This window comes from Frankia umida (genome assembly GCF_023242945.1).
Taxonomy (GTDB): Bacteria; Actinomycetota; Actinomycetes; order Frankiales; family Frankiaceae; genus Frankia; species Frankia umida.
This window is the reverse complement of record NZ_JALKFT010000003.1, coordinates 1-336,248: the sequence shown is the minus strand read 5'-3', so window position 1 is coordinate 336,248 and position 336,248 is coordinate 1. Positions and strand designations below refer to the sequence as shown.

Below are 336,248 nucleotides of genomic sequence, written 5' to 3'. Positions count from 1 at the left end.
CCGGCCTAGAACACGCTCAGACCGCGAAGCGGCCTTCCCGAGCGGGCCTTCACCCCCGGCCTGAAGACCGAAGCACTGGCCCGCAACTTGGTAGCCGAGGGTGACCTCCAGCGTGCTCTCCTCGCCGGGGATCAGCCAGTTCACCGCCCGCTGCTGCTGCTGTTCGATCGCCCGGGTCTGGGCGAGCGCGGCTTTCAGCTCGGGCACGTCGGTGTGGCGGTTGAACTGGTGGCTGAACGCCACCGCCTCGAACCCGGCGCCGTTCATGGCAATGACCCGACACCGGGTATAAGGGTGGATGTCGTTCTTGCCGTAGGGAACAGTGTTCAGCTCCGACCAGGTGCGCACCTGGTCGTCGAGCGGGATGCCTTTTTCGATCAACGGGTTGAAGCCCATCGGATTCCTCTGGGTCGTTGTCGGCTGGCGGCCTGCCGGCGGCAGAGTCTGGACCGGTCAGAGGCCCGGCCAGTCTGGCCGGTGCCCTGCGGGTGCCCGCCCGCCCCGTCGCCGTACTCGGCGGGCCGGTGGGCCGCGGCCCACGGGCGTGTTCCAGCTCGCGGTTCCTGGCCTTCCGTCGAGCCCCCCGTCAAAACACGACGTGCCTCCGGTGGCAGGTGCGCAGCGTGGTCGGACCATGGCGCCGCCCGGGGCGAACGCGCCCGATCAGACGTGCATCAGGGGGTGGGCCAGCGCGCGGCGCGACGGTGTCGGCACGCACCCGGTTTCGGTATGCCGGCGATATGTGCCGGCTCGTAGCATCGGGCGCGTGCGTGTACTGATCGTCGAGGACGAACCCTATCTGGCCGAGGCAGTCCGCGACGGGCTGCGTCTGGCAGCGATCGCGGCCGACATCGCCGGTGACGGTGACGCCGCGCTGGAGCTGTTGGACGTCAACACCTATGACATCGCCGTCCTCGACCGTGATGTTCCCGGACCGTCCGGCGACAGAATCGCCGAAAGCATCGTCGCGTCCGGCAGCGGTCTGCCGATCCTGATGCTCACCGCCGCCGACCGGCTGGACGACAAGGTCACCGGGTTCGAGATCGGCGCCGACGACTACCTCACCAAGCCGTTCGAGCTGCGGGAACTCGTGCTTCGGCTCAGAGCGCTCGACCGCAGGCGCGCGCACCGCAGGCCGCCCGTGAGGGAGATCGCGGGCCTGCGGCTGGACCCGTTTCGCCGCGAGGTCTACCGCGACGGCCGCTATGTCGCGCTGACCAGGAAGCAGTTCGCCGTGCTCGAGGTTCTCGTCGCCGCCGAAGGCGGTGTCATCAGCACCGAAAACCTGTTGGAACGGGCCTGGGACGAGAACACCGACCCGTTCACCAACGCCGTGCGCATCACGGTCTCGGCCCTGCGTAAACGCCTCGGTGAACCCTGGATCATCGCCACCGTGCCCGGCGTCGGATACCGCATCGACACGGCCCCCGGCACCGGACGAACGGGCGAACACCGTGGATAGGGCGCCCGGTACGAGTGTTCGCCTCAGGCTCACCCTCAGCTATGCCGGTTTTCTCATGCTTGCGGGTGTTCTGCTGCTCGCGGTCGTGTGGGTGTTCCTGCTGCGCTACGTGCCCGAAACGATCCACACCGCACCGCCCGAGCCGGGGATGCGGCGCGGCCCGCTGATGTTCGTGCCCGACCGGCCGTTCGTACCCGATCGCTCCGACCTGCAGCAGGCCTTCGTGCCCAAGGCAGCCGCCATGCTGACGTTCCTGCTGATGTTCAGCCTGCTGGGCGGCTGGGTCCTCGCGGGCAGCATGCTCGCGCCCCTGCGGCGCATCACCAACGCGACCCGGCTGACCGCGAACGGATCGCTGTCCCACCGAATCCGGCTGGAAGGCCGCCGGGACGAGTTCCGCGAACTCGCCGACGCCTTCGACGCCATGCTCGCGCGGCTCGAGGCACACGACGCCGAACAGCAGCGATTCGCCGCCAACGCCTCCCACGAACTGCGCACCCCGCTGGCGATCACGCAGACCCTGCTCGACGTGGCCCGCAACGATCCGCACCGCGACACCGGCGAGCTGGTCGACCGTCTCCGTCTGGTCAACACCCGGGCAATCGACCTCACCGAAGCGCTGCTGCTGCTCAGCCGCGCCAAGGCGCGAACCTTCACCCGCGAACACGTCGACCTGTCCCTGGCCGCGGAAGAAGCGACGGAGACGCTGCTGCCGTTCGCCGAACAACACGGCGTCACGATCGAGACCGCCGGCGACGTGGCCGCCACCGTCGGCTCGCATGCGCTCCTGCTGCAGACAGCCACGAACCTGGTGCACAACGCGATCGTGCACAACCTGCCCGAACAGGGCACCGTGTGGGTCACGACCAGCGTGCACCCGACGACGGTCGGGCTCACCGTCGAGAACACCGGTGAGAAGCTCACCCCGCAGCTGACCGCCACCCTTGTCGAGCCCTTTCAGCGCGGTACTGGACGCACCCACGCCGACCACGCAGGTGTCGGCCTCGGCCTGGCCATCGTCAGGAGCATCGTCCAGGCCCACGACGGGACCCTCACCCTCACCCCCCGAGCCGACGGGGGGCTCCGTGTCACCGTGCGCCTTCCCCTCACGCCCTCGCACACGGCCAGGTGAGGCCACCGTCACCGCTGCCGCGACCGCCGAGGTTGGCTTCCGGTCTCCCTCCCCCTGCACTCGGCCGGGCGCCGTCACCTGATGGGGACATCGAAGTACGTGTCCGGAAAGGGCTCGTCGTTCAGCGTGTAGTGCCACCACTCGCGGTCGTATCGGCGAAAACCGCAGTGCTCCATGATGGCGCGGAGGTGCTGTCGGCTTCGCATCTCGACCGGTGTGATTCCTTCGGCGTCGTGGTGCGAGATCCGGTCCATCAGGTCATGGCCACCGCCCATGGGGACACGTTCACCGGTGGCCAGCTGGTAGAGCGTCAGGTCGACGGTGCTGCCCCGGCTGTGACCCGACCGGGCAGCCACATATCCCCGTGCGAGGATCTCGGGTCGTTCGATGTTCGGGTAGTGCCGCAGCTTCGTCCGACCGTCCTCCGCCTGTTCCGACCAACGCAGAAAACAGTCCACGGCGCGCTGCGGGCGGTACCCGTCCCAGAGCAGCAGGCCGAAGCCCAGAGAGGCGGCTTCCTTCTGTGCTTCCGCCAGGGCCGCACACAGCGCCCTCGTGCCGACAATCCTGTTCGCCACGTATCCGTCCACGGGTTTGCCGGTGAAGTTGTCCCAGGTGGCGTACTTCGCATCCCAGCGTATTCCGGGCACGAACTCGTCCACAAAAACGAGATTCTCATGCATGGGGCCTCCCGGCACGTGCCAACGACACAACTCGGTCGATCACCTCGGCCAGCGGCAGTCCGGCGGCCGCCATCATGCGCGGATAGCGGCTGTACGAGGTCAGGCCGGGCAGGGTGTTGACCTCGTTGAGCACCACTGTCGCGTCCGCCCGCAGAAACATGTCCACCCGCGCCAGCCCGCGGCATCCCAGCGCGCCGTAGATGGCTTTTGCCGTTTCCCGGACAAGCCGACTCGACTCCGCCGGAATGTCAGCGGGCACGACCGGCGTCGAGTTCTCCGAGCCGCGCTCGGGCTCGCTCTCCTGATGGATCCGGAAGAATCCGTGACGCAGTGAGATTCGATCCACCTCGCCGGTGACCAGCTCCGGGCCGTTCCCCAGGACGGCGCAGCCGACCTCACTGCCGACGACGGCCTCCTCGACCAGCACCTTCGCGTCGTACTGTCGCGCGGTCGCCACCGCCGGCAGTAGTTCTTCCGGCCGAGTCACCCTGCTGACGCCGAAGGACGACCCCGAACGGGCCGGCTTCACGAAGACCGGGTAGGTGAACAGGTCGGGATGGGGATCCGTGTTCGCCGCGACCGGCCAGAAGTTCGGCGTGGCGATACCCGCACCGCGGGCGACGAGATAGGTGAGGGACTTGTCCATGCACAGCGCGGAGCTCTGCACATCGCAGCCGACGTAGGGGATACCGGCAAGCTCCAGCAGACCCTGCAACGCGCCGTCCTCGCCGAGCCGGCCGTGCACAACGGGCAGCACGAGGTCCAGAGCGACCGCATCGTAGCGTCCCTGCTCGAGGACGAGCAGTCCGTGGATGCCGCTGTCCGGCGCCAGGACGGCCGGACGGCTGCCGCCGCCGTCCCAACCCGCGGCCGGGCCGTCGCACAACAGCCAGGCACCGTCGCGGGTGATGCCGATCCAGAACGGTTCGTACTTTTCGGGGTCGAGGTGCCGGGCGATCTCCTGTGCGGACCGGACGGAGACCGGATGCTCTTCGGTGGAACCACCGAACACGATTCCCATCTTCAGCCTGCTCATGTCACCTTCCCCGCGCGAAGTGCAGACAGTTGAGCAGGCTGTTGCGAACGGCGTCACGCAGCGCGTGTTCCGTGTGGTAGGCGGTGTGCGGGCTGATCAGCACGTTCGGCAGCCGCTGCAGCCGCACCAGCAGGTCGTTGTCGATCGGCCCGCTGCCGTGGTCGGTATAGAAGATGCCCTCCTCGCCTTCGAGGACGTCCAGTGCGGCGCCACCCAGCCGGCCGCTCTCCAGCTCCAGAACAAGCGCCCGGGTGTCAAGAAGTGGACCGCGCCCGGTGTTGACGACGAACGCGCCGGGTTTCATCCGCGCCAGACGTTCACGGTTGAGGATGTGGTACGTGTCCGCGTTCAACGGAGTATGGAGCGTGACAACGTCGCTCAGCTCCAGCAGGGCGTCGAGGGGAACATGGTCGGTGTCGGTCGCCGGGCTGCTGTCATGCGTCACCGTTCGGCAACCGAAGCCCCGCAGCCTGGCGACGACTGCCGCGCCGATGCGTCCTGTTCCCAGCACCCCCACGGTCAGATCGCGTAGTTCCCGCCCACGTGTCTCACCGAGCCGGTAGTCCTGAGCCTCCGCACGACGGACCATCGACTTCGCATCGCGCACCGCCATCAGCACCAACATCAGCGTGTAGTCGGCCACGCTGTCGGGCGAGTAGGCGACGTTGCCGACCGTGATGCCGACACTCTCGGCATATTCCACATCGACGTGGTTGCATCCGATGCTCCTCGTGGAGATGTACTCCACGCCGGACCGGGCCAGGGCGAGCAGAGTGGGATGCGCGATCCGCGTCCGGTGTCCGACGCTGATGCACCGGTTCCCGATGGCCAGGTCGACGGTGGCTTCGGACACCGCCACCTCGGTGATGGTCGCGGCCACGCCGAAGCAGGCCGCCAGTTCTCGGAACAGCACGGCCTCGTCCCGGTCGCAGCCATAAACCGTGATTCCAGGTGCCGGCACGGGTGTGGCGGGTGTGGCGGGTGTGGACGCCGCCGATCGGGCGCGGGGGGCCGCCGTTCGGGCCGGTTCTGTTGGTACTGGTGCGCGGTGGCTCATGTCCGCCAGTCAAGGGGGCCTGGCGTTACCGGCACGTATGCGGGTTTCGATATGCCGACGATATGGTGCGGACCGGCGACGAGCGGGCTCACCACGATCACGACGTAGCCGGTCAGGTGGCCGGTGCCTGCGTCGGGCCCCCGGAGCGCGCCGGTTCTGCCTACCTCTTTCGGGGTCAGGACGAGGTAGCGGGCGATCGGGGTTGTCTGGCCTGCGCATGCCCCCGCCCCCGGCCCATGCGGCGTCTCCGGACGAGAACATCCAGCGACGCTCAGGAATCGACCAGATGGTGGTGACCGGTTAATGCGAGATTCCACAGTCCGACGCACGGCCGACGGACGGGCGACGGCGCCCTGGTCCCGGGCCGACGTTGGTGGCAACGAACCACTCCCCTGCTCGGCGCGCTCGCGGCAACAATGTCGGGTACCGCGCTGGCGGTTGACCTGCGTGTTCTTTGGTTCGACCAAGCAGTTCACCCCCGAGCGGCTGGCAGCGCTCCATCCGTCCCGCTCGGTCTACCGGGCGCGCTACGCCGCCGACGCCGCCGCGACGATCGTCGCCGGTTACGCCCTGGCGGAGGACAAGGCCGCCCTGCTGGCCTACGCCCAGCCGGATCTGATCCACTCCTGATCCCGCACGCCGCCGGGGGCTCCGACTCCGCCGGCCGGACGCGGACAACATCGGCGGCGCGGCGGTCCGATCGGAAACCAGGCGTTTCGCGTCAGACCGACCGCTGGAGCATGGCGAGCTCGCGCTGCGCGAGGCGCTCGTGCTCGCTTTCGTCGTGACGGGCCCGGCGGGGGTTCCACCGGCCGGTCAGGACGAAGGCACAGGGCAGGAAAGCCAGTTGGGTGGCGAAGCAGATCCACCACCAGCGTGCCCATTGCCCGGGGTTGTCGTGGAGTGCCTGCTGGACCTCGGCTCCGTGCTGGGCGAGGTACTGGAGGTCGTTCGCGGGGATCGGCTGGGTGGTGAGCTGAAGAAGCCGTTGTAGTGCTCCGGCGTTGTCGGGGGCCAGTGATCTGCTGCGCCCAGTCGTCGGTCCGGGCGGTGGCCTCGCGCAGGCGCTGCTCCAGATCCTCGCGCGCGCCGCGGTCGCTCGCCCTCGGCTGCGGCCAGGTTCACGTCGTGTTTCCCGTCGTCCGCGGCGCTCCCTCGTGCGATCACGTTACAGCTCGTGGGTTGCCTCGCAGGTGGGAAGCGGTGTCGACCTGTCCCGGCCCACCTTCGTGCAGTCATCCTTGACAAGCGTCGTTACAAGGCCAAAACATGTGGTTTACGTAGCGTAAGCTACTGGTCGGTGTTCGACGACCCGCTACGCGGCCGCTGTCCGGGGCATGACCGTCGGCGTCCTGTTCCGTGCAAGCCCGGACCCCCGGTGCTCCTGCGCCGCCAGCTGGAAACATCGCACATCTGAATCGCCCGGCCCTGCCCGGCCCGGCTCGAAGCGAGGTCGTCATCAACGTTCGCTCCTGCGTCCTCAATTCTGCTGTCAACGTGGGCATCCGCCTGACCGGTGCCAAGCGATCCTTCAGTACTCCCGAGCGCACCCGCGCCCGCGTCGAGCAGCTCGCGCTGCGCCCCACGTCCTACGCGCCGCCGCGCACCCTGTCGCAGGGCACCCGCCTGGGCGTTCGCCAGGTCGCCGGTACTCCCGTCTACACCGTCGCGCCCCCGGTACACCGCGTGGAGCACCGCGTGCTGTACCTGCACGGCGGCGCCTACATCCACGAGATCGGCCCGTTCCAATGGATGTTCATCCGACGCCTGGCGCTGGCGGCACCGGCCCAGGTGGAGGTGCCGATCTACCCCCTCGCCCCGCAGGTGACGGCCGAGCGCACCGTCCCCGCGATGACGGATCTGCTCGCCGCCCTCGTGCGCTCCGGCCACGGGCCGGTGACCCTCATGGGTGACAGCGCCGGCGGCGGCCTGGCCCTCGCCGCCGCACAACAGCTACGCGATCGCGGCGACCCGCAACCGGCCCGCATCGTGCTGATCTCCCCGTGGCTCGACATCACCGTCTCCGAACCACGCCAGCGCGAGATCGACGCCCAGGACCGCATGCTCGCAGTCGACGGTCTGGTCGAGGCCGGTCGGCTCTACGCCGGCCCGCTCGACCCGCACGACGCCCGGGTCAGTCCCCTGCTCGCAGACCTGCGCGGTCTCGCCCCGATCGACGTGTTCACCGGCACCGCCGACATCCTCAACACCGACGCGCACCGGCTTGCCCACCGGTGCGACGAGGTCGGCCAGCCCATCACGCTCCATGAAGCGGACGGCATGCAACACGCCTATCCCCTCCTGCCACTGATCGCGGAAGGCCGCCGGGCCCGACGAGACATCGCACGACTCGTCGCATCCAGGTTCAGCTGAGGACGGGTGGGGCCAGTGCTTCGTCCTGGCCATGGGCGGCGAGGATTTTCATCGATTCGGCGACGACCTGGGAGTCCTCGTTGGCATCGATCTCGACGATCTTGCCCCAGCGCATGCCGACGACATGCACGCCGTGGTTCTCGTAGGACGACCCGTCCGGCAGGGTCTGCGCGGCCGACGGCTTCAACACTCTGACCGGGCAGCTTCGCCAGATCCACGGTTCCAGCCCCGAGGAACACCTGGCCGGGCTCGGACGCTCCTACATCGACTTCGGCCTCGCCAACCCCGCGCTGTTCGACCTGATGTTTCGGCCCAGCGAGCTGCGTCCCGAGGATCCCGTCCTGCAGACGGCGCAGGCAAGCGCGCTCGGCATCCTGGGCTCCGCCGTCCGCCACCTCTCGCCGACGGAGCCGGCACCGCGGGACGTCCCCGCCCTTGCCCTCATCAGCTGGGCGCTCGTGCACGGCCTCGTCACGCTCAGCCGCAACGGATCCCTGCGGCCGGCGGCAGCCACCGACGCCGCCGACGCGGACGATGCCAACACCGATGACGCCGACGATGCCGAGCCTGCCCGCCGGCTCGGCGACCTCTTCAGTGCATACCTGGCGCGGGTACTCGCCGGGGAGCCACCACGGCCGACGCCCTGACCGGACGCTCACAGCCGTCGCAGTGACGGGGCCCGACGCGTGACCTGAAGCATGCCGGGGACGGCTCGAAAGAGGTTCGCGGCACCGCTGAACAGGACATGTCTTCAGGGACCGGAAGGAGCACCACCTGATGCAGCCGTCCTCGGCCAGCAACCTCAGCACGCCCGTTCTCGAGCACAGCGTTCCACCGAGCCGTCCGTCGGCATCCGACGGCGAGGCCCGGGTGCTTGCCGTCGTCGACGGCCCCGGTGCGGCGGACTACACGGACACCGCCGACTACGTGGCGCACACGGCGACCCTGCGGGGGATCGTCCGCCAGCGGCTGGTCACCCGTGCGCTGGTCGAGCACCTGCCGCCCGCGCCCGCGCGGCTGCTGGACATCGGCGGTGGGAACGGCGTGCAGGCGTTGGAGTTCGCCCGGCGGGGATACCACGTGACTGTCTGCGAGCCCGACCCGCACATGCTGGCCGCGGCGCGACGTGGGCTGGCCAACGCCCCCGAGTCGGTCCGCCGACGCGTCGAACTGGTCGAAGGAGACGGACGCGACGCCGTCCACCTGGTGGGGACCGGCTGGGATGCCACCTTCTGCCATGGCGTCATCATGTTCGTCCCCGAGCCGGCGCCCCTGTTGAACGTCCTGGTCGAACTCACCCGGCCCGGGGGAATCGTCTCCGTGGTCGGTAAGAACGGCCCGGCGCTCGCCCTGCGGGCGGGACTGCAGGGTCGCTGGCAGGACACCACCGCGCTGCTCGGTGACCCCTGGCCCGCCGTGACCGCCCGGGCCGCCACCGGTGCCGGTGCTGCCGGTGCTGCCGGACCGGATCGGCAGCCGGCGATGCGAGTACCACCCGGCGACGATCCTGCGAACGTCGCCGGGATCCTCACCGCCGCCGGGACACGGTCACTCGCCTGGTACGGCATCAGGACCTTCACCGACCATCTCGGCGACGTTCCGCCAGGGCCGGACGTGGACGCCGTCGTCGACGCCGAGTGGGTGGCCGGCGCCCAGGACCCCTACCGCGGCATCGCCCGTCTCGTTCACCACATCCACCGCCGGATCGGATAGCACGGCACACAGGGGGCGTGCGGCCGGGTGGGCGGTGGCGGTCGCCGGTTTCGTCGTGGCCGTCCTGGCCGCTTTCGTCCTGATCACCAGTGGTGCCGGTGCGGTGGACGGCGGCCGCCCGCGGTCGTCGACCACCGCCGGCGGCTGATCCGCCTACGCCGGGGCCGATCCGGCGGCTGCCGGCAGGCCGGCGCCCTGGGACGACGCTGCCACGCGGTCCTGCGCCAGGTCCCTCAGATCCGCCAGGTCTGCGCGGTCCGTGCGCCGGGGACGACCGGGGCGCACGAGGAAGACGGTGACCAGGACGACCACGACGGCGGTGACGGCGGCGTTCACGCCGAGCGCCAGGTGCAGACCGCCGAGAACGGCATCGGCCGGCGAGTGGTCGCCGTCGGCGCGCAGCGTGTTGGTGCGGGCGTTCGCGACCGCAGACAGGACGGGGATGCCCAGGGTCAGCGCGACCTGCTGCGTCAGCGTCGTCAGGCCCGTGGCCAGGCCCTGCTGGTCGTCACGCAGGCCGGAGGTGGCGGTGATCAGATAGCCGACGATGCCACAGGCGTGCCCGAAGAAACCGACGACCGAGGCAACCAGAAGCAGCGTCAGGGAACCGCGGTCCGGCCCGACGAACACCAGCGCGAGCGCGCACAGCCCCTGCAGGACCAGACCGACCACCAGCAGCGGCTTCGACGGGATGACCGTGAGCAGCCGGGGCGAGATCATTCCCGCGGTGAACGCCGCGGCCCCGGGAACCCCGAAGATGAGACCGGTGGTGACCGCCGAATAGCCGAGCACCTGCTGCAGGTAGAGCGTCATGATGAACACGATCGAGCTGCCCAGCGCGAACACGCCGAAGCCGCCGGCATTACCCCAACCGACATGGCGCATCCGCAGGACGTCCATCGAGACCAGCGGATGCGGGCTGGACCGTTCGATCCGCCAGAAGGCGACCAGCAGGGCGAGGCCGAGGCCGATCGCGACCCACACCCACGGATCCGACCAGCCGTCCTCGCCGCCGCGGGACACCCCGTAGACGAAGGCGACGAGACCCGCGGTGACCGTGAGCGCACCCGGAATGTCCAGGCGCTGTCCCGACGTGCCGCGGTCGAGCGGAATGACCCGCGGCGTCGCCACGAGAATGGCCAGCGCGACGGGCACGTTCACCAGAAACGCCCAGCGCCAGCTCAGATAGCCGGTGAGCAGTCCACCCACCAGCGCGCCGACGGTGAACCCGGCGGGCAGCAGGGCACCGTTGAGGCCCAGCGCGCGGCGGCGCACCGGCCCGTCCGGAAAGGTCGTGACCAGCAGCGACAAGGCCGCGGGGACGGCGATCGCCGCGGCCAGCCCCTGCCCGACCCGGGCGACGAGCAGCTCCACCGGGGACTGCGCCAGCCCGCCGAGCAGGGACGCGACCACGAGCAGGCCCAGGCCGATCAGGAAGAGCCGGCGACGGCCGGAAAGGTCCGCGACCCGGGCGAACAGCAACGTGAACCCGGCGGACGGCAACGCGAACGCGGTCGCGATCCACTGCAGGTCACCGTCGCCGAGGCCGACGCCGCTCCCGATCGACGGCAGCGCCACGTTCAGAATCGAGAAGTCGATCGCCAGCATGAACTGGCTACCGAGCAGCAGCACCAGGGCGAGCTGCTGGCGACGGGTCATCCGCGACTCGGCGCTCGGCGGCTGCGACCCGGCCGCTGGCACGTCGGCTGCCGGGCCAGGTCCGGACGATCCGGATCCCGCCGTGTGCGGGGCGAGGGAGGATTCGGTCATGCCTCTGCACACTGCCGCCGAATCGGCACGGCAGCCACGACCCTGCGATTACCACCCCTGCCAGGGGTGGCAATGACAGGGTCACCCTGGGACGGATTATCCGGCCAGCTGGTCGGGGACAATAGCCGCCATGACCGAACTCGGCGAGTTCCTTCGTTCCCGCCGCGCTCGGCTCACCCCGGCCGATGCCGGGCTGAGCCGGCCGGGTGACCGCAGGCGGGTGCCCGGGCTGCGGCGTGAGGAGCTCGCGCAGCTCGCCGGGGTCAGCGTCACCTACTACACCCGTCTCGAGCAGGGGCAGAGCCGCAACGCCTCGGACGCGGTCCTGGACTCCCTGGCCCGAGTGCTGCTGCTCAGCGACGACGAGCAGGCGCACATGCGCTCGCTCGCCCGGCCGGCCCGAGCCGCGCGACGCTCGACGCGCCCCGAACGGGTCCGACCCGCCATCCTGCAGCTGATCGGCACGATGCGTGACGTCCCGGCGCTCGTGCTCGGCCGACGCACCGACGTCCTCGCCTGGAACCGGCTCGGGCATGCGCTGATCGCCTCACACCTGGACTTCGCCGCGCCGTCACAGTGCGCCACCCGGCCGAACATGGCCCGCCTGATCCTGCTCGACGCGCACACCCGCGACCTGTACGTCCACTGGCGGCGCAAGGTCGAGGACGTCGTCAGCTACCTGCGTCTGGCCAGCGGGCAGCATCCCGACGACGCGGCGCTCACCTCGCTGATCGGCGAACTGTGCGTCAACAGCGCGGACTTCGCGTCCACCTGGGCGCGCCACGGGGTGCGCGACTGTGGGCCTGGCCGGCGCGAGTTCCGCCATCCGCTCGTCGGCGAGCTCTCTCTCGCCGAGGAGATCCTGCGGCTGCAGGACGACCCCGGCCAGCGGCTGGTCCTGCTGACCCCCGAACCCGGCTCGACGAGCGCCGAGCGCCTCGCCCTGCTCGCCAGCCTGCACGCCCCCGCCCCCGCCGACTGCGTCGCCTCCCCCACCGGTTCCATCCCTGTCCCCGCTCCCGCGGGTTCCACGGCTGCGGTGTCCGCGCCTGTACCTCGGTGACGTCTGACGATCTTCGGCGGAACGTGTACTGGAGGCCCCGCAGAAGGTGCGGTGAAGGCCCCGAGAAACGCGTACTCCAAGCCCCGCGAACCAGGTGACCTCGCCGTGAGGTGACTCTGCCGCACCCACGAGCCCGCCTGCACCACCTACGCGACCGGGGCGGCCAGGAAATCGACGTGATCAGCGCCCTGTGGGCAGCCCGCACAGGGTGATCGTGTTCATCGCCTGGAAACGAAGGAGTTCAGACCGACAGGTGGGCGTTCATGGCGCGGGCCCGCTCGGCGAGTTCGGGCAGTTCGACGACGGTGACACCGGCCGCGGTGAGCAGCTCGTAGCCCTGGCAGTCGGCGACGAAGAGACCGGGTTCACGCCAGGCGATGACCACCCGGGGGATCTTCGCCGCCAGGATGAGCTGGGTGCAGCTGCGTGGCCGGGAGGTGCGCTGGGAGCACGGTTCCAGGGTGCTGTAGATCGTCGCCGTGGCGAGCCGCGGGTCGTCCGGGTCGATCTTGGCGAGAGCCGACTCCTCCGCGTGCACCGCGTCGTCGACCTCCCGGGAGAAGCCGCAGGAGATCTCCTCGCCGTCCTCGCCGACGAGGACGGCCCCCACCGAGTAGGCACCGGTGGCGGGTGGACAGCGGTGGGCGAGTTCGATCGCCCGGGTCATCCACCGCTGGTCGTCGAGCTGGGGCATGGGATCAGTCGTCCTTCCCGCACGTGGCGCGCCTGCGGTACCCGAGCCTCCGGTACCTGAGCGGCAGTCTGCCAGCCGGCGTCGGCCTCCCGTAGCGACCGCAGGTCGGATCGCCGGGTCAGGTGAGGATCAGGGTCTGCGGATAGCGCTGGTATTGCTCATCGGACCAGGTGACGGTGGCCGGATCGCACCGTGTCCGGGGGATGTGCCGGTGCAGGGCGCTCAGGGCGAGGGCGGCCTCGGTGCGGGCGAGGCCGGTGCCCACGCAGGCGTGCGGACCAGCACCGAAGCCAAGGTGGCGGTTGGGGCGGCGGTCGATGCGCAGCCGGTCGGGGTCGGTGAAGGCGTCCGGGTCGCGGTTGGCCGCGGCGAGGGCGAGCAGCAGGGTGTCGCCGGCGGCCAGGTCGTGGCCGGCGATGGTGATCGGCTGGTAGACGGCCCGTAGTGCGATGCAGGCCGGCCCGTCGAAACGCAGGATCTCCTCGACCGCGAGCGGCAGCAGGTCCGGCCGGCCGCGCAGCAGATCCTGCTGGTCGGGGAAGGCGGACAGGGCCAGCACGCCGTTGCCGATCAGGCCGGCGACGGTGTCGTTGCCGGACAGGAACAGCAGCAGGACTGTCGCGACCAGTTGGTCGTCGTCGAACGGCGCGTGCGGCCCGGTGTTGCCCGCGGTGAGCCGGCCGAGGACGTCGTCGGTGGGCCGTCGGCGTCGGTCGTCGAGCTGAACGCGCAGATAGTCGGCAAGGTCCGCCAGCGCCGTCTCGGCGCCGCGGCGGGCGGCCGGCTCCGCGTCCGGCTCCAGGACGGCGGTGATCGCCCGGGACCAGCCCGCGAGACGTTCGACGCCGACGTCGGTCAGGCCCAGCGCGAGCGCGGTCGCCACGACCGGAAACGGTCGCGCGAAGCTCGCCATCAGATCGAAGGATCCCCCGACCCTCGACGGCTTGGCCGCCGGTGCGGCGGCGAGCAGGTCGTCCGCGGTCTGGATGAGCCGCTCGCGTAACCCGGCGACCGAGCGCCGGGTGAAGCCAGGGGCGACCAGCGACCGCCACACCGCGTGGACCTCGGGCAGGCGCACGCCCATCCACTGTTCGATGTAGTGCTCGGCGAGGCCGTCACGGCCGTAGGGGCGGAGGTCGGCGTAACCGCGCAGGCGACGCAGGTCCTTGCCGACCCGGTCGGTGCGCAGCAGCAGGTCGACCTCGCGGTGGCCGACGACGAGCCACGCCCCGTCGACGGTGCGGTGCAGCGGCCCGGCGGCGCGCAGCCGGGCCCAGCCGGGAAACGGGTCGCTGCGCCAGCCCGGCTCGGCCAGGTCAACCGGGTGGACCGGCATCAGACCTCCCACCGCGCGCGAGGGCCGCGTCCCAGGCGGCGCAGGTGACCGTGAGCCGGTCGAGAGCCGCGGTCAGGACGTCCGGCGGGCAGCCGAAGGACAGCCGCACCCGCCGTCCCGTCCGATCGCCGAAGGGCGCACCGTCGGCGAGGTCGACACCGGCGGCCAGCAGTCTCGACCGCACGTCGGCCCCGACCTGCGCGCCCGGGAACTCCGGGGCGGCGAGCGGACCGTGGGCCCGCAGCCAGGCCAGGTAGGTGGCCTCCGGCGGACGTCCGGTCAGGGCGGGGACGTACCGGGCCAGATGGTCGAACAGCAGGTCGCGGTTCGCGGTGAGGCGTGTGCGGGTCGCGGCGAGCCAGTCGTGGCCGCCGTCCCAGGCGGCGGCGCTGGCAATCGCGGCGACGACGGACGTGGTGCCGGTGAGCGCCGCGGGCACGGCGGCGAGCCGGCCGGAGAGCTCCGCCGAACCGGCGTGGACCGCGGCGCAGCGCAGACCGGCGAGGTTGAACGCCTTGGACGCCGACAGGACCGTGACCGTCCGCGCGTCCAGCCCGCCGCCACCGGCGGCGCGGGCGGCACGGGCGAAGCAGAGATGTCGGTGGCCGGGATGGACCAGATCGGCGAACACCTCGTCGGACAGGACGACCACCCTCGGATGGCGGGCCACGCGGGCGGCCATGGCGTGCTGCTCGGCGGCGGTGAACACCCGCCCGGTCGGGTTGTGCGGGCTGGTGAGGACCAGCAGCCGGGGGGTGTCCCGGGCGAGCAGAACATCGAGCGCGTCGAGGTCGTGGCGGTGGCCGTCGTCCTCGTCCAGCAGCGGCCAGGGCACCAGCCGGCGCCCGAGTTCGCCCACCGCCCGCAGCACCGGCGGGTAGGACGGGGTGAGCACGGCGACCGCGTCCCCGGGGTCGGTCAGGGCGAGGATGGTGACGGCGACGGCGTGGACCGCACCGGAGTACCAGGTGAACCGGTGGGCTTCGGTGGGCCAGTCGTGCTGGTCGGCGAGCCAGCGGCGCAGGCTGTCGGTGGCGAGGTCGAACGCGTCGCCGTAGCCGAGATGACCGCCGGTGACGTAGTCGGTGACGGCGTCGACGACGCACGGTGGCGGGGCGGCGTCCAGTTCGGCGAGCCACAGGCCGACCGTGGCGGGGGCGGTCTCGCGGGCGAGCAGCGAGTGCGTCTCGCGGCGGTAGCGCGGCGTCCGTGGCGGCATCGAACCCGGTCGCGGGCCGGCGGTACCCCCACCCTGCGTTCGTGGGATCACCAGGCCTCGAAGCGGCCGATGAACGACTCGGGATAGTCCCAGTCCGGTTCGGAGACGGCGTCGATGCGGGCGGTCTCCTCCCGGCTCAGCCGCAGCCGGGCCGCGGCCAGGTTCTGCTCGAGCTGCTCGGCGGTACGCACCCCGACGATGACACTCGCGACCGGACGCCGGGCCAGCACCCAGGCGAGCGCGACCGCGGCCACCGGCACCCGGTGGTCTGCGGCGATGCCGCGTAGTGCGGCGAGCACCGCCCAGGTGCGGTCGGTGTCGTGGCCGGCGAGCTCCTCCTTCCACAGCGCGAGCCGGCTGCCGTCGACGGGTTCGCGACCGCGTTCGTACTTGCCGCTGAGCAGGCCGCGGGCCAGCGGACTGTAGACGGCGACACCGAGCTCGAAGTGGCGGGCGGCGGGCACCAGCTCCCGTTCCACCCCGCGGCCGACCGCCGACCAGGGCAGTTGCAGGCCGACCGGCGCCTCGTACCCGCGGGCGCCGGCGACGCACACCGCCTCGGCGACCCGGTAGGCCATGAAGTTCGACAGTCCGACGTAGCGGACCTTCCCCTGTCGGACGAGGGTGTCGGTGGTGGCCAGTGTCTCGGCGATCGGCACCGAACGGTCCTGCATGTGCAGCCACAGGACGTCGAGGTAGTCGGTACCGAGCCGGCGCAGCGAACCCTCAACCGCCCGCAGCACCGCGCCGCGGGACAGCCCGTAGCTGCTGGCCGGTGGTGGCCCACCACCGGCAGCCCCACCCCCACTGCCATCACCAGCGCCACCAGCGCCACCGGCACCGCTGTCGGGGACGGCGGTCGGGAAGCGGACCTTGGTGCACAGCACCACGTCGTCGCGGCGGGACGCGAGCAGCCGGCCGAGCAGGTGCTCGCTCTCGCCGTAGACGTTGGCGGTGTCGAAGGTGTCGATCCCGGCATCGAGGGCACGGGCGACGATCCGGGCCGCCTCGGTGGCGTCCGCGCCGATCGCGCCGAACGCCGCGTTGTGTCCGAGGGTCATCCCGCCGAGGCTCAGTGCGCTGAACCGCAGCCCCGAACGTCCGACCGCCCGCCGCCCGATCACCCGGCCCTGCCGAGCGGCCCGGGATCGTCCGGCCCGCCCGCAGTGGACCTGGCGCCATCGGACCTGGCGCCCTCGGACCTGACGCCCTCGGACCTGACGCCCTCGGCCTTGGTGACCCAGAAGCCGTCGATGCACAGGACGGGGATGGGAGCCTCCGCGAAGGCCCGCACCGCGTCCAGCGGGGTTTCGACGATCGGCTCGCCGCGCAGGTTGAACGAGGTGTTGATGACCAGCGGCAGGCCGGTGTGCCGGCGGAACTCGCGCAGCAGCAGGTGCAGCGCCGGATTGTCGGCCTCGGCGAGGGTCTGGACCCGGGCCGTGCCGTCGGCGTGCACGATCGCCGGGGCGAGCTGCGCGGTACGCGGGCGGACATCGGGGGTGAACAGCATGTACGGCGAGCGGGCGCAGTCGAACCAGTCACCGGCCTCCTCCTCGAGCACCAGCGGCGCGAGGGGACGGAACGCCTCCCGTGACTTCACCGCGGCGTTGATCCGCTCCCGCATGTCGACGGTGCGCGGATCACCGAGCAGACTGCGGTGCCCGAGCGCCCGGGGGCCGATCTCGGAGCCGTCCTGGAACCAGGCGACGAGCTCACCGGCCGCGATCCGCCGCGCGGCCCGTTCGGCACACGCCCGCAGCCCGATCTCCTCGACGGCGGCGAGCCCGGTGATCTCCTCGAGTGCCGCGAGCACCTGCTCACGCGGGTAGCCGCGGCCCAGACACGGGGTTGCCAGACCGGACGCGGGCCCGCCACGGTGCAGGACGTGCGCCCCGTAGTAGGCGGCGCCCATCGCGATCCCGTTGTCGGCGGCGGCGGGGAAAACCCAGACCCGGGAGAATCCGGCCTGCTCGAGAATCTTCTGGTTGGCGACACAGTTCAACGCGACCCCGCCGGCCATGCACAGCGTGTCGCTGCCGGTGAGCTCCCGGGCCCGGCGGGCGTAGAACACGCCGATCTGTTCCAGGACCGCCTGGAAACTCGCCGCCATGTCGGCGCGGTCGGCAAGCTCCGTCGACCGGTAGGGCTGCATCGCCCGCCAGATCCGGTCGTTGTCGATCTCCACCTCGTCCGCACCGAAACTGATGTGTTCGAGAATGTGTTTCTGGTAGCGCGGCTCGCCGTGCCCGGCGAGGCCCATCGCCTTGCCCTCGTCGACGACGCTGAACCCGGACAGCAGGGTGGCGATCCGGTAGAAGATGCCGGCGGAGTTGGCCATGTGAATGTCGGTCCTGACGCCGGAGACACGCTGCAGGGTGTCGATGCGCGCCTCGGTTCCCGCGTAGATCGACATGGTTTCGAAGGCATCGCCGGACGTGCTGTCCCCGTAGCCGTCCATGATCAGAATGGCCGCGCTGGTCGCGCCGGAACCGAAGAACGCCGAGGCGGCGTGGGCGAGATGATGGTTGAGGTAGACGGCGCGGTCGGCGAACGGGAACGCGGTGTGCAGCGAACTGCCGATCCACAGCGACACCTGCGACTCGTCGATGCCCGCGGCGGCCAGGCAGTAGTCGGTGAGACGGCGCATCCGGGCGTCGTGGAACCCTGCGGTGCCGCCGACCAGGTCCAGCTCGCGGTAGACGGCGGCGTCCCAGCGGTCGCGGCCGGCGAAGTCGAGTGCGTACCGCTGCCGGGTGAGCCGTTCCTCCTCGATCCCGACCAGCGGCGTGGTGCCGCGGAACAGACAGGCCGACCGGTCGTGCACCGAGTCGGAGAAACCGACGATGTACGGCTGCGCGCTGCTCACCGCCGCGCCACCTCCGCTTCCATGATCAGGGAGAGGGGGCGGTCGGAGACGGTGAGCTCGTTCGCCCAGGAGTAGTCGAGCGCCGGGTCGGCGATCGGGCTGTCCCCGGCCGTGCACCGGCGTACCGCGGTGAAACCGGCCGTGTGCAGCAGGTCGGTCAGCGTCGGTTCGTCGTAGCCGAACCGGTGGCGGTCGGCGACCCACGGGAACTCCCCCGCCCCCGCATAGTGCAGAAAGGATGCCAGCAGCGTCGGTGCCGGAGCCCGTTCCCAGTGCTGCTCGAAGCGGCGGAAGAACTCCGCGTCGTTGTCGACGTAGGCGACGAGAAACGACCGGATGTCCGGCACCACCACGCGCAGCAGTCCGCCGTCGCCCAGCACCCGGCGGCATTCCCGCAGCACGTCGAGCGCCTCGACGGGATACTCGAGATGCTCCAGCAGATGGGCCAGGTAGATCGCGCCGGCCGCGCCGTCGTCGAAGGGCAGCCCCAGCCGCACATCCGCCCGCAGGTCCGCCGCCTCGTGGTAGAGGTCGACGTTCACCCAGCCCGGCAGCCGGTGCTCCCCGCAGCCCAGATGCAGCCGAAGCGCCGCACCCGCCGCACCCGCCGCACCCGTGCCGGTGAGCGCTGCGGCCTGCCTCGTCGTCCGCTGGCACTCGGCCGCGGCCAGCCGGTCAGCGGCGTCCCGGACCAGGAAATACAGCGTCGGCACCAGCAACGCCGGTGCCGGCGGGACCGGCAGGACCGTTGCCGACCGGGTCGCCGGCCCGGTGTCCACGGCCCGCGGCGCAGCGGCGTCGGTGTCCACCGGACGGGCGGCGAGCCGAGCGCGCAGGCGCACCACTTCGGCCAGCAGCCCCGCCAGCACGTCGTCGGTCGCCGGCCCGAGGTTCCCACCCGCCCCCTCCGCGCTGCCATCCGCGGTGAGCAGGCCACGGTCGACGGCGTGGCGCAGCGAGGCGGACGCGGCCGGCCGACGTTCGGGTGCCCAGCGCGCGAGCCAGGAGCGGAGGCTGCGAGGCTGGCGAAAGTAGGTGAGCAGATCCAGGGTCGCGCTCGACGGGGAACGCAGCACGACGGCCGTGTGCACATCCGTGGCCCGCAGCACCGTGTACGACCCGCCGAAGCCGACGACGGCGACCTGGGGGCTGGTCCGGTACAGCACCTCGGCACCGGCCTCGCCGGCCAGGTCCGCATCGGCGTCGGCCGGGGCGTCGGGCCTGGTCCGCCGCGGGACGCCGGCAGCGACCGTGGCGTCCGCCATCACCGGCTTCCCGCGATCACACGCCCCATGCGACCGGCCCTGCCTCGGCGCCGTAGAACTCCTTCATCTCCCGATAGCAGCCGTGCTGGACGGCGATGAAGGATTCCAGGTCGGCGCAGATCCGGCGTTGTTCGGCCGCCGACAGGGTCGCCCGTTCGGCGAAGACGGCCTGCGCGATCGCGGTGTGGCCGGATTCCTCGTCCTCCAGTTCGTGACCGCGAAACGGCAGCAGCGCCTCGGCGGGCAGCAGATCGAGTGCGATCAGCTCGTCCCAGCCCTTCTTGATCGCGGTGTCGGTCTTCGGGCTTTCGTTGACGGCCGCGCAGACCGCGTAGGAAAGCAGATCGGTGGCCGCGAGCGTGCGCAGGAAGTTGATGACGCTGCGGGTGGCGGGCAGCGGGGCGCTGCACTCGATCGTCTCCTCGGTCAGGCCCGCGGCGACCAGACCGGCGCGCAGCATCCGACCGTGGTCCGCCTCGTCGTTGAACAGCCGGACGAGCGCCTCGCGCACCTGCGCGTCGGCGACGTGGGCGACGGCAGCACCGAGGTGCACCGGTGCGGACGCGACGAAATGGTAGGTCTCGACCAGGGTGCCGAGCAGGAACCGGCGGTGCGGCGGCGCGCCGAGCAGCTCGACCTCGCTGCTCATCGCGGTGCGCAGGGTCCGGCCGCGGGCGACGGCATGCTCGGCGAACAGCCCGGCCGGCACCTGCGCCCGACGGGTGTCACGCAGGATGCCACGGGTGTAGAGCGCGGTGACGGTGGCGCCGACGGTCGCCTCGGGCGCCGCCAGCCGCCGGGCGATCTCCTCGATGGTCGTCTCCCCGTCGCACAGCTCGAGGATCCGGGCGGTGCGCAACGCGGTGCGGCCGGTGAAGCGGAACTCGCACCAGCCGACGTCGATCCGGTCGACGGCGTCCCCGGCCAGGTCGACCGCCACGTTCGGTTCCGGCGCGGCCGTACCCGACAGCAACAGTTCGTCAGACTTCGGTATCTGCATCGCTCTCCTGCTCGCGGTCGGGACGGCTGCTCAGCAGCTCGGGTGGTGCCAGGGTCGGATCAAGAATCCGCAGGTCACCCGGGCTGTAACTGGTGATGGAGACCCGGCGGCGCAGGGTTGAGGTGTTGTGTTCGGATGCGTGCAGCAGCAGGCTGTGGAAGATCAGACAGTCCCCCGGCTCCAGCGGGACGTAGACGGCGTCGCGTTCCCGCCCGGCCGGGTCGACCTGAAGCTCCCAGTCGACCTTGTGATGCTCGGCGACCTGGTGGTGCGAGCCGGGCACGACCTGCAGGCAGCCGTTCTCCGGCGCCGCCCGGTCGATGGCGATCATTGCACTGACCAGCCGCATCGGTCGAAACGGCCAGTAGACCGCGTCCTGATGCCAGGGTTTCTCCTGCCCCACCTGCGCGGACTTGAGCATGAGGGCATCGCGGTAGAGCTCGATGCGCCGGCCGAGCACCAGGTGCAGCGCCGCGAGCAGGGCCGGCTGTGCCACCAGGGAGTGGAACAGGACGTCGGAGAGCTGACCGAAGCCAGTGATCTTGCGGACGGGTGTGCGGCCGGTCGCGTCCGGCAGATCCTCAAGGTCGTAGGACGGATCCCGCGGGCTCCGTTTGCCGATGACCCGGACGTTCGGCATCGGACTCAGGTCCGCGACGACCCGGTCGATCTCGGTGGAGCATCGCTCGACCTGCGTCGGCGAGAGCAGCCCCGGCAGGACAAGCAGGCCGGTGCGTGCGAAGTACGCGGCGGGACCCTGCGTGCGGATCGCGGCCTGGTCGGCCCAGACCGCTGACGCCGGACCCACCCGGGACACTCTGGTGGTCAGTCTGGTGGTCAAGAGGCCTCCCGCATCCACCGCTGTCGCCGATATCCACCTGTCCGCCTGCCCGTGCCACCCGTCAGTTCCGAGCGCCCACCCCCGGCCGTTCCTCCGCTGGCTGCCCTGCCACGCCGGACCGCGGAAACAACGGACGCTCATCATGTGACGCACGAGGTCCGGACACGCCGCCCCGGTTCGGGCCCGGCGTGTCCGGTCGGCTGGTCCGAGCGCGGGGCCCGTCCGCCAGAATGCGGCCTAGAGCCTGGTGAGGGGGTCGTAGGCACAGGTCCTGGCGATGCCGACGATCTCCTCTTCCTCGACGTCGGACCACAGGTCCTCGGCTCCCGGAACAATGATTTCGTCGACGGCAACCCCGTCAAAACCCGCCTGCTCGTTCGCCATGCGATCGCCTCCCTGATCGGAATGTGTGATCAGCATCTTTAGTTGCGGCACGTCCGTCAACCACCCGATTCCACCAACGTCAGCGGATGCCCGATTTCTGACCATGTTCCCGATAGGGAACCCCCCCTTCCGCGCTGCGAACACAGCCCACCGAGACCCGCCATAACATCTCCCCCGAAGTATTTCCAGAGTTTTGCCGAATCATGGCAGGAAGACCGGAAGGTGGGCCGGACGGCCCTGCAAAAGGCCAGCGGCAAGAGCCTCGACCAGCTTGTCGGGCAGCTGGACGGGTTCGCGGCGAAGCTCGGGACCCAACCGCCCACCCCGGCCGGCGCCGCGATCGGCATGCTCACCGCCAAGGAGCTCGCCCAGCTCCGGCCGCCGATCGCCGCCTGGAACGCGGTCGAGAACTACTACCGCACCCAGGCGAGGGCCGCGATGAAGCGGCACACCGGCCAGCCGGAGATCGACCTCGAGGTCCGCGCCGTCGCCAACACCGCTGCCGCCACCGGCTGCTGGACGCTGTGGGGTGACGCCTTGACATCCTCCCCGGCCTGAATACCGGGGATTCCCACCCTCGCGGGCAGGTTTTCCTGTTTCACTGACAGACGCCTCCCCACTCTAGGAGTGGGGTGGTCTCACTCCGTCTCCGCAGGCGATCACGGCGAGCCCCGCCGCGAGAACATTCCGTGCCGCGTTCACATCCCGGTCGTGGACCACACCACAAGCGCAGACCCATTCCCGAATGTTCAACGGCAGCTTCTCGACCAGCGCCCCGCAGGACGAGCAGGTCTTCGAGCTGGGATACCAGCGGTCCACCGCGACCACGTCGCGTCCGTACCAGCCGGCCTTGTATTCCAGCATGGTCCGCAGATCCCGCCAGCCCGCATCCGAAATCGCACGGGCAAGACTGTGGTTGCGGACCATGTTCCGTACGGTGAGATCCTCGACGACGATCGTCTGGTTTTCGCGAACGAGTCGAGTCGACAGCTTGTGCAGATGATCCCGCCGCCGGTCGGCGATCCGACCGTGGATCCTCGCGACCTTCAGCCGGGCCTTCGCCCGGTTCGCGGAGCCCTTCTTCTTCCGGGACAGCTCCCGCTGCGCCCGGACCAGCCGGGCCCGGTCGGTCCGCTCGTGCCGCGGGTTGGCAATCTTCTCCCCGGTGGACAGCGTGACCAGCGACGTGATGCCCACGTCCACCCCGACCTGCCCGCCCGCCGCCGGCAGCGCCTCGGTCGGGCAGTCCACCAGGATCGACACGTGATACTGGCCCCGGCTGTTGCGGGACACCGTCACCCGCGACGGCACCGCGCCTTCCGGGAGCGGACGGGACCAGACGATCCGCAGCGGCGCGGCCTGCTTCGCCAGCCTCAGCCGCCCGTCCCGGAACGTGAAACAGTTCCGGAAGTAGGTCGCCGCATCGTTCGTCTTCCCCTTCCGCTTGAACATCGGGTAGCCGGCCCGTTTTCCCCAAAAGTTCACGTAGGCGGTTTGGAGATTCCGCAGCGCGGCCTGTAGCGGGCCTTTCGACGGCTCGGCCAACCACAGAGTGTCCGGGTCCCGTTTCCACCCGGTGAGCATCAGATCGGTTTCCGCATGGCTGATCCGCCGCTGTTCCTGGGACCACGCCCGGTGCCGTTCGGCAAGCGCCCGGTTGTAGACGTAGCGGACACAGCCGAACGTTTTCGCGAGGTTCTCCCTCTGGTCGGGAGTCGGGTAGAAACGGTAGCGGTACGCCCGCTTCACCACCCGACTTCCCACACCCGACAGAATACACGATTCCCCGATCATTCTCGCAGCCGAGTTGACGCGCGGGCCCCGCCCTGAAGGACGGGGCCCGCGCGCTACGTTTCCCGGTCACGGTGGACAGGACGACCGAGAGCGCGGGCAGCGCCCGGGTGACCTTCGGATCGGCCGCCACGAGAAGCACGTCCACGTCACGCAGGGTCGGATGAAGCGCCGGCAGAGCAAAGTGCTCCGAGCCACCGATGCTGAGCGCCCACCGCGGCTGCCCCGACCCGAAATCGACCTGGCGGGCCCGCGCACCGCCACGTTCCGCCTTCAGCCGGCCGCCCCGGAAGGCGAACGACGGCGCCAGCAGGGCGTCCACCGAGCTGGCCCGCGTGCCTCCGCTGCGGCCCGCCCCGCCCAACGACAGGTATCCGACCTCGACCCGTACCGCTTCCGGTCCGGCCTCGGCCAGCGCCAGCGCCAGCGCCGCCGCGAGGTTACCGGGTACCCAGTCGAAACCGAAGGCGGTGAGCAGAGCGGAACCGTTTCGCCGCGCCGACGGGCCGTACTGTTCGAATGCCCGACGGATGAAATCCGGTTCGCCGGTCGAGTCGAGATAATGCGCCCCGGCGTCCACCGCCGCCTCGATCGCCGGAATACCCCAACGCAGAAACGGGCCGACCGTCGAGACGAGCACATCGCCGCGTTCCACCAGCGCCCGAACGGACTCCGGCCGCGTGACGTCGGCGATCTCGGTCGGCAGACCACCCAGTTCCCCGGCGAGACGTTCAAGACGCTCACCCGACCTGGCGGCCAGCACGGGCCGATGCCCCCGACCCACAAGTGCTCGGGCCACCAGCTCACCGGTGTAGCCGGTCGCGCCGAAGACGACTGTCCGCCCGGCCATCAGCCGGACCGCCCCGTCAGCGGCGAACCGACCCAGATCCACGGGTGCGCCGGCCAGATCCACTGGGACACCTGATGGTGACGTTGAGTCAATATCCACGAGTCTGGTGATAGTGAGCATCGGTGTGACGGGCAGGGGGTCAGATCGGGCAGCTCGTCCCCACCGGCTTCGAAAAGCTCCTGCAGGCGTACGCCACGTCTCAGCGGACTCCACTCAGCGAGGCAGACGCCATGATCAGCGGCGTACTGTAGTGATGTGGACTCGTTGCGCGCCTTCCGAACGGTTGACGATGCCGCAGCCGTCGCGGCTGGCATGGTCGCGGCCGAGTTCCGCCTGCAGGACATCTGGCGGCACGCCGTTGTACAGATGCTCGACGACTACACCAGCGTGCTGCGGCATCAGGGCCTCGCTGCGGCGAGTGCAATGTGGTCGGACCGCCCACGGCTGTCCGGCGACCGCCGGGTGGACGCGGCGCTTGCCGCGCTGGGAGAGCACTTGGCCCGTCGAGACGGCTGGCAGCCTCCCGCCTGGGTGCGCGACCCGGAGCTCGAGGCGGTGCCGTGGTGGTTCGTCACCACGCTGAGGGGCCTCCATCCTCGGGCGCTGGTCGAGTCCCCGCTGTCGTTCCGTAAACGGGGTGTGTTCATCACCGGCGGCGCGCTTCAGAGGGCGTGACATGACCGGCGGCCTGCTCTGGCAGACGTCGGCCGCGGACGATGGGCGACCGGCGCCTAGCCCCGACGGGGTAGCCAAGGACAACTGAGACCAAGACTGAGACCAAAGAAGCCACCGGCTCCGCCGGTGGCTTCTGTCCTGCTTGCTTATGTGGTGGGCAGGGGCGGGGTCGAACCGCCGACCTTCCACTTTTCAGGCGGACGCTCGTACCGACTGAGCTACCTGCCCCAAACGTACCGTGTGCCGTGCGGTCGGACTACCTGCTCCGACCATACGAACGCGGTCCCGACGGGATTCGAACCCGCGACCTCCGCCTTGACAGGGCGGCGTGAACTCCAGACTTCACCACGGGACCAAGCATGATCGCACTATTCACATGTTGACCGTAAAACTGACCATGAACGGGGCTTCGTGGTGCACCTCGCCAGGATCTGGAGGTCATGCTACACGATGCCGGCACGCGCGGAGCCGATGACCTCGAGGGAATCTTGCCCAACGCTCGCCGTGGCCAACCACCCGACACCCGCCACCAGGCCACACCACGGCGAACGAGAGCGACCTCCGCCCGATCGGTCTCACTGTGTCGCGATTTGGCAGCGCTACGTCGCCATCCGTGGCATCCTCCTCTCAGGAAAACCGGGACATCTCGCGGGATCGGGACATCTCGCGGGATCGGGACACAGTGGGGTGATGGTCCTGATCGCGGAGCTGACAGCGGTGCGTCACGGGCAGAGCCTGTCCAACGTCGTCTTCCCGGCGGCCCAGGCGGCCGGCCGGTTGGAGACGGGCATCACCAGCCGGGACGCCGACGTGCCGCTCACCGCGCTCGGGCGGGCCCAGGCCTCGGCCCTCGGCCGTGCGTTCGCCGCGGAGCCTCCCGCCATCCGCCCACCTGATGTCGTCCTCTGTTCGCCTTACCTGCGAGCGCGGCGCACATACGAGATCGCCGCCGACGCCGCGGAGCGTGACGGGGTACTGCTGCCCACGCCGAGGTTCGACGACCGCCTGGTCGATCGGCTGCTCGGCGACTGGGAGATGACCACCGGGCTCGCGATCGAGGCGAGGTTCCCGGCGCAGGCCGCCCAGTGGCGCGCCGAGGGCACCTGGTTGTACCGGCCGCCCGGCGGCGGGGAGAACTTCCCCGATGTCGCGGCCCGGCTGAGTTCCCTGCTCGCGGATCTGCACGCCGACCATCCCCGCAGGCGTGTCCTGATCGTCGCCCACGACGCGGTGGTCGTCGTGCTGCGCCAGATCATCGAGGGTCTCTCCTTCGACGACCTCGACCGCATCAGCGCCGCCGGCGGCATTCGCAACGCGGGCATCACCCGTTTCACCCGCCATGACGGACGGCTCACCCTCGCCGAGTTCAACACCGTCACCCACCTGTCCAGCGCCCGCGCCGACCACCAGCGCTGACCAAATGGCCAGCACGGACCAACCTGGCCAGCACGGACCAACCTGGCCAGCACGGACCAGTCCACCACCGCTGGCTGGTCAACCGTCAGGTCCGTCCGTCCACTGTCCGTCGCGTCCACGGCGGTTCCGCGGAACCGGTCGCGATGCGGGACGCGGGGGCATGAGGTGGGCCAGGATGATCAACTGGGCGGGGTATCGTTACCCTCAGGTCGAGAGGCGCTGCAACGGGCCCAGGTCCGCCACGCTCGGCCCGTAGCACTCGGAAGGGCGCCTCCCACGACAGGGAGGTGTCGCATGGCCGGTTCCACGTCCGTCCACGAAGAGGCCGAGACCACGGGGCAGGTGGCAGCGCGGAGCAGCGGCAGCGCCAGCGCGCCGGCGCAGCGTGGCCACGACGGCGCCGACCAGACGAACGTGACGCCGGCCACCGACAGTGAGGCACGGCTGCGGGAGCTGCTGGGGCAGCGGGTGGTCGTGCTCGACGGTGCGTGGGGCACCATGCTGCAGAACGCGGGGCTCACGCCGGCGGACTACCAGCTCGAGTCGCTGAAGGACCATCCCAAGGATGTGGCCGGCGACCCGGACCTGCTGAACCTGACCAGGCCGGACGTGATCCTCGACGTCCATCGGCAGTATCTCGCCGCCGGCGCCGACATCACCACCACGAACACGTTCACCGCGACGAGCATCGGCCAGGCCGACTACGGCCTGGAGTCGCTGGTGCGGGAGATGAACATCGCCGGGGCGCGGCTCGCCCGGCAGGCGGCGGACGAGGCCGGTGGGCGGTTCGTCGCCGGGTCGATCGGGCCGCTGAACGTGACGTTGTCGCTGTCGCCGCGGGTGACCGACCCGGCCTACCGGGCGGTGACGTTCGAGCAGGTCAAGGCGTCGTACGCGGAGCAGATCAGTGCCCTCGCCGAGGGCGGGGTGGATCTGCTGCTGATCGAGACGATCTTCGACACGTTGAACGCGAAGGCCGCGATCGCCGCGGCCCGCGAGGCTGCGCCGCAGCTGCCGCTGTGGATCTCGGTGACGATCGTCGACCTGTCCGGACGGACGCTGTCGGGGCAGACGGTCGAGGCGTTCTGGAACTCCATCGCCCATGCGAACCCGCTGGTCGTGGGCGTGAACTGCTCGCTGGGCGCGGACGAGATGCGCCCGCACGTCGAAGCGCTGTCGCGGATCGCCGGCACCTACACGGCCTGCCATCCGAACGCGGGCCTGCCCAACGCCTTCGGCGGCTACGACCAGACCCCCGAGGAAGCGGGGCGTCTGATCGGCGAGTTCGCCGCCGAGGGCATGGTCAACATTGTCGGCGGCTGCTGCGGGACGACCCCGGCGCACATCGCCAGGATCGCCAGCGCGGTGCGCGCCGCGGCGCCGCGCGAGGTCCCCGCCGCCGATCCGCACACGCGGTTCAGCGGCCTGGAGACGTTCGAGATCGGCGCGGACACCGGGTTCGTCATGATCGGTGAGCGGACGAACGTCACCGGTTCGGCGAAGTTCCGCCGGCTCGTCGAGAGCGACAACTACCAGGCGGCCATCGACGTCGCGCTCGAGCAGGTGCGGGGCGGGGCGAACCTGCTCGACGTCAACATGGACGCCGACCTGCTCGACAGCGAGCAGGCCATGACGACGTTCCTGAACCTGCTGGCCACCGAGCCCGAGGCCGCCCGACTGCCCATCATGATCGACAGCTCGCGCTGGAGCGTGCTGGAGGCGGGGCTGCGCTGCGTGCAGGGCAAGGGCGTGGTCAACTCGATCAGCCTGAAGGAAGGCGAGGAGGTCTTCCTCGAGCATGCCCGGCGCATCCGCGACTTCGGCGCCGGCGCCGTCGTCATGGCCTTCGACGAACAGGGCCAGGCCGACACCACCGAGCGCAAGGTCTCGATCTGTGGTCGCGCGTACGACCTGCTCACCGAGCGGGCCGGCTTCCCCCCGCAGGACATCATCTTCGACCCGAACGTGCTGGCCGTGGCCACCGGCATCGCCGAGCACAACGGCTACGCCAAGGCGTTCATCGACGCCCTGCCGCTGATCAAGCAGCGCTGCCCGGGGGTGCGGATCTCCGGCGGCATCTCGAACCTGTCGTTCTCCTTCCGCGGCAACGACATCGTCCGCGAGGCGATGCACTCGGCGTTCCTGCTGCACGCGGTCCGGGCCGGGCTCGACATGGGCATCGTCAACGCGGGCCAGCTCGCCGTCTACGAGAACATCCCCGCCGAACTGCTCGAACTCGTCGAGGACGTGCTGTTCGACCGGCGCGAGGACGCCACCGACCGGCTCGTCTCGTACGCGGCGACGGTCAGTGGCAAGGGCACCCAGCGAGTCGTCGACCTGTCCTGGCGTGAGGCGCCGGTCGCGGCGCGCCTCTCGCACGCTCTGGTCCAGGGCATCGTCGACTTCATCGAGGTCGACACCGAGGAGGCCCGCGCCAGCGCCGCCCGTCCCCTCGATGTCATCGAGGGCCCGCTGATGGACGGCATGAAGATCGTCGGTGACCTGTTCGGCTCGGGGAAGATGTTCCTCCCGCAGGTCGTCAAGAGCGCCCGGGTGATGAAGCGCTCCGTCGCCTACCTGGAACCGTTCATGGAGGCGGAGAAAGCGCAGCTCGCCGCCGAGGCCGCGGCCGCCGCCGAGGCCGCCGAGGCCCGGGGCGAGGTCGCCGCCGCCGACACGCCGACGCGCACCCGCCAGGGCAACGGCAGGATCGTGATGGCGACCGTCAAGGGCGACGTGCACGACATCGGCAAGAACATCGTCGGCGTGGTGCTGGGCTGCAACAACTACGAGGTCATCGACCTCGGCGTGATGGTCCCCGCCAAGGTCATCCTGGACACCGCCGTCGCCGAGAACGCCGACGCGATCGGCCTGTCCGGCCTGATCACCCCGTCGCTCGACGAAATGGTCGCCGTCGCCGCCGAGATGCAGCGTCGTGGCCTGCGCCTCCCCCTGCTCATCGGCGGCGCCACCACCTCACGCCAGCACACCGCCGTGCGCATCGCCCCTGCCTACGAGGCCACCACGGTGCACGTCCTGGACGCGTCCCGGGTCGTCGGGGTGGTCTCCGACCTGCTCGACTCCGAGCGCGCCATCACCCTCGACGAGGCCAACCGCGACGAGCAGGCCCGGCTGCGCGAGCAGCACGAGAACCGCCGCTCGCAGCCGCTGCTCACCTTCGACCAGGCCCGCGACAACCGGGAGCGGATCGACTTCACCGGCCTGCCCGTCCCCGCCTTCACCGGCCTGCGCACGGTCACCCCGGAACTCGCCACCCTGCGTGAGCTGATCGACTGGCAGTTCTTCTTCCTCGCCTGGGAACTCAAGGGCAAGTACCCGGCGATCCTGAAGCAGCCGGTCGCCCGCGACCTGTTCGACGAGGCGAACGTCCTGCTCGACCGCATCATCAAGGACGGCAGCCTGACCGCGCGGGGCGTCTACGGCTTCTGGCCCGCCCACTCCGACGGCGACGACATCATCCTCGACGTCGAGGCCGCCGGTGCCGCCGGTGTCGATGCCGCAGGTCAGATACGGTTCCCGATGCTGCGCCAGCAGACCAGGAAGCCCACCGGACGGCCCAACCGCAGCCTCGCCGACTACGTGGCCCCGGCCGGCTCCGGCGATCATCTCGGTGCCTTCGCGGTCGCCATCCACGGCGCGGACGTCCTCGCCGCCCAGTTCGAGGCCGAGCAGGACGACTACCGTTCGATCATGGTGAAGGCGCTCGCGGACCGCCTCGCCGAGGCCTTCGCCGAGCACGTCCATCTGGCCGCCCGCCGCGAGTGGTTCGAGCCCGACGTCGAACCCGACATCGAGGATCTGCACGCCGAGCGGTTCCGCGGCATCCGCCCGGCCTTCGGCTACCCGGCGAGCCCCGACCACAGCGAGAAGCAGGGGCTGTTCGACCTGCTCGACGCCGGTTCCGCCGGTCTGGCCCTCACCGAGTCGTTCGCGATGACCCCCGCATCCGCCGTCAGTGGTCTGATCTTCGCGAACCCCGCCTCGACGTACTTCACCGTCGGACGCCTCGGCCGCGACCAGATCGCGGACTACGCTCGCCGCCGCGGCCTTGACATCGCCGAGACCGAGCGTTGGCTGCGCCCCAACCTCGCCTACGACCCCGACTGACCTCACCCCGCGATTCCGCCATCGCCGCAGACGAACCGGATGATCACGTGAGGTAGCGGGTATTCCGCATGCTGTGTATCCGCTCCCGTCGCGCAGCGCCTCTCGCGGGCACCGCGCGTCCGTGAGCGGCGGCTCGTGGACGACCCTGGTGGTCACGGTCCTGATCGTGATCGTCCTGCTGGTCACCGCGGTGCTCGTGAGCCGACACACCGGCGGTGACGGCACAGGTACCTCCGCGCCGGCGCTGGTCGTCGGTGATTCGGTCGTGGCACTCGCGGCCCGCGCCGCGGGTGGCGGGGCCGCGGGTGGCGGGGCAGCCGGTGCCCCCGCGGGCATCAGCGTCACCGATGGAGTCAGGGCCCGGTCCAGCGGGATGGCCGGTACCGTGCGGCTGATCGGGTATCCCGGGCTTTCACCCGAGGTGTTCGACGGGACGTCCTCGCCGTTGCTCGCGAGTGATCTCAGGTCAGCCGGAAGGCCCCGCACGGTGGTGCTGAACTGGAACGGCAACAACCCGCGCCAGCTGCTCGGGACCTCGCTGATCGTCGACTACCGCACCGAACTCACCAGCCAGATCCGCTGGTATCTCGGCCATGGGGTGACCAGAGTGGTTCTGGCGGCGGCCCTGCCCTCGCTGGTGAACAATGCCGACCGGCAGGTCGACGTTTCCTCACCCGCATCGGCACAGCCCGGAGCGATGCTCGGCAGCGGCCGACTGAACGAGATGTACAGACAGCTGGCGGGCGCTTTCGGCGGCCGTTCGGTGCGCTATTCCGAACAGGCCGCACGGGCGATCCATCCGTCGCTGGGATTCAACACCACGCTGGACGGCCGCCCCTGCGTCATCGACTTCATCCATCCGACGCCGTACTGCGCCACGCGCTACGCCAGGGCACTCGCCGCCCTCGCCCACGGCCCGGACGGCACCTGATCTCGTTTCCCGCTTCCCGTCCCGTACCTGTTGACCGTCCAGTACCTGCGGACACAGGTGGTTGCCGGGTCAGGACGGGGATCGGTCAGAGCGGGGGACGGTCAGGGGGGTGTAGGTGTCGGGGCGGCGGGTGGTGAAGAAGGGGAAGAGCGTGAGCCAGTCGCGGCGCTGGTCGAGGTCGAGGTCGGCGACCAGGACGGCCGGGCTGTCCCTGGGCGCGCGCACGAGAACGCGGCCATAGGGGTCGCTGATGAACGAACTACCGTAGAACGTCAGGCTGCCTTCACAGCCGATCCGGTTGACGGCGACCATGAACGTCCCGTTGGCGATGCCGTTGCCCACGATGACCGTGCGCCACAGCGGTTCGGTGTCGAACGCGGGATGATCCGGCTCGGAACCGATCGCCGTCGGGTAGACGAGGACGTCCGCGCCGGCCAGGCCGTAGGCGCGGGCGAGTTCGGGGAACCACTGGTCCCAGCAGGTGGGGAAGCCGAGACGGGCATCGTCCACGGCGAGTACGGGGAAGCTGTCGGCGCCGGCCGCCGGGCCGGGACGGAAGTAACGATCCTCGTGATAGCCGGCGGTGACGGGGATGTGCAGCTTGCGGGTGCGGGCGAGCAGTGTGCCGTCCGGGCCGACGACGATCGCGGTGTTGAACCCGAGCCCGTCGCCATCGCCGTCCAAGCCGGCATCGACATCGACATCGGCCCGCTCATAGAGCGACATGTGCACGGTGATGCCCAGTTCCGTGGCGAGCTGGGTGGCCAGGACGCGCGTCGGGCCGTCCTCGATCCGTTCCGCCAGGGCCACCGGCCGACCGCCGCCGTCCCCGTGCTCAGGCCCGCCACCCGGCGCACCGCGCTCGGATGGTGGCGTATCGGCGAAGTAGCGGGACAGTGTCAGTTCCTGGAAGCAGACCAGCCTGGCACCGAGGTTGGCGGCGGTGACGGCGCCGGCCCGCAGCGCCGCGACGTGCTCGACCGGGTCCGGATGCCAGCGGTGCTGCACAGCCCCGATCCGTAGCGGCTCCCGCACCGGGGCGCTGGTTCGGGCGGGTGAGTCCGGCACGCCGATGCTGGTGATCGTCAGCATCGGCGCATCGTCTCACGTCAGGCAGCCGACCAGAGACCACGCGGGCCGAGGTGGGCGAGGCGGGGCGGGGCGGGCGGGGCGGGAGCGGTCCGGACTACCGGCGGGCGTCAGAATACGGAGTGTGATCGCTTCCTCTGAGGACACGGATGAGGCCGGGCCAGCTGGCCACTCGACGGCGGCGGCCGGTGGGGCGGGCGGTGGACTGGTCCGGCGTCGGATGCCGGCGGAGTGGGAGCCGCATCGGCGAACCTGGATGGCCTTCCCGCCGCCGAACGCCACGTTCGGCCCGGTGGACTCCCCCGGTCTCACCCAGGCCCGGGCGGTCTGGGCGACGGTGGCGAGGACGATCAGCCGGTACGAGCCGGTCATCCTGATCGCCCGGCCCGGGGCCGACGCCGCCGCCGCGCGCGGCCTCGCGCCGGGACCGGTGACGGTGGTCGAACGTCCTCTCGACGATGCCTGGGTCCGCGACACCGGTCCCACCTTCACCGTCGACCTTCCACAGCCGCCCGGCGGGAACGGGCGTCGCTGCGGCGGGGAGGGCACGCTCGGTGCGGTCGACTGGACGTTCAACGGCTGGGGGGCGCAGGAATGGGCCTCATGGGACGCGGACCGTCAGTTGGCGGGCTCGATCGCCGAGCTCGCCGGTGCGGCGGTGCGGTCCTGCGCGCTGACGAACGAGGGCGGCGGCATCGCCGTGGACGGGGCGGGTACGGTGCTGCTCACCGAGACGGTGCAACGCGACCCTCGGCGCAATCCCGGCTGGGACCGGGCCCGCGTCGAGGCGGAAGTGCACGCGCAGCTCGGTACGAGCCACGCGATCTGGCTGCCGCGGGGGCTGGCCCGTGACTACGACCGGTTCGGTACCCGCGGGCATGTCGACGTGGTGGCGGCGTTCGTGCGACCGGGGCTCGTCGCTGTGCATCATCAGCCGGACCCGGCCCATCCCGACCATGAGACCAGCCGGGAACTCGCCGCGCTGCTGCGCGCCAGTCGGGACGCGGCCGGCCGGCCGTTCGACGTCGTCGAGATCACGGCGCCACGCGTGCTGGAGGTCGACGGGGAGCCGGCCGGCTACTCGTATCTGAACTACTACGTCGCGAACGGGGTCGTGGTGGCCGGGACCTTCGAGGACCCACGGGATGCCGACGCGCTCGACCTGCTCGGCCGGCTCTACCCGTCCCGCCGGGTCGAACCGGTGGACGCCCGGGTGATCTTCGCGAACGGCGGCGGAGTGCACTGCATCACCCAACAGCAGCCGTCCTGTTGACAACCATATCGAAAATCGTTTTCATTAGTGCTGCCCGATCCGACCCGTGTCGGTCCCACCTGCGCTGATGAGGATGACGTGCCCGACTCCCCACTCCCCGCGATCACCCGCCGCCCGCATGGCGCCCACCACGACCACGGCGGCGTCGACGACCGCAGCCGGGACCGGGGCCGGCGCCGCGATCGACGGCGGACGCCGCGGGCGGGCATACGACTGGTGGCGCTGACCCCGCTGGTCGCCGGCCTGGCCCTGGTCGGCTGCGGGTCGGGCGGCGCCGGGGGGTCGTCCGAGGGGAAGGACGGGCGGCTGCCGGTGGTGGCGACGACCAGCCAGGTGGCGGACTTCACCCGGGTGGTCGGCGGCGACCGCGTCACGGTGACCCAGATCGTGCGGCCAGGCGTCGATCCGCACGACTACGAGCCGGCCCCGGCCGATCTCGCGGCGATCGGGGACGCGAAGGTGCTCGTCCAGAACGGCGTGGGGCTGGAGAGCTGGCTCGAGGACACGATCGACGCCTCCGGTTTCGACGGGGTGCGGGTCAACGCGAGCGACGGAGTGCGGATTCGGGCCGGTCAGGGCGACGAGGAGAAGGCCGGTGATCCGCACATCTGGCACAACCCGCTCAACGTCAAGATCATGGTGGCGGACATCGAACGGGGACTCGCCCAGGCGGAGCCGTCCGCGGCGGCGCGGTTCCACGCGAACCGGGTGGCCTACGATGCCCAGCTCGACGCGCTGGACGCGGACATCCGCCGTCAGATCGCCACGATCCCCGTGGCCAACCGCAAGCTGGTCACCAATCACGATGCGTTCGGCTACTACGTCGAGCGCTACGGGCTGACCTTCGTCGGGTCGATCATTCCGAGCTTCGACACGTCCGCGGAGCTGTCCGGCAGCAACATCAGGAAGCTCGTCGAACGGATCCGGCAGACGGGGACGAAGGCGGTCTTCTCCGAGTCGTCGCTGCCGCGGCGCACCGCGCAGACCATCGCGGACGAGGCGGGGGTGCGCGTCGAGGCCGGCGAGGACTCGCTCTACGGTGACTCACTCGGACCGGCCGGTTCGGACGGTGACACCTACCTTCACATGGAAGAACACAACACACGTACGATAGTCACAGCGCTTCGTTAAGTGACGACACGCCCACGAGCCTCCGGAAGATAACACTTACGTGACGGTAGAGTTATAGGTGGCATGGGCGGAACCGGGCAGCGCCGCGCGGAGTTGCGCACGGCCATGTCATCCGCCGGAAGGATCCGACACCGGCTCGAGGTATCTCACGTGGATGACGACACGCGGCCCGAACAGGACCACGTCCTACGGGACGCGGTCACGCTGCCGCTGCTGATCATCCCCCGGGATCGCCGGACCACCCGCGTCGCCGCGACCGCTCGGCGTCCCACCATCCCGGCGGACGCGTTGGAGATCGTCGACCCGCCCCCCGTGACGGAACCCGACCAGGCGGTGAACACATCGGCCCCGCCCGCATCCTCGTCCGCCCGGACGGCCGATCCAGACGGTGCCGATCGGCCGTCAGTCGAGGCGCGGGCGCGCCGCGGCCGTGGGGGAAGCCGGGTCAACGCGCTGTGGACGGTGTTCGACCAGGTCGTGTCCAGCGGGACCAACGCGGCGATCAACTTCGTTATCGCCCGCCGGGTGGACCCGACCGAGTTCGGCGCGTTCGCCATCGCCTACACGATTTTCGCCATGGTCGTGGGGCTCTCCCGGGCGGCGGCGACCGCGCCGCTGGGCATCAGCTACGCGGACGTCCCACTCGGCGCGTTCCGCTCGGCGGTGCGCCAGGCGGCCGGCACGGCGCTCATGCTCGGGGCCGCCGTCGGGGTGCTGCTGATGCTGGTCGGCGTCGGGATGGGCGGTACGGTCGGCACGAACCTGGCCGCGATGGGCGTGATCATGCCGGCGCTGCTGGTGCAGGACGCCTGGCGTTACGCGTCGTTCGCCCAGGGGCGGCCCCTGCTCGCCGTGGCGAACGACCTGGTGTGGGCGGCGGTGCTCGGTGCTGGGCTGTGGCTGCTGGCGACGGTCGCACCGGGCGGTGTCGGCGGGTCGGCGACGATGGTGCTGGTCTGGGGGGTGGCCGCGGCGGTCGCGGCGCAGGTCGGCGTGTTGCAGCACCAGGCATGGCCGCAGCCCCGGCGAGCGTGGGCCTGGTTCACCGGCCACCGCGAGACCACCGGGTTCATGACCGCCGAGTTCCTCTCCCTCCAGGGCGCAGCGCAGACCTCCACCCTGGTCATCGGCGCGGTCGGCTCCACCTCGCTGGTCGGTGCGCTACGTGGCCTGCAGACGCTGCTCGCGCCCACCACGAATCTCGCCGTCGCGCTGATGAGTTTCTCGATCCCGGAGTTCTCCCGGCGCAGGCACCTGCCGGCCCAGACCGTGCTGCGCGGCGCCTACCTGGTCAGCGGGCTGGTGGTCGTCTCGAGCACGCTGTGGGGGCTCGCGTTCGTCGTCCTGCCGGACGACTTCGGCGCCGCCCTGCTCGGCGACACCTGGGCCGAGACCCACCAGCTGCTGCTGCTGGCCGTCATCGCCCAGGCCGGCCCGTGCCTCGCGGTCGGCCCGGCGGCGGTGCTGTACGCGTTCGGCCGGACCAGGCTGACCTTCTGGATCAACCTGGCGTTCGTCCCGTTCCTGCTCGCCTGCCCGTTGACCGGCCTGCTCCTCGGCGGCGCCCGAGGCGTGATGATCGGCAACATCATCGTCTACTGGGCGACCATTCCGCCCTGGCTGTACCACCTGCACCGCCAGGTACGTCTCGGCGCCCGCCGGTAGAACCACGCCACCACGGCTCGTTCTCACCCGTCACGAATGTTTGACACCGAATACTCGACGGGTACCAGGATAGCCGCCACTGTCGACTTGCAGCACTCATCGACGTGACTAGACTGCCCTTACGGAGCCGGCCGGACGAGTATCCACAAGATGTGATCCACGGCTTCGCGCCACCCGTTTTCCACGCGAAAGGGGTTTGTTATGGCGACCACCGAAACCAAGCCGCAGGACGTACGCTTCGAGAAGCTTTTCCAGGCGGTTGACGCAAACCACGACGGCGTCATCGAGTGGGGCGACTACGAACGCCTCCTCGACAGGTACCTGTCCGGTTTCGAGCTCGACAAGGACTCGCGTGAGGCGCGGAGCCTGTGGGTCACCCACCAGCACTACTGGCTCGAACTCCTGCGCCATTCGGACGGAACCGACCGCCTGAACAAGGACGAGTTCATTCAGGCCGTACGCCTGCTGACCCTGGACACCAGCCGCTTCAACCTGGTCGAGGGCCTCGCCCACACCATCTTCGACGCCCTCGACCGCGATGGCGACGGCACCATCAGCAAGGACGAGTTCGGCCGTTACCTGAAGGTCTGGGAGATCGATCCGAAGAACGGCTACGAGATCTTCGACCGGCTGGACTCCGACGGCGACGGCGTGATCAGCCGACACGAGTTCGTCCGTTCGTGGCGGGAGTTCTACTACTCCTCCGACTGGGACCTGCCCGGCGCCCGCTACTTCGGTGTGGCGTAGCCACCAGGCCTGACGGGGCACCGGGCCTGACGGGGCACCGGGCCTGACCGGGCACCGGGCCTGACCGGACGCGCCCGCCCTGCACCCGCGGGTCACCACCGTCCATCCGGTCATCTCGGGATGTTCCGCGCACAGCGCAACCGCATGGCCAGTGATCTCGCAAAACCAGGAATGTCGATCGGACTACTGGAAGTTAGCCCTGACATGACAACACTCGGCCTCATCGGCAGCGGAAACATCGGCGGAACCGTCGCGCGCCTGGCGGTCAACGCCGGCTACGACGTGGTCCTGTCCAACTCGCGCGGCCCGGAGACCCTCGCGGATCTGGTCGCCGAACTGGGTCCGCGCGCCCGCGCCGCCACGTCCACCGAGGCCGCCGCCGCGGGCGACCTCGTGCTCGTGAGCGTTCCCCTGCACGCCTACCGGGCCGTCCCGGTGGAGCCGCTCGCCGGCAAGGTGGTCATCGACACCAACAACTACTACCCGGACCGCGACGGCACGATCCCCGAGCTCGAGGACGAGTCGACGACGACCAGCGAACTGCTCGCCGCGCACCTGCCCACGTCCGACGTGGTCAAGGCGTTCAACAACATCTACTTCAAGCACCTGCTGGAACTGGCTCGTCCCGCAGGCTCGCCGGAACGCACCTCGCTGCTGATCGCCGGCGACGGCGAGAACGCCAAGAAGACGGTCACCGGCTTCCTCGACGACATCGGCTACAACGCCTTCGACGCCGGCCCGCTCGCCGAAGGATGGCGCTACCAGCGGGACACCGCCGCCTACGCCGGCCTCTACATCGGCCCCGACGGTTTCGCCGGCCCGCCCCGCACCGGCGTCGGCCCCGACGAGATCCGTCCCAAGCTCGCGGCCGCCCGCCGTTACGCCGACGTGACCGTCTGAGCGGGACGGTCCGGATCGAAGGCCGCCCGCGCGGCCCCAGCCCCGTGCGGACGTGGGCGGCGCACGCGCCCACGTCCGCCGTGGGACGGGCCCCTTACGCCGTGTCTTCGGCAGCGACCCCGTCGGCGGGCTGATCCTGCTCGCCGCTCGGGGTGTCAGCGCTCTGGCTGTCCTTGTGCGCGCCGCGCATGGTGGGGAAAAGGACCACGTCGCGCAGGGTGGGGGCGTCGGTGAGCAGGGCGACGAAACGGTCGATGCCGAGGCCGAGGCCGGACATCGGCGGCATACCGTACTCCATCGCCTCGATGAAGTCCTCTTCGAGCATCATCGTCTCGTCGTCGCCGGCCTCACGTAGCTCCGCCTGTTCCTCGAGGCGCAGCCGCTGTTCGGCGGGGTCGATGAGCTCCGAATAGGCCTTGACGATCTCCAGACCGTCCACGACGACCTGGAACATGTCGAGCACCGTGGGGTCGTCGTCGTTGCGCCGGGCCAGTGGGACGAGTTCCGCCGGATGGTGCAGCAGGAAACACGGCTGGATCAGATGAGGCCGGACGGTCTTCTTGTACAGCAGGTCGACGAGGCCGGCGTAGGACGGGGAGTCGCCGACGTCCAGGCCGAGCTCGGCCACCCGGGTACGCAGGGTCGGCAGATCACGTACGACGGTGAGGTCGATACCGGTGCGTCGCTCGACCTCGGTGCGATAGTCGAGTTCCGGCCAGTCGGCGCCGAAGTCGAGCTTGGTGCCCTCGTAGGTGACCGAGCGGGTGCCCACCACGTCATCGAGGACGGCGAGGATCAGTTCTCGCACGAAGGTCATGTTGTCGCGGTAGTCCCAGTAGGCGGCGTACCACTCCAGCATCGTGAACTCCTGCAGGTGCGAGGAGTCCATGCCTTCGTTGCGGAAGTTGCGGCCGAGCTCGTACACCCGGTCGTACGCGCCGACGACAATGCGCTTGAGGAACGTCTCCGGCGAGATCCGCAGGTAGAAGTCCTCCCCGAGCGCGTTGTGCCGGGTGATGAACGGCCGGGCCGCGGCCCCCGACGCCGCTTCCTGCAGCATCGGCGTCTCGACCTCGAGGAAACCCGCCTCGTCGAGGTGGCGACGGATGCGGCTGATGATCCGGGTGCGGGTCTGGAACCGCGCCCGCGCGTCGGGGTTGACCAGCAGGTCCAGATAGCGGCGTCGGTAGCGGGCCTCGACGTTCGACAGGCCCTGCCACTTGTCCGGCAGCGCGCGGACGGTGCGGTTGAGCACCTCCAGCTCGGCGATGCCGACGGTCCGCTCACCGCGACGGGTGGTGTACATGGCGCCGGCGACCCCGATGAAGTCGCCGATCTTGACCGACCGGGACCATTCCCTGATGGTTTCGGCACCAAGGTCGGTCTTGGACAGCGACACCTGCACACGACCACTGCGGTCCTGGATGTGCCCGAAGATGAGCCCGCCCATCCGCCGCCACAGCACCACCCGGCCGGCCAGCCGCACCGGTGTCCCATCCGGCGCCGCGGCCGCGTCGACCGCCACCGTGTCGACGCGGTATCCGGCCCGCGGCCCGGCCAGCTCTCGCGCCTGTGGCTGCTCGCTCACCATCAACTCACCCTCATGGCCGCTTCCGTGACCGCTTCAGCGTATCGGCTGCCGGCGACGGTCCCGGCAGCCCGAGCAGCGAGGCCACGCCGCGGGGACCACCGCGGACCGGGCCGCACCCGGTCCGGTCCGCGGCCGCCGCGTCACCGCGGGGCGTAGTGGGTGAAGAAGATGTCGGCGATCGTGGCCCATCGGCCGCTGGTGAGTTCGGCTTTGGGCGGCATCTCGAGGTCCTCCATGAACGCCCGGATCTCGTAGACGGCGAGTCGGTCGTCGGCGGTCGAGCCGGTGTCCGTCGGGAAGGCGCCCATGCCGTAGTAGTCCGCCTTGTTCTCGACCTTCGGGTCGGGGAAGTCGGCGAGATAACGCGGGTCACGGCCGCGGTGACCGGGCGGTGGGGAGGCGGCGTCCTTGGCGATGTTGCGGCGGGCCTCGTCACCGTGCAGGACCGACGTCCACCACTGGCGGATGGACGGGCCGTGGGCGACGAGGCTCCACGTCGCCGGATGGTCGGCGATGATCCCGCGCGGCAGCCATTCCGTCCGGTTTGTCAGGGGCGTGCCGGTCCGCGCGGGCACGTCGGTGGCCTGCGGGTCGGCGCGGTAGGGCAGCGGAAAGACGTACCGGTGGTCGGGTCCGCCGTAATCCTGCGGCCAGATCGCCGCGGTGATGTCGAGGGCGGCGAGCAGATCACGGTCGAACCGCGGCAGGGCCTGGTACATGGCGTGGAAGTCGGTCCGGTGCAGGGCCAGGAACGCGGATTTCGGTGAGTCGGCGTTGACCAGGACGAGGGTTTTCTCCGGCACCTTCTCGGCCGGCAGTTTCAACGCCACGGCGTGGACGTCCTGGGTGAAGGCGGTGTCGGTGAAGTCGAAGATCTTGTTGGTGACGTCGGGCATCGTCGGTTTCACCGGGTCGACGAACCGGGACAATGGCACGGCGGTCGCCGAGAACAGGAACATCTGGCAGGCCCACAGAAAGCCGCGCGCCCTGGGGGACGGCCCGGACGGCCATTCCAACAGCTTTGACCAGGCGCCGAGATCGTCGATGTCGCTGGCGTGCCGGGTACGGTTCAGAACGGTCTGGAAGAACGTCGGCAGTGTCGCGAGTGGAATGCCGACGGTGGCCTGGGCCTGAGCGCCGAAGGTCGGGTCGGTGATGCGCAGGGTGCCGCTGCGCAGCCAGGTGCCGCCCTCGAACTCGGTGTTCTGGTCGAAGGTGATGTCGCGCTGGCCGCCTTCGGCGAGCTTCGCGGCGATCCGGGCGGCGACGGTGAGCGCGGCGCGCGCCGACCGCTCGTCCGCGAACGGCTTCGTCACGAACTCCAGCTCCGAGGTGGCGCCGAGCAGATGTGTCTCGTCGCCCTCCAGGGTCAGGCCGACCGGATGGCGGTAGACGACCTCCCGCTCGCCGATGTCGGCAACCCCTGACCTCGACACGAAGACGTTCTGCGTCTGCAGCTCGAACCCGAACAAGAACCGGCTCCCCCCGCCCGCGGCCGCACGGCCACGTGGCGTGGCCCACAGTAGGGCGAACGTCGTCCGCCGGCGCACCGTACGTGAGATGCCCCACCGGGGCATCACCGACCGGTCGAAGGAATCTCGCACCGAACCTCGGTAGCGTCACATGAACCCGCAACCCAGCGCCCGTCGGTGGCGCAGTGGAGGTCTGACCATGCCCGCCGAGGCTCCCCCGCCTGCCGATCTCGCCGCGACCAGTCGCATCCCCACACCCACGACGCCCGCCGACGCCGACGCCGTCGCGGACGGGGTGGCGGAAGCGGGCCGGGCCGCCAGGGACGAGCCGTGGGTGTCGACGGACCACTTCGCCGCGAACCTCGCGGCCAGTGAGCTGCTGATCTCCGCGCGCCGCTGCCTGGCGATCGCGCCGCTGACCGGCGCGGTCCGCTCCCGGGCCGGCTTCGCCTCCACGGCGGCCATCCTGCAGCTGGTCGACGTCAGCACCTCGCACCCCACGATGATCGCTGTCCGGCCGGACTGGACCGCCACGCAGGACATCTCGGTGTACGGCGGAGGCCGGATCATGGACGGCCCGGTCGTCGTGGACAGCCGGCTTGTCCGGGCCGGCAAGAAGGTCGCCGTCGCGGAGTCCGACATCTACGACGCGCACGGTGTGGACGATCCGCACGAACTGCACCGGATGCTCGGCGACGCCACCCCGGCCGGCCGGCCGGGCGCCGACGTCGAGGGCCTGACCAGAGCTGGTCGGGCGCTGGTGACGTTCGCTCGCCTCCCCCGGATCTCCGCCCCCGGCATGGACGACTACGACCCCGGCAAGTGGGTCGGCACGATCCGATCCTCCGACCACGTCGTCGAGCGGCCGGCGGACCACATCCAGGACGCCCTGGGTGCGCAGCTGCTGGACGCCGCCACCGGGCAGTTCGAGCTGCACCGCACCCCCTACGTCACCAACAGCATCGGGACGATCCTTGGCGGGGCGCAGGCCGCGCTGGTCGAAGCCGCCGCCGAGGCGATGTGCCCCGGCGCCGTGGCCATCGACCTGCAGATGCACTTCCTCGCGCAGCTACGGTCCGGCCCGGCCCGCACGGTCGGACAGATCCTGCGCGACTCCGGCGATCACTGGGTGGTGTCGGTGACGGTGGTCGACGCCGGCGCCGACGATCTGCTCCTCACCCTGGCCACGGTCACCCTGCAGCGCACCTCGACCGACCTGGGCTAGCCGTTCGTTCGTGGCTCAGCGCTGTCGCCGCACCCGCCAGCGATCCCGCGGAGCGGACAAAAATGCAAGACTGTCCTACCGCGACACAATGTGGCATCTTCGTCTCGACACCTGTAGGGCAGATGTCTCCGACGGTCCCGCGAGTCGGCGACTCACAGTAGCCGCCCGAGACGCGCGTGCGAACCGAAAGAGGCAGGATGACCACCGTGGAGCCCGAGGAAAGCGATCTTCTGTCGGCGTTCCGCCTGATCGACGAGCAGCTGGCCGCGGCCCCGCAGGCGGGGAACCTCGTCGTTTTCCGGGAACGTCTGATCGCCGAGCTCGTCGGGGACGCCGACCGGGTCGCCGCGACGCTGGCGCCCGACTTCTCCCTCGTCACCCACGTCGGCGGAAAGACCCTGACCAGCGGACGCGACCAGTTGGTCGCCAGCATCCAACGGCTCGGGGCCGCTCCCGGCGGCGCACTCATGTGGCTGCGCCTCGAGTCCCTGGTGGCCGACCGCACCACCGTCGCCGGCCACGGCTTTCTGGTCACGCTCACCGCGGCGCCCTCCGGTGGCCTGCGCCGCACCGTGGGGCCGCTCGCCTTCTTCGTCACGAGTGACGGGCCCCTGATCACGTCGGAATCGCTCTATCTGGATCCACCGGCGGACGAGACGACCGTGCTGCCCGACGCCACCCTGGCCGACCGCCAGCGCTGCCTCGACCTCGTCGGTGGCCTGCCCCAGCCCACCCGCTGACCCGGCCACGCCACCCAGCCCATCCGGCTCACCCAGCCCATCCGGCTCATCCTCACGAACCAGGGACGACGAAACGTGGATCTCACTGGAGCATCGGCAGTCGTGACCGGCGCGGCCGGCGGACTGGGTGGCGCCACCGCCCGCCATCTCGTCGGGCTCGGCGTCGCGGTCGTCATCTTCGATCGCGACGCCGAACGGGCGAAGGCGACGGCGGCCGACCTCGGGCCGGCCGCGACCGCTGTCGCCGGCGATGTCACCGACGCGAACGACGTCCAGGCGGCCGTGGACGCGGCCCGCGCCGCCGGCACCCTGTCGATCGTGGCCAACGTGGCCGGTGGGGGCAGCCGTCCGACCCGCACGGTCAGTCGGGACGGCACGCCCCACGACCTGGAGACCTTCCAGCGCATCATCGCGATCAACACCGTCGGCACCTTCAACGTCACCCGGCTCGCCGCCGCCGCGATGGCCACCAACACCCCCGACGAGGACGGCCAGCGCGGCGTGGTGATCAACACTGGCTCACTCGCGGGCTTCGAGGGACAGGCCGGGCAGGTCGCCTATGCCGCGGCGAAGGCGGCCATCCTCGGCATGTCGCTGCCGCTGGCCCGTGACCTCGCCCCGGTGGGCATCCGGGTGTGCGCGATCGCGCCCGGCACGATGGGCACCGAGCTGATGCTGAACGCCCGCCAGGAGTTGCAGGACAAGCTGACCAGCAGCATCGTTTTTCCGCACCGCATGGGACGGCCGGAGGAGTTCGCCCGTCTCGTCGAGGCGATCGTGCGCAATCCGTATCTCAACGGCGAGAACATCCGCCTCGACGCCGCGCAGCGTCTCCCGGCCAAGTAGGTCGCCGCCCGCGGTCGTACACCACCGGCGGTCGCGGGCCGACATCGGTCGTTGCCGGTCGTCGGCGGATCGCGGCCCGCGGCGTGCTTCGGCAGCCGGACATGAATGCCATGCGACAACGATCAGGGGGGTTCCCGGTGACAGATGGTCCGCATACTGATTTCGCTGACCTTTACCGCGGTTCGTACTTTCCCGACCTCCTGCTCGCCGCGTTGCGTCGTGACCCCGCACGCCCGGCCATCTACCTCGGCGAGGAGATTCTCACCCTCGGCCAGCTCGCCGAACGGATCAGCCAGTACGCCCAGGTGTACGCGGCCCGCGGGGTGGGTGCGGGCAGTGGCGTGGCGGTGTTGTCCACCAACCGGCCCGAGGTGCTCTACGCCATGGGCGCCTACCTGATGAACGGCGCCCGTAACACCCCGCTGCATCCGCTGGGTTCCCTCGACGACCACGCCTATGTCCTGCGCGACGCCGAGATCGAGACGCTCGTGTTCGACCCGAGCTTCGCGCCGCGGGCCGCCGCGCTGCGTGAGCAGGTGCCGGGCCTCAAGCGGCTGCTGTCGTTCGGTCCGTCCGAGGTGGGTGAGGACCTGGTGGCGCTGGCCGCGACGTTCGCACCCGCCCCCCTGGTCGCCCCGGCCGTCGACCCCGAGTCGATCTCGGCGTTGGCCTACACCGGCGGGACCACCGGCCAGCCCAAGGGTGTGATGGCCACCTACCGGGGCAGCGCGGCGATGGCGCACATCCTCATCTCCGAATGGCAGTGGCCGGCGGACCTGCGTCATCTCGTCTGCACGCCGTTGAGCCACGCCGGCTCCAGCTTCATCATCCCGGTGTTGCACCGGGGCGGTTCCGTCGTGGTCCTGCCGAAGTTCGACGCCGGCGCGGTACTCGCCGCGATCGAGCGGTACCGCATCACATCGTTGTTTCTCGTCCCGTCGATGATCTACGCACTGCTCGATCATCCGGCGTTCGCCGAGACGGATCTGTCCAGCCTGGAAACCGTGTTCTACGGCGCGTCGGCGATGTCGCCGGCCCGGCTGCGCGAGGCCATCGGAAAACTGGGCCCGATCTTCTTCCAGTTCTACGGTCAGACCGAGGCGCCGCAGACCCTGTTCGTGCTGCGCAAGGAGGAGCACGACCCGGACAGTCCGGCCCGGCTGGCCAGTTGCGGTCGACCGGTGCCATGGGTGCACATCGCCCTGCTCGACGAGGCCGGCGATCCCGTCCCGCCGGGCGAGCCGGGTGAGATCTGCGTCCGTGGCCCGCTGGTGATGAAGGGCTACTGGAACAAGCCGGAGGCGACCGCCGAGGTGTTCGCGGGCGGTTGGCTGCACACCGGTGATGTCGCCCGGCAGGACCCGGACGGTTTCTACACGATCGTCGATCGCCGCAAGGACATGATTGTCAGCGGCGGCTTCAACGTGTTCCCCCGCGAGATCGAGGATGTGCTGTCCGAGCATCCGGGGGTCGCCGCGTCCGCGGTGATCGGTGTTCCCGACCCGAAGTGGGGCGAGGCCGTGACCGCCGTCGTCGTGCGCCGTCCGGGCGTCGAGGTCTCCGTCGAGGAGTTGCGGGCGCTGGTCAAGGAGCGCAAGGGCCCGCACTACTCGCCCAAGACCATCGAGTTCACCGACGCCGTGCCGCTGACCGCCGTCGGCAAGCCCGACAAGAAAGCGCTGCGGGCCCGCTACTGGTCCGGCTCCGCCCGCCAGATCGGCTGATCATCCCCCTCCACGCGGGTGCCGTCGCCCAGGAGGCCGCCCTGACCGAGGCGACCCTCGCCGCCTTCGACCTCGACTGACCGCCGAGGTCACCAGGCTGGCCGGGCCCCTCGGAGGTGGTATCGGTGCCCCGGAGCGGCGTCGGGCGGGCTATACAGTGACTGGCACTCAGCGAGGTCGAGTGCCAGTCCGGGATTGCCCCTGAGAGGACCCAGCACGTATGGCAAAGATGATCGCGTTCGACGAGGAAGCCCGACGGGGCCTGGAGCGCGGCGTGAACCGGCTGGCCGACGCGGTGAAGGTCACGCTCGGTCCCAAGGGTCGCAACGTGGTCCTCGCGAACAAGTTCGGCGCCCCGACCGTGACCAACGACGGTGTGAGCATCGCCCGTGAGGTCGAGCTCGAGGACGCCTACGAGCGCATCGGCGCGGAGCTCGTCAAGGAGGTCGCGAAGAAGACCAACGACGTCGCGGGTGACGGCACCACCACCGCGACGATCCTGGCCCAGGCGCTGGTCCGGGAGGGTCTGCGCAACGTGGCCGCCGGCGCGGGCCCGCTCGGCCTGAAGAAGGGCATCGAGGCCGCGGTCGCCAGCGTGGTCGCCGAACTCCTGCGGACCGCCCGGGAGGTGGAGACCAAGGCGCAGATCGCCTCCACCGCCTCCATCTCCGCCGGTGACCCGGCGATCGGCGCCCTCATCGCCGAGGCGCTGGACAAGGTCGGCAAGGAAGGCGTCATCACCGTCGAGGAGAGCAACACCTTCGGTCTCGAGCTCGAGCTCACCGAGGGCATGCGCTTCGACAAGGGCTACATCTCGCCGTACTTCGTCACCGACGCCGACCGGCAGGAGGCCGTCCTCGACGACCCGTACCTGCTGATCCTCAACAGTAAGATCTCGGCGGTCAAGGACGTTCTCCCGCTGCTGGAGAAGGTCATGCAGACCTCGAAGCCGCTGCTCATCCTCTGCGAGGATGTCGAGGGCGAGGCGCTGGCCACCCTGGTCGTCAACAAGATCCGCGGCACCTTCAGGAGCGTCGCGGTCAAGGCGCCGGGTTTCGGTGACCGCCGCAAGGCCCAGCTGGAGGACATCGCGATCCTCACCGGCGGCCAGGTCATCTCCGCGGACATCGGCCTCACCCTGGAAAGCACCACGCTGGACCTGCTCGGCCGGGCCCGTCGGGTCGTCATCACCGCCGACGAGACCACCATCGTGGACGGTCTCGGTTCCGCCGAGCAGATCGAGGCCCGGATCAGCCAGCTTCGGAACGAGATCGAGTCGGCCGACACCGACTACGACCGGGAGAAGAGCCAGGAGCGCCTCGCGAAGCTCGCCGGTGGTGTCGCCGTCATCAAGGTCGGCGCGGCCACCGAGGTCGAGCTCAAGGAGAAGAAGCACCGCATCGAGGACGCGGTCTCCAACGCCAAGGCCGCCGTCGAGGAGGGCATCGTCGCCGGTGGTGGCGTCGCCCTGCTCCAGGCGTCCGGCCCGGCGTTCGAGCAGCTCACGCTCACCGGGGACGAGGCCACCGGGGCGGCCATCGTCCGCGTCGCCCTGGCCGCGCCGATCAGGCAGATCGCCTACAACAGCGGTCTCGAGGGTGGCGTCGTGGTCGAGAAGGTCCGCAACCTGCCCACCGGCCACGGCCTCAACGCCGCCACCGGGCAGTACGTCGACCTGATCGCCGCCGGCATCATCGACCCCGTCAAGGTCACCCGCTCGGCACTGCAGAACGCCGCGTCCATCGCCGCGCTGCTGCTGACCACCGAGGCCGTCGTGGCCAACGCCCCCGAGGACGTGGCCGCCGACGCCGCCGGGGTCGACGCCGCCATGCGCCAGCAGGGCTTCTGAGCCCGACCGGGCCTCCTGATCAGCCCTCGGGCCGGACCGCCGACAGCCACGCTCCGTGGCCAGCCGGCGGTCCGGCCCGCTGCGTCCGCCCATCAGCGGGCGGCCGGGATTGCCTTGCGGCAGAGCCCGGCGAGGACGTTGTCGATCCACCGGTGCGGTGAGATGTGGGCCATGAAGGCGTGGGTCGAGGAAGTGGCCGATGCGACGATCCGCGCGTGTCGTCGACACATCGAAAAGTGATCATGAAGTTCGACGGTCGTGGTCGGCCAGGACGGCCTGGGTGAGATCGCGCAGGCGGCGGGCTTCGATCAGGTCCCAGGCGTTCGACTCCAGGGCCAGGCGTCGCCCCTCCCGCACGGCGGTGAGACGGTCGCCGCCGGGCCCCAGGAAGGGCAGGATCTCCGCGACCGCCTGGCTGACCGGCCTGCCGATGGCGCGTAGCTCCTCGACCTGCGACGCGGTGACCGCGGAGTACTCGTACTCGCCGGCGAAGCTGGTGGCGACGACGCCGGGCAGGTTGATGACATAACGGATGCCGGAGTCCGCATGCCGGTCGAGGAAGTCCACGGCGAGCAGGTCGTTGAGCCGACCGGCCTGGCCCATCGCGCGCACGCCGTGATAGCCGGTCTCCCACTGGATGTCATGCCACCGGATCGGCGTCGTCAGACCGGCGCCACCGAAATTGAGCACGACCGGGTTCTCGGCCTGGCGCAGCGATCCGACCAGCCCGTGGCTGAACAGGAACCTGCTCAGGTAGAACAACGCGAAGTTGCTCTCGATACCGTCGGCGGTGAGCGTCCGAGCTGACCGGTGATACCGGGCGGCCAGGCTCGCGATCTTCTTGCCTTTGGTCGCGTTCGTGCCGATGACAAGAACGGTGTATCCGGCCGCGAGACAGTGTTCGGCCAGCCCCCGACCGATCCCGTCGGTGCCTCCGGTGATCACAGCGGTCTTCATGCGCGACGCTCCAGATCTCGACGCGGCACGGTCCGACGTACCCGCACCGCCAGCAACGACAGCGCACCGACCAGCCGGCATTGCGAGGCACGGACCGGACGCCGCCCCGACAATAGCCGCGGGCTGCGAACCGGCACGCCGGCACGGGCATCACGGATGAGCTGTGTGCGTGCGGCGAGGTCGAGGCTGGCTTCGTGGCAGGCCAGCCCCGCGATCAACACCCGACCCGACCCGGTCGTCCACCGCGACCGCAACGCCACCACCCCACCGGCCTTCCACCGCAGACGCCACCACTCCACCGACCGCTCGCTCACCCGCGAACCCGCCGCAACCTCCCGATTCAACGCACCCCGCTCGAACAACCCCGCGGCCTCCAACCCGACCCGGAAAATCAAAGATCAGTAAGGCTGACCGCTGTTCGCCCTGACCGGCGTCGGGATGGTCGTCCACCTCGTCCACCTCGTCCACACCGGCTGTTCACTCTCGACGCGATCTCTCTGTGGTGCACGGCGGTACACGTCCTGACCATCGCTCTGTTCGCCGTCATCGTGGCCGGACCCGCGATCGGCGACACGCCTGTCCTCGCCGTGGTCACTCTTGCCACCCAGACCGCGTCGACGCATAATGAAAATGATTCCCGTATCCGTAATCATTAGTGGCGGGCGGCTGAGGCATCGATCTCCCCGGCACCGCCCTGCACACCCGCGCCGCGCCCACCCGGGGTAACGGCGCCAACCACCCAGGAGGTACCTGTGTCCCTGACCGTGTCGCCCAGCCTGTTGACACAGGCCGAACAAGGCCATGTCGACGAGGCCGACTTCCTCGCCTGCATCCGCGAGTCCCTGCCCTACGCCTACGATCTGGTCGCGCGGCTCGCCGACGAACTGCCGGCCGCGGAGGGCGACTTCACCGACAACCAGATTCCGCCCGTCGGCGACGCAGAGCAGGGCCAACTGCTGCGGGCCATGGCCAGCACCGCGATCCGCGCGGCCCTGGAACGGCACTTCGGCGTGGCGCTGGCCTTCCAGAACTGCCACCGGCTCGCCGCCTTCCGGCCCCAGGCCACCGCCGGCGAGCAGTACCGGCGGTTCGTCTCCCCGCAGAGCCAGGTCCTCAACCAGCAACCGGGGTTCGTCAACTGCTGACGTAGCCGGAATCGTCATCAATCGCTGTCAGGCGTTTCGACGCGGTGGAGATGCGCGGGGCGACCGCGTTCGGCCGGTCGCCCCGTCCGACCGCGGTCGGGCCAAACACGCCGGGAGCCGTTTTTGATCTTCTAGGATACGAGACATGATGGCGCGCCCTGGACGACGGAGGTCGGGGTCCGGGTCGGGATCGCTCGAGGGAATCCGGGCCCGGTCCGCGCGCGAGAGCCGGCCGGGTTCCCGGTGTGAGCGGGGCGCCGTGCCCCACGTGGTGTCGTGAACTGGGCTGCGACGCCGGCGGGGCGTGGTGTCCGGGCCGGGTCGGTGGCGGCCATCGCCGTCGCCCTGGCCGTGGGCGCCCACTGGGCCGCGTGCGGGGTGGCTCCATCGGTCCCCGTCGTCCTCCTCGGGGTCGTCCTGGCCGGGCGGATCTGCTGGGGGGCATCGGCGGCACGGCTGTCGTGGCCGCGCCTCACCGGGCTCGTACTGGCTGTCCAGACCGGGTTGCACATCGCGTTCGCCGTCACCACCACAACCGGCAGCCCGCACCCGGCATCCACCACGGGCACGTCCGCGACCCATCTGGCGGCGATGACCCACGAGGCCGCGCGGGTGGACCTGCTTCCCGGCGGGCCGGCGATGATCGCGGCACATCTCCTCGCCGCGATCGGGCTGGCCTGGTGGCTCGCCGTCGGCGAGCGCCTGCTCTGGCGGGCCGCCCGAGGTGCCGTGACCGTGGCCCGCCGCGCCGCCGGCAGGCTGCGCCGCCGGGGCCTGTGCGTTCCGCCGGCCGCGGTCGGTCCGCTCCCCCGCCGGCCCGTCCACACCCGGACCTGCCGGCCCGTTCTGCTGCACCACATCGTCGTCCGCCGAGGCCCACCGGTCCGCGCCGCGGTCTGAGCGGTCCCACCGGCCCTCCAGCCGGCAGGCACCGCCGGTGACCGCGCCAGAACCTGGTGTCGCCCGTTCCGTCGCCGTGAGGTGGAACGGGATGTCGGCCGGTCAAGGTCCACACCCGCGTCCGGGGTGGACGGCGGGCCGACCTTCGAGCCTCGACCGGGTCCGACCTGCCTGGTGTGCCGGCCCGCCGCGCCGGCCAGGCCAGCGCGATTCCGGACCGGTCGGTAACCCGCGGAGTTGCCATGCCTGTGACAGTCATGCCGGTCGCGCACAGACGCGCGGCCGGCGAGTTGGAACGCGAGGTACTGGCCCTGCTCTGGGCCACGTCCGAACCGCTGATGCCCATGCAGGTCCAGCACCGGCTCGGTGGAGATCTCGCGCAGAGCACGATAGCGACCACTCTGCTACGGCTGGTGGCCAAGGGCCTCGCCGAACGGACACCGCATGGACGAGGATTCGCCTATCGGCCACTGCAACGAGCCGAGGACCACGCCGCGGTACAGATGGTGAAGCTCCTGCGCAGAGGCGACGATCCCGGCACGGTACTGCGCTACTTCGCCGGCCATCTCTCACCGGATCACCGCGGCCTTCTCCTGCAGGCCCTCAACGCGGGAGAACAGGGCTAGCGCAGCCAGAGCGAACCCACGCCCGTCGGGATGCCGTCGCCGTGCACCGGTGGCGGCATCCCGACGGCATGCAGACCGACGACGATCGACACCTCGGGGTCAAACTCCAGCCCAGGGCGTCGGCGTCGTGGCTGGAGTCGACGTCCGGTTCGCCGCCCGGCCACGCGCACCGCTAGGGTGGGCAGTATTGGTGTTGGTGCGCCGGGAAGTCTGGTCGGCAGCGTGTGACCTGACCCCTCGGCTAGGAGTCCCACCATGAGTCAGCCCCCGCCTCGCCGGTTCAGCGTGTTCGATCGCAGGTCGTGGCCCGAGACCCGTCGCATCGCCGCGATCCTGCGCCGGGAGACCATCGGTGGCGCGCTGCTGCTCGCGGCCACGGTCCTGGCCCTCGCCTGGGCGAACTCACCGTGGTCGGAGTCCTACCAGTCGATGCTGTCCTACCAGGTCGGCCCGTCCTGGGCGCACCTGAACCTCACCCTGGCCCAGTGGGCCGCCGACGGCCTGCTGGCGATCTTCTTCTTCGTCGCCGGGCTGGAACTCAAACGCGAGTTCGTCGCCGGGGACCTCCGCGACCCCCGACGAGCCGCGGTCCCGGTCCTCGCCGCCGTCGGTGGCGTGGCCGTCCCGGCCATGCTGTACACGCTGGTCAACCTCGGCGGTGACGCCGCACGCGGCTGGGCGATCCCGACCGCCACCGACATCGCCTTCGCCCTGGCGGTGCTCGCGGTCATCGGCCGGCATCTGCCGTCCGCGCTGCGGACCTTCCTGCTCACCCTCGCGGTCGTCGACGACCTGATCGCCATCGTCATCATCGCCGTCGTCTACACCCGGGATCTCCGCGTCCTCCCGCTGCTGGGCGCCCTGGTGCCGCTGGCGGTGTTCACCCTGCTGGTGCAACGCCGGGTGCGTTCATGGTGGCTCCTGCTGCCTCTGGCCGCCGCCACCTGGACACTCGTCCACGCCTCCGGCGTGCACGCCACCGTCGCCGGCGTGCTGCTGGGCTTCGCCGTGCCGGTGCTGCGCAGCAAGCGCGCCGGTGGACCCGACGCGGGCCCCGGGCTGGCCGAGCACTTCGAACACCGCTGGCGACCCCTCTCCGCCGCAGTGGCGGTACCGGTCTTCGCGTTCTTCTCCGCCGGAGTCACCATCGGCGGCCTGAACGGACTGACCGACGCGCTCTCCGACCGCGCCGCCGTCGGCATCGTCATCGGCCTCGTCGTCGGAAAACCACTGGGCATCATGACCGCCACCTACCTGGTGGCCCGCTTCACCCGTGCCACCCTCGACGACGGGCTGGCCTGGGTCGACGTCCTCGGCCTGGCCGTCCTCGCCGGTATCGGATTCACCGTCTCCCTGCTCATCGGCGAACTGGCCTTCGGCACCGGCAGCACACGCGACGACCACGTCAAGATCGCCGTCCTGACCGGCTCCCTGCTCGCCGCCCTGCTGGCCGCCGTGGCCCTGCGCCTGCGCAGCCGTGTCTACCGCCGGATACAGGAAGCGGAAACGGTCGACCGCGACCACGACGGTATCCCCGACATCTACCAGGACCGGGCCTGACCGACAGCCAACCGAACCAGTACGCCCCACCCATCCCGGCCATCCCGGGTGACAGCATGGTCAGCTGGTTTCGGCGGGCTGGGTCGATTCGCTGGGGAGGTTGGCGGTCCAGCGTTCCTCGACGCGGCCGAAGTACCAGACAGCGAGCGCGATGGCCCAGGCGAGGAAGAAAAGGCCGACGATGCCGTAGCCGGCGTAGTCGAGGTTGATGTTGGCGATCCAGGCGAACGGCCCGGACTCGATCGTGAACCGGTCAGCAAGGACACCGACAAGTTCGATCGTGCCGATAACGAGCGCAACGATCACCGAGATGGTGGTGATGGTCAGATTGTAGAACACCTTGCGAACCGGACGGGCGAATGCCCAGCCGTAGGCGGCGTTCATGAACACACCATCAATGGTGTCCATGAGACACATGCCGGCGGCGAACAGGATCGGCAGCACAAGGATCGAGTAGAAGGGCAGGTCGAACGCCGCGGCGCCGCCGGCGAGGACGAGCAGGCCAACCTCGGTCGCGGTGTCGAATCCGAGGCCGAACAGCACACCGATCGGGTAGATGTTCCACGGCTTGGTGACCGTCCTGGTCAGGCCACCGAGGAAACGGTTCATAAAACCGCGGGAGTCCAGCCGTCGCTCGAGTTCCTGCTCGTTGTAGTGCCCGTTGCGCATCTCGCGGAAGACCTTGACGATGCCAAGCAGGGCGGCGAGGTTCAGGATCCCCAACACCCACAGGAAGACACCTGAGACCGACGGGCCGATCACGCCGGTGATGGTGTGAAGCCTGGAGGAGTCGTCCTCGACCGGCCCGACCAGGGACTTGATACCGACCGAAAGCAGGAACGCGAGCGCGAAGACGATCGTCGAGTGGCCGAGGGAGAACCAGAACCCGACCGAGAGCGGTCGGCGTTGCGGGCCCGCACCTTCGGCTTCCCGCGCCGTGTTGTCGGCGATGAGCTTACGAGTGGTGTTGTCGACAGCGGCGATGTGGTCGGCGTCGAAGGCGTGGCGGAGTCCGAAGGTATAGGCCAGGACGCCGACCCCGGCGGTGAACACCGGATGGTCGCCGCCGAGATGGTAGCCATGCGGGGTGACAAGGGTGAGCAGAACGACAAATCCCACCACGTGCAGCAGGACGATAAACGCGGTCATCCCCGCCAGGGACCGCTTGTCCGCCCCCGTGAGGCTGTGCCGGAACCGGGCCAGCCGCCTCGGCAGGGACGGCTCGCCGACGCCGGGGGATGGGTGGGCCACCAGAGGTCTCCTCACTGCGGGGAACAGGCTCGACGCGGGCCCAGGAGGGAATGGGCCGGGCGCAGGCCGAGCGGCCACGCGGAAGCAGGACCCACATCGCTCGGCTGGATCGGCGAGTGGTCCGTGTCGTGACTGCGGGGCACCGGATCGGACAGGTCAGCCGGAGGCGCCGGAAGGGCTCCGTCGACCCGCCGGCATCAACACAGATGCAACTATGTCGCTCTTGCAAGGATGTTGCAACTGGCATGATGTGGGGCCGACCGCGCTGGTTTGGCTGATGGGGCGCCGTCAGGCGGCCCATCAGCGCTCGCGGCGTCCATAGATGGCAAGCGTCGCGGGGCCGACGACATCCAGCCCGGGGATCGCCGCCAGATGCGCGACCGCGCCGGGAGCGGGTTCGGCCGGGCTCCGCGATCTCGCGCAGCGTGCCGCAGCGGGTACACACGACATGCAGATGGGGCTGTTCGGCCGCCCCAGGGCGGCTGCTACGTCAGCGATGAGCTGCCGCAACCGCGCCTGTTCGTCGCGCAGGATGTGGCCGCGGCTGGTCTCGGCGCCGAACTGGCGCCGGCTGGCCTGCAGTCGCTCGTACTCCGCCCGGGGGACAGTCGCGAATTCTTCGTCATCTTCTTCGTCATCGTCGACCGGCCGTCGGGGCTTCACAGTCTCCGCCACAGCTTCTCTGGCGTCCGGGCGATTACCCATTCGGATGAAATGTAACTCTCAGTGACATAATCATGGCAGGTGAGCCGCACAGGACACGCTCACGTTCCGCACCTCCCGGCTCGCCAGAGTCGGGCACTACCAGACGGTCCTTGCGGGATCCCAGAAGCCCACCCCGCGATGATCGGCCCCAGCCCGGTGGCCGTGGCGCGACCCCAGGGTTCCCGTCGAACCTGCCCGCTCCGGTCACACCGAGCCGGCTGGCCACATTGTCCGTTCTGTTCTCAGTTGTTGACAGGAACCCGGTGGAAACCAGATAATCCGATTGCTTGTGCGAGGAAGCCGGTGAAATCCCGGCACGGTTGCGCCACTGTGACCGGCCCGTCCGTCCTTCGGGGCGGCGGGGCGGGAGTCAGACCCGAGCACCAGCAGTCCAACCAGTCGGGACGCACAATCCCAGGGGGCACCTATGACGACACCCATCGCCGATCCGCAGTCGCGGCATCGGTCGATCTCCTTCCCGCTGACGGCTCGAGCGGCGGCCTTGGGCCTGACCGCGCTGCTGTCGCTGCTACTGCTCTACTTCATCGGAGTCGATCAGGGCGCCACGTCGATGTTCGGCTCGGATACGCATATCCACGAGTTCGTCCATGACGCGCGTCACTTCCTCGGCTTCCCCTGCCACTGAGCAGGGGTTGACGACGCGGATGCGGCGGCGGTCGCGCCACGAGACCGGGCTGGTTTCCCTTCCCGATGACTCGCGTTCTGGCCGGCCATCTCCCTGCTTCGGCATTCTTCCGGCATTTGGTTCACTGACCGGCAGAAATTCCGGGTGATAGCAGCACAATCAGCCAGTACTTCTTGCGGGCAGATAATTTTCAGCATATTTTTGCCATGTCGTGGTGTTCGGGAAGCCGGTGACAGGCCGGCGCGGCCCTCGCCACTGTGATCGGGATTTCCCGGCCTTTTCCACGTCGTCCGCGTGGAGTCACTGGGCTGCTGTTGCGCCTGGGAAGGCGGGCCGGGGAAGGCTTACCCGTCAGCCAGGAGACCGGCCACGGCATCCGAGTGACCCTTCCACGAGGTGTTGGAGAGGCGGTCCGCGTGCGCGCGCCGACATACCTTTTTCTTCCCATCGATGCCGGACGACGCCACCGCGGCGAGCCCGGGAGATCCGATCCGTCCCCTGCGCGGTCGCCGAGGTGGGCGCGCCGCTGCCGTGGTGGCGTCCGGCCGCTGGTCGCTGTCCTCGCCGCGCTCCTTGCCGCGGTGTCCCTCGGTGCCTGCGGGGACGACGACCCGGGGTCGGCGGGCGGAACCGACGCCCGCGGCTGCATCACCGACTTCAGGCAGGACACCGACTACTTCCCGGTCAAATCGACGTTCAGCCACGCCCGAAACGTCACGATCAGCTATCACCAGAGCTATCAGGTACTCACCGTCAAACAGCCCTACCCGGATGGCCGGCCCGAGTCCTATGTGCTGGTGCACTGCGGCGCGCCCGCGCCGACGCTCACCGGCGCGCTCGGATCAGCGCCACGGATCGAGGTGCCGATCCGCAGCCTGTACTCGGGATCGACGACCCATCTGCCGCTGCTCGTCGACCTGGACCGCACCGACACCCTGACCGGGGTGGCCAGCGCCGCCAGCGTCGTCAACGCCGACATCCGCCGCCTGATCACCGAGGGCAGGGTCACCGAGTACGCCGCCGGCGGGAAGATCAACGTCGAGAAGGTCGTCACCGGCCGGCCGGACGTGCTGATGACCGACGGCACCGACTCACCGGACTACGCCGCCATCCGGCGCGGCGGGGTCCCGGTCGTCGCCAACGCCGAATGGCTGGAGGGCGACCCACTCGGCCGCGCCGAATGGATCAAGGTGATGGCCGCGCTCACCGGCGACGAGGAGAAGGCCGGCAAGGTCTTCGACCGGATCGCCGGCGACTACACCGCGATCGCCGCGAAGGTCAGCGGTGCCGGTCAGCAGCCGGTCGCCGTCCTGCCGGGCTCGATGTACCAGGGCACCTGGTACATGCCCTCGGGCGGCAGCTACGTCGGCAAGCTTCTCGCCGACGCCGGTGCCGGCTACCCGTGGTCGGGCACCCGCGACACCGGCAGCCTGGAACTCGCCTTCGAGGCGGTGTATGCCAAGGCCGGGTCCGCGCCGATCTGGCTCGCCGACGGCGAGTGGAAGACGATCGGCGACGCGACGAAGGAGGACTCCCGTTACGGCACGCTGGCCGCGACCCGCGCCGGCGGCCAGGTGTGGACGAACACGCTGGTGATCGGCCCTGGTGGCGGTAACGACTACTGGGAACGCGGGGTCACCGGCCCCGATCTCGTCCTCGGCGACCTCGTCGCGATCCTGCATCCCGACCTGGCGAAGGACCACCGGTTCGCCTTCTACCGTCGGCTGACCTCATGAGCCGGGCATCGTGACCGCGGGCCTGCCCGCCGGCGGCGTCGTCGTCGATCATCGACTGGCGGTCGACGCACAGGCGACCGGTGCTCCTGCGGCCGTGGCCAGGCGGCGGCCGGTCGGCGCGCTGCTCGGCCTCGCCGTCGCGACCGCGGCGATGTTCCTGCTCGCCGTCGCGGTCGGCTCGGTGTGGGTGCCGTTGCCGGACACCCTGCGGGTGCTCGTCGGCGCGGACCCCACCGATCCACGCTGGTCGGTGGTGATCACACAGGTGCGGCTGCCACGGGCGGCGACGGCGGCGCTCGCCGGTACCGCCCTCGGGGTGGCCGGCCTGCAGATGCAGACCCTGTTCGGTAATCCGCTGGCCGATCCGTACTCGCTCGGGGTGAGCGCCGGGGCGAGCCTCGGCGTCGCCCTCGTGGTCACCGGTGCCGGCGGGTCGGCGGGGGCGTTCACCGCCGGCGCCATCGGTACCGGGCGGGTCGCGGTCGTCGCCGCCGGTGCCCTGGGCGCGGCCGTGGTGCTGTCCGCGGTGCTGCTGCTCGCCCGCTGGGTCCGCTCGGTCGTCACCCTGCTCGTCATCGGCGTCATCGTCGGCGCGGCGGTGTTCTCGTTCATCGGGCTGCTGCTGACCTGGACCGCGCCGCAGCGTGCCCTGCAGTACTGGACCTGGCAGCTCGGCAGCTACTCCGGGGTCTCCCCCGGCGACCTCGTCGTGTTCGCGCCGACGATCGGGGCCGGCCTGCTGCTCGCGCTCGGTTCGATGAAGCCGCTCAACGCCCTGCTGCTCGGGGAGAACTACGCCCGCACCGTGGGGGTGCACGTCCGCCGGCTGCGTACTGTCACCCTGCTCGGCGCATCGCTGCTCGCCGGGACGGTGACGGCGTTCTGCGGCCCGATCAGCTTCCTCGGCATCGCCGTGCCGCATCTGGCCCGCCGGCTGCTCGCCACCGCCGACCATCGTGTTCTGCTGCCCGCCTGCGCGCTCGCCGGGGCGGTCGTGTCGCTGTTCTGCTCGATCGTCGCCCAGGTGCCCGGTACCGGTCTGGCGCTGCCGATCAACATCGTGGCCTCCCTGATCGGCGCGCCGATCGTCATCGCGGTGCTGCTGCGGGCCAGCTCTACCGTCGCGAGAACCGTCTGATGGCCGACGTCGAGCGTCCCGACCCGGCCGACCCGATCGACCCCACCGACCCCGCCGGCCTGGCCAACCCGGCGACGACCGGCGGGCTGCGGCTGGTCGGTCTGACCATCGGCTACCGGCACGGCCGACGGCGCACCGCCGTGCTGACCGGCCTGACCGCGCTCGCCCGCCGCGGCGAGCTCACCGTCCTGCTCGGCCCGAACGGCACCGGCAAATCCACCCTGCTGCGCACCCTCGCCGGCCTGCAACCACCGCTGGCCGGCCGGATCACCCTCGACCGCGCGGACCTCACCGCCCTGACCCCGCGGGAGCGGGCCCGCCGCATCGGCGTCGTGCTCACCGACCGGGTCGACATCCCCCTGGCCCGCGGCCGCGACCTCGTCGCCCTCGGCCGCCACCCGCACACCGACCTCACCGGCCGGCTCACCGACCACGACCGGGAGACCATCGACTGGGCGATCACCGCCGTCGGCGCGAGGCCCCTCGCCGACCGGCTCCTCGACGAACTGTCCGACGGTGAACGCCAACGGCTGTTCGTCGCCCGCGCCCTCGCCCAGCAGCCGTCGGTGATCCTGCTCGACGAGCCGTCGGCCTTCCTCGACGCACCGTCCCGGGTGGCGCTGACCGCACTGCTACGGCGACTCGCCCGCGACCGCGACCTCGCCGTCGTCGTCTCCACCCACGACCTCGAACTCGCCCTGCGCGTCGCCGACGCCACCTGGCTGCTCGACGCAGGCGGCACGCTGCACACCGGGAGCCCCGAGGAACTGATCCTCGACGGCCGCATCGCCGCCACCTTCGACAGCGACGAACTCCACTTCGACCCGATCACCGCCGCCTTCGTCCCCCGCCCCCCGATCGTCGGCACCGCCCGGGTACGGCCCGACCGGGTGGCCGAGCCGACCGCGATGGTCGGCGCCCTCGAACGCGCCCTGCGCCGCGAGGGATGGCAGATCACCGCCACCGGCCCCGTCGACCTGGAGATCGCCCCGATCGCGGCACCCGCCGGGTTCCACGGCGCCGCCGACGGCCTGACCACCTCGTTGCCGGACCTGCCGGCCGCGCTGCGCTGGATCCGTTCCCACACCGCGGCACGGCCCGACAGCGGCTGGTCCACCCGCCACGCCGACCCTGCACACACCACGGCGACCCTCGCGGGCCTGGCCGACGTCGGCCCCTACTTCGCCGTCGAGCTCACGGCCCCGGCCCGACCAGCCACATCGCACGCCCCGGCCCCCTCTGGCCCAACCCCCTCGGGCGCCATGGCTGAAGGTGGTGCGCTGTCGGCGCCGGTCGACGGGTTGTACCGGCCCGGCGGTCCCCTCGCCGCCGCCGTCGACGAGCTCGGTGGACGACTGGGCACCGTCGAGCGGCGCGTCGCCGCGTCCACCCTGTTCCTCGGCTACGCGGCCCGGCTGTGGTCGATCGCCCTCGGCTGCTGGGAACGTGGTGGCACCGTCCCCGGTCTGCCCGCCGACCGGCTCGGAATCATCTCGGTGACCAGTTCACCCATCCGCCTGCTGCTCACCGACCCCGACGGCTGGTCCCCCACCGACCCGGACGATCTCGCCACCGCCGCCAGGCTGCTGATCGCGGCGGTCATCGACGGCCACCTGCGCCCCCTGGCCGCCGCGCTGCGCACCGAGACCCGCATCGCCCCCGGCCTGCTCTGGGGCAACGCCGCCTCCGCGCTCGTCGGCGCCACCCGCATCCTCGACCGCGAGATCACGACCCATACCCACGACGGGCCACAGCAGACCCCCAGCGAGGTCCGCGACCGGGCCCGCCGGCTCGGTCGACTCGTCGACACCGTCCTCGCCACACCGCCGCTGTCCGGCGCCGCCCACTACCGCCACCATGCCGACGGCACCCCGGACCTGACCACCTTCCTGCGCCGAAGCTGCTGCCTCTACTACCGCACCCCGACCGGCGGCACCTGCGCGGACTGCCCACTGACCCACGCACCCGCCGCCGGGCACCCTCGCGGCGGGCGACAGCGAACGGAGAAACCATGACCACCGCGGCCGGCTACCGGACCGTCGAGGAGTTCGGCACCGGCACCCTGCACCTGTTCGAGCTGCCCACCGACGAGCACACCCTGCTCGACATCCTCACCTATCTGTTCACCGAACAGTGGGCCCATATCAGCTTCGGGGTCCTCGTCCAGGGCGCCGCCTGGGAGATCACCACCGAGCAGCCGGCCCGACGGATCTCGATGTACGACGGCTACGCCACCATCGACCTGGGCCGCTGGCACTTCCACCTGTGCATCGGCGAGCACACCGCCAGCGGCCCCGAACTCGGCCGGGCCCGCCGCTGCGCCCGCGCCGAGCTCTACCGCCGCCTCGACCCGGGCGGCATCCCGATGAGCTGGGCCTTCCGCATGATCAACGGCATCGGCGAGCAGATGACGACAGTCTTCCTGCCCAACCCGTTCCTCAGCGACGTCCAGCAGCCACTCGACCCACCCGACTTCACCCGCCTCGCCGCCTGGGACCACCTCCGCGCCACCCACCTCGACCTCGACCCCGACCCGCTCGACCGCACCGGCACCGGCTTCCACCACGGCTGACCACCCGGAGCCGCCCTGCATGAAAGCCGGCCGGTCCGTAACGTGCGGGGCGCACGCACGTTGGCTGAGGTGGTCCCCGTTCTTCGGACAGTGATCCATATGAGGGATAATTGATCCGCGAGCGGAGGAGATCAATGAGTCAGTCGCGGAGGCGGTTCACGCCCGAGTACAAGGACGAGGCAGTGAAACTCGTCATCGATTCGGGCCGCCCCACCTCGGCGGTCGCGAAGGATCTCGGTATCAACGAGGGAATACTGGGGAGCTGGGTCGCGACCTGGCGGCGGGCGCACCAAAACGAGGAAGAACCGCTGTCGATGTCCGAACGGGCCCGGCTCCGCGAGCTGGAGAAAGGGAACCGGGAACTCCGGATGGAGCGCGAGTTCCTCTCAAAAGCGACCGCCTTCGTGTGTCACGAACGTGAGGTGGCGCCGGTCTGGTAGACCCGGCAGTGCGGAATGGTGCTGTATGGGAGATGGAGGATTGGCCCCTCCGTGGCCGCCTTGCAGGAGGAGGCCGCAAACCACCGCGAGCTGCGCCGGTCAAGAGCCGGGGTGGTGAGCGTCGCGGAAAAGGCGCGCTGTCAGCGCGTCAGGTGTGAGTCAGGAAGGCGAGCGGAAGCGGACCACCGATGACGTGTCGAAATGCTTACCGCCGGCTCATTGGGCGGAGGACGAAGACGACGGCGGCGAATGTGGCTGTGGAGGACGGCGACTTCTAATTTAAGGTCTTCGAGATCGGGTCAGATTCTGCCGTGACGGCGTTGATCGCTCTGAGACACAGCGTTAGTGATCCGAATGGCCGTCGTCTTCGGTCAGGTCGCGGACCCGGCCGACCTGGTAGCCGAAGCGCGCCGCCTGCTCCGTGCAGGCGGCCTGTTTATCGCCAACGCCTTCACCATCGAGGACGGCACCTACGGCGAAGGCGTAGCAAATCGCGGAGCACACCTTCGCCTACCGGGACACTTTTTTCCGATACTACACCGAGGATGAGATGGCGGCACTGTTCACGGACTGGAAAATTCTCGATCTCCGACGGGTCTCACGGGACGACCCGCCGCATGGGGACTTCCGACCCTATCCACACCGGCACGATAACTGGATTGTCTATGCGGCCCCACTGAAAGAAGGCCGGTAGCCCCCGTCAAATTCACTGCCCAGACTTCCGGAAAGATGGGAGCAGAACGCAAATGCCTGGCCAGACTTTAGAGCATTTTGGGTATCTGCTGGATCGATTCGAAACCCTGCTGGGACCACTCCAATCAAGCCCATTGAGATCTCTGTCCAAGGGCAGCCTCGTCGGATAGATCTAAAGCTGGAAAGCTACAACATCACCGGATCCATCAAGGCGCGCACTGCCTATGGGCTGGTACGGGGCCTGGTGGACGACGGCGTATTGCAAAACCAGATAACTACTCAAGGTAACAGTCCGCCGAGCTGGGACTGCGCCGGCCCGGGCTGAGCGCCGCCGTTGGTGGCTCCATGCCCGGCCCCGCGGGCTGTCAGCAGGTCCTGCACATGGCGATGGCCGGCCCCCAGAGACAGGGGCTGGCTATCGCAGTCCGGCTATCGCGGCGGGCGGTTGACCGCGGCGATGACGGCGTGGATCGAGGCGGTGAGCACGGAGGTGTCCTGCCCAACGCCCCAGCTTTCCGTTCCGTCCTGGCTGATCTGGACGTAGGCCGTCGCGAGACTGGTCCCGGCACGGTCCACAGCATGTTCGCTGTAGGCGACGATTTCCGCCTCGATACCGATTCCGGCGAGCATCGCTGTCAGCGCCGCGAGCGGACCGTTGCCGGTCCCTCTGGCCTGCGTCTCATTGCCGGAGAGTGACAGCTCGGCAACGAACTCGTGTTCACCCGCAGCCACCTCGATGGTCCGCCAGGCGGACAGAACGACCGGCCCGTCATACACCGGAGCCAGGTAGCGAGTCTGGAACATCTCCCACAACTCCTTGGGCGCGAGCTCCCTGCCGTCGCGATCCGCGGTCTGCTGCGCGGCCTGGGCGAAGTCGACCTGCAGGCTCCTGGGAAGTTCCAGGCCGTAGTGCAGGTTCAGCAGGTGGGCGATGCCACCTTTGCCGGACTGGCTGTTCACGCGGATCAGTGCCTCGTAGGTACGCCCGACGTCCGCCGGGTCGATCGGCAGGTACGGAACAGCCCACGGAGCCCGGTCCGTCGGCACCGAGAGCTCGGCGGCGCGGGCCTGTGATGTGCCAGCCCCTTGCTGATCGCGTCCTGGTGGGTTCCGGAGAAAGCGGTGTAGGCCAGCTCGCCACCGTAGGGATGGCGTGGGTGGACCGGCATCCGGTTGCAATGCTCGACGGTCTCCCGGACAACATCGATGTCCGAGAAGTCGATCATCGGGTTGACGCCCTGGGAGTAAAGGTTGAGGGCAAGGGTGACCAGGTCGACGTTGCCGGTGCGCTCACCGTTTCCAAACAGGCAGCCTTCGACCCGCTGCGCGCCGGCGAGCAACGCCAGCTCCGCGCACGCGACACCGGTGCCGCGGTCGTTGTGCGGGTGGACGGACAGGATCACCGACTCCCGGCGGTCCAGACCGCGGTGCATGTACTCGATCTGGTCCGCGTAGATGTTCGGGGTGGAGATCTCGACCGTCGCCGGCAGATTGTGGATGACCGGTCGTTGCGGACAGGCATCCCACAGTGCGGTCAGAGTGTTACAGATCTCCAGCGCGAAGTCAGGCTCGGTCGCGTTGAAGACCTCGGGGGAGAACTGGAAGCGGACATCCGGGCAGCCCGGAACCTCGGCGAGCCGGGCCATGTGCCCCGCGGCGTCACGTGCCAGCGCCAGCAGGTCCGCACGGTCACGGCCGAGGACGACCTGCCGCCATACCGGTGCCGTCGCGACGAACCCACAGCGGTGCGGTGTCGACACGGCGCATCGGCCAGGTCCGACTGGATGGGTCGATTCCTGGCAGCTCCACTCGTTCGTGGATGGGCTTGTACCGCTGGTTGGGCATGGAGTTGGGGCGCTGCGGGTTCCACCTCGGCGCGTGTGCCGGCACCGTGCCCTGGGGGCGGATCAGTGTGGGAAAGCTGATCATAGTGGCGAGGGAGGCGGGGGCTGGTGAAGCGTCGGCCTGTGCCGCCGCAGAATGCGCCATGGTCGCGTGATCGGACATGGAGTGGCGGCCTTTCGGGCTCGGTCCTACATGGTCGACCGGCGGCACGACACTCCACCGCGGCGGGGCGCCGGTCGCGTCAGGCTCCGCCGCGGCGGAGAAGAAGCAGCCACACGCCCGGCGTCACGGTAGTAGCATATCCCACACCTCAGCTCCTCCGACAACCTGTGGGATTCGATGGCTCTTGGCGTGTTGCGTCCAACGTCGCTGGTTGACCAGGCGACACGGCGCCTACGTGAACAGATCACCAGCGGCGAGTGGCCCGTCGGTACCCGACTGCCTGGGGAGACCACGCTTGCGGCGACCCTTGGAGTCGGACGCTCCACCGTTCGCGAGGCGCTGCGCGCACTCTCCGGAGCGGGTCTGGTGCAGTCCCGACAGGGAGCCGGCGTGTTCGTCATCGCTATGGAGCCGACACAGGACTGGCGAGAAGTGCTGCGCCGCGCCGCGGTGGCGGACATCTACGAGGTGCGGATGCTCATGGAGGTACAGGCGGTGCGGCTGGCCGCGCAGCGGCGCACCGACCTGGAGATGAACTCCTTGCGAGAAGCTCTCGACCGAAGACGGGAGGCGGCGACCGGCAGCGACGAGGCCTTCGTCGATGCCGACATCGCCCTGCACGTGGCCGTTGTCGCAGCCGCACGCAACCCGGTGCTCGACGGGCTGTTCACGGAGTTCGTTCCCACTCTGCGCCGAGGGCTCATCGAACTGGTTGAGTTGCTGGGTCTCCGCGCCGCCGACGTCAACCACGGCGACGCGGCGCATGCCGCCCTCGTCGACGCCGTGGTTGTCGGAGATGGCGAGCGAGCCAGCGAGATCCTGCGAGCCGAACTCGAGCAGACTCTGGCCCTGCTCCGAGCACCGAGGACGTGAGTAGTGAGGCCTGGCGCAACGCGCGGCCAAGCCCATCGCGTGGGTGCGGTCGGCGTCGGCCATGTCGGCCCGGATCTGGGCGACCTCACCGGCGATGTCGGATCTCTGGGCGAGCTGACGGATACGGTCGTTGCCGCGGATGAAGGTGATGTCGCCGTCGGTCGTGTTGTTGTCGGTCACGGGGTGCCTCCCTGCTGGCGTAGCCAGGCGTCGACGAGCGCTTCGCCACGGGTGGCGGCGCTGGCGTGGAACACGTCGCCGACCGCCTTCTTGCCGAAACCGATCAAGGCGAGCACGACATGGTCGTCAGCCGGGAACCAGCAGATGATCCGGACAGCGAGCTCCGGATCGAACCGGTGCGCGACGCGTCCACAGGCAGGCAATATCATCTAGCGGCCCTGCACACGAGGGCGCGAGTGGCTGCGGCGAGCCGGTAGGGACACCCTCCGCTACGCAGCGTCTACCCCGTGGCCCTACCAGGCGGTCCTGGAACTCCGCACCCAGGAAACGAACCCATGCAGCGAAAATCGCGCATAACGAACAAACAGCACGGGCCTGCTGCGAGCTTGGGGTAACCGAACGAATCGGCTATCGCTATCGGTGCTGGTCGAAGGTATCTCGATCAGCTACCTTCAGTAGCTACACAAATACGGATGGTGCCCCCAACGGGATTCGAACCCGTGCTACCGCCTTGAAAGGGCGACGTCCTGGGCCACTAGACGATGGGGGCGGGCAGTGATCGACGCTTGGGTGGTTCTGAACCCACCTGATGGCCCGGGTCCACCTGACGATCGATCCTGTAAAGCACTGCCAGCATAGGGGACGGCCTGGCCAGCAGACAAACCCACGTACGGATTCGTCGTGCTACCCGCCGCCCAGAGCCGGATGTGGGTCCATCCAGCGGTAGCGGCTGTGGAACAGCGCGCGGATCGGCCGGTCACCGATGCCGACCGTATGGCTGATGGCCGGAGCGACCGAAGCAGCCGGAGCAACGGATCGGGCCGGACCGGCGGGGTTGGCACCGACGGCGACAGCCGCGAGGTCGAAGGACATCGTGACGTCGTCCGCCCGGTCCAGGGGAGTGTTCGGGTCGTAGAGGCGCAGGGTCACGATGGTGCCGGTCTGCTCGTAGGCGTAGGCAAGCACCTGGTGGTTCAGGCCGAGTTGGAGCGGGTCGGCGGAGTGGACGGTGATGATGCCGAGGGGGGCGAGCCGGCCGGTGTCGAGATCAAGGCGGATCCGCGGCCACTCCCGCGGCAGGCTGCGCGCGGCCCCACCGGGGCGACCCGGCGCACCCGGCTGGCCCGGCAGCGGCCACCGGCGGCTGGCCGGACGTTCGTCGGGGGCCCGCATCAGCCCGTAGTAGCGCAGGACGCCGCGGGGCAGGTCGAAGCTCGCGAACAGGCGGCGGACCAGGTAGGCGTACAGAGGTGAGCCACGACGCGGCGGTTCCACGTCCAAGGGCGGCGCCAGGCCGGCCTCGAACAGATCCCGGACGGCGAAGATCATGCCACCGCAGAGCCCGCGGCTGGCATCGCCGACACCGAGGGCGGGCCGCCCGGCCGGCGGACCGGGCAGGACGAAGCCGACCTGCCGGGGCAGCGCGAGGGTGAGCAGCGGCTCGGGGGCGAAGCTGTTGGTGAACCGGAACGCCCGGGTGCTCGGCAGGAAGCCGGGCACCGCGGAACGCACCGTAGACCGAGCGGCATCACTCACGACGCCCACCGTTCGAGCACGGCTCCGCCCATCCCTGGATCACCGTGTCTCCCGGTGTCATCGAAGCGCGATGCCTTCCCGGTGATGCCGCGCACCTACCCAGGCCTGGACGCTGCCGGGCGTACGCGGGATGAGACCGACGGACGGTCCTCGAACCGTCCGTCGGTTCCCCAAAAGGTCCACCCTGTGCCCTCCCGGTGCTCAGGTGGTCCTCACACGTGTGACGTCGGCGCGCGGAGAAACACGTCTCGACCTCGGGCGTCCCATCACGCCCAGGCCGATCGTCCGCACTCCGACGCACGGCGCTCAGGCCGCTCGTGGGTGGCGCGGACGGCGTCTCCAACCAGTGCCGTCACACGTCAACGCATGCGTGCTCTAGATATCGCCTCCCAGGCTTGGGACCCCCTTCAGAAGGGCGCGCACCTCGGCCTCCCGGTACCGGCGGTGCCCGCCCAGGGTCCGAATCGACGTGAGCTTGCCTGCCTTCGCCCACCGGGTAACGGTCTTCGGGTCAACCCGAAACATGGTCGCTACCTCGGCCGGAGTCAGCAACGGCTCGGCGTCCGGCGTACGTGTCGTCATTGTGTTGGCCTCCCGTCACAGAGCGTCGCTCCGTCCCATACAGATCGTGCATCCTTCGGGGGCATTTCGGACATGGCACGTCAGGACCATCTGCTGACTAGTCACAGCTCGTCCGAAGCCGACGGCGACTCTGTGTTAACCGAATGCGTCGTTCAGCTTGCAGATTCCCGTGCTTGCAGGGGTCTCCAGCGAACCAGGACGCGCTCGTAGGCCTCCGCCGCAAGATCTGTTCGCCCACGGCGTAACGCACCGACTGCCTCCACGATGTCCTCTACGGAGCTGTCGCGCCTAAGCATGTCGTCGTCGAGCAGGTCAACTAGCCCGTCGTAGTCCAGTTCGACCCTGCTCTGCGGATGGAAGGACCCCAGCCAACGGGCCAGATCGCCGACCCCTTCCACGGTGGGCCCCTCGGAGGAGGCCGCGCGCAGGGTCTCCACCGACTCGACGGCCCGGGCCGCCCGCCGCCGGGCGAGGCTCATCGTGGTCCGGTAGATCATCGACCGTTCGGCGGTGTCCCCGGTGACCAGGGACCGCTCGGCCGGGTCGAACAGCAGGAACCAGGGCGGCGGCACCATCCAGGTGCACGACTGGACGTGGACCTTCAGCGTCGGGCGCCGGGACTTCCAGCGATCGAGCTCCACCTCGGCCGGGTCGGTGATCCGCCGCGGCAGGAACGCCTCCGCGACCCGGTCGGGCAGGACGGACCGGAACTCCAGCGCCGACTGCCACACCCGCAGCTGCGTCGACCAGGGGCAGACGAACATCAGCCCGTCGATCCACTGCACGAACGCCGACTCGTCCGCGACATCCAGGGTCGGCCGGACGGCGGCCAGCAGCGAGACGACGCGTTCGCTGCGGGAACCGGCCCGACGCGAGGGCGGCCCCGCGGCCGCGTAACGCTGCCAGCGACTGCGCTCGGCTGCCGAGAAGGCGGCAAGCGGCTCATACACGCGCAGATACGACGCGGGTGACACGATGGGCACGTCAGCTCCTCGCGACCGAACGCGGCCAACACCACGCATGCCGCCGACCCGCCGGATGCTGCCGGCACCGGGGCGCCGCGGACGACACCCACCCGGATGCCCTGGAACCTGGCATGGCTCGATCCTGGCACGTCAACGGGCAGCCCGTCCGGCCTACCGGAGCCGTAGGGTGCCCGGTGGGCCGACCTGCCTGGCCGACCCCGCCAGGAGGTGCATCATGCCGTCGTTGTTCGACGCCGTCTCCGAGCACGAACAGGTGCTGTTGTGCTCGGATCCGACCAGCGGACTACGCGCGATCATCGCCGTCTACTCGACCGCCCTCGGGCCGGCTCTGGGCGGCACCCGGTTCCATCCCTACGTCGACGACGAACACGCGCTCGCCGACGCGCTCGCCCTGTCCCGCGCGATGGCCTACAAGGCCGCGTGCGCGGGCCTGGACCTCGGCGGCGGCAAGGCCGTCATCATCGGCGACCCGCACCGGGACAAGTCCGAACCGCTGCTGCGGGCCTACGGTCGCCACATCGCCTCACTGGGCGGACGGTACGTCACCGCCTGCGATGTCGGCACCTACGTCAACGACATGGACGTCATCGCCCGGGAGACCCGCTGGGTGGCCGGACGTTCCCCCGAGCACGGCGGCTCCGGCGACTCGGGTGTCCTGACCGCCTTCGGCGTGTTCGAGGGGATGCGCGCCGCCGCCCGCCACCGGTGGGGGACGCCGAGCCTGTCCGGACGGCTGGTCGGCGTCAGCGGAGTGGGCAAGGTCGGTCGGCGTCTGGTCGGGCATCTGCTGGCCGACGGCGCCGCCGTGGTCGCGGCCGACCTCGATCCGGCGGCGCTCGCCCGGCTCACCGCCGAGTTCCCCGCGGCCCGCACCGTCGGGCATCCGGACGCCCTGTTCGACCAGGACCTGGACGTCTACGCTCCGTGCGCCCTCGGGGGGGCGCTGAACGCGACGACCGTCGCCCGGCTGCGCGCGGCGATCGTCTGCGGGGGCGCGAACAACCAGCTCGCCACGCCCGACATCGGTACCGAACTCACGAAGGCCGGCGTGCTCTACGCGCCCGACTTCGTCGTCAACGCCGGCGGGCTGATCCAGGTCGCGGACGAGATCGAGGGGTACTCCCCCGATCGGGCCCGCGCCCGCGCCGCCCGCATCTTCGACACGACCGCCGAGGTGCTGCGGCTCGCGGCGGAGGAGGGGCTCACCACGGTCGAGGCTGCCGAACAGATCGCCGAGCACCGGATGACCCAGGTCGGCCGACTTCGTCGCTTCCTGCTGCCCTGAGCGGCCACCACCCGGCCATCGGCGTGCGGCCCCGCACCTCCCCCGTCGGGCGGTGGGGGCCGCCCCGCCCCGAACTCCACGGGGCCGCCTCTCGGCATCACCGGAACGTGACTGTGATCACATCCTGGCCGACTGTGACGCACGTCGGCGGTGCCTGCGAGCGGCGGCGATCCCGCACACAGGCCGCAGGACAGGCAGCTTCACGAAGCGCTTCCGATCGTGGACATCTTGTCCGAGGGCAGGCAAGTGTCGGGTTGGCGTGCCGCGAGGCCTCCGATCCCTGTAGTCTCGGGAAGCACGAGACAGTGAGAGCACCGGGGCGGGTCCCCGTCGTCATGTTCGAGGGGGTCGAGCCATGGGGCGCGGCCGAGCTAAGGCCAAGCAGACGAAAGTCGCCCGCGAGCTCAAGTACAACTCGCCCAATATGGATCTCGACCGATTGAAGGCGGATCTGGGCGCGGGCTCGACGCGCGAGAACAACAGCGACGAGACGTACGTCGACGACGATTACGGCTACGACGCCTATGCAGACGACGAGGACGATCGTCACTCGTCGCGCTGACAGCGTCACGCCGGCAACCGTCCCACCACGGTTGGCTCACCATGGTGCGGTCGCTGATGATGGTGGTCGTCCAGGCTCCGGCCCGGACGACCACTTTCGTGCGGTGCTGTCCTGACCTGACCCAGGTCACGGCGCGGCCCCCGGTCGGTGCTTTGCGCGGGCGTTTTCAGGCCTGCCAGTAGCGCCCTGCCCGGCGGCCAGATGGCGCACCCACATGGTGATCTCGCGCGCCTGCCTCACGACGAAAGTCCAGCGTGCGGCGGCCCTGCGCAGACTGACATCGGCGTCCCGTGGCCGACGATCTCCCGTGGCCGACGACATCTTGGGGCGGCCGGGTTCCGTGTGCCTGACTGGCGTCTCAGGTTCGATCGATGGGCAGCCGGTTCCCGGGATCACTGATCCGGCATCCGCCTCACCAGGCGGCCTTCCTGACATTTCGCATTATTGACACCAGGTCATCGTCGGGCCCCGGGGGATCTGGGCGCCACGCTGAGGCTGGCGGCTCCGCCACTGGCGGACGTGGATCAAGGTGGCGCCGGGGCCGGGAGAGCACGGCGAAGCGTGGCCGCCAGACGCGGCCCGAATCGCTGAGTCGTCAGATGGTGACGGGGTGTACGCCAGTCAGGCGGGCGCCGATCATGGGTTCGGATCTGGTCGCCGAAGCCGAAGCCAGGGCTGTCCCGTCGGGCTCGTGGGGGGCTTCGGTGATGCTGCCGAGGACCCAGGCGGGAACGTCGCGTTCGGCGAGCAGGGCGAGGGCGTCCTCGACGACGGCGGGGGGGAGCACGGCGATCATGCCGACGCCCTGGTTGAAGGTCTGCTCCAGGTCGGCCTGGGCGACGTCGCCGCGCTCGGCGAGCAGGTCGAAGATCGGCGGCACCGACCAGCTCGCGCGGTCGAGGGTGGCGAGCAGACCGGCGGGGATGACCCGGGCGGTGTTCGCGGCGAGGCCGCCGCCGGTGATGTGGGCGAAGGCGTGCACGTCGACAGCGGCGGCGAGGGCGAGGCAGTCCCGGGCGTAGATGCGCGTCGGGATCAGCAAGGCTTCGCCCAGCGTGGCGCCCAGAGTCGGGACGTAGGACCTCAGACCGGCGAGTGCGGCAGCGCTGACTCCGCCGGGGTGGTCAGAATCGACGGGACCGCACAGGATGTGTCGCACGAGCGAGAAGCCGTTGGAGTGGATGCCGGATGAGGCCATCGCGACGACCACGTCCCCGGGCCGGACTCGCTCCTGCCCCAGCACTGCGTCGGCCTCGACGACCCCGACCCCCGTCGCGGCCAGATCGTAGTCGTCGTCACCCATGAGGCCGGGGTGCTCAGCGGTCTCCCCGCCGACCAGCGCCGCCCCGGCCTGCTCGCAGCCGGTGGCGATACCGGCGACGATCTTGGCGATCCGCTCGGGTACCAGGCGGCCGCAGGCGATGTAGTCGAGCAGGAACAGCGGCTCGGCGCCGCAGACCACGAGGTCGTCGACGACCATGGCGACCAGGTCGATGCCGACGGTGTCGTGCACGTCCAGGGCCCGGGCGATAGCGATCTTGGTGCCGACGCCGTCGGTGGACGAGGCGAGCAGCGGCTTGCGGTAGCGGCTGGTGTCCAGGGCGAACAGGCCGGCGAAACCGCCGAGCCCGCCGACCACCTCGGGTCGGCTCGCCCGCGCGACCGAGCCGCGCATCAGCTCGACCGCCCGGTCACCGGCGGCGACGTTCACGCCGGCCGTCCGGTAGGAGGTGCGTGTCGGGTTCATACCGGCCTCGCTTCGGCAAGATCCGCGTCGTGACCGTCGGGGGACGGGTCGGCACCGTTCATGCCGAGGGTCACCTCCCGGCGCATCGCCTCGGCGATCAGGTCTGCGGTGGTCTGCGCGGCGCCGCCCGGCTCCAGCCGGTGCTTGCCGAGCTTGTCGGATTCGGCCAGCGGCACCGGGTAGATGCCGTCGAAGCAGGCCCGGCACAGCGTCCGCGCCGGCTGATGGGACGCGGCGACCAGGCCGTCCAGGGAGACGTAGGCGAGCGAGTCGGCGCCGAGCGAGGCGCGGATCTCCTCCACCCCGGCGTCACTGGCGATCAGTTCGGCGCGGGTGGCGAAGTCGATGCCGTAGAAGCAGGGCCAGCGCACCGGCGGCGAGGAGATGCGGATGTGCACCTCGGCCGCACCGGCCTCCTGCAACATCCGGACCAGGGCCCGCTGGGTGTTGCCGCGCACGATCGAGTCGTCGACGACGACGAGCCGGCGGCCCTCGATCACCTCGCGCAGCGGGTTGAGCTTCAGCCGGATGCCCCGCTGGCGGATCGTCTGGGACGGCTGGATGAACGTCCGTCCCACATACGAGTTCTTCACCAGGCCCTCGCCGAACGGGATGCCGGACTGCTCGGCGTAGCCGACGGCGGCGGGCACCCCGGACTGCGGCACCGGGATGACCAGGTCCGCGTCGACCGGTGCCTCCCGGGCCAGCTGACGGCCCACGTCGACCCGGACGGCGTGCACCGAGCGGCCGGAGATGGCGGTGTCGGGACGGGCGAGGTAGACGTACTCGAACAGACACAGGTGCGGGTCCGCCTCGGCGAACCGGCGCGAACGCACCCCCGTACCGTCAATGATGATCAGCTCGCCGGGGTCGACCTCGCGCACGAACGACGCGCCGACGATGTCGAGCGCGGCCGTCTCGCTGGCGACGACCCACGCCCCCTCCGGATGGTCGGCGAGCCGGCCCAGCACGAGGGGATGGATGCCGTGCGCGTCGCGGGCGGCGTACAGGGTCGAGGCGTCGGCGAAGACCAGGGAGAAGGCTCCGGCCAGCCGCGGCAGCACGGCCATCGCCGCATCCGTCAGGGTCGGCCCGGGATGATCGGCGAGCATCGCGGTGATCAGGTCGGAGTCGGTGGTGGCGCGCAGTCGGTCCCGCCCGGCGCCGAGCTCGCTGGCGAGCTGGACGATGTTGGTCAGGTTGCCGTTGTGACCGAGCGCGACCGGGCCGCCGAAGCGAGCGGTGCGGTAGGAGGGCTGCGCGTTCTCCCAGGTGGACGAGCCGGTCGTCGAGTAGCGGGTGTGCCCGACGGCGAGATGGCCACCGGAGAGACTCGCCAGCGACCGCTCGTTGAAGACCTGCGCGACCAGCCCGAGCTCCTTGAACACCACCACGGTGCGACCGTCGCCGACAGCGATGCCGGCCGCCTCCTGACCACGGTGTTGAAGCGCGTACAATCCGTAATATGTGAGGTTCGCTACGTCCTCACCGGGGGCCCAGACGCCGAAGACGCCACAGGCATCCTGGGGGCCGGGGTCATCGGACGGGTCGGGCCACGCCTCATCCTCGAGGTTGGAGCGGGCGGCGACGTCTGACACCAGGACTCCTCGGCTGCTCAGTGACACCGGAGCTGCACCGGAGCTGCTCAGTGACACCGGAGAAAAACGTCCCGGCCACCTCGTCCGGCGGCATGCTCCATCCACGCTAGCAGCGACCACCCACATCGGCCCTAGCTACGCGTTTGTCGACCGACAGCCGTCAGTTACCCCCGTCACATAACGCCGTCACATGTCACCCTCACAGCAGGGGCAGGTACGGGGTCAGGTCGCAGCGTTCCCCGCTGGCGGTGATCCGGCCGTCGGCGACCGCCGCCGCGAAACGCAGCCGTCCGGTGCAGACCAGCAGGAACGGCACCGGGCCGGCCTCGACCACGTTCGGCGGCGTCCCGCGGGTATGCCGCGGTCCCGCCACGATCTGGACGGCGGCGAACGGCGGAACCCGCAGCTCCACCGCGCGCCCCGGCACCCGCGCCGCGAACAGCCGCGCCACCAGCCTCGTCGCCAGCCGCAACGCCGGGCGCTCGGGCTCCACCCCCAGGTCCAGCCCGTGCACGACCGCCACGACCGCCGCGGCCCGCAGCGACTCGTCCGGTCGGGCCAGGCCGGCGAGCGCCGCTCTGGCCGCCGACACCGCGGTCGTGAACCGCTCGCGAACCACCCGTGGATCCTCGACCCCGGCCGTCGGCTCCCCCACACCACCAGCACCACCCACACCACCACCAGCACCACCCGGGCCGCCCGCACCACCCGGGGCGCCGGTGCCCGCTGTACTTCCCGAGCTGGCCGGGCCGGGCTCGGTGGCCCATGTCCCCGCCTGGCTCAGGGCGACCAGCCACTCGATCGCGGACGTCGGCCGTCCAGCGGGCTCGGTCGATGGGGAGGCGCTCGTCGCGGAGGCGTCCGGCGCGGAGGCGTCCGTGCGCAGGCTCTCCGTCAGCGCGTGGACCGAGCTGGTCGCCCGCGCCACCAGGTCACCGACCGTCCAGCCGGGTAGCGCGCTCGCCGCGCCGAACGCGTCGTCGGGCAGCCCGTCGACGACCGCCGCGAGCGCCGACCACTGGGCCGCCACCGCGTCGACGAGCTCGGCGGTGGGCACGAACTCACCCCGGCGGCCCCCACGCGCACTGGTTCCTGTCGCCATCGCCGTTCCACCCCACTGATCACCAGACGCGTCTGATCACCAGGCGCGTCGAGCACCGACCCGATCCGTCGTCGACCCGGCCCAACACGGCGACGCCGGACGTCCATGGCGGGCCGCGAACCACCCGTGGGTCGCGCACCACAGTCTGCCCGCCGGCCCGGCGACGCGGCCCGGGGGCGACAGAGACGAGGATGGGGACGTGTCACCGACCGCCACAGGCGCCACCACCGACAGGTACGACACCGATGCGATCCGACGCCGGGTGCTGGACGCCTGGGCGGCCTCGCCAGCCCGGTTCCGCGAGGACGCCAACGCCGAGGAGGACGCCGCCCTCGGCGCCTACCGCGACCGGCTCGTCGTCGAGCTCCTCCAGAACGCCCTGGACGCGGCCACCGAGGCCGGCGTGCCGGCGCGGGTCCACCTGCGGCTGACGACCACCCGGGCCGGGTCGGGTCCGAGCGCCGTCCCCGGGGCTGGGCCAGGCGGGTTGCTGGAGGTCGCCAACACCGGGATCGCGTTGTCCGCGGCTGGCGTCGAGGCGCTGTCCACGTTGCGCGCCTCCACCAAGCGGGACGCGCCGTCCGTGGCGATCGGACGGTTCGGGGCCGGCTTCGCGGCCGTCCTCGCCGTCACGGACGAGCCGTCGATCGTCTCCCGTGGCGACGCCGGGCCGGACCCGACCGGGACTGCTCCGTGGCCGACCGCGGCCGGGGTCGCCTGGTCGAAGGCGCGCGTGATCGAGGAAGTGGCGACGCGCGGCAACGTATCGTCCGGCGACAAAACAAATGGCGACGCTACGAATAGCGGAGCCGGAGCCGGAGCGGGCGGCGGCGGTGTCGGGCTCGCGGCGGAGTTGGCGCGCCGCGAGGGGGCCGTGCCGATCCTGCGGCTCCCCTTCGCGATCACCGCCGCACCGCCGGCGGACGGTTACGACACCGTCGTGCGCCTGCCGTTGCGTGATGACGCGGCCGCCGCCCTCGCGCGTGACCTGCTCCTCGGACTCGACCCGACGCTGCCGCTGGTGCTCGGCGGTCCCGGCGAGATCATTATCGACATCGACGGTGATGTGCGGACACTCGGCTGTCGCTGGCTGCGTGGCGGTCCCACCGCCCGGCGCGGCCAGGACGCCGAGGCAGCCCCCGAGCTGGGAACCGAGCAGGTCGAGATCGCCGATCTCAACGGTGAACGCTGGCGAGGGGTCGTGCGGCGGGGAACCATACCGGCGCGTCTGCTCGCCGATCGGCCGATCGAGGAGCGTGGCCGCACCGGGTTCACCGCCCGGGTCATGGTGCCTGATCACGGCTGGCCGGCCGGGGTACCGCGGGTGCTGCGCGCGCCGCAGCCCACCGACGAGGCGCTGTCCCTGCCGGTGCTGGCCAGCGTCGAACTGCCACTCGACCCGTCCCGCCGGCACACGATCGCCGGGCCGCTGCGCGACCGTCTGACCGACGAACTCGCCGCCGCCACGGTCGCGCTGGCCATCCACCTCGGCACCGCCGACCCCACCGGCACCGCGGGCACGGCCGTGACCGAGGACGCCTTCCCCGCGCCTGATCCGCTGGCCGCGCTGGCCCTCGTCCCCACCGGTCTGCCGCAGGGCGAGGTGGACGGCCGGCTGCGGGAGGCCCTGCTGCGGCTGCTGCCGGACGCGGCCCTGTTCCCCGGCGCCCGGCTCGGCCGGGACTGCCAGGTGGGCGATCTGGGCCCCGCCACCGAGGCGGTCACCGCCCTGCTCACCGAACCCGCCGATGGCCCTGACCCGGACGGCTCTGACCCGGACGGTTCGGGCCTCGCGGTACCTGGGCTGTTGCCGGCGGTCTACGCGTCCCGGCGGTGGCGGACGGCGCTGGACCTGCTGGGCGTGCGCCGGGTCACCAGTGCCGCCCTCGTCGAACTGCTCACCGGTCTGTCGCGGCCGGCGCAGTGGTGGGGACGGCTGTATCCGCTGCTGGTCGCCGCGCCCGACCGGGACGCGCTGGGAGCCCTGCCGGTCCCGCTGGCGGAGCTTCCCACCGACGATCAGGGCGACGGTGGGCGCTCGAAGCGGACGTCCCCGTTCGGCGAGGAGCTCGCCGCGGCCACCGAACTGGGTACGCGGATGGTCACCGGGCCCCGGGGGACGCTGCTGCCCACCGCGGATCTTGACGTCGTCGCGCTCATCCGGTCCGGTCTGCCGCTGCGGGTGGTCCATCCGGACGCCTGCGCCGCGGCGGCCCGTGACGCGCTGCGCACGCTGGGGGCCGTCGAGGGAACACCGACCGGGGTGCTGCGGGACCCGGCCGTGCGGGAGGCCGTCCTCGACGCCGAGCCAGACGATCATCCCGATGATCTGCTGGCGCTGGCCGCGGCGGTGCTCGCCCTGGTCCGCGACGCCGGCGTGGAGGGGTCGGCCGGGCTCGGCTGGCTCGCCGACCTGCTGCTGCCCACCGTGGACGACGGCGAGTTCGCACCGGCCGGCGAGCTGCTGGTCGGTGACGGGCCGTTGGACCAGGTGCTGGCACAGGACGCGCCGTTCTCCACCCTCGCACCGAGCGTCGGCGCGGCCTGGCCGACGGACGTGCTGGAACGGGTCGGGGTGCTGCACTCGTTCGGTGTCCTGCGCGCCTACGACCTGCCGCTCGACGCCGACGAGCAGATCCTGCTCGACCTCGACGACAGCGACACCTGGGTCGACGATGTCGCGGACGGTGACCATGGTGTGGCCAGCGTGGCCCTGGCCGCGTCCGGCAACCTGCGTCGCGCACCGGCCGGTGGGCCGCCCGCGCCGGCGATGATCGGTGTCTTCGCGGCCGTGCGGGACCTCGAGCTCGTCGACGACGCGGCCTGGCCCGAGGCGCTGGCCCAGCTCGCCCAGCCGCCGCTGCGTGAGGTCGTGTTCGCCCCGGAGCCGTCGTACACCCGCTGGTGGCTGGCCCGTCATGCCGTCCTGCCGGTGCTCGGTGGCGCCGCGCTGCCACCCCGTGAGCTGCTACTGCCCAGTGCCGACCCGCTGCTCGGCGGGCTGTTCGCGCCGGCGGGGCCGATGCCGGGCGTCGATGACGAGTTCCTGTGTCATCTCGGTGCCCGTCAGACCCTCGAGGACGTCCTCGGTGATCTGGGCGCGGTGATGGATCTGCTCGACCGGCTCGGCGACGTCGACCGGGACGTGCCCTGGCCGGCGGCCCGCCTGCTGTACATGGCCGCGGTCGACGCCGTCGCGCGGATGCTGGCCGCCCCCGAACGCACCGCCGGTCCGGAGCGGTTCGACCCTCCGCTGACGGTGCGCACCCCGCGGGGTGTGCTGCCCGGTGACCAGGCCGTCGTCGTGGACGCGCCGGACCTGCTGGGTCTGCTCGCCGGCCAGGGCGCGCTGCGTCTCCCGCTGGACCGGGCGGCCGAGGCCGCGCATGTGCTCGGGGTGCCGCTGGCCTCCCAGGTCATCGCCGAGCAGGCCGGCGGCCCTCTCGTCGAGGGTGACGGTGAGCCCGCCTGGACGCCGGACGCGACCCCCTACCGGGTGCACCGTCCGCTGCTCGTCACGGACCTGTCCGGCCACCTGGTCGAGGCACCGTGGCGGGTACTCGGGGGGATCGGCGGCGAGATCCACGTGGACGAGCAGGCCGGCCCGGACGCCCTGGCCCGGGCGCTGGCCTGGCGCGGCGGCCAGTGGGACCGGCGCCACGCCCTCGCCGCGCAGCTGCGTGACCCGGCCGGCGCGGACTACCGGGCGGCGGAGGACGACCTCGACGAGGCCTGACCCGACGCCACCGCACGCAGCCGGTTACGACGCCGGAGGACGACCCACAGCCCCAGCAGGCCCAGGCCGCAGCCGCACAGCGCCGTCGCCAGCCACCACAGGTGACCGTCGGCACGCAGATCATCGAGAAGGACCAGCCCGATGACGGAGGCGATCGCCCACAACACGGTGCCGACGGCCACCGAGGCGACGCCGTCGTAGGGCAGCGGTTCAAGCGGAACCTCGCCGGCCGGCGAGCCGGTGCTGGCCTCCTCGCCGGCCACGCCGGCGTGCGGCGATGACGCATCGTCCGAGGTCAGGATGGGTGCAGACGAGTTACTGGCGGCCGGATCGCTGCCGTCGGACAGGCTCACGTGGGCGACGCTACCCGACCGTTTTGCGGCGATCACAACCCACCAGCGAACGCCATGTGAATTACGTCACATCGATTCTCCCTGGCGTCGATCGACAAGGTGTGTTTCCGTTGCTCTTGTGTTGAAGCGGCTGATGCTGGTCACCCGGAGCTATATCGATCTGCTCCGTGTCGCCTCGGCCGCCTGTCCGGCTGGCTGATTCGCCGCCGGCCTTCGCATTCCGGCTCCGTCGCGATCGCGACCCGGAGCCGTCCGTCGACCGCCGACGTGCATTCCGGCCGACGCCCGCACGCGCCCGGCCGCCACTCCCGACCGTGCTGGTCCGTCCCACCCGCCGAGCACCTCCCGCCGACACACGCCCGTCCGATCACGTCCTGACGTGCCGGTCGTCCCGCCCCGCAGCGCTCTGAACCGTCGGCCTCGTCGCACCGGTCCCACGCCGACGTTGCAGATCGCTCCCGCGGCCGCGGGCGGACGATCCCAGGCCCTGTCACCCGGAGAGTCGCGGCATCCGAGGTGACACGGCCGGCCAGGACGCGGACGGGGGTGACGAGGGCCAGGGGGTGAACGGGGTCAGCCCGGCCCGGCCCAACGACCGCCCGGCCCGTGATCGTCCGACTTCGGTGACCGGAACCTGCCACTGACCGAAAGGCCAGCGATGCCTGCGCAGAGCACCACGTTGCCCTACCGCGCCCCCCGTCTCACGACGGCCGTCCCGCCCCGGCCGGCCGACACCACGACCACGGTGCACCGCCAGCCGGTGTCCCGCATGGCGGTCCAGTCCCGCACCGCCGGCGGTGTCGGCGCTGGTGTCGCGCCCGCCCGGGCTCCGCAGGCGCTGCGTCCGACGCAGGCGCTGCGCTCGGTGCCGCCGATCCGGCCGGTGCCGCAGCTGCCGGCGCCGCCTCGCCAGGGCGTGTGGACCGACCGCGGCGCGTGGCTGGCGACCGTGGACGGTCGGGTCCTGTCCCTGACCTACCTGGAGTTCGAGGTCCTGGACTTCTTCCTGCGCCACCCCGGGACGGCGCACAGCCGTCAGGCGCTGCTGGCCTCCGTCTGGGGACACCGGCCGGACGACCAGTCGGCGCCGGACGCGCGCACCGTCGACGTCCTGGTGACGCGGCTGCGGCGCAAGCTGGGCCCGGAGCACCGCTACCGCATCGAGACGGTGCGCCGGGTGGGCTACCGGTACCGCCCGATCGACCCGGTCATCGGGTAGTGGGTGGTCCCGGAGGCGGTTCGGCGGGCAGTATCGGAGCGTGACCACGCTGCCGGAGCTGATACCACCGCGCGACCCGGCCCTCGCCGTGGGCTGGCGGGAGTCGCGGCGCACGGCCCGCCGCGGCCAGCCGGACCTCCCGCTGGCCATGGCACTGGTCACCGACGGATCGCAGAGCACCACCACGGGTGTGCTGCGGGACGCGGGTGTCGACGTGGTCGGGCTGCTCGCGCCGGAGCCGCTGGAGTCCCTGGCCTGGGCGGCCGAGGCCGGCCTGCACGTGCTGCTCGCCGGGCCGGCCAGCCCCGCGGACGAGGTGCTGCGGGCCGTCGCCGACCTCGCCGAGGAGGCCGACCTCGCCCATGTCGTCGCCCTGGACGGACGGGCCTGGCCGACCGCGACGCACGTCGCCGCCACGGTGGCCTCGCTCGGGCGGTTGACCCAGGTGACCGTCGTCGGCGCGCCGACCGGGCCGGGCGGGCGGGTCGAGATAGTGGATCTCGCGACCCGGTGGTGCGGCGAGATCCTCGCGGTCTGTGCCGACCGCACGGCGATGCCGGCCAGCGCGTTGGCTCCCGACGCGCCGGTGACCCTGGCCCTGCTCACCGCCAGCGGCGCCACCGTCCTGGTCAACGAGCGGATGAACGGAGCTCTCGACACCGCCACCATCACGGTGTGCGGGCAGCGGGGCCGGCTGGTCGTGCAGGGCCGCCAGGTGCGCCACCAGGACGAGCGCGGTGTCCAGGAGCTGGTCCTGCCGGCGGCGACCACGCACCGGCCCGGTCTGCGGGAGGCGACCTGCGATGTCGTGCGGGCCACCGAGCTCGAGGACCCACGGCTCGTGCGCGGGGCCACCTTCCACGACCTGCTGGCCGCGAACCGACTGCTCGCCGCGGCCGGCACCTCACATCAGCGCGGCGGCTGGGTCGAGCTGTGAGCCCAGCCCGCCCACCCGGCCGGTAGCGCCGATGGTGCCGATGGCGGGCGGACGGCGGGTCCGTGCCGGCCGGTACGGTGGGCCGGACGTGGCGGCGCGGTGCGCCTCGGACTCAGATGCTGGCGATGGCGTCGAGGATGGACGCGGCCTGGTTCAGCGCGGCCAGATCCTCGCTGGAGAGCTGGCTCAGGCGGGCCGTGAGCCACTCGTCCCGGCGGCGCCGGTCGTCGGCGAGCAGATCCCGGCCGTGTTCGGTGACCTCGACGATCACCTGCCGGCCGTCGGTGGGATGTGGACGGCGTTCGACGAAGCCCTCGATGGCCAGATGCGCGATCACCCGGGTCATCGACGGTGGCTGCACTCGCTCGTGCGCCGCGATCTCCCCCAGCGTCATCGGCCCGTGCCGTTCCAGCGACGCGAGAGCGGACGTCTGGGTGGGGGTGAGCCGACTGGATCGCTCCTGGCGCATCCGTCGGGACAGCCTCATCACCGACAGCCGCAGCGCCGACGCGAGTTCGGCGTCGCGCGCCGTCCCGGTCTCCATTGTCCGACGGTACTCGGCCTTGGATGTTCACCTACGGCCACCCCCGAAGATGGACCGCGATCGGTGCGGGCCCATCCGGAGCGGAGTTTCCGGGCCGGGGGCCGGCCGCCCCCCGGCGGCGGCCGACCCCGAGGGGACCGGCACGCGTCGCACGAGTGCGATCACCGTCGGTGCCGATCCCCTGCCAAGGTTCCACCCGGGCGGCGGCCAGCCGCTTCGGGGCAGCCACTCTTGTTCACTGGGGGTTGTCCCGCGAAAGAAGACAGGGTCATCCGCCTGTCCGCGGCGATCGGTGTGCGACCCTTGCCCAGTGATATCCCGGCTACATAACGTTGGTTGACGTGCCCCATCCCCGCCTGCCCAGCCGCCTGGCCGCCTGCGCCGCCAAACACCGGCCGTGGTGTCTGGCCTTCGGCGGATCCGGCACAACGGCGTTCGCCGTCGCCTGTGAATGGCCGGCCTTCCAGGGCAGCCCGTTCGCCGCCACCGCCAACGTCGCCGTCACCCTCGCCTTCATCCTCACCGCCATCATGCTCAACGGCGAGGAGTCACTGGGCAGCGTGACCGGTGCGCTCGCGCTCGGCGGTGTGCTGTGGGCACTGTCCTGGACGGCGGCCTGGGTGGACGGACCATCGGCGTTGGTGTCGTCGTTCGCCTACTCCCATTTCTGGATCTGCGTCGGCTGGGGTGTGCTGCGCTATCCGACCGGCCGGCTGCGCGACAGCCGCGAACGCGCGCTGCTGGCCGCCGCCGTGCTGGTCGTGCCGGTGGCGAACCTCGTGCTCATCGGCATCTCCCGACCCCAGTGGTTCGGCTACCCACCCGGCGCGGATCTGTGGTGGTACGGATCGCCGATCGGCCACGGAACCCACAACGTCATCGTCGGGGTTCTGGACGGGCTGACGCTGCTGATCGCGGGCCTGTTCCTGCTGGTCGTCCGGGATCGGCTGCGCCAGTACTCGGAGCTCGACCGGCGGATCTTCCAACCGGTGGCGCTCGCGGTCCTGGTCTCCTTCCTGCTGGCGGCCGCCGTCAACATCGTCGCGAACAGCCCGAACAGCGCGACCATCGGACCCGAGTTCACCGCCGTGTCACTCATCCTGCTGACGATCCCGGTGGCTTTCGCGACCGCGGTGCTGCGCCGGGTGTTCGTCCGTGCCCGGATCGCCCAACTGCTCGCGACGCTGCCCAGCCCACCGACCGTCCGGGCGGTCCGCACGGCACTGCGCACCGCCCTGCACGACGACTCGGCCGACATCCTGGTCTGGATGCCCGAGCAGGAACGGCACTCCGACGCGGACGGCCTGACCCGCACGCCGCCCCCCGCCGACGCCGCCGATCTGATCATGAAGGTCTGGACGTCGGCGGGCGCGCCACTCGCGGTGATCACGGCCGCGCCCGCCATGCGCCGCAACAGTGACCTGGTCACCGCGGCCGTGCAGGCCAGCGCGCTGGCGCTGGAGAACGCCCGGCTGCACACGATCGTCGCCGCCCAGCTCAAGGCCGTCCATGCCTCCCGGGCCCGGCTGGTGGAGGCCAGCCTGCACGAGCGCAAACGGCTGGAGCGGGACCTGCATGACGGTGCCCAGCAACGCCTGCTGGCCCTGGCCACCCGGCTCGGACTTGCCCGGACGAAGGCGACCGATCCCGATACGATCTCCGCTATCGAAGCCGCCCGCGAGGACCTGCGATACGCCCTGGCCGATCTGCGCAGCCTGGCCCGGGGCATCCATCCCGCCGTGCTCAGCCAGGGTGGGCTGCGACCGGCCCTGGAGGTCGTCACGGCCGCCCTGCCCGTGCGGGTCGAACTGGACGTCACCGCGGACCGCTTCGACGCCGTCCTGGAGACGGGCGCCTACTACACGATCTGTGAGGCGCTCACGAACACCGTCAAGCACGCGGGGGCGACCCGGGCGATGGTTACGGTACGTAACCTCGGCGCGGAGGTCCAGATCGACGTCGCCGACGACGGCAAGGGTGGCGCCGTCGAGGTGGACAACGGTGGTCTGGCCGGCCTCGCGGACCGGATCCGGGCCCTCGGTGGTGCGCTGGTGATCGCCAGTCCGTCCGGTGGTGGCACCCGGCTGACGGCGAACATCCCATGCTGAACGTCTCACGGGTGCCCAGAGGCGCCCGGTCCGGAAACCACAGTTCGTCCGGCACCAACAGGGGGAGAAAAGCGTGCGGGTAGCGATCGCGGACGATTCGACACTGTTCCGGGAGGGTCTGGCGATCCTGCTGACCACCTCGGGGGTCGACGTGGCCGCCCAGGCGGCCACCGCGGACGAGCTGATCGACGGGCTTGCCCGCAGCCAGCCCGACGTGGTCATCGTGGACATCCGGATGCCGCCGACCTACACCGACGAGGGCCTGGTCGCCGCGGAGCGCATCCGGGCCCGCCACCGTGGCATCGCCGTGCTGGTGCTGTCCACCTACGCCGAGGTTCCGTACGCGTTGCGGCTACTCGGTGACTCCTCCGGCGGCCTGGGCTACCTCCTCAAGGACCGGGTGGACGACGTCGGCGCCCTCCTGGACGCGCTGCGCCGGGTCGCCGAGGGGCGTCTCGTCCTCGACGAGGAGATCGTCGCCGGCCTGCTCGCGCACCGCCGGCATGCCGACGAACTCGCCCGTCTCACCCCCCGGGAGCGCACGGTCCTCGCCCATATGGCCGAGGGACGGTCCAACCAGGGCATCGGCGCCCGGCTGCACCTGGCCCCCAAGACCGTCGAGAACCACATCGCCGGCGTCTTCACGAAACTCGGCATGCCCGCCTCCTCCGACGACAACCGCCGGGTGCTGGCCGTCCTGGCCTGGCTACGCGCCGCCGGGGCGAGCGGCTCCGGCCCGAGCGGCCCCGGCGGCCCCGGCCCTGGCGGCTCGGGGCCCGGCGGCTTCGGTGGCCCTGGCGGCTCGGGCCCCGGCTCCGGTGGATTCGGCGGTCCGGGCGGTCCGGGCGGTCCGGGCGGCGCCGGATCCGGTGGTTTCGGCTCCGGCGGTCGGGATGGAGCGCATCTGGCCGCCGAAAGGACGGATGCCGCCTCCCCCATCGGGTAGGTAACGGACGGCGTCCGAACGTCGTCGATCTGTCACACTTCGTGTCCCGCCGCATCGCAGACGGCGTGACACGTGCCGCCGCGACCGAGGTGGTGCAGCACACGTGGGATGAGGCTCACCGATCTCGCGCATGTGCCGGCGTCAGCGGCCAGACTTGGAACAACCATGTGAGCCAGCGAACCGGCGTGAGCGCTCCGTACCCGGATGCGCGCCCCGGCTGGGGCCAGGGCCGTACAACACGGCATCGCCACCGCGAGAGGAGCCCGGCGTGTCCGAGCAGGTCAGCACCCTGACCGTCACCGACAACCGCACCGGTAAGATCTACGAGATTCCGGTCACGGACGGTACGGTACGCGCGAGTGCGTTCCGCTCGATCAAGACGAGCGACGACGACTTCGGGTTGATGGCATACGACCCGGCGTTCACCAACACGGCGAGCTGCCGTAGCGCCATCACCTTCATCGACGGCGACGCCGGCATTCTGCGGTACCGCGGCTACCCGATCCAGGAGCTTGCTGAGAAGAGCAGCTTCCTCGAGGTCGCGTACCTGCTGTTGGCCGGCGAGCTGCCCTCGGCCGACGAGCTGTCGACCTGGGAAGACGAGATCACGCACCACACCCTGGTGCATGAGTCGATCAAGAAGTTCACCGACGGCTTCCACCACGACGCCCACCCCATGGGCATGCTCGTCTCCACGGTCGGGGCGCTGTCGACCTTCTACCCGGACGCCAAGCGAATTGACGACCCGGGCCTGCGTCGACTGCAGATCGTCCGTCTGATCGCCAAGATCACGACGCTGGCGGCGTACTCCTACCGGCACTCGGTCGGTTTCCCGTACGCCTACCCGGACAACGACCTGTCCTACGCCGGCAACTTCCTCAACATGATGTGGAAGGCCACCGAGCCCCGCTACGAGCCGGACCCGAACCTCGAGCACGCCCTCGACGTGCTGTTCATCCTGCACGCCGACCACGAGCAGAACTGTTCGGCGAACGCGATGCGCGCCGTCGGCAGCTCCCAGGCCGACCCGTTCTCCGCGGCGGCGGCCGCCATCTCGGCGCTCTACGGCCCGCTGCACGGCGGGGCGAACGAGCAGGTCCTGCGGATGCTCGCCGAGATCGGCTCGGTGGAGAACATCCCCGCCTTCATCGCCCAGGTGAAGGACGGCAAGAAGAAGCTCATGGGCTTCGGTCACCGGGTCTACAAGAACTACGACCCGCGTGCCCGGGTGATCCGCCAGGTCGCCGACGAGGTCTTCAAGGTCACCGGCACGAACCCGCTGCTGGACCTCGCCATGGAGCTCGAGCGGATCGCGCTGTCGGACGAGTACTTCGTCTCCCGCAAGCTCTACCCGAACGTCGACTTCTACACCGGCATCATCTACCAGGCCATGGGCTTCCCCGTGGAGATGTTCCCGGTGCTGTTCGCCATCGGACGGATGCCCGGCTGGCTCGCCCAGTGGGAGGAGGGCCTGCTCGACCCCGAGCAGAAGATCGCCCGCCCGCGCCAGCTCTACGTCGGCTACGACCAGCGTCCCTACACCCCGATGGACGAGCGCAAGTCGGTCGAGGACTCCAACATCGACCCCATCGCGGCCCAGGCCGCCCAGGCAGCCCCGGAGCGCCCCCTGCGCTAGTTCTCCCCATCCGCCCTGTCGCCTTCCGAGGCAACCCTCGAAGCGTGGTCGCTCAGCCCGGCTGTCCACCGTGCCCAGCGACCACGCTTCGCCGTCTCTCCCTCTCCAGAGGAGGTGACCTGACCTACAGGCGTTCGACGATGTGGTCGATGGCGGCGGTGAGCAGTTCGATGTCGGCGGGGTCGACGGCGGGGAAGCAGGCGACGCGCAGCTGGTTGCGGCCCAGTTTGCGGTAGGGCTCGACGTCCACGATGCCGTTGGCGCGCAGCACCGCGGCGACGGCGGCGGCGTCCACCCCGTCGAAGTCGACGGTGACGACGACCTGGGAGCGGTGCGCGGGGTCGGCGACGAACGGCGCGGTGTAAGGGGTCCTGTCGGCCCAGGTGTAGAGGATCGACGAGGACTCGGCGGTGCGCCGCACGCACCAGTCGAGGCCGCCCTGGGCGAGCATCCACTCGATCTGGTCGGCGAACAGGAACAGCGTGGCCACCGCGGGGGTGTTGTAGGTCTGGTCCTTGGCGCTGTTGTCGCGGGCCGTGCTCAGGTCGAGAAACGGCGGGATCCAGCGGTCGGTCGCGGCGATCTCGGCGAGGCGCTCGAGCGCGGCCGGGGAGAACAGGGCCGTCCACAGGCCGCCGTCGCAGGCGAAGGACTTCTGCGGGGCGAAGTAGTAGACGTCGGCCTCGCTGGCCTCGACCGGCAGACCGCCGGCCCCGGAGGTCGCGTCGACCAGGTGCAGCGCACCCGCGTCGGTTCCGCTCGGGCGACGCACCGGGCGGGCGACACCGGTGGAGGTCTCGTTGTGCGGGGTGGCGTAGACGTCGATGCCGGCCGCGGGTGCCCAGTCGCAGAAGGTGCCGGGCGCCGAGGACACGACGGACGGATCGGCCAGGAACGGTGCGCCCTCGGTCGTCTCCGCGAACTTGCCGCCGAACTCACCGAACACCAGATGCTGCGAGCGGGTGCGGACCAGGTTGAAGGCGGCCGCGTCCCAGAAGGCGGTGGCGCCGCCCACGCCGAGGACGACCTCGTAGCCCTCCGGCAGCGTGAACAGGTCGGCGAGGCCGGCCCGTACCCGGTTGACCAGGCCGCGCACCGGCCGCTGGCGGTGCGAGGTGCCCAGATAGGTCGAGCCGCTGGCCGCCAGCGCCGCCACCGCCTCCGGGCGGATCTTCGACGGCCCGCACCCGAACCGTCCGTCCGCCGGCAGCAACCGCGCCGGCAGCGTGATGCTGGTGGCGGCGGCACGGGCAGTGCTGGCGGCAGGGGCGGACGCCGGGGGTAGCAGGTCAGCCACGGTTGGCGGCCGGGTGGACGTCACCGAGCGGGCGCGGCGCCGGGCCGACGTAGCGCGCCGACGGGCGGATGAGGCGGCCGGTGCGCTGCTGCTCGAGGATGTGCGCGCTCCAGCCGGCGGTGCGGGCGCAGGTGAACATGGAGGTGAACATGTGCGCGGGGACCTCGGCGAAGTCGAGCACGACGGCCGACCAGAACTCCACGTTCGTGCGCAGCGGACGGTCGGGGAAGCGGTTGGTCAGCTCCTCGATCGCGGCGGCCTCCAGCGCCTCGGCCACCTCGTAGCGGGTGGAGCCGAGGTCACGGGCGGTGCGGCGCAGCACGCGGGCACGCGGGTCCTCCGCGCGGTAGACCCGGTGACCGAAGCCCATCAGCCGCTCCCTGCGGTCCAGGGCGCGACGGACGTAGCCCAGCGGGTCGCCGGTGCGCTCGACCTCGTCCAGCATCGCGAGGACCCGGGACGGCGCACCGCCGTGCAGCGGACCGGACAGCGCGCCGACGGCGGCCGACAGCGCGGCGGAGGCGTCCGCCCCGGTGGAGGCGACGACGCGGGCGGTGAAGGTGGACGCGTTCATGCCGTGCTCCGCGGCGGACACCCAGTAGGCGTCGATCGCCTGGACGTGCTTCGGGTTCGGCTCGCCCCGCCAGCGGATCATGAACCGTTCCGTTATGGTCCGCGCGCGGTCGACCTCCCGCTGCGGCACGGCCGGCTGCCCGAGCCCGCGGGCGGACTGCGCGACGAACGACAGCGCCACGACCGACGACCGGGCCAGGTCCTCACGGGCCTGCGCCGCGGAGATGTCGATCAGCGGCCCGAAGCCCCAGTACGGTGCGAGCATCGCCAGTGCGCTCTGGACGTCCACCCGTATGTCACCCGAGTGCACCGGCACTGGGAACGGCTCGGCCGGCGGGAGGCCGGGCTCGAAGGAACCGTCCACCAGCAGGCCCCACACGTGGCCGTAGTCCACCTTGCCGACAAGATCCTCGATGTCGACACCGCGGTAGCGCAGCGCGCTGCCTTCCTTGTCAGGCTCGGCGATCTCCGTCTCGAAGGCGATGACGCCTTCCAGACCCGGCTTGAAATCGCTCGTCTTCTCGGCCATCGAGTCCGGATCTCCGCTTCTGTCTCGAATGTGTGTCCCGTCGGTCCCGCTCCATCCGATCCTGCCCGGCGCCACCCGGACGCGCCAGAGCGCGGCCACCGCCCGGTCACCGCGGCCAGCGACCGCACGGCCGGCGGCACCGTTGCCGAGCCGCCCCGGACCTCCACTTTCCCCTCGCACCACGAGATCTTGATCTTACTTTGCGTGATTTCCATTGCGCCCATTTATGCTATTTCGCTACTTCTTTGCATCAACCTGCCGCGCGAAGCCGAGGATGGGTCGCCAGACTGGATCAGCACACGCTACGGTCGAACCCAGCATCTTCACCCATCCGACATATCCGCAGTTCATGGGCATGATGGGCGGACAAATGTCGCACCAGAGCGGACATTCGGGATGCCGGCCGAACGGGTCGCGCCATCGGACGAACCCGAGCCGCGGGGTGTCCGGTGGCACCACGGGCCGCGGGCCGTGGGCGCCGGCGCCCTGCGGGCGGCGCGCTCCCGGCGGCGGCCGTCCGCACCCATGGTCGGCAGCACGGCCGGCGGGTGGGTGCACCACGAGCGGATGCCGGGTGGTCATATCGACACCGCAGGCACAGGAGTCACGGGGAGATCATGGCGGTCGTGTTCATCAGTCATCGGGCGGCGGACGTCGCCAGCGCCACCCGGCTGGGTCGCGCGGTCAACGCCGTGGGCCACGCGGTGCACCTCGACCGCTGGGAGGTGCGCATCGGCGACACCGTGCCCATGTTCCTCAACGATGCCGCGGCCACCGCGGACTTCTTCGTGCTCGGCCATTCGACCCTTGGCATTCACGCGCCCTGGGTCGCCCAGGAATTCCTCCCGGCACTCACCAGCGAACTCGACTCGCGCGGCATCGCATTCCTGCCGGCCGTGTTGTCCGGCAGTGATGTCCCGGCCCGGATCGGCGGCCGTCCCTGCACGGATCTCACCACCGACTGGGACCGCGGCGTCGCGAACATCCTGAGCGCCCTGGCCTGAACCGCGACAGTCCGGGCACGCCCGTTCGACCACGGCCGCGCCCTGGCCACGCCTGGACGGCCCGGGCTGGCACGATCCCAGGAATGTCCAGCTCCTCACCGCACGACGCCGTCCCGCCACCGGACCCCTCGGTGCTACGCCGGTCCTACGAAGCGGACGGGTTCGAGGCCGAGCAGCTCGCGCCGACCTGGGTGGAGCAGTTCGCCAGGTGGTTCGCGGACGCCGTCGCCGCCGCCACCACCGACACGTCCGCTCCCGGCACGTCCGCTCCCGGCGGGCTCGCCGAGGCCAACGCCGCCGTGCTGGCCACCGCCTCGGCGCTGGGCCGGCCCAGCGCACGCACGGTGCTCATCAAGGCCTTCGATCACCGGGGCCTCGTGCTGTACACGAACTACACGTCCCGCAAAGGCCAGGAAAGCGCGGAGAACCCGTACGGCTCCCTGGTGCTCCCCTGGCATGCCATGGGACGACAGGTCGTGGTCGTCGGGTCGATCGAACGGGTCAGCCGGGCGGAAACCGAACGGTATTTCGCCGCGCGGCCCAGAGGATCGCAGCTTGGCGCCTGGGCAAGCCACCAGTCCGAGACCATCACATCCCGGACGATCCTCGACGAGCGAGCCGCGCGCCTCGCCGCCCGGTGGCCACCCGGCACACCCGTGCCAACGCCCCCGTTCTGGGGCGGGCTGCGCCTCGTGCCGGAAACCGTCGAGTTCTGGCAGGGACGGTCCAACCGCCTGCACGACCGGCTGCGCTTCCGCCGGATCACCACCGACCGAGCCGACGCCACGGGCACCGCTGCGACCGACCCCCTCGCGGGCGGCGCGGAACGCTGGATCGTGGAGCGCCTCGCACCCTGAGATCGACGGCCAGCCACCACCATCGAGCCGACCGCGCTCGGCCGCACCCCGGCCCCGGCCCGGCACGGCCCCGGCACGGCCCCGGTCGCGTCCCGCCGGATCGATCCGGCGGATCGACCGGCCGTGCCACGACCACGGATGGTCCGAATACGGCAGGTCATCCGGCCACCACGGACCATCCAGAAGTGCACACATCACCGCGGCGGACATCGTCCGTTGACGGTGGGATAACCGCGAAAAGGTGCTTCCCTCCCCCAACGGTCACGCTACGCCAGACCCGGAGGTATACGGATGGCCGGGAGGTTGCTACCTTCTCCCCGATCAGCTTTTCCGCAGGTCCATGTCGAGGAGACAGATTCATGCGCAGCACCGGAATGCGGGCCATGACGGCCGGCTTCCTCGGCATGGCAGCGATCATGCTGGCGGCTCCGGCTGCCTCGGCCGCCCCGACCATCCCGGGCGAACCGGGGTCGACGCCCACCACGACGGCGACCGCGACGGTGACCCCGGCCACGGGCATCGCTCCAGCTCCCACGCCCACCAGCACGCCGGGTGCGGACGCCACGACAACCGCCTCCCCGGACGCCTCCGCGACGCCCCTCGGGGCGGGGCTCCTCCCGGGCGCCACCGCCACGGCTTCGGCCAGTGCCGAGGCGACGCCGAGTGGCCCGCCGGCGCCGAGCGTGTCACCGGGTATCGAGGTGTCGGCCACCGGTAAGCCGTCCACCGGCAACGAGGGCCTCGACCGATTCCTCGATCTGCTGCCCTTCCGGGTGCCGTTCGACAAGGAAATCAACGGTATCGAGGACATCGACATCAACCCGCTGGTGCTGACGTTCACCTGCACCGGGGCGGAACCCTCCTGGCAGCTGCGTAACACCTCGGACAAGAGCTTCGGATTCGGCTGGTTCGACACCAGCCTCGGCGGCGGCATCCTGGACATCGGCCCGCAGCAGACCGTGCCGCTGCCGTCCAAGGCCATCGCGGTCATCGGCTCCCCCTGGGACGCCGAGACCAAGGAGCTGCTGGTCGCCATTCCGACGATCGGCGTGTCGAACTGCGCCGGGGTGACCCCCACCACGATCCCCGCGATCGCGGCGCCGGTGGCGCTGCCGGCAGCGGCACCGGCGGCGGCGGTCGCCGTCCAGGCCGAGCCCTACTACACGGGATGATCATGAGGCTGGGACTGGCCCGGCGACCGGCCTCGGCCTCGGCCCACGCCGCCGGCCCGGATGCGGGTGTGGTCGCCGGGTCGCGGCTGCGGCTCGGCGTCGTGCGGACCACCGTGCTCACCGCGAGCCTGCTGGTCGGGCTCGGTGGGCTGACCGGCTGTGGGGGCAGTGGTGGCGACGGCAGCCAGGCCGCGCCCACCAACCTCTCGCCGCAGGTGCGCAGCCAGCTCGCCGCCATCGCCGGCATCGGCCAGGGACGCAGCACTGTGGTGACCGCGTCCGGGACCAGCGTGGACCTCTACAGCGCGCCGACAGACACCCAGCCGTCCTCGACGCTCGCGAGCCCCAACCAGAACGGGGTGAAACGGGTCTTCCTGGTCCAGGCGAAGCTGCCTGGCTGGTGGCAGGTGATGCTGCCGGTCGCACCCAACGGAAGCACCGGATGGGTCCAGGCCGACCAGGTGACCGCGTCCGAGACGTCGTACCGCATCGTGGTGTCCCGCGGCCAGCACTCGCTGAAGGTACTCAAGGACGGTGCCCCCATCGCCGAGGAACCGGTGGCGATCGGCACCACGGACACCCCGACCCCCGGCGGACGTTTCTACCTGATGGAACTCCTCCAGCCCCGCAACCCCAAGGGCGCCTACGGCCCGTACGCCTTCGGCCTCAACGGCTTCTCGACGTCGATGACCTCCTTCGACGGCCACGAGCCGGTCATCGGCATCCACGGCACCAACGAGCCCAAGCTGATCGGCAAGGACGTCAGCCACGGCTGCATCCGCATGAACAACGACGCCATCACCCGCCTGGCCCAGACGGTCCCCCTCGGCACGCCCGTGGACATCACCGTCTGAATCCCGCGCGACGAGCGTCCCCTGCCGAACGTCCACCGCCGAACGTCGGCGGCCGAAGCCTGGCCGCCAGAGACTGGACGCCGGAAGGCCTGGGCAGGCGTGGCGCGCCGCGCGTGAGCTGCCCTCCGCATCTCACGCGGGCGCGACCACCTCCGGCGGAGCCCGTCACTTCTCCGCCGGGCTGGAGCGGGAGATCCTGCCCCCGTACCTCCTGCCCGGGTACAAGGGTCGCTAATCACCACGGTCCGGGTCCTTCAGACGAGAAAATTCGTCTGTCGGATTGCCGACAAGGAGACGGCCCGGCGGACAGTGGCGGCCCGTGCGCCGCGGACCCGGACGGTCGTGCCACCATCGACTCGACGGGGTCAGGAGCGGGCGTCGCGGGCGGCTTCGTAACGGGCCAGGGCGTCACGTCGTTCGGCGGCGTGGTCGACGATGGGCGCGGGATAACCGGCGGGTGGCCCGGCCGGCAGCGTCCACGGCTCGTGCACCTTCGCCTTCGGGACGTCGCGCAGCTGCGGAATCCAGCGGCGGACGTAGGTTCCGTCGGGGTCGTAGGTGCGACCCTGGGCGACGGGATTGAAGACCCGGAAATACGGTGCCGCGTCGGTGCCGGTGCCGGCGGTCCACTGCCAGCCGTGATGGTTGGAGGCCAGGTCACCGTCGACGAGTCGTTCGAGAAACCAGCGCGCCCCGTGCGTCCAGTGCACGTGCAGGTCCTTGCAGACGAAGGACGCCTCGATCATGCGGACGCGGTTGGGCAGCCATCCTTCGGCGAGCAGTTGGCGCATTCCGGCGTCGACGATCGGAAAGCCGGTCTCACCCCATTTCCACGCCTCGAACGTCCGGCCCGGCGGTTCGTAGGACATCGCCGCGAGCGCGTCGGTGAGGTCCGCTCGGGCCGAATCCGGATTCGCCGCCAGAACGTCGGCGTAGAACTCCCGCCAGGCCAGCTCCGAGCGGAACTTCTCCGCGTCCCCGGCGGCGGGGTCCGCGCCACCGTCGGCGACGTCGGCCAGGGCCGCGAGGACGGTGCGTGGGTGCAGGCAGCCGTATTTCAGGGCGGGCGAGAGGCGGGAGGTGGTGTCTCCGTCCGGGATGTCCCGGCGCTTGGCGTAGCCGGCGAGCGGGCCGCTCAGGAAGTCGTCAAGGCGGGCACGGGCGGCGCTCTCCCCGGCGGGGGGCAGCCGGACGTCGCCGAGATCAGGATCGGCCGGGATGGCCGCACCGGTCAGGGTGGCCCAGCGGACCCCGGCGGGCTCGGCGATGGGTGCCCGCCAGCCGTGGGCGGTCCAGGCGCGGTAGAAGGGGGTGAAGACCCGGAACGGGGTGCCGGCGGCGGTGTGCAGCCGTCCCGGCGCGACCGCGTAGGGCGAGCCGGTGGCGACCAGTTCCCGGCCCTCGGACGTCAGCGCCCGACGCACGGCGGCGTCCCGACATCGCCCATAAGGGCCGTGGTCGGCACCGATGTGCACCTGGATGGCATCGACCGCGCGCGCCACCTCCGGGACGACCCGCGCCGGGTCGCCGACCCGTACGCACAGCCGTCCGGACAGGCGCTCGTCGAGCTCCCGCAGGCAGCGGTAGAGGTAGGCGAGGCGGACCGCGCCGGCCGGGCGCCGCAGCCGGTCGTCCAGCACGAACAGAACCAGGACCTCGTCACCAACGGCGGCGGCGGCGCACAGCGCCGGGTTGTCGTACAGGCGCAGGTCGCGCCGAAGCCAGCAGACCGACACCGTCATGCGACCCGAGGCTAGCCGTCGCGGGCCGCGCTCGGACGACAGCCGGTCGACACCGGCACCGCGACCCACCGTTCGGACCCGGTTCGCCCGATGGAGGAGCACCTGTGGATGTGCGTTGGGCGAACTACGGCGCGCCCGGCCCGCGGGTGGGGCACTCTGGAAGCGGACGGGCCACCGACGGTCGGCCATCGGTGCGCACCACCCACATCACCCTGACCCGGTTGTCCGGCACAGTTCGGGAGACCCGCTGACGCCCCGTTCGTAACCGATCTTCGCGGCAGCGGCCCCATCAACGTCACGAGTGGCGAGCGGAGGGACATCTCGGTGGACCAGCTCTCGGATCTGGAGCGTTCCCGGTTGCTTCTCGGCTGGCTGGCCGCGCGGCGCGCGGTGGACAACTGCCTGTCCGACCTGTTGGCCGCGGGGCCCGCGGGTGAGCGGCGGGTACGCGAGTCACTGGCCCTGGTGGACGATCTTGAGAGTCGTGCGCAGGAGGCGTTCGACCGGTACCGCACCGCGGCGGAGCGCACCCCGGCACCGCCGGTGCGTCCGGCCGGCCGGCGCGGGCCGCCGCCGCCGTCCGAGCGGCCACGGCTCAATGTGGTCCGCGCCCCCGAAGGCGACCTCGCACGTAGTAGTTCCAACACGAAGGGTAATCACCGGCACCGGTAACGTCAGTGGGCCACCTGCCGGGTGACAATAACCAGCGTGCCAGCCGTTCGTCGCCACCGGATCGCCGCGGTCTGGCTCCTCTCGCTGCTCATCCCACCCCTCCTTGCGGTGACGGGCTGTAACACCGCGAGTGGATCACGGCGCGGCGGTGTGGCCCCCGGGCCCACACCCAGTGCCACGGCCACCGCAGGGCCGGACGCCCTCGAACGGTCCGGCCGGGGCATCCCGCTGCGGATCACGCTGCCGCCACCCGGCACACCCGAGCCGTATCCCCTGATCGTGGCGCTGCACAGCCTGCACTACGACGGCACCGACCCGAAGACGAACTGGGATCTTGACGGCCTGGCCCGGGCGGCCGGACTCGCCGTCGTCTATCCCGATGGCATCGGGAAGGCCTGGAACGCCGGCACCTGCTGTGATGTCGCCTCCGCCCGCAACATCGACGACGTCGGCTACCTGCGGGCCCTGATCGCGCACATCAGCGAGAACTATCCGATCGACCGCGGCCGGGTCAGCCTGGTGGGTCTGTCCAACGGCGGCATGCTCGCCTACCGGTACGCCTGCGAGCACGGCGACGAGATCGCCGGCATCGCGGTCGTCTCGGCCAGCCGGCAGGTCACCCGGTGCCAGCCGGCCGCACCACTGACCCTCGTCGTCATCCACGGCGGTGCCGACCAGCACGTTCCCTACGCGGGCACGCTGTGGTCGCCGGTGCTGAACACGGCCATCACCCCGGTCGAGCAGAGCATGGCGCCGATGCGGGCCGCGGACGGCTGCGCCCAGCCCGACGCCCCCGGTGACACCATCCTGACCGACGGGTACGGAGTGCCCCTGCGCAGCTCACAGGCCGCTATACCGGACGGCCTCTCCGTCTCCGTCGGCGGAGACGGCACGGCAGGGGCGACGGGTGCGGCAGGGGCGACGGGCACGGCGCCGGCGACCAGTTCCGGGGCGGGCGGGCCGGTGATCCGGCGGGAGGCACCGTGCTCGGCGTCGGCCCGGGTCGTGGAGTACCTGATGCCGACGATGGGCCATGGTTGGCCGCCGCGCACCGGCGAGGGCACGTTCGCCACGGCCGGTGTGATCTGGAACCTGCTCGCCCCGGCCCGGTCAGCCCGGGCCGGGCCGCGGCTCTGATCCACCCGACCCGGTCAGCCGGCCGGAGCGAACGAGGTGCGCAGGGCGCCCATCAGCGTGTTGAGGCTGGCCGACGCGTCGGTGGACACCCTGGCGATCAGCACGTAGACCGCGCCGTTGCCAGCCACCGTCCGCATCAGGTAGGACACCCGCTGGCCCTCGCGGTCGTAGGAGCCTGCGATCTCCTGGGTCGGCTGGCCGTTGGAGTCGGTGGCCGGGCCGGATCGTTCCCGGGTCAGCCCGGACACCCCGGCGAACTCGCCGGCCTGCACCCGGGCCAGCGCCGCCGCCTGGTCGGTGCCCTCGATCCGGGCGGCCCCGATCATCGCTGGTCCGAACTCGGCGGTGGTGCTCGGTTCGCCGTAGAAGATACCGGTGTTGTCCCGACGCTGCTTCCACACCGGTGGATGGGAGAAGGTCACCTTCTGCACCGTGTCGGTGAAGGCCACCCAGTCCGCCGGCACCGCCACCTGCCCGGTGCCCGCCGCGGCCGCACCGCCGCCCGCCGGGGCGGTGGCCGCCGCCGCGCCGGTGCCGCCCGCCGCAGCGGTGGCGGTCGGCACCGGGGTCGGGTCGTTCGAGCCTGCGGTGGCCGTGTGGCCGCTGGGACGTACCTTCTCCCACACCACTCCCGCGCCGACGCCGACGCCGAGTGCCACGGACAGCACGGCCAGGGCGACTCCGACCCGGCGCAGAAACGACATCGCCTCCCCGTCCGGAGCCGACCGCGCCGCGCCGCGCCGGGCGCCGAGGATGACGTCGGCGTTGTCGTCGTCGACGTCATCCTCGTACGGTGCGTCGACGTCGGCGCCAGGACCGGCGCCATAGGCGGATTCCCGGGCGTAGGGAGAGCGGCGGTCGTGGGGGGAGCCGTCCCGACCGGGTGTGCCGTCGTGGGCGGCATCAGGGTCGTCGTGGCGCGGCTCCCGCCGGTCACGGTCGCCGCCGGCACGGACGAGTTCACGCTCCATCGCAGCGGTGAGCGGCCCGCCGGGGCGGCGGGGCACCGGGCCGCCGAAGCGGGTCTGGCCCCGTCCACCCATGGACGTCGCCGCCGGGTCCCCGGTCGGGTCGACACTGCCGGCACCGGGCAGGTGCGGACCGGTCGCGGCCGGCCGCGGGGCCCGACCACGCGGGTCGGAGCCGTCCCGAGGGGCCGGTCGGCCCCGCGGGTCCGAACGATCCCGCGGATCCACGCCGCCCCGCGGATCAGAGCGGTCCCGAGGGTCCACGCCACCCCGGATATCCGAGCGGTCCCGAGGGTCCACGCCACCCCGGATATCCGAGCGGTCCCGAGGGTCCAGCCGAACACGCGGGTCCGAGCGGTCCCGAGGGTCCACCCGAACACGGGAATCCGAGCGGTCCCGAGGGTCCACCCGAACACGGGGATCCGAGCGGTCCCGAGGGTCCACCCGAACGCGCGGGTCCGAGCGGTCCCGAGGGTCCACCCGAACACGGGGATCCGAGCGGTCCCGAGGGTCGGGCCGGCCACGTGGGTCCGATCGGTCCCGGGGGTCGGGCCGGGCAGGCGGGTCCGTACCGGCGCGTGGGTCGGGGTTGCCACGGCGGCGCTGCCCGTCGGTGGACCGGGGCAGCAGACCGGTGGCGGCCGCGTCCGGGGAACTCCCGAAGCGCCGCTCGAGAGGGCCGGGCTCCCCGGCGGCGGGCAGCGCTTCCGCGTCCGCGCGCGTGGGATCGCCGCCGCGCGCCGCGGCGCGGGCCGCGCGGCCGCCGGTGGCTCCGCTGTGCCGCCCACCCACGGGCGGAACCAGGGCTCGACGCATCGACGTCGTGCCGGGCGCCGGCGGGGCGCCAGGCGGGGCGGACGGTACCGAGGCGGGTGGCCCCGTCGGCGCGTACCCGGGCGGGGGCGACCCCGGAGCGGCGGATCCGGGCGCGGCGGCCGGGCCGGGCAGATAGGCGGTGGGCGCGGCCGGCCCGGGGCCATCGGGCCCGCGGCCGCGGCCGTACAGGGCGCCGGGCGGGCCGTAGCCGTCGTCGCCAGCCGGGCCGGCGCCACGGGCGGACTCCGGATAACCGGGTCGCGGCGGATAGCCGGGCTGGGATGGTTGACCGGAATCAGCCGGATAGCCGGGCCGGGAAGGACCGTAGCCCGCGTCGGTCGGGCCGTAACCCGTGTCCGTCGGGCCGTACTGGCCGGGCCGCCCCTGGGAACGGGATCGTCCCTGCGCGCCGTCGCCACTGGAGCGATGGTGGGGAGGCGGGCGCTGATCCTCCTCCCAGCCGGCCCGTCGCGCACCGTCCGTCACCAGACGACCTCCGATCCCGAGCCGCTGCACGCATATGTTCGTCCCACCGGTGTACCACGGATTTGCCAGGACGTTGCGCGCGCCTAGTTGACAACGACCCATCAGGGACATACGGGCCTCGCCGGATACCCCCCAACGTGCGTCGATATCCTCCCATGACATCCCTGCAAGCAGGGACAATGCAGCAACCTCCTGGGGGAGAGCACAGTGAAGGGCTTCAAACAGTTCCTGATGCGCGGGAACGTGGTCGACCTGGCCGTCGCCGTGGTCGTCGGCACCGCGTTCACCGCGGTGGTCACGTCCCTGGTGGCGAACATCTTCACGCCACTGATAGCCGCGATCTTCGGCAAGCCGGACTTCTCCGATCTGACCTTCAAGATCAACGGAAGCATCTTTCGTTACGGCGCGTTCATCAACAGCGTCATCGCGTTCCTGTCGGTGGCGGCCGTGATCTACTTCGTCGTCGTCCTGCCACTGAGGACACTCGCCGAGCGTCGGGCTCGTGGCCAGGCGGTCCCGGAGGAGGACCTCGTACTGACGGACGAGGCTCGGCTGCTGACCGAAATCCGTGATCTACTGGCGGAACGCCGCAGCGGCGCCTGACTCCGCGACCAGTCCGGAGACGGCACGCCGGCCCCGCCGCGAACGGTCGCTAACCCGAACGTTGGTCGGCATTCAGGTATCGCTCAGGCTCGCAAGGGAAAGTGCCAACCATGACACCGCGTCCCCCCTTCAGCGACAACGCCGATGAAGCCCAGCCGGGTGGCGGCCGGGAGGGGTCCGGCGCCGGGCACGACTCGCCGTCTCCCTGGGCCCCGCCCGCCGCTGACGGGTACGGGTCGCCGGCAGCACAGCCGCACCCGGCCGGTCCCTACCACCCAGCGGAGAGCTCCACACCTCCCGGCGCTCCTTACCCGCCCCCATCGGGTCCGCCGACGGGGGGCTGGGGATCACCGGCCGGCCCCGCCAGCCCCGGGACCGGCGGCTCTCGCCCGCCGGCTCCGCTTCCCGGTGGGACGCCGGGCGGCGGGCTGTACGGGCCGCCGGCGGGCGGTTCGGGTGGCGGGGCGCCGTGGACCAGTCAGTGGGGGGCGGCGCCGGTGGGTGGCGGCTATCCCCCGACCGGGCAGCTCCCGATGGGTGATCCGTCGGGGCCGCAGGGTCGGGGGGGCCCGCCTGGTCTCGCCTCCGGTTCGGCACCGGGCGGCTCGGGTGGTGGCACGGTGGCGTTGCGCCGGCGCCGGCTGGTGGCGGCGGGGCTCGCCCTCGCGCTGGTGTCGGCGGGTGTCGGTGGGGCGGTCGGGGCGCTGGTGGCCGGCGACGACGGTGGGAGCACCGTGGTGACCACCGCCGGTCTGGAGCGCAGTTCGTCCACCGAGGGTGGCACGTCCCCCGCGGCGTCGGACACCGTCTCGGCGGCGGCGAAGAAGATCCTGCCGAGCGTGGTGACGATCTCCGAGGAGTCCAACAGCGAGTCCGGTACCGGTTCCGGCACGATCATCCGCGCGGACGGTCACATCCTGACGAACAACCATGTCGTGTCGGGCGCGGCCGGCGGTGGCACCCTGACGGTCACCCTCCAGGACGGCCGCACCTTCTCGGCCCAGGTGGTGGGCACCGACCCGAGTTCCGACCTCGCCATCATCAAGATCAACGCCTCCGGGCTGACCGCGGCTACCTTCGGTAACTCCGACTCGCTCAACATCGGCGAACTCGTTGTCGCGGTCGGCAGCCCGCTCGGTCTCAACGGAACGGTGACCTCCGGCATTGTCAGCGCCGTGCACCGTCCCGTACGCACCGGCGACTCGACCGTGCGCGACCAGCAGAACACCGTTCTGGACGCGATCCAGACCGACGCCCCGATCAACCCGGGTAACTCCGGCGGTCCGCTGGTGAACAGCCGCGGCGAGATCATTGGGGTGAACAGCGCGATCGCGACGGTCGGCGGCGGGAGCAGCCCGTTCGGGGGTACTCAGCAGTCCGGCAACATCGGCGTCGGCTTCGCCATTCCCGGTAACTACGCCGAATCGGTCGCCACCCAGCTCATCACCGCGGGTCGGGCGCAGCATCCCTACCTCGGCGTCGCCGCGTCCACCGCGGACGAGAACACCCGGTCGACGGCGGCCAGCGGTACCGGTGCGCAGATTCGGACAATGGTCTCGGGCGGTCCGGCGGAAAGCGCTGGCCTGCGCGTCGGCGATGTGATCACCAAACTGGGTGACCGGGCGATCCCCGATGTCGATTCCCTGATCGCCGCCGTGCGCTCGCATGGCATCGGGGACGACGTCGAGGTCACGTACACCCGGGACGGCAAGTCCGCGACCACCACGGCGAAGCTGGCACTGCAGCCACCGACGTCCTGATCGTCCCGGTCCGTCCCGCTTCGCCGTCCGACATACCGACGACGGGTTAATCGTGGGGCGATTCGGCGCAGGGTGACGAATGGCCGATGCCGTTCGGAACAGCAACCTGCGCCAGATCGGTCAGGTAAAATCACCGATCTCCTCAATGGGCTACTTTTTTGTCACACTTGTGACCAGCGCCCCGGGATAGCTGGTCGCCGCACCCGCCACACCCAGGCCGCACATGTTGCACAAAAGCCACGTAGATCCCAAAATGCTTACACCTTTTGTGGTCAAGCGATACCAGGTGTCGAATCGATGACAACAAAATCCTCACAACGTTCACCTGTTCCCGCGGGCTGCCTCCTAGCATGAGCGTCGTCCACCCTGATCGGGCCCGCCGCTAGTCCACCGGGAGACGCGAGAATATGGACGACGACGCGGACCTCGTGGCCCGTGTCCGCAGTGGTGATCGACTGGCCTTCGATGACCTTTACGATCTCTACGCGGACGATGTCTTCTCCATGTGCCTGCTGGTCCTGGGGGATCCGACCGTGGCCCGCGCCGCGGCCGGGACAGCCTTCGCCCTGGTCGCACGCACCCGACTCAACCCCCTGAGCGATCCGGCCCGGCTGCGCTCCTGGCTGCTCGAACTGGCCCGCGGCAGTGCCCTGGCCTGGTCGGGTTCCCCGCAGGCCCGCAGTGTCCCGGTGCCGCACGGGGTCGCGCCGGAGGAGTTGCTGCTCGGCGCGGTCGTGCCGGCCCCCGCGAGCCTGCGGGTGGGCCTGGCCCGCACCTTCGACCGGGCGGCCACCGTCGCGGAGGCCGCGGCCAGCCGCCGGGCCGCCGAGGCCTCGGCCTTCCTGGCTGCCGGTAGATCCATGGTGACACCGGCCCACGATCACGCACCGGCCGCGGACAGCGCCCCGGCTGCCGGTCACGAACCGGCCGAGATCCCCGCCATGACCAACGGCGACACTGTGGTGACTGGGTCGCACCCACGGTACGAACCGGCGTCGCTCGAGGCGGCACGGTCACCCGCGGAGCGTGACCTGCCGCTGATGCGGGTGGACGAGGACGGCGCCGAGTTCGCCGGCCCGTCGACTGTCGTACCCCTCGCACCATGGCGGACCCGCCCCGCGATGGCGGCCGCCGCCGTGCTGGCAGCCGCTGCCGTCGGCCTCACCGCGGCGATGAACTGGCCCGCCAGCGAACCGCAGCTCATCTCGGAGAGCCGGATCGCCGTGGTGACCCCACCCACGCCGCCGGCCTTCACCCGGCCGTCAGCCGCGCCCGCCGCACCCGGCGGGCGCACCGACAGTGACAGTCCGACCGCCGCGGCCACGGTCGTCGGCGCCTACACCAGTGGTGCCGGCCCGGCACGCCATCGGGTGCCGCACGTCATCGAGCCGGTCGCGCGGGACGTCCGCCGCACACCCGCGGTCTCCGCGCAGGGCAACGGTGATACCGGCGGCTCGGCTCCGGCATCACCGGCGTCACCGACCAGGCCGACGTCGAACGGGGTTCGTCCCCCCACCACCACGAACCCCGGCACGACCACCCCGACGACCACACCGAAGACGTCCACCTCGGTCGGAATCCCCACGGGCGGCACCCCGACGGGCACCACCGGGCCGACGCCAGCCACCCCCACGACGCCCGGCAACGTCGGCTCGCCCCCCTCACCCGGCACCTCGACCCCCACCGGCACCGGCACCCAGACCCCGACCCCGGACATCGGCGCCGGGTCGACCACCGGCGCACCGACCCCGGGCACCCCGACCACCAGGAGCACACCCGGTGTCGGGACGACCCCGCCCGCCGGCACCGGCAGCACCGGTTCGGGCAGCACCGGTTCGGGCAGCACCGGCTCCGGCGGTGCCGCGGCGGCCACCACCGCACCGCCGTCGTCCGGCGGCGCAGGCGGATCGGGGTCGGGCACGGGTGGCGCCGGCACCGGGGCGACTCCCGCGGCGCCGACCTCCCCCGCCCGGGTCCAGCCGCCGATCGCGGTGTGACCCACCGCGATCGGCATCAGGTTCCAGGTCAGCGCACCCGGTAGACCAGGGTGGTCGTGTACTCGTCGAAGTCGTTGAGCCGCAGGCTCAGCCGCAGCTGCCAGGAACCGGACAGCGGGGCCTGAAGATCATCGCTGCGCGCGTGCCCGGTCTCGGCGAGGTCCAACGGCACCGTGAACGGCCCGAGGTTCTTCGCCGGCAGCGAGAGCTGGGCCTGCGCGGCGGCCAGACGTTGCGGTTTCCCGGTCGCGGCGATGGCGTACACGTCGATGGACTCCGGACCGATCCGGGTCGGGGCGATCCGCACCTTCACCGTCATCGGCCCGGCGAACGCGCTGCCGTGGAACGGCGGCGCGTAGCTGGACCGGGCCGGCACCATGTTGACCAGGCTGGCCGTGAGCCCGAGGACCACCGCGGCCAGCGCCAGTTCGGCCACGACCCCCCGCCGTAGCCCGGCCAGCGCCGCGGCCCCCGGCAGCCCGTCGGCCCGCACGGCCGCACCGTCACCCTGGCCAGTACCGAGACCGGCGTCGGCGTCGGCGGCCGCGGCGAGGTGAGCCCGGGCGGAGCCGTAGTTGCGGCGCACCCACTGCCGGGCCAGGGCGGCGACGCCCAGCATGCCCAGAACGAACCAGACCTTGTAGAGCACCAGCCGGCCGTAGCTGGTGTCGACGATGGCCGCGAACGACCCGATCTCCCGCCAGCTCTGCACGAGTCCGCTGAGCACGATCGCGACGACCGCACCGATCGCGAGCCGGGACCACCGGGGCAGCACCGCCCCGATCTCGGCCGCCGAGGCCGTCCGCAGCAGGATCACGATGACGGCCAGCCCGCCGAGCCAGACCGACATCGCCAGGACGTGCACCGTGAGGCTCGCCACCGACAGACCCACCAGGTCGCCGGCACCGCCGTGCCCGATCGCGGCGAGACTCACCGCGACCGCGAGGCCGAGCGCCGCCAGTTCACCGCGTCGCCACAGGTCGGGCCGACCCATCCGGGCCGCCTGACGCAGCAGCGGCGCGGCCAGCAGCAGGGCGAGCAGCCGGATGAGCAGCAGATGGCCGAAACGCTCGTCCAGCGTCGCAGACAGCCGCGACCAGTCGGCGAGGGCACCCAGCCCCCGACCGGACGTGTACGGCCCCTGCAACAGCAACTGGACGACGGACGCCGCGACCGCCAGCCCCCAGGCCGTGGCCAGCAACCGCCCGCTGGCGGCGGCCCGAAGCCCTGCCGGCCACAGCAGCAGCAGGAACAGGCAGCCGCCCAGCAGCACACCGACGCCGATGTACCCGGCGAACCGGGCCACGCCGAACAGGAACCCGACCGCGGCCGAGCCCGATGTGCTGCCCTCGGCGCGCGCGGCGCCGGCGTCCGGCGGGCCGCCGACACCGAAGGCGAACGCGCCCGACACCGGATGGCTGTCGGCGGAGACCACCCGCCAGCTCGCCACGTAGGTACCCGAGGGCAGCCCGGAGCGCAGCGCCACCATCGCCTGGGACGCCTTCGCGCCGCCCTGGGCATGGCCGAGATCAACCCGGTTACCGGCCCGGTCAAGGACCCGGATCGAGTCGCCCGCCACCCGCACCGACTCGCTGAAGGAGAGCGTCACCCGGGCGGGCGGTGCGGACAGCGCCGCGCCGCCCTGCGGATCGGTGCCGGTGAGCAGGGCATGGGCGGACGCCGGGGCGACTCCGACACCCAGGCCGATGGATGTGGTGGCCAGGGCGACCAGCGCCATGACCACCACCGCGATCCTGCGCATGGACGACTACGCCTGCCGCCGTGACGTGCGGACGGCGAAGACCGCGGCCAGTGCCACGGCGATCAGCCCGAGCACGACACCGGCGATGCCGAGCGCCCGGGCCGTCCCGTCGTCACTGTCGCCACCGCTGGCCACCGCCGTGCTGGTCTGTGCGCCACCACCGGTGCTCGAGGTGTCGGCGGGCGCCGCCGTGCCCGTGCCCTGCGCCGAGGCGGCGGTGATGGTGATCGTCGGGGCGGGGAGGTCCGGTTCGGGCTGGCCCGGCGCGGCGATCTGGACCCAGCGCACCACCTCGCCGCTGGAGTAGGTCTGCAGCGCCTTGAACGCCACCGGGCCGGCGGTGGTCGGCAGCGGTCCGGCGGACACGTTGAACGTGTCGAACTCCCCCGGCCGGATGCCGGGGCTGCCCTGCGCCACGGTCCAGGTGATCCGGCTGACCACCTCGTCGACCGCGCCGTCATCGGAGCGCAGCGGCCGCGCCGGCTTCGACTTCGTGATCCGGTAGTCCCATCCGGCCTTCGGCTGCACCGAGACCGAGGCGATCGGAGCCTCGCTGGGGAACTGGACGTCGAGGCTGGTCGTGGAGGCGCCGTCCTGCTCGTTGGGCACCTTGAACGTCAGCGTCGTGTAGGCGCCGGGAGCCGCCGTCGCCGGCGCGACGGAGACGTGCGCCGAGGCCGGTGTGACCGCCACGGCCAGCGTGGCCGCGCCGACCGCGGCCAGCACACCCAGCCGGGAGAAACGTCGTGGCCGGAAAATACCTGCAGGCATGGAAAACCCCTCGAATGTCCCCGCGGCACACGACGGCGCCCGGGGATCGGAAGTCCGGAAAAGGTGCGACCGAGACGTCGCCGAAGGGAGGGGAAAGACCGGACAGCGCACCCGCGCAGCCGTCATCCACCCGATGGACATGCCGGTATGACACGCCGGCCGAACAGTCCAGAACCGCCCGGCACCATCCAGAACCCACTGGACGCGGCCAGGTGCGGTCAGGGTGCGGCGCCGGCCATGGCGGGCCGGCGCCGGTAGCTCTCGCCCCCTACGGCAGGGCTGGCAGGGGCGGGCCACGGCGGCGGGCGGCGCGCCCCAGCGGCCGGGTGTGCGCCCGGGGCGCCCGACAGGGGCTGACGGCGCGCAGGACCGGTGGGCGGGCCGGGACTCCCCCGGCCAGCAGCACCACCGACCATCCGGCGATCCGCTCGAACGGACCGCGGGCCAGCGACGCCGACGCGAGGCTCCCGACGCACCACAGCACCCGCTCGGCGCGGCGCAGCAGGACCGCGACCAGCAGCGCCGCCAGCACGTGCGCGAGCAGCATCCGGCTGGTCAACAGGCCGAGGCAGGCCGCCCGCGCCGCCGGCAGCCCGGCCGCGTGCGCCGCCGCCGGCATGTCCATCCCGGCCATGCCGAGGCCACCCGCCGCCGCCCCGGCCGCGGTGGCCGGATCGCCCAGCGCGGGCTGGACCGCGTGGGTGTGCGGCGCCACGAGCCCGAACGCGAGGTGCAGTGCCACCTGAGCACCGGCGACACCGCACGACAACGCCGGCAGCCCACGCTCACGACCGGCGAGACCGAAGGCGAGCCGGGTGAGTATCCCGACGGCGAGGACCGTGACGACCAGGCCCGGACGACCGGCGCCGCCCACCGCGTGGGCGACCCAGGCGAGGCTGACCGACGAGGTGGCGAACGCGGCGGCACGACCGAGGCGCGCCGTGCCCCCGTTCACCGACCAGCCCGTCCCCACAAGGAGCAAGCTTGCCATGCTGGTCCGACAGACCGCCATACCCCGCGGTGTCGGCCAGACGTCCCAGTACGCTCACCGACTGTGCGAGTTGTCATCGCCGAGGATTCGGTCCTGCTCCGTGAAGGTCTACGTCGGCTGCTCACGGACGCGGGATGCGAGGTGGTAGCGACCGTCGGCGACGGTCCCGGGCTGGTCGCCGCGGTGGTGGAGCATCGACCCGACGTCTCGGTCGTGGATGTGCGGATGCCGCCGTCCCACCGGGACGAGGGGCTGCGGGCGGCGATCACCGCGCGCTGCGAGGTGCCTGGTTCGCCGGTGCTGGTGCTCAGCCAGTACGTCGAGAGGCAGTACGCGGCCGAACTGCTCGCCGACGGTGCCGGCGCCATCGGCTATCTGCTCAAGGACCGGGTCGCGGACGTGCGGGAGTTCGTCGACGCGGTGCGCCGGGTGGCCGCCGGTGGCACCGTCATGGATCCGGAGGTCGTCGCCCAGCTGCTCGTGCGCAACCGCCGCGACGACCCGTTGCGCACCCTTACCCCGCGCGAACGCGAGGTGCTGACGCTGATGGCCGAGGGGCGTTCGAACACCGCCATCGCCACGCATCTGGTGGTCAGCGGCGGCGCGGTGGAGAAACACATCTCCAACGTCTTCGCGAAACTCGGTCTGGAGCCGAGCAACGCGGACCATAGGCGAGTCCTGGCCGTCCTCGCCTATCTGCGCGGCTGACCGTCCGGACTGCCCGGACGCCGGGTGGCGGCCAGACTGACGCTCCGACCACGGATGACCGCTGACCGGCGACGCAGTGAGGGTGGATGGTCACACAACCCGGGGGTACCCGTAGGCTGCCGTTTCTGTGAGCCCCATTCTCGCGCCCGGACGAGTGGGAAACACCATTCGGTCGCTGTTGATCCTTACCGTACTCGTCCTGCTGATGCGAACGGCTTACCTCCTGTGGTTTTTCCACACGCCGGCCTGGACGTCCCGGCCGGGTGAGATCCGGTACTGCGGTGGGTGGTACGAGCGGCTGGATCGACCCGAGGTGACCGCCAGCACGGCGATCTCCACGGCCGGTGGACGACTGAAGATGGTCATGCGCTCCCCCGTGTGGCGGCCGATCATGGCCTACAAGCCGTCGTCCGGCTGCCCGCGTTACGTGTTCGCCAAGGTCGGCGACAACGCCTACGTCTCCTACCGGGCGCAGTGACGTGAGCGGCCTCACACCACCGCGAGGGGTGTGAGGCGCCGCGGATCGGCCGTTCGCGGCTACCGGGCGACCGAGGACCGGGCCGTGTCGCCGAGCCGGGGACCCGCGTGCACATACACCCGGGCGTGGATCGACGTGCGCTGCTGCAACGCCGCCCGCACGGCCCGGTGCAGACCATCCTCCAGGTAGAGGGCCCCACCCCACTCGATCACATGGGGGAACAGGTCGCCGTAGAAGGTCGAGTCCTCGTCCAGCAGGACATCCAGCGCGAGCACCCGTTTCGTCGTGACGAGCTGGTCGAGCCGGACCTGGCGTGGGGGTATGGCCGCCCAGTCCCGCTGACCAAGGCCGTGCTCGGGGTACGGGCGACCATCTCCGACCAATCTGAAGATCACCGGCACCTCCTCCTCGAGGGCGAGACATCCATCGTCAGGACAGCCTAGAAGCCGCGCGACACCGAGAAGACTCCGGTCGGCCCAGACCGGGAACCGCGGACAGCGGGACCACACCCGCGCGACCACTGGCACTACGGGGCGCGGCGGTACTTGACCCCCAGCCGAACAAGGACTTAAGTAAGCCTAACCTGATGGTCGGGGGGTTGTGATGGAGGCGCTAGTGGGCGGGAAAGACCCGGTGGGCGAGGGCGTCGGCGTCGACGTCGACGGTCTGGTGAGCATGGACAGCCCGGTCGGCGTGACAGGCCCCGTCACCGCAGTGAACAGCGACGACGCTATGACCGTACTGGCCGGGCGGGCGCGCACGGTCCTCGCCAGCGGGCGCACCGCACTGCTCACGCTGCCCTGCGAGCGGGCCCGTGGCTGGGTGGGCATGATCGACGACGGCGGCGAGCCACTGCTGATGGCCCGGGCCGACGGGCGGATCGCCGAGGCGGCCCAGAGCGGGCGCCGCGGCTGGGTGGATGTGCCCGGGCACTTCGGCGAGCGACTGATCCTCACCGGCACGTTGCGGGTGGTGCCCGGCACCACCGCCCAGATCCTGAGTCGCCTCGCCGACCTGGGCCGCTCCGTCGACCCGATCGACGCCGTCGCCGACGGGCTCGCGATGCTCGCCGTCTCGGTGGACGAGGTGGTCCTGTGCCTGCCGCCGGCCGACCAGGCCGGGCGGGTGCGACGGTGGTCGACCGGGGCGGTGGGTCGCCGTATCGACCTGGCGACGTACGCCTTCGCCGAGCCGGACCTCATCGACGCGTACGCTCCCGAACTGATCGATCATCTCAACACCCGCCACGCCGAGCAGATGTGTCAGCTCGCCGGCGGCGGCCGCACCCCCGGCGGGGACATCGCCGGCGCGTACGTCAGCGGCCTCGACCGTTACGGCATGGACCTGTGGCGCGTCGACACCACCGGCGCGCATCCGGTGCGGATCGTGTTCGACGAGCCGCTCGGTGAGCCACGCTCGCTCGGCCGGGAGCTGCGCCGCCTGCTCGAACGCGCCGGACGCGACGCCGGGTGAACGCGACCGGCTGACCATCCTTCGACACCGGTGGTGCGGGCCGCGAGGTCCGACACCCGTGGTGTTGGCGTATGCCGCGTTTGACACCGGCATCGACAACCGTTTTCAATTAGCGGCATGCCGCCGCCGGTCCACGATGCCGCGATCGTCTTCACGCACGCGAGCGTCGCCTACGACCGGTTTCCGGCGGTCGAGCAGGTCAACGGCACGGTGCGCCCCGGTGAGATCGTCGCGCTGGTCGGGCCGAACGGCGCCGGCAAGTCCAGCCTGATCAAGGCCGTGCTCGGCCTGGTCCCGGTCGTGGCGGGTTCGATCGTCGTGCTGGGCCGCCCGCCCGCGCAGGCCCGCCGCCAGGTCGCCTACGTCCCCCAGGCGGACACGCTCGACCCGAACTTCCCGATCTCGGTCGCCCAGGTCGTCCTGATGGGCCGCTACCGGCGGATCGGCTGGCTGCGCCCGCCGGGCCGGGCCGACCGGGCGGCCGCCGCGGCGGCGCTGGCCGCCGTCGGCCTCGAGCACCGCGCGCGCGACCGGTTCGGCCTGCTCTCGGGCGGGCAACGCCAGCGGGTGCTGCTGGCCCGGGCGATCGCGTCCGAACCGGCGGTGCTGGTGCTCGACGAACCCTTCAACGGAGTGGATGTCGTCTCCCAGGAGGCCCTGCTGGGCGCGGTGCGGGAGCTGACCGCCCGCGGCGCCGCAGTGATCATCTCCACACATGACCTGACCCTCGCGCAGTCGGCCTGCGATCGGGTCTGCCTGCTCAACCGGCGCCAGTTCGCCTTCGGCCCGCCGGCCGACGTGCTCACCCCGCCGCTGCTGCGCCAGGCCTACGGTGGCGCCGCCCTCGAACTCGCCGATCACGGCCTGATCCTGGCCCGGTGATGACCGACCTGCTGATCGAGCCGTTCGGCGCGCCCTACATGGCTCGGGCGCTGGTGGAGGGGTTGATCCTCGGTGCGCTGTGCGGCGCGGTCGGTGTGTACGTGCTGGTGCGGCGCCTCGCCTTCCTGGCCGACGCGATCACCCACACGGTCTTCCCCGGTGTGGTGATCGGCTTCCTGGTGTCCGGGCAGTCCGGGATCGTGCCCGGGGCGCTGGTCTGCGCGGTGCTCGCCGCCGGGCTGTTCACCCTGGTCACCTCGACCGACCGGGTCAGCGACGACGCGACCCTCGCCGTGCTGCTGACCTCGTTCTTCGCCCTCGGTGTCGTGCTGGTCTCCCGGCAGCGCTCCTACACCGCCGACCTCACCGCGTTCCTGTTCGGCCACATCCTGACGATCGACCGGTCCGACATCCTGGTCACCGCCGCGGTGGCGGTGCTCGCCGTACTGGTTCTGCTCGCACTCGGACGTCCTCTGCTCGCCGGCGCGTTCGACCGCGAGTGGGCCCGGGCCGCCGGCTACCGGATCACCCTGCTTGACCTGGTCGGGAACATGCTGATCGCGCTGGTGGTGGTCGCCGCCGTGCAGGCGGTCGGCACGGTGCTCGTCATCGCCATGCTGGTGGTACCCGCGGCGACGGCCCGGCTGGTCTCCGATCGGCTGCCCGTCATCGTCGCGGTCGCGATGGGGCTTGGCCTGCTCGGCGCCTGGTGGGGGCTGGCCGCCAGCTACTCGGCCTCGATCGACCACGGGGTGCGGCTGTCCGCCGGCGCGACGATCGTGCTGGTGCTGGTCGCCGGCTACGCCCTGGCCCTGCTCGGCCGGGTCGCCCACCGCGCGCTGGCCCGGCCGGCGACGGCGACCCGATGACGCTGTTCGGTTCGCTCGGTGACGGCTATGTGCGGCGGGCGTTGCTCGAGGTCGTGCTGCTCGGTGTGCTGTGTGGTGCGGTGGGCGTCCAGGTGGTGCTGCGGCGGCTGGCGTTCCTCACCACGGCCCTGACCCACGCGACCTTCCCCGGGGTGGTGCTGGCCTCGCTGCTCGGTATCGGGCTGGTGCTCGGCGCGGGGCTGTTCGGTGTGCTGGTCGTCGCGGTCGTCGCGGTGCTGACGGGGACGCGTGGGGCCGGTCGCGGCCGGGAGACGAGCAGCGTCACCGCGGTCGTGCTCGCCGGCGGTTTCGCGCTGGGGCTCGCGTTGATGTCCACCCGCAACGGGTTCAGCCGTGACCTGACCGCGTTTCTGGTCGGCTCGGTGCTCACGGTCTCCCCGAGCGACATCGTCGCCACGGCGGTGACCACGGTGTGCGTCCTGGGGCTGCTCGCCGGGCTGCGCAAGGAGCTGCTGCTGGGTGCGTTCGACCCGGGTGCGCTCGCGGCCGCCGGTTACCCCGTCCGGGCGCTGGATCTCGTCCTGCTGCTGATGATCGAGGCGACCGTGGTGACGTCGCTGCCGGCGGTCGGCACGATCATGGCGGTGGCGCTGATCGTCGGGCCGGCCGCCACCGCCCGGTTGTGGTGCTCCGGCGCCGGGACGATGACCGCGGTGGCGATGGTGATCGGCGTGCTCTCCGGGGTGGTCGGCCTTGCCGTCAGTGAGCAGTGGAACGTGGCCGCGGGCGGGGCGATCGTGCTGACGGTGGCGGCGTTCTTCACGGTTTCCCTGGTGGCGCGGTCCCTCCCCAGGGGTGAGTCGGCGATGCGACCGGCGGCCCAGGAGAAATCTGTTGGACGCCCCACCTACTCTTAGTAGATGGAGTTCTCCCAGTCCGACAAGCTCGCCGACGTCTGCTATGACGTCCGCGGGCCGGTCCTCGACGAGGCGACCCGGTTGGAAGCGGCCGGTGCGCGCATCCTCAAGCTGAACATCGGCAACCCCGCGCCGTTCGGCTTCTCCGCACCGCCGGAGGTACTCCAGGCCGTCATGGCACACCTGGCGGACGCCCAGGGCTACAGCGACTCCAAGGGTCTGATCGCCGCACGCGAGGCCGTCGTGCGCTACCACCTGCGCAAGGGCATCGGCGGGATCAACCCGGACAGCGTGTACCTCGGCAACGGCGTCTCCGAGATGATCATGATGTCGTTGCAGGCGCTGCTCAACAACGGCGACGAGGTCCTCGTGCCCGCGCCCGACTACCCCCTGTGGACGGCGGTGGCCAGCCTCTGTGGTGGGCGGCCGGTGCACTACCTGTGCGACGAGTCCGCCGACTGGGCGCCCGACCTCGCCGACATCGCCCGCAAGGTCACCCCGCGCACCCGGGCCATCGTGGTGATCAACCCGAACAACCCGACCGGTGCCGTCTACGACCGGGCCACGCTCGAGGGCATCATCGAGATCGCCCGCCGCCATGAGCTGATGCTGCTCTCCGACGAGATCTACGACCGCATCCTCTACGACGACGTCGAGCACCTCTCCACCGCGTCGCTGGCGCCCGACCTCGTGTGCATGACCTTCAACGGCCTGTCGAAGGCCTACCGGCTCGCCGGCTTCCGCGCCGGCTGGATGGTCCTGTCCGGCCCACGCGAGCGGGCCACCTCGTACATCGAGGGCCTCAACATCCTCGCGAACATGCGTCTGTGCGCGAACGTCCCCGGCCAGTACGCCGTGGTCGCGGCGCTGACGGAGGACGGCGGAGCCGGCGACCTCGTGCTGCCCGGCGGGCGGCTGCGTGAACAGCGCGACACCGTCATCCGGCTGCTGAGCGCCATCCCCGGGGTGACCTGCGTGCCACCGCGCGGCGCCCTCTACGCCTTCCCCCGCCTCGATCCGGACGTCTACCCCATCGATGACGACGAACAGTTCGTCTTCGACCTGCTGGCCGCGGAGAACATCCTGCTGGTGCAGGGCTCCGGCTTCAACTGGCCGCGCCCCGACCACGTCCGGATCGTGACCCTTCCCTCGGTCGCCGACCTCACCGACGCCGTCGGCCGGATCGACCGCTTCCTCGCCTACTACAAACAGCGCTGACCATCCCCGGCCGTCGCCACGCCCCGCGACCAGCCGCGGACGAGGATCCGTCGGCGTGGGGCAGCCCCTGTGCACCCTGCACGCCCGTCGGACCCCGGGATGCCGTCACGCGATGTGACCGTGGGTCGGGGGCAGCGCTGTGTCGTGGGAGCGATCCGGCAGGATTCACGACGACCGGCGGAAACACCCGGATCGTTGCGCGTCGCGCTGTGCGACGGCCGTCGCGGAGCGAGCAGGAGGTGAACCGGGAGTGAACGAAGGCGGCTCCCCTGTGCCGAAGCCCTCGCTGTCCGCCGCACCCCCGACCTCGGCTTCTGCCTCCACGATCCCGCCGCGCCAGGACCCGCCGCGGTCATCTCCCGGCGCGGATCGGCCACCTGAGGCACCGGGCGCAGCACTCCTCGAAGGCGGTTCGGCGGCGACGCACCGCCCACGGGCCATCCGAGTTATCCACAGCTTCATCCACAGGAATCGAGCGTTCTGTGGAAAACCTGTGGACGAATCGCGTGGAACGGGGCCCGAGGCGGCCGAGGGACGCGCCAGGGCCGACAGGAGCGACGGCTCGTGGCGCGGCCGGCCGGTGCGCGTGGCTGAACGTCATCGACGGGACGTCGTGCTGGCGGGCATGCTGGCGGGCGTCATGGTCGGGGTGGACGTCGCACTGCACACCAGAATTGGCCGACCATTGTGGTACGACGAGCTCTGGCGGCCGCACTTCGCGGGGGAGCCGTCCGGCACGTTCTGGTCCGAGCTCCAGGTGGCGAACGCACCGTCCTCGCTCGGCGCGATCGCGCTGACCCGGCTCGCCGGGGAGGTCCTGGGCTGGCACTCCTGGTCACTGCGGCTGGTCGGGGCGACGCTCTGGCTGCCGGTACTGGCCGCGGGCACCTACCTGACCAGTCGCCGGTTCACCGGGATGGTCGCGGCCCTCGGCGCCGCCGTGGCGGTCGCGGGCAGTGTCACGGTGGTCGACTCGGGCACCCAGCTCAAGCCGTACGTGCTGGACGCGGTCGTCACCCTCGCCGTCCTGGCGCTGTGGACGGCGTCCGGGCACCGGCTGCGCAACCGGACGCTTGCCGGCGCGCTGACGCTGCTCTCGCTGCCGGCGGTGTTCGTGCTGCTGCCACTGGTTGTCCGGGACGTCCGCCGGGAGCGCGGCGGCGCCTGGCGGTCATCTCCCGCGCTGGTCATCGCCGCGATCCACGTGAAACTCTTTGTCGGGCACCAGTCCGGGCAGCGGGTGAGCCACTTCTGGGACGACCAGTTCCTGGCCGGACGTGGCGTGGTCGGTGGTCTGCGCTTCGTCGCCGATCAGGTGCTCGCGACGCTCGGTGGCACCCCGCCCGGCATCGACCGGTACGACCCCAACCTGGTGCACTCCCTGTTCGAGGGGCATCGCGTGGCGACGACGGTGCTGGGCGCCGCGACCACGGCGGCCGTCCTGGTCGGGGTGCGGGTGCTGTGGCGGCGTCCGGGCGGCGCGACGCTGCTGGGTGCGCTCGGCGGTGCGGAGTTGCTCGTGCTGGCGGCCAGCGGCGCCCGGTACTGGCCGTTCGGTGCCTGCCGGACAAACCTCTTCCTCGTCCCCCTGCTGGTGATCGTCGCCGCGGCCGGTGCGGACGAGCTGCTGGCCACGGCCCGCCGGATCGTCACCGACCGACACGACGGCCTGGACCGACACGACGGCCTGGACCGGCAGCACGGCGGCGCGGCCCGGATCGGCCCTCGGGCTCTGCCCGTGCGCGCGGCCATGGTCGCGGCGATCGTCGTGTGCCTGGCCGGGGTGGTGGCGACGCCGGTGAGCGCCGCGGGGGGACTCGGTCGGTTGTGGCGTGAGCGTGGGGCCGTCCGTCCGATCGACGCGATGGTGGCGGTGACCGTCGCGGCTCGGGCGCAGTACCGGCCCGGCGACACGGTGATCGTCGGTGGCCGGCTCGCACGGGCCGGGTGGCTGTACGGCATGGAACTCAGCGATGACACCCGCGGGACGCGCGCCCAGCGCGTCCCGCGGTCCGCGACGATCTTTCTGACCACGATCGGCGGCGGTACCGGCACGGGCGGCACGGCCAGTCGGGCGGGGGTCCTTGGCTCGGGGGATGTGGCCGCCGCGGTGCGGGGTCGGCGGCCTCCGTCCGGTGGTGGGGTGCTGGTGTTCGTGCTTGCCTACGACCGCCGGGGCGTCCCGGCGGCGCTCGCCCAGCTGCGCCGGGACGGCTGGTGCACGACGTCCAGCCAGGCCTTCGAACTCACCGGAACTCTGTACGGTCTACGTCGCTGCCCGGCCACGGCGCGGGCCGATGCCCCACATCGGCCGGTGGAACGCGACAGTTGGCCAATCCACGCGCGAAGATAGGGGAAAATGGCTGAGGGAGCGCCGGTGCACATCGCCGAAGAGGGCAGCAGCGGGCCGTCCCGTCGCCGTGGGGCGCCCGGACGAGGCACCACTGTGCGGGCGACCCGTCAGGGTGACGCCGTCTGCGCCGCGCTCGCCGAGACCGATGCCTTCACCAGCGCCCAGGATCTGCATGCCCGGCTGCGCGCGCAGGGGACGGCGGTGGGGCTGACCACCGTCTACCGCCATCTGCAGGTGCTGGTCGACCGGGGTGAGGTCGACATGCTGCGCCGCGACGACGGCGAGACCGTCTACCGGCGCTGCGCCACCGAGGCGCACCATCACCACCTGGTCTGCCGGTCCTGCGGTCGGACGGTGGAGATCGCCGGGCCTGAGATCGAACAGTGGACGGAGGCGGTCGCGGCGGCCGAGGGATTCGTCGACGTCGCCCACACCGTGGAGATCTACGGCACCTGCTCCAGCTGCGCGCTGACGGCCGAATCCTCCGCCTGACTCCGCCCCCGCGATGGGGCGGGCGGCGAAGCGCAGCCCGGAACGGACGGTGGGCTGGGTGTCACGGTGGGCTGGGTGTCACGGTGGGCTGGCGGACAGGCCGGTGCAGGGGCGTAGGGCGTTCCAGCTGGCGAGGGCCTGGGTGGCGGCGGTGCCGGTGAGGGGACGGGGGGCGCCGCCGGAGATGCGGGCGGGTACCCAGGTGGCGTCGGTGACGGCGCGGCCGGCCGCGGTCAGCCGGAGCACCCCGGATTCGGTGTTGCGGCCGCCACCGGAGGCGTAGAAGACGAAGTTCCCCAGGCCGTAGTCGACGTAGGCGCCGTCGCTGGCCCAGCCGCCGCCGAGGAGCACATGGGCGTGGCTGCCGACGACGATGTCGGCGCCGGCGGCGGTCAGCAGCGGCTCGAGGGCGCGTTGGGCGTCACCGGGGCACTGCTGCTGCTCGACACCCCAGTGCAGGAACACGATCAGCGTGTCGGTCGACGCCCGGGCGGCGCGGACGGCGGCGACCAGCTTGTCGACCTGTTTCGCCGAGGCGAGGCCGGGTTTGCCGGGGCCGGCGGTCCAGGCGGCGGCCAGCTGGTCGTCGAGGACCTGGGTGGCGCCGATGACCGTGATCCGCTGGCCCTTGATCGTCGTCCGGTACGGAGTGAAGGCGCTGGTGTCGTCCAGGCCGATGCCGATCACCGGGTAGTGGGCGGCGGAGGCGGCCGCCAGCGAGTCGCGCAGGCCGACCTCGCCGTAGTCCATACCGTGGTTGTTGGCCATGTTCACGACGTCGATACCGGCGGCGCGCACGGCGTCGAAGGCGGTGGCGGGGGCGCGGAAGGTGAACTCCTTCGGCGCCGCGGTGCCGCGGTCGGTGACGGCGGTCTCCAGGTTCGCGATCGCGAGGTCGGCGGCGGACAGGGTGGCCGACATCGGGCCGACCGCGGTCGCCGGATCGGCGGCCAGACGCTGGCCGGACGAGCCGGCGAAGTGGATGTCCCCGCCGAAGGCGATCGTGACCGGTGTCCCGGTCGGCCGGCGTGGGCCGTTGCCGACCGGGGCGGTGCCTTCGATCGTGGGGGTGGACGTCGCCTGGCCCGCGGCACCGGCCGAGGCGCCGGGGGTCGGGGTCGGCGTCACCGGATCGTCGGTGTCGCCGTACGGCAGCGAGCAGGCCGTCAGCATGATGACCAGCCCGACCGCCCCGGCCACGGCCGCCCGAACCGGTGCGGCCCGAGCCAGCGCCGCCCGAGCCAGCGCGGCCCGGGTCGGGATCACGGGGTGAGCAGGGCGGGGGCGAGCTCGCGCCACTGGCGGCGGGGCAGCCCACGGCGGTCGAAGTCGAGGACCTGGACGGCCACCTGGTCGGCGCCGGCGTCGAGGTGCTCCTTGATCCGTCCGAGCAGGACGTCCGCGTCGCCCCAGGCGACGATCGTGTCGACCAGCCGGTCGGAGCCGGTACCGGCGAGGTCGTCGTCGTCGAAGCCGAAGCGACGCAGGTTCGTGGTGTAGTTCGGCAGCCGCAGGTAGGAGCCGGTGTGCCGGCGGGCGAGTTCGCGTGCCTGCGCCGGATCGGTGTGCAGCACGAACGCCTGCTCGGGGATGAGCAGCTTGTCGGGGCCGAGGATCGCGCGGGCCGCGGCGGTGTGCTCGGGTGGGACGAAGTAGGTGTGGGCGCCGTCGGCGCGGTCGCGGGCGAGGCCGAGCATCTTCGGGCCGAGCGCGGCGAGCACCCGCGGCGGGGCGGCCGCCGGGGGGACGGCGCGGTACTGCTCGGCCGCCATCCGGTCCATCTCGTCGAGGTAGGCGGCCATCTGGGACAGCGGCCGGGTGTAGGCGGCACCGCGGATGTGCATCAGCTCCGCGTGCGAGACACCCAGGCCCAGCAGGAAGCGGTCGGGGAAGGCCTCGGTGAGGGCCAGCTGGGCCGCGGTCATCGTCAGCGGGTTGCGCGCCAGGATCTGGGCGATGCCGGTGGCGATCGTGATCTGGCTGGTGGCGGCCAGCGCCAGGCTCGCGGTGACCAGCACCTCGCGGCCCTTGACCTCACCCGTCCACAGGGTGGGGTAGCCGAGTTCGTCGAGCTCCGTGATCGCCTCGCGGACCACACCGGCCGGCGAGAAGTCGAACTGGCCGCTCCAGATCCCGACCTTTCCGAGATCACGGCGGGCCGGCGGGCGGGTCGCGTCCTGCGCAGTCGTCACCGCGCCACCGTACCGAGCCCCCCGTCCCGTGGCAGGTCCTCCGGGGCTCGAGCCCGTTGCGGACACGCGGATCCGAGCGGACGGGCAGATCGGGTTGCCAGCCGGCCAGCAGGGTCTATCGTTGCCCAGTGTGACGGAGCTCATGCAGCTACTCACCCCGGGTGGTCGACGGATCACTGTGGCATCCGAGGCGATGTCGCCCGCGGCGGATGACCCACCGGTCGACGTCGCGGCGTCCGATCCACGTCCCGAGATCGGTGAGCCGAGCGCCGTCGATCTGGACCTGCCGGCGCTGGTCGCCGACCTCACCCCGGCCGATCTGGTCGGCTTCTACCGGGACATGGTGCTGGTCCGCCGGTTCGACGAGGAGGCGACCAGCCTCCAGCGTCAGGGTGAGCTGGGCCTGTGGGCGAGCCTGCGCGGGCAGGAGGCGGCCCAGGTCGGCTCCGGGCGGGCGCTGGGCACCCACGACATGGCCTTCCCGTCCTACCGCGAGCATGGCGTGGCCTGGTGTCGCGGGGTGGACCCGGCCGCGATCCTGGGGATCTTCCGGGGGACGAGCCTGGGTGGCTGGGATCCCGACGAGCACGGGTTCGCCCTGTACTCGATCGTCGTCGGCGCGCAGACGTTGCACGCCGCCGGCTACGCGATGGGGATGTCCCGCGATCACAGCACCGGTGCGGCGATCGTCTACTTCGGCGACGGGGCGTCCAGTGAGGGCGACGTCAACGAGGCGTTCGGCTGGGCGGGCGTGTTCGGCGCGCCGCTGGTGTTCTTCTGCCAGAACAACCAGTGGGCGATCTCCGAGCCGGCCCGGCGGCAGAGCCGCACCGAGATCTTCCATCGGGCGTCCGGTTTCGGTTTCCCCAGCGTCCGAGTGGACGGCAACGACGTGCTGGCCTGCCTCGCCGTCACCCGATGGGCCCTGGCGACGGCGCGGGCCGGCCACGGACCGGTGCTGGTCGAGGCGCTCACCTACCGGATGGGCGCGCACACCACCGCCGACGATCCGACCCGCTACCAGGCCAGCGAGCAGCTCGAACGATGGCGCCGACTCGACCCGCTGGACCGGCTGCGCACCCACCTCGTCGCCGCCGGCCACCTCGACGAACAGCGGGAGCAGCGCCTCGCGTTGGAGGCCGACGCGTTGGCGCATGACCTGCGCGTACGTTGTCGCGCGTTACCCGACCCGGATCCGGCGATGCTGTTCGACCATGTGCAGGTCACCGACAATGCTCTGGTGACAGCGCAGCGCGCGGCCTTCGTCGCGGCCCGCGCCGCCGCGGCGGACGACGGTGTCGCCGGGGACGACAGCGAGATCGCGGACGGCAGTAGCAGCGCGGATGGCAGGGGCAGCGCGGACGGCAGTAGCAGCGCGGATGGCAGGGGCAGCGCGGACGGCAGAGACATCGCAGGTGGCAGAGATGGCGCGGATGGCAGTGGTGTCAGGGCGAGGGAGGGGACGGTCGTGGCGGGCGAGCGGCGTGGGAGCGGGGCAACGTGGTGACAGGAGGGTTGGCGACGAACGGCGCGGCGACGAACGGCCTGGCGACCCAGGAAGTGGCACGGACCAGCGAGACGCGGACCAGTGAGACGCGGACCAGCGAGACGCGGACCGGACCGGCGAGCGGTAGCGCGCAACCGGCTCCGATCACGCTGGCCAAGGCGCTCAATCTCGGCCTGCACGCGGCGATGGCGGCGGACCCCAAGGTCATCGTGATGGGTGAGGACGTCGGAACACTCGGCGGGGTCTTCCGGGTGACCGACGGTCTGCAACGGGAGTTCGGCGAGGCCCGGGTCATCGACACCCCGCTGGCCGAGTCGGCGATCGTCGGGACCGCGATCGGACTGGCCATGCGCGGCTACCGGCCGGTCTGCGAGATCCAGTTCGACGGTTTCGTCTACCCGGCGTTCGACCAGATCGTCAGCCAGCTGGCGAAGCTGCACTACCGGTCCGCGGGGCGCATCCGGCTGCCGGTGACGATCCGCATCCCGTTCGGCGGCGGCATCGGCGCAGTCGAACATCACAGTGAGTCACCGGAGGCGTACTTCTGCCACACCGCCGGACTGAAGGTGGTCGCCTGCTCGAACCCGCACGACGCGCACCACATGATCCAGCAGGCGATCCGCTCCGACGATCCGGTGATCTTCCTGGAGCCCAAGCGGCGCTACTGGGAGAAGGCGGTGGTCGACCCGCGTCCCCTCCCCGACCTGGTGACGGGTTCGGTGGACGCGGTCGACGCGGCGGGCGCGGCGGTGGGACTGCATCGCAGTGTCGTCGTGCGCGCCGGCACCGATGCCACGCTCGTCGGCTACGGCCCGACCGTGCGCACCTGCCTGGACGCGGCCGAGGTGAGCGCCGCGGACGACGACCGGTCACTGGAGGTCATCGACCTGCGTTCGCTGTCGCCGCTGGACCTGGGCCCGGTGCTCGAGTCGGTGCGCCGCACCGGACGGCTGGTGGTCGTGCACGAGGCGCCGTCGAACGTGTCGGTCTCCGCGGAGGTCGCGGCCCGGGTCACCGAGGCGGCGTTCTACTCGCTGGAGGCCCCGGTGCTGCGGGTGACCGGTTTCGACACCCCGTATCCGCCAGCCCGCATCGAGGACCACTACCTGCCGGACGTCGACCGCATCCTCGACGCCGTCGACCGCTCCTTCGCGTTCTGAACTGGGGATCTTCGTGGCACAGCGACAGTTCCGGCTTCCCGATCTCGGTGAGGGACTCACCGACGCGGACATCGTCCGCTGGCTCGTGCAGGCTGGTGACGCCGTCACGGTGAACCAGCCGCTCGTGGAGGTGGAGACCGCGAAGGCGGTCGTCGAGATCCCCAGCCCCTTCGCCGGCGTCCTCGTCGAGCGGCACGTCGAGGAGGGTGTCACCCTCGCCGTCGGCGCCCCGCTGCTGACCGTCCGCACCGCAGATGGCGACGGCCCGGACGGCACCCCTGACCCGGATGGCACCCCTGACCGCAATGGCGCCGCCGGGACGGCCGGCGCGGACGAGGGGGAGACCGGTGCCGACGCGGGCCCGGCCGAGGACGAACGCACCCCGGTCCTGGTCGGCTATGGGCCGCGGACGCATCAACAACGCCGACGAAGCCCTCGGCGGCGGCCCGTCCCGGCGGGCGAGCCCACCCCCACGCCCGCGGCGGTACAACCACCGACACAGCCCTCCGAGCCAGCACAGCCCTCCGAGCCGGCACAGTCCTCCGAGCCAGCACAGTCCTCCGAGCCAGCACGGTCACCGGCGCTCACGCGGGCGGCCGCGGACGGTCGGACGGTCGGCGCGGTGCTGGCCAAGCCGCCCGTGCGCAAGCTGGCCCGGGACCTCGGCGTCGACCTCACCACGCTGGTCGGCACCGGGCCCAACGGGACGATCCGGCGCAGCGACATCGAGGCCGCGATGCGCGTCGCGGCCCGCGCGCTCCCGGTCGCGAACCCGCCCGTCTGGCCGACGACCGGCCCGGCGGCGGTGGGCATCCCGGGGCCGGAAACGCCGCTGTCCGCGACACCGCTGCCAGGGTCAGCGCCGGGGTCAGGACTGGTGCCGGGGTGGGCGGCGCCGGGCGCCGTGGCGGGGGCGATCCCGGCGGACGCGACCTATCTGGGCGCTGACGGCGGTGCGGAGGGCCTCGGTGGCTGGCGGGTGCCGGTGGTCGGGGTGCGCCGCGCGATGGCGCAGGCGATGGTCGCCAGTGTCGCGGCGGCGCCGCACGTCACCGAGTTCCTGAGCGCGGATGCCACCGAGACGATGGCGGCACGGGAGCGGATCGCGGCGCTGCCGGAGTTCACCGGGGTCCGGATCACGCCGTTGCTGTTCGTCGCCCGTGCCCTGCTGATCGCCGTCCGGCGGCATCCGATGATCAATTCCCGCTGGGTGGCGGACGCCGGTGACGGACGGGCGGAGATCCGGGTGGCCGAACAGGTGAACCTGGGTATCGCCGTGGCCGGGCCGCGGGGTCTCGTGGTGCCGCACATTCCGGCGGCCGATCGGCTTGACCTGGCCGGTCTCGCCCAGGCGCTGGCCACCCTGACCGCGGACGCCCGCGCCGATCGGCTGGAGCCGGCCCGGCTGCGCGGCGCGACCATCACCATCACCAACGTGGGGGCGCTTGGTGTCGACATCGGCACACCGATTCTCAACCCGCCCGAGGCCGCGATTCTGGCGCTCGGCTCGATCCGCCCGACTCCCTGGGTGCACGAGGGCCAGGTCACCGCGCGTACGGTGGTGCAGCTCGCGCTGTCCTTCGACCATCGGATCGTGGACGGACGCCTCGGTGCCGCGGTACTCGCGGACATCGGTGCCATGCTCACCGACCCCACGGTCGCACTCGCCTGGTCGTGATCCTCTCATCGGAGCCACCAGGTCACCACAAAGCACGCGAGAGGGGCACACAACTGTGCACTCGGGGTTCCCTGGTACGGTTGCGCCCCTGACCGGATTCCGGCACAAAGAGGTGGAACCATGACGCGAGTGGAGGCACTTCAGGCCGCGGACGAGTTCGTCGCCAAGGTGCTGACCTCCGCCAACTCCAGCGGCCGCTTCACGGGCACGCTGAACCTGGCTGAGCGGGTCGATCTCACTCTCCGAGTGGCCCGGTTCCTGCTTGAGGGGCAGTCCTCCTCGGAGTCCGACGATCTGCTGAAGCGGGACATGCGCAACGAACTCGACCAGGCTTTTCCGCCCCTGCGCACCTCCTGATCGGGGGCGGCGCAGGGGCGCTGGTCGGACAGCGGTCGAACGGCGTTCGGGCGGCGGGTGGGAGTCGTCCGGCAAGGCCACAGCGGTGAGGCGTGTCCGGCAGGGTCAGGAACGCGGCCGGGTGGAGTCCGGCTCCGTGGAGCCCACGTGCACGACCTCCTGCGGCTCCAGCTCCGGGTGGCGTCGCGCGTTGAGCTTGTCGTCCTCTTCCGCGGTGAGCCCGGGCTCCCGGCGCCGCGGCGCCTCGTAGGGCGAGCTCGGGTCGACCAGGATGGTGTCGTCCACCGACACCGGCGACGGCGTGCCGGCCTCGACGGACTCCTCGACGATCCGGCGGCGCCACTGGTTCTGGTAGAGGGTGATGCCGAGGCCGACCAGGCTCACCAGCATCAGGATGATCCCGACCGAGTCCAGATCGAGACCGGATGGATCGCTACGGACGGCGAAGGTGAGTACGGCACCAAGGGTGAAGAACGCGAGGCTCAGCGGGATTCCCATGCCGCCCGCTGTACCCGGCAATCGGCCCAATACAACCCCCGCACGCCACAAAGACCACAGACCCCGGAAACGTGCCCGGGGCCCGTGGTCTTCGGGTGTCGAGGCGGTGCTCCCGGCTGGTCGCCGGGGTTGGTCCAGCTCGCGGGCCGGCTCAGCTCAGAAGGCGTCCTCGGCCAGGTCCATGAGCTCGAGTCCGGTGTTCTCGGCGAGGGCGCGGGCCGTCTTCAGCTCCGGCAGCACGGTCGCCGCGAACCAGCGAGCGGCGGCGATCTTGCCCCGGTAGAACTCGGCGTCCCGGCCTTCGTCGGCACCGCCCGCGAGCGCCCGCAGCGCCACGTCCGCGCCGCGCAGCAGCAGCCAGGCGATCAGCAGGTCACCGACACCCAGCAGCAGACGGGTGGTGTTCAGGCCGACCTTGTAGACCTGCCGCGGGTCGTCGGCGGCGCTGGTGAGCTGGCCGACCATGGCGCCGATGATGCCCTCGGTGTCCTCCAGCGCGGCACCGAGCGCCTCCCGCTCGTGGCGCAGCTCGCCGTTGCCCGCCTCCCCCTTGACGAAGGTCTGGATCTCGCCGAGCACCGCGGTCAGTGCCTGGCCGCGGTCGCGCACGATCTTGCGGAAGAACAGGTCCTGGCCCTGGATGGAGGTCGTCCCCTCGTACAGGGTGTCGATCTTGGCGTCGCGCAGGTACTGCTCGAGCGGATAGTCCTGCAGGTAGCCGGAGCCGCCGAACACCTGCAGGGACGACGCCAGCAGCTCGTAGGACCGCTCCGAGCCGACCCCCTTGATGATCGGCAGCAGCAGGTCGTTGATCCGCACGGCGAGCTCGTCGCTCTCCCCGCGGGCCTGCGCCGCCGCGATCCGGTCCTGGAAGGTGGCGGTGTAGAGGACCAGCGACCGCATCCCCTCGGCATAGGCCTTCTGCGCCATGAGCATCCGACGCACGTCCGGGTGGTGGATGATCGTGACGCGCGGCGCGGACTTGTCGGTGGCCCGCGGCAGGTCGGCGCCCTGCACCCGGGTGCGGGCGTAGTCCAGGGCGTTGAGGTAGCCGGTGGACAGGGTCGCGATCGCCTTGGTGCCCACCATCATCCGGGCGTACTCGATGATCTGGAACATCTGCGCGATGCCCTCGTGGACGTCGCCGACGAGCCAGCCCACCGCCGGTGTGCGCTCGCCGAAGCGCAGTTCGGTGGTCGTGGAGACCTTCAGGCCCATCTTCTTCTCGAGGTTGGTGACGTAGACGCCGTTGCGCTCGCCGGGGTCGCCGGTCGTCGGGTCCGGCATGAACTTCGGCACGACGAACATCGACAGGCCCTTCGTCCCGGGGCCGTGGCCCTCCGGACGGGCGAGCACGAGATGGACGATGTTCTCCGGGATGTCCCAGTCACCGCTGGTGATGAAGCGCTTGACGCCCTCGATGTGCCAGGTGCCATCCGGCTGGGCGAGCGCCCTGGTCCGCCCGGCGCCGACATCGGAGCCGGCGTCGGGCTCGGTGAGCACCATCGTCGCGCCCCAGTGCCGCTCGATCATGAAGTTCGCGATCGTGCGCTGCCACTCGGTGCCCATCCCGTGCAGGATCGCCGCGAACGTCGGCCCGGCCATGTACATGAACACCGCCGGGTTGGCTCCGAGCAGCAGCTCGGACCCCGCCCAGGCGACCGTCGGTGACACTCCGAGCCCGCCGAGCTGGTTCGGGACGAACAGTCGCCACCACTCGCCGTCGAGCACTGCCTGGTAGGAGCGCTTGAACGACTCGGGCAGGGTGACCGTGCCGGTCTCGGGGTCGAGCGTGGGCGGATGCCGGTCGGCGTCGGCGAACGAGTCCGCCACCGGCCCCCGGGCCAACGCGTCGAGTTCGGTGAGGGCCGCGCGGGCGGTGTCGACATCCATCTCCTCGAAGGGAGCGGAGCCGAGCACCCGATCGACGCCGAACAGCTCGAACAGATTGAACTCCAGATCGCGCAGGTTGCTCCGGTAGTGGCCCATGGACGGCTCCTTTCGGGAGCGCCGGGCGGCACACAGAGGCCTAGGCCCGGGCTTTGCTACTCGTGAGTACGGTATTCCCATGCTACCCGCGAGTAACCCGCTGACAAGTGGGGTCGGACAACCCGAACGCCGCTAGTTCGCCCCTGCGGCGGTGACCGTGCGCGGCCGGCACCGGTCTCGCCGGGCGACATGTCCCAGCACGGCTACCCTTGCCACCATGAGTGACCCCGCCGCCCAGCCCCGTCCCCCGGCAGCGGGCGGGACGGTGGCCGGCGCGGGTGCCGGGACGGCCCAGGACGTGCGCCTCGCCGTCGTGATGACCGGCGGTGCGAGCCTCGCCGTGTGGATGGGCGGTGTCGCCGCCGAGATCAACCTGGCCACCGGCGACCCTGGCCGGCACCGGGACGCGGACCGGGACGGCAGCGGTGGCGTCGATCCGGTGGACGCGGCACTGGCCGCGCGATATGCCCGGCTGAAGGCGATCCTTGACGTGACGTTGGACGTCGACGTGCTGGCCGGGGCGTCCGCGGGCGGCATCAACGCGGCGATGCTGGGCTTCGCGCGCGCCCATGGCGCCCGGCTGGCGCCGCTGCGTGAACTGTGGCTGTCCCTCGGCTCGCTGGACACGCTCATGCGCACACCGCGGGAGCGCGAGTTCCCGTCCCTGCTGCGCGGCGACGAGGTCGTCCTGCCCGCCCTGCGTACCGGCCTGCGGGCCGTCGCCGCGACCGGCCACGCAGCGGCCTCGACCCGTGCGGACGCGCTGGGGCGGGCGACGGCACTGTTCATCACCACGACGATCATGCGTGGTGAGCTCGCCGAACACACCGACTCCCTCGGTGGCACGATCTTCGACGTCGACTACCGCGGCCTGTTCGTCTTCGGCACGCCGGACCTCACCGACCCCGGCGCGATCCCCCGGCTGGCGCTCGCCGCCCGGGCCAGTTCCGCCTTCCCCGGAGCCTTCGAGCCCGTCTACGTCCCGGTCGGACGCACTCCTGACCACCCGGACCACCCGCAGGATTCGCACGGCGCTGACCCCGATGATGATCGTCCTGATATGGGGCGTTATGTCAACAGCGCTCGTGGGTTCCACGCGTCCGACGGGGGGATTCTCGTCAACCGGCCGATCGGGCCGGCCCTGGCGGCGATCTTCGATCGTCCCGCGCACCGGCAGGTCCGCCGGGTGGTGACCTACATCGTGCCGTCCCCGCGCCCCACCGACGTGGCGCCGGACGGGACCCGCACCATCCCGGTCTGGGACGACCCGCGGGCCACCCCGCCGGTCAGCGTCACCCTGCTGGGGGCGTTGGACGCGGCCCTCAACCAGTCGATCGGCACGGACCTGGCCGAACTGCGCGCGCACAACGACGCGGTCCGCGGTACCCGGGCCACCCGTCGGCGACTGCTACGACTCGCGTCGGCGGGCGGCCGGCGGCTCGCCGACGACGATCTCTACGACGCCTACCGGCGCGGGGTGGCCGAGCGGATCGGCACACCCGTGGTCGAGGCGTTGCTGCGGGTGCTCGCCGACCAGGCGGACCAGCCACGGCCGGCCGACGCGGACGCCGTCCGCACCGACACCGCCGCCCGCACCGGGCTCGCCAACGCGGCCCGCGCCGCGGTGTTCACGACCCTGCCGGAGCGCCTCCCCGGCCCGGACACCCTCGGTGAGCTGGGCAGACTCGGCCAACCAGCGTTGGACGGCGTCAAGGGCATCCTGCTGTCAATGATCAACGAGGGTTATGTCCTGTGCCCGTCCCGGCCCGAGCGCATCCGGCTCGCCCGGCTCGCCACCGCGATCCACACCGCCACCCTTCCCCACACGGCACCGGACGGCGAGGCCGGTGGTCCGGGGCGGCTCTACACGTCCTCGCCTCGACCCGGGGTGTTCACGACGGTTCGCACCACCCTGGCGGCGATGCCCTCGGCGACGTCGGGCGCGGTCGTCGCCGAGGCGACCCGGCGGTGGCTGGCCATCGATCCGGTCGGGGTGGCCGGGACAGGGCGACCGGCCGCGGCCTGGCTGGCGCTGGCCGAGGTGATCGAGGCGGTCCGGGACGAGTTCGCCGACCTCGTGCCCCGCTGGACCCCGACCGACCAGCCGCCGACCGGCATCGAGATCCGTCCGGCGGGCCTGACCGTCGGTCAGCGCCGAGCCCTGGCCGCCCGCACCCTCGCGGATTTCGTCGCCTATCTGCCCACCACCCGACCCGAAGCCGTGATCGCGCTGCTTGACCTGCACCTGGTCGAGCAGGAGACCAGCGGTGCCGTCCTCGACCAGCCGGTCGAGCTCGTCCAGATCAGCGCCGACCTGCCCACCGCGCTCGATCCGAGCCGCCGCTGGGCCGAGGACAAGCTCACCGGCCTGCGCCTGGGCAACTTCGCCGCGTTCGCCAAGTCGTCCTGGCGGGCGAACGACTGGATGTGGGGCCGGCTCGACGGCGCCGGCTGGCTGGTCCGCGTCCTGCTCGACCCGCGCCGCCTCATCCTGCTGCGCGACCTCGCCCTGCGCACCCCACCCCCAGGCACCACCTCGGATGGCCCCCCACCCACCGCTACCACCTCGGATGGCCCCCCACCCGACGGCGCTCCAGGCGACGGAACCGAACCGGACGGGACGGTGTCGCCGGTCGGGGCTGCGACCAGGTGGCTGGCCGAGCTGATCGACGCGCTCGCCGACGTGGCCGGGTCGCCGGCACCCGCGGAGGTCCGGGCCGAGCTCTCCGTGCTCGCGGACCTGACCGCACCGGTTCCGGCCGGCCTCGCGGCGACCTCGCTGTGGGTCGCCGGCGGTTTCCAGCGCGACATCGCGGCCCGGGAACTCGTCGGTCTGGCCGAGGCGGTCCGCCACGACATCGCGGGTGGGGTGCACGCCCGGCCGACCACGGAGTTCCTCGCCAGTGTCGACGCCGCCCTGGTCAGCGCCGGCCCGCCGACGGCAGCCGCCGCGCCGGCGGACCAGGTGCTGCCGGGTCAGGCGGTGGAGGGGGTGCTGCGGGCCTGCGCGGTGTCCGACGAGCGCATCACCGACTCGGCGCAGGGATCGATCCTGGCCACCGACCTGGCGCGGATCGTCGCGGTGATGACGTCGTGGCTGGCGGCGGCCCGGTTCCTGCCGCGGCCGATGTGGCCGGTGGCGTTTCTGCTGCGCACCGCGGCCCGGATCGGCTACGAACTGGTCCGCGACATCACGCACCGGCGTCGACGGGTGGTGATCGCCTTCGGGCTGCTGCTGGTGGTGGTCGGCGTCGTGGCCGCGCTGGTCGGCTCCGGGCTGGTGGGAGGGCTCGGTGTCGTGGCGGCGCTGGTGGGGCTGGTGATCGTCGGCGTTCCCGGCTGGCGGCGGCTACCGGGGGGTCTGGCGGTGGCCGCGGCGGGGACGTTGGTGCTCGTCGCCGCGGCGGGGGCGATCCCCGTCCTGCATGACCGGCTGTTCGACTGGTTGGGCGACGACGCCGTGCCCTACCTCGCCGACCATCCGTGGGCCTGGGCGCTGGTGTTCCTCGCCCTGGTGGCGCCGGGCGGCTGGTCGCTCGGCGAGGCGGTGCTCGCGCGCCGCGCTCGGCACCGGGCGCGGCGCCAGCGTCAGCTCAGGAGACGTCCGACCAGCTGAGCGATCCGGTCGGGTCCTGTAGGCAGGTCAGCGGACGGCCGGACGCATCGGGCACGATCCGACCGACATCGGCCTGCTCGCAGATGTTGCCCTGGCGTGGCCGGGTCGGGGTGGAGCTCGGCGCCTCGGTGGACCACCGCCCGCCGGCGCCGGAGGACTCATCCGGTGCGCAGTAGAGCGCCAGACCGTTGATCGCCGCGGCAGGCCCGGTGTTGCGCCGCGGGTTGCAGGCCTCCCCGAGGAACACCGCCGAGGGCAGCGGAACGGGTGCGGCCGGCCCGCTCGACGTCGCCGCGCCCGGCTCGACCGCGCCGGACGACCCCCCGCCACCCGCGGCCGGCAAGCCACCGGCAGCGGACGGTGACGCCCCGCCACCTGCCGGCGCATCCGGGGCGGCGCTGGCCTGGGGCGTGGCCGGACCCGGCGAACCATCAACTCCGCTGGTTCTGGTTCCACCGGCCCCGGCCCCGGCACCCTGGGTGCCGCTGGCGCCGTCCGGGGCGGTACTGATGGTTCCGCCCGCCTGGCCGGAGCCATCGGCGGCCGATGTTCCCGGGCCGGTGGGATCGGGCGTGGACCCTGCCGGCCCCGGCGAGACGCCCGCACCCGCGGCCGCTCGGGAGCCGGCCGCCGCCTCGTCCACCGAGGACGCCCCGTCCGAACATCCGACCAGCGCGACGAAGAGCAACCCGGTCGTCACGACCGTGACGGCCAGGCGGGCGCGTGCCTGCACAGCGCACACGGCGAACCTCCCGTCGCAGGTCGGGAGTGAAGTCCTACCCCGGATCGGGACGGGCTGACCCGGTCCTGCGATCCAGCTTAGGTACCGTCGCGGTCATCTCGGGCAGCTTCGGCCGAACCGGGCCATCGCGCTCACCCGCCGCCGTCGCGCCGTCGCGCCGTCGCGCCGTCGCGCCCGGCTCGTCACCACGCCGCCCGGATGGCCGTCCGGGCGTCTCCGGTGAGACCGTCAGGCGGCCGATTCGGCGACGGGCTTGAGGGCGCCATCGGCGGCCATCTCCAGGGCGACCTCCTCGAGCGGGACGGCGGCCCGCGGCGCGACCGGCACGTTCGGCGCCTGGGTGCCGAGCTCGACCCAGCCGAGGAGTTCCTCGCCGGCGCGCAGGCCGAAGGCCGCCCGCACCGGTGCGCTGTCCAGCAGCGGAACCGACTTCCAGGCGGAGGCGACCCCGACCGCGTGGGCGGCCAGGCAGATGTTCTGGGCGGCCGCGGCGGCCGAGGCGTCCTGCTCGGCGACGGGCACCCGGGCCTCGACCCGGGCGGCGATGACGGCGATCAGCGCCGGCGAGCGGGTGGCCTTGCCTGCGGCCTTGCGCACGATCGGTTCTGGCAGGTCACCGACGGCCTCGGCGGCGGTGGTGATCGCGGCGGCCAGCGCTGTGCGAGCCTCGCCGCGCACGACGACGAACCGCCACGGCCGCAGCATCTTGTGGTCGGGGGCGGTGGTGGCCGCGCGCAGGATGGCGGTGAGCTGGTCGGTGCTCGGCCCGGGTTCGACGAGCCGGGTCGCGGTCCGACGCGTCAACAGGCAGTCGAGTGCGTCCACGTGAACTCCTTCTCCGAGGGCTTTGGTGCTGACAGGCTTTGGTGCTGATGGGCGGGCTTCGGGGCTGGTGGGCGGGCTCGGATGCGGGCGGCCCCTGTCGCCCCGATTTTAGTGAGGCTACCTCATGATGAGGATGGATACCCTAAGATATCCTTACCGTCACCATAACTGAGGAGGCCGCGCGGATGCCGCCACCGGACACCGGCGACGAGGTCGTGGATCTCGTACTGGCCGCCGGCCATCGTGTCCGCACCGCCGTCGACGAGGCGCTACGGGCCGGCGTCGGCCTCACCCTGCGCCGATTCAAGATCCTCACCCTGCTCGCGGAGACGGGGCCCTGCCGACTGCGCGATCTCGCCGACGCCGTGCGGGTCGCCCCGCGCACGATGACCGCCACGGTGGACGAGCTCGAATCGGCCGGTCTGATCGAGCGCCGAGCCCATCCGCACGACCGGCGCGCGGTGCTGGTGGCTCTTACGTCCGCCGGCCGGCTGACCCTCGACGAGGGTCGGCGACACCGCAGCGAGACTGTGACGGGAATCACCCGCCATCTGGACGCGGCGCAACGTGCCCAGCTCGCGGAGTTGCTGACCTCGCTCGTCAGCAGCGCCGCGCCGGCCCGCATGCCGGGAGCGGCGAATGACGGGCTACCGTAGGTGATGTCCCGTTCGGACCATCCGCCGGGAGGTTCCCGTCACCCCCGTCGTCCGGATCGAACGCCTGGCCAAGCGATACGGGTCTCACCATGCGGTCCGCGAGATCAGTTTTACCGTGCGCGAGGGAACCGTCACGGGCTTTCTGGGTCCGAACGGCTCCGGTAAGACGACGACGCTGCGCGCACTGGTGGGCCTGGTGACACCGAGCTCCGGGCGGGCGGAGGTGTTCGGCCGGTCCTATCGGGAGCATCCCGACCCGGCCCGGTTGGTCGGTACGGCGCTGGGCCCGACGTCCCACCCGCGGCGCACCGCCCGTGACCAGTTGACCGCGCTGGCCATGCCGCTGCGCGTCGGCCGTCATCGGGTGGACGAGGTGCTCGCCACCGTGGGGCTCACCGCGGCCGCCGACCGACGCACCGGCGGGTACTCGCTGGGCATGCGTGGGCGACTGGCGCTGGCCTGCGCCCTGCTCGGCGACCCGGCCCTGCTCGTGCTGGACGAACCGCACGGTGGCCTCGACCCCGACGGCATCCGCTGGCTGCACGACTTCCTGCGCGGCTGGGCGGCGCGGGGGCGCACGGCGCTGCTGTCCAGCCACGCGCTGGCCGACGTCGCCCGCACGGCCGACCACGTCGTCATCATCAACGCGGGTCGGGTCGTGCTGGACGTGCCCACCGCGGAGCTCGACCAGGCGCTCGTGGCCGATGCCCCGGCCGCCGACACCGGACGGGTCGAGGTCCGGGCGGCCGAGGCCGGCCGGCTCGCCGACCTGCTCGCCGCCGAGGGTCTCTCGCCGCGCTGGTCCGGCCCCGACGGGCACACCCTCGTCCTGCCCACCGGCACCGCCGAACTCGTCGGCCGGCTCGCCGCCCGGCACGGGATCGCCCTGGTCGAACTGCACACCCGCGCCCCCGACCTGGCCGATGTCTACTTCTCCCTGACCGGTCCGGGATGAGCGCCATGGACAGGGTCGACGACACGCGGGCACACCTCGAGGAAAGCTCCACAGCCACAGCCAGGACGGCGGGAGGGGCAGCGGGAACGGCCGGGGCCGGGTCGACGGGCGGTGCGGGGATCGGGGTGCAGGCGCGGACCGAGGCGTTCCGGATCGCCAGCGGCCGCTGGCAGCCGATCGCCCTGCTGGCCGCCGTCGTCGTGCAGATACCGCCGATGCTGTGGGCGAGCCAGGACGCGGTGATCGCCTACAACGGGCTGCGCGCCCGCTCGGGGCTGTCCACCGCCTACGTGACGATGGCGCTGGGCATCATCGTCGCCACCCAGGGCTATCGGTATCGCACCGCGGACCTCACGTTCCTGGTCGTCCCGCACCGCCACCGGGTCGTCGTCGCGCAGGCGCTGGTCGTCGGCGCCGTCGGCGTGGCGCTGAGCGCGGTGCTGTTCGCCGGGTGGCTCGCCGTGGGCGTGCTGCGCCACGGGGCGGCCGGGATGCGTCTCGACCAGCCGGGTCGGCTGCTCGTCGCCTACGCGGTGGTGGCGCTGACCGTGGCCGCGGCGGCCGCGCTCGGGGTGGGGCTCGGCACGATCCTGCGCGGGTCGAGTGTCGCCCTGCTCACCCTGATCGGCGCGGGGGCGTTCGAGCTGGCGTTCGACGGCGCGCGTTTCCACGGTCCGGCGACCGCGGTACTCGGGGTGCTGGCCTGGCCGACATCCGAGCTGGAGGGCACCTCGCTGGTCGCCGCGGTCGGCTGGGGCGGGCTGGCCCTGGGCGGTGCGCTGCTGGCGGTGCGACGGGACCTCGCGACATGATCGGCGGCACGCGCCCCAGCAGAGCCCCCGGTGCGATGTGGGACGGATCACCTCTGACGCGTCGAGCCGACGCATCAGCCACCGCGTCGGAGCTGGATCGGCCTACCATCCCGCACATGGTCCCGTGCCCGACCTGTGCGGAGGAGAACCCGGAGCGGGCGCGCTTCTGCTCCGAGTGTGGCAACCCCCTACCCAGCGCCGGCAGCGGCACGCGCAAAACCGTCACCATCATGTTCGTCGACATCGCCCGATCCACCGACATGGGCGAGAAGATCGACTCGGAGCCGCTGCAGCAGGTGATGTGGCAGTTCTTCACCACCGTCCGGGAGGTCATCTACAACCACGGCGGCTCGGTGGAGAAGTTCATCGGGGACGCGGTGTTCGCCGTGTTCGGCATCCCCGTCCTGCACGAGGACGACGCGCTGCGCGCCGTGCGTTCGGCGCTGGACATCCGCTCGGCCATGGAGACGCTCAACGCCGACCTGCAGCAGCGCTGGGGACTGCGGCTGCGGGTGCGGATCGGGATCAACACCGGGGAGGTGACCGTCGCCGGCGGGGGCGTCACCGGCGACGCGGTCAACGTCGCGTCCAGGCTCGAAAGCGCCTCCCCGCCCGACGAGATCCTCATCGGCAACTCGACCTACCGGTTCATCCGGCACAGCGTGACCGTCACCGCCCTCGACCCGCTGGTCGTCCAGGGCAAACGGGAGCCGTTGCAGGTCCACCGGCTGACCGGCCTGGTCGACCCGACCGCCGGCCCCGGCAGCCGCGCCCCGCTGCTCGGCTTCACCGCCCCCGTCATCGGCCGCAACCGGGAACGTCGCCGACTGCAGGACGCCTTCGAGGCGGTGGTGGAGGAACGCACCTGCCATCTGTTCACCGTTTTCGGCTCGGCCGGCATCGGCAAGTCGCGGATGGTCGGCGAGTTCTGCGCGTCGCTGGCGCCGCGGGCCACTGTGCTCACCGGGCGTTGCCTGTCCTACGGCGAGGGCATCGCCTACTGGCCGCTGATGGAGATGGTGCGCCAGGCCACCGGCCTGTCCGCGGACGAAAGCCCACCGGACGGCCGGCGCCGGCTACGTGAGCTGCTCGACGGCGTCGGCCAGGCCGCCGAGATCGTCGAGGCGCTCGCCCCGCTGGTCGGCCTCGGTGGCGCCGAGCTCGGCCCGCAGGAGAGCTTCTGGGCGGCCCGGTCGTTCTTCCAGGCGCTGGCGGCCCGCCGTCCACTGGTGTTGTGGTTCGACGACGTGCACTGGGCCGAGCCGGCCCTGCTCGATCTGATCGAGAACATCGCCGACTGGTCCCGGGACGCCCCGATCATGCTGCTCTGCCTGACCCGCCAGGAGCTGCTCGAGGATCGCCACGGCTGGGGCGGCGGCAAGTTCAACACCACGTCGATGCTGCTCGCGCCGCTGACCGAGGCCCGCTGCCAGCGGCTGATCCGCAGCCTCATGGGTTCGGACGACCTCGACCCGGCGCTGGTCAACCGGATCACCATGTCGGCGGCGGGCAACCCGCTGTTCGTCGAACAGATGGTCGCCGCCCTCGTCGACGACGGGCTGCTGCGCCGTGAGGGCAGCCGTTGGATCGCCACCGGCAGTCTGCGTAACGTCACCGTGCCGCCGACGATCTCCTCTCTGCTCGCCGCCCGCCTCGACCGGCTCGACCCCGCCGAACGCCGGGTGCTGGAGCGGGCCGCGGTCGCCGGTGAACGGTTCTACCTGGACGCCGTCATCGACCTGTCCGACCCCGGTGAACGTCCGATGGTCGCCACGCACTGCCTGAGCCTGGTCCGCAAGGAACTCGTCCACCCCGATCGTTCCGACCTGCCCGGGGTGGAGGCGTACCGGTTCCTGCATGTGCTGCTGCGCGACTGCGCCTACGAGTCGACGTCCAAGCGTCGGCGGGCCGAGCTGCACCAGCAGTTCGCGCAGTGGTTGCAGGCCCGGCTCGTCGGCGGGCCCGGCGAGCATGACGAACTGGTCGGCTACCACCTGGAGCAGGCCTACCGGTTCCGGGTGGAGATCGGCCTGCGCGGGCCGGAGACCACCGAGCTCGGCCGTTCGGCCGCGACCTGCCTGATCGAGGCCGCCGACCGGGTCCGCCAGGGCGATGAGACCAGCGCCGCCCAGCTGCTCAAGCGGGCGATCACCCTGCTGCCCGAGATCGATCCGCTGCGGTTGCGCGCCGAGATCGACATCGGCTGGGCGCTGTTCTCCTTCAGCCGCCACTCCGATGCCGAACGCATCCTGCGGCAGGTCAGCGAGCGGGCCCGCCGGGCCGGTGAGGACGGGCTACGCGCCCACGCCCGGCTCGCCCACCTGCGGGTGCTGTTCGCCACCGACCCCGAGGGCCTGGTCGCCACCACCCTGTCGGAGGCGGCCTCGTCGCTGGCGATGTTCGTCCGTTCCGGTGACGACGTCGGCGCGGCGCTGGCCTGCCGCGGTCAGGCCAGCGCCTACTTCGCCGCCGGTCAGTTCGCCGCCGCCGAGCAGGCGATGGAGAACGCGGTCCGGCACGCCGAGGAGTCCGGGGTGCCGCGGGCCGCGCAGTCGCTGCGCCGCGAACTCGCCCTGCTGGCCAGCCTCGGCCCGCGTCCGGTCGCCGCCAGCCGGGCCCACGCGACCCTCGCCCTCGACGCCGCCGGCGACGACCGTGCCCTGCGCCGGGCCCTGCTCGCCCAGCTCGCCGTGCTCGCCGCGATGGCCGGTGAACTCGAGGACGCCCGCATCCACCTCAAGGCGGCCGAGGAGATCGTCCACGACCTGCGTGGTCCCCGGGTCGACCCGCATCACGGCGGTTTCGTCGCCGCCCGGGTCGCCCTGCTCTCCGACGACCTGACCGTCGCCGAACGCGAACTGCGCCGCAGCTGCCGCGCCCTGTCGCAGCTCGGTGAACGCGCCATGTTCGCCAACCGGGCCGCCGCGCTCGCCGATGTACTCGTCCGCCTCGGCCGGGTGGACGAGGCCGGCAAGTACGTCACGCGTTGCCGGGACGCCGCCGCCGCCGACCAGCTGCCCGCCCAGGCCGGCTGGTGCGGTGTGCACGCCCGCCTGCTGTCGCTGCGCGCCCGGCATGCCGAGGCGCTGCGCTTCGCCGACACCGCCGTCGACCTCGCCGCCCGCACCGATGACCTCGACGGCCAGGCGCACGCGCTGCTGTCCCGGGCCGAGGTGCTCTACCGGGCCGGACGCAAGGATGACGCCGCCGAAAGCCTGGAACAGGGCATCAACCGCTATCTGACCCGCGGCAACGTGGCCGCCGCCAACCTCGGTCGCCGCCTGTTCGACACCCTTGACCAGCCCCCGGTCGTCCCCCCGCCCCCCGACGCCCCCAGCACCGCCTGACCCGCGGCCGGCTTCCCCTTCCCGCACGACCGTCCGCCGTCCATCGTTGTCACACAGCGCGATGGCGGCGTTGTGCCCGATACACCCCGACTCAATGTCGGGGACGTCGATCTTCGTGCTCCTTCTCCTGGGTCGCTGGCGAATTTTCGTTCGCTTCGTCCCGGCAGAGGGAGCCATCGCGAAGGCGGCGCCGCACGTCGAAGAACCAGATTGGGAAATGCGCCGATCCTGGGATCGACGAATACGTCACGCAGCGTCAAAGATGACACGCTGGTAATCGGGCCATCGCATTCAGCGGACGTGATGGTCCGGCGCGCCGCGCAGGCGGGCCTGCTCATGCAGCCAGTGCAGCTCCTGGGCCCACAGGCGTAGCCGGCCGACGGCGCCCAGCAGCAGCGCGAGCGACTCGGCGACCTGGGGACGGCGCAGGCCCTCGACCCCACCGGGGGCCCACTGCCAGTCGGCCTCATCCTCACAGGCGCGCCAGTAGGCCGCACGCCGCAGCGCGATCTCGGCCAGGGCGTAGTCCACCTGTTCGGTGAGCAGTCGGATACGCGCGAGCAGATCCGCATTGGCTACGTGCGGATGGCCGCGGTAAGCGGGCAACGGTACAGGCCGCACAGACATGGTCTCCGAAGCGTACGAGCGAACCGTCGCCGGGAACAGCGGCGGGGATGTCCATAAAGGTGACGCTTTGCTCGGCCGGGTGGTGGCCCTGCCTGACCCGGATAGCCTCGTGAATCCGGCCACGACCGGTGATCGCCACCCTCGGTGCACCACGTCCCCCGAGACTGACACTGACGGCGACAACCCGGCCCGGGTGAGAAACCGTGACGGAGGTGAGTCACTGCCCCGACGGGGAAGGCATACCTCGGCGCTGGCCGCGCCGTCCCGCATCCGTACGTCGGCCTGGGGGTTGCACCGTGAGTCTCACTCCACCCGTTCTGCTGCTCGCCCTCGCATTTCCGCTGGTGGTGATGGCAGCCATGTTGACGATGAGCGGAATCGAGCGCCGGCTGGTCAACCCCCGGCCCGCCGCTGCCCGACCCGGCGAGGCATCGGCGGCCGTGGGATCGTCGCGGTCCGCGGACGGGTCGACGTCCACCGGGGACACGCCGGCGGTCGGCGACGAAAGTCCGGATCGATCCGCCCGGCCGGCGCTCGCGGGGCCCTTTCACCTCGACGCCGCACCGACGACTCCCCTGCGTCGCCCGCGACCGGCCATGGCCGCCCCGGCACTGGCCCTCCCCAGCATGGCCGGCGCCGCGATGACCGGACCGACCGTGACGGCCGCCAGCGCCGCGATGACCGGGCCTACCCCCATGGGATCACCCGCGCTTCCCCGCTGACCCGGCCTCCACGGGCCCCGGCGACCGGCGCTGGCCCCCGGATCCGCGCGAAACCGGCTAGTGGCGGCCGGGTTCGCCGACGCGTAGCCGTCCGTCCAGGCCGGTGTCGTGGAGCAGGGCGCGCATCGCCGGGGTCGCGGAGCTGATGCGCAGCTCCGAATGGACGCGGCGCAGCAGCAGGTCGGCGCGCAGCAGGGCGGCAAGGCCAGGGATGTCGATGGCGTTCAGGCCCGCGACGTCGACGGTCACCGTCCCGCCGCCGCGGCCGAGCAGCTCACCGATCTGCTCGCGGAACCGCAGGCGGCCGGCGGTGTCCAGCTGACCGGCGAGTTCGATGCGGACGTCCTCGCCGAACCGTTGCACGGACATGCTCAGAGCCCCGGCATCGACCCGCATCCTGGCGCCCCCCGTAACCATCACCATGCGTAGCCGAACACCCCCGGCCGTTTACGGAGAGTAACATAACAAGGGCTGGGGGTGCGGTGGCGCCCTGTCGGGACTGGCGGGCCGGCGTGGGTGGATCGCCGGCCCGACCAGGCCCGGGGGGCAGGGAGTCAGGGGTCAGCGGTCGAGGGGCGTGGCGGTCAGTGCTTGCGCAGGCGTCGGATGAGGGTGTTGGTGGAGCTGTCGTGGGACAGGGGGGGTTCGGTGGGGGAGGTCAGCTCGGGCACGATGCGTCCGGCGAGAACCTTGCCGAGTTCGACGCCCCACTGGTCGAAGCTGTTGATACCCCAGATGGTGCCCTGGGTGAAGACCTTGTGCTCGTAGAGGGCGATCAGCTGTCCCAGGGTGAACGGGGTCAGCTCGTCGGCGAGCAGGGTGTTGGTCGGGCGGTTGCCGGGGAAGGTGCGGTGCGGCACCAGCCAGTCCGCGACGCCCTCTGCGGCGACCGCCTCGGCGGACTTGCCGAAGGCGAGGGCCTCGGTCTGAGCGAGGAAGTTGGCCATGAGCAGGGCGTGCTGGTCCGCGCCGTCGGCGGCGCCGACACCGGGATGGGCCGGGGTGACGAAACCGATGAAGTCGGCCGGGACGACGGACGTGCCCTGGTGCAGCAGCTGGTAGTACGCATGCTGACCGTTCGTTCCCGGGGTGCCCCAGACGATCGGTCCGGTCCGGGCGCGCACCGGTCGTCCGGCGAGGGTGACCTGCTTGCCGTTGCTCTCCATGTCGAGTTGCTGCAGGTAGGCGGCGAACCGGTCCAGGTACTGGCTGTAGGGCAGTACGGCGTGCGTGTCGTAGCCGAGGAAATCGCGGTACCACAGGCCGATCAGACCGAGCAGCACCGGCAGGTTCCGCTCGAACGGCGCGGTGCGGAAATGGGCGTCCATCGCGGCGAACCCGTCAAGGAACGACCGGAAACCGGCGGGACCGATCGAGAGCATCAGGGACAGGCCGATCGCCGAACCGACCGAGTAGCGTCCACCCACCCAGTCCCAGAACTCGAACATGTTCGCCGTGTCGATGCCGAACTCGGCGACCTTCTCGGTGTTGGTTGACACCGCAACGAAATGCCGGGAAACCGCGTCGTCGCCGAGCTTTTCGACCAGCCAGGCGCGGGCGGCGCGGGCGTTCGCGATCGTTTCCAGGGTGGTGAACGTCTTGGAGGCGACGATGAACAGCGTCGTCGCCGGGTCGAGATCGGCGGTCGCCTCCCAGATGTCGGTCGGATCGACATTGCTGACGAAACGGCACTGGATCGAACGGTCGGAGTGGTCGCGCAGCGCCCCGAAGGCCATCGCGGGGCCGAGATCCGAACCGCCGATCCCGATGTTGACCACGGTCGTGATCCGCTCGCCGGTCGCGCCACGCCACTGCCCGCCACGGACCCGGTCGGCGAACTCCCCCATCCGGTCGAGCACGTGGTGCACCTGGGGCACCACGTTCACGCCGTCCACCTCGATGTGGGCGTCCCGTGGGGCACGCAGCGCGACGTGCAGCACCGGCCGGTTCTCGGTGATGTTGATGCGCTCGCCGGTGAACATGGCGCTGATCCGCTCGGGCAGGCCCGCGCGGTGCGCCAGTGCGATCAGCAGCTCGAGTGTGCGTTCGGTCAGCAGGTTCTTGGAGTAGTCGAGATAGAGCCCGTCCACCTCCGCCGTGAACGCCTCTCCACGTCCCGGGTTCGCGTCGAACAGCGCCCGCAGCGTCGCATCCGACACCTCGTCGTGATGCTTCGCGAGGGCCGCCCATTCCGTACTCGCCGTGATGTCCGGCTGGCCACCCTGGCCGGTGGGCTCACTTGTCGCCATGACGTGGAACACCCTTCCTCACAGGTTCATCACGTGCCGCCATACCCACCACAGCAGGCCATCTCGACTGTGGCGAGCCGCGCGGTGCGTGGCGGTGCCGACACTCGCCGGCCACCGTCAGCATGCCCATGTCGCCGATCCGACGCGGCGGGGCGTCCCAGGGCACCCGCCGAAATGGGAAGGTCGAGGTCGTAGGATCGCCGTGAAACCGGCGAACGTGTCATTGCAGGCCAGGGCCGCGAGAGCGACGAGGTGCGGCCGGGTCAGGGACGGCGGTGCGGTGGCGTGCCCGACCTCGTTAGCGGATGGATCTGAACCTTGCTGATTGACAGATCACTGGTGGAGGCGGCGCTTCCGGGTTACTCGGTAGAGGGTGACCTCGGCCGAGGGGGCTATGGCCTGGTACTCGCCGGGCAGCACCGGCTCATCGGGCGCAAGGTCGCCATCAAGATCCTGCTGGACACCTCGGACGACCCCGACCTGCGCGCCCGCTTCCTGTCCGAGGCCCGGGTACTGGCCGAACTCGACCATCCGCACATCGTGCGCATCCACGACTACGTCGAGCATGACGGCACCTGCTTACTCGTCATGGAGCTGCTCTCGGGCGGCACGCTCAAGCAGCGGATCGCCGCCGGCCCGCTGTCCCCGGAGACGACCTGCTCGATCGGCATCGCCGCCGCGGCGGCGCTGGCCAACGCGCACGGCCACGGTGTCCTGCACCGGGACGTCAAACCAGACAACATCATGTTCGCCGGGGACGGGCTGCTCAAGGTCACCGACTTCGGGATCGCCAAGATCTTCGATGGTGCGGAGACAACGGCGAGCGCCATCCTGGGCACACCTCGCTACATGGCGCCCGAGCAGATCGTGGGCGCCCGACTGTTCCCGTCGACGGACCTGTACGCGCTCGCCGGGGTGCTCTACGAGATGATCGCCGGCCGGCCGCTGTTCGGCCGGCAGATGGCCGTGCAGCCGCTCACCCATCATCATCTGACCGTCATGCCCGAGCCGCTGACCAGCGTGCCACCGCCGATCTCGGCGGTGATCATGCGGGCGCTGGCGAAGGACCCGAACGTCCGCTTCGGGGACGCGTCCGAGTTCGCCCTCGAACTCGGACGGGCCGGCGCGCGTGCCTTCGGCCCGAACTGGCTGTCGCGCTCCGAGATCAAGGTCCGGGTGGACGACGAGATCCGCGAGGCGGCGCTCGGCGGATCGACGACGCCACGACCGGCCGCTCCCGGTCCGGGACCCAGGCCACGGCCGGGTCCGGGACCGGTGGGTCCGGGGTATCCCGGTGCCGGCCCGACGCCGGGATACCCCGGCGGCCCGGGTGGGCCCGGTGGCGGGTCGGTGGGTCCGGGCGGGCCGTCATCCGGCCGGCCGCCGCAGAACCCGTACACCCCGGCGGCGTCCGGACCAGGCGGGATGGGCGGTCCGGGCCCGGCCGGACCGGGAGTGGGACGCCCCGGCGGCTATCCACCAGCGGGCTTCGGCGGACATCCCGCGGGACCGCCCGGTGCCGAGGACGGCCGGTTCACCCAGGCACCGACGACCCGCGCGGGCGGGCCCGGCCAGGCCAGCGGCTGGGGTGGCTTCCCGCCCGGGAACACCCCACCGCCGCACACCCCACCCTCGCGGACACCACCGCCCCAGCCACTCGGCGGCGGCCCTGGCCCGGGGCCCAACGCGCCTTACCGGCCGCAGGGTCCCGGTCCGGGTCTCGGTGGACGGGCCCCCGTCGGGCCTGGTCCCGGTGGGCAGGGTCCCGGTGGGCAGGGCCCCGGTGGGCAGGGCCCCGGTGGGCACGCTCCCGGGGGGCACGCTCCCGGGGGTGCGCACGGGTCGCACCGGCCGGGGTCCAGAACCGGCGGGCAGCGTTCGAAGACGCCGTGGATCCTCGCGGCGGGAGCGTCCGTCCTGGTGGTCGCCGCCATCATCGGCGTCGTGCTGGCGGTGGCGAACTCCGGGGGCAAGGACGACCCCGTGTCCCCGACCGTTCGTACCGCCTCGGCCTACCGGGGTACGGCGCTGAACGTGCAGGGCCTGAGCCCGTACAGCCTGTACCTCGACCAGGACGGCTCGCTGCTGGTTTCCAGCCTCGCGACCGACCGCATCCAGCGGATCACACCGGCCGGCGCGAGCAGCGACATCGCCGGCACCGGTTCCGGTGGCTACAGCGGCGATGGTGGCCCCGCGACGTCCGCCCAGTTGGACGGCCCGGGTTCGACCATCCGCGACAAGGCCGGCAACCTCTACATCGGGGACGCGAAGAACAACCGCATCCGCCGGATCGACCCGTCCGGCGTGATCACCACTGTCGCCGGGACCGGTACCGCCGGCTACAGCGGGGACGGCGGCCCAGCCACCGCCGCCCAGCTCAACAGCGCCGAGAAGGTCGCCATCGGCCCCGACGGCAGCCTCTACCTCTCCGACTACGAGAACCACCGCATCCGCAAGGTGGACCCGGCCGGCATCATCACGACCTACGTCGGCACCGGCACCGCCGGGTACACCGGCGCCGGTGGACCGGCCACCGCGGCGCGCATCGACGGCCCCAACGACCTCGTCGTGGCGTCCGACGGCACGCTGTACTTCGCCGACCTCGGCAGCAGCACCATCCAGCGGGTCACCCCGAACGGGATCATCACCACGATCGCGGGCACCGGCGAGAAGGGCTACTCGGGTGACGGCGGGCCGGCCACCGCCGCCAAGCTGAACGTGCCGTCGGTGTCGCTCGGAACCGACGGGAAGACGTTCTACCTGGCCGACTACAACAACAACCGGGTCCGTCGGATCGACCCGAACGGGATCATCACCACCATCGCCGGCACCGGTACCAAGGGCCTTTCCGGGGACGGCGGGCCGGCCACCGCCGCCCAGTTCGAGAACCCGAGCTCGGTCGTGGTGGACGGCGAGGGCGGGATCTTCGTCTCCGACAACGGCAACGACCGGGTCCGCCGGATCGACCCGAACGGCACGATCACGACGATCGCCCAGACCGGCTGATCCCGCGACCATGGCCAGACATCAGCTCGACCTGGACCGGATCGCGGCGGGGCTGCCCGGTTACGAACTCGGTGACGAACTCGGCCGGGGCGGTTTCGGTGTCGTCGTCGCCGCCCGCCACCGGTTGATCGACCGTCCGGTGGCGGTGAAGGTGCTGACCACCGCCGACCTCGACCCCGCCGGCGGCAGCGGCGGTCACGGCAGTGGCGGACGTGACCTGCGGGCCCGGTTCCTCGACGAGGCGCGGGTGCTGGCCGGACTGGACCATCCCCACGTGGTGCGGATCTACGACTATGTCGAGACCGACGGCCTGTGCCTGCTGGTGATGGAGCAGCTCACCGGTGGCAGCCTGCGCGGCCGGGCGCTGGCCGGTCCGGGGGCGGCCAGCGCGATCGGCGTCGCGGCCGCGGTCGCGCTGGACGCCGCGCACGGTCGCGGGGTGCTGCACCGCGACATCAAGCCGGACAACCTGCTGTTCACCGCGGACGGCACACCGAAGGTCACCGACTTCGGCATCGCGAAGATCGTCGAGGCGACCGCGGCCACCACGACCGGTCTTGTCGGCACCCCGCGGTACATGGCGCCGGAGCAGATCACCGGCTCGCCGCTGAGCCCCGCCACCGACCTGTACGCCCTCGGCGTGGTGCTCTACGAACTGTTCGCCGGGCGCTCACCGTTCCCGCCGGAACTGCCGGTCGCCGCGTTGCTGCATCACCACCTGTCGGTGCGGCCGCTGCCGATGCCGGAGGCTCCCGGGCCGATCGCCGAGATCATCATCGCGGCGCTGGCCAAGGAGGCGGGGTGGCGTCCGGCGTCCGGGCTCGACTTCGCGGTCCGGCTCGCGGCGGCGACGACCGCGGCCTACGGTCCGGGCTGGCTCTCGGCCAGCGGTGTGCCCGTCCGCCTGCCGGACGAGGTGCTCTCCGCGGCCGGCCACCAGCCCGGCATCAGTTCCGGCCCCGGTGCCGTCCACGGCGGTGGACGTCCTGCCGGTGTGGCTGGCCCGCCGGCCCCGACCGTCCGAGCTGGACGGCGGCGGCGGCCGGCCGGCGGTGGGCAGCCGGCTGGGGGGCGGCGCGTCGCGCTGACGGTGGGGGCGTCGCTGGTGGTCGCGGGCCTCGCCGTCGCTCTGGTGCTGAAGACGGTGGTGCTCGGCGGCGACGACCAGGACAACCGCCAGGCGGCCTACGCCGGCAGGACCGTCCAGTTCCAGGGTCTGGCGGACGCCGCTGGCATCGCGCTGGGTCCCGACGGCGCGCTCTATGTGTCGGATCCCGGTGACGAGGTCGGCCAGGGTCAGATCGTGCGGCTCTCCGCCGCGGGCCAGGCGGGCCTGATCGGCGGTAGCGGGCCGCGGCCGACACCGACCGGGAACGTCCCGTCGCCGTCGCCGACACCGGTGCTGGGGGACGGCGGGCAGTCGCTACGCGCCGAACTACGCGAACCGGCCGGGCTCGCCATCGGCCCGGACGGCGCCGTCTACCTGGCGGAGTCCGACAACGGCCGGGTCCGCCGGATCGCCCGGGATGCCACCATCACCACCGTCGCCGGCACCAGCCGCAGCTCCTCGGACGGTTCGGTCGCCAGTACCGGTGCCGCGCTGCGTGCCTACCTCGACGACCCGACCGGCCTCACCGTGGACGCCAAAGGCGTCATCTACGTCACCGATGGTTATCGGGTTCGGCGGATCGAGGGTGGCCAGATCAGCACGGTCGCCGGCAGCGGGACCGAGTCGGGTTCGGCCGGTGACGGTGGACCGGCCATCAACGCCACCTTCTACCAGCCCAGCGGCCTGGCGATCGCCCCGAACGGCGTGCTCTACATCGCCGACCGGGGCAACGACACCGTGCGCCGGGTCGATCGCTCCGGCACGGTCAGCCTGGTGGCGGGCAGCCCGGGGAAATCGGGCCGGACCGGTGACGGCCGGGCCGCCAGCAGCGCCCTGCTGAACAGCCCGAAGGGCCTGGCGCTCGGCGCCGACGGCTCGCTGTACATCGCCGACTCGGGCAACGACGTGGTCCGCCGGATCGACCCGCACGGCATCATCTCGACGGTGGCCGGCTCCGCGTCCTATTCCAGCGATGACCAGGAGGGCGCACTCGCCACCCAGGTCAGCCTCAGCGGGCCCGCGGGCGTGGTGGTGGATCCGTCCGGTGCGCTCTACGTGGCCTGCGGTGACGGGAGCATCCGACGGGTCAGCACCGACATGTTCCTGACGACCGTCCTGCGTGGGCCACCGGACTCCTGACGGCATACCTTCGCCGCAGATCCCGCATCGGCCCGCCGCCGCAGCGAACGGGTGCGGCCCACGGGACGGCGGGCGGGCGGGCGGGTGCGGCGGGCGGGTCCGGGGGTTGATCGACGGGTGGTCGGTGGGGAGGTCAGGTGCGCGCTCCGGATCGACGGTCGGTGCTGCGGGCCGCGGGCATGGGTGGGCTGGGGCTGGCCGGGCTTGTCGCGGGCGGCGGGGCGCTGGCCGGCTGCCAGGACGGCACGACACCGGCGGCGCCCACCGGGTCACCCGAGCCGGCGGCCTGGGCCGCCCTCGACGCGCGGCTCGACGGCCGGCTGCTGCGCCCGGGCGACCCGGACTACCCGGCGGCGAGCCGGCTGTTCGACCCGGCGTTCGACGACGTTCGCCCGGCGGCCGTCGCCCGCGCTCGGTCAGCCGCGGACGTGCGGGCCTGTGTCGAGTTCGCCCGGCAGCAGGACCTGGCGATCACGGCCCGGGCGGGCGGCCACAGCTACGGCGGATATTCGTCCACCACGGGCCTGGTCGTCGACGTGACGGCGATGGCCACGGTGACCCCCAACGCGGACGGGACCGCCCGGATCGGCGCGGGCGCGCTCCTCGTCGACGTCTACGACCAGCTCGGCCAGGCCGGACGGGCGTTGCCTGCGGGTTCCTGCCCGACGGTGGGTATCGCCGGGCTCGCCCTGGGCGGCGGCATCGGCGTGCTGGGGCGCCGGCATGGCCTGACCTGCGACCGGATGCTGTCCGCCGAGGTGGTCCTCGCGTCCGGGGAGGTCGTGCGCACCGACGCCAGTCATGATCCGGAGCTGTTGTGGGCGCTGCGGGGTGGTGGTGGCGGGAACGTCGGCATCGTCACCTCGTTCGACTTCGCCACCCATGCGGCGACACCGCTGGTGCTGGTCAGCTGCCGCTGGCCGTGGGCTGCGAGCGCCGAGGTGCTGGCCGCCTGGCAGCGTTGGATCTCCGACCCCGGCGGCGCTCCGGACACCTTCTGGTCGACCTGTGTCGTGTCATCGGTGCCCAGCGGCGGTGTCGGTGGGACGCCGGCGCTGCGGCTGAGCGGGGTGTCCTGCGGCCCGGCGGACGAGGCCGGCGTGGCCGCGGTGCGCGCCCAGCTCGACGCGCTGGCCGACGCCGCCGGCCAGCAGCCGATCAGCGTCTCGGTCGTCCCCCGGGAGCACCGCCGGGCGATGCTGATCGAGGCGGGCTGCGCGGGCCTGGAGGTGGCCGCCTGCCATCCGCGCGACCGTGCGCCCGGCGGCACCCTGCCCCGGGTGGCGCAGCGGGCCGCGTCGGCCTTTCTGCGGGAGCCGCTGTCGACCGGCGGCGTCGCCACCATGCTGGCCGCGATCGAACGGCGCCAGCGCACCGCCGGGGCCCGCTCGGGTGCGATCATCCTGGACTCCTGGGGTGGGGAGATCAACCGGGTCGCGCCGGCGGACACCGCCTTCGTGCACCGGTCGACGATCGCCAGCGCCCAGTACGTCGCCGGCTACGACATCAGGGATCCACCGGCGGCGAAGGCGGCCAACGAGGCCTGGCTGCGGGCGACGGTCGCCGCGATGGCACCGCACGTGTCGTCCTCGGCCTACCAGAACTACATCGACCCGGAACTCTCCGACTGGGCGCGGGCCTACTACGGGGACAATCTCGGCCGGTTGCGTCAGGCGAAACGCGTCTATGACCCGGACAACCTCTTCCGTTTCGCCCAGGGGATCACCCCGGCCTGACGGTGACGGACGTACAGGCCGCACCGGGCCGGGAGTCGACGTCGCCGACCCGGGGCGGTTCCCTCATTACACGCCAGCCGGCGGCTGTCCGCCTACTGGCCTCCCATCGCCCGCTTCCCGTCCCTTTCCTGTCGCCGATTTCGCGTCGGGATCACGGCCGGATGTTCATATCGCCCCGATTCGGTCACCCGACCGGGGTGAAGGACACAGAGGCAACGAGCGTGGCGCTGAGTGCACGGCGGTTCCGCTTGCAGCAACTACTCAAGGTGAGTAGATAAATGCTGTCGGTGATAGGCCGACGTCGGTGTCCGGCCGTACCGGCTAGCTGTGCTGCGAGGTCCCGCATGAGCAAAGTTCTGTTCCAGTGGGGAATTGGACTCTTCGTTCTCTTCTTCCTGGTCACTTCCCCCGCCAGTGCCGCGGATCTCGTCCGCAGCATCGTCGCCTTCCTCGGGGGCGTCGGCGCCGGCCTGTCGGATTTCGTGGGCAACTTCGCCTGACCGCGCGGATATCAGCCGAGGTCCTTGGCGAGTGGACGGGTCACCGCGACGGTTCCCGTCCACGAGGAGATGTCGGATTCGACCACTCCCCACCGGGCTCCCTTCGCGGCGATGACCAGCCCATCGCCGATGTACATACCGACGTGACCGGGCGCGTCGGCCGTCCCGTCGGTTCCGGGCGTGAACAGCAGGTCGCCGGGCTGCGGGTCGACTCCGGCGACCTGCGGGCCGTAGGCCAGCTGGTCGGTGGTCACCCGCGGCAGCTGGACACCGATCGTGCGGTAGGCGGCCTGGACGAGCGAGGAGCAGTCCCAGGTGTCCGGCCCGACCGCACCCCACACGTACGGCTTGCCCACCTGGGCGGCCATGAAGGCGAGCACCGGTTCGAGCGAGCCGATCGGCACGGACACGCCGTCCTCGATCGAATCACCGTAGACCTGGGCCTGCGCCAGGATCGTCCGCACATAGTTGCGGGTCTCGGTGTACGGCGGGATACCGGCGTAGGCGAGCACCGCGCCGGCACCGGCGTTGTAGGCGGCGAGCATCTTCTCCTGGCCGTCACCGGGCACCGCCGTGACGCTCGCCGCCACCGCGCAGTCGTAGCGGGCGGCGGCGGGGATCGCATCGGCCGGGTTCCAGACGTCGCCCTGGCCGTGGCTGGCCCAGGTGCCGGGCATGAACTGGGCGATCCCCATCGCACCGACCGGCGAGCGGGCCTGTGGATCGAACCCGGACTCCTGCTGTAGCTGCGCGGCCAGCAGGGCCGGTGTCACCTCGTCACACCCCGCCGCGTTCGCCGCGTCCGTGATCATCTGGAGGTACTCCTCGGGGATGCCCTTGGAGTTCGTGATCGCGGTGTTGCCGTTGTGATGGCCGATGAACGGCCCGGCGAGCGCGAGGATCAGCATCGAGGCCAGCAGGATGATCCCGCCGACGACCATCGCCGCACCGATACCTGCCCAGACCGCCAGCCGGGGGCGGGTCTGCGGGAACCTGCGGGCCATCCGCGGCTCACCGCCCCGGTGCGTCGCCGGCGACGCTCGCGAGATCCGCCCCGGCGACGAGCCACGTGCCGTCCTGCTGACGGAGCAGGGTCACGGCGGGGGTGGAGACAGCGACGACCGCCGGCTGGTCGCCGGTCACGGTCTGCCGGCGGACGTTGAGCTGCAGCACGACCCGGCCGGTCGCCGTGGTGTCGATCCCGCCCAGCGGCGTGGTCGCCAGCACGCTGATCTGCGAATGGACACCGGCGGCGCGCAGGTCCTGCCAGGCCTCGGCGTCGGCGTCCGCCCCGCCGGTGCCGCCGGCGCCGAGGGTGGCCGCGAAGTCGGCGGTGAGGCAGTCGTGGGCCCGGTCGACGCCGGCGCCTGGCCCGCTGTCGGTGCGGGCGTCGAACGACTGCCAGCGGGTGAAACAGTCGGCGGCGACCGCGGCCGGATCGGCCCGGTCGACCGGGCCGCCCGGGACGGCGGGGGCGGCGCCCGCGGTGGCCGTGGCCAGCGGTGGGCCAGGTGCCTGGCTCGCCCCCGGCGGCGGACCGGTGGTCGTCGCCGGCTTCGGCGCGGGGAGACCGCCCGACCCGAACGACCCGCAGCCGCACAGCCCCAGCAGCAGTGCCACCAGCACCAGCAGCACCGCGGGTGTCGACCCGGCGAGTCCTACCGCACGCGGCCGCGCCGACCCGCCCCGCGCGGTGGGGTTGCCCGGCCAGGCTGATCCGGCGGGCGGTGCTGGGCGGCGAGGGTCAGCGCCGCGGGGGATCGTCGACATGCTGGGCTATTCGCGTCCGTCCAGCCAGTCCCGGACCCGACCGCGGCGCACCCGCCACTGGTGGCCGACCTTGCGGGCCGGGATCGCGCGTTCGGACAACAGCTTGAGCACCGTGCTTTCGGACAACCGCAGCCAGGCGACCAGCTCGTCCACGGTGAGGACGTCGTCATCGTCCGACGGCCGCACCGGTGGCGGGGCCGTCGGCAACGCGGACATCGTCGCGGCCGGCGCGGGAGTGGTCACCGCTGAGGCGCCAAGACCGGCCGCCAGGCCGCCACCGCCCGCGCCACCTGCCGCCGAGCGCGACGGCGAACTCCCGGCAGGCGTGCCACGCAGCGGCGGGGCCGTACCAGCCGGCAGCCCGGCGCGGCTGGACGACGGACGCGCCGTCATCGAGTAGCCGTCCTGCGCCACCGATGCTCCCTTCACCGTGCCTGCTCTTCTCACCGTGCTCGCTCTTCACCGAAACCCGCGCGCCACCGGCACCATCTGCGGCATGATCGACACACTTGACTGCATTGCGTGACCGCGATGGCCAAGCCGAGGTGGACCGACCTCGGTGACCGAACGTCGACGGACGAGCCGGCCGCCCATCCGGGCCGTTCGGACCGTTGGGCTTACGACTGTCCGGTTCCGGAAGTTACACCGACCCACATGTCCTGGATAGCCTCAACCTGAGCTTGTCATACTCGAACAGCTCGTGTTACATCGATCCGACCACAGTCCAAGATAAGTAACAGTAAGTAACGGTAACTGGCACTAGCTAACCATGAGAGAGCCGGGAGGGCGACGGCGCGTGAGCGAAGTGCCACAGGCACCGCACGGCGAGGAAGGCGATGCACGACCGGTTTCCCTCATCGGAGCCCGCCTCCCGTCCGCGGCCTCCCGCAACCAGCGGGCATCCGACCCCGATGACCCATACGGGATGGATGTCACAGTCGGTGTCGATGACGCCGATCTGCTTCCCCACGCACGTACCGGCCGCCGGCGCCATCGACGGCGGACCGAGCCTGACCCGGCCCAGCCAGCCGACGAGGCATGGCAAAACGAGGCATTCCACCTCGATGATGCGACATCGGCCGATGACCCGGGTGCGGACAGCGCAACCGAAACGGACATCACGTCCGACCGCGCAGCGACACCAGGAGTAACGGAGGGTGGTCGCTCCCGGAGTGGCCGGGGGCGGCGGGCCGGGCGCCCCTCCGCGGTCGCCCCCCGCGCCCAGCCGGATGCCGACCGCCCTCCCCGACCCTCCGGCACCGATGCGTCCGCACGCTCCGGGCAGGACAGATCGACCTCGGGCACCGGCACTGGCAGCACCCCGCGACGCAGCCGTCCACCGCGCGCGTCGGCCCCGCCCCGCTCCGCCCCCATCCCGCCGGCCGGTCCCCAGCCGACCGCCCCCTCGCTGGTCGATCCGCCGCCGGCCGTCCCCTCGCTGCTCGATCCGCCGCCGGCCGTCCCCTCGCTGCTCGATCCGCCGCTGATCGGCCCACCCCTGGCGGGTCCACCCCTGGTCGGTCCACCGCCGGTTGACGCCGATCTGCCGCCGGCTGTCCACCCGACGAGCGGATCGCTGCCCGTCGAACAGCCGGCCCGTCCGGCCCCACCGGCACCACCACCCACGGTGACACCACCGACCGTCACCCCCGTCGTGGGTCCACCGCCCGCCAGCGCGCAGCCGCCTGGTTACGCCCCGCCCGTCCGACCGCGGCCTGTCGACGCCGAACCACCCGCGCCCATGGGGCCGACCGAGGCAGAGGCTGGCCTCACCGCGGACACCGCTGTGGAGCCGGCGAGCACCGTGGCGCCCGAGGCCGCTGGCCCGATGGGTGCCGCGAGCTCCGTCGGGCCCGCACACGGCGTGATTCCCGAGACCACGAACCACGGTGAGACGAGCGCGCCGACGCCGAAGCATCGGCCCGGCTCGCGTCATCTGCCGGTCTCGGAGCCGTCCGGACCGCAAGCCACCGGTCCGGTGCCGGAGCCGCAGGACGAAGTCCCGGTACGGCTGTCCATCCGGGATCGCTCCCGTCTTCCGCTGCCCGGGTCGTGGCGGATCGCCGTGACCTCGCTGTTTCCGTACTCGGGAACGACGACCCTGGCCGGCGTGATAGGCCTGACCCTCGCCGGCATGCGCGCCCAGCCTGTTCTCGCGGTCGACCTGTGGCCGGGCGAACCCGACCTCGGCCCCGGCCCCGGCCCGGCTGGCACCGCGAGCGCGGCGGCCGCGTCCACCGAGGAGGACGAACCGCGCGGCGATCCGCTGACCAGCCGCGTCGGCTCCGCGGGGACGACGACGGTCGCCGATGTCATCCGCCACCAGATCGGGGACGGGTCGCCCGCCGAACTGCGGCTGCTGATCGGCGGGCAGCGTTCGGGCAGCGCCCGGGACCTCGACGTGCTGCCCATGCGACGCGACGCCGGCCATCTCGCCCGGGAACTGCCGGGGGGCACCGGGACGTCCGCGGCCCTGCCCGTCGTGCATGACTCCGACGAGCCGACCGTGACCGCCGGCGGTCTGCGTTCGACGTTGGGCATGCTCGCGCACTCGTATCCGCTGGTCCTCGTCGATGCTCCGACCGACGCGCCCCTCACCGACGTCGCCGTACAGGCGGCCGACCTTGTGGTGCTCGTCACCCTTGCCACGGCCGCGGACCTCGAGGCGACCGTGATGCGGCTGCGCGCGTTCCGGGAAAGTGCCGGTGACCGTCCGGCCGGGGTCGGGCCGCTGGTCGTCGCCGCCGTTGTCGCACCTCGCCGAGGACGCCCGTCGCCGCGCACCCGGGCCGGCGCCGCTCGACTCGGACGCCAGGTCGACGCCCTGGTGCGGATTCCCTACGACCCGCGGTTGGACCCGAGCCGGCACACACCCGTCCGAATCCCGCGGCTACGGCGACGGACCCGGCGTGCATACCTGCGCCTTGCGGCGGCCACCATCGAAAACCTCTTCATCCTGGCAAAAGCCGAGGTAGGAACACCGAAAGCAGTGGGCCGGAAGCCGGGCACACCCTCACCTGGCACCGTCGACCTGATCACGAAGCGTGCGCAGACTGACCCCACCAGCGGCGTACCGACCACTACCGAGGATCACGGGGCACCGATGGGCGTATCATTCGGCGACCTACGGTCACCCACGGCCCCCTCGCGGATCGCCGGACCGGATCGTCCGGGCGGAGACCTGCCCGCGAGAAAGGAACCGCGATGATCCACGACGCCGCCTACGTCAAGGCGACCGTCTACCTCGCCGTTGAGGTGAAGCCGGATGACTCGAAAGCGCCTGGCATCAACGCGCTGAAAGACCTGGTCAACGGCCTGGCCGCCTATGCGGTCATCGCCGCTGTTGCGGCCGTGTTGCTAGGCGGTATCGCCTGGGCACTCGGCGAGCGGATGGGCCTCGAGCGCGCCTCGTCTGTCGGAAAGAGCGGGGTCATCGCGGGCTTCGGCCTGGCATTCCTCGTCGGCGCCGCCGCCGCCTTCATCAACTTCTTCCTGGTCACCGGCGCAACGGCCACCGCACCAGAGCCCAACATCGGTGACCTGCGCCCACCCGCCGTCGAAGTCTCCGCTGCCGCTGACCCCGGCGTGGTCCATGCCTCAGCGTCAACGCTGTTCTGACCGGATCCCCGGGTATCCGCGGGCGGACATTGCGATGATGGTCCTGCCGTCGTGGAAGGGGAGTGGGCGTTGCCGGGCGTAGCCGAAATCGTGGCCAGGCGGCTGATCATCATCGTCGTAACCGCAAGCGCGTTGAGCGCACTCGCCGGTGTCGTGATCGGCCGCTACGGCCTCCCGTACAACCCCAAGTCTCCTGACACCGCCTCAGTACAACCGTCGCCGGCATCAACCGCCCCCGGGGTAACCTCGCCAACCGCGGCACTTGTTCCGAGTCCTCAGCCGTCTGCGGGCAAGCCGGAACAGCCAGCCGACGGCGCCAGCCAGATTCCGGGACTTCCCACTCGCACTAACGAGTTCGATATTCCTGTCGGATATCCGCGCTCGGAAGCGGGTGCGGTCAGCGCATGTGCGAACTACGATCGAGCTTACGGAATTCCAGCCAATCGTACTCCCACGCGAGTCCACGACATGTTTCGATCGATCTCGACTCCGAGCGACGGAGAAAGACTTGCAAGCACGGTACTCGAGATCGATAAAAGAAACGCAGAATATCTCAAAGTAAATTCCCTCCAGTCTCCCGCCGTGAACTGGGTCGGAAGAGTTACAGGCTACAGCGTAACCTCGTACAACGAGAACACTGCGAACATCAGACTGTGGGGAATCGTCGGGTTTGGAATTTACAACAGCTCCGACCCAAACCTGGCCCCACGCGAGGGCTGGGGAACAGACGACTGTCAAGTCGTATGGGATTCGGGGGACTGGAAGCTAAAAGACGCAAAAGATGGCCCTTGGACCCCGGCTATCACTGAGCGGACAGCCGAGAGTTTCCGTGACTTCATCCTGGTGGGAGCTGGACAGTGATCGACGACACCCATGTTCAAGCCCTCCCGTTCCATCCTCTCGGCACCATTAAGAGTGCGATCACGGGGAGTGTGGAAGCCTACTTTGATTCTATGGGGCAGGCGTTCTGTGGGATGGCGGCAGATCTCTCCAGTGCCGTGTTCAGCTTTGCCGCACAGAAGACGTCGATCAATCTCAGCGCGGATTATGTTGTAAAGAACTACAACATTGCGTTCGGGATTGCGGTGCTGGTCGTCACGGGCCTGTTCCTGTGTGCGTGCATCATGGGTGCGGTCCGGGGTGACCCGCATCTTTTCACCCGAGCGGCGGCATCGACCGGTACGGCGCTCATCGGGTCCTTCATCGCGCTCGCGTTGCTTCAGATGATCCTGACCGCGGCCGACGGGATGGCGGAAGCCTTCGGCGACGGAAAACCGCTGGGCAACGACCTGGTGACCCAGCTGCGGGCGCTGCCGGAACAGGGCAACTTCGCGCTTGATCTCGTGTTGTCCCTGCTGGTGGCGATGTTCTCCTTCGCCCTGTTCGTCGTGCTCTACATCCGCAAGGTCGCCATCATTGTGATGGCGGTGTTCATCCCGCTTTACCTGGCCGGGCAGCCGACGATGTCCACCAGCGGGTGGATCAAGCGGGCCACCGAGATGCTCCTGGCACTGATCTTCGCCAAGCCCGTCATCTACGCGATTTTCGCGCTGGGCGCGGGGATGGCGAGCGACTCCACCGGATCACTGGTTGACCAGACACTGACGATCCTCAGTGGCACGGTTGTGATGATCGCCGCGGTGTTCGCGCCGTTCGTCCTCATGCACCTGATGGGCTTCGCCGACGTGCACCTCATGCGTGCGGTCGGCTCGGCCGGTCGGCGTAGTGCGGCGTCCTTCGGTCAGGGTGCGGGGGCGCTGCTTGGTTCGTCGTCGCGGGAGACCTTCCGCGGTATCGGCGCCCGCCTGCAGACCCGCAACCGGGGAATGCTCGGCGATGGCGGTGGCCTCGCCGGTGGCATCGGTGGTGGCATCGGCACGCAGCCAGGGCTTGCCCGGCCGGCGGCCCTGCGCAGCGGTCGGGGCGTCGGTGGATCGGCGCTGGGTGCGCCGGTACGTCCCGGCACGGCCACGGCCAGCGTGCGAGGCAACGCCGGACGGCCGCGGACCGGCAGCCCGGCGGCGGTCAGGACCGGCGGCGGTGGCGGCCGGCCCGCGATCGCGGGCAGTGCCGCCACCACACGGCAGCCCGCCCGAGCGGGGGCCGGGGTGGCCGCCCGCACCGGCGGAGGCTCCGGGGCTGCGGCGCGTTCCGCGGGGACGACCACCCGGGTGGCCGCGACCCGCGGTGCCAGCCCGGCGACCACCACGGCGCGTCCGGCGGCCCCCGCCGCGTCCCGGGCGCCCAGAGTTGGCGCGCCCACACCACCGACCCGCACCGGCGGCAAGTGAACAGGCCCCGAACACAGGCTCGCACGTGGGCAGGTAGACAGCCCGGAGCACCGGTCCGGGCACAGGTCCGGGCACAGGCGGGAACATGGGCCGGAGCGCCGGCCGGAACAATGCGGTGGCGAGCGGCGAAGGAGCAAGTGAGGTAGTCGATGGTCTCGGAACGCAGTTACCGCTTCGGGCCGCTCGAGCGCGGCGGCGTCATGCTCGGCATGCGCTGGCCGCAGCTCGGCCTGATGATCGTCGTGATGCTGTGCGTTCTCGGCGCGCTACGCTCACCGCTCATCTTCGTTCCGGTCTGGGTACTGCTCTCACTGGCCCTGCTGTTCGTCGCGTTCGTCCGGGTGGAGGATCGTAACCTCGACCAGTGGGTGCCGATTCTTTTCGGCTTCACGATGCAGAAGGTGACGGGCGAATCGGTGTTCCGCGGCGCGTTCTTCCGGCTCGGTTCCGAGGACGACCAGCTCAGTCGTACGGTCCTTCCCGGGCCGCTGTCCTCCCTGGTGATGCTGTCCGTGCCCGTGGGCGGTGGGCGCTACGTCGCCATCGTCAAGGATGCGAAGCGGCAGACCTACACCGCGGTGCTGCAGGTGCGGGGCAGCCAGTTCGCGTTGTTGGAGTCCGGGGATCAGCAGGCCCGGGTCGATGCCTGGGGTGAGCTGCTCGCCGGGCTCACCGCCGGTGGCGGTCGGCTCTCGCGCATCCAGTGGCTGGAACGGACCCTGCCCGACTCCGGTGACCAGTTGCAGCGGCACTGGCGGGTCCGCGGTCACCACGACGACTCGTGGGTCGCCAACGCCTACCAGCAGGTGATCGACGCGGCCGGGCCGGTCGCCCAGCGGCACGAGACCTACCTGTCGTTCCAGTTGCGCGCCAAGGACGCCCGCCGTGCCATTCAGCGGGCCGGCGGCGGGGATCAGGCTGCCTGTGCCGTCCTGCTCGGTGAGCTGCGCACGATGGAGGCGGCGCTGGCCCGCGCGTCCATCAGCACGGTGGGCTGGCTGCCGCCACGGGCACTCGCCGCTGTCATTCGCACCACCTACGATCCGTACTCGATCGAGATGATCGACGCCCGGGGTGGTGCGAGCACCGACCTCGCCGGCGGGCTCAAGGGCCTCGCGTCCGGCATCGACCCGGCCGTCGCCGGGCCGGTCCGCACGGTCACCGCCTGGGATCACTACCGCACCGACTCCGGTTACCACACCACGTACTGGATCAACGGGTGGCCGCGTGTTCCGTCGCCGGCGGCGTTCCTCGCCCCGCTGCTGATGGAGACCACCTGTCGGCGTACCGTGTCACTGATCGTGGAGCCGCTCCCCGGGCGTAAGGCGGAGAAGTCGGTGAACCGTCGACGGATGGCTCACCTCGGTGAGCAGCAGATGCGAGACAAGGTCGGCAAGGTCACGACCCAGCGGGATGTGGCCGAAGCCGATGAGGTCGAACGTCGCGAGCAGGAGCTGATCGCCGGTTTCGGCGCGTTCCGCTTCCACGGGTTCGTCACGGTCTCCGCCGACGACCTTGATGGTCTCGCCGACGCCTGTGGCGAGGCCGAGACCCTGGCTTCCCGCAGCCGCCTGGAGATGGTGCGCCTCGTCGGCGAGCAGGACCAGGGCTTCAGCGTCGGCGCGCTACCGCTGGCAGTAGGAGTGGCATGAGCCCAGCGCACGACAACCGCATCCCCCTCGACGGCCCGGACGGGTACGGCGCCGGCGCCGGTGTCGGTGCCGGCGACCAGTATGCGGACGATGACGAGTACTGGGACGGCGACGCGGATGACGTGATCGACCTCGACGACCTCGACCCCGACGGCTACCAGATGGCGGCCTACGAGGCCGCCTCCCACGATCCGGGACGAGACGCCGAGGGCTTCGTCGACCTGGGTGGCGGCCCGCGCCGTCCACGCGGCTCAGCTCGAGGGCAGCAGGCAGCGCCGCGCCGCGGCCGTCGGGCGGAGAAGGCCGCGGCCGCCGCGGAGAAGGCGGCGATGCGCCGGGCCCAGTCGGCGCTGCGCCGCGGCGCCCAGCCACCGCGCATCATGGGCCAGTTCGCCGGGCGTAACTACCACAAGCTGCGGTTGCCCGCGCACATGGAGACGACAGCGCAGATCGCCGGCATCTACCCGTTCGTCGTCGACTCGGGGCTCGACGCTCCCGGGATGTACATCGGCCGGCATGTCTGGTCGGGCAACTCGTTCGACTTCGACGTGTTCGAGCTCTACCGCCAGCAGGTCATCGAGAACCCGAACTTCGCCGTGTTCGGCGCGGTCGGTTCCCGCAAGTCGGCGCTGCTCAAGACGCTGATCTCGCGGGGTGCGGCGTTCGGCTACCAGGCGGCGGTGCCCTGTGATCCCAAGGGCGAGTACACCCGGCTCGCCCGCCGGCTCGGCTGCGAACCCACCTACATCGGCCCCGGCATGTCGACCCGACTCAACCCGTTGGACGCCCCGCCGCGACCGCGTGGCATCGCCGACGCCGACTGGGCCCGTGAGGTCAAACGAGCCCGGTCCGCGCTGCTGTCGTCGCTGATCGAGACGGCGAAGGGCGTGCCGCTGACCCCGGCCGAGCACACCGCCGTCGACCTCGCACTCGACGTCGTCACCCGGCAGATCACCGGCGCCGACCCCGAACGCTGGGCCACCCCGCTGCTGCCCCACGTCCTCGAGGCGATGACCGACCCCACCGACGCGGACTGCGTCGACCTGCCGATGACCGCCATCGAACTGCGCGACGCCTCCCGGGATGCCACCCTCACCCTGCGCCGGCTCACCCATGGCGCGCTCGGCGGTCTGTTCGACGGGCCGACGACGTCCCCGTTGGACTTCGACCGGCCGATCGCGGTGCTCAACCTGGAGCGGGTCCAGGGCAGCGACGAGATGCTCGCGCTGATCATGACCTGTGCGCAGGCCTGGATGGAAGCGGCGCTGATGCGCCAGGACGGCGTGCAGCGTTACGTCGTCTACGACGAGTGCTGGCGGCTGATGCGCTTCGCCGGGCTTGTGCGCCGGCTGTCCGCCCAGCAGAAGCTCGCCCGCCAGTGGGGATGCGCGAACGCGATCGTCGCGCACCGCATCTCCGACCTGCTCTCCGCCTCCCCCGACTCGGTGGAGATCGCCAAGGGTCTGCTCGCCGAGACCGCGATCCGCATCCTGTACAAGCAGGCCTCCGACCAGATCTCCGACACCCAGGAGGCGCTGGGCCTCACCGATGTCGCCGCTGACCTGCTGCCGCGGCTCGACCCGGGGTTCGCGCTGTGGCTCATCGGCGCCCGGGCGTTCTACGTCGAGCATGTCGTCGGTGACCTGGAGATCCCGGTCGTGCTGAACGGGTCGAAGATGCACGGCGAGGTCGACGACACCAACCTGACGCCGGACGACCTCGACCCCGCCGAACTCGACCCGCCCGACCTCGGGGCCGCCCTGCCACCCGGCCCCGGCGCGTTCGGCACCGCCGCGTTCAGCGACGGTGCCGGGGTCGGCCAGCTCGCCGATGGTGCGGTCGCGGGCCGCGGGGACCATGACCAGGGGGATCATGACCAGCCGGACGCCAGCGGCGAGCCGTACCCCGGCGGTTACGGCTACCCGTCGGTGGAGCCCAGTTCCGCGGGCTGACGCAGCCGTTCGACCGACAGCGCCGACGGCGGCGGCCAGTCCAGCCCGATCGGGTTGGGCCAGGTGAATCCGCCACCGACGGCGACCCGCTCGGCTAGCCCGTAGAGGGTCTCGTACAACTCGTCGCGTTCCGGCCGGGTCAGCACCCGGTACGGTCCGGCGGCGAGCAGGTCGGTCACGTTCTCGATCTCGGCGCTGGCCTGGGCGCCGAGCGAGGTCAGCGAGCCATCCGGATGCAGCCAGCCGCGGCCGGCCAGGCCGCGCACCGCGGCGGCCCATTCCCCTTCGCTCCAACCACGCGACATCCGCGACTGTTCGGCGGGGCTGCGTCCCGTCGCCGAGGCGAGCACGAGCGCCTCGCACGGCCCGACCTCGGAGCGCACCAGAGCGGCGAGATGCCCGTCCCCACGATGCTCACGCAGGACGGTCAGCGCCTGCCACAACGCCAGATGCGGCTCACCGGGGATGGGCAGCGCGGCGTTCGCGGCCGCCATCGGCCGGCCCGCGGTCACCGCGGCGGCGGCAGCCCGGCCCGCGAGCTCCGCCGCGCGGCGCACCGCCGCCCCGGTCGCCTCCAGCCCCCACAGATCGCGTAGGACGTCGTCCATGGCCGCCAGGCGGGCGTCGAGCAGCCGCGCCGGCGACGAGTAGGCCCAGACATCCGGCACGGACCTGGCGATCCGCCGGGGGGCGAACGTGTAGAAGGTCGCGGTGATCGCCGCGGCCGAGGCCGCGCCGAGCGGCGCCGCCCGCATCCCGACATAGCTCATCCAGAATCCGTGACAGCCGGCCTCCGCGCCGAACCGGGCCACCGCCGGATGGAAGTAGATGACCGCGTGAATCGGTTCGGCCACCTCCCAGATCCGACGCGCGTCGTTCGCGAACGCCGCGCCGAGCTCGTCTCGCTGTCTGCCGTCGCCCATGCAGTCCTCCCGACCGTGAGTCCTTTTCAGACTCCCCCGCGGCGGCGGGCCTATGCCAATGACGGCAGGCACCGTCGGGCACCGATCGGCCGGTCCAGCCGCGGCCGGGGGCCGCATCCAGCGGGAACGTCCCGGAAACGCGATCGAAACGACCCTGGCCCGGCAACCACTCAGGTGCCGGGCAGCGGGCCGTCAGTGCTGGAAGGTCACCCGCAGCACCGCGCGGGCCAGCGTGTGGAAGGCCAGATTGAACCCGACGACGGCCGGCGTCACCTCGTCGTTGATCTCCAGCTTGGGGACGTCGACGGCATGCACGGTGAACACGTAGCGGTGCGGCACATCGCCCTGCGGCGGCGCGGCACCCTCGTAGTGCTTCGTCCCCAGGTCGCTACGGACGTGGTAGGCGCCGGCCGGCAGCCCGGAGAGGTCACCGCTGCCCGCGCCGGTCGGCAGTTCGCCGGTGCCGGCCGGCAGGTCGACGAGGACCCAGTGCCAGAAGCCGCTGCCGGTCGGCGCGTCCGGGTCGTAGCAGGTCACCACGAAGCTCTCGGTCTGCTCCGGGGCGCCGGACCAGGTCAGCTGCGGGGAGATGTTCTGCCCACCGGCGCTGTCATGCACCTGCGCGGTCGGCATGGCGGCACCGTCGACGAGGTCGGAGCTGGTGACGGTGAACGTCGGGCGCACGGGCAGCACGTCGTACGGGTCCGGGGCGGTGCCGCGGTCGAGCAGGGCCATGGTCTTTCCTTTCGCTGCGCGCTTCACGGTGCGCGCTTCGATGACAATCCGGAGACAGGCTCGTTATCTGCCGGTTCTACGCTGTGGATGAGGCGGTCGACACCAGCGGTGTGACCAACGGACGAGAGGCAACCGTGAAGCTGGTCACCGCAGTTCTGCGCCCGCACCGGGTCGACGACGTCCGCGCCGCACTCGGCACCTTCGGTATCCAGGGTATGACAATCAGCCAGGTCACTGGTTTTGGTACGGAGCTGTGGCGCACCGAGACCTACCGCGGCCGGCGCTTCCACGACGAGTCCGTGCTGTCGGTACGCCTCGAATGTGTGGTCGCGGATACCGATGTCGAGGACGTGCTCAGCATCATTCAACGCGTGGCGGCGACGCCGTCGAGCGGGGCGGGCAAGATGTGGGTGCTGCCGGTCGACTCGCTGACCCGGGTACGCACCGCCGAGCGTGGGACCGACGCCCTGTAGGCCCGACACCGGGTAGGCCCACCGTCGACCCACCTCCGACGGGGTGAGACGATCGTCACATTATCGAAAATCCTGTGCGCTACCTGCGTCTCTGCGTTCGAATATCTGCGGCACCCGCCCCGGTCGGGCGACAGTCCCGCGCCAAGCCGATACGGTTGACGAGTCCCGGCGGGCGTCCCGCCGACTCCCCCCGTATCGGTGTGGAGCCCGCCGGGACCCGAAGTCCGCTGCCTCCCGCGAGCCCCGGCTCGTCGCGGAGGCTTTTTCAGTCCGCCGTCAGGGACAGCGTGCTAGTTGCGGTACCCGGCGGAGTGCCGACCGCCGCCGCTGCTCCCACCGCTTGCGCTGCCACCGCCACGCCGCATCCGCATCGTGGCGGACGAGTCGAACGGCTGCCCATGCAGCTCCGGCTCGAGCGGCTCGAGCGGTTCCACCATCTGCGCACCAGCACCGTTCGCACCAGCACCGTTCGCGGTACCCGGCGCGTCGGCGTCGTCCCGCCAGTCATCGCCCGCCGGGGCGGCCGGGCCCGTGCCGGTGGCGGGCGGGCCGGCCTTGGCGCGGCGACGGCGCGCGCGCAGCATCTCGATGCCCATCGGCAGCACCGAGAAGGCGACCACGAGGATGAGCATCGCCTCGATGTTGTCGTGAATGAAGTCGACCGAGCCCAGGAAGTAGCCGAGCAGGGTGATCCCGCAGCCCCAGAGCAGGCCACCAATGACGTTGTAGATCGCGAACACCCGGTAGTTCATCCCACCGACCCCGGCGATGACCGGGGTGAAGGTCCGCACAATCGGAACAAACCGCGCCAGCACGATCGACTTGGGACCGTTCTTCGCGAAGAACTCGTTCGCCTGCTCCAGATGCTCGCGCTTGAACAACCGCGAGTTCGGCCGGCTGAACAACGACGGTCCTATCCTGCGCCCGATGAGATAGCCCACCTGGTCACCCGCCACGGCGGCCAGGCCGATGAGGATCACCGCCACCGGCAGCGGCGTGGAGACCTCGTCCCGGGAAATCAGCATGCCAACGGTGAACAGCAGCGAGTCACCGGGCAGGAAGAAGCCGATCAACAGGCCCGACTCGGCGAAGACGATCAGTAGGACAATGACCAGACCTGCCTTGACCAGGCTGTCGGCACTGAGCGCATCTGGTCCGAGAGCGAGCGTGTTCGACGCCAGTGTGGTCACGAGAGCGGGCCTCCGCCGGTTTCGGGACGACGGGATGAACGAACTGTTCCGACCGCGGCAACCACCGGCCGCCGCACCGCACCCGCCTGCGGACACCGTAAGGGTATCCACCCGTTGCCCGTGACCGGCCATCGCCCATGGGCATCTGACCGAGATCCACAGAAGGTCCACAGCTTCGGCTCCGCCCAGGAGCACCGCCCGCACCTTCGGTGGCAGCGAAGATCCGCCCGCCGAGACGCTGGCGAGATGCTGGCGAGTACCGGCGGTCACACCGCCCACGGCTGACTCGTTCCGGCCCCGATCGGACACCAACCAGACACACCGACCAGCGGCCAGCGAGATCACTCAGACCAGCACAAACGGTGCAGTTCGCGATCCGGGTTACCTGGATCAGGGGTGACGCCAAACCCCGATATCAGCTCACTGATCGTGAACCATACGCTTATTGTGTGCGTTTTCCGCGACTGCCCGTAAGTGGTGGTTCCCCCCACCGCGGGATGCGGCTGCCACTGATCGTTCTGCTCCTCGGCCTGGTTCCGTTGACCGCCTGTGGACGGCCCGCCGGTGCGAGCCCGGACGGTCCCCCCTCGCCCAGCGGACCCGGGCGGCCAGGAGACCTGGTCGAGCAGACCGAGGTGCGCGGCGCACCACCCGGAATCCGGGCCTGGCGGATCGTCTACCGGTCGCGGACCTTCTCCTCCTCGACAGCGCTGGTGTCCGGTCTGGTCCTCGCCCCGACCGCCCCGGCGATATCCACAGCACCCACGGTGCCCACGGTGCCCACCGCGAAGACGGTGCCCACAGGTTCGACGGTGACCGCGGCAAGCACGGTGACCACGGCGACGGTGACCACGGCGCTGTCCACAGCCACGGCGGTGCCCACCGGTGGGCGTCGGGTGGTGTCGTTCGCGCACGGGACGACCGGGGTCGCCGACTCCTGCGCGCCGTCCGTCGCCGAGCCGCCGCTGGCCGCCGCCGCGTGGACGTTCTCCCTCGTCCGCGCGGGCTATGTGGTCACCCTCACGGACTACGCGGGCCTGGGCACTCCCGGGGAGCACGCCATCTACGTGGCCGGCCCGGAGGGCCGGGCGGCGTTGGACATCGTCCGGGCCGCGCGTGCCATCAGGGCCAGCGGGGCTGGGCGCGACGTCGTCCTCTGGGGTTATTCACAGGGTGGGCAAGCAGTGCTCTCCGCCGGGGCACAGGCCACCACTTATGCACCTGACCTGCAAGTTCGTGGGGTGATCGCGACCGCCCCGCTGGCCGATCTGCCCGCATCGCTGACCGCCCTGGAGCACCATTCGGATGGTGTCGCCTACCTGCTGCTCGCGATGATCGGCGCCGCCGACGCTGACCACCGGATCAACCTCAACAGCTACCTGACCCCCAAGGGTCGTCGCCTGCTCGCCATCGCCCGGACCCGCTGCGCGCCGGACCTGCTGGCCGCGAGCAACGGGGTCCCCGTGGGGGCCGCGTTCCGGCAGAACCCGTTGCGTCTGGCCCCGTTCGCGACCGCCTTCGCCCGGCAACGGGACGAGGTCACCCGCCGCATGGCACCGACGCTGATCCTGCAAGGTGACCGCGACACGGTGATCCGCCGCCAGGACACCGACCGCGTCGTGCGCCGCCTGTGCGCCACGGGCACCACCGTGGACTACCGGCGCTATCCACAGGCGAACCACGGCACCGTCCTCGGTGCCTCCATGACCGATCTGACCAGTTGGACCGCCCGCCGTTTCGCACCCCATCCCCTGGCGGTCACCGACATCTGCCCCTGACGTCACCACGGTGCTCATCCACAACGTCGACGGTGACCATCCCGGTCGAGACGCCCGGACGCGGTGTCCGTCCACGGCGATCGGGCAATGCGGTCGACAGGACGACGCACCCCGCCTGGTGGTCATCGCCGTGCCGTCCGCAGGGCGACCAGTCGGACGCTCGCGACGCTCTCCCCGGACGGACAGCGAGCGCACTGTGCGCGGTCCCATCGGTGCTCGGCCACGGTGCCCGTCCGGGAGTCGAGCCCTGTGCACGGGTGATGGCGGCTGCGGGCACGGTGCCCGCCTGAGGACGGGGTCCCCGTACGCGGTCCTGTCGGTGCTCGGCGATGGTGCCCGTCCGGGAGCGGGGCCCTGTGTACGGGGATGGTGGCTGCGGGCACCGGGATGGCGGCTGTGGGCGCGGTGCTCGTCCAGGGGTGGGGTTCTGGCTGCAGGGCGGGGGCGGTGCCCCTGTGCGCGCGGCGATGTCACCGGTCGGCCGGTGGAAGGTGGGCACCGTGAAGGCGACGGTGACCGGGCACTGTCAGTGCGGTCGTCGATGCGGTGCCCGTGCTGGACCAGGGTGCGGCCCGCCACGGTGACCATCGCCGTGGGTGGTGCCAGTGTGCTGCTGACGGTGACCGCTGAGGTTGAGGGCCACGTCAACGGCCGCGGTGGGCCTCCACAGGCGGCACACAGTGCCCGTGGATGGGCATGGTGTGGTCGGACCGGTGCGCTGTGCACAGCCGGGGTGAGGCGTGGCTGCGAGGCACGGGGCGTCCTAGTGGTCATGGTCAGCCACGGTGCTCGTCCACGGTGCGGCTCGTCAGGTGAGGGCGAGAGCGACTGGCTGCACCGCTGGGCTCGGCGGTACCCGCGGATGGGCAGGCACGAGCGAGGTCGGTGCCCATCGGCGGACGGTGACCGCTCGGCGGCAGTGAGCCATCCACAGTGGCGAGTCCGGCTTGAGCAGCGACCGGGCCCGGTGCCCGTCCAGGGCGAGGGCTCAGCGCGGACGGTGACCCTGCGCGGACGGTGACCCTGCGGGGATGGTGACCCTGCGGGGATGGTGACCGTCAGGGGGCAGGGGGGTGTTCGGGGCGGACGGCGGCGAGGCAGAAGTCGACCAGGCGGCTGTGGAAGGTCTCGTGGTCGAGGGGCTGAGGGGCACCGAAGGCGTGGCGGGCCAGCAGCGAACCGAGGAAGGCGCCGGAGGCGAGGTCGGTGTCCAGGTCGGCACGGGCCTCACCGCGGGTCACCGCGTCGTGGAAGGCGTCCTCGATGGCGGCGGCGCAGCGGTCGACCGACTCACGGCGAAACGCCGCGTACATCGCTGGAAATCGGGGCAGTTCGGCCATACAGCGGCCGAGGATCGACATCCGTGGCTCGGTGAAGACCGCGTCCACCAGGGGTGCGAGTCGCAGGAGGTCACCGCGCAGGGCTCCGGTGCGGGGCGGGACGAGGCCGGCGGCCAGGGTGCCGAGGGCGGCCAGAACGAGGTCGTCCCGGTCGGGCCAGCGCATGTAGATGCCGCGCTTCGCGACTCCGGCGCGGGCGGCGACGCTGTTGACGCTGAACCCGGCGACGCCGTTCTCGGCGAGCTCCGCGACGGCGGCGGTCAGCACCCGGGTGTCGATGGTCGCGTCCCGCGGTCGTCCCCGCCGAGGGCGGGATGCCTCGCCGGTTCCGCCCGCTTCAGTGGGATTTGGACTGTCCGTGATGTCCGTCATGTCCGTCACGCTCGCCGTGTCTGCCGGGTTTGCCATACCTGCTGCGTGCGACCTGTCCGGACCGGGATTCCCCGGCCGGCCCGGCTCGATGTGGCCTCCATGTGGGCAAGGCTAAGCCGAGGAGGGGTGTGGATGACTTCCTTTTAGGGCACCGCTGTGGTTACTTAAATCTATCGCGCGACCTACGGAGGCAGCATGACGAACGCGCTCTACTCGGCCACCTCGACCGCCTGGGGTGGCCGGGACGGCCGGGTGGCATCCAGCGACAACCGGCTTGACCTGCAGCTGTCCATGCCCAAGGGGCTCGGTGGGGACGACGGTCCGGGCACGAACCCGGAGCAGCTGTTCGCAACCGGCTACGCGGCGTGTTTCCACAGCGCGCTGAAGGCGGTGGCGCGCGGCCGGAAGATCGACGTCAAGGACTCCGCCGTGTCGGTCACCGTGTCACTCGGTCAGGCTGACGGGGGCCTCGGCCTGAGCACGCGGATCGAGGCGCAGGTCCCCGGACTCGACCGCGCCGTCGCGCAGGAGCTGCTCGCGGCTGCCCACGAGATGTGCCCGTACTCCCGTGCTACCAGGGGAAACGTGCCGGCCGAGGTCGTTCTCGTCGACGAGGAGTGAAGCTGGCGCGGTGACCGCCCACGGCGATCGCCCGCTTGCCCGTGCGGGGACGGGGCTCCACCCGGGGCACCGTCCCCGTGGGCACCGTCCCGGCCGCGCGCACGGTGCCCACAGCACAACGAAGCCGTGTCAACTCCAACGCTCTCCGTCTTTGCGCAGCCTGGGAGCAACTGGGCGTCACGTGATTCGGGTGAAGGTCAACCGCGAATGTCCTAGTGTCGAACTGCACCACCCCCTCAACGTCGAGGGACCAGCCATGGCCCGAAACGAACGGAGGGCGCACACTTGCGGATCGCGTTGTTGTCGTACCGGAGCCTGCCCACCTGCGGTGGCCAGGGGGTGTACGTCCGACATCTGTCCCGCGAACTGGTCGCCCTCGGCCATCACGTGCAGGTGGTCAGCGGACCGCCATACCCGGTGCTCGACCCTGGCGTCGAGCTGACCGAACTGCCCAGCCTCGATCTCTACGGCGAGGCGGACCCGTTCCGCTGGCCGAAGGCGGCCGAGCTGCGCTCGCTACCCGACGCCGTCGAGGTCGCGATGATGCGCACCGGTCAGTTCTCCGAACCCCTGTCGTTCAGCCTGCGCGCCTACCAGGCGCTGCGGCCACGCGCTGCCAGTGGGCGGCCACCGTTCGACATCATCCACGACAACCAGGGGCTGGGTTACGGCCTGCTGGCGCTGCGGTCGGCGCTGCGTCCCCACCGGATCCCCGTGGTGAGCACCGTGCACCACCCGATCACGGTGGACCGCCGGCTCAGCCTGGAGGCGACATCCGGCTGGAAGGCCCGCACCGGTATCCGCCGGTGGTACTCGTTCCTGCCGATGCAGGCACGGGTGGCCCGCGGACTGGACGGGATCGTCATCCCGTCCGAGAGCTCGCGCCGCGAGATCATCACGGACATGGCGCTGCCCACCGAGTGCATGCACACGGTGCCCCTGGGGGTGGACTCGGACATCTTCACCCCGGCGCCCGCCGGGGCGTCGCCGGTGCCCGGCCGAATCGTGGTCGTGACCAGTGCCGATGTGCCGCTCAAGGGGCTCGGGGTGCTGTTGGAGGCACTCGCCGCGCTGCGCCGCGAGCGGCCGCTGGCCCACCTGGTCTGCGTCGGGAAGGTCCGCGAGGGTGGCCAGGCCCAGCGCCGGGTCGCCGAACTGGGCCTGGCGGACGCGGTGACCTTCCGTTCCGGCGTGCCGGAGCTGGAGCTCGTCGACCTGCTGCGCTCCGCCGAGGTCGCGGTCGTTCCCTCGCTGTACGAGGGCTTCAGCCTGCCGGCTGTCGAGGAGCTGTCCTGCGGGATCGCGCTGGTCGCGACGACCGCGGGCGCGCTGCCCGAGGTCGCCGGGCCGGACGGTGAGGCGGCGCTGCTCGTCCCACCCGGTGACCCGGTGGCGTTGGCCGGCGCGATCCGCCGGCTGCTCGACGACCCTGACCTGCGGGCCCGGATGGGTGCCGCCGGCCGCCGCCGGGTGGAGCAGCGTTTCTCCTGGCGCGCGGCGAGTGCTGCCACCGCGGCCTGGTACGCCGAGCGGATCGCCGCCGTGGGCGGCACCCCGACCTCGCCCTACCCCGGTGCGACCTGGCCGTGGATACCGCAACCCACGCCAGCCACGGGCACCGTCTCATCCACAGGTTCGGCGGTGCCCATCAGTGGGTCAGTGCCCATCAGTGGGCCAGTGCCCATCAGTGGGTCAGTGCCCATCACCGCCACGGTGCCCACTTCAACGGCAGTGCCCACCTCGCCGACGGTGCCCACCGGCGCCACCTCGTCGGCGACGGTGACCGGGCCGTCCGCGCCGGCGAACTGACCGGCCGCCATGCTCACCGTTGACTTCGACCGTTTTCCCGTGCCCGAGGGCACCCGACTGCTCGACCTGGGCTGCGGCGGTGGACGGCACACCTTCGAGGCGTTCCGTCGCGGCGCGCAGGTGATCGCGCTGGACTACTCCTTCTCGGATGTCCGGGATGTCCAGGCGATGCTCGGCGCGATGACCCTGGAGGGGCAGGCTCCACCGGCGGGACGGTCCGCCGTGGTGCGCGGCGACGCGCTGGCTCTGCCGTTCGCGGACGACACGTTCGACCGGGTCATCGCCGCGGAGATCCTCGAACATCTGCCCGCGGACACCGCGGCGATGGCCGAGATCGCCCGGGTGGTGCGTCCGGGCGGGTGGATCGCGGTCACCGTGCCCAACCGGCTGCCCGAGAAGGTCTGTTGGAGCCTGTCCTCGGCCTACCACACGGTGCCCGGCGGGCATGTGCGCATCTACCGGCGCTCCGAGCTGCGGGAACGACTGAGGGGGGTCGGTCTCGAACCGGTCGACACGCATTTCGCCCATGCGCTGCACTCGCCGTACTGGTGGCTGCGGTGTCTTGTCGGTGTCCATGACGACGACCATCCGGCGACGCGGCTTTACCATCGGATGCTGGTGTGGGACATGATGCGCAGGCCTCGCGTCACGCAGCTCGCCGAGCGGGTCCTCAACCCGGTGCTCGGCAAGAGCATCGTGCTCTACCTGCGTAAACAGTCAAACCAGGAGGCCACTCGTGCGGTCCGTTGAGTCTGCTCCGGTGCTGGATTCCGAGGCGCTCACCGCGACCGCGAAGGCGATCGCCGCCGTTCAGGAAGCCGATGGTGCGATCCCCTGGTACCCGGGTGGGCACACCGACGCCTGGGACCATCTGGAGTGCGCGATGGCGCTCGACCTGTGCGGTCAGGTCGACGCCGCCGACGCGGCCTGGGACTGGCTGTGCCGCAACCAGCGGGCCGACGGTTCGTGGGCGACGAGCTACCTCGGGGGCGCGGTCCGGGAGGACTTCGTCGACAGCAACCAGTGTGCCTACGTCGCCGCCGCGGCCCTGCATCGGTGGCTGCTGTTCGGCGACGAGGAGTTCGTCACCGGGATCTGGCCGGTGGTCCGCCGCGCCCTCGACTTCGTGGCCGCGTTGCAGGCCCCCACCGGGCAGATCTGGTGGGCCCGATCCGCAGACGGTGCCCACTACCCCGAGGCGCTGCTCACCGGCTGTTCCAGCACCCTCCACAGCCTGCGCTGCGGGATGGCCCTGGCCGCCGTCATCGACGAGATCGGCAGCGACGGCGGTAAGGGCGGCGGCCGCAGCGGCGAGAGTGGTCGGGGGCGGGCCGCCGAGGCCTCGGCACGCTGGGGGCGGGCCGCCGACGACCTGCACCACGCGCTGCTCGCCCATCCCGAGTACTTCCTGCCCAAGGACCGCTGGTCGATGGACTGGTACTACCCGGTCCTCGGGGGTGCGCTGCGTGGGTCCGCCGGCCAGGCCCGGCTGGCGTCGCAGTGGGACACGTTCGTCGTGACCGGCCTCGGCGCCCGCTGCGTCGCCGACGAGCCGTGGGTCACCGGGGCCGAGACCTGCGAACTCGCGATCGCCCTGCACATGGTGGGCGAGACCGAGTCGGCGCGGCGGCTGGTCACCGACATGCAGTGCCTGCGCCACGCCGACGGCGGCTACTGGACCGGCTGGCAGTTCGCCGATGAGGTGTTCTGGCCGGTCGAGCAGTCCACCTGGACGGGCGCGGCGGTGATCCTCGCCGTGGACACGCTGGCCGGCGGGGTCACCGAGCAGCTGTTCCGCGGCGATGACCTGCCGGCGACCGCACTGACCGCCCTGACCGCGCGCACCTGCGGCTGCCAGTCACAGGACGCGGCGTAGCGTCCGCAGCGAACCGGTCCGCGACTGCTCCTCGAAGCCCTCGGCCAGGGCGCGCAGCAGGACGTGGTACGGCGCCTGGCCACCGTCGGCCGGGTCCGGGAACACATCGTGGATGAGCAGTGCCCCACCGGGCATGACATGCCCGACCCACGCCTCGTAGTCGGCCTGGGCCTGCGCCTCGGTGTGCCCGCCGTCGAGGAACAGCAGGGCGACCGGCGTCGACCACCATCGCCCGACCTGCTCGGAGCGGCCGACGACCGCGGTGACCACGTCCTCGACCTGGGCGTTCTCGAGGGTTCGGCGTAGATGGGGCAGCGTGTCCATCCGGCCGGTGCGGGGGTCGACCAGTGAGCTGTCGTGGTACTCCCAGCCTGGCTGGTTCTCCTCCGACCCACGATGATGGTCGACGGTGACCACCGTGGCACCGGCGGCCCGCGCACCCGCGGCCAGGTAGAGCGTGGACTTGCCGCAGTAGGTGCCGACCTCGCAGATCAGCCCGCCGGCCGGCACCTGGGCGGCCGCCCGGTGCAACGCCGCCCCCTCGTCGGGGGGCATGAAACCCGTCGCCGCCTCGGCCAGCTCCCGCAACGCCGTGTCCACCGCGTACTCCTCAGATCGACCGAACCCCTGCCAGCATCGGCGGTTCCAACCTAGCCGGCCGGCTGGCGGGCCGCCGCCCGCTCGGCCCGACGGGCAAAGATCTCGTCGCGGACCTCCTCCATCTCCTTGAGGGCCTTGCGCCGCCCACGGCTGGAGAGTCGGTCGATGTAGAGGCTTCCGTTGAGGTGGTCCGTCTCGTGCTGCAGGCAGCGGGCGAAGTAGCCGGTGCCCTCCAGCCGCAGCGGCGCACCGGTCTGGTCCTGGCCGCGCACGACGGCCCGATCGAGGCGGGCGACCTCCTGCGACGCGCCGGGCACCGACAGGCAGCCCTCGTCGCTCCTGACGAGGCGCCGCTCGGCCGGGTCGGGATCCTCGAGCACCGGATTGGCGATGTGCCCCACATGGCGGACGCCGTCGTCGTCAGTGCAGTCGTAGACGAACAGGGAGGTATCGACGTCGATCTGGTTGGCGGCGAGCCCCACCCCCTCGGCGACGTACATCGAGGCGAACATGTCGTCGATGAGCGCGGCGAGTTCCGGTGTGCCGAACTCGGTGATCGGCTGGCAGGGCCGGTGCAGGATCGGCTCGCCGACAACGGTGATCCGCCGGGGGTTGCCACGCGCCGTCTCCGGGGGCAACACCGGATAGCTCTCGACGGGCTCCCCCAGCACACGGACCCGCGGGTCCGGATCCTGATCCGCGTGGTTGTGGCGGGTACGCGAGGCCATGGCGACCTTCTCCCTTCGTCCGACCGGACGTTCGCGCCGGCGGTCGGCACCGTGCGGCCGGGCCAGCTCGGACGCTCGGGTGGCGGTCGTCTCGGGCCGCCATCGATCCTGCGCCGTGCAGTGAGATGAGCCTATGAGCTTGGCAGAACACCGGAGGGCAGGTGCGACGGCCCGGGCTCCGTGCCGGCCCCACGCCCGCGCCCGCGGCCTCGGCGCAGCTGCGCCCACCAGGCCGCGAACTCCTGCTCGGCCCGGCGCTGCCGATCATCCCGGCACGGCGGGCACTGGGTGTCCTGCGCGGGACGCTGACCGCAGGTGGCACACATCGGCTTGGCCCGTGCCGACCCGGCGCCGCGCACCATCTCGGCGTGGGCCTCCTCCACCGTGCGCCGACAGTAGCAGTGCACCGAAAGAGACGTGCATGTCACCCAGGGAGAAAGATCACCCGATCCATGATGCTCCGACCACTCATGGTCGCAGATCGAGCACGTGGACACGGACGTATTCGAGCACACCAACTGATCCACAGCCATCGGTTGTCCACAGCCCTCGGACGTTGACCGTGGACGAGCACCCTGCCCGTCCACAGCCAGCCGTGCCGTGCTCAGGCGGCGAACGCCGCGTCTATCCGGCGCACGGTGCCCCTCGAGCGCAGGTGCAGGATCTCCAGATCGAGCCCCTCATCGCCCAGGACGACGAGCAGCCGCGCCACACCCACGGCGTAGACGACCGCATGGCCCTGCTGGCACCGGATGACCACCCCGTCCAGCGGACCGAGCCCGACCTCCTGGCCGGTCGATCTGCCAAGGCCCAGGGCGGCGGCCGCCATCGCGGCGATCACCTCGGGCCGGGTGCCCTCGGCGTCCGCGCAGAACAGCAGACCGTCGGCCGCGGCGACGACGGTGCCGGTCACACCGGGGACCTGCGCGCGCAGGCCGTGCAGTTCGGTCAGTACCGCGTCAGTGATCGTGATTGCGGTGATCATCGGGGCCTCCTTCCAGGCGTCCGTCGGCGACAGCCACGGACGGGCGGGTCACTCAGAGGTCGAGTGCACGGGCGATGAGCCGCAGACTGTGCCGGGCGAGCGCGAGATTCGCGCGGGACCGATCCAGCACCAGGTAGAGGAACAGCGGACTGTCCGCCCGCTCGAGCAACCGGACAAGGTGATACTGCCGGTCAAGGCTGACGAGGATGTCCTCGATCCCGTCCCGGACGCCCAGCACGTCCAGAGCGCGACGCATTGACCGCACCACCTCCGTGTTCCCGGCCGACGCCGTTTCCAGGTCGAACTCCCGGCCGCCGCCGGCGGAACCGAGCATCATTCCGCTCTCCGCGTCGACCAGTGAAACACCGACCGCGCCGTCCACCTGCATGGCTTCCTTGAGCGCGGTCTCAATGTCCATAACCGTGTTCTCCTCAACCCGATGACCGGAGGATGTAATTCCTTCGCCAGCTTTGGCGATAACATGGCACAGACCGCCGGCATATCGTGTGGACACAACGACCGTACCGTTGCCCGATCAGCCTGTCACACCAGGGATATCACCATGGACGATGAGACGGACACCATTCGGGGTTACATTTCCCCGACGAACGATCGACCCCGAACGGAGGTCATCGGCCTGCCGACCCGCCGACCCGTCCCGCTCCAGGCATCGGCTCCGGAACCCGGTCCGGCATCGGCATCGGCATCGGCATCGGGTCAGCGTTCGGGCGTCATCGGCGGCGCGGAGTGGTTGCTGACCGCCCTGGTCAGCGGCGCCGACGACGCGTTCACCGGCAGCCTGGACGTGCGCGGAGCCGCCAGCGGCCGGGTGACCTTCCAGGACGGGATGATCATCGACGCCGGCACGTCCGCGGCGCCGGGGGTGGAGTCGGTGCTCCTGCGCTCCGGACGGGTCACGGCGCAGCAGTGGAGCGCGGTGCACACCGCGGGGGCAGCGATCGGCCAGGTGCCCGCCCTACTGGTCGAACGTGGCCTGCTGGGGCGTGCGGGCGTACAGATCCTGGCCCGGATCACCGTGATGGACGCGCTGTTCGCCCTGGCCAGCTCCGCACCCACCGCGGTGGCCCGCCAGCCGGCGCGGCCCGGCGCCGTGGCCGTACCGGCGCTGCTGCCCGCGCGGCCGGGGATCGACGCCAGGTGGGCGGTACGTGAGACCGCCCGGCGGCTGGCCGTCGCCGACCAGTGGAGCACCCAGTTCGGTCTGACCGCGCGGTCCCGGCCACGGCCGGCGTCCGGTGCGGCCCGCATGCCGACAGCCGCACCGCAGGTCAGCCTGCTCGCATGGATGGACGGCCGGCGGACCGGTCGCGACCTCGCCTTCGCGCTGGGCCGCGGAATCTATCCCGTCCTGACCGATCTCGCATTTCTCATCCAGCGGGGCTGGATCGAGCTGGCACCCCCGCAGGGGCATCCCCCGGCGGACGTTCCCACGCGGATGGCCCGACCGCGCTCGACGCCCGTCGACCCCTCGGTGCCCCGCCCCTACGGTGACCGTTTCCACCGGGCGCCGGCCACGGCCGACACCGCGCTCTCGGATCGTGCCCCGAGACGCCGCTACGAAATTCTGGTCGACAGCCCGCTACCCCGCCCCCCGATTTCCACCGCGGCCAGAATCGCCGAACAGCGGCATCGGCCAGCCGTGGACATGTCGCACCGCCACGGCCAGGGGGAGGCCACCTGACCGCAGCGACCGAAACAGCACCTGTTTCCTACGGAGCCATGGCCAGCTGCTCAGGAACAACGGGCTCGTAGTTGGTGAACACAAGATCCCAGCTGTTTCGCTTGCTTGAAACCAGATTTATGTCTCGGCGGGTCGCGAGCCGCGCCTCGCAGAAGTGCGCACCAAAAAGTTCGCGGACGAACTCGGTGTCACTGTTGGTGAGGGTGACGAAAACCCCCCTCGAGTCGGCGCGACGCATGGCCGCACAGAGCCGCATGTGATCATCTTCGCCGAACTGGCCTGGCGTGTAGCGCTTGAAATCCGCCCACCCACCGAGCGGAACATAAGGTGGATCCAGGTAGACCCAGTCGCCCGGCTGCGCCTGATCGATGGCAGCCTCGAAGTCGGATTCGACTATCGTGGCGTCCGCGAGCGCCCTGGACGCACGCAGCAGGGTGTTCCGGTTGTAGTAGGGTCGATCATATGCCCCGTACGGAGTGTTGAATCCGCCGCTCCTGTTCACCCGCCACAGGCCGCGAAAGCTGGTCTTGTTGAGATAGATAACCCGCGCCGCCCGCTCGAGATCGGAAAGATCGGCAGGACTCCACCGCCGGACGCCATCAAAGTACTCCGGCGTGTTCGGCATCGTGTCAAGAAGATCCATAACGTCAAGCGGGTTCTCTTTGACCTGCTGGAAGCAGGCGACCAGCTCGCCGTTTGCGTCGCTCAGCGCGGAGCTCGTGGGTCGGAGCTCGAAATAGACGGCGGCGCTGCCCAGGAATGGTTCCCGATATGCGCCGGAGAAGTCGGGTGCGATTGCCACCAGAGTACTGGCGTAGCGCGTCTTGCCGCCCACCCATTTCAGGAACGAGCGCTCGCTCGGCGCGAGACTCATAGGCTGTAGACGCGTCGACCGCACGTCCAGCATGTTACCGGGCCTGTGGGAGAAGATCCGGTAGCAGTGGCCTTCGGAGAGCGCGTCCGGTCCGCACCGGTCTTCAAAGGTGCTGGTTCGGACAGCGGACGCCCTGGCTCGAAAGGCGCGCTCCGGCCGCGACTTCGATGTCGACCTGAGTCCCGAAAGTGAGCCGGTCTGATAGGTGCAGGGCATGTCCGGGCCTCGCCACGGCGCCTTGACGGGCCGCTTTCCTCGCTCGCGAACCCGGTGGGAACCGGCGACCTTCCGTGCTCGAGGACCACGAACCGACTCTTCTGGACCGCCCGGCGACAGGCTCGCGATCTGTCAGATTCCCTGCGGATGCCGGGAACAGCCCAGAAGCGGCAGCATCGCGGCGACCGGAGCGAGGGCCGGCCGGGCTGGACCCGCGGGGCGTACGGCTACGTGGCCGCGCGGATGGACACCAGGAGCACCAGGACGCGGCCGCGCGGAAGCGCCCTGGCGTACGCGCTCCTGGCGGCCTCTACCCGTCGTCTGGGATCGCCGGCTCGGCACCGCCCAGCGCGGGCCTGGCGCCACCTGACCGGACGGGCCTGGCGGGCGGTGTGGGAGAGGAGCAGCCCGGTGTTCCTGGCCCCCGTCGAGAGCGAGCGGTGCGCCTGCGGCGCTCTCGTGCTGATCGCGCGGCGGGCCGGGGGAGAATCATGCTGCGAGCGCACCAAAAACGCACGTCGTGCGTTCGAGGATCTCACGATGATCGATCAGACAGGTGATCGGTGCGGGTGCGAAAAGTGTGGACCTAGGTGGACTTGAACCACCGGCCTCTTCCTTATCAGGGAAGCGCTCTAACCGACTGAGCTATAGGTCCGGACAACGACTGCAACCATACAGGACGGCGGCGCCGGGGTGGGTACCGGCGCCGCCCCGATCGCGCTACTGGTCGCTGAGGGTCACTTCGATGCCGCCGATCATCTCGGCGCAGAGGTTGTAGAGCAGGGCACCGAGGGTGGTCAGGGCGGTCATCAGGATCACGTTGATCGCGCCGATGAGCAGGCTGATCTCCATGGCCCGACCGAACGACAGCCAGCCCCGCACGTCACCCGCGCTGCTGTCGGTGAGGGTGTCGGCCGCGTCGGTGACGCTGTCGAACACGCCGATCGAGTTCAGGACGAACCAGAGCACCGCGACGGCGACGAGCAGGACGACGAAGACACACAGCGAGAAGGCGAAGCTCAGCCGGGTCACCGTGATCGGGTTGACCTTGGACAGGCGCAGCTTCGCGCGTCGGCCGGCGCCCGGTGGGCGGGAGCCGCCACCGGAACCGCCTCCGGTGGGCCTGGTGCCCTCGCCGCCGCGAGCAGCACTGCCCGGTCGGTCCCCGGGGGCGGTGTCGAACTGGCGGGCCAGCGCGTCGGGGGAGGTCCCGGTCATCGGACGGCCGGGACCGGCGGTGCCGGTGCGGGTGCCAGCGGCCGGGGTGCTCGCTGGTGCGGGGCCAGCGGTGGCCGCGGGGCCCGCACCGGTGCCTGGTCGTCCGTGCACGGTCGTCGCGGCGGATGCGGCGGGCGTCGCGGCCTGCACACGCGGCGGTGCGGCCGGCCGGACACCGTCAGGAGCGGCCCCGCGCGGCGGCGTGGCGCGGGTGCTGTCGGGCTTCGTGGCACGGCTCCTCGTCGTGGATGGCGGGCGGACCAGGGACATCGTGTCGTTGTCCCTGGTCCGTTCGGCCGGGGGCTCGGTACGGGCACTGGGCAGGCCCGCGGTGGACCGGTCGATGCCGCCAGCGGGCGTCGACGCGGGGGACCTCGCGGGCGACGATACGGCGCCCGCCTCGAGTTTGCGGGTTGCCGAGGCCGAGGCCGCCCCCGAACTCACCCTGCCCGCGGATGACGTGCCCGCGGACGAGCTTCCCGGCGACGACGTGCCTGGTGACGACGTTCCCGCACCCGCTCCTCTCGCGCCAGAGGCCCGAGCGGGCGGTGACTGGCGGGTGGTCGCCGCCGCGCTGGCGTTCGGCGGCTCCGCCTCGCCCCGGCTCGGGTTGCTCGCCCATGAACCGCCCTGGTCTCCCAGGCTGTCGGAGTCGTCCGTCGCCGACCGTCCCGACCGCTGGAAGAACGGGCTCGCGCTGGCTGACTCCGCCGCGCGGGACACACCGGTTCGACCGGAGTCACCGTTACCGGCGCCCCCAGTGCTCCCGTGGCCCCCCTCGCCCCCAGGACCCCCGGCGCCGCCGGTGTCCGTGTCCCCGGAACGAGCGGGGCCCTCGGAACGAGCGGTTCGGCTGGAGCCCTCGGCGCCGGTGCCTCTCGCCAGGCCGCCCGATGACGGTCCCGAGTCACCCGTCACAGGCATCACCATCGTCTCGCCGTCCCCGTCAGCCGTCCCACCACCACCGGACGCACCGCTACTGACGGACGCACCGCCACCGGCGGACGACCGGCCGCCGGACGCGCCACGACCGGGGCCCACATCCTTCGAACCCGCACGATCCGAACCAGCACGTTCCGAACCAGCACGTTCCGGATCGGCGTGATCGGAACCAGCACGATCGGAGCCGGCGGAGGCAGCGCCGCGCTGGGCGCCCGGCCGGTCAGGCCGGTCATCCTGACTGTCGCTCACGGACCACTCCCGGTTCGCTTCCGGGCGACGCACGCCGCTCGTGCGCCCGCCCCTGCCACGCGACCGCATCGCGCGGTGCCACCTGGACGCGCTGCCGGGGCCGGCACCGCGACGCGGACGGCCGCCGCCCGGCGTCGAGCTCCACGGTCCGGGACTCAGCCGTCCTGGGCCGGGGAACCGTCGCTGGCGTCGGTGTCCTCCACATCAGCATTACGCGCCACCCCGACGACCTGCACACCGGATTCCAGATCGATGAGGCGCACGCCCATCGTCTGGCGCTGCGCTCGGCGGACGTCCTGGGCAACAGTGCGCAACACACCTCCGTTGGACGCGATCGCGTAGAGCTGGTCGTCCGGTTCGACGACCAGCGCACCGACGAGCCCGCCGCGGGTCGAGACGATCTTAGCGGTGAGCACACCCTTGCCACCGCGGCCCTGCACCGGATACTCCGCCAGCGGCGTCCGCTTGGCGTAGCCGCCGGAGGTCGCGACCAACAGGTCGGCGGTGCTGTCGGGGACGACGACGTCCATGGACAGCAGTTCGTCCTCGGCGTCGAAGCGCATGCCGATCACACCGGAGGTGGCCCGGCCCATCGGGCGAAGCTGGTCGTCGTCGGCGTGGAAGCGGATCGACTGGGCGTTGCGGCTGACCAGGAGCAGGTCGTCGCCGGGGGCGACCAGGCGGGCGGCGATCAGCTCGTCGTCGTCGCGCAGGTTGATCGCCACCAGGCCGCCGGCCCGGTTGGAGTCGAAATCGCGCAGCGAGGTCTTCTTGCACAGGCCACGCTTGGTGGCGAGCACCAGGTACGGCGACACCTCGTAGTCCTGCAGAGCGATGACCTCGGCGATCCGCTCGTCCTGGCCGAAGGCGAGGATGTTCGCGACGTGCTGCCCCTTGGCCGAGCGGGCCTGCTCGGGCAGTTCGTGCGCCTTCGCCCGGTACACCCGTCCCTTGTTCGTGAAGAACAACAGCCAGTGATGGGTGGTGGTGACGAAGAAGTGCTCGACGATGTCGTCCTCGCGCAGCGCCGCGCCCTGCACGCCCTTGCCGCCGCGACGCTGCGAGCGGTAGAGGTCGGTCTTGGTGCGCTTGGCGTAGCCGCCGCGGGTGACGGTGACGACGACATCCTCGCGGGCGATCAGGTCCTCGATGGACATGTCGCCCTCGAACGGCACCAGCCGGGTGCGTCGCTCGTCGCCGAACTTCTCGACGACCTCGGCGAGCTCCTCGCCGATGATCTCCCGTTGGCGGGACGGTGAGGCGAGGATCGCCTCCAGCTCGGAGATCCGGGCCCGCAGCTCCGCGGCCTCGTCGATGATCCGCTGGCGCTCGAGGGCGGCCAGGCGGCGCAGCTGCATGTCCAGGATCGCGGTCGCCTGGATCTCCGAGAGCGTGAAGCGCTGCATCAGCTGGCCGCGGGCGGCTTCCGCCGACTCGGCGTTGCGGATGAGGCTGATCACCTCGTCCAGATGGTCGAGCGCGATCAGCAGACCGTCCAGGACGTGCAGCCGCTCGCGGGCCTTGCGCAACTGGTAACGGGTGCGTCGGACGATGACGTCGACCTGGTGCTCGACGTAGTAGCGGATCATCTGGTCGAGGCGTAGCGTGCGCGGCACCCCGTCGACGATCGCCAGCATGTTGACGCCGAAGGTGTCCTGCAGCTGGGTGTGCTTGTACAGGTTGTTCAGCACGACCTTGGCGACGGCGTCCCGCTTGAGGTCGATGACCAGGCGCTGACCGATACGGGCCGAGGTCTCGTCGCGGACGTCCGAGATACCGGTGACCTTGTTGTCACGGACCAGTTCGGCGATCTTCTCGGCGAGGTTGTCCGGGTTCACCTGGTAGGGCAGCTCGGTGACGACGAGCTGGGTGCGGCTCTTGTTCTCCTCGACGTTGACGACCGCCCGCATCCGGATGCTGCCGCGACCGGTCCGGTAGGCGTCCTCGATGCCGCTGCGCCCGACGATCAGGCCGGACGTGGGGAAGTCCGGGCCCTTGACCAGGCCGAGCAGCGCCTCGAGCAGTTCCTCGTCGGTCGCGTCGGGGTGGTCGAGCGCCCACTGCACACCGGCGGCGACCTCACGCAGGTTGTGCGGCGGGATGTTCGTCGCCATCCCGACCGCGATGCCGCCGGCCCCGTTGACCAGCAGGTTCGGGAACCGGCTGGGCAGGACCAGGGGCTCCTGCGAACGGCCGTCGTAGTTCGGCGCGAAGTCGACGGTCTCCTGGTCGATGTCGCGCAGCATCTCCATGGCCAGCGCGGCCATCCGGGCCTCGGTGTACCGCATGGCCGCGGGCGGGTCGTTGCCCGGCGAACCGAAGTTGCCGTTGCCGTCGACCAGCGGATACCGCAGCGACCAGCTCTGCGCGAGCCGGACGAGGGTGTCGTAGATCGCCGTGTCGCCGTGGGGGTGGTAGTTACCCATGACGTCCCCGACGACACGGGAACACTTGAAGTACCCGCGGTCAGGGCGGTAGCCGCCGTCGTACATGGCATACAGCACCCGACGGTGGACGGGCTTGAGCCCGTCCCGTACCTCGGGCAGCGCGCGTCCGACGATGACCGACATGGCGTAGTCGAGATACGACCGCTGCATCTCGACTTCGATACCGATGGGTTCGATGCGGTCAGCGGGGGGTGGCGGCAGGACGTCGACCACGGGGTCCTTCCAGGGCAAGAGGGATCAGTCGTCAGGGGGACAGGCAGCCGTCCCGGGGTGCGCTGGCTCAGATGTCCAGGAAACGCACGTCCTTGGCGTTGCGCTGGATGAAGCTGCGACGAGCGTCGACATCCTCGCCCATGAGCACGGAGAACAGTTCGTCGGCGACGGCCGCGTCGTCCAGGGTGACCTGCAGCAGGATGCGCCGGTCCGGGTCCATGGTGGTGTCCCACAGCTCGGTCGCGTTCATCTCGCCGAGACCCTTGAACCGCTGGATGGCGTCCTTGGGCAGTTTGCGCCCGGCTTCCACCCCGCGCTGGAGCAGACCGTCGCGCTCGCGGTCGGAGTAGGCGTACTCCCAGTCCTCCCGACCCCACTTGATCTTGTAGAGGGGGGGTTGGGCCAGGAAGACGTGACCGGCCTCGACCAGCGGACGCATGAACCGGAACAGCAGAGTGAGCAGCAGCGTGCGGATGTGCTGACCGTCGACATCGGCGTCGGCCATCAGCACGATCTTGTGGTAGCGCAGCTTGGCGATGTCGAAGTCGTCGTGGATGCCGGTGCCCAGCGCCTGGATCAGGGCCTGGACCTCGGTGTTCTTCAGGACCCGGTCGATGCGGGCCTTCTCCACGTTGAGGATCTTCCCGCGCAGCGGCAGGATCGCCTGGAACTTGGAGTCCCGACCACCCTTGGCCGAGCCACCCGCCGAGTCACCCTCGACGATGTACAGCTCGCAGCGCTCCGGGTCGGTGTACTGGCAGTCCGACAGCTTGCCGGGCAGCCCCGTGCCACCGAGCAGACCCTTGCGCCGGGTGAGGTCCCGGGCCTGGCGGGCGGCGATCCGGGCCCGCTGCGCGTCGAGGGACTTGCTGACGATCGCCCGCGCCTCGGTCCGGTTCACCTCGAACCAGTCCTTGAGCGCCGAGTAGCACATCTCCTGGACGAACTTCTTCGCCTCGGTGTTGCCGAGCTTGGTCTTCGTCTGCCCCTCGAACTGGGGCTGGGCGAGCTTCACCGAGATGATCGCCGTCAGGCCCTCGCGGATGTCGTCACCCGAGAGCCGCTCGTCGCCGCCACGGGCCCCGGCCTTGACCGGCTTGAGCAGGTTCTGATCCTTGGCGTAGGCGTTGACGGCGCTGGTCAGCGCGGCGCGGAAGCCCTCCTCGTGGGTGCCGCCCTCGTGCGTGTTGATCGTGTTCGCGAAGGTGTAGACCGACTCGGAGTAGCCGGCGTTCCACTGCATCGCGAGCTCGGCCTCGATGCCCGTGCCCTTGGACTCCAGCGAGATCACGCTGCGGTGGATCGCGTCCTTGGTGGCGTTGAGGTGGACGACGAAGTCGACCAGGCCGTTCTCGTAGCGGTAGGTGGACTGGAGCTCCTCCTCGCCGCGCTGGTCGATCAGCGTGATCGACAGGCTCTTGTTGAGGAAGGCCATCTCCTGGAGCCGCCGGGAGAGCGTCTCGTACTTGTACTCGGTGGTCTCGAAGATCTCCGGGTCCGCCCAGAACGTGACGGACGTGCCGGTCTTCTTCGACGGACCGGTCTTGACCAGCGGCTTCGCCGGACGGCTGGCCACATACGGCTGGAACCAGACGTGCCCGTCCACCTGGATCTCGACGTCGAGCCGGGTGGACAGGGCGTTCACGACGCTGACACCGACGCCGTGCAGACCACCGGAGACCGCGTAGGACTGGCCGTCGAACTTGCCTCCCGCGTGCAGGGTGGTCAGCACCAGTTCGACCGTCGGCACCTTCTTCACCGGATGCATGCCGACCGGGATGCCACGGCCGTTGTCGACCACGCGGACGCCGCCGTCGGCCAGCAGGGTCACGGAGATCGTGTCGCAGTAACCGGCGAGCGCCTCGTCCACCGCGTTGTCGACCACCTCGTAGACGAGATGGTGCAGGCCGCGCTCCCCGGTGGAGCCGATGTACATGCCCGGACGCTTGCGGACCGCGTCGAGACCTTCGAGAACCTTGATCGAACTAGCGTCGTAGGCCACGCTGCGGGTCCCCTCGTTCTGGGCGGAAGTATCCACCAGTCTACCTCGCGACCCGTTATGGCGGACGCAGGGTGACCCCTGACGCCGGCACAGCGCCCCGAGCAAGGGGATGGTGAACTCCCCTACCCGACCGACGTCGTTCGGGCTTCCACGCCGTCACGAGGCCAGCCGACGCCCGATCGACGAGCGACTGGACGAGATCAACCGTAGGTGTCCCGGGGACCACGCCCGCCGGTCCGGATCGACCCGTGACGCCAGGACGGCGCCGTCGGCCCACGCACCGTGATCCGTTGGACGACCCGAGGGCCGAGCTCGCGGTGCAGGATCACGAGGATCTGCGGCGCCAGCATCCGCATCTGGGTGGCCCAGGCCGTCGACTCGGCGACCAGCTCCAACTGGCCATCACGCAGGGACACCGGGGTGCAGCGTTCGGCGATGTCCGGCCCCACGATGACGTCCCAGCGGCTGAGCACACTCGCGTCCGCCGCCTGCTCCCGCCAGCCACGCGAGGCGAGCAGCCGGCCGATCGCGGACCCGAACGCCAACGGCTCCCGCCACTGCCGCCCCGGCCGAGCGATCCCCGGCAGCTGCGGCAGCCGGGGCGGCTGGCCGTCGTCGTCCGCTCGACGCCGCCCACCGACACCGCCGCTGCCGCCGCCTTGGAACCGGCCTCCCGAGCCACCGGGGAACGCCACGCCCGCCACGCCCGCCACGCCCGCCACGCCGCCGGCAGGGTGGTCACCGCCGCCCGCGTCACGGTCCTGGCCCGCCTGGCCACCACCGGCTCCGGACCGGTTCGGGTCCGGCGTCGGACGTCGGCCCCGGGCTCGATCCCGCGCGTCCTGCTTCGCCTGGGCGAGCACCTGCCGGGCGAGATCCGCCCCGCGCGCGGCGGCCGCCGCGGCCGCCGCCGGGGACACCTCGGGCGGGTCGGGTGGGTCAGCCGGCATGGCGCACCTGCGCGTCCAGAACCGTGTAGCGGGTACCGGCCAGTTCGACGGGCACGTCCTCCGCCACCGCGGCCGTCACCAGCACCTGTTCGGCGGAGGAGACCAGTTCGGCGAGCCGGGCCCGGCGGCGGGCGTCCAACTCGGCGAAGACGTCGTCGAGCAGCAGGACCGGTTCGCGGTCATCGGCTCGCAGCAGTTCGAACGAGGCGAGCCGCAGCGCCAACGCCAGCGACCACGACTCACCATGGCTCGCGTAGCCGCGGGCGGGCCGGTCATTGATCGACAGCGCCAGATCGTCGCGGTGCGGTCCGACCAGGGTCATCCCGCGCTCGATCTCCCGGGAGCGGGCCGCGGCCAGAGCCTCGTGGATGGCCTGCGCCAGCCGAGCCCGGTCGCCACCGGCGGAACCGACCGTGGACGCGTCATCGCCGGGTGAGAGGGCGGCGCGGTAGTCGATGGAACTGGTGTACTCCAACGCGATCGGGACCTCGGCGCCGGCGACCGACCGGTAGGCGGTGGCCACCGCCGGCCGCAGCGCCTCGACCAGCGCCAGCCGGGCGGCGAGCACCTCGGCGCCGTGCGTGGCCAGGTAGCCGTCCCAGACGTCCAGGGTGCGCAGGTCACCCCGACCGCCGGAACGTCGGGCCGCGCCGGCCGTGCGCAGCAGCGTCGAACGTTGCCGGACCACCCGGTCGTAGTCGGCGAGCACCGCGGCCAGCCGCGGCGTGCGGGCGACCAGCAGTTCGTCGAGGAACTGCCGCCGTCCAGCCGGGTCACCCTTGACCAGCGCGAGATCCTCGGGTGCGAACAGGACCGTGCACAGCAGGCCCAGCACGTCGCGCGCCCGGGACACCGGTGCCCGGTTCAGCCTTGCCCGGTTCGCCCGTCCTGGGACGATCTCCAGCTCGACCAGCGCCGCCCGGTCGCCGCGCACGATCCGTGCCCGCACCACCGCCCGTGACGCACCGTCACGCACCAGGGCGGCATCGGCGGACACCCGATGGCTGGCCAGCGTCGCGACATAGCCGATCGCCTCGAGCAGGTTCGTCTTGCCCTGGCCGTTGCTGCCCACGAACGTGACAACCCCGGGACCCAGCGTCAGCTCCAGCGACGGGTACGACCGGAAATCGACGAGGGACAGATGGGTGAGATGCACGTCATCCGTTCAACCGGATCGGCATCAGCAGGTACCGGTAGTCGGGTAGTTCGCCGTTGTCGTCGGCGGCCAGCTTGCCCGTGAGGATCGCCGGCTTGCTCGCCGCGACAGTGGGATCGTCGGCGCTGGCGAAGCCGATCCGCACCACGTCGGACTCCAGGGCACCCAGCGCGTCCAGCAGGTACGACGGGTTGAACGCGACGGAGAGCTCCGGACCGTCGTAGCTGACCGGCAGTGTCTCGGTGGCCTGCGCCTCACCGCCGGTGCCGGCCTCGAGCACCAGGTGATCCGGGGAGAACGACAGCTGCACCGGTGCCGTCTTCGCCGCGACCAACGCCACCCGTCGGACGGCCTCCTGCAACGAGGCGATCTCCAGCTGGGCGATCAGCGGTGAACTGTCCGGCAGCAGCTTGCGAAACGGCGGGAACTGACCTTCGAGCAGCCGGGTGGTGGTCTGCCGGGTCGAACCCGCGAAGCCGGCCAGTGTCTCCCCGGACGGCCCGGCGCCCAGCGAGATGGACACCTCGACACCCGACCCGGACAGCGACTTGGCCGTGTCCAGCAGGGTGCGGGCCGGCACCAGCGCGACCGTGGCCGGGGCGCCGGCGAACTCGCTGGCCTCACCGGCGGGACGCCACTTCAGCGTGCGCACGGCGAGGCGGTAGCGGTCGGTCGCGGCCAGGGTGAGGGAGTCGCCCTCGATCTCGATCCGCACACCGGTCAGGACCGGGAGGGTGTCGTCACGGCCGGCGGCGATCGCCACCTGCGCGACGGCAGCGGCGAAGGCGGAGCCCTCGATGTGCCCGGTGACCGGGGGCATCGCCGGCAGCGTCGGGTAGTCGTCCACCGGGAGCATCGGCAGCGCGAACCGGGCGTTCCCACAGATCAGGACGAGCCTGGTGCCATCGACGGACAGGTCGACCGGAGCGGCGGGGAGAGCTCGGGTGATCTCGGCCAGCAGCTTGCCGTTGACGAGGCCCCGGCCCTCCTCCTCGACGGTGGCGTGCACCGTGCTCTGGGCGGCGACCTCGTAGTCGTAGGCCGCGACCTTGAGCAGCGGGCCGGTGGCGTCGAGCAGGAGTCCCGACAGCACCTGCAGCTGGGTGGTCGGCCGGCTCGGCAGCGTGCGGGCGGTCCAGGCGACCGCCTCGGTGAATTCGTCCCGTTCCACCCGGAACTTCATGGTTAGCCCCTCCTGTCGTTCCCACCGGCTCGTTCTCACCGGCGTTCGGAGTCGTTCCGTTGGGAACACCGATCAGCATCCCAGAGTGCCAGGCGCCACCGACGGGCGGCTGGCCCCAGCCCCAGCCGCTGGCAGGAGCCCGCGACAGCGGACGGCCGATCTTCCTCCGGCGGCCTGATCGCGCCTTTGCTTCCTGATCAGAAGAAGCTTGATCGTCCAGCGATTCGATCATGATCGTTTCGGATTCGCGATCTTGAAGCGAGTTTTCCACATCCCCTAGTACTTGCAGTTCTTGATTTTTAAATTTGAGATCTTAAGAGCCGTCGTAGTAGGGGGTGTGGAAACTGGGGATAACTCGAGTTTTCGCAGGTCAGAGGCCCAGTAGGCCGGTGCAAAACCTGTGGGGGCCGCTGTGGATCGGCGCAGGAGATATCCACAGGCCGGAATCGTGTCCACAGGGACCACACTGTCCCTCCACACTGGATCCCCGAGTTATCCACAGTCTGTCCACGGCCGCTTCCACCGATTTAATCGCTTACTATCCACAACTTTTTCCACAAGCTGTGGGTGGACCACGCCGTGTTCCCACCGCATCCATCGGGCCGGCCGGCCCACGCCGGGCCCACGCCAGGCCATCACCGCGAGGCGCCCACCGCCGGACCACAGCCACCCCTCGCCAGCCGGCTCCCGTCCTCATCCCCCGTCGGTGTCGGGTGATCCCTGGAGCGGGCCTGGCCGCGGGCCGGTGGCAGGCGAGGACGCCGTCCGCCCCTAGGCAGCCGATCTTCTTCTCGCGATCGAGCCCGGCGTCGACCCGCGGGAGATCCAGCCACTCGTCGTGGGACCCGCTGCCCTGTTTCTCCGATCGGGCGCGTTCCCACGACCATGGCCACGTTCTGCGGCGCTTTTACCGGGGGCACGGCAACGCAGGACGCACACGGGCCACCGTGGAGGTGTTCGTTTCCGACCGACCCTCGACGGAGACCCGTGTGGCGGAGCCTGGCTCGGGGCCGGCCATGGAGCTGAAAGCCGCATCAGCCACCGGAGGGCTGCGAGCCCGTCAGACATGCGGGCAGCCGACAAAGGCCCTGCCGCCGTCGACCTGGAACACCCCGGGGACCCGTGGGTGGAATCAGGGCGGGAACCCGCGGGTGGAATCAGAACAGGCCCGCAGCAGGAATCAGAGCGGACTGGTGGCTGGGATCAGAGCTGGCCGGCGGTTGGAACCCGCATGGCGGCCGGCGAGCGGATCAGGGCTGGCGGGCCTGTAGACGGATACGGTTGGTCAGCTCGGTGACCTGGTTGTAGATGGCCCGCCGCTCGGCCATAAGGCCGCGGATCTTGCGATCGGCGTGCATCACCGTGGTGTGGTCACGGCCACCGAAATGCTGACCGATCTTGGGTAGGGAGAGGTCGGTGAGCTCGCGGCACAGGTACATGGCGATCTGCCGGGCGGTGACCAGGACACGGCTGCGGGAGGTGCCGCACAGGTCGTCCATGGAGACACCGAAATAGGCGGCCGTCGCGTTCATGATTTCGACGGCGGTGATGTCGGGGTTGCCGGCGTCAGGAATCAGGTCACGCAGAACGATCTCCGCGAGGGTGCGGTCGACCTGGGACTTGTTCAGGCTGGCGAACGCCGCGACCCGGATCAGCGCGCCCTCGAGCTCGCGGATGTTGCGCTCGATGTGGGTGGCGATGTACTCGAGGACGTCCGGCGGCACGGGAAGACGTTCGGTGGCAGCCTTTTTCGACAGGATCGCGATGCGGGTCTCGAGGTCGGGCGGGGTGATGTCGGTCATCAGGCCCCACTCGAAACGGCTGCGCAGCCGGTCCTCGAGGGCGGAGAGCTGCTTGGGGGAACGGTCGGAGCTGATGACGATCTGCTTCTCGCCGTCGTGCAGGACGTTGAAGGTGTGGAAGAACTCCTCCTGCGTCCGCTCCTTGTTCTCCAGGAACTGGATGTCATCGACGAGGAGAACGTCGACGTCACGGTAGCGGCGCTGGAATGCCTGCTGACGGTCGTCCCGAATCGAGTTGATGAAGTCGTTGGTGAACTCCTCCGAGCTCACGTACTTTACTCGGGTGTTCGGGTACAGCTTCAGGGCGTAATGGCCGATCGCGTGCAGCAGATGTGTCTTTCCGAGACCGGAGTCGCCATAGATGAAAAGCGGGTTGTATGCCTTGGCCGGCGCCTCGGCGACGGCGACCGCGGCGGCATGGGGAAAACGATTGCTGTCACCGATGACGAACGTCTCGAAAATGTAGCGTGGGTTGAGTCGGGCCTGAGCCGGCTCGGCCTCCGTGGCGGGCGAGGGAGCCTCTCGGCCAAGGCCCGCACCCACGCGCATCGCGGGCATGCTCTCGGCCCGCGCATCGGTACCGCGGGAGTCCGTACCGCGGGCGTCGGCCCCGGGAAAATCGGTGCCGCGGGCGTCCGTGCCGAAATAGCCCGTGCTGTGGGCGTCGGCCCCGCGGGCGTCCGCCGGCAGCGGATCGGCGCCGGCCGCCTCGGGGAAGGGCAGCTCGCCGTTGACCGGTGTGCTGCCTCTCGCGCCACCAGCGCCAGCGCCCTGGTTGCCACCGGAGGCCGGGAACGAGTCGCTCGCTCCGATCCCGCCGGGACTCACCGACGGGTCGGCGGCGCCAGGCCCGCCGGGGCGCACGATCCGGATCGGTCCGCTCATCGGTTCCGGATCGGGCAGGTGCTCGACCGTGACCGCGACCCTGATGTCACGTCCATAGGCTGTGGACAGGGCTGTGGACAGGAACGGGCGCAGCCGGGAGTCGAGCAGCTCCTTGGTGAACTCGTTCGGAGCGGCCAGCAGAGCCGTGTCCTGCACGAGGCCGAGCGGGCGGGTGAGGCGCAGCCAGGCCCGCTGCTGGGCGGACAGCGTGCCGTCCGCGACGCCGGAGACCGCCTGGCGCCAGACCGCGGCCAGATCCGGGTCACCCGCCGGCTCGTCCCCGAACGGCAGACCGGCGACGGAGTCGGCGCGGGAGTTGGACACGGGGGCTCCTCGGGCAGTTCGGTACGGTTGCGGGCGATACGGTCCCACGTGTGGGTGGGTTGGTCGGGCCGGCGGCTGTGGTCCTGGTCCGGTGGTGGCCGAGCGGCTTCATCCCGATGGTTCTCCACATCGTCGTCCACAACCTGTGCATGGCCGCGGTGGGGCACCCGGCGTGGCGCCGGCTGCCGGCATCGGGTGGGTCCCGGCGCTAGCGGGCCGGCCCTCGGCCGCGGCGCCGCGCTGTGCTGGCGTTCGCCCTCTCCACAGGCGTTTCCACAGGTCAGGATGCCCGGCTCGCCGCCGGAGACGACCAGCACGAACCGAGCTGGTGTGGTCTGGCGCACGCCGACGAGTGTCCTGTCGTCTCTGGATCGTAAGGCGCGGGCTCACCCGCCGTGTCGGGGCCGTCGGTATGGCGACGAATGTGCGCCGGTCCGGGCACCGCCCGACCCCGGGTAGCGCCGCGATGGCCCGCCGATCGGGGCGGCCACCGGGCCGGCGTGGGCGCGGGCATGTGTACGCTAGGTCGAACCGCGGTGTTAGACCGCTTCGTTTGTCGTGGGATGTGCCAGCGCGGCCGTGTGGAGTGGGGGCCGTGTGCAGCGGTCCGCCCCTCGGCCGCGAAGATCACCGCCCGCGTCCACCCTGCAGACGGAGTTCTCACGTGAGCAAGCGCACCTTCCAGCCGAACAACCGCCGGCGGGCCCGCACGCACGGGTTCCGTCTGCGGATGCGGACCCGCGCCGGTCGCTCGATCCTCTCCTCGCGTCGACGCAAGGGCCGCAGCGAACTCTCCGCCTGACGGCGGGTTCCTGTCGCAGCGCGACCGATCATGCTTCCCGTGGGTTCCCGCGTCCGGTCCAGGGCCGATCACGCCCTGGTCGGCTCCGCGGGCCGACGGGCACGCTCCGGTCCACTGGTTGTCCACAGCGTGTGGACGGCCAGTGGAGAGCCGGCGCGAGCCGGATTCGTCGTCGGTCGTCGGGTGGGCAAGGCAGTCGTGCGCAACCAGGTGCGTCGCCGGCTGCGCGAACAGATGCGTACCCGACTTCGGTCGCTGCCGCCTGGCAGCATGATCGTCGTGCGCGCCCTTCCCGATGCCGCCACGGCCAGCTCCGACCGTCTCGGTCAGGCGCTGGACGACGCGCTCGCCCGGGCCGCACGCTCCATGGCCGGTCCCCGGCCGCCCGCCACCGGTGGAGATACCCGGTGACGGCGTGGCCGGTCGCCGCCATGGTGATCGCCGGGCTGATGGCCGCTGATCTGCTGCTGGCCAGTGCTCCGGTCGAGCGCAGGCTGCCCCGGTTGGCCCGAACGCCTGCCGGTGCGGTGCGCGGGCCGCTCGCGTGGACGCTTGGCTGGCTCGTCCGGTTCTACCGCGCGGCCTGGTCGGCGCGTAACGCCGGGATGTGTCGCTTCGAGCCGTCGTGCAGCGCCTATGCGCTCGCGGCCGTGCGTCGCCACGGTGGAGTGCGCGGCGGCCTGCTCGCCTGCGCCCGCCTGCTGCGGTGCCAGCCGTTGTCCGCCGGTGGTTACGACCCGGTTCCCGGTGCCGCGCAGGAGTCCGGCGGCGAGCGCGGAGTGCCTGGTGACCGGCCGGTGGGAACCATCGGGAGGTCGCGGCTCGTTCGCGACCCCAGGAGGGTTGAACCCGTATGTGCGCTCGGTAACCGGGCGTGCCGTCCCGCGGGTGTGGACACCCGCCGAATGCGGGGACGCGGGCCGAGATCGTCAGTTCCGGTCGCGGACCGTGGGCGTGAGGAGTAGGAACGTTGCTGGACCCCCTTTACCATCTTGCCGCGAACGCGATTGTCTTCTTCCACAAGGGTTTTGGCCCGATCCTCGGCGAGAACAACTTCTTCGCCTGGGCCTTCTCGGTCGTCCTGCTGGTCGTCTGCGTGCGGCTGCTGATCTTCCCGCTGTTCGTCAAGCAGGTGAAGTCACAGCGCACGATGCAGATGATGCAGCCCCGGATCAAGGAGATCCGGGAGAAGTACGGGCACGACAAGCCGCGCATGCAGCAGGAGATCATGGCGCTGCAGCGGGAGCACGGCAATCCGCTGCTCGGCTGTCTGCCGATCGTGTTGCAGATCCCGCTGTTCATCGCGCTGTTCCACGTCTTCACCCACCTGGCACCGGTCGACGGGCAGTGGCGGCCGCGAGTCGGCCTGTCCGCGGACCAGGTGGAGCAGATCGCCTCGGCCAAGATCGGTGGGATCTCGCTTGCGAGCTCCTTCAACTCGGACTCCAAGCTGGTGGATCTGCTCCACATCAACACCACCAACGTCAGGGTGCTCGCGGTCATCCTGATCGTGCTGATGGGTCTCACGACCTACATGACCCAGCGGCAGATCATGGCCCGCAACGGCCCGGTCGACCCGCAGCAGGCCCTGGTCCAGAAGGTCCTGCTGTACGGCTCGCCGATCATGCTGGCGGTGTTCGGTTTCCGGTTCCCGATCGCCGTGCTGCTCTACTGGTTGACCACGAACCTGTGGAGCATGGGGCAGCAGTTCTTCGTTATCAAGAAGATGCCGCCGATCAAGCCGCTGTCCGCGAGTGGCCGTCCGGCCGGGGCTCGTCCGTCCACCGACGGCACGGCAGTCGCTGCGGCCCGGCCCGCACCCGGCGTGCGCGCCGGCGCCAAGTCGAAGAACCGGCCCAGGCCCGCGGCCGCCACGGCACCCAGCCTGACCAAGGGTTCCGCGGAGACGACCAGCGCGGCGGCGAAGTCGTCCACGGCCCCTCCCGGCACCCGTTCACGCAGCGGCGCGGCCCGTGCGGCGAAGAAACCGACCGAGGCGACAGCCGGTCCCTCCGGTTCGCCGGGCTCTGCCAGCGCGGCCAGTTCCGCCGGCACGGGCACGGCAGCGGACGGCGGTTCGCAGCCGGCCGGCCAACCGAGTACAGGTGCGGGTTCGAGCACGTCAGCGGACAGCACCAGCCGCACCGCGTCGGTGCCCGCCGGTGTCCGCCGGCAGGTCGGTGGATCCCGCCCGGCCAAAAAGCAGCGTGGCAAGGGCAAACGGCCCGGCGGACGCCGTTGACCGTCGCTCCGTCCGGCCGCACGGTTGATTCGTGACCGGGAAAGGTCGGCCGGCCACCGGGAAGACCCCCACCGGCGACCCCGATGATGTCTCCGGGCGGGGGCATCCCGTAATCTCGGCTCCGCCGCCCCCCGTTCCCCTGGAGAAGCACTGATGACCGGTTCGGCACCCGACCTGGCTGTGGATGGAGCCGAGGTCACCGACGAGCAAACCGCCTCCGAGGCGGAAGCCTCCCCGCAGAAGCGACGCCTCGCGGACCTCGAGCAGGAAGGCGAGATCGCCGCGGACTACATCGAGGGCCTGCTGGACATCGTCGACATGGACGGCGACCTCGACCTGGACGTCGAGAGCGGCCGGGCAGTGGTGGCCGTGGTCGGTGACGGGCTGGACAAGCTGATCGGGACGGGCGGGGAGACACTCGAGGCGTTGCAGGAACTCACCCGGCTCGCCGTCCTGCAGCGGACCGGTAGCCGTAGCCGGCTGATGCTCGACGTCGGCGGTCACCGGGCCAGGCGCCGGATCGAACTGCGCAAGATCGCCACCAAGGTGGCAGCGCAGGCGCTGGAGCAGGGCAAACCGGAGACGCTAGCGCCGATGACGCCCTTCGAGCGCAAGGTCGTCCACGACGTCATCGCCGAGATCGATGGTGTGCACAGCGAGTCCGAGGGTGAGGAACCGAGCAGGCGGGTCGTCATCCTGCTTGACTGACGCCGCCGTGCGGCTGCGCCCCGCCCGGCGGGCGACGGCGCTGGCCGCGGTCGGCGTCACGGCGGTCATCGTCGGCGTGCTCGGCCTGCTACAGGCCTACCTGAGCAGGCCGTTCTGGTACGACGAGATCTGGCGGGCCCATGTGGTCAGCGAGCCGGCCAGGTCGCTGTGGGCGGAGCTCGCGGTCGCGAACACCCCGTCAGCGCTGGGCTGGTTCGGACTCACCCGGCTGTCCGGGGACGTCTTTGGCTGGCACAGCTGGGCACTGCGCCTGCCCGGCTTCGTCGCCGTCCCACTGTTGGGCGCCGTGATCGTGATCGTGGCCCGTCGTTTCACCGGTGTCACCGCCGCGGTGGCGGCGGCCTGCTGGGTCTGTCTGAACTCGACTTTTCTCGATCTCGCGACCCAGCTCAAGCCGTACGCCCTGGAGACGCTGGCAGCCACTGCCATCCTCGCGCTGTGGATGGTCGACTCGCCGTCGGATCATGCGGGCGAGCGCGCCAGCCGGACGTATCGTCCGTCGGCGGGGTCGGCGGGGTCGGCGGGGTCGGCGGGGTCGGCGGGGTCGGCGGGGTCGGACAAGGGTCGGCTTGCGCGGCGGGCGGCGGCAGGTGTGCTCGCCCTGTTCGCCGTGCCGGGAATCTTTCTGATCGTGCCGCTGGCGGCGGTCGATCTGTGGCGGGGCCCGCAGCGACGGTGGCGGCTGCTCGAGTGCTCGCCCGCGCTGGTGCTCGCCGGTCTGCACACAGTCGTGTTCGTCGCCCACCAGTCCAGCCAGCGCAACGGCGTCTACTGGGACCGACAGTTCCTGGCCGGCCGCGGACCACTCGATGCGATCCGCTTCGTCGCCGACCAGCTCCGCCTCACTCTGACCGGCTCCCCGCCAGGCATCGACCGCTTCGATCCGAGCCTCGTCCACGGCGCGCTGCCCCTGGGCTCCCTCGGCCCGTGGGTGGCGGTACTGCTTGGCCTGGTCATCGCCGGCACCGGCGCCATCGGTGGGTGGACCCTCGCCGCCCGCCCGGACGGACGGCTCCTGCTCGCGGCCCTCGCCGGCACCGAACTGATGATGTTGGCGGCGAGTGCCGGCCGTTACTGGCCCTTCGGCCCTACACGGACCAATGCGTTCGCCGTCCCCATGCTGATCGTTGTGGTTCTGGTGGGTGTCGAGCGGGTGTTGCGATGGCTCGTGCTGTTCCTAAGGCAGCAGAGCCCCGGTAAGGCCCCTCAGATCGATGCTGAGGGGTCGTCTGGTGCGGACCCTACCCTGACCCCTGGATCAATCGTAATCTCACGATCACTATCTGAGTTTTCGCCGTTTTTGCACGCTCCGGATGGCTCGGCGCGACCCTCGGGGCCAAGCGCCGCGGCCCGGCCCGGCGCACCTGCGGGAGGTTGCGCGCTGATCGCCGTCGCCCTTGTCGCCGTCGCCTTGGTCGGGCTGGTCGGCTCCGGCGGGCTCCTCGCCGGGAACTCTCTTGCCGGCAGCCGGCTGCTGTGGGACCACCGCGACCGGATGCGCGGCCTGGATCTCATGGTCGACGCGGCAATCGCCACCCGCCGGGTCGCCGGCCCCGATGATGTGGTGGCCGTCGGTGGGCGCCTCGCCCGCCCCGGCTGGCTGTACGCGATGGAGGTCAGCGCCGACGGTTCGCGCGACCCATCGGCGCTACCGCCCCGGATCTCCCGAGCCGAAACACTCTTCTTCGGGGGATCGACGCCTCCTCTGACCGCCCAGATCGCCGGCCGGCCGAGCCAGCCACGGCACCTGATCGTCTTTGTCTTCGACATCGAGCAGCGCGACCTGTCCGGCCAACTGGCCGCGCTGACCCGCGCCGGCTGGTGCGCCAACCGGAGCTGGGCCTTCCGCCTCACCGGCACCCTGACCCGCTACGACCGCTGCACCCAGGACGCCGCTTCGGTCACTGCCCAGGACGCGCGGCCCTCCCAGCACTGACCCGAGACGGATTCGCCGCCCGCGTTGGCTCTCCCACTCTGCGCTGGTTCCCACGTCGGGCCGGCTCCCCTACCCGTGCCGGCGGCTCCCGCCCGGGCCGGATCGCCGCGGTGGTCACGGTGCACGGCCTTGCGGCTCCGGCTTCGCTGGGCGACCGAACCGATCCTCAACTACGGCGGTTGTCGAAGGTCCAGACCCGTCGAGGATGCTGGTCGGGTGCATGGTTCATCGACTTCGTCTTCGGTACCTGTCGTGGTTGCCACCGCAGGCCACCGTCCGTTCGGACTCCCGCCGGGTTTCATCCACCGGCCCACGGCCTGTGGTGACGGACCTCTGGTGCAGGCCATCGGCCTGGTCGGGCGTACCCAGGCAGGTGTGCGATGAGCGACGCGGACCGAACATCCGGGTCATCCAGCCCTCAGCCACCGCCGTCGGAGACACCTCAGTTGCCCGTTCCGCCGGTCGCGGGGGAGATCTTCGGTGAACGTCTCGCGCAGGCGATCCGTTACACCGAGCTTCTCGCGACCGCCGGGGTGGAACGTGGACTGATCGGACCTCGGGAGACCGACCGGCTCTGGCAGCGCCACGTCCTCAACTGCGCAGTGATCGCTGAGGCGGTTCCGGCGGATGCCGACGTCGTCGACGTAGGCAGCGGGGCCGGTCTACCAGGCATTCCGCTCGCGCTGGCCCGATCCGACGTGCGGGTTGAGCTGCTCGAGCCGATGGAACGACGCTGCCTTTTTCTGCAGGAGGTGATCGCCGCACTCGACCTGGAAAGTCAGGTTTCGGTGCGCCGGGGCCGCGCGCCGGATGCCGGAATCGGCCCGGACGGTCGTAGATTCGGGGTGGTCGTCGCGCGCGCGGTCGCCCCGCTCGAGCGCTTGGGTGCAATCCTCCTGCCGATGCTGCAACCGGATGGTGTCATGCTGGCGATGCGCGGTTCGAGGATCCTGGCAGAGTTGCAGGACGCGCGCGGCAGTCTCGGAGCCCAGGGTTGGCATCCAGTCGATGTCGTGGTGTGCGGGGAGGGCCGGGTGGACGAACCCAGCCGAGTCCTCCGTGCCGTGCGAGCGGCCGAGCTTGCCCGGGCCGAGAGCAAGAAAGGGCGCGGCGACGGTGAGCGACACGATGGCAGACAGGTCAGACGAACGGCGCGGGATTCGCGGCGATCACGAGAGGCCGGTCGCGACCGGCCGACACGTGGGCAGTCTCGTTCCACGTGAAACAGCGTTGATCGGTCGGGACGGATCGATGGGCGGGAGTGCTCGGAGCCACGAATCTGCGCTCTCCTCGCTGGATCCCCTGGACCGGTCGACCCCGATCGGAGCGGCGGCGGCAGCAGCAGTGGAAGCCTTGGCGGCAGAACGACGACAACCATTCCCGCGACCCACCCGGCGGCGCATCATCTCGGTCGCCAACCAGAAGGGTGGCGTGGGGAAGACGACGAGCACGGTGAATCTCGCTGCGGCGCTCGCGTCGCATGGAGTACGGGTCCTCGTGATCGACCTCGACCCGCAGGGCAACGCGTCGACGGCGCTCGGCATCGAGCACCATTCCGGGGTGCCCTCGATCTACGAGGTGCTACTGGGCGACCGTCCGTTGGACGAGGTCATCGTCCCCTCGGCGGAGGCCCCGGAGCTGTACTGCGCCCCGGCGACGATCGACCTCGCGGGCGCGGAGATCGAGCTGGTGTCGCTGGTAGCCCGGGAGAACCGGCTGCGCCGGGCCATCGCGGGACTACAACGGGAGATCGACTACGTCTTCATTGACTGCCCGCCGTCTCTCGGGCTGCTGACGGTCAACGCGCTGGTTGCGGCCCGGGAGATCCTCATCCCTATTCAGTGCGAGTACTACGCGCTGGAGGGCCTGGGCATGCTGCTGCGCAACGTGGAACTCGTCCAGGCACACCTGAACCAGGACCTGCGCCTGTCGACGATCCTGCTCACCATGTACGACTCACGCACCAGGCTGGCCGATCAGGTGGTCCAGGAGGTCAAGGAGCATTTCGGTGACCGGGTACTGAGCACGACCATCCCCCGCAACGTCCGGCTGGCTGAGGCCCCGAGCTATGGCCAGTCCGCGCTGACCTACGATCCGACGTCGCGTGGTTCGCTGTCCTACCTGGCAGCGGCCCGGGAGCTGGCGGAGCGAGGGGTACAGCCGACCGAGGTGCCGAGGTGAGCGCCCGCCGCAGCGGTCTCGGCCGCGGACTCGGCGCGCTGATTCCGGTGGCGCCGCAGTCGGAGGAGGGACGGCTGGGTAGCGAGGATTATCTCGACTACTCCTCCGGCGGTTACGGCGGGCGGGATGATTCGGGCCGGCCAACCGACGGCGGCACTGGCCCCTTGCCGGTGCACGGAGCCACCTTCCGAGAGTTGTCCGTCGATGCCATCGACCCGAACCCACGTCAACCGCGGACGAACTTCGACGAGCAGGCGTTGGAGGAACTGGCCGCGAGCCTGCGCGAAGTAGGCCTGCTGCAGCCGATCGTGGTGCGGCCGACGTCTGGGGAACGCTTCGAGCTTGTCATGGGTGAACGGCGTCTGCGGGCATCTCAGCTTGCCGAACTCACCGTGATACCTGCCATCGTGCGGGACACGACCGATGATGCGATGTTGCGCGATGCCCTCCTGGAGAACCTGCACCGGCAGCAGCTCAACCCTTTGGAGGAGGCAGCCGCCTACGAGCAGCTGCTCCAGGACTTTGGGGCGACCCACGAGGAGCTCGCGACCCGGATGGGCCGCTCCCGGTCGCATGTCACGAACACCATCCGGCTGCTGGGCCTGTCCCCCGCGGTGCAACGACGCGTGGCCGCAGGGGTGTTGTCCGCCGGGCATGCGCGGGCACTGCTGTCATTGCGGGATTCCGAGGCCCAGGATCGCCTGGCCACCCGCATCGTGGAGGAAGGTCTGTCGGTCCGGTCGGTAGAGGAGATCGTTGCGTTGGGCGAGGACACGCCCCGCAAACGAGCGCCGAGTGGGCCTCGGGCGGCCTCGCCCGTGCTCGCCCGGTTCGCTGATCAGCTTTCTGATCGGTTCGAGACCCGAGTGAAGGTCGATATGGGCCGGTCCAAGGGAAAGATCACCGTCGAGTTCGGTTCGATCGAGGACCTCGAGCGCATCGTGGCCGTGATGTCCCCTGGAGCCGACGACCTTTCTCGTCCCTAGCGTCGGGCCGGCCGCAGCATCCGCGGTGGATGGTGCGGCCGGCATGCGGAGTCGGTCAGGCTGGATGTCCCGCCTGACCCACCTTGCGTAGCACGCCCTCGGGAGTCATCGAACCGAGCAGGCGCTCCAAGGCGACCTCCACGTCCTCACGCCAGCTGACGGCATTCTTGATCTCGAGGCGCAGCCGGGGCCACCGGTGGTGTGGCCGGACCGTCTTGAATCCCACGGACAGCAGGTAGTCGGCCGGAACCACGCATCGGGCCCCCGAGTTCTGGCCGTCACCGAAGGCCTCCACGGCCCTGAACCCTCGGCGTTGGATGTCCTTCGCGACTGCCTGCGTGAGGATGCGGCCGAGGCCCTGGCCCTGGAACTCCTCCAGGATGAGCGCGGTCATGAGGAGTACGGCATCCGGCGAGACCGGACTGGTCGGGAAGGCCGCAGATCTGGGAACGTACGCCGGCGGCGCGAACATGACGAAGCCGGCTGGCGCTTCCTCGATATAGGCGATCTTTCCGACACTGCCCCACTCGAGAAGCGCCGACGAGACCCATGCCTCCTTCTCGATCTCCGAGGTGCCAGCCTCCTCGGCGCGGCTACGGGCAACCGGGTCGAGTTCCCAGAACACGCACCGACGGCAGGGCAGGGGCAAGTCGTCGATGTTGTCCAAGGTGATGTTCGCGATGCGGCGGCTCATCGAAAAGGCTCTCCAGCGGTCGGCCTCGGGACCACCGCCCCGATCTCGATGGGCGGCAGCGTACGGGACTCAGCCTAGGCGGACCTGCCGTGATCCCGGGCCGGCCGCCGGGGGAGTTTCACGTGAAACCACTCTCCCCCGCCGCGGCCGAGCTCGCCGGGAACGCCGCCGACGTGCGTCGATCGGCTCTGGTCCGTGGGGTATCAGCGCCGGGGCATCCGACGCGGTCGCCTGCCCAGAGCTATCTGGTGCGGCCGGCTGGCCGAAGCGAGTCGTCGCTGGGCCGTCCAACCGAAGCGATCTGATGTGGGCCATCTGGCGGCGGTCCGTCCGACGTGGGGGTCTGAAGCAGCCGCAGATACGGCGATATGAGTTCGGCGTCGAGAGTCAGGGCGGCGCGAGATCCGCTGTGAGTCCGAATGGCGCGGGGGACCGGAACGTGGCCGGCCGAACGTGGCCGGCCGAACGTCGCCGACTGGAGCGGCCTGAGCGGCGCGGCGCCGGGTGGGGCGTGGACATCTGGGGTGAGGTGGGCGCGCGGCCGCGGTTGTCGTTCAGGCCCGGCCGGCGACGCGGGGGACGTGGAGCTGACCAGTGGGCGCGTCGAGCTCGGGCGGAAGGAACAGGCGCTGCGTCGCGGCCAGGACTGCCTCGGCTACCGCGGCGCGGAACTGTGCGCTCCCGAGCGCCTGGGCGTCATGTTCGTTGGTGAGATAGCCGAGGTCCAGCTGGACGGCAGGCATGCGGGTCCGGCGGAGTAGATCCCAGGCCTTGGGGTGAGTTCGGCAGTCCAGCATGTCGGTGCGCGAAACGATCTCACGCTGAACGAGCTGCGCGAAGCGCTCACCGACTGCCGACGATCCGCGGGTCGTCCCGTAGTAGTAGGCCGAGATGCCCTGAGCCTGCGGTGAGTCGCTGCCGTCGGCGTGCAGGGAGATCAGCAGGTCGGCCTCGAGGGAATTGGCACGGACCGCGCGTTCCTGTTCGGTCAGGGATTCATCCGGACCGTGGATGAGGACTGACTCCAGGCCGGAGTCGGTGAGCCTGATCGAAAGCCGGTCGGCCAGGTCGGCCATGAGGTCACGCTCGTACAGCCCGTTGCTGACAATGCCGGTGTCGTCGCCGCCGTGGCCGGGATCCAGGGCGATGACGACACCGAGCAGGGACGAGCCGCGGGCGAGCAGGCGCACGGACTCCCGTAGGACATCCGGACGGCCGCCGGTCACCGTGCGACGTAGGCGGGTCAGCTCGCCCAGGGTCTGCGGGCCGCACCGGCCGTCGGGCTGGAGGCCCCGGTTGCGCTGGAAGTCGCGCACCGCGCCTTCGGTGCGTGGGCCAAAGATTCCGTCGGTGCGCCCGACATCGAATCCCATGTTGGACAGGCGCTCCTGGAGCGCCGCCACATCGTCACCGACAAACGGGTGCGCGGCGCTGTGGTAGAGCAGCCGGTCGCCGAGGTTGCGCCGGGCTTCCTCCAGCGCGCGGGTGCTGTCCGGACCGAGGATGCCGTCGACGGACAGACCACGGCTCTGCTGGAAGGCGCGTAGCGCCCGGTCGAGGGTCCGATCGAACTGGTCGGGCGGGGTGCTGGGTGAAGCTGTCGTCGTCGGCGGGGTCGGCTGGCCAGTGGACGGGTCCACGGGTACCGCAGGCGCCACCGAGCCGGACGGCACCGCGTCAGCCGACTGGACCGTGTCGGTCGATGAGCCCGTGTCGGTCGATGAGCCTGGGTCGGCAGCGCCGGGGAGAACACCGGCCACTGCCGGTCCACCGGCCTGTCGGGGTGTCGCCGGCAGAAATCCGAGGTGTGTCAAGGTCTCTCGAACCTCGGCGATGATCGGAGCCTGGTCTCCCAGCCGCAGCAGCTTCACGTCCATGAACCCTTCAGCTCGGCCGCCTCACCGTGCATATGGATGAGACCGCAGCTCGCAACCACCGCATCGCTGGACTGATCTCCCCACCCACGAATGCCGGATCTGCTGGATCTCAAGCCTAGGCCATGACCATGTGGTCCTGACCTGCCAGGAAGGGGAACCTCCGACACTGACCGGTGCGGGCGGGGTGCCGGAGAGGCGGTGAAGGTGCCGTTCAGGTCGGTGAACGCCGACGGCCCGCCGGCGGTGAGGCACGGCGGGCCGTCGATGAAGCGCGACGCGCGCGGGAGAGCCCCTGCTCGGGGGCGCTGGTCCCGCGGCGCGCCGGTAGGTCAGATGTACTCGGAGAGATCGCGCAGCAGAGCGGCCTTCGGCTTCGCGCCGACGATGCTCTTGTCGACCTCGCCCTTCACGAAGACGGCCATGGTCGGGATGGACATGATCTGGTAGTTCCGCGCGGTCTGCGGGTTCTCGTCGATGTTGAGCTTGACGATGCGCAGCTTGTCGCCGTGCTCCTTGGCGATCTCCTCGAGGACCGGGGCGACCATCTTGCACGGACCGCACCACTCAGCCCAGAAGTCCACCAGAACCGGGAGTTCGCTCTTGAGAACCTCGCTCGCGAAGGTGTTGTCAGTGACGACAACGGTACTGCCTGCCATTATTGATCTCCCTGCTGATTCTGGTGAACGTGGTGGTGGTGGTGTGGCTCGCGTGGTGCCGGGTGCGATGGTGGAGCAGAACGCGGGTCAGGGTGGGGCGGCGGGAAGTGGGACGGGACTGTCAGGCCGGCTGTGACTGCGGGGCGCGGGGTGCCGCCGCGCTGGGGACCTCGGCCACCGCGGAAGCGGTCGCGTCGCTTTCGGTCGGACCCTCGCTGGCGGCGACGAAGCGCTCGGCGTCGAGGGCGGCCGAGCAGCCGGTCCCGGCCGCGGTGATCGCCTGCCGGTAGGTGTGGTCGACGACGTCGCCGCAGGCGAACACGCCATCCACGTTGGTGTGGGTGGTGGGGTGGGCGACCTGGACATAGCCGTCGCCGTCCAGGTCAAGCTGCCCACGCACGAGTTCTGTGCGCGGGTCGTGACCGATAGCGACGAACAGGCCGGTCAGGGGAAGCTCGTCGGTTTCGCCGGTGACGGTGTCGCGCAGGCGGACGCCAGTGAGCTTGTCGGCGCCGAGCAGCTCGGTGACCTCGGAGTTCCACCGGAAGCGGATCTTGTCGTTGGCGAACGCGCGCTCCTGCATGATGGCGCTGGCCCGCAGCTTGTCCCGCCGGTGGATCACCGTCACCGAGCGGGCGAAGCGGGTCAGGAAGGTCGCCTCCTCCATCGCCGAGTCGCCGCCGCCGACGACCGCGATGTCCTGGTCGCGGAAGAAGAAGCCGTCGCAGGTCGCGCAGGCCGACACGCCGCGGCCGAGCAGGCGGTCCTCGTCCGGCACGCCGAGCTTGCGGTAGGCCGATCCGGTGGCGACGATGACCGTCCTGGCCCGGAAGACCTGGTCCTCCACCTTGACGATCTTCGGGGTGGCGGCGAGGTCAACCTCGGTGACGTCGTCCGGCACGAGCTCCGCGCCGAACCGCTCGGCCTGCTTGCGCAGGCTTTCCATCAGCTCGGGGCCCTGGATGCCCTCCGGGAAACCCGGGAAGTTCTCCACCTCGGTGGTGTTCATCAGCGCACCGCCAGCGGTGATCGCGCCCTCGAACACGAGCGGCCGCAGGTTGGCTCGGGCCGTGTAGATCGCGGCCGTGTACCCTGCCGGCCCCGACCCGACGATGATGACGTCGCGTACGTCGTCGGCGGACGCCTCTCCGCCTTGGCTGCCGACGTTCTGGACCTGCTGCTGGGCTGTCACACCCGCTCCTCTCACACTGCGTGATCCCGGTAGGCCCGGGGCGGACCACCAGTTCCCATCGAGGCCGACCGGCCACGGTCGTCTCTCGGGAACCGGTCGGTGGCCTGGTCCGGGGAGACCGCATCCCACAGCGACAACGGACTTGCATGGCATCTGATTCCATCGTCCACCCGCGGGTGGCGCACGCACCGCGCAGGCCTGTAATCGACACCACGCTATTCGCGCTTGGCGATCACACTGTAAAGCGGCGCTGTCGACGAACGGGTCATTCCGCAGCTGGCATCGACCACGAGCAGCCGTCCCAGCGAAGGCTGCCTCGGGACCGACAGCACGATCAGCAGGGCGGCCTGGCCGTTGTAGCGGACCAGATCGATCCCGAGGATGGACCCGCCCGTCTGGGCCAGCAGGCTCTGGTAGCAGGTGCGTAGATCGGGGGTGTCCAGCAGTGCGCGCAGCCGACCGGCGGCGGTGGCCAGCACTCGCACACCGGTGGCGTTGACTCCGGGCGCACCGCTGGTGGGCCTGGAACGAAGGACTCCCAGCGACGGGTCGGCGACCCCGGCGCGCGTGGCCTGGGCGGCGGAGCCGATGGTCGGCACCCTGGTCAGCCCCATGGCGAGGGCCATCGAACCGGTGATGCCGCCATCGAGCAGAGCTTCGCCGTGAGGCACGATGGTGGTGGGCAGCACGGCCACGCGGCTGTTGGCCACCATCGTCATCGGTGGTGGCGCCGCGTCGGCGCCTGGCTCCTGCGCGGCCCGGGCCTCGGGAAGCGTCGAGGCGGTGCCGCCGCGCATATCACGCAGGGCAAACAGGGCCGCGCTGAAGGTGACGAAGGCGACGCAGACCGCCGCGATGGAGATCCAGTCGCGTCGGCCGGAGGCCGGGTCGCACAGCAGGCCCGCCCGGCGGCCAGGGCCTCGCCGGCCGGCCGGCCGGTGCGGCGCATATTTCGGCCCGGTTCGGGTCCGCACCGGGCGGGCGGTGTGGGGCGCCCCGGCCGGGGTGGACGGCTCCGCCGGATCCAGGGGGCGGGCGGGAGCCGGCCCAGAGATGCCTGAGACGGGATCGGGCGTGTCCAACAGCGGTGCCGGCATCGGGACCTGTGCGGCGTGGTGTTCGCTCGCCGAGTGGGAGGCCGGCGGCCAGGACCGCGCGTCGGTCGGCGCCGACGGCTCCGGCACGGGTGGCACCGAGGTGTGCAGACGATGGGCGAGGGTGGCCTGAATCCGCTCGGCGACATCCCCGGGCATCGTCAGCCCCGCGAGCTGGGACAGCTCGGCCCGGACCCGACGCAGCGCGGCCACCGACTCGCGGCAGGCTGGGCAGGCGTCGATGTGTTCGCGGGCCGAGCGGGCAACCGGCTCGCCGCCGGCGAACGCGTCGAGCAGCTCCACATCCGGATGCCGGTCGTTGCCGCGACCGCGGCGGGCCAGCGGACGACCAAGGGAGAACGCCGTCCGGTCCGGCTCGGCCCGGGGCCGGTCGTCCTGTGAATCCGTCACCACCAACGATCACCTCCTCCGGCCGCGGACCCCTCCGCGCCATGCTGCCCCTTCCTTCCAGACGGTGGACGACGCTCCCGGGTTCCCCGGTCCGTCCGGTCGTCCCATGTTCGGCGCGGCTCGAAGCCGCCCATCCGGGCAGCGCACAGGACACGGGACGGCGCGGCGAAGGGCCAGCCGCCGGGCGGCGAACGGCCAGGCGGCAGGCGGGAAACGGCCAGGCGGCGGCCGGGAGAACAGGACTACCAGCGAGCCGGGAACAGGAGCCGGGGCAGGCGGCTAGGAGTGGAAGGCGATCTCCGCGATCGAGCCTCGGTACCCGCCGTCGGCGGCGGGAAGGGCGGTCAGCCAGAGCACCCAGTACCGGGCCGGCTTGAGGTCGGAGGGCATCGGCAGTTGCACCATGCCACTGGTATCGGAGGCGGAGGCGGAGTGCGACACGACGGTCTGGTAGCCCTCGATCGAGTCGGACTGGGCCGACGCGCTGCGCAGCTCGAACGACACCGGGCCCTCCGGGCCGACCTGCACCGTCACATTGCTCGGTGTGATCGCCTGGCCGAAGTCGAAGCGCAGGCCCACCCCGGGCTTGAGCCCACCGAACTGCGCGGACACGTAGCTCTCGGTGTGCCAGACGGTCGCTTTGTTGCCGTCGGTGGCGTTCCCCACCTCGCCCGGCTTCTCGGTCTTGTCGCGTCCCTGGGAGTTCGGATCGAACGAGTCGACGACCGCCGGCCTGATCAGATCGCCGGTCGGGGCGAGCTGGCCTGGCGCGGTCGAAGTGGGGGAGACCTGGCCGCCCTTGCCGTTGTCACTGTTGAGCGCGACCACTGCCACCACGGCGATCACGATCAGGATGACGACGAGCGCGATCCAGGGGAGCAGCCGGGTCAGCGACGAGCCTGACCGGCCGGGACCCCGGGTGGAGTGACCCCCACGGTCGCGCCCCGGGCCGGAGCCCTGGCGGTCGCTGGGTGGGTACCCGCCCCGCCCGGGCGGGTAGCCCTGCTCGTTGTAGCCGCCGCGGGTGTCGAACCCGCCGCGGGAGCCGTCCTGGTAGCCGCCGCGGTCGTCATAGCGGCCGCCGCGGTCGTCGTAGCGCCCACCCCGGTCGTCGTACCGCCCACCCCGGCCGTCCTGGCCGGGCCCCGGGTAGTCGGTGGTGTCGGAGTAGCGGTTCTGCGACGGGTAGTTCGCCGACTGGTAGCCGGTGGAGTCGTAGGAGTCGACATCCATCGCCTCGGTGTTGGGCGGGGCGTCGCCGAGGCTCATCAGACCGGTGTCGAGCACGGCGTCGACCGGGTTGATCGACTCCAGCTCCTCGACCAGCTCCGCCGCGGTGGTGATCGGCTCGCCGGCCCGGTCGTCCCCCAGCGCCGCCATGGTGATGGCGTCCAGATCGCGGGGGACGGTGTGGGTGAGCTGGCGGGGGGTGCGCAGCCGGCCGCCGGACAGCGGCGCCCCCGGCAGACTCGGGTCGTTGCCCAGCGGCCAGTGGCCGGTCAGCCCCGCGTACAGCAGACCACCCAGGGCGCGCAGGTCGGACGCCGCGGCCTCGGCGGGTCCGTCCGGGCCGAGGGTGCCCGACACCTGGGTGGCCTCCGGATCGGATGCCTCGCCAGCCTCGAGGGCCGCCGCGTGATCGCCGTTGGACGAGGGCCGCCCGGCCCGTTCGAGCTGGGCGAGCACTCCCCCGATCTCCAGATCGATGATCTTGACGGTGCCGTGGCTGGAGACGATGACGTCGCCGGGGTTGAGGTCGCCGTGGTGGATGCCGCGCTCGTGGGCGGCGGCGATCACCCGGGCGGCGGCGAGCACCACGGCGCCGGCCTGCTCCGGGCGCAGCGGGCCCTGCGCGGTCAGCTGCCGCAGCGTCCGCCCGTCCACCCATTCGGAGACGACGTAGGAGATGCGCCGGGACCCGGAGGTCGTCGTGGTGGCGTCGTAGGTGGACGCCGCCCCCGGATGCACCAGCCGACCGGAGTTGATGGCCGCGGCGAGCAACCGGCGGGCGGCCTGCTCGTGATCGGCACCGGGGGGCGCGTCGCCCGGGGCGAGCTGGTCGTGTTCGACGATGCGCACCGCGACCGGCCGGGTGAGCACGTTGTCGTCCCCCCGCCACAGGGTGACCGGGCCGCGGGTGGTGAGCGCGGACATCAGCCGGTAGCGGCGGTCCAGGACGGTCTCGGCGAGCACCGCGGTGCCCGCCGGTGTGCTGGCCCCGAGCGGGCCGGAGATGCTGGTGGCCAGGCCGTCGTCGACGTCCCCGACCTGAGGTCGGTTGCTTCCGTCGACCACAGCGCCTCCGTCGTCCACGGGCCCGACGAGGACACTCCGGTGTCGGGCTTCCCTACCTCACCCGGGCAGGGTTCCGCCCAGAGTGCCGCAACCATGGGCAAAGCGCCCGCAGCTTCTCGCCGCGCGGCACACCTCGCGGCGCCACCGACGCTACCGGCGGGACGCTGCGCCTGGTTCACCGGCGACGTTGGGCGGGGCCCGCGCACAGCGTGTCCAGTGTACGAGGATGGCCGGAGGATCTCGCGCATGTCTTGGGACAACTCGCCCTTGTGTACCGGGTGTGACGGGTGGGACCGATCAGGTCCGATCCGCCCGGCCACGCCCGTTCGGCCCGATGGTGCCAGTACCGAGCGGCACCGGTGTCATCGGGAAGTGCTCCCGCCGCGTCGCCGCTGCTGGCCACCTGCGGGTTGACCGCTGGGCTGGCCGGCGGACTGACCGCCGGAGCGACCGCCGGAGCGGCGCGGTCGCAGGCGTGAACGGACGACCGCCAGCAGGGCGTTGACCTCGTGGATGTTCATCCGCACGGCGGCGGCGAGGAACAGCGCGCCACCGAGCGTGCAGGCGACGATCACGGCGAGGCCCGAGGGCGCCCAGCCGTCGCCGATGACACCGCGGATGCCCCGGGCCACCAGCGACGCGAGTACCGCCCCGAGCCCGGCGGCGACCGCCACCTGCGTGATCACCCGGGCGGTGCGGTTGCCGTCGATCCCACCGAGACGCCTGCGCAGCAGGGTCGTCGCCGCCGCGAGGCCGACCAGGTAGGCGGCCGCGAAGGCCAGGGCGAGGGCGGGGGCGCGGTGCTTCTCGGGCACCGCCACCGTGAGAATCAGGGCGCCGAGCACGTTCACCGCGACCACGCCCATGTTGACCAGCGCCGGGGTCCGGCTGTCCTGGTAGGCGTAGAAGGCCCGCAGCTGCACCTGGAACAGCGAGAACGGCACCAGGGCCAGGGCGAACGCGCTCAGCGTGTCGCCGATGGCGATCGCGTCGTCGTAGCTCACCGCGCCGTGGTGGAACACCGTCACCGCGATCGGCCGTCCCAGGGCCAGCAGGAACAGCGCCGCCGGGACGATCGCCGTGGCCGCGACCCGGGTCGCGGTGGAGATGTCGGCGCGGACCAGATCCCGGCGGTCCTGCGCGGCATGCCCGCTCATCCGGGGCAGCAGCGCCGTGATCACCGAAACGCCGATGATCGCGTAGGGGAGCTGGAAGATCTGGTAGCCGTAGGTGTAGATCGTGTACGCGGTCGACGCCGTCGACAGGTTGACGATCACCAGGTAGCCGGCCTGGCTGACCACGACGAACAGCAGCGTCCACGCGGCGAGCCGGGCCGCCGAACGCAGCTCCGGATGCCGCAGGTCCAGGCGCGGCCGATACCGGAAACCGACCTTGCGCAGCGCGGGGAGCAGCGCGAGGGTCATCGCGACCACGCCGAGTGTGGTGCCGCCGGCGAGCACGGTGATCTGGGTGTCGGTGATCTGCTTCGGACCGTTCACCCCGGGTGGGCGCGGACCGGACACGAAGTAGATGAACGTCACGCAGGTCGCGATGACCAGCACGTTGTTCAGAATCGGCGCGAACATGGGCGCGGCGAACGAACGCCGGACGTTGAGGATCGCCCCGATGGTCGCCCCGATCCCGTAGAACACGATCTGGGGCAGGAACCAGCGCAGCAGGTCGGTGGCCAGCGCCTGCTCGGCCGGGTTCGCGTCCAGGTAGGCGTCGGTGATCCAGGGCGCCGCCACCATGCCGATCAGGGTCGCGACCCCAAGCCCGAGGATCATGAGGGTGAGCAGCGAGGACGCGAACGAGTCCCCGCCGTCCGGGTCCTCCTTCGCCGCGCGCACCATCACCGGGACGACGACGCTGGTCAGGATCCCACCCAGGAGCAGGTCGTACAGGATGTTCGGGGTGGTGTTGGCGACGTTGTAGGCGTCGCCGACCGAGCCGGTACCGATCGCGGCGGCGATGGCGACCGTGCGCAGGAAACCCGAGGCTCTGGAGGCGATCGTGCCGATCGCCATGATCCCGCTGGCCTGGCCGAGGCTTGGCCCGGCCTTGCCCTGCTTGCTCGTCCCCCGGGCGGTGCCGGCCCGGCTCGCGGCCGCGGCCGTTCTGGACGGCTGAGGGGGAGCGGACTCGCGGGCCGACCGCGGTGACCGTCCTGCCGGCTCGTTCGGACGCCCGCGTCGGCCGCGCACGGTCGCCGAGGTCGGCGGGGCGCCGGAACGTCCCAGCAGCGCCGTCGACGCCGCGTCGGCCTCCCGCGACGGGCGCCGCCGGGGCCGGTCCCGTGGGTCGGCGCGGTCGTCGGGACGGCCCTGGTCGCGGGGAGTGGGCATGCGGACGCGGGAACCACCGCTGACGTCATCGACGCCGCGCCTGTCGCGTCGCTCGGGCCGGCCGCGTTCGGGCCGTTCGGGCCGTTCGCGGTCGGGTCGGCCGCGACCCTCGGCGCCGCGCCTGTCGCGTCGGTCGGGCTGTGGACGGGAGTCCTGGTGTGGCCGCCGCGGTTGTGACTGGCCGTCCCGCGACTCCCGCCAGCCGGTCGACTGTGGGTCACTCCCCCGCCGGTCCGCCCGGTCCGGGTGGTTCGGCGGGATGCGTCGTACGTTGCTGCGCGGCAGCGCCACGGTGGGGCGCGACTCGCCGAGTGAGGGGCGGCGACGCTCGGCGGGAGGCCGCCGGGGGCGTCCGCCGCGGTCCGGCTGCTCGGTCGCGGGCAGGTTGGAGGCCGGTGGTGGTGGGCCGGGCGGTCCGTGTTCCGGCCGCGAGGTGCCAGGTAGCCCTGAACCCGGCCGGATCAGCCCTGTCTCCGACGGCGGCGGCACACTGGGCGGGGGGGTGCGGGGCGGGGTCGGTAGCCGCCGGGTCGTGTTGCCCGCACCGACCCAGGGATCAGCGTCAGCACGCCCGGCGTCATCGCGTGCGCCCGACCAGTGGTCGGGTTCGACGTCGCCGCCGGGTCGGCGCGGAGGGTCGTAGCCGGGCGGCGGGGTGGGCTCCCGGTCGTACCGGCGCGTCTCGCCGTGCCCGCCGTATCCGCCAGGTTCGCCGTATCCACCGGGGTCGCTGTATCCAGCAGGGTCGCTGTATCCAGCAGGGTCGGCGTAGCCGGTGGGATCGGTGTAGCCGCCGGGGTCGCCGTAGCGGGCGGGGTCGGCGTACCGGGCGGGCCGGTCGCCGCGATCCGACGGGTCGTGGTCGGGCGCACGGTGGCCGTCCGGGGCGGTACGGGCGCGGCCGGGGGCCGTGTTGCCCCGTCGGTGCCGGGGACCGGACGGTGGGCCTGACCGGGCGTCCGGTCGGGGATCGTCCTCGGAGGTGGTCACGGGTCGCTCCGCTGATGACGAGGCGGGGGAGCGGCCGACCGGTCATAGGGCTGATCGATGGGGTTCACCGGAGCCGGGCCGCCGTGGTGGGCCGGCCGAAGCTCGCGGCGGTGGTCGACGTCCCGGGCTGGCTGGGCCGGGCCGCCCGTGGGGACGTGGCCGGGTTCGGGGCCGTCCAGCTGCGTCGTGCTGTACCCATGACCCGGGTCGTACCCCGCGGGAGCGGGGTACGCGGGGGCCCACTCGTCCGTGGGGGCCGGATCGTGCCGTCCGACCGGGTGGTGCCGATCGGCCGGTGGATTCTGGTCGGCGGGCTGGTACTGGTCGGCCGGCGGCGGCGAGTCGACCGGATCGTACGGGTCATGGGGCGGCAGGGAGGCGTCCGGTGTGGGGTCCGGTCGGTGGCGGCGCGCGCTGGGGCGCAGGCGGCGGGCGAAGCGCAACAGGACGGCCAGGCCCAGCAGGCCGATCGCGACGAACGTGATGCCGGTGGCGATCGCGCCGTACACGGTGGAGCGCACCAGGACCCGGGTCGGCGGCTCGGTGGACAGTCGCTGGCCATCGAGGTTGCGTCGATCGATCTCCAGCAGGAACGTGCCCGCTCCCTCGGCGTCCACCTCGAACTCGATCTGCGCCTTCTGCCCGGGTGGCAGCACGCGGACCTGCCGCACGGGTGAACGCAGCCGCGCCCGGTTGGTCGAGGAGAACATCAGCACGACGGTCACCTCACGCTGGGTGGTGTTCTCCAGGGTGAGGGGGACGAGGCCGTGCCGGCTGGTCAGATTGACGCTGCGGGAGGCGACGACCCGAATGCCGTTGCGGATGGCGCTGACGTCACCGTCCACCTGTTGGCTCAGGGACACGCCGTCCACTCTGCCCGCCCCACGCCACCACACGGAGCTCGCTGTGACGAGCGCGTTGGTCATCGGGTTGATCTCCCGCTCGACGCAGGTGGACGTCGCCCTGGGTGGTGCGCAGAGCACGGGGCCGAGCGCCTGGGCCTGCGACCAGACGGTGCTGACCGAGTCCAGGTAGCTCGCGGGCAGTTCGGCGCTACGGGCATCCGCGGAGTAGACGAGCCGGGAGACCGGCAGGACGGCCTGGGCGGTGGGGGTGAAGGCGGGGTCGTCCAGCGTGGTCGGCGCGGTGGCGGCGCTGGTCACGGCGCCGAGGACCTGCTCGGCCCAGGTGCCGGGGGCGTTCCAGTCCCGCGGCAGGATCAGCACCTGGGGGCGCGGGGTCGGGTTCTCCGCGGAGATCATGCCGAGTTCGGCGGCGAAGCGGGCGAGCTGCGCGCCGGCGGTCGGGTCGACGGTGCTCGCGGTGTAGGCGCCGGCGAGCGCGGTGAGGGTGTGGTCGGCGCGCAGCGCGCGGACGGGGCCGGCGGAGGTCGTGACGGTGACGGCGGCGGCCGGGGTGTACCTGCGCCCGGCGACGAGGGGGAACTCCCGGTCATCGAGCAGCACGGTGCCCGCCTTCAGCTGGCCCAGCACGTCCACGGTCTGGGAGTCGGCCTGGCCGTTCGCCGGGTAGGTGACGGCACCGGCCGCCTGGGGCTGGCGGGACACGAGTTCGGCCACCACGGTCTCGCCAGTCTTGACGGCGTAGTTCACGATGTCCAGCTTCCGGGCGTGGACGAGGGCGGCCAGGTCCGCGTCGCCGTAGGGCAGCGCGATCACCGAGCCGCCGGCGGCCGCGTAGTCGGCCAGCCGGCGCAGGAAGTAGCTCGCGTCGCCGTTGGTCCTCGCCGTGACGCCGGAGGTGGAGCCGGGGCTGGCGTACGCGTACCCCTGCGAACGGCTCATCAGCACGAGTTCCTGGACCAGCGTCGGGTCGACGGCGAGGGTGACCGGCGGGTGGGCGGTGGCCGCGTCCAGCAGCCGGGACAGCCGGCCGGTCGGGCTCACATCGGTGGCGAGCTGGTTGTCGGTGAGCAGGCCGTCCGAGCGCAGCCGGGGGCGGTCGGCGATCGGTAGCACGACCGCGACCGGGGTGCGCACCGCGGTGGGCCGCGAACGCACGACGAAGGAGTAGGCCGCGGCGGTCACCGTTCGCGCGCCCACCAGGCTCGAGACCCTGATCTGCAGGGGGTACACCCCGATGTTCGTGGCCGCCGTGGTGCCCAGATCACCGGTGATCTGGAAGGGCACCGGGCTCGCGCCCCGCACGGGCGGGTCGGTCAGCGACTGGGCGGTCTCGCCGTTGGGCAGCCTCAGCTTCTCGTACCGGCTGTGCCCGGCGGCCGCGCGGGCGTCGCCGGCGAGGGTGGCCAACTGGCCGCGGGACTGCACCGCGGTGCTGAGGGAGATGCTCATCCACAGGTCGCTGATCGTCTCGGTGGACGACGTGGAGAGGGTGCCGGACACCGCGACGGTGGAGCCGCCGGCGACCGGTTGCGTCACCTCCGTGATGGTGACCGTGATCGGGCCGGCCGGATCGGAGGACGACGACGAGGTGATCGTCGTCGCGATCGGCACGGCCGAGGTCGATGAGCCGGATCGTCCTGTGGACGAAGGTGTGGACAGCCCCGAGATTCCTGTGGATGAATCGGTGCCGCCGGTCGGACGGGTCGGGTCGGCGGTGGCCGCCGACCCGGGCAGCAGCTCCACCAGGACGACGAGGACGAGCACGGCGAGCGCGAGCACCAGCCGGTGCCCCGCCCGACCCCGCCCGGCCCACCTGACCCGGCTGGCGTCCGCCGTCCACCTGGCCTGGCTGGCACCCGGTGCCCGACCGTCGCCGGATGGCTCGGGACCCGGCGACGGGGCCGTCGTGCCGCGGGTCATGCCGTCGCGGCCAGCACGATGGGCACCTCGTCCAGCAGGCGGCGCTCGTCGGCGTAGGCGAGCCGGTCGGCGACCTCGATCAGGGGTACCCAGGTGACCGCGTCGACCTCGACGTCGGTGTCCGACAGCGAGCCGAACAGGCGAACCAGCAGGAAGTGGTGCACGGTCTTGTGGATGCGTGCCCCTCCGGCGACGAACCAGAAGTCGATCGTGCCGAGGCGTCCGAGGATGCGGCCGGTCAGGCCCGTCTCCTCCCCGACCTCCCGCACGGCGGCCTGTTCGGCTGTCTCACCAGCCTCGATGTGCCCTTTGGGCAGCGACCACAGCATCCGCCCGGATCGGTCGAGGCGGCCGATCAACGCGGCATAGGCGTTGGCCGACCGCTGGTCGAGGATAAGGCCGCCCGCGGAGGTCTCCTCCACCCGGCGCAGCCGAGTGCGGCCGGGGGCGGAACGCGACGGCGGCATGCGTTTGATCGTACGAGGCCGGTGCCGCCGAGCCGGGGCGAGTGCCCGAGGCGTCCACCTTTCGCGTACCAGGCGCACCGCGGTGGACCCCGTAATCTGATGGGGTGTCAGTGATCAGTCTGGACAACCCGCGGGACTCGGCCGAACGGGTGGTGAGTGAGCTGCTGAGGGTGCCGCCGGCCGCCGACGAGCTCGGGCGGATATTTGCCGATCATGGCCACCGGCTGCATCTCGTCGGTGGTTCGGTGCGCGACGCCCTGCTGGGCCGCACCAGTGCCGAGGGCGTGGCCGCCAAGGTCCCGGCGGATCTCGACTTCGCCACCGACGCACGCCCGGAGCGGGTGCTGGAGATCACCCGCGGGTGGGCGGAGGCGACCTGGAGCGCGGGGATCGCCTTCGGCACGGTGGGCCTGGCCCGGCGCGGCCTGCGCTTCGAGATCACCACCTACCGCAGTGAGGCGTACGACCGCACCTCCCGCAACCCGCAGGTCAGCTACGGCGACAGCCTGGAGGCGGACCTGTCGCGGCGGGACTTCACCGTCAACGCGATGGCGGTCTCCGTCCCGGAACACGACTTCGTCGACCTGTTCGGCGGGATGGCCGACCTCGCCCGTGGCGTGCTGCGCACCCCGGCGAGCCCGGAGGCGTCCTTCGACGACGACCCGCTGCGGATTCTGCGGGCCGCGCGGTTCGAGGCGGTGCTGGGGTTGACCCCGGGGCCGGAGCTGGTCGAGGCGATGCGGTCGCGGGCACAGCGGCTCACGATCGTCTCCCCCGAACGCGTCCGGGACGAGCTGCGCAAGCTGATCGTCGCCGCCGACCCGGTGGCCGGGCTCGAGCGGCTGGTCGAGGTCGGGATCGCCGAGATCGTCCTGCCCGAGGTGGCGGCGATGCGGATGGAGATCGACGAGCATCACCAGCACAAGGACGTCTACGCGCACACGATGACGGTGCTGCGTCAGGCGATGACGTGCGAGGAGCCCGGTGCGCCGGACGAGGTGCTGCGCTGGTCGGCGCTGCTGCACGACATCGGCAAGCCGCGCACCCGCAAACACATCCCCGGTGGACGGGTGTCGTTCCACCACCACGAGGTCGTCGGGCGGGACATGGCGCGGCGCCGGCTCGCCGCGCTGCACTTCCCCAAGGACGTCACCGACGCGATCTGCCAGCTGGTCTACCTGCACCTGCGCTTCCACGGCTACGGCAGCGGCGACTGGACGGACGCGGCCGTGCGCCGGTACGTGCACGACGCCGGGCCCCTGCTGGGCCAGCTGCACAAGCTGGTGCGGTCGGACTGCACCACCCGTAACCGGCGCAAGGCGGCGGCGTTGGCCCGCACCTACGACTCCCTCGAGGAGCGGATCGCCGACCTCTCCGCGCGCGAGGAGATCGCCTCGATCCGTCCGGAGCTGTCCGGGGACGACATCATGGCCCTGCTCGGGCTGTCCCCGTCCCGGCTGGTGGGTCAGGCCCGCGCGCACATGCTGGAGTTCCGCTTCGAATGCGGGCTGGTCGGACGGGAGGCCGCCGAGGCCGAGCTGCTGCGCTGGGCGCGGGAGCACGAGGTGGCGATCCCGGGCGAGCAGGAGTAGTCGGGTGTGCCGGGGCCCGGTTCGGGCCCCGGCCTAGGCCTGGCCCTGGATGCGGCCCTGGGCGAGCGGGGGGCCGGTCTGGGCGGGTGGCACCGCCGGCGCTGGTGGCGGCGCGCCGACGGCGTGGATGACCTGCTCCTCGGGGTAGCGGCGGGTCACCCGGTAGTAGACCAGCCCGGACAGGGCGTAGCCCGCGCCGGCGATGACGACCACGGCGGGCGAGCGCCCGTCGTCGGGCAGCAGGATGGCGGCGACGGCCGCCGCGGCCACGAACGCGACGTTGAACAGCAGGTCGTAGAGGGAGAACGCGCGGCCGCGGTAGGCATCGGCGGTCTGCTCCTGGACGATGGTGTCCACGCAGATCTTGCTGGCCTGGGCGGAGAATCCGATCAGCGCGCCGGCGATGATGAGCGGCACCGAGGAGAACGACAGCCCGAACACGATCTCGACGATCCCGCCGAACACCAGCGACAGCGACAGCCAGCTCGACTTCGGCATCCGGGCGGTGGCCCGTGGGGTCACCACGGCCGCGGTGATGGTGCCGACACCGCTGGTGGCGACGACCGCGGCGAGCCCGGGTAGTCCGCCGGTGTCCCCGGTGAAGTGGTTGCGGTAGAGCAGCACTGTCATGACGAGCACCAGGCCGTAGGCGGCCCGGGAGGCGGTCAGCGCGCTGAGCGCCCGGCGGGCCGGACCATGACCTGCGAGGTAGCGCGCACCGTCGGCGAGGTCCGCGAGGACGACACCGGTCTGCCGCCAGGCGCCCTGCCAGCCGACGGTGACCATGGGGCCGAACGCCGTGCGTGACGAGCGGCCCGCGGTCGCCGCGGCCAGTAGATAGGCGAGGCCGGCCAGGCCTGCCACCAGCGCCACCGCGGAGTCGTCCCCGCCGGCGAGGCCACGCAGGCCACTGCCGACACCCGCGCCGACGAGCGTCGCGATCGTGCCGGAGGTGACCGACAGCGCGTTCGCCCCGACCAGCCGGTCGAGGCCCACGACGACGGGCAGCCCCGCCGACAGCGCGGACAGGACGAACCGGTTGACGCTGACCGAGGCCAGGGCCACCACGTAGAAGTCGGCCCCGGTGTGGCCGAACGCGATCAGCGCCACCAGGACGGCCATCAGCAGCATCCGGACCAGGGAGCAGACGACCAGCACCCGCTGGCGGGAGATGCGGTCCAGCACGATGCCGGCGAACGGGCCGACGACGCTGAAGGGCAGCACCACGACCGCGAGCGAGGCGGCCAGCGCCCCCGCGGACGTGGCCCGTTCGGGGGAGAACAACACATAGCTGACCAGGCTGGCCTGGAAGACACCGTCCGCAGCCTGGGAGGTGAGCCGGGCTGCGTACAGCATCCGGAACCCACGGTCACCGAGCAACGCCCGGAGGTTCGCCGACCATCCCACATCCGTCAGCCTAGGGCCCCCACGAACAACGCGGGCGGCACGGTCCCGCACCCGGGTCGGGATCCGTGTGATCCCACCTGGGTACGGCCTCGTGCCGTCCGCGTGTCAGGCCCGATCGGGCCCCCGCTCAGATCCCCCGCTCAGGCCCCCGGCCTGCGCGGACGCTCTGTTCGCGTGGAAACCGCGGCTGCCGGCTGGCTCAGATCTCGCCCCGGATGAAGGCCTCGACCTTGTCGTGCGCCTCGCTGTCGCGGTACTGCTCCGGCGGCGACTTCATGAAGTAGGACGAGGCGGACAGGATCGGCCCGCCGACCCCGCGGTCCAGGGCGATCTTGGCGCAGCGCACCGCGTCGATGACCACACCGGCGCTGTTGGGGGAGTCCCAGACCTCGAGCTTGTACTCCAGGTTCAGCGGGACGTCGCCGAACGCACGACCCTCCAGCCGGACGTAGGCCCACTTGCGGTCGTCGAGCCACGCCACGTAGTCGGACGGCCCGATGTGGACGTTGTCCTTGCCGAGGTCGTGGGAGAGCTGGGAGGTGACGGCCTGGGTCTTGGAGATCTTCTTGGACTCGAGGCGCTCGCGCTCGAGCATGTTCTTGAAGTCCATGTTGCCGCCGACGTTGAGCTGCATGGTGCGGTCCAGGATGACCCCGCGGTCCTCGAACAGCTTGGCCAGCACCCGGTGTGTGATGGTGGCGCCGACCTGCGACTTGATGTCGTCGCCGACGATCGGCACGCCGGCCGCCCGGAACTTCTCCGCCCACTCGGGTACCCCGGCGATGAAGACCGGCAGGCAGTTGATGAAGCCGACACCCGCGTCGATCGCGCACTGGGCGTAGAACTTGGCCGCGTTCTCGGAGCCGACCGGCAGGTAGCAGACCAGCACGTCGGCCTGGCTCTCGCGCAGCGTGGCGACGACGTCCACCGGGACCTCGTCGGACTCCTCGATCGTCTCGCGGTAGTAGCGGCCCAGACCGTCCAGGGTGTGGCCGCGGGAGACGGTGATACCCAGCGGCGGCACATCCGCGATCTTGATGGTGTTGTTCTCGCTGGCGACGATGGCCTCGGACAGATCGCGACCGACCTTCTTCGCGTCCACGTCGAACGCGGCGACGAAGGTCAGGTCGCTCACGTGGTATTCGCCGAGCTGAACATGCATCAGGCCGGGGACCGGCGTCGACGGGTCGGCGTCGCGGTAGTACTCGACCCCCTGGACCAGCGAGGCTGCGCAGTTGCCCACGCCGACGATGGCGACACGTACCGAACCCATGACGGTCTACTCCTTGGCTGCGATGTATACGGATCTGGGAATCATCTGGGCATGCCGAGTCACCGCGGCGCCGTCCGGCCAGTGGACCGAGTCGACAGGACGCCCCGCGGGGGTGCTGCTCACGACCCGGCCGGGACCTCGTTGTCCGGGGGGCTGGGGACGGGGCTGGTCAGCGGTGCGCCGTCATCCCGGGTGGGGGAAGCTGGTTGCTGGCCAGCGGCTGGACCCTCCGTGACCGGGGGAGTTGCCACTGTGGATGAGCCTGTGGACAACCCTGTGGATCCTGTGGACAACTGTGGGCTCACCGTGGCCGCGGCCGGGGTGGCGGCCCGCTCCGTCTCGATCAGCTCGTTGAGCCACCGGACCTCGCGTTCCACCGACTCGAGGCCGTGGCGCTGCAACTCGAGGGTGTAGCTGTCGAACCGTTCGACGGTGCGGGTCAACGCCGAGCGGACCTTCTCCCGGCGCTCCTCGAGACGCCCTCGGCGACCTTCCAGGATGCGCAGGCGCACGGCGGCGTCCGTCTTCGCGAAGAAGGCGAACCGCACGCCGAACATCTCGTCCTCCCAGGAGGACGGCCCACCCTCACCGAGCAGTTCGGCGAGCTTCTCCTTGCCCTCGCCGGTAAGTGTGTAGACGACCCGGCTGCGCCCGCCCAGCCGGGTGGACGCCCCGACATCGTCGGCGGTCACGTACCCGGACTCGGCCAGGCGGCGCAGACACGGATAGAGCGACCCGTAGCTGAACCGGTGGAACGCGCCCAGCAGCGCGGCGAGCCGCTTGCGCAGCTCGTAGCCGTGCATCGAGCTTTCGGACAGGAGGGCCAGCACCGCCAACTCCAGCACGGCCCACCTCCCTGATCGTGTCTGCGGTCGCGCCCTGGTTCAGGCGGTCGTGCTCGTGCTGGTCCTTCTTGCTCGTGCTGATCCTTGTGCTGATGGCCCTGCTAGACGTTCGCGATCTTTATCGTGGCCGTGCGAGTGTCGCCCGACATATCGAAGCGATACATCGAGGATAGACGTCTACGGACGACTACCGCAACCAGAAATGACCAACCGGCGACGCGGAGATGACCGCGAGGGGCGTAATTCGGGTCACAGTGGCCGCTTCGCCTCAGGTCGGCCACCCGTTCACCCGGCCGCCGGACACGGCGATCGGAGGGACGGCGGCCGCCTCCGACGTCCCTCCGGCGGGGCATCCCTCGAAGCCCTCGCGGAGCCGTTTCGTTCGATGCCGATCTGTCTGGAGCGTCTGCCAGCCGGACGTCCGCGGCGTACCGTTGGAACATGCGGTCGCGGTCGGTCATCGACTACGCGCTCGCCCGCCGGGCGACGCTCGCGGACCTTCGAGCGGGCAGACTCTCCTCGCTCGACGTGTGCGATGCGCAGCCCTACCTGCTGCGTGCGGCGAAGTTCCACGGTGAACCGACGAAGAAGCCGTGCCCGGTCTGCCGCTGCGGCGAGAAGCTGATCCACGTCACCTACACCTACGGTGACGAGCTCGGCGACAGTTCCGGTCGGGCCCGGGCCACCCGGGAGCTGCCCGCGCTCGCGGCCCGCTACAGCGAGCTACAGGTGTATGTGGTCGAGGTGTGCCGCCCATGTGGGTGGAACCATCTGACCCTGTCCTACGCGATCGGCACCGGCGAACCGAAGGCCAGGCGGGCCTCGCGCCGCCAGGCCGCCGACCCCTGAGCCACGACCCTCTCCTCCTTCCCACCAGCCGGTTCACCCTGGCGTACCGCGCCTGTCCGCCCGCAACCCGGCGGTCGCCTCGGGCGTCTGCACTCCAGACGGGGGACCGCGGGTGCCTGATCGGGTCAGGCCGCTCGGCCGCCCGGCGCGAGAGGGTGGAATCTGACGTGAGATCCTGGTCTGCCATGTGGGCGTCACGGCGTGTCCAGGGTCCGCGCGATCCGCGTGTGGTCCAGTGCCGTGGTCCGCTTGGTGAACGCCCGCGGGGGGGTCCGGTAGCCGAGCAGGCCCGTAGCAATGGATGGAGCGGTCGGTGAGCTCTCCCCACGACCCGAGTGCCTATCGGCCCGATGCGGACCGACCCCTGCCCGGCGACGGAGCGCCCCCGCCCCGCCGCCCGCTTCCGCCGGACGGCGCGCCTGCGTCGGACCGTTCGCCTGCGCCGGGGCAGTCCTATCCCGCGCAGTATCGCGATGGCGCCCGGCCGGCCCGTGGGGAGCGACCCGCCCGGGCGAGCCGTCCGGTCGCGCCGCCAGCGGAGCGCACCGCGCTGGTCCCCCCGACCGTCCGAGCCGCTGCTGGCGGGGATGCCCGCGGCGCGTCCGGGCCACCCGCTTCGGTGCGGCCGGTGTCATCGACCGGCGGCCCGGTGCCGTCCACCTCCGAGCCACGACTGTCGCGGTCGCCACTGCCACCACTGCCACCACTGCCATCGCCTGGGCGGTCGCCGTTGCCCGGGTCGCCGTTGCCCGGGTCGTCGTCACCACCGGGTCCGGTGTCGTCCGGGTCGGCGGCGCGGGAGAGATCCCTGCCGCCTGGCTCGCGGGGAGGCTGGGTCCCGGGGCACACGGCACCGGATGATGCCGCCGGGGTCCGCCCCGAGGGCGTCGGACGTGGCGGCGCCGGCCGTGACGCGAGGGCGCCGGGCACCGGGCACGGGGCCGCCCCAGGTCGCCCGGATCCGGGGGCGACCCGGGCCGTCACCGCGTCCGCGTCGGACCTGCCAGGCGGGCCACGTCCCGAAGCGCGGCGTCTGGACGGCTCCGGCCGGGACGAGCCGGGTGCGGTCGCGGGCGGTCGGGGGGCCTTGTCGCCCGGAGCACCGGACCGTGCGGTGCCGAATCGTGCGGTGCCGAATCGTGCGGTGCCGAATCGTGCGGTGCCGGACCACGGAGTGCCGGACCGTGCCGTGCACGATGCCGGAGCGCCCGACGGTGCGGTGGCTGGTCGGGAGGCTTCGCGTCCTGGAGTGAGTGGCCGTGGCACACCTGGCGACGGGCGTCGCGGGATCGCCGACCGGCGGCAGGCCAGTCTTGATCGGGGAACCGGTACGGACCTCATCCCGCGCGACAGCGGCCGCGGTGCCCGTCCGGGCTCGAAGCCGGGGCTGAGCACGCCCAGCGTCGCCGCGGACGCGATGTACGACACCATCGACCAGGCGGCGCTGCGTCGCGTCGACGTGCACGAACGGACAGCCGACGCGACCGTCTACCGCAAGGTGGACCGGCGCGGTCCCGAGGGCACCGCGGCGGAGCGCACCGCGGCCGTGCGGTCCGGGCGGCCACCGGTTGACGAGCAGCGATCGGCACCGGCCGCCGCCACCCGCCGGGTGGCGGGGCGGGGGCAGCGGGACCGTCCCACGCAGCTGACCGAGCGAATGGCCATGCGGGTCGGTGAGGCCGGTGCGGCCGGTGCGGTGAGTGAGCGAGGGACCGGGGCGGCGGGACGTCCGGTGGCGGGTCGGGGCGGCTCGCGTCGTCCCGGCGCCGCACGAGAGGGACGGCCCGGATCCGCGGCGCCGTCGACCTCGCGGATGGCCCGTGCCCAGGCGGGTGGCCCCGGTGGGCCCGACGGCCCCGTGCCGAGCAGGCGCCGCGGTGGTGGCCGCTCGTCCCGGCCGGGCCAGGGCAGCCGTGGCCCGATGTGGTGGCGGCGCCGACCGCGGTGGCTGCGCCGGTTGGTGCTGGCCGGGGTGTTCTCCTCGATCCTGCTGTTCGTCGCCGGCATCGCGGTGATCTACGCGGCCACCCGGGTGCCGCTGCCGGACGAGGTCAAGACCGCCCAGACCTCGATCATCTACTACAGTCCGACGTCGGCCCAGCAGAGCACCGGGGACGAGATGGCGCGGCTCGGCACGGTGAACCGTACCGACGTGCCGTTGTCCCAGGTCTCGAAGGCGATGCAGCACGCGGCGCTGGCAGCCGAGGACAAGCGTTTCTACAGCGAGCCGGGTATCTCACCGAAGGGCATCGCCCGGGCGTTGTACGTCAACCTCACCGGCGGTGATCTGCAGGGTGGATCGACGATCACCCAGCAGTACGCGAAGAACGCGTATCTCACTCAGGAGCGCACGTTCACCCGCAAGATGCGGGAGATCGTGCTCGCGGTGAAACTGGACCGCAAGTACTCCAAGGACAAGATTCTCGAGTTCTACCTGAACACGATCTTCTTCGGCCGGAACGCCTACGGGATCGAGGCCGCGGCCAAGGCCTACTTCAACACCACGGCCGCGCAGCTCACACCCGAGCAGGGGGCGGTGCTGGCCGGCCTGATCCGGTCGCCGAACTACCTGGATCCGGTGAAGAATCCCGGCCCGGCCGCCACCCGGTGGCACGAGGTGGTCGCGACCATGGCCGCGGAGGGCTGGGCGCCGGCGTCGATCACCAGCGCCCAGCCGCCGCCCGTCATCCCCAAGCCCATCCAGAACACCGCGGACACCTCTGCGCAGGTCGCCTACATCCGCGACGAGGTCGTCCGGGAACTGACGGCCGCGGGGATCACGGAGCAACAGATCAAGCAGGATGGTCTGCGGATCACCACCACGATTGACCAGAGTCGTCAGATCGCCTCCTTCCAGGCCGTCAACCAGGTGCTGAGCTCGGCGTACGCGGCGGTACCGGATCTGCGGACCGGTCTGTCCGCCGTCGAACCCGGCACCGGGCGCATCCTCGCCTGGTACGGCGGTTCGCTCTACGGCAAGGACGCCCAGGGTCGTGAGGCGTACGAGGACAACGTCTCGGGGGCGCAGGTGCAGTCCGCCTCGACCTTCAAGACGATCACGCTGATCGCGGCGCTGCAGAAGAACATCAACCTGAAGTCGACCTATGCGGCCCCGGCGAAGGCGTATCTCCCCGGCTATGTGGTGGAGAACGACGAGAGCGAGGGCGGCGACCTGGGTTACAAGAACCTGATCGAGGCGACCGCGGCCTCGATCAACACGGTGTACGTCCCGTTGGGTCAGACGATCGGCGTCAACAACGTCATCGCCACCGCGCGCACCCTCGGTATCCGCGACAGGACGGCGCTGAAATCCGAGGCCGGTATCACCCTGGGGCAGGACAGCGTCTACCCCATCGACATGACGTCGGTCTATTCGGTGCTGGCCAGCAACGGCGTGCGGGCCACCCCGCACATCGTGGACAAGGTCGTCGACGGCAACGGCCAGGTGATCTACAGCGGGGCCGTGCAGAATCCCAAGCAGGTCATTCCCGCCGCGGTCGCCCGGGACGCTACCTACGCGCTGCAGAGCGTCATCACCGACCCGTCCGGCACCGGCCACCGGGCCGCGCTCGAGGGCGGTCGTGAGGCCGCCGGCAAGACCGGCACCTCGACGGACTTCCGGTCGGCCTGGTTCTGCGGCTACACCAAGGAGATCGCCTCCTGCGTGGACATGTTCCGTGGCGAGGGGCTGGTGTCCGACCAGCTGCGCGGCATTCCCGGCGCACCCGACGGGGTGTACGGCGGAACGCTGCCGGCGCGGGTCTGGAAGGCGTTCATGGACGCGGCACTCAGGGGTGTACCGAAATCCACCTTCGATCCCCCGGCGTTCGGGGGCATGGTGCAGGACAACGCGCCGCCGAGCCCGTCGCCGACCATCACCGCGGCGCCGGATGCCAGCCAGGGCACCACGGGCATACTGGGTGGCCTGTTCGGTGGCGGGGACGGCGCTGGCGGCGGTACCGGCACCACGGGCGGTGGTCAGCAGCAGGGGGGCACCCGCGGCGGAACCCGTCCACGCCAGACCGGCATCATCGTTGACCCCTTCGCTGGCGGGTGACCGGGCCGCGGGGGTGAGAATGGCGCGCATGGCCACGACACAGGCGTCACCCGCCCGCGTCAGCCCGGCTCGGGAGGACCCGGTCGTCGGGGGCGCGAGCCAGCTGATCGGCGGGCCGCCCGGCGCACACGCGGTCCTGCCCGGGCGGCGTACCTGGCTGACGCCGCTGCGGGTGCTGATGGCGCTGGTCATCCTCGCGTCCCTGCTGGGCTACGCGCAGAAGGCCAGCTGCCGGGACACCCGCAACTGGACGCACGAGTACCAGTACAGCGCGCTGTGCTACTCGGACGTGGTCGCCCTGTACAGCCAGGAGGGCCTCGTCGACGGGAAGCTCCCCTATCTGGACTATCCGACGGAGTACCCGCCGCTGATCGGCGCGGCGATGGCACTGATCGCATGGCCCGCGGGGCTCGCCTCCGGGCCGAAACCGGTCTATCGGATGGACAACGGCCAGCAGGTCGTCGACCACTACACGATGGACCGGCGATCCGCGGTCTTCTACGACCTCACCGCGCTGCTGTTCCTGGTCGCGGCGTGCGTGGCGGTGTTCTGCACGGCGCTGACCGCCGGTTCGCGGCGGGTCTGGGACGCGGCGCTGTTCGCCATCGCACCCGCGCTGGCCCTGCACCTGCTGACGAACTGGGACATTCTGGCCGTCGCGTTCGCGGCGGGTGGTCTGCTCGCCTGGTCCAGACGGGCCCCCCGGCTGGCCGGTGTGCTGCTCGGGCTCGGCATCCTGACCAAGCTCTACCCGGCGCTGTTCCTGCTCGGCCTGCTGTTTCTGTGCCTACGGGCGGGCAAGGTCCGGGAGTGGCTGAAGGCGTTCGTGTCGGCCCTGGTCACCGTGGTGGCGGTGATGGTGCCGCTGTGGCTGGTCGCCGGCTACTTCGACAAGGAGGCCGACCGGACCAGCAGCGGCATCCTCGCCACGTTCTGGCACGGCGGAAGCTGGCTGCGGTTGCTGGGGGGCGGCCCGGACGGGGCCCGCAACGCCCTGGCCCGTTTCTTCGACCTCAACTCCGAACGAGGCGCCGACTGGGATTCGGTGGCCTTCGGCGCCACCTGGCTCGCCGACCGCCACGACCCGGCCTGGTTCGGGCCGATGCACCTGGTCATCTGCCTGGTCACCGCGGTGGTGCTGATCGCGGTGACCAGCGCGCTGGTCGTCCACCGGCCGGACACGCTGCGGCTGGTCATCGCCTCGGCGGTGGCCGCGTTCGGGACGATCGCCGTCGCCGTGCCGTACGTCCTCCAGGGCATTCGGGACCACGGCCTGGCCGTCCACACGCTCAACATCGTCACCGCGGCGACGCTGGTCGTGGCGGTGCTCGCGATCGGGTTGCTCACGTGGCTGGCGCCGCGCCGTCCGCGGCTGCCCCAGGTGCTGTTCCTGCTCGTCGTCGCGTTCCTGCTCAGCAACAAGGTGTTCTCGCCGCAGTACACCCTGTGGTTGCTGCCGCTGGTGGCGCTGGCCCGTCCGCGGTGGCGCCTGTTCCTGATCTGGCAGATCTGCGAGTTCTGGGTGATGTTCACCCGGTTCATGCACTTCATCTACAACGACACGCAGGGACGCCACGGCGTGGACCGCGGCTGGTTCGTGGGCGCCGTGGCACTGCGTGATCTCGTTCTGATCGTGATGGCCGGGTTCGTCGTGCGCGAGATCCTGCATCCACGGATGGATGTGGTCCGCGCCGGCACCGCGGGCACGGTCGCGCAACGTTGCGCCGCGGACAGTCCCGATGCCGGCCTCGACCCCGACCTGCTCGACGACCCGGCCGGCGGCGTGCTCGACCACGCCCCCGACGTCCGCGGCGGGTGGCGTGGTCGCCCGACCCACCCCGCCGCCACATCCGCCACGTCCGCCACGCCCATCACCGACATCACCGACACCACGGACGCCGCCACGGCGATCCCGGAGGTCGCCGTCACCACCGTGAGAGCGACGAACGGTCCGGACGAGGCGGACCGGGACGCCGACCGACCGGCGTTGCGCCCACTCGAGCCCGGCGCTCTGTTCCGGCCGCGGCACCGACCCGACGCGGACTCCCCCGACACCACCGCGAACGGCAGCACCCTGGGCGGTGGCGACCAGGGACCCGCTGGTGGCTAGTTCCGCGGTGGAGGGCCCCGCGGTGGACGGTCCACCGCCGGACGGTCCACCGCCGCGCGGTTCGTCGGCGCACCGCGCGGCGGTGGACGGTAGGCGCTGGTCGCCGGTGCGGTCGGGCTGGGGGCGGGTGCCGCGGGCGGTCACGGCGACCCTCCCGTTGTGGTTGGGCAGCCGGTTCGCCGTCGCGTTGCTGTCGCTGGCCGCGGCGCGGGCGCTGAGCTCGGGTCCGGCGCGCGACGCCCCGGGACTTCGTACCCTGTGGGACCGCTGGGACGTCGGCCTGTTCACCAAGGTCGCCCGCCACGGCTATCTGTCCCCGGCGTACACCGACCGCACCGAGGTCGACTTTCCCGGTCTGCCGATCGCCATCCGGCTGGCCCATCTGGTCCTGCGCGACTGGATCTTCGCCGGACTCGCGGTATCGCTGCTGGCCGGGGTGGTCACCGCCGCGGCCCTGTGGCGCCTGGCCGCGGACGAGGTCGGCGAGCCGGACGCGCGGTTCGCCGTGCTGAGCCTGATCTGTTTTCCGTACGCGGTGTTCCTGTTCGCCGCCTACTCGGAGGGTCTGTTCCTGGCCTGCGCGACCGCCTCGTGGCTGGCCGCCCGGCGGGGACGCTGGTGGCTCGCCGGCCTGCTCGGCGCCGGCGCGGCATCCGCCCGGATCAGTGGGATCGCGTTCGGGGTGGCGCTGGTGGTGCAGTACGTCGTCAGCCGCCGGGAGCAGGGGCGGTCGGTGTTCGCCCGGCCGGCCCTGGCGCTCGCCCTGCCGCCGGTTCCGGTGCTCGGCTACCTGATCTACCTGCGGGCTCGTACCGGTGGATGGTCGTCCTACACCGACGCGATGCGGGCCGGCTGGCACCGCTGGACCGACTGGCCCTGGTCCGGATGGGCGGCCACCTGGTCGTCCGCGACGAACGGCGACGGCTCGTCGGCGTTCGTCTGGTTCTGGCGCGGTGAGCTGCTGGCCGTCGTCGTCGGCGTGGCAGTGACGATCATCCTGCTGGTCGGACGTCGATGGGGCGAGGCGACCTTCGTCGGCGTGATGACCGCCATCATGGCGTGCACGAACTACTACGCCTCCGGGATTCGCGGCATCCTCGTCGCCTTCCCGCTGTATCTGCTGCTTGCCCGGGCCGCCGCCCGCCGACGCTGGGTGGCGTCGGTGTACCTGGGCATCTGTGCGCCGGTGATGGCCGTTCTGGTGATCGCGTTCACCCAGGGTCAGTGGGTTGACTGATCGGCGCGCGCGGCGCGCGGCGCGGCGCGGCCGGCCGGCGCCGACGTGGGACAGTTCGTCGGTGGGGCAGGTGTCCGTGGGGCAGGTGTCGGTGGGGCAGGGGAGACAACAGCGGTGAACGCCGCGGGAGATCCGGTCGGCCAGGCGACGACGCCGGTCCGGACGGGGGAGCCGGACATGGTCGGTTGGTCCGCGGCGCGTCGCCAGGCCTGCCTGGCCGGGGCGATCGCGCTGCTGGCCGCGTTCGTGATGCTGGGGCTCGCGGTCGCCGACCCGTCGCCGTCGCGCCATGTGCGCGGACTGCTCGTGACGATCGATGTCGTCCTGCTGGCCGGGGCGGCCACCGCCTGGCTGCGCGTGGTCCTCGCCCTCGGCGGGACGCGGCGCGAGCCGACACGGGAGGACACGCCGCGGGACTGACCGGTCGGCACGATCGAGTAGACTCGCCAGGACATGCCGTGCCCTGGCGCATGTGCCCGTTCGCTGGTCAACCCCGATGTGCGCGATCAAGTTCCGCTCGATCGCGCCCGCTGACGGGCTGATGCGGGTGGTCTCGTGTACCGCTGGTCGTCCGGATGTGCCGGTCGTGCGATCGCGCTGTGGATCGTGGGCGTCCGGCTCGTCCATGCCGATGCGGATCCGGAGCGCGGTCCCTCCTGCCACGGATGATCCGTGGCCGCTGAGTCCACAGGAGGTGGGTTCACCCTTGGCACGCCATTACGAGCTGATGGTCATCCTCGATGCAGACCTCGAGGAACGCACCGTCGCGCCGTCCCTCGACCAGTACCTCGGTGTCGTCCGACAGGGCGGCGGCGTGGTGGAGAAGGTCGACATCTGGGGTCGCCGCCGGCTCGCCTACGAGATCGCGAAGAGCCACGAGGGCATCTACGCGGTCATCGACCTGCACGCCGAGCCGGCCGTGGTCGCCGAGCTCGACCGGCAGCTCGTGCTGAACGAGTCGGTCCTGCGCACGAAGGTCATCCGGCTCCCCGAGCCGAAGCGGCCCCGCCAGAGCCGCCGAGTGGCGGCATGATCCGGTCCACGGCGACGGCATCGCGTCCGTCCGCCCTGGCCATCGACATCAGGGAGGGTGGGCATGGCCGGTGAGACTGTCATCACGGTAGTCGGAAATCTGACCAGCGACCCCGAACTGCGGTTCACGCCGAACGGCGCAGCGGTGGCGAGCTTCACCGTCGCTTCCACGCCGCGCACGCTGGACCGTCAGTCCAACGAGTGGAAGGACGGGGAGGCGCTGTTCCTGCGCTGCTCCGTCTGGCGGCAGGCGGCGGAGAACGTCGCCGAGTCGCTGCAGAAGGGCGCCCGGGTCATCGTGTCCGGTCGGCTCAAGCAGCGTTCGTTCGAGACCCGTGAGGGCGAGAAGCGCACAGTGATCGAACTCGACGTCGACGAGGTCGGCCCGAGCCTGCGCTACGCGACCGCCAAGGTCGTCCGCGCCGCCCGTGGTGGCGGCGGCGGTGGCGGCGGGTACGGCGATGGTGGCTACAGCGGCGGATCCGGTAGCGGATCCGGTGGCCCGGGTGGCGGCTTCAACGCGCCAGCCGCGGCTTCCGTGCCGTCCAGCGGTGGTTCCAACAGCGGCTACGGCAGCGGTGGAGCACCGAACGATGACCCCTGGTCGCAGCAGCCGGCCGGTGGCTACTCAGACGAGCCTCCGTTTTGAGCGGGCGGTCGTCGTCATCGAGGACGGCACAACGAGGTAGGAGCACATCCATGGCCAAGGCGGCCGTGCGCAAGCCCAAGAAGAAGGTTTGCGTGTTCTGCAAGGACAAGGTCGAGTACATCGACTTCAAGGACACGTCGCTGCTGCGTAAGTACATCTCCGACCGAGGCAAGATCCGCGCGCGTCGGGTGAGCGGCAACTGCAGCCAGCACCAGCGTGACGTCGCCACCGCGGTGAAGAACAGCCGCGAGATGGCGCTGCTGCCCTACACCGCCTCGGCGCGGTAGGGGGTTCCTCGATGAAGCTCATCCTGACTCAGGAGGTCCCCGGGCTCGGCAGCCCGGGTGACATCGTCGAGGTAGCGAACGGCTACGGGCGCAACTTCCTGGTGCCGCGCAAGTACGCGATCCTCGCGACCCGGGGCGCGGAGCGCCAGGTCGAGCAGATCAAGCGGGCCCGGTCGGCTCGGGCGGTCCGCGACCTGGACCACGCCAACGAGATCGCCGGCCAGCTCGGCGGGCTCAAGGTCGAGCTGACCACCCGGGCGGGCAAGGAAGGCCGGTTGTTCGGTTCGGTCACGGCGGCCGACGTCGTCGCGGCTGTCACCGCGGCCGGCGGCCCCGAGCTGGACCGTCGTCGGGTCGACCTGACCACGCCGATCAAGACCCTCGGCGCGCACACCGTCTCGGTGCACCTGCACCCCGAGGTGACCGCGTCGCTGAAGGTCCAGGTCCGCAAGGCCTCCTAGCCGGCTGCCTGGCTCTGTTGTCCACAGGGCCCGGTGACCGGTTTCGCCGTCGGGCCCCCGCACGTGGGGGCCCGACGCACAGGCACCAGCGAACTCCCCCGGGGTCGCCGCACCGCGCCGGTGCGGCCCCGGGGGAGTTCCGCGTTGCGGGAAAAGATCGGGGAGTTCGGGGAGGTCAGCGGCGTTTGGGCCGCGCTCGCCCGAAAATTTTTCCATGGATTGTTATCCACATGTCCGGCGCGGAAGGTGCGCGGTGTAGCTGGACTTCCGCCACCTTGCGGGGATCGTTGTCCACAGCTACGCACCAACTGTCCCGAGCTTCTCCCCAGGATCCGGCCCGTTGTCCACATCTTATCCACAAGGCCCTGTGGATAACTCTTTGGCGGTGGTGGCTGCGATCCGTAGGGTCAGGCCCTGGCACACCGCTCGGCGTGCCAGGTTGACCACCTCCCCAGAGTATACGAACATATGTTCGATACATGGGTGCGGTCAGATCGGAGCCGACTGGCCCGGTCGATTCGGGAGGGGGGCCTCGTGAGCGTCACCGAGATCTCGCGCGGCGCGGGCGGTCCCGCGGAGTTCGACCGGACCCCGCCGCACGACCTCCCCGCCGAGCAGAGCGTGCTCGGCGGCATGCTGCTGTCGAAGGACGCGATCGCCGACGTCGTCGAGGTCCTGCGGATGACGGATTTCTACCGCCCGGCGCACGGCCTCATCTACGAGGTCATCGGTGATCTCTACGGCCGCGGCGAGCCGGCCGACGTGATCAGCGCGGCGGCCGAACTCGGCCGCCGCGACATGCTGGAGCGCGTCGGCGGCCCGGGTTATCTGCACACGCTGATCTCCAGCGTGCCCACCGCGGCGAACGCCGGTTACTACGCCCGCATCGTCGGCGAGCAGGCGATCCTGCGCCGCCTCGCCGAGGCCGGCACCCGCATCGTGCAGCTCGCCTTCGGCGCCGCGCCCGACGTCACCGATGTCGTCGACCGGGCCCAGGCCGCCGTCTACGAGGTCACCGAGCGGCGCACGAACGATGACTATCTCCCGCTGGGCGACCTGCTCAACCCCGCCCTGGAGGAGATCGAGTCGATCGCGGGGCACGAGGGCTCGCTCACCGGTGTGCCGACCGGTTTCACCGACCTCGACGAGCTCACCAACGGCCTGCACGGCGGCCAGCTGTGGATCGTCGCGGCCCGCCCGGCCGTGGGCAAGGCGTTGGCGCTTGACACACCGCTACCCACGCCGAGTGGTTGGACGACGATGGGCCGCGTGGCCGTCGGTGACCAGCTGATCGGCGCCGATGGCCGGCCAACGCGGGTTGTGGCCGCCACCGAGGTGATGCACGGCCGGCCCTGCTACGAGGTCGAGTTCTCCGACGGGTCCGTGATCGTGGCTGACGCCCAGCACCAGTGGATCACCGAGACGAGGGCGGATCGCCGTCGCGTCATCGCGGATCGATCTGGCGGCCAGGTCCGAACTCTCACCCGGCCGGTCACGACGGAAGAGATCGCACGCACCCTCCGTTGCCAGACGGCGGATGGTCGAGCCAACCACGCGGTGCGCAACGCCCGTCCTTTTCAGCTGCCGGCTGTCGAGCTCCCCCTGGACCCCTACCTGCTCGGGGCGTGGCTCGGTGATGACACGTCCGCCGCGGCCACGCTGACCTCCGCGGATCCCGAGATTCCCGCGGAGATCCAACGGCGTGGTTATGACGTGCCAGCCAGCACCACGGCCAGGTATCGATACGGGCTGCAACGTCGTCGAGCGTCGCCGCAGGAGCGGACGTGCATGGTGTGTGGCCGTGCCTTCAGCAACGCGATGCCGCAGGTACGCACCTGTGGCCAGTCCTGCGGTGGCAAACTGCGCTTCCTCGCGGAGCCGCTGGCACCTCGTGCGTGCGTGGACTGCGGTGGGCGCATCACAAGCTATGGTCCGCGTTGCCGCTCCTGCCATGCGCGGGGCGGAACAGTGCAGGCCCGGCTGCGTTCGTTGGGCGTGCTGGGAAACAAGCACATTCCGGCTTCCTACCTGCGGGCCTCAGAGCAGCAGCGGCGCGATCTTCTGGCCGGCCTGCTGGACACCGACGGCACCATGTCAGCCAACGGATCGACTGCCCAGTACGCGTCGACCAGCGCGCGACTTGCCCGAGATGTCCGTGAGCTCATCCTTTCGCTGGGATACCGGGCCACCATCTCGACCAGGCGGGTGCGGGGTAGCTCGGAAGCGAGTTCCACCTGTTATTCGATCAGTTTTGCGCCTCAGGACCAGGTCTTTCGGCTGGCCCGCAAGGCACAGCGGCTGCAGCCGACCGATTTTCCGGGGGTCGGGCTGCGCTACATCACAGCCGTCCGGCCGATCCCGTCAGCGCCGGTCCGCTGTGTCGAGGTCGATAACGCGGAGCATCTCTACCTGGCAGGTGAGGCCTGTATTCCGACGCACAACTCGACTCTGGGTCTCGATTTCGCCCGCGCGGCGTCGATCAAGAACGGGATGACCTCGGTCATCTTCTCGTTGGAGATGAGCCGCATGGAGATCACCATGCGGCTGCTCTCCGCCGAGGCGCGGGTGTCGCTGCAGAACATCCGCACCGGTCGGCTCACCGAGGAGGACTGGGGTCGCCTGGCCCGTCGGATGGGTGAGGTGGCCGAGGCGCCGCTGTTCATCGACGACAGCCCGCACCTGACGATGATGGAGATCCGCGCCAAGGCCCGCCGGCTCAAGCAGCGCAACGATCTGCGTCTGGTCATCCTCGACTACCTGCAGCTCATGTCGTCGCCGAAGAAGGTCGAAAGCCGCCAGCAGGAGGTCAGTGAGATCTCCCGGTCACTGAAGCTGCTGGCCAAGGAGCTCGAGGTGCCGGTCGTCGCCATCTCGCAGCTCAACCGTGCCTCCGAGCAGCGCGCCGACAAACGCCCCCAGGTCTCCGACCTGCGCGAGTCCGGCAGCCTCGAGCAGGACGCCGACGCGGTCATCCTGCTCTACCGGGAGGACGCGGTGGAGAAGGAATCCGCCCGTGCCGGCGAAGCGGATCTGATCATCGCCAAGCACCGTAACGGCCCGACCGGCACCGTCACCGTCGCCTTCCAGGGGCACTACTCCCGCTTCGTCGACATGGCCAACTGACGCGGCCCCGCCGGCCCGGCCGGGTTCCGGTCGCGCCTGCCTGCCCGGCTCACCGGTCGGGTCGCTGCCGGTTGTGCCCGGATGTCCGCCGTGGTGCCCACCGGCCGCCGCCGCGGTGACACACTGGACGCACCATGACCTGGGTGGCCGGCCAGGCCACCGGCCCGACTGTGGGACGCGAGGAGATGCCAGGTGAGTGACGACGCGAGCGGCGCGGTCGTGCAGGACTCCCCGCCACCGGCCACGTCGGCCGTGCTCGAGGTCGCCCGGTTCGCGATCCGGCCTGGCACCGAGCGGGCCTTCGAGGTCGCCTTCGGGCAGGTGCGGTCCGAGCTGCTGGGCACCTCCGGCTGCCGCGGCGCCCGGATGACCCGTGGTGTCGAGTCGCCGTCGACCTTCGTGTTGCTCGTCGAATGGGACACCCTCGACGCGCACCTGGTGAACTTTCGGGAGTCCGAGTCGTTCGTCCGGTGGCGGGCGGCCCTCGGGCCGTACTTCGCCGCGCCGCCGGATGTCGCGCACTTCGCCGACGTCCGACCGGATCCGTCCTGATCTCGGCTGACCGGGCCGGCCCCTGACCATGGCGAACTTCTTTGGCTTTCTGGTCGTCGCGCCGATGATGGCGGCGATCATCGGTTTCGGTATCTGGCTGTTCCCGGCGATCCTGATGCGCGACCGTGTTCGCGAGTTCCGCATCCGGCCGTTCGCCTTCTTCGTCACCGGCTATGCCGCCACTTTCCTGCTGAGCATCTACCAGATCTTCGCCGTTCACTCGGTGGGCCCCTTCGCCGGCACGGTCGCCTCGCTCGGGCTTGTCTGGGTGATCCGCGACCAGTGGCGTCGGCGTCGGCCGCCCTCCGATCAGCGCAAGGCCGCCGGACCACAGCAGCCCGGCCAGGCGGGGCCCGTCGGCTATCCTGGTCAGCCCGGCTTCCCTGGTCAGCCCGGCTTCCCGGCAGGTCAGTCTGGCTATCCGGGTCAGTCTGGCTTCCCGGGTCAGCCCGGTTATCCGGGTCAGTCTGGCTTCCCGGGTCAGCCTGGCTATCCGGGGCAGAGCGGGCCGCCGGGTTATCCCGGCTACCCGGCGGGTCAACCGGGATTCACGGGCCAGCCAGGTTACGGAGGCCAGCCCGGGACCGGTGGTTTTCCGGGTCAGGCCGTGCCCCCAGGTCAGGCGCTGCCCCCGGGGCAGGCCGGCTCGCCCGGCCAGGCGGACGGGGCGGGACGGCCGTCCGGGCATGGAGCAGGGGCTGCTGATCGCGGCGGCTCGGAGACGCACGAGAACGCGTCCACAGGGTCCGGGGAATCCCGGCCGGCGGGCGTCGACCCGGCCCCGGAGTTGCCGCCACTCGACGAGATTCCGGAGATCCCGGACTTTCTGCCCGACTTTGATGCGCTGCCTGCCGCTCCCGACCCGCGGCGACCCGGCGGTTCCTCGTCTCGAGGCCCGAGCGGGGAGCGCCGCGAACCCGGCAAGGATGAGGGAACGTCCGCCGGCCAGAGCGATCCCGGCGCCGGACCCGGGCCGGCCGCCGACGGTCGCGGGTCCGGACGGCGGATCGCCGGCTATCCCTTCGCGGCTCCCCCTCCTGACGGGGCTGGTGGCACGCCGCCGCCGGATCCGATGGACCCGGACGACTGACGCCGCCACCGCCTTACTCCGCAACCGGTCCGAAGCAGGATCCGTCCGCGACCGTCCGGAGCAGGATCCGTCCACGCGGGTCGTCGCAGGAACAGGCCAACGGGATCGCTGGTCCCGGAAGATCTGTCAGGGGCGTGCGGCAACGTGATGGCGGGTCGCGTCGTCACGTCCGCCATGTGGCGTACCGTCGGGTCATCACCCATGACCGCGTCAGCGGCCGATCCGGACCATTGCGCGACGTGGCCCGTGGCCCGTGGCTGTCGGCCCTGGTCGGTGTCGGTCGGGGTGATGCCCGTTGCCGATGTGATGCCCGAGGTCGAGATGCCTGCACTGCGTTCCCGAACGACCACGCACGGCCGGAACATGGCTGGTGCCCGTGCCCTGTGGCGGGCGACCGGCATGACCGACGACGACTTCGGTAAGCCGATCATCGCGGTAGCGAACAGCTTCACCGAGTTCGTCCCGGGGCATGTGCACCTGCGCAACCTCGGTCAGCTGGTGGCCGGCGCCGTGGCGGAGTCCGGTGGGGTGGCGCGTGAGTTCAACACGATCGCGGTGGACGACGGAATCGCGATGGGGCACGGCGGGATGCTGTACTCGCTGCCGTCCCGGGAGCTGATCGCGGACAGCGTCGAGTACATGGTGAACGCGCACTGCGCGGACGCGCTGGTCTGCATCTCCAACTGCGACAAGATCACGCCTGGGATGCTGCTCGCGGCGATGCGGCTCAACATTCCCACGGTGTTCGTCTCCGGCGGCGCGATGGAGTCCGGCAACGCGGTGATCTCCGGGGGCACGGCGCGGGCGAAGGTCGACCTGATCACGGCGATGTCGGCGGCGGTCAGCCCGGATGTCTCCGACGACGACCTGTCGTCGATCGAGCGGTCGGCCTGCCCGACCTGCGGCTCGTGTTCGGGCATGTTCACCGCGAACTCGATGAACTGCCTGACCGAGGCCATCGGACTGTCACTGCCGGGCAACGGGTCGACCCTGGCCACGTCGGCGGCGCGGCGCGAGCTGTTCCTCGAGGCCGGCCGGGTGATCGTCGATCTGGCCCGGCGGTACTACGAGAAGGACGACGAGGCTGTCCTGCCGCGATCGATCGCGTCCGTGGCGGCGTTCCGCAACGCCTTCGCCGTGGATGTGGCGATGGGCGGGTCGACGAACACCGTGCTGCACCTGCTCGCCGCCGCGGTCGAGGCCGGTGTCGGTGTCACGCTCGCCGACATCGACGAGATCTCCCGGCGCGTGCCGTGTCTGTCCAAGGTGGCCCCCAGCTCCACGCTCTACCACATGGAGGACGTCCACCGGGCCGGCGGAATCCCGGCCATCCTCGGTGAACTCGACCGGGCCGGCCTGGTCGACCCGAGCACCCACTCGGTGCACGCGGCGAACCTGCGTGAGTTCCTCGACCGCTGGGACATCCGCGGGGCGAATCCGTCGCCGGACGCGATCGAGCTGTTCCACGCCGCTCCCGGCGGGGTGCGCACGATCGAGCCGTTCAGCTCGACGAACCGCTGGGAGTCCCTCGACACCGACGCCGAGAACGGCTGCATCCGTTCGGTCGAGCACGCCTATTCGTCGGAGGGCGGCCTCGCGGTGCTGTTCGGCAACCTCGCCGTCGACGGCGCCGTGGTGAAGACCGCCGGGGTCGACGAAAGTCAGTGGACGTTCCGCGGCCCGGCCCTGGTCGTCGAAAGCCAGGAGGACGCGGTCGACGCGATCCTGACCAAGCGGGTCAAGGCCGGTGACGTCATCATCGTCCGCTACGAGGGGCCCCGCGGCGGTCCGGGCATGCAGGAGATGCTGTACCCGACGGCGTTCCTGAAGGGCCGTGGCCTCGGTCCGAAGTGCGCGCTGATCACGGACGGGCGGTTCTCCGGCGGGAGTTCGGGCCTGTCGATCGGGCACGTCTCGCCGGAGGCGGCGCACGGCGGCACGATCGCCCTGGTTCGCGATGGCGACATCATCGAGATCGACATCCCGACGCGGCGTCTGGAACTGCTCGTGTCGGGCGAGGAACTGGCCCGGCGGCGAACCGAGCAGGAAGCCGCCGGTGGCTACCGGCCGGTGGGCCGGGAGCGGCCGGTCTCCGCGGCGCTGCGTGCCTACGCGGCCATGGCCACCTCCGCCTCGACCGGGGCCGCACGGGACGTCTCCCTGCTCGGCTGATCCTGATCCTGGTGGGGCCCGCCCGGTCAGGCGGGCCCCACCCACCAGCCCGGCAGGCCGAACGAGTCGGCGAGTGCCCGGGCAGGTCCGGTGCGGGGAGCCGTGGCCGGCCGGTCAGATCGGGGCGGCGGCGGGTGGCGAGGCCGGGGTGGCGAGGGTGAGCGCGAAGGCGCCGTCGGGGTCGGTCCACCGGGCCGCGCACGCCCAGCCGGCCTGCTGGAGCTCGGCGTCCAGGCCCGCCGGGACGAACTTGGCGCTGATCTCGGTCAGCACATCCTCGCCCCGGGTGAAGTCGATGCTGAGCTTCAGCGCCCTGATGGTGACCCGCTGGTCGCGCACGGCGCGCAGCCGCATCTCGATCCACGAGTCGGCGGCGTTCCACACCGCGATGTGCGCGAAGCCGCGGATGTCGAAGTCCGCATCGAGCTCGCGGTTGATCACTGTGAGGATGTTGCGGTTGAACGCGGCGGTCACGCCGGCACCGTCGTCGTAGGCGGCTACCAGCCGATCCGGGTCCTTGGCCAGGTCGGTACCGAGCAGCAGCGCGTCGCCGGGGCCCGCCTGGTCGCGCAGCGCGGTCAGGAACTTGTGGCGGGCCGCGGGATGCAGATTGCCGATGGTGCCACCGAGGAAGGCGATGAGGCGGCGCCCGCCGGTGGGCAGCTGCGCCAGGTGCCGTTCGAAATCGCCGACCACGGCCAGCACGGACAGCCCCGGATAGTCGGCGAGGATCGCCTCCCCCGCGCTGGTCAGCGACGTCTCGTCCACATCGAAGGGGACGAAGCGGCGCAGGGTGCCGGTGTCGCGCAGCGCGTCCAGGAGCAGTCGGGTCTTCGCCGAACTGCCGGAGCCGAGTTCGATCAGGGTGTCCACCGGGCTGGCGGCGGCGATGTCGGCGGCGTGCAGCTCGAGGATCGCCCGTTCACACCGGGTGGGGTAGTACTCCGGCAGCCGGGTGATCTCCTCGAAGAGGAGGCCGCCGTGGGCGTCGTAGAACCACTTCGGCGGGAGGGTGCGCGGCGGGGACGACAACCCGGTGAGGACGTCACGGGAGAGTGCGGAGATCCGGTCGTTCTCGCGGACGTGCCGTTGCACGGTCAGACCGGGGCCAGCGGTGACGGATTCACGTGGAACAGTGGTCGAGTCCACGGGCTCAGCCGTCCCGGCGGGGGCGGTCGTCGGAGTGCTCGGTGTCATCGTGGCGTCCTCCATCGACGGTGTGCAACCCACAGTAGCCATCTCCGCTGGTCAAGCTACGAAGAGTGACTTTGCGCGTGTCGGCCACCAATAGGTAGTGGTCGGGAACCTCGATCCAGCCTGCCCCATCGTCATCCGGCTCACTCGCGACGAGGACACCGTCCTCCTCGATCCGATAGACGAGGGTCTCTCCCCAGGCGGTCGCGACGAGCTGGGTTCCATCGGTTACCACCAGATTGAGGCGAGCCGCTGACGGCCGGTCCGCTCCATCTGATCGCGGCGACCCGGACGCCGCCGGTGCGGCCGGCGGGCCCGGCGGAGCTGGTGGGGCTGGGGCTGGGGGCGGGGTCGTCCAGTCGCCGGCCCAGGGGCGTAGGGCGCCGGGGCGGGAGTCGGCGAGGCCGGCGTCGCCGAGGGCGGTCACCACCCGGGCGACGGCGTCGGCCAGGGGCTGACGTGCGGCGTGCTCCCAGACCAGCGCGGCCAGCAGCGCCGAGTCGCAGGCGGAATCGGGTGCGGGGGCCTCGGGATGCCGCGCGAGCAGGGTGCGGACGGCGGCGGGGTCCACCCGGCCGTTGTGACTGAGCAGCCGGGTGCCGTCGGTGAAGGGAGCGGTCGCGGACTCCTCGACCGGCATGCCGACGCTCGCGCTGCGCACGGCGGCCAGCACGCAACCCGAGGCGATCACCCCGGCCATCGACGCGTAGGAGGCGTCCGTCCACATCGGAACCGCTCGGCGGTAGCGGGCCGGCCCGGCGCGTAGCCGCGGGGCGTACCAGCCGACACCGTAACCGTCGGCGTTGATCGTGCCGTGCCGCATCCGCCGCGGCGCCCAGGACTGACGCAGCAGGCCGTGCGGCCGTGCCATCGTGAGTTCGGCGAGCGTGCGGGCAGCACCGATCCAGGCGAGATGACGACACACCGTCGGCTCCCTCGGGTCGTCAGTCGGCGTCGCGGGCCAACCGGAAACCGGCGAAGATCTGGCGCCGGATCGGGTAGTCCCAGTTGCGGAAGGTGGCCCGGCAGGCCGGTGCGCCGGTCGCCCAACTGCCACCGCGCAGGACCCGGAACGCGGACGACTCCCCGTCCTTCGGGAAGAAGACCTCGCTGTACTCGCGGTAGGGATGGGAGCGGAAACCCGGGTGGGGTGTGAAGCCGCTGGCCGTCCATTCCCACACGTCCCCGATCATCTGCTCGGCTCCGCAGGGACTCGCACCCGCGGGGTAGGCCCCCAACGGTGCGGGGCCGCTCGTGCGATGCCCCAGGTTGGCACGGTCCGGAGTCGGCGCGGTATCACCCCATGGATAGCGGTGTGAACGTCCGGTTGCCGGGTCGTGGGCGGCGGCCTTCTCCCACTCGGCTTCGGTGGGTAGCCGTCGACCGGCCCAGCGGGCGTGTGCCTCGGCCTCGTACCAGCACACATGTTGGACGGGCTCGTCCAGGGGCACCGGTTCGACATGGCCGAGCCGACGCCGTAGCCAGGTGTCGCCGTCGCGCCACCAGAACGCCGGGGCGGTGAGTCCCTCCCGCTGGCGCCAGTCCCACCCGGCGCTCGACCACAGCCGCTCGTCGTCGTAGCCGCCGGCCTCGAGGAAGGCGAGCTGCGCGCGGTTGCTGACCGGGAGGGTGTCGATCCAGAACGCGGGCAGGTCCACCCGGTGGGCGGGGCGTTCGTTGTCGTACGCCCAGGGATCGTCGCTGGTGCCGAAGGTGAACGGTCCTGCCGGCACCAGCACCTCGCGTCGCGCCACCGGCCGACCCGGTGGTGCCGGCAGGCCCGCGGCGAGCAGCGCGGCGCCGATCCGCAGCTGGTGGGTGGCCAGCATCGTCTCGTCGTGCTGATGTTCGTGCTGGATGACCATGCCGTAGACGAACCCGCCGGTCAGCAGCCTCGCCCGGGTGCCGTCGTCGCCGTGCGCCAGCGCCGGGTCGAGGTGGTCGAGCAGCTCGAACGCGCGGGCGCGGACCTCACGCAGGTAGGCCCGGGAGCCCTCCGGGCCGAGCAGGGACAGGCGGGCCCGGCTGGCCCGGTCGTGGCGGAACGCGTCGTAGACGCCGTCGAGGCCCGGCCGGGTCGCGGCCGCCTGGCCGAGCGCCCGGACCAGCCAGAGATCCTCGTAGTTGCCGATATGCGCCAGATCCCAGACCAGGGGCGACATCAACGGCGAATGCTGGCGGACGAGCTCGTCCTCGTCGACGTCGGTGTACGCCAGCGAACGCCGTCGGACGGCCTCCAACTCGCTGACCACCCGCGTCCGCAGGTCAGGGTCGCGCGGCTCGAAGCCTCGCGGCTCGAAGCCTCGCGCCTCGAAGCCTCGCGCCTCGAAGCCTCGCGCCTCGGGGTCGCGCGGCTCGGGGGCGTGGTCGTGGTCGGGGTCGTGCAGGTTGGGTTCGGAGGGGGGCTCGGTCAGGCGGCCGGGACGCACGACTGGGCCTCCTCCCGCAGCAGACCGGCCGGGCCGTTCTGGGCCAGCCGCTCGGACAGGTCGTCCGCCGGGCAGCGGCCGCGCAGCGTGTACCGCTGGGCGAATCGTTCGACGGCACCGAGGAGCTCCTGGGTGGAGCCGGCGCGGCGCAGGGCGTCCACGGCGAGGGCCAGACAGTCGGCGCCGGCCCGGGCCAGCGCCGGGTCGCCCATCGCGACCGTCGCGGCGGTCGACCAGTGTCGGGTCACCGGTTCGCAGGCCACGGCCGCGCCGGCGCTGGCGGCCGGGTCGGTGAGCAACGCCGTGGTCACCGCCACCGCCACCTGCCAGCCGTCCCCCGGCTGCGCGTCCAGGTAGCGGATCTCCCACCAGCCCCGCGGCCGGACCGGCGGGAACAGCGTCGTCGCGTGGTAGCGGAGGTCGTCCACCGTGGGCGGACGGTCGACGGGACCGTGCCCGTCGAGCCAGTCGGCGAGGGTGTGGCCCGCGGTGGACGCGACGAAGTGCTCCTCATGGTCCGCCCGGTGACCGTCCGCGTCCCGCCGGCCCGGGATCGCGGTCATCATCAGCGGGGCGGCCAGCAGGTAGCGGGCCCAGCGGGCGGCGAGACCGGAGTCGGTGTCGGGGGGTATGTCGAGCACGGAGCCGGTGCGGCTGGCATCGATACCGGCCCAGATCGACTGCCGGGTGCAGTGCCAGCCGGTGCGCCGCCCGGCGAGCGCGGGCGAGGCGGCGAACATGGCTGTCAGCACCGGTCCGACGGTGTGGGCGAGCTGGAAACGCCGCTCGGCGTCGACCGGGTCCGCCCCAAGGTCCAGGTTGACCTGGACGGACGCCGTCGAGAACATCATCGCCTCCCCGGCCGCGCCCCCGCCGGCCCGGAAGTGATCACCCATCGCCGCATAGCGGGACGCGGTGGTCTGGCAGATCCCGGCGCGCAGCGGATCGGTGCCCATGCCGATCAGGGCGAGGCCGTCCTGCGCCAGGGCGGCGCGGACCAGCCGCAGGTCGGCGGCGGTCGCCGCGAGGGCCGCGGACAGCGCCGCCGGCGGGCCGGACAACTCCAGCTGGCCACCAGGTTCGAAGGTGAGTCGGCTGCCACCTGGCAGCACCGTTCCGACGAGATCCGCGCCCCCCGCGTCACCGGGGCTGCCCTTGCCGCCGGCATCGCCGGCGTCCTGCGTGGTGTCGGCCGGCGCGTGGGCGATCGCGGCGAGGGCACGTCCGGTGCGCTCCGGTGGGACGGGACGGTCGACGGCCCGACGATCGACCACGAACCACTCGGTCTCGATTCCCACCGTCTCGTCCCGTTCTTCGCGGGAAGCGGTGGGCGGCGTCACGCAGGCGAGTGCAAAGGAGACAACCCCGGCACGGTCGAGCGGTTCGTCACCGAGCGGGACGGTGGGGTCGACCGGACCGTGGTGATGCGGTGCGATGTCCTCGTTGCCCGCCGCCCGAGATGGCGCGTGACCTGGCATCCTGCGGCTCCTTCGGGGTGCGGCGACCGTCGGCGCCGCGCTCGACGGTGGTTGTTGGGTTGTCTCCTCCCCATCGACAGCGCCGACTATCCGAGTGGGCCACGTGGTGTCGTCTCGGCGACCTTGGCGATGGGTGGTATAGATGTGGGTTCAACGTGGTTCTCTCTCGCATATTCCACACCCTGACCCTGTCACGACTCTGGCGTTATGACCCTGTCGGTGTTGTGCATTCGATGGAATGGTGACCGGGATGGCCCACAAGCCGGTTGCGTGGCGTAATCGCCTGCGGGCCGGCCCGGTTCCGGACCGGAGGCAAGCGCCGAACCCAGCGGCGTCGAGACGGCGCCGGGAGGTGGTGACCGCGGACGTGTCCGACCGACAGTCAGCGGGACGTTCGGCCATGGCCGAGTACCTGCGGCGCCGGGAGTTGTACTGCGCCGAGCGGGCCGACCACCGGCGGCGCTTCTGCGTCGTCGCGGGCGGCATCGCCGTGGCGGCGGTCCTGGTCGTGGTGGTGCTCTGCGCCCTCGTCGGGCTGCCCACGGGGGTGGTCGCCCAGCTCGGCGTTGTCGCGGCGCTGGTCGTCGGGGTGGTCGCGGCGGTGCGGTTCCTGCGGACCCCACCCGAGATCGAGGCATGGCGCCAGGACGCCGAGGCCGAACGCAGCACCGCCCGGGCGCTCGACCGCCTGGTCCGCGCCGGTTACACGGTGCTGCACGACCGGGCCCTGGCGGATTCGGCGAGCAACATCGACCATCTGGTGATCGGTCCGTCCGGCGCGTGGGTGATCGAGACCGACGCCCACGAGGGCCCCGTCCGGCAGAACGCCGCCGGCGTCTGGGCTGGCAAGGTGCCCCTTCGGGCCATGCTGGGCCTGGTCGCGTGGATGGGCGAGGAGGCCACCGCCCAGCTGCTCGGCGAACTACCGGCGGGTTGGCAGCTCGAGGTGCAGCCGGTGGTCGGATTCGCCCGGGCCGAGGTGCCGGCCGGGCTCGCCCTGATCGACGGCGTCCTGCTGCTACCCGCGTCCGGTGTGGCCGACTATGTCCTTTCCGCCGGGGTTGTCCTGCGTCCGATCGACGTCGCGATGCTGGTGGACGTCGCCGAACGCGCCTTTCCCGCCTACGAGGTGACCAGCCCGCCGCGGTCCTGGCCGGCGCGCTCCCGGCTGCGCGGCCTGCTTCGACGCTGAGAATCCGCTGCTTGGACGTGCCTTCCGGGATGGGCGGGATACCGTGGAGGACGTCGCGAACAGTGGCACCCACGGCTGCAGGCGGCCGATGGCGGGCCGGACGAGGGGAGTCGACATGGCGCGCAAGGTGACAGTGCTGGCGCTGCTGGCAGGAGCCGGTGCGGCCCTGACCGCCGCCCGGCGGCGCTCCCGCGGCGGCGAGGAGATCGACCTGTGGCGCGAGGCCACCTCCACCGCCGGTACCGCCGCGACCCCGCACTGACCATCCGGTCGCAAGTCAGCTGACGGATGGCCCCGGGTCGGGCACCATGAAGGGCATGCTGCCCCGGGAGATCTCGATTCAACCGGGGTTCGTGCTGCCCGCGGATGAGCTGAACTGGCGCTACTCGCGTTCGTCCGGGCCAGGTGGCCAGTCGGTCAACACCTCCGACTCGCGGGTCGAACTGGCCTTCGACGTCGCCGGCTCGCCGTCCATCCCGGAGGTGGCCCGCGAACGTGCCCTGATCCGGCTCGCCGGCCGGTTGCACGGCGGGGTCCTCACCGTCGTCGCCAGCGAACACCGTTCGCAGCTGCGTAACCGCGAGGCCGCACTCGAACGCCTGGTGGACGCCCTGCGCACCGCGACCTCCCGCCCGCCGCGGCCGCGCCGGGCGACCAAGCCGTCCCGCGGCTCCGTCGAACGTCGCCTGAAGGCCAAGAAGCAGCGTTCCGCGACCAAACGGGATCGCCGCTCCGCCCCACCACACGACTGACCGGGCACCCCGGCCCAGGTCAGCGCAGATCAGCGCGGGTCAGGGGGACGCCGACGCAGGTCAGGTGGCCGGCGTGGATCGGCGCGGGTCAGGTGGGGATGCGCAGGGTGGGGTCGATGTAGGCGAGGCGGGCGCGGACCTTGAGGGCCAGGTCGCGGAAGTCGGTGTAGCAGCGGCGGACGGCGGTCTGGGTGCCGCCGAGGGCGCCGTCACCGGCGCGCAGCTCGAACATGGGCTTGCGGGCGTCGTGGGCCAGCGGGACCAGGTTGGCGTAGTTGCGCATGGTGGCGATCTCGAAGGACCGATCATGCGCGTCGGGATGACCGGCGCCCAGCACCGAGGTCGAGAAGACCTCGGGGATGCGGTCGAGCCACCGGTCGTGGGACTTCGCGGGCCGGTCGGCGCGGGTGGGCGGCTGCATCACGATGTAGCCGATCGGCATCATCAGGCCGCGTGGCGCCGCGATCCGCTCGGGGACCTTCGGCAGCACGGTCCCCTGCCAGGTCGAACGCCAGTCCCGCAGGGTCGGGCCGAGGTTACGCAGACCGCGCAGGGAGAACAGGTCGGCGGCGATCGGCATGAGGACGGTGTCCGCGGACAGCAACGCCGCGCGGTTGATCGCACCCAGGTTGGGGCCGACGTCGATCAGCACGATCTCGGCGCCGACCGCGCGGGCACCGTTCTCGATGGCGCGGTGCAGCGCGGTGGTGGTGCGCAGGGCTGCGACATCCTTGCCGAGGAAGCTGTTCGGCCAGGCGGCGGACAGCCGGTCCTCGAACACGCTGAGTTCGACGTCCCCCGGCAGCAGCCACAGGCCGTCCTCGATGGTCACCGGCGTGATCAGGTCGACGTCGCCGACGCCCTCCATGATCGGCGCGATGGCGCTGGCCATCGTGCCGGAGTGCCGGTTCGTGCGGGGGGTACGCGTGTCGAGGTCGAAGGGTTTCGGTGCCGAGGACGCGGTGTCCTCCGGCTCGCCCCACAGGATGGTCAGCTCCTCCTCGTCAAGGAACTGCGCGGTGAGGTTGGCCTGCGGGTCAAGATCGACGGCGAGCACCCGGTGGCCCATCCGTTGCAGCATGTGCGCGAGATGGTAGGCCAGGGTGGTCTTGCCGACGCCACCCTTGTTGTTGAACAGCGCCATCGTGATCACGCGGCGACCCGCCGGTCGCGCTCGTGACGCGGGGCTACCCGGAGGTTGTCCGTATTGTCCGACACGGCGGGCATTCTCTCGCCCGCCGTGGTTCACCCGATCGCCGGGCGCACCCGATGTGTCGCTACTCGCCCGCCCGACTACTCGCCGGCGCCACGCGCCTCACACCCAGGGCCCGAGGGACGGCCAGTCGTCGGCACCGCGCTCGCGGCCCGTCAACCAGGCCAGCGCCGGGACGGTCGGGGCGTCCACGATGACCAGCCGCTCCCCACGTCCCACCGCGGTGGACGGCCGATCGCCCGGCGCCAGCAGCACGGTGTACTCCGGCGGTACCCGGTCGGGCAGGCCACGCACCGTCCAGGCCCATTCGAGGTCGAGGTACGGCGCGTCGAGATCCATCCAGCGGGGTCCACCGCGGTCGGCCAGCTCCAGGTCGACCAGGTGCACCTCGACCTCGCGCCACCGCAGGAAGAGCAGATCGGCCAGCGACGTGACGCCGTACGAACTCACCCTGCCGTACCCGGTCCGCCAGCCGTCGACGGTGACCGCGTCCCACGCCCGTTCCAGGCGAGCCACCGAATCCGCGATCGCCACCCGGGCGACCGCGGCGGGCACGTCCCGTCCGGCCTCGATGTCGCCGTCGCGCTGCGCCTGCCCACCCGGATACTGATCGCCGACCCCGCCAGCGGACGCGGCCTCCACCATCCCCGCATGGCCCTCGGCGTTACGGGCCAGATGGGTGAGCAGATGCGCCACACTCCACCCCGGCAGCCCGCACGGCCGCCGCAACACCTCGTCCTCGACGTTAGCGAGCAGATCCACGAGCCGACGATGGGCCGCCGTCACCCCCGCCAGCAGATCATGCGGGACGACCGAGGGTCGATACCCCGAGCCCGCCGGCCCCGCGCCCGGCCCGGCCGCCGCCAGCGCCGCGGCGACACCGGACTCCTGCACCGGACCAGGGTCCGTCAGGTCGGTCGGCCTGCTCGGATCGGCCGGTCGGCCGTCGGAGGGTCGGTCAGGACGGTAGGAGGTGGGGGCAGCCATAGCACCACGGTCCCCTCTTCCGCCAGCCGACGCCAGACGAAAACGCCGTACCGGGGAAGATCAGTGGTCCGTCCCGGCGTGTGACCGACGGGACCGGCCGAACGGCCGACACCGTGACCTACCCTGGGCGTGACGACGTTCGCGGGACAGCCGGTGGGAGGCGGATCATGTTCACCACCGCACGTTTCCTCCAGGGCATCGTCGCGTTCGAGGGCCGCGGCCTGGCCACCCCGTTCTCCCTCGGCCCCACCTTCACCTACGTCGTCCCGGACGGCACCACCGCCCAGCCCCTGTACTTCCGCGGCGGTAACTCCACCGACGAGCTGATCTGCGCGATCCTGCAGCGGGACAGCCGCCCGATGCGCTACTTCCCGATCGGCGCCCGCGCCTCGGTGCACATCCCGCTGCGCGTCATCGAGGACCTCCCGCCCGCCACCCGCGTCGACCTGTACCTGGCCGCCCCCGAAGGCCTCACCGGCACCCTCGTCCTCGACGTGGGCATCGTCGAACTCTGACCCCGCCCCGATCCCCACCCTCGCCGACCAGCGATCTCAGCCCACCCGCGGTCCCAGCCCACCGGGGTTCCGGCCCAGGCCCGTCGAAGCCCATCGGCCGGGATGCTGGACGGATGCCGTAGTCTGTAGAGGCGTTCCGCTCCGAGGATCGCGCTCTCCCGCGTCGCGCGGGATGGTGCGGTGGTCGGGTGGTGCGGCTAAGGGGGCGTAGCTCAATTGGCAGAGCACTGCCTTTGCAAGGCAGGGGTTCGGGGTTCAAATCCCCGCGTCTCCACGCGCTGATTTCTCGTAGTTGCCGTCCTTTGGGCGGCTTCTCGCCTGCCGCGATACTGGTCCGGGGGGCGATCCCCGGACCCCCTTCCTGGCGTGGCAGCTTCCTGAGGTCGCTGTGTAGCCAACCGGAGTCTGTTTTCTTCGGCTTCGTCGATCTCGTTGGCCAGGAAGGCGTCCAGCGCGGCGGCGTGGAGGCATTCGGGGAAGGCGTCGCCGTAGCGCTTCGTGGTCATCCGAGGTGTGATGGGGCCGAGGATCTCCATCGTGGTGCGTGGTCCGACGTCGGCCATCAGGAGGACCGTGGCACAGGCGTGGTGAAGGTCGTGCAGCCGTAGCCACGGAAGATCATCCTTGGCTCGAAGCTCTTCAACACGTCGTGCGCCGCGGTGGGGACGGAAAGAGGACGCCGTGAGTTCCGGGTCTTCGGTTGGACGAGCCGGAGTTCATCGTTCTCGCGTTGCACCGACCACTGAACCCGCAAGGTCCGGGTGTCCGGGTCGACATCCGACCAGCGCAGGCCAGCGCCGGCCGGGACGTGGACGTGGACGTGGAGCCTGGGGCGATGGTGGGCGTTGTGCGGTCGGATTCCGAGGTGTTGCTGCGATTCCTGCGCGCCGGCTCGGAAGAATGGCCTGAGCTCGCGGGTCCGGGCCGGGTTGTCCGGCCCCGACCGTTGCCCACCCGGCCCTGATCCCAGGGCCACGCGTCACGTGGGCCTTCAACGCCGGCGGCACGCGGCCTTCAGCGCCGGCGCATCGGCTCCCCGTGGTGCCTGACGACCGCGGGTCGGGCTGGGGTCAGGACGTTGTCCGGCTCACCCGAACCAGGAGATGGTGGAAGCCGGCGAAGCCGCCGAACAGGCCGCTGATCTCCTTCACCTCGACGCGGCTGAGGGCATCGGGGTGCGGTGGCTTGCCGGCGGATGGCAGGTTCGCCAGCGCCTTGGCGAACGCGTCGTCAAAGCTGAGCGTGGGAGACAGCCCGACGGCCTCGTCCGCCGCGGCCAACGCTGTGGTCGAGGTGCCGCTGTCGGACGTGGCGCCACCGGAGTTGCTGCTGGCAGGGTCTTCGCGCCCGGATGTGGCGCGGACGGCGGCCGCATAGCCGGCGAGCTCGGGTCCGCAGGGCTCGATCTCGACATGGTCTGCACCGTCGGCGTGGATGACCGTGATCGTGTTCTGGTCCTCGGGGAAGCGGACCGCCTCCGCGTACCGGTACGGCGTGACGATCTGCGGAAAGATGCCGGGCCGGGCGTATCGCCGGAGTTCGAACTCCGGCGGAGAGATCTTCAGTGGGCTCGGCGTGATGTCGACGTTGAACCCGGGAGTGGGTAGATCGCCCTCGGCGACCAGCAGCACATAATGACCCTCGCGGAAGGCGCGGATCTGCCTGCGGCTCGCCAGTGCACTGCGACTCATGGTTCCTCCTGTTTGCTCTCACCAATGCCTGCTCTCACCACGGTCTCCGGGTGGGTGGGGCGGAAGCGCGGAGAAGAAGCGGCGGGTCTGCCCGACCATGGTGGCGCCTTTATTTTTCCACCGCCGTCATCGGATGGGCAATGTCGGTAAGCGGACAGGAAATGGCCTGGCCATGATTTCGGTGAGATCAGGGATCGGATACCACTGGTGATTCGTCGCGGATGGCAGCGAATTTCCGCGGGGCACCGTTTTCTGGCTGTTCCTGCCGAGTGCGGCACGCACGCGTTTTGGGCCACCGAGGTCGGCGGCTGGGCGACCGGGGAGAAGACCCTGGCCCGCGGCCTGCTCATGCGGTTGAACCGCGACGAGATACTGACCGCCGACCGTGGGCTCTACTCGTTCGACAACTGGTCGCCGGCGGCCGGCACCGGCGCAGTCCCGCGCCGCCCGCAGGCGGCAGCAGGATCCCCTCCATCAGGTCCGAGGAGCCGTCGTCCCACGGCGTGCGGATCGCGGTGGACAGCCCGACAGCGCCCTACCGTCGGTGTGCGTTGATCCAGTTGATGGCATCCTGCACGGTGTTGATCTCCTCGGCGTCCTCGTCGGAGATACCGATGGAGAACTCCTCTTCCAGGGCCACACCCAGCTCGACAAGGTCCAGGGAGTCCGCTCCCAGGTCCTCGACGAACGACGCGCTGTTCGTCACCTCCTCCGACGTGACGTTCAGCTGCTCCACAACCACGTTCTTGACGCGATCCTCGACGGTGGACATTCCGCGGCCTCCTGCTCCGGTGTGCATGGGAACGGACACGACCCGCATATTCTCTGATCGGTCCACGCAGTGGGTTCCGTCGCCCACCCCTGATGTGACGCCCGCCACGCAGACCCTGTCTCGTCTGGCGCCATGCCCGCCCGGCGAGGGGTGATCGAGCATGCCCACACGGTGCTGAGCCCGATGCCGGCCCGTCTCAGGTAGATCCACGTGTCCACCCGGCCGCGGGAGATCCGTCACCCGGCAGCGGCGCCGTCGCGAGTACGCACCACTGCTGGGACTGTTCGCATGAGCGGGTCCGCGTGGGAGAGTCCAGCCGGTGGACCCGAAAACTCGACAGTGCATTTTCTGTGCCATCGTGGCGGGTGCCGCGCCGGCGTGGATCACCGACCAGGACGACTGGACGGTGTCCTTCCTCGACATCTCGCCGGCGGCGCCGGGGCACACCCTGGTCGTGCCCAGAACGCATGCCGACGATCTGTGGAGTATCAGCTCCGAGGACGCGCAGAAGGTGATGGCGGCAGCCCATCGGGTTGCCGGGCGGCTGCGCGACCGGCTGCGGCCCGACGGGCTCTCCCTTACCCAGGCGAACCGTGCCGCGGCCGGCCAGGAGGTCTTTCACCTCCACGTCCACCTGGTACCCCGCTATGTCGGTGACCAGGTGCGCCGTGCAGGGAGTGCCGTCCAGGCCGGTCCGGAAGAACTTGCCGCCACCTGGGAGTCCCTGCGGTCGCCGGCCGATTCCTAACCCGACCGGGGCCCGATCGGAAGCGCGCTGCCGGGACAGGGGCCAGACGGCGTCCTCGCGGTTTTCGGGACGCCCGGATATAAGGAAGACGCGTCAGGTCGTGGTGGCTGCCAGGGCGAGCAGGACCAGGGCGGTGAGAGCGGCGATCGTGCGGATGGAGTTGAAGAAGTCCCAGCGGGCGCGGTGGGACTGCCAGTCGCTGGGGGGCGCGTCCGGACTCCAGGTGGCCATCGCGTTGTTGATGGGGAGGTCGCCCCGGACGGTGACGATGATGTTGGTGAAGACGGCCACCGCGGCGATGGCGGCGAGGATGGCGCTGGTGGCGGGGCCGGCCACAGCGGCGGCTACGGCGAGGGCGACCGTCGAGAACAGACTGGTGATCTGCAGGGGTTTCATGAACTTCGGGTAGCTGACGTCGAACGCCTGCTTGACGGTCACGTAGGTGGTCGCGGGCAGGGTGTGCATCGCGGGCCGCACGGCGACCAGACCGATGGTCATCGTGCCGGCGACCAGGCCGGTCAGAACGAGGGAGATCACGACAAGGGCCGAGACCATGATTGTTCGGCTCTCCATCCATCAGGCGCGGCTGAGTGGATGCGTTCGTACCAAGCTGGGCAGATCGTCGTGACCCGTTGGCCGCTACATGCCATCCGGGGTCGGGTGGATCCCGGAGCCCATCTGCCCCGCGGCCAGATCGGCTGGTGTGGGCAAGGTGATGCCGACGGGTGCGTTCGGGCGGCGCGCACGACGGTTGGAGTTTAGTTGTCCTGGTGTGACCGCATAAGGACGTTCCGCAGTAGTGCGGGCTAGGATGGCGGATGTGTCGTTCGAACTGATCACAGTGAGTCCGGCGGAGGCGGGTGCTCTGGCCCGCACCGCGCCTGTGCGTCATCGTGAAGAGCTTCGCCGCTCGGCTCGTAGGGTGCGAACGTGAACCAGATCGCTTCTGAGGGTCCGCTTCGGGATGACAGCCTCGAGCCGGAGGAACTCCGTGACGAGGATGTCGCCGAGCTGAGTGAGGTCGATCCCGACCCGGCGCAGATCAGCTACAGCGGGACGGACTTCGACGTCGAGGGTCTGGTCCGCCGGCATGACCGGGGTGACATCGTCGTGCCCAGTTTCGGAAACGACGACCCGAGCATCGAGACGGCTGGCTTCCAGCGGCGCTTCGTGTGGCGGCGTCCGCAGATGGACCGGTTCATCGAGTCACTGCTGCTGGGATACCCCATCCCGGGAATCTTCCTCGTTCAGCAGCAGGACCGCCGCTATCTCGTCCTGGACGGGCAGCAGCGGATCAGAACGCTGAGCGCCTTCTACAACGGGATCTTCGGGGGACGTGAGTTCGCCCTGCAGAACGTCGCGCCCAGATTTCGTGACCTGACCTACAAGGCGCTGGGCCCGGAACTTCGCCGGACGCTTGACAACACCTTCATCCAGGCGACCGTCGTCAAGACCGATGGTACCCGGGACTCGCTTGACGCGGTCTACCAGATCTTCGAACGTCTCAACTCGGGTGGTACCCAGCTGACGCCGCACGAGATCCGGGTGGCGCTCTACGCCGGCCGTTTCATCGAGTTTCTGACCAAGCTGAACGAGACGCCTTCCTGGCGTGCGCTGTACGGTCCCATGTCCCCGCGGCTGCGGGATCAGGAAATCGTCCTGAGATTCATCGCGCTGTATATTTCTCCGGGGAACTACCACCGGCCGCTGAAAAAGTACCTCAATGACTTCGTGGGCGCCCACCGGAACCTGGAGGACCTTCCGGTGGATGTCCTGACCTCCAGGTTCGAGCGGGCGACCGAGCTGATTCTCGAAAAGGCTGGGCGCAGCGCACTGCGCGCCAGGGGCAGCCAGTTGAACGCGGCCCTGACCGAGGCGCTCCTGGTGGGGATCGCGCGACGGCTGGACGTGGGCACCGAGCCGACTCCCGCCGCTATCAAACGGCAGATCCACACACTGCTCGAGGAGCCGGGCCTGGAACAGGTCATCGCCAGGGCCACCGCGGATGAGGAAAGCGTCCGGACCCGGCTCGCGTTGGCGACCACGGTCTTCTCCCGGATATAGATGTCCAGACCAGCTACCGCAAGCCAGATCTGGCCGCCCCAGGAAGTGGTGTTCATATCGAGGCGGCTCGCCGAGCTTGAATCCCTGGTCCGGGAGCGAGCCAGCAGGGCGGATGATCAGGAGGCCGCGGCCTGGCTGGCTCGCCTGCTGGTGATCAGAAGCTGCGGATATGTCGAGCAGGCGGTCGCCGAGACCGCGCGGGCCTATACGAGCAGCAAGTCATACGGTCTTGTCCGCAACTTCTCGCTGGCCTGGCTGGAGCGGACCCAGAATCCAACGCCGGACGCGCTGGAAGCGTTCGTCGGGCGTTTCGGCTCCGACCTGAAGCAGGAGCTCCGTGAGCTTTTCGACGCGAACGACGAGGAGCTGCGCCGGGAGCTCGCGTTCCTGGTCGACCGTCGCAACAAGATCGCGCATGGGTTGAACGAAGGTGTCGGTGTGGTCAAGGCGCTCGCGTTGAAGAAGGTGGCGTGCGAGGCGGCGGACTGGTTCATCCTGCGGTTCCGGCCGGACTGAGTGGCGTCCGGTTCGGCCAGCCGACCGGCCTGGGTGGGATGGGATGCCCCGCTCCGTAACCCAGGCCGGCCGCCGGATGGGGTCGGCGCTACGCGGAGTCGCCGGCCACCGAGCGCTGGACGACCTCGAACTCGAGCAGGGACGCGCCGGAGGAGACCGGGCGGGCACGCTCGCCGGAGTGGGCCTCCATGGCGGGGCCGGTGAGCCACGCCTGGAAGGACTCCTCGCTGTCCCAGTGGGTCACGACGAAGTAGCGGTTGTCGCCCTTCACCGGACGCAGCAGCTCGAACGAGACGAAGCCGGGCTGGCCGTCCACCGCGTGCAGGCGGTTGGAGAAGCGCTTCTCCAGCTCGGGGCCGGCGCCCTCGGGAACCTCGATGGCATTGATCTTCACAACGGTCACCCGTCCAGCCTAGGCCCAAATCCGGCCACGGTCGGGCGTGGCATCCGGCCGAGGACACACGCCTCAGACGCGAGGCGCGGGTCGACGCAGCGGGATGGCCGCGCATGTGAACCTCGCCGCGGTAGGTCCGGCCCGCGCCGCCCGCGGGAAATCGAAAGGCCACAGATCCATCGCCGAGCTGGCACACTTCGGCGTGCCGGTATTGAACCTGATGCGCCCGGGACGCGGAAACTCGTGCATCGCCTGGACGAACCGGGGGTGTTTTTCGGCAGTGGCGAGGCCACGAACCCGGCCGCGGTACGGACGGCCTGATGCCCCGAACCCGCCGCGGTGGCCGCGGGTGGCCGGGACGGGCAGACCACGATCACGGCCGGCCGGCGAGACCTCAGTCGACCACCTTGACCAGGTCTTTTCCACCCGAGCCACCGCACCCACAGCCGGATGGCACGTGCCACCGTGGCGGGCCCGCTGCCCGCGGCGCGGCCGTGCGCCAGGGCACTGTCGCATCCGATGCGCCGGCGCCGCGCGCGATTGTCCGGGTGGAGACGAGGCCGATGTCGTGTCCGGATTCTGACGGCACTCAGGGCGCCGGCCACGTGAATGGCGACCTACTGTGGCGACGTGGCCAAAACGCGAATGCTCATTGTCAGGATCGATCCGAACCTGATTCCAGGTATTGACTCCGCGGCGGTCGAGCGCATTGTCGACGCCGGTGGGGAAGCGAGCGCCGCGGCCGTGCGGCGGGTGCCATCGCCCGGCTGAGGCGGCGTGGTCCGGTCCGGCCGGGTGGCGGCGTCGCATCCTCGGCTGGTGGCCTTGTTGGCACCTATCGGTGCTGTCGAGGCCGATGGGATGCCCGTCACGTTCGACCGAGATCTGGGACGCGGTCCGCGTCCTGGCTGGTTGGGATGGGTGTACCCGGCTGACGGGGAGCGCGCGGGCTGGTGTCAAGATAGTCAGAAAACTGTCAGTCGGTGCCAGTTGCCGGTTGCCGGCGTACGTTGAGCGGGGGCTGCGGCCAGGACGCGCAGGTGGGGGGATCACAGTGTCGACAGGGAACGCGGAGGGCCTGCGGGAGCGCAAGAAACGGCGCACCAGGCAGGCGATCATCGAAGTCGCGCACGAGCTGTTCACCGAGAAGGGCTTCGAGGCGACCACGGTCGAGGAGATAGCCGCGGGGGCGGATGTCTCCGTGCGGACGCTGTTCCGCTACTTCACCAGCAAGGAAGCCATCGCCCTCGCACCGCTGGAGGAGATGGGCGACCTCACCGTCGCCGCCCTGCGCCGTCGACCGGTGGACGAACCGCCGCTGCTCGCCCTGCGCAACGCGGCCCTGAGCGCCTGGGGGCTGATGTCCCCGGACGGAGCCTCCCTGCGTCACTACGCCGATCATCTGATGCCGGTCAGCGGCGCGTCGCCACTGGCCGGCGCGGTCCTGCACCGGCTGATCGCCATCGGTGACCGGCTGGCCGCGGAACTGGCCGTCAGTGAACCGGTCGGCGACGGTGACAGTGCCACACCGGCACCGGCACCGGCACCGGCACCGGCGTTGGCACCAGCACTGGCGTCGGTGGCGTTGCCGTTCGCGGAGTTGGACGCGCGGCTGACCGTCTCGGTCTTCCTCGCGGCGCTGCAGGTGGCGATCCGCTCCTGGTGCGCGGCCGGGAGCACGGACCTGCAGGTTCTGCTCACCACGGTCGAGACCTGCCTCGACCGGCTCGGCCCCACCGCCGTCCCACGTCCCGCTGCCACCACGACGGACGGGTCCATCGGGTCCAGGGGGGAGGCGAGACCGCCGGTCGATCAGGGCCCGGGTCAGCCGCCAGCCGCACCCGGGCCGGAGCCGGAGTCGAAGCAGCCATCCATCGCGGCGAAGGCGCAGCGGCCGCCCGCCTCCCCGACTCCCGGCCGGCCACCGAGCTCACGAGGTCGGGATCCCGGCCGAGACAGACCCCCGACCCCGCCCGGACCAGGGCGATCACCGGCCATCCAGGGGGCGTCCGGCCGGTTGACCCCACCAAGGGTCGCCCTGGCCGCCGCCAGTACCTAGGGCATCGGGCAGCACCCACCAGGCCCGCCCCAGCACTCCCGCCCCCCAGCCCCAGCCCCCACCCCCAGAGCACCCGAAGCCTGGCATCCGGAGCCCGGTCCTTGGAGCTCCCGGAGCCTGAGCCCCGGGCCAGGCCCGAACGAGGCGGACGTACCGCCGACCATCCCGCGACATCAGGGTGCCCCACCCGTGGCACCGTCCATCCGTTTTGTTCGGGTCTGAACCACTCTGACCAGCCCGCCTGCGGCGGATCCCCAGCCCACATCCGCTCGACACAGGTACAAGGACGAAATCCCATGGCATCCCCTGAGACCACCGGCACCGCGATCACGCCCATCCCCGAGCAGGGCAGGGCGCACGCGATGCCCGCCCCCGCGAGGCCCAGCGCCGAACCGCCTGCCGATGCGATGCCTGCCCACGACGCGATGCTCGCGGCCGAGGACGCGTCCGTCCGGGCGGAGATGGAGCACGGCGGGTCCGCGCGGCGGGCGCCCGCGAACACGCTGGGGCAGACGCTGCAGCGTGGGGTCGAACATCTGCTGAGCCTGCAGGACAAGGCCGGCTGGTGGAAGTTCGACCTCGAGAGCAACACGACGATGGACGCCGAGGACCTGCTGCTACGGGAGTTCCTCGGCATCCGGACGGAGGCCGCGACCGAGGCGTCCGCCCGGTTCATCCGGTCGCGGCAGCGTCCCGACGGCGCCTGGCCGCTGTTCTACGGCGGCCCCGGTGACCTGTCGGCGACGCTCGAGTCGTACATCGGCCTGCGGCTGGCCGGTGACGACCTGGACGCCGAGCACATGCGGCTCGCCGGCGCGTGGATCAGGGCGCACGGCGGGATTCCCCAGACGCGCGTGTTCACCCGCATCTGGCTGGCGCTGTTCGGCTGGTGGCGGTGGGAGGACCTGCCGGTCATCCCACCGGAGATCATGTTCCTGCCGCCGACCGCGCCGCTGAACATCTACTCGTTCTCGACCTGGGCGCGCCAGACCATCGTGCCGCTCACGATCGTCCAGGCGCTGCGTCCGGTGCATCCCGCGCCGTTCAGCCTCGACGAACTGGACGTCCCCGCCGAGGACGCCGCCGGTGTCCGGACGTCCGCCGACGCGGATGCCGGCGCGGGTGCCGGTGACAAGGCCGACACCGACGCGGTCGCGGTCGCGGTGGCCGACGAGGTCGTCGTGAAGGGCACGGTGACCAACGCGGCGGGGACGCCCGTCAGGCAGCGTCGGGACGGCGGCTGGGCGGCGAAGCTGCGGGCGAGGGTCGGCTGGCGGGAGGTGTTCGTCGGCGTCGACAAGGCGCTGCACCGCTACCACTCGATGCCGGTGCGGCCGCTGCGCACGCAGGCGATCCGCGCGGCGGAACGGTGGATCGTCACCCGGCAGGAGGCGGACGGGTGCTTCGGTGGGATTCAGCCGCCGGCCGTCTACTCGATCATCGCGCTGCACCTGCTCGGCTACTCGCTCGACCATCCGGTGCTCACCGCCGCGCTGCAGGCCCTCGAGGACTACAGCGTCACGATGCCGGACGGTGCGCGGATGGTCGAGGCGTCGCAGTCACCGATCTGGGACACCGCCCTCGCCGGGATCGCCCTGGCCGAGGCGGGGGAGACCGCGGGGATCGCCGGCGACCACCCGGCGCTGCTGCGCACCGCCGACTACCTGCTGGGCCAGGAGATCCGGGACAAGCGCGGCGACTGGGCGGTGAACCACCCTGACCTTGAGCCCAGTGGCTGGGCGTTCGAGTTCGAGAACGACACCTACCCCGACACCGACGACACCGCGGCGGTGCTGCTGGCGCTGCGCAAGGTGCGTCATCCACGGTCCAGGGAACTGAAGGCGTCGATGGAGCGGGGCATCACCTGGCTGTTCGGGATGCAGTCCAGCGACGGTGGCTGGGGCGCCTACGACTCGGACAACACCTCCACGCTGGTCTACGAGATCCCGTTCGGGGATTTCGGGGCGCTCACCGACCCGCCGTCCGCCGACGTCACCGCGCACGTCGTCGAACTGCTCGCCGAGGAGGGGCTGGCCGACGACCCGCGTACGCGCCGGGGCGTCCAGTGGCTGTTGGACGCGCAGGAGACCGATGGTTCGTGGTTCGGCCGGTGGGGCGTCAACTACGTGTACGGCACCGGGAACGTCCTGCCGGCGTTGCGGGCGGCGGGGGTCGCACCGTCCGACCCGGTCATGCGGGCCGGCGCCGACTGGCTGCTCGCCCACCAGAACGCCGACGGCGGCTGGGGTGAGGACGTGCGTTCCTACGACGACCGGGACTGGGCCGGCCGCGGGGAGACCACCGCGTCGCAGACCGCGTGGGGAATGCTCGGCCTGCTCGCCACCGACCGGCGACCCGAGGTCGTGGAGGCCCTGGCCCGCGGCGCCCGCTGGCTCGCCGAGAACCAGCTGCCGAACGGCACCTGGGACGAGCCGCACTTCACCGGCACCGGATTCCCCGGCGACTTCTACCTCAACTACTACGGCTACCGGCTGCTCTGGCCGGTGATGGCGCTCGGCCGCTACCTGCGCGAGTGCGGCTAGGACGCGGGAGACGGCCCGGACCGGCGGGCGGTGCCCCCCGGCAAAGAAGGACGCGGAGACGGAACGAGGACGGGCCCGGCGAGGTGGCGGGCCCGTCCCTCGTGATGTGACATGAGCCAGCCGGCGGCAAGGTCGACTGGCGGCAAGGTCAACTGGCGGCGAGTCGACCGGCGGCGAGGTCAGCCGGCGGCGAAGGCGCCGCTGTCGGTGGGACGGCCGCTGGCGCGGATGAACGGGGCGGCGCACGCGCCGATCAGGGTGACGATCGCGCCGACGAGCAGTGCGACGTGCAGGCCGGACATGAACGCGGCATGCGAACCGGCGGCCAGCGCCTCACCGACACCGGCGGACGTGCCGGGCGGCGGCGTGAGGGCGACACCCTGGCTGACCGTCTCGGCCGAGTCCGCGAGCCGGGTCGCCAGCCGCTCGGGCGCGCCGGCCCCGACGAGCTTGTCGACGAGGACACCGCTGATCCGGGCGGTCAGGATCGAGCCGAGCACCGACGTCCCGATGGCGCCGCCGAGCTGCATCGCGGTGCTCTGCAGGCCACCGGCGACCCCGGACAGTTCCAGCGGGGCGTTGCCGACGATCGCCTCGGCCGAGGCGACGGCGACGAACGCGATCCCGAGGCCCAGCGCCAGCAGCGACGGCCACAGCCGCAGATAGGACGAGTTCGCGTCCAGCTGCGTCAACCCGAACAGCGCCGCGGACGTCACCAGCAGACCGAGCCCGATCGGGACCCGCGGGCCGTACCGCGTGGTCAGACTCGCACCGATCGGACTGCCGACCATGAACACCGTGGTGAGCGGCAGCAGCCGCACCCCGGCGCCGACAGCCGAGTATCCGTGCACGTTCTGCAGGTACAGCGTGACGAAGAACAGCACACCGAACATCGCGAAGAAGTTCACCAGCACCAGGACGCTGCCCAACGTCACCGTCCGGTTGCGAAACAGCGACAGTGGTAGCAGGGGCTGGGCGACCCGGCTCTCGGCGAGGACGAACAGCGCCAGCAGGGCGACCGAGCCCCCGAGGAACCCGAACGTCAAGGGGCTGCTCCAGCCCCAGGTCTGTGCCTTGACCACCCCGAAGACCAGGGCGAACAGTCCGCCGGAGAGCAGGACGAGGCCGAGCGGGTCGAAACGCTGCCCGGGCCGGTCGTCCCGGCTCTCGCGCACGACGGCGATGCCGACCAGCAGCGCGATCACGCCGACCGGGACGTTGATGTAGAACACCGACTCCCAGGAGACGTTCTCGACGAGTAGACCGCCGATGATCGGGCCGGCCGCGATCGAGATGGCGGAGCTCGCTCCCCAGATCCCGATGGCGGAGTTCAGCTTCTCGGCGGGGAACACCGAACGCAGCAGCGCCAGCGTGTTCGGCATCAGCAGCGCGCCGAACACCCCCTGGAACGCCCGCCACAGAATGACCTCGCCGATGCTGCCGGACAGACCGACCAGCAGCGACGTGAGCGCGAAGCCGATGATGCCGGTGAGGAAGACCTTCTTGCGGCCGAACCGGTCGCCGAGCTTGCCGCCGACGACGAGCAGGACGGCCAGCGCCAGCAGATACGAGTTGGTCACCCACTGCAGACTTTCGAGGCTGGCGCCGAGGTCACGGGCGATGAACGGGTTCGCGATCGAGACGACCGTGCCGTCCAGCCCGACCATGACCACCCCGAGCGCGACGCTGATCAGCGTCAGCCACGGGTTGGATCGCAGCTTCTCGAACCGCCCGGCCGCGGCCACCCCCGCTTCCGGTGGGTGCGGCGGCGATCCCGACCCGGTGCTCGTGGTGGTGCCTGTGCTGGGAGCTGCGGACACAGCGACCTCCACGTCGACGGCACGCCGTCGCGGTCTGGACAGAAGGGGTAAAAGTGGCATAGAACTGCCAGTTAACAGTCGGGTGACAGATTTTGAGCCTACCGTCAGCGGTGCCGGGTGCCAGGCCATGAGGTCGGGAGAGCCCGAGGTCACAGCCCCGCGGCGCGGGCCGGTTCCCGAGGGAGCGGCCCCGCGGCGTGGACTGTCCACAGACAGGGACGGACAAGCGCACATGGCCTCACCAGCACACGTGTCGGTACCGGCGGGCCCCGCCCCGGTGGTGGGCCTGGGACTGCGGGAGCGCAAGAAGGCGCGGACCAGGGAGACGCTCGTCCACGCGGCCGGCCGGCTGTTCGCCGAACGGGGGTACGAGGCGACGACCGTCGAGGACATCGCCGCCGCCGCCGACGTCTCGCCGCGGACCTTCTTCCGCTACTTCCCGGCCAAGGACGACGTGGTCAGCGCGATCTTTCGGTCCGCCGGCCTCGGCCCGCTCGTGGACGCCCGCCCACCGGCCGAGCCGGCCGCCCGGTCACTGCGGGCCATGGCGTTCCTCGTGCTGCGCGCCTGCGCGGACAACCGGGAGAAGTCCCTGGCCGTGCTGCACATGATCGCGACCCGGCCCGAGTTGCGGGCCCGGTTCGCCGAGGTGCAGCAGGAACGGATCGACGAGCTGGCCGGGCAGGTGGCCCGCCGCCTCGGCGCCCCACCGGATCCGCTGCGGGCCCGGCTGATGGCCAGCTGGACCCTCGCCACCCTTGACGTTCTCCTGCTGGACTGGGCCGCCGGCGGGGGTGGGCCGGACCTGCTCGCCCGCGCCGAGGCGGCCTTCGACCAGCTCGCACCCGCCCTCGCCGAAACGACCACGGACGGCCGGGTCAACCTCTGACCTGGCCGTCCGTGGGCATATCGCTACCAGCCCTGCGGGGACTGCGGGTGCCTGACTAGCGTCGGCGCGGCCCGGTCTGCTCCGGCTGCTGGTTGAACCATTCGGCGTCGGGCTGTGCGGGTGGGCCATCCGCATGCTCGCCCGCACCGCCGGTGTCCACGACGATGGCGCCGGTCCGTGCGCCGGCCGGCTCGGACGCGCCCGGCTGGTGGGCGGCGGTGAGGTGGCTGCCCTCAAGGTCAAGGTCGGGCAGGATGCGGTCCAGCGACTTCGGCAGCGCCCAGGCGACATGCCCGCTGAGCTTGAGGATCGCCGGGACCAGCGTCATCCGGACGATGAACGCGTCCACCGCGACACCGACGGCCAGGGCCAGGCCGATGGACTTGATGACCGAGTCGTCACCGAAGATGAAGCTGCCGAACACGGCCATCATGATCAGGGCCGCGGCGGTGATGACCCGGGCGGTGGACGCCATCCCCTCGGTGATGGCGTTCGACGGGTCACGGTGGTGCACGTAGTGCTCACGGATCCGGGAGACCAGGAACATCTCGTAGTCCATCGCCAGGCCGAACAGGATGCCGATCAACAGCACCGGCAGGAAGCTGACGATCGGCCCGGGCGCCTCGACCCCGAACAGGCCGCCGAGGTGGCCCTGCTGGAAGACGTAGACGGTGATGCCCAGCGACGCGCCGATCGAGAGCAGGAAGCCGAGCACCGCCTTCACCGGCACGAGCAGCGACCGGAACACCAGCGTGAGCAGCACCAGCGCCAGACCGACGATCAGCACCAGGAACAGGGGCAGCGAGCTGGACAGCTTGTCCGACACGTCGATGTTGGACGCGGTGTTGCCGGTGACGTAGGCACGGCCACCCCGCTCCTTCTCGACCCGGTCCGCGGCTGTTCGGATCGTCTTGACCAGGTCCTTCGTCTCCTGCGACGACGGTCCCGACCTGGGGGTGACGGCGATGATCGCGACGTCGCCGGCCTGGTTCGCGGTCGGCTCGCCGACGGCGGCGACGTCGTCGGCGTTGCGCAGGCCCTCGGCCCCGGAAGCGGCGGCGGCCTTGGCCCCGGCGCTGCCAGGGGTCGAGATCACCAGCGTGAGCGGGCCGTTGAAGCCGGTTCCGAAGCCGTTGGTGAGCAGGTCGTAGGCGCGTCGCTCGGTGGTGGAGGTGGGCTGGCTCGAGTCATCGGGCAGGCCGAGCTTCATCCCGGTGAGCGGGATCGCGAGCACCCCGGCGACCACCAGGCAGGCGACCACGGTCAGCCACGGCTTGGCCGTGACGATGCCGGCCCAGCGGTGACCGAACGGCTGCCGGTTCGCCGCGGCGGCCCTGGCCGTCCGACGGGTCAGCGGCTTGATGCGTCCGGCGTTCACCCGCGGTCCGAGTACGGCGAGCAGGGCGGGGACCAGGGTCAGCGCGATCACCACGACGACGGCGACGGTTCCCGCGGCCGCCAGACCCATGACGGTCAGGAACGGAATGCCGACCACGGCCAGACCGGACAGGGCGATCACCACGGTGAGCCCGGCGAAGGTCACCGCGCCACCGGCGGTGGCGGTGGACAGGGCGATCGATTCGTTGATCTCCATACCCTCGGCGAGGTTCTGCCGGTGCCGGGTCAGGATGAACAACGCGTAGTCGATGCCGACGGCCAGGCCCAGCATCAGCGCCAGGATGGGCGCGGTGTCGCTCAGCGAGACGATGCCGGAGAGCGCCTGGATGCCGAGCAGCCCGATCGCGACCCCGATCAGCGCGATCACCATCGGCATACCCGCGGCGACCAGACCACCGAAGGTGATCGCCAGCACGACGAACGCGATGATGATGCCGTAGATCTCGGTGCTGCCCGCCCCACCTTCGGTGACGAAGACCCCACCGGAGAAGTCGACCTGGAGCCCGACGGCGCGGAGCTCGTCGGCGATCTTCTGGATGGCGTCCTTCGACTCGTCGCTGACGTTGTCGGCGACGACGGAGTAGCGGATGTCGCTGAACGCGACCCGTCCGTTGTCGCTGACGGTCGCCTTGTCCCAGGTGGTGACACCGACGACCTCAGGCGCCTTGGCCACCTCGGTGAGTGCCTTCTCGGCCGCCGCCTGGTACCCGGCGTCGGTCACCTTGTGCCCGTCGGGCGCGGCGATCACCATCCGGGCGGTGGCGCCGCCGGTGCCGGGGAACTTCGCGTCCAGCAGGTCGATGGCCTGCTGCGACTCCGTGCCCGGGATCTTGAAGGCGCTGCTCGTCGGGCCGGAGAAGGCCGTCGCGCAGAGGGCGATGCCGGCCAGGACCACCACCCAGAAACTGATGACCAACCTTCGTCGTTCGACTGCGAAACGGCCTAGTCGGTGCAGGAACGCTCCCATGCCCACTCCCAATCCCAGCTCGATCGGAGCCGGTCGTTGACCGCCGGCGCCAGGGCCGCCGTTCGTTGTCGGGCCGCGGCGCGAGCCACGGCGTCGTGGTTGGTTGACGATCGGTCAGATAAAGATCAACTTAATGGCCATGGGTGTTCATCACATCACCTGGAGTAATAATTATGGATGTGGACGGTCCCGATGACAACAAAGTCGACTGTGTCGAACACGATGGATCTATCGGGGGATAAACGGATGCGTCCGGGGGCTACCAGGAGTAGCCCCTGAGGGGATGCGCCGACCGTGGGCGCGATCGCCCGGCCGGAGAACGTGGCCATACCCACCGCGGGTGCGCACGCCGGCCGAGGATGGTCTCAGGTCGGGCGCAGGACGCGCAGCGCGCTGGTGATCAGTTCCTGGCGGGTGAGCTCGGTGAACGTCTCGGTATCCGACGATGTGGCGGCCAGGGTGATCGCCCCGATCGCCATCCAGGACCGCAGCCGAGCGGACGGGTCAGGGTCGCGTCCACTGAGCGCGTGCACCAACAGGTCCGTGCGCTGCTCGCTGATGACGCCTTCCTTGTCGGCCTGGGCCGCGGCGGCCTCAGCCGCCTGTTGGAGCACCAACGTGATCTGCCGTCGGTAACGGATCATCACGTCGACGAAGCCCTCGACCGCACGGTGCGCCACGTCGGACGTCGGCACGTCCCGCAACAGGTCGTTCAGATCGTCGAGCGCGTCCTTGCAGGGCGTCAACAGCTCGACGAAGATCGCTTCCTTGCTGTGGAAGTGGTACAGCAACGAGGCCTTGGAGCATCCCGCCTCCCTGGCGATGTCCTGCAGCGACGTACCCCGAAAGCCCCGCTGACCGAAGAGTCCAAGCGCGGCGTCGAGAAGCTGGCCGTGGAGCACGGCACCCGATCGGGCCATGAGGAGACCTTAACTGTCCGATCGGACAGTTTTGACCGATCGGACAGGAAGGCGACTGGTGTCACACCGGTCGGGGGGTGTCTGCACCCCTGACCTGCCCCTGACCTGCCGCGGGCCTGGTGCCGCGGGCGGTGGCGGCTGGGGGTGGCTCGTTGTCCGTGCGGACGCGTGGTGCCCGGCGTCAGGGTGTCCTGGCGGGTACCGAGGCGTCCGCGGGCCCCAGGGGGATGGTCTGGGGTGGGTGGAGGATGCGCAGGGTGCCGTCCACCAGCTCGCGGCGCAGCCAGGCGGGGGAGTCCTCAGCGTCCGGTGACGTGGCGGCCACGACGACGGCGCCGATGGCCATCCAGGATCGCAGGCGGACCTGCGGGTCCCAGCTGCCGCCGCCGAGGGCCAGCACCAGTCGCTCGGCGCGCTGGTCGCTGGCGACGGTGGGGGCGTCAGCCGAGGCCGCGCTGGTCTCGGACACCTCCGCCAGCACCAGGGAGATCTCCTGGCGGTACTGGATCACCACGTCGACGAAGCCCTCGACCGCCCGACGGGCCATCTCGGACGTCGGTACCTGCCGCAACGAGTCGGCCAGCGCGTCGAGCGCGCTCGTGCACGGCGTCAGCACCTCGACCAGGATCGCTTCCTTGCTGGTGAAGTGGTATAGCAGGGAGGCCTTGGAGCAGCCGACCTCGCGCGCGATGTCCTGCAGCGAGGTACCCCGGAACCCACGCTGCTGGAACAGCCGCAACGCGGCGTCGAGTAACTGGCCGCGCAGGGCGGCTGCCGATCGAACCATGCCAACACTTTAACTGTCCGATCGGACAGATTTTCCGATCGGACAGTTGTGCTGGCATGGTCAGGGACCTGTCCCGCACCCGGGCGGAGGTGGCGTCGCCGCCTGCGCCCGGGTGCGGGCCCGCCCGGGCCTATCGCAGCGGCTGGGCGCAGTTCTTGCAGCGGTCGCTGAGGATCGACAGCAGCTCGACCGCCTTGAGGGATGCGTCGCGCACCTTGGCGATGTCCTGCGACGAGTTCAGCCGGATGAGCGCGGTCTCGGCACCGTCCGAGGCGCCTTCGCGGACCGCCTCGATGATCTCGGCCGCGGGGGTGCCGTACTGGAAGAGCAGGATCTCCTTCTCCTGGTAGGCGGGCAGCTCCACCGGCAGATGCCCCAGGCCGATCCCGGCGAGGTTGCGGCTGAGGATCTGCCGGACGTTCGTGCCGAGGCGGCCGTAGCCGCCGATCTCCCGCAGGTGGCCCATCGAGGTCCGAAAGACCCCGTTGTTGCCGACCACCGCGGCCCGCAGGTCCTCCCAGGTGCCGGGGCTGTCAGTGGACACGCCGATCATCTGCGCCTCCGACATCCCTACCATCCCAGCTGGCAACCGACGTACCCCGTGCCTACGTGTACCGACACACCCAGCTCCTTTCGCCTCCCCGGGAGGAAAACCACAGCGTGCCGCCGGGGCCGGCGCCCGGTGCCCGTCGGCATCACCGAAGACCGCACCGCCGACATCACCGTCGGCAGCGCCGCCCAACTGGCCCGGTCCTTTTCCTTATCCAAAATAATATCCAAGCCCCCCGGACGGGTCCAACCGCACGATCACTTTCGAGGGTTTCGATGTCGTTAACCCTTGCTGCACATTCCGATGGTGATGTCGTCCGGCTGTGTCGGACATTGCGTGCCGGTGCACCGTCGAACCGGTGGCCGGACAGTGGAAGGCGTTCCCGCGGTGAACCCGTTCGTAACCCGGACCGCCGACAAACCGCTCCGACGGGCGTCGGTGGTGGTATCACCGACCGGTGTCGTGGCGTCCGCACGTGCGGACGGTCCGACCCTGGGTCGCCCTTTCGTCCGGCAGGCTCCCGGACCCTCGGTCAGGCCTGGCCGCAGGGGCCCTGACGTCCACCTTCGTGATACCCCGCAGGGGGAAGCGACGGTCGCGGCAGCCGCTTCACCTCGTCGGACGGCCCGCCGCCCAAGGAAAAAAACAACCTTGGACTTTTCTTTGCGGATATCCTTGCGGACATCACTTCAGAAAAGCTCTCGGCTATCTGCGAAGAATACCTGTTAACCGGGACGTTACCCGCGCTTGCGAGTGCGAAATATTCGGCTCCTAGTCTGATCCATGTCGCCGCAGAACAAACGGTGAACCGCAGTTCGCGGCGCGGCCCATGGTCTTCTCATCCGGAGCGACGGCTGGTGATGACAGTGCGAGACGAACGTTTTCCCAGCTCATCCCCCACGGCGATGCAGGCGGACGCGGCGGTCAGATTCTGTGACACGACGCTGCGCGACGGCGAACAGGCGCCTGGCGTCGCATTCACCGCGGTCGAGAAACTCGCCATCGCCGCCGCTCTGGATGCCATCGGTGTACACCAGATCGAGGCCGGTATCCCGGCGATGGGTGTCAGCGAGCGGGACGTGTTGCGGGAGATCCTCGCGACCGATCCCCGGGCGGAGATCGTGGGCTGGTGCCGGGCCGACCACCGCGACGTCGAGGCCGCGGCCGCCTGCGGCCTGATGACCGCGCACCTGACCATTCCCGTCTCCGACCTGCACCTCAAGAGCAAGTTGGAGAAGGACCGGGCCTGGGCGCGGCTGCGGGTCCGCGACTGTGTCAAGGACGCGACCGACCGGGGCATGCGGGTCAGCGTCGGCATGGAGGACGCCTCCCGCGCCGACGACTCGTTCGTCATCGACCTGGCCGGCGAACTGCGGGAGCTGGGCGTCACCCGGTTGCGCTGGGCCGACACGGTGGGCCTGCTCGACCCGGTGAGCGCGTACGACCGGCTCGGGCGACTGGTCCGGGCGGTCCCGGGGCCGTGGGAGATCCACGCCCACGACGACTTCGGCCTGGCGACGGCCAACACCATCGCCGCCGTCCAGGCGGGGTTCACCTGGGTCAGCACCACCGTGCTGGGGCTGGGTGAACGCGCCGGGAACGCTCCGATCGAGGAGGTCGCCATGGCGCTTCGGCACCTGCTGAAGCTGCCGGTGGACCTCGACACCACGTCGTTTCGCACGCTGGCCCAGCTGGTGTCACGGGCGGCTGGCCGCCCGCTGCCGGCGGGCAAGGCGGTGGTCGGGGAGTCGGTGTTCGCACACGAGTCGGGCATCCACGTGCACGGCATCCTGCGTCACCCGGCGACCTACGAGCCGTTCGACCCCGCCGAGGTCGGTGGGCGCCGCCGGTTGACCGTCGGCAAGCACAGCGGCCGGGCGGGTGTGCGACACGCACTGGAGCAGTGCGGCATCACCGCCGCCGAGGAGGAGCTTGAACCGCTCGTCGAGCAGGTTCGGCTTGCCGCCACCCAGTACAAGCGCGGCCTGCAGGGCCGCGACTTCCAAGAGCTTCTCGGGCGGGTCGACATGCCGGCCCCCCGAGCTGGGGTCCAGACGCGTGAGGAACCGGTCTGATCGACCGCGCCTCCGCGCCGACGGACTCGCACCACAAGGCCCGAACCCGGCTCCGAACCCGGCTCCGCCTCGGAGCGGCACCACGGGTTCGGTCCAGTCGCACCACGGTAGTGCCGATGTCCCGGTCCACCCCGACCGGCGGCACGTCCGGCAGCCCGCGGACCCGCGTCCGATGGCCGGCCCGATCGGCCTGGCCATCAGCGGTGATCCGCGAGCCGGATGACCGTTCCTAGGAGGAGCTCCACATGCGCCAGATCGCGTTCTACGGCAAGGGTGGTATCGGCAAGTCCACCACCCAGCAGAACACCATGGCGGCCATGGCCGAAGCCGGCCAGCGGGTCATGATCGTCGGCTGTGACCCCAAGGCCGACTCCACCCGGCTCATCCTGCACTCGAAGGCGCAGACCTCCGTCATCCAGCTCGCGGCGGAGAAGGGCTCGGTCGAGGACCTCGAGCTCGACGAGGTTCTGGTCGAAGGTGCCTGGGGCATCAAGTGCGTCGAGTCCGGTGGCCCGGAGCCGGGCGTGGGCTGCGCCGGCCGTGGCGTCATCACCTCCATCACCTACCTGGAGGAGGCCGGCGCCTACGAGAACCTCGACTTCGTCACCTACGACGTCCTTGGTGACGTTGTGTGTGGTGGGTTCGCGATGCCGATCCGCCAGGGCAAGGCGCAGGAGATCTACATCGTCACCTCCGGCGAGATGATGGCGATGTACGCGGCGAACAACATCGCCCGAGGCATCCTCAAGTACGCCCACACCGGCGGTGTCCGCCTCGGCGGCCTCATCTGCAACAGCCGTCAGACCGACCGCGAAGACGAGCTGATCATGGAGCTCGCCCGGCGACTGAACACCCAGATGATCCACTTCATTCCGCGTAACAACGTCGTGCAGCACGCCGAGCTGCGCCGGATGACGGTCATCGAGTACGACAAGGACAACAGCCAGGCCAACGAGTACCGGACGCTGGCCAACAAGATCATCAACAACGAGATGAAGACCATTCCGACCCCGATCGAGATGGACGAGCTCGAGCAGCTGTTGATCGACTTCGGAATCATGGAGGTCGAGGACGAGTCCGTCATCGGCAAGACCGCCGCGGTCGCCTGACGTCCTCCCTTTCCCGACTCTTTTTTCCGCCCACCGTCGAGGATGAGGTCCCGATCATGACGACGACGCCGGTACCGACCCGGGCCGAGACCGAGGCGATGATTGCCGATGTCCTGGCTCAGTACCCGAAGAAGGCCGCGAAGTTCCGGGCCAAGCACATCAAGGCCAACGACCCCGAGGGGTCGAAGGAGTGCGAGGTCAAGTCCAACATCAAGTCCCGCCCCGGGGTCATGACGATCCGTGGCTGCTCCTACGCCGGCTCCAAGGGCGTGGTGTGGGGACCGGTGAAGGACATGGTCACCATCAGCCACGGTCCCGTCGGCTGCGGTCAGTACTCCTGGGCAACGCGGCGTAACTACGCTCACGGCCACCTCGGCGTGAACAACTGGACCGCGATGCAGGTCACGACCGACTTCCAGGAAAAGGACATCGTCTTCGGTGGCGACACCAAGCTGGAGAAGGTCCTCGACGAGATCGTCGACCTGTTCCCGCTGGCCAAGGGCATCTCGGTGCAGTCCGAGTGCCCGATCGGCCTGATCGGTGACGACATCGAGGCCGTAGCGAAGAAGTCCTCGAAGAAGCTTGGCCTGCCGATCATCCCGGTCCGTTGCGAGGGCTTCCGCGGCGTGAGCCAGTCGCTCGGCCACCACATCGCGAACGACGCTGTTCGCGACCATGTCCTTGGTACCGGCGAGGGCACCTTCGAACAGACCGACTACGACGTCGCGCTGATCGGTGACTACAACATCGGCGGAGACGTCTGGGCGTCCCGTCGGATTCTGGAAGAGATGGGCCTGCGGGTCATCGCCCAGTGGTCCGGCGACGGCACGATCAACGAGATGGCCTCGACGCACCTGTCGAAGCTGAACCTGATCCACTGCTACCGCTCGATGAACTACATCTGCACCACCATGGAAGAGCGCTACAACACCCCCTGGACCGAGTTCAACTTCTTCGGCCCCACGAAGATCGTCTCTTCCATGCGCAAGATCGCCGAATTCTTCGATGACGAGATCAAGGCGAAGACCGAAGCGGCGATCGCCCGCTACCAGGTCCGCTTCGACGAGATCATCAAGGCGTTCCGGCCGCGCCTCGAGGGCAAGCGCGTCATGCTCGCCATCGGCGGCCTGCGCCCCCGGCACACCATCGGTGCCTACGAGGACCTCGGCATGGAGGTCATCGGGACCGGCTACGAGTTCGCCCACAAGGACGACTACACCCGGACCTACGGCATGCTCAAGGAAGGCGTCGTTCTCTACGACGACCCGACCGCCTTCGAGGTCGAGGAGTTCGCCAAGCACCTCAAGCCCGACCTGATGGGCGCGGGTGTGAAGGAGAAGTACGTCTTCCACAAGATGGGCATCCCCTTCCGGCAGATGCACTCCTGGGACTACTCCGGGCCGTACCACGGCGTCGACGGCTTCGCGGTCTTCGCCCGGGACATGGACCAGGCCGTCAACAGCCCGACCTGGGACCTCCTTGAGGCGCCCTGGTCGAAGGCCGGCGAGGTCGCCTAGTCCTCGGTGGGCCGCACCCCACCGCCGCCCCGGCGGCACCCGGGCGCATGACGCCCCAGCAGTAGACGCCCGTTCAGGGCAGCAGTAGTCAGCCAGGTCCGGCCGCAAGGCAGCCGCCAGCGACCCGGCACCCCCGTGAGCCAGCCGGCTCGAATGATCCACGTGAAACACGGCCGGCGCAGGCGATCGGAACGGGTGCTGGCGGCTGCCGCGGCCGGCATCAGCCCCGCCGGGGATGCAGATCCCCCCGGGTCATCCCCCCAGGGGAGAGGAGGACGTCCGGTGACGACGCCCGAGCACACCAGCGCGATCCCACTGCAGGTTCTTGACCACAACGACGTCTTCCGGGACGAGGTCTACCAGGAGCAGTTCGAGAACAAGCGCGAGTTCGAGAACGGGGCCTCCAAGGAGGAGGTCGAGCGCGTCCTGCAGTGGACCCAGACCTGGGAGTACCGGGAGAAGAACTTCGCTCGGGAGAGCCTGACCGTCAACCCGGCCAAGGCGTGCCAGCCGCTCGGTGCCGTGCTGGCCGGGCTCGGATTCGAGGGCACGCTGCCCCTGGTCCACGGCTCGCAGGGCTGCGTGTCCTACTTCCGCAGCCACTTCGCCCGGCACTTCAAGGAGCCGGTGCCCGCCGCGTCCACCTCGATGACCGAGGACGCCGCCGTGTTCGGCGGGATCAACAACCTCGTCGAGGCGATGGACAACATGTCCGCGCTCTACAAGCCGAAGCACATCGCGGTCAGCACCACCTGCATGGCCGAGGTCATCGGTGAGGACCTGTTCTCCTACATCGGCGCGGCGCGCGAGCAGGAGGCGATCAGCCAGGACTTCCCGGTCTCCTACGCGCACACCCCGAGCTTCGTGGGCTCGCACATCAACGGCTACGACGTGATGCTCAAGGGCATCCTCGACTCGCTGTCGAAGTCCGCCGATGCGGACGCCTCGAAGATCGAGAAGTCGGACAAGGTCCGCCTCAACATCATCCCGGGCTTCGACACCTATGTCGGCAACCACCGGGAGTACCGGCGGATGCTGGAACTGATGGGCGTCCACCCGATCATCCTGGGCGACCACTCCGCGTCGCTGGACTCCCCGGCCGACGGCGAGTACGACCTCTACCCGGGTGGCACCACCCTGGTCGACGGCGCGCAGGCGAAGTTCAACCGGGCGAGCTTCATCCTGCAGGAGTCCACCCTGCGCCGCACCGCCGAGCTCATCAACGACGTGTGGAAGCAGGAGCTGGTCACGCTGGAGACCCCGATCGGGGTCACCGGCACCGACGCGTTCGTCACCGCCGTCGCTCGTACCGCCGACGTCAAGGTGCCCGCCGAGCTGACCCTCGAGCGCGGCCGGCTCGTTGACGCGATCACGGACTCGAGCGCCTACGTGCACGGCAAGCGGGTGGCCATCGCCGGCGACCCCGACCTCGTCGTCGCGCTGACCCGGTTCGTGCTCGAGCTCGGCATGGTCCCGGTGCACATCGTGAGCACCAACGCCGACTCCACGTTCAAGGCGCGGATGGAGAAGGCGCTCTCCGCCAGCAAGTTCGGCGACGCCGCGACCGTGTGGCCGGAGAAGGACCTCTGGCACCTGCGCTCGCTGGTCTTCACCGAGCCGGTCGACCTGCTCATCGGGTCGATGCAGCTCAAGTGGATCGGCCGCGAGACCAACACGCCGCTGTTCCGGGTCGGTTTCCCGATCTTCGACCGGCACCACCTGCACCGGTTCCCGATCGTCGGATACACCGGCGGGCTGCACCTGCTCACCGGACTCGTCAACACGATCCTCGACGAGCTCGACCGCAACGCCCCCGCGCACAGCTACGACGCGGTCCGCTGACCGTCCGTCCCCGCTAGCGCAGGACCCGACTCCGGACGGTCGACGGCCCGCCGCCGACCGTCCGGACCAGACGTGGTCGACCGGCCGCGCCCACCGCGCTCCCTGCGGCCGGCCGACCACTCCCCGGCGGGTCGAGTCCGCGCAGCCGCATCCGCGCCGACTCCCCGCCCCCGGGGCGGGTCGGTCGACTCCCTCCCGGGTCGGCCGGCCCCCCCGCCGCAGCGAGTCCCAGCCCCACCGCAGTTCCAGCTCCACCGCAGTTCCAGCCTCACCCGAGGACCGCCCCCTCCCGAGGATGGCCTATGTCCGCATCAGATCGCGCGGCTCTGTTCACCGAGTCGGGCTGCGAGACCAACAACACCAAGAGCGCCAAGGAGCGCAGGGCCGGCTGCCCCAAGCCCAAGCCCGGCGGCACGTCCGGCGGCTGCACCTTCGACGGTGCGATGATCACCCTCGTTCCGATCGTGGACAGCGCCCACCTGGTCCACGGCCCGATCGCCTGCGCCGGCAACTCCTGGGACAGCCGAGGCAGCCTGTCGTCCGGGCCGACGCTCTACAAGCACGGCTTCACCACCGACATGACCGAGAACGACGTGGTCCTCGGCGGCGAGCAGCGGCTGTTCGACACGATCTGCGAGATCGTCGAGCGGTACGCGCCCCCCGCGGTCTTCGTCTACTCCACCTGCGTCACCGCGATGATCGGCGACGACCTCGGTGCGGTGTGCGCCTCCGCCGCCGAGCACACCGGCGTGCCGGTGATCCCGGTCGAGGCCCCCGGTTTCCTCGGTAACAAGAACCTCGGCAACAAGATCGCTGGTCAGGCGCTGCTCGACCATGTCATCGGCACCGTCGAACCCGAGGACGCCGGCGCGTTCGACATCAACCTGATCGGCGAGTACAACATCGCCGGCGAGCTGTGGGACGTCCTGCCGGTGCTGAACCGCCTGGGCCTTCGGCTGCGGGCCTGCATCAGCGGGGACGCCCGGTACCGCGACGTGGCCGCGGCCCACCGGGCGAAGGCGACCATGGTCGTCTGCTCCCGCGCCCTGCTCGGACTCGCCCGCGGGCTCGAGGACCGTTACGGCATCCCCTGGTTCGAGGGCAGCTTCTACGGCACCAGCGCGATGGCCGACACCCTGCGCGGCTTCGCCCGTCTGCTCGACGACGACGACCTCACCCGGCGCACCGAGGAGCTCATCACCGTCGAGGAGGCGGCCACCAACGCCGCGCTCGAGCCCTACCGGGCCCGGCTGACCGGACGCAAGGCCGTGCTCTACACCGGCGGTGTCAAGAGCTGGTCGATCGTCTCGGCGCTGCAGGACCTCGGGATCGAGGTGGTCGGCAGCGGTATCACCAAGAGCTCCGACGGTGACGTCGAGAAGATCCGTGAGCTGCTTGGCGACGCGAAGATGATCGGTGAGGGCAGCCCGCGGGAACTGCTGCGGGTGGCTGAGCAGACCGGGGCCGACATCCTCGTCGCCGGTGGTCGCAACCTGTACACCGCGCTCAAGGGCCGGCTGCCGTTCCTTGACATCAACCAGGAACGGCACATCCCCTACGCGGGCTACACCGGCATGGTCGAGTTCGCCCGCCGCCTGGACATGGCCATCTCCAACCCGGTCTGGGACCAGGTCCGCCGGCCCGCCCCCTGGGACGCCCAGGTGGCCGGCACCCCCGGCGCCCCCGGGACGCTCGTGGCGGGGGTGGCCTGATGGCGCGGATCGTCACGACCGAGCGGGGCGCGACGATCGACCCGCTCAAGCACAGCCAGCCACTGGGCGCGGCGATGGTCTTCCTCGGCCTCGCCGGCTCCATGCCGATCATGCACGGTTCGATGGGCTGCGCCTCGTTCGCCAAGGCCCTGCTGACCCGGCACTTCAACGAGCCGATCCCGTTGCAGACCACGGCGATCAGCGAGGTGACCGCGGTCTTCGGTAGCGGCGAGTCGATGGTCGCCACCCTCGACGCCATCCGCAAGAAGCAGCGCCCGGAGATCATCGGCCTGCTGACCACGGGTGTCACCGAGGTCTCCGGTGAGGACATCGGCGGTCAGCTGCGCGCCTACCTCGCCGCCTGGGCCGACGCGGACGCGGACACGGGCGCGGCGGCCGAGGCGGGGGTCGAGGCCGACGCCGCACCGCTGATCGTCGGGGTGTCGACCCCGGACTTCATCGGCGGACTGTCCGACGGCTGGTCCGCCGCGCTCGAGGCCCTGATCCGCGCGGTGATCCCGGCGGACGAGCTGGTCCTCGCCGACCCCGACGAGCTCGCCGAGGATCTGGACGACCGGGCTGAGGGCCGCACGGCCCTGCTCGCCGCGTCCGCGGCCAGCCCCCCCCGACCGGCCGACGCCGTCCGCGCGATCCCCGCTGCGGCGTCGGTCCGTACCACCACCGCGCACACCCACCCAGCCGTACCGGACCAGCCCGTGACCCGGCGGTCCGGGGCGACCGGCGAGACCGGTAGCGCCGGCGAGGAGGGCACCCCAGACCTGGTCGCCGTCCTCGCCGGTCCCGGTCTCACCGCCGCCGACCTGGACGAGCTCGCCGAGCTGATCCGCTCGTTCGGCTTCACCCCGCTGCTGGTCCCGGACCTGTCCAGCTCGGTCGACGGTCACCTCGCCCCCGCCTGGCAGCCGACCACCACCGGTGGTACGACCGTCGCCGACCTGCGCCGACTGCCGCGGGCCCGGGCCGTCGTCGCCGCCGGCGGGTGCGCGGCGCCCGCGGGTGAGCTGCTCGCCGCGCGCACCGGCGCCCGGCTGTTCACCCACCCGCATCTGTCCGGCCTGACCGAGATGGACGCGCTGGTCAGCGAGCTGATGTCGCTGAGCACCCGGACCGCGCCGACGATGGTGCGCCGAGCCCGCGAACGGCTCGCCGACGGACTGCTGGACGCGCACTTCGTCCTCGGGGGAGTGCGGGTGGCGATCGCCGCCGAGCCGGACACCCTGGTCGCCGCCGGTTCGCTGCTGCGCGACGTCGGCGCCGAGATCGTGACCGCGATGGCGCCCACCTACGCCCCGGTCCTCGACGACGCGCCCTTCGACGAGGTCGTGCTCGGTGACCTGACCGAGTTCACCACCCGGGCCCGGGCCGCCGATGCCCAGCTGGTGGTCGGCTCCAGCCATCTGCGCGAGGTCGCCCACCGGCTCGGCGCGGCCTACCTGCCGGTCGGCTTCCCGATCGTCGATCGCCTGGGAGCGGCGCTCGCCGGCACCGCCGGTTACACCGGCAGCCTGCGCCTGCTGCTGGACGCGGCCAACCGTGTGCTCGACCACACCGCTGCCAGCCACACCGCTGCCAGCCATGACACCGCCGGACATGGCACTGGCGGCCGCAGCGCCGCCGGCCATGGCACTGCGTCGACCGAATCCGCGGCGAGCGGTGGGTGGTCCGAGACGGACCTGCCCCACCAGGCCCGCGCCACGGCCGACCCCGATGAACTCGACGATCTGTTCCAGGAGTCACCGTGTTGAAGATCGCTTTCGCGACCGGCGACGGCACCGCCGTGGACAGCCACTTCGGCTGGTGCCGACGGTTCGACATCTACGAGGTCAGCCCCGAGGGGTCGCGGCTGCTGGAGAGCCGGCTGCTCGACGAGGCCTCCGAGGACGAGGAAAACAAGATCGAGACGAGGCTCTCCGCGGTCCTGGACTGCGCGATCCTCAACATCTGCGACATCGGTGGCACGGCCGCCGCACGGGTGATCAAGGCGAAGATCCACCCGGTGAAGGTGCTCAAGGGCACGCCGATCCCGGAGCTGCTCGACCGGTACGTCACCACCCTCGCCGGCACCCCGCCGCCCTGGCTGCGCAAGGTGATGAAGGGCCGTGAACCGCAGACGCCACCCGCCCAGAACTGGACCCGCAGCGTCAGCGCGGTGCTCAAAGGAGATGCCGCATGACTGAGATGTCCGGATTCCTGCGTGACCTGGTCGCCCAGACCCGCGCCGGTGACACCTACGGCCAGCTCAGCCGGTTCAGCGACGAGCAGATGCTCGCGCCCTTCGTCCTGACCAAGGAGCAGCGCCGGGCGATCCCGGCGGCCTGCGACCTCGAAGCGGCCACCGAGGCCCGGGTGCGGTCGTTCTACCAGGCGGTCGCCGCCGCCACCGAGAAGGCGACCGGTGCGTTCACCGTCGCGATCCTCGACCTGAACCACGAGGGCTTCGGCCGTGTGATCATCTTCGCCGGCCGTCTCGTGGTGGTCGACGAGGCCCTGCGCGACATCCAGCGCTTCGGCTTCGACTCGCTCGACAAGCTCGGCGCCCGCGGCGAGTCGCTGGTCATCGGCGCGACCAAGGTCATCGACCAGTACCGCGAGGTGACCCGCGATGACGCCTGAGACCGCCGCCGAGGAGCTCAAGCGGCTGCGCAAGCTCAACTCCAGGGCCTCGCAGCTCAAGCTCGACCTGCACGACCTGTCCGAGGAACTGCCGTTGGGCTGGGAGAACATCCTCGACGTCGCCCAGCGCACCTACGACGCCTACGCCGAGATCGCCGTGCTGCAGAGCAAGCTCGACGCCCAGGCCACCAGGGGGGCGTCGGCATGACCGCCACCGCCACCCCGGCCGAGCGGCTCGCGCACTTCTACCGGTGCACCACCGCCGAGCAGTACTTCGACCTGCTGGAGGTCGAGGTCGACCCGCGGGTCGTCGCCGTCAACCGGCTGCACATCCTGCGGGTGTTCGGCGGCGAGCGGGTGAAGGTGCTCGAGGCCGCCGGCGGCGACCAGGCCGACCCGGAGACGTTGCTGGCCGCGTACCGCGCCGCGCTCATCCGGTCGTACGAGTCGTTCCTCACCGCGACCGCGCTCGACCACCGCGTCTTCAAGGTGCTCAAGGACCGCGCACCGCAGGGGTCCTTCGTGCCGTCATCCGAGATCACCGTGCAGCGGCCGGGCCAGACCCCGCCGTCCGCACCGTCCGCACCGACCGAGCAGCCGGAGGAGGCCCGATGACCAGCAACGTCTACAACGTCGGCGACGTGGTCTGCACTGTCAAGGACCTGCGCAACGACGGGACCTACCCGGACCCTGAAGTCGCCATCGGCGAAGTGATCGTCGAGGCCGGCACCATCGGCGAGGTCATCAACGTCGGCCTCTACCTCCAGGAACACATCGTCTACGCGGTGGCGTTCCGCAGCGGCCGGATCGTCGGCGCCCTGGAGCGTGAGCTCGCGGTGCCCGTGGACGATGACGGCGCCCCGCTCGCAGCCCAGGCCTCCACGCCGTCGACCCCGCCGTCGCGCACCCCGGCCGAGGCCGGGTCGGCGCAGCCCCCGGCCATCGTCGAGCTCGCCACCGTCCAGGGCACGGGCCACGGGGATGGCCACGGCGGTGGGCATGGCGGTGGGCACGGCGACGGGCATGGTGGTGGCTGCAAGCACGGCTCGTCCAACTGCAGGAAGGACGGGGACGCGGTCGCGGTGTCGGCGGTGACCGGTTTCGACGAGGACCAGGTATGAGCGGCCAACCGCTCGCCATCGCGGACCCGGCCACCGGCTGTAAGAGCACGAGCAGCTGCGGCACCAGCCGGCCGGCGGCCGACCCGGAGATCGCGGAGAAGATCGCGAACCATCCGTGCTACAGCGCGGAGGCGCACCAGTACTACGCCCGCATGCACGTCGCGGTCGCGCCGGGCTGCAACATCCAGTGCAACTACTGCAACCGCAAGTTCGACTGCGCCAACGAGAGCCGACCGGGCGTCACCAGCGCCCTGCTGACCCCCGAGGACGCGCTGGCCAAGGTCAAGCTGGTCGCCAGCGAGATCAAGCAGATGAGCGTGCTGGGCATCGCCGGGCCGGGCGACCCGTTGGCCAACCCGAAGCAGACGTTTCGCACGATGGAACTGGTGGCCCGGGACTGCCCGGACATCAAGCTGTGCCTGTCGACGAACGGGCTGCGCCTGCCCGAGTTCGCCGACCGGATCGCCGACCTCGGCGTCGACCACGTCACGATCACGATCAACATGATCGACCCGGCGGTCGGCGAGCGGATCTACCCGTGGGTCGTCTACAAGGGCAAGCGGTACACCGGCCGGGAGGCCTCGAAGATCCTCACCGAGCAGCAGCTCGAGGGGCTGGCGGCGCTCACCGAACGCAAGGTGCTCTGCAAGGTCAACTCGGTGCTGATCCCCGGGGTCAACGACGAGCACCTGGTCGAGGTCTCCAAGACCGTCAAGGACCTCGGCGCCTTCCTGCACAACGTGATGCCGCTGGTCTCGGCGCCCGAGCACGGTACCCACTTCGGGCTCACCGGCCAGCGCGGACCGTCCCCGCAGGAGCTCAAGCTGCTGCAGGACCGGTGCGAGGAGCACGACGGCGCCGAGATGAACATGATGCGCCACTGCCGGCAGTGCCGCTCCGACGCGGTCGGCCTGCTCGGCGAGGACCGCGGCGAGGAGTTCTCCCCGGAGACCTACCAGGGCCGCGAGATCGGCTACGACCTCGCCGGACGGCAGGAGGCCCACGCCGAGATCGAGCGCTGGCGCTCCGAGGTGGCGGCGACCCGCGACAGCCTCAACATCTCCACCGGCGCCCCGGTGCCGGGCGGCCGCACCCTGCCGACCGGTCCCGCGGGCGGGCTGGTGCAGGTGGTGGTGGAGGCCAGCCGACCGGAGCAGACGGTGCTCGTCGCCGTCGCCACCAAGGGCAGCGGGGTGGTCAACCAGCACTTCGGCCACGCCAGCGAGTTCTGGATCTACGAGGCGGGACCGCTGTGGGCGCGCCTCGTGCAGACCCGCGACGTCGACCGCTACTGCACCGGGCCGTCCGAGTGCGACGAGGAGGAGTCGAAGCTCGACCGCACCCTCACGATGCTCAGCGACTGCGCCGCCGTGCTCTGCAGCAAGATCGGGCCGGCCCCGAAGGAGGCGCTGACAGCCGCCGGGATCGAACCGGTGGAGGTCTACGACCTGATCGACAAGGCGGTGGCCGAGGTCGGTGGCCGCATCATCGCAAACCGTGCACCCGCGGAGGTTGGCACCCCATGACCACGACCGCCACCATCGTCGAGCTGACGGACCGGGCCCGCAAGCAGGTCCATCACCTGCTGAGCTCCACCGCCGGCACCGAGAACTTCGCGCTGCGCATCGGGGTCGACCCGGGCGGCTGCTCCGGCTACACCTACAAGCTGGCACTGGTGCCCGGCCCCGAGGCCGACGACCTCGTCTTCACCCAGGACGGTTTCGACGTCGTCGTCCACACCTCCATGATCGACCTGCTGCGCGGGATGCGCGTCGACTACGCGGAGACGCTCACCTCGTCCGGGTTCACCTTCACCAACCCGAACGCGAAGAGCTCCTGCGGCTGCGGCTCGTCGTTCGGCTCGTCGGAGTCCCCCGAGCGCACCGAGGCCGACGCGCTGCTGCGCGCCCAGGTCGAGGACGTCATGCAGGAGATCCGACCGTTCCTGCGCGGCGACGGCGGGGACGCGGAGATCGTCGCCGTCCTCGCCGGCGGCGGCCAGCCGGGGTCGGCCGAGGTGCACCTGCGCCTGACCGGTGCCTGCGGCGGCTGCTCCAGCGCCGGCGCGACGCTGTCCGGGGTGATCGAGGCCCGGCTCAAGGAGGCCCTGCCCGAGATCGGTCGGGTCGCGCTCGTCCCCTGAACCCGCCGTCGGCGGGTGGACCAGTCCGCGGATCAGTCCACCCGCCGGCCCGGCCCGGCTCACCGCACCGCCCGCCGGCGTCGCCGCCGGCACCGGCACCGGCACCGGTGCCCACCCGACGCCCACCACCTGACCGCCGAACCGTGACGACCGACCACTGACCCTGGCCGTCCGAACACCTGGCCGCCGACGTCGGTCATCCCTCATCCGTCATCCGTCCTGCCGAATCCGCGGAGCGCACGATGGTCACAGCCCGGTCCCACCCCCACCCGCTGCTACGCACGATGTGTCCGGGCCCGTCAGCGCGGGCGGTGCCCGTGCAGACGGCCCCGCCCGGGTCGGAGGCGGCCCGTCGCTACGACCGGCAGATGATCATCCCTGGCTTCGGGGTCGCCGCCCAGCGGCGGCTGAGCCAGGCGACGGTGCTGGTGGCCGGGGTGGGCGGGGTCGGTGGGGCGGCGGCGACCTACCTGGCCGCCGCCGGAGTCGGCCGGCTCATCCTGGTGCATCCCGGTGACCTGGAGGAGCCCGACCTCAACCGGCAGACGCTGATGCGTCCGGACCGGGTGGGGCGCTCCCGGGTGCACAACGCCGCGGACACGCTGCGGGCGCATCATCCGGCGGTCGAGGTCGTCGCCCTCGACCGGCCACTGGACGACGAGGCGGTGCCCGAGCTGATCGCCCGGGCCGACGTCGTCGTCGACGCCCGGCACAACTTCCCCGAGCGGTATCTGATCAACCGGCTGTGCGTGCGCTCCGCGGTGCCGCTGGTCGTCGCGGCGATGAACGCCACCGAGGCGTCCCTGCTGGTGGTGCGGCCGGGGGAGCCGTGTCTGCGGTGCGTGTTCCCCGAGGGGGACCCGTCCTGGGAGCCGTTGGGCTTCCCGGTGCTCGGTTCGGTCGCCGGCACCGTCGGCTGCCTGGCGGCCACCGAAGCGCTCAAGATCGCCGGCGGGTTCGCCGAGCCCGCGGTCGGCCGGCTCATCCACCTGGACCTGTGGGACGTCGACCTGCGCGCCCTGCGGACCCGGCGCGACCCGCACTGCCCCGACTGCGGACCGGGCCCGCAATGATCTACCTGGACCACAACGCGACGACCCCGGTCGACCCGGAGGTCCTCACCGCGATGCTGCCGCTGCTGCGTGAGCACTACGCGAACCCGGCGAGCCGGCATCCGGCGGGGGAGTCCGTCGCCCGGCTGGTCGAGGCGGCCCGCCGTGACATCGCCACCCTCGCCGGCGCCCGGCCCCGCGACATCGTGTTCACCAGCGGGGCGACGGAGGCGGCGAACCTCGCCATCCACGGGGTGCTCGCCACCGCCCCGCCGGACGCCCGACGGGTGCTGGTCGGGGCGACCGAGCATCCGGCGATCCTGGGGGCCGCGCACGCCGCCGCCGAACGTTTCGGTGGCAGCGTGCAGACCATCCGGGTGCGGCCCGACGGCAGCCTCGACCTCGCCCACCTGCGGGCACTGCTGCGGCCGTTGCCGGTCGGGGGGCCGGCGTCGGCGCGCGGTCCGATGCCGGCCGGGGGCCAGGTGGCGCTGGTCGCGGTGATGGCGGCGAACAACGAGACGGGCGCGCTCACCGACCCACGGCCGGTGGCCGCGTTCGCCCAGGAGGTCGGCGCGCTGTTCCTGTGCGACGTCACCCAGGCGTTCGGTCGGATTCCGGTCGCCGTCGCCGAGACGGGCATCGACCTCGCGGTCGCCTCCGCGCACAAGGTGTACGGCCCGAAGGGCGTCGGCGTGCTGATCGCCTCCCGGTCGGCCCGGGGACGGCTCTCCCCGCTGCTGCACGGCGGCGGTCAGGAGCGCGGCCTGCGTTCGGGCACCCTGAACACCCCCGGCATCGTCGGGTTCGGCGCGGCGGCCCGGATCGCCGCCGCGGTGTTCGCCGACGAGGCGGTCCGGACCCGGGCGCAGACCGACCTGCTCTACGACCAGCTGGTCGGCTGGCTCGGCGCGGACGCCATCGAGGTCAACGGTCCCCGCGAGGACGCCAGCCGACGGCCCGGGCTGGTGCGGCTGCCGAACACGCTGAGTCTGCGGTTCGTCGGCGCCGACGCCGACGCGGTGCTGGCCTGCCTGCCCGATGTCGCGGTGTCCGCGGGTTCGGCCTGCCACGGCGGGGCGGACGAACCATCGCCGGTGCTGCTGGCGATGGGGCGCTCGGCGGCCGCCGCCCGGGAGAGCCTGCGGTTCAGCGTCGGCCGGTTCACCACGGTCGACCAGATCCACACCGCCGCGGCGGCGGTGGCCCGCGCGGTGCTGCGGGTGCACTCCCTGCACGCCACCGCGTCCGGTGACCTGGCCGTCAGCGGTCAGCCAGGTACGTCCGGCGAGCTCGCGGGACGCGGGTTGCCGCCGGACCCGCGAGGCCTCGCCAACCCGGGCAACGGACAGTTCCCCGAACTACCCGTCCCACGATCCGCCTTGCCCTGATCCACCGACGCACCACCGATCGGCGCCGCCGGACTCGCCGTCACGTCCGCGGCTTGACCCGCGGGCCTTCGAGCCCGGACGAACGGCGCGCAGGTCGCGACGCCAGAGATGAGGTCTCCCATGCCCACCGACCAGTTGCCCGAGCGGCCCGACGGGGTCAGACGACTGGAGAACGTGGTGATCCGTTTCGCCGGCGACTCCGGCGACGGAATGCAGCTCACCGGTGACCGGTTCGGCGCCCAGGCTGCCGCGATCGGTAACGACGTGGCGACCCTGCCGAACTATCCGGCGGAGATCCGGGCCCCATCGGGGACCGTGGCCGGTGTGTCCAGCTACCAGCTGCACATCGCCGACCATGACATCACCACCCCCGGCGACCAGCCGGACGTCCTCATCGCGATGAACCCGGCGGCGCTGCGGGCCAACATCACCGAGCTGCGCCCCGGCGGCGTCATCATCCTGGACACCGACTCGTTCACCGAGCTGGGCCTGGACAAGGCCGGCTACGAGGTCGACCCGCTGACCGACGGATCGCTGGACTCCTACCAGCTGTTCGCGATCAACCTGACCGGGCTCGCCTCCGCCGCCGTCGCCGACCACAACCTCAAGCGCAAGGACGCGGCGCGCACGAAGAACATGTACGCGCTCGGCCTGGTGTCCTGGATGTTCTCCCAGCCGATCGAGGACACCGCCGACTACCTGCGCAAGCGCTTCGCGTCCAAGCCGGACGTGCAGGCCGCGAACATCGCGGCGCTGCGCGCCGGGTGGATCTACGGTGAGACCACCGAGGCCTTCGCCACTGTCTACGAGGTGAAGCCGGCGGCCCTGCCGCCGGGCACCTACCGGCACATGAAGGGCAACAAGGGCATCGCGTACGGCCTGGTCGCCGCCGCCCACCAGGCGGGGATGCCGCTGTTCCTCGGCGCCTACCCGATCACCCCGGCCTCCGAGGTGCTGCACGAGCTGTCCCTGCTCACGTCCTACGACGTACGGTCGTTCCAGGCCGAGGACGAGATCGCCGCGATCGGTGCGGCGATCGGCGGGTCGTTCGCCGGGATGCTCGGCGTCACCGTCACCTCCGGACCCGGCATGGCGCTGAAGTCCGAGGCCATCGGCCTCGCGGTGATCATGGAACTGCCGCTGGTCATCGTCAACGTGCAGCGCGGTGGCCCGTCCACCGGTCTGCCGACCAAGACCGAGCAGTCCGACCTGCTGCAGGCGCTCTACGGCCGCCACGGCGAGGCACCGCTGCCGGTGATCGCGGCCCGTTCGCCCGCGGACGGTTTCGCCTCGGCGCTCGAGGCCGCCCGGATCGCGCTGGCCTACCGCACCCCGGTGATCCTGCTGTCGGACTCCTACATCGCCAACGGCAGCGAGCCGTGGCGGGTGCCCGAACTCGACGAGCTGCCCGAACTCGGCATCGAGCTCGCCACCGAGCCGAACGCGGTCGACGAGGTCGGCAACCCGGTGTTCCTGCCCTACGCCCGTGACCCGGCGACCCTCGCCCGGCCGCTGGCGATCCCCGGCACCCCGGGCCTGGCCCATCGCATCGGTGGCCTGGAGAAGCAGGACCTCACCGGCGCGGTGTCCTATGACGCGGACAACCACGACCTGATGATCCGCACCCGCCAGTCCAAGATCGACGGCGTGGACGTCCCGCCGCTCGAGGTGGACGACCCCGCCGGCCCGCCCGGCTCCGGTGCGGACGTCCTCGTGATCGGCTGGGGCTCGACCTGGGGCCCCATCGGTGAGGCGTGCCGCCAGGTGCGTGCCGACGGGCTGAAGGTCGCCCAGGCGCACCTGCGTCACCTCGCCCCGCTGCCGGCGAACCTGGCGTCGGTGCTCTCGGAGTACCACACCGTGCTCGTCCCCGAGATGAACCTGGGGCAGCTCGCCGGCCACCTGCGCCGGGAGACCCTGATCGACACCGTCGGTTACAACCAGACCCGCGGTATGCCGTTCCAGGTGTCGGAGCTCGCCTCCGTCATCACCCGGGTGATCCAGGGAGTCGTCGACGACGACACCCCCGAGCAGGCCGCCGTCGGCGGCAACGGCGCGGCGAAGGTCGTCGGTGACGTCACCGCGCGCCTGACCGCGGCCAAGGCCGGCGCCGGCGCCGGCGGCAAGACCACCGTTATCCACAGCGACGCGACTCGGGAGGCAGGACGATGAGCCCCACAGGCGAGACCGAGGGCGCCGCGCGCGCCGAGGAGCCGGCGGGCACCGCCGGCCGGCGGGCCCCCACGGTCGCCGACTTCACCACCGCCAACGAGGTCCGCTGGTGCCCCGGCTGCGGTGACCACGCGATCCTGTCGACGATGCGGGGCCTGCTGCCCGCACTCGGCGTGGCCCCCGAGAACACCGTGGTGGTGTCGGGCATCGGCTGCTCCTCGCGGCTGCCCTACTACCTCGACACCTACGGCATCCACTCCATCCACGGGCGGGCCCCGACGTTCGCGACCGGTGTCTCCATCAACCGCCCCGACCTGTCGGTCTGGGTCGTCACCGGTGACGGTGACGCGCTCTCGATCGGTGGCAACCACCTGATCCACGCGCTGCGCCGCAACGTGAACCTCAAGATCCTGCTGTTCAACAACCACATCTACGGTCTGACCAAGGGCCAGTTCTCGCCCGCGTCCAAGGTCGGCACGGTCAGCCCGTCGAGCCCGCACGGCTCGCTGGACTACCCGTTCAACCCGATCGCGCTCGCCCTGGGCGCCGGCGCCACCTTCGTGGCCCGCACCATCGACACCGACCGGCGGCACCTGACCGCGACCCTGACCGCCGCGGCCGCCCACAAGGGCGCCGCCCTGATCGAGATCCGTCAGGGTTGCCCGACGTTCAACAACATCCCTCGCCAGCCGCGTGGCTCGGGTGATGCCACCACCGAGAACGACCCCGCGTCGCCCGAGCTCGGACCGATCCGGCTGTCCCCCGGACTGCCGATCGTCTTCGGCCCGAACGACCAGTGGGGCATCGTCCGCGACCCGAACACCGGTGAGCTCGTCGTCGGTAACGGTGGCGACCCCCGGGTGGTCGTCCACGACCCCGGCACCCAGAACTCCACCTATGCCTACGCGCTGTCCCGCCTCGCGGAGACGGCCCTCGGCGAGGCGCCGATCGGTGTCTACCGCTCGGTGTCCCAGCCCAGTTTCGATCAACTCTTCCAGGAGCGCCTGGCTACGGCCCGGCCCGGTGGACGTGGTGAGCTGCGCTCCCTGCTCACCGGTTCCGACTCCTGGGTGGTCGCCGGTTAGGGGCCTGTGCCCCTGACCGGAGCGTGACGGGCGGCCGGGCGGACCGCCCGTCGAGCGCAGCGAGGGGATCAGGCCAGCTGTTCCCATGGCCTGATCCCCTCTGTTGTCCGGTAATCCCTGCTCCTTCACCCTTCCCGACCTGCTCGCGGGCCTGCTCGCAGGGGTGATCATGAAATGCCGAGGGATGTTCGAGAATCTCGGCCTCGACACGCCGAACAACCCTCGGCAGGCGGCCGAACAACCCTCGGCCCGAGGCCCGCGGCCGATCAGCCCTCCCCGATGTTCTCGGCAGGCGGCCGATCAGCCCTCGACCCAACAGCCCTCCCCGACGTTCTCGGCCCGTGACCGTGGGTGTGTCGGCGCGGGCATGGGGGAGTCGGGTACGTCCGCCGGGGCATCTGTGTCGCGGGTGACATCGGCGAACGGACACACCGCGGCACCGTCCCGGCCTTTTTTGGACGTTCGAAACACCGCGTACGGGGGCGCCGTCGGAGAACGTGCCGGATGCGGGGAATCACGCGTCTCACGGCCGCGGCCGGGGAAGGTGCCGCGTGCGGGAAATCGTGCATCGTGCGACACGCGGCCCGGGATCATGGTGTGCGGCGTGGCTCGCTTTTCGCGAGGTGCGTTCCACGGAAACGTCACGCGGGTCGCGGGTGACCACCGGAAGAAGCGGCCTTCGTGGAACGGCCGCTGATGTGCGGGTGGCAATCCTGGGGTGGTAGGACGGGGTTGGCGGTACGGGGCTCGTGAAGAAATGCCCGAAAGGGCGACGATTGAAAGGCCGGTGCCCGGACGGGGGTGGTCCTGGGCACCGGCCGTAGCCGGCGGTCCCGCTGACGCCGTGGCCGCGTCAGCCTTCGCCGGCGGTCTGTGCCATCAGCGCTCGTAGGCGGCGACGAAAGGGGTGTCGACCCTGAGCGGGCCGATCTTCCCCGCGCCACCCGGAGCGCCGACGGGTGTGTTACGCCCCGGTAGAAGGGTGTGGAAAAAGCGAGCCTCGTCCGCGATGAACTCGGCTTCCCCCTCCGGAACCAGTTTCAGGTTCATGATCGCGTCAACGGGGCAGGCGGCCGCACAGGCCCCGCAGTCGATGCACTCATCCGGATGGATGTACAGCTTCCGGTCGCCCTCGTAGATACAGTCCACGGGGCACTCGCTCACACAGCCGGTGTCCTTCACGTCGATACAGGCTGACGTGACGACGAACGTCATGAGTGCCTTCTCCACGGTGCGCCGGAACTTGCGGCTTCCAGGCAAACAGTAACAGCCCGTCCGCAGGATGGGCCGATGTGGCTGTAAAGGAAGAGTAAAGGTGGTGACGGCCGGCCGGAAAACATGTTCGAGGCGCTGCCGGGCCGGGAAAAGACCGGGGATGGCCGCCGGGGGACGCCCTATTTCCTGGTCAGTGGGTTGCCGTGCAGGAGGGTGACAGCGGCCAGGAAGACGGCGACCGGTACGGCCACGGTGGCGACGGCGGCCAGGGCGCCGAGTTCGCTGTGGTGGCTGACCTGGTCGACCAGTGCCGCGAGGCCGGCGCCGACGGCCGCCGCCGACGCGAACACGAAGTAGTGGCCGTATCCCCACCGGAAGGCGGCCGCGCTCGACACCAGCACCTCGTGCGCCGGCCGGGCGAAGTACACCCACCACATCGCGAAGACGATCAGCAGGCCGCCGCCCGCCACGGCGAACAGGGCGGCGCCCAGTTCGTGCTCGTCCAGCGCGACCTGGACGGCGACCGTCGCCGACAGGATCGACTCACCCAGCACGATGATCGTGAACAGGCCGTATCGCTCGGCGATGTGGTGCGGATGCCAGGGCGTCCGGCCACGTCGCTCGGCGAGGATCGGTACCGCGAGTTCGGCGAGCACCATCACGGCGAAGCCGGGGGCCCAGCCGGCGTCCGGTAGGAGCAGCAGCAACGCCCAGCCGACCATGCACAGGGAGATCCCGAGCGCGTAGGCGCGGGCGGTGCGCGCTCCGTCCGGTCCGGCGCCACGGGCGGCGCGCAGCCACTGGGCCACCAGACCGATCCGCATCACCGCATAACCGAGGGTCACGATGGCGAAGTCGTGGTCGTCGAAGGCCCGCGGCACCCCCGCGGCGAGCACGAGCACCCCGATGACCTGGACGAACATGGCGAGACGGTAGGGGACGTCGTCCACGTCGTAGGCGGAGGCGAACCAGGTGACGTTCATCCACGCCCACCAGATCGCGAAGAACACGCAGCCGAAGGCAGCGACGCCGCTGCCCGCGTGCCCCTCGCTCAGCGCGTGGTGCAGCTTCGTCGACGCCTGGGCGACCGCGACCACGAAACAGAGGTCGAACAGCAACTCCAGCGGTGTCGCCACTCGATGATCCTCGGTGACTGATCGCGGCCGCATGGGCCGGTACCAGGGGCGATGTCCACTCCGGCCCGCCTGCGTCGTCATGACCGGAAGCTACCGGCTGCCCCCGCGCGGGGATACACCAAGGGGGCGACAAGCGACGGCGCAGGGCGTAACGTCAGCTCATCTTGGTTCCGTGCATCCAGATCACGGGCCTGGCCACGGGCTCGGTGACAGGACGGGTTCCCGCTTCGCCGCGGGTCTGCCCCCGCCGCCTGCTCACCTCCTCTTCTCCGCCCTTCCCCCCACTGTCTGATCCCGAAGTGGCTCCGAACCGCGAGGTGCGCCTGTGACCACCAGCCTGCTGCCCCACTCGTTCGATGTCCTGCTGGTCGAGGACGACCCGGGCGATGTCCTGATGACCCGGGAGGCGTTCGCCGACGAGCGGATCGGCGGCAACCTCCATGTGGTGAACGACGGCGACGAGGCGCTCGCGTTCCTGCGGCATGAGGAGCCGTTCGCCGACATGCCCAACGCCGACCTGGTCCTGCTTGACCTCAACCTGCCGCGCCGCAGCGGCATCGAGGTGCTCGCCGAGATCAAGGCGGACGAGCGGCTGCGCCGTATCCCGGTCGTTATGCTCACGACGTCGGACGCGGCCGAGGACATCGAACGCAGCTACCAGCTGCACGCCAACGCCTACGTCACCAAGGCGGTCGACTTCGACCGGTTCGTCGACGACGTCCGCTCCATCGATGACTTCTTCGTCACCGTCGTGCGCCTTCCGCAGCGTTAGCCGCGCGGAAGGCGGATGACCCCGAGGTCAGTGCCAGTCACTGATCTGGACGTCTCGGGGCGATGTCAGGGCCTTGTACACGTCCGCCGGCGTTGTGGTCCGGACTCCGATGCGGTGCAGAATGTCGGCCATCTGTGTCTCCTTCTTTCTGGGCGTGGTCAGTCCGAGCCGTGTTCGGTGGGGGTGGGTTGGTGCCGCGAGCGCTGGATCGCCTCGGCGAGCTGCCCGATTCGTCGCAGACGGGCGTCCCAGGCCGACCCGACCGAGGCGAGCTGGCTCACTGCCCGGGCCAGTTGGGCCTCGTCCACCTGGTAGCGCCGCTCCCGACCGATCGGGACGACCCGGACCAAGCCCGGCCCGGTCGAGGACACCGAGGTGCTTCGCGACCGCCTGCCGGGTCACCGGGAGCTGTTGGCTGAGCGTGGTCGCGGTGCCGCCGGCCTGGGACAGCAGAAGGTCGAGCATCCGCCGTCGCGTCGGGTCGCCGATCGCCGACCAGAGCAGGTCGTCGATCATGTCCGCGGAGGGCGTCATGGTCGTGTCGTGAGCGAGGCGAGGTGGGGCGCGATTCTCGGCAGGTAGAAGTCCCACCCGATGATGTGCTCCCGGTACTGCTCCTCGAGAACGGCGCTCTCCCAGCCCTGCTCGCGGAAACCGGTCTCGGTCATCCGTAGCAGCGTCCCGTTACCCGACGGCCTCAGCTCGAAGCTGACCAGCAGCGAGTTTCCCGGCACCGCGGGCGCATCGGCTGGATGCGTCCACCGGAACGGGCCTCCCGCAACCTTTTGTTGCGCATGACCGTATCGCCCGTCGAAGCGACACGCAACCATGGGTTGCTCGTCAGGTTCGGGAGCGGGTTCGGGAGCGGGGCGGGTTCGGGTCTGCCTGCCAGGTCGGGCCGCGGGAGTCCGGTGCCGGACGAGGTCGGGAGTGCACGGTGGCCGAGGATGCGGCCCCAGGTCGGCGGCCGGGTAGCTCGGCTGGTCAAACTGAGTGAAGGTGGGCACCCGGGGCATCGCCGCGGGTCGCTGTGCCCTCAACGCAGTTGCGGCGCGTGACCCGGGGTGGGGTCACGCGCCGCAACGAAGATCAAATGGTGCTGGACAATCAGGCGGGACTCACGTTGTCCGCCTGCGGTCCCTTCTGGCCCTGCACGATCTCGAACTGGACGCTCTGGCCCTCATCCAGGGACTTGTAGCCGTCGGCCACGATCGAGGAGTAGTGGACGAACACGTCCGGGCCGCCACCGTCGACGGAGATGAATCCGAAGCCCTTCTCCGCGTTGAACCACTTGACGGTACCCTGCGCCACGATGCTTTCTCCTTGCCGCGCTCCCGGTGTGCGTCCTTCGCATACCGGCTTCGCACCAGGCCGCGATCCGTTCCGCGGTCTGGTCGTGCCGTTCTCTGCGTAGGTCACGCACCGAGAAACCAGCAACACCTCAAGCCTACCCCGTGGCAGGTGCGCCGCGCCGGACCAGCGCTTGTCCGCTTCTGGTCCACTCGCCCCGCTGTGCCCCGCTACGCTCCTGCGAAAACGGCCGCCACAGCCAGTGCCGTCGGGCCGGACCGGCCTGTACTCAGCAGTTCCTGGCGAAATGTCACCGCCGCGCCCCCGGTCGCCAGCCCACCGGCGCGTGGTCGCGTCCGCGCCCCGCGGGTCGGCGGCGCCGCGGCGCGGACCGGCACGGCGACCAGCGACGTCCGCCCCGGTGGCAGCGCCCGTGCTGGCAGCAGCGTCAGCCCCTGGCCGGCGGCGACCAGCGCCAGCAGCCCCTGGACGTCCGGGCCGGTCAGGTGAAGCCGGGCGCGGAACCGTTGCTCGTTGGTCAGCGTGCGCAGCAGGGCCAGCCCGCAGCCCGCCTCGGGTGCGTCGATCCAGCCGGCGTCGACCAGATCGGTGAGGCGTACGTCGGGTCGTCCGGCGAGGGGATGATCCGCGGGCAGGATCACGGCGACTGGTTCCTCGACCATCCCCACCGCCCGGATGGGCCCCACCTCGGGTAGCCGCAGTGGATCGCCGCTGGTGGCGAGCCCAACAGCAACGCCGAGGTCGACGTCCCCGCGGGCGACCGCGGTGGCCACCGCGGCGGCGCCCGCGACGACCACGCGCACCTCCAGCCGGGGAAAGTCGGGCCTGACCTGTTCAAGTGCGGCGGCCAGCCGGTCGGCGGCGAGCGGGTGGACGGCAACGGTCAGCAGTTCGGACGGTGTGCCCGCGGCCCGGGCGACGTCGGTGCGCGCCGCGGACAGTCGCAGCAACAGTGGTGTGGCGTGTTCCAGTAGCCGGGCACCGGCCTCGGTCACCGCCACCGCGGGCCGGCGATGCAGCAGGACGACACCGAGGTCGGACTCCAGCGCCGCGATCTGCTGGGACACCGCCGACTGGGTGTAGCCGAGGCTGTGGGCGGCGGCGGAGAAGGAGCCCGCCGCCGCGACCGCGACGAAGGTGCGCAGCTGTTGCGGATCCACGCCATCAGTATCACTGATGGCGAATGCCGGAATTATCGTTGGATCTGATGTCCGACACCCCGGACCATCTGGGGCATGCCGCTGTCCTCATCATCGCCCACCGCCACCGCGACCTCTGCCACCGCGACCTCTGCCACCGCGACCTCTGCCTCTGCGACCTCTGCCTCTGCGACCTTTGCCTCTGCGACCTTTGCCTCCGCCACCTCTGCCGGCGAGCCCGTCGTCCCGCCTCGAGCCGGGGCCGCGCCCTACGCCCGGGTGGCCCTGGTCGGGGACCGTAGCGCCGAGGTCGCCGCGCATGCTCGCATCCCGGAGCTGCTCGAGGCGCTGCGCCTGCGCGATGGCCTGCCGCTGGACGCCTACTGGATCCCGACCGACGAGATCCTCCCCGCGGCAACCGCCGACTCCTCGGCCGACCGCCTCCCGACCGGCCTGGCCGCGTCCGCGGGATTCCTGGCCGGGTTCGACGGTGTCTGGCTGGTGCCGGGTAGCCCGTACGCCAGCGAGGCGGGTGCGCTCGCGGCGGTCCGAACAGCCCGTGAGCAGGGCATCCCCCTGCTCGGGACCTGCGGTGGGCTGCAGCATGTAGCCCTGGAGTTCGCCCGGTCGGTGTGCGGTCGCCCGGATGCGGCCCACGCCGAGAACGATCCGAGCGCCACCGCGCCCCTGATCGTCCCGATCACATGTGCGCTGGACGGTCATGAGGGCGTCGTCCTGGTCACCCCGAACTCGCTCGCCGAACGGCTGATCGGCGCGGACCGCACGGTCGGGCGTTACTACTGTTCCTACGGCATCAATCCGTCCGACACCGGCCTGCTGCTGGCGCACGGACTGCGCTTCAGTGGCGTCGACGAGACCGGCGAGGTGCGGGTCCTGGAGCTGCCCGGTCATCCGTTCTTCCTGGCCACGCTGTTTCAGCCGGAACTCGGTTCGGACGCGGGACGGGTGCATCCGGTCATCCGCGGCTTCGCCGAGGCCGCGGTCGCCCGCGCGGCCGCCCGGCGCGTCGCGGCTCGCGGCGCCTCGGGTCCGGCGTCCATCTGGGGACCCGGCTCGCAGGTGTGTTAGTCGAACGGGCGCGGGGATGAGCGTCATGTCTGCAACTCGCGATGAACGGGAGGAAGCATGGCGAGCACGGTTCAGGAAACGATCGAGGTCCACGTCCCGATTCGCACCGCCTACAACCAGTGGACGCAGTTCGAGTCCTTCCCGAACTTCATGGAGGGGGTGGAGTCGATCGCACAGCTCGACGACACCCACACCCACTGGAAGATCAAGGTCGCCGGCCAGGAACGCGAGTTCGACGCGACCATCACCGAGCAGCTGCCCGACGAGCGGGTGGCGTGGAAGAGCACCGGCGGCACGGATCACGCCGGGGTCGTGACCTTCCACCGCCTCACCGACGATGACACCCGGGTGACCGTCCAGCTGGACTGGCAGCCCGACGGTCTCGCCGAGAAGGCGGGTGCGCTTCTTGGCGCCGACGACCGCCGGGTCAAGGCTGACCTGCGCAAGTTCAAGTCGTTCATCGAGCACCGTGGGAGCGAGACGGGTGCGTGGCGCGGCGATGTCGCCCGCCCGGACGCCGCTGGGGGCGCTGGCGCCGCTGACGGGTACGAGGCGGGGGCGGCAGGTCGTCGCTACACCGACCGGGCGGGTGACCCGAGCTCGGGTGACGCCGTGGGCGGATCGGGCTACGCCGACCCGACCGGCGCTCCCGACTACGACCGCCCGGCGGGTGGTTCCGGTGCTGGCTATGGCTCCCCCGCAGGCGGTTCCGGCTATGGCTCCACGGGTTCCGCGGGCGGTACGGACTACCGCGAGCCTGGCCCGACCGGGCAGGCGGGACCGCGGACGCCGGGTAGCGCCGCCGGCGGCTGGTGACCTGGCACCGCACGGACTTCACGGCGAATCTGAGGGCGTGGCAGGACGGACCCCCGTCCCGCCGCGCCTTCGCCATGTGCGGGCAGTGCGGCACCCCGACCCTTCGGTCGGGCTCGGAGCCCGGGTCGCTTTCTGGCGTGGTTTCTGACCTGGTTCCGGGTGCGGGGTGGGTCCCGTACCCTCCAACTGGGCGGGTGAGCGGTGGTTGGCCGCCGCATCGAGTCGCGAGGACGCGTCGGGCCTCGTGGCGGTGTCACACCGCGAGGAGGAGGGGCATCCATGCGTGATCTGCGGACTCTGCCCAAGGGCCACCTGCACCTGCACTTCGAGCTGGCGATGCGCCCGTCCACGCTGGCGGACCTGGCCGCGAACGCGGGGCTGCCCACCCCACGGACCTCGGGTTTCACCGAGTTCGGCGGCTTCGGCGAGGTGATCGGCGGGATTCTGCCGCTGTTTCGCGGCCCGGCCGACTTCGAGCGGCTCGTCGACGAGATGGTCAGCGACGCCGCGGCCGAGGGCATCGTCTACCTCGAACCCAGTTTCTGGCCGTACGCCCACCCCGAGGCGTTCGGGAGTGCCGACGAGGCGTGGGAGACCGTTCTGGCCCGTTCGGAGCAGGCCGGAGCGCGCCACGGTGTCACCGTCCGCTGGATGGCCGCGGTCGACCGGGTGTTCGACTCCCCCGAACGGGCGGTGGAGGTGGCCCGCACGGCCGTGCGTTACGCCGACCGGGGCATCGTCGCCCTGGGCCTGCACAACGACGAGAACGGCTGGCCGCCCGAGCCGTTCGAGGCGGCCTTCCGGCTCGCCGTCGACGCCGGGCTGATGTCCACCCCGCACGCCGGTGAGCTCGACGGGCCGGCGTCCGTGCGGGGGGCGATCACGAAGCTGGCCGCCGACCGGCTGCAGCACGGGGTGCGGGCGATCGAGGATCCGGCGCTGGTCGACGAGCTGCGCGAACGCGGCATCTGCCTGGACGTCTGCCCGACCTCGAACGTGCTGCTCTCGGTCGTCCCGTCGCTGGCCGAGCATCCCCTGGCGGCGCTGGTGCGCGCCGGTGTGCGCTGTTCGATCAACGCCGACGATCCGCTGCTGTTCGGCCCCAACTGCCTGGACGAGTACGAACTGTGCCGCCGCGAGCTGGGGCTGACCGACGAGGAGCTCGCCGAATGCGCCCGCAGCTCGGTGCGCTCCGGTGCGGCGCCGGACGCGGTGCGTGAGGCGGCACTCGCCGGGATCGACGCCTGGCTCGCCGCGCCCGCCGATCTTCCCGCGCAGCCCGCCGCCCCGTCGGTCCCGTCCGTCCCCTCGGTCTCGTCCGCCCCATCGGTCGCCGAGGGTGGCCGTCGGTGAACTCCGGCCGGCAGTCGATGGTCGTCGCGGGGCGCTGAGCGTGCCAGGTCATGATCGATAGCGGTCGGGGCCGGTCGTGGCGGGTGGTGATCGCGCCCGATTCGTTCAAGGGGTCGGCGAGTGCCACCGAGGTCGCGGCGACACTGGCGCGCGGATGGCACTCGCGCCGTCCACAGGACGAGATCGTGACGTTGCCGATCGCCGACGGCGGCGAGGGAACGCTGGATGTCTTCGCCGCGACGGTGCCCGGGGCCAGGCGGCGGCCGCTGCGGGTCACTGGTCCGGATGGGCGAGGCCACGACGGCGAATGGCTGGCCCTGCCGGGGGATGTCGCGGTGGTCGAACTCGCCGCGGTGAGCGGACTACCGCTGATGCGTACCCCGGACCCGCTGGGCGCCCAGACCATCGGTGTCGGGCAGGCGCTCGCGGCGGCGCTGCGCGAGGGGGCCAGGCAGATCCTGGTCACGCTGGGGGGGTCGGCATCCACCGACGGCGGCACCGCGGCGCTGAGCGTGCTGGGTGCCGGGTTCACCGATGCCGCCGGTGGGGTGCTGCCATCCGGCGGGGGCGCTCTGGTCACTCTGCATCAGATCGATCTCGCCCGCCTGGTCCCCCCGCCCGCCGGGGGAGTGCGCTGCCTCGTCGACGTCGACGCCCCCCTGTTGGGGGATGCCGGTGCCGCGGCCGTCTTCGGCCCGCAGAAGGGGGCGACCGCCGCCGACGTGGACCGGCTGGCCGCGGGGCTGACCCGGCTGGCCGGGTTGCTCGGTGGTGATCCGATGGCGCCGGGTGCGGGTGCCGCGGGTGGCACGGCCTACGGTCTCGCCGCGGCCTGGGGCGCGCAGCTGGTCTCGGGCGTCCAGACGATCATCGAGGTGGCTGGCCTGCCCGGTGCGCTGGACGACGCGGACTGGGTGGTGACCGGGGAGGGCCGTTTTGACCAGACGTCCCTGCGCGGGAAGGTCGTCGGTGGCGTGCTGGCGCTCGCGCGGCGGCGGGGGGTGCCGGTTCTGGTCGCGGCAGGGCAGGTTGACGCCCCCCGTCCAGAGGGGGTCGTCGGCGAGGCCGCGCTGGCGGGACTCGCGGGCGGGGTCACGGCGGCCATGGCGGATCCGCACCGGTGGCTGCGGGCGGCGGGTGCCGACCTGGCCGCGCGGGCCGAGCACGGTCACGACGCCGGGCGCCGCCGCCGGGGGATCTAGACGGTGCGGTTGAGGCCGGTCAGGATCCAGCCGAGTTTGCGCCAGGTGGTGGGGCCGCAGACGCCGTCGTCGGGGATGCGGCCGAACCACTGCGACGCGTACCGCTGCAGGGAGGCCACCCGGGCGGTGGTGCGTGGCCCGTACGTGCCATCCGGGGGCAGCCGGTTGGGATCGCCGGTGGGTGCCTCATGGCCGAAGGCGATGTTCAGCGCGTTCTGGAGTTCGGCGACGTCCGGACCGGTCATGCCCTCGCGCAGGGTGGGCCGGCCGGCGTAGCGGTCGCGGGGATCAGCGGTGAGGGCCGTCCGGCCGGTGGCCAGGGAAAGGATGTCACCGCGGCGGTTCGCGCGAATATCCCCAGGGCATTCATGGCCGCCCCAGGCGGTGCCGCCCATCCGGTGGGTGCCGATACCGTGGCCGTCCGGTGAGTCGGTGATCTCCGCTCGCCAGCCGAACTCCTGCATTCCCCAACGGAAGAGTTCGGCCAGTCGGGTGACCTGAATCGGGGTGTAGTCCTCGGTGGGGTATCCCTCGCATTCGCACGAGATCCAGTACGGGTTTCCGGCGGCCTGCGCCCATGCCCGTTGGTCGCATCGCACGTACTGTTCGAGGTCTCCGTTGCGGGAGAGCCACAGATGTGAGCTGACCTGGCTGGCCGAGCTGTCGAACCAGGAGAACAACGAACCTTTCCCGACCTGGACGTGGGGGATGAGGCCACGGGTGGGTTGCACCATCAGCCCGGAGGTGTTCCGCACGGGCCGGTACCGCGCCGGCGGATACAGGGTCGCCGCCATCGTCAGCAGCCCTTTCGCGCACAGCTGTTGTCACGCCGGGTTGTTGATTGGAAACTCACGATGCCGGTTGCTTCCTCTTCGTGCGGGTGTGGTCGCATCGGCCGATGCCGTCCCGTTTCTATCTGGTTCGCCGCGCGAGTCGGGATACCCGGGGTCCGTAGATGTCATTCCGTGTCCGTACGGATCCATAGCGGGACCGTTCGGCGGCCATCGGTGGATCTGGGGCAGGATGCCCGGCTCGCCCGGTCCGGGAAACCGTCCGTCGGGCGAAAGCGGTCCCCGTCCTGGTTGGGGCGCCTAAACTGCTGCCCTGTGCCCGGTGACCGACCCACGAGCGTGGCCATCGTCGCGGGAACACCGCCGAGCGCGGTGCTCGAGCTGCGCACGACGGTGTTCGTCGACGAGCAGGGCGTGCCGGCCGAGCACGAACTGGATGGTCGAGACGGCGACGCCGACCACGCTGTCGTGTTCGACGCGGCGGGCCGGGCGCTGGCCACCGGGCGCCTGCTGGACCCGGGGCCACGCACCCTCGGCGCGCAGCCGGTGGGCATCATCGGACGGGTCGCCGTCGACGGCGCATGCCGCGGGCAGGGCCTCGGTCTCGCCGTCACCACGGCGTTGACGGAGCGAGCCCGCGAACGTGGCCTGCCCGCCGTGGAACTGCACGCCCAACTCCAGGTCTCCGACTTCTACGCGCGGCTGGGCTATCGCGTCATCGCCGAACCCGATATCGAAGCCGGCATAGAACATGTCTGGATGCGCCGCGACCTCGCGCCCGGACTGCGTCAGGCCCGCGCCGAGGACGTTCCCGCGCTCCGCAGGCTGATGGACGTGGGCACCCTGATGGACGTGGGCACCCTGATGGACGTGGGCACCCTGATGGACGTGGGCACCCTGATGGACGTGGGGCAGCCCGCGGCATCGGGCATCACCCGGGCGGCGGCACCCGGCGGGCCCGCCCACCAGGCTCCGGTCGGGCAACCCCACCTGGCGGCACCCGGGGGACTGCCGCACGCGATGTGGATGATCCCGGGACGGGCGGACGATCCCGATCCGGCCGGGCGGGTGCTGGCCTGTGTCGCGGTGCGCCGCCACGAGGAGCCGGCCGGGCGTCCGCCGCCGTCGGTGGCCGAGGTGACGGGGCTGTGGGTGGCGCGGTCAGCGCGCCGGCAGGGCCTGGGGACGACCCTGGTGCGGGTGTGCGAGCGGGCCGTCCGACAGTGGCAGACCAGTCAGACGCGGGCCAGCCCGCCCGTCCGGCCCGCGCTGGCCCCGCCGACAGTGCAGGTGGTGCAGGTGGTGTTGTGGTGCGACGAGCGGTCCGTCGCCGTCCACCAGTTCTGGCGGCGGCTGGGGTACGTCCCCACCGGACGATCCCGGGCCTGTCCGAGTGCTACCGCCATGGTCGAGATCGAGTTTCGTCGATCGGTGCCACACCGGCTACCCGGACGGCCGGCGCAGCCGTCGGCATCCTGACCGTTCACCTGGCACAACGCCGGATCCCACGGTTCGGTGATCCGGACCGGACACGGACCGCTGTTCGAGGAGCGGGCCCGGTTTCCGGACGTGACCCCGCGATCCGGCCGAATGCGCGGCCCCGTCCGGGGGGCGTGGCCGAGACGAATCACCCCGCCGGCACCCAACACATCGCCAACTACCGCTATCCTTGCGACCGATTGCTGTTGTATTTACGGGAATCCCGCTCCAAAGGAGCGGAAACAGGTGTGTCGGTACACGTGGACCGTCGCGCCGACGGGCGTTGGGTGCCCGGGTTCAACAAGGAGGCATTCAATGCCGTTTGCCGTGTCGTCGCGTCACCGTCGCAGGCCGGAGCAGCCTGCCGCGGGCGTGGCATCGCAGGATTCCGTCGACGTCCATGCTCCCGGCCAGGGGTTTCGGGCCGGTGCCCGGTTCGGAGTTCGTGCTACGGGGCCGTCCGGGGGGCGCCGCCGGGTCCGCGCCATCATGGCCGCGACGGGCACCGCGCTCACCCTGACCGGGCTGGTCGCGCTGGGGGGTGCGGCACCCGCCCAGGCCGGCGGGGAGAGCTGGGCCCAGTGCCCGAGTAACGAGGTGATCAGCATCACCGCACCGCCGGAGCCGGGCTGGCCGTCCGACGGGATGACGCTGCTGGCCGCCGGTTACTACGCGCACATCGCGCAGGCCTGGCCGCCCACCACCTCGCTGCTGTGCCGCACGAAGGCCGGGGGTGGCGCCGCGGTGGGGCAGCCGCCGATCAGGATCGAGCAGCTGAGCTGCCCGAACGGTCAGGTGACCTTCGGCGTGCCGCGGCCGAAGATCGCCGGTGGCAACGGTGTGGACGGTCCGCCCGTCCAGTGGGGCACCTACCTGCCCGAGGGCTGGTACGACCTGTCGGCCACCGCCAATGACCCCGGCTGGACGCCCGTGTGCTGGTCGCAGACCAACCGCACGGCGACCAGGCCCGCGCCGGCTCCGGCGGCGGCCCCGGCTCCCGCCGCCAGGCCGGCTCCGGCCCCTGCTTCGGTGCCGGCCACCTCAGCCGCCCCCGCGCGGGCCAGCTGACAGTCGGTTCCGCTGATCAGCGGCCGGCCGTCCATGGCAGCGGAACCAGCTGTGGACGGCCGACCACGGGCGATCAGTAGCGGTAGTGGTCCGCCTTGTACGGGCCCTCGAGCGGCACGCCGATGTAGTCGGCCTGCTGCTTGGTGAGGGCGGTGAGCTTGACGCCCAGCGCCGACAGGTGCAGGCGGGCGACCTTCTCGTCCAGGTGCTTGGGCAGCACGTAGACGCCGACCGGGTAGCTCTCGGTCTTGGTGAACAGCTCGATCTGCGCGATCACCTGGTTGGTGAAGCTGTTCGACATGACGAAGCTCGGGTGGCCGGTGGCGCAGCCGAGGTTCATCAGGCGGCCCTCGGCGAGCACGATGATCGAGTGCCCGTCCGGGAACACCCACTCGTCGACCTGCGGCTTGATGTTGATCTTCTCGATGCCGGGGGTCTTCGCGAGACCGGCCATGTCGATCTCGTTGTCGAAGTGCCCGATGTTCGACACGATCGCCTGGTGCTTCATCGCGGCCATGTGGTCCGCGCGGATGATGTCGAAGTTGCCCGTGGTGGTGACGAAGATGTCGGCGATGCCGACCACGTCCTCGAGGACGTCGACCTGGAAGCCGTCCATCGCCGCCTGCAGCGCACAGATCGGGTCGATCTCGGTGACGATGACCCGGGCGCCCTGGCCGCGCAGCGCGTCCGCACAGCCCTTGCCGACGTCCCCGTAGCCGGCGACGACGGCGACCTTTCCACCGATCAGGACGTCGGTGGCCCGGTTGAGACCATCGATGACCGAGTGGCGGCAGCCGTACTTGTTGTCGAACTTCGACTTCGTCACCGAGTCGTTGACGTTGATCGCCGGGAACGCGAGCGTGCCGGCCTTCGCCATCTCGTAGAGCCGGTGGACGCCGGTCGTCGTCTCCTCGGTGACGCCCTTGATGGTGCTGGCGGCCTCGGTCCAACGGCCGGGACGCTCGGCGATCGTGCGCCGCAGCGTCTCGAGGATGATCGCGTACTCCTCGTTGTCCGACGGGTCGGTCGCGGGTACCGCGCCGGCCAGCTCGAACTGCGCACCCTTGTGGACGAGCAGGGTCGCGTCCCCACCGTCATCGAGGATCATGTTCGGGGCGCCACCGTCCGGCCAGGCCAGCGCCTGGTCGGTGCACCACCAGTACTCCTCCAGGCTCTCGCCCTTCCAGGCGAAGACCGGGACGCCCTGCGGGTCGTCCTTGGTGCCGTTCGCCCCGACGACGACCGCGGCGGCGGCGTGGTCCTGGGTGGAGAAGATGTTGCAGGAGACCCAGCGGACGTCCGCGCCGAGGGCCACCAGGGTCTCGATGAGCACCGCGGTCTGGATCGTCATGTGCAGGGAGCCCATGATCCGCGCGCCCGCGAGCGGCTGGCTGGCCGCGTATTCGGCGCGTGTGGACATCAGCCCGGGCATCTCGTGCTCGGCAAGCCGGATCTCTTTGCGGCCGAACTCGGCCAGCGCGAGATCCGCGACCTTGAAGTCGAAACTCATGCCCTCTCCTTCGACGCTCGGATGGCTGCCGAGCCTGGGGAATCGGCGTCTCGTCGCCGAGAACACCTGACCTGAGCGTGCCACATGCCGAAGGCGGAGCGAAGACCCGGGCCAGGGTCCTTCACCCCGTCACCCTCTGCTCCCCTCTTTTACCGTCCGTCACCATTTACCGTTCCCGGACGGTCATTACCGTTTCTGGGGGACGATCCGAGCGCCGGCCGACACGGCCGGGCCGGCGGCCGCGGCGGTGGAAGCGCCCTCGGGGGTACCGCCGGGGGTGGTGCCGGCGGAGCCGCGGTGGACCCAGTGGTGCTCGTCCGCCCAGACGAGCAGCGGGGGCAGGACGACGAGGGCGGACAGCAGCGCGACGGCGACGTTGAGGGCGACCAGAAGGCCGAAGTCGCGAAGAAGGGGCAGGGAGCTGAAGGCGAGGACGCCGACACCGATGACGGCGGCCAGGGCCGAGACCGCGAAGGCGCGTCCGGTGCGGCCGGCACTGGTCTCCGCCGCCTCCCGGGGCCCACGGCCACGGGCACGTTCCTCAAGGTGACGGTAGATCAGCAGAGTGGTGAACTCGGTGCACAGAGCGACGATCAGCGGCCCGCTGACGGCGGTCAGCGGACTGAGGTCGACTCCGATGGCCAGCGCGATCAGCGAGCTCAGGCCGACGGCGATCAGGACCGGCACGAGCGAGAGCACCGCCCGGACCAGGCTGAGATGGCACAGCAGCAGCAGCACGAACACGGCGATGAGCGCGTAGTAGGTGAGCTGGGTGCGGTTGTTCTGGAAGGACGCGACCAGGCCGGTGCCGATCACGGCGAGGCCGGACGGGGTCGCCGTGATGCCGGCGGGCGGATGGGTGTTCGTCCGGATGTCGTCGACGACGGCGGCGCGGCGTTCCAGCGAGCCCGAGCCCGTCCGCAGGACGATGTTCATGGCGCCCATGTCAAGGTTGACCGTGCTGCGCTGGATGTCCGGCGGGGCGACGGCGTAGGCGGCGCGGATGTCCTGACCGGTGGGCATCACGATCGAGGTGTTCGGCACCTCGAGCAGGTAGCTGACGATCGTCACCAGGCTGCTGGCGTCGACGAGGTCGGCCGAGTGCGTCGAGAGCTGCCGGTTGGCGAACTGGCCGACGAAGGACGCGGTGGCGTCGTCGAAGACGTTCGGCGAGCGGACGAAGACCCCGAGCTCACTGGCCGAACCGGCGCGCGCCCGCAGAATACCGATGTCCTTGATGACCTGACTGTCCTGGTTGACCCATTTCTCCGGGTCGGTCTGCACGGTCAGCCTGCCGTCCGCGACGATGCCGCCGGCGAAGATGGCCACCGAGGCCAGGACCAGCGGGATCGCGGTGATCTGGGGCAGCCCGCCGAGGCGGATGATCGTCCGGCCAAGGGGGCCGTGGGTGTAGTCGCCCGCGGGTGCGGGGCGGTGGCGCTCGCTGGTGTCCAGAGCGAGGACGAGGAGCAGGGCGGTGGCGATCACGATGACCGGCAGGCCGATCGCGAGCAGCGTGCCGAAGTCCCGGATCATCGGGACCTCGCTGAACTGCAGCGCGCAGAACGACAGCACGGCGGCGATGGTCGCCACCAGCAGGGCGCGGCGCAGTCCCCGCCACGCGGCGGCGACCGGATGGCCGCGGCGGTCGAGCTGCGACTCCTCCTCGATGCGGCTGTGCAGCTGCACGGCGAAGTCGATGCCGACGCCGAGCAGCACCGGCAGACCGGCGATGGTCACCACCGACAACGGCACCCCGATGTATCCGGCCAGGCCGAACGCCCAGATCAGGCCGACCGCGACGACGGCGAGAGGCAGCAGACGGAACCGGACGGCGAACGCGGCGAGCAGCAGCCCGGCCATCAGCGCCAAAGAGATCACGCCCAGGGTGAGGAAGCCACCCCGCAGGTAGTTGTTGATGTTGCGAAGCAGGACCGGTGAGCCGGTGGTCAGCACCGACGCGTGGTCGAAGGTCTCGCCGGCGATGGCCCGCTCGACGACGTGGGCACCATCACCCTGTTCACGCAGGGACGCGTTGCCGGTCAGCCGAGTGATCATCTGCGCCGTCGAGGTGGACGGGAAGAACGGGCGCAGCGACTTGCGGATCGCACCGGTGTTGTCGTGGAGCAGGACGTCGATCCAGGCGGGGTTGCCCAGCGTGCGGGCGGCCACCGGGACGGCCTGGACGCGGGCGAGGGTGCGCAGCGAGTCGGCGAGGCGCCGGTCGGCCGAGTCCCTGTCGGTGTCCCGCGCCTGCGCGCCGAGCAGCATCTTCGCCGCCGGGCTGGTCAGCGGGTCGCCGCCGGTACCGCGCACCAGGTTGTCGGTGAACTCCAGCGCGGTCAGCGGGGTGATGACCGAGGAGATGTGCGGGTCGGCGTCGAGGTCGCGCTGCAGCTTGCGGAACTGGGCGATGTTGCGTGGGGTGAACAGGTCCGCGGTGTGACTGCCCGGCGCCACCGTGAACAGCGTGATCATCGCCTCGCCACCGAACAACGACTGGTACTCGACGTTGTCCTTGGCGATGCGGGAGTCACTGTTGAGGTAGTTGTCCTGGCTGGTGGTGAACTCCAGGCGGGTCAGGCCGAAGCCGAGGATCGCCGTGACGATCAGGGCCGCCACGGCGGCGAGACCGGTGCGCCGTCCGGCCGACCCGCTGCCCGGGGCCGATCCATCTGTCGGGGCCGACCTGCCTGGGGACGACCCGCCTGCCGGGGCCGGCGCGGCTGTCGAGACCGGCGCGGCTGTCGGGGCCGGCACGCCGGGTGGGGCGGACGCGCCGAGTGGGGCCGGCGAGTCGCCAGCCGAACTGGTGTTCTGGGACATCAGGCACGCTCCGGAGTCAACAGTGGCCCCCGGAACAGCGCGCACTGCGACATCCGGTCCGACGGCGTACCTCAGGATGTATAGCGTAGGTCACATCGCGGGCGGGAGTCCCGGGCATCAATCTTTTCCGACTTCTTTTTGTGTCTGGTCAGACACGAAATGTAGTTTTATATGGATAGTTCGCTGCCATCGATATACGCGGCGCATCCGATCGCGCCCTCATGCGGCCTGAAGGTGCCCCCCCATGCGAAAGCGGTGGCGCTGTGCCACCACGTGACCTGTCCCTGCTGCCAAGGGCGCCAGCCTCGACCCGTGGTCGGTCGCGGATGGACCCTCGGGCCGAGACCGTAAGGCCTGCGGGGCCGAAAGCGTGGTTCCCGGGGCGCCTTCGGGCCGCCGTGGGGTGCCATGGGCCGCGTGCGGGCGGCGGGCGCCAGGTCGTGACTGTGAGTGGGCAACACCTGGCCGCGCCGTGGCGGATCGGGTCGCGCGTGGGCCGCGAGTCGGGTCGCACCGTGGGTGCGCTTTGGTGGGGCGGGGTTCACATCCGGGGATCTCGCCGGAGTCGGGAATCCGACAGGGTGAACGAACCGGGCCGCGTCGTCCCGGAATCGATGATCTCTGGTTCCTCGTTGTTAATCTGCGGGTAAGCGGGGAAAAAGCGACCTGGACAGTTCGCCCTGTGTTGGACGCATCGGGCATGCGGTGATGGGCGGAAGTCGAGGAAAGATCCCGGACTGAGCCGTATCTCACACGCAGTTCGCTGTCGCCCTTACCGATCGGTCGGTAGGAACGAAGAGGCAGGTGAACGGGACGTGTCCTGATGGGGAGGCGCGGATGCTGCGGAGCTGCAGATGGTGAGCGCAACGGGCCAGGTGTTCCCGAACGAACGGCACCAGGGTGGGCGGGTCGTTGACCTGCTACGGGCGAGTATTTTCGTCCTCGGTCAGGTAGTTCTGCTGGGGTCGCTGTACGTGCTGTACGACCTCGGTCGCCACCTCGCCACCGGTCGTGAGCTGGAGGCGCTGCGGCACTCCGTCGACGTCTGGAACCTCGAGCGACTTTTTGATCTCCCGGATGAGGCTTCGCTGCAGGCGTTGGCGATGCGTTCCACCCGGCTGCTGGAGCTGGCGAACCGCTTCTACGTGACCGTGCACTTTCCCGCGGCGATCACGTTCCTGCTCTGGGTTCTGCTCTTTCAGCGTCACGCCTGGCGCCGGGTACGGACTGTCATTGCCGTCTCCACCGGCGTGGCCCTGATGATTCACATCGCCTATCCGCTGGCGCCACCGAGGTACCTGCCGCGCGTACTGCCCCAGGTCAACCTGATCGACACCGGCGCCGTGATCGGCCCTTCGCCCTACGGCCCCCATGACACCGTCGCCAACCAGTACGCGGCGATGCCGAGCCTGCACATCGGATGGGCGATCCTCGAGGCCTGGGGCGTGATCACCATTCTGCGCATCCGCGCCCGATGGCTCGCGCTGATTCACCCGATCATCACGACCATCGTGGTGGTCATCACCGCGAACCACTACTGGCTGGACGGCATCATCGGCGGCGGCCTGGTCGTGGCGGCGGTCCAGCTCACCCGCCCGGAGGTGCAGTCCCGGATCCGACTGTGGGCGATCATGCTCCACCTGCCGGTCGGCGCACCGCAGGCGGCCGTGGCAGGCAGCGGTTCGGTGTCGTCCCCGCTGCCGTCGCCTCGCCGGCCGGCCTCATCCATGTCGACCGTGCCCAGTCGAACCGCGATGTCCGCCTCCGCCTCGGCGGCCGCGACCTGCGGCCCACCCTCCGCCCCTCCACCGACATCGACGGAATCACCCTCGGCGTCCACATCGTCACCATCCTCCGCGTCGATGTCGTCGACAGCTGAGCCGGTCAGACGGGTCGACTCGACGGGCCCGGCAGGCTAGATCGCTGTCCATGCGTGCTCGGGACCTCAGGAGAGCCGCTCGATGATCAGGGCCATGCCCTGGCCCCCGCCGATGCAGGTGGTCTCCAGGCCGATCGTCGTGTCGGTGGTGCGCAGTCCGTTGACCAGCGTGGTCAGCAGGCGGGCACCGGTCATGCCGAACGGGTGGCCCAGGGCGATGGCGCCGCCATGCACGTTCAGTCGGTCGAGGTCGATACCGAGCTGACGGTAGGACGGGATGACCTGGGCGGCGAACGCCTCGTTGATCTCCACGAGGTCGACGTCGTCAATGGTCATCCCGGCGCGGGCCAGCGCCCGTCGGGTGGCCTCGACCGGACCGAGGCCCATGATCTCCGGTGACAGTCCGCTCACGCCGCTGGCTATCACCCGGGCAATCGGAGTGATGCCGAGTTGCCGGGCCCGTGTGTCACTCATCACGACGACGGCGGCGGCTCCGTCGTTCAGCGGGCAGGCGTTGCCCGCGGTCACCGTGCCGTCCGGGCGGAACACCGGGTGCAGTGCCGCGAGTGCCTCGAGGGTGGTGCCGGGGCGAGGGCCGTCGTCGGCGTCGACGACCGTGCCATCGGGCAGCTGCACGGGGGTGATCTCCCGCTTGAAGAAGCCGGCGTTGATCGCCTTCTCGGCGAGATTCTGCGACCGGCAGGCGAACGCGTCCTGCTCAACCCGTCCGACCCCGGTGAGCTGGGCGACGTTCTCCGCCGTCTGCCCCATGGCCATGTAGACGTCCGGGAGTTCGCCCCGACCGCGCGGGTCGGTCCACGGGGGGGCGCCGCCGCCGGCCCGGGCGGCCGTGTGACCCTGCGCGCCGGCATAACCGGGATTCTGCGTGCCGGGCAGGTTGTCGCTGTTACCGCGAACGTATCCGCTGACCACCTCCACACCGGCGGCGACGAAGACGTCCCCCTCCCCGGCTCGCACCGCGTGCATCGCCATCTGGACGGCCTGCATCGACGACGCGCAGTAGCGGGCGACGGTCGTGCCCGGCACGTTGTCGAGCCCGAGGGCGACCGCGACCACGCGGCCGATGTTGTGGCCCTGTTCGCCGCCCGGCAGACCACAGCCGAGTATCAGATCGTCGATCTGGTGCGGGTCCAGCATCGGGATCTGGTCGAGGACGGCTCGCACGATCGTGGCGGCCAGATCGTCGGCCCGCAGACCCCGCAGCGAGCCCTTGAACGCTCGTCCGATCGGCGAACGGGCAGCGGCGACGACGACTGCGTCGGGCATGACCGACCTCCCCATCCTTGCCTGACCCGTCGGGTGGAACCGGGTCCGGCCGCTCGTCCTCGGCGCTGTGTTCGCGTGATTGCGGACGGACGGAACAAATGATCGAAACTGTAGCGCGATGACCACTCCTGGGTCGCCTGACGCGAGCCCGGGGGACGCCACCTGCCCGGCTGCGATCTACCCTCAACCGATCGGAACGGAACGAATAGGACCGCCGTCGGACCATTCACGGATCACTGACGGGGCCAGTAAAGGACAACTCGCCCCGACCGACCGACCGACCGCGCCGTCGGACGTCGGACGTCGAACGGACGCGGTCGCCGATCGGTGCGGGCGCGGTGCCCGGCCGGGGAGGACGCGCGGAGGGCGTGGGCGATGGACATCGCGTTTGGTGCTGGTGCTGGTGCTGGTGTCGAGGCGGTGCGGGCGGTGCGGGCGGTGCGGTGCGCGCGGGAGCTCGCCGGCTGCGCGGCCGAACTGCGCCGGCAGGCGTCCGAGGCGTCGGCGATCGCGGAGACGCTGGTGGACACCGCGCTTGTCGGGGCGGACGTGCCGGCCCGGTCGGGTGAGGGCCGCGTGTCGCGGAGGGGCTCCCCACTCACGGATCGGCTGCGTGCGGCGATGGCGTCATGGCGCGAGCAGTTCGCCCTGAGCGCCGAGGCACTGCACGGCCTGGCGAGCCGGCTGGACCAGACGACCGCGGCCATGCCGGCACGTCAGCCGTGGCCCCCGCCGCTGTCGGCGATCGCGGCGGCCAGAGTCGTGGCGATGCCGTGGCCCGTGGTGACGGCCGTGGCGTCGCAACCGACCGTGGCACTGGAACCGGCTGGGGTATCGGAACCGAACGGGGTGATCCTGCTGATCCCGGACGAACTGGCGGTCTGCGCTGCTCGGCTGCGTTCCGTCAGCGGGCGTGCCGAGGCCCTCGAACGGGCGGTGGCTGGATCGATGGGTCGAGCCGAGCAGGTCCTGCGCGACGCCGCGACGCCACCACCGATCACACCGATGTCGGTGGAGGTGCTGCGGGAGACGACCGGACGGGGGCTGAGGGTGGCCTCGGTGGGGGCGTTCGCGGCCGCCGTCGATCTGGAGGGCAGGCTGGTTCGGCTGGCCGACGGGCCGTTCGCGTCCCGGCCCACGCCGGCCGGTGCGGGTTCGGCGCTGGCGATCGCGGCGGGGCTGCTGGCGGCGGTCGATGCGACCACCTCGGGGCGGTCCCGGGGTCGCTCGGCCTCGGCGACGCTGCGCGCCACCCGGGCCGCACTCGCTGGCCTGCCACCGGTGACACGAGCGGCGGTGATCAGTCAGCTGCGTGGGGCCGGGCTCGCTGCCCTTGGCGCGCAGGCGCGCCGGCTGCTCGCGGCTTCCAGCCGGCTGGCGGATCCGTCCGAACTGGGCACTGTGGCGCAGGCGATCGAGCTGGCCGGGCTCGCCGATGACCTGCTCGCGTCCGCGCCACGCGAGATGATCGACGAGCTCGTCCGGGCGCTGCCCTGGCTCGAGCCGGCGCCACCGACCGTGCCCGCCACCTGGTCGGCGTCACTGTCTCCGGCCCCGCGACCGGCCACCCCGCCGTCACCAGCCCCGCGACCGGCCGGGACGCCATCGGCGCCGGTGTGGGCGGATCGCTCGTCCGAACCGTTGGTGCGCGACGGGATCGGGCCGGACGATGTCGGCCAGGGGACGGTGCCCGACTGCTACCTCGCGGCCGCGCTGGTCGGCTTCGCCGCGCAGGACCCGGACCGGCTGGCCACGGGCATCCGGCGCAATCCGAACGGCACGGCCACCGTCACGCTGCACCCGGGTGCGGATCGCGGTGATGGTGCCACACCCACGAACGTCACGCCCACGAACATCACGGTCACGGCGAACCTGGCACAGGGGCTCGTCCGGATGCGACGGGACGGTCCGGTCGGCAGGCAGGAACTGGCGGTGGACGCGGACAACGCCGACGGCCGCGGTGAACTGTGGCCGGCACTGTACGAGAAGGCGTTCGCCCGGCTGCGTGGCGGTTATCCCGCGTTGGGCTACGGCAGCACCGTCGCGGCGCTCAGCACGCTCACCGGGCATCGGGCCAGCTGGCGCGACGCGCGGCGGATCGGCTCGGACGACCTCGCCGCCGCGCTGGGAGAGGGCGAGGTCGTCCTGGTCACCACCCGCGAGCGGACCAGGCCGGCGGGGCTGGTCGCGGCGCACGCGTACGCCGTCCTCGCGGTGGACAGCGCGCGGGGGCAGGTGTTGTTGCGTAACCCCTGGGATCCGTCGGCGGGCGAGACCAACGAACGGTGGTACGACTGGACCACGGTGCGCGGGGACGTGCGCACCGTGGTCCGCGGCGCCACGAGGTAGGCCGGCCGGGTCGGAGGGGGCGGTTCGGGCTCAGGGTGAGCGGATGATCGCCACCGGTACGGCCGAGTGGATCATGCATTGGTGGCTGACCGAGCCCAACAGCAGCTCGGCGAACCCACCGTGACCGCGGGCACCGACGACCACCAGGTCGCACTCCTTGCCGGCGGCGAGCAGCGCCTGGCTCGGCGAGCACGGGACGGTCCGTCGCTGCGGCCGCAGACCCGCCGGCAGTTCGTCGTGGACCCTGGCGATCGCCTCGTCGAGAACGGTGGCCGCCTGGTCGCCGAGCACCTGCGTGATCTCGACCGGGGTCGCGGCGAACGGCACCGGCAGCGCCGCGAACCAGGCGTGCACGGCGATCAGCTCGACGCCGCGCAGGTCGGCCTCGGCGGCGGCCCACACCAGCGCCGCCAGCGAGTTCGGTGACCCGTCCACGCCGACGACGACGGGACGCGACTGCTGGAGGAAGCCGTGGCCGGGCTGGTCGTTGCCACCCCGGGCGATCACGACGGGCACCGGTGCGTGCACGGCCACCGAGGTGCTGACCGCGCCGACCCGTAGCCGGTGCAGCAGACCGCGACCGCGGGCACCGACCACGATCATCCGGGCATCGTGCCCCACGGTGAGCAGCGCCTGCGCCCCCGGCTGGTCGACGACCTCCTCGACCACCGCCACGGGTGCCACCGCGACGGATGCGGCGGCGGCCACTCTCGCTGTCGCCACTGGTGTCGACGTCGCTGCTGCTGCGGCTGGGGCCGCCGCGATGGCCTCGGTGACGCTGCGATGAAGTAGATGGGCGGCCTGTTCGGCCACCTCATCGGCGGAGTGTGGCCAGATCGGCTCCGGCGTGCCCGAACCGATGCCGATCACGGCGCGAACCGTGCAGCTGTGCCGTCGCGCCTCGGCCAGGGCCCAGTCCAAGGCCACCCGGGAGCCGGCCGAACCGTCGACTCCGACCACGATGTCGTCGTTCACGCGCGGCCTCCTCACGGTCGCCGGACATGGATCGCCGGTGGTCCCGCCGTCACCCGATCGATACCCGGACCTGGCCGGCGGGAACCCGACACCCCCGACCTGGGGCATGCACCGGCCGGGGGCCGACGGACCCGGTGCGGCCGGTCGAGTTGCGGGTCTGGTGTGGTGGATGGGTGTGGTGGCCGGGTGGGCGTCCCGGGACCACGGTGGTGTGTCCTTGCCCCTCGGCTGGCAGCCGATGGGTTGGCCGCGGGGGGAAGGCCTGCCGGAGGGGTCGGCCCGGTCCGCTGCCATCCAGCGGCGAATCCGATGGGTGAGCATGGTTTTGGCGCATCCCGGAGCTACGCACAACACGGCGTTCCCACCAGATCACGTAGCCCTTGCCCGTTGATGATGCGAGGTTGTGCGCGGGCGGCGCGCAATACGCCTGATCGGCCGGAATGTCCAGGCTCTGTCCGCAATCGAGGGCACTTGCACCAAGAACATTTCGGACGGAGGAGGAAACGTCCTCCGGCCCCGTCGGGTCGTCACCGATCTTCGACGCACCGTGCCCACCCTGGTTGAGAGGGACGGATCCCGCCGCCGCGCGCGGCACCCGTTCCTGGTGTCCGTCGATCGGTCGTTGGTATTCGAACCCGGGCCGGATCGGTGTGATCGACCGGCAGTGTGCGGTGGGTCGACAAAGGACGAGGTGCGCCGTCCGGGGTGATCGAGGGGGAGCCGTCCAGGGTGCGGGCCGTGGTCTTTTTTCCGGCTGACCTGAACGGCTTTTACGGACTGTTCCGATGGGACCGGGCGGGATCGCGCCACCTGCGCCGCTGGCCCTGATTCACCGTCGGCCGGGTGCCGGTCGCGGAACGGGCCGAGCGGGTACGGCCGACGGACGGGCGGGTGTCACCGGGGCGGTGATCTGGCCGGCTGGCCGGCGGCCTGGCCGTCCGACGTCGGGGTGTGCCGGTGGGGCGGCGTGATCGGTGGGCCATGAACCGGTGGCCCACCGCGGGGATGGCCGGTCGGGTGTCGGGGTGGGGCCGAGGCACCGACGGAACCGTTCGGTGCTTTCCGTCGACTGATCGCTCCAGGTCGGTCTGGCGACCCAGGATTCCGCTGTTACCCGTGCACCCCTCGACGCCTTGTCGACATGATTTAAATTTTTCTCTCCTGCGTCGGATCGACCTCGCCTGATTCGGCGTTCGGGGTGACAGTCAAGTGTTTCGATGGTTGATTTTGATGAATGCTCGTGGTCTCGATGTGGTCGCCTGGAATTCTTTTTGCTGCGAAGCAGTCACCGGATGTTTGATGTTTCTGTCACACCACGACCACCCAACGGCGGTGATGGAGTCATGTCCTCTTCATGTGAGCGTGGTGGCTCCCCGCAGGAGCCCCATGATGCGGTGCGGAGTACGGTGCCTGAACACACGTCGACCCGCCCGCCCCCCGTCGATCCCGTTCCGTCGGGCTCGATCCCCGGACACCCGGTCCCTGCCCAGTCGGACCCGGGCCGTTCGTCAGCTCCACGTGACAGTGTGGCGCCGGGCGACGGTACGGCTTTGAGTAACGGTGCAGCTGCACGTGGCAGTGCGGCATCGCCGGGCAGCGCGGTATCGAGTGGCAGCGCGGCATCGAGTGGCAGCGCGGCATCGAGTGACAGTGCGGCATCGAGTGACAGCGTCGAGGGAAGGAGGCCCGTGCCGTCGGACACCATCCAGCTCGCCATCCCTGGTGCGCTGGTCTCCGTCCGAGTGGCGCAGGACTCCGGGACGCTGATCGGTGATCGCATCGGATGGCAGCGGGCCATCCTGCGGGCCGGCCTACCGTCCGCGGCGAAGCTCGTCGCCTGCACGATGGCCAGCCATCTCGCCGAGACGCCGTCGAGCGTTCCCGACGGCGTGGCCGTGAGCGGCCCAGGGCTGCGCACACTCATGGACCAGACCGGTTACAGCCGGACCCACGTGCAACGACAGGCGTCACGCCTGCGCCAGACGGGCTGGCTGACCACGGTGGCCCGCCCGTCCGCCGGGCGGATGACCCGGTTCGCCCTGACGATCCCCGACTCGGCGGTGGAGTCCGGCCTCGTCCGGCTGGTCGAGAGTCCGCCGGTGGCCAGCGCCGAACGGTCGTCGGCGGCGAACGCCGCACCCGGCGGGCCTGGCCCAGGCGGTGCCGGGGCAGGCAGCGTCCACCGGGCAGGCGGTACGAGCGGCCCCCCGGGTGGCGACAGTGACGGGGCTGACACCTCCGTCGCCTCGTCCGCTCCCGGCGCCGCCCCTGCCTCCGGCTCCGGCTCCGGTGGAATCGGGGCAGGCCATGGCGGTCGGCTGCGTGGCACCGGCGCGGCAGCGGCGGGCGGACCGACCCGGCGGCACAGTCGCCGTGGCCGGTTGGGCTCGCGTAGCTGGGCCGGCGCACGCCGCCGTAGCCGCGTGATGGCAGCGGTGGGCTCCGACGCCGCGATGGTTCCGGACGCCGCGATGGTTCCGGACGCCGCGATGGTTCCGGACAGCACCGTGCCTTCTGACGCCACGCTGGGCGCTGACGTGACGGTGGGTGCTGACACCGCGCTCGGTGCTGACGTGACGCTCGGTGCTGACACCGCGCTCGGTGCCGGGATGCCACCGGGGTCCGAGACGCTTGCCTCCGTGCCCGACACCGACGCGCGGCCGCTGGCCGACGTCGTCAAGGACATGCCGGCCAGGGCGGCTGGCGCCGAGGTGACCACGCTCTCCGACGCCGAGCCGGTCCACGAAGCGCCTGCCGGGTCGACCGCGCCTGCCGAGCTGACCGTGCCTGCCGGATCGACCGAGAGTGCCGAGCCCGCCGGGTCCGCGGAGGGTGAGGTGGTCGACCCGTCGGTGCCGAGCATCCCGCTGCCGCCGCCATCGCCGACGGCGCTGACGCTCGCGGCCACCCAGGTGATCAACGTGCTGGCGAACGCGATGCGGCGGTCGACGTCGGACTACGTCTCGCTCCTCGCCAAGCTGGAGGTCATCTTCGACGAGGACAACTGGGACCCGGTCACGCTGGCGCTGCACCTTGTTCACATCATCAGCACCGGAGTGCTGGTCGGGGACGGCGACGAGATCGACAACCTGTCCTGGCGACTTGACCGGCTGCCGCGTTCCTCGGCGGAGTGCGAGTGCCGGTCCTGCATCGAACAGCGGGCCGAGAAGCTCCGGGCCGCCGCTGCCGCCCGGGCGGCGCAGACGGATCAGGCGCGCCCATCGGCCTACGCCGACATGGGCGTCGACGGCACGTGGACGCCCACCGCCAGGCCGGCGGCGATCAGCCCGGCCACTCTGCGCACCGGTTCGCCCAGGGGTGCAAGCTCGAAGTACGCGAACGTCGGCGCAGTGCGGACCAGAGCGCCCCACGGCACGCCCCCCGCCAGCGCGGTGCGCTCGGAGCATCCCGCGCCGGTCGAGGTCCCGCTCCCGCCGATCGAGGAGATCGAACGAGCGGCTCAGGTGGGCCTGGAGGCACGGGCACGCGCCCAGGCCGCCGCCGCCCAGGCCGCCGCCCGCACCGAGGCCGTCCTGAGCGGCACCGCCCCCGCCTCCCATGGGGACGCACACATGCTGGAACGCCGCGACCCCAGCAGCGCGGCCTGACCTCACGTACCGCGACCTGCCAGGCCCTGGCCTCCCCGGGCCCGACCTCCCCGGCCGCGAGTTTTCGGGTCGCCGAGCGTTACGGCGTCGGCGTCGCGGTCGGGGAACGTAGTCGGACGGCGCGTCGTTGACGTCATCGCGGGTCGACCGGTGCGCCGTGGTGGGGTCGGATCGGCACGTCAGGGGTGGGCGGCAGCGAGCGCGGTAGGTGGCGAGCATGGCGATCGGTCCGTTCCGAAGGCGTCCTGACCCCCGGGTCGGCGGGCCCGCCGAAGCCAGCGACGAGACCGGGCCGGACGGCGAGGGCACGTCCGGCATCGATGTGGTTGTGATCGGTAGCGGTTTCGGGGGAAGCGTCAGCGCACTTCGGCTGGCGGAGAAGGGGTACCGGGTCCTCGTGGTGGAGGCGGGGCGCCGCTTCACGGCGGAGACGCTGCCCCGCACCAACTGGGATCTGCGGCGATACCTGTGGCTGCCGCAGATCGGCTGCCGCGGGATTCAGAAGATCACGTGGCTGGGGCGGGTGCTCGTCCTGTCCGGGACGGCGGTGGGCGGCGGCTCGGTGGTCTACGCGAACACGCTGTACCGGCCGCTCGACGCGTTCTACACCGATCCGCAGTGGCGGGACATCACCGACTGGCGGGCGGAACTCGCGCCCCACTACGACCAGGCCGAACGGATGCTGGGGGTGGTGGCGAACCCGTCCACGACCTACGCCGACGAGGTGTTCCGCGGCGTCGCCGAGGAGCTCGGCGTCGGTGCGAGCTGCGGGCCGGCCCGCGTGGGGGTGTTCTTCGGGCGGGACGGGCAGCAGGAGCCGGGCGTCACCGTGGCCGACCCGTACTTCGGTGGGGCCGGCCCGAGCCGGACGGGCTGCGTCGAGTGCGGCGAGTGCATGACGGGCTGCCGTCGCGGTGCCAAGAACAGCCTGGACCGCAACTACCTGTGGCTCGCCGAGCGGGCCGGCGCCCGCATCCTCGCCGACACGACGGTGACCGCGGTGCGTCCCCGGCCAGGTGGCGGCTACGAGATCGACATTGTCACGGCACCCGTCCGGGACGCGCGTCAGCGTGCCGCGGCCGGCCGAGACACCGGCCTGGCGGGCTGGTGGCGGCGCCCGCGGCAGCGGCGCCAACAACGCCAGCAGCGGACGTTGGTCACGGAGCAGGTGGTGTTCGCCGCAGGCACCCTGGGCACCCAGCGGTTGCTGCACCTCGGGCGTGAGCGGGGGGACCTGCCGGGGCTGTCGGATCGGCTGGGGGAGCTCACCCGGACGAACTCCGAGTCGATCCTCGGAGCGAGCCGGCACCGCGCGGACCGTCGGGTCACCCAGGGTGTCGCGATCACGTCGTCGTTCTATCCGGACGACCACACCCACGTGGAACCCGTCCGCTACGGGCGAGGTAGCAACCTGATGGCCCTGTTCAGCCTGCCCATGACGGACGGGGGCGGCCGATGGCCGCGCTGGCTGAAGGTGCTGCGGAAGATCGCCGTCCATCCGTACCAGGCGATGGCCGGGCTGCCGTGGCGCTGGTCCGAACGGACCATGATCGTGCTGGTCATGCAGGCGCAGAACAACTCGCTGACGGTGCGTCTGCGCCAGGGCCCGCTCGGGCTACGGTGGCTGACCAGCGGGCAGGGCCACGGCGAGCCGAACCCGTCCTGGCTGCCGGCCGGCAACGACGCCGCCCGCCGGGTCGCCGACCGGATCGGCGGACATCCGCGCGGTTTCATCGGTGAACTCGTGGACGTCCCCCTGACCGCGCACATCCTCGGCGGTGCGGTCATCGGCACCGACCCCACCCAGGGCGTGATCGATCCCTACCACCGGGTGTTCGGGCATCCGGGCCTGCACGTGGTCGACGGTGCCGCCGTCACGGCGAACATCGGGGCGAACCCCTCGTTGACGATCACCGCCCAGGCCGAACGGGCCATGGCGTTCTGGCCCAACCGGGGCGAGGTCGATCCACGTCCGCCGCTGGGTGAGTCCTACCAGCGGGTCGAGCCGCCCGAACCGGCCCGGCCGGCCGTGCCCTCGTCCGCTCCCGGTGCCTACCGGCGGCGACTGCCGTTGTTCGCCAGCACCGACACACCGGGAGACCGCTGAGCGAGCCAGCGGTTCCCGGCGGGTGAGCAGACAGCCGAAGATGTGGGTCAGCGGGGGCCGGGACGGCTGATCTCGCTGCGCGTGGTGTCCACGCCGGGCATTTCCTCGAGGCTGTTGGACGAGGCGCGCAGGCGATCGTCGAAGCTGCCGGCGGCCAGCGGGCTGGTGCCGGTGGCGGACGTCCCGGTGCCGGACGTGCCCGTGGTGGACGTTCCGGTGGGGGCGGCGCCCGTGGTGGATGTGCCGGGGGTGGACAGCGGGGTGGGGATGGGCTCGGGCTCGGTGCCGAGCGCGTCGCTGCCGCGCTGCGCCAGGTAGCGGCGCGCGGCGACGGTGCCAGCGGCACCAGCGCCGAGCAGGAGGATGGCCAGTGTGCCGCGGCGGCGGTGGCGGCTCACCCGGGCGAGCTTCGTCTCGGCCTTCGCCAGGCGCTTCTCGAGGATCTGCTGGGCCTTGTCGGCTTCGAGGCGAGCCTTGGTCTCGGCCGCGACGGCCCGGTGGGAACGCTGCCGCTCGGCGCGGATCTCCGTGGTGGCGCGGGCGCGCTCAGCGGTGAGTTCCGCCCGCGAGCGGGCCTTCTCGACCTTGCGACCGGCCCGGCCGGAGGCCTTGACGGCTTTGCCGGCCGCCTTGCCCGCGGTGCGCCCGGCCGCCCGCTGCGCCGCGGCACCGCCGCGGACGGCGGACCCGGAGGCGTCGGAGACGAGGTGGGCGACGCTGGCCCCGGCGTCCCGGGTGGCGGAGGCCGCGGTGCCCGCCGTGTCACCGGCGATGCTCGCCGCCCGGTGTGCGGCGCTCCCCGCGGCGTCGGCGGCGTGGCGTGCGGCGTCCGAGATCCCGCTGACCGGCGCGGTGTCGGTGACGTGCGAGATACGGTCCTTCAGCGTCGTACTCATGGCGTCCTTCCCTGTCTGCCGTGCACAGTGGGCCGTGGGGGGTGGGTCAAGATCTCTGTGCAGTGTGCCGTACCCCGCTACCCGCCCTCTCCAACGCGCAGTTGCCTGCCAGGCGTGTCACGCCGTCCTGACCGGCCTGCCGGGGGTGCGTCCACGGGCGTCCGGTGGAGTCAGACGTGCCCGGATGTGGGCCTACCCAGGTGCGTCTGAATGGCTACTGAGCGTGGACTCGCGCAACGTGGACGCGCCGGGCGCATACGATCGGGACCGGCCAGGGTGCCGTCTGAGCGGACACCGCACCGACCGGACACCGAACCCGGCCCGAGCAGGCCCGAACTGAACAGACCCGACCTGAAGAGAAGAGAGCCTCATGGCCGAGGAGCTGTACGCGACGCTGCGCACGACCGCGGGGGACATCGAGATCCGCCTGTTCCCCGACCACGCTCCCAAGACCGTTCGTAACTTCGTCGGCCTTGCCACCGGCGAGCAGGAGTGGACCGACCCGTCGACCGGCGAGCGCAAGGCGGGCACCTCGCTCTACAACGGCACGATCTTCCACCGGGTCATCCCGGACTTCATGATCCAGGGCGGCGACCCGCTGGGCTCCGGTCGGGGCGGCCCGGGCTACAAGTTCGCCGACGAGTTCCACCCCGACCTCGCCTTCACCCGGCCCTACCTGCTCGCCATGGCGAACTCGGGTCCGGGGACGAACGGCTCGCAGTTCTTCGTCACGGTGGCGCCGACGGCGTGGCTCACCGGCAAGCACACCATCTTCGGCGAGGTCGTCCGCGGCACCGAGATCGTGGACGCGATCGCCAAGGCGCCCACCGGCGCGCAGGACCGGCCGAAGAAGGACATCTCCATCACCGAGATCGTCATCGATCGCCGACAGGCCTGACGGGCTGGCGGTCCGGGCTCACACAGGGGTTGCAACGATGGGCGCACCGCCGGAGTCGGCCAGTGAGCCGGGTCGGGACCCGTTCGCACCAGGCTCCGGCGCGTCACCCCCAGGCCCAGGTGGCCCCGGGGGATCGCCACTCCCCGGCTGGCGGCCGGATGTAGGCCCGCCGCCCGGCCAGCAGGGCTGGACCCCGCCCCCCCAGCCAGGCGGCCCGGACAGCCCAGGCGGTCCGGGCTGGGGCGGCCCAGGCCCGGGCGGTCCGGGCTGGGGCGGCCCAGGCCCGGGCGGTCCGGGCTGGGGCGGTCCGGGCCCGGGCGGTCCTGGCTGGGGCGGTCCGGGTTCGGGTGGGACGTCCGAGCCGGTGGTGGCACCGCACTGCTACCGGCACACCGACCGGGAGACGTACGTCAGCTGCCAGCGTTGCGGCCGGCCGATCTGCCCGGACTGCATGCGCCCCGCCGCCGTCGGGTTCCACTGTCCCGAGGAGGGCCGGGGCGATTCGTCGTCCGGAGGCCACAACGGAGGCGCCGGGCGACCCGCGCAGCGGGACCCACGCACCGTGCTCGGCGGGCGGGCGGGCCAGGCCCGGCAGGCCCTGGTCACCCAGAGCCTCATCGTGGCCTGCGTTGTCGCCTATTTCCTTCAGGGCGCGCCCGGTCTGAGCAGCAGCGACCGGTACAACGAGTTCACCGAGCGCTTCGCGATGAACGGCTACCAGATCGCGGTCGACGACCAGTACTACCGGCTGCTGACCGCGGCGTTCCTGCACGCGAGTGTGCTGCACATCCTGTTCAACATGTACGCGCTGTTCCTGCTGGGCTTCCAGCTGGAGGCGCTGCTCGGCCGGGTCCGCTACCTGGCGCTGTTCGTGGTCGGCGCGGTCGGCGGCAACACGCTGAGCTATCTGCTCGGTGGCCGGGGCACCTTCTCGGTCGGTGCGTCCACCGCGATCTTCGCGTTCTTCGCCGCCTACTACGTGATCGCCCGGCGACTGCGGATCGACTCGACCCAGATCCTCGTGGTCATCGGGATCAACCTTCTGATCACGTTCACCCTCAGCGGCATCGACAAGTGGGGCCATCTGGGCGGCCTGGCCGTCGGCATCCTGGTCGGCCTTCTGTACGCCTACGTGCCGCCCCGCCACGCCCGGCTACAGGCCGGTGGTGTGCTGGGCATCCTCGCGGTTCTGCTCCTGGCGGCGTTGGCCAGGTCCGCCGCGCTCACCTGAACCCGACCTCGGACCGGCGGCTCGGGCGCCTGAGGGTGCTCGTGCGATGCCGCCCTGGGCGGGGTCGGGCGGGGTGGGGCGGTGGCGGTGGGGGAGTCAGGGGGACCTGCGGCGGATCTGCTCGACGCACTCGGCGATGGGGGCCGGGTCGGTGCCGAGCTGGCGGCGGGTGAGCAGGATCGGCCCGTCGATCGTCTCGATCTCCAGGGTGCGCAGGTGCACCGCCCGCCGGTTGTGGGTGACGGTGCCGGCTCGTACCGACAGCACGGCGGCCCAGGGCAGCTGGCGGCGGCGTAGGCCGTCCACGAGGGTGAGACCGCCGGCGTCGACCAGCAGGGTCGGCCGGGCCAGGAGGTCCCGCACGGCCAGGGTGCCAAGGCCGGCGGCGAGCACGCCCAGCAACAGCCGTCCGGCGCCGTCGAGCTGCTCGAGTCGGGTGGCGAGCGAGCCGATCGCGGCGACCAACGCCGCCAGCGTGCAGCCCAGGGCGTAGAGCGCCACCCGCCACAGCGGCGGCGACCAGGACACCGAGCCCACACGATCGGGCCGGTCGGATGGGTCGGGTGGGGTCACGACCCCACGCAACCACACCCGGGGCCGCCACTGTGACGCGGTCCTTGCGCCGCCCACCCGATCGGCTACTATTCGCAATCTCGCAATGACGCTATGTGTTCATCCTGGGTGGCGAGGTGGGATGGATGCCGTGGGTGGCAGGAGGTTCAGGTGGCACAGGCTCCGGTGCGGCGTAGTGGGGGTAGCCCGTTCCCGCCGATCGCCGAGTACGGGTTTCTGTCGGACTGCGAGACGTCCTGCCTGGTGGCGCCGAGCGGGAACGTCGAGTGGATGTGCGTGCCGCGCCCGGACGCGCCGAGTGTGTTCGGCGCGGTGCTGGACCGTTCGGCCGGCGGGTTCCGGTTCGGGCCGGACCGGACCCAGATCCCGGCCGGGCGACGCTACCTGCCGGGGACGAACATCCTCGAGACGACCTGGCAGACCCCGAACGGCTGGCTGATCGTCACCGACTGCCTGGTCGTCGGGCCCTGGCACCGTACCCATCGGCGATCCAATACCCATCGGCGCACCCCCAGCGACTGGGACGCCGACCATGTGCTGCTGCGGCTGGCCCGCTGCGAGCACGGATCGGTCGATCTGAGCCTGGTCTGCGAACCGAACTTCGACTACGGCCGGCACGCCGAGTCGTGGGAGTACGAGGCCGAGGACTATTCGTCCGGGGCCATCGGGCACGCCGGTACCGGCGTCAACCTGCGACTGCGTACCGATCTGCGACTCGGCTTCGACGGCCGCCGGGCGCTGGCCCGCACGACCCTGCGGGAGGGGGACACGGCCTTCGTCGCGCTGACCTGGCGGGCCGAGGATCCGCTGCTGCCGGGTACCTACGCGCAGGCCTGCGAGGCGGTGGAGCGCACCACGCAGTTCTGGCGCCAGTGGCTCTCCCACGGGATGTTCCCGGACCATCCGTGGCGGCGGCATCTGCAGCGCAGCGCGCTGGCGCTCAAGGGGTTGACCTACGCGCCGACCGGCGCGCTGCTCGCGGCGTCCACCACGTCCCTGCCGGAGACCCCGCACGGCGAACGCAACTGGGACTACCGGTTCAGCTGGCTGCGAGACTCGGCCTTCGCCCTGTGGGGGCTCTACACCCTGGGTCTGGACTACGAGGCCAACGACTTCTTCTCGTTCATCGCCGACGTCGCCGAACATGACGACGAGATCCAGGTGATGTACCGGGTCGGCGGTGAGCCGCGCATCGACGAGGAGATCCTCGGCCATCTGTCCGGCTACGAGGGCGCCTCCCCGGTACGGGTCGGGAACGCCGCCGCCCTGCAACGTCAGCATGACGTGTGGGGGGTCGTGCTGGACTCGGTGTATCTGCACACCCGGTCCCGGGACTACCTCTCGGAGCGGCTGTGGCCGGTGCTGGTACGGCTGGTCGAGGCCGCCGCCGCGCACTGGCGTGAACCGGACTGCGGGATGTGGGAGGTCCGCGGCGCGCTACAGCACTTCACGGCCTCGAAGATGATGTGCTGGGTCGCCCTCGACCGCGGCCGCCGCCTCGCCCAGATGCGCGGTGACCTCTCGACCGCGACCCGCTGGAAGGCGATCGCCGAGGAGATCCACGCCGATGTCTGTGCGCAGGGCGTCGACCATCGCGGCGTGTTCACCCAGTTCTACGGCTCGACGGCGCTGGACGCGTCCCTGCTGCTGATGCCGCTGCTCGGCTTCCTGCCCGCCGCGGACGATCGGGTGAAGGCCACCGTGCTCGCCATCGCCGAGGAGCTCTCCGAGGACGGTCTGGTGCTGCGCTACCGCACCGAGGAGACCGACGACGGGGTGGCCGGCGAGGAGGGAGCCTTCCTGATCTGCTCGTTCTGGCTGGTCTCCGCGCTGGTGGAGATCGGCGAGCTGGCGCGTGCCCGCCAGCTGTGCGAGCGGCTGCTGAGCCTCGCGAGTCCGCTGGACCTCTACGCCGAGGAGATCGATCCGCACAGCGGCCGGCACCTCGGCAACTTCCCCCAGGCGTTCACCCACCTCGCGCTCATCAACGCGGTGATGTACGTGATCCGCGCCGAGGACGCCGAGGCCTACGCCCGCCCGTCCCCGTCCACCTGACCCGCCCGCCGTCGACCTGACCCCGTTCGCGGTCCCCTGCCCCGTTCGCACAGTGGGCGTCGTCGCCTTTCGCCTCAGGGTGAGGGGCTGGACGGCTAACGTGAACGGATGGCCAGCCTGGAAGTAAGGGACAAGCGGGTCGAGGTCGTAATGTGTGGCCTGGAGCGGCTCGGTGCGCTGCGCGGTGACGTCTCCGTCGCGCTCGATGAGGTGCTCGACGTGCGGACGTCGGCGGAGCCGTTCGGTGAACTGCGTGGGTGGCGTCTGCCCGGGACGGGTCTGCCGCGGGTGATCGCGCTCGGTACCTGGCGCTCCCGGGACGGCAGGGACTTCGCCGCCGTCTACCGTGGCCGCCCCGCCGTGGTCGTCGAGGTGCGTGCGGGGGCGGAGTTCCGCCGCCTGCTCGTCGGTGACGAGCACGCCGAGGACACGGTCTCCCGCCTGCGGGCCGCCGTCCTGGCCCGCTGATCCCGCCGCACTACCCTGGAACTACGTTTCGCAGTCTCCACGGATCGCCTCGGCTTCGACTTCCACAACCCAACGTTCGTCAAGAAGTCCGCTGACGATCACCATCGTGGCGGCCGGGCGGGTGCCCGCGAACAGGTCCCGGTGCACCTTGCCCACAGCATCGGCATGTGCACCGGAGGTGAGATACATCCGGGTGCGCACCACGTCCGCGAGGCCCGCGCCGGCCTGGGCCAGGGCCGCCTCGACCAGCTGAAAGCACCGTCGGGCCTGGGCCGCGGCATCTGCTGGCACGCTGCCATCCGGCCAGACGGGCCCGGTACCGCTGACGAGGATCCGGTCGCCTACGCGCACGGCGCGGGAGAAGCCGATGATCTCCTCGTAGGGCGAGACGCCCGCGATGAGATCACGATTAGTGTTCATGTCTTCACTATCCATTGATCTCACCCTCAAGGGTGATATCCACACTTGTGGACAACGGTTGTGGATAGATGACAGCCGTGCAAGTCGTCAGCTCTTCCCTGGACGCCCCCGAGTCGGCCGGTAGCGACCCCGTCCGCCCGCGTGACAGCCCTCTGAGGCGGCGGGGTCCCGGCTACCGGCGTGGCGGCGTCAGCGCCACTGGGTTGACACGGCCAGCCCGATGACGACGAAACCGAAGCCGATGAGAATGTTCCAGCCGCCCAGGCTCTCCATGCCCAGCACACCGCCGTTGGAGAAGTAGTAGATGAGCAGGTAGACGATGCCAAGCAGGAACAGAGCGAGGATCAGTCCGCCGAACCACGGTGGCGACGGCGGCTTGCGCCGGGTCTGGTTTCCGCTGGTGGTCGGTGGCTGCTTCTTCGGCTTGCGGCGTCGTGACTCGGGCACGGCGATACTCCTCGACTGGCCAGGCATGGACGACGCGCGATCGCCCTTCGCGTCGTCCCGTGCGGGCAGTGGCGATCCCACGTTGGGCAACAGCGTAGACAGCGGATCTGTGTCGGCGCCGATAGCCTGCCGAACTGGATCGGCGCGTGGTGCCAACCGGGCATCCACGATGCCCCTGCCCGCGTAGCGTGCGGCGCGAGGACGTTTCCGCGACGGCATCGGAAAACGGCGTGATCGTTGGAATCCACCCGCGTCCCGACGAGCGTGGGAGGAGTTCGGTAGCGCATGGTCACCGCGGCGGGGATCCGGGCGCGCCGAATGGCGACAGCATCGGCCGGGCGCGTTCGGCGAGTCGTGGTCATCGCGTCCGTGCTGTCCCTGGGGGTTCTGCTGGGGGGTGTGGCGAGGCAGCCCGGCCGCTCCGCCGACGCGAACGCCTTCGCCGACGCTCGCCTTGGCCCTGGCGCGGCGGCGCAGGTCATCGCCGACGAGGCGCGCCGAGCAGCCACCGAGGCCGCCACAGCCCCCGCCACCGCGACGGCGTCCGCGCGGGCTGTCCCGCCGAAGCCGACGCCGACGGCGGCGCCCTCGGCGTCCGAGGTGCCCGGAACCACCCGGTCCCGCCTGGACCTTGCCCGGGCGGTCGGTCTGGCGGCGGTGCGCGGGCCGGCGGTGAGCGTCGAGCTTGATGACGCGCCCGCGGAGAGCCGCCGAGGGCCCTATCCGCGGGGGGTGCGCTCTCCCGGGCCGGACGATCTGGTCGTGCACCAACAGGATGTGCAGGCCGTCGTGAACGCGCTGTGGCATGGTGGCGCCGAGGCCATGTCGATCATGGGTGTCCGGGTGACCGCGCGGACCGCGGTGCGCTGTGTCGGCAACACACTGCTGCTTGACGGCGAGGTGTTCTCGCCCCCGTTTCGGATCACCGCCATCGGTGACACCGCCGCGATGCGGACCAGTCTGCGCGACAACCCGCAGATCATCGTCTACCGCCAGTACGTGGACGCCTACCGCCTGGGCTACCGGGTCAGCCAGAGCACGGATGTCACCCTGCCCGCGGCCCAGCCCTGACCGGCGCTCTAGCTGAAGGCGGCGGCGCGCAGGGTCTCGACCTCGTCGGACAGGCCGGGAGCCAGCCGGCGGGCGGCGCCGCCGTCGCCGCAGCGCTCCAACCAGCGGGCGAGCATCAGATGGCCGCCCTGGGTCAGCACCGACTCGGGGTGGAACTGCACGCCCTCCAACGGCAGGCTGACGTGCCGCAGGGCCATGACCACGCCGCTCTCGGTTCGGGCGGTGACCTCGATCTGCGGCGGCAGCGTCCGCTCGTCGACGGCCAGGGAGTGGTAGCGGGTCGCGACGAACGGGGTCGGCAGGTCGGCGAGGACCCCGGCCTGGTCGTGATGGACCAGCGAGGTCTTGCCGTGCAGCAACTCGGGGGCGCGGTCCACGGTGGCGCCGAACGCGACACCGATCGCCTGGTGCCCGAGGCACACCCCGAGCAGCGGCACGGCCTGCTCGGCGCACTGGCGCACCATGGGGATGCTCACCCCGGCAGCCTCGGGTGTGCCCGGACCGGGCGACAGCAGCACCCCGTCGAACCCGAGACCGGCGAGGTCCGTCGGGTCGACCTCGTCGTTGCGCAGCACCACGCAGTCTGTCTCCAACTGGCCGAGGTACTGGACCAGGTTGAACACGAACGAGTCGTAGTTGTCGACGACCAGGATCCGCATCGGGCGGCCTCCGTCCAGGCTCAGGGTCGTGCTTGGCGTCCCCTCCTGCCCTGCCCAGGGCGGGCAGGGCAGGACACGGGACTCAGTTGCGGGCACCGCCCCCGGCCGCCCTGCCACCGCCACCGCCGGCACCGGCACCGGCACCGGTAGCGCCGGGCTGAGCGACGGCACCAGCGGCACCCGCACCGCCGCCAGGCGCGGCTGTCGCGCTCGGCGAGGGGGTCTGACCACCGGTACCGGGGGTCTGGGTCTGGCCGCCACCGGGGTTCACGGTCGGCAGCTGGTCGGTCGGCTGGGTCGCGGTGGGGCTCGGCGGTGCGGTGGTCTCGAGCTGGGCGGCTACCGACAGGGTAATGGTCGACCCGCGGGGTACCGCGCCGCCGGACGGCGTCTGGGCCACGACGGTGCCGGGCGCCACGGTGTTGTTGCCGACCGTCTGCTGGGTGGCCTTCAGACCCCACCGGCCGAGTTCGGCGGAGGCGTTGTCGTAGGTGCTGTTGCGCACGTCCGGCACGTTGACGCTGGAACTGACCACGTAGACGGTGACGGTCGAACCGGGCTTGACCGGGCCGCCGGCCGCCGGGTCGGTGCTGTCGACCGCGCCGACCTTCTGCGAGGTCTGGTTGTAGAAGGGCATGACCGTCGGATTCAGGCCGAGCGCGCGCAGCTGTGCCACGGCATCGCTCTGGCTCTTGCCGACCAGGTCGGCGGGGATGGTGACGTCACCCGCGGCCTTGCCGATGAACAGGGTGATCGTCCCGTTGGACTCGACCTGGGTGCCCTCGGCCGGGTCGACCTTGGTGACCTGGCCGGCGCTGTCCGGCGCGTCCACCGAGGAGATGGTCACCGTGCCGCGGAAGCCGGCGCTCTGCAACCGGGCTCGCGCGCTCTGCTCGTTCAGGCCGAGCAGCCCCTTCGGAACGGCGATCCTCTCACCCGACCCGCCGCCACCGCCGCCACCGCCGAGGAAGGTGGAGGCGAGCAGTACCACCGCGACGAACACGACGACGACGCCGAGGCCGGCGAGGATGTACTTCCACGCCTGTGACTTCTGTGGGCTGCCGGGCACGGCGCGCCGGTCCAGGGCGCCGGTGAGGTCGTACCGGTCGAACGGGCCGGTGCCGAAGCGGCCGTCGTCGTACGGCGCGTCCGGGTACGCGCCGGCGGCGGGGGCGAAGGAGGTCGCGTCGTCGCCGTAACGGTCGTCGGCGTAACGGTCGCGGGTGGGGTAGCCGGCGCGGTCGCCACGGCCCAGCACGGCGGTGCCGCTGGCCGCGGGCCCCAGGGTGGTGGCGGCTCCGCTGGCGCCACCAACTCCCATCATCGCCTGCACCTGACGTCCGGCCAGGGCCCGTTCCAGATCGTCGCGCATCTCACCCGCGGTGAGGTAGCGGTCGTCGGCGTCCTTCTCCATCGCCTTGAGGACGATCGCGTCGGCCTCGGGGGAGATGTCGCGGTCGTGCGCCGACGGCGGGTCGGGATCCTCGCGGACGTGCTGGTAGGCGACGGCGACCGGGTTGTCGCCGCGAAACGGCGGCGCCCCGGTGAGCAGCTCGTAGAGCAGCACCCCGGTGGTGTAGACGTCGCTGCGGGCGTCGACCCGCGCGCCGCGGGCCTGTTCGGGGGAGAGGTACTGCGCGGTGCCGATGACGGCCGCGGTCGCGGTCATCGTGGACGACGTGGCGGTGGTGGCGCGGGCGATGCCGAAGTCCATCACCTTGACCGCGCCGTCCGGGCTGAGCATCACGTTCGCGGGTTTGATGTCCCGGTGGATGATGCCCATCCGGTGGCTGTAGTCCAGCGCGGCGCAGACGTCGGAGGTGATCTCCATGGCCCGGCGTTCGGTGAACCGGCCCTCGGCCTGGAGGGCGTCGCGCAGCGTCCGGCCCTCGATGAACTCCATGACGATGTACGGGATGTGGGTCCCGTTGATGACGTCCTCGCCGGTGTCGTACACCGAGACGATCGCCGGATGGTTCAGCGCCGCGGACGACTGCGCCTCGCGCTGGAACCGGGCGAGGAAGGTCGGGTCCCGGGCCAGGTCCGAGCGCAGCGTCTTGATGGCGACCTCGCGGCCGAGCCGGGTGTCCCGGCCGCGGTAGACCTCCGCCATCCCGCCGTAGCCGATGCCACCGCCGAGTTCGTAACGACCGCCGATGAGCTGCGGGGCCGCGCCAGGCGGGTACGTGTGGGTTGCGTCGGTCACGAAGACTCCCCTGCCTCACCGACGAGATCAGCCACGACCGGTGGCGCGGACACCGCGCCCGCCGGGGTTGCCGCCGAGTTCGACTCGGAACCGTTGCCGGTGAACAGCCGGTTGGAGACGAACGCGGTGATCGCGACCGTCAGGACGAGCAGAATGATCAGGAGTGGCAGGGGCAGCGCCCACCGCCCGGCGCCGGCCCCGGCGCTCGCGCCGCGCCGCCGCTCGGCCCGTCCGCCCGACCAGTCGGACTCCCCGCCGCGCCCGTGCGCCGGGTTGGACCACCCGGGTGGGCCCTGCTTGTAGATGGTGCCGGGGTCGTGGGTGTCACCATAGCCGCCACCGTCGCCGTACCCGGGGCCGCCGGTGCCGGGGTAGCCGCCGCCCGGACCGCCGTAGCCGGTCGACGAACCATAGCCGGACGGCTCGCCACCGGAGCGCGACCCGTCGCCGTACCTGCCGCGGGCATCCGGCCCGTACCCGGGGTCCTGGCCGTAGCCGGAGTTCGGTCCGCCGTAGCCCGAACCGGGGTTGTAACCGGTGTCGGGGCCGTGCATCGGCGGGCTGTGCATCGCGGTCGCGGGCAGGTCACCGTCGGGTTGCAGCTGGGTGCGGTCCGGCGAGACCTGGGTGCGCTCCGGACCCGAACCGCCCCGACCGGGCCCGCTGCCGCCGCGGCCGGCCGCGGCGTCCGGCTCCTGCGGAAGCCAGGACGGCGGGCGGCTGCGGGAGGTCTGGCGGTGCGCCCGCCCCGCGGTCGGCGGGGGCAGCCCCGGGCCGCTGGGATGGCGGGCGGTCAGATCCGGGGAGCTGGGCCCGCTGGGCCAGCGGCCGTTCTCGGGTGGCCACAGGTTGCGTCGGATACCCGCCGCCGAGCGCGCGAACGCCCCGGCGGAGCTGGGCCGCCGGCTCGGGTCCTTGGCCATCGCCGAATCGACCAGCGCCCGGACCTGGTAGGGGATGTCGGTGGGCAGCGGGGCGGGGGTGTCCTGCTGGTGGGCCATGACGACGACGATGGGGTTGCGGTCGTCGAAGGGACGACGGCCGGCCAGGCACTCGTAGGCCACGACGCCGAGGGAGTAGACGTCACTGGCCGGTGTCACCGGCCGGCCGGAGGCCTGCTCGGGCGAGACGTAGTAGGCGGTGCCCATCATGATGCCGGTCGCGGTCAGCGGGGCGGCGTCGACGGCGCGGGCGATACCGAAGTCGGTGACCTTCACGACGCCGTCCGGGCGCAGCAGCAGGTTGCCGGGTTTGACGTCACGGTGGACGACCCCGAGGGCATGCGCGGCCTGCAACGCGTCGGCGGCCTGACCGAGGATGTCGAGCATCCGTTCGGCCGACAGGCGCTTCTCCCGGTGCAGCATCGCGGACAGCGGCTCGCCCTCGACCAGCTCCATCACCAGGTAGGCGGTGGGGTAGTCGTCCGCGGTGGCGACCTCGCCGTAGTCGTAGACCGAGGCGACCCCGGGGTGGGAGAGCCGGGCGGCGTGCCGCGCCTCGCCGCGGAAGCGGACCAGGAACGACTCGTCACTGGCGTACTCCGGACGCAGCAGCTTGACGGCGACGGGCCGGCCGAGGGTCTGGTCGAGCCCGCGCCACACCTCGCCCATGCCGCCAGCGGCGATCCGACCGTCGAGGCGGTAGCGGTTGTCCAGCACGGTGTTCGGCGACGCGGCACCGGCGAAGGGCTGCGAGGGAGAGGAGGAGTTGCCGGGCGAGTTGTTCATGGTCTGTCCAATGCGGCCTGCATGACCTGTTTCGCGACGGGGGCGGCGATGGCACCGCCGGTGCCGATCTCACCCCCGCCGTCCTCCACAATGACGGCGACGGCGACCCTGGGGTTGTCCGCCGGTGCGAAACCCACGAACCAGGCGTGCGGCGCCACGTCGGTGCCGTGCTCGGCGGTACCGGTCTTCCCTGCGACGGTGACCCCGTCGATCTGCGCCTTACGGCCGGTTCCGGCGGTCACCACGCTCTCCATCATCGTCGTGAGTTCCGCCGCGACGTCGCCGCTGATCGGCTTGCCGAGTTCCTTGGGGCTGGTCCGGCTGATCGTCCGCTTGTCCGGGCCGCGCAGTTCGGATACCAGATAGGGCTTCATCTCGGTGCCGCCGTTGGCGATCGCCGCGACCACCTCCGCCATCTGTAGGGGCGTGACCCGCACGTTGTACTGGCCGATCGCCGACTGTGCGGTCTGCGCCCCGTCCAGGTCGCTGGGGAAGACGCTACGTGCCTGCGACACGGGGAGGTCGGGGAATGTGGTGTTGAAGCCGAACGCCTCCGCCTGGCTGCGCAGAGCGTCATCGCCGAGGTCGATCCCGAGCTGACCGAACGCGGTGTTGCAGGAGATCGTCAAGGCGTGGATGAGTGTGTCGGTCTGGCCGTCGCCGCAGGTCTCACCGTCGAAGTTCGGCAGCGTGACGGTGCTCAGCGGCAGCTTCAGCTCGTTCGGGGCGGCGATCCGGTCGTCCGGGTGGCGGCCCGCGGCGAGGGCGGCGGCGGCGGTGATGAGCTTGAAGGTCGACCCCGGCGGATAGGTCTGCTGGGTCGCCCGGTTGAGCAGCGGCTGTGCCTTGTCGGCGGCGAGCACGCCGTAGGCGTCGGTGGCGGTCTTCTCGGTGTGGCTGGCCAGCGGGCTCGGATCGTAGGTGGGGCTGGTGACCATCGCCAGCACCGCGCCGGTCTTCGGGTCGAGTGCGACCACGGCGCCCCGGCGGTCGCCCAGGGCCTGCGCGGCGGCCTGCTGCACCGCCGGCACCAGGGACGTCAGCACCGTCCCGCCCCGGCGCTGCTGGTTGGTGAACAGCCCGGTCACCCGGCTGGCGAGCAGCCGGTCGTCGTCCCCGGAGAGGAACACGTCCTGGGAGCGTTCGAGGCCGGCGGCGGTGAACAGGGTGTAGTAGCCGGTGACGTCCGCGTAGAGCGAGCCGGCCGGATACTGCCGCTGGTACTTGTACTGGTCGTTGGAGGCCACCGACCGGGCGATCTCCACGTCGCCGGCCAGGATCGAACCGCGCTCCCGCTCGAGGCGCTCGGTGATCTGCCGTCCGTTCGTCGGTTCGGTCTTGAGGCTGTGCACCTGGCCGACCTGCAACCAGTTCGCGTTCACCAGCAGGGCGGCGAACAGCACCATGCAGACGACAGCGACCCGGCGAGCTGGGCGGTTCATGTCGTCCTCACCACCTGGGTGGGGCTCTCGGACACGGCACCGGGATCGAACAAGGGCGCCTCGGACGGCGGCTCCGGGGCGCGCCGCGCGCTGTCACTGACCCGCAGCAGCAGAGCGATGATCGCCGCGTTGGCCACGATGGACGAGCCACCGTAGGAGACGAACGGCAGGGTGAGCCCCGTCAGCGGGATCAGCCGCATCACCCCGCCGACCTGCACGAACACCTGGAGGCCGAGGGTGAACGACAGGCCGGTCGCGAGCAGCTTGCCGAACGCGTCCTTCGCCCCGAGGGCCGCGCGCATCCCACGCAGCACCAGCAGCGCGTACATGGTCAGGATGGCCATCACCCCGGTGAGCCCGAGCTCCTCGCCCAGGCTCGCCATGATGAAGTCGGTGTTGGCGAACGGCACCTTCTGCGGATGGCCCTGGCCGAGGCCGGTGCCGCTGATCCCACCGGCGGCGAACCCGTACAGCCCCTGCACGAGCTGGTAGGACGTGCTCGACGGGTTGTCACCGTCGAAGGCGTGCAGCCAGCCGTCCACCCGGATCTGGACGTGGCCGAACAGCGGGTACGCCAGGACCGCCCCGGCGACGAACAGGCCGAGGCCGCTCAGAATCCAGGACACCCGCTCGGTGGCGACATAGAGCACCACCAGGAACATCCCGAAGAACAGCAGGGACGAGCCGAGGTCGTTCTGCACGACCAGGATGCCGAGGCTGGCCAGCCACGCCACCAGCAGCGGGCCCAGCGTGCGGGCGTGGGGGATCTTCAGGCCGAGCACGGTGGGCGAGCCGTAGGTGAGCACGTCCCGCTTGTTCACCAGGTACGCGGCGAAGAAGATCAGGATGAGGATCTTCGAGACCTCGCTGGGCTGGAACGAGAACGGCCCGACCCGCAGCCACAGGCGGGCACCGTTGATGCTGGTGCCGATGCCGGGCACGATCGGCAGCATCAGGCCGACGATGCCGGCCAGGCCCGCGGTGTAGGCGTACCTGGCGAGCTTGCGGTGATCACGCACCAGGGCGAGCACGAGCACGAACACGATCATCGCGAGCAGCGTCCAGACCAGCTGCACCTGCGCCGCGCTCGGTGGGATGTGCCGACCGGCCTGTTTGGCCGCCTCGCTGCGGGCCAGGTCCAGCCGGTAGATCATCACCAGCCCGAGGCCGTTGAGGGCGACGACGACGGGCAGCAGCACCGGGTCCGCGGCGGGCGCGAAACGACGGACGGCGATGTGGGCCATCGCCCACAGGCAGAAGAAGCCCAGGCCGATGGTCAGCACCCCGAGGGAGAGCTGACCGACGTCGGCGAGGGTGAGTGCCGCCAGCGCCGACGTCGCCAGCACCCCGGCGTAGATCAGCAGGGTCAGTTCACGGCGGCGGTACGGCGGCAGGTTGATGTCCCGCGGCAACGGCAGACCGGCGAAGGTGGCGGTCAGGTCCGCCGACCGTGGCCGACGCAGCGGGGGAAGCGGGAGCGGCGGGCGGGTCATCGCTGGCCTGGGGACATGAGCATGGGGCTCACGGAGTCGCGGTGGTCGCAGGGGTCGGACATCCGGCGGGGACGGGGGCGGCCCGACAGGCTTCGGGCGGCGCCGTCGGCAACACCGCCGGCACCTTCGTACTCGTCGACGGGCTCGGGCTGACCGAGGGTGCCACCGTCGCGGAGGCGGCCGAGGCCGCCTCCGGCGAGCTGCTCAGCCGGGCGATGATCTGTTCGGCGTCGGAGCGACTGTTCGCGGGGATGCCGTCCCGCAGGTCACCGCGGTCGGCGGCGCTGATCTCGGCCAGCGGCTGGCCGTGGGAGAGCACCGAGGAGAAGTGGATGCCGGCGAAGCCGCCCTTCACCCCCTGGAACAGCGCGACCTTGTCGTCGTCGACGCCGACGTAGTACTGGCTGCGCACATAGCTCCAGCCGGCGGTCGCGCCGGCCACCACGATCACGAACACCACGGTGGAGACGAACAGCACCCGACGGCCGGAGCGGCGACCCTCGCGTTCCGGTTCCGCCTCCCCGTCCGCGTCGTCGCCGTCCCCGTCGGAACGGCTGCCGGTGGACTGCTGCCGGTCCCGGCGGTGGAACCCAGGCCGGCCGATCCTGGCCGCCTTCGCCGCCGCGGACTCGGCGTCGCCGTTGCGCGGGTCGGGGCCGCTGCGGGCCAACTGGGCGCCCGGCACGACCCGCTTCTCCGCCGCCGCACCGGCCACCAGCGGATGGGACAGCGCCCCACCGTGGTCCTCGGCGATGTCGGCGACCACGACGGTGATGTTGTCGGGCCCGCCGCCCTTGAGCGCCAGGTTGACCAGCTGGTCGACGGCATCCTGCGGGGACGGCAGCAGCAGCGTCTCGCGGATCGTCTCCTCGCTGACCACACCGGACAGCCCGTCGGTGCACAGCAGGTACCGGTCGCCGGGGATGGCCTGACGCACCGACAGGTCGGGTTCGACCTCCCGGCCGTCGAGCGCCCGCATCAGCAGTGAGCGCTGCGGATGGGTGTTGGCCTGCTCCGGCGTGATCCGGCCCTGGTCGACGAGATCCTGCACCAGGGTGTGATCGTGGGTGACCTGGCTGAGGATGCCGTCGCGCAACAGGTAGGCGCGGGAGTCACCGACGTGCAGAACGCCGAGCATGTTCCCGGCGGACAGCACGGCTGTCACCGTCGTGCCCATCCCGTCGAGCGCGCTGTTCTCCAGCGACATCTCCCGGAGCTGGCGGTTCGCGTCGCGGACGGCCTCGTTCAGTTCGGTGACGAGATCGTCGCTGTGCACGCCGTCGTCGAGATCGGCCAGCCGTGAGATCACGGTGGAGCTCGCGACCTCACCGGCGGCATGGCCACCCATCCCGTCGGCGACGGCCAGCAGACGCTGCCCGGCGAACGCGGAGTCTTCGTTTCCTTCCCGTACGTGCCCGACATCGGAGCGGACGGCGAAGTGCAGCCTGAGGCTCACCGGTGGAGCTCCAGGACCGTCTTCCCGATCCTGACCGGCGCGCCGAGAGGTACCGGCATGGGACTGGTCACCTTCGTACGGTTGAGGAATGTGCCATTGGTCGAGCCCAGGTCCTCGACGAACCACTGCCCGTCGTGGTGCACGAGTCTCGCATGCCGGCCTGACGCGAAGTCATCCTCGAGGACCAGAGTCGAGTCCTGTGCCCGTCCGATGGTGACAGGTACCGATCCTAGTGGAATCGTTGTGCCTGCCAAGGGACCCTTTGTCACGACCAGTTTGCTTGGTGTGCGCGGCTTGTGCGCTGGTTGCGGGGGGTTGCGAGGCGCTGCTGGGCGCGCGATCGGTGGCGGTTCGCGGCGTTGCTGACGTTTCGTCGGGCCGAACATGTCCAGCCGGACGGCCCGCACCGCCACCAGGACAAATCCCCACAACAGGGCAAGAAAGCCGATCTTGATGATCAGCAGCACCAGCTCACTGGGCTCGGTCGGGTCCATCGGCGACTACCAGCCCCGATCCGACCGGGAGCGGCCACGTCCGCCGGGATCCCGCTGCGGGGCGTCCAGCTGCCCGGGCAGGACTGTCTGTGCGTCGTACACGTCGTCCAACGGCTCCAGGTCGAGGGGCTCCCGATCGCTGGCCGGCGGATCACCGGGACGCCGGGAAGGGGCACGCCGCGGGTCGCGATGATCCTGCGAGCCCCCGACATCGTCGCGGCGATCGCGCGGGTCGCGGGCGTAGCCGCCCCGCTCCTCGCGCGCCGACCCCGGACCGCGACCACGCTCCCGTGCGCGTGGATCGTCCGGCTGATCATAACCGCGCCGGCCCGGGTCGCGGAACTCCTGGTCGCGGTAGTCCGCACCGGTTCCCGCCCGACCGGGGCGCTCCGGGCTGTAGGAATCGTCCGGATAGGCCGGGCCGCCCTCGCGCCGATCGCGCGCGTACGGATCCATCCGGTCGCCCGGATCCACCCGGCCACCCCGGTCGCCGCGTGGCGAGGAGCCGGCCTGGTAGGGATCGTCCGGGACGGGGGTGGGTCGCCGCTCCGGCGGCGGGGTGGGACGCTGCGCCGGGCGCCCCGGCACCGGCGTCGAACCCGGCCGGGTGCCCACCCGCCCCGGCGGTGGTGTCGCCCCGGCCCGGTTCGGCAGCAGCACGCCCCGCTCGGACGACGATCGGTCACCGGGCGCTCGGTCCAGGGGTGCCCGGTCCACAGGTGCCCGCTCGGCGGAGACACGATCGGGGTGCGGAGTGGCGCGACCAGCGGCCCGCCCCGCCCCGGACCGGCCGTCCTGCCGGCGAAACACGATCGTGGCGGTACCGAGTTCGATACGATCACCGTTGACGAGCTTCACCTGCCGGGCTGCCCGCCCGTTCACGAGACTGCCGTTCGTCGACCCGGCATCGACGTACAGGAACTGCCCGTCCGGCAGCCGGCGGATCTCACCGTGGCGCCGCGACACCCCGGTGTCGTTCAACCGGATGTCACACTCGACGCTGCGGCCGATCACCGTGGTCTCCGCGTCCAGCGGGTACTCCCGCTCCCCGGAACCACCCGGCGCCTTCGTTGTGATCAGCAGATGGGGTGTGCCCGGAGCGCTCGGCCGCGACCGGCGACCGGCGACCACCCCCGGATCGGCCGCCGCCACACTGCTCCGGATGCGGAACACGCCGACATCGAGATCGGAGGCCTCCGACAGCCGCACCGACACCGGCCCGACGAACGTGTACCGCTGCTCGGCGGCATGCTCACGCACCATCTCGGCCAGCTCGTCGCACAGCGCACGGTCATACGGGGAGAGTCGGGCGAAGTCGCCACTGGCCAGCTCCACGGCGAACTCGTTCGGCACCAGCACCCGGTTCGAGCTCACCGCGCGGCGGTCGTCGGTCTCCCGAGCCAGGGCGCTCGCGATCTCGACCGGCTCGACACCGCCCTTGAACACCTTGGCGAACGCACCTTCGACGAGGCCGCCCAGGCGCCGTTCGAAGCGTTGTAGCACGCCCATGCTCGACCTCCCTTCTCCCGGTCTGTGAGATCGTATGCCCCCGGGCGCCCGCGCCCCACGGCTGCGCAGCCTGACACGTGCCCGGCTGGCGCGACCCCCCGGCGCAGAGGACATCTCCGGCGTGATAGCGTGTCACCTGCACAAGAGATAGTTCCACTCGGGCGAGTGGCGGAATGGCAGACGCGCACGGTTCAGGTCCGTGTGTCCTAACGGACGTGGGGGTTCAACTCCCCCCTCGCCCACGCAAGCCCCTGTTGGCGCATGCTGCGCCGGTGGGGGCTTTCGTCATGTTGGCCGGGGGGCCGAGCCCCCCGAGACCCCCACGGGCCCATGGGGGTGGGGGCTCGCCTTCGGCTTCGGGTGGGCGGGGTGTTTGCGCCTCGGGTCTGCTTGTGGTTCGTGGCGCTTCGCGGCGGTACTTCTCCTGGCGGCGGCTGTGTCTTGTCGTCGCCGATTTTTTGTGGAGCGGGGCGGCTGCGGGGGCGGCGCGGTCCAGGGCGAAGTGTGGTCGCTGGGCGCGGTGGGCCGGGGCTGAGTGACCACGCTTCGGGGGGTGGCGTTGCGCCTGGCGGCGATGGTGGCGTCAGGTGTGCGCCGGGTGGTTTCAGGGGCACGATTTGTGGCTTTTGGTGGTCGAAGATGTGCGGGGTGTGACTGGCGTGGGGCGGGTTCTCGCGCCGCGGGGGTCGGCGAAGCGGTCGCGGAAAGCGGCGATGATCAGGTGGGGGCGATCTTGCTGGGGGTCAGGGGGTGGGGGTTAGGCCCAGGGGGGACTGGGTGGAGCATTTCTGGAGGACGGTTCGCATGGCGGACGCCTCGGCCGAGGTGACCCACAGGTGGTAGCGCGACTTCAGTCCGACCTGGCGGGCAACGTAGGGGCACTGTTCGCCGGGGCTGGGCGGCAGCCATTCGGCCGCGTCCTGGTCGCTCTTGCGGATGTTGGTCGGACCGTCCACGGCCAGCAGGTTCTGGGGATCGTTGGCGAACTGCAGGCGCTGGGCGTCGGTCCACTCCAGAGCGCCGGTGCGCCATGCGTCGGCGAGCGCGACGACATGGTCGATCTGGACGGCGGACGCACTGCGGGCGCGGTTGAACCGGATGATCCGGGTCGTGTACGGGTCGGTGAGCTCGCCGGTGAGCACCGTGCAGTTGTCCGCCTTGCGCAGGGTCGTGCTGCGCATGTCGCGGCGAAGGATGTCGTTGCGGGTGTCGCAGCCGTTGTGGTCGACGTCCGACCAGGGGGTACCGAACGCGTCCCGGCGGTACTTCGGCGAATTGTCCTCGGCGCGGACGGGCAGGGCGCCCAGCAGGGAGAGGGCCGTCCCGGATCCACCGGCGGCCGCGGCGGCCGGGGACGTGCTGGACAGGCCAAGCGCCGAGCCAACCCGGTCGGCGGTGCTACCCGAGCAGGACGCTGTCAGACCCACGCAGACAGCGACGATGCTCAGGATGCCCAGTCGGCCGACGCGGCCGACGGACCCGGGGCGGTCAGCTGGTCGTCGGTGGACTGGCTGACGGGCGTGGCCGTCCGGTACTACCTGGCCGCGTCGACCCTTCGGGCCGACGCCGACACCGCTGCCTCGCACCTGTCTCCTTGTCTTGGCGATGTGTGGTCAGTGGACGACCACACCGCCCATCCGCCTTGCGTCTGCTTGAGCAGACAGTCACGTTAGCCGGCTGCCGTGCGCGGTGGGTGACAGGTGCGGGAGGTCGAGAGGAGATCCCAGCAGAAAATCGCTGTGTGGCCGGGTGACCCCGCACAGTGCGCCGGTGCGGTCCAAAGCGGAGCGCGCGGTCGGGCCGGTGTCAGCGGATGGTGAGGCGTGCGCCGGGGCTCTGCGGGCTGGCATGCAGCTCGAGGACACGCGGCTGGGCATCCTTGGCCACGTCGAAGATCATGGTGCCGCGCTTGGTCTCGCCGGGTTCGATGGTCTCCCAGAGATCCTCGCCCAGTTTGAGGCGGGCGAGCAGGCTCGACTCGTGCTTGTCGCCCCGGCTGTCCAGGAGCAGCTGGGCGGCGTTGTCCAGGGACGCCTCGGTGCCGCCGTTGTTGCTGACGGTCACCTTGGCCAGGCAGAAGCGTCCGTTGGCGCGTAGCGCGAGAAGGCCCTCGCCGAGCTGACTCTGGGAGCAGTCCAGGTCGGTGACGGTGAAGGCGAGACCCTGGTCGGTGACCGTATCTCCGATTCCGGGGGCGCGTGGTGACGGCGTCGCGCCGGCCGATGACGTGGTGACCGTGGCTGGTCCGGTACCGCCCGAGCCGTCGTTCTTGGGCAGCGACACGACCACGATGACCGCGATCACGGCGGCGACGATCACCCCGGCGATCAGGGCGAGCTGGCGGCGGTCGGGTCCGCGGCGACTCGGTGCGGGCGGATAGGGGCCGTAGGGCTGGCTCGGTCCACCGGGCCCACCGGTTCCGGGAGCCGCGCCGGGCAGTGGCACCGGTCCGGTGCCGGGTGCGGGGGGTGCTCCCAGCGGTGCCGAGTGGGCCATCCGCGGCGGCGGGGCGGGCGAGGGCATCGGGCCGCGAACAGGCGGTCCGGCTCCTCGCGGTGCTCCGCCGCCGGCACCGCGGGGCGGGGGCCCGGGTTCGCGGGGTCGGCCGGGGTCACGCGTCGGCATTCCCACCCGCGGTGGCGGCATCCCCGCCCGGGCCGACATCGGTGCCTCACGCGACATCGGTGCCTCGCGGGGCAGGGGGGATTCGCGTGCGGGCAGGGCCGGGCGCGGCAGTGTGTCGGGTGCGGGTGTGCGGCCGCGGGGCGGCGGGGGGGCGGGAGCCGAGGTGGCCGGGCCGACCCGGGTCGGGGCGGGGCGGGGCACCTCGCCGGTGCGGTTGAGCAGCTCCTCGACCTGGCCGAAGGCGGGCCCGAGGGCGTCGCGATGGGTCGGCGGGCCGGCGACGAGGCGCAGCAGCAGCTCACGAGCGCTGGGACGGTCGTCCGGATGCTTGGCCAGGGCCGCGGAGACCAGGCTGACCAGCGGCTCGGGCAGGCCGCGCAGGTCGGGAGGGGCGCCGACGATGCGCATGCCGAGGTCGATGTCGGAGCCCTCGCCGAAGGGGTGGCGTCCCGTCCCGGCGTAGGCGATCAGGATGCCCCAGGCGAACACATCCGCCTCGGGACCGATCGGATGGCCGTGGACCTGTTCGGGTGCCATCCAGCCGGCCGATCCGAAACCCCAGGCGGTCGGCTTGGCCTTGGCACCCTCAAGCGCCTGGGCGATGCCGAAGTCGATGACCCGCGGGCCGGACAGCGACAGCATCACGTTGCTCGGTTTGAGGTCGCGGTGGACCAGGCCGGCACTGTGGATGGCGGTCAGCGCCGTGGCGACGCCGACGGCGAGGCCGGTCAGGGTGGACGAGGTCAGCGGGCTGCGGTCGACCTGTTCGTCGAGGCGGACACCGTCGATGTACTCGGTGACCAGGTAGGGAGCGGGGGCGTAGGGGTCGGCGTCAAGGACCTCGGCGGTGCAGAACGGCGCGACCCGGCGGGCGGCCTCGACCTCGGCCCGGAAACGACGGCGGAACTCCTCGTCGGCGGCCAGATCCGGTCGGATGACCTTGACGGCGACGCGCCGCCCGGCCGTGGTACGGGCCAGGTACACCGTGCCCATCCCGCCCACGCCAAGCCGGCTGATCAGCGTGTAGGGGCCGATCACGCGTGGTTCGTGCGGATTGAGCGGGTCGCCGGGATCATTGCGGCGCCGGCCGTGGCCCGCGGCGTCGTCCACCATGGTCAGCACCGTACGGGGGAGGTCACGACCGCCGCCCACTGCTAGTCACCCGAATGCCTCTCAACTCCCGATTCGACCCGCGTCCCCGGCCTCGTCGCGACCTTCGCCGCACGGACCGGCGCACTGCGCGCTCTACGTTCGCAGTCTGCCGCACGGCGCGCGCTCATCGGCACACACCGGCCGACCGTCGGCTGTTCGGGTCGGCTGTACGACAGTGTGTTGCGATCGTGGGATGTTTCCGCGTGGCCGTGGGGCAATGTGGAGGGATGCACACCCATGAGCGAGGCCGCGGCCGGACGTGGAGCCAGCCGCACGGTCGCCGATGAGCGCCGACGCGAACGAGAGCTCGGGCGGCGCTGGCTCGGACAGCGGGGGCTCGGGGGGGTCGGCAGCGGGGAGTGGTCGGCGTGAGGTGCATGGGCCATGGCTGCTTTGCCCCTGGTGCGATGGGCCGGTTCCGCTCGGGCACCTCGTGCCCTCCGATGAGGAGCCGGACACGCGGGTGGCGGTGTGCCGGGGCTGTGGCCGGCGGGTGAGCTTCGTGGTGCCGCCCGAGCTCTGAGGCTACGCCTCCAGCTCATTGGCGACGGCATGGACGACCTTGGCGACCCGTTGCGCGATGCGCCGGTCGGGATAGCGCCCGCGGCGCAGGTCACGTTGCACGTCGTCGAGAACCTTGATCATGTCCTCGACCATGCTGTGCAGTTCGTCGGGGCTGTGCCGCTGGGCCTGGGCGGCGGCCTTGGCGACCGACGGCGGCACGGCCAGCAGCCGCACCGACAGCGCCTGGTCACCGCGCCGACCGGCGGCCACGCCGAACTCCACCCGATCACCCGGCTTGAGCCGGTCTGTCCCGGCGGGAAGAGCCGCCTTGTGGACGAAAACGTCGCCACCGTCGTCCCGGCTGAGAAAGCCGAAGCCCTTGTCGACGTCGAACCACTTCACTTTGCCGGTGGGCACGGGCGACCTCGTTCTGAGTAACGACAGGACAACGCGGCGAAAGCTGCGGGTCTCCCAGGCTATCGGTCGACCGCACCACACGTGGGGCTTCGGTAGCGATCGGCGCTCGGATCGACCTGACCTGTGACGACTTCGCGACGCGTGTTATCCGCGACGGTCGGCGGGCATGCCTGCTCGCGACACCCGAGCCGGCCGTCCTCCCCCAAACGGCCGGCCCCCAAGGATGAGGAGCGAGTCGATGTCGAAGCTCGAACATGACGACGCGCGGGTTCCGGAGGACTTTCGTACCCGGGATGACGTCGAGGCGGCCGAGGCCGGCCGGGAGCGGGACGAAGCCGTTCTGGGAGCGGACGCCGGCCCGGACGACCCGCAGGCCCGCCAGGCCGCGGACGGGCTGACGGTGTCCGAGCGGGAGGCCGCGACCTACCGGGAGCACGTCGAGCGCGGCGCGCACCAGCAGGGTGAGGGCGCCCCGGTCGTCTGAGCGGTCAGCCTCGGCTCGCGGGGTCGGGCGCCCGCCCGGCCGGGGACGCGGGGCGGTGGGGGGGGACGGGGTG

Annotated in this window: 276 protein-coding genes, 6 tRNA genes, 5 pseudogenes and 1 riboswitch; of the genes and pseudogenes, 157 read left to right on the top strand and 130 right to left on the bottom strand. The window is 71.1% G+C overall.

What is annotated here, in order from left to right; all coding sequences use genetic code 11:
* Window positions 1–396, bottom strand: a pseudogene (locus MXD59_RS05270) (hypothetical protein); the annotation flags it as partial.
* A 370-nt stretch (window positions 397–766) separates the two neighbouring features.
* Between MXD59_RS05270 and MXD59_RS05265 the strand changes: the two are divergent.
* Both MXD59_RS05265 and MXD59_RS05260 read left to right on the top strand, forming a co-directional pair.
* Window positions 767–1,462 (top strand): response regulator transcription factor, encoded by a 696-nt coding sequence (locus tag MXD59_RS05265; RefSeq protein WP_248823652.1) that lies wholly within the window; start codon window positions 767–769, stop codon window positions 1,460–1,462.
* 55 nt (window positions 1,463–1,517) lie between these two features.
* Window positions 1,518–2,594, top strand: coding sequence for a sensor histidine kinase (locus MXD59_RS05260; protein ID WP_283096351.1), 1,077 nt, complete (start codon window positions 1,518–1,520; stop codon window positions 2,592–2,594).
* Between the two features lie 74 nt (window positions 2,595–2,668).
* Here MXD59_RS05260 and vanX read toward each other — a convergent pair whose 3' ends face one another.
* From vanX to MXD59_RS05245, 3 genes are read right to left on the bottom strand one after another with little or no spacing between them, the layout of a single operon-like run.
* Window positions 2,669–3,277, bottom strand: coding sequence for a D-Ala-D-Ala dipeptidase VanX (vanX, locus tag MXD59_RS05255; RefSeq protein WP_248811137.1), 609 nt, complete (start codon window positions 3,275–3,277; stop codon window positions 2,669–2,671).
* The gene (vanA, locus tag MXD59_RS05250) at window positions 3,270–4,313 is read right to left on the bottom strand and encodes a D-alanine--(R)-lactate ligase (protein WP_248823650.1); all 1,044 of its coding nucleotides are present in this window, start codon (window positions 4,311–4,313) and stop codon (window positions 3,270–3,272) included. The genes vanX and vanA overlap by 8 nt, the downstream gene beginning before the upstream one ends.
* A gap of 1 nt (window position 4,314) precedes the next feature.
* Window positions 4,315–5,370, bottom strand: a complete 1,056-nt coding sequence (locus MXD59_RS05245) for an NAD(P)-dependent oxidoreductase (protein WP_372511917.1) — start codon at window positions 5,368–5,370, stop codon at window positions 4,315–4,317.
* Between the two features lie 447 nt (window positions 5,371–5,817).
* On the opposite strand from MXD59_RS05245, the gene MXD59_RS26850 reads away from it, so the two are divergent.
* Together MXD59_RS26850 and MXD59_RS05235 are read left to right on the top strand one after the other, a co-directional pair.
* Complete coding sequence (locus tag MXD59_RS26850; RefSeq protein WP_248823648.1) at window positions 5,818–6,000, top strand: alpha/beta hydrolase domain-containing protein; 183 nt, start codon at window positions 5,818–5,820, stop codon at window positions 5,998–6,000.
* Window positions 6,001–6,867: 867 nt separating this feature from the next.
* Window positions 6,868–7,743 (top strand): alpha/beta hydrolase fold domain-containing protein, encoded by an 876-nt coding sequence (locus tag MXD59_RS05235; protein ID WP_248823647.1) that lies wholly within the window; start codon window positions 6,868–6,870, stop codon window positions 7,741–7,743.
* Here MXD59_RS05235 and MXD59_RS05230 read toward each other — a convergent pair.
* Window positions 7,736–7,933: a nuclear transport factor 2-like protein gene (locus MXD59_RS05230; protein WP_248823646.1), complete on the bottom strand. Its 198-nt coding sequence runs from the start codon at window positions 7,931–7,933 to the stop codon at window positions 7,736–7,738. The genes MXD59_RS05235 and MXD59_RS05230 overlap by 8 nt on opposite strands.
* Window position 7,934: 1 nt before the next feature.
* Here MXD59_RS05230 and MXD59_RS05225 point away from each other — a divergent pair, with 1 nt between their 5' ends.
* Together MXD59_RS05225 and MXD59_RS05220 are read left to right on the top strand one after the other, a co-directional pair.
* On the top strand, window positions 7,935–8,390 hold the full coding sequence (locus MXD59_RS05225; protein WP_308301649.1) for a TetR-like C-terminal domain-containing protein: 456 nt from the start codon (window positions 7,935–7,937) through the stop codon (window positions 8,388–8,390).
* A gap of 130 nt (window positions 8,391–8,520) precedes the next feature.
* Entirely contained in the window at window positions 8,521–9,456 is a 936-nt protein-coding gene (locus tag MXD59_RS05220; protein ID WP_248811131.1) for a methyltransferase domain-containing protein, read from the top strand.
* Window positions 9,457–9,609: 153 nt separating this feature from the next.
* Here the strand turns inward: MXD59_RS05220 and MXD59_RS05215 are convergent, their stop codons facing one another.
* Window positions 9,610–11,226 (bottom strand): MFS transporter, encoded by a 1,617-nt coding sequence (locus tag MXD59_RS05215; RefSeq protein WP_248823645.1) that lies wholly within the window; start codon window positions 11,224–11,226, stop codon window positions 9,610–9,612.
* Window positions 11,227–11,356: 130 nt separating this feature from the next.
* Between MXD59_RS05215 and MXD59_RS05210 the strand changes: the two genes are divergently transcribed.
* Window positions 11,357–12,289 carry a helix-turn-helix domain-containing protein gene (locus tag MXD59_RS05210; RefSeq protein ID WP_248823644.1) on the top strand — a complete coding sequence of 311 codons (933 nt, stop codon included), beginning with the start codon at window positions 11,357–11,359 and terminating at the stop codon, window positions 12,287–12,289.
* 241 nt (window positions 12,290–12,530) lie between these two features.
* Here the strand turns inward: MXD59_RS05210 and MXD59_RS05205 are convergent, their stop codons facing one another.
* The 9 genes from MXD59_RS05205 to MXD59_RS05165 form a co-directional block, all read right to left on the bottom strand.
* On the bottom strand, window positions 12,531–12,983 hold the full coding sequence (locus MXD59_RS05205) for a dCMP deaminase (RefSeq protein ID WP_248811128.1): 453 nt from the start codon (window positions 12,981–12,983) through the stop codon (window positions 12,531–12,533).
* A gap of 118 nt (window positions 12,984–13,101) precedes the next feature.
* Complete coding sequence (locus MXD59_RS05200) at window positions 13,102–14,319, bottom strand: cytochrome P450 (RefSeq protein ID WP_248823643.1); 1,218 nt, start codon at window positions 14,317–14,319, stop codon at window positions 13,102–13,104.
* Window positions 14,300–15,538, bottom strand: a complete 1,239-nt coding sequence (locus MXD59_RS05195) for an aminotransferase class I/II-fold pyridoxal phosphate-dependent enzyme (protein ID WP_248823642.1) — start codon at window positions 15,536–15,538, stop codon at window positions 14,300–14,302. The genes MXD59_RS05200 and MXD59_RS05195 overlap by 20 nt, the downstream gene beginning before the upstream one ends.
* A gap of 47 nt (window positions 15,539–15,585) precedes the next feature.
* Window positions 15,586–16,662, bottom strand: a complete 1,077-nt coding sequence (locus tag MXD59_RS05190; RefSeq protein WP_248823641.1) for an aldo/keto reductase — start codon at window positions 16,660–16,662, stop codon at window positions 15,586–15,588.
* Window positions 16,659–18,407: a carbamoyltransferase family protein gene (locus MXD59_RS05185; RefSeq protein WP_248823640.1), complete on the bottom strand. Its 1,749-nt coding sequence runs from the start codon at window positions 18,405–18,407 to the stop codon at window positions 16,659–16,661. Before MXD59_RS05185 ends, MXD59_RS05190 begins: the two co-directional genes overlap by 4 nt.
* Window positions 18,404–19,672, bottom strand: a complete 1,269-nt coding sequence (locus MXD59_RS05180) for a class I SAM-dependent methyltransferase (RefSeq protein ID WP_248823639.1) — start codon at window positions 19,670–19,672, stop codon at window positions 18,404–18,406. Before MXD59_RS05180 ends, MXD59_RS05185 begins: the two co-directional genes overlap by 4 nt.
* A 16-nt stretch (window positions 19,673–19,688) precedes the next feature.
* On the bottom strand, window positions 19,689–20,672 hold the full coding sequence (locus MXD59_RS05175) for an iron-containing redox enzyme family protein (RefSeq protein ID WP_248823638.1): 984 nt from the start codon (window positions 20,670–20,672) through the stop codon (window positions 19,689–19,691).
* Window positions 20,653–21,480, bottom strand: a complete 828-nt coding sequence (locus MXD59_RS05170; protein ID WP_248811121.1) for a phytanoyl-CoA dioxygenase family protein — start codon at window positions 21,478–21,480, stop codon at window positions 20,653–20,655. The genes MXD59_RS05175 and MXD59_RS05170 overlap by 20 nt, the downstream gene beginning before the upstream one ends.
* Window positions 21,481–21,750: 270 nt before the next feature.
* Window positions 21,751–21,897 carry a hypothetical protein gene (locus tag MXD59_RS05165; protein ID WP_248811120.1) on the bottom strand — a complete coding sequence of 49 codons (147 nt, stop codon included), beginning with the start codon at window positions 21,895–21,897 and terminating at the stop codon, window positions 21,751–21,753.
* 222 nt (window positions 21,898–22,119) lie between these two features.
* Between MXD59_RS05165 and MXD59_RS05160 the strand changes: the two genes are divergently transcribed.
* Window positions 22,120–22,455: a hypothetical protein gene (locus MXD59_RS05160; protein WP_248823637.1), complete on the top strand. Its 336-nt coding sequence runs from the start codon at window positions 22,120–22,122 to the stop codon at window positions 22,453–22,455.
* A 63-nt stretch (window positions 22,456–22,518) separates the two neighbouring features.
* On the opposite strand, the gene MXD59_RS05155 is transcribed toward MXD59_RS05160, so the two are convergent.
* Window positions 22,519–23,649, bottom strand: a complete 1,131-nt coding sequence (locus MXD59_RS05155; protein WP_248823636.1) for an RNA-guided endonuclease TnpB family protein — start codon at window positions 23,647–23,649, stop codon at window positions 22,519–22,521.
* Window positions 23,650–24,292: 643 nt separating this feature from the next.
* A pseudogene (locus MXD59_RS27250) lies at window positions 24,293–24,538 on the bottom strand (NAD(P)H-binding protein); the annotation flags it as partial.
* A gap of 255 nt (window positions 24,539–24,793) precedes the next feature.
* On the opposite strand from MXD59_RS27250, the gene MXD59_RS05145 reads away from it, so the two are divergent.
* Window positions 24,794–25,213, top strand: a complete 420-nt coding sequence (locus MXD59_RS05145; RefSeq protein WP_248814111.1) for a hypothetical protein — start codon at window positions 24,794–24,796, stop codon at window positions 25,211–25,213.
* 151 nt (window positions 25,214–25,364) lie between these two features.
* Here the strand turns inward: MXD59_RS05145 and MXD59_RS05140 are convergent.
* A tRNA-Phe gene (locus MXD59_RS05140) sits at window positions 25,365–25,441 on the bottom strand.
* Window positions 25,442–25,493: 52 nt separating this feature from the next.
* Window positions 25,494–25,568, bottom strand: a tRNA-Asp gene (locus MXD59_RS05135).
* Window positions 25,569–25,903: 335 nt separating this feature from the next.
* On the opposite strand from MXD59_RS05135, the gene MXD59_RS05130 reads away from it, so the two are divergent.
* The 3 genes from MXD59_RS05130 to MXD59_RS05120 all read left to right on the top strand — a co-directional run bounded on the left by MXD59_RS05130 (window position 25,904) and on the right by MXD59_RS05120 (window position 31,688).
* The gene (locus MXD59_RS05130) at window positions 25,904–26,629 is read left to right on the top strand and encodes a histidine phosphatase family protein (protein WP_248823634.1); all 726 of its coding nucleotides are present in this window, start codon (window positions 25,904–25,906) and stop codon (window positions 26,627–26,629) included.
* A 294-nt stretch (window positions 26,630–26,923) separates the two neighbouring features.
* The gene (gene metH / locus MXD59_RS05125) at window positions 26,924–30,757 is read left to right on the top strand and encodes a methionine synthase (protein ID WP_248823633.1); all 3,834 of its coding nucleotides are present in this window, start codon (window positions 26,924–26,926) and stop codon (window positions 30,755–30,757) included.
* A gap of 121 nt (window positions 30,758–30,878) precedes the next feature.
* The gene (locus tag MXD59_RS05120; protein WP_248823632.1) at window positions 30,879–31,688 is read left to right on the top strand and encodes a hypothetical protein; all 810 of its coding nucleotides are present in this window, start codon (window positions 30,879–30,881) and stop codon (window positions 31,686–31,688) included.
* 69 nt (window positions 31,689–31,757) lie between these two features.
* On the opposite strand, the gene MXD59_RS05115 is transcribed toward MXD59_RS05120, so the two are convergent.
* Complete coding sequence (locus MXD59_RS05115) at window positions 31,758–32,780, bottom strand: nitrilase-related carbon-nitrogen hydrolase (RefSeq protein WP_248823631.1); 1,023 nt, start codon at window positions 32,778–32,780, stop codon at window positions 31,758–31,760.
* A 121-nt stretch (window positions 32,781–32,901) separates the two neighbouring features.
* Between MXD59_RS05115 and MXD59_RS05110 the strand changes: the two genes are divergently transcribed.
* From MXD59_RS05110 to MXD59_RS05090, 5 genes are all read left to right on the top strand, one after another.
* Window positions 32,902–34,050: an agmatine deiminase family protein gene (locus tag MXD59_RS05110; protein ID WP_248823630.1), complete on the top strand. Its 1,149-nt coding sequence runs from the start codon at window positions 32,902–32,904 to the stop codon at window positions 34,048–34,050.
* Window positions 34,051–34,263: 213 nt separating this feature from the next.
* The gene (locus tag MXD59_RS05105) at window positions 34,264–35,181 is read left to right on the top strand and encodes a metal ABC transporter solute-binding protein, Zn/Mn family (RefSeq protein ID WP_372511922.1); all 918 of its coding nucleotides are present in this window, start codon (window positions 34,264–34,266) and stop codon (window positions 35,179–35,181) included.
* A gap of 150 nt (window positions 35,182–35,331) precedes the next feature.
* Entirely contained in the window at window positions 35,332–36,846 is a 1,515-nt protein-coding gene (locus MXD59_RS05100) for an MATE family efflux transporter (RefSeq protein WP_248823629.1), read from the top strand.
* A 201-nt stretch (window positions 36,847–37,047) separates the two neighbouring features.
* A complete protein-coding gene (locus tag MXD59_RS05095) occupies window positions 37,048–37,593 on the top strand; it encodes an EF-hand domain-containing protein (RefSeq protein WP_248823628.1) in 546 nt (181 codons plus the stop codon).
* Window positions 37,594–37,797: 204 nt separating this feature from the next.
* On the top strand, window positions 37,798–38,493 hold the full coding sequence (locus MXD59_RS05090) for an NADPH-dependent F420 reductase (RefSeq protein WP_248823627.1): 696 nt from the start codon (window positions 37,798–37,800) through the stop codon (window positions 38,491–38,493).
* Between the two features lie 94 nt (window positions 38,494–38,587).
* On the opposite strand, the gene lysS is transcribed toward MXD59_RS05090, so the two are convergent.
* Both lysS and MXD59_RS05080 read right to left on the bottom strand, forming a co-directional pair.
* The gene (gene lysS, locus MXD59_RS05085) at window positions 38,588–40,084 is read right to left on the bottom strand and encodes a lysine--tRNA ligase (RefSeq protein ID WP_248823626.1); all 1,497 of its coding nucleotides are present in this window, start codon (window positions 40,082–40,084) and stop codon (window positions 38,588–38,590) included.
* Between the two features lie 140 nt (window positions 40,085–40,224).
* Window positions 40,225–41,556: a hypothetical protein gene (locus tag MXD59_RS05080; RefSeq protein ID WP_248823625.1), complete on the bottom strand. Its 1,332-nt coding sequence runs from the start codon at window positions 41,554–41,556 to the stop codon at window positions 40,225–40,227.
* A 199-nt stretch (window positions 41,557–41,755) separates the two neighbouring features.
* On the opposite strand from MXD59_RS05080, the gene MXD59_RS05075 reads away from it, so the two are divergent.
* The 5 genes from MXD59_RS05075 (at window position 41,756) to groL (ending at window position 47,940) form a co-directional block, all read left to right on the top strand.
* Window positions 41,756–42,781 carry a hypothetical protein gene (locus tag MXD59_RS05075; protein WP_248814125.1) on the top strand — a complete coding sequence of 342 codons (1,026 nt, stop codon included), beginning with the start codon at window positions 41,756–41,758 and terminating at the stop codon, window positions 42,779–42,781.
* A 197-nt stretch (window positions 42,782–42,978) separates the two neighbouring features.
* The gene (locus tag MXD59_RS05070; RefSeq protein WP_248814126.1) at window positions 42,979–43,521 is read left to right on the top strand and encodes a nuclear transport factor 2-like protein; all 543 of its coding nucleotides are present in this window, start codon (window positions 42,979–42,981) and stop codon (window positions 43,519–43,521) included.
* Between the two features lie 75 nt (window positions 43,522–43,596).
* Window positions 43,597–44,367 (top strand): SDR family NAD(P)-dependent oxidoreductase, encoded by a 771-nt coding sequence (locus MXD59_RS05065; RefSeq protein ID WP_248814128.1) that lies wholly within the window; start codon window positions 43,597–43,599, stop codon window positions 44,365–44,367.
* Between the two features lie 137 nt (window positions 44,368–44,504).
* A complete protein-coding gene (locus MXD59_RS05060; RefSeq protein WP_248823624.1) occupies window positions 44,505–46,091 on the top strand; it encodes an AMP-binding protein in 1,587 nt (528 codons plus the stop codon).
* Between the two features lie 220 nt (window positions 46,092–46,311).
* Window positions 46,312–47,940 carry a chaperonin GroEL gene (gene groL / locus MXD59_RS05055; RefSeq protein WP_248823623.1) on the top strand — a complete coding sequence of 543 codons (1,629 nt, stop codon included), beginning with the start codon at window positions 46,312–46,314 and terminating at the stop codon, window positions 47,938–47,940.
* A gap of 240 nt (window positions 47,941–48,180) precedes the next feature.
* Here groL and MXD59_RS05050 read toward each other — a convergent pair whose 3' ends face one another.
* Both MXD59_RS05050 and MXD59_RS05045 read right to left on the bottom strand, forming a co-directional pair.
* Window positions 48,181–48,897: an SDR family NAD(P)-dependent oxidoreductase gene (locus MXD59_RS05050; RefSeq protein ID WP_248823622.1), complete on the bottom strand. Its 717-nt coding sequence runs from the start codon at window positions 48,895–48,897 to the stop codon at window positions 48,181–48,183.
* On the bottom strand, window positions 48,894–49,211 hold the full coding sequence (locus tag MXD59_RS05045; protein ID WP_248823621.1) for a hypothetical protein: 318 nt from the start codon (window positions 49,209–49,211) through the stop codon (window positions 48,894–48,896). Before MXD59_RS05045 ends, MXD59_RS05050 begins: the two co-directional genes overlap by 4 nt.
* A gap of 438 nt (window positions 49,212–49,649) precedes the next feature.
* On the opposite strand from MXD59_RS05045, the gene MXD59_RS05040 reads away from it, so the two are divergent.
* From MXD59_RS05040 to nhaA, 4 genes are all read left to right on the top strand, one after another.
* The gene (locus MXD59_RS05040) at window positions 49,650–50,042 is read left to right on the top strand and encodes an SCO5389 family protein (protein ID WP_248823620.1); all 393 of its coding nucleotides are present in this window, start codon (window positions 49,650–49,652) and stop codon (window positions 50,040–50,042) included.
* Between the two features lie 276 nt (window positions 50,043–50,318).
* Window positions 50,319–50,942: a hypothetical protein gene (locus tag MXD59_RS05035; RefSeq protein WP_248823619.1), complete on the top strand. Its 624-nt coding sequence runs from the start codon at window positions 50,319–50,321 to the stop codon at window positions 50,940–50,942.
* A gap of 242 nt (window positions 50,943–51,184) precedes the next feature.
* A complete protein-coding gene (locus tag MXD59_RS05030; RefSeq protein ID WP_248823618.1) occupies window positions 51,185–51,568 on the top strand; it encodes a BlaI/MecI/CopY family transcriptional regulator in 384 nt (127 codons plus the stop codon).
* 255 nt (window positions 51,569–51,823) lie between these two features.
* Complete coding sequence (gene nhaA, locus MXD59_RS05025) at window positions 51,824–53,128, top strand: Na+/H+ antiporter NhaA (protein WP_248823617.1); 1,305 nt, start codon at window positions 51,824–51,826, stop codon at window positions 53,126–53,128.
* 60 nt (window positions 53,129–53,188) lie between these two features.
* Here the strand turns inward: nhaA and nicT are convergent, their stop codons facing one another.
* Both nicT and MXD59_RS05015 read right to left on the bottom strand, forming a co-directional pair.
* Entirely contained in the window at window positions 53,189–54,379 is a 1,191-nt protein-coding gene (nicT, locus tag MXD59_RS05020; protein ID WP_248823616.1) for a Nickel transporter NicT, read from the bottom strand.
* Between the two features lie 300 nt (window positions 54,380–54,679).
* Complete coding sequence (locus MXD59_RS05015) at window positions 54,680–55,054, bottom strand: hypothetical protein (RefSeq protein ID WP_248823615.1); 375 nt, start codon at window positions 55,052–55,054, stop codon at window positions 54,680–54,682.
* 457 nt (window positions 55,055–55,511) lie between these two features.
* On the opposite strand from MXD59_RS05015, the gene MXD59_RS05010 reads away from it, so the two are divergent.
* The 6 genes and pseudogenes from MXD59_RS05010 to MXD59_RS04985 form a co-directional block, all read left to right on the top strand.
* Window positions 55,512–55,730: a CbtB domain-containing protein gene (locus MXD59_RS05010; RefSeq protein WP_248811850.1), complete on the top strand. Its 219-nt coding sequence runs from the start codon at window positions 55,512–55,514 to the stop codon at window positions 55,728–55,730.
* Window positions 55,731–55,925: 195 nt separating this feature from the next.
* A riboswitch (cobalamin riboswitch) is annotated at window positions 55,926–56,116 on the top strand.
* A gap of 30 nt (window positions 56,117–56,146) precedes the next feature.
* Window positions 56,147–57,466, top strand: a complete 1,320-nt coding sequence (locus tag MXD59_RS05005; RefSeq protein ID WP_248823614.1) for an ABC transporter substrate-binding protein — start codon at window positions 56,147–56,149, stop codon at window positions 57,464–57,466.
* 10 nt (window positions 57,467–57,476) lie between these two features.
* The gene (locus MXD59_RS05000; protein WP_248823613.1) at window positions 57,477–58,604 is read left to right on the top strand and encodes a FecCD family ABC transporter permease; all 1,128 of its coding nucleotides are present in this window, start codon (window positions 57,477–57,479) and stop codon (window positions 58,602–58,604) included.
* Window positions 58,604–60,619, top strand: coding sequence for an ATP-binding cassette domain-containing protein (locus tag MXD59_RS04995; RefSeq protein WP_248811853.1), 2,016 nt, complete (start codon window positions 58,604–58,606; stop codon window positions 60,617–60,619). The genes MXD59_RS05000 and MXD59_RS04995 overlap by 1 nt, the downstream gene beginning before the upstream one ends.
* Entirely contained in the window at window positions 60,616–61,176 is a 561-nt protein-coding gene (locus tag MXD59_RS04990) for a DUF7676 family protein (protein WP_248811854.1), read from the top strand. Before MXD59_RS04995 ends, MXD59_RS04990 begins: the two co-directional genes overlap by 4 nt.
* A gap of 134 nt (window positions 61,177–61,310) precedes the next feature.
* Window positions 61,311–61,571 (top strand): annotated as a pseudogene (locus tag MXD59_RS04985) (transposase); the annotation flags it as partial.
* A 1,167-nt stretch (window positions 61,572–62,738) separates the two neighbouring features.
* Here the strand turns inward: MXD59_RS04985 and MXD59_RS27725 are convergent.
* Together MXD59_RS27725 and MXD59_RS27720 are read right to left on the bottom strand one after the other, a co-directional pair.
* Window positions 62,739–63,356, bottom strand: coding sequence for an alpha-isopropylmalate synthase regulatory domain-containing protein (locus tag MXD59_RS27725; RefSeq protein WP_504858337.1), 618 nt, complete (start codon window positions 63,354–63,356; stop codon window positions 62,739–62,741).
* Complete coding sequence (locus tag MXD59_RS27720; RefSeq protein ID WP_248823611.1) at window positions 63,275–64,069, bottom strand: hydroxymethylglutaryl-CoA lyase-like TIM-barrel protein; 795 nt, start codon at window positions 64,067–64,069, stop codon at window positions 63,275–63,277. Before MXD59_RS27720 ends, MXD59_RS27725 begins: the two co-directional genes overlap by 82 nt.
* 424 nt (window positions 64,070–64,493) lie before the next feature.
* On the opposite strand from MXD59_RS27720, the gene MXD59_RS04970 reads away from it, so the two are divergent.
* Complete coding sequence (locus MXD59_RS04970; protein ID WP_248823610.1) at window positions 64,494–65,189, top strand: FadR/GntR family transcriptional regulator; 696 nt, start codon at window positions 64,494–64,496, stop codon at window positions 65,187–65,189.
* 176 nt (window positions 65,190–65,365) lie between these two features.
* Here the strand turns inward: MXD59_RS04970 and MXD59_RS04965 are convergent, their stop codons facing one another.
* The 5 genes from MXD59_RS04965 to MXD59_RS04945 form a co-directional block, all read right to left on the bottom strand.
* A complete protein-coding gene (locus MXD59_RS04965; RefSeq protein ID WP_248823609.1) occupies window positions 65,366–65,578 on the bottom strand; it encodes a hypothetical protein in 213 nt (70 codons plus the stop codon).
* Between the two features lie 265 nt (window positions 65,579–65,843).
* Window positions 65,844–65,919: transfer RNA gene (locus MXD59_RS04960), tRNA-Glu, on the bottom strand.
* Between the two features lie 134 nt (window positions 65,920–66,053).
* Entirely contained in the window at window positions 66,054–66,905 is an 852-nt protein-coding gene (locus MXD59_RS04955; RefSeq protein ID WP_248823608.1) for a hypothetical protein, read from the bottom strand.
* 375 nt (window positions 66,906–67,280) lie between these two features.
* Window positions 67,281–67,487 (bottom strand): developmental transcriptional regulator BldC, encoded by a 207-nt coding sequence (gene bldC, locus MXD59_RS04950; RefSeq protein WP_163548267.1) that lies wholly within the window; start codon window positions 67,485–67,487, stop codon window positions 67,281–67,283.
* A 152-nt stretch (window positions 67,488–67,639) separates the two neighbouring features.
* Window positions 67,640–68,470, bottom strand: coding sequence for a DUF8083 family protein (locus tag MXD59_RS04945; RefSeq protein ID WP_163548268.1), 831 nt, complete (start codon window positions 68,468–68,470; stop codon window positions 67,640–67,642).
* Between the two features lie 217 nt (window positions 68,471–68,687).
* Between MXD59_RS04945 and MXD59_RS04940 the strand changes: the two genes are divergently transcribed.
* Together MXD59_RS04940 and MXD59_RS04935 are read left to right on the top strand one after the other, a co-directional pair.
* Window positions 68,688–69,758 (top strand): Glu/Leu/Phe/Val dehydrogenase dimerization domain-containing protein, encoded by a 1,071-nt coding sequence (locus MXD59_RS04940; RefSeq protein WP_248823607.1) that lies wholly within the window; start codon window positions 68,688–68,690, stop codon window positions 69,756–69,758.
* 355 nt (window positions 69,759–70,113) lie between these two features.
* Window positions 70,114–70,320 (top strand): DUF3073 domain-containing protein, encoded by a 207-nt coding sequence (locus MXD59_RS04935; RefSeq protein WP_163548270.1) that lies wholly within the window; start codon window positions 70,114–70,116, stop codon window positions 70,318–70,320.
* A gap of 595 nt (window positions 70,321–70,915) precedes the next feature.
* Here the strand turns inward: MXD59_RS04935 and purM are convergent.
* The 3 genes from purM to MXD59_RS04920 form a co-directional block, all read right to left on the bottom strand.
* On the bottom strand, window positions 70,916–72,067 hold the full coding sequence (purM, locus tag MXD59_RS04930; protein WP_248823606.1) for a phosphoribosylformylglycinamidine cyclo-ligase: 1,152 nt from the start codon (window positions 72,065–72,067) through the stop codon (window positions 70,916–70,918).
* Window positions 72,064–73,665, bottom strand: coding sequence for an amidophosphoribosyltransferase (purF, locus tag MXD59_RS04925; RefSeq protein WP_248823605.1), 1,602 nt, complete (start codon window positions 73,663–73,665; stop codon window positions 72,064–72,066). Before purF ends, purM begins: the two co-directional genes overlap by 4 nt.
* 199 nt (window positions 73,666–73,864) lie before the next feature.
* A complete protein-coding gene (locus MXD59_RS04920) occupies window positions 73,865–74,722 on the bottom strand; it encodes a sterol carrier family protein (protein ID WP_248823604.1) in 858 nt (285 codons plus the stop codon).
* 244 nt (window positions 74,723–74,966) lie between these two features.
* On the opposite strand from MXD59_RS04920, the gene MXD59_RS04915 reads away from it, so the two are divergent.
* Window positions 74,967–78,503 carry a sacsin N-terminal ATP-binding-like domain-containing protein gene (locus MXD59_RS04915; RefSeq protein WP_248823603.1) on the top strand — a complete coding sequence of 1,179 codons (3,537 nt, stop codon included), beginning with the start codon at window positions 74,967–74,969 and terminating at the stop codon, window positions 78,501–78,503.
* Here MXD59_RS04915 and MXD59_RS04910 read toward each other — a convergent pair.
* Window positions 78,467–78,856: a DUF2530 domain-containing protein gene (locus MXD59_RS04910; protein ID WP_248823602.1), complete on the bottom strand. Its 390-nt coding sequence runs from the start codon at window positions 78,854–78,856 to the stop codon at window positions 78,467–78,469. The genes MXD59_RS04915 and MXD59_RS04910 overlap by 37 nt on opposite strands.
* 658 nt (window positions 78,857–79,514) lie before the next feature.
* On the opposite strand from MXD59_RS04910, the gene MXD59_RS04905 reads away from it, so the two are divergent.
* Together MXD59_RS04905 and MXD59_RS04900 are read left to right on the top strand one after the other, a co-directional pair.
* Window positions 79,515–80,075, top strand: coding sequence for a winged helix-turn-helix domain-containing protein (locus tag MXD59_RS04905; protein ID WP_248823601.1), 561 nt, complete (start codon window positions 79,515–79,517; stop codon window positions 80,073–80,075).
* Between the two features lie 40 nt (window positions 80,076–80,115).
* The gene (locus MXD59_RS04900) at window positions 80,116–81,012 is read left to right on the top strand and encodes a Gfo/Idh/MocA family oxidoreductase (RefSeq protein ID WP_248823600.1); all 897 of its coding nucleotides are present in this window, start codon (window positions 80,116–80,118) and stop codon (window positions 81,010–81,012) included.
* Window positions 81,013–81,124: 112 nt separating this feature from the next.
* On the opposite strand, the gene MXD59_RS04895 is transcribed toward MXD59_RS04900, so the two are convergent.
* Window positions 81,125–81,556: a MarR family winged helix-turn-helix transcriptional regulator gene (locus MXD59_RS04895; RefSeq protein WP_248823599.1), complete on the bottom strand. Its 432-nt coding sequence runs from the start codon at window positions 81,554–81,556 to the stop codon at window positions 81,125–81,127.
* Window positions 81,557–81,897: 341 nt separating this feature from the next.
* On the opposite strand from MXD59_RS04895, the gene MXD59_RS04890 reads away from it, so the two are divergent.
* The 3 genes from MXD59_RS04890 to MXD59_RS04880 all read left to right on the top strand — a co-directional run bounded on the left by MXD59_RS04890 (window position 81,898) and on the right by MXD59_RS04880 (window position 86,246).
* Window positions 81,898–83,664 carry a sensor histidine kinase gene (locus MXD59_RS04890; protein WP_248823598.1) on the top strand — a complete coding sequence of 589 codons (1,767 nt, stop codon included), beginning with the start codon at window positions 81,898–81,900 and terminating at the stop codon, window positions 83,662–83,664.
* Between the two features lie 73 nt (window positions 83,665–83,737).
* Complete coding sequence (locus MXD59_RS04885) at window positions 83,738–84,610, top strand: response regulator transcription factor (protein ID WP_372511913.1); 873 nt, start codon at window positions 83,738–83,740, stop codon at window positions 84,608–84,610.
* Between the two features lie 268 nt (window positions 84,611–84,878).
* Window positions 84,879–86,246 (top strand): citrate synthase, encoded by a 1,368-nt coding sequence (locus MXD59_RS04880; protein ID WP_163548279.1) that lies wholly within the window; start codon window positions 84,879–84,881, stop codon window positions 86,244–86,246.
* 124 nt (window positions 86,247–86,370) lie between these two features.
* On the opposite strand, the gene serC is transcribed toward MXD59_RS04880, so the two are convergent.
* On the bottom strand, window positions 86,371–87,543 hold the full coding sequence (gene serC / locus MXD59_RS04875) for a phosphoserine transaminase (RefSeq protein ID WP_504858336.1): 1,173 nt from the start codon (window positions 87,541–87,543) through the stop codon (window positions 86,371–86,373).
* Window positions 87,536–88,645, bottom strand: coding sequence for a citrate synthase 2 (locus MXD59_RS04870; RefSeq protein ID WP_248812030.1), 1,110 nt, complete (start codon window positions 88,643–88,645; stop codon window positions 87,536–87,538). The genes serC and MXD59_RS04870 overlap by 8 nt, the downstream gene beginning before the upstream one ends.
* A 617-nt stretch (window positions 88,646–89,262) precedes the next feature.
* Here MXD59_RS04870 and MXD59_RS04865 point away from each other — a divergent pair.
* The 4 genes from MXD59_RS04865 to MXD59_RS04850 all read left to right on the top strand — a co-directional run bounded on the left by MXD59_RS04865 (window position 89,263) and on the right by MXD59_RS04850 (window position 92,532).
* Window positions 89,263–89,649: a toll/interleukin-1 receptor domain-containing protein gene (locus MXD59_RS04865; RefSeq protein WP_248812029.1), complete on the top strand. Its 387-nt coding sequence runs from the start codon at window positions 89,263–89,265 to the stop codon at window positions 89,647–89,649.
* An 83-nt stretch (window positions 89,650–89,732) separates the two neighbouring features.
* Window positions 89,733–90,506 carry a pyridoxamine 5'-phosphate oxidase gene (pdxH, locus tag MXD59_RS04860; protein WP_248823597.1) on the top strand — a complete coding sequence of 258 codons (774 nt, stop codon included), beginning with the start codon at window positions 89,733–89,735 and terminating at the stop codon, window positions 90,504–90,506.
* A gap of 359 nt (window positions 90,507–90,865) precedes the next feature.
* Window positions 90,866–91,678 (top strand): hypothetical protein, encoded by an 813-nt coding sequence (locus MXD59_RS04855; protein WP_248823596.1) that lies wholly within the window; start codon window positions 90,866–90,868, stop codon window positions 91,676–91,678.
* A 2-nt stretch (window positions 91,679–91,680) separates the two neighbouring features.
* On the top strand, window positions 91,681–92,532 hold the full coding sequence (locus tag MXD59_RS04850; protein ID WP_248823595.1) for a L,D-transpeptidase: 852 nt from the start codon (window positions 91,681–91,683) through the stop codon (window positions 92,530–92,532).
* A gap of 365 nt (window positions 92,533–92,897) precedes the next feature.
* Here MXD59_RS04850 and MXD59_RS04845 read toward each other — a convergent pair whose 3' ends face one another.
* Window positions 92,898–94,274: a cryptochrome/photolyase family protein gene (locus MXD59_RS04845; RefSeq protein WP_248823594.1), complete on the bottom strand. Its 1,377-nt coding sequence runs from the start codon at window positions 94,272–94,274 to the stop codon at window positions 92,898–92,900.
* Between the two features lie 104 nt (window positions 94,275–94,378).
* Here MXD59_RS04845 and MXD59_RS04840 point away from each other — a divergent pair, with 104 nt between their 5' ends.
* The 3 genes from MXD59_RS04840 (at window position 94,379) to MXD59_RS04830 (ending at window position 96,083) form a co-directional block, all read left to right on the top strand.
* Complete coding sequence (locus MXD59_RS04840) at window positions 94,379–94,525, top strand: hypothetical protein (RefSeq protein ID WP_248823593.1); 147 nt, start codon at window positions 94,379–94,381, stop codon at window positions 94,523–94,525.
* 73 nt (window positions 94,526–94,598) lie between these two features.
* The gene (locus MXD59_RS04835) at window positions 94,599–94,946 is read left to right on the top strand and encodes a hypothetical protein (RefSeq protein WP_248823592.1); all 348 of its coding nucleotides are present in this window, start codon (window positions 94,599–94,601) and stop codon (window positions 94,944–94,946) included.
* A 36-nt stretch (window positions 94,947–94,982) separates the two neighbouring features.
* Complete coding sequence (locus tag MXD59_RS04830) at window positions 94,983–96,083, top strand: CE1 family esterase (protein ID WP_308301646.1); 1,101 nt, start codon at window positions 94,983–94,985, stop codon at window positions 96,081–96,083.
* A 14-nt stretch (window positions 96,084–96,097) separates the two neighbouring features.
* Here the strand turns inward: MXD59_RS04830 and MXD59_RS04825 are convergent, their stop codons facing one another.
* Window positions 96,098–97,126 (bottom strand): LpqN/LpqT family lipoprotein, encoded by a 1,029-nt coding sequence (locus tag MXD59_RS04825; RefSeq protein WP_248823591.1) that lies wholly within the window; start codon window positions 97,124–97,126, stop codon window positions 96,098–96,100.
* A 1,434-nt stretch (window positions 97,127–98,560) separates the two neighbouring features.
* Here MXD59_RS04825 and mscL point away from each other — a divergent pair.
* The 3 genes from mscL (at window position 98,561) to MXD59_RS04810 (ending at window position 102,713) form a co-directional block, all read left to right on the top strand.
* On the top strand, window positions 98,561–98,956 hold the full coding sequence (mscL, locus tag MXD59_RS04820; RefSeq protein WP_248823590.1) for a large conductance mechanosensitive channel protein MscL: 396 nt from the start codon (window positions 98,561–98,563) through the stop codon (window positions 98,954–98,956).
* A 533-nt stretch (window positions 98,957–99,489) separates the two neighbouring features.
* Complete coding sequence (locus MXD59_RS04815; protein WP_372511911.1) at window positions 99,490–100,716, top strand: S1C family serine protease; 1,227 nt, start codon at window positions 99,490–99,492, stop codon at window positions 100,714–100,716.
* Between the two features lie 407 nt (window positions 100,717–101,123).
* Window positions 101,124–102,713 (top strand): RNA polymerase subunit sigma-24, encoded by a 1,590-nt coding sequence (locus tag MXD59_RS04810; RefSeq protein WP_248823588.1) that lies wholly within the window; start codon window positions 101,124–101,126, stop codon window positions 102,711–102,713.
* A gap of 28 nt (window positions 102,714–102,741) precedes the next feature.
* Here the strand turns inward: MXD59_RS04810 and MXD59_RS04805 are convergent, their stop codons facing one another.
* The 3 genes from MXD59_RS04805 to MXD59_RS04795 form a co-directional block, all read right to left on the bottom strand.
* On the bottom strand, window positions 102,742–104,475 hold the full coding sequence (locus MXD59_RS04805; protein ID WP_248823587.1) for a copper resistance CopC/CopD family protein: 1,734 nt from the start codon (window positions 104,473–104,475) through the stop codon (window positions 102,742–102,744).
* A 6-nt stretch (window positions 104,476–104,481) separates the two neighbouring features.
* Entirely contained in the window at window positions 104,482–105,246 is a 765-nt protein-coding gene (locus MXD59_RS04800) for a YcnI family copper-binding membrane protein (protein WP_248823586.1), read from the bottom strand.
* 268 nt (window positions 105,247–105,514) lie between these two features.
* Complete coding sequence (locus tag MXD59_RS04795) at window positions 105,515–106,201, bottom strand: hypothetical protein (RefSeq protein WP_248823585.1); 687 nt, start codon at window positions 106,199–106,201, stop codon at window positions 105,515–105,517.
* 99 nt (window positions 106,202–106,300) lie between these two features.
* On the opposite strand from MXD59_RS04795, the gene MXD59_RS04790 reads away from it, so the two are divergent.
* Complete coding sequence (locus MXD59_RS04790) at window positions 106,301–106,945, top strand: response regulator (RefSeq protein WP_248815775.1); 645 nt, start codon at window positions 106,301–106,303, stop codon at window positions 106,943–106,945.
* 313 nt (window positions 106,946–107,258) lie between these two features.
* Window positions 107,259–107,423, top strand: coding sequence for a hypothetical protein (locus tag MXD59_RS26845; protein WP_308301645.1), 165 nt, complete (start codon window positions 107,259–107,261; stop codon window positions 107,421–107,423).
* Between the two features lie 59 nt (window positions 107,424–107,482).
* Here the strand turns inward: MXD59_RS26845 and MXD59_RS04780 are convergent, their stop codons facing one another.
* Window positions 107,483–107,818 (bottom strand): type II toxin-antitoxin system VapB family antitoxin, encoded by a 336-nt coding sequence (locus MXD59_RS04780; protein ID WP_248823583.1) that lies wholly within the window; start codon window positions 107,816–107,818, stop codon window positions 107,483–107,485.
* A 238-nt stretch (window positions 107,819–108,056) separates the two neighbouring features.
* On the opposite strand from MXD59_RS04780, the gene MXD59_RS04775 reads away from it, so the two are divergent.
* The 7 genes from MXD59_RS04775 (at window position 108,057) to MXD59_RS04745 (ending at window position 115,588) form a co-directional block, all read left to right on the top strand.
* Window positions 108,057–108,896 (top strand): DUF2470 domain-containing protein, encoded by an 840-nt coding sequence (locus MXD59_RS04775; protein ID WP_308301644.1) that lies wholly within the window; start codon window positions 108,057–108,059, stop codon window positions 108,894–108,896.
* A 117-nt stretch (window positions 108,897–109,013) separates the two neighbouring features.
* The gene (locus MXD59_RS04770) at window positions 109,014–109,778 is read left to right on the top strand and encodes a metal ABC transporter ATP-binding protein (protein ID WP_163548013.1); all 765 of its coding nucleotides are present in this window, start codon (window positions 109,014–109,016) and stop codon (window positions 109,776–109,778) included.
* Complete coding sequence (locus tag MXD59_RS04765; protein WP_163548012.1) at window positions 109,778–110,647, top strand: metal ABC transporter permease; 870 nt, start codon at window positions 109,778–109,780, stop codon at window positions 110,645–110,647. Before MXD59_RS04770 ends, MXD59_RS04765 begins: the two co-directional genes overlap by 1 nt.
* Window positions 110,644–111,525, top strand: a complete 882-nt coding sequence (locus tag MXD59_RS04760) for a metal ABC transporter permease (RefSeq protein ID WP_248815772.1) — start codon at window positions 110,644–110,646, stop codon at window positions 111,523–111,525. Before MXD59_RS04765 ends, MXD59_RS04760 begins: the two co-directional genes overlap by 4 nt.
* A gap of 3 nt (window positions 111,526–111,528) precedes the next feature.
* Window positions 111,529–112,743 carry a pyridoxal phosphate-dependent aminotransferase gene (locus MXD59_RS04755; RefSeq protein ID WP_248823582.1) on the top strand — a complete coding sequence of 405 codons (1,215 nt, stop codon included), beginning with the start codon at window positions 111,529–111,531 and terminating at the stop codon, window positions 112,741–112,743.
* 586 nt (window positions 112,744–113,329) lie between these two features.
* A complete protein-coding gene (locus MXD59_RS04750) occupies window positions 113,330–115,096 on the top strand; it encodes a hypothetical protein (RefSeq protein ID WP_248823581.1) in 1,767 nt (588 codons plus the stop codon).
* Between the two features lie 6 nt (window positions 115,097–115,102).
* Complete coding sequence (locus tag MXD59_RS04745) at window positions 115,103–115,588, top strand: Fur family transcriptional regulator (protein ID WP_248823580.1); 486 nt, start codon at window positions 115,103–115,105, stop codon at window positions 115,586–115,588.
* 78 nt (window positions 115,589–115,666) lie between these two features.
* Here the strand turns inward: MXD59_RS04745 and MXD59_RS04740 are convergent, their stop codons facing one another.
* Window positions 115,667–116,854, bottom strand: coding sequence for a CapA family protein (locus tag MXD59_RS04740; RefSeq protein WP_248823579.1), 1,188 nt, complete (start codon window positions 116,852–116,854; stop codon window positions 115,667–115,669).
* Window positions 116,851–117,780 (bottom strand): LLM class F420-dependent oxidoreductase, encoded by a 930-nt coding sequence (locus MXD59_RS04735; protein WP_248823578.1) that lies wholly within the window; start codon window positions 117,778–117,780, stop codon window positions 116,851–116,853. Before MXD59_RS04735 ends, MXD59_RS04740 begins: the two co-directional genes overlap by 4 nt.
* A 130-nt stretch (window positions 117,781–117,910) precedes the next feature.
* Between MXD59_RS04735 and MXD59_RS04730 the strand changes: the two genes are divergently transcribed.
* The 4 genes from MXD59_RS04730 to MXD59_RS04715 all read left to right on the top strand — a co-directional run bounded on the left by MXD59_RS04730 (window position 117,911) and on the right by MXD59_RS04715 (window position 122,482).
* Window positions 117,911–119,287, top strand: a complete 1,377-nt coding sequence (locus MXD59_RS04730; protein WP_372511920.1) for a thiamine pyrophosphate-dependent dehydrogenase E1 component subunit alpha — start codon at window positions 117,911–117,913, stop codon at window positions 119,285–119,287.
* Window positions 119,288–119,472: 185 nt separating this feature from the next.
* Window positions 119,473–120,447: an alpha-ketoacid dehydrogenase subunit beta gene (locus MXD59_RS04725; RefSeq protein WP_248823662.1), complete on the top strand. Its 975-nt coding sequence runs from the start codon at window positions 119,473–119,475 to the stop codon at window positions 120,445–120,447.
* Window positions 120,448–120,460: 13 nt separating this feature from the next.
* Window positions 120,461–122,125: a dihydrolipoamide acetyltransferase family protein gene (locus tag MXD59_RS04720; RefSeq protein WP_248823577.1), complete on the top strand. Its 1,665-nt coding sequence runs from the start codon at window positions 120,461–120,463 to the stop codon at window positions 122,123–122,125.
* 120 nt (window positions 122,126–122,245) lie between these two features.
* Window positions 122,246–122,482 (top strand): hypothetical protein, encoded by a 237-nt coding sequence (locus tag MXD59_RS04715; protein WP_101836413.1) that lies wholly within the window; start codon window positions 122,246–122,248, stop codon window positions 122,480–122,482.
* A gap of 105 nt (window positions 122,483–122,587) precedes the next feature.
* Here MXD59_RS04715 and MXD59_RS04710 read toward each other — a convergent pair whose 3' ends face one another.
* The gene (locus tag MXD59_RS04710) at window positions 122,588–122,980 is read right to left on the bottom strand and encodes a hypothetical protein (protein WP_248823576.1); all 393 of its coding nucleotides are present in this window, start codon (window positions 122,978–122,980) and stop codon (window positions 122,588–122,590) included.
* Window positions 122,981–123,136: 156 nt separating this feature from the next.
* Window positions 123,137–124,969 carry an acyl-CoA dehydrogenase gene (locus tag MXD59_RS04705; protein WP_248823575.1) on the bottom strand — a complete coding sequence of 611 codons (1,833 nt, stop codon included), beginning with the start codon at window positions 124,967–124,969 and terminating at the stop codon, window positions 123,137–123,139.
* Window positions 124,970–125,186: 217 nt separating this feature from the next.
* Between MXD59_RS04705 and MXD59_RS04700 the strand changes: the two genes are divergently transcribed.
* On the top strand, window positions 125,187–128,585 hold the full coding sequence (locus MXD59_RS04700; protein WP_248823574.1) for a patatin-like protein: 3,399 nt from the start codon (window positions 125,187–125,189) through the stop codon (window positions 128,583–128,585).
* Here MXD59_RS04700 and MXD59_RS04695 read toward each other — a convergent pair.
* Entirely contained in the window at window positions 128,563–129,327 is a 765-nt protein-coding gene (locus tag MXD59_RS04695) for a hypothetical protein (RefSeq protein ID WP_248823573.1), read from the bottom strand. The genes MXD59_RS04700 and MXD59_RS04695 overlap by 23 nt on opposite strands.
* Window positions 129,328–129,555: 228 nt before the next feature.
* Window positions 129,556–130,152: a nitroreductase family protein gene (locus MXD59_RS04690; protein ID WP_248823572.1), complete on the bottom strand. Its 597-nt coding sequence runs from the start codon at window positions 130,150–130,152 to the stop codon at window positions 129,556–129,558.
* Window positions 130,153–130,337: 185 nt separating this feature from the next.
* On the opposite strand from MXD59_RS04690, the gene MXD59_RS04685 reads away from it, so the two are divergent.
* The 4 genes from MXD59_RS04685 (at window position 130,338) to MXD59_RS04670 (ending at window position 135,922) form a co-directional block, all read left to right on the top strand.
* Window positions 130,338–130,808: a MarR family winged helix-turn-helix transcriptional regulator gene (locus tag MXD59_RS04685; protein ID WP_248823571.1), complete on the top strand. Its 471-nt coding sequence runs from the start codon at window positions 130,338–130,340 to the stop codon at window positions 130,806–130,808.
* 19 nt (window positions 130,809–130,827) lie between these two features.
* On the top strand, window positions 130,828–131,763 hold the full coding sequence (locus MXD59_RS04680) for an ABC transporter ATP-binding protein (RefSeq protein WP_308301647.1): 936 nt from the start codon (window positions 130,828–130,830) through the stop codon (window positions 131,761–131,763).
* A gap of 5 nt (window positions 131,764–131,768) precedes the next feature.
* Complete coding sequence (locus MXD59_RS04675; protein WP_248823569.1) at window positions 131,769–132,575, top strand: ABC transporter permease; 807 nt, start codon at window positions 131,769–131,771, stop codon at window positions 132,573–132,575.
* 116 nt (window positions 132,576–132,691) lie between these two features.
* Window positions 132,692–135,922 carry an AAA family ATPase gene (locus MXD59_RS04670; protein ID WP_248823568.1) on the top strand — a complete coding sequence of 1,077 codons (3,231 nt, stop codon included), beginning with the start codon at window positions 132,692–132,694 and terminating at the stop codon, window positions 135,920–135,922.
* Window positions 135,923–136,213: 291 nt separating this feature from the next.
* On the opposite strand, the gene MXD59_RS04665 is transcribed toward MXD59_RS04670, so the two are convergent.
* The gene (locus MXD59_RS04665) at window positions 136,214–136,549 is read right to left on the bottom strand and encodes a hypothetical protein (RefSeq protein WP_163550547.1); all 336 of its coding nucleotides are present in this window, start codon (window positions 136,547–136,549) and stop codon (window positions 136,214–136,216) included.
* Window positions 136,550–136,845: 296 nt separating this feature from the next.
* Between MXD59_RS04665 and MXD59_RS04660 the strand changes: the two genes are divergently transcribed.
* On the top strand, window positions 136,846–137,271 hold the full coding sequence (locus MXD59_RS04660) for a hypothetical protein (RefSeq protein WP_248823567.1): 426 nt from the start codon (window positions 136,846–136,848) through the stop codon (window positions 137,269–137,271).
* Between the two features lie 57 nt (window positions 137,272–137,328).
* Here the strand turns inward: MXD59_RS04660 and MXD59_RS04655 are convergent, their stop codons facing one another.
* Window positions 137,329–137,667: an STAS domain-containing protein gene (locus MXD59_RS04655; RefSeq protein WP_163550548.1), complete on the bottom strand. Its 339-nt coding sequence runs from the start codon at window positions 137,665–137,667 to the stop codon at window positions 137,329–137,331.
* A gap of 188 nt (window positions 137,668–137,855) precedes the next feature.
* The gene (pgi, locus tag MXD59_RS04650; RefSeq protein WP_248823566.1) at window positions 137,856–139,520 is read right to left on the bottom strand and encodes a glucose-6-phosphate isomerase; all 1,665 of its coding nucleotides are present in this window, start codon (window positions 139,518–139,520) and stop codon (window positions 137,856–137,858) included.
* Window positions 139,521–139,838: 318 nt separating this feature from the next.
* Between pgi and MXD59_RS04645 the strand changes: the two genes are divergently transcribed.
* The 4 genes from MXD59_RS04645 to MXD59_RS04630 all read left to right on the top strand — a co-directional run bounded on the left by MXD59_RS04645 (window position 139,839) and on the right by MXD59_RS04630 (window position 147,010).
* Entirely contained in the window at window positions 139,839–142,526 is a 2,688-nt protein-coding gene (locus MXD59_RS04645) for a serine/threonine-protein kinase (RefSeq protein ID WP_248823565.1), read from the top strand.
* A 10-nt stretch (window positions 142,527–142,536) separates the two neighbouring features.
* On the top strand, window positions 142,537–144,774 hold the full coding sequence (locus tag MXD59_RS04640; RefSeq protein WP_248823564.1) for a serine/threonine-protein kinase: 2,238 nt from the start codon (window positions 142,537–142,539) through the stop codon (window positions 144,772–144,774).
* Window positions 144,775–144,953: 179 nt separating this feature from the next.
* On the top strand, window positions 144,954–146,510 hold the full coding sequence (locus MXD59_RS04635) for an FAD-binding oxidoreductase (protein ID WP_248823661.1): 1,557 nt from the start codon (window positions 144,954–144,956) through the stop codon (window positions 146,508–146,510).
* 344 nt (window positions 146,511–146,854) lie between these two features.
* The gene (locus MXD59_RS04630) at window positions 146,855–147,010 is read left to right on the top strand and encodes a hypothetical protein (protein ID WP_175084912.1); all 156 of its coding nucleotides are present in this window, start codon (window positions 146,855–146,857) and stop codon (window positions 147,008–147,010) included.
* Between the two features lie 11 nt (window positions 147,011–147,021).
* Here the strand turns inward: MXD59_RS04630 and MXD59_RS04625 are convergent, their stop codons facing one another.
* Genes MXD59_RS04625 through MXD59_RS26840 form a run of 3 tightly spaced genes read right to left on the bottom strand, consistent with a single transcriptional unit; the run spans window position 147,022 to window position 149,209 of the window.
* Window positions 147,022–148,014, bottom strand: a complete 993-nt coding sequence (locus MXD59_RS04625; RefSeq protein WP_248823563.1) for an NlpC/P60 family protein — start codon at window positions 148,012–148,014, stop codon at window positions 147,022–147,024.
* 7 nt (window positions 148,015–148,021) lie between these two features.
* Window positions 148,022–148,780: a hypothetical protein gene (locus MXD59_RS04620; protein WP_248823562.1), complete on the bottom strand. Its 759-nt coding sequence runs from the start codon at window positions 148,778–148,780 to the stop codon at window positions 148,022–148,024.
* A 6-nt stretch (window positions 148,781–148,786) separates the two neighbouring features.
* Window positions 148,787–149,209, bottom strand: a complete 423-nt coding sequence (locus tag MXD59_RS26840) for a helix-turn-helix domain-containing protein (protein ID WP_248823561.1) — start codon at window positions 149,207–149,209, stop codon at window positions 148,787–148,789.
* Window positions 149,210–150,845: 1,636 nt separating this feature from the next.
* On the opposite strand from MXD59_RS26840, the gene MXD59_RS04610 reads away from it, so the two are divergent.
* The 6 genes from MXD59_RS04610 to MXD59_RS04590 all read left to right on the top strand — a co-directional run bounded on the left by MXD59_RS04610 (window position 150,846) and on the right by MXD59_RS04590 (window position 158,293).
* A complete protein-coding gene (locus MXD59_RS04610; RefSeq protein ID WP_248823669.1) occupies window positions 150,846–151,988 on the top strand; it encodes a MinD/ParA family ATP-binding protein in 1,143 nt (380 codons plus the stop codon).
* The gene (locus MXD59_RS04605) at window positions 151,985–152,398 is read left to right on the top strand and encodes a DUF6112 family protein (RefSeq protein ID WP_248815751.1); all 414 of its coding nucleotides are present in this window, start codon (window positions 151,985–151,987) and stop codon (window positions 152,396–152,398) included. The genes MXD59_RS04610 and MXD59_RS04605 overlap by 4 nt, the downstream gene beginning before the upstream one ends.
* Before the next feature lie 51 nt (window positions 152,399–152,449).
* Window positions 152,450–153,259 carry a DUF8175 domain-containg protein gene (locus MXD59_RS27715; protein WP_504858335.1) on the top strand — a complete coding sequence of 270 codons (810 nt, stop codon included), beginning with the start codon at window positions 152,450–152,452 and terminating at the stop codon, window positions 153,257–153,259.
* Between the two features lie 113 nt (window positions 153,260–153,372).
* A complete protein-coding gene (locus MXD59_RS04600) occupies window positions 153,373–154,689 on the top strand; it encodes a hypothetical protein (protein ID WP_248823560.1) in 1,317 nt (438 codons plus the stop codon).
* Between the two features lie 149 nt (window positions 154,690–154,838).
* Complete coding sequence (locus MXD59_RS04595) at window positions 154,839–156,341, top strand: SCO6880 family protein (protein WP_163549494.1); 1,503 nt, start codon at window positions 154,839–154,841, stop codon at window positions 156,339–156,341.
* Window positions 156,338–158,293 carry a putative type IV secretion/conjugal transfer ATPase gene (locus MXD59_RS04590; RefSeq protein WP_372511909.1) on the top strand — a complete coding sequence of 652 codons (1,956 nt, stop codon included), beginning with the start codon at window positions 156,338–156,340 and terminating at the stop codon, window positions 158,291–158,293. Before MXD59_RS04595 ends, MXD59_RS04590 begins: the two co-directional genes overlap by 4 nt.
* Here the strand turns inward: MXD59_RS04590 and MXD59_RS04585 are convergent.
* The gene (locus tag MXD59_RS04585) at window positions 158,260–159,216 is read right to left on the bottom strand and encodes an SCO6745 family protein (protein ID WP_163549495.1); all 957 of its coding nucleotides are present in this window, start codon (window positions 159,214–159,216) and stop codon (window positions 158,260–158,262) included. The two genes, MXD59_RS04590 and MXD59_RS04585, sit on opposite strands and share 34 nt — an antisense overlap.
* A gap of 192 nt (window positions 159,217–159,408) precedes the next feature.
* Complete coding sequence (locus MXD59_RS04580; RefSeq protein WP_248823659.1) at window positions 159,409–159,951, bottom strand: YbhB/YbcL family Raf kinase inhibitor-like protein; 543 nt, start codon at window positions 159,949–159,951, stop codon at window positions 159,409–159,411.
* A gap of 134 nt (window positions 159,952–160,085) precedes the next feature.
* Here MXD59_RS04580 and MXD59_RS04575 point away from each other — a divergent pair, with 134 nt between their 5' ends.
* Complete coding sequence (locus MXD59_RS04575; RefSeq protein ID WP_248823559.1) at window positions 160,086–160,424, top strand: P-II family nitrogen regulator; 339 nt, start codon at window positions 160,086–160,088, stop codon at window positions 160,422–160,424.
* 290 nt (window positions 160,425–160,714) lie between these two features.
* On the opposite strand, the gene MXD59_RS04570 is transcribed toward MXD59_RS04575, so the two are convergent.
* Window positions 160,715–161,614 (bottom strand): VTT domain-containing protein, encoded by a 900-nt coding sequence (locus MXD59_RS04570; protein ID WP_248823558.1) that lies wholly within the window; start codon window positions 161,612–161,614, stop codon window positions 160,715–160,717.
* Between the two features lie 449 nt (window positions 161,615–162,063).
* Between MXD59_RS04570 and MXD59_RS04565 the strand changes: the two genes are divergently transcribed.
* Complete coding sequence (locus tag MXD59_RS04565) at window positions 162,064–163,392, top strand: lipase family protein (protein ID WP_248823557.1); 1,329 nt, start codon at window positions 162,064–162,066, stop codon at window positions 163,390–163,392.
* Window positions 163,393–164,450: 1,058 nt separating this feature from the next.
* On the opposite strand, the gene MXD59_RS04560 is transcribed toward MXD59_RS04565, so the two are convergent.
* Window positions 164,451–165,104 (bottom strand): TetR/AcrR family transcriptional regulator, encoded by a 654-nt coding sequence (locus MXD59_RS04560; RefSeq protein WP_248823556.1) that lies wholly within the window; start codon window positions 165,102–165,104, stop codon window positions 164,451–164,453.
* Window positions 165,105–165,299: 195 nt separating this feature from the next.
* Between MXD59_RS04560 and MXD59_RS04555 the strand changes: the two genes are divergently transcribed.
* The 4 genes from MXD59_RS04555 (at window position 165,300) to MXD59_RS04540 (ending at window position 169,410) form a co-directional block, all read left to right on the top strand.
* Entirely contained in the window at window positions 165,300–165,725 is a 426-nt protein-coding gene (locus tag MXD59_RS04555; protein ID WP_248811047.1) for an organic hydroperoxide resistance protein, read from the top strand.
* A 339-nt stretch (window positions 165,726–166,064) separates the two neighbouring features.
* A complete protein-coding gene (locus tag MXD59_RS04550) occupies window positions 166,065–167,534 on the top strand; it encodes a glycosyltransferase family 4 protein (RefSeq protein WP_504858338.1) in 1,470 nt (489 codons plus the stop codon).
* A 9-nt stretch (window positions 167,535–167,543) separates the two neighbouring features.
* The gene (locus MXD59_RS04545; RefSeq protein ID WP_248823554.1) at window positions 167,544–168,284 is read left to right on the top strand and encodes a class I SAM-dependent methyltransferase; all 741 of its coding nucleotides are present in this window, start codon (window positions 167,544–167,546) and stop codon (window positions 168,282–168,284) included.
* Window positions 168,271–169,410, top strand: a complete 1,140-nt coding sequence (locus MXD59_RS04540; protein ID WP_248811041.1) for a prenyltransferase/squalene oxidase repeat-containing protein — start codon at window positions 168,271–168,273, stop codon at window positions 169,408–169,410. The genes MXD59_RS04545 and MXD59_RS04540 overlap by 14 nt, the downstream gene beginning before the upstream one ends.
* Here the strand turns inward: MXD59_RS04540 and MXD59_RS04535 are convergent.
* The 5 genes from MXD59_RS04535 to MXD59_RS04515 form a co-directional block, all read right to left on the bottom strand.
* Window positions 169,393–170,010 (bottom strand): class I SAM-dependent methyltransferase, encoded by a 618-nt coding sequence (locus MXD59_RS04535; RefSeq protein WP_248823553.1) that lies wholly within the window; start codon window positions 170,008–170,010, stop codon window positions 169,393–169,395. The two genes, MXD59_RS04540 and MXD59_RS04535, sit on opposite strands and share 18 nt — an antisense overlap.
* A gap of 50 nt (window positions 170,011–170,060) precedes the next feature.
* The gene (gene def, locus MXD59_RS04530) at window positions 170,061–170,738 is read right to left on the bottom strand and encodes a peptide deformylase (RefSeq protein ID WP_248823552.1); all 678 of its coding nucleotides are present in this window, start codon (window positions 170,736–170,738) and stop codon (window positions 170,061–170,063) included.
* Between the two features lie 131 nt (window positions 170,739–170,869).
* On the bottom strand, window positions 170,870–171,166 hold the full coding sequence (locus MXD59_RS04525; protein WP_248823551.1) for a hypothetical protein: 297 nt from the start codon (window positions 171,164–171,166) through the stop codon (window positions 170,870–170,872).
* A 176-nt stretch (window positions 171,167–171,342) separates the two neighbouring features.
* On the bottom strand, window positions 171,343–171,723 hold the full coding sequence (locus MXD59_RS04520) for a roadblock/LC7 domain-containing protein (RefSeq protein WP_248823550.1): 381 nt from the start codon (window positions 171,721–171,723) through the stop codon (window positions 171,343–171,345).
* 52 nt (window positions 171,724–171,775) lie between these two features.
* Window positions 171,776–172,141, bottom strand: a complete 366-nt coding sequence (locus MXD59_RS04515) for a roadblock/LC7 domain-containing protein (RefSeq protein WP_248823549.1) — start codon at window positions 172,139–172,141, stop codon at window positions 171,776–171,778.
* A 144-nt stretch (window positions 172,142–172,285) separates the two neighbouring features.
* Here MXD59_RS04515 and MXD59_RS04510 point away from each other — a divergent pair, with 144 nt between their 5' ends.
* The gene (locus MXD59_RS04510; RefSeq protein WP_248823548.1) at window positions 172,286–173,425 is read left to right on the top strand and encodes a hypothetical protein; all 1,140 of its coding nucleotides are present in this window, start codon (window positions 172,286–172,288) and stop codon (window positions 173,423–173,425) included.
* Window positions 173,426–173,453: 28 nt separating this feature from the next.
* Here the strand turns inward: MXD59_RS04510 and MXD59_RS04505 are convergent, their stop codons facing one another.
* From MXD59_RS04505 to dnaA, 9 genes are all read right to left on the bottom strand, one after another.
* On the bottom strand, window positions 173,454–174,299 hold the full coding sequence (locus tag MXD59_RS04505) for a DNA adenine methylase (RefSeq protein WP_248823547.1): 846 nt from the start codon (window positions 174,297–174,299) through the stop codon (window positions 173,454–173,456).
* Window positions 174,300–175,096: 797 nt separating this feature from the next.
* Window positions 175,097–175,170 (bottom strand) — tRNA-Ile (locus MXD59_RS04500).
* A gap of 65 nt (window positions 175,171–175,235) precedes the next feature.
* Window positions 175,236–176,177 (bottom strand): DUF3566 domain-containing protein, encoded by a 942-nt coding sequence (locus tag MXD59_RS04495; protein ID WP_248823546.1) that lies wholly within the window; start codon window positions 176,175–176,177, stop codon window positions 175,236–175,238.
* A gap of 902 nt (window positions 176,178–177,079) precedes the next feature.
* On the bottom strand, window positions 177,080–179,584 hold the full coding sequence (gene gyrA, locus MXD59_RS04490; RefSeq protein WP_248823545.1) for a DNA gyrase subunit A: 2,505 nt from the start codon (window positions 179,582–179,584) through the stop codon (window positions 177,080–177,082).
* Window positions 179,585–179,651: 67 nt separating this feature from the next.
* A complete protein-coding gene (gene gyrB / locus MXD59_RS04485; RefSeq protein WP_163549569.1) occupies window positions 179,652–181,586 on the bottom strand; it encodes a DNA topoisomerase (ATP-hydrolyzing) subunit B in 1,935 nt (644 codons plus the stop codon).
* 200 nt (window positions 181,587–181,786) lie between these two features.
* On the bottom strand, window positions 181,787–182,536 hold the full coding sequence (locus tag MXD59_RS04480) for a DciA family protein (RefSeq protein ID WP_248823544.1): 750 nt from the start codon (window positions 182,534–182,536) through the stop codon (window positions 181,787–181,789).
* Window positions 182,526–183,692 carry a DNA replication/repair protein RecF gene (recF, locus tag MXD59_RS04475; protein WP_248823543.1) on the bottom strand — a complete coding sequence of 389 codons (1,167 nt, stop codon included), beginning with the start codon at window positions 183,690–183,692 and terminating at the stop codon, window positions 182,526–182,528. The genes MXD59_RS04480 and recF overlap by 11 nt, the downstream gene beginning before the upstream one ends.
* A gap of 1 nt (window position 183,693) precedes the next feature.
* Window positions 183,694–184,875 carry a DNA polymerase III subunit beta gene (dnaN, locus tag MXD59_RS04470; protein WP_248823542.1) on the bottom strand — a complete coding sequence of 394 codons (1,182 nt, stop codon included), beginning with the start codon at window positions 184,873–184,875 and terminating at the stop codon, window positions 183,694–183,696.
* 1,250 nt (window positions 184,876–186,125) lie between these two features.
* Complete coding sequence (gene dnaA, locus MXD59_RS04465) at window positions 186,126–187,886, bottom strand: chromosomal replication initiator protein DnaA (RefSeq protein ID WP_248823541.1); 1,761 nt, start codon at window positions 187,884–187,886, stop codon at window positions 186,126–186,128.
* Between the two features lie 664 nt (window positions 187,887–188,550).
* On the opposite strand from dnaA, the gene rpmH reads away from it, so the two are divergent.
* The 9 genes from rpmH to MXD59_RS04420 all read left to right on the top strand — a co-directional run bounded on the left by rpmH (window position 188,551) and on the right by MXD59_RS04420 (window position 196,762).
* Complete coding sequence (rpmH, locus tag MXD59_RS04460) at window positions 188,551–188,688, top strand: 50S ribosomal protein L34 (RefSeq protein WP_163549387.1); 138 nt, start codon at window positions 188,551–188,553, stop codon at window positions 188,686–188,688.
* A 30-nt stretch (window positions 188,689–188,718) separates the two neighbouring features.
* A complete protein-coding gene (rnpA, locus tag MXD59_RS04455; RefSeq protein WP_248823540.1) occupies window positions 188,719–189,099 on the top strand; it encodes a ribonuclease P protein component in 381 nt (126 codons plus the stop codon).
* A complete protein-coding gene (gene yidD, locus MXD59_RS04450) occupies window positions 189,096–189,653 on the top strand; it encodes a membrane protein insertion efficiency factor YidD (RefSeq protein WP_248823539.1) in 558 nt (185 codons plus the stop codon). Before rnpA ends, yidD begins: the two co-directional genes overlap by 4 nt.
* A gap of 5 nt (window positions 189,654–189,658) precedes the next feature.
* The gene (gene yidC / locus MXD59_RS04445; RefSeq protein WP_248823538.1) at window positions 189,659–190,930 is read left to right on the top strand and encodes a membrane protein insertase YidC; all 1,272 of its coding nucleotides are present in this window, start codon (window positions 189,659–189,661) and stop codon (window positions 190,928–190,930) included.
* 153 nt (window positions 190,931–191,083) lie between these two features.
* The gene (locus tag MXD59_RS04440) at window positions 191,084–191,638 is read left to right on the top strand and encodes a Jag family protein (protein ID WP_163549390.1); all 555 of its coding nucleotides are present in this window, start codon (window positions 191,084–191,086) and stop codon (window positions 191,636–191,638) included.
* Entirely contained in the window at window positions 191,631–193,595 is a 1,965-nt protein-coding gene (locus MXD59_RS04435) for a hypothetical protein (RefSeq protein ID WP_248823537.1), read from the top strand. The genes MXD59_RS04440 and MXD59_RS04435 overlap by 8 nt, the downstream gene beginning before the upstream one ends.
* A 380-nt stretch (window positions 193,596–193,975) precedes the next feature.
* Window positions 193,976–194,818 (top strand): 16S rRNA (guanine(527)-N(7))-methyltransferase RsmG, encoded by an 843-nt coding sequence (rsmG, locus tag MXD59_RS04430; RefSeq protein WP_372511907.1) that lies wholly within the window; start codon window positions 193,976–193,978, stop codon window positions 194,816–194,818.
* A gap of 208 nt (window positions 194,819–195,026) precedes the next feature.
* A complete protein-coding gene (locus MXD59_RS04425; RefSeq protein WP_308222661.1) occupies window positions 195,027–195,776 on the top strand; it encodes a ParA family protein in 750 nt (249 codons plus the stop codon).
* Entirely contained in the window at window positions 195,773–196,762 is a 990-nt protein-coding gene (locus MXD59_RS04420) for a ParB/RepB/Spo0J family partition protein (RefSeq protein WP_163549393.1), read from the top strand. Before MXD59_RS04425 ends, MXD59_RS04420 begins: the two co-directional genes overlap by 4 nt.
* Window positions 196,763–196,817: 55 nt before the next feature.
* On the opposite strand, the gene MXD59_RS04415 is transcribed toward MXD59_RS04420, so the two are convergent.
* The 9 genes from MXD59_RS04415 to MXD59_RS04375 all read right to left on the bottom strand — a co-directional run bounded on the left by MXD59_RS04415 (window position 196,818) and on the right by MXD59_RS04375 (window position 211,569).
* The gene (locus MXD59_RS04415; protein ID WP_248823535.1) at window positions 196,818–197,456 is read right to left on the bottom strand and encodes a GNAT family N-acetyltransferase; all 639 of its coding nucleotides are present in this window, start codon (window positions 197,454–197,456) and stop codon (window positions 196,818–196,820) included.
* A 554-nt stretch (window positions 197,457–198,010) separates the two neighbouring features.
* Window positions 198,011–199,327, bottom strand: a complete 1,317-nt coding sequence (locus MXD59_RS04410; RefSeq protein WP_248823534.1) for an N-acetylmuramoyl-L-alanine amidase — start codon at window positions 199,325–199,327, stop codon at window positions 198,011–198,013.
* A gap of 335 nt (window positions 199,328–199,662) precedes the next feature.
* Window positions 199,663–199,989 carry a thioredoxin gene (gene trxA / locus MXD59_RS04405; RefSeq protein WP_163547971.1) on the bottom strand — a complete coding sequence of 109 codons (327 nt, stop codon included), beginning with the start codon at window positions 199,987–199,989 and terminating at the stop codon, window positions 199,663–199,665.
* 121 nt (window positions 199,990–200,110) lie between these two features.
* Window positions 200,111–201,181, bottom strand: coding sequence for a thioredoxin-disulfide reductase (gene trxB / locus MXD59_RS04400; protein WP_248823533.1), 1,071 nt, complete (start codon window positions 201,179–201,181; stop codon window positions 200,111–200,113).
* Window positions 201,182–201,396: 215 nt separating this feature from the next.
* Complete coding sequence (locus tag MXD59_RS04395) at window positions 201,397–202,689, bottom strand: anti-sigma factor family protein (protein ID WP_248823532.1); 1,293 nt, start codon at window positions 202,687–202,689, stop codon at window positions 201,397–201,399.
* Between the two features lie 276 nt (window positions 202,690–202,965).
* On the bottom strand, window positions 202,966–204,981 hold the full coding sequence (locus MXD59_RS04390; RefSeq protein WP_248823531.1) for a protein kinase family protein: 2,016 nt from the start codon (window positions 204,979–204,981) through the stop codon (window positions 202,966–202,968).
* Window positions 204,982–205,343: 362 nt separating this feature from the next.
* Window positions 205,344–208,316: a murein biosynthesis integral membrane protein MurJ gene (gene murJ / locus MXD59_RS04385; protein ID WP_248823530.1), complete on the bottom strand. Its 2,973-nt coding sequence runs from the start codon at window positions 208,314–208,316 to the stop codon at window positions 205,344–205,346.
* Window positions 208,313–211,102, bottom strand: coding sequence for a DUF6049 family protein (locus MXD59_RS04380; RefSeq protein ID WP_248823529.1), 2,790 nt, complete (start codon window positions 211,100–211,102; stop codon window positions 208,313–208,315). The genes murJ and MXD59_RS04380 overlap by 4 nt, the downstream gene beginning before the upstream one ends.
* The gene (locus MXD59_RS04375) at window positions 211,099–211,569 is read right to left on the bottom strand and encodes an NUDIX hydrolase (RefSeq protein ID WP_248810987.1); all 471 of its coding nucleotides are present in this window, start codon (window positions 211,567–211,569) and stop codon (window positions 211,099–211,101) included. Before MXD59_RS04375 ends, MXD59_RS04380 begins: the two co-directional genes overlap by 4 nt.
* 110 nt (window positions 211,570–211,679) lie before the next feature.
* On the opposite strand from MXD59_RS04375, the gene MXD59_RS04370 reads away from it, so the two are divergent.
* On the top strand, window positions 211,680–213,161 hold the full coding sequence (locus MXD59_RS04370; RefSeq protein WP_248823528.1) for a CCA tRNA nucleotidyltransferase: 1,482 nt from the start codon (window positions 211,680–211,682) through the stop codon (window positions 213,159–213,161).
* Between the two features lie 33 nt (window positions 213,162–213,194).
* Here the strand turns inward: MXD59_RS04370 and MXD59_RS04365 are convergent, their stop codons facing one another.
* The 3 genes from MXD59_RS04365 to MXD59_RS04355 all read right to left on the bottom strand — a co-directional run bounded on the left by MXD59_RS04365 (window position 213,195) and on the right by MXD59_RS04355 (window position 216,686).
* A complete protein-coding gene (locus tag MXD59_RS04365) occupies window positions 213,195–214,568 on the bottom strand; it encodes an MFS transporter (RefSeq protein ID WP_248823527.1) in 1,374 nt (457 codons plus the stop codon).
* Window positions 214,569–214,767: 199 nt separating this feature from the next.
* On the bottom strand, window positions 214,768–215,841 hold the full coding sequence (locus MXD59_RS04360; protein WP_248823526.1) for an inositol-3-phosphate synthase: 1,074 nt from the start codon (window positions 215,839–215,841) through the stop codon (window positions 214,768–214,770).
* 119 nt (window positions 215,842–215,960) lie between these two features.
* Window positions 215,961–216,686, bottom strand: a complete 726-nt coding sequence (locus tag MXD59_RS04355; RefSeq protein ID WP_225438128.1) for a PadR family transcriptional regulator — start codon at window positions 216,684–216,686, stop codon at window positions 215,961–215,963.
* Window positions 216,687–217,127: 441 nt separating this feature from the next.
* On the opposite strand from MXD59_RS04355, the gene MXD59_RS04350 reads away from it, so the two are divergent.
* From MXD59_RS04350 to ilvD, 13 genes are all read left to right on the top strand, one after another.
* Complete coding sequence (locus MXD59_RS04350; RefSeq protein ID WP_248810979.1) at window positions 217,128–217,535, top strand: DUF5318 family protein; 408 nt, start codon at window positions 217,128–217,130, stop codon at window positions 217,533–217,535.
* A gap of 1,249 nt (window positions 217,536–218,784) precedes the next feature.
* Window positions 218,785–221,592: a transglycosylase domain-containing protein gene (locus MXD59_RS04345; RefSeq protein ID WP_308301641.1), complete on the top strand. Its 2,808-nt coding sequence runs from the start codon at window positions 218,785–218,787 to the stop codon at window positions 221,590–221,592.
* A gap of 19 nt (window positions 221,593–221,611) precedes the next feature.
* Window positions 221,612–223,702, top strand: a complete 2,091-nt coding sequence (locus MXD59_RS04340) for a glycosyltransferase family 87 protein (RefSeq protein WP_248823525.1) — start codon at window positions 221,612–221,614, stop codon at window positions 223,700–223,702.
* Between the two features lie 106 nt (window positions 223,703–223,808).
* Window positions 223,809–224,939 carry a glycosyltransferase family 39 protein gene (locus MXD59_RS04335; RefSeq protein WP_372511918.1) on the top strand — a complete coding sequence of 377 codons (1,131 nt, stop codon included), beginning with the start codon at window positions 223,809–223,811 and terminating at the stop codon, window positions 224,937–224,939.
* A gap of 114 nt (window positions 224,940–225,053) precedes the next feature.
* Window positions 225,054–225,359, top strand: a complete 306-nt coding sequence (locus tag MXD59_RS04330) for a hypothetical protein (protein ID WP_248810972.1) — start codon at window positions 225,054–225,056, stop codon at window positions 225,357–225,359.
* Between the two features lie 286 nt (window positions 225,360–225,645).
* Window positions 225,646–225,972, top strand: a complete 327-nt coding sequence (rpsF, locus tag MXD59_RS04325; RefSeq protein WP_263864012.1) for a 30S ribosomal protein S6 — start codon at window positions 225,646–225,648, stop codon at window positions 225,970–225,972.
* A 63-nt stretch (window positions 225,973–226,035) separates the two neighbouring features.
* Entirely contained in the window at window positions 226,036–226,620 is a 585-nt protein-coding gene (locus MXD59_RS04320; protein WP_248810970.1) for a single-stranded DNA-binding protein, read from the top strand.
* Between the two features lie 50 nt (window positions 226,621–226,670).
* Window positions 226,671–226,907, top strand: coding sequence for a 30S ribosomal protein S18 (gene rpsR, locus MXD59_RS04315; RefSeq protein ID WP_009741495.1), 237 nt, complete (start codon window positions 226,671–226,673; stop codon window positions 226,905–226,907).
* A gap of 11 nt (window positions 226,908–226,918) precedes the next feature.
* Window positions 226,919–227,368 (top strand): 50S ribosomal protein L9, encoded by a 450-nt coding sequence (gene rplI, locus MXD59_RS04310; protein ID WP_175087939.1) that lies wholly within the window; start codon window positions 226,919–226,921, stop codon window positions 227,366–227,368.
* Window positions 227,369–227,902: 534 nt separating this feature from the next.
* The gene (gene dnaB, locus MXD59_RS04305; RefSeq protein ID WP_372511904.1) at window positions 227,903–230,491 is read left to right on the top strand and encodes a replicative DNA helicase; all 2,589 of its coding nucleotides are present in this window, start codon (window positions 227,903–227,905) and stop codon (window positions 230,489–230,491) included.
* Window positions 230,492–230,683: 192 nt separating this feature from the next.
* On the top strand, window positions 230,684–231,043 hold the full coding sequence (locus MXD59_RS04300) for an antibiotic biosynthesis monooxygenase family protein (RefSeq protein ID WP_248823524.1): 360 nt from the start codon (window positions 230,684–230,686) through the stop codon (window positions 231,041–231,043).
* Window positions 231,044–231,071: 28 nt separating this feature from the next.
* Window positions 231,072–232,133: a hypothetical protein gene (locus MXD59_RS04295; RefSeq protein ID WP_248823523.1), complete on the top strand. Its 1,062-nt coding sequence runs from the start codon at window positions 231,072–231,074 to the stop codon at window positions 232,131–232,133.
* A gap of 321 nt (window positions 232,134–232,454) precedes the next feature.
* Window positions 232,455–234,305: a dihydroxy-acid dehydratase gene (gene ilvD, locus MXD59_RS04290; RefSeq protein WP_248823655.1), complete on the top strand. Its 1,851-nt coding sequence runs from the start codon at window positions 232,455–232,457 to the stop codon at window positions 234,303–234,305.
* A 114-nt stretch (window positions 234,306–234,419) separates the two neighbouring features.
* Here the strand turns inward: ilvD and egtD are convergent, their stop codons facing one another.
* The 4 genes from egtD to egtA form a co-directional block, all read right to left on the bottom strand.
* Window positions 234,420–235,502 (bottom strand): L-histidine N(alpha)-methyltransferase, encoded by a 1,083-nt coding sequence (gene egtD, locus MXD59_RS04285; protein WP_248823522.1) that lies wholly within the window; start codon window positions 235,500–235,502, stop codon window positions 234,420–234,422.
* A complete protein-coding gene (gene egtC, locus MXD59_RS04280; RefSeq protein WP_248823521.1) occupies window positions 235,459–236,424 on the bottom strand; it encodes an ergothioneine biosynthesis protein EgtC in 966 nt (321 codons plus the stop codon). Before egtC ends, egtD begins: the two co-directional genes overlap by 44 nt.
* A gap of 19 nt (window positions 236,425–236,443) precedes the next feature.
* Complete coding sequence (gene egtB / locus MXD59_RS04275; RefSeq protein WP_248823654.1) at window positions 236,444–237,763, bottom strand: ergothioneine biosynthesis protein EgtB; 1,320 nt, start codon at window positions 237,761–237,763, stop codon at window positions 236,444–236,446.
* A 146-nt stretch (window positions 237,764–237,909) separates the two neighbouring features.
* Window positions 237,910–239,406, bottom strand: coding sequence for an ergothioneine biosynthesis glutamate--cysteine ligase EgtA (egtA, locus tag MXD59_RS04270; RefSeq protein ID WP_248823520.1), 1,497 nt, complete (start codon window positions 239,404–239,406; stop codon window positions 237,910–237,912).
* 400 nt (window positions 239,407–239,806) lie between these two features.
* Between egtA and MXD59_RS04265 the strand changes: the two genes are divergently transcribed.
* The 3 genes from MXD59_RS04265 (at window position 239,807) to arfB (ending at window position 241,350) form a co-directional block, all read left to right on the top strand.
* Window positions 239,807–240,598 (top strand): nuclease-related domain-containing protein, encoded by a 792-nt coding sequence (locus MXD59_RS04265; protein WP_248823519.1) that lies wholly within the window; start codon window positions 239,807–239,809, stop codon window positions 240,596–240,598.
* 115 nt (window positions 240,599–240,713) lie between these two features.
* Entirely contained in the window at window positions 240,714–240,860 is a 147-nt protein-coding gene (locus MXD59_RS04260; protein ID WP_163548719.1) for a DLW-39 family protein, read from the top strand.
* A gap of 55 nt (window positions 240,861–240,915) precedes the next feature.
* Complete coding sequence (arfB, locus tag MXD59_RS04255; RefSeq protein WP_163548733.1) at window positions 240,916–241,350, top strand: alternative ribosome rescue aminoacyl-tRNA hydrolase ArfB; 435 nt, start codon at window positions 240,916–240,918, stop codon at window positions 241,348–241,350.
* Between the two features lie 88 nt (window positions 241,351–241,438).
* Here arfB and MXD59_RS04250 read toward each other — a convergent pair whose 3' ends face one another.
* Window positions 241,439–242,503 (bottom strand): ParA family protein, encoded by a 1,065-nt coding sequence (locus MXD59_RS04250; protein WP_308222658.1) that lies wholly within the window; start codon window positions 242,501–242,503, stop codon window positions 241,439–241,441.
* Between the two features lie 162 nt (window positions 242,504–242,665).
* Window positions 242,666–243,550: a maleylpyruvate isomerase N-terminal domain-containing protein gene (locus MXD59_RS04245; RefSeq protein WP_248823518.1), complete on the bottom strand. Its 885-nt coding sequence runs from the start codon at window positions 243,548–243,550 to the stop codon at window positions 242,666–242,668.
* 167 nt (window positions 243,551–243,717) lie between these two features.
* Here MXD59_RS04245 and MXD59_RS04240 point away from each other — a divergent pair, with 167 nt between their 5' ends.
* Both MXD59_RS04240 and MXD59_RS04235 read left to right on the top strand, forming a co-directional pair.
* Window positions 243,718–244,065: a molybdopterin oxidoreductase gene (locus tag MXD59_RS04240; RefSeq protein ID WP_163548713.1), complete on the top strand. Its 348-nt coding sequence runs from the start codon at window positions 243,718–243,720 to the stop codon at window positions 244,063–244,065.
* A gap of 201 nt (window positions 244,066–244,266) precedes the next feature.
* Window positions 244,267–244,339, top strand: a tRNA-Ala gene (locus MXD59_RS04235).
* 796 nt (window positions 244,340–245,135) lie between these two features.
* Here MXD59_RS04235 and MXD59_RS04230 read toward each other — a convergent pair.
* Together MXD59_RS04230 and acpP are read right to left on the bottom strand one after the other, a co-directional pair.
* The gene (locus MXD59_RS04230) at window positions 245,136–245,756 is read right to left on the bottom strand and encodes a hypothetical protein (RefSeq protein WP_248810954.1); all 621 of its coding nucleotides are present in this window, start codon (window positions 245,754–245,756) and stop codon (window positions 245,136–245,138) included.
* A 535-nt stretch (window positions 245,757–246,291) separates the two neighbouring features.
* Window positions 246,292–246,528, bottom strand: a complete 237-nt coding sequence (gene acpP / locus MXD59_RS04225) for an acyl carrier protein (RefSeq protein ID WP_248810952.1) — start codon at window positions 246,526–246,528, stop codon at window positions 246,292–246,294.
* Between the two features lie 319 nt (window positions 246,529–246,847).
* On the opposite strand from acpP, the gene MXD59_RS04220 reads away from it, so the two are divergent.
* A complete protein-coding gene (locus tag MXD59_RS04220) occupies window positions 246,848–247,276 on the top strand; it encodes an HIT family protein (RefSeq protein ID WP_248823517.1) in 429 nt (142 codons plus the stop codon).
* A gap of 93 nt (window positions 247,277–247,369) precedes the next feature.
* On the opposite strand, the gene MXD59_RS04215 is transcribed toward MXD59_RS04220, so the two are convergent.
* On the bottom strand, window positions 247,370–247,831 hold the full coding sequence (locus MXD59_RS04215; RefSeq protein ID WP_248823516.1) for an anthrone oxygenase family protein: 462 nt from the start codon (window positions 247,829–247,831) through the stop codon (window positions 247,370–247,372).
* A 375-nt stretch (window positions 247,832–248,206) separates the two neighbouring features.
* On the opposite strand from MXD59_RS04215, the gene MXD59_RS04210 reads away from it, so the two are divergent.
* Entirely contained in the window at window positions 248,207–249,340 is a 1,134-nt protein-coding gene (locus MXD59_RS04210; protein WP_248823515.1) for a DUF262 domain-containing protein, read from the top strand.
* Window positions 249,341–249,856, top strand: coding sequence for a HEPN domain-containing protein (locus MXD59_RS04205; RefSeq protein ID WP_248823514.1), 516 nt, complete (start codon window positions 249,341–249,343; stop codon window positions 249,854–249,856).
* 88 nt (window positions 249,857–249,944) lie between these two features.
* Here MXD59_RS04205 and MXD59_RS04200 read toward each other — a convergent pair whose 3' ends face one another.
* Complete coding sequence (locus MXD59_RS04200) at window positions 249,945–250,259, bottom strand: antibiotic biosynthesis monooxygenase family protein (protein WP_248810939.1); 315 nt, start codon at window positions 250,257–250,259, stop codon at window positions 249,945–249,947.
* Window positions 250,260–251,304: 1,045 nt separating this feature from the next.
* On the opposite strand from MXD59_RS04200, the pseudogene MXD59_RS04195 reads away from it, so the two are divergent.
* Window positions 251,305–251,979, top strand: a pseudogene (locus MXD59_RS04195) (TetR/AcrR family transcriptional regulator); the annotation flags it as partial.
* 626 nt (window positions 251,980–252,605) lie between these two features.
* Window positions 252,606–254,852, top strand: coding sequence for a squalene--hopene cyclase (gene shc, locus MXD59_RS04190; RefSeq protein ID WP_248823512.1), 2,247 nt, complete (start codon window positions 252,606–252,608; stop codon window positions 254,850–254,852).
* A 179-nt stretch (window positions 254,853–255,031) separates the two neighbouring features.
* Here shc and MXD59_RS04185 read toward each other — a convergent pair whose 3' ends face one another.
* On the bottom strand, window positions 255,032–256,672 hold the full coding sequence (locus tag MXD59_RS04185; protein ID WP_248823511.1) for an MFS transporter: 1,641 nt from the start codon (window positions 256,670–256,672) through the stop codon (window positions 255,032–255,034).
* A 232-nt stretch (window positions 256,673–256,904) separates the two neighbouring features.
* Here MXD59_RS04185 and MXD59_RS04180 point away from each other — a divergent pair, with 232 nt between their 5' ends.
* Window positions 256,905–257,561 carry a TetR family transcriptional regulator gene (locus MXD59_RS04180; protein WP_217451585.1) on the top strand — a complete coding sequence of 219 codons (657 nt, stop codon included), beginning with the start codon at window positions 256,905–256,907 and terminating at the stop codon, window positions 257,559–257,561.
* Window positions 257,562–257,616: 55 nt separating this feature from the next.
* On the opposite strand, the gene MXD59_RS04175 is transcribed toward MXD59_RS04180, so the two are convergent.
* From MXD59_RS04175 to MXD59_RS04160, 4 genes are all read right to left on the bottom strand, one after another.
* On the bottom strand, window positions 257,617–259,875 hold the full coding sequence (locus tag MXD59_RS04175) for an MMPL family transporter (RefSeq protein WP_248823510.1): 2,259 nt from the start codon (window positions 259,873–259,875) through the stop codon (window positions 257,617–257,619).
* 416 nt (window positions 259,876–260,291) lie between these two features.
* Entirely contained in the window at window positions 260,292–260,846 is a 555-nt protein-coding gene (locus MXD59_RS04170; protein ID WP_248823509.1) for a TetR/AcrR family transcriptional regulator, read from the bottom strand.
* Window positions 260,847–261,027: 181 nt separating this feature from the next.
* Window positions 261,028–261,633: a TetR/AcrR family transcriptional regulator gene (locus tag MXD59_RS04165; protein WP_248810926.1), complete on the bottom strand. Its 606-nt coding sequence runs from the start codon at window positions 261,631–261,633 to the stop codon at window positions 261,028–261,030.
* A gap of 130 nt (window positions 261,634–261,763) precedes the next feature.
* Entirely contained in the window at window positions 261,764–262,201 is a 438-nt protein-coding gene (locus tag MXD59_RS04160; RefSeq protein ID WP_163550868.1) for a hypothetical protein, read from the bottom strand.
* A gap of 839 nt (window positions 262,202–263,040) precedes the next feature.
* Between MXD59_RS04160 and nifV the strand changes: the two genes are divergently transcribed.
* The 17 genes from nifV (at window position 263,041) to MXD59_RS04075 (ending at window position 282,036) form a co-directional block, all read left to right on the top strand.
* A complete protein-coding gene (gene nifV / locus MXD59_RS04155; protein ID WP_248823508.1) occupies window positions 263,041–264,258 on the top strand; it encodes a homocitrate synthase in 1,218 nt (405 codons plus the stop codon).
* Window positions 264,259–264,503: 245 nt separating this feature from the next.
* Window positions 264,504–265,367 carry a nitrogenase iron protein gene (nifH, locus tag MXD59_RS04150; RefSeq protein ID WP_248810922.1) on the top strand — a complete coding sequence of 288 codons (864 nt, stop codon included), beginning with the start codon at window positions 264,504–264,506 and terminating at the stop codon, window positions 265,365–265,367.
* 56 nt (window positions 265,368–265,423) lie between these two features.
* Window positions 265,424–266,884: a nitrogenase molybdenum-iron protein alpha chain gene (nifD, locus tag MXD59_RS04145; protein WP_248823507.1), complete on the top strand. Its 1,461-nt coding sequence runs from the start codon at window positions 265,424–265,426 to the stop codon at window positions 266,882–266,884.
* A 282-nt stretch (window positions 266,885–267,166) separates the two neighbouring features.
* Window positions 267,167–268,726 (top strand): nitrogenase molybdenum-iron protein subunit beta, encoded by a 1,560-nt coding sequence (gene nifK / locus MXD59_RS04140; protein WP_248823506.1) that lies wholly within the window; start codon window positions 267,167–267,169, stop codon window positions 268,724–268,726.
* 302 nt (window positions 268,727–269,028) lie between these two features.
* Window positions 269,029–270,438, top strand: coding sequence for a nitrogenase iron-molybdenum cofactor biosynthesis protein NifE (nifE, locus tag MXD59_RS04135; protein ID WP_248823505.1), 1,410 nt, complete (start codon window positions 269,029–269,031; stop codon window positions 270,436–270,438).
* Entirely contained in the window at window positions 270,438–272,204 is a 1,767-nt protein-coding gene (locus tag MXD59_RS04130; RefSeq protein WP_248823504.1) for a nitrogenase component 1, read from the top strand. The genes nifE and MXD59_RS04130 overlap by 1 nt, the downstream gene beginning before the upstream one ends.
* Entirely contained in the window at window positions 272,198–272,632 is a 435-nt protein-coding gene (gene nifX, locus MXD59_RS04125) for a nitrogen fixation protein NifX (RefSeq protein WP_248810914.1), read from the top strand. The genes MXD59_RS04130 and nifX overlap by 7 nt, the downstream gene beginning before the upstream one ends.
* Entirely contained in the window at window positions 272,629–273,072 is a 444-nt protein-coding gene (locus MXD59_RS04120; RefSeq protein ID WP_248810911.1) for a NifX-associated nitrogen fixation protein, read from the top strand. Before nifX ends, MXD59_RS04120 begins: the two co-directional genes overlap by 4 nt.
* Complete coding sequence (locus tag MXD59_RS04115) at window positions 273,062–273,280, top strand: CCE_0567 family metalloprotein (protein ID WP_248823503.1); 219 nt, start codon at window positions 273,062–273,064, stop codon at window positions 273,278–273,280. The genes MXD59_RS04120 and MXD59_RS04115 overlap by 11 nt, the downstream gene beginning before the upstream one ends.
* Entirely contained in the window at window positions 273,277–273,687 is a 411-nt protein-coding gene (gene nifW / locus MXD59_RS04110; RefSeq protein WP_248823502.1) for a nitrogenase-stabilizing/protective protein NifW, read from the top strand. Before MXD59_RS04115 ends, nifW begins: the two co-directional genes overlap by 4 nt.
* Window positions 273,684–274,193 (top strand): nitrogen fixation protein NifZ, encoded by a 510-nt coding sequence (locus MXD59_RS04105; protein WP_248823501.1) that lies wholly within the window; start codon window positions 273,684–273,686, stop codon window positions 274,191–274,193. The genes nifW and MXD59_RS04105 overlap by 4 nt, the downstream gene beginning before the upstream one ends.
* Complete coding sequence (gene nifB / locus MXD59_RS04100; protein ID WP_163547947.1) at window positions 274,190–275,719, top strand: nitrogenase cofactor biosynthesis protein NifB; 1,530 nt, start codon at window positions 274,190–274,192, stop codon at window positions 275,717–275,719. Before MXD59_RS04105 ends, nifB begins: the two co-directional genes overlap by 4 nt.
* Complete coding sequence (locus tag MXD59_RS04095; protein WP_248810907.1) at window positions 275,716–276,336, top strand: iron-sulfur cluster assembly accessory protein; 621 nt, start codon at window positions 275,716–275,718, stop codon at window positions 276,334–276,336. Before nifB ends, MXD59_RS04095 begins: the two co-directional genes overlap by 4 nt.
* Before the next feature lie 242 nt (window positions 276,337–276,578).
* Window positions 276,579–277,409, top strand: coding sequence for a HesA/MoeB/ThiF family protein (locus tag MXD59_RS04090; protein WP_248823500.1), 831 nt, complete (start codon window positions 276,579–276,581; stop codon window positions 277,407–277,409).
* The gene (locus tag MXD59_RS04085) at window positions 277,406–278,779 is read left to right on the top strand and encodes a cysteine desulfurase family protein (RefSeq protein WP_248810903.1); all 1,374 of its coding nucleotides are present in this window, start codon (window positions 277,406–277,408) and stop codon (window positions 278,777–278,779) included. Before MXD59_RS04090 ends, MXD59_RS04085 begins: the two co-directional genes overlap by 4 nt.
* A gap of 120 nt (window positions 278,780–278,899) precedes the next feature.
* Window positions 278,900–280,951, top strand: coding sequence for a 2-oxoacid:acceptor oxidoreductase subunit alpha (locus tag MXD59_RS04080; protein WP_248823499.1), 2,052 nt, complete (start codon window positions 278,900–278,902; stop codon window positions 280,949–280,951).
* Window positions 280,948–282,036: a 2-oxoacid:ferredoxin oxidoreductase subunit beta gene (locus MXD59_RS04075; RefSeq protein ID WP_248810899.1), complete on the top strand. Its 1,089-nt coding sequence runs from the start codon at window positions 280,948–280,950 to the stop codon at window positions 282,034–282,036. Before MXD59_RS04080 ends, MXD59_RS04075 begins: the two co-directional genes overlap by 4 nt.
* A gap of 879 nt (window positions 282,037–282,915) precedes the next feature.
* Here MXD59_RS04075 and fdxA read toward each other — a convergent pair.
* Both fdxA and MXD59_RS04065 read right to left on the bottom strand, forming a co-directional pair.
* Entirely contained in the window at window positions 282,916–283,251 is a 336-nt protein-coding gene (gene fdxA / locus MXD59_RS04070; RefSeq protein WP_163547940.1) for a ferredoxin, read from the bottom strand.
* A gap of 179 nt (window positions 283,252–283,430) precedes the next feature.
* The gene (locus MXD59_RS04065; RefSeq protein WP_248823498.1) at window positions 283,431–284,387 is read right to left on the bottom strand and encodes a low temperature requirement protein A; all 957 of its coding nucleotides are present in this window, start codon (window positions 284,385–284,387) and stop codon (window positions 283,431–283,433) included.
* A 325-nt stretch (window positions 284,388–284,712) separates the two neighbouring features.
* On the opposite strand from MXD59_RS04065, the gene MXD59_RS04060 reads away from it, so the two are divergent.
* A complete protein-coding gene (locus MXD59_RS04060) occupies window positions 284,713–285,159 on the top strand; it encodes a response regulator (RefSeq protein ID WP_248823497.1) in 447 nt (148 codons plus the stop codon).
* A 158-nt stretch (window positions 285,160–285,317) separates the two neighbouring features.
* Here the strand turns inward: MXD59_RS04060 and MXD59_RS27710 are convergent, their stop codons facing one another.
* The 5 genes and pseudogenes from MXD59_RS27710 to MXD59_RS04035 form a co-directional block, all read right to left on the bottom strand.
* On the bottom strand, window positions 285,318–285,509 hold the full coding sequence (locus MXD59_RS27710) for a hypothetical protein (protein WP_248823668.1): 192 nt from the start codon (window positions 285,507–285,509) through the stop codon (window positions 285,318–285,320).
* A gap of 58 nt (window positions 285,510–285,567) precedes the next feature.
* Window positions 285,568–285,624 (bottom strand): annotated as a pseudogene (locus MXD59_RS27705) (hypothetical protein); the annotation flags it as partial.
* A gap of 65 nt (window positions 285,625–285,689) precedes the next feature.
* The gene (locus MXD59_RS04045) at window positions 285,690–285,893 is read right to left on the bottom strand and encodes an SRPBCC family protein (RefSeq protein ID WP_248823496.1); all 204 of its coding nucleotides are present in this window, start codon (window positions 285,891–285,893) and stop codon (window positions 285,690–285,692) included.
* A gap of 373 nt (window positions 285,894–286,266) precedes the next feature.
* Complete coding sequence (locus MXD59_RS04040) at window positions 286,267–286,470, bottom strand: cold-shock protein (protein ID WP_163547935.1); 204 nt, start codon at window positions 286,468–286,470, stop codon at window positions 286,267–286,269.
* A gap of 209 nt (window positions 286,471–286,679) precedes the next feature.
* Complete coding sequence (locus MXD59_RS04035; protein WP_248823495.1) at window positions 286,680–287,630, bottom strand: LysR family transcriptional regulator; 951 nt, start codon at window positions 287,628–287,630, stop codon at window positions 286,680–286,682.
* 258 nt (window positions 287,631–287,888) lie between these two features.
* Between MXD59_RS04035 and MXD59_RS04030 the strand changes: the two genes are divergently transcribed.
* The 4 genes from MXD59_RS04030 (at window position 287,889) to MXD59_RS04015 (ending at window position 292,069) form a co-directional block, all read left to right on the top strand.
* Window positions 287,889–288,698: a CTP synthase C-terminal region-related (seleno)protein gene (locus tag MXD59_RS04030; RefSeq protein ID WP_248823494.1), complete on the top strand. Its 810-nt coding sequence runs from the start codon at window positions 287,889–287,891 to the stop codon at window positions 288,696–288,698.
* A 57-nt stretch (window positions 288,699–288,755) separates the two neighbouring features.
* The gene (locus tag MXD59_RS04025) at window positions 288,756–289,514 is read left to right on the top strand and encodes an SRPBCC family protein (RefSeq protein WP_248823493.1); all 759 of its coding nucleotides are present in this window, start codon (window positions 288,756–288,758) and stop codon (window positions 289,512–289,514) included.
* A gap of 279 nt (window positions 289,515–289,793) precedes the next feature.
* Window positions 289,794–290,867 carry an adenosine deaminase gene (gene add / locus MXD59_RS04020; RefSeq protein ID WP_248823492.1) on the top strand — a complete coding sequence of 358 codons (1,074 nt, stop codon included), beginning with the start codon at window positions 289,794–289,796 and terminating at the stop codon, window positions 290,865–290,867.
* A 50-nt stretch (window positions 290,868–290,917) separates the two neighbouring features.
* Entirely contained in the window at window positions 290,918–292,069 is a 1,152-nt protein-coding gene (locus tag MXD59_RS04015; RefSeq protein ID WP_248823491.1) for a glycerate kinase family protein, read from the top strand.
* On the opposite strand, the gene MXD59_RS04010 is transcribed toward MXD59_RS04015, so the two are convergent.
* On the bottom strand, window positions 292,066–292,863 hold the full coding sequence (locus tag MXD59_RS04010) for a peptidoglycan recognition protein family protein (RefSeq protein WP_248823490.1): 798 nt from the start codon (window positions 292,861–292,863) through the stop codon (window positions 292,066–292,068). The genes MXD59_RS04015 and MXD59_RS04010 overlap by 4 nt on opposite strands.
* 336 nt (window positions 292,864–293,199) lie before the next feature.
* Here MXD59_RS04010 and MXD59_RS04005 point away from each other — a divergent pair, with 336 nt between their 5' ends.
* Window positions 293,200–294,339 carry a GNAT family N-acetyltransferase gene (locus MXD59_RS04005; protein WP_248823489.1) on the top strand — a complete coding sequence of 380 codons (1,140 nt, stop codon included), beginning with the start codon at window positions 293,200–293,202 and terminating at the stop codon, window positions 294,337–294,339.
* A 372-nt stretch (window positions 294,340–294,711) separates the two neighbouring features.
* On the top strand, window positions 294,712–295,407 hold the full coding sequence (locus MXD59_RS04000) for a hypothetical protein (RefSeq protein WP_248823488.1): 696 nt from the start codon (window positions 294,712–294,714) through the stop codon (window positions 295,405–295,407).
* Between the two features lie 73 nt (window positions 295,408–295,480).
* Here the strand turns inward: MXD59_RS04000 and ahcY are convergent, their stop codons facing one another.
* A complete protein-coding gene (ahcY, locus tag MXD59_RS03995; protein WP_248823487.1) occupies window positions 295,481–296,917 on the bottom strand; it encodes an adenosylhomocysteinase in 1,437 nt (478 codons plus the stop codon).
* Window positions 296,918–297,103: 186 nt separating this feature from the next.
* A complete protein-coding gene (locus tag MXD59_RS03990) occupies window positions 297,104–299,743 on the bottom strand; it encodes an efflux RND transporter permease subunit (protein WP_248823486.1) in 2,640 nt (879 codons plus the stop codon).
* Between the two features lie 854 nt (window positions 299,744–300,597).
* On the opposite strand from MXD59_RS03990, the gene MXD59_RS03985 reads away from it, so the two are divergent.
* Window positions 300,598–301,662 carry a phosphatase PAP2 family protein gene (locus MXD59_RS03985; RefSeq protein ID WP_248823485.1) on the top strand — a complete coding sequence of 355 codons (1,065 nt, stop codon included), beginning with the start codon at window positions 300,598–300,600 and terminating at the stop codon, window positions 301,660–301,662.
* 26 nt (window positions 301,663–301,688) lie between these two features.
* Here MXD59_RS03985 and MXD59_RS03980 read toward each other — a convergent pair whose 3' ends face one another.
* Window positions 301,689–302,909 carry an acetyl-CoA C-acetyltransferase gene (locus MXD59_RS03980; RefSeq protein WP_248823484.1) on the bottom strand — a complete coding sequence of 407 codons (1,221 nt, stop codon included), beginning with the start codon at window positions 302,907–302,909 and terminating at the stop codon, window positions 301,689–301,691.
* Between the two features lie 375 nt (window positions 302,910–303,284).
* Between MXD59_RS03980 and MXD59_RS03975 the strand changes: the two genes are divergently transcribed.
* Entirely contained in the window at window positions 303,285–305,258 is a 1,974-nt protein-coding gene (locus MXD59_RS03975) for a C2 family cysteine protease (RefSeq protein ID WP_248823483.1), read from the top strand.
* A 30-nt stretch (window positions 305,259–305,288) separates the two neighbouring features.
* On the opposite strand, the gene MXD59_RS03970 is transcribed toward MXD59_RS03975, so the two are convergent.
* A complete protein-coding gene (locus MXD59_RS03970; RefSeq protein WP_248823482.1) occupies window positions 305,289–306,233 on the bottom strand; it encodes a universal stress protein in 945 nt (314 codons plus the stop codon).
* 1,688 nt (window positions 306,234–307,921) lie between these two features.
* On the opposite strand from MXD59_RS03970, the gene MXD59_RS03965 reads away from it, so the two are divergent.
* Together MXD59_RS03965 and MXD59_RS03960 are read left to right on the top strand one after the other, a co-directional pair.
* Entirely contained in the window at window positions 307,922–309,841 is a 1,920-nt protein-coding gene (locus MXD59_RS03965; protein ID WP_248823481.1) for a helix-turn-helix domain-containing protein, read from the top strand.
* A 217-nt stretch (window positions 309,842–310,058) separates the two neighbouring features.
* The gene (locus MXD59_RS03960) at window positions 310,059–311,948 is read left to right on the top strand and encodes a GMC oxidoreductase (protein ID WP_248823480.1); all 1,890 of its coding nucleotides are present in this window, start codon (window positions 310,059–310,061) and stop codon (window positions 311,946–311,948) included.
* Between the two features lie 47 nt (window positions 311,949–311,995).
* On the opposite strand, the gene MXD59_RS03955 is transcribed toward MXD59_RS03960, so the two are convergent.
* Window positions 311,996–312,844, bottom strand: a complete 849-nt coding sequence (locus MXD59_RS03955) for a hypothetical protein (RefSeq protein WP_248823479.1) — start codon at window positions 312,842–312,844, stop codon at window positions 311,996–311,998.
* Window positions 312,845–313,214: 370 nt separating this feature from the next.
* On the opposite strand from MXD59_RS03955, the gene MXD59_RS03950 reads away from it, so the two are divergent.
* Entirely contained in the window at window positions 313,215–313,742 is a 528-nt protein-coding gene (locus MXD59_RS03950) for a peptidylprolyl isomerase (protein WP_163548441.1), read from the top strand.
* A gap of 364 nt (window positions 313,743–314,106) precedes the next feature.
* Window positions 314,107–314,973, top strand: a complete 867-nt coding sequence (locus tag MXD59_RS03940) for a rhomboid family intramembrane serine protease (RefSeq protein WP_248823478.1) — start codon at window positions 314,107–314,109, stop codon at window positions 314,971–314,973.
* Window positions 314,974–315,069: 96 nt separating this feature from the next.
* On the opposite strand, the gene MXD59_RS03935 is transcribed toward MXD59_RS03940, so the two are convergent.
* Window positions 315,070–315,501 carry a PH domain-containing protein gene (locus tag MXD59_RS03935; RefSeq protein ID WP_248823477.1) on the bottom strand — a complete coding sequence of 144 codons (432 nt, stop codon included), beginning with the start codon at window positions 315,499–315,501 and terminating at the stop codon, window positions 315,070–315,072.
* 195 nt (window positions 315,502–315,696) lie between these two features.
* Between MXD59_RS03935 and MXD59_RS03930 the strand changes: the two genes are divergently transcribed.
* Both MXD59_RS03930 and MXD59_RS03925 read left to right on the top strand, forming a co-directional pair.
* The gene (locus tag MXD59_RS03930; RefSeq protein WP_248823476.1) at window positions 315,697–317,601 is read left to right on the top strand and encodes a glycoside hydrolase family 15 protein; all 1,905 of its coding nucleotides are present in this window, start codon (window positions 315,697–315,699) and stop codon (window positions 317,599–317,601) included.
* A gap of 108 nt (window positions 317,602–317,709) precedes the next feature.
* A complete protein-coding gene (locus tag MXD59_RS03925) occupies window positions 317,710–318,069 on the top strand; it encodes a hypothetical protein (RefSeq protein ID WP_248823475.1) in 360 nt (119 codons plus the stop codon).
* 21 nt (window positions 318,070–318,090) lie between these two features.
* Here the strand turns inward: MXD59_RS03925 and MXD59_RS03920 are convergent, their stop codons facing one another.
* Together MXD59_RS03920 and MXD59_RS03915 are read right to left on the bottom strand one after the other, a co-directional pair.
* Window positions 318,091–318,489 (bottom strand): RidA family protein, encoded by a 399-nt coding sequence (locus MXD59_RS03920; protein WP_248823474.1) that lies wholly within the window; start codon window positions 318,487–318,489, stop codon window positions 318,091–318,093.
* 189 nt (window positions 318,490–318,678) lie between these two features.
* Window positions 318,679–318,936, bottom strand: coding sequence for a cell division protein CrgA (locus MXD59_RS03915; RefSeq protein WP_163548436.1), 258 nt, complete (start codon window positions 318,934–318,936; stop codon window positions 318,679–318,681).
* Between the two features lie 354 nt (window positions 318,937–319,290).
* Between MXD59_RS03915 and MXD59_RS03910 the strand changes: the two genes are divergently transcribed.
* Entirely contained in the window at window positions 319,291–320,007 is a 717-nt protein-coding gene (locus MXD59_RS03910; RefSeq protein WP_248823473.1) for a DUF881 domain-containing protein, read from the top strand.
* Window positions 320,008–320,015: 8 nt separating this feature from the next.
* Here MXD59_RS03910 and MXD59_RS03905 read toward each other — a convergent pair whose 3' ends face one another.
* The 8 genes from MXD59_RS03905 to MXD59_RS03870 all read right to left on the bottom strand — a co-directional run bounded on the left by MXD59_RS03905 (window position 320,016) and on the right by MXD59_RS03870 (window position 330,993).
* A complete protein-coding gene (locus MXD59_RS03905) occupies window positions 320,016–320,666 on the bottom strand; it encodes an aminodeoxychorismate/anthranilate synthase component II (RefSeq protein WP_248823472.1) in 651 nt (216 codons plus the stop codon).
* 82 nt (window positions 320,667–320,748) lie between these two features.
* Window positions 320,749–322,872, bottom strand: coding sequence for a Stk1 family PASTA domain-containing Ser/Thr kinase (pknB, locus tag MXD59_RS03900; RefSeq protein WP_248823471.1), 2,124 nt, complete (start codon window positions 322,870–322,872; stop codon window positions 320,749–320,751).
* Window positions 322,869–324,599: a serine/threonine-protein kinase gene (locus MXD59_RS03895; RefSeq protein ID WP_248823470.1), complete on the bottom strand. Its 1,731-nt coding sequence runs from the start codon at window positions 324,597–324,599 to the stop codon at window positions 322,869–322,871. The genes pknB and MXD59_RS03895 overlap by 4 nt, the downstream gene beginning before the upstream one ends.
* On the bottom strand, window positions 324,596–326,041 hold the full coding sequence (locus tag MXD59_RS03890; protein ID WP_248823469.1) for a peptidoglycan D,D-transpeptidase FtsI family protein: 1,446 nt from the start codon (window positions 326,039–326,041) through the stop codon (window positions 324,596–324,598). Before MXD59_RS03890 ends, MXD59_RS03895 begins: the two co-directional genes overlap by 4 nt.
* The gene (locus tag MXD59_RS03885; protein WP_248823468.1) at window positions 326,038–327,534 is read right to left on the bottom strand and encodes an FtsW/RodA/SpoVE family cell cycle protein; all 1,497 of its coding nucleotides are present in this window, start codon (window positions 327,532–327,534) and stop codon (window positions 326,038–326,040) included. Before MXD59_RS03885 ends, MXD59_RS03890 begins: the two co-directional genes overlap by 4 nt.
* Before the next feature lie 28 nt (window positions 327,535–327,562).
* On the bottom strand, window positions 327,563–328,990 hold the full coding sequence (locus MXD59_RS03880) for a PP2C family protein-serine/threonine phosphatase (protein WP_248823467.1): 1,428 nt from the start codon (window positions 328,988–328,990) through the stop codon (window positions 327,563–327,565).
* The gene (locus tag MXD59_RS03875; protein ID WP_248811205.1) at window positions 328,987–329,484 is read right to left on the bottom strand and encodes an FHA domain-containing protein FhaB/FipA; all 498 of its coding nucleotides are present in this window, start codon (window positions 329,482–329,484) and stop codon (window positions 328,987–328,989) included. The genes MXD59_RS03880 and MXD59_RS03875 overlap by 4 nt, the downstream gene beginning before the upstream one ends.
* A gap of 6 nt (window positions 329,485–329,490) precedes the next feature.
* Entirely contained in the window at window positions 329,491–330,993 is a 1,503-nt protein-coding gene (locus tag MXD59_RS03870) for an FhaA domain-containing protein (protein WP_248823466.1), read from the bottom strand.
* Between the two features lie 159 nt (window positions 330,994–331,152).
* Between MXD59_RS03870 and MXD59_RS03865 the strand changes: the two genes are divergently transcribed.
* A tRNA-Leu gene (locus MXD59_RS03865) sits at window positions 331,153–331,235 on the top strand.
* Between the two features lie 501 nt (window positions 331,236–331,736).
* On the opposite strand, the gene MXD59_RS03860 is transcribed toward MXD59_RS03865, so the two are convergent.
* Window positions 331,737–332,420 (bottom strand): HNH endonuclease family protein, encoded by a 684-nt coding sequence (locus MXD59_RS03860; RefSeq protein ID WP_372511900.1) that lies wholly within the window; start codon window positions 332,418–332,420, stop codon window positions 331,737–331,739.
* A 379-nt stretch (window positions 332,421–332,799) separates the two neighbouring features.
* Window positions 332,800–334,731 carry a serine/threonine-protein kinase gene (locus MXD59_RS03855; protein WP_248823465.1) on the bottom strand — a complete coding sequence of 644 codons (1,932 nt, stop codon included), beginning with the start codon at window positions 334,729–334,731 and terminating at the stop codon, window positions 332,800–332,802.
* 276 nt (window positions 334,732–335,007) lie between these two features.
* On the opposite strand from MXD59_RS03855, the gene MXD59_RS26260 reads away from it, so the two are divergent.
* Window positions 335,008–335,142 (top strand): hypothetical protein, encoded by a 135-nt coding sequence (locus tag MXD59_RS26260; RefSeq protein WP_283096334.1) that lies wholly within the window; start codon window positions 335,008–335,010, stop codon window positions 335,140–335,142.
* 153 nt (window positions 335,143–335,295) lie between these two features.
* Here the strand turns inward: MXD59_RS26260 and MXD59_RS03850 are convergent, their stop codons facing one another.
* On the bottom strand, window positions 335,296–335,691 hold the full coding sequence (locus tag MXD59_RS03850) for a cold-shock protein (RefSeq protein WP_163549802.1): 396 nt from the start codon (window positions 335,689–335,691) through the stop codon (window positions 335,296–335,298).
* A 238-nt stretch (window positions 335,692–335,929) separates the two neighbouring features.
* Here MXD59_RS03850 and MXD59_RS03845 point away from each other — a divergent pair, with 238 nt between their 5' ends.
* The gene (locus tag MXD59_RS03845; RefSeq protein ID WP_248823464.1) at window positions 335,930–336,175 is read left to right on the top strand and encodes a hypothetical protein; all 246 of its coding nucleotides are present in this window, start codon (window positions 335,930–335,932) and stop codon (window positions 336,173–336,175) included.
* Window positions 336,176–336,248: the final 73 nt, after the last annotated feature.

Bases quoted from the DNA above. Each gene is read 5' to 3' on its own strand.
- MXD59_RS04670 (WP_248823568.1), top strand. From the start codon at position 132,692: ATGGTCCCGTGCCCGACCTGTGCGGAGGAGAACCCGGAGCGGGCGCGC.
- MXD59_RS04965 (WP_248823609.1), bottom strand. From the start codon at position 65,578: ATGATATTGCCTGCCTGTGGACGCGTCGCGCACCGGTTCGATCCGGAG.
- MXD59_RS05070 (WP_248814126.1), top strand. From the start codon at position 42,979: ATGACCACCGTGGAGCCCGAGGAAAGCGATCTTCTGTCGGCGTTCCGC.
- MXD59_RS04620 (WP_248823562.1), bottom strand. From the start codon at position 148,780: ATGTCGACGATCCCCCGCGGCGCTGACCCTCGCCGCCCAGCACCGCCC.
- nifB (WP_163547947.1), top strand. From the start codon at position 274,190: ATGAGCGGCCAACCGCTCGCCATCGCGGACCCGGCCACCGGCTGTAAG.
- dnaN (WP_248823542.1), bottom strand. From the start codon at position 184,875: ATGAAGTTCCGGGTGGAACGGGACGAATTCACCGAGGCGGTCGCCTGG.
- MXD59_RS04755 (WP_248823582.1), top strand. From the start codon at position 111,529: ATGGAGTTCTCCCAGTCCGACAAGCTCGCCGACGTCTGCTATGACGTC.
- groL (WP_248823623.1), top strand. From the start codon at position 46,312: ATGGCAAAGATGATCGCGTTCGACGAGGAAGCCCGACGGGGCCTGGAG.
- MXD59_RS04025 (WP_248823493.1), top strand. From the start codon at position 288,756: ATGGCGAGCACGGTTCAGGAAACGATCGAGGTCCACGTCCCGATTCGC.
- MXD59_RS04745 (WP_248823580.1), top strand. From the start codon at position 115,103: ATGGCTGAGGGAGCGCCGGTGCACATCGCCGAAGAGGGCAGCAGCGGG.
- MXD59_RS04990 (WP_248811854.1), top strand. From the start codon at position 60,616: ATGACCACCGCGGCCGGCTACCGGACCGTCGAGGAGTTCGGCACCGGC.
- MXD59_RS05095 (WP_248823628.1), top strand. From the start codon at position 37,048: ATGGCGACCACCGAAACCAAGCCGCAGGACGTACGCTTCGAGAAGCTT.
- MXD59_RS03925 (WP_248823475.1), top strand. From the start codon at position 317,710: ATGGCCAGCCTGGAAGTAAGGGACAAGCGGGTCGAGGTCGTAATGTGT.
- MXD59_RS03950 (WP_163548441.1), top strand. From the start codon at position 313,215: ATGGCCGAGGAGCTGTACGCGACGCTGCGCACGACCGCGGGGGACATC.
- MXD59_RS04015 (WP_248823491.1), top strand. From the start codon at position 290,918: ATGATCGATAGCGGTCGGGGCCGGTCGTGGCGGGTGGTGATCGCGCCC.
- MXD59_RS04995 (WP_248811853.1), top strand. From the start codon at position 58,604: ATGGCCGACGTCGAGCGTCCCGACCCGGCCGACCCGATCGACCCCACC.
- MXD59_RS03955 (WP_248823479.1), bottom strand. From the start codon at position 312,844: ATGAGTACGACGCTGAAGGACCGTATCTCGCACGTCACCGACACCGCG.
- MXD59_RS03855 (WP_248823465.1), bottom strand. From the start codon at position 334,731: ATGGTGGACGACGCCGCGGGCCACGGCCGGCGCCGCAATGATCCCGGC.
- MXD59_RS04770 (WP_163548013.1), top strand. From the start codon at position 109,014: ATGCCGCCGCCGGTCCACGATGCCGCGATCGTCTTCACGCACGCGAGC.
- MXD59_RS03895 (WP_248823470.1), bottom strand. From the start codon at position 324,599: ATGAACAACTCGCCCGGCAACTCCTCCTCTCCCTCGCAGCCCTTCGCC.
- MXD59_RS05205 (WP_248811128.1), bottom strand. From the start codon at position 12,983: ATGCCCCAGCTCGACGACCAGCGGTGGATGACCCGGGCGATCGAACTC.
- egtD (WP_248823522.1), bottom strand. From the start codon at position 235,502: ATGACACCGAGCACTCCGACGACCGCCCCCGCCGGGACGGCTGAGCCC.
- MXD59_RS04850 (WP_248823595.1), top strand. From the start codon at position 91,681: ATGAGGCTGGGACTGGCCCGGCGACCGGCCTCGGCCTCGGCCCACGCC.
- MXD59_RS03890 (WP_248823469.1), bottom strand. From the start codon at position 326,041: ATGAACCGCCCAGCTCGCCGGGTCGCTGTCGTCTGCATGGTGCTGTTC.
- MXD59_RS04725 (WP_248823662.1), top strand. From the start codon at position 119,473: ATGGCGGCGGACCCCAAGGTCATCGTGATGGGTGAGGACGTCGGAACA.
- MXD59_RS04340 (WP_248823525.1), top strand. From the start codon at position 221,612: ATGGCGCGCATGGCCACGACACAGGCGTCACCCGCCCGCGTCAGCCCG.
- ahcY (WP_248823487.1), bottom strand. From the start codon at position 296,917: ATGAGTTTCGACTTCAAGGTCGCGGATCTCGCGCTGGCCGAGTTCGGC.
- MXD59_RS03870 (WP_248823466.1), bottom strand. From the start codon at position 330,993: ATGGGCGTGCTACAACGCTTCGAACGGCGCCTGGGCGGCCTCGTCGAA.
- MXD59_RS03905 (WP_248823472.1), bottom strand. From the start codon at position 320,666: ATGCGGATCCTGGTCGTCGACAACTACGACTCGTTCGTGTTCAACCTG.
- MXD59_RS03980 (WP_248823484.1), bottom strand. From the start codon at position 302,909: ATGCCCGACGCAGTCGTCGTCGCCGCTGCCCGTTCGCCGATCGGACGA.
- MXD59_RS04665 (WP_163550547.1), bottom strand. From the start codon at position 136,549: ATGTCTGTGCGGCCTGTACCGTTGCCCGCTTACCGCGGCCATCCGCAC.
- rnpA (WP_248823540.1), top strand. From the start codon at position 188,719: ATGCTTCCCGTGGGTTCCCGCGTCCGGTCCAGGGCCGATCACGCCCTG.
- MXD59_RS04080 (WP_248823499.1), top strand. From the start codon at position 278,900: ATGCCCACCGACCAGTTGCCCGAGCGGCCCGACGGGGTCAGACGACTG.
- MXD59_RS04375 (WP_248810987.1), bottom strand. From the start codon at position 211,569: ATGCCGCCGTCGCGTTCCGCCCCCGGCCGCACTCGGCTGCGCCGGGTG.
- egtA (WP_248823520.1), bottom strand. From the start codon at position 239,406: ATGCCAGGTCACGCGCCATCTCGGGCGGCGGGCAACGAGGACATCGCA.
- MXD59_RS04970 (WP_248823610.1), top strand. From the start codon at position 64,494: ATGGCTCTTGGCGTGTTGCGTCCAACGTCGCTGGTTGACCAGGCGACA.
- vanA (WP_248823650.1), bottom strand. From the start codon at position 4,313: ATGAGCAGGCTGAAGATGGGAATCGTGTTCGGTGGTTCCACCGAAGAG.
- MXD59_RS05180 (WP_248823639.1), bottom strand. From the start codon at position 19,672: ATGGCGGACGCCACGGTCGCTGCCGGCGTCCCGCGGCGGACCAGGCCC.
- MXD59_RS04715 (WP_101836413.1), top strand. From the start codon at position 122,246: ATGACGCGAGTGGAGGCACTTCAGGCCGCGGACGAGTTCGTCGCCAAG.
- MXD59_RS04815 (WP_372511911.1), top strand. From the start codon at position 99,490: ATGGGTGATCCGTCGGGGCCGCAGGGTCGGGGGGGCCCGCCTGGTCTC.
- MXD59_RS04320 (WP_248810970.1), top strand. From the start codon at position 226,036: ATGGCCGGTGAGACTGTCATCACGGTAGTCGGAAATCTGACCAGCGAC.
- MXD59_RS04640 (WP_248823564.1), top strand. From the start codon at position 142,537: ATGGCCAGACATCAGCTCGACCTGGACCGGATCGCGGCGGGGCTGCCC.
- MXD59_RS03845 (WP_248823464.1), top strand. From the start codon at position 335,930: ATGTCGAAGCTCGAACATGACGACGCGCGGGTTCCGGAGGACTTTCGT.
- MXD59_RS04590 (WP_372511909.1), top strand. From the start codon at position 156,338: ATGAGCCCAGCGCACGACAACCGCATCCCCCTCGACGGCCCGGACGGG.
- MXD59_RS04230 (WP_248810954.1), bottom strand. From the start codon at position 245,756: ATGAGTCGCAGTGCACTGGCGAGCCGCAGGCAGATCCGCGCCTTCCGC.
- MXD59_RS05260 (WP_283096351.1), top strand. From the start codon at position 1,518: ATGCTTGCGGGTGTTCTGCTGCTCGCGGTCGTGTGGGTGTTCCTGCTG.
- MXD59_RS04510 (WP_248823548.1), top strand. From the start codon at position 172,286: ATGGACGATGAGACGGACACCATTCGGGGTTACATTTCCCCGACGAAC.
- MXD59_RS04090 (WP_248823500.1), top strand. From the start codon at position 276,579: ATGGTCACAGCCCGGTCCCACCCCCACCCGCTGCTACGCACGATGTGT.
- MXD59_RS26260 (WP_283096334.1), top strand. From the start codon at position 335,008: ATGAGCGAGGCCGCGGCCGGACGTGGAGCCAGCCGCACGGTCGCCGAT.
- MXD59_RS03975 (WP_248823483.1), top strand. From the start codon at position 303,285: ATGGACATCGCGTTTGGTGCTGGTGCTGGTGCTGGTGTCGAGGCGGTG.
- MXD59_RS04585 (WP_163549495.1), bottom strand. From the start codon at position 159,216: ATGGGCGACGGCAGACAGCGAGACGAGCTCGGCGCGGCGTTCGCGAAC.
- MXD59_RS04440 (WP_163549390.1), top strand. From the start codon at position 191,084: ATGACCGGTTCGGCACCCGACCTGGCTGTGGATGGAGCCGAGGTCACC.
- MXD59_RS04675 (WP_248823569.1), top strand. From the start codon at position 131,769: ATGGACAGGGTCGACGACACGCGGGCACACCTCGAGGAAAGCTCCACA.
- MXD59_RS04075 (WP_248810899.1), top strand. From the start codon at position 280,948: ATGAGCCCCACAGGCGAGACCGAGGGCGCCGCGCGCGCCGAGGAGCCG.
- MXD59_RS04105 (WP_248823501.1), top strand. From the start codon at position 273,684: ATGACCAGCAACGTCTACAACGTCGGCGACGTGGTCTGCACTGTCAAG.
- MXD59_RS04855 (WP_248823596.1), top strand. From the start codon at position 90,866: ATGCGCAGCACCGGAATGCGGGCCATGACGGCCGGCTTCCTCGGCATG.
- MXD59_RS05245 (WP_372511917.1), bottom strand. From the start codon at position 5,370: ATGAGCCACCGCGCACCAGTACCAACAGAACCGGCCCGAACGGCGGCC.
- MXD59_RS04380 (WP_248823529.1), bottom strand. From the start codon at position 211,102: ATGACCCGCGGCACGACGGCCCCGTCGCCGGGTCCCGAGCCATCCGGC.
- MXD59_RS05130 (WP_248823634.1), top strand. From the start codon at position 25,904: ATGGTCCTGATCGCGGAGCTGACAGCGGTGCGTCACGGGCAGAGCCTG.
- MXD59_RS04655 (WP_163550548.1), bottom strand. From the start codon at position 137,667: ATGCGGGTCGATGCCGGGGCTCTGAGCATGTCCGTGCAACGGTTCGGC.
- MXD59_RS04360 (WP_248823526.1), bottom strand. From the start codon at position 215,841: ATGGGTTCGGTACGTGTCGCCATCGTCGGCGTGGGCAACTGCGCAGCC.
- MXD59_RS04095 (WP_248810907.1), top strand. From the start codon at position 275,716: ATGACCACGACCGCCACCATCGTCGAGCTGACGGACCGGGCCCGCAAG.
- MXD59_RS03960 (WP_248823480.1), top strand. From the start codon at position 310,059: ATGGCGATCGGTCCGTTCCGAAGGCGTCCTGACCCCCGGGTCGGCGGG.
- MXD59_RS04085 (WP_248810903.1), top strand. From the start codon at position 277,406: ATGATCTACCTGGACCACAACGCGACGACCCCGGTCGACCCGGAGGTC.
- MXD59_RS04560 (WP_248823556.1), bottom strand. From the start codon at position 165,104: ATGACGGACATCACGGACAGTCCAAATCCCACTGAAGCGGGCGGAACC.
- nifD (WP_248823507.1), top strand. From the start codon at position 265,424: ATGACGACGACGCCGGTACCGACCCGGGCCGAGACCGAGGCGATGATT.
- MXD59_RS03985 (WP_248823485.1), top strand. From the start codon at position 300,598: ATGGTGAGCGCAACGGGCCAGGTGTTCCCGAACGAACGGCACCAGGGT.
- MXD59_RS04700 (WP_248823574.1), top strand. From the start codon at position 125,187: ATGAGTGACCCCGCCGCCCAGCCCCGTCCCCCGGCAGCGGGCGGGACG.
- MXD59_RS04810 (WP_248823588.1), top strand. From the start codon at position 101,124: ATGGACGACGACGCGGACCTCGTGGCCCGTGTCCGCAGTGGTGATCGA.
- MXD59_RS05220 (WP_248811131.1), top strand. From the start codon at position 8,521: ATGCAGCCGTCCTCGGCCAGCAACCTCAGCACGCCCGTTCTCGAGCAC.
- MXD59_RS04165 (WP_248810926.1), bottom strand. From the start codon at position 261,633: ATGGTTCGATCGGCAGCCGCCCTGCGCGGCCAGTTACTCGACGCCGCG.
- MXD59_RS04870 (WP_248812030.1), bottom strand. From the start codon at position 88,645: ATGGCCGAGAAGACGAGCGATTTCAAGCCGGGTCTGGAAGGCGTCATC.
- MXD59_RS05200 (WP_248823643.1), bottom strand. From the start codon at position 14,319: ATGCCGGTCCACCCGGTTGACCTGGCCGAGCCGGGCTGGCGCAGCGAC.
- MXD59_RS04260 (WP_163548719.1), top strand. From the start codon at position 240,714: ATGGCGCGCAAGGTGACAGTGCTGGCGCTGCTGGCAGGAGCCGGTGCG.
- purM (WP_248823606.1), bottom strand. From the start codon at position 72,067: ATGAACCCGACACGCACCTCCTACCGGACGGCCGGCGTGAACGTCGCC.
- MXD59_RS04760 (WP_248815772.1), top strand. From the start codon at position 110,644: ATGACGCTGTTCGGTTCGCTCGGTGACGGCTATGTGCGGCGGGCGTTG.
- MXD59_RS04205 (WP_248823514.1), top strand. From the start codon at position 249,341: ATGTCCAGACCAGCTACCGCAAGCCAGATCTGGCCGCCCCAGGAAGTG.
- fdxA (WP_163547940.1), bottom strand. From the start codon at position 283,251: ATGACGTTCGTCGTCACGTCAGCCTGTATCGACGTGAAGGACACCGGC.
- MXD59_RS04630 (WP_175084912.1), top strand. From the start codon at position 146,855: ATGAGCAAAGTTCTGTTCCAGTGGGGAATTGGACTCTTCGTTCTCTTC.
- MXD59_RS04240 (WP_163548713.1), top strand. From the start codon at position 243,718: ATGTTCACCACCGCACGTTTCCTCCAGGGCATCGTCGCGTTCGAGGGC.
- MXD59_RS05210 (WP_248823644.1), top strand. From the start codon at position 11,357: ATGACCGAACTCGGCGAGTTCCTTCGTTCCCGCCGCGCTCGGCTCACC.
- MXD59_RS04600 (WP_248823560.1), top strand. From the start codon at position 153,373: ATGGCGGCAGATCTCTCCAGTGCCGTGTTCAGCTTTGCCGCACAGAAG.
- MXD59_RS04295 (WP_248823523.1), top strand. From the start codon at position 231,072: ATGGCGAACTTCTTTGGCTTTCTGGTCGTCGCGCCGATGATGGCGGCG.
- shc (WP_248823512.1), top strand. From the start codon at position 252,606: ATGGCATCCCCTGAGACCACCGGCACCGCGATCACGCCCATCCCCGAG.
- MXD59_RS04765 (WP_163548012.1), top strand. From the start codon at position 109,778: ATGACCGACCTGCTGATCGAGCCGTTCGGCGCGCCCTACATGGCTCGG.
- MXD59_RS04215 (WP_248823516.1), bottom strand. From the start codon at position 247,831: ATGGTCTCGGCCCTTGTCGTGATCTCCCTCGTTCTGACCGGCCTGGTC.
- MXD59_RS04845 (WP_248823594.1), bottom strand. From the start codon at position 94,274: ATGACGGTGTCGGTCTGCTGGCTTCGGCGCGACCTGCGCCTGTACGAC.
- MXD59_RS05195 (WP_248823642.1), bottom strand. From the start codon at position 15,538: ATGCCGCCACGGACGCCGCGCTACCGCCGCGAGACGCACTCGCTGCTC.
- rplI (WP_175087939.1), top strand. From the start codon at position 226,919: ATGAAGCTCATCCTGACTCAGGAGGTCCCCGGGCTCGGCAGCCCGGGT.
- nifH (WP_248810922.1), top strand. From the start codon at position 264,504: ATGCGCCAGATCGCGTTCTACGGCAAGGGTGGTATCGGCAAGTCCACC.
- nhaA (WP_248823617.1), top strand. From the start codon at position 51,824: ATGAGTCAGCCCCCGCCTCGCCGGTTCAGCGTGTTCGATCGCAGGTCG.
- MXD59_RS04350 (WP_248810979.1), top strand. From the start codon at position 217,128: ATGCGGTCGCGGTCGGTCATCGACTACGCGCTCGCCCGCCGGGCGACG.
- MXD59_RS04865 (WP_248812029.1), top strand. From the start codon at position 89,263: ATGGCGGTCGTGTTCATCAGTCATCGGGCGGCGGACGTCGCCAGCGCC.
- MXD59_RS04940 (WP_248823607.1), top strand. From the start codon at position 68,688: ATGCCGTCGTTGTTCGACGCCGTCTCCGAGCACGAACAGGTGCTGTTG.
- rsmG (WP_372511907.1), top strand. From the start codon at position 193,976: ATGAGCGACGCGGACCGAACATCCGGGTCATCCAGCCCTCAGCCACCG.
- MXD59_RS04245 (WP_248823518.1), bottom strand. From the start codon at position 243,550: ATGGCTGCCCCCACCTCCTACCGTCCTGACCGACCCTCCGACGGCCGA.
- MXD59_RS04625 (WP_248823563.1), bottom strand. From the start codon at position 148,014: ATGGCCCGCAGGTTCCCGCAGACCCGCCCCCGGCTGGCGGTCTGGGCA.
- MXD59_RS05010 (WP_248811850.1), top strand. From the start codon at position 55,512: ATGACGACACCCATCGCCGATCCGCAGTCGCGGCATCGGTCGATCTCC.
- MXD59_RS03885 (WP_248823468.1), bottom strand. From the start codon at position 327,534: ATGACCCGCCCGCCGCTCCCGCTTCCCCCGCTGCGTCGGCCACGGTCG.
- MXD59_RS04595 (WP_163549494.1), top strand. From the start codon at position 154,839: ATGGTCTCGGAACGCAGTTACCGCTTCGGGCCGCTCGAGCGCGGCGGC.
- MXD59_RS04580 (WP_248823659.1), bottom strand. From the start codon at position 159,951: ATGGCCCTGCTCGACCGCGGCACCGCCCCGGACCCGTACGACGTGCTG.
- MXD59_RS04685 (WP_248823571.1), top strand. From the start codon at position 130,338: ATGCCGCCACCGGACACCGGCGACGAGGTCGTGGATCTCGTACTGGCC.
- MXD59_RS05175 (WP_248823638.1), bottom strand. From the start codon at position 20,672: ATGCAGATACCGAAGTCTGACGAACTGTTGCTGTCGGGTACGGCCGCG.
- MXD59_RS05030 (WP_248823618.1), top strand. From the start codon at position 51,185: ATGCCTGTGACAGTCATGCCGGTCGCGCACAGACGCGCGGCCGGCGAG.
- vanX (WP_248811137.1), bottom strand. From the start codon at position 3,277: ATGCATGAGAATCTCGTTTTTGTGGACGAGTTCGTGCCCGGAATACGC.
- MXD59_RS03920 (WP_248823474.1), bottom strand. From the start codon at position 318,489: ATGAACACTAATCGTGATCTCATCGCGGGCGTCTCGCCCTACGAGGAG.
- trxA (WP_163547971.1), bottom strand. From the start codon at position 199,989: ATGGCAGGCAGTACCGTTGTCGTCACTGACAACACCTTCGCGAGCGAG.
- pgi (WP_248823566.1), bottom strand. From the start codon at position 139,520: ATGGCGACAAGTGAGCCCACCGGCCAGGGTGGCCAGCCGGACATCACG.
- metH (WP_248823633.1), top strand. From the start codon at position 26,924: ATGGCCGGTTCCACGTCCGTCCACGAAGAGGCCGAGACCACGGGGCAG.
- MXD59_RS05215 (WP_248823645.1), bottom strand. From the start codon at position 11,226: ATGACCGAATCCTCCCTCGCCCCGCACACGGCGGGATCCGGATCGTCC.
- MXD59_RS04705 (WP_248823575.1), bottom strand. From the start codon at position 124,969: ATGGGCCACTACCGGAGCAACCTGCGCGATCTGGAGTTCAATCTGTTC.
- MXD59_RS04895 (WP_248823599.1), bottom strand. From the start codon at position 81,556: ATGGAGACCGGGACGGCGCGCGACGCCGAACTCGCGTCGGCGCTGCGG.
- MXD59_RS04805 (WP_248823587.1), bottom strand. From the start codon at position 104,475: ATGCGCAGGATCGCGGTGGTGGTCATGGCGCTGGTCGCCCTGGCCACC.
- MXD59_RS04010 (WP_248823490.1), bottom strand. From the start codon at position 292,863: ATGGCGGCGACCCTGTATCCGCCGGCGCGGTACCGGCCCGTGCGGAAC.
- MXD59_RS05165 (WP_248811120.1), bottom strand. From the start codon at position 21,897: ATGGCGAACGAGCAGGCGGGTTTTGACGGGGTTGCCGTCGACGAAATC.
- MXD59_RS04505 (WP_248823547.1), bottom strand. From the start codon at position 174,299: ATGAGTCTCGCGCCGAGCGAGCGCTCGTTCCTGAAATGGGTGGGCGGC.
- acpP (WP_248810952.1), bottom strand. From the start codon at position 246,528: ATGTCCACCGTCGAGGATCGCGTCAAGAACGTGGTTGTGGAGCAGCTG.
- MXD59_RS04115 (WP_248823503.1), top strand. From the start codon at position 273,062: ATGACGCCTGAGACCGCCGCCGAGGAGCTCAAGCGGCTGCGCAAGCTC.
- pdxH (WP_248823597.1), top strand. From the start codon at position 89,733: ATGTCCAGCTCCTCACCGCACGACGCCGTCCCGCCACCGGACCCCTCG.
- MXD59_RS04545 (WP_248823554.1), top strand. From the start codon at position 167,544: ATGCTCACCGTTGACTTCGACCGTTTTCCCGTGCCCGAGGGCACCCGA.
- MXD59_RS04520 (WP_248823550.1), bottom strand. From the start codon at position 171,723: ATGATCACCGCAATCACGATCACTGACGCGGTACTGACCGAACTGCAC.
- nifE (WP_248823505.1), top strand. From the start codon at position 269,029: ATGTCCGCATCAGATCGCGCGGCTCTGTTCACCGAGTCGGGCTGCGAG.
- ilvD (WP_248823655.1), top strand. From the start codon at position 232,455: ATGCCTGCACTGCGTTCCCGAACGACCACGCACGGCCGGAACATGGCT.
- MXD59_RS04710 (WP_248823576.1), bottom strand. From the start codon at position 122,980: ATGGGAATCCCGCTGAGCCTCGCGTTCTTCACCCTTGGTGCCGTACTC.
- MXD59_RS04905 (WP_248823601.1), top strand. From the start codon at position 79,515: ATGCCTGCGCAGAGCACCACGTTGCCCTACCGCGCCCCCCGTCTCACG.
- MXD59_RS04480 (WP_248823544.1), bottom strand. From the start codon at position 182,536: ATGCCGGCTGACCCACCCGACCCGCCCGAGGTGTCCCCGGCGGCGGCC.
- MXD59_RS04160 (WP_163550868.1), bottom strand. From the start codon at position 262,201: ATGTCGGAGGCGCAGATGATCGGCGTGTCCACTGACAGCCCCGGCACC.
- MXD59_RS04265 (WP_248823519.1), top strand. From the start codon at position 239,807: ATGGCCGAGTACCTGCGGCGCCGGGAGTTGTACTGCGCCGAGCGGGCC.
- MXD59_RS05090 (WP_248823627.1), top strand. From the start codon at position 37,798: ATGACAACACTCGGCCTCATCGGCAGCGGAAACATCGGCGGAACCGTC.
- rpsR (WP_009741495.1), top strand. From the start codon at position 226,671: ATGGCCAAGGCGGCCGTGCGCAAGCCCAAGAAGAAGGTTTGCGTGTTC.
- MXD59_RS04515 (WP_248823549.1), bottom strand. From the start codon at position 172,141: ATGGACATTGAGACCGCGCTCAAGGAAGCCATGCAGGTGGACGGCGCG.
- MXD59_RS04825 (WP_248823591.1), bottom strand. From the start codon at position 97,126: ATGGGTGGACGGGGCCAGACCCGCTTCGGCGGCCCGGTGCCCCGCCGC.
- nifW (WP_248823502.1), top strand. From the start codon at position 273,277: ATGACCGCCACCGCCACCCCGGCCGAGCGGCTCGCGCACTTCTACCGG.
- bldC (WP_163548267.1), bottom strand. From the start codon at position 67,487: ATGACGACACGTACGCCGGACGCCGAGCCGTTGCTGACTCCGGCCGAG.
- MXD59_RS03990 (WP_248823486.1), bottom strand. From the start codon at position 299,743: ATGTCCCAGAACACCAGTTCGGCTGGCGACTCGCCGGCCCCACTCGGC.
- MXD59_RS05075 (WP_248814125.1), top strand. From the start codon at position 41,756: ATGCCCGCCGAGGCTCCCCCGCCTGCCGATCTCGCCGCGACCAGTCGC.
- MXD59_RS04120 (WP_248810911.1), top strand. From the start codon at position 272,629: ATGACTGAGATGTCCGGATTCCTGCGTGACCTGGTCGCCCAGACCCGC.
- MXD59_RS05050 (WP_248823622.1), bottom strand. From the start codon at position 48,897: ATGAAGACCGCTGTGATCACCGGAGGCACCGACGGGATCGGTCGGGGG.
- arfB (WP_163548733.1), top strand. From the start codon at position 240,916: ATGCTGCCCCGGGAGATCTCGATTCAACCGGGGTTCGTGCTGCCCGCG.
- MXD59_RS04180 (WP_217451585.1), top strand. From the start codon at position 256,905: ATGGCCTCACCAGCACACGTGTCGGTACCGGCGGGCCCCGCCCCGGTG.
- MXD59_RS04555 (WP_248811047.1), top strand. From the start codon at position 165,300: ATGACGAACGCGCTCTACTCGGCCACCTCGACCGCCTGGGGTGGCCGG.
- MXD59_RS04935 (WP_163548270.1), top strand. From the start codon at position 70,114: ATGGGGCGCGGCCGAGCTAAGGCCAAGCAGACGAAAGTCGCCCGCGAG.
- MXD59_RS04635 (WP_248823661.1), top strand. From the start codon at position 144,954: ATGGGTGGGCTGGGGCTGGCCGGGCTTGTCGCGGGCGGCGGGGCGCTG.
- MXD59_RS04415 (WP_248823535.1), bottom strand. From the start codon at position 197,456: ATGAGCCGCCGCATCGCGAACATCACCTTGGACAACATCGACGACTTG.
- MXD59_RS05115 (WP_248823631.1), bottom strand. From the start codon at position 32,780: ATGCTGACGATCACCAGCATCGGCGTGCCGGACTCACCCGCCCGAACC.
- MXD59_RS04605 (WP_248815751.1), top strand. From the start codon at position 151,985: ATGATCCACGACGCCGCCTACGTCAAGGCGACCGTCTACCTCGCCGTT.
- def (WP_248823552.1), bottom strand. From the start codon at position 170,738: ATGGCCTCGCGTACCCGCCACAACCACGCGGATCAGGATCCGGACCCG.
- lysS (WP_248823626.1), bottom strand. From the start codon at position 40,084: ATGGTGAGCGAGCAGCCACAGGCGCGAGAGCTGGCCGGGCCGCGGGCC.
- MXD59_RS03875 (WP_248811205.1), bottom strand. From the start codon at position 329,484: ATGGACCCGACCGAGCCCAGTGAGCTGGTGCTGCTGATCATCAAGATC.
- MXD59_RS04800 (WP_248823586.1), bottom strand. From the start codon at position 105,246: ATGCCTGCAGGTATTTTCCGGCCACGACGTTTCTCCCGGCTGGGTGTG.
- MXD59_RS04170 (WP_248823509.1), bottom strand. From the start codon at position 260,846: ATGGCCCGATCGGGTGCCGTGCTCCACGGCCAGCTTCTCGACGCCGCG.
- MXD59_RS04130 (WP_248823504.1), top strand. From the start codon at position 270,438: ATGGCGCGGATCGTCACGACCGAGCGGGGCGCGACGATCGACCCGCTC.
- add (WP_248823492.1), top strand. From the start codon at position 289,794: ATGCGTGATCTGCGGACTCTGCCCAAGGGCCACCTGCACCTGCACTTC.